Here is a 455912-nt window from a genome sequence, read left to right as displayed (position 1 = left end):
CACCAGCAGCGCCTCCTTGGTGGGGAAGTGGTGCAGCAGCCCCTGCTGGGTCAGCCCGACCCGCTCGGCCACGGCCGCCAGGCTCGCCCCCCGGTAGCCGCGCTCGGCGATCACCTCCAGGGCCGCCCGGACGATCTCGGCCCGCCGCTCCTCGCTCCTGGTTCTGGCGCTCATGCCCGTCACGGTACGGCATCCGGCTGGTGAAAGATAACAGCGAGATAACGAAACCTACCGTTCTACAGGTAGCCGATGCACGATGGGGACAGCGCACCACACGCACTCAACGAGGAGGCACCGCCATGGCGGAAACGGAGCAGGCCGTCGAGGCGGCCCTCGGCAAGCTCGACCTGGACGCCAAGACCCGGCTGCTGGCAGGCCAGGACATGTGGTCCCTGCCCGAGCTGCCGGAGATCGGCCTGAAGTCGCTCGTCATGTCCGACGGCCCGATCGGCGTCCGGGGCGTGCGCTGGACCGCCGACGACCCGTCCGTCGCGCTGCCCTCGCCGACCGCCCTCGCCGCCACCTGGGACCCGGAGCTCGCCCGCCGCGCGGGCCTCCTGCTCGCCCAGGAGGCCCGCCGCAAGGGCGTCCACGTCCTGCTCGCCCCCACCGTCAACCTCCACCGCTCCCCGCTCGGCGGCCGCCACTTCGAGGCCTACAGCGAGGACCCCTACCTGACGGGCCGGATCGGCACCGGGTACGTCACGGGCGTCCAGGAGGGCGGCGTCGGCACCACCGTCAAGCACTACGTCGCCAACGACGCCGAGACCGACCGCTTCACCGTGAACAACCTGGTCGGCGAGCGCGCCCTGCGCGAGCTGTACCTCGCCCCCTTCGAGGCCATCGTCGAGAACGCCCACCCCTGGGGCATCATGACCGCGTACAACACGGTCAACGGCACCACCATGACCGAGCACCACCACCTCGTGAACGAGGTCCTGCGCGGCGAATGGGGCTTCGACGGCTACAACGTCTCCGACTGGATGGCGGCCCGCGACACCGTCGGCGCGCTGCGCGGCGGCCTCGACGTCGCCATGCCCGGCCCGCAGACCGTCTACGGCGAGGCCCTCGCCCAGGCGGTCCGCGACGGCCGGGTGGCGGAGTCCGAGGTCGACGAGGCCGTGCGCCGCGTCCTGCGCCTGGCCGCCCGGGTCGGCGTCCTCGCCGACGCCGAGCCCGCCGTCACCGCCCTTCCCGGGCCCGTCGACGGCGAGGCCCTGGCCCGCGAGCTCGCCGGCCGCTCCTTCGTCCTGCTCCGCAACGAGCGCGCCGCGCTGCCCCTGAGGCCCGGCACCGTCGCCCTCATCGGCGCCGCCGCCCGCGACGCCCGGGTCCTCGGCGGCGGCTCCGCCACCGTCTTCCCGGCCCGGATCGTCTCCCCGCTGGACGGCCTCACCGCCGCCCTCCCCGAGGGCACCGTCACCTACGCCGTCGGCGCCGACCCCACCACCGAACTCGCCGTCGCCGACAGGGGCTTCGCGCTGAGGGCGATCTGCCGGGACGCCGACGGCAACGTCCTCGGCACCGGCTCCGCCCCCAACGGCCAGATCCAGTGGATGGGCACCGACCTCCCCGACGGCGTCACCCACGACACCCTCCACACCGTCGAGCTGACCGGCACCCTCACCCCGCGTGAGAGCGGCCCGCACTCCTTCGGCATCAAGGGCACCGGCGCCTTCACCCTCACCGTCGCCGGGACGACGTACTTCGACGGCCCCCAGCTGCCCGCCGACGGCAGCGACCCCTTCGAGGCGTTCTTCGGCGCCCCCGTGCAGCGCGCCCGGGTCGACCTGACCGCCGGCGAACCCGTCGAGGTCTCCCTCACCTACGTCTTCGCGCTCCCCGACGAGATCCCCTTCAAGGTCGTCGCCTTCGCCCTCGCCCACCAGGAGCCGCAGCGCGGCGAGGACGAGCTGATCGCCGAGGCCGTCGAGGCCGCCCGCGCCGCCGACACCGCGGTCGTCGTGGTCGCCACCACGGACCGCGTCGAGTCCGAGGGCTTCGACCGCAAGGACCTCACCCTGCCCGGCCGCCAGGACGACCTGGTCCGCGCGGTCGCCGCCGCCAACCCGAACACCGTGGTCGTCGTCAACTCCGGCTCCCCGGTCGAACTGCCCTGGCGCGAGGAGGTCGCCGCGGTGCTGCTCACCTGGTTCCCCGGCCAGGAGGGCGGCGCGGCCCTCGCGGACGTCCTCACCGGCGCCCGCGAGCCCGGCGGCCGCCTCCCCACCACCTGGGGCTCCCTCGCCGACGCCCCGGTCACCCGGGTCGCCCCGGCCGACGGCGAACTGCCGTACACCGAGGACCTCTTCATCGGCTACCGCGCCTGGGAGAAGGAGGGCAGGACCCCCTCGTACCCCTTCGGCCACGGCCTCGGCTACACCGACTGGGCCTACGAGTCCGTCGAGGTCGCCGGTACGACGGTCACGGTGCGGCTGCGCAACACCGGTGGGCGCGCCGGACGCGAGGTCGTCCAGGTGTACCTGGCGCCCACCGGGCCCGGCACCGACCGTCCCGCCCGCTGGCTCGCCGGATTCGGCGCCGTCGAGGCCGGCCCGGGGGAGGACGCCGAGGTCACCGTGGAGATCCCCCGGCGCGCCTTCGAGGTCTGGGACGAGGCCGCCCACCGGTGGTTCTTTGTGAAGGGTTCGTACGAAATCCAGGTGGGTAGGTCCCTCGCGGACCGCAGGATCACCGCGACGACTAACGTCTGAGGCGGGTACTCCTCACCCCATGAACAGCCCCGGCCCGGGACCTGACCCCTGGGCCGGGGCTATTTCTCACCGGACGCCGAAGCCGTACACCGTCTCCGACCGGTAGACCTCGCCCGGCCGCAGCACGGTCGTGGGGAACTCCGGGCGGTTCGGCGAGTCGGGGAAGTGCTGGGTCTCCAGCGCGATCCCCTGGCACGGCGTGAACGGCTCGCCCAGATGGTCCGCGGTGTACACCTGGACGCCCGGCTCGGTCGTCGACACCGTCAGCACCCGCCCGCTCGCCGGATCGTGCAGCTCAGCCACCTCGCGCGCCGCGGCCGTGACGCCCTTGTCCAGCACGAAGTTGTGGTCGTAGCCGGAGCCGGTCTTACGGGCCGTACGGAAGTCGAAGCGGGTGCCCGCCACCTCCGCGAGCTCCCCGGTCGGGATCAGATCCGCGTCCACCGGGGTGTACCGCGAGGCGGCCAGCCGCAGTTCATGGCCCCCGGCGTCCCCGCTGTCCGGCCCGCCCAGGTTGAAGTAGCTGTGGTTGGTCAGGTTCACCACCGTCGGCGCGTCCGTGACCGCCTCGTACCCGATCCGCAGCGCCCCCGACGCGTCCAGCGTGTACGTCGCCGAGACCTCCAGCCGCCCCGGGAAGCCCTCCTCGCCGTGCGGGCTCACCCGGCTCAGCCGCAGCCCGTGCTCGACCGGCTCCACCTCCCACACCCGCTTGTCGAAGCCGCGCGGACCGCCGTGCAGCGAGCCCGGCGCGTTGTTGGGCTCCAGCGCGTACGTCAGCCCGTCCAGCGGGAAGCGGGCCTGCGCGATCCGGTTCGCGTACCGGCCGATCAGGGCGCCCAGGAAGGGCTCGGGGTGGGAGAGATACCCGTCCAGGTCCGCGAACCCCAGCACCACGTCCGCCGTCCGCCCGTCCCGGTCCGGGACCTCCACGGACTGCACGATCCCGCCGTACGACAGCACCCGCACCCGGGTGCCCGCCCGCTCCAGGGTCCAGCGGTGTACCGGGGTGCCATCGGAAAGTGTTCCGAAGTGTTCGCTCATGGTCGAAACACTAAGTCACGTGACCCGCTCGGTGACTTTTCGGTAGGCGATCTCCGCGAGCCGCGCCTGACCGTCCTTGCCCGGATGGAACCAGTCCCAGTGACTCAACTGATCCGTGCCGAACCGGAAGTCGTACACCGCGCCGCCGTCGAAGCGGCACCGCGTGTCCTTCGCGCAGACCTCCTTCAGCACCTTGTTGTAGTCCTCCACCCGCCGCTGCACGGTGTCCCGCCGCGCGGTCGCCGCCGCGTCCAGCGCGTCCGCGTCGCCCAGCATCGAGGGGCAGATGCCGAGCTTCCAGATCTGCTTGCCCAGCGCGTTGGTCCGCCCCTGCGACCACAGGCGCTTCAGGTTCGGCACGCTCGCCACGTACACCTGCGCCTTCGGCAGCGACCCGCGCAGCGTGCGCAGCGCCTCCTCGAACTCCGCCCGGAAGTCCGCCACCGGCGTCATCGCCGCCGTCGACTCCCGGCAGGCGTCGTTCGCCCCCGCCATCACCGTCACGAGCTGCGGTTTCTCCGCCACCGCCCGGGTCATCTGGCCCGCCAGATCCGCCATCCTGGCCCCGGTCACCGCGTAGTTCCAGCTGTGCGTGGCCGCCTTCGACGCGCCGAGCAGCCGTACCGCGAGACTGTTCACCTCGGTGCTCGCACCCGTCGCCCAGGACACCTCCGGGCAGTCCTGAAGGACCGTACAGGCGTCGAAGCCACGGGTGATGGAGTCGCCCACCGCCGCCATCGACGCCGGGCTGGTGTCCCACGACGGGGCCCGGGCCGCCTTCGCCTTGCGCGCCCCCGCGCCCCCCGAGTCGCCGCCCCCGCCCAGCGCGTCACAGCCGGCCAGTCCCAGGACGGCCGCGCCGGTGACGGCCAGCACCGCCCGCACCCGCCGGTTTCGCATCCGCATCCCCTGGTGATCCCCTCGCTGCTCGGACAGACGGCCCCACCCATGACAGGCCCCACCCATGACAACGCACAGGAGTTCCCGCGCGCCCGGACCGTCCGCCGGGACCGGGACACAACAGGACCCACAAGATGGAACGCTTCACACCCGTACAGGCGTCCTGCCGAGTGAAAGGCGGACGTTCACGGCACCGGGACCGACGGTACGTCACACTCCTTGCGCCGCCGCACGGTAGCCTCGCCATCAACGCGGCTGCCCCGACACCGCCGCCATGCCCGCCTGCAAGATGTCCCGCTCTGCCCGGAGGTCCCGGTGACGACACGTGGAGTTCTGTACGTGCACTCCGCGCCGCGCGCGCTGTGCCCGCACGTCGAGTGGGCCATCGCCGGGGTGCTCGGCACGCGCGTCAACCTCGACTGGATCCGGCAGCCCGCCGCGCCCGGCACCTGGCGCTCGGAGTTCTCCTTCAAGGGCGAGGCCGGCACCGCCTCCAAGCTCGCCTCCGCACTGCGCGGCTGGCAGATGCTCCGCTTCGAGGTGACCGCCGAACCCTGCGCCACCGCCGAGGGCGAGCGCTACAGCTGCACCCCCGACCTCGGCATCTTCCACGCCGTCACCGGCATCCACGGCGACATCCTCATCCCCGAGGACCGGCTGCGCGCGGCCCTGCTCCGCAGCCGACGCGGCGAGACCGACCTCGAGGCCGAACTCGCCAAACTCCTCGGCAAGCCCTGGGACGACGAACTGGAGCCGTTCCGCTACGCCGGCGAGGGGGCCCCGGTGCGCTGGCTGCACCAGGTCGTCTGAGACGTGAACACGTGAAGGGCCCCCACCTCGAGAGGTGGGGGCCCTTCACGTACGTACAGACGTCTCTCAGACCGTGCGGAACGCCAGCACGACGTTGTGCCCGCCGAAGCCGAACGAGTCGTTCAGCGCGGCGATACGGCCCTCCACGGGCAGCTTGCGGGCCTCGCCGCGGACGACGTCCGCGTTGGCCTCGGCCTCGGGGTCGAGGTTCTCGACGTTGATCGTCGGCGGCGCCACCCGGTGGTACAGGGCGAGCACGGTCGCGACGGTCTCGACACCGCCCGCGCCACCGAGCAGATGACCGGTCATCGACTTGGTCGCCGAGACGGCCATGTGGTCGGCGTCGTCGCCGAAGACCTTGCGCAGCGCCTTCAGTTCGGCGATGTCACCGGCCGGCGTGGAGGTCGCGTGCGCGTTGACGTGCACGATCTCCGCCGGGTCCAGGTCGGTGCGCTCCAGCAGGTTCTGGAGGGCGTGCGAGATGCCGCGGCCCTCCGGCTCCGGCTGCACGATGTCGTGGGCGTCGGCGGAGATGCCCTGCCCGACGGCCTCGGCGTACACCCGGGCCCCGCGCTTCGCCGCGTGCTCCGCGGACTCCAGGACGATCACACCGGCGCCCTCGCCCATCACGAAGCCGTCACGGGCCACGTCGTAGGGACGCGAGGCACCCTGCGGGTCCTCGTTGTTCTTGGACATCGCCATCATGTTGCCGAACGCGGCGATGGGCAGCGGGTGGATCGCCGCCTCCGTACCACCGGCGACGACGACGTCGGCGCGGCCCGTACGGATCATCTCGATGGCGTAGCCGATGGCCTCGGCGCCCGACGCGCAGGCGGAGACCGGGGTGTGCACGCCCGCGCGGGCGCCCACGAGCAGACCCACGTTGGCGGACGGGCTGTTCGGCATCAGCATCGGCACGGTGTGCGGGGAGACCCGGCGGACGCCCTTCTCCTTCAGTACGTCGTACTGGTCGAGGAGGGTGGTGACACCGCCGATGCCGGAGGCGATGACCGCGCCGAGCCGGTCGGGGTCGACCGTGCCGTCACTGCCGTCCTCGCCGGCCTTGCCGGTGAAACCGGCGTCCTTCCAGGCTTCCTGAGCCGCGATCAGCGCGAACTGCGCCGAGCGGTCCAGCTTGCGGGCCTGCGGGCGCGGGATGACCTCGAGGGGCTCCACGGCGACCGGGGCCGCGATCCGGACGGCCTGGTCGGCCGCCCACTCCTGCTCCAGGACCTTGACACCGGACTTGCCGGCGACCAGGCCCTCCCAGGTAGAGGCTGCGTCGCCACCCAGCGGTGTGGTTGCGCCGATACCGGTGACGACCACGGTGCGATTGGTCGGGCTCACGGATTCTTTCTCCAACGTTGCGAGGAGGACTACCCCCGCCAGTGCGGGGAGAGCGGCGCCACCGCCGGGTGGCGGGGCAGTTCAGCCCAGGGGATCGGAAGATCAGCCCTGGTGCTTGAGGATGTAGTCGGTCGCGTCGCCGACCGTCTTGAGGTTCTTGACGTCCTCGTCCGGGATCTTGACGTCGAAGCGCTCTTCGGCGGCGACGACGACCTCGACCATGGACAGCGAGTCGACGTCCAGGTCGTCGGTGAAGGACTTGTCCAGCTGGACGTCCTCAACCGGGATGCCGGCGATCTCGTTCACGATGTCGGCGAGACCGGCGACGATCTCTTCCTGAGTGGCGGCCATGATGGCGCTCCTTCGTTGTGTTCCAGAGGGTGTGGCAGTGGTGCTTTCCGCGACCGGATCGCATGATCCGGCACGGAGTGCCTAGGGGAGGGTAACGACAGTCGCGGCGTAGACGAGACCCGCCCCGAATCCGATGACGAGCGCGGTGTCGCCGCTCTTCGCCTCACCGGTCGCCAGAAGCCGCTCCATCGCGAGCGGGATCGAGGCGGCCGAGGTGTTGCCGGTGGTGCGCACGTCACGGGCGACGGTGACGGACTCCGGCAGCTTGAGAGTCTTGACCATCGAGTCGATGATCCGCTCGTTGGCCTGGTGCGGGATGAAGACGTCCAGCTCGTCGGCGGTGATGCCGGCGGCGTCCAGCGCCTCCTTGGCGACCTTGGCCATCTCGAAGACGGCCCAGCGGAAGACCGCCTGGCCCTCCTGCGTGATCGCCGGGAAGCGCTCGACGGTGCCGTCGCGGTAGTCCGTCCACGGCACGGTCTGCTTGATGGTCTCCGACTTGTCGCCCTCGGAACCCCACACCGTCGGCCCGATCGCGGGCTCGGTGGCGGGACCGACGACGACCGCGCCGGCGCCGTCGCCGAACAGGAAGGCCGTGGCCCGGTCCTCCAGGTCCGTCAGATCGCTCAGCCGCTCCACGCCGATGACCAGGACGTACTCGGCGGAGCCCTCGACGACCATGCCCTTGGCGAGCGTCAGGCCGTAGCCGAAGCCCGCGCAGCCGGCCGAGATGTCGAAGGCGGCGGCCCTGTCGGTACCGAGCTTGTCGGCGATCTCGGTCGCGACGGCCGGGGTCTGCTTGAAGTGCGAGACGGTCGAGACGACCACGGCACCGACCTGCTCGGCGGTGATCCCGGCGTCGGCGATCGCCTTGCCGGCCGCCTCGACCGACATGGCGGCGACGGTCTCCTCGTCGTTCGCCCAGTGCCGGGTCTCGATGCCCGAGCGGGAGCGGATCCACTCGTCGGAGGAGTCGATCGTCTCCAGGATCACCTCGTTGGGCACGACCCGGGTGGGCCGGTAGCCGCCGACGCCGAGGATGCGCGCGTACGGATGGCCCTTGCTGGGCCTGATCTTCGCCATCAGGGCTCCTTGTCAGGCGGCGCCGTGCTCGGAGAGGAGCTCACGAGCGGCGTCGAGGTCGTCGGGGGTCTTCAGCGCGAGCGTCTTCACGCCGGGCAGGGCGCGCTTGGCGAGGCCGACCAGCGTGCCGCCGGGGCAGACCTCGATGATCGCGGTCGCGCCGAGCTCCTTGAAGGTCTCCATGCACAGGTCCCAGCGGACCGGGTTGGCGACCTGGCCGACCAGCCGCTCCAGCACCTCGGCGCCGGTCGCGACGGTCCTGCCGTCCTTGTTCGAGACGTAACGGACCGTCGGGTCGGCCGGGGCCAGCTCCGCGGCGGCCTTGGCGAGGGTCTCGACGGCCGGGGCCATGTGATGCGTGTGGAACGCGCCGGCGACCTTCAGCGGGACGACCTTGCGGACGCCCTCGGGCTTGTCCTCGTTCAGCGCGGCGAGCTGCTCCAGGGTGCCGGCCGCGACGATCTGGCCGGCGCCGTTGACGTTCGCCGGGGTCAGCCCGAGCTTCTCCAGATGCGGCACGGTCACCTCGGGGTCGCCACCGAGCAGCGCCGACATCCCGGTCGCGGTGACCGCGGCGGCCTCGGCCATGGCCAGGCCGCGGCGGCGTACGAGGGTCAGCGCGGCGATGTCGTCGAGGACGCCCGCGGAGACGGCCGCGGTGATCTCGCCGACGCTGTGACCGGCGACCGCGCCCGGCCGGACGGCACCAAGTGCCGTGGTGGAGACGATCCCGGCCGCCACCAGCAGCGGCTGGGCGATCGCGGTGTCACGGATCTCGTCCGCGTCGGCGTTCGTGCCGTAGTGCACCAGGTCGAGGTCGATGGCCGCCGACAGGGCACGCAGGCGGTCCTCGACACCGGGGAGGTCGAGCCAGGGGGTCAGAAAGCCGGGCGTCTGGGCGCCCTGGCCGGGAGCGACGAGTACGAGCACTCTCACACTCTCTCTTGTGGACGGCCGGTGCCGCCCGTGGGGACAGGGACGAAGAACGGCAAGGGGTTTTGTGGACCCCCGACAAAAGCCTACGTCTGGGGATCTCCGTCGACGAGGCGCCCCAGGATGAGCGCGATCCGCAGGGTGAATGCGGAGCGTACATCGGATGGCGACCAGCCGGTGACGTCAGTCACACGTCGGAGCCGGTAGCGCACGGTGTTGGGATGCACGAACAGCATCCGCGCCGCGCCCTCCAGACTGCTCGCCTGTTCGAGATAGACGGAGAGCGTCTCCAGCAGCGCGGAGCCGGCCTCCTCCAGCGGTCTGTAGATCTCCTCCACCAACTGCTCGCGCGCGCTGGGATCACCGGCGATCGCGCGTTCCGGAAGCAGATCGTCCGCCAGGACCGGGCGCGGCGCGTCCTGCCAGGCGGAACACGCCTTGAGCCCGGCGGCGGCGGCCTGCGCGGACCGGGTGGCCGCCAGCAGATCGGGCACCACGGGCCCGGCCACGACCGGACCGGCGGCGAACGGCCCGATCAGGGACTTGGCGACGGCGATCGGATTGTCGCTGCCGCCCGCGATGACGACCAGCCGCGAGCCGAGCACCCCGGTGAGCACCTGGAGCTTGGCGTGCCGGGAAGCGCGCCGGATGGCCTCGACGGTCAGCTCGGAGTCCCCCTCCGGGGCGGTGCCGAGCACGACGCACACATGTTCCGGCGCGTTCCAGCCGAGCGCGGCGGCCCGGCTCACGGCACCCTCGTCGGCCTCCCCGCTGAGCACCGCGTTGACGACCAGCGACTCCAGCCGGGCGTCCCAGGCACCGCGTGCCTCGGCGGCCTGGGCGTACACCTGGGCGGTGGCGAAGGCGATCTCCCGGGCGTAGACGAGCAGTGCCTCGCGCAGCACGCCCTCGTCACCGGGGGCCGCGACCTCGTCGATCGCGGACTCCATGACCTCGATGGTGGTGCGCACCATCTCCACGGTCTGGCGCAGCGTGATCGCCCGGGTCAGCTCCCGGGGCGCGGTCCCGAACACATCGGTGGAGATCGCCTGCGGGGCGTCCGGGTGCCGGAACCACTCCGTGAAGGCGGCGATGCCCGCCTGGGCGACCAGCCCGATCCAGGAACGGTTCTCCGGGGGCATCGCCCGGTACCACGGCAGCGTCTCGTCCATCCGCGCGATGGCCTGAGCGGCGAGGCTTCCGGAGGATTTCACCAGCCGCTTCAGGGTCGCGGGGTGCGGGTGGGCGGGGTGCGCTGCGGCGTCTGGGTGGGTGGTTTCGGGTTCGGGCACGTGCACAAGGTTGCCTTATCGGGAGGGTGGTGTGCGTCGGTGGGGCCACACGTGGGCCGACTCACGCGCCCTGGGGCTACCGTGGGGGCGTGATGGACGTACGCCGCGCCGACGAGCGCTATCCCGGAGGGGACCCGGCGGCCGGCATCGAGACACGGCACGCCTTCTCCTTCGGGTCCCACTACGACCCCGACAACCTCCGCTTCGGCGCGCTGATCGCCTGCAACGAGGAGCGCCTCGCCCCCGGCGCCGGGTTCGACGAGCACCCCCACAGCCACACCGAGATCGTGACGTGGGTCGTGGAGGGCCGGCTCACCCACCGTGACTCGCAGGGGCACGAGACGACCGTCCGGCCCGGGGACGTGCAGCGCCTCAGCGCGGCGGGCGGCGTCCGGCACGTCGAGCGCAACGACGGCACGGCCCCCCTCACCTTCGTACAGATGTGGCTGGCCCCGCTGGACCCCGGCGGCGACCCGTCGTACGAGATCGTCCACGGCATCGCGGACTCCACGCCCTACGCCGTCCCCGGCGCCGGGGCGATGCTCCACGTACGACGGCTGGTGCCGGGGGAGCGGACGGCGGTGCCGGACGCGCCACGGGCGTACGTCCACGTGGTGCGCGGCACCGTCCGGATGGGCCCGCACGAGCTGGGCCCCGGGGACGCGGTGCGCGCCGCGGACGAGAAGGACCTCGAACTGCTCACCCTGACCGGCCCGGCCGAGGTGCTGATCTGGGAGCTGTCCGCCTAGGGCGTGCGTCGAAGGTGGCGTCGTCCGCCCGGAGGGCGGGGCCCGTCACGGCCGGACGGGACTTTCGACACACACCCTAGGTCGCCGGTGTTCTCCTGCGGGCGGCCAGCAGCGCGATGTCGTCCTCGAACATGCCGCTGGTCAGCCGGGTGAGCAGGGTGTCGAGCAGATGCTCCAGCGGGCCGTCGGCCGACAGGCCCATCTCGGTGAGGGCGCGCATGCCGTCGTCGATGTCCACCCCGCGCTGTTCCACGAGACCGTCGGTGTAGAGGAGCAGGACGTCGCCGGGTTCGAAGGAGAACGTTGTCACCTCGTAGTCGCCGAGTTCCGTACCGATCGGGGGACCGGCCGGCAGGCTCAGCACCTTCGCCGCGCCGTCCGGGCGGACGAGGACGGGCGGCAGATGGCCGGCCGTGGCCGCCGTGCAGGTGTCGGTCCCGGGGTCCACGAGGACGAGGAGGCAGGTGGCGACCCGGTCGAGGCCGAGGCGGGCGGCCCGCCGGTCGGCCTCGGCGAGGATGGCGTCGACGGGGCGGCAGGAGGTGCCGATGGTGCGCAGGACGGAGCGGTACTGGCTCATGGCGACGGCGGCCTTGAAGCCGTGCCCCATCACATCGCCCATGACCAGCAGGGTGCGGCCGCCCGGGGCGGCGATGGAGTCGTACCAGTCCCCGCCGACCAGCGCGCTGCGGCCGGAGGGCAGATACCGGGTGGCCACCTCCACGCTGGAGCTGACGTTGTCGGGCTCGGAGAGCAGCGCGCGCTGGAGTTCCAGGGTCATGGTGTGGTCGTGGGTGTACCGGCGGGCGCTGTCGATGGAGACGGCCGCACGACCGGCCACTCCCTGGGCGGTGAGCAGGTCGTCGTCGGTGAAGGGGGCGGAGTCCCCGGCCCGCATCAGGATGACGATCCCGACGGAGCGGCCCGTGGTGCGCAGCGGGGCGACGAGGATCGAGTGGATGCCGGCGGCTCGGATGACCTTGACGTGGTCCGGTTCCACGACGAGCTTCTGGAACAGCTCGTCGGAGGCCAGGTTGCCGCGCCACGGGCGTCCGCTGTCCATGCAGCGGCGGACGAGGGAGCCGCGCGGGACGTCCACGTAGGGGCCGGGGCCGGACAGCGCGCGCAGGTGCCACTTCAGTTCCGGAGGCGCCGCCAACTGCATCTTCCTCAGCCGCAGTACGCCGGGGCGCAGCGGAGGCCCGTCCGGGGGCTCGTCGTCGACGATGGCGACGGCGGCCACGTCGGCCAGGGACGGGGCGAGGAAGTCGGCGAGTTCGCCGCAGGTGGTGGCCATGTCCAGGGTGGTGCCGACCCGGACGGTCGCGGCGTCCAGCAGGGCGAGCCGCTGGTGGGCCTCCTCCAGGTCGTCCATGTACTGGCGCAGATTGCTGACCTCCACACCGATGCCGCAGACACCGACCACCTGTCCCTGCGACTCCAGCCGGTGGATCACCGCCCGCCACAGCCGGCGTCCGCCCGGCGAGGGGGTGAGGGCGGTGGTCAGCGTCACCTCCCGGGACCGCCCGTCCGCCAGCACCTCGATCAGGACGTCGTCGGGTGTCTGGACCTCCGGCAGCGTCTCGCCGAACTTCCGGCCCACGAACGCGGTGGCGGGCAGGCCGGTGGCCTGGGACCAGGCGGGATTGACGTACAGATAGCGCAGATGGGTGTCGAGGATGAGCACGGGTGCGGAGGTGCCCTCGATGATCCCGCGCAGGAAGCCGCAGTCGCAGGCTTCCTGCGGGGCGTCGGCCGTGAGTGTCGGTGCGCGGTCGGTGACCGCCGTGCGCGGCCCCTGGGGCCGGACCGGGGGAAAGAGCCACGACGGCGGGAGTTGTTCAGCGTTCACCGTCTTCTCCAGCTGTCCGGGGAAGCTGTCGGGGAAGTCGATTCCCTTCCCATCCTGTGGGCAAGGAAGGGGCGGCGCATCTCGGCTGATCAGTGACCGCCGGCCCCCGCCTCGGCGAGCACCGCGTCCGTGAACACCGGCCAGGCCTCCACCGCCCAGGGGCCGAAGGCGCGGTCCGTCAGCGCGACGGCCGCCAGCCCCGCGGCCGGGTCGATCCACAGGAACGTACCGGACTGGCCGAAGTGGCCGAAGGTGCGCGGGGAGGACGAACTCCCCGTCCAGTGCGGGGACTTGGCGTCACGGATCTCGAACCCGAGGCCCCAGTCGTTGGGGTTCTGGTGGCCGTAGCCCGGCAGCACGCCCTTCGTGCCCGGGTACTGGACGCTCATCGCCTCCGCGACCGTGCGCGGGTCCAGCAGCCGGGGCGCCTGCACCTCGGCCGCGAAGCGGAGAAGGTCCTCGACCGTCGAGACGCCGTCCTTGGCGGGGGAGCCCTCCAGGGCGGTGGCCGTCATGCCCAGCGGCTCCAGCACCGCCTGCCGCAGATACTCCGCGAACGGGATGTCCGTGGCCTTCGCGAGGTGGTCGCCGAGCTGCTCGAACCCCGCGTTGGAGTACAGCCGCCGCTCCCCGGGCGCCGACGTCACCCGGTGCTCGTCGAAGGCGAGCCCCGAGGTGTGCGCGAGGAGGTGGCGGACCGTGGCCCCGGGCGGACCGGCCGGCTCGTCCAGCTCCACCGCCCCCTCCTCGTACGCGACGAGCGCGGCGTACGCGGCCAGCGGCTTGGTGACCGAGGCCAGCGGGAAGCGCCGCCCGACGGGCCCCTGGGTGCCCAGGACCGTGCCGTCGGCCCGTACGACACCCGCGGCGGCGGAGGGAACCGGCCAGTTCTCGATCAGCGCGAGGCTCTTCAGCGACATGCCGACGAGCCTATGTCCCTCACAGCAGCAGCTCCAGCAAGGGGTCCGGCTTGCGCCGGAAGCCCAGGGACACGTACAGCGGCTCGGCCTCGGCGGACGCGGTGAGGTGCACCTGGCGCACACCCCGCTCCCGGAACCACGCCAGCAGCGCGTCCATGCCGGCCCGCGCGTACCCCCGGCGGCGGGCGTCCGGGTCGGTCGCGACGCTGAAGACGTACCCGAGGGCGCCGAGGGGATTGCCGGCCCGTCCGATCCGGTACTCCACCGTCCCCACCACCAGCGCGGCCAGTGCCCCGGCCCGCTCGGGATGGTCGACGACGAACGCGCCGAAGTCCCCGTCGGGGTCGGCGAGCCGGGCCCGCAGTCCGGGCAGGGACTCCCTCTGCCAGCCGGTCGGCCCGGCGGAGGTGGCGGCCAGGGAGTCGATCATCACCTGACGCAGCCGCAGTACCTCGGCGGCGTCCTCGGGCAGCGCCCGGCGCACAACGGTCATGGCCCCGCACGCTAACCGTCATGATCAGGCCGCGTCCCCCGAATTCTTACCGATTCCGCTTGCTTGGAGCACACTCCAAGGTCATAGCGTGGAGGCCATGACGGTGTTGCAGACCACGCCCGTGACCACCGAGCGAGCCCCGAGCCCCGCAGACGTCTGCTCCGCGCCACCACCGCGGCATCCCCGCCCCGACGGGCAGGACAGCTACACGATCAGCGAGGTCGTCGCGTTCACCGGCCTGACGGCCCACACCCTGCGCTGGTACGAGCGGATCGGGCTGATGTCCCACATCGACCGCTCGCACACCGGCCAGCGCCGCTACAGCAACCGCGACCTGGACTGGCTCGACCTCGTCGGCAAGCTGCGGCTCACCGGTATGCCGGTCGCCGACATGGTGCGGTACGCGGAGCTGGTGCGCGAGGGCGACAGCACGTACGGGGAGCGCTACGAGCTGCTGGAGGCGACGCGGCGGGACGTCACGGCCCGGATCGCCGAGCTCCAGGACACGCTCGCCGTGCTCGACCGAAAGATCATGTTCTATGCGGACGCCTCACGCGTCCAGGCGTACGAAGGGGAGAGGACCACCCGATGACCGACAGCAGGATCCCGACCGCGCGACTCGGCGAGAACGGCCCCGAGGTCGGTGTCCAGGGCCTCGGCTGCATGGGCATGAGCTTCGCGTACGGCCCCCCGGACGCGAAGGAGTCCAGGGCCACCCTGGAACGCGCCCTGGAGCTCGGCGTCACCCTGTACGACACGGCGGACGCGTACGGCGCGGGGGACAACGAACGCTTCCTCTCCCCCTTCTTCAAGGCGCACCGCGACGAGGTCGTCATCGCGACCAAGTTCGCGCTGTGGATCCCGCCCGAGGACCCGTCCCGGCGGATCATCCGCAACGACGCGCCGTACATCCGGCAGGCCGTCGAGGCGAGCCTGAAGCGGCTGGACGTCGACGTCATCGACCTCTACTACATGCACCGGCGCGATGTGGACGTGCCGATCGAGGACACCGTCGGCGTGATGGCGGAGCTGGTCCGCGAGGGCAAGGTCAAGCAGCTGGGCCTGAGCGAGGTGACGGCCGCCGAGCTGCGCGCGGCGCACGCCGTGCACCCCATCGCCGCCGAGCAGTCGGAGTGGTCCCTGTTCAGCCGTGACATCGAGGCCCAGGTCGTCCCGGCGGCGAGCGAACTCGGCGTGACCCTCGTCCCGTACTCCCCGCTCGGCCGCGGCTTCCTCACCGGTTCCTTCACCGACGCCGCCCAGGACCTCGGCGCCGACGACTTCCGACGTACCCAGCCGCGCTTCACCGGCGAGAACGCGGCCACGAACACGGCCCTCCTGGAGCCGATCCGCGCCGTCGCCCGGGCCCACGACGCCACCCTCGGCCAGACCGCCCTGGCCTGGGTCCACCAGCGGTCCGAGGCGTACGACCTCCCGGTGGTCCCGATCCCGGGCACCCGCAAGCCGAGCCGGGTGGAGGAGAACACGGCCGCGGCCACCGTCCGGCTGACGGAGGAGGAACTGGCCGTCCTGGACCCGATAGCGGCGAAGGTGGCCGGCGACCGTTACGCGGACATGCGGTTCGCCTCGGCCGGCCGCGAGTAGTCACAGCTCGGACAGCAGTTCCGCCTTCTTCGCGGAGAACTCGTCATCGGTCACCAGCCCGGCCTGATGCAGCTCTCCCAGATGCCGGATCCGTTCGGCGATGTCCGAGGGATCGCGACGGGGGCCCGTGACCGAGGCCACGGGCCCCCGTGTCCGCACGGCGGCCAGGACCGCCGCGGCGAACGGCAGCGACTCGTGCACCGGCCCGTACCCCAGCCCGAACACCACGGTCCCCGGGTCCTGGTCGGCCTGTGCCGGGGAACCCTGCCCGCGCACCAGCCGCAGATGCCCCTCGAACACCTCCGGCGACCGCCACTCCACCCCGCTCAGCTCGGACACGGCGAAGCTCTGGTCGCCGGCCTTCCACTTCGCCGAGGACGCCCCCGTCCAGAACCACCGGAACCGCACGGTCCGGCCGTCGAAGGACGCCTTCCCGTCGTACGCCTTGAACGACAGAGGCGCCTCCGGCGGGGGCACGAGGAACCGTTCCGCCGGACCGGACTCCGTCAGCCGGGAGCGCAGTTCGTCGGCGTAGTACTCCGCGAGCACCTCCCGCTCGGCGGGCAGCACCAGCCGGTAGGGGTCGGAGCCGTCCTTGAGCTGGCCCGCCGCCGCCTCGATCAGCGGATCGGCCCCCGCCCGCGGCTCCGCGCGCAGCACGACGGTCCCGCGCCGGCCCGGGGTGAGCGTCACCCCGGACAGGGCGGTGAGCGGAATTCTCCGTTCACCCAGCGCCGACAGCAGCCTGGGGGTGCGCATCCCCCGTTCGTAGCGGATGAGGACGGAGTCGGACTCGAACTCCCAGGCGGCATGAAATCCGGCCAGTACGTCACCCATGCGGCTCATCGTATGCGGGACACGCATCTTCGTCCCCTCCCCACGCGCGCCGCAATTCCTGCGTCTCTACGCGCGTCCAGCCGTCGTCGTGTCGGACAAATCCTCCCGGCAGGCGCCGGAGTCGTCGGCGCACTCGACCGAACGGTACGCGCCGGTGCCGATGTCGGCGAGGTTGCGCAGGCTGTCGGTGCCCGGTACGAAGTAGCCGCCGTGGCCCTCCGCGTCCTCGGAGGACAGCACCCGCGCCCCGAACGCCCGGGCCATCGGATCCTCGCCGTGCCCGAGCCCGCCGACCTCCAGATGCGGTACGTCCCCCACCCAGTCGTCGGCGTCCCGCATCGCCCACACCCGGGCGTCGGTGCCCAGCTCGGCCGCCTTCTCCACCCGCATGCCGGGACTGCCGGCCACCGCTATGTCGCTCACCCGGCCCGGCACGGTGTGCGCGGCCACCCCGCACAGCACCGAGCCGTAGCTGTGGCAGAACAGCGAGACGGGCGAGGTGCCGGGCAGGGCGCGCAGCAGCGCGTTCAGCCGTACGGCGCCGTTCTCGGCGCGCATCGCGGTCGCCGAGTCGATGCCGAGGCCGTCGGGGGAGGTGTAGTCGGCCCAGGCGATCACGGCGGTCCGGGTCGCGGGGCGCGCCTCGCGCTCGGCCGCGTACAGCGCCTCGGCCATGCCGACGGGCGCCGAGTACCTGCGGTTGGTGCGCTGGAAGGTGAGCAGATCGGTGTCGACGCCGGGCACGACGACGGAGATCCGCTCGGCGGTGTCCAGGTCGCCGAAGACCTCGGCGGCCCGGCCCGAGCCCTCCGGGTCGAAGGCGAGGATGTGCCGGCCGGTGTCGCTCATCGCCTCGTAGCGGTGCATGCGCCGCCCGGCCTCCTGCTGTCCGGCGGGCGTGAGCCGGCTGTCGTGCATCCGCTTGCGCTCGACGCGGGTCTGCTGGTGCAGCGCGATCCGGTTGGCGCGGTAGCGCAGCTCGACCGGGGCGCCGTTCATGTTGCCCACGGCGAGCGCGTAGTCCTGGGCGAGCCCGGTGCGCTGGGCGGCGGTCAGCGAGGCGAAGAAGCGGGCGATCCGGCCCGGCGCCTCGTCCGGGTCCGGCAGTGCGCGGCCGTCGATCCGGCCGTGCTCCCAGGCCGAGCGCGAGGCCTTCAGCGCGGTGGTCCCCTGGTGATGGCGTACGGCGGTCCAGCCGGTGGTCGCCAGCATCACGAACACCACCGCCAGGGCGGGGAGCGCGCGCCAGAGGCTCAGTTGCGGGGAGGTGTCGAAGGAAGTCACTGGGAGGACACACTAGGAGAACGGCAGGGTCTCAGGTTAATAAAGTGGCGGGGATCACGTTTCGACCGGCGTGTCGATGGTCAGGGAACCTTTCAGGCCTCGCGCCAGTCCCCCAGCAGGGCCGGCCCGACCTGGTCGAGGTAGCGGGACGTCAGCGCGCGGATGCCGGCCAGGCTGAACTCCCCCTCCTCCTGCGCCACCCACTGCCGCTCCGTCACCCGCATCACTCCGCTGAACACGGCCACCGCGAGCCGCGGCCGCGGATCGGCGTCCACGTCCAGACCCTCCCGCTCGGCGATCACCGCCGCGAGGGTCTCCTCGACCTCGGTCGACCGCCGAAGATACGCGGCGAGCAGCACCGGCGTCGACTCGATCACCCGGTACATCCGCAGATACAGCTCCACGGGTACGACGCTCTCCACCACCTCGTTGATCGAGGACCAGCCGTCCAGCACGGCCTGGCGCAGCGCCTCCAGCGGCGGCTCGTGCGCCGGACGCTCCCGCACCGCCTGCACGAACCGCTCCACGGTCAGCTCCACCAGACCGAGCGCGGCCTCCTCCTTGCCGGCGAAGTAGCGGAAGAAGGTGCGCTGCGAGACGTCGACGGCCTCGGCGATCGCGTCGACGGTGGTCGCCTCGTACCCCCGGCTGGTGAACAGCTCCACCGCGGCCCGCAGCAGCGCGTCCCGGGTGCGCCGCTTCTTGCGTTCGCGCAGTGTTTGCATAGGTGTCAGTTACTGACTTGTGAACTCGTTTGTCAATTGTCAGTGGCTGTCCTTAGCCTCGAACGCATGACTAGTCAGACCACCATCGACACGACGGGGCCGGGGGACAAGGCGCAGACAGCCCCGTCGGACCAGCCCCCGGCCCAGGGGCTGCGCGGCCACCCGTGGTTCACCCTCATCACCGTCGCCGTCGGGGTCATGATGGTGGCCCTCGACGGCACCATCGTGGCCATCGCCAACCCGGCCATCCAGAAGGACCTGGGCGCCACCTTCGCCGAGGTGCAGTGGATCACCAACGGCTACTTCCTCGCCCTCGCGGTCTCCCTGATCACCGCGGGCAAGCTCGGTGACCGCTTCGGCCACCGCCAGACCTTCCTGATAGGCGTCGTCGGCTTCGCCGCCGCCTCCGGCGCGATCGGCCTGTCCGACAGCATCGCGCTGGTCGTCACCTTCCGCGTCCTCCAGGGCCTCTTCGGCGCGCTGCTGATGCCGGCCGCGCTCGGTCTGCTGCGGGCGACCTTCCCGGCCGAGAAGCTCAACATGGCCATCGGCATCTGGGGCATGGTCATCGGCGCCTCCACCGCGGGCGGCCCGATCCTCGGCGGTGTCCTCGTCGAGCACGTCAGCTGGCAGTCGGTGTTCTTCATCAACGTGCCGGTCGGCCTCGTCGCCCTCGTCCTCGGCGTGCTGATCCTGCTCGACCACCGCGCGCAGAACGCGCCCCGGTCCTTCGACCTGCTCGGCATCGCGCTGCTGTCGGCCGCGATGTTCTGCCTGGTCTGGGCCCTGATCAAGGCCCCGACCTGGGGCTGGGGCGACGGCATGACCTGGGCCTTCGTCATCGGGTCCGTCGTCCTGTTCGCCGCCTTCGCCCTGTGGGAGACGAAGGTGAAGGAGCCGCTGATCCCGCTGGCGCTGTTCCGTTCCGTCCCGCTGTCGGCGGGCGTGGTCCTGATGGTCCTCATGGCCATCGCCTTCATGGGCGGCCTGTTCTTCGTGACGTTCTATCTCCAGAACGTGCACGGCATGAAGCCCATCGACGCCGGCATGCACCTCCTCCCGCTCACCGGCATGATGATCGTCGGCTCCCCGCTCGCGGGCGCGATGATCACCAGGCTGGGCCCGCGCATCCCGCTGGCCGGCGGTATGGCGGCCACCGCGATCGCCATGTACGGCATGTCCACGCTGGAGACGGACACCGGCAGCGCCGTCATGTCCCTCTGGTTCGCCCTGCTGGGCCTCGGTCTCGCCCCGGTCATGGTCGGCGCCACCGAGGTCATCGTCGGCAACGCGCCCATGGAACTGTCCGGCGTGGCGGGCGGCCTCCAGCAGGCGGCCATGCAGATCGGCGGCAGCCTCGGCACCGCCGTGCTGGGCGCCGTGATGGCTTCCAAGGTGGACGGCGACCTGCCGGGCAACTGGACCGCGGCGGGCCTGCCCGAACTCACCCCCGCCCAGCTCGACCAGGCCTCCGAGGCGGTCCAGGTCGGGGTGGCGCCGGTGACGCCCGAGACGCCCGCCGAGGTCGCCGTGAAGATCACCGACGTCGCGCACGACACCTTCATCTCCGGCATGAGCCTCGCGTCCCTGGTGGCGGCCGGGGTCGCGGTCGTCGCCGTGTTCGTCGCGCTGCTCACCAAGCGCGGCGAGAACGCGGAGGCGGGCGCCGGGGTCGGCCACATCTGAGGCCCGTACCGAAGCCCGTACCGAAGCCCGTACCGAAGCCTGTACCGAAGCCCGTGCACCGGGGGCGAACCTGACGCGACGTCAATGAAATTCCCCTATCAGGGTGACAACGCTAAAGGCCCCTCGCCTCCGGAACACGCCACGGGTCACAGTTAGTCAAGCCCTCCGGATGGGAGGGCGGCCAGGGCTGCGACGCGCTGCCGGAGGGGGACGGCGCGCCGCAGCCCTGGCCGTTCAGCGCTCGACCGGCGGCCGTTCCCGCAGCTCGGCCACCTCCGCGCGCAGCGCCCGGACCTCCTCGGTCAGCGCGAGGATCGCCGCCGTCTGGGCCCGCTCCTCCACGTCGTCCTTCTCGAAGCGCTCGATGAACCAGGCGGCGATGTTGGCGGTCACCACACCCAGCAACGCGATGCCGGACAGCATCAGCCCGACCGCGATGATCCGGCCCATCCCGGTGGTCGGCGCGTGATCGCCGTAGCCCACCGTGGTCATCGTGGTGAACGACCACCACAGGGCGTCACCCAGCGTGCGGATGTTCCCGTTCGGTGAATCCCGCTCCACCGACAGCACGGCGAGCGACCCGAACATCAGCAGCCCGACGACCACCCCCGCGACATACGTCGTCACCTGGATCTGCGTGGCCATCCGCGCCCGCCGCCCCAGCAGCAGGAGCGTGGAGACGAGCCGCAGCAGCCGTAGCTCCGCGACGAGCGGGAGCACCACCGCGCACAGGTCCAGCCAGTGGGTGCGGACGAACGTCCGCCGGTCGGACGTCAGCGCCAGCCGTACCAGGTAGTCCGTGGCGAACGCCCCCCACACCCCCCACTCGACCACGGTGCACGCGGCCGTCACCGTATGGCCGGCCGACGTGTCCACGATCGGTACGGCGTAGGCGACCGCGAACACCAGGGCGAGGGCCAGCAGCGGCCGTTGGCTCAGCTCTTCCCAACGCTCCTGCGCCGTGCGTGCGTGCATGGACGCATCGTAAAGAATGCGTAAGGGGTGGTGGAGCCATCGACTCCACCACCCCTTCGTGCGCTATGCGCTACGCGTCGCCTCCGGCAGCCCCCGGGTCGGCCGCCGCCACGTCGAGCAGCTGGTACCGGTCGATCGCCTGCTTCAGCACCGACCGGTCGAGCTTGCCCTCCCGGGCCAGCTCGGTCAGCACGCCCACGACGATGGACGGCGCGTCGATGTGGAAGAAGCGCCGCGCCGCGCCACGGGTGTCGGCGAAGCCGAAGCCGTCCGCGCCCAGCGACTGGTACGTCCCCGGCACCCACCGGGCGATCTGGTCCGGCACCGCCCGCATCCAGTCGGAGACGGCCACGAACGGCCCCTCGGCCCCGGACAGCTTGCGCGTCACGTACGGCACCCGCTGCTCCTCCTCCGGGTGGAGCAGATTGTGCCGCTCGACCTCGACGGCCTCGCGCCGCAGCTCGTTCCAGGAGGTCGCCGACCAGACGTCCGCCCTGACGTTCCACTCCTCGGCGAGGATCTTCTGCGCCTCGACCGCCCACGGCACGGCCACACCCGAGGCGATGATCTGCGCCGGGACCGAGCCCGCCGTGCCCTCGCTCAGCCGGTGGATGCCCTTGAGGATGCCCTCGACGTCGACGTTCGTGGGCTCGGCCGGGTGCTGGATCGGCTCGTTGTAGACGGTGAGGTAGTAGAAGACGTCCTCGCCGTGCGGATGCTCCGCCGAGCTGCCGTACATCCTCCGCAGCCCGTCCTGCACGATGTGCGCGATCTCGTACGAGTACGCCGGGTCGTACGCCACACAGCCCGGGTTCGTCGAGGCGAGGAGCTGGGAGTGGCCGTCCGCGTGCTGGAGGCCCTCACCGGTCAGGGTGGTGCGGCCGGCGGTCGCGCCCAGGACGAAACCGCGCGCCAGCTGGTCCGACATCTGCCAGAACTGGTCACCGGTGCGCTGGAAACCGAACATCGAGTAGAAGACGTAGACCGGGATCAGCGGCTCGCCGTGCGTGGCGTACGCCGAACCCGCCGCGATCAGCGAGGCCGTGCAGCCCGCTTCCGAGATGCCGTCGTGCAGCATCTGGCCGGTCGGCGACTCCTTGTACGCGAGCAGCAGATCGCGGTCGACCGACTCGTACTGCTGGCCGAGCGGGTTGTAGATCTTCGCGCTCGGGAAGAACGAGTCCATGCCGAAGGTGCGGTACTCGTCCGGCGCGATCAGCACGAACCGCTTGCCGAGTTCCTTGTCCCGCATGAGGTCCTTGAGCAGCCGGACGAACGCCATGGTCGTCGCGATCGACTGCTGGCCGGAGCCCTTCTTCACACTCGCGTACGTCTTGTCCTCGGGCAGCGCGAGCGGCTTGGAGCGCACGACACGGGTGGGGACGTACCCGCCCAGCGACTGGCGCCGGTCGTGCATGTACTGGATCTCCTCGGAGCTGCGCCCCGGGTGGTAGTACGGCGGCAGGCCGGACTCCAGCTCCTTGTCGGAGATCGGCAGGTGCAGCCGGTCGCGGAAGCCCTTGAGGTCGGCCACCGTCAGCTTCTTCATCTGGTGCGTGGCGTTGCGGCCCTCGAAGTTCGGGCCCAGCGTCCAGCCCTTGATCGTCTTGGCGAGGATCACCGTCGGCTGGCCGGTGTGCTCCACGGCCGCCTTGAACGCCGCGTAGATCTTCTTGTGGTCGTGGCCGCCGCGCCCCAGGTGCAGGATCTGGTCGTCGGTCATGCCCTGGACCATCGCCCGCAGCCGCTGGTCGTCGCCGAAGAAGTGGTCGCGGATGTACGCGCCGGACTCGGTGGCGTACGTCTGGAACTGGCCGTCCGGGGTCGTGTTCATCTTGTTGACGAGGATGCCGTCCCGGTCCTGCGCGAGCAGCGGATCCCAGGTGCGGTCCCAGATCAGCTTGATCACGTTCCAGCCGGCGCCCCGGAAGACGGACTCCAGCTCCTGGATCACCTTGCCGTTGCCGCGCACCGGGCCGTCGAGCCGCTGGAGGTTGCAGTTGACGACGAAGGTCAGGTTGTCCAGACCCTCACGGGCGGCGATGGTCAGCTGGCCGAGCGACTCCGGCTCGTCCATCTCGCCGTCGCCGAGGAAGGCCCACACCCGCGACTTGCTCGTGTCGGCGATCCCGCGCGCGTGCAGGTAGCGGTTCATCCGCGCCTGGTAGATCGCGCCGATCGGGCCGAGGCCCATCGACACGGTCGGGAACTCCCAGAAGTCCGGCATCAGCCGCGGGTGCGGATACGAGGACAGCCCGTACGGCGCCTTCGACTTCTCCTGGCGGAACGCGTCGAGGTTCTGCTCGCTGAGCCGGTCCAGCAGGAACGCGCGGGCGTAGATGCCGGGGGAGGCGTGGCCCTGGAAGAAGACCTGGTCGCCGCCGTCGCCCTCGTCCTTGCCGCGGAAGAAGTGGTTGAAGCCCACGTCGTAGAGGGACGCGGAGGACGCGAAGGTGGCGATGTGACCGCCGACGCCGATGCCGGGCCGCTGGGCCCTGGACACCATCACCGCCGCGTTCCAGCGGGTCGCGTTGAGGATCCTGCGCTCGATCTCCTCGTTGCCGGGGAAGAACGGCTCCGCCCTGGTGGGGATGGTGTTGACGTAGTCGGAGCTGCGCATCTCCGGCACGGCCACACGCTTCTCGCGGGCGCGCTCGATCAGCCGCAGCATGAGGTAGCGGGCCCGTTCCCGGCCGCGCTCGTCGATCGCGGCGTCGAGGGAGTCGAGCCACTCCTGGGTTTCCTCGGGATCGAAGTCAGGAACCTGACTCGGAAGGCCGCCAATGATGATCGGGTTGCGATCGGATCCGGAAGCCACGCTGTTCCTTACTCTCGCTGTTAATCTCGCTGGTTCTCCAGTATCTGCACCGCCCCCATCGTGTACCTCGGAAGTCCAAACGTCATCTCTACCCCGGGGTAACCAGTGCCCGTTCGAGTCTCGTACCCTTGGATGGTTCTCAAATGCGCAAACGGGGCAGAAAGGTGTGGTGTACGTCACCATCCGTCCGGATCTCGTGCCTGGAGTTGCGTCGACACGGCCAGGATCGTCACCGTTTCGGCGGTCCGAACCGCCGGGTACTTGCGCGATCCGCCCCGCCCGTGTGGACTACGGCCAATGCTTCGCGCACGCGCGTGGCTGAGTTATTCCCAAGACATGATCAGGAGGCAACCCGTGAGCGCGACCGCGGACCACGCGGAGGAGCGGACGAGCCCTGCCGTCAGGCTGGGTTTCCAGCCCGAGCAGGTGGTCCAGGAGATCGGCTACGACGACGACGTCGACCAGGAGCTCCGCGAGTCCATCGAAGAAACCATCGGCAGCGAGCTGATGGATGAGGACTACGACGACGTGGCCGATGCCGTCGTGCTGTGGTTCCGCGACGAGGACGGCGACCTGACCGATGCGCTGGTGGACGCCACCACGTACATCGAAGAAGGCGGCTCGATCCTTCTCCTCACGCCGAAGACCGGCCGTGACGGCTATGTGGAGCCGAGCGACATCTCGGAAGCCGCGACGACGGCGGGCCTGTCCGCCTCCAAGAGCGTCAGCGTGGGCAAGGACTGGAGCGGCAGCCGGCTGGTGACGCCCAAGGCCGCGAAGTCCAAGAAGTAGACCGTCCCCGGACGGGCCGAGCAGTCGTCGTGCTCGGCCCGTCCGTCGGCTTCGGACGGCGGCTGCGTAGGGTGTTCTCACCCAGACAGCCCCACCCGAAGGGACATCCACGCGATGGCGATCCAGGTCGGCGACAAGGCCCCCGACTTCGAGCTCAAGGACAACCACGGCGCCGCCGTGAAGCTCTCCGACTTCCGCGGTGAGAAGAACGTCGTCCTGCTCTTCTATCCGTTCGCCTTCACCGGCGTGTGCACCGGCGAGCTGTGCGAGGTGCGCGACAACCTGCCGAAGTTCGCCGACCGCGACACCCAGGTGCTCGCCGTCTCCAACGACTCCATCCACACCCTGCGCGTCTTCGCCGAGCAGGAGGGCCTGGAGTACCCGCTGCTCAGCGACTTCTGGCCGCACGGCGAGGTCTCCCGCGCCTACGGCGTCTTCGCCGAGGACAAGGGCTGCGCGGTGCGCGGCACCTTCGTCATCGACAAGGAGGGCGTGGTCCGCTGGACCGTCGTCAACGCGCTGCCGGACGCCCGCGACCTCGGTGAGTACGTCAAGGCGCTCGACACCCTCTGAGCCGCCCCGGCCCCCCGCCGTCGCCGACACCTGTGATTCATCGGCTCCAGGGCCTGCGTGGGTCGGGAACCCGTCACTAGGATCGACTCGTTGATCCGATAGATCCGTTATCCACGCACGATGGGGCTCCCCGCCCCTGGACACCAAGGGAGGACTCGTGGGAGTCAGCCTCAGCAAGGGCGGCAACGTATCGCTGACCAAGGAGGCCCCGGGCCTGACCGCGGTCATCGTCGGTCTGGGGTGGGACGTCCGCACCACGACCGGCACCGACTTCGACCTGGACGCGAGCGCGCTGCTGCTGAACAACGCCGGCAAGGTCGGCAGCGACGCCAACTTCGTTTTCTTCAACAACCTCAAGAGCCCCGACGGCTCCGTCGAGCACACCGGTGACAACACCACCGGTGAGGGCGAGGGCGACGACGAGGCGATCAAGGTCAATCTGGCGACGGTCCCGGCCGACGTCGAGAAGATCGTCTTCCCGGTGTCGATCTACGACGCGGAGAACCGCCAGCAGTCCTTCGGCCAGGTGCGCAACGCGTTCATCCGCGTGGTGAACCAGGCCGGCGGCGCCGAGATCGCCCGCTACGACCTGAGCGAGGACGCCTCGACGGAGACCGCCATGGTCTTCGGCGAGCTCTACCGCCACGGCGCGGAGTGGAAGTTCCGCGCCATCGGCCAGGGCTATGCCTCCGGCCTGCGTGGCATCGCCCAGGACTTCGGCGTCAACGTCTGAGCCGCAGGGCGCCCGAAGGATTCACCCTCCCCCGCTCTCGGCTTCGCTCGAGCGGGGGACCTCACCCGGCGCCGCCCGTTTAGGGGCGGCGCCGGACGCGCAGGACAACCGAAGAAGCACCACGTGGCAGCACCAGGGGAGGACCAGCAATATGGGCGTCACGCTCGCCAAAGGGGGCAACGTCTCCCTGTCCAAGGCCGCGCCGAACCTCACGCAGGTGATGGTCGGGCTCGGCTGGGACGCGCGCTCCACCACCGGAGCCCCCTTCGACCTCGACGCCAGTGCGCTGCTGTGCAACAGCGGCCGGGTGCTCGGGGACGAGTGGTTCGTCTTCTACAACCAGCTCAAGAGCCCCGACGGCTCCGTGGAGCACACCGGCGACAACCTCACCGGTGAGGGCGAGGGCGATGACGAGTCGGTGCTGGTGGACCTCTCCAAGGTGCCCGCCCACTGCGACAAGATCGTCTTCCCGGTCTCCATCCACATGGCCGACGAGCGCGGCCAGACCTTCGGCCAGGTGTCCAACGCCTTCATCCGCGTCGTCAACCAGGCCGACGGCCAGGAACTCGCGCGCTACGACCTCAGCGAGGACGCCTCCACCGAGACCGCGATGATCTTCGGCGAGCTCTACCGGTACGGGGGCGAGTGGAAGTTCCGGGCGGTCGGACAGGGGTACGCGTCGGGGTTGCGGGGCATCGCCCTGGACTTCGGGGTGAACGTCACATAACGCGTTATGAGCAAAAGCCGGTCCCCGGTGGGCTGCGAGGGGGGCAGGACTAGACTTCGGCTTCAAAAGTTCGTAAAGCCGAGTACGGCGCGGGGGAGACCCGTACACACAGGGATTGGGTAGCCAGTGCTTCTGAAAACCTTCGGCTGGTCGTTCGCGGTCACCGCGCTCGGTCTGGCCGCTGCGGTCTTCTACGGGGGGTGGGAGGCCTTCGGCATCGTGGCGATCCTCTCCGTCCTCGAGATCTCGTTGTCGTTCGACAACGCGGTGGTCAACGCCGGAATCCTGAAGAAGATGAACGCCTTCTGGCAGAAGATCTTCCTCACCGTCGGCGTCCTCATCGCGGTCTTCGGCATGCGGCTGGTCTTCCCCGTCGTGATCGTCGCGATCAGCGCCAAGATGGGCCCCATCGAGGCCGTCGACCTCGCGCTCAACAACAAGGACCGCTACCAGGAACTCGTCACCGACGCGCACCCGTCGATCGCCGCCTTCGGTGGCATGTTCCTGCTGATGATCTTCCTCGACTTCATCTTCGAGGACCGGGACATCCAGTGGCTGCGCTGGATCGAGCGCCCGCTCGCCAAGCTCGGCAAGGTCGACATGCTGTCGGTCTGCATCGCCCTGATCGTCCTGCTGATCACCTCCTTCACCTTCGCCACCCACGCCCACCAGCACGGCGGCGGACATGTCGACAAGGCCCAGACCGTCCTGATCTCCGGTATCGCCGGTCTGATCACCTACATGGTCGTCGGCGGTCTCTCCGGCTACTTCGAGGACAAACTCGAGGAAGAGGAGGAGCGCGAGCACGAGGAAGAGGAGGAGGCCGTCCGCTCCGGCAAGCAGCGCTCGCCGGTCGTGCTGGCCGGCCAGGCCGCGTTCTTCATGTTCCTCTACCTGGAAGTGCTGGACGCCTCCTTCTCCTTCGACGGCGTGATCGGCGCGTTCGCCATCACCAACGACATCGTGCTCATGGCCCTGGGCCTCGGCATCGGCGCGATGTACGTCCGTTCGCTCACGGTCTACCTGGTGCGTCAGGGCACCCTGGACGACTACGTCTACCTGGAGCACGGCGCCCACTACGCGATCGGCGCCCTGGCCGTGATCCTGATGGTCACCATCCAGTACGAGATCAACGAGGTCATCACCGGTCTCGTCGGCGTCGTCCTGATCGCCTGGTCGTTCTGGTCCTCCGTGCGCCGCAACAAGGCACTGGCGGCAGCCGAGGGAAAAGCTGAGGGCTCGGACGAGAAGACCGAGGTCTCGTCCGGGGTGTAGGCACGGTGTGAACCGGGTTGCGCCGAGGAACGCTCTGAGCGGGGCGGTCGATGAGGGACGCTGTCCTCCACGGCCGCCCCGCCGTTATGTCGTGCGAGAAACGTGGGGGCGGGAATGGGATTCTTCGACGGGCTTCTGGGCAGCCGTACGGCCGAGTTCGACTCGGGCAGCGCGGCGACCAACGCGATCGAACTGACCAAGCGGCATCACTATGTCTCCCTGACCAAACAGGGCGCGGCCACGGGGAACCTGCGGGTCAACCTGACCTGGCGGATGCGGACCTCGGACATCGGCGGGCCCCAGCGGGAGAGTCTGCTGCGGCACCCCTTCAAGGCGCTCAAACCGCCGGAGGTCATCGGGCACAGCCAGAGCATGGTCAACGTCGACCTCGACCTGGGATGCCTGTACGAGCTGGCCGACGGCACGAAAGGGGTCGTACAGCCGCTGGGCGGGCTGCTGGGGGACGTCAACGCACCGCCGTACGTCAAGCTCAGCGGGGACGACCGGTTCGGGTCGGCGTCGGGGGAGACGATGTACGTCAACCTCGACCACCGGGACGACATCAAGCGGCTTCTGGTGTTCGTGTACATCTACGACCAGACGCCGGCGTTCGACCGGACGCACGCGATGGTGACCTTGTATCCCAGCAACGGGCCGCGGATCGAGATAGGTCTCGACGAGCGGCATCCGCAGGCCCGGTCGTGCGCGGTGGTGATGATCGAGAACGTGAAGGGGGAGCTGCTGGTGCGGCGGGAGGTGCGGTTCGTGTACGGCTTCCAGGCCGAGCTGGACCGGCTGTACGGGTGGGGGTTGCAGTGGGGTCGGGGCTACAAGACCAAGGCGGAGAAGTAGCGCGTGCGCGAGCGACTCCTCACCGTCCGATGAACTGTGGCCCCTGCGGCGGCAGCTGGAAGGAACCGTCCGGGTACGCATAACCATGCGTCGGGAGGTTGTTCGGGTAGCCGTAGGCCGGCTGCTGCTGGGGAACCTGCGCGGTGGGCTGCTCCGGCGGGAGGGGCTGGGAGAGGCTCGGGCCGGGCGGGAGCGGGGCGGGGTCCGCGGTGCCGGCCGCCTCCTCCGACTCGTCCACCGAGATGCCGAAGTCCGTCGCCAGGCCCTTGAGGCCGTTGGAGTAGCCCTCGCCCAGGGCGCGGAACTTCCAGCCCTCGCCGCGGCGGTACAGCTCGCCGCAGATCAGCGCGGTCTCCTCGCCCGTCTCGGGGCGGATGTCGAACGTGGCGATCGGGTCACCGTCGGTGGCCGCGTCGTACAGCAGGATGCTGAGCGACCGTACGGTGTCGAAGGCGACGCCGTCCGCCGAAGCGACCAGGAGAATCTGACTGACGCCGGGCTCGACACCGGCCAGATCTGTCTGGATGGTGTCGGTGAGGCCCTCGGCGCCCCGCTTCTTGCCGAGCCGCCAGACCTTCCCGGAAGGGTGCCGGGGCTGGTTGTAGAAGACGAAGTCCTCGTCGGAGCGCACGCGGCCGTCGGGACCGAGGAGCAGCGCGGAGGCATCGACGTCCGGCACCCCTTGCCCGGGCGTCCAGCGCAGTACAGCGCGTACCGTGGTTGCCTTGAGCGGGACGTTGGACCCCTTCAGCATCGCGTGCGTCATGCGGTCATCCTGCCCTCTCGGTCCTGATCACGACAACGCGGGGTACACGGACACACAGCGGAACCCACACGGGCGAGTTACCTGAAATTCATGCCCGGCGGGAACCCCTGACATGGACTTCTACGTACTATTACCGGCCACCTCATCCGGAATCCACAGCCTGACCTGCAACACGGGGGAGTTTTATGCGTCATTTCGGGCACCTCGCCCCCGAGGTGCGGCAGCGTCTCTTCCACCGGGAGCCCTGCGTCTTCGACGCCGACTCCCCGGCCAGGCTGCTCTCCGCGGCCCTGGGGGCCACGCTCTACAGTCCGGCCACCCGGCCCCAGCTGGCCGACGACATCGTCAAGCAGACCGGGCGCGGCGTGGTCTCGATGGTGCTGTGCCTGGAGGACTCCATCGGCGACGAGGACGTCCCGGCGGGCGAGGAGAACCTCGTCCGCCAGTTCGCCGACCTCGCGGGACGCGCCGATCTGGACCGGCCGCTGCTGTTCATCCGGGTGCGCACACCCGAGCAGATCCCCGACCTGGTCCGCCGCCTCGGCCCGCACACCGGCCTGCTGAGCGGGTTCGTGTTCCCGAAGTTCACCGAGGAGCGCGGCATCCCCTTCCTGGAGGCCCTCGCCGCCGCCGAGCACGCGAGCGGCCGCCGCCTCTTCGGCATGCCGGTCCTGGAGACCCCCGAGCTGATGTACCGGGAGTCCCGGGTGGACGCCCTGGAGGGCATCGCCCGCGCGGTCGACAAGTACCGGGGCCGGGTACTGGCGCTCCGCCTCGGAGTGACCGACTTCTGCTCCTCGTACGGTCTGCGCCGGGCGCCCGACATGACCGCCTACGACGTCCAGATCGTCGCCTCCGTGATCGCCGACGTGGTGAACATGCTGGGCCGCGCCGACGGCACCGGGTTCACCGTGACCGGGCCGGTGTGGGAGTACTTCCGGGTCCCGGAGCGCATGTTCAAGCCGATGCTGCGGCACAGCCCCTTCCTGGAGGGACAGGCCGTGGAGCTGCGCGAGAGACTGATCGAGCACGCCATGGACGGGCTGCTGCGCGAGATCTCCCTCGACCAGGCCAACGGTCTGCTCGGCAAGACCTGCATCCACCCCTCGCACGTCCCGGCCGTGCACGCGCTGTCCGTCGTCAGTCACGAGGAGTACAGCGACGCGGCGGACATCCTGCGGCCGGAACGCGGCGGCGGGGGTGTGCTCAGGTCCCAGTACACGAACAAGATGAACGAGGTGAAGCCGCACCGCGCCTGGGCCGAGCGCACCATGCTCCGGGCCGAGGTCTTCGGTGTGGCCAACGAGGACGTCAGCTTCGTCGACCTGCTCGCCGCCGGCATTCCCGGCTGAAACCACCTCACTCTCTAGGGACGCATGAACAACGCAGTGAACAACGGGGTCTGGTCCGGCAGCTGGGTCGCCGAGCGGCTCGGGGTCGGGATCGCGGGGGACGACACGCTGAAGGAGATGCTGGGACTGGCCCTGCGCCGCAACCCCAAGCGGGCCCATCTGCTGGTGTCCCACGTGCTGGGCAAGCACGTCCCGCAGTCCCCGTCCGTGGTGTACGGCCACGGTCTCGCACTCGGCCGCAGGGTGCGGGAGCTGCTCGGCGAGGCGGACAGCGACCGGGCGGTCGTCCTGGGCTACGCGGAGACCGCCACCGGCCTCGGCCACTCGGTCGCCGACGGCCTCGGTACGGCCCCCTACCTGCACTCGACCCGCCGCCCGGTCGCGGGCGTCGCCCGGGCGGGCGGCTTCGAGGAGTCCCACTCCCACGCGACGTCCCACCTGCTGCTCCCGGAGGACGCGACCCTGCTGGTCGGCACCGGCCCCCTGGTCCTGGTCGACGACGAGTTCTCCACGGGCAACACCATCATGAACACGATCAGGGACCTGCACGACCGCTACCCGCGGGGCCGCTACGTGGTGGTCGCCCTGGTGGACATGAGGTCCCCGCAGGACGCGGGCCGTCTGGAGGCGTTCGCGGGGGAGATCGGCGCGCGCGTCGATCTGGTGGCGACGGCTTCGGGCACGGTACGACTCCCCGAGGGTGTTCTGGAAAAGGGCCAGGACCTTGTGGCGAGGTTCGACCGCAACCCCCCAGGGGCGCGGGGCCGGGTTGACTCTGCGGCCACCGCCGCGTGGGCGCGACCAGCCCCCACGCACCCGCACCCGCCCCACACCCGAGTAGACCTCGACTGGCCCCAGAGCGTCCCTGACGGCGGACGCCACGGCTTCACCCCCGAGCACCGAATACAACTGGAAGCCGCACTCCCCGCGATGGCCGTCCGCCTCGCACAAGCACTGCCGGAAGACGCGCACCGCGTGCACATCCTCGGCTTCGAGGAGCTGATGTACGCCCCCCTCCGCCTGGCCTGCGAGCTGGAGCGGAGCGTGACCGCCGAGATCCGCTACAGCACCACCACCCGCTCCCCCGTCCTCGCCGTCGACGACCCGGGCTACGCCATCCGCAGCCGCCTCACCTTCCCCGCGCACGACGACCCGGCCGACGGCCCCGGCGACCGGTACGCCTACAACGTCGCGGGCGCCGGCTTCGACGCCGTGGTGGCCGTCGTCGACTCGGCCGCCGACACCCCCGCGCTGCACGCCCCCGACGGCCTGCTGGCACAGCTCGCCGCACACACCCCGCACGTGGTCCTGGCGGTCATCCCGTCGTACGTCCCCGAAAGGCCCCCCATGCTGCCCGAGCCCCTCCGCGGCCCCGCCTTCTCCTCGTACGCGCCCGAGGAGGTCGGCTGGCTGCTCCAGGACCTCTCGGACGTGACGCTGGAGGCACCGACCGAGGAGCGGGAGGAGGCCATCCAGAGCGGCGGCGCGCACTACGCCGAGTCGCTGCCGGTCGAGTACCAGCCGAGCGAGCAGTACCAGGAGCTGTTCCAGGCGGCGCTGGAGACGTCGGCCGCGCGCATCGCGCAGGCGGTCGGGGTGGTCACGGAGACGGTGATCGCCGAACGCTCGCCCCGCCCCGTCCTGGTCTCCCTCGCCCGCGCCGGCACCCCCGTGGGCGTCCTGATGCGCCGCTGGGCCCAGTTCCGCCACGGTCTCGACCTGCCGCACTACGCCGTGTCGATCGTGCGCGGCCGGGGCATCGACGCCAACGCGCTGCGCTGGCTGGCCGCCCACCACGACCCGCGGGACGTGGTGTTCGTGGACGGCTGGACCGGCAAGGGCGCCATCACCCGGGAGCTGGCCGCGGCGATCGAGGAGTTCGAGGCGGCGGGCGGCGCGGCCGGGTTCGACGCGGAGATCGCGGTGCTGGCGGACCCGGGCTCGTGCGTGCGGACGTACGGCACCCGCGAGGACTTCCTGATCCCCTCGGCGTGCCTGAACTCGACGGTCTCGGGACTGATCTCGCGGACGGTCCTGCGGGCCGACCTGGTCGGTCCGGACGACTTCCACGGCGCGAAGTTCTACCGGGAGCTGGCCGGCGCGGATGTCTCCGTGGCCTTCCTGGACGCCGTCGCCGCCCGCTTCGGCGAGGTCGCGGAGGCGGTGGCCGCCGCGGTGAAGGAGCTGCTCGCGAGCGACCGTACGCCCACCTGGGAGGGCTGGGCGGCCGTCGAGCGGATCAGCGAGGAGTACGGCATCCACGATGTGAACCTGGTCAAGCCGGGTGTCGGCGAGACCACCCGGGTGCTGCTGCGCCGGGTTCCCTGGAAGATCCTGGCGCGGGCCGGGGCGGGCGCCGACCTGGACCACGTACGGCTCCTGGCGGAGCAGAGAGGGGTGCCCGTGGAGGAGGTCGGCGAGCTGCCGTACACCTGTGTGGGGCTGATCCATCCGAAGTACACGCGCGGGGCGACCGGCGCCGACGGCAAGGCGGTGGCACTCTGATGGCCGTGCTGGTGGCGAGCGACCTCGACCGGACGCTGATCTACTCGTCGGCGGCGCTGGCGCTGACCATGCCGGACGCGCGGGCGCCCCGGCTGCTGTGCGTGGAGGTGCACGAGGCAAGGCCGCTGTCGTTCATGACGGAGACGGCGGCCGGGCTGCTCACCGACCTCGGGGACGCGGCGGTGTTCACGCCGACGACCACCCGGACGCGCAAGCAGTATCTGCGGATCAATCTCCCGGGGCCGGCCCCGAAGTACGCGATCTGCGCCAACGGCGGTCACATCCTGGTCGACGGGGTCACCGACCAGGACTGGCACGCGGGGGTGCTCGCGCGGCTGGCGGAGCAGTGCGCGCCCCTGGACGAGGTCCGCGCGCATCTGGAGGCCACCGCCGACCCGCTGTGGGTGCGCAAGCACCGGGTCGCCGAGGACCTGTTCGCCTATCTCGTCGTGGAGCGCGAGCTGCTGCCCGAGGAGTGGGTGAAGGAGCTGGCGGCCTGGGCGGAGAACCGGGGCTGGACGGTGTCGCTGCAGGGCCGCAAGATCTACGCCGTGCCGAAGCCGCTGACGAAGAGCGCGGCCGTGCGCGAGGTGGCCCGGCGCACCGGCGCCGAGCTGGCCCTGGGTGCCGGGGACTCCCTGCTCGACGCCGATCTGCTGCTGGCCGTGGACCGCGGCTGGCGGCCGGGCCACGGCGAGCTGGCCGACACGGAGTGGACGGCCCCCGGGATCACCGCCCTGCCCGAGCGGGGCGTCCTTGCCGGGGAGCGCATCCTGCGGGAGTTCCTGAAGGCGGTCCGAGGACCCCGGTAGCGGTCAGGAGCAGCAGCCTCCGCCGCAGCAGCCGCCTCCGCCCCCGCCGCCCGCCCTGGGCGCGGGGGCGTTCGCCGTGCCGCCGACGGCGACGGCTGACAGCAGCTTCACGGTGTCGTCGTGGCCCGCCGGGCAGGCGGCGGGGGCGGCGGACTCCGCCATCGGACGGCTCAGTTCGAATGTGTCGCCGCAGGTCCGGCAGCGGTACTCGTAGCGAGGCATGGCGACAGGTTAATCCTCATATGCCGGGCAGACCCCACCGGAGTTCTGCTTCTGTTCACGTCTGTCGATTTCTTATGTGGAGAATTTGCGAAGGGCGCTGGTAATTTGAGGGTGCCGCGATGAACCGCGAGGTCGGGGGGATTCAGGGTTTGCAGCCGAGTCCACGGCAACCATGTCAGACCCTCGTACGTCTGTACGTCTGCCTGTGCGAGCAATACGAAGGTGCGGAGGGAGACGCGTAGTGGACCAGGTGGGGCAGGGGGAGGAGCCCCAAAGGCCGGACGAAACCATGCAGTTGAAGATCCCCGCTGCTTTCCGGGCGGACGAGACCATGCAGCTGCGGATGTCGGACATTCCCAAAGTGCCCGACACTTCGGGGAGTTCGGAGAAAGCGCGTACTTCGGGGAATCGCCGCAAAGCCCCACGCCCCTCCCTGTTTGCCCGAATATCCATGGTTTTGCGATCGCGTTTGGCCCCCCTTGTCGCGGTACTGGGTCCCTATGTGACTCGTGTCACTCCCTACGTCCGCAGGCTCCGCCCGCAGTACCCGCGCCCCGGCCGTACCGACTGGCGGCGCTGGATACCCTCCTGGCGGCAGTGCCTGGGGGGCTTCTTCGCGTCCCTGGGCCTGAGCACCTTCCTCCTCGTCGTCGCCTACGCGGCCACCGACATCCCGGAGAACCTCAACTCCTACGCCACCCAGCAGGACAACGTGTTCTTCTGGTCCGACGGCACGCCCATGGCCCGCACCGGCTGGGTGCAGCGGCAGGCGATGCCGCTGAAGGACATCCCCGAGGACGTCCGCTGGGCGGTCCTCGCCGCCGAGAACGCGAGCTTCTACAGCGACCCCGGCATCTCGGTCAAGGGCATCAGCCGCGCCCTGTTCCGCACCATCGGCCAGGGCGACACCCAGGGCGGCTCGACGATCACGCAGCAGTACGTCAAGAACGTCTACCTGAACCAGGAACAGACGATCGGCCGCAAGTTCACCGAGGCGATGATCTCCCTCAAGCTGGACAACCAGATGAGCAAGGACGACATCCTCGAGGGCTACCTCAACACCAGCTGGTTCGGCCGCGGCACCTACGGCATCCAGCGCGCCGCCCAGGCCTACTACGGCAAGGACGTCGGCGAGCTCAACGCCAGCGAGGCCGCGTTCCTCGCCTCCCTGCTCAAGGGCGCCGGCCTGTACGACCCGACCCTGTCCAGCGCCAACCGCGCCCGTGCCGTCGAGCGCTGGCGGTGGACCCTGGACCGGATGGTCGAGATCGGCAAGCTGACGAAGGCCGAGCGGGCCAAGTACACGAAGTTCCCCGAGCCGCTGAAGAGCAACCCGCTGTACGACACCGGTGAGCAGAGCGACTACCTGGTGGAGCTCGCCTCCCAGTACGCCAAGAAGGCCGGGGGCATCTCCGACAAGGACTTCGACCTGGGCGGCTACCAGGTCTACACCACCTTCGACAAGAAGCGCGAGGACGAGCTGACCAAGGCCGTCACCGACGCCCGCAAGAAGGCCCTCGAGGACGAGCCGAAGAAGGCGAAGGCCGCCCACTACGGCGCCGCCTCGGTCGCCTCCGACGGACGGATCCTCGCCGTCTACGGCGGCCCGGACCACCGTACGCAGGGCTACAACGAGTCCAACGCCACCACCGTCCCGGCCGGCTCCGCCTTCCTGCCCTTCGTCTACGCCGCGGGGCTGGAGAACGGCATCCACAAGACCCGTGACGACGGGGACGCCGCCGAAGTCACCGGCGAGTCGCTCTACAACGGCAACGACAAGGTCCTGCTGACCACCCCCGAGGGCTACTACTGGGACCGCAGCGGCAAACGGGTCGCCGCCGAGAACGACGGGGGCAGGTCCTACGGGCAGATCTCCCTGCACCGCGCGCTGGAGCTGTCGGTGAACACGCCGTTCATGCAGCTCGGCATGGACACCGGCCTGGACAAGGTGCGCGAGACCGCGGAGGCCTCCGGCTTCCTGGCGTCCAGCATCGGCGCCCAGGTGCCCGCGCTGTCCCTGGGCAGCTCCACGCCCAGCGCGATCCGGATGGCGAGCGGCTACTCCACCTTCGCCGCGGACGGCAGGCACACCGAGCCGTACTCGGTGCGGAAGATCACCAGGAACGGCTCCCAGGTCGTCCTGGACACCCCCAAGCCCAAGCGGGCGATGCGCGCCGAGGTGGCCGAGGAGGTCACCTCCGCGCTCACCGACTCCTTCCGCACCGCCCACCCGTCCGACGTGCCCGCGTCCGGGTCCGCCCCGGCCGGCAAGGCCGGCACCACCGACAAGGACACCGCCTCCTGGTACGTCGGCACCGCCGAGAAGGTGTCCACCGCGGTCGTCGTGTACCGCATCGACCTCACCAAGAGCCTTGAACCACTGCCGCTGGAAGGCATCGCCGGAACCACCGACGACAGCGTTCCCTACGGCATCTGGTCAGGTGCCATGAGCCCGCTCGGCTGACCACCGAACGGGCCCCGCGTCCCCACACCCGGAGAATGAGCCGCACATGAAGTCACCGTCGGGCCGCCGCCGCAAGGCCGCGGAACCGCGCCGCACCGCCGCCGCGCACCCAGGGTTCCTCACCCTGGCGGCGCTTCTCGTCGTCGCCTCGCTGATGGGCGGCTACCTGGTGCTCGACCGCACCGACAACACCCAGCCCACGGCGTCCTCGGGGGACAGCAAGAAGGCGTCGGCGAAGGCGAGCAAGGAGCCGGTGTGGGACGGCAAGACCCACGTCCTCGGGGACGGCTCCACCTCGTACACCGGTCCGCAGAAGGACCAGTTGAAGGCGGAACCCCTCAAGCCCGGTGAGAAGCCGCCCCAGTTCGTGGTCCTCTCCTGGGACGGCGCGCTCGCGGGCGACGACGGGCTCTTCGAGCACTACCGCGAGATGGCCAAGCAGTACAACGCCCATATGACCTTCTTCCTCACGGGCATCTACCTGCTGCCCAAGAGCAAGCGGGACCTGTACTCGCCGCCGATGCACTCCAAGGGCGCGGCGGCGATCAGCTTCCCCACCGACGAGCACATCCGCACCACGCTGGAGGAGCTCGCCGAGTCCTGGGAGGAGGGCAACGAGATAGGCACCCACTTCAACGGGCACTTCTGCGGCGCCAAGGGCGGCGGCGACTGGAGCGTCGCGCAGTGGAAGAGCGAGATCGACCAGTTCTACGAGTTCGTGGAGAACTGGAAGACCAACACCGGCTACAAGGACATGGACCCGCTGCCCTTCGACTTCAAGAAGGAGGTCACCGGCGGCCGGGCGCCCTGCCTGGAGGGGCAGGAGAACCTGATCAAGGCGGCCAAGAGCTACGGCTGGCGCTACGACGCGTCCAACCCCGGCGGTCTCCAGGTCTGGCCGACGAAGAAGGACGGCCTGTGGGACTTCCCGCTCCAGGGACTCCCGTACGGCGACATCCAGGCCCTGTCCATGGACTTCAACTTCCTCTACAACCAGTCGAACGGCGAGACCGAGGGCGACCCCGCCAAGTACGCCGAGTGGCAGCAGCAGACCATCGACTCCTACATGTCCGGCTTCAACCGCGTGTACTACGGCAGCCGCGCCCCGCTGTTCATCGGCAACCACTTCGAGAACTGGAACGGCGGCATCTACATGAAGGCCGTCGACCACGTCATCGAGAACGTGTGCACCAAGAAGGACGTCAAGTGCGTGTCCTTCAAGGAGTTGGCCGACTGGATGGACGTGCAGAAGCCCGAGACGCTGGCGGCGCTGCGCAGCCTGGATCCGGCCCAGTCGCCGGCCGACTGGTCGACCGTCGTGAAGTGACGGCGAAGTAACCAAACCTCAACCGTACCCCTCTTCACATGACCCACACACGCCATGCAAAGATGCCCTCTCCGGCATCCCTCCGCCGGGCAAGAGGGGAAACATCAGTGAAGTCAAGGAAATTGAGCCGTTCGAGGCGCCGCGCCACGATATTCGGGGCGGCTGCCGCCTCGGTCGTGGCGGGGGCGGCGCTGCTCCCGAACTGGTCCGCGGGCGCCGCGGTCGTCGACGACCCCACGGTCGACGCCAAGACGAAGGCCACCTTCCAGCGGCTGGCGGACGCGGTCTTCACCGACCGCACCGACGCCCTGGTCACCGGCAAGCAGGGCAACCGTCAGGAGCCGCTGACCAACGGCTTCTCCGGCGACGTCAAGCTGTCCGCCGGCACCGCCCGCACCGAGGACGCCACCCTGTCCTCGCTGGGACAGCGCAAGGACAAGCTGGCCAAGGCCGGCGAGAAGTACAGCAAGGCCGCCACCACCGTCACCCTGAACGCCACGCGTGTGACGGGCCGTACGGCCAAGGCCGCGGTCACCGAGACCACGACCCTGACCTACGCGGGCGCCACCGCCGGCCAGCCGAAGACCACCGGCTTCCAGGCGCAGCACGAGCTGACCTTCAAGGCGGACCGGAGCGGCAACTGGCAGCTCACCGGCGTCACGGACACCGACCAGGGTGGCCTCGCGGTGAACACGCTCTCCAAGCCGGTGGCGTCCGTGAAGGCGACCACGGCGGACGACACCATGCCGAACGCGGCGCGCGCGGCGACCACCCGCAACCCGGCCGCCGTGCCGAAGACGGGTACCACGTACGACTACAAGGCCATGGCGGCCTACGCCGAGAAGTACGTGTACACCTACAACAAGGACTACCCGGACTTCAACAACCACACCGCCGGCGGCGACTGCACCAACTTCGTCAGCCAGTCGCTGAAGGCGGGCGGCTGGAAGCACGTCCCGGGCTACGTCTACGACTACACCAAGTGGTTCGGCAACGCCGACATCCAGTCGGACTCGTTCGTCGGCGTCAACGAGTGGTCGTGGTTCGCCCAGAACTCCAAGCGGACCACCGCGCTGGCGAACGTCTACCAGCTCGAGGTCGGTGACGTCCTCCAGATGGACTTCGACCGGGACGGGTCCAAGGACCACACCATGATCGTCACGTACAAGGCCAACGGCATCCCGTACGTGACCTACCACTCGAACAACACGCTGCGCCGGTCGGTGGCGAGCCTCGTCGCGTCGTACCCGAACGCGTACTACTACGCCTACCGCACCTGATCATTCGATCGCCGGCCGGTCCGCCGCCTCGTCCGGGTGGCGGGCCCGCCAGTACGGGTTGTCGTGCGGCAGGGCGGAACCGACCCTGCCGTACATCCCGAAGACCAGCAGCAGGATCCCGATCACGAAGCTCAGCATGCAGTTCTGGATCTTGAAGGCCAGGAAGTTGTAGTCCGTCTCCAGCAGCGCCATGTTCAGGAAGCCGCTGAGGATGAACAGGATCCCGAGGGTCATGTTGAGCGTGGACGCGAAGTTCCCGCCGATCACCATGCCCACGAAGAGCAGCAGTCCGACCCCGATGGACAGCCAGCTCAGCGCGCCGTTGGTGTTCAGGCTCCAGACCTCGTCCCCGCCGGTGTCGAAGAAACCGATCTCGTCGATGACACCGAAGATCCCGAAGACGACGAGACCCAGCCCCATCAGCCCGGCGCCGATCCGGTAGACCAGGTTCAGCCGGTGATCGACGGGCAGGTGGTCGTCGAGCCTGATCCGCCGACGGGCGTGCAGTGCGTGTGCGGCCATCTCCGCCTCCTTGCGCGTGGATGTGCCGAGGGAGGCCCTGTACCTACCCCAATATCCGCCCGCCCGGCTCGAGCGGCAAACGTCGGTGGCGGCGGCCGTCAGTGGGCCGCGCCGCGCTCCTCGCGGATCCGGGTCACCACGGCGGCCACCGCCTGCCGTACGCCCTCCGTCTCGGTGAGGAAGTGCCAGTAGTCGGGGTGGCGGCCCTCCAGGGTGCCGATCGCCCGCTCCAGGCGGGCCACCGCCTCGTCCAGGGGGCGCGCGTCCCGGGGATCGGGCGTGTTGCGCCCGGCCATCGCCAGCCGCTGCGCGTCCCGGATCGCGAACCGGGTCCGGTCGATCTCGGCCTGCGGATCCTTCTGCACGGCGTTCAGCCGGTTCAGCCGGTCACCGGCGGCGGAGACCGCCTCGTCGGTGGTGTTCAGCAGCGCCCGCGCCGTGGACAGCAGCGAGGTGGCGTCCGGCCAGCGCTGGGCGTCCCGCGCCGCCTGCGCCTCCCGCAGCCGCGCCTCCGCCTGCCGTACGTTCTCCGCGGCCTGCTCGGGCACCCGCTGGAGGTCCTGCCAGCAGGCCGCCGCGAACCGCCGCCGCAGCTCGCTCAGGATCGGGTCGACCTGGCCCGCGCGGGTCGTCAGCGCCTGCGCCCGCGTACGCAGCGACACCAGCCGGTGGTCGATCTCCGCGGCCTTCTCCGGCAGCCGCTCGGCCTCCGCCCGGACCGCCGCGGCCTCCCGGGAGACCCGCTCGGCCCGCTCCAGCGTCTGCGGCACGCCGTGTTGTCCCGCGCCCTGGTTCAGCCTGGTCAGCTCGGGCCCGAGGGCCGCGAGCCGGGCCGCCAGGTCGTCCGCCGTCAGTCCGGTCCGCCGTACGGCGTCCAGCGCGTTCGACGCGGCCAGCAGCGCCTGCCGGGCCCGCTCCACGGCGGGCGCGAGCCGGGCCAGCTGGGTCTCGGCCTTCCCGAGCAGTGGGCCGAGCCCCTCGGCGAAACGATCCAGCTCCTTCTTGACGTTGCCCAGCTCGTCCTTGGCCCGGGTCAGCTCGGTGCGCGCCCGCGCGGCCGCCGAGGCCTCCAGGTCGTCCCGGTCGAGGTCATGGGCGTCGACCGCCTCGATGTAACGGCCGCTGGCCTCGTCGATGCGCCGGCCGATCTCCGCGAAGCCGGAGACCGCGCGCCGGGCGGCCGGGCTGTCGTCCACCGCCGTGATCGTCTCGATGGAGATCCGCAGATCCCGCTGGGCGGTGTCCAGCTCGTAGAACGCGGCCGCCGCCGCGTCCTTCGCGGCCTGCGCCTCGGCGCGCTGGCCCTCCGCCCGCCCGCCGAACCAGCGCCGGGTGCCGCCGCCGGCGAACGCGGCGGGCAGCGCGAGCGCGACGACGAGCGGCAGGGCGAGAAGGGTGAGGGCGTCCGTCACCGGGCGGTGTGCGCGCGACACCAACGGCGAGTACGGCTGCGGTGGTGTCGCCGTCACATCCCTCTCCCGTGCTGTGATTCGCCTGAACCGGTGTTCATTCTCCCACCGGTTGAAGACGAACACACGGGCCGGTCAGTTCACCGTGCGGACCGTGACTTTCCCACCGGCGCCGATACACGTTTGCGGGACACGGCCCAGGGCAATGTAGGCTGTCGACTCGTCCTGGGTGCGTAGCTCAGGGGTAGAGCGCCTGCCTTACAAGCAGGATGTCGGCGGTTCGAAACCGTCCGCGCCCACCAGGAACACCCGAGGGGCCCCCGGAGAGATCCGGGGGCCCCTCGCATGTCCGGGTCGCGCGGTGCCTAGGATGGCGGCTGTGAACGGACTGTGGCGGCGGGCGGTGTGCGTGCTCGGGCTCCTCGTGGGCCTGCTCGGCATGCACGGGCTCGCGCCCGGGGGAGTGTGGTCCGCGCACCCGGAGCCGCGCCCCATGGCGGCCGTCGCGGGCGTCATGTCCGGCGTGTCCGTCGCCTCCGCCGAGGGCCATGACGGCTGTGCGGGGGAGGAGGGCCACTGCGGGGGCGGACACGCCCGGCACGCCGACTCCACCTGTGCCTCGGCCGCCGTGAGCGGGGGACCGGTGCTGCCGGGTCTGCTGCCCGACCCCGCCCCCGTGCCCGTACCGGACGAGACCCTGTGCCCGCACGCGGTCGCGGCCCCCGAGGGCGCTCGCGCGCCACCCTCCCTGGCGGAACTCCAACTCCTGCGGATCTAGACACCGCTGCGCGCACCCACGCCCCCGTACGACGGGCCGGCGGGGTGCGCCGACGTGTCCACGCACCCTTTTCTCGCCAGGAGTTCCCGTATGACCAGCACCACCCGCAACCCGATCCGCCGTGCCGCGCTGGCGGTGGTGACCGTGACCGCCGCGCTGCTCCTCACCGCGTGCGGCGGAGACGGCGAGCCGGCCTCCTCGGCCTCCGCGGACGCCTCCGGCGGCGGGCACAACGCCCAGGACGTCACCTTCGCGCAGGGCATGATCCCGCACCACCGCCAGGCCCTTCGGATGGCGGAGCTCGCCGCCGACCGCGCCTCCTCCGCCCAGGTCAAGGACCTCGCGGCCCGTATCGAGAAGGCCCAGGACCCGGAGATCGAGAAGATGACCGGCTGGCTGAAGGCCTGGGGCGAGGACGTGCCCGAGGAGGGCGCGTCGGCGGACGACTCCATGCCCGGCATGGACCACTCGGGCTCCGGCGGCATGGCCGGGATGATGGACGACGCCGAGATGAAGACGCTGGAGAAGGCGTCCGGCGCGGCCTTCGACACCGCGTTCCTGACCCTGATGGTCGAGCACCACGAGGGCGCCGTCACGATGGCCGGAACCGAGCGGGACAAGGGCCGTTACCAGGCGGCCAGGGACATGGCCGGCGACATCGTCACCGGCCAGACCGCGGAGATCACCGAGATGAAGGGACTGCTCGCCGGGAAGAGCTAGTTCTCTGGTGTGCGGTCCGCTTCGCCGGGTGGGGTGCCGTGTGCGTGCTTGAGGTGCGTGCGGGCCTCCACCCGGTCCTCGGCGGCGATCTCCGACCAGAAGCGGTGGCAGCTCACGAACACCGCGAGCTCGTGCTCGCGCCGCCGCAGCTTCTCCACCTCGGCCTGCTCGTCGGCCGTCCAGCCCGGGGACGCGGGGCGCTCGATCTTGCGCCAGCCGCCCGCGTCACTGAATCCGTCCAGGGGCTCCACCGACCAGGGGAGCCGCTTCAGCAGGGCCGACAGCTCGGCCCGGACCTGATGCAGCTCCTCCTGACCGGCGCGCAGGTCGCTGGGAAAGTCATAGGTCTTAGCCACACGGCAATGGTACGCCTGTTCGATTTTGCGGGGCGAGCTCCTTCGGGGTGTTCGTGTGAACGTATGTTCGACAGAGGGGTGGGGGCTACTCAGGGACCCGCCGGGCGTCCCGCTTGAGGGCGGCGATGCCCATCCGGTCCGTGGTGTCCGTGTCCCCGTTGAGGCGATGCACGACGACCCAGGCACCGTCCGGCAGGGCCCCGGCGAAGACCGAGGCGCGGCCCACCGCCCCGTTGTGCCAGTGCAGCGGCCCGGCCGTCTGCCAGCTCGGCGCGGGATCCCCCAGCCGGCGCTCCACCAGCAGCCGTACGACCAGATCGGCCGTCGCCCGAGGGGTCGCCCACAGACCGCCCGCGGGCAGTATCGCGCCGTCCATGGTCCAGGGCCGCCGGGTTCCGCCGAACCGCCCGGGAGCGAGCAGCCGCCGCTCCGGAGCGGGGTGGGCGCCCACCTCCGTGACGTCCAGCGGGCGCAGCACGTGCTCGGTCACCAGCTCCTCGTACGACGCCCCGGACGCGGCGGCGGTCAGTGCCGCGCCGAGCACCGCATAGCCGAGGTTGGAGTACTCCTCCTCCTGGCCCGGGGGACGGGTGACGAGCGTGTCGAGGCGGCGGACGAGGGCGTGCAGCGCGGGCCGGTCGAAGGCGGCGTACGGGTCCCGGGGCGGCAGCGCGCCGGGTGGCAGCCGGGGGAGACCGGAGGTGTGCCGGGCCAGCTGGAGCAGGGTGATCCCGGTCGTGGGGGCCTCGGGCAGCCACCGTTCGAGGGGGTCGTCCAGGGACAGCGCTCCGGCCGCCGCCATCCGGGTCAGCACGGTCCCGGTGACGGCCTTGGTGAGCGAGCCGATCTGGACGTACCGGTCGACGGCGTGACCGTCGGCGAGGGCGGGCGGGCCCGCGGGGGTCAGCACACAGGTCGGGACACGGAGTCGCATACGGATCCGCCTCACGTGCCGGAGGCGGGCCGTACCGCGCACGCGGGCGTGCCGCCGGGCAGCCGGTGCCGGTTGCGGGACACCCACCGGTAGACCGCGCGGGCACCGCCGCGCACCCCCGGGAGCCGGACGACGGCCGCGAGCACGCGGTACGCGGCCGAGGGCGAGGTCGCCACAGTGCGGGCCAGTGCGTCCGCCCCGCCCGCGAGGACCGTGCCGCCGCGCAGCAGCAGGACCTCCCGGGCGAGCCGTTGGAGGTGCGGCGCGGTCTCCTCGGCGGGCAGGAACCGACACGGCACCGCGTCCAGCGCGGGCGCCGCGAGGGCCCGGACGCGGTCGACGGAGGTCTGGCAGAAGCCGCAGTCACCGTCGTGGGCGAGGACGGGGGGCGCGGAGCCGGGCATGGGGGTCCTTCCGGGTCGGTTCGGGCCGGGGCGGGTTGCCGTCAGGCCAGTAAAGCCAAGCCCCCTCGGCGGACCGTCGATTGTCGGACGTCCGTCCTACGGTGGAGGCATGGATTCCATCGGTGTGGAGCGGGTGCGGCCGGTGCCCTGGGCGGAGGGCGACTTCTGGCTGCTGCGGCGGACCGACAGCCCGGAGATGACCACACATCTCGGCGGACCGCGGACCGCGGACCGAGGAGCGGCTCGCGGACCGGCACAGCCCGGCCGGGCCGGCTTCGCGTCTCCGAAGGGCAACCCGATCAGAGGGAGACTGGTGACATGTGCCGGAGTATCAAGACGCTGCGTCCGCCCGCGTTGCCCGAGCAGGCGACGGAGGAGGACATCCACGCCGCCGCCCTGCAGTACGTCCGGAAGGTGTCCGGGTTCCGGGCGCCGGCCGCGCACAACAGGGAGGTGTTCGACCACGCCGTCGAGGCGATCGCCGAGGCCACGGCCCAGCTGCTCGGCGGGCTGGAGGTGCGGGGCGCGGCGAGCCGGGCGTCGTAGCCGCCCGGCGCGACCGGGCTACGCCGACGGGCGGCGCATGACGTACGCCGCTCCCGCGCCCGCCCCGAACAGGGCCAGCACGGAGACCCCCGTCGCCAGCCAGGTGGCGCCCAGCCAGTGCGCGCCGAAGTAGCCGAGGGCCACGCTGTACGCGGTCCAGGAGAGCCCGGCCAGCGCGGACCAGGGCAGGAAGTCACGGGCCCGGCGGTGCGCGGCACCGGCGATCAGGGAGACGACCGAGCGGCCGGCGGGCGCGAACCGGGCCAGGACGACCAGGGCCCCGCCGCCCCGGGCGAGGGCCTCGCCGAGACGTTCCTGCGCGGTGGTCAGCCGCCGGGAGCGGGAGATCGCGCGGTCCAGGCGCTCACCGCCCCGCCAGGCCAGCCGGTAGGCGACCAGGTCGCCCAGGACGGACGCGGTCGTCGCGGAGAGGATCAGGGCCAGGATGTCCGGCACCTCGTGCGGCACCTGACCGGTCGCCGCGCCCGAGCCGGCGGCCGCCGCGGTGGCCGCCGTGATGACGAGCACCCCGCTCGGCAGTACCGGCAGGAACACGTCCAGAAGGACCGACAGGCCCACCAACGCGTAGATCCAAGGGCTGCCCAGCAAGGCCCCCACACTCTCGAACACCGTTCGCTCCCCCGTGACCATGACAGCCATACAGCGTACGCGGGAGAGGTGACAGAAGGGTCACGGGGGGTGTTTGTGTTCGCAGGGCGCATTCACTCCCGGACCCGCTCGCGGTGGCTGGGCGCCGCGCCTGTGAACACGGGTGCCCTCCCGGTCGTCGTGGCGAGGGCACCCGGCGTACGTCGGTCTGTTATGCCGGTCTGTCGCGTCGGTCAGGCCGCGGCGGTGGCCTGCTGGGCGGCCGGCTCACGCTGCGCGGGCGAGCGCCTGGTGATCAGCCGGTCCACGCTCAGGGCGCCGGAGCCGGTGAAGACCAGCAGCAGGAAGGCCCAGCAGAACATCGCGGAGGGCTCGCCGCCGTTCTCCAGCGGCCACAGGGCGCCCGGCTGGTGCACCTTGAAGTAGGCGTACGCCATGGAGCCCGAGGCGAGGAACGCGGCGGCCCGGGTGCCGAGGCCGACCAGGACCAGGACGCCGCAGACCAGTTGGATCGCGGCCGCGTACCAGCCGGGCCAGGTGCCGGTGTCGACGGTGCCGCCGTCCGTGCCGACGGCCCCGCCCAGGATGCCGAAGAGGGAGGCGGCGCCGTGGCAGGCGAACAGCAGGCCCACGACGATGCGGAACAGCCCTAACGCATAGGGCTGTGCGGTGTTGAGGCGAGCAGACATGGTGGGGGGTGCTCCTTCGGTGTCGGGTCGGTCGGACCGTCCGGGTGGGGCACGGCGGACGGTCCGTCGGTGGGACGGCGGTACCGAACGAGCGGTCAACGCTAGGCGTACCTAATCAATGCTTTCAAGTTCAACATTCGGCCATGGCTCAGGCTCCGTCCGGGGCCCTGTTTCCGCCGTCGCCGCACGTAGGACGGCTCTCGCCACCGCGTCCGCGTCCGAAAGCGTGACCGAATCCACGCCGGGGCGGGCGCCCGCCGCCGTCACCCAGTGCACGCCCTCCGTGGGCACCCCGAAGGCGAACCGCCGTGGGTGCGCCCTACCTTGACGGTCTATCAGATGGTACGGGCGCGGTGTCACGTCCAGTCCGCCGGTGACATGACCGTCGACCGTGTGGGGACGGCACCGGCCGGTCTTCAGCAGCCGGGCCAGCAGGGCGTCGGCGGTGCGGCGCAGCTCCGGTTCCGGCAGCCGGGCCTCGACCAGCGTGGTCACCCGGACCGCCGAGCCCGGTATCTCCGGGGAGCGGGCGACCCACGCCCCGTCCTCCTCGCGCACCTCCAGACGCGGGCCGAGCACCTCCACCACACCCGCCTCGATCAGCGCGGTCAGCTCCTCGATGCGGCGCCGGGGCGGGCCGATGGACAGAAAGGCGTTGAGCGGGGTGTACCAGCGGTCCAGGTGGTCCCGGCGGGAGGCGCCGGCGAGCCCGCCGTGGTCGACGACCAGCCGCAGTTCGTTGCGCAGATCGCGCAGCACGTCCAGGGCCGCCTTCAGCGGGCCCGCCACGTTGCCGCGCTCCGCTTCCTGCGCGTCCCGCCGCAGATACGCCAGCAGCCACTCCCGCCACTGCCCCGGGTGCGCGAACCGCCGCTGCGCGTACGGCCGCGAGATCCGGTCCCAGCTCCAGCGGTCGGCCTCCGCCACACCGAACTCGTCCAGGATCCGGGCCTCTTCGGGATCCCGGTGCGGCACGGCGAGGAACCGGTCCGCGAACTCCGCCCGGCCCGTCAGGGCCGCGTAGTAGACCGTCTCCACCTCCTTGGCCACCAGCGGCCAGACGTCCGCCAGGAAATCGGGCGCCTCCCCGGAGTCCGCCCGCTTGCGCAGCCCCGCGATCACCTCCGGCGTCAGCACCAGCGGGAGGTGCCGCCCGTAGGGCCCCTTGGCGTTGTCCCCCCGCGCCTGGTACGGAACCCCGCGCCGCGACCCGGCGTGGATCCGGGGCTCACGGCCGGACGGCAGGTAACGCAGCCCGACGGCGCCCGAGTCCCGCTCCGCCGGGACGAAGCGGCCGCCCCGCCCCGTCGTCAGCAGGGCCATGTGGTCGAAGAAGTTGAGGCCCAGACCGCGCAGGAGGACCGGTTCGCCGGGGGCCACGGGGGAGAGGTCGACGTCCGCCGGATTGGCGGGGGCGATGTGGCGCAGGCCGTGGCGTTCGGCGTAGGCCGTGTGGCGCTGCTCGGCGCTGTCGGCGATCAGCGGCAGATGGCCCTGGGCCAGGACGACGGCGGAGAGGCCGAACAGGACCCGTCCGTCGTCCAGGGTGAGGACCTGGCGGCCGTCGGCCGCCTCGTCGAGGCGCACGGCGCGGGCCGCGTGTGTCTCCACGCGCACCGAGGGCGGCGCCTCGCGCACGGTCCGCGCGAACACCCACTCCAGGTAGCGGCCGTAGTGGGCGCGGGTCGGGTACTCGTCCGGGCCCAGCGTGCCGCCCGCCCACGCGTGGAGGCTGGGGCCGGGGCGGATCGGGCCGGCGCAGTCCACGCTGTCGTCGGTGAACAGGGTCACCTGCGAGGCCACGGTGTTCATCAGCAGCTCCGGCGACTGCGCGGTGCGCCACACCCGGCCGGGCCCCGGCGGATCGGGGTCGACGACATGGACCGTGAGGCGCACCCCCGGCGGGAGGAGGTCCGGCGCGGACGCGCAGAGGCGTTCCAGGACACTGGTCCCGCGCGGCCCGGCGCCGACCAGGGCGAGGGCGACGGACGCCGTGGGCGCTTGCGCTTCCGCGTTCACTGATGGCAAGGGGATGACTCCTGGGCGTGTGGGGCGCGATGGAGTGGACCGTCCGCGAGAGCTGCTGGAAGCGGACGGTCCGCCTCATCATGCCGCTGGCCGTCACAGAAGCCAACGCGGGCCCCACCGGCCCCAGTTGTCCCGGATACCCCTCAACGGGAGGTCAAGTCGGACTCCTCCACCACTGCCAACGTCCCCTTCCCGCGCGCCTGTTCCAGCTTCAGCCGGGCCGAACGGCCGTGCAGGGCGAGGGTCATGAGCTGGTTGCCGAACCAGGGCCCGCCCGTCCTGCGCCAGGTGACGGGCGGCCGGGCACAGCCGCCGTGCCCGGCGAACCGCCGCCCGAGCGCCCGGGCCACCGCGCTCCAGCCGAACCGGAAGCCGACCCGGATCGACAGCGGGATCGAGTTGTGCACCGGCGAGCAGGTGAGCTGGAGCACCCGCGCGTCCGGACCGCCGTCGCTGCCGCTGCCGCTGCCGCCGGGCCACCGTGGCTCGGCGACGTACGCGTGGTGCACATCACCGGAGAGCACCAGCACCGTCGCCGGAGCGTCCGCCCCCGAGCCCGCCTCGGCGATCAGTTCCGTCAGCGCGGCGAAGGAAGCCGGAAAGGCCGCCCAGTGCTCCAGATCCGCCGCCCGTCTGAGCCGCTCCCCGAACCGCGCCCAGCGCGCACCCCGCTCGCCCCGGCACAGGGCCGCGTTCCAGGCCTCAACGTCGTGCACCAGGTGCGGCAGCAGCCAGGGCAGCGAGGTGCCGATGAGGAGATGGTCGTAGGAGCCCCGGTCCTGGAGGGCCTGCTCGCGCAGCCACGCGGCCTCCCCGGGGTCGAGCATCGCCCGCCGGCCCTCGTCGAGGACCCGGGCGGCCCGGGTGTCCACCATCAGCAGCCGCACCCGCCCGAAGTCCCGCCGGTAGCTCCAGCGCACGGACGCCGGGTCGGCGTCGGCGCGGCAGGCGAAGGCGCGCAGGACGTCGGTGGCGTCGGGGGTGGCGCGTACGGCGGCGTAGAGCGGGTCGGCGGCCAGTTCGGCGGGGGAGAGGTTCCCCAGGTGCTGATGGACCCAGTACGACATCAGGCCGCTCAGCAGCCGCTCCCGCCACCAGGGCGTGGCCCGCATGTCGGCGAGCCAGGCGGCGGAGGTGTTCCAGTCGTCGATGACGTCGTGATCGTCGAAGATCATGCAGCTGGGGACGGTGGACAGCAGCCACCGCACCTCGGGGTCCAGCCAGGACTCGTAGTACAGCCAGGTGTACTCCTCGAAGTCCGCGACCTCGGCGCCGGGCGCGTCCGCGAGGCCCCGGCGGGCCCGTATGCGCTGTTCGACGGCGTCGGAGACCTCGTCGGCGTACACCTGGTCGCCCAGCAGGACGAGCGCGTCGGGCCGTTCGGCGCCGGGGTCGGCGGCGAGCCGGGCGGCCAGGCTGTCCAGGGCGTCGGGGCCGACGGTGTCCTCCGTGTCGGCCGGGGGCGCCGCCCAGCGGCAGGAGCCGAAGGCGACCTTGACGGCGTCGCCGCCGTCCTCGGCCGGGGTCCGGACGACGGAGGGCGGGAAACGGGAGCCGGGCGGCGGCCACACGGAGCGGCCGTCGAGGAGCACCTCGTACGCCGTCGTCGTTCCCGGCGTCAGACCGCTCACCGGGACCAGGGCGTAGTGATGGCCCGCCACCTGGAAGGTGCGGGCCGTGCCGCCGGCGCCGTCCGCGCAGCGCACCTCGGCGGTGCACGGACGGCTCGCCTCGACCCAGACGGTCGCGGACGAGGGGTCGGCGTATCTCAGCAGGGGGCCAAGCCGCAGTCCGGCCACGGGATCACTCTCCTCCGTCGCCCCGTACGGTACGCAGCGGCGGAGGAGAGTGGGGAGGGCCCGGCACCGACCGGTCGATCAGCAGCTCGCGAGGTAGCTGGTGAGCGCGGACTTCTCGGCCGAGTCGACGGAGAGGTCGTAGTAGTACTTCACCTGCACCCAGGCACGCACGTAGGTGCAGCGGTAGGAGGTGACGGACGGCATCCACTCGGCCGGGTCCTGGTCGCTCTTCGACTGGTTCACGTTGTCGGTGACGGCGATCAGCTGCGGGCGGGTGATGTCGTTGGCGAACGCCTGGCGCTGGGCGGTGGTCCAGGCGCTGGCGCCGGAGTCCCAGGCCTCGGCGAGCGGCACCAGGTGGTCGATGTCGAGGTCGGAGGCGGCGGTCCAGGTGGCACCGTCGTAGGGGGAGTACCAGCTGCCGCTGGTGGCGGTGCAGGCGGAGTTGGTGACGACGTTCGTACCGTCCCGCTTGAGGATGTACTCGCGGGTGTTGCAGGTGCCGCTGATGGTGATCCAGGTCGGGAACAGGTCGCGGTCGTAGCCGGTGCGGTTCTCCGTCGCCACGGTGAGCGAGGCGAGGTAGGTGCGGGCGGTGGCCGCGCTGACCGGGGTGGGGAGGGCGGCGGAGGCGGTGGGGGAGTTGAACAGCGCGGCGGAGGCTAGAAGAGCGGTGAGTGCCGCGAGTATGCTCAGGCGTCGACGCGCGTAGAACTTGGGCATGCGAACTCCCTTGAGGGGCGGGGGTGTTGGAGCGCGAGCGGTTGGAATGCTCGTCGCGCCGCATTGCGGGGAGATGTGTGTCCGGTAAGAAGTTAGTGACGGGTACATGACACGACAAGGTTTACGGCGAAACGATCTCTGTCGGCTTCTCGTACACTGGGGGGAGCAGAAGGGGAGTAGCTCTTCGCCGGACCGTCGACATACTGCTCAGCTCGTCTGAGCCGGCGCCCGGAGGCAGGCCCGTTTTCCCGGGGCCGGCCAGCGAGACCTTCGGCAAAGCAGTGCACATCCGTGCCCCACCGGCACGGATGCCGTGTGCTGCCGTGCCGAGGTGTCTTTGCTCGCGAAGTGCGCGGACTCTCGGCGGGGCGGCCCCCGACCGATTGAGGAACCTTGATCAGCATCACCGTCACGGCGCTCGTCTTCGGCGTCGTCTTCCTGGCCGAGCTGCCCGACAAGACCGCGCTCGCCGGCCTCGTCCTCGGCACCCGCTACCGCGCCTCCTATGTCTTCGCGGGCGTCGCCGCCGCCTTCGCGCTCCATGTCGCGCTCGCCGTGGCGGCGGGCAGCGTGCTCACCCTGCTGCCGCAGCAGATCGTGCACGCGCTGACGGGCGTGCTGTTCCTGGGGGGCGCGGCGGTGCTGCTGATGAAGAAGGACGAGGACGAGGAGGAGATCCGGCGGCCGGAGAACCAGTCCTTCTGGAAGGTCGCGGGCGCCGGATTCATGCTGATCCTGGTCGCCGAGTTCGGTGATCTGACGCAGATCATGACCGCCAACCTCGCCGCCCGCTACGACGACCCGCTCTCCGTCGGTCTCGGCGCGGTGCTGGCGCTCTGGGCGGTGGCCGGGCTCGGGATCGTCGGCGGAAAGGCGCTGATGAAGCGGGTGCCGCTGAAGCTGATCACGCAGATCGCCGCGCTGCTGATGCTCGCGCTCGGCGTGTGGAGCCTGTGGGAGGCGATCGCGGGCTGAGGCGGGGTCGGACGGACGTCGGGCCGGGCGTCGGGCCGGGCGTCGAGCCGCACGTCGGGCCGGGCGTCGGGCCGGGCGTCGGGCCGGGCGTCGGGCTGAACGCTCGGTGAACGCTTTCCGGGGCGGGTGGCGGCGGACGCCGATTGTTTTGTACCGTGGAGAAACAAAGTGGCTCCCGCTCGTTTTCCCTGACCGGCGGGCGGGGCCGCCTTGTCTCGTACGAACACTTTCGTGGGGAGCTGCTCATGCCGGTCCTGTCCGCCCGCGCCCTCCTGCTCGACATGGACGGCACCCTCGTGAACTCCGACGCCGTCGTCGAGCGGATCTGGCGGCGCTGGGCCGAACGCCACGGGCTGGACGGCGACGAGGTGATGCGGGTCGTCCACGGCCGCCAGGGGCACGCCTCGATGGCCGTGCTGCTGCCCGGCCGGCCGATGGAGCAGAACGTCGCGGACAACGCGCGGATGCTGGCGGAGGAGACCGCCGACCTGGACGGTGTGGTGCCGGTGCCGGGGGCGCCGGAGTTCCTCGCCTCCCTGATCGCGCAGGGGGTGCCGCACGCGCTGGTGACCTCGGCGGACGTACCGCTGTCCACGGCCCGGATGGCGGCGGCGGGGCTGCCGCTGCCCGAGCTGCGGATCACCGCGGAGTCGGTGGGGGCGAGCAAGCCGGACCCCGAGGGCTTCCTCAAGGGCGCGGCGGAACTCGGTGTCGCGCCGGAGGACTGTGTGGTGTTCGAGGACTCCGGGGCCGGCATCGAGGCCGGGCACGCCGCCGGGATGCGGGTCGTGGGCGTCGGGGCGCGGGCCGGGGTGCACGGGCCGGATGCGGTGGTGCGGGATCTGCGTGCGGTGCGGGTGGAGAGTGCGGGGGGCGGGGTCAGGATCCACGTGGGGTGAGTTCGAAGGCGGTTTCCCGGACCGCTTCCGCGGCTTCCACGGCTGCTACGGCTCCGTGGTCTCCGCCTCCAGGCTCGCCCTCGTCGCCGCGCCGTAGACCCCCAGCTCGTCCTCCTGGAGGCCGCGGGACCACTGGTAGTTGCGCAGGGCGGTTTCCACCTCGCTGGTGAAGGTGCCGTTCGCGTCGCCGTTGTACAGATGCAACTGGCTCAGCCGGAGCTGGAGTTCGGTGACCTCGTCGCCCTTGTCGCCCAGTCGCAGGACGGGCGCGGAGATGGTCTGCCGGCCGTCGTCGGCCTGGCTGCCGGCGCCGATGGTGCCGGTGGCGTGGGCCGTGGGGGCCGTCGTGCTCGCCGTGGCCGACGGTGAGACCGACGGCGCGGCGCTCGACTCCGTGGGGGTCGGTGAGGGGCGCTCGCTCGGCTCGGAGGGCGGCGGTGCGCTCGACTCCGAGGGGGAGGCGGAGTCCCTCGTGGCGGACGCGGAGGCCGCGCTGGTCGAGGAGTCGGGCACGGCGGCCCGTACGTCCTTCGGGGCGGCCCCGTCGCGCGTCGGCTTCTCGTAGGTGAACAGCCCGCTCGCGAACCCGGCCGCGGCCACCACCGCCACGGCGGCACCGGTGGCCGCGATCAGCAGGGCCCGCCGTCGCCGGCCACGGGCCGGCTCCTCGTCACCCGGACGGGGCCGCCCCGCCACCTCCGCCCCCTCGAACGGACTCCGCTCGGCAGCGCCGGGCTCACCACCCGACAGGCTTCCCCGGAACGGCCGAGTCCCGCCCATCGCACCCGACGCACCCGATGCACCCGAGGGGACTCGCCGGTGCCGCTGCGTTCCGTCCGCGGCTTCGGGCGGGATGGGCTGGAGCGGCTGTGTCTGGTCGGCGGCACCCGAGGGGAACCGCCGGAGCGGCTGCGTTCCGTTCCCGACGCCCGGCAGGATCCGCTGGAGCTGCATCGTCTCGTCGGGGGCGGGCGAGGCCCCCAGCGGTGCGGTCGCGGCGGCGCCGGGCACCGCCCGCAGGGGCATGGTCGCATCGACGGCGTACCCCGCCGCACCTCCGCCAGCCCCCGGGCGCTCGCTCGGCCTTGTATCCCTGCTCGGCCCCGGGCGCTCGCTCGGCCCCGGGCGCTCGCTCGGCCCCAGGCCCCCGCTCGGCCCCGGGCGCTCGCCCGGCCCCAGGCCACTGCCCGGCCCTGCACCCTTGCTCGGCCCTGGGCGCTCGCTCGGCCTAGTACCCCTGCTCGGCCTCGGGCCCCCGCTCGGCCCCGGGCGCTCGCCCGGCCCCGGGCGCTCGCCCGGCCCCGCACCCCCGCTCGGCCCCAGGCCCCCCATCGAGCCCCTGCCGACCCCCGGGGGGCTGCTCAGTCCCGGGCCCGTTGCCAAGTCCGCTGCCAAGTCTGCGCCGGCCCCGGTTCGCCCACTCCGGCCGTCCGGGCTTCCACTCGCGGCCCCCGGGTGTCCGCCGGTCCCCGGGTGTCCGCTCCGGCCGAGGTCTGCGCTCCGCTCCAGGTCCGCGCTCGCGCTCCCCCGGCCACCGCCCATCCGCGGGCTCCCTGCCGAGTCCCTGCCGAGGCCCGGGTCTCCGCTTGCGGCCCCCGAGACCCCGTCAGTCCCCCGGCCCCCGCTCGTGTGTCCGTCCAGGGGGCCCGGCTCGCTCGTTCCCCCCAGTTCGACGTACGGCCGTATCCGCAGGGGGTCGAAGTCCTCCGCGGCGGCTGCTTCCGCCGTGCGGGTGTCGCGGAGGGCGTCGGAGGCGCGCTGGGCGCAGGTGCAGGACGGGGTGTTGTCGGGTGCGCGCAGCGCCCCGCACTCCGGGCACGGGTGCCCGTGCGGCGGCCCCGGTCGCCCCTGCCACCCCGTCCGATCGCTCACGTGTTCGTCCCTCCCCATGAGAACTCCAGAGTTTATGCAGATCCTCCACACGGCCGACTCGCCCAGCCCCGGAATGCCGTATTCCGTCGGGTTTTCCCTCGGTGCCCGCAGGGACTCGGGAGGCCATAACGGGTCACACCGATCACGATGGACAGTGGCACGAGAGCCTCAGGAGGTATCCATGGCCTTGGACGCGCACAGCAGGACCGCGGATCCCCATGCGGAACACGTGTCCGGAAACGTCCTCGTCTCCATCGGCGCCCTCCTGCTCGGCATGCTCCTCGCCGCCCTGGACCAGACGATCGTGTCGACCGCCCTGCCCACGATCGTCAGCGATCTGGGCGGTCTCGAGCATCTGAGCTGGGTCGTCACCGCGTATCTCCTCGCGTCGACGGCAGCGACCCCGCTCTGGGGCAAACTCGGCGACCAGTACGGACGCAAGCGGCTCTTCCAGACCGCGATCGTCCTCTTCCTGGTCGCTTCGGCGCTCTGCGGAATGGCGCAGAACATGCCTCAGCTGATCGCCTTCCGGGCGCTCCAGGGGCTGGGCGGCGGCGGGTTGCTGGTGCTGTCGATGGCGATCGTCGGCGACATCGTCCCGCCCCGCGAACGCGGCCGCTACCAGGGCCTGTTCGGCGCGGTGTTCGGCACCACCAGCGTCCTCGGCCCGCTGCTCGGCGGCCTGTTCACCGAGCATCTGAGCTGGCGCTGGGTGTTCTACGTCAACCTGCCCGTCGGTGTCGTCGCGCTCGCCGTCATCGCGACCGTCCTGCGCATCCCGCGCAGGAAGACCCGGCACGTCATCGACTACCTCGGCACCCTCCTCATCGCCTCCGTCGCCACCTGCCTGGTCCTGGTCGCCTCCCTCGGCGGCACCACCTGGGACTGGGCCTCGCCGCAGATCGTCGGACTCGCGGTCCTCGGGGCCGTCCTGGCCGTGGTGTTCGTGGCCGTGGAACGGCGGGCGGCCGAACCGGTCCTGCCCCTCAAGCTGTTCCGCATCCGCACCTTCACGCTCTCCGCCGTCATCAGCTTCATCGTCGGCTTCGCGATGTTCGGCGCGATGACCTATCTGCCGACCTTCCTCCAGGTCGTGCAGGGCGTCTCCCCGACCATGTCCGGGGTGCACATGCTGCCGATGGTGGCCGGCATGCTGCTGTCGTCCACGGGCTCCGGACAGATCGTCAGCCGCACCGGCCGCTGGAAGGTCTTCCCGGTCCTCGGCACCGGCGTCACCACGATCGGCCTGCTCCTGCTGCACCAGCTCGACGAGAACAGCTCGACGGGCGAGATGAGCACCTACTTCTTCGTCTTCGGGCTGGGCCTCGGCCTGGTCATGCAGGTTCTCGTCCTCATCGTGCAGAACGCCGTCGGCTACGAGGACCTCGGCGTCGCCACCTCCGGCGCCACCTTCTTCCGCTCCATCGGCGCCTCCTTCGGCGTCGCCGTCTTCGGCACGGTCTTCGCGAACGGCCTCGGCGACAAGCTCACCGACGCCTTCCGGGGCGCCGACCTCCCCTCCGGCCTCTCGGTGCACGCCCTGGAGTCCGACCCGCGCGACATCGCCGAACTGCCCTCCTCCCTCCAGCCGCAGGCCCTGCACGCGTACGCGTCCGCCATCACCGACGTCTTCCTGTACGCCGCCCCCGTCGCTCTCCTCGGCTTCGTCCTGGCCTGGTTCCTGCGGGAGGACCCGCTGCGTGGCTCGGTCACCGCGCCCGACGTCACCGAGACCCTCGCCAGCAACCCCGTCGAACGGTCCTCGTACGACGAGGTGTGCCGGGCGCTGTCCGTCCTCGGCACCCGCGAGGGCCGCCGCGAGGTCTACCGTACGATCACCGCCCGCGCCGGACACGACCTCCTCCCGGCGGCGAGCTGGCTGCTGCTGCGGATGAAGCGGTACGGCAGCGTCGAGCCGGGCGTGCTCGCCGAGCGCACCACCGTCCCGTTCCCGGTGGTCATCGAGGCCGCCCGCCAGATCGAGGAACGGCGGCTCGCCGTACGTGAGGGACTCGACCTGACGCTCACCCCGCGGGGCCGGGAGGTCGCCGAGGACCTGGCCCGGGTCCGGGAGGAGTCGCTGGCGGAGCTGCTCGGCGACTGGTGGGGCCCCGACCGGCCCACCGACCTCGTGCAGCTGGTCAGGGAACTCAACGACGAACTGTGCGGCTCCGACCGCGAGCAGCCGCACGGGGGGCGGCCGGAGCCCGGGATCAGCTGAGCCGTTTGGTGAACCAGTGCTCGGCGTACGGGTCGTCGTTGTGCCGCGCGGTCTCCGTGTAGCCCAGACGTGCGTACAGCGCCCGCGCCTCGACCAGGTCGCTGCGGGTGTCCAGGATCATCCGGGTGGCACCGAGCGCGCGGGCGGCGTCCTCGGCGGCCCGCACCAGCAGCGGCGCCCCGCCCTTCCCGCGCAGCCCCTCCCGTACGAACACCCGCTTGAGCTCGGCGGTCGCCGCGTCCAGCAGCCGGACGCCCGCGCAGCCGCCCGGCTCACCGTCGTACCGCCCCACCAGCAACCGGCCGCCGGGCGGGGTCAGTTCCGCCCAGGTCCGGGCGGCGATCTCCCGCTCCAGCTCGCCGGGGTCGGTGCGACGGCCCTCGTGCAGCAGGTACCAGCGGTCGCTGACCTCCGTGTAGTACTCCCGCCAGAGGGCGGCGGCGACGGCGGAGTCCGCGGGTTCCGGGGCTACGGTCCAGGTCATCCGCTCATTCTGCGGAGACGGTGTGCGGGGCGCGCAACCGGATATGCGAGTCGGCGTGGCCCGGTGCGGAACTCGTTTGGGAGGGGGCCGGCGGGCAACCCGGGACGGGAACCGGCCCGTGGGGCCGACACACCGGAAGGCAACCATGTCCACAGGCGTGATCATCGCTCTGATCGTGGCCGCGGCGGCCGTCGTCGCCGTGGCGGCGGTCCTGTCCGTGCGGGCCCGGGGCGCGCACGGCGGACGTGGCCTGAAGCAGCGCTTCGGGCCCGAGTACGACCGGGCCGTGGCCCGGCACGACGGGGACGTCAAGGCGGCCGAGCGGGAACTCGGCGGGCTCGTGGAGCGGCACGGCGGGCTGCGTGAACGGCCGCTGGAAGCCGCGGAGCGCGAGCGGTTCGAGACCCGCTGGACGGCCGCGCAGGAGCGGTTCGTCGACTCCCCGGCGGAGGCGGTCGCCGAGGCCGACCGGCTCCTCGCCGAGGTGGCCGGCGCCCGCGGCTTCCCGGACGGCACCCGGTACGAGGACCAGCTCGCCGCGCTCACCGTCCACCACGCCGACCACGTGCACGGCTACCGGCGCGTGCACCGGGCGGCGGGGGTGCGGGCCGGTGTCGGGGGTGGCGGGGACGCCGGGGGTGCCGGAGGCTTGAAGGACACCGAGGACTTCGGGGACGAGGCAGGAACGCACGCCGGGGCGGGGGAGCGGCACAGCTCGGCGCCCGGGACCGAGGACCTGCGGGCCGCCATGGTCGAGGCCCGCGCCCTCTTCGACGACCTGCTGGACCGGCCCCGCCGGCACCGGCGCCAGACGAAGGAAGCGTGAGACGCGATGACCGACACGACTCGGGACGCCAGGGACGCCAGGGACGTACGGGACGCCGGGGATCCCCAGGAGGCGGAGAGCCGCCCGCCGCTCACTCCGCTGGAGAAGGCACGGGCGGCGGTGCGCTCCCGTACCGCCCCGCCCGCCCGGGCCGAGGCGCTGCTGCCGCAGGAGGAGTGCGACGCACTCGCCTCGCGGATGCAGCACGCCGTCGTCGGCTTCGTGGACGGACCCCAGGACGCCGTCGCGGAGGCCGACCACGTACTGGAGGAACTCGCCGCCCGCTTCACCGACGCCGTGAACCGCCGCCGCAGCGCCCTGCGCGGCTCCTGGCAGCCCACGGACCGGCAGAGCGAGGCGACCGCACCGGACACCGAACAGCTCCGGCTGGCCCTGCGCGACTACCGCGAACTGTCGGAGCGGCTCCTGCACGTGTGACCCGTCGCCTGCACGTGTGACCCGTCGCCTACACGTGTGACCCGTCGTCCGCGGTCCCGTCCGTGACCGCGGACGTGGACCCCTTCGCCGCCCGGCGCTCCCGCCACTCCCGTACGACCGCTTCCACGTCGTACGGCTTCATACCCAGCGGGGGGCCGGGCGGCGGCTTGAACATCATGTCCCGGAGCTTGACGTTGACGTCCGTGACGATCTTCCGGACGATGCGCTCCGAGGGCGCCGCGTACGCCGCCGCGAGGGCGTCCTCCGCCTCCTTGCGCAGGGCCAGCGTCGGAGGCAGGACCGAGAGCCCCTCACGGGCCATCTTGCCCTTGATCCACCACAGTTCGTCGTACGTGCTGTCGGTGCCCGGCGGCAACGGCTTCCCCGCGCCCGGCAGTTGATCGAACTCCCCGCGCCGTTCGGCGTCACGGATCTGTTTGTCGACCCAGGACTCGAACGGGACACCCGGTGGCTTTCGCTCGGTCATGCCTCCATTGTGCCGGACGTGACCGGCCCGGGCGATTTATCATGCCGCCGCTGTGCAAACACTGTTCAGCGGCTTTTCCAGTCGCCATCCAGCCGTCGCATCACGGCTTCATGAAGGAGCGCATGTGCTCGAACTCACCATGGCCACCGTCTCCGGGGCGGAAGAGGGCGCCACGGCCGGCATGCTCATGGCCGACGCGCCCAGTGACCCGGGCGCCGTGCTGCGGGTGGGCCGGGACAAGTCCGTGTGCCGTCTCGTGACGCCCGAGGACTGGCTGTTCGTCTCCCGGGTGCACCTGGAGTTCCTGTGCGGCCCCGAGGGCACCTGGCAGGTCTCCTGGCTGCGCGGCTCGCAGGACGAGCCGTCCTCCGAAGTGCGGCTGCTCGTCGGGGAGTACGCCCAGCAGATCGCGTACGGGGGCACGGTACCGCTGCCGCGCGGCGGCTCCGGCGAGATCGTCGTCGTCGACCGCACCGGGCCGCGCAGCGTCAACGTGGGCTTCTACCACGAGATGTAGGCGGCCCGCGGACCGCCGGAGGGGCTACGCCAGGACGCGGGCCAGCGCGAAACCGTCGTAGCCCTTGGTCCCCACCGTCTGGATCGCGGTCCCGCTGAGCCGGGGGTGGGAGCCGATCAGTTCGATCGCGGCGCGGGTGCCCCGGATGTCCCCGTCCGTGCTGCCCGCGTCGACCACCCGGCCGCTCCGTACGACGTTGTCGACGACGATCAGGCTGCCCGTGCTGGTGAGCCTGAGCGCCCACTCCAGGTAGTGGGGGTTGTTGCCCTTGTCGGCGTCGATGAAGACCAGGTCGAACGGCGGCGGGTTCTCGTCGGCCAGCCGGGGCAGCGACTCCAGGGCCGCGCCGACCCGCACCTCCACCACCTTGTCCAGGCCCGCGCGGGCGATGTTGCGGACGGCGACCTCCGCGTGCCGGGGCTCGTACTCCAGCGAGATCAGCCGGCCGTCGTCGGGGAGCGCGCGGGCCAGCCAGATCGTGCTGTAGCCGCCGAGCGTGCCGATCTCCAGGATCGTCCGCGCGCCCTGGATCTCGGCCAGCAGCTGGAGCAGCTTGCCCTGGTTCGCCGTGACGTTGATCCCGGGGAGCCCGGCGGCGTCGCTGTCGCGCAACGCGGCCGCGGTCACCTCGTCGTCCGGGGCGAGGTGGTCGGTGAAGTAGGCGTCGACGGCCTCCCAGACCTGCGACTCGCTCATGCGCTCTGCCTCCCGTGTGCCTGCGACTGGTCAGAACCGCTGACCGGTCCTGTCAACGTGCCCCGCCGTGCGCGGGTTCCCGCCCAGCGGGCCCCTCAGGTTTCCCGCCCCGCGAATTCACCCGTTCGGCCTAGGCGTCACCGGGAGAGTGAAGGGTTTCGGGGGCGTGGGGGTGCGCGGGGGTGTGACGGGCGGGTGAGAGGGGCGCGGAGGAGCGGCGGGGGGCGTGGGGGCGGAGGTTGGCTTGGATGCGGATGCGGATGCGGATGCGGGAGATGGGGCTGGGGTTTCGTGTGCGGTCGGCGGGTGGGGCGGGGGCGGGGGCGTCTGGTGGGTCTGACGCGCTTGTTGCGGCTGCTGTGACCGCTGTGACCGCTGCGGCCGTTGCGTGGACTGCGCGTGACGCGCAGTCGGCTGGGGCTGCGGGGTCTGCTGCGGCTGAGGGGGCATGGGCGGCCTGGGGGGTACGGCCGCCCCGGTCGGGCGGGTCGTGGGCCTCGGGGGGACGCCGGTCGCGGTCGGATGAGCCGTGGGCATCGGAGGCACCGGAGGCACCGGAGGCCCTGGAGGCACCGGAGGGGCACCGGTCGCGGTGGGCCGGGTGCCGGGCATCGGAGGTGTCAGCGGGGTGGTCCGCGGCCGAGTCCCTGCGGGCGCCCCGCCCGGCGCCCCGCCTGGCGCTCCACCCGCCGTCTCGCCCGGCACTCCCGGGGTGGTCCGCCCGGGAGTCCGCGGCCGAGTCCCTGCGGGCGCCCCGCCGGGCGACCCGCCCGCCGTCTCGCCCGGCACCCCGCCCGGTGGCACGGAATGGTGGGCCGAGGCGTGGCGGGGGCCGGGCTGGGCGGCTCGGTGGGCGCGGCGCCTGCGGAGGGCGAGGGCGGCGGGTGCCGCGGCGGCCACCGTGAGGCCGCCGACCACCGTCAGCAGCCACACCGGTATCCCGACCACCCTGAGCAGCCGGTCCTCGTAGATCACCTGCCGGAACGCGGTGTCGGCGGGCGCCCGGCGCAGCTCGTGGTCCCCCGAGATCGCCGAGGGCCGCGGGAACTCCTGGGCGACCGCCGTCAGGAACGGTGTGCCCTGGGCCAGCTCGCCGAGCGGGCCGCCGGCCGAGGCGCCGACCCGGCCCGCGAAGGTGACGCGGGGCCGCTCGCCGCCGATCCGGGACACCGGTTCCATGCGGTGGGCGGCGAGGACGTAGAGACCCAGCGACTGCGGGGTGGCCGCGAGCCGGGACAGCCGCATCGGGTAGACGGGGGCGTCGGCGGCGAACGTGAGGTACAGGGGCTGGAGCTCGCCGTCGAGGACGCTGCCGGCGGTCTCGGGGGTCAGCTTGACGGCGACGTACTCCCACCGCCGGTCGACGTACGGCCGCAGGGCGGTCTCGAGGCCGGGCGGGAGCGCGAAGTCGTTCGAGCTCAGCCAGTCGTCCAGGGCGGCGGGATCGGTGGCGGTCAGCCGGGCCACGTCGAACGGCCCGAGCCGCTCCCGCCCGACCACGGCCACCTCGTCGCTGCCGCCCGGCGGGCGCGGCGGGCCGCCCCGGCCGTCCCCGGTGGTCAGCGGCCAGTCGCCGTCCTGCGGCCAGAAGTGGGTGCGGGTGCGCTGCACCGGGGCGGTGGCGGTGGCCAGCTGGTCGAACAGCTCCGCGTCCCCGAGCTCCACCGTCGCCCGGTGCGGGACCGGCATGATCCAGGCGGCCCGTGCGGCGTCGCCGCCGACCCTCAGGCTCATCACGATCTGCTCCTGCTTGCCGTCCCAGCGCACGACGGACTCCTCCCGGCCGACCGTGAGCCGCCGGCCGTCACCCGGGACCAGGGCACCGCAGGCGCAGGCGTACGCCGGCGCGACGAGCGACCCGAGCTGGAGCGCCAGCAGCGCCAGGAGGACGGCGACGATCCGCGCGTGCAGCCGCATCCCGGCGCCCCGCCGCTCCCCGCGCGGTCTCACGCGCCCCCTCGGTGAACCGATCGTGCCGACCAAGCCGCCCATGTGCCGCAGCCCCTCCGTGGGTCCGTCGCCGTCCGTCGTCCGCCGATGCCGGTCAATGCCCGCCGCTGTCCCTCTTCACCACTGTGCGCCGTTTGTGTGCATGCAGCTGTTTGCCCGTCCGTTCACCACGCGCAGCCGTCCCGCTGCCCTCGGTGTCGTACGGGCGTACGACGGTACGGCTGAAGCGGGCGTTCCGTTCGTGCGAAGTGCCAGTTCCAGCCGTGCTGTGACCCACATCGCGCCCTGCGGAGGCAACCTCGCCCCCGGCGCACTATCGTCTTCCGGACAAAAGGAGAGTCGACGTCAGGTGAAGCGGGGATGGCCTGCGTCTCTCTCCGGGGGCGGCTCGAGCCTCATAGGGTTCGTTCAGGACACACCCACGCGAAGGCGCGTGGGACGCACGGGGCGGGAGGCCGACGAGGCGTGGCGAATGCGGAGCACAGCGGGCGACCGGCGGAGGCCTTCGGGGCGACCGCGGTCGGTACGGCGAGGGCGGCACGTCTGCGCGCGGCCCGTCTTGGCCTCTGGACGCTCGCGGCGGTCCTCGCCGTACGTCAGGTGGCCGTCGTCCTCGGCACCCCGCGCGGGGAACGGCTGACGGACCTGGAGACCTGGGTCGGACCGAACGGCGTCCTGCACGTCAACGGCTCGCTCTACGACTCCACGCGCTTCACGGGCACCCCTTTCGGGGGACTCGTCCTCAAGCCCCTCACCCGGGCGGCGGAACAGGCCCTCGGCTGGGGCTGGACCTTCGGCACGCTGCTCCTGGTCGTCGCCCTCGGCCTGGTGGCCGCGCGCGCCCTCCCACAGCCGGTGAGCAGACGTGCGTCCCTGCTCGCCGCCCCCGTCGCGATCAGCCTGCTCATGCTGTCGCTGCCGGTGCGCAACACGCTCTGGCTCGGCCAGACCAGCATCATCCCGGTGCTGCTGGTGCTCCTCGGCTGCTTCGTCGTACGCGGCCAGAAGGCGGGCGGCGCGCTGATCGGCCTGGCGGCCGCGCTGCAGCCCACGGTGCTGCTCTTCGCGGCCCTGCTGTGGTTCACCGGCCGCCGCCGTGCCGCCGCCGCGACCGGGGCGACGTTCGCCGGGGTCACCGCGCTCGCCTGGGCGGCGATGCCGCACGACTCGTACACCTACTGGGTGCACCACATGGCGGGGGTCGGCCTCGGCGGCAACGCGGACGCCCTCGCCAACCAGTCCCTGCACGGCGCCCTGCTGCGCCTCGGCCTGACCGGCCCGCTGGAGATCGGCCTGTTCCTCACGCTCGGCGCGGCCGTCGCCGTCCTCGGCGTCCGCCGGGCGGTCCGCTACGCCCGCGACGGCCAGCTCCTGCTGGCGGTGGCCCTCACCGGCTGCGCGGCGATCGCGGTCTCCCCGACGACCTGGCAGCACCAGCTGCTGTGGGTGCTGCTGGCGGTGGTGGGCCGCGTCGGCAAGCGCGCCTCCGACCGGTACGTCTGGCCGGTCGCCGTCGTCCTCGTCATGACCCTCCCGGCGCGCATGATGCTGCCGAACATGCCGGCGCTGTACCCGCTGCGGGACAACGCCGTCCTGCTGGCGGCCATCGCCGCGGCGACGGCGATCCCGTTCCTCTCCCGCACGTCGCCCTACTACCGCGCCCCGATCCCCACCGAGTACGCGACCCCGGTCCCGGCGCGGCTGCGCGGCGTCCCGCTGCTGCCGTTCCTCAAGCGTGTCCTGACCCGCCCGAACCTGTTGTTGGAACTGCTCCTCATCCGCGTCACCTACGCGGCGTACCAGCAGGTCCGGCTGGCGGCGACCGGCGGCTCGAACTCGGCGGGCCGGGTCCGCGCGGAGGCCCACGGCCAGCAGATCCTCGACCTCGAACGCTTCCTGCACATCGACATCGAGCACACGGTCAACCACTGGATCGTGGGCGTCGACTGGCTCCGCGACTTCTTCGACTTCTACTACGAGTCCTTCCACTTCGTCGTCCCGCTGACCGTCCTCGCCGTCCTGTACTGGCGCCGCCCGGTCGACTACCGCTGGGCCCGCGCGTCCCTCGGCTTCGCGACCCTGCTCGCGCTGGTCGGCTTCTGGCTCTACCCGCTGGCCCCGCCGCGCCTGATGCCGGCCCTCGGCGTCATCGACACGGTCCACGGCGTCCAGGACTTCTCCAAGCCGGACTACGGCACCCTCACCGCCCTGACCAACCAGTACGCGGCGATGCCGTCCCTCCACTTCGGCTGGTCCCTGTGGTGCGGCCTGGTCATCGCGATCGTCGCCCCCCGCTGGTGGATGAAGGCCCTCGGCCTCCTGCACCCCTTCTTCACGGTCTCGGCGATCGTCGCGACGGGCAACCACTGGGTCCTGGACGCGGCGGGCGGCGCGGCGGTCGTCCTCGCCGGCTTCGGCCTGTCGTACGCCCTGATGGGCCCACGCGCCCGCTCGGCGAAACTCCCGGAACGCACGGACCCGGTCCCGGCGGCGAAGGAACCGACCCCGAGCGGCTGACACCCCGACACCGAACCGTTGCCCGTCGGCCCGCACCGGAAGAGCGGACCGACGGGCATGCTGATGGGGGAGCCGGATGACTGAGGGAGCGGGCCCGACTGCGGGCAGTGACGCAACGGGACGGTCATGCGCGAGCAACCGGCGCACCTGTTGTCGGTCGAGCGGAATCCCCGCATCGACATCCAGGTGCTGCCCTTCTCCGTCGGCGCGCACGCGGGGTCACAAGGCTCTTTGAGCACCTGGCGTACGTCGTCCTACAGCGGTGACCAGGGCGGTGATGGTGCAGAGGCCAGCGCGTACTCCTCCACCGCCGTCGCCGTCCGCGACGCCAAGAACCCGGCGGGCCCGATCCTCACCCTCCAGCCCGCCGTGTTCTCGGACTTCCTCTCCTGGGCGGCGGCGGCCGCTACAGCCGCTGGATGATCGTCCCCGTCGCCACCGCGCCCCCCGCGCACATCGTGATCAGGGCGAACTCCTTGTCCGTGCGCTCCAGTTCGTGCAGGGCCGTGGTGATCAGGCGGGCGCCCGTCGAGCCGACCGGGTGGCCCAGGGCGATCGCGCCGCCGTTGACGTTGACCTTGTCGAGGTTCTGGTCGAAGACCTTCGCCCAGGACAGGACCACCGAGGCGAAGGCCTCGTTGATCTCGATCAGGTCGATGTCCTTCAGCGTCATGCCCGCCTTGCCGAGGACCGCGCGGGTCGCGTCGATCGGGCCGTCCAGGTGGAAGTGGGGGTCCGCGCCGACCAGGGTCTGGGCGACTATGCGGGCCCTCGGCTTCAGTTTCAGGGCTCGTGCCATGCGTTTCGACGCCCACATGATGGCCGCCGCTCCGTCGCTGATCTGGGAGGAGTTGCCGGCCGTGTGGACGGCGGTCGGCATGATCGGCTTGAGGCCGGCGAGGGCTTCGGCCGTCGTGTCCCGCAGGCCCTCGTCCCGGTCCACCAGGCGCCACATGCCCTGGCCTGCCGCCTGTTCCTCCTCCGTCGTGGGGACCTGGACCGCGAACGTCTCCTTCTTGAAGCGTTCCTCCGACCAGGCGACAGCCGCACGGGACTGGGACAGCAGTCCCAGGGCGTCGACGTCCTCCCGCGTCAGGCCCCGGTGGCGCGCGATGCGTTCCGCCGCCTCGAACTGGTTCGGCAGGTCGACGTTCCACTCCTCCGGGAACGGTTTGCCCGGGCCGTGCTTCGAGCCCGAGCCGAGCGGGACCCGGGACATGGCTTCGACGCCGCAGCTGATGCCGACGTCGATGACACCCGCCGCGATCATGTTCGCCGTCATGTGCGACGCCTGCTGCGAGGAGCCGCACTGGCAGTCGACCGTGGTCGCCGGGGTCTCGTAGGGCAGGCCCATGGTCAGCCAGGCCGTGCGGGCCGGGTTCATGGACTGTTCGCCGGCGTGGGTCACCGTGCCGCCGACGATCTGTTCGACCGCGTCGGCGGGGATGCCGGTGCGGCCGAGGAGCTCGCGGTAGGTCTCGCCCAGGAGGTAGGCGGGGTGAAGGTTGGCCAGCGCGCCGCCGCGCTTGCCGATGGGGGTGCGGACTGCTTCCACGATCACGGGTTCGGCGGCCATGGGTGCGGATCCTCCTCCGAGGAACTAGTACGTGTTCTAGTTCTTCCGAGCAGTCTGCGGACGTGATGTGCGTCACCGCAAGGGTCTTGCAGCCTTCAGTGGTCTGAACTACCTTCTCGGCAATCTATTTCTGATGAACCGTCAGAAAAGCTGCCCTCTGGCTGGAGCTGCCGATGCCCTGTCCAGCGCTTCCCGACGGGTTCGACTTCACCGACCCCGACCTGCTGCAACACCGTGTGCCCCTGCCGGAGTTCGCCGAGCTGCGGCGCGCCGAACCGGTCCGCTGGATCCCGCAGTCGGGCAACGCCGCCGGCTTCCAGGACGAGGGGTACTGGGCCGTCACCCGGCACGCGGATGTGAAGTACGTGTCCACGCACCCCGAGATCTTCTCCTCCTACCTCAACACCGCGATCATCCGCTTCAACGAGCACATCCGGCGGGAGTCGATCGACGCCCAGCGGTTCATCATGCTCAACATGGACCCGCCCGAGCACACCCGGGTACGGCAGATCGTGCAGCGCGGGTTCACCCCCCGGGCCATCAGGGGGCTGGAGGACCGGCTGCGGCAGCGGGCCCGGGACATCGCCGAGGGCGCCCGTGCGCACGAGGGCCCCTTCGACTTCGTCACCTCCGTCGCCTGTGAGCTGCCCCTTCAGGCCATCGCCGAGCTGATCGGCATCCCCCAGGACGACCGGGCCAAGATCTTCGAGTGGTCCAACAAGATGATCGCGTACGACGATCCCGAGTACGCCATCACCGCCGAGGTCGGTCAGCAGTCCGCCGCCGAGCTGATCTCGTACGCGATGAACATGGCCGCGGAACGGAAGCGGTGCCCGGCACATGACATCGTCAGCACCCTCGTGGCCGCCTCGGACGAGGGGAACCTCAACTCCGACGAGTTCGGGTTCTTCGTGCTCATGCTCGCCGTCGCGGGCAATGAGACGACCCGCAACGCGATCACCCACGGGATGCACGCCTTCCTCACCCACCCCGAGCAGTGGGAGCTGTACAAGGAGCGCAGGCCCGGGACCGCCGCCGAGGAGATCGTGCGCTGGGCCACCCCCGTCGTCTCCTTCCAGCGCACCGCCACCCAGGACACCGAACTCGGCGGCAAGCAGATCAGGAAGGGCGACCGGGTCGGGATCTTCTACGCCTCCGCCAATCACGACCCCGAGGTGTTCGACCGGCCCGACGAGTTCGACGTGTTCCGGGACCCGAATCCGCATCTCGGCTTCGGCGGCGGCGGGCCGCACTTCTGTCTCGGCAAGTCGCTCGCCGTCCTGGAGATCAACCTGATCTTCAACGCGGTCGCCGACACCCTGCCGGGGCTGCGGCTCGTCGAGGATCCGCGCCGGCTGCGGTCGGCCTGGATCAACGGGGTGAAGGAGCTGCGGGTCGGCGTGGGCTGAGCCGGTCCAGGAAGTCCGCGATCAGCGGGGCGAACTGCGGCAGACGGGTCTCGAGCGCGAAGTGCCCGGTGTCGAACAGGTGCAGTTCGGCGCCGGGCAGGTCGCGCAGATACGCGGACTCCCTCACTCTTTTCCGGACGCCAGCAGCGCCAGGGCCCCGGAGGTCGCGGCCGCGACGAGCAGGGGGAGCGCGATGCCGTGGTGCAGGACCAGGGCCGCGCCCAGGACCGCTCCGGCGAACATCGCGATCACGGCCGCCGTACGACGCAGCGAGTGGCTGCCCGGGCCGCCGCCCGCGTGGGAGTCGGAGGCCAGGCCGGTCAGGGTCATGGTCAGGACGGTGGTCGTGGTGAGGGCGGGCACGGCGAGTTTCTGGACGATCGCGTTGCGCAGGCCCATCGCGTACGCGGTGAGCGCGATCACCGCGTAGATCCGGACCCGGCCGTGCTCGGCGGTGACGAAGGCCACGGCCGAGGCGGCGGCCAGCAGGACGGCCTCGGCGGCGAACGTGACCCGGGCCCGGGTGCGGCGGGAGCCGTCGCCGACCCGCCGGACGACCCGGCCGCCCGTCGCCGCGCCCGCGAGGAAGAAGGCCAGGGAGGTCACGGTGTGGCGGGCGGAGAAGCCGGGGGCGCCCGCGGCGGCGAAACCGAGGACCACGACGTTGCCCGTCATGTTCGCGGTGAAGACATGGCCGAGACCGAGATAGCTGATCGCGTCGATCAGACCGCTGACGCCGGTCAGGGCGAGCAGGACAGGAGTGAGGCGGGCGCCGCGTGCCTCGGGGTCCTTCGCGGCGGGCTCGGTGGTCACCGGCCCAGTGGACCACGCGGGTGGGGGGAAACGGCGAAGGCGGCGGCCCCCGGGATCGGGGACCGCCGCCTCAAGGGCTCATGCCGTGGGTGTGGCTCAGTGCCGGTCGGCTCAGTGCCGGTCGGCTCAGTACCAGTTGTTCGCCTGCCAGAAGTTCCAGGCGGCGGCCGGGCTGCCGTAGCGGGAGTTCATGTAGTCCAGGCCCCACTTGATCTGGGTGGCGGCGTTGGTCTTCCAGTCGGAGCCGGCCGAGGCCATCTTGGAGCCGGGCAGGGCCTGGACGAGGCCGTAGGCGCCGGAGGAGGCGTTGGTGGCGCTGACGTTCCAGTTGCTCTCGTGCTTCACGATGTTGGCGAAGGCGTTGTACTGGGCCGCGTCCGGGATCATCTTGTGCGCGATCGCCTGGGCCTGGGCGGCCGAGGAGGTGGTCGCCGCGTGAGCCGGGGCCGCGGTCATGGCGATGCCCGCGGAGGCGGCGACCAGGGCGACGGCGGTGAGGGCCTTCTTCGGGGCGGCGATGCGGCGGATGACGGAGACGGACACGGAGAACCTTTTTCTTCGGGGGCATGGCGGTCGCCTGCATACGGAGTCACGCGGTGGGTGTCCGCATGCATCGGCGCCGAGGCCCGTGGGCTTGTCGGCGCCGTGCGACGTCATCCAGAGAAGCAGGATCGAGAAGCGTCCGCAAAGACCCCTTTTGCTAGTTGTGGCCGTACTTGGGGTGAAGGCCGCTTGTGTGACCCGGCTCTCAAAGTGCAGGTCAGAGGGCCTGATGGCGTGGACATGGCGTCCGATATGCACCACTAGCGTGGCTAGTAGGTGATGTGAGTCATGTGGGGTGGTTCACCGGTCAACGGTCCTGGAAAGTGACCCCGGTCTCGAACGCGGCCCGTCGGGTGGCTCTGCGTAGCGCCCTGAGCACGGCCGGACCGACCGTCAGCGTCAGCACCACGGTCACGACCGCCCGTCCCAGGTCCCAGCCCAGCGAGGTCGCCACGCAGTACGCGACGAAACGGGCCAGGTTGGCGGAGACCGCCGCGTCCGGGTCGAAGGCGATGCCCGAGGCCAGCGTGCCCATGAAGGGCCAGCCCGCCAGATTCATCGCCGTCCCGTAGGCGAAGGCGGCGAGGAAGCCGTACAGGGAGAGCAGCGCCAGTTCCGTACGGCCCCTCAGGCCCGCCCGGCCCGGGAGCAGGCCCGCGCCCATCGTGAACCAGCCCATCGCCAGCATCTGGAACGGCAGCCAGGGGCCCACCCCGCCCGTGAGCAGGGCGGACGCGAACATCGTGACCGAGCCGAGGACGAACCCGAAGCCCGGGCCGAGGACCCGCCCGCTCAGCACCATCAGGAAGAACATCGGCTCGATACCGGCCGTGCCGGCCCCGATCGGGCGCAGCGCGGCCCCCGTGGCGGCGAGCACGCCCAGCATGGCCACCGCCTTCGCGCCGAGCCCGGACTCCGAGATCGTCGCCGCGACCACCGCCACCAGCAGCACCAGCAGCACCGCGAAGAGCCAGGGGGCGTCCTGCGCGTGGGCGTTCAGGGCGGAGGCCGGCGGGGCGAGGAACGGCCAGCCGAAGGCGATCACCCCCACCGCGCCGACCAGCAGCAAGGACAGGAGGGAGCGTGGGCCGAGGGGGACGGCTCTCATGCCAGCGCCTCCCTCACCTGCGCGACCGTGAGCCATGGCCTCGGGGCCAGGATCTTCGACACCTGCGGGGCGAAGGACGGCGAGGAGACGACCACCTCCGCCGTCGGACCGTCGGCGATCACCTCGCCCTCGGCGAGCAGCACCACCCGGTGGGCCAGCTCGGCGGCCAGCTCCACATCGTGCGTGGCGAGGACGATCGCGTGCCCGTCCGCCGCGAGCCCCCGCACCACGCCGACCAGCCGGGCCTTCGCCGCGTAGTCCAGGCCCCGGGTCGGCTCGTCCAGCAGGAGCAGCGGCGGGCGGGCGGTCAGGACGACGGCGAGCGCCAGCGTCAGCCGCTGCCCCTCGGACAGATCCCGCGGGTGCGTGCCGTCGGTGATGCCGGGGAGCAGCTCGCCGACCAGGTCACGACAGGTGCCGGAGGCGGCCCCGGCGTCCCGGTCGGCCGCCGCGCACTCGTCGGCGACCGTGTCGGCGTACAGCAGGTCACGGGGTTCCTGCGGCACCAGACCGACCCGGCGCACGAGATCACGGGGCGGAGTGCGGTGCGGGGTCGCGCCGCCGACGCGGACCGTCCCGGCGGACGGCTCGACGAGACCGGTGAAGGCGGAGAGCAGGGTGGACTTCCCGGCGCCGTTGCGGCCCATCAGCGCGACGGTCTCGCCGGGGGCGACGGTGAGGTCGACGCGGCGCAGCGCCTGGATCCGGTCGCGGCGGACGGAGAGGGCGCGGGCTTCGGCGGGGGGTGCGGGGGTGGTGACGGGGGCCGGGGCGGTTCTGCGGAAGAGACGGCGGGTGGGGAGACGGGCAGGAGGCGTCCGCACGGAGTGGGCCTGTGGGGAGTGGGCTTGTACGGGGTGGGCTTGAACGGGGTGGGCTTGTACGGGGTGGGCTTGTACGGGGTGGGGCGCCTCGGGTGTCCGGGGCTCGGCCCCGTCGAGGCGTGCGCGCAGGCCGGCCGCCCGGCGGCGGGCGTCGCGCACCGTCAGGGGCAGCGGGGACCAGCCCGCCAGCCGCCCCAGGTCCACCACCGGCGGGTACACCGGCGACACGGCCATGACCTCGGCCGGGGTGCCCAGGCGCGGGGCCGCTCCCGGGGCCGGGAGGAGGGCGACCCGGTCGGCGTACTGGAGGACGCGTTCCAGCCGGTGTTCCGCGAGCAGCACCGTCGTACCGAGGTCGTGGACGAGGCGCAGGAGGACGGCGAGGACCTCCTCGGCGGCGGCCGGGTCGAGCGCGGAGGTCGGTTCGTCGAGGACGAGCACCCGAGGGTGCGGGGTGAGGACCGAGCCGATCGCGACGCGCTGCTGCTGGCCCCCGGAGAGCGCGGTGAGCGGCCGGTCGCGCAGGGCGGCGAGGCCGAGGAGGTCGAGGGTCTCCTCGACCCGGCGCCGCATCACGGCCGGCGGCAGGCCGAGCGACTCCATGCCGTACGCCAGTTCGTCCTCCACCGTGTCCGTCACGAAGTGGGACAGCGGGTCCTGGCCCACCGTGCCCACGACATCGGCGAGTTCGCGCGGCTTGTGGGTACGGGTGTCCCGGCCGTCGACCGTGACCCGGCCGCGCAGGGTGCCGCCGGTGAAGTGCGGCACCAGGCCCGAGACCGCGCCGAGGAGCGTGGACTTGCCGGCGCCGGACGGGCCCGCGAGGAGGACGAGTTCCCCCTCGGGGATGGTGAGGTCGACATCGCGGAGGCTGGGATGGGGCAGGCCGTCGTAGGTCACGGACACCTGCTCGAAGCGGATCACGACGGCTGCTCCTTGGACAGGAAGGCGGGCAGGAGACCGAGGAGGACCGCCGCGGCCGGCCAGAGGGGGAGGGTGGGTGCGGTGAGCGGGACGACACCGGGGTGCAGGGCCGCCGGGTCCGCGGTGGCGGCGAGGGTGAGGAGGGCGGCCGTCGCCATGCCGGAGGCCGCGACGAGCAGGGCGCGCGGGGTCCAGCGGTCGGGACGGTAGCGGGTGCGGGGGGAGCGGCGGCCGCCGAGGCGCAGTCCGGCGAGCGCGGCGGCGAGACCGGCGAGGAGGAGGGGCAGGCCGTACGCCGCTCCGGCCGCGGTGAGGAGTCCGTACGTTCCCGCGCACACGCCGAGCAGGCCGCCGAGGGTGAGGACGGCCGTCGTACGGCGGACGGGGGCGGGGACCTCGGCGGTACGGCCGTAGCCGCGGGCGTCCATCGCGGCGGCGAGGGCGACGGAGCGTTCGAGGGCGCCTTCGAGGACCGGCAGGCCCACCTGGAGCAGGCCCCGTACGCCCCGGTCCGGGCGGCCTCGCAGACGGCGGGCGGCGCGCAGGCGGTGGACGTCGGCGATGAGGTTCGGGGCGAAGGTGAGCGCCACGACCACGGCGACCCCGGTCTCGTACAGGGCGCCGGGGAGCGATGTGAGCAGCCGGGACGGGCTGGCGAGGGCGTTCGCCGCGCCGACGCAGACGAGGAGGGTGGCGAGGCGGAGGGCGTCGTAGAAGGAGAAGAGGAGAGCCTCGGCGGTGACCCGGCCGCCCAGGCGGATGCCCTGCGCCCAGGTGGGGAGGGGGACCTCGGGGAGGGTGAGGAGGGTGTGGCTGCCGGGGACGGGGGAGCCGAGGGCGACGGTGAAGAGGAGCCGGATGGCTATGACGGCGAGGGCGAGTTCGAGGAAGGCGGGGTAGGAGCGGGCCCAGGGGGCGGGGGTGCGGGGGCGGCAGGTGACCACGACGTAGGCGGAGGTGGCGAGGAGGAGGGAGAGGAGGAGGGGATTGGTGGTGCGGGTGGCTGCCGTGCCGAGGGAGAGGGACCAGAGCCACCAGGCACCGGGGTGCAGTCGTGTGCGGGGTGTTTCGCCTGTCCGCGCCGGCAGGGTGCCGCTGCGCGCGCTAGTGCCGCGGCAGGCAACGTTCGCCCCGTCGCGACGCCCGGCACGCACTCTCGCCGCACCGGCCGAAAGCCCAAGTACGTCCAGTACGAGGACTTCCGGCCGGCACGCCGAGAGCACGCACCGGACGCCGCTCCTTGACGGGCAGACGTTGCCTGCCGCGGCACTAGGCATGCCTGCGCCGCCGGGCCTGCCAGATCGCCGCCGCTGCCAGTGCCGCCACCGCTGCCGCGCCCGCGTGGACGCCCACCGATGGGCCGGTGTCCTGGGCGGCGGTCTTCTTCTCCGTCGCCGACACCTGTTCCCCGCAGCCCGTCCTCGGGTAGCCCGCGATGGCGCAGAGAAGGGCGTTGGTGTCGTAGCGGAGGGGTTCGGCGACCGTGGCGAGGGCCTCGGCGGTGGTCGCGCCCGGGGGGACCCGGGCGCAGGCCCAGCGGAGGGTGGGCGGGGTGTCGCCCGAGGGGGCGTCGGACCTGGTGCCGAAGTCGATGACCAGGGCGATGCGTTTCGTGCCGGACGTGGCGGGCGTACGGGCGCAGATCGCGCCGAAGGAGGCCGCGCCGCGGGGGCGGGGCGCGTCGGCGGAGTCCGCGCTGACCGCGAAACGGAAGCCCTGGACGGTGCCGTCGACCGGGCGGGCCGTCCCTGGGCCCTCGGTCGCGTACGTCCAGTGGTCGCCGGTGCGGTCCCAGAAGGACCAGTAGCGGTAGCCGGTGGCGTGGGCCGGGGCCGCGGCCAGGAGGAGGAGCGCCAGGGCGGACAGGAGCAGGGCGCGGGCGGGGCGGATCACGGCCGCTGCCGCTTCCGGCCGCGGCCGATCAGGACGAAGCCGGCGATCGCGCCGACGAGGAGACCGGCGCCGACGGCCCAGACGGTACTCAGACCGCCCCCGTCGTCCTTCTTGTCCTTTTCATCTTCTCTGTCCTCGTCGGTGCTCTGGCCGGCCGTCCCGGTCTCGTCCGTGCTCTCGGGTGCCGGGCCCGTCGCGTTGAGCAGGGCGACCAGGTCCCGGCCGCCGAAGTCGTGGACGTCGCCGTCCCGTGCGGCGTTCGCCGCGAAGACCAGCTGGGCGTACGCGGCCGGGCCGGCCTGGGCGGCCCAGTCGGCGGAGTGCGCCTCCAGCCAGCGCAGGGGCACGGCGGCCTGGTCGTCGAGGTGGGCGGAGGACAGGGCGACGACCGCGTCGGCGGTGTTGCCGTAGTCGGGCTGGTCCTCGGCGCCGGGCAGCGCGGACGTGAGGTGGCCGTCCTCGGCGAGGGCCCGGGCCAGCCAGGCGGCGCCGTTGTCCCCGGCCTGCTCGGGCTCGTCGGCGGGAACCTTGTCGCAGGCCGGCGCGGAGCCGGCGTCGCCCTGGCGGGTCACGGCCAGGGTCTCGCCGTTCATCCCGAGCACGGCCGCCGCCGTCGCGTCCGCGTTGGCCACGAGAGCACCCTTGGTGTCGGGCTGAAAGGCGAAGGCCCCCGCGTCCTCGCCCGTGCAGGGCAGGGCGAGCTTGGCCAGGGCGTCGAACGGGGACCTGCCGTTCCTGCGGACGTCCGGCACCGTCTCGCCGGCCTGTGCGAGCGCGCCGATGACGACCGAGGTGGAGTTGGCGTCGGTGGCCCCGCCGGGGGAGTAGCCCCAGCCGCCGTCCGCGTTCTGGATGGACTTCAGCCAGGCCACGCTCTTCTTGACCCGGGCCTCGTGGCCGCCGATCTCGGCCAGCGCCTGGACGGCCGCACCCGTGCTGTTGGTGTCCACCATCGTCCTGGCGTCGCAGACCTTCGCCGGGTCCGCGCGGAACGCGGCGAAGGAGCCGTCCGTGCACTGCTGCCCCGCCAGCCAGGCCACCGACTCGCGCGCGGGCCACACGCCCACCGTGCGCTGGGCGAGCAGCGCCAGCGACTGGCGCCACACACCGTCGTACGTCGGGTCGCCGGTGCCGTACAGCCCGTCGGGCAGGGCGGCGGACGCGGACGGCGAGGGGGTGGCGGCGGTGGCGGGGACGGAGCCGCCGATCACGGCGAGAAGGGTCGCGGTGGCGGTCGCGCCGGTACCGAGGGCGGCCGCGGCGCTGCGGCGGAACTTCATGATCGGCGGGTGCCTCTCCCGGTCGGGAGGTCCGGGAGCCGGGCAGCACGGGACACCCCGGCGGCTCGACTCCGTAGACCTCGACGGTGCCGTACGACGGCGGGACGCCGCGCACGAGAGCCGGTCAACTTCCGTACGGGGCAGTCCGGCTCGCCACCTGGCGGTGGCTCACGGTTGCGGGTCAGCGCCGGGTTTGCACCGGCTTCCCCCCGTACGGGTGTGATGACGACCCGCACACTGTACCGGCTGGTAGCCGGCACCCTGAGGGGTGGCTGTGAGGCATGCGCCGCAGCTCGCCGCAGACCGCTAGGTTCTGGCCATGACCACTGCGGGGAGGGCGCCGGTCCCGGGCAGACTGCTCGGCTCCGGCCGGACGGCGGACGTGTACGAGATCGACGGGGCGTGGGTGCTGCGCCGCGACCGGGAGGGCTGGTTCGACGCGGCCGCCGAGGCGGCGGTCATGGAGCACGTACGGCGGCACGGCTATCCCGCGCCCGCCGTACGCACCACCGCCTCGCGCACCGACCTGGTGATGGAGCGGCTGGAGGGGCCGACGATGCTCCAGGCGTTCGCGGCGGGCACGCTGGACTCCGCGACGGCGGGCGCCCTCCTCGCCCGGCTGCTGCGCGAGCTGCACGCCGTGCCCGGCCGCTCCCCGTCCAGGCCGGAGCTGCGCGTCCTGCACCTCGACCTCCACCCCGAGAACGTGATCCTCACCGCCGACGGTCCCCGGGTCATCGACTGGGGCACCGCGCAGGACGGCGACCCCGGCCTGGACTGGGGCATGTCCGCGGTGATCCTCGCCCAGGCCGCCGTCTCCGCCGAGCCGTACGCCGCGGCGGCCCGCGCGACCCTGACGGCGCTGCTGGCCGACCCTTCCGGGCTCGACGAGGAGGGCCTGAGGGAGGCGCTGCGGCGCCGGGCGGCGAATCCGACGATGAGCGAGGAGGAGGTCCAACTGCTGGGGGAGGCGGGGGAGCTGATCCGGTCGCTGTCGGCCCCGGGCAGGTCCTAGTGCCGCGGCAGGCAACGTCTGCCCGTCAAGGAGCGGCGTCCGGTGCGTGCTCTCGGCGTGCCGGCCGGAAGTCCTCGTACTGGACGTACTTGGGCTTTCGGCCGGTGCGGCGAGAGTGCGTGCCGGGCGTCGCGACGGGGCGAACGTTGCCTGCCGCGGCACTAGCTCTGTCCTAGAGGCGGGGCGTGGGGCGGTCGCGGGGCAGGCGCAGGGTGCGGGCCGCGAGGAGCCAGGAGCCGTCCGGGGTGCGGTGCAGGGTGTCCTCGTAGTGGCCGATCCCCACGGGCGGCGGGGCCGGGGCCGGGGGCGTCGGCGGGACGGTGTGTGTGCGGTACGTCGTGAAGTACGAGGTGGCCCTCGCCGTGTCCGGGGAGGTCACGTCGACGCGGACGTCCGCCATCAGCCGGCGGGCGTGCTGGTCGGCGGGGCGGGTGCCGAAGTGGGCGCGGAGGGCGGCGCGCCCTTTCACCAGTCGATCGCCCTCCGGCCAGGTCCAGACGCCGTCCTCGGTGAACAGCTCGGCCACGGAGCCGGGTTCGCCGAGGTCGAGGCGGCGGACGAGGTCGAGGAGCAGGCGCCGGCAGGCGCGTTCGGCGAGAAGCTGTGCGATCGGGTCCATGGGTGACGTCACCTGGGGGTCCGGGGCAGAGGTGGGAGCACCGTAGGCCCACGGCGTGAACGGAGCGGTTCCCTTCCGTGAACGGCGCCGCTCCTGCGAAACCCCGGCTTCCCCTAGGCGGCCACGTACGTCACCGGATCGCTCCCCGCCACCGCCTCCGCCCGCCCCAGCTTCACCAGGCGCCGCAGATGGGACTCCGCCTCCGAGACGGCGATGGTGCGGGAGCCGTAGGGGATCCGCTCCCAGGGGCGGTTCCACTCCATGCGTTCGGCGAGCTGCCAGGGGGTGAGGGGGGTGGCGAGGAGGGTGAGGAGACCGGTGAGGCGCATCTCGTGGTGGGTGAGCAGCTCCCGTACCCGGGACGGGGCGTCGGTGAAGGGGTGCTGGTGGGCCGGGAGGACCTCGGCGGGGGCGAGGCGGCCGACGCGTTCGAGGGAGTCGAGGTAGTCGCCGAGGGGGTCGGTGACGGTGGTGTCGTCGGGGTCCTCGTAGAGCCCGATGTGGGGGCTGATCTCGGGGAGCAGATGGTCCCCGGAGAACAGCCGGCCATGACCGGGGAGGCCGGCCGGGTGCTCCTCCTCCAGGTGGAGGCAGACATGGCCGGGGGTGTGACCCGGCGTCCAGATCGCCCGCAGCCGGCGGCCGGGCAGTTCGAGGAGCTCGCCGGGGACGATCTCCCGGTCGGGCAGCGCGGGCGAGAGCCCGGGGAGGGTACGGCGCCGGGCCGACCGGAGCGGGGCGAGGTGCTCCTCGGGGGCCCCCGCCGCGGCGAGCTTGGCCGCCATGTACGTGTACCAGCGCTCGGCGCGGGTCTCGCGCGCCCGGCGCACGATCGAGGCGTCCGCCGCGTGCATCGCCACCCACGCCCCGGAGACCTCCCGCACCTTGCCCGAAAGCCCGTGGTGGTCCGGATGGTGATGCGTGATGACGACCCCGTGCACCTCCGACACGGCCGTATCGCAGGCCGTGAGCCCGTCGACGAGGGCGTCCATCGACGCCGGGTCGTCCCACCCCGTGTCGACCAGCACCGGCCCCCGGTCGGTGTCCACGACATACACCAGCGTGAACCCCAGGGGATTGTCGGGGATCGGCACCCGCAGGGACCGCACACCCCCGCCGTGATCGAACGTCGCCGTCATCTGCCCTCCGTCCCCCGGCCGATCCATGGCCATTGCCCACTATAACTAGAACTGGTATCAGTTTCTGAAACACCGTCAGAAATGATGCGGACGAAGGCAGTGGCCATGGCTGAGCTCGTGGAACACGGAAAGCTGTTCATCGGCGGAGAGTTGACGGACCCCCTGGGCGATGCCGTCATCGAGGTGATCTCGCCGCACACCGAGGAGGTCATCGGGCGGGTGCCGCACGCCTCCGCGGCCGATGTGGACCGGGCCGTCGCCGTCGCCCGGCGCGCGTTCGACGAGGGGCCCTGGGCCCGGCTCTCTCTCGACGAGCGGATCGCGGTCGTCACCCGGATCAAGGACGGGATCGCGATGCGCCACGAGGAGATCGCCCGCGTGATCTCCTCCGAGAACGGCTCCCCGTACTCCTGGAGCGTCCTCGCCCAGGCCCTCGGCGCGATGATGGTCTGGGACGCGGCGATCACCGTCGCCCGGAACTTCACCTACGAGGAGCGCCGCGACGGCGTGCTCGGGAAGATCCTCGTACGGCGCGAGCCGGTGGGCGTGGTCGCGGCCGTCGTCCCCTGGAACGTCCCCCAGTTCGTCGCCGCCGCCAAGCTCGCGCCCGCGCTGCTCACCGGCTGCTCGGTGATCCTCAAGCCGTCGCCGGAGTCGCCGCTGGACGCCTATCTGCTGGCGGACATCGCGCGTGAGGCCGGGCTGCCGGAGGGCGTGCTGTCGATCCTGCCCGCGGACCGCGAGATCAGCGAGTACCTGGTCGGGCACCCGGGTGTCGACAAGGTCTCCTTCACCGGCTCGGTCGCGGCCGGCAAGCGGGTCATGGAGGTGGCCGCGCGCAACCTCACCCGCGTCACGCTGGAACTCGGCGGCAAGTCGGCCGCGATCGTGCTGCCGGACGCCGACCTGGAGTCCGCGGTCGCCGGGATCGTCCCGGCCGCCTGGATGAACAACGGGCAGGCCTGTGTGGCCCAGACCCGCATCCTGGTGCCGCGCTCGCGCTACGACGAGTTCGCCGACGCCTTCGCCACCGCGGCGAGCGCCCTCGTCGTCGGCGACCCGCTGGAGCCGGCCACCCAGGTGGGCCCGCTGGTGGCCGAGCGCCAGCAGCGCCGCAACCTCGACTACATCCGCATCGGCCAGGAGGAGGGCGCCAAGGTCCTCACCGGCGGCGGCCGTCCGGCGGGCCTGGAGCGCGGCTGGTACGTCGAGCCGACCCTCTTCGGCGACGTCGACAACTCCATGCGGATCGCCCGCGAGGAGATCTTCGGCCCGGTGATCTGTCTGCTCCCCTACGGCGACGAGTCCGAGGCCCTGAAGATCGCCAACGACTCCGACTACGGGCTGAGCGGCAGCGTGTGGACGGCCGACGTGGCGCACGGCATCGGGATCGCCCGGCAGGTCCGTACGGGGACGTACTCCGTCAACACCTTCAGCCTCGACATGCTCGGCCCGTTCGGCGGCTACAAGAACAGCGGACTGGGGCGGGAGTTCGGGCCCGAGGGCTTCGGCGAGTACCTCGAGCACAAGATGATCCATCTGCCGGCGGGCTGGGAAGGCTGAGAGGGCCATGGGGGACCGTTGGCACGTGGAGGTCGACCGCTCGCTGTGCATCGGCTCGGCCCAGTGCATCCACCACGCCCCGGACGGCTTCCGTCTCGACACCGCCCGTCAGTCCCACCCGGTCGCCCCGGACGCGGACGCGAACGAGCGCGTGCTGACGGCGGCGGAGAGCTGCCCGGTGGAGGCGATCGCGATCACCCTGCTCGACAGCGGGGAGGCGGTGTTCCCTCCGGAGGACTGAGATCCCCCTCGGGGCGAGATCCCCCTCGGGGTGAGATCCCCCTCGGGGTGAGATCCCCCTCGGGGTGAGATCCCCCTCGGGGTGAGATCCCCCTCGGGGTGAGATCCCCCTCGGGGTGAGATCCCCCTCGGGGTGAGATCCCCCTCGGGGTGAGATCCCCCTCGGGGCCGAAAAATCTTGCCCTCAGGGGGTTTCATCCCCTTCCATCCGTCTTATCCTGTTATTGGCCTACGAGGCGAGTGAGGGAGTCCGACCGGAGTAGCCGACCGTAGCGCGACGCGAAGGCATCCGCTGTGGCCGACGTCGACGGTAGGGCTGAGAGGCCGGAAGGCAGCAGTCGGGCCGGAAGGCGACCCCCAACACCTGATCCGGACCATGCCGGCGAAGGGAACCCGTCTCGTAGGTTTTCGCGTGCCGCCGGGTGTCGTAGCGTGCCGGTGTGACGGATCCCCGGTACGACGCCTCGCAGATCCAGGTCCTGGCGTTCGACGCGGCCGTACGCCGGTGGCCGGGCATGTACTTCGGTGCCGGCCCGGACGATCCGAGGCTCCCGACGCGGGTGCTCGGCCGGGTGGTGGGCCCTGCATCCCGACTCGCCCGTGGTGGCGGAGATCCACGGCGACCTCGCCTTCTCCGTCCGTGACGACGCCTGCGAGGCCCTGGACGAGGACGGGATGCCGCGCCTCGGCTACCTCGATTCGCTGATCGGCCCCGACCGCTGGTGCGGCGCGGCCGCGGCCGCGCTGAGCACGCGCACGGTGGTCGAGGTCCGGCGGGACGGGCGGGGTGTCCGGCAGGAGCTGGCGGGGGCCCGACCGCTCGGGGCACCGGAGGCCTTCGTGCCGCCGGCCGGGCGGGGCACGCGGATGCGGTGCGCACTCGACGCGGCCGCCCTCGCGCCCGGTGCGGCGATCGTCGCCGACCCGGCCGCGCCGGACCTGTACGGACCGTGGTGCGAGGAGCTGGACGGCACGGGCCGGCTCCTCCTGCGCGACCTGAGGTGATCAGCCCGACGGCCGCCGCGGGTCCGTCACGTCGATCAGACGGCACACCGTCTCGATGTCGATCCGCACCTGGGCGATCGACGCGCGGCCCGAGAGCCAGGTGATCAGGGCCGAGTGCCAGGTGTGCTCGATGACGCGGACCGCCGACAGCTGCTCGGGCGTGGGGTCGGTCAGGCCCATCGCGTCGAGGATGATCGCCGTCGTCTGCCGGGACACCTGGTCGACCTCGGGGGACACACTGCGGTCGGCGAAGGTCAGGGCGCGCACCATCGCGTCGGCCAGATGCGGCTCGCGCTGGAGCGCGCGGAAGGCGCGCATCAGGGTCTCCGCGACCCGCTCCGCCGGGCGCTCCCCGGACGGGGGCTTCTTGCGGAGCGTGCCGTGCATGTGCTCCAGCTGGTCCTGCATGGTGGCGACCAGCAGATGCACCTTGGAGGGGAAGTACCGGTACAGCGTGCCGAGGGCGACCTGCGAGGACTCCGCGACCTCCCGCATCTGCACCGCGTCGAAACCGCCCCGGCTGGCCAGCTGCGCGCTCGCGTGCAGGATGCGCCGGCGGCGGGCCTCCTGCCGCTCGGTCAGCGGGGAGGGGCGCTGGGTGGTCTCGTCCGCAGGCATGGATGGCCCCGTTCCGTGACAGTCGGTGAGGGTCGGTGATCACACAGCATGGCAGGGTGGCCGGTCATACGCGGGCCGTGGTGTGAATCACCTGATCCACTTCTCTCGGCACCCTTACCTGCGGGTAGATTCAGAGCCTCCCGAACGATCAAGTCTGAAACTTGTTCTAGATTAGCGTCTCGTCGTAATCTCGCGTGACAGTGCAGGCAGAAGGGGGCCCGGAGTGACCGCTGAGGCCAGTCGGGCGGGGTCCCGGAGTGACCTCGCCGCTGACGGCGGGCGACCGCTCGACATCGCGCTCCTCACCTATAAGGGGAACCCGTTCTGCGGCGGCCAGGGTGTCTACGTACGGCACCTGTCGCGTGAACTGGTCCGGCTCGGCCACCGCGTCGAGGTCATCGGCTCACAGCCGTACCCCGTCCTCGACGAGGGCTACGACGGCCTGACCCTGACCGAGCTGCCCAGCCTCGACCTCTACCGCTCCCCGGACCCCTTCCGGACCCCCGGGCGCGACGAGTACCGCGACTGGATCGACGCCCTCGAGGTCGCCACCATGTGGACCGGAGGCTTCCCCGAGCCGCTCACCTTCTCCCTGCGCGCCCGCCGCCATCTGCGCGCCCGGCGCGGCGAGTTCGACGTCGTGCACGACAACCAGACCCTCGGCTACGGCCTGTTGGGCGATGTCGGCGCACCGCTCGTCACCACCATCCACCACCCCATCACCGTCGACCGGCAGTTGGAGCTCGACGCCGCCGACGGCTGGAAGCGCCGCTACTCCGTACGCCGCTGGTACGCCTTCACCCGGATGCAGAAGCGCGTCGCCCGCCGGCTGCCGTCCGTGCTCACCGTCTCCGGCACCTCCCGCCAGGAGATCGTCGACCACCTCGGCGTCCGCGACGACCGGATCCATGTCGTCCACATCGGCGCCGACACCGATCTGTTCTCCCCGGACCCTTCCGTGCCCGTCGTGCCCGGCCGGATCGTCACGACCTCCAGCGCGGACGTCCCCCTCAAGGGCCTGGTCCACCTCGTCGAAGCCCTGGCGAAGGTGCGCACCGAGCACCCCGACGCCCACCTCGTCGTCGTCGGCAAGCGCCCCACCGAGGGGCCCGTCGCCCAGACCGTCGAACGCTACGGCCTCGAAGGCGCCGTCGAGTTCGTCAAGGGCATCTCCGACGCCGAACTCGTCGACCTGGTGCGCTCGGCGCAGGTCGCCTGCGTGCCCTCCCTGTACGAGGGCTTCAGCCTGCCCGCCGCCGAGGCCATGGCCACCGGGACCCCGCTCCTCGCCACCACCGGCGGCGCCATCCCCGAGGTCGCCGGACGCGACGGCGAGACCTGCCTCGCCGTACCCCCGGGCGACGCGGGCGCACTCGCGGCGGGCCTCGGCCGGCTCCTCGGCGACGAGGGCCTGCGCGCCCGGCTCGGCGCGGCCGGACGGGAGCGCGTGCTGCGGAACTTCACCTGGGCACGGGCCGCCGAGGGAACCGTGGCCCGCTACCGCGAGGCGATAGCCGGGGGCGCCCGCCGCCCGGTGACCGCGGTGCCCGAAGATGTTGACGTCGTAAACCGAGCATCCGATCGCGAAAGCAGGGCCACGTGCTGACCGTCGACTTCTCCCGGTTCCCGCTCGCCCCGGGCGACCGAGTCCTGGACCTCGGCTGCGGGGCCGGCCGGCACGCCTTCGAGTGCTACCGGCGCGGCGCCCAGGTCGTGGCCCTCGACCAGAACGGCGAGGAGATCCGCGAGGTCGCCAAGTGGTTCGCCGCGATGAAGGAGGCCGGGGAGGCGCCGGAAGGTGCCACCGCGACGGCCATGGAGGGCGACGCCCTCGCGCTGCCCTTCCCCGACGAGTCCTTCGACGTCGTCATCATCTCCGAGGTCATGGAGCACATCCCCGACGACAAGGGTGTGCTCGCCGAGATGGTGCGGGTGCTCAAGCCCGGCGGCCGGATCGCCGTCACCGTGCCCCGCTACGGCCCCGAGAAGGTCTGCTGGACGCTCTCCGACGCCTACCACGAGGTCGAGGGCGGCCACATCCGCATCTACAAGGCGGACGAGCTGCTCGCCAAGATCCGCGAGGCGGGACTGAAGCCGTACGGCACCCACCACGCCCACGCGCTGCACTCGCCGTACTGGTGGCTGAAGTGCGCGTTCGGCGTCGACAACGACAAGGCGCTGCCGGTGCGGGCGTACCACAAGCTGCTGGTCTGGGACATCATGAAGAAGCCGCTGGCCACCCGGGTCGCCGAACAGGCGCTCAACCCGCTCATCGGCAAGAGCTTCGTCGCCTACGCCACCAAGCCGCACCTGCCTCAGGTGGCGGCCAAGTGACCACCCCCCGGACAGAACACCTCGTCCTGCCCGGGGTCCTCACCGCCGAGCAGGCCGCCGCGACCGTCGCCGGCATCCTCGCCGTACAGCGGGAGGACGGCGCGATCCCGTGGTTCCGGGGCCATCACCTCGACCCGTGGGACCACACCGAGGCCGCGATGGCCCTGGACGCGGCCGGTGAGCACGAGGCCGCCGAGCGCGCCTACCTGTGGCTCGCCCGGCACCAGAACGAGGACGGCTCCTGGTACGCCGCCTACGCCGACGGCGCCTTCGACGACGTCACCGACACCGGCCGCGAGTCCAACTTCGTCGCCTACATCGCCGTGGGCGTCTGGCACCACTACCTCGCCACCGGCGACGACACCTTCCTCGACCGCATGTGGCCGACCGTCTACGCGGCCGTCGAATGGGTGCTGCGGCTCCAGCAGCCGGGCGGCCAGATCGGCTGGCGGCAGGGCGACGACGGCACCCCCACCGCCGACGCGCTCCTCACCGGCTCCTCCTCCATCCACCAGGCGCTGCGCTGCGCGCTGGCCATCGCCGAGCAACGCGAGGAGGCACAGCCGGACTGGGAACTCGCCGCGGGCGCCCTGCGGCACGCCATACGGCGCCACCCGGAGCGGTTCCTCGACAAGGACCGCTACTCCATGGACTGGTACTACCCGGTGCTGGGCGGCGCGTTGACCGGGACGGAGGCCAAGTCCCGCATAGAGGCGGACTGGCAGCGGTTCGTCGTGCCCGGACTCGGTGTGCGGTGTGTCGTGCCCAACCCGTGGGTGACGGGCGGGGAGTCGGCCGAACTCGCCCTGGCGCTGTGGGCGATGGGCGAGTCCGACCGGGCGCTGGAGATCCTCCAGTCCATTCAGCATCTGCGGGACTCGGAGTCGGGGCTGTACTGGACCGGATTCGTCTTCGAGGACCAGGCGATATGGCCTCAGGAGCTGACGACCTGGACCGCCGGGTCGTTGCTGCTCGCGGTGGCTGCGCTGGGTGGGCACGAGGCCACGTGCGCGGTGTTCGGGGGAGAGCAACTGCCTTGGGGGCTCGAGGTGGATTGCTGCGGCTGACCCGTCGTGTGTGGCTGGTCGCGCAGGTTCCCGCGCCCCTGTCAGGGGCGTCCCTGACAGGGCGCTCGTGACAGGGCGCTCCTGACGGGGCGCTCCTGTCGGCGGCTCCCTCAGCGGCGGTGGACGCGATTGGCTATCGCGTGGCCGATGAACAGGTACACCACCGCCGCCAGGCCGTAGCCCGCCACCACCCTCGCCCATGCCTCGTCGAAGGTGAACAGGTCGTGGGACCAGCCCGCCAGCCAGCGGGCCAGCTCATGGACGAACTGGACGAACTCGTTGCCGCGGTTGGCGTCCAGCAGGTACATCAGGATCCACAGGCCCAGGATCAGGGCCATCACGTCGGCCACAACCGCGATGACGGTGCCGGCCTGGTTCGCGCCGTTGCGATATCGGGACATGCTCCTGCGGGTTACCGCTCCCACGCGTCCGAAACCTGACCCGCGAGGGAGCGTCATTTCGCCGCCGTTGGCGCGGAATTGACCCTTCCGGGGACTCTGTTCGAAGGGGTCGCCGATGATCCTGCCCCCTTGAGTGGCAGGAGGGCCGTTGTCCGACTCCGGAAGACACGCGATCGAGGAACCGAGACTCACCACCCGCCGGGTACGCCGCCGGCGGGTGCCCCGGTACGCCGCCGGCGGGTGCCCCGGTACGTCGTCGTCGCGCTGCCCCTCGCCCTCGCCGGACTGATCGCGCTCTTCGGCCCCCACCGGGACGCCACCAAGTAACCCGTCACCGCCTACATCCAGCAGAGCACCCCCATCACCGTGATCCGGCTCCTGATGGACACCATGCGCAAGGAGGACGCCGTCGTGCACGCCGACCTCACCACCGGCGTCACACCCGACCGCGCGCTCGCCGACCGCCTCGCCGAACAGAACGGCGAGGACAAGGTCCCGCTCACCGCCATCGGCGTCGCCACCGCGTTCGTCTCGGTCACCGGCCTGTTCGCCGCCCGCCGCGCCCCCAACGGCGACATCGTGCCGCGCGCCCAGTACGGCACCGGCCGGCCCGCCGCCCAGGTCCGGATCACCCGCGAGGCGGCCGGGGTGCGCGAGGGCTTCCAGAACGCCGAGTACTTCACCGGCGAATTCCAGGCCCGCTGCCTGGGAAAGGTACCCACCGGGAACCGCGAACACGGCGAACTGACCCTGAACCCGATCGCGATCTTCCTCTGACCCCTGGGAGGACTTCAGGTGTTGAGCTCGGCCAGCACCCGCAGCGTCACCGGGTCCGGGGCCACGACCAGCAGGTCCGTCACCGGGCCCTTGCGCCACGACTGAAGCCGCTCCGCGATCCGCTCACGCGGGCCCACCAACGAGATCTCGTCGGCGAAGGCGTCGGGCACCGCCAGCACCGCCTCCTCCCGCCGCCCCGCCAGGAACAGCTCCTGGATCCGCCGCGCCTCCTCCTCGTACCCCATGCGCCCCATCAGATCGGCGTGGAAGTTACGGGTCGCGTGCCCCATGCCGCCGATGTAGAACCCGAGCATCGCCTTGACCGGCAGCAGCCCCTCGGAGACATCGGCACACACCGAGGCCCGCACCAGCGGCGCCACGACGAACCCCTCCCGCAGCCCCTCCAGCCCCGGCCCGTACGCATCCGGCCGGCTCGGCGACCAGTACAACGGCAGCCACCCGTCGGCGATCCGCACGGTCTGCGCCACATTCCGCGGCCCCTCCGCACCGAGCAGCACCGGCAGATCCGCCCGCAGCGGATGAGTGATCGACTTCAGCGGCCGCCCCAGCCCGGTGCCGTCCGCCCCCCGGTACGGATGGGCGTGGAACCGCCCGTCCAGCTCCACCGGCGCGCGGCGCGCCAGCACCTGCCGTACGACATCCACGTACTCCCGGGTCGCGGTCAGCGGCGACTTCGGAAACGGCCGCCCGTACCAGCCCTCCACCACCTGCGGACCCGACAACCCCAGCCCCAGCATCATCCGCCCGCCCGACAGATGGTCCAGCGTCAGCGCCTGCATGGCGGTCGTCGTGGGGGACCGCGCCGCCATCTGCGCCACGGCCGTCCCCAACCCGATCCGCGAGGTCCGCGCCGCGATCCAGGTCAGCGGAGTGAACGCGTCCGACCCCCAGGACTCCGCCGTCCACACCGAGCCGTACCCGAGCCGCTCCGCCTCCAGCGCCAGCTCCACATGACCGGGCGCGGGGCCACGGCCCCAGTAGCCGAGCGCGAGACCGAGCCGCATACCTGCCTCCTGACGATCCGTCAGATACGGGGTCTGCGACTGTACGACAACGGCCCCCCACCCGGAAGGGCGAGGGGCCGTCGACGAGGACCGTGAACTCAGCCGCGCTGGATACCCGAGGTGTCCCGCAGCACGCCACGCCGCCCGTCCTGGGTCTGGGCGACCAGACCCTGGGCCCCCTGCTCGACCGCGAGGTACCAGGTGCCCGGCGCCAGCTCCGCGATCGGCATCGGCGCACCGTCCTCCGCGTACAGCGGCCGCGGCACCGGCACCGCGAACCAGAACGGCGAGAAGTCCGGCGCCGGCGGCTGCGCGGCCGGCCCCGGCTGCGCCCCGAACGGCTGCCCCGGCTGCGGCTGCCCACCGAACCCGGCCGGCTGCTGCGCCCCCGGATACCCGTAACCGGCCGGCGGCTGAGCCCCGTAGGGCTGAGGCGTCGGCGGCTTGGGAGCGGGGACGAGCCCGGCCTGGAGCGCGGGGACGAGGGGGGTGGCGACGGCGGCACCGGCCATGACCAGGGTGGCGATCAGGGCGATGATCAGGCCCGTGCCGGCGCTGGGGGCGTTGGAGCTGCTCCCCTCGAAGTTGTCCAGGCCGCCCACCGGGTCGATGACGTTACCGAGGGCGCTCCACGCGGCGAACAGCGCGAACGCGACGCCGAAGGGACCCAGCTCCAGACCGGCCACCTTGCGGGGCTGCGGCAGGGCGCGGGAGACGACGACGAGCGCGGCACTGATGAGACCCGCCAGGACGACGCTGAGGAGAACCGGTCCGTTCGACCACAGGCTCGGGATGTCGAGGCTGTCGGGGGCGTTGTCGTACGAATAGTTGTCGAGGAACGACGCGATGAACAGCAACACCGCTGCTCCGATCACCACGCCGTCGCCCCGAGTGAGAGAGCGGATATTCACTTCAGGTCCTTCGTCAGTCGTCTCGTCGTCATCGGTACGTCCGGTAGAGGCGTCGCTGTCACCATGCCGCCCTCGGGCCCCGGTGTGAAGCGCGTGGAACCCCCTGATCGCAGGGACGACACTATCGTCCGTGCGATCGGAGTGTCCGCCGGGATCGGCGCGCAGATCACTACCCGCGCAGGAAACTCACGATTCCCTCAGAGATCCCCTGCGCGGCCTTCCGCCTCCGGGCGCCGCTGGTCAGCAGTGCCGTGTCCTTGGTATCGCGCAGGGTGGCGTACTCGATGAACACGGCGGGAACCGTTGACAGATTGAGACCGCGCAGGCTCTCACACGTGACGAGACCGGCGCTGCCCCGATGCGGTCGGAGAGGGTGTCCCGGCGGACGCGGTGACGGCGTGGATGCCGGTGGAGCGCCCGGTCGGCCGGGCTTCGGCTTTCCGCACATGGCCATGGCGCTGTCGCGTCAGCGCCGTGCGCCGTTCAGCCGTGCGCCGTTCAGCCGTGCGCCGTTCAGCCGTGCGCCGTTCAGCCGTGCGCCGATCATTGGCGCAAGAAGCCCGCAATACCCTCGGAGATCCCCTGCGCCGCCTTCTGCCGCCAGGCACCGCTGGTCAGCAGCGCCGCGTCCTTGGTGTCGCGCATGTTGCCGCACTCGATGAACACCTTGGGAACCGTCGACAGATTGAGACCGCCGAGGTCCTTGCGGGTGTCGAGGCCGGTGCCGTCGCCGATGTAGTTGGACGGTGAACTGCCGGTGCTGTGCGCGAAGTCGTCCGCGATCAGCTTCCCCAGCTCCTTCGACGGGGCGACGATCGAGCGGGTGTCGGCGGCGCCCTCGTGCACCAGGCCCGGCAGGATCACATGGAAGCCCCGGTTGCCCTCCGCCGACCCGTCCGCGTGGATCGACACCACCGCGTCGGCGTGCGCCGCGTTCCCGATCCGGGCCCGCTCGTCGACGCACGGACCGAACGGCCGGTCCCCGTCCTGGGTCAGCTTCACCGTCGCGCCCTGCTCCTGCAGCAGCGTGCGCAGCCGGTGCGCCACGTCGAGGGTGAACTTCGCCTCGCTGTACCCCGAGTTGGTGGACGTCCCCGTGGTGTCGCACTCCTTGAGGTTGGTGCCGATGTCGACCTTCCGGTTGATCTCGGCGGTGTGCTCGGAGTTGGTGACGTTGTGCCCGGGGTCGATGACGACGACCCTGCCCTTGAGGGGGGTGGCGGTGTCCTGGCCCGGGGAGGAGGAGGCGGAGGCCGTGGCGGAGAGGGTGCCGGCCTTGTCATCGGGGGCGCCGTCGGAGGGTGAGCCGACGGCCCCTGTCGGGGCCCCCGCCCCCACCCCCGCCGCCCCGGTCCCGCCGTTTCCGGATCCGCCCAGCGCCTCGTACACCAGCCAACCCAGCAGCGCCCCGGGCACGAGCGCGGCCAGCGCCACCGTCAGCGTGCGCCGAAGCGGTGAGCGGCGCGGCTGCGGGGAGCCGTACGGGTCGGTGGGGCCGAAGGGCTCGGAGTGCGGACCGGTGTAGGACACGCCTGCCACCCTAACGGCCACCTCCACCCGCACTCGGGAACCGCGCCCCGTCCGCCCCTGCGTCCTACCCCGTCACCTCCGCCGACTCGTACTCCGTGCCCGTCGGGGCCAGGCAGACGAACCAGTGGTACGGGGAGCCGTCGGCCGTGCGGAGGGTGAGGCCGTCGCTGTCGGCGCCGGTGTGCACGGGAGCCTTGTCGATCTTCGTCGTGGTGCCGTCCTTCCAGGTGCAGGTCACTTGCCGGGCGGTCTTGGCCACATGGCCGATGACCAGGCGCTCGGGGCCTTCGGCGAACGGGGAGAGCGGGACGGCGACGGCGTCGATGTCCTTGCCCGACATCGTGTCGTCCCGGCCGGTCAGGCCCTGCAGCGTCAGGTGCTCCTGGTCGACGCCGTCCTTCGTGGTGGTGCCGCGGTGGACGAACCAGGCGCTGCGCCCGACCAGCTCCTCGGGTGTGTTCACGCCCGGGGTCTCGTCGTACCTCACCATCGCGTTCATCGAGGAACGGGCGTCCTCGACGTCGACCGGCGCCGGCCAGACATCGAGGGTGACGTGCCAGGGCGCACCTGCGTCGGTGCCGGTCGCGAGGGTGACGCCGGTGGGCGGCCGGAGCGGGGGCGGCGAGGCGGTCAGCGTCGGCCGGGTCGCCGTCGGGGCCCCCCGGTCCCCGCCGTCCGCCCCGGGCAGTCCGGTCATGGCCAGCGCGCCCGTCGAGCCCGTGACCACCAGGGTGGTGGCCGCCGCCACGGCCCAGCGGCGGGCCTTGCGGCGGCGGCCGCCGCGGATCAGCGCCTGGGTGGGGGCTATACCGATCTCGACCTCGTCCGCGGCGTCGGCCAGCAGCAGGGCGATGTCGTGCTGTGCCATGGGGTGGTCCGTCTCCCGGTCCGCGCTCATCACTTCCGCCCTCCGTACGTCACCATGTCCGCCAGTGCCGGTATCGCGCGGAGCTTCGCGATCCCCTTCGCCGCGTTGCTCTTCACCGCGCCGACCGAACAGCCCATCGCCGCGGCCGTCTGCGTCTCGGTCAGGTCCTCCCAGTACCGCAGGACCACCGCCTCCCGCTGCCGTGGCGGCAGCTCGGCGAGCGCCTTGAGGAGGGCGTGACGGTCGTCGGCCTGCGCGATGCGGTCGCCGGTGTCGGCGATCTCGTGGGCCGGGCCCGGGTCGTCGCCCTTCGGGGCGAGGAACTCGCGCAGTTTCCTGCGGTGTCTGCGGGCATGCGCGTTGATCATCACCCGTCGTACGTACGCCTCGGGCTCGTCGGCCGAGGCGACCCTGCGCCAGGCCACGTAGACCTGCTCCAGGGTCGTCTGGACCAGGTCCTCGGCGGCGTGCTGCTCCCCCGTGAGGAGAAACGCCGTGCGCATCAGCCGCGGCCAGCGGCCGGTGACGAAGGCCTGGAACGCGCTGTCCCCGGCCTGTTTCGATTCCCCCATTGCGCCTCCTAGATACACAGAGGAGGCCATGAGGGGGCCGGACCGTTGCCTCGGACGGTGCGGGAGTCAAGAGAAGCTAAAGAAATTGTTAGTACGCCAAAGCATCGGAATAGTTGCCCGTGCATACAGGTTCAGCTCCCACGTACCCCCGAACATCCCGCCCCGGAGGCCCCACCCCATGACGCACACGACCGACCGGCCCACCCGCGAAGCGAGCGGAGCCGTCGTCCCCGTGCTCGCCTTCGCGGGCATCGTGGTCGCGGTGATGCAGACCCTGCTGGTCCCGGTCATCAAGGACCTGCCGCAGCTGCTGGACACCGCCCCCAGCAACGCCACCTGGGTCCTGACCTCCACCCTGCTGTCCGGCGCCGTCGCCACCCCGATCATGGGGCGCCTCGGCGACCTCTACGGCAAGCGACGCATGCTGATCCTCAGCCTCGCCGTGATGGTGGCCGGCGCCCTGGTCAGCGCCCTCACCAGCACCCTGCTCCCGATGATCGTGGGCCGCACCCTCCAGGGCTTCGCGATGGGCGCGATACCCCTCGGCATCGGTCTGATGCGCGACATGCTGCCCCGCGAGAAGCTCGGCTCGGCGATGGCCCTGATGAGCTCCTCGATCGGCGTCGGCGGCGGCCTCGCCCTGCCCGCCGCGGCCCTGGTCGCCCAGCACGCCGACTGGCACGCCCTCTTCTACGGCGCCGCGGGCCTCGGCGTCCTCTCCATCGCCCTCACCCTCCTCGTCGTCCCCGAGTCCCCGATGCGCGCCGAGGGCTCCTTCGACCTGCCGGGCGCGCTCGGCCTCTCCGCCGGCCTCGTCCTCTTCCTGCTGCCGATCACCAAGGGCAGCGACTGGGGCTGGACCTCCGGCACCACCCTCGGCCTGTTCACCGCCTCGGCCGTCGTCCTCGTCCTGTGGGGCGTGTACGAGCTGCGCATCGCCGCCCCGCTGGTGGATCTGCGGACGACGGCCCGTCCCGCCGTCCTCTTCACCAACCTCGCCTCGATCATGGTCGGCGTCAGCTTCTACGTCGTCTCGCTCGTCCTTCCGCAGCTCCTCCAGCTGCCCACCGCCACCGGCTACGGCCTCGGCCAGTCCATGGTCGTCGCCGGACTGCTGGTCGCCCCGCTCGGCCTGACGATGATGTTCACCGCGCCCGTCTACGCCCGGGTGTCCGCCAAGTACGGCCCCAAGGTCACCCTGATCCTCGGCATGCTGATCATCGCGGTCGGCTACGGCGCGGGCCTCGGCCTGATGGACGCCGCCTGGCAGAGCCTCGTCATCGCGGTCGTCCTCGGCGCGGGCATCGGCCTCGCCTACTCCTCCCTGCCCGCGCTGATCGTCGGCGCGGTCCCGGCCTCCGAGACCGGCGCCGCCAACGGCCTCAACACCCTGATGCGGTCCATCGGTACGTCCGTGTCGAGCGCCGTCATCGGCATGGTGCTCGCCAACACGGCGAACGACGTGAACGGTGTCGCCGTCCCGACCATGCACGGCTTCCGCGTCTCCTTCCTGATCGCCACCGGCGCCGTCGCCGTCGGGCTCCTCTTCGCCCTGATGCTGCCCAAGGCGAACCGCGCTCCCCAGCCGCGGGCGAGCGCGAGCAGCGAGGAGGCGCTGCGTGGCTTCCGGGGGCTGGTGCTGGACGCCGAGGGCGCGCCGGTGGCCCGGGCCAAGGTCACGCTGATCGACCACCGGGGGCGGCAGGCGGGGGCGACCGTCTCGGGGGAGGACGGCGGCTATGCGCTGACCGTGCCTGCCCGGGGGGCGTACGTCCTCGCCGCGAAGGCCTCCGGGCATGGGCCGCTCGCCTCGTCCGCGTCCCACCACGGGGAGGAGCGGGCGGTCACGATGGATCTGTCCCTGCCGGGGGAGACGGTGACCGCGTAGCGCCTGGTGGGGTGCGGGGGCGTGTGGTCGGGCGGGTGCGGGTGCGGGTGCGGGTGCGGGTGTGTGGTGGCTGGTCGCGCAGTTCCCCGCGCCCCTTCGGGGGCGGTGGACGCACTCCCTGTTGCATGAGCGAGCATGGGGCGCCCAGAGCGTCGTACGACCGAGAGGAAGCCCCATGCCTGCCGCCGCCCCCAAGCCCGAGACAGTGGCCGCGTTCGAGGCGGCCAAGGGGTTCATGCCCGTGGACGAGGGGCTCGCGTTGTACGGCGCCGCCGTCGAAGCCGGCGGGCTCGGGCTGCCGCTGCTGGAGGTCGGGACCTACTGCGGGCGGTCCACGGTGCTGCTGGCCGACGCGGCCCGGGAGGCCGGGGTCGTCGCGCTCACCGTCGATCACCACCGGGGCAGTGAGGAGCAGCAGCCGGGCTGGGACTACCACGACCCGGAGACCGTCGATCCCGAGATCGGGCTGATGGACACCCTGCCCCTCTTCCGCCGCACCCTGCGCCGGGCGGGCCTGGAGGAGCACGTCGTCGCCCTGGTCGGACGCTCCCCGCAGATCGCGAAGATCTGGAACTCGCCTCTCGGTCTCGTCTTCGTCGACGGCGGTCACACCGACGAGCACGCCACCGCCGACTACGAGGGCTGGGCCCCGCAGGTCGCCGACGGCGGCCTCCTCGTCATCCACGACGTCTTCCCCGACCCCGTCGACGAGTTCACCGGGCAGGCTCCCTACCGGATCTACCTGCGCGCCCTGGCTTCCGGAGCCTTCACCGAGGTCTCCGACACCGGCTCGCTGCGGGTGCTGCGGCGCACCGGCGCCGGGATCTGACCCCGGCCCCGACAGTCCCGGCCCCGACGGCCCCGACCCCCGGTCCGCTACAGCCAGCCCTGGCGGCGGGCCTCGCGCAGGGCCTCCGTCCGGTTGCGGGTGCCGGTCTTGCCGATGGCCGCGGAGAGGTAGTTGCGGACGGTGGACTCCGAGAGGTGCAGCCTCGCCGCGATGTCGGCGGCCGTCGCCCCGTCCGCCGACGCCTTCAGTACGTCGCACTCGCGGGAGGTGAGGGGGCTCGGGCCGGCACTGAGGGCGGCAGCGGCGAGCGCCGGATCGACGACCGTCTCGCCGGTCAGCACCCGGCGGATCGCCTCCGCCAGTTCCTCCACCGGACCGTCCTTGACGAGGAACCCGGCGGCCCCGGCCTCCATGGCCCGGCGCAGATAGCCGGGCCGGCCGAACGTCGTCAGGATCAGCACCCGGCAGCCGGGCGCCTCCTCGCGCAGGACGGCGGCGGCGTCCAGGCCGCTCATGCCGGGCAGTTCGATGTCGAGCAGGGCGACATCGGGGCGGTGGACCAGGGCCGCGTCCACGATCGCGTCCCCGGCGCCGACCTGCGCGACGACCTCGATGTCCGGTTCCAGCCCCAGCAGCAGGGCCAGGGCCCCGCGCATCATGCCCTGGTCCTCCGCCAGCAGGACCCTGATGGAGCGGGCGGGACGGCGGTCGCGGGGCATCTCGTTCACGGGCCGGCCACCGGGCATGTCGTTCACGGGCCAAGCGTAGAGCCGGCCTGGAGGGACGGCACCTCCCTTGCGGGTGCGGGGAAGGCGACGACCGCGCCCGGCCGCCCCGGTCCCGGGAACCCCGGCTCCACCGGGAGTTCCGCGGTGACGGTGAAGCCGCCGCGCCGGCCCGGGCCCGCCGTCAGGGAGCCGCCCGCCGCCGCCAGGCGCTCGCGCAGGCCGGTCAGACCCGTGCCGGTGCCGGCGGTGTCAGTGCCGGCGGTGTCAGTGCCGGCGGTGCCCGTGCCGGTGGTGCCCGTGCCGTTGTCCGTGATCGTGAGGGAGACCCGCTCCGGCGTCCCCGACACCGTGATCTCGCAGCGGGTGGCGCCGCTGTGCCGGACCACGTTGGTGACCGCCTCGCGCACCACCCAGCCCAGCAGGGCGGCGGTCTGCGGCTCCACGGGTGCCCCCGCCCGGTGCACGGACGGTTCGACGCCCGCCGCGGTCAGCGCCGAGTGGGCCCGGTCCAGTTCCGTGGCGAGGCTGCCCTCGCGGTAGCCGGTGACCGCCTCCCGTATCTCCGTCAGCGCCTGGCGGCCCACCGACTCTATGTCCGCGATCTGGGTCAGGGCCGCGTCGAGCCGGGCGGGGGCCAGTCTGCGGGCCGCCTCCGACTTCACCACGATCACCGAGAGGGTGTGCCCGAGCAGGTCGTGCAGATCGCGGGAGAAGCGCAGCCGCTCCTGGTCGACCGCCTGGCGGGCCAGCTCCTCGCGCGCCGCCCGCAGCTCCCGGACGGCTTCCGACAGGCTGAGGATCACGGCCGTCACGATGGTCGAGATCCAGGTGGCGTACGCGGTGTCCAGACCGCCCCAGCCCTCGTGGTGGAAGGCGACCGCGCCCGCCACGACGGCCAGCACCACCCCGGCGGTCTTCAGCGGCAGGCCGCGCAGGGACGCGCCCGTGGCGAGGCCGAGCAGCGGGAAGAACAGCACCCAGCTCCCGCCGTAGCCCAGGGCGAGGCCGATGGTCACCAGCGCCATGACGACCAGCGCCACCCGGGTGGAGAGCGACTCCCGCTTCTCCTTCACGAAGGCGCGGACGGCGACGTAGATGTAGCAGGAGTTGAAGGTGAGCACGCCCAGGCCGCCGAGCAGCGGGTTGGGGGTCTCGCCCTGGAAGAGGTTGGAGAAGGCGCCCATCCCCAGCAGCAGCCAGGGCAGCAGGGCGAAGGGGTGCGGCGGCGGGCCCGGGGGCTCGGTCTCCTTGCATTCCCCGGTCCGACGTACGTGCGCGCGCCAGGCCTCCCGGCGGTAGGCGATCGCCTGCCACCACCCGGTCCGTGCCTTCGGTGACCCCGTCATCTCTGCTGCCCCCGTTCCAGCGGTGTCCACGGTGTCGACGCTACGGCTCCGCACGGCGCTCCGGCAGGTCGGGATGTCACCGGTCCACCGGTACAAATGTCACAGCCGGCGCGCCTCCCGGCCCCCCGTCTCTGACACCCCGTCAGGAGCCTTCACAACTGTCGAGCGCTGGGCTATACAAAAGGCGCCGGACTGGAACGCGTTCTAGATCGGTGCGCAACGGCCTCGGTGCGCCCGATCGGTGCGGACGGTCGCACCGAGGTCTTGACAGGACCGTGCCCTCGAAGGACACCCAGGAGCCCCATGCCCATCGACGCAGCCAAGGCCCTCGCCGCCGAACCCCGGTCCGGCGAGATCTCCTGGACCCGCAAGGACGTCCAGCTCTACCACCTCGGGATCGGCGCCGGCCTGCCCGCCACCGACCCCGACGAGCTGCGGTACACCCTGGAGTCGCGTCTGCACGTCCTGCCGAGCTTCGCCACCGTCGCGGGCTCCGGCTCGCCCGGTGTGATCAGCGGACTGTCCATGCCCGGCGTCGACGTCGACCTCGCCCGCGTCCTGCACGGCGGCCAGCGCCTGGAGATCCACCGCCCCCTGCCGACCGAGGGCACCGCCACCGCGACGGGCCGTATCGCCGCCGTGTACGACAAGGGCAGGGCCGCTGTCCTGGTCATGCGCACCGAGGTGGCCGACGCCGAGGGCCCGCTGTGGACCAACGACGCCCAGATCTTCGTCCGCGGGGAGGGCGGCTGGGGCGGCGACCGGGGGCCCTCCGGACGCCTCGACGCGCCCGCCGGGGAGCCCGACCGGACCGTCGAGCGGGCCGTGCGCGAGGACCAGGCGCTGCTCTACCGCCTCTCCGGCGACTACAACCCGCTGCACGCCGACCCCGAGTTCGCCAAGCGCGCCGGGTTCGACCGGCCCATCCTGCACGGCCTGTGCACCTACGGGATCACCCTCAAGGCGGTCGTCGACACCCTGCTCGACGGGGACGTGAGCCGGGTGCGGTCGTACACCACCCGCTTCGCCGGGGTCGTCTTCCCCGGCGAGACCCTGCGCATCCGGATGTGGCGCGGGCAGGGCGCGGCGCGGGTGGCCGTGAGCGCAGCCGAGAGGGACGACGCGCCCGTCCTCGCCGACACGATCGTCGAACACTCCTGAACCCTGGATGACCTGAGGGGAGCCGCACCATGCGCGCAGCCGTACTGCACGAGATCGGCCAGGACAAGCTGGAGGTCCTCGACGACGTCGAGGCGGTGGGGTTCGGCCCGGGCCGGGTCAGGATCCGGGTCCGGGCCACCGGGCTGTGCCACTCGGACCTCTCCGCGATGGGCGGGGTGCTGCCGCAGCCCGCGCCGTTCGTGCCCGGACACGAGGGCGCGGGCGAGATCCTGGAGGTGGGCGAGGGCGTCACCCGAGTGAAGCCCGGTGACCGGGTGGTGGTCTGCTGGCTGCCCGCCTGCGGCGCCTGTCCCGCCTGCAAGCGCGGCCAGACCGAACTGTGCCTGGCCGGGTTCATGAACGCCGGAACGCCCAACTTCCGGCGCCCCGGAGGGGATGTGTTCGGTTTCGCGGGCACCGGCACCTTCGCCGAGGAGGTCGTCGTGGACGCGGGCTGCGCGGTCCCGATCCCCGACGACGTACCCTTCGACATCGCCGCGCTCATCGGCTGCGGGGTGACCACCGGCCTCGGTGCCGCGCTCAACACCGCCGACGTTGCGGCCGGTTCGTCGGTCGCCGTCATCGGCTGCGGCGGGGTCGGCATCTCCGCCGTGCAGGGCGCGCGGCTCAAGGGCGCCGCCGAGATCGTCGCCGTCGACCCGGTCGCCTCCCGCCGTGAGTCCGCGCTCAGGTTCGGCGCCACGCGGGCGGTCTCGCCGGAGGAACTGCCGGGCGCGAAGCAGGAGGTCACCGGCGGCGAGGGCTTCGACTACGTCTTCGAGGTCGTCGGCCGCTCCGCCACCGCCCGCACCGCCTACGAGAACACCCGGCGCGGCGGCACCCTCGTCGTCGTCGGCGCCGGCGCCATGGACGACCACCTCCAGCTCAACATGTTCGAGCTGTTCTTCGACGAGAAGCGGATCCTGCCCTCGATGTACGGCGGCGGGGACGTCCTGACCTCCTACGAGCGGACCATCGCCCTGTGGCGGGCCGGCCGGATCGACCTCGCCGGGCTCATCACCCATCGCGTCCCGCTCGCCGAGATCAACGAGGCCCTGGACCAGATGCGCACCGGGACGGCCCTGCGCACCTGCATAGAGATCTGAGGGGCGGACCCACGGATGTCACAGCTGCCACAGCTGCCACAGCTGTCACTGCCTCTGGAGGGGCTGGCCGCGGTCGTCACCGGTGCCGGGCGCGGGCTCGGCCGGGCCGAGGCGCTGGAGCTGGCCCGGCTGGGCGCGGCGGTCGTCGTCAACGACTACGGGCAGCCCGGGCGCGACGGCTCCGGCGAGGCGTCGGCGGGCCCGGCCGAGGAGGTCGCGGCCGAGATCCGCGCGGGGGGCGGCACCGCCCTCGTCCACACGGGCGATGTCTCCGACTTCCGGCAGGCCCGTGACCTGGTCGAATCGGCGATCACGGAGTTCGGCAGGCTCGACGTCGTCGTCAACAACGCGGGCATCCTGCGCGACCGCATGGTCTTCTCGATGGCGGAGGGGGAGTGGGACTCGGTGATCCGGGTCCACCTCAAGGGCCACTTCAACACCACCCGCTTCGCCGCCGCGCACTGGCGGGAGCGGTCCAAGGCGGCGGGCGCCCCGGTGTACGGGCGGATCGTGAACACCTCGTCGGAGGCGTTCCTCGCCGGGTCGGCGGGGCAGCCCAACTACGCGGCGGCGAAGGGCGGGATCGTCGGCCTGACGACGTCCAGCGCGCTGGCGCTCGCCAAGTACGGAGTGACGGTCAACGCGATCTGCCCGCGTGCCCGGACCCGGATGACCCAGGACGTCTTCGCCGGGCTCGAGCAGCCCACCGAGGGCCTCGACCCGCTCGCTCCCGAGCATGTCGCGCCGCTCGTCGGGTACTTGGCGTCACCGGCCGCCGCACGCATCAACGGGCAGCTGCTCGTCGTACACGGCGGGATGGTCGCGGTGGTCGAACGGCCGCGGGTGCGGGCGAAGTTCGACAGCAAGGGGGACACGTTCGGCTTCGAGGAGCTGGACACCGTCCTGGGCGCCCACTTCGCGGACCGCCCGTCGGGGGAGACGTTCGCGGCGGCGGAGGTGCTGGGCCTGAAGCGCGAACAGCGGTAGGGCGTGATGTGCGAAGGGGCTCCGCCGTCCGGGTATGGACGGCGGAGCCCCTTCGGCGTACTGTCAGGCAGCCGCCTCGGCCTTGTCGTCGGCCGGCTTGCGGTGCCGCCCGCTGGGGGCCGCGTTGCCGTCCTGAGCCGAGATCTGACCCCGGTGCCGCCCGTGACCGGCCGCCTGCTGGGCGTCGGCGGACAGCGGCTGCGTCGTGCTTGCGTCGCTCATCTGGTGAGTTCACCCCGTCAACATGATCTTTTTACAGCCGGGCGATTTTATCCGGCGCACCACGGGGCGAATCCAGGCGGCCACGCCAACCGCAGCTAGTTCGTTACAAGGCGGCTCAGGGGAGCCTGCTGCAACGGCACGGGGCGCGCGGTGGTGGGCTCCGCGACCGTCGGTTCCGGTGCGGCCGGCTCCGCTTCCACGGGGGCGGACGGCGGGATCAGCCGGGCCACCGCGCAGGGCTCGTCCGCGGTGGCGTACGGCAGCCGCAGCACGCCGTCCGGTGTCCACAGGCCGCTGCCCGCCAGCCAGCCCTCGGGGGCGGCGAGCTGATGGAGCAGCCGCTCGGCGGGGCGCCAGGTGCCGACCCAGGTGCCGAAGGCGCCGTCGATGCGCAGCGCCACCGCACAGCGCTCCGGGGCCAGCATCTGGCCGGGCTGGACGGCGAACGGCGTGAGCGCGCAGTCGGGCAGCCGCAGGGACTCCGGGAACCGGACCGGCAGGGTGCTGCCGAGCACGCCCCAGCCGAGCCGGGGCGCGCCGGGGGAGGGGGCGTCCGAGCGGATCAGGAGCAGGCCGCTGTCCGGGTCGGCGAGCAGCAGCCGGTCGTCGCTGTCGGCGGCGATCTGGAGCAGCGGGGAGACCTCGCCGTCCTCCAGGTCCACCACGACCGTCTTGGTCCGGCCGCCCAGCTCCCGGTCCAGGGCGAGCATGCGGCCCGCGTGGTCCAGCCAGACACCGCCCGAGCAGCGGCCCGGGATCTCGGCGAGCCGCTCGGGGCCGAAGGCGCCGCCGGCCACCAGCCACACGGTGCTGGTGCGCTCGCCCACGGCGAGGGCGTGGGCGCGCTCGCCGCAGGGGGCCGGCGGAAGCAGGCGCAGCCGGGCCCGCGCCTGCGGGCACTCCACGGCGCCCAGGGGGAGTTCGCCGGTGCCGGGGCCGGTCGGGTAGAGGAGGGAGAAGGTGTGCCGGTCCTGGACGAACCGGCGGACCAGTACCCGGCCGTCGGCCAGCGGCTGCACCTCCGTGCCGGGCTCCTCGGGCTGGTGGACCGGCAGCGGTACCGCGTAGGGCTCGGGGCCGTCGAGGGTCCAGCGCTCCGGGAACCACGCGTCGGGGTGGGGTCCGCGGGCGAGACGGGCGGCGTAGGCGCCGTCCGCGGTGATCACACAGGGGGCCGGGGGGACGGGCGGAACGGGGTCCTCGTCGCCGCCCTCCGCGGTGGGTTCGGTCGCACAGGCAGTCATGAGTCGGTCACCTCCGCCGACGAAGCTAGTTTTCGCACGCGCGGGCGGGGGAGCCGGAGGCGGGGGGCTTCCCTCGTACGAGTGGTGCAGAAGCGATTCGTCAGAGGCGGATGGGGTGGCTGTGCTGCTCCTCCCGGACGTGGCGCCGGACGTGGCGCCGAGCGTGGCGCCGGACGCGACCGGCACCCGCGGGTGTCATGTGCACGCACTCCCGGCCGTCCCAGGTCCGCGGAGCGGCCAGGTAGCCTTTCCCCGTGCCCCGTCTGTCTGAAGTCATCGCCGCGCTGGAGAACCTGTGGCCCGCCGAGCGGGCCGAGTCCTGGGACGCGGTCGGCACCGTCGTGGGGGAGCCGGATCAGGACGTCTCCCGGGTGCTGTTCGCCGTCGATCCCGTCCAGGACGTCGTCGACGAGGCGGTGAAGCTCGGTGCCGGCCTGCTCGTCACCCACCACCCCCTCTATCTGCGCGGAACGACGACCGTCGCGGCCTCCACCTTCAAGGGCCGGGTCGTGCACACCCTGATCAAGAACGACATCGCCCTGCACGTCGCCCACACCAACGCCGACACCGCCGACCCGGGCGTGAGCGACGCCCTCGCCGGCGCGCTCGACCTGCGGGTCGTAGGGCCCCTCGTGCCCGACGCGAGCGACCCCGAGGGGCGGCGCGGCCTCGGCCGGATCTGCGCGCTCGACCACCCGCTCACGGTCCGCGAGTTCGCCGCCCGTGCCGCCGAGCGGCTGCCCGCCACCGCGCAGGGCATCCGGGTGGCCGGAGACCCCGAGGCGCTCGTGCGCACGGTCGCCGTCAGCGGCGGCTCCGGGGACAGCCTCTTCGACCACGTCCGGGCCGCCGGCGTCGACGCCTTCCTCACCGCGGACCTCCGCCACCACCCCGCCTCGGAGGCCCGCTCCCACAGTCCTCTCGCGCTGCTCGACGCGGCGCACTGGGCCACCGAATGGCCCTGGTGCGAGCTGGCCGCAGCCCAGCTCGACGAGATCTCCGACCGCAACGGATGGGGCCTGAGGGTCCACGTCTCGCGCACGGTCACCGACCCCTGGACCGCCCACGCGGCCTCCAGCACCTCTAGCGCAATGGGAGCCCCCAACTGAATGCCGCGCCCGCCGACCAGATCCGCCTTCTCGACGTCCAGGCCCTCGACGTCCGCCTTCAGCAGCTCGCCCACAAGCGGAGGTCGCTGCCCGAGCACGCCGAGATCGAGTCGCTGACCAAGGATCTGACACAACTGCGCGACCTGCTCGTGGCCGCGCAGACCGAGGAGAGCGACACCGCCCGCGAGCAGACCAAGGCCGAGCAGGACGTGGACCAGGTGCGCCAGCGCGCCGCCCGCGACCAGCAGCGCCTGGACTCCGGCGCGGTCACCTCCCCCAAGGACCTGGAGAACCTCCAGAAGGAGATCGTCTCCCTCGCCAAGCGCCAGGGCGACCTCGAGGACATCGTCCTGGAGGTCATGGAGCGCCGCGAGTCCGCGCAGGAGCGGGTCGCCGAGCTGACCGAGCGGGTCGGCGCCTTCCAGGGCAAGATCGACGACGCGACCGCCCGCCGTGACACCGCCTGCGAGGAGATCGACGGCGAGGCCGCCTCGGTCACCAAGGAGCGCGAGGTCGTCGCCGGGTCCGTCCCCGCCGACCTGCTCAAGCTGTACGACAAGCTGCGCGAGCAGCAGGGCGGCATCGGCGCCGCCAAGCTCTACGCCCGCACCTGCCAGGGCTGCCGCCAGGAGCTCGCCATCACCGAGCTGAGCGAGATCCGCCAGGCCGCGCCCGACACCGTCGTACGGTGCGAGAACTGCCGTCGGATCCTCGTGCGCACGTCCGAGTCCGGGCTGTAAGGGGGCCGTGACGTGCGGGAGTTCATCGTCGAGGCGGACGGCGGGTCGCGGGGCAACCCCGGGCCCGCGGGGTACGGCACTGTCGTGATCGACGCGGCGACCGGGGAGACCCTCGTCGAGCGCGCCGAGTTCATCGGGGTCGCCACGAACAACGTGGCCGAGTACCGGGGGCTGCTGGCCGGTCTGCGCGCCGTCCGCGAGCTCGACCCGTCGGCGACGGTGCGCGTGCGGATGGACTCCAAACTCGTCGTCGAGCAGATGTCGGGCCGCTGGAAGATCAAGCACCCGGACATGAAGCCGCTGGCCGGCGAGGCCGCCCGGCTGCTCCCGCCCGCGCAGGTCACCTACGAGTGGATCCCGCGCGAGCGGAACAAGCACGCCGACCGTCTCGCCAACGAGGCGATGGACGCGGGCCGGCGCGGCGAGCAGTGGGACCCCGAGGCATCCCGGGCCGCCCTGGACACGGCCGCGGCCGCCCGGGCCGCCGTGACCGTGCCGGAGCCGTCCGGCCCGCCCGGAGACGCGGCAGCGGGCGCGGCGAAGGCCCGCGAGGCGCTGGCCCGGGGGCGTACGTCCTCCTCCTCGACGGAGGTCGAGTCGACGGAGGCTGACTCGACGGAGGTTGACTCGACGGAGGCTGATGCCACGGAGGCTGATGCGACGGAGTCCGAGATGACGGGGGCCGACTCGACGGGGGCCGACCCCACGAAGGCCGACTCGACGGAGGCCGAGATGACGGGGGCCGAGATAACGGAGGTCGAGATGACGAAGGCCGGGATGACGAAGGCCGAGATGGCCGGCTCGACAGGCGGCGGCTCGACGCCCGCTGCTGCCGTCGGTTCGGCAGGCGGCGTGACGCCCGCCCGTGCCGCCGGCTCGGCGTCCGGACCCGCCGACGCCGCCGACACCGACCCCACCGCCGTCCCGAAGGCCGCCGCCGACGTGCGGGCGGCCCGCACGGTCGCCGGCCCCTCCGGCAAACCCTCCGTCGGCTGGGGTTCCGCCCCCGATCTGGGCGCCCCCGCCACCTTCGTCCTGCTCCGCCACGGCGAGACCCCCCTCACCCCGCAGAAGCGGTTCTCCGGGCGCGGCGGCACCGACCCCTCCCTCTCGGACGTCGGCCGGGAGCAGGCCGAGCGGGTCGCGGCGGCGCTCGCCCGGCGCGGCACGATCCAGCACATCCTCGCCTCCCCGCTGGCCCGCACCCGCCAGACCGCCGGTGCCGTCGCCGCCCGCCTCGGTCTGGAGGTGACGATCGAGGAAGGGCTGATCGAGACGGACTTCGGCGCCTGGGAGGGCCTCACCTTCGGCGAGGTCCAGGAGCGCCACCCCGAGGACCTGACCCGGTGGCTCGGCGACCCCGAGGCCGAACCGACCGGCGGCGGCGAGAGCTTCGCGGCCACCGCCGCCCGGGTGGCCGCCACCCGCGACAAGCTGGTCGCGGCGTACGCGGGCCGTACGGTCCTGCTGGTCACCCATGTGACCCCGATCAAGACGTTCGTCCGGCTCGCCCTGGGCGCCCCGCCCGAGTCCCTGTTCCGCATGGAGCTGTCGGCGGCCTCGCTGTCGGCGGTGGCGTACTACGCCGACGGCAACGCCAGCGTCCGCCTCTTCAACGACACGTCCCACCTGCGACCCTGAGCCGGGAGGCGGCGCGCGCCAGGTCCTCGATCCGGGCCCAGTCCCGCGCCGCCACCGCGTCCGCCGGAAGCATCCAGGTCCCGCCCACGCACGCCACGTTGGGCAGCGCGAGGTACTCCGCCGCGTTGTCCGGGCCGACCCCGCCCGTGGGGCAGAAGCGGGCCTGGGGGAGCGGTCCGGCGAGCGACCGCAGATACGCCGTACCCCCCGCCGCCTGCGCCGGGAAGAACTTCATCTCCCGCACCCCGCGCTCCAGCAGCGCCACCACCTCCGACGTGGTCGACACCCCCGGCAGACACGGCAGCCCGGACGCCCGCATCGCGGTCAGCAGTACGTCCGTCCAGCCCGGGCTCACCAGGAACCGCGCCCCCGCCGCCGCGCACGCCGTGACCTGCTCCGGCGCGATCACGGTCCCGGCCCCGACCACGGCCTCCGGGACCGCCCCGGAGATCTCCCGGATCGCGTCGAGCGCGACCGGCGTCCGCAGTGTCACCTCGATCGCGGGCAGCCCACCCGCCACCAGCGCCCGCGCCAGCGGCACGGCGTCGGACACGTCGGCGAGGACCACCACGGGCACGACCGGCGCCAGATCCAATACCGAGGCAGCCGAAGAGGAGGGCAGCGGTGAGGTCATGCGCCTCATCCTGTCCCTGCGATGCAACCCGCGCAAAGGTCATTGCGCATGTTGCAACAGACGTCTTGATCGGCCGGTCGGCCGGTCGGCCGGTCGGTCGGTCGATTGGTCGGCCGGTCGGCTCAGTGCACCTCGTCCACCAGCACGTCCAACGTCCAGGGCGTGCCCGCCCGCGCCGGCTCCCGGACCTCCACCACGTACCCGAGCCCACGCAGCGCCTCCACCAGCTCCGCCGGGCCCTTCGGCACGATCCCGGCCGCCAGCAGGCTCCGTACGATCCGCCCCTTGGTCGCCTTGTTGAAGTGGCTGACGACCTTCCGGGTCGGCGCGTGCAGCACCCGTACGGTCGCGGTCCGCCCGGCCACCTCGCCCTTCGGCTTCCACGCGGCCCCGTACGCCGCCGACCTCAGGTCGAGCACCAGCCCGTCCCCGGCCGCCTCGGGCAGCACGGCCGCCATCGGCGCACGCCAGTGCGTGCCCAGCGCCCCGAGCCCCGGCAGCCGTACACCCATCGAGCAGCGGTACGACGGGATCCGGTCCGTCACCCGGACGGCGCCCCACAGCCCGGAGAACACCAGCAGCGACCTCGCCGCGCGCCTCTTCGCCGCCGCGTCCAGGGAGGCCAGGTCCAGGGCGTCGTACAGGACCCCCGTGTAGATCTCCCCGGCGGGCCGCGCCCCCGCGGTGTGCAGCTCCGCGTTCTTGGCGACCTCGCCGCGCAGTCCCTCGCTGAGCCCCAGCACCTCGCGCGCCTTCTCCTCGTCGCTCGCGCACAGCTCGGCCAGCTCACCGAGCACGGCCGCACGGGCGGCGGTCAGCCCCGGCAGCGCCAGCGACTCCAGCTTCAACGGCGCGCCACGGCCGGAGGCGGCCTTTCCCTCGGAGGGCGGCAGCAGGACAAGCACGGGGTCTCCTTCTGTAGAGCTCTGCGACAGCGTACGGCGTGCCACCGGGCCGCCCTCGCCCTACGCTCGCCGTATGCCCCGCCGCCACATCCGCGTGACCGGCGCCCCCGGAGCCGCCCTGCGGGACGCCCTCGACCGGCTGCGCACCGAGCTCGGGGTGCCGCTCGCCTTCCCGCTCGGCGTCCTGACCGAGGCGGAACGCGCGGCCAGGGCCCCGGCGCTGCCGCCGTACGACGCCACCGACATCCCGTTCCTCACCGTCGACCCGCCCGGCGCCACCGACCTCGACCAGGCGCTGCACCTGTCCCGGCGGGGCACCGGCTACCGCGTCCGGTACGCCATCGCCGACGTCGGCGCCTTCGTCGTACCCGGCGGACCGGTGGACGAGGAGGCCCACCGCCGCGTCACCACCCTCTACTTCCCCGACGGGAAGCTCCCGCTGCACCCGGCCGTCCTCAGCGAGGGCGCCGCCAGCCTGCTGCCCGGCCGGGACCGGCCCGCCGCCCTGTGGACCGTCGACCTCGACGCGGACGGCCGCACCCTCGCCGTCGACCTGCGCCGCGCCCTCGTCCGCAGCCGCACCCGGCTCGACTACGCGGAAGCGCAGCGGCGGATCGACGACGGAACGGCGGAGGAGCCCCTGAGCCTGCTCGCCACGGTGGGCCGCCTGCGGGAGACGCTGGAAGCCGAGCGCGGCGGTATCTCCCTCCAGGTGCCCGAACAGGAGATCGTCGAACGGAACCACGGATACGAGCCGACCTACCGCGCCCAGCTCCCCGCCGAGGCCTGGAACGCCCAGCTCTCCCTCCTCACCGGCATGGCGGCGGCCGACCTGATGCTGGCCTCGGGCACCGGCATCCTGCGCACCCTGCCCCCCGCCCCCGACGGCGCCGTCGGCCGGCTGCGCCGCACCGCGCACGCCCTGCGCATCGACTGGCCGCACCACGTCTCCTACGCCGCGCTGGTCCGCTCCCTCGACCCGCACCGCCCCGCCCACGCGGCCTTCCTCCAGGAGTGCACGACCCTGCTGCGGGGCGCCGGTTACACGGTCTTCCGCGACGGGAGGCTGCCGGACATCACCACCCACTCCGCCGTCGCCGCCCCCTACACCCACTGCACGGCCCCCCTCCGCCGCCTCGCCGACCGCTACACCACCGAACTCTGCCTCGCCGCCGTCGCCGGCGAACCCCCGCCCGAAGGGGTGCTCGCCGCGCTGGACGCCCTGCCGAAGGAGATGGCCGAGGGCGGGCGCCGCGCCAACGCGGTCGAGCGGGCCTGCGTCGACCTCGTCGAGGCGGCGCTGCTGAAGGACCGGGTGGGGGAGGTGTTCGAGGGCTGCGTGGTCGACGTGGAGGACCACCCCCCGACCCACCGCCCGAGCGGCCGCCCGACCACCGGCACCGTCCAGCTGGAGTCCCCGGCGGTCGTCGGTCGCCTCGACGGCGACCCGCTCCCGCTCGGCGAACGCCTCCGCGTCCGCCTCACCGAGGCCGATCCGGCGCGCCGGGCGGTGCGTTTCGCTCTCGCGTGAGTTCTTGTTCGAGGGCTTGCGTGAGGGCTTGTACGAGGCTGTCGGCGTCGTCGGCGTGCAGACGGACGAGGGTGAGGTCCCGGCGGCCGCCGAGGAGGGTGAAGTGGGCCACGGGCTCGGTCAGTTCCAGGGTGAGGGACGTCTGTGACCCGACCGCCAGGTTCAGCTCGCCGTCGGCACGCCCATGGGTGTGCACGCGCTCACGCCGTACCGCCGCGATCCGCTCCAGCGGGATCCGCAGATCGACGTGGCCGGCGTACCGGACGCGCAGCTCGTCGCCGTACAGGACATGCGGGCGGACCGCCATGGCGGCGTAGAGCCCGCCGAGGAACAGGAGGGTGTACAGGTCGAGGACCAGCACCACCCGGTGCGCGGTGGGCCGGTCGCGCAGCAGCACCGACATGGTGAACGTCTCGACGAGGCACACGAACCCGAACCCGGCCATCACCGCGCCCTGCCCTCGCGCATACCCGAACGCCCGCCCGTCCCCGACCCCGTGCAGCCGTCGGCCGGCCCACAGCGCCAGGCTGACCAGAAGCCGTATCTCGTGCCGGATGAGGCAACGGGCCGCTCTCACGACTCCTCCGTGAGGATGCGCAGGGTCCGGCGGAGGACCTCCGCCTGGGCGGGGGCGAAGGCGGCGTAGAGGGCGCGCAGGAACGCGTGCTCGTGGTCGACGGCGGCGCTGTCCGGGAGCAGCTCGCGCGGGGTGCACTCGGCGAGCCGTCGGGCGGCCGTCTCCACCCGGGGGTCGGCGGGGCCGGCGTCGGCGAGCGCGTCCAGCAGGGCGTACACCTCGTCGACGCGCGCCACCGCCTCCGGTGCCTCCAGGAGCGAGCCGAGGGCGGTGAGCAGCCGTTCCCGTTCGGCCGGGGGCGCGGCCGTCTCCATCAGGGCGAGGACCTGGCGGTCCAGGGCGGCCATGGGGGAGTCGGCGACCCGGCCCGCCGTCCGCGCGAACAGCGCGGCGAGCTCCGGGGAGACCGGCCCCTCGGCCGGCAGATGCTCCGCCTCCAGCAGCACCCTCAGCCGGGCCCGCCGCTCCCGGATCGCCGCCTCCTGCCGCGCCAGATCCTGATCGAGCTCGGTGAGCACCTCGACGAGATCCTTGCCCGTGTCGTGTGCGGCCGCGTCCTCGGCGAGGACGTCCCGGATCTCGGCCAGCCCGAGCCCCAGCTCGGTCAGCCGCCGGATCCGCGCGAGGACGACGGCGTGCCGCAGCGTGTAGTCCCGGTAGCCGTTGGCCAGCCGCTCGGGCTCGGGCAGCAGCCCCAGCTGGTGGTAGTGCCGCACGGCCCGCGTGGTGACGCCGACGGCCTCGGCGAGTTCTCCGATCCGCATGGCACCAGTAGAGACGTTGACGCTGCGGCAGGGTCAAGCGAGCGGCTCTCGCCGGAACCGCGATCGAGGGAAGGTCCTTCGCCTTCGGCCTGGACACCTCGGACTTTCTCCGACCCGCCCCGTGTTGCACCCTGCGGAGGGAAGGGGCGCGGCATGGAACAGGCACTGTGGACGAGAGCGAGACTGGGCCGCTGCGGTCCGCCCCTGGACCTCCTCACCGCCCGCTTCGACAAGCACGTCTACGCCCCGCACGCCCACGACGAGTTCACGGTCGGCGTCTGCGTCGGCGGCTCGGAGATCATCGACTACCGCGGCGGCCACATCCGCACCGGCCCCGGCTCCATCGTCGTCCTCGCCCCCGGCGAGATGCACACCGGAGGCCCCGGCAACTCCACCGACGGCTACGCCTACCGCGCCCTGTACGCCGGCCCGGCCCTGCTCACGGACGGCGTCCTCGGCGGCGTACCGCACTTCCGCGAGCCGCTGATAGACGACCCGGAACTGGCCACGGCCTTCCGCGACGCCCACACCACCCTGAGCACCTGCCCCGACCCCTTGGAGGCCGAGTCGCGCCTCCCCTGGCTCATGACGGCCCTGTCCCGCCGCCACTCGACGGCCAGACCGGCGCCGGACGCCGTCCCCGGCGCCCACCGCATCGCGCTCGCCGTACGCGACCGCCTGGCCGACGAACTCCTGGCACCCCCCTCCCTCGCCGACCTGGCCGAGGGCCTGGACCTGTCCCGCTACCAACTCCTGCGCGCCTTCCGTACGACGATGGGGGTCCCGCCGTACGCCTGGCTGGCCCAGCACCGGGTGCACCGCGCCCGCGCCCTCCTGGACGCCGGCCTGCGCCCCGCCGAGGTGGCCCCCCTGGTCGGCTTCGCGGACCAGGCGCACCTGACCCGCTGGTTCCGGCGCGTCCTGGGCGTGACTCCGGCGGCGTACCGCAACAGCGTTCAAGACGGCAGGTGGTGAGGAGGGCCAGAGTGGCCGCATGACTGCACGCGGCTGGTTCCTGTTCTCCCTGATGGGAGTGGTCTGGGGCATCCCCTATCTGCTGATCAAGGTGGCGGTGGAGGACCTCTCCCCGGCCATGGTGGTGTTCACACGGTGCGCGCTGGGCGCACTGCTCCTGTTGCCCTTCGCGATCCGCCAGGGCGGATTCGTGAGGACCGTCCGGGCGCACTGGGCGCCCATGCTGGCCTTCGCGTGCATAGAGATCATCGGCCCCTGGTTCACGTTGACGGATGCGGAGAGGCATCTGTCGAGCTCCACCGCCGGGCTGCTGATCGCGGGAGTCCCGATCGTGGGTGTACTGGCAGCCCGCTTCCTCGGAGAGGGCGAGATGCTGGGCGCCCGCCGGATGACGGGCCTGGCGGTGGGCCTGGCGGGAGTGGGAGTCCTGACCGTCCCGCACCTGACGGGAGGCGACGCCCGCTCCCTGGCCGAGGTGCTGCTGACGGTGGTGGGCTACGCGACGGCCCCTCTCATCGCGGCCCGCCGCCTGAAGGACGTCCCGACCCTGCAGCTGATAGCCCCCTGCCTGACCCTCTCCGCCCTGGTCTACGCCACACCGGCGGCACTGACCTGGCCGGACGCCATGCCGTCGGCCTCGGTCCTGTCCGCTCTGGCGGCCCTGGGGACGATCTGCACGGCGATCGCCTTCATTGCGTTCCTGGAACTGATCAAGGAAATAGGCCCGACGCGCTCCACGGTGATCACCTACGTCAACCCGGCGGTGGCGGTGGCGGCGGGCGCGATATTCCTGGACGAGCCGTTGACAGCGGGCGTCCTGGCGGCCTTCGCCCTGATCCTGGCGGGCTCGGTGCTGGCGACGGCGGCTGGTCCCCGCCGCGACAGGCGCCCGGTAACATGGTCGACACGGCAGACGAGCCGGGCGGACGGCCGCGTGGAGTCCCCCTAGGGGGCTTCCCGAGGAACGTCCGGGCTCCACAGGGCAAGGTGGTGGCTAACGGCCACCCGGGGTGACCCGCGGGACAGTGCCACAGAAAGCAAACCGCCCGGCGCTTCGGCGCCGGGTAAGGGTGAAACGGTGGTGTAAGAGACCACCAGTGCCCAGGGCGACCTGGGCAGCTAGGTAAACCCCACCCGGAGCAAGGTCAAAAGGGGCCGCTGTGAAAGGCGCGCCCTGCGCGGACGTTCGAGGGCTGCCCGCCCGAGTCCGCGGGTAGACCGCACGAGGCCGGTGGCAACACCGGCCCTAGATGGATGGCCGTCTCCCCGGCCGCCGCGAGGCAGCCGGGCGACAGAACCCGGCGTACAGCCCGACTCGTCTGCCGCCACCTGCGGCTCTGCCTGGGCAAGGGCACCCTCGAGGCCGCCAAGGTGGCCCAGCGCGTCATCCACCACTTCGACACCTGCCCCCAGCGCACACTCGGCGTGGTCGCGCTCTCGACGGCGCAGGCGGAGGCGATCGAGGAGGCGGTGCAGAAGGCGAGGGCGGCCCGCCCGGACCTCGACCACCACTTCACGGAGGGCCGACACGACGAGGGGCCGGGAGCTTGAACGCACGTACGGGACTCTGCGCGCGCAGGCCCACACTCCGGCAGAATCACGTGCATTGATCGAGAAGCTGTGGGGAGAGAGATGAGCGGGGACAACGCCAGGCCCGGCCTGGACGGACTGGCTTGGTACAAGAGCACTTACAGCGCTGGCAACGGCGGCGAGTGCGTCGAGGTCGCCACCCGCCCCGCCAGGGTCCACGTCCGCGACTCGAAGGACACAACCCGCGCCGCGCTATCCGTAGAACCCACGGCGTGGACCGCGTTCGTCGAGTTCGCGGCCCTCTGACAGGGCAGGGCTCCTGGCTGGGCAGGCGGATGCTTGCCCAGGGGCCCTGCGCACACCCACAACGTCGTCAACGCGCATTCAGCGCTCGGCGGGCCGAGCTGATGAGGTTGTGGGCGTCGGCCCCGTACACCGCCGACTTGCTGAGGGTCTTCCAGACCTTCTTGTACAAGGCGATGTTGTCGGCGTCGTCCAGCCACAGTTCGGCGTGCCAGTCCTCGGCGACGACCAGCCGGTCATCGAGCACCCAGAAGCCGTTGGCAGGCACGATCTTGACGGACGCCGAGACAGCCCTCAGAGCCCTCCTCGACCAGTCCCTGTCCGAGCTGGTCGACGCCGCCGGCGCGCGCTGCGTGCAGAGTCACGGCATCCTGCTCGACAGCGTCGCGGCGGCGACCCCCGCGGACCTGGTGCCCGCCCTCGACACGACAGCCGTCCGGCTGCTCGACGCGGCTGTGCCCGGCCTACCCGACGCTGGTCCGCACGATCCGCGGCTGCGCCTGCTGGTGCCTCACGCGCTGGCCCTGCTGGGGCACATCGCCGCGCCGTCTGCCGCCGCCGACGCCCTGGCCGTCGCGACGCGGCTGGCGGTGGCGCTGCACCGGACCGGTGACTACCTCTCCGCCTGGGAGACCGCCCGCACCGCGGCGGACCTCGCGCAGCGACTCCTCGGCGCGGACCACCGTTCGGTCCTCGGCGCCCGCTCCAGGGCAGGGCGGGCGCTGTTCCGGCTGGGCAGGTACGCCGAAGCCGAAGCGGCGCTCCGCGCGGTCCGGGACGCCCAGGAGTGTCTGTTCGGCGCCGACGACCCCGACACCACGGACAGCGGCTACGGCCTCCAGCTCGTGCTGGCGAACCTCGGCAGACGCGAGGAATCCGTCGCGCTGCTCCGCGACACCGTCGCCGGGCGCCGTTCGGCGCTGGGCCCCGCGCATCCGCTGACCCTGCGGGCCCGCGCCAGCCTGCTGGAGATGCTGCCCGCCGCCGAAGTGCTCACCGAGGAGGGCGGCGCCCTGCTTACGCTGCCGTCGGAATGCGATCGGTTCCTCGGCCCCGACCACACCGTGACACTCGGCGCCGGACACAACCACGCGTGGGCGCTGTACCTCCTGGGCCGTTTCGACGAGGCGGACCGTGAGATCCGGAGGGTCGCCGAGACGTATGTGCGGCGCTTCGGGCCCGAGTACCCGATCGTGCTCGCCGCCCGGCAACTCCTCTCTCGGACCAGGGCCGCGCTCGGTCATGTGGAGGAGGGGATCGAGCTGATGACCGATGTCGTCGCACGACGGGAACGCGACCTGGGCCCCGAGCACCCCTTCACGGTCGCGAGCCGTCAGCTGCTGGACGAGTACCGATCGGGTCGATGGCGCCCGCCGCAACCGTCTGGCGGATGAGGGACGCGGCGAGGTGTTCGGCGCAGGGGCGAGCGGTGGCCTCAGTAGTGGTAGCGGGCCTTGAGGATCTTGACTTCCTTCTCGTCCACCCGGTAGACGAGCCGGTGCTCGTCGTCGATCCGGCGTGACCAGTAGCCGGACAGGTCGCCCTTCAGGGGCTCCGGCTTGCCGATGCCGGTGAAGGGGGTGCGCTGGATCTCGGCGATGAGGCGGGTGATCCTGCGGGCCATGGCGCGGTCCGAGCCGAGCCAGAACAGGAAGTCCTCCCATCCGGCCGGGTCGAAGTGGACACTTCTCACCCGTCACCCGCCAGCTCTTCCAGCTCTGCCATGGTCTTGGTGACCACGGCCTCGCCTGCCTTGTCCCGTGCGACGGCTTCCATGAGGCTTCGGGCGTTCGCGGGGGAGCGCAGCAGGTAGACGGTCTCCTGCCAGGAGTCGTAGTCCTCGGCGGACATCAGTACCGCGTCGCCGTTCTTGGAACTGATGCGCACGGGGGTGTGATCGTCGTTGACGCGCTTGATGAGGGGGAAGAGGTCCTTGCGGGCCTCGCTGGCGCTTATGGTCATCTGCGGCACCTCTCTCCTGGTGGTACTGGAAAACGGTACCGCACTGGTACGGGATTCTGGTACGAGTGGCGCACGGCGCTGAGGGCGCCCTCGGCGGGGCACCCTCAGCGTGTCATCCGTGTCAGCCGACGCTGCCGTACTCCACGGGGAAGTCCGGGGGCCAGGGCTGGGAGAAGTCGAACAGGGACGGGTCCTCGAACTCGCGGTCCGCCTCGCGCCACGCGGGTGCGGCGGAGACGACGAAGCTGTCCCCGCCCGGTTCGATCATCCAGGTGAAGCCCGCATCCCCCGCGGGGAGGTCATGGCGCTCTTTCAGCACCGCGAACTCCGCCTCCGACGCCGGGCGGACGTGAATCCCCTTCGGGTAGATGGGCCTGAGCAGCATGAGCTCCACATGCCCGAAGTACACCTCGACGCGGGTGTCCGTGTTGTCGACGGCGGTGGCGTCGCTGCGCAGCAGCAGCTGTCGGTGTGACGCCGCGAAGCTGACCACCCGGAACAGGCGTCCCTCTCGTACGAAATCCGGCATTCTCTGTGTTTTTCCTGTTCTTCCTGTTTTCGGTGTTCTCGGGTCACTGGGCCCAGTCCGGCTTCGGCATGTCCTTGACGAGGCTCGGCGCCTTGTCACCCGGCTTGGTGAAGTACCAGTCGATGGCATCGAAGTCCCGCACTCCACGGACCACCTTGAGACGCAGCGTCGCCACTTCCCACGCGGTGCCGTTGTCGCTTCCTACTTGGGCCACCGCCTGCCAGTTGCCGCCCAGCAACGGCCTCCCGCGCTCGACGAGCTTGTCCAGCGCTTCCGCCGCGGTCTTCGCGCCCGGGACACCGTCCAGTGAGATACTCAGCTTCACCGACTTGTTGTCCAGCGCCTTCTCGACGCCTGCCATCCGGATCGGCCGCCCGTCACCGTTCGGGGCCGGTTCGCCGAGGATCTTGAGGTTGAACGTCCGTGCCCCGGGGCCGCTCAGGCCCCCGACACCGCCCAAAGTCTCTCTGGCCAGCGTATCGGAGTAGGGGTTGATCCCCAGAACGATGTGGTCGCCGTCCTTGACGAGATTGTCGACGATCCCCTTGAGGCAGTCGTTGTGCACCAGGATCGGCGTCGACCCCGTGTACACGGAGTACGTGTGGTTTCGCGCGACCTCGAAGTCGAAGACGTCGACGGATCCCTTGACGACACTGGTGCCGAGGACCTGTGTGGAGCCGCCGTCCCGCGCCTCGAAGGTGTCTCCGGCGCGCAGTTCACCGGCCTCGACCCAGCCCCGGTTGCGTACCCAGAAGCGGTGCGAGTCGGTCGCTTCGACCTGGCCGTCGGCGGTGCTGATCCGGACCAGGGAGTCGACGGTCCGGTGGAACAGCCTCAACACCGGCCGCAGGGACTTCTTGCCCGTGACCTGGTCCTGCGACCAGACCCGGTCGCCGACCTTGATGTCCTCGATGGACTTGGGACCGTTCTGCGTCGCAACCTTGGTGCCGGCCGGGAAGCACTTGGTCAGCAGGAGCTTTGCGGTGATTCCCTCGATGGCGGCTTCGGTGAGGCCGGCGGTGCGCAGAGCCTTCCATGCCGCGTCGATCGCGATGCCGGTTCTCAGGGCGGCGTCGAGAGCCGTCACGGCGTCCTTGATGGCCTTGAAGGCGACGCTGCCGCGCACGTCGAACTTCCACTGCTGGGCCTTGGCCCTGCCACAGTCCCGTATCTGGATCTTCGTGCCGTGGGCGCTGTTTCCCCACGGGCGCCACGGTTACCAGGTGTAACTGCCCTCTGTGGATGGCGCTCCCCCCCGTGGACACGCCGGCGGAGCGAGGGCACACCCGGATCGACGTGGTCGTCATCGACGAGGCGGGGATGGTCGATCTTCCCTCCGCCTAGAAGGGGCTCTCCGGAGCCGCCTCCGGATCGGCGGCCTCGGTCTGGAGGATCGCAGGACCGTCCGGTCGAGCGGTTTGTGTTACTGGACGGCCTTGGCGAGGGTCGCGCCGAGGACCCGACACTTCGAACGGACCGTGTCCTTGATCGCCCGCCGCTGCTCTTCCAGTGTGTTGATCTCCTGTTGCAGCCTGTCGGCCTGCGACACCAGTGATGCCCGGCTCGGCAGGCCGGACACCGTTGCCTCCTCGGTCGACAGCACGGACCGCAGCCGGGTCACTTCCGCCAGGGCATGCCACGCAGGTTCGAACCTCTGGGAGGGTGATCTCTGGATCTCCACGGGACTTGAGGCCGCTCCGAGTCGTCGAATTCCACTTCAATGCATAGGCCAGACATTGCCGTGGATCCGTTCGCGTACTCAGGGCTGGATTTTGGCCGGATGATCTGACGCTCTGTCACCTGTCGTCATCCGTCGTTCTCTGCACGCTGGCTGGATCGCGGCCGGACGTAGTTGAACGGTGAGTCAGTACGGTGAGGTGGCGCGTATGCCCGCGTGGGCCGAGCGTTTCGGGTGATCGCACCCTGGGGCTTGGATGGGGCGAACGGCCCTGTCGTCGCCCGCACAGGCCGGTTGGCCCGGACGTCATGGCGGTCCCGTGTCCTTTCATGAAATCGAGTCTCCATTCGAGCCGGGGCGGTTCCATTGCGGTGTGCTCCTGGGGTTCTGCGAACGGGATGCTGATCAGCGGGAGCGGTGCCCCGGCGCCCGTAGTCCGGCAGCCGGTGGTGCGGCGAGAGGGCGGCTGGCCGGGGTGCCGGTCGCCCTACGGACGGGTGGCGCAGGGCCACATGGGCGGGCGAGACAGCGGTGGCTGCCCGTGCCCGTGGCTCCGACGGCGGCACGGGGCGGCCATTGCCGCGGACATAGGCGAAGGATGCGAGCGCACGATCGCTCTCCGCGTGCCGACTCTCGACGTACCGCAGGTCGCCCTCGCCGTGGAGCAGGTCGCCCTCGCCCGTCGCCGGGTAGGTACCGACGGCAGGCAAGGTGCCCTCCGGGTCCCGGGTCAGGAGCTGTGCACGCGCCGTTCAACAGACGCGGCACCGAGTTCGAGGAGGCGCTCCAACGCCGTCGGCGACGAGTACACGCTTGCGAGTACGAGCGCGATGGCCCCCCATGCGCCGGCGTCGGCGCCTGCTGGGAGCAGCGACGGTATGACCTTTGGCGCACCCCGGGGAGCGAGGGTGTGACGCACCAGGGCCTCACGCAGCGGCTCGAGCAGGACGTCACCGGCCGACGCCGTCTGACCGCCTACGACGACCAGCTCGGGGTTGAGCAGGTTGCAGACGCTTGCCAGTTCCCGACCGACGACACCGCCCACGTCCGCCAGGACATTGCGCACCGCACGGTTGCCTGCGGCGGAGGCGGCCACGATGTCGGAGAGCTTCGCCGAGTCGCCGAGCACGTCGCGCAGATGCCGCCCCACGGCAGATCCGCCCGCTTTCAGCACCAAACATCCTCGATTGCCGCAGCGGCACGCGGGGCCCTCGATATCGATCGAGACATGCCCGAACTCGCCGGCTCCTCCGTCGGCGCCGCGGTGCAACTGGCCGGCGATCACTATGCCGATGGCGAGCCCGCTCGAGATGTGCACGTAGATAAGGTTCTCGACGTCGCGGGCGTCGCCCCAGCGGCATTCTGCGAGGGTCTCGAGCCGGACGTTGTTCTCGACCAGCACGGGGACTCCGAGCCGGTTCGACATCACATCGAGCGCGTTCATGCCATGCCAGGGCTGATCATCGAGCGCGCCATGCACGACGCCTTCGGACGGGTCGATCTGGCCGGGCAGGCCGACCCCGACAGCGAGCAGCCGATCACGATGGCCGCCGGCCCGCTCGAGCGCCTCGTCGAGCGCTTCCGTCGCGAGTTCAGCACGACGCCCTCCGTCGTCCGTCGGTGCGAGCTCGCGCTGTGCGGTACCGAGCTCGCCGCCGGCCAGATCATGAACGCGCGCCGCGACGCCGTCGAGCGTCATGTTGACCCCACCGGCCCACGCCGCCGTCGGAGTGAGCATCAGATGTCCGCCGGCGCGACCGTCGACCTCCGGTCCGCGATCGTCGTCGAGTGACTCGACCAGCACGCCGCCCTCGATCAGCTCTCTGGTGATCGTGGTGACCGTGGTACGCGAGAGTTCGACGCGACGAGCGATCTCGGCGCGGTGCAGCGGACCAGCCTCGGTGACCGTGCGAAGAACGGCGGCCGCGTTGGACAGGCGCAGCGTGCGGAGCGAGCCCCCCGGCGAGTACGACGTCATGGTCGCAAGTATCTCGCGCGCCCCACCGACTCGGTTGCAGCAGGGGCCGGATCCAGATCCGGCTCGGGCTGAGCCTCGACGAGGTGGTGCGCGATGGCTGAGACCCCGTTCTGTGAAGTTCCCCCTGAGCTCGACAGTTGGTGGGCACGCGAGAGCGGTGAATCGGCGAGCTGACCTGCGGCGATGGGCATAGCGAAGCTCCGGGACCGTGCGCCCACGGCTCCGGAGGGCGTTTTCCCAGTTCAGGGGCTATTCGGGGGTCTTCAGGGCGCTCATCTTTGGCGGGAGCGGGACGCCGCAGTCGCGGAAGAGTCTGGTCTGGGTGTCGGTGAGGCGGGTGGTCTGTGGGAGGCTGGTGCGCCGCTCGGCGCGGATCAGCAGCAGGGCGAGCCAGCACAGCAGCACGTGGGCGCGTATCCGCTCGTCCAGGCGCTCGTCCAGTCGTCCGAGGGCGCGACACAGGGTTTCGAAGCGATGACGTGCCCACCGGAGCGGAAAGCGTCCGGTGGGCACGTCATGGGCGCGATCCGGCCCTTCCTCACTGCTCGCTACCTGACGAACACGAGGTTCCAGCTCTGGTCGAGGTTGCCGTTGTCCTGCTGCTGCACCGCGAGCGCGCCTTCGGAAGTCGATCCGTCCTTGATGCCGACCACCTTGGAGCTGTATCGGTTGACCAGCTTGTAGGTGCCGTTCGCCGACGTCACCAGTTGCCACTCGTGGTCGGCGGTTCCGTTGTCCGACCACTGCAGGGCCTGCGCGCCCTCGGCGGTCGACATGCCGCTGATGCCGAGCACCTTGCCGGAGTTCACGTTCGTGAGCTCGTAGTTGCCGTCGCTCAGCTGGGTGAACGTCCACTCGTGGTCGGCGGTTCCGTTGTCCGTCCACTGGAGCGCCTGGGCGCCGTCGGTCTTCAGCATGCCGCTGATGCCGAGCACCTTGCCGCTCTTGGCGTTCTGGATCTTGTATACGTGTCCGCTCTGGATCGAGGCTCCGCTGCCCGCGGCGAAGGTGATGTTGCTGGTGTAGTTCCCGATCGCGAAATGACCGGCGGCGGCATTCGTCACCACGGCCCCATTGACCGTCAGGTTCTCGAAGGCCACGTTCTGGGTTATCCGGGTCGCGTCGTTGCCGTAGATGTTGTTGTCGTATTGCAGGTTGCCGTTGTACGAGAAGTTCTTGACGGTGACGCCGTTGATTCCGCGACCGACCGACAGGCCGTATCCCGGATTCTTGTAGGTGATCACGTCCAGGAACTTGCCGACGAGCACGTCCTCCCACCGGATGTCCGCGAGCAGGACGTTCGTCACGAGGTTCGAATCGCTCGCGGTGAGAGAGATCGGCGAGACGCCGGACAGCGGGTTGTGGGTCAGGATGTCCACGTTGGAGATCGTGATCCCGTTGATCGTGTCGGGGTCGTCCGGATTGCCGTGTGTGCCCACGTTGACAGGGTGCGCTTTGCCCGGCATGAGGATCGAGTTGGTCACGTTGAACACGTTCGTGCTTCCGTAATACCCGAAATCGCCACGCGAGCCGTAGATCGCGATGCTGTCGTCACCGGTGCGGATGTAGCAGTCGTTGACGTTGATGTTGTTCGACGCCATCGCGTCCACTCCGTCGCTCCACTTCCGGTACGCCAGGAGCTTGACGTTGTTGATGGACACGTTGTTCGAGGATCCGAGGTCGACTCCGTAACCACCGTTGTTCAGGTTGCCGTATCCGTTGACGATGATGCCGTCGACGGTCACGTTCGTCGAATTGTCGACCGAGATGCCCGCGCCGTCGGGGCGGTAGAGGATGCCGCGCCCCCTGATCGTCACGTCGGAGACGTTGTCCGCGACGATGCCGCCCCTGATCACGGCTCCGCCGGCGATGTACAGCGTCTTGCCGCTCGGGACGGTGATGTCGCCGGTGTCGTAGAACCCGGGTCCGTAGTAGATGACGTTCGGATCCGACGCGCTGGGCACGTTGGTCTCCAGCGGGTTGGCGAAGATCATCAGGTCCTGGTCGACGTTGTCGTTCACATCGACGACGAGCTTCATCGGCCCCGAGATCGTGAAGGTCGCGGTATTGCCGCTGATCGCCGGTGTGACGCCTCTGGCCGAGGGCTTGACCTTCACCGTCGACACGGTCGCCAGGTTCGAGGTGACGGACAGTTCGACGGGACCGTTGGTGTCGAAGTAGACGAACGAGGCCCACGACGCCCTCGAGGGCCCTCCGACCCGAGTCTGATACTCGTCCAGGTCGATCCAGGTTCCGCCCGGGGGGCGCACCTTGACCGTGAAGTCGGTGCTCAGGGGGTTACCCGCAGGCGCCGGGTAGGTCGTCAACGTCGTGGCGGCGTGAGCGGGTACCGCGAACACGAGCGACATGAACATCGCTGTGATCAGACACGAGATGAGAGCGGCGATCTTGCCTCCGCGATGCAAGGACATCTGTACCTCTAATCGCAACATAGCCGAAGGGGCGAGTGTGTTCACAGAGTGTTTACACTTAAGGCTCAAATTAGATCTAATGCGCGAAGTGCGTCAACTCTCGTGACGTATCTAATGTCGCGCCTGGTCGTCGCGCTGTCGCGATATGACGCGATGTCAGGGTTCTGCTCCGTGCGGCGCGTTGCTGTCAGGCTGCGCGGGTCGCGGAACGAGTCCGTGTCCGTGAGGCGGACGATGACGAGGCAGGCGGCACGTGTGCCTGCACTCGAGGCTGCTCCCAGCCCGATTCCGTGCCACTTGGTCTGAACCGTCGCGGGCGGATCAGGCTGGATACGGTCGGCATCGTCGAGCCGGACCGTGATCCCTGCGCCTGCTCTGCCATCGGCGGTATGCCGAGGCCGCCTGCGTCCTGCGCCCGCACCCAGCGGAGGCAGTGCTCGGCCTGGCCGACCGGTCGAACTCGGGATTCATCGGCAAGAAGCTGGACGGACTTCGAGGGCGTCTTGCCCCGCTCATGTCCGATGGTCGAGTCTCGGATCTGGATCACCGCATCGCGGCGCTGTCGCGCACCGCATGACGAGCGGGACACGTGCATGAGTGACGGTCGGATCTTCCTCGAAGCGTGGATCGCCGGTGTGAACAAGCACTACCGCGGTGAGCCGAAGCCCGGCTACGTCCGGGACGCCCGTACCGACGGGAAGACCTCCGCGCGCCGTACGCGTTGGTCCTCGGCCCCGATTCAGCCCGCTCGGCCTCAACACCATTGACGGCGGCCGGCTCCGAGTTGTGGGCGGGCCGGTCCTTCGCTGCGGCGTCAGGACCGGCGATACGCCTGATCGCACCGTCACGAGCGGCAGGGTGCGTCCAGTTCCTTCAAAGCCGCCTCGTCACGTGCTCGCGGAGTTCACCGGGGCTGAAGTACATGTTTCTCGGGACGGCGCGAGGGCAGCCGACAGGGCAATACGCGACCCGGTACGCGTGATCTGAACGACCGACGGATCAGAGGACCGCCGTCCACTTCTGGTTCTGGGCGCCTGTGCAGGTCCAGAGCCGGAGCGGTGTGCGGTCGCTCCCGCGCGGGTCCGTGGCCTCCACGCATTTGTGAGCCTGAAGGTTGACCAGGTCGTGGGCGGGGTTGAGCCGGAACCTCTGGGAGCCACTGCCGTTGCAGTCGGCCAATTGGATGGCCGCGCCGTTCTCCGTCGAACCGCCCGCGACGTCCAGGCACTTGCCCGAGATCCGGATGATCCTGTCCTCCGACACGATCTGCCACCACTGTCTGTCGCTGCTCGAGCAGTCCCTGATCTGCAGCGGCGTGTCCCCAAGGGTGCCGCCGTCAATGCACCTGTCGGAGGCGTGACTTTGTATGGCCACGCCTGAAGCAGGCTTGGAGGGGGAAGGGCCCGTTGCCGAAGGCCTCGCTGTCGAAGCACCCGCTGTCGAACCGCTCTCGTCGGAGTCCGAGCCCGCTACGAGGTAGGGGATGCACGCGAGCAGGGCCATCGCCAGGCCGGAGCCGGCCAGCATCCAGCGGAGCCGGCGGGTGCGGGTATCCGGACCTCCGGTCTCCTCTCCTACGGCGTCCCGGTCAACTAACATCACCGGACCGTCGTGCAGTTGGGCCGGAACGGCCGGGACCGGGGCGGGCTCGGCCGGGGCCGGGGCGGACAGCGGGGCGGGCTCGGCCGGGGCCGGGGCGGACAGCGGGGCGGGCTCGGCCGGGGCCGGGGCCGGGGCGGGCAACAGGGCGGGCTCGGCCGGGGCCGGCGGAGCGAGGAGCCCGGCGTCGGCCTGCAAAACCCGCTGGTACGTCGCCTGAAGCGCCGGCCCGGGATCGACGCCCAGCTCGCTCGCGAGCAGCGTCTGCACCTCGCGGTAGGTGGCGAGGGCCGCCGCCTGCCGCCCCGAGCGGTACAGGGCGAGCATCAGCATCTCCCGGAACCGCTCGTCCAGCGGATGCTCGGCGACCAGACCGGTCAGCTCCGAGACCGCCTGCTCATGGCCCCCCAGTTCGAGTTCGACCGCCCGTCGGGCCGCCTCCGCCGACAGACGCAATTCGTCGAGCCGCTGCCGCTGGCTGTCCGCGTACTCGCCTCGGACACCGGCCAACGCCGTTCCCTGCCACAGACCGAGCGCATCACCCAGGCACTTCGCCGCGCCTTGGGCGTCTCCCGCACCTCGCAACCGCTCGGCCTGTGCGAACAGTTCCCGGAAGACGCTCAGATCCAGCTCGCCCGGCGAGGTGAGTTGATAGCCGTCCCCCACGGCACGGATCACGGACGACGCGGTGTCCCCGGCGGGCTCCAACAGCTTACGAAGCCGATGAACGTAGGTACGCAGAATGCCACGCGCGGAGGCCGGTGCTTCGGTCCCCCACACCGCGTCGACGAGCCTGCCCACCGACACCTGCGAGCCTTCGGCCAGCAACAGCACGGCCAGCACCGCCCGCTGCTGGGGCGGGCCGAGCGCGATCTCGTCCCGGCCTCGCCACGCCCTGACCGGTCCCAGCAACGAGAACCGTAATCGCTCTTTCAACCAGCGCCCTCCTTCAGGGATGCACGTCCGAAGCCGGCAGGCGAGGCCAGGCTTCCGGGGCAACCGCGCGGATCACGCCCGAAGTCTAACGTTGCCTCTGTCCGGGATCTTGGTGTTCGGATACCGGCGATCATGGTGGTGCGCCAGTCTCACGGGTACGTGGTGCCCGCGAGATTCCTGAGGAGTGCGATATTCCGGTCCGTCCTCGTCCGGGTGCCGAGGTCCCGGTGACGGCGCGGATGGCGCGGGCCGGCAGCCCCTCTGGTGCGACGGTGATGTGGGTGCGTGACCGTCTCGATGGCCTGTGGCGGGACGAGGATTTGCCGACTGGTACCCGCGCGACCGGGGCCCGGGACTCTCGCCCGCGCGGTTGGCCACGGTGGGCGTGTTGCGGAGTTCCTACTGGACCTTTCCGAACGCGATGCCGCCGAGGCCGTGCGCTGCCGCGTCGACTTCACGTACGCGCTCGGCCTCGATCTCGGCGACCCCGGATTCCACCGCATCGTGCTCAGTCCTGGCCATCGTCCGCGATCTGCCACGCCTCGAACTTGTCACGGAGGCCGTGCGCGCGGGCGCCGGCCCTGCCCGGTCCGGTCCGGCCTTGAGGGCACCGTCTGAGAGTCCGCCCACGGCCACGGCATGCGTCGCTGCCGACACTGCGGGCAGGCCAAGGCCCACCCGCAGCACGTACTCACCGCCGTCGCCGTCGCCGTCGACATCGCACGCCTCAGCCGACAGCCTCCCGGCGGAGGCGCCCCTCCACTGGCCATCAGTTCGGCGCGCGGAACGTCCTGCACGTGGCGCGCGAGACCCGGCGAGCGGACGTCAACGGTCCGTGGAGCGAACGTCAACAAGCTATAGACACCCTGGCGGTTGTCTTGGCCAGGCGGCGGTTCGCGCCGTCTCACCCAGGGGTGACACGGACTCACGCCAGGGAACACCGACGCCTTGGGGGAAGATCCCCCGTTTCTCACACATTCGCGGCCTTGAGTCGACCAAGGAGTGGTATTCGCATGCCCACATCCCTCGTCCATCAGTTACCGGAAAGACGCGCTTCTTCTGGCAACTCCACGGTGCTTACAGCACTCACGGTGCTTGTCGCACTGATCGCCGCACTGTTCGTGGCTGCGCCGACCGCCGCGGCGGCGGATGGCCAGATCAAGGGGCTGGCCGGCAAGTGCGTCGACGTCGCGTCGGCGAACAGTGCAAACGGGGCATCCGTGCAGCTCTATGACTGCAATGGGACCAACGCTCAGATCTGGTCCAATCCAGGAGATGGCACCCTGCGTGCGCTGGGCAAGTGCCTCGACGTCGTCGAGCGCAGCACGGCGGACGGTGCGGCCGTTCAGCTGTGGGACTGCACGGGCGGCGCCAATCAGCAGTGGGTGGTCACCGCGGCTCGCGACATCGTCAACCCCGCCGCCGACAAGTGCCTGGATGTCCGCGAGAAAAACTCCGCCAACGGCACCCGGCTGCAGATCTGGACGTGCACCGGCACGTCGAACCAGAAGTGGACGGCGCCTGCGAGCGGGGGCGGTACGACCCCTTCCGGCTTCGTGGTCAGCGAGGCCCAGTTCAACCAGATGTTCCCGAACCGGAACAGCTTCTACACCTACAACGGGCTGGTGCAGGCGCTGAGCTCCTACCCGGCGTTCGCGAAGACCGGCAGTGACACGGTCAGGAAGCAAGAGGCCGCCGCCTTCCTCGCCAACGTCAATCACGAGACCGGAGGCCTGGTCCATGTGGTGGAGCAGAACACCGCCAACTACCCGCACTACTGCGACCTCAGCCAGTCGTACGGCTGCCCGGCCGGTCAGGCCGCCTACTACGGGCGCGGTCCCATCCAGCTCAGCTGGAACTTCAACTACAAGGCGGCGGGCGACGCGCTCGGGATCGACCTGCTCCGCAACCCCCGGCTGGTCGAGACCGACGCCGCCGTGGCCTGGCGCACCGGTCTGTGGTTCTGGAACACGTCGACCGGCGCCGGCACGATGACCCCGCACAACGCGATGGTGAACCAGGCGGGCTTCGGCCAGACCATCCGTGCCATCAACGGCTCTCTCGAGTGCGATGGGAAGAACCCCGGGCAGGTGCAGAGCAGGGTGAGCGCCTACCAAAGGTTCACCGCGATCCTCGGGGTCGGCCCGGGCGGCAATCTCTCCTGCTGAACCCCACCCCTGCGTCGCCGGAGCGGCCGGGATCGCACGGCACCCGAGCCCCGCACCGGGCGGACCACTCAGCGTTCTCGTGACTGTGCGGTGCCCAGAGGCACCGCACAGTCACCGCCGATCTTGTCAAGGAACAGGAAAACTCTCATGAATTCGATGCAGAAGCGCTTCGCGTTCGCGACAGCGTTTGGATTTCTGGTGCTCTCAGGGGCATCAACGAGTGCCGTCGCGGCAGCCGCCGCGCCGCACTCGACTCAGACTTCGACTCAAGCTTCGGCTCCGCGGACTTTCGCGCACCCGGGAGTCAACATAACCTCGACGCAACTCGAGTTCGTGCGGACCAAGGTGCAGCAGAACGCGGCCCCCTGGAAGGGGGCGTACGACGACATGATCAGCGATCCTCTGGCCTCGCTCTCGCGCGTCCCCACCCCTCGCCCGGTCGTCAACTGCGGTAAGAGCAGCAATCCGGACAACGGGTGCACGAACGAACGGCAGGACGCGATCGCCGCCTACACCGACGCACTCGCGTGGGCCATCAACGGTGACGAGCGGTACGCCAAGAAGTCGATCCAGATCATGGACGCCTGGTCGTCCACGATCACGGGCCACACGGGTGACAACACGGGCATTCAAACGGCGTGGTCGGCCGCGTCGTGGGTGAAGGCCGCCGAGCTCATGAAGTACCAGTATCACAATTGGCCGAACGCCGACCGCTTCGCGAGCATGCTGCGTTCTGTCTACCTTCCCGTCGTCGTGAACGGCGACGACAGAACCAGCAACTGGGACCTCATCGAGGCCGAGGCCTCGATGGGGATCTCCGTCTTCACCAATGACGGAGTCACCTTCGACAAGGCCGTCGACCAGTACCTCGCACGCGTTCCCGCTTTCGTCTATCTCGAATCGGACGGGCCCACACCCCATCGGAGCCCGGACGGCGGTTTCAACTGGGAGACCGCGAACCGGTACATCACCGGAATGACACAGGAGACGTGCCGGGACTTCGTGCACACCGGCTACAGCATCGCCTCGATGTCCCACATCGCCGAAACGGCTCTCATGCAGAACGTGGATCTCTACCCTCAGGTGGGAGAACGCCTGCGGCAAGCTCTGGGATGGCAGTCCACCCAAGAACTGAGCGCGGCCCCGGAACCGGCGAATCTGTGCGGCAGAGGACCCCTCCAGCGTGGCCTCGGCCCGGTCACGGAGACCGGGTTCAACGCCCTGCACACGAGGCAGGGAATCGCCATGGCGAACACCCAGGCCCTGACCGAACGCGGTCGCCCCTCGGGAACGAACTACCTGTTCGTGGCCTGGGAGACGCTGACCAACGCGAACAACCCGGTGATGCCCAACACCCAGCTGCCCACCGGGCCCATCACCGGCCTCGGCGGCAAGTGCGTGGACATCGCCGCAGCCAACAGCACCAACAGCACCGCCGTCCAGATGTACGACTGCAACGGCACTGATGCGCAGCAGTGGACCGTGGGCGGCGACGGTACCCTCCGAGCGCTCGGCAAGTGCATGGATGTCACCGCCGCCGGCACGGCGGACGGTACCAAGGTGCAGTTGTATGACTGCAAGGGCAGCGCCGCCCAGGTCTGGCAGCGCGGCAACGGGGACACCCTGGTGAACCCGGCCTCGGGCAAGTGCCTGGACGTCACCGAGATGTCCACCGCCAACAACGCCCGGCTGCAGATCTGGTCCTGCACCGGCACCGCCAACCAGCAGTTCCACCTGCCGGTCTGACCCCGGGTTTCACGGCGTCAAGACGTCGGGACCCGTCCAGCGCCCTCCTGTGCTCACGCCTCGTCGCATGTTCCCCTGAGTGAACGGCCGCAGGGCATGCACCAGCGCCTGACCGCCAGGGGGGCAGCTGACAGCGGATCTGGACGGGCGGGGCGAGGCCCGCATCTGGCGGGTGGCGGGCGATCCCGATGCCGCCCTGGACCTCAGCGACATGGCCATGTCGGCCGTCGCGGGCCAGGACGTGTCGGCGACGATGCTGGGCAACCTGTGGCTGAATCGGGCCTGCACGCTCCTCGGTACGACCCCGACCCCGAAGCGGGCGTCGCGCTGGCGAAGGAAATCCTGGCGCTCGACGACCGGAACACACTGCCGAGCCAGATCCGCAGGGTGGCCGTGCTCAGGGCAGGCAAGGCACTGGCGGCCGAAGACCCGGCGAAAGCCCTGGACGCCTTCGAGCGCGTATGCGTCCCGAGGCAGGCACACCGCGATGCGCGGTCCGAGATCCTCAGCTGACTGGCCGCCGCCCGACTGGCCTGGGACCGTCGTGCCGACGAACGGTTCGCAGGAGTCGACGGACCGGCGCGCTGGCCACAAGGACGCATGCCGTCGCGCTCAAGCAGAACAACCGCCTCCTGAGCGCCCGTTCAGGCCTCATGCTCGGCCGCCGGCTGGGCGCGGCCGACCATACGGAGCGCGATGCGCCGCGGGCGGTGGTGGCGGCCCTCGACGATCTGGGTTCGGCTCTGGCCGGACTGACGGTCGACGCCGGCCGACGGATCCTCCAGGAGCCCGCAGGCGACCGCCGACCCGACGGCGCCCGGACAGCCCGCTACGCATGCGCCGCGACCGCCCCTGGGAGGAACCCGGGCTGGTGGAGAACTACACCACCTTGGGAGAGTATCTGCGCACCACTCCCGAAGCGGTGCGCAAGAGACCGCGTCGCTACGCCGGGCCCGGCGCCGAATCGATCAGGGCCGTTGGTCTGCGCTGATCGGACTCCCGGTCCAGGCGCCGGTGTCCGCCTCGCCTCCGCGTACTCCCGTGCCCAGCGACCTCTCCGCCACCTCCGCCAAATGCCCCCCGAACACCCGCTCAGGCTCCGGCGTCAGCGTCCGCAGCGCCACCAACGCCGTGATCACCACATCGCACAGCTCCCCCTGCACGTCCTCCCACGTATGGCTGTTGCCCTTGCGCGGGTTCTGGCCCATCGCGCCGATGACCGCCTCGGCGACCTCGCCGACCTCCTCGGAGAGTTTCAGCATGCGCAGGAGGAGGCCCGCGGAGCCGTCGTGGGCGCGGTGGGTGTCCAGCCAGGTCCACAGGGCCTCGATCGTGGGCCAGATGTCCGGGGCGGGGGAGGGGGCGGCGCTCAAGTCGGTCATGACGGGCAGCCTGGCAGGTGAGGCCGAGCCGCAGGGCAGGAACCGCCTCCACTCAGCCCAGCAACAGCTCCTGCTCGTCGAACAGCGCCGCCTGCTCGCCCTCCTCCCGGCGCCGCACGCGCCGGTTGCGCGTGCCCACCACCACCGCTGTCAGCACGCCCGTCGCCGCCAGGGCCGTCGGGACCATCCAGCCCCGGTCGAAGACGTGGCCGAGCGCGTGGTCCAGGGAGAGGCGGCCGGGGCCCGTGATCGCGAGGCCCGTGGCGGCCAGGCCCAGGGTGGCCGCGTACTCGTAGCCGCCCTCCATGTTGAAGAAGCCGTTCGGGGCGTGGACCGCCGCCGCGCCCGCCATGCCGCCGGCCGCCGCCGCGCCCGCCGCCGGGGTGGCCAGGCCCAGGGCGAGCAGGGTGCCGCCGCCCGCCTCGGCCAGGCCCGCCGCCGTCGCGCTGGCCTTGCCGGGCTTGTAGCCGACCGATTCCATGAACTGACCCGTGCCCTCCAGGCCGTGGCCGCCGAACCAGCCGAACAGTTTTTGCGCGCCGTGCGCGGCGAGCACGCCGCCCGTGCCCAGCCGTAGCAGCAGCAGACCCACGTCACGGCGGTTGCAAAAGGTCATGGGGACTCACTCCCTGAGCAGGACGGCAACGGCATCCCCCGCGTTTCTGTTCTCCACCGTCGCATTCCCGCGCCCCACCCGGCCCCTCCTGGGCGCCGTTCGGGTGGCGGGGGGCCTGGGGCGGTGTGACGCTGCCCTTATGACGATCAAGACCGGCAAACTCACCGACCCGGCCGTCCGGGCCTTCGTCAACGCCGTCAACGACGGTGACCAGGAGGCCTGCCTGAGCATCCTGACGCCCGACGCGACCATGGCGGACGACGGCTCCGACCGCGACGTCGCGCAGTGGATCGACCGGGAGATCTTCTCCTCCCGGGGCCACATGGACGTCGTCAACGAGTCGAACCGCGGCCAGGACCTCGTCGTGAACTACCGCAACGACACCTGGGGCGAGATGCGCACCCGCTGGCACTTCGACGTCACCGGCGACGGGCACATCGCACGGTTCGAGACCGGACAGGCATGACAGCGGGAAGGGGCCGCCCGCCGTCCTCGGCGGGCGGCCCCTTCCCCGAGGGTGCCCTGCAAACAGCTGCCGCTCAGTAGGCCTGGTACCCCTGCTGCGTGCCGTGCCCCGCGTACGGCTCCTGCTGCCCCTGCCCCTGCCCCTGACCCTGACCCTGCGGCACGTACGTGTTCTGCGCGTGCTGCTCGGTCAGCGTGATCTGGCCCGCCTTGATCGTGGCCAGGCGCGGGGCGCGGCGGGCGATCGACGAGTCGTGGGTGACCATGATGAAGGTCAGGCCGTACTCGTGCCACAGGCCCTCCAGCAGGGCCATGATGTCGTCGCGGGTGCCCTCGTCGAGGTTGCCGGTGGGCTCGTCGGCGAGCAGTACCTTCGGCTTCTTCACCAGCGCGCGGGCGATCGCGACGCGCTGCTGCTGGCCGCCGGAGAGCTCCGAGGGGGCGTGGCCCAGGCGCTCGCCCAGGCCCACCGAGCGCAGGGCCTCCGCCGCGCGCTCGCGACGCTCGGCGGGCTTCACGCCCAGAGGGACGAGCGCCGTCTCGACGTTCTCCTGCGCGGTCAGTGTCGGGATGAGGTTGAAGGACTGGAAGATGATGCCGATCTTCTCGGCCCGCAGCCGGGTCAGCTTCGCCTCGCTGATGCGGGCGAGGTCGACGCCGTCCAGCTCGACGCTGCCCTCGGTCGGACGGTCCAGGCCGCCGATCATCTGCAGCAACGTCGACTTGCCGCCGCCCGTCGGGCCCTGGATGACCAGCTGGTCGCCGTCCTCGATCGTCAGGTCGATGCCGCGCAGGGCCTCCACCGTCTCCTTGCCGCGCGAGTAGCGCTTGGTGACGCCGGTCAGTCTGTACATGGGTGCTCCAGCTCCGTATCCGTAGCCGCGTTGAGAGAAGAGAAGAAGAGGGGTGGGGCGCCGCTGACCCGGGGGGAGAGGGTCGGTTGCGGCGCCCCGGCAGGGGGTGTTAAGACACGCTGCGCAGCGCGTCCGCCGGGCGCATCCGGGACGCGCGCCAGCCGCCCATCGCGCCGGCGATCAGACCGCCGGCCACCGCCAGGCCCACCGCGAGGGCGATGGTGGTCGCGGAGACGGGAGCCGACAGGGCGATCTCCATGGTGTTGGAGGCGGACTGCTGGCCGGGGCCGCCACCGCCGGGGCCGCCGCCCATGCCGCCACCGCCGCCGGTGCTGCCGAGCTCGGCCGTCAGCTTGGGGCTGATCGCGGTCACCGCGTACGCGGCCCCCAGGCCGAGCGCGATACCGAGGGCACCGCCGAGCAGACCGTTGACGATGGACTCGCCGACGACCTGCCGGGTCACCCGGCGGCTCGGCCAGCCGAGGGCCTTCAGGGTGCCGAACTCACGCACCCGGCGGGACACGGCGGAGGAGGTGAGCAGCGCGGCCACCAGGAAGGCGGCGGCGAGCACCGCGATCGACAGCCACTTGCCGACGCTGGTCGCCAGGTTGGAGGCGGTGGAGAGGGAGCCGGAGACGGTCTCCGCGAGGTCGGCGGAGGTGGTGACCGTGGTACCGGAGATGTTCTTCTGGATCGTCGCCTTGACGGTGTCGATCTGCTGGGAGTCGGTCGCCTTGACGTAGATCGTGGTGACCTGGTTCTTGGCGTCGGCGAGGGTCTGCGCCTGCTTCAGCGGCAGGTAGACATCGGTGGTGGAGTCGCTGCTGTCGGGCGTCGCGATACCGATGATCTTGTACTTGGTGCCGGAGATCTTCAGGGTCTTGCCGACCTTGTACTTGTTCTCCTTGGCGTACGACTTGCTGACGACCGCGACCTTCGCGTTGGTCTGGGCGGAGGTGAAGGCCGTACCCGAGGTGATCTTCGAGCCGGCCAGCGGGCCGAGGTCCTGGTTCGTGACGTCCACGCCGGCCACGGAGTAGGAGTTGACGTCGAAGGAGGCGCCGCCGCCCTGGACCTGCGGGGCCGCGGTGGAGCCGCTGCCCTGGCCGCCGCCGGGACCGCCCTGGCCGCTGCCGCTGCCGCTGGTGGAGGACTGCGCCTTGCCCTGGGTGAAGGAGCCGTCGACCTTGGTCACGTTCAGGGTGAGCGCGCCCACCGCGGCCGCCACGCCCTTCTGGTCGGCGACCTTCGTCACCAGCGAGGACTTCAGGGCCTGACCGCCCTGAGTCATCACCCGGTCCGAGCTCTGCTCGGTGTCGTCGTCGTTCGACTTGGCGTCGAACTCGAATCTCGGCTGACCGGAGCTGTTGCTGGTGGGCGCCGTGCGTGCCTTCGTGACCGTCATGTCGGTGCCGAGGCCGTACAGCGACTGCAGGACCTTGTCCTGCGCCTGCGTCATACCGGCCGACACCGAGTTGACGGTGATGACCAGCGCGATACCGAGCGCCAGACCCAGAGCGATGACCAGGGCCGCCTTCTTGCGCCGGCCCAGCTCGCGCTTGAGATAGATGCCAAACATCCCGTTCCTCGAAGGTTCTTGGCGCCCGCTGTGGACGCGACCCAAAAACTAGGGAGGAACCTTTGAGCCGGACTGAGTAAAAGATGTGTAAGGACTGAGAATGAGGACCGATTCCGGACGCCTGGATCAGAATTCCATCAGACAGCTCATTCCTAAGCTGTGGAGGGGGTTTTCCCAGGTGGAAGGGGTTGGCTGGCCGAGCATCACGGTGTTTGGACGCCCACAGGATCCCCTTGTACGGTCCCGCCGTGCACGCATTTTCCCGACGCTCGTTGCTGTCCTCCGCCGCGCTCGCGCCCCTCGCCCTGGCCACTCCCTCGGCCGCCGCGACGGGCACGGCGGTCGGCGGGGCCCGGCTCGCCCGTGACGGCGTCCAGGCGGCCGTCCCCTCCGGCCTGCCGAAGAAGCTCACCGCCCGCGCCTGGCTGGTCGCCGACCACGACACCGGCGAGGTGCTCGCCTCGTACCGCGCGCACCGGCGGCTGGCGCCCGCCTCCACGCTGAAGATGCTGTTCGCGGACACCCTGCTGGGCAGGTTCGAGCGCACCGAGCGCTACACCGTCACCGACGCCGACCTCGCCGGCATCCCCGCCGGCTCCAGCCTCGTCGGCCTCAAGCCCGGCCTCACCTACACCGTCGAGCAGCTCTGGCAGGGCGTCTTCCTGCGCTCCGGCAACGACGCCGTGCACATCCTCGCCCTCATGAACGGCGGGGTCGCCAGGACGGTCGCCGAGATGCAGGCCCGGGCCGCGGACCTCCAGGCCCTGGACACCCACGTCGTCTCCTGCGACGGCTACGACCACACCGGCCAGCTCTCCTCCGCCTACGACCTCACCCTCTTCGCCCGGCACGGCCTGCGGGACGCCGACTTCCGCGCCTACTGCGCCACCAGGGCCGCCGACTTCCCCGCCGGGGGCCGCAAGACCTTCCGCATCGAGAACACCGACCGCCTGTTGTCGGGAACGTACGGCGTCACCCCGTACCAGGGCATGGTCGGCGTCAAGAACGGCTACACCACCCACGCCGGCAACACCTTCACCGGCGCCGCCACCAGAGACGGCCGCACCCTCCTGGTCACGGTTCTGCACCCCAGGAGCGGCAACAACGCGGTCTACGAGGAGACGGCCGCCCTCCTGGACTGGGGCTTCGGAAAGGGCGGTTCGGCGACTGCCGTGGGCCGTCTGGTCGAGCCCCTCGGTGAGGGCGGCGCGAGTGCCTCGCCCTCCGGGGAGGCACCCCACGCGGGAGCGCAGGCGACGAAGACGTCCGGCTCGGGCGGAAGCTGGGGCACGCTCGGCGGCGCGGGAAGCGCGATCCTGCTGCTGGCGGCGGGAGCTTACGAGACCCGCCGCAGGAAACGGGCCAAAGGGGCGCGAGAAACCACGACGCTCCCGCACTCCGCGGACGACAGCGCCCCCCTTCGCGAACCCGGCCCGGCGCCCGAATAAGTGGCAGCCGTTCCGCACCCCCGGTGCGCACCTCGCGGTCCCATGCGAGGTCCACCCCCACCCGGTGATGCGGAACGGCTGCCCTTCCCCCCCTCGGTATGGCTCAATCAGCGAGGCGTTCTCGTGCTGAAAGTGTGAAGTTCTCGTGGAGAAGAGTTGAGCATAAGCCCGCTACCGGCCGCAATGGCCCGGATGGCCAAATTCCGCTTGTATGCGCCGAGGAGTTGACGGCCCGTGGGCCCCTCACCCACGCCCCACGTACGGCATCGCCGTCGCCAACACCGTCGCGAACTGCACGTTCGCCCCCAGCGGCAGCTCCGCCATGTGCCGCACCGTGCGCGCCACGTCCGTCACATCCATCACGGGTTCCGGCGTGATCTCGCCGTTGGCCTGGAGCGCGCCCGTCTCCATCCGGGCCGTCATCTCGGTCGCCGCGTTGCCGATGTCGATCTGCCCGACGGCGATGCCGTACGCCCGCCCGTCCAGGGACAGGGACTTGGTCAGCCCGGTCAGCGCGTGCTTGGTCGCGGTGTACGGCGCCGACAGCGGGCGCGGCGAGTGCGCCGAGATCGAGCCGTTGTTGATGATCCGTCCGCCCCGCGGTTCCTGCTCCTTCATCTGCCGGAACGCCGCCTGCGCGCACAGGAACGCCCCGTTGAGGTTGGTGTCCACCACATGCCGCCAGGCGTCGTACGGCAGGTCCTCGAACGGCACACCGCCCGGCCCGAAGGTCCCCGCGTTGTTGAACAGCAGATCCAGCCGCCCGAACCGCTCCCGCACGGCGGCGAACAGGGCGGCCACGTCCGCGGGATCCGAGACGTCCGTCCGTACGGCGAGACCCGCGGCCCCCGGCACCAGCGCCGCCGTCGCCTCCAGGGTCTCGGCCCGGCGGCCGGCGAGCCCCACCGACCAGCCCGTGCGCAGCAGTTCCACGGCGACCGCCCGCCCGATACCGGATCCGGCGCCCGTGACGACCGCGACCTTCCCCTGTCCAGTGCTCTCCTTGGGATTCATGGGCCCGCAGCGTATGACAGGAAATGCTGGTCGGGCATGCGGCATGCGAACTCGCCGGTCCGCCCTTCGCCTTGTACCGGATCGGCCACGTGGCGATCCCGGCTGCCGGGAGGGCAGTCGTCGGGCGCGCTCGTCGCGTCAAGCCCCCCAGGGCGCCCCCTCAGCACGCCGCGTCCTTCGTCACCGAGGCCGGCGACCAGGGACTGAAGCCCGCCTAGGAAACCGGCGGCCAGGTGTCGCCCCAGTCCGCGTCGCGGGCCGCCCGGTACAGCTCGCCGTGCTTCTTCGTCACCGTCGTCCGGGTCAGCCGCTCCTCGGTCTCGCACAGGTCGAGGAGCACCTGTCCCTTGCGGATCTGCGGCCGGCGTACGACACGGGAGGGCGCGGGGGAGACCGGGAAGCGGGCGGCGGCGACGTACGAGAACTTCTCGTCCTCGTACGGCAGGGAGCCGCCCTTGACCTGCCGGTGCAGGGAGGAGCGGCTGACCCGCGCAGAGAAGTGGCACCAGTCCGTGCCGGGCACGATCGGGCAGCCGGCGCTGTGCGGGCAGGGCGCGGCGATGTGGAAACCGGCGGCGATCAGCCGGTCGCGGGCCTCGATCATCCGGGCGTAGCCGTCCGGGGTGCCCGGCTCCACGATCACCACGGCCTGCGCGGCTCCGGCGGCGGCGTCCACCAGCGCGGCGCGGTCGGGGGCGGCCAGCTCGTTGAGGACGTACGAGACCGTCACGAGGTCGGTCGGGTCCAGCGCGAGGGCCGACCCGATGCGGGCGCGCCGCCAGCGGACGTCGCCGAGCGCCGGGTTCGCGGCGGCGATCTCACGGCCCAGGGCCAGCGCGGGCTCCGCCCAGTCGAGCACCGTCACCGGGCGCGACCCGTCCCAGACGGTGCTCACCGCCCAGGTCGCCGCCCCCGTCCCGCCGCCCACGTCCGTGTGGCTGCCCGGGGTCCACTGCGGCACCGCGTCCGCGAACGCCTCCAGCGCCGAGCACACCGCCTCGAAGGTCGCCGGCATCCGGTACGCGGCATAGGCGGCCACGTCCGCGCGGTCCCGCAGGATGGGGGCGTCGGTGGGGGTGGACCCCCGGTAGGCGGCGATGAGCCGCTCGACGGCCGCGGCGGCCTGCCTGGGCGGCAGGCCGTCGAGGAGTTCCCCGAGGGCGCTACGGAGGGTTTCGGCGGCGGAGACGGAGACGTTCACCCGCTGATTTTCTCAGGTCGCGGCCGGCGGGTTCACCGCACCGCCCTCGCCATCCGCGTCCCCGCCAGCGCCCGCGGCCCGCTGTCCGGGGTTCTGCGCACCGGATGGACCGTGTTCGCCAGCAGGACCACGAAGGTGTCCGTGGCCGGGTCCAGGACCAGGGACGTACCGGTGAAGCCGGTGTGGCCCGCCGCGCCCCCGCCGGACAGCTCGCCCATGAACCACGGTCGGTCGACGGCGAAGCCCAGCCCCGGCGGGGTCAGCAGCAGCTCCACGAAGTCCGGGCCGAGGATGCGCGCGGGGCCGTAGGAACCGCCCGCGAGCAGGGTGCGGCAGAAGACGGCCAGGTCGCGGCCGGTGGAGAACAGGCCCGCGTGCCCGGCCACCCCGCCGAGCGCCCACGCGTTCTCGTCGTGCACCTCGCCCCGCAGCATCCCCCGGTCCGCCTTCGCCCACGGCCGCCGCTGGTCCTCGGTGGCCGCCGCGCCCGGGCAGGGGCCGAAACGGGTCGAGGTCATGCCCAGCGGCCGGGTGATCCCCTCGTGCACCAGGACGTCCAGGGTCCGCCCGGTGAGGCGCTCCAGGAGCTGCTGGAGCAGGAGCATGTTCAGGTCGGAGTAGACGTACGTACCGGGCTCCCCGTCCGGTGTCTGTGCGCGCAGGAGCTCCAGGCGCTCCCTGTCGTCCGCGCAGTCGTACAGCGGCAGTTCGGGGCGCAGGCCCGAGGTGTGGGTGAGGAGCTGCCGGACCGTGATGCCGTGCGCGGCGGCCCCGCGGAAGTCGGGCAGATAGGCGCCGACCCGGGCGTCGATGCCCAGCGTGCCCCGCTCGATCTGCTGCACGGCCGCCACCGAGGTGCACAGCTTGGTGAGGGAGGCCAGGTCGAAGGGGGTGTCCACGGTCATCGGAACCCGTGCCCCGGGCGGCAGCTCCACCCCGGCGTCGGCGCGCGGGTCGTAGGACGCGTACCGCACCGCCCAGCCCGCCGCCTCCTGGACGGCGATCACCGGGCCACGGCCCGCGACGACCACGGCGCCCGCGGCCCAGGGCCGGTCACCGGTGGTCAGGTCCCTGACGTCGAGCGCGAGGAGGCGCATCTCCTCCGGGTCGAGCCCGGCCCGTTCCGGGGTGTCGACGCGCAGTCTCGGTGCGCTCAGCTCTCCTCCACGGTCTGTCTCCAGGGACGGCACATTCCCATGAAACAGGCCAGCGCCACCAGCGCGGCCGCCAGTTGGACGACGGCCATCGGGACGGCGGTGTGCTCACCGGCGATCCCGACCAGCGGGGAGGCGATCGCGCCGATGAGGAAGGAGGAGGTACCCAGCAGCGCGGAGGCGGACCCGGCGGAGTGCCGGACCCGCATCAGGGCGAGCGTCTGCGCGTTGGGCAGCGTCACCCCCATCGCCGACATCAGCACGAACAGGGCCGCCGCCACCGGCGCGAGACCCACCTCGCCGAACACTCCCGACGCCATCAGCAGCAGCGCGGCCGCCGCCAGCGCCACCACCGTCAGCCCCACGGCCAGCACCCGGTCCAGCCGGACCCGGCCCACCAGCACCTTGCCGTTGATCTGCCCGACCAGCACCAGCCCCACCGAGTTGACCCCGAACAGCAGACCGAACGTCTGCGGGGAGGCGCCGTAGATCTCCTGGACGACGAACGGGGACGCCGAGATGTACGCGAACAGCGCGGCGAAGGCGAAGCCGCCGGCGAGCAGGTATCCGGTGAAGGAGGCGTCGGCCAGCAGCCGGCGCATCGAGCGCAGGGCCTCACCCACCCCGCCCCCGTGCCGCCCGGCGGGCTCCAGGGTCTCCGGCAGCCGGGCCCACACCAGCACCGCCAGGGCCAGCCCCACCACCGTGAGCAGCGCGAACACACCCCGCCAGTCCGTCACCCGCAGGATCTGCGCCCCGATCAGCGGCGCCACCACCGGCGCCACCCCGGAGATCAGCATCAGGGTCGAGAAGAAGCGGGCCATCGCCACACCGTCGTAGAGGTCACGGACCACGGCCCGCGCGATCACGATCCCGGCCGCGCCCGCGAGACCCTGCGCCAGCCGGAACGCGATCAGCAGCTCCACGGTCGGCGCGAGCGCGCACAGCACGGTCGCGACGACGTACACCGCGAGCCCGGCCAGCAGCGGGCGCCGCCGTCCCCACCGGTCGCTCATCGGCCCGACCACCAGCTGCCCCAGCGCCATGCCCGCCAGACAGGCGGTCAGCGTGAGCTGGACGGTCGCCGCGGGCGCGTGCAGACCACGGGTGACCTCCGGCAGCGCCGGGAGGTACATGTCCATCGACAGCGGGGGAGTGGCCGTCAGACCGCCCAGGACCAGGGTGACGAGCAGACCGGTCCGGCGCCGGCCGGCCGACGGCGGCGCGACGGCCGTCGTCTCCGACACCTGAGGTGTCGCCCCGCCCTCCGGCATGCCGCCGCCCCTCCCTCATCCCTGTCCTGGCCACCTATGCTCTCAGCTCGGAACGACTGCTGGTACGGCACGAGGACGGGACGGGGTATGACGACGGACACGGTGCGATGGGGAATCCTGGCGACCGGCGGCATAGCCGCCGCGTTCACGGCGGACCTGGTCGACCTGCCCGACGCGGAGGTCGTCGCGGTCGGCTCCCGCACCGAAGCCTCCGCACAGGCCTTCGCCGAACGCTTCGGCATCCCCAGGGCCTACGGCGACTGGGGCGCGCTCGCCGAGGACACGGACATCGATGTCGTCTACGTCGCCACCCCGCACTCCGCCCACCGCACCGCCGCCGGCCTCTGCCTCAAGGCCGGGCGGGCCGTGCTGTGCGAGAAGCCGTTCACGCTCAACGTGCGCGAGGCCCAGGAACTCGTCGCCCTGGCCCGCGACAACGGCCGCTTCCTCATGGAAGCCATGTGGATGTACTGCAACCCGCTGATCCGCCGCCTCAAGGCCCTCGTCGACGACGGCGCGATCGGCGAGGTGCGCACCGTCCAGGCCGACTTCGGCCTCGAAGGCCCCTTCCCGCCCTCTCACCGGCTGCGCGATCCCGCCCAGGGCGGCGGCGCCCTCCTCGACCTCGGCGTCTACCCCGTCTCCTTCGCCCACCTCCTGCTCGGCGAACCCGATGGCATCTCCGCCCAGGCCGTCCTCTCCGCCGAGGGCGTCGACCTCCAGACCGCCCTCGCCCTGTCCTGGGACTCCGGCGCCCTCGCCGCCCTGCACTGCTCGGTCGCCGGCGGCACCGGCACCACCGCCTCCGTCACCGGCTCACGCGGCCGCATCGACATCCCCTCCGGGTTCTTCCACCCCGACCGGCTGGTCCTGCACCGCGCCGGACGCGACCCCGAGGAGTTCACCGCCGACCCCGCCGACGGCCCCCGCACCACCCTCCGCCACGAGGCCCGCGAGGTCATGCGCGCCCTGAGGGCCGGCGAGACCGAGTCCCCGCTCGCCCCGCTCGACGGCACCCTCGCCGTGATGCGCACCCTGGACGCCGTACGGGAACGGATCGGGGTGCGCTACCCCCACGAGTAGGCCGTACCGTCGACCCATGGTCACCCAGCCCGCCAGACCGGCCCCCGACACCAGCCGCCGCAGCGAGAGGTCCCGCCGCGCCATCTACGAGGCGGCCCTCTCGCTCGTCGCCGAGACGGGCTACCCGAAGACCACGATCGAGGGGATCGCCGCCCGCGCGGGCGTCGGCAAGCAGACCATCTACCGCTGGTGGGGGTCGAAGGCCGACGTCCTGCTGGAGGCGTTCCTCGACCTCGGCGAGCAGGCCGCCGAGGCCGCGGGCCACACGCCGGACCCCCTCCCCGACACCGGGGACCTCGCCGCCGACCTCAAGGCCGTCCTGCGCGCCACCGTCGACGAACTCCTCGACCCCCGCTTCGAGGCCCCCGCCCGCGCCCTGACCGCCGAGGGCGTGGTCAACGAACCGCTGGGCCGCGAGTTCGTCGCCAAACTCCTCGAACCCCAGCTCCAGCTCTACGTCGACCGCCTGCGCTCCGCCCAGCGCGCCGGCCAGCTCCGCCCCGGGATCGACCCGCGCATCGCCCTCGAACTCTTCGTCTCCCCGCTCGCCCAGCGCTGGCTCCAGTACACCGGCCCGATCTCGTACGACTACACGGACACCCTCGTCGACTACGCCCTGTACGGACTCGCACCCCGCTGACGGGTTTTGCCCCGTTTGGGGGTACGGGACCCCCGATGCGCAGGATGATGGGACCATAAGGCATGCTGTCCGCATCACCAGCGAGGCGAGGGGATAGATGAGCGCGGAGTTCGGCGGCCCGATCGGCCTGCGGGGCAGACTCGCCCGGTGGCTGCGCGGAAGCGGCCCGACGCAGACCGCCGACGCCGGCGGCCGTGAGGCCCTGCTGCTCGCCGCCGCCGGGGCCGGACTGCCCCTCGCGCCCGCCGCGCACCCCGCCGCCGACTACCGCTGCTCCTGCGACCGCGTCGGCTGTCCCACCCCGGCCCGGCACCCGGTGTCCTTCGCCTGGCAGACCCAGTCGACCACCGACCGCGCCCAGATCGAGCGGTGGGCCCGGCACCAGCCGCAGGCCAACTTCATCACCGCGACCGGTATGACCCACGACGTCCTCGACGTCCCCCTGGAAGCCGGCCGCGAGGCCCTCGACCGGCTCCTCGGCGCGGGCGTGGAGGTCGGCCCGGTCGCCGAGAGCGACGACGGCCGCCTCCTCTTCTTCACCCTCACCCGGGGCACCCCCGAGGACGAGGACGAATGGTGGCCCTGCGAGCTGGACTGCCACCCCGAGACGATGGACGAACACCCCGGCCTGCGCTGGCACTGCCGGGGTTCCTACGTCCTCGTACCCCCCGCCCGCCTCCCCGGCGACGACGGCCGGTCGGTCCACTGGCTGAGAGGCCCGGAACACCCCCTCCCGGACCCCCTGAGCCTCCTGGAAACCCTGACGGACGCCTGCGCCCGCCATGTAGAGGCCTTCGGCCTTTAGGGTTTCACTCCCCCCTTCGGGGTTTCACTCCCCCTTCGCGGCGGTCAGCCCCTCCAGCCGGCTCAGCAAGGACACCTTCCCGTCCCCGGAGCCCTTCACCGGGTCCAGGGCGATCTCGTTCGCGACGAACTCCATCGTCAGCGACTGCTTGATCTCCCCGGTGGTCAACGCCTTCACACTCACGTTCGGCGCCGGCACGGACGCCCCCGCCGCGGCCGTCTGCTTGACGTAGTGGTGCGAGGAGAAGAACACCAACGCCCCGCCGTCCGCCGTCCGCAACGCCAGGGGAGCGAACTCCCCACCGGTCAGCGGCTCGTCGACGTACTGCTGCACCAGCCCCGGCTTCTCGGCGTTCTTCGCCCGCGTGGTGCGCAGGGTGCTGGTGTACGCGCCGTCCGCGAACACACCCCCGCCGTCCTTGAGGTAGGCGGTGTACTCCTTGCTCAGGTCCCCCGGCGCCCGCGTCAGTTCGGCGGAGTCCGCCGGTACCGCCTCGGCCCAGCCGTCCTTGTCCTTGCTGAACCTGGGCATCGCGCCCTGCGCCACCAGCGTCAGATACGTTCCCTGCCACGGCTCGGAGAGGTCGCCCCGGGTGAACACCAGCACCCACCGGGCGTCACCCCCCTTGTTCGCCGTGGCCTCGGCGACGAACCAGCGCGGCCAGCCCGCCTTCTTGGGGATCGTGTACGTCGCGTCCGACAGCACCAGCGGGGTGTGCTGCGGGTTGCCGCCGGGGTTGTTGACCTTCCCGGCCTTCAACCGCGCCGCGTCGATGGCCCCGAGGGCGCCGGTCGTGTACGCGGCGTCCAGGGAACCGTCGTACGCCTGGTCCGCCTTGTTGTACGCGGCCGTGAACTGATCGAGCGCCTTCGCGGCCTCCGCCGGGGTCGCCGAGGGGAGCACCACGCGCTCCCCGTGGACGACCACACAACCGCTCGCCGTCAAGGACAAAGCCGTCGCGGAGGCCGCCCACAGCGCGCTCCGCTCAAGCCTGCGGAGCCTTCGACTGCCTCGATCCGCGGTCGTCAGGTGCGTCATCAGGAGCCTTCACCTTCCCCTTCCCGGAGGCGAACCCTACCGGGGCGAGGAACAGCGCGAGCGTGGGGACCAGGTACAGCAGCCACACCGTGACCTGGAGGACGGTCGGATCGGGCTGGAAGTTGAACACGCCCTTCAGCAGCGTTCCGTACCAGCTGTCCGGCGGGATCGTGCCGCTGATGTCGAAGGCGAGGCTGTTCAGCCCCGGCAGCCAGTCGGCCTCCTGGAGGTCGTGGAAGCCGTACGCCAGCACGCCCGCGGCCACCACGACGAGCATGCCACCCGTCCAGGTGAAGAACTTCGCGAGGTTGATCCGCAGCGCCCCGCGGTAGAACAACCAGCCCAGGAACACGGCCGTCGCGAGGCCGAGGGCCACCCCGATCAGCGGGCGCGGGGTGCCGTCACCGGCCGCGTGCACCGACGCCCACACGAACAGGGCGGTCTCCAGGCCCTCCCGGCCCACCGCGAGGAACGCGGTCGCGACCAGCGCGCCCGTGCCCATCGCGAGGGCGGCGTCCAGCTTGCCGTGCAGCTCCGACCTCAGATGCCGGGCGGTGCGCCGCATCCAGAAGACCATCCAGGTCACCAGGCCGACCGCGAGGACCGACAGTGAGCCGCCGAGCGCCTCCTGCGCCTCGAACGTCAGCTCCTGCGAGCCGAATTCGAGGACACAGCCGAAGCCCATCGCGATCAGGACGGCGATCGCGATCCCGGTCCACACCGGCTTCAGCGCGTCCCGGCGGTCGGTCTTCACCAGGTAGGCGATGAGGATGCAGACGACGAGCGAGGCCTCGAGACCTTCGCGCAGGCCGATCAGATAGTTGGAGAACACGGGCTACGCCTCCTCGGAGAACAGCGTCCGGCCCCACCAGTCGTCCTTGTCCCGGACGCCCGGCGGCACGGCGAAGACGGCCGAACCCACGTGCTGGATGTACTCGTTGAGCGCGTCGGTCGCGAGATTGCGCTGGATGCGGATGAACCCGTTGCTCACGTCGCGCATGTAGGCCAGGAAGAACAGGCCCGCCTCCAGGCGCCCCAGACCGTCGGTGCCGTCCGTGAAGGAGTAGCCGCGGCGCAGGATCGTCGACCCGTGGTTGGCGTCGGGGTGCGCGAGCCGTACGTGCGCGTCGGGCTTCATCGCCTTCAGGAACGGCTCGTCACGCTCCTTCGCCTTGCCGACGGGCGCGCCCTCGCCCTTGTCCCGCCCGAACACGTCCTCCTGCTCCTGGAGCGAGGTGCGGTCCCAGGTCTCGATGTGCATCCGGATCCGCCGGGCGACGACGTACGAGCCGCCCACCATCCACTCGGGCCCGTCCTTCTCGCCGACCCACACGAACTTCTTCAGCCGGTCGGTCTCGGTGCCCGCGATGTTGCGGGTGCCGTCCTTGAAGCCCATCAGGTTGCGCGGGGTCTGCGCGTCCGGGGTGGTGGAGGAGGTCTTGCCGAACCCGAGCTGCGACCAGCGGATGGAGACCTTGCCCATGCCGATGCGGGCCAGGTTGCGGATGGCGTGCACGGCGACCTGCGGGTCGTCGGCGCAGGCCTGGACGCACAGATCGCCGTTGGAGCGGCTCGCGTCGAGGGCGTCCCCGGCGAACTTGGGCAGATCGACGAGCGCGTCGGGCCGCCGGTCGGCCAGCCCGAACTTCGCGAAGAGGGACGGCCCGAAGCCGATGGTCAGCGTCAGCCGCGAGGGCTTGAGGCCCAGGGCCTCACCGGTGTCGTCCGGCGGGGCCTCGGCGAGTCCGCCGTACGCCCCGTCGCCGACCGTCTTCCCGGCGGTCATCCGGCGCGCGGCGGCCGTCCAGTCCTTGAGCATCTGGACGAACTCGGCGCGGTCGGTGGTGTCCACGTCGAACGCGGCGAAGTGCAGCCGGTCCTGGACGGGCGTGGCGATACCGGCCTGGTTCGCGCCGTGGAACGCGACCGCGGCACCGGTCTCGGCGGCCGTCGGCTCGACGTCGTCGCCGGTGCGGGTCATCGCCACCGCGCCGCCGGCCGCGACGGCGCCGAGCGCGAGCCCGGCCCCGCCCCACCCGATGAGCGACCGCCGGGACGGGTTGGTGTCGTCCTTGGTCTCGGTGATCCCGGTCGTCCCGGTCATCTCGGTCATTGCCGTACCCCCTACTTCACCACGGCCGCGGCGAGCTTGGAGAGGGGCTCGGCGAGCGCGTTCACCGCGTCCGAGAGCTCCTTGCGCTGTGCCTCGGTGACCTTGTCGTAGGAGACGAAGTCGTACGAGGCCTTGTCGGTGCGGTACTTGTCGAGCAGCGTGTTCAGCGCGGCGAACTGCTTGTCGAGCTCGGTGGTCAGCGCCTTGTCGTTGGTCTGCGCGACCGGCTTGAGCAGCTCGTACGCCTTCTGCGCGCCCTCGACGTTCGCCTTGAAGTCGGAGAGGTCGGTGTGCGAGTAGCGGTCCTCCTCGCCGGTGACCTTGCCGGTGGCGACCTCGTCGAGCAGTTCCTTGGCGCCGTTGGCCATGGAGGTCGGGGTGATCTCGGCCTTGCCGACCCGGTTCTGCCAGTCCTTCAGGTCGGTGACGAGCTGGTCGGCGAGGGTCTTCTCCTCGTCGCCGATCTTCTTGTCCTCCCAGAGGGACTTCTCCAGCCGGTGCCAGCCGGTCCACTTCTGGCCGTCCTCGAGGCCGTCCGCGCGGGTGTCGGTCAGGGGGTCGATGTCCCCGAAGGACTCGGCGATCGGCTCGGTGCGCTCCCAGCCGAGGCGCGAGGGCGCGTAGGCCTTCTTGGCGGCTTCGAGGTCGCCCGCCTTGATGGCCTTGGCGAAGGTCTCGACGAGCGGGATGGTGGCGTCGGCCTGCTCCTGGGCGTACTCGCGGTAGTCGGCGACCGCCTTGTCGAGCTTGGGATCGCGCTGGGCCACGCTGCCGCCGGTGACCTTGAGGTCCTGACGGATGCCGGTGCCCTTCATACCGGGCTTGCAGGCGATCTGGTAGGTGCCGGCCTTCACCTCGGCGGTGACGCGCTGCTTGGTGCCGGGCCCGATGTTCTCCCGCTCGGTCACCACCCGGTCGTCCGGGAAGAGCACGTACACCTCGGTGACCTTGGAGCCCTTGTTCTCTATGGAGAGCTCGACGTGTCCGGCGGAGATCTCCTTCTTGGAGGTCTTGCACGCGGAGTCGGTGGCGGTCACGTTGATGATGCGGTCGCCGTCTTTCGCATCGCTCTTCTCGGTGCAGCCGGTGACGGCGGTCAGTGCGGTCACGGCGGCGACGGCGGTGACGACGGACAGTCTGGCGGCTCGCATTCGGGCTCCCGGCGATGGCGGAATATTCACGTGACGGGACTCACGAGGATTGGTGAGCCTCGCCTAACTTATCCAAGGCTTACCTGCGTAATACCCGCCTGTGCCGTGATTCAGCTCTCATAGACGGTGTAAGAGCACGAGATGATCACGGTGGCTCAAAACAGACCCCAATGAAAGGTCAAAGGAGATTCAAAGATTCCGCTTCGGGGGCACGGTGAGTGCTCCTCACCGGAGAACTCCTGATGCCTGAGCTGGGCCGGCACCCGGCCGGGCCCGACCCGGGCCCGCTCATCGCCGCTCGACGCGGAGAACGGCCGCGCGGCGAAGCCGCCCGAGCGCGGCGAGCAGCGTCGACTTCCCGGCCCCGTCGGGCCCCACCCGTGCCGGCACCTGCCCGGCCCGGCCTGCATGTCCGCCCACTGGAGCACGTCCCGCCCTGCGAGCCGCACCCCCCCGGCGGCTTCGGCGAGCACCGCTCCCGGGGCAAGCGTTCCGGGAGCCGCGGACCGACGACGAACGCGCCCTGCGTCGGAGCCCCGGCGCACCCCGGCGAGGCCCCGACGAGCAGCGCCGGCACGATCCTCGGGACCGCACGTTCCACGGCACCGACTCCGCGACCCGGTCCAGCTCCCGTCCTGCGGGCCCGAGATGGTGCTGCACGGAGGCGAGCACGTCCCCGACCGGCGTCGCGCAGGCCCCGGGTGCCCCGGCCACCGGCACGAGCGCGAGCGGCGCCGGCACCAGCCCGAGGGTGAGCTGCCCCGCGGCCCCACGCCGTTTCCGTGGCGGCTCACCCGCTGCCTCGTCCGCTCACCTGTCTAAGGCACCCCGTCCGGGCGGTGCTTCAATTCCGGAGTGACTGATTACGACGTGCTCCGCGTCTTCTGCGCGCCGAACGGCGGCTACGGCAACGAACTGGGCGTGGTCCGCGAAGGCTCGGTGCTGCCGGACCGGGAGGACCGCCAGGCCCTCGCGGCGAAACTCGCCTTCAGCGAGACGGTGTTCGTCGACGACCCCGAGCGCGGGATCATCGACATCTACACCCCCACCGCCCGCCTGCCGTTCGCCGGCTACCCCTGCGTCGGCGCCGCCTGGCTGCTCGACGTCCCCGAACTGGTCACCCCGGCCGGGGTCGTCGGCGCCCGCCTGGACGGGGAGTTCAGCTGGATCGAGGCGCGCGCGGAATGGGCTCCGCCGCGCACGTTCCGCCAGTACGCGAGCGCCGCCGAGATCGACGACCTGAGCGTGCCGGCGCCCGGCGAGTGGATCTACGCCTGGGCCTGGGAGGACGAGCCCGCCGGCCGGATCCGCGCCCGCGGCTTCCCCGGCCGCGGCGACGGCATCGAGGAGGACGAGGCGACCGGAGCCGCCGCGCTCCTGCTCACCGAGCAGCTGGGCCGCGCCCTGAACATCACCCAGGGCGCGGGTTCCCAGATCCTCACCGCCCCGCAGCCGTACGGATGGGTGGAGATCGGCGGCCGGGTCCGTCTGGAGGGCGCCGAGCGCTGATCGCCGGGGGATGAGCGCCGAACGATACATCCGGCCGCGGGCGTCCGTGGTGTTCCGGGCGGCCGTACGGGTGGTCCCGCGTGTGCGCCGGGAGCCGAACGGTTACCTCTGGCGTGACCACTCCGCCTCCGCGAGAGGAGCATCATGCGTATCCGATCAGTTCTGGCCGCCACCGTCCTGGGGATCGCCCTGGCCGCCGCCGGTGCGACGAGCGCCACCGCCGACGAGGGGCCGCGCCACGGCGGCCACTACGGCTCGGAAGCCGAGTACGGCGTCGACCACGAGCCCGTGTGCAGCCCGTACATCGGCAAGATCGACACGGTCTCCAGCGACATCTTCTGGGGTGGCGCGCACTGCGGCTGGTTCTGACCGGACCGGACCGCGGCAGACGGCGGGCCCCTTCCCGCCACGGGGAAGGGGCCCGCTGCCGTATCCCGGTCCGCGGCCGTCGGCGGCCTCAGGCCGACAGCGGGAACTCCTCGCCCAGCGCCCGGAACACGGCCGTGTTGAGCGCGAAGGCCCGCTTGCACTCGGCGACGATCCGCTGCTTCTCCAGGTCGTCCGCCCGCACCGCGTCGAGCAGTTCCCGGTAGTCCCGCTTGAAGGCCGCCGGGTTGCCGATCCCCTCGAAGACGTAGAAGCGGACGCCGTCGCCCCTCTTCTCGAAGCCCCAGGCCTTCTCGGCCCGGTCGCGGATGATCTGGCCTCCGGAGAGATCGCCGAGGTAGCGCGTGTAGTGGTGGGCGATGTACCCGGCCGGCCAGTCCTCGGCGCAGGCGCGCACCCGGTCCGCGTACGCCCGCGTCGCCGGCAGGGCCGACAGTCCCGCCCGCCAGTCCGCTCCCCGCAGATGCGCCAGGTCCCGCTCCAGCGCGGCCAGCCGGAACAGTTCGGGCCGCACGAACGGTCCGGCCACCGGGTCCGACGCCAGCCGCCCGGCGCCGGTCTCCAGTGCCTCGTAGACGAACCAGAGCTGCTCGGTGTAGCGCGCGTACGCCTGCACGCCGAGCCGGCCGCCCAGCAGGTCGCTCATGAACGTCGAGGTCTCGGCCTCCCTGTGCTGCTCGTGGGAGGCGGTGCGGATGACGGTCGAGAAGGAGTCCATACGGCCCATCCTCCAAAGTAAGGCTTACCTAAGTCAATGCTTTTGCCGACACCCTGTCGGTAAAAGCGTACAAGAAAAGGCCCGCTCCGCACGGGGAGCGGGCCTTCGCCTCCTACGGCAGCGTGAGGATCTCCGCGCCGGTCTCCGTCACGACCAGCGTGTGCTCGAACTGGGCGGTGCGCCGGCGGTCCTTGGTCACCACGGTCCAGCCGTCGTCCCACATGTCGTAGTCGTGCGTCCCCAGCGTCAGCATCGGCTCGATCGTGAAGGTCATCCCCGGCTGCATCACGGTCGTCGCGTGCGGGCTGTCGTAGTGCGGGATGATCAGCCCGGAGTGGAACGAGGAGTTGATCCCGTGGCCGGTGAAGTCCCGGACCACGCCGTACCCGAACCGCTTGGCGTACGACTCGATGACCCGCCCGATGATGTTGATCTGCCGCCCCGGCCGGACCGCCTTGATCGCACGGTTCAGGGACTCCCGGGTCCGCTCCACCAGCAGCCGGCTCTCCTCGTCGACGTCCCCGACCAGGTAGGTCGCGTTGTTGTCGCCGTGCACCCCGCCGATGTACGCCGTCACGTCGAGATTGACGATGTCGCCGTCGCGCAGCACCGTCGAGTCCGGGATGCCGTGGCAGATCACCTCGTTGACGCTGGTGCACAGCGACTTGGGGAAGCCGCGGTAGCCGAGCGTGGAGGGGTAGGCGCCGTGGTCGCACATGTACGCGTGCGCCACCCTGTCCAGTTCGTCGGTCGTCACCCCCGGCGCGATCAGCTTGGCGGCCTCCTCCATCGCCCGCGCGGCGATCCGCCCGGCGACCCGCATCGCCTCGACGGTCTCCGGGGTCTGCACCTCACCACCGGTGTACGGCTTCGGCGCGGGCTTGCCCACGTACTCGGGACGGCGGATGTTTCCGGGCACGGAACGGGTGGGGGAGAGTTCCCCGGGCACGAGCAGCGACTGGCCAGACATACCGGCGAGTCTATCGAGCGGCCACGGGGGAACATGTGGGTGGCGAAAGGAGCCGGTCATGCCCCTGTTCAAACGGCGCGTCACGGGAAAGCCGGGCGAGTGGTACTACTGCCTGGAGCACAAGAAGGTCGAGGAGGGGCCGGACTGCCCCGGCAAGGACCGCTTCGGCCCGTACGCCTCCCGCCAGGAGGCCGAACACGCCATGGAGAGCGCCCGCGAGCGCAACCTCCAGTGGGAGAACGACCCCCGCTGGCACGACGCCCCGAAGACCGAGGCCGGTGACGACTAGGGCCTGTCGTTCGGATCGGGCCGCAGGAAAGTGACGGTGCGACGGGGCCCCTCCCGCGCGAGCGCGGCCGAGCGTGGGGGAGTCGGCGAGTGTCAACGACGCTCGTGATCAGTACACCTGGCCGCCGGTGACCGGTGCGGGCGTCTGTGTCGTGCGCCGCTCGCGTTCGCGGGCCGCGTGCTCGTCGGTCCGTACGTCGTAGCGCATCAGCGCCGGGAGGCACAGGGCCAGCAGCCCCACCGCGCCGGCGCACAGCGCTCCGCCCGACCACACGGACGTCCGCACCCCCAGCCAGGCCGCGAAACCGCCGCTGCGGACCTGGCCCACCGTCGGCCCCACCGAGTACGACAGCAGCTCGATCCCGGCGAGCCGCCCGCGCAGCTCGTCCGGGATCGTCTGGTTCCACATCGCGCCCCGGAAGATCCCGCTGACCATGTCGCACCCGCCCGCGAGGGTCAGACAGAGCAGCACCAGCCATACGTTGCCGACGAGCCCCGCGCCCGCGATCGCCACGCCCCACAGCGCGGCCGAGAGAACCACCGCCCGCCCGTGCCGGTGCACCCGGGAGGTCCATCCGCTCGTCAGGCTCACCAGCATCGCGCCGGCCGGCACGGACGCGTACATCAGGCCCAGCGACCACTCGGCGTCCAGCTCGTCGGCGAGGAACGGCAGCACGGCGAGCGGCATGGCCAGGAACATCGCGGCGAGGTCCACGGCGTACGTCCCGAGCAGCTCCTTCCGGCCCCAGGCGTACCGGGCGCCCTCGGTGATCGCCTGCCAGGACGGCTTCGCCGCCTCGTGCACGGCGGGGGAGGCGGCGATGCCCACGGTCAGGGCGACGGAGACGGCGAAGGTGAACGCGTCGGCGGCGTAGGCCCAGCCGAGGCCCGCGTACGCCACGACGATGCCCGCGACCGCCGGTCCCGCCACCCCGCCGACCGTCCAGCGCAGCGAGTTCAGCGCGGTGGCGGCCGGCAGATGCTCATGGGCGACGATCCGCGGCCACAGCGAGTCCAGCGCGGGCCGCTGCACGGAGTACAGCACGGCCGAGAGCCCCGCGACGAGATACAGCGGCCACACGGCGGGCTCCGGCAGCAGCGCGTTCACCAGCAGCGCGGCACTGAGCAGACCCTGCCCGACCTCCGTCCACACGATCAGGGTCCGCTTGTCGAGGGCGTCCGCGAGCGCGCCCCCGTACAGCCCGAACACGACGAGCGGCACCAGCTCCACGGCCCCGATCGCCCCCACCGCCGCCGCGGACCCTGTCAGCTCCTTCAACTGCACCGGCAGCGCGACGAACGTCAGAAAACTCCCGAAGTTCGAGATCAGCCCCGAGAACCAGAGCCGCCGGAAGTCACGGGAGGCCCGCCAGGGGGCGAGATCGGGAAGAAGCGCGCGCAGTGAGTCGGTAACCACGAGGGGCCATGGTCGGCGGACCGGGGGAGGAGGGCAACGGGTTTTCCCTGACCAGGGAGTTTTCCCCACCAGGAAGCTTTCCCCAGCAGGAAGTCCTCCCTCACCAGGAAGTCCTCCCTCACCAGGAAGTCCTCCCTCACCAGGAAGGCGGGGGCGGGGCCGTCAGGGACTCCGCCAGCCGTGAGAGGCGGTCACGGAAACCCCGCCGCACCCGCGCCGAGCGTCCGCATTCGCCCGCCGCCGCGCTCACCAGGTGCTGCACGGTGTCCAGGTCCAGCTCCGAGCCGTCCGGCACGGACAGCGTCTCGTGGGACAGAGCCGTCAGCTCACCCTCCCCGGGACCGAGGGACAGCACCGTGAGTCCGGAGCGCCGTGCGTCCGCCACCCGCTCCAGCAGCGCCGGATCACCTTCCGGGGAGGCCACCAGCAGCGTCTCGCCCCGCCGCGCCGCCTCGAGCCGCCCGAGGCCCACCGCGAGATGCGCGGGGTCGCGGGGACGCGCGTGATGCCGTACGAGCGTCGGCGCCAGTTCCGGCGTACCGGACCACGCGGCCTCGTCCACCAGATGCGCCGCGAGATGCCAGGGCTCGTACGCCGCCGTCCCCACCAGCAGCAGCCCGCCCCCGTGCGAGACCACCGATCCGCGCAGCACCGCGCCGAACCTCCGGGTGGCCCCCAGCCACTCCGTCCCGGCGAGCACCTCGCGCAGCAGCGCGACCCTTACGGCGTCCATGCGCCCGCATCCTGCCCCAGCCGCCCCGCCTCCGCCCCCGCTTCGCCCCCGATTCACCCGACACGGCGGAAGCGCCCTCGCCGCCCCCACGTAAAGTCGGCCCATGACCTCTACCGACAGCGCACAGAACGCCCCCGCGAAGGCCCCCGCCAAGGACCCGTGGGACCTCCCCGACGTCTCCGGACTGGTCGTCGGCGTGCTCGGCGGCACCGGCCCGCAGGGCAAGGGTCTCGCCTACCGTCTCGCCAAGGCCGGCCAGAAGGTGATCATCGGCTCGCGCGCCGCCGACCGCGCGCAGGCCGCCGCCGAGGAGCTCGGGTACGGCGTCGAGGGTGCCGACAACGCCGAGACCGCCCGCCGCAGCGACATCGTGATCGTCGCCGTGCCGTGGGACGGGCACGGCAAGACCTTGGAGTCGCTGCGCGAGGAACTGGCCGGCAAGCTCGTCGTCGACTGCGTCAACCCGCTCGGCTTCGACAAGAAGGGCGCCTACGCCCTCAAGCCCGAGGAGGGCAGCGCCGCCGAGCAGGCCGCCGCCCTGCTGCCGGACTCCCGGGTCGCCGCCGCCTTCCACCACCTCTCCGCCGTCCTCCTCCAGGACCCGGCGATCGAGGAGATCGACACCGATGTGATGGTGCTGGGAGAGGAGCGGGCCGATGTCGAGATCGTGCAGGCCCTGGCCGGCCGCATCCCCGGGATGCGCGGTGTCTTCGCCGGCCGTCTGCGCAATGCCCACCAGGTCGAGTCGCTGGTCGCCAACCTGATCTCCGTCAACCGCCGCTACAAGGCCCACGCGGGACTGCGCGTCACGGACGTATGAGCGCATGGGGGACACTGGTCGCCGTAGCAGTGTCCCCCGACAGGAGCCCCCGACATGCCCCGCCTCGCCCTCTACACCCTGATCGTCTGCCTCCTCGCCACCGCCGCGGCCGTGGTCTCCTTCGTGCAGGGCAGCTTCCTCGGGATCGTCTGGGTGCTGCTCGCCGGTCTGTCGTCCAACATGACCTGGTACTACGTCAAGCGGGACAAGGCCCGCAAGTCCGTCACCGGCTGACCGCGCAGTACTCGTTCGTCTCCTGCCAGAAGCGGTAGAGGTTCTGGCCGCAGTACGTGTCGAAGTCGCTGACGCCGAGACCGCGCAGCACCGCGTCGACCGCGTCGAAGAACACGGCGTTGACCGACGGCACCCACAGCAGCGCGAACACGAACAGCAGTCCGAACGATGCGAACGGCTCCACCTGCCGCTTCACGTCGTGCGGCAGCCAGGGCTCGACCACGCCGTACCCGTCGAGGCCGGGCACCGGCAGGAAGTTCAGGATCGCCGCCGTGACCTGGAGCAGCGCGAGGAACGCGAGCGCGTACTGGAAGGCGGCCGGCACCCCGTCCAGGGCGTCCAGCCAGAACGGCGCCGTGCACACGGCCGCGAACAGCACGTTCGTCAGCGGACCGGCCGCCGAGACCAGACTGTGCTGCCAGCGCTTGTGGATCCGCCCCCGCTCGATGAACACGGCACCGCCCGGCAGACCGATCCCGCCCATGATCACGAAGATCACCGGCAGCACGATGCTGAGCAGGGCGTGGGTGTACTTCAGCGGATCGAGGGTGAGATACCCCTTCGCGCCGACCGTGATGTCACCGCTGTGCAGGGCCGTACGCGCGTGGGCGTACTCGTGCAGGCACAGCGAGACGATCCAGGCCGCCGTCACGAACAGGAACACCGCCAGTCCGGGCTGCGCGGCGAACCCGGTCCAGGTGGCCCAGCCGGTGACCGCGGTGACGGCCAGGATCCCCACGAAGACCGGGCTGATCCTCCGGTCGCCGTTACGGGTGGTGGCGGTGGTCATGGGGCCCCCTGAGCTTCTCGGCACGCGTGGAACGGCCCGACCGTACCGGGCGCACCGGGAAAACGTCTCGCGGTGGCCCCCCGGTTCCGTGGAAAGGTGGGGACATGGGGCTGTGGCAGGTGTTCTACGAGGACTGGCAGATGGAGTGCTGCGGTGAGCCGTTCGCCGTCGGCGACGAGGTGAGCTGGCCGCTGCTGCTGCAGCGGGACTCCGCCGACCTGCTGGGCGGCGGCTGGGACGAGCACCTCACCGAGGGCGACGCGTGCGACGAGCTCTTCCCCGGCGGCCGGGTCCCTCCGGACGGGCTGCTCGTCGTCAACGGGCACGGCGGCGGACCGCGGGTGACCGGCCGGGTGCGGGCCGTCCGGGTGGTGAACCAGGTGTACGAGGAGAACCCGCCCGGTTCGCGCACCTGGGAGCCGGTACGCGGGGAGCGCACCCTGCGCCCGGTGGACCGCTGCCCGAAGTGGTTCGACGCGGGCACACCGGACGCGCGGGGCCGGCAGCCCCGTGAGTCGGGCGTGCTGGTGACCCTGGAGATCCCTGATCCCGGCCCGGACCGGGCCCCGGATTCCTGACCGCCGTACCCCTGATCCGACCCTGATCCGACCCAGGTCCGCCCCTGCGCCGCACCTGACCCGCCTCTGGGCCGCGCCATCCCCCGTAACTCCGTGACCGACCCCGTTCCCGCCGGAGACAATGAACCCCGTGCGCTATCGCATTCTCGGCACCACCCAGGCACTCCGCCCCGACGGCACCCCTGTCGCCGTGGGCGGGGCGCGGCTGCGTGCGCTCCTGACCGTGCTGGCGTTGCGGGCCGGGCGGAGCGTGCCCACGGGGCTGCTCGTGGAGGAGGTGTGGGCCGGGGATCCGCCCGCCGACGGCCACGCCGCACTCCAGGCACTGGTCGGGCGGCTGCGCCGGGCCCTGGGCGCGGACGAGATCGCCTCCGCCGAGGGCGGCTACCGGCTCAGCGCCACCGCCGACACCGTCGACCTGCACCGTTTCGAACGGCTCACCTCCGACGGCGTCCACGCCCTCACCGACGGCGACCCCGCCAAGGCGGCCGTCCTCCTCGACGACGCCCTCGCGCTGTGGCAGGACCCGCCCCTCGCCGACCTGCCCGACCGCACCACGGAGGCCGCCCGCCTCCAGGCCCGCCGGCTGGACGCGGTACGCGCCCGCCACACCGCCGCGCTCGCCCTCGGCCACGCCGAACGGTCGCTGCCCGAACTCACCGCCCTGTGCGACGCCCACCCCCTGGACGAGCCGCTCCAGGCCCTGCGCTTGCGCGCCCTGCGCGACGCCGGCCGCCCCGCCCAGGCCCTGGCCGCCTACGACGGCGTACGCCGCCTCCTCACCGACCGCCTCGGCTCCGACCCGGGCCCCGAACTCCAGTCCCTGCACGCGGAACTCCTCAACCCACCGGCCCCGGCCCCCCGTCCGCCGTCCGCCCCGCACCCGGGCGACGGCGCCACCCCGGCCGCCCGGCCCCCGCACCCGGCCGGCCCGCCCGCCCCGGACGGCTCCCGTCCGACCCCGATCCAGCCGCCCGCCGACTCGTCCCTGACGGCCAGTCCCACCCCCGCCTCCCCGCCCGGCCTCACCCCACCACCCCCCGGCAACCTCCGCGCCCGCCTCACCTCCTTCGTGGGCCGGGAGGGGGAGATCGGCGCCATCCGGGGGGACCTCGTGGCGGCGCGGCTCGTCACCCTGCTCGGGCCCGGCGGGGCGGGCAAGACACGGCTGTCGCAGGAGGCCGCCGAGGGCGTGCGGGACATCGCGCGCGACGGCGTGTGGCTGGCGGAGCTCGCCCCCGTCGCCGACCCGGACGCCGTACCGCAGGCCGTGCTGACCGCCGTCGGCGCACGGGAGACCGTGATGTACGGCGCCGGCGCCGAGGAGATGCGCGCGGTGGCCGAGCGCACCGACGACCCCGTGGAGCGGCTGGTCGAGCACTGCGCCCGCCGCCGCATGCTGATCGTCCTCGACAACTGCGAGCACGTCGTCGAGGCCGCCGCCCGTCTCGTCGAGGAACTCCTCGTCCGCTGCCCCGGTGTGACCGTCCTCGCCACCAGCCGTGAACCCCTCGGTGTCCCGGGCGAGTTGCTGCGCCCGGTCGAGCCGCTGCCGGAGCCCGTCGCGCTGCGGCTGTTCGCCGACCGGGGCGCGGCCGCCCGCCCCGGGTTCCGGATCGGGGACGACCCCGAGGCCTGCGCCGAGATCTGCCGCCGGCTCGACGGCCTGCCCCTCGCGATCGAACTCGCCGCCGCCCGGCTGCGCATGCTGACCCCGCGCCGGATAGCCGACCGCCTCGACGACCGCTTCCGGCTGCTCACCTCGGGCAGCCGTACCGTCCTGCCCCGCCAGCAGACCCTGCGCGCGGTCGTGGACTGGTCCTGGGACCTGCTGGACCAGGAGGAGCGCGAGGTCCTGGCCCGGCTGTCGGTGTTCGCCCGCGGCTGCGACCTGGCCGCCGTCGAGGCGGTGTGCGGGTCCGCCGCGCACGACGCGCTCTCCTCCCTCGCCTCCCTCGTCGACAAGTCCCTCGTGGTCGCCGCCCCGGCCCCGGACGGCGAGATGCGCTACCGGCTGCTGGAGACCGTCGCCGAGTACGCCGCCGAACGGCTCGACGAGACCGGCGGGCGGGCCGACGCCGAGCGGGCGCATCTGACGTACTACCGCGAACTCGCCCGCACCACCGAGCCCGCGCTGCGCGGCCCGCGCCAGCGGCAGGCCGTCGCGCTCTTCCAGCTCGAGTACGAGAACCTGCGCACCGCGCTGCGCCGCGCCGTCGCCGCCCGTGACGAGCAGGAGGCCCTCAGCCTCTCCCTCTCCCTCGCCTGGTACTGGCAGATGCGGGACCTGCGGATCGAGGCCCGCACCTGGTGCGCCGCGGTCATGGAACTCGGCCCCGACCCCTTCACCGAGCCCGTCCGTCCCGCCGCCCCCGTCCTCAGGCCCGTCATCGAGACCCCGCCACCGCTGTCCGGCGAACTCCTCGCGGAGGCCCGGCGCGGGGTCCACCTCGCCCATCTCGCCTGCATGGACACCGAGCTGGACGCCTGGAACACCCCGGAGGCCCAGCGCAAGCTGCGGATCGTCAGCGCGACCTACGCCCCCGGCCTGCCGCAGACCTGCCGCCCGCCGGGCCTGCTCTGGTTCTACGCCGTGATGATGACCGGTGACATGGAGCGCATCCGCGTCATCCTCGACGCCAACGTCGAGACCTGCCGCACCACCCCCGGCTACGAGTGGGAGCTCGCCACCACGCTGCAACTGCGCGCCAACCTCCTCGCCAACCGTGCCGAATGGGCCGGCACCGCGGGCCGGGACGCCGACGAGGCCCTGGACGTCTTCCGCCGGCTGGGCGACGCCTGGGGCGCGGCCGAGGCACTGTCGGCGCGCGCCGAGGCCCGCGAGCGGACGGGCGACTACCGGGGCGCCGCGGCCGACTACGAGGAGGCCCGCCTCCAGGCCGAACGGCTCGACGCCCGCCACCAGTCGGCGGTCCTCGGCGCCCGGCTGGGCAGCGTGCTGATCGAGGCCGGTGAGGAGGAGCGCGGCGAGCGCCTGCTGCGCGAGGTCGTCGAAGCCACGGCCGACGGCCACAACGAGGCCATGCCCGCCGCCCGCCTCTTCCTCGCCTCGTACCTCGGGCTGACCGGCCGCCACACCGAGGCCCGCGAACAGCTCCGGCTGCTGCGCGAGACGTTCGGCCTCGCGCACTTCGTCGTCTTCGACGCCTTCATCCTGGGCACGGAGGCCTGGGTGGACGTCGTGGACGGCCGCTACGAGCCGGCCCTGGTCTCCGTCCGCAAGGCCATGAAGCACGCGTCCGACCAGCTGTCCATGAACATCGCCCCGCACATGCGCAGCCTCTACCTCGCCATCGCGGCCTACGCCCTGGCCGGGGCCGAGGACGGCGGTCGCGCCGCGGACGCCGCCCGCTGCCTCGGCAGCGCCGCGGCCCTGCTGCCCCCGTCCCATGTCCCCGTCCGCGTCGAGCGCGAGACCGTCGCCCGGGCCACCGGCGCCGCCCGGGCCGTACTCGGTGACACCGCGTTCGAGGCCGCGTACGCCGAGGGCGGCGCCCTCTCCTACGAGGAGGCCGCCGCCCTGGTGTGAGGGCCCGGCAGGGCCCGGCTCCGCAACGGAAGCCCCCGTCTCAGTTCTTGGTGCGGAACTTGTGGATGGCGACCGGCGCCATCACCGCCGTCAGCCCCACCGACCAGGCCAGCGTCACCCACAGGCCGTGTGCGACCGGACCGCCCACCATCAGGCCGCGGGCCGCGTCGGCGAGCGAGGACAGCGGGTTGTACTCGGTGAAGTTCTGGAGCCATCCGGGCATCGAGGCGGTCGGCGCGAAGATCGACGAGCCGAACTGGAGCGGCATCAGCACCAGGAAGCCCATCGCCTGCACCGACTGGGCGCTCTTCATCACCACACCGAGGGTGAGGAACACCCACATCAGCGCCGACCCGAACACCGTGGCCAGCCCCACGGCCGCGAACAGACCGGGCCAGTGGGTGATGTCGAAGCCCACCAGGACGGCCACGACCATGAGGATCACACAGGCGACCAGCATGCGCATCAGCTCGACCACGATCTTGGCGAAGAGCACCGAGCCCCGGCCGATGGGCAGCGAGCGGAAGCGGTCCATGACCCCGGAGTTGAAGTCCGTGTTGAAGCCGGTGCCCACGCCCTGCGCCATGTTCATCCCCATCATGGCCAGCAGACCGGGGACGACGTACTGGACGTAGGCCTCCTGCCCGCCGCCCAGCGACTGCCCGATGGATCCGCCGAAGACGTACACGAACAGCAGGGTGAAGATCACCGGGAACAGGATGGCGTCGAACATCGACTCCGGGTCCTGCCGGATCCACAGCAGATTGCGGCGGATGAGCGCCCCGGTGTGCCGCAGATGGCTGCGCAGGGGTATGCGCGTGTCGGCTGCGCTGATGGTGGCGGCGCTCATACGGCGACCTCCTCGCGGTCGTCGGCGGGCACGGTGTCCTGCGGGGCACTGGCGCGGTGGCCGGTGAGGGACAGGAACACCTCGTCCAGGCTGGGCAGTTCGGTGGTGAGGGAGGAGAGGGTGACGCCGCGCGCGGTGACCGCGCCGACGACGGCGGTGAGCTGCTCGTCGCTGAGCACCGGCACCAGCAGCGAGCCGCGTTCGGTGTCCGCGACGGTGGTGGCCAGGCCGGTGATGCCGAGCTCGTCGATCCAGCCGGCCAGCGGGCGCAGCTGGAGCGGATCGGCGGGCCGGATCCGCAGGGTGCGTCCGCCGACCTTCGCCTTCAGTTCCTCGATCTCGCCGCCCGCGATGACCCGGCCGCGGTCGACCACGGTCAGCTCGGAGGCCAGCTGCTCGGCCTCCTCCATGTACTGGGTGGTCAGCACCACGGTCACCCCGTCCCCGACCATCGTCTTGACCTCGTCCCACACCTCGTTGCGGGTGCGCGGGTCGAGCCCGGTGGTCGGTTCGTCCAGGAAGAGCACGGTGGGCCGGCCGATCATGGACGCGGCGAGGTCCAGCCGCCGCCGCATACCGCCGGAGTACGTCGCCGCCGGCCGCCTGGCGGCCTCGGTCAGGGAGAACCGCTCCAGCAGTTCGTCGGCCCGGGCCCGGGATTCCTTGCGGGACAGGTCGAGCAGCCGCCCGATCATGTACAGGTTCTCCCAGCCGGGGAGCTTCTCGTCCACGGAGGCGTACTGCCCCGTGAGGCCGATGACCCGGCGCAGCTGCCGGGGCTGCCGTACGACGTCGTAGCCGGCGACGGTCGCCTGCCCCGCGTCGGCGGCGAGCAGTGTGCACAGGATCCGCACCAGGGTGGTCTTGCCGGCGCCGTTCGGCCCCAGCACCCCCATCACGGTGCCCTCCCGCACATCCAGGTCCACCCCGTCCAGCGCCTTGGTCTCGCCGTAGTGCTTGACCAGCCCCCGGACGGTCACGGCGCTTCGGGCGCCACCGGGGTTCGTGTCGATTCGCGTCATGCCAGGAACGGTCCCAGCCCCCACCGACAAACCACCGACAGCCCGCCTACAGGCGTTCCCCGGCGCCGACGTCCCGCCGACAGGAAACGGCACCGCCCGCCGACGGGGGAAGATCGGCGGGCGGTGCGTGGTGCGGCACTGGCTCAGTGGACGCTGTGCTCCTCCAGCGGGAACGTCCCGCCGACGACGTCCTCGGCGAACGCCTTCGCGGCGTTGCCCATCACCTCACGCAGGTTCGCGTACTGCTTGACGAACTTCGGCACCCGGCCGCCGGTCAGCCCGAGCATGTCGGTCCACACCAGCACCTGCGCGTCGCACTCCGGGCCGGCGCCGATGCCCACGGTCGGGATGTGCAGCACGCGCGTGACCTCGGCGGCCAGCTCGGCCGGCACCAGCTCCAGGACCACCGCGAACGCGCCCGCGTCCTGGACGGCCTTCGCGTCCCGCAGCAGCTGCTGGGCCGCCTCCTCGCCGCGGCCCTGCACGCGGTAGCCCATCGCGTTCACGGACTGCGGGGTCAGCCCGATGTGGGCCATGACCGGGATCCCGGACTCCACGAGCAGCTCGATCTGCCGGTGCGAGCGCTCGCCGCCCTCCAGCTTCACGGCCCCGACCCCGGCCTCCTTGACCAGCCGGGTCGCGCTGCGCAGCGCCTGGACCGGGCCCTCCTGGTACGAGCCGAAGGGCAGGTCGCCGACGATCAGGGCGCGCCGGGTGCCCCGGACGACCGCCGCCGACAGCATGGTCATCTCGTCGAGGGTGACGGGGACGGTGGTCTCGTACCCCAGGTGACAGTTGCCCGCCGAGTCGCCGACGAGCATCACGGGGATCCCGGCCTCGTCGAACACCGACGCGGTCATCGCGTCGTAGGCGGTCAGCATGGGCCACTTCTCGCCGCGCTCCTTGGCGAGCGCGAGGTCGCGGACGGTGATACGGCGTGTGCCCTTGCCCCCGTACAGCGTCCTGCTGCCGTCGGAGGGGTTTGTCTGGGCAGCCGAGAACTGCGTCATTGCAACGGCTCCTTACGTCATCTCGAGGCGCCCTCACGGCGTCCCCGGACCACCCCCATGGTGGCACCTCGTGCCAGGCAGGGCCAGACCGCCCCGTGTGGCCAAGAACTCGTGAGCGAGGCCGCGAGTAAAGGCTGGGTAAGAGAATCGCGTGTCGATCAGATACGAGACGGTCTCGTATCGAAAAGGCTCTACGCTCGACGGCATGACTACTCCTGCCGTCCCCACCGCGCCCCGGATACCGGAACAGGTGCACCGGCGCCGTTGGGCGATCCTCGGCGTGCTGATGCTGAGCCTGCTGATCGTGGTGCTGGACAACTCGATCCTGAACGTCGCGATCAAGACCATCTCCACCCCGGCTCCGACCGGGCTCGGCGCCACGCAGAGCGAGCTGGAGTGGGCCATAAACGCCTACACCCTGGTCTTCGCGGGTCTGCTGTTCACCGCCGGTCTCCTCGGTGACCGCATCGGCCGCAAGAAGGTCCTGCTCGGCGGGCTCGCCGTGTTCGGCCTCGGCTCCGCGCTCGCCGCCGAGTCCGGCTCGCCGGCCCAGCTCATCGCCTTCCGCGCGCTGATGGCCGTCGGGGCCGCCTTCGTGATGCCGGCCACCCTCGCCGTCCTCATGAACGTCTTCGAGCGGGACGAGCAGCCCAAGGCGATCGGCATCTGGGCCGGCGGTGTGGGCCTCGCCATCGCGATAGGGCCGATCACCGGAGGCCTCCTCCTCGACCACTTCTGGTGGGGCTCGGTCTTCCTCATCAACGTGCCGATCGTGATCCTCGCGTTCGCCCTGATGCTCTGGCTGGTGCCGGACTCCCGCGACCCCGCCCCGGGCCGCATCGACCCCGTGGGCGTCGTCCTGTCCGTCGTCGGGCTGGTGCTGCTCGTCTACGGCATCATCAAGGGCGGCGAGCTGGCCGACTTCACCGACGTCACCGTCCTGTCGACGATCGGCGCCGGTCTCGCCGTACTCGCCGCGTTCGTCGTGTTCGAGGCGCGCAGCGACCACCCGTCGATAGACGTCACCTACTTCAAGAACAAGGTGTTCTCGGCCGCCATGGCCGTCATCACCCTGGTGTTCTTCGCCCTGATGGGCGTGACCTTCTTCTCGGTCTTCTACACCCAGAGCGTGCGCGGCTACTCACCGCTGCAGTCCGGTCTGCTCCTGCTGCCGCTGGCCGCCGCCCAGCTGATCTTCGCGCCGCGCGCCCGGCTGGTCGTCGACCGCATCGGGGTCCGGGCCACCACCACGGCCGCCATGCTCGTGCTCACCGCGACCCTGGCCGCGTTCGCCACCCTGGACGCCGACACCCCGATCTGGCTGCTGGAGGTCGTCTTCTTCTGCATGGGCACCGGCATGGCCCATGTGATGACGCCGACCAGCGTCGTCATCATGCAGGCCCTGCCCCGCGAGAAGGCCGGCTCCGCCTCCGCCCTCAGCAACACCTTCCGCCAGCTCGGCGGCGCCCTCGGCATCGCCGTCCTCGGCTCGGTGCTCTCCTCCTCGTACCGCACCGGCATCGAGGACAAGCTCGGCGCGCTGCCCGCCGGGCTGCGCGAGACGGCGGGCGAGTCCATCGAGGCCACGCTGGGCGTCGCCGCGAAGCTCGGCGCCCGCGGCAAGGGCCTGGTCGGGCCGGCCGACGACGCCTTCCTGCACGCCATGCACATCACCGCGCTGTGCGGTGCCGTGGTGGCGCTGGCCGGGGCGATCGTGGTGGCGCTCTTCCTGCCGGCGAAGCCGAAGGCGCCTCAGCAGGGCGCCCCGGAGGAGGAGTTGGTGCGCACGGAGTCCTAGAACCGTCGTGAGGGGAGAGGCCGTGGGTGAGAATTTCCCCGGAAGTCCCCAGGAGGATGAGAGGAAGACGGACGTGAGCTTCGTCGGCAGTGGCACCGCTCCGGACCAGCCCGTCAGGGGCCGGCCCCGCAGCGAGGCCGTGGAACGGGCCATTCTCGAGGGGACGATGAAGCTCCTGGAGGACGGCGTGCCCCTCGCCGAGATCTCCATAGAGCGCATCGCCCGCACGGCGGGTGTCGGCAAGGCCACCATCTACCGGCGCTGGAGCGGCAAGGAGGAACTCTTCGTCGACGTCCTGCGCACCGCCGAACCCCAGGACCCCGAGCAGCTCCCGGGCACCTCCATGCGGGACGACCTCATCGTCCTGCTGGAGTCCCTGCGCCAACGGGGCCTCGCCAACCGCTCCTCGGCGATCCTGCACAATGTGCACGCCCAGATGAAGAGCAGCCCGAAGATCTGGGCGGCCTACCACAACTCGGTCATACTTCCCCGGCGCAGGGCGGGCGTCGAAGTCCTGCGCCGCGGCCAGCAGAACGGCGAACTCCGCGCCGACCTGGATGTGGAACTGGTGAACGACATCATCGTCGGCCCGATGCTGGTCCGCGCCGTCCTGCGCCCCGAGGCCGACCTCCCCGAGGACCTGGCGGAACGGATCGTCGACACCCTGCTCGCCGGACTGCGCCCCGTCAACTGACGCGCCGGCCGTCGCAATGTGCGCGTTCCGTCACAGAGCGGTACGCGTACCGCGGCTCCGGAACCCCCGGCGCGGCCCCGTTCGTCCTCGTGCCAGTACGGCCGTCGAGGGACGGCAGGATCGAAGCCGATCATCCCCTAGGGTCTATGCCCGGGGGAGAGACGGTGTGCACGGCAGGCAGTGAGGCGACGGTATGGCGCAGCAGGCGTACATGACGGAGACGGACGACAACGGCGGCTCGGGACCCGAGCGCCGGGGAGACCGGCTCCGGCGCCTGATCGGACGTCTGGCCTCGGGCTGGCGCGGTGACCCGCGCATCTGGCGCCGCGGCCTGGTGGTCGCCGCGCTGGCGCTGCTGCTCTCCCTGGTGATGCTGCTGCACTCGCGCATCCCCAACCGCTTCGGCAACCTCGGCAGCCTCACGGAGACGTTCCTGCCGTGGCTCGGGCTGTTCATCCCGGTGTTCGTGCTCCTCGCCCTGGTCCGCAGGTCGGCGAGCGCACTGATCGCGCTGGTCCTCCCGGCCGTCGTCTGGCTGAACCTCTTCGGCGGGCTCCTCAGCGACAAGACCGGCGGCGGCGACCTCACCGTCGCCACGCACAACGTCAACGCCGACAACCCCGACCCGTCCGGCACCGCCCGCGACGTCGCCGCCTCCGGCGCGGACGTGGTGGCGCTGGAGGAGCTGACCGCCTCGGCGGTGCCGGTGTACGAGAAGGCGATGGCGGCGACGTACAAGTACCACTCGGTGCAGGGCACGGTCGGCCTGTGGAGCAAGTACCCGCTGAGCGCCGTCAAGCCCGTCGACATCAAGCTGGGCTGGACGCGCGCGATGCGGGCGACCGCGGCGACCCCGCAGGGCAAGGTCGCCTTCTACGTCGCCCACCTCCCCTCGGTCCGGGTCAAGCTCCAGGCCGGTTTCACCGCCCGTCAGCGCGACAAGAGCGCGGACGCGCTGGGTGAGGCGATCGCCGACGAGCCGCTCGGCCGGGTGATCCTCCTCGGCGACCTCAACGGCACCATGAACGACCGCTCGCTGAACGCCGTGACCTCCCAGATGCGGTCCACGCAGGGCGCGGCCGGCGACGGCTTCGGGTTCAGCTGGCCGGCGTCGTTCCCGATGGCGCGGATCGACCAGATCCTGGTGCGGGGTGTGGAGCCGGTGACGTCCTGGACGCTCCCGCAGACGGGCAGCGACCATCTGCCGATCGCGGCACGCGTGAAGTTGACCGGCTCGTAACCCGCCGGAATACCGGGCCGGGGAGAGTTTGTTCCGTCGTTGAACATACGCTGGGATCCTCCCCGACCGGAAAGGCGACGCCTCCTCATGCCTCTGGCGCTGCTCGCCCTCGCCGTGGGTGCCTTCGGCATCGGCACCACGGAATTCGTGATGATGGGCCTGCTGCCCGACGTGGCGGCCGACCTGCACATCTCGCTCCCCACCGCCGGCCACCTCGTCTCCGCCTACGCCCTCGGCGTCGTCATCGGCGCGCCCCTGCTCGCCGCCGTGACGGCCCGGATGCGCCGCCGCACCCTGCTGATGTCCCTGATGGCCCTGTTCATCGCGGGCAACACCCTCTCGGCGCTCGCCCCCGGCTACGACTCGCTCCTCGCCGCCCGCTTCCTCAGCGGCCTGCCGCACGGCGCCTTCTTCGGCGTCGGCGCGGTCGTCGCCACCGGTCTGGTCGCGCCGGAGCGCAAGGCGCGCTCGGTGTCGCTGATGTTCCTCGGCCTGACCGTCGCCAACATCGCCGGTGTCCCCGCCGCCACCCTCATGGGCCAGCACCTGGGCTGGCGGGCCACCTTCCTCGGCGTCGGCGTGATCGGCCTGGCGGCCGTGGCCTCCCTCGCGGTCCTGATCCCCCGCGACACGGGCGGGGCCCCCGCCACCGGTCTGCGCGGCGAACTGGCGGCCCTGAAGTCCCTCCCGGTCTGGCTGGCCCTCGGCACGACGGTGGCGGGCTTCGGAGCCCTGTTCTCGGCCTACAGCTACATCACGCCGATGCTGACCGACGCGGCCGGCTACGCCGACGGGAGCGTCACCCTCCTCCTCGCCCTGTTCGGCGTGGGTGCGACGATCGGCAACCTGCTCGGCGGCCGTCTCACGGACCACGCGATGCGCCGCACCCTCTTCGGCGGCCTGGCCTCCCTCGCCGCCGTCCTCGCGCTCTTCCCGCTGCTGATGCGCACCCAGTGGACCGGCGCCCTGGCGGTGGTCCTCCTCGGCATCGCGGCCTTCGTCGCGGGAACTCCCTTGAACCTCATGGTCATGGAGAAGGCTTCCACGGCCCCCTCCCTGGCCTCCTCCGCCAACCAGGCCGCCTTCAACCTCGCCAACGCGGGCGGCGCCTGGATCGGCGGCCTGACCCTGGCAGCGGGCCTCGGCGTCACGTCCCCGGCCCTCGCGGGCGCCGCACTGGCGGTCCTGGGCCTCGGCGTGGCGGGGGTGGCGTACGGGGTGGACCGCCGCCGCGCCTTCGGCCGCGGGCACGAGCGGATCGTGGCGACGCACCTTCCGGCGTCTGCGGAGGCGGCGGTACCCAGCTGACGTCTGCGCTCGGCGACGGAGGGCGCGACGGGGCCGCGGCACAGCTATACAGGCAGGCGCCAGGTGGGGCCTTCGGGGGTTCCGATCCAGACGCGTTGCGTGCCGTCGACGTCCACCGTCATTCCGAAGTCGGACTGCGGGGGCGATCCGGCGTCCTGCCAGGCCGAGAGGGCGTCTTCCACGGCGTTCCACAGGCGCAGCGGGCCGTGCTGGTGAACCTGCCAGCCGTTCTCGACCGGTTCCGTCCAGGCCTGCGAGCCGGTCGCGACGTCCACGAGGATCACCCCCTCGCTCGTCGTCATCAGCTCGGCGGAGGGAGCGGCGAGCTGGGCGACGGGGTGCCCAGCGACACACAAGCGGCAACCGCGAGTTGCTGCTGTGTCATCTTCGGGCGCATGACGCTGCGGTAGTAGGCGATCCGGCTGCCTACCCCGCCTTGGGTGCGTGCGGGCATAAGGGCTCCAGCTCGGTGGATTCACTCCGCACCGTACCCAGTTGGAAACGTTGCGTGTGCGCGAATCACCTCGCTGGAGGCTTGTCATACAGCTTGGGACGGCATCGATCCGGCAATCGACGACCTACGACGACGTAGCAGTGAGAAGCAAATTCATCGGGGCCTTCACCCTGGGTCAGTCTTCAGCGATCGTGACCAGTTGGGAGAGGCTGGCGATCCGCCAGTCCGCCGCCGCCCTGACCTCTGCATCGTCGGCCCACAGGTACCCCCACGGCCCACGTCGAAGGTGCGCCACGCGCAGCCCTGCCGCCTTCGCCGGGAAGACGTCGTTGGCCGGGTGATCTCCCACGTACAGGGTTCTGTCTGCCGGGGCCTGCGCGACTTCCAGGACCCGTGCGAAGAACGCTGGCTGAGGCTTTGCGACTCCCCACTCCCCGGATGTCACGATCAGGTCCGCAGGAAGGGCCAGGCCGCGCAGAAGTTCACCCGCACGCGCGGTCTGATTGCCCGCGATGACGACCCGCACACCACGTTCACGCAGTGCGGGCAGGGCAGGGCGCACATCGTCGTAGAGGTCGCTCTCGTCAAGGTGCTCGCCGCGTCCCGCCGCTTCACGGGCGCGGTATTCGGCGGCCACATCGCAGCCGGGCCGCGCGAGCCGTAGGGCGTCGGCGTTGTCCCGGCCCTGTGCGACGACCGCGCCGACGAGGGCGGACAGGGTGTGACGGGGGATCTCCAGCCAGTCGGCCCAGGAGGCCCAGTAGCGGTCATCACGGGTGATCGTCTCGCCGATGTCCAGCACGATGGTCTCCAGCACCCTCCGAGGGTACGGGTCAGCTATGCCCGGCCCAACCCGTCGAAGTCACCACCTCCCGCGCGATGTCCACGACGGGGCGTCCGTCGGTCGTCACCCACACCGTGCCTGCCGGGGACCGTTGTTCGAGGAGCCGGGCCTTGCGGACGCTGCCTTCCCACTCGTGCTCCAGTTCCGAGCCGAGTTCGCGTCCCGTGAGCCGCTCGCGAGTGGTGGTGTCGGAGGCGGTGAGCAGGACTCGTACGATCTTCACGCCCGCTCCCATGGCGCGCTCGAACATGCCCGTCGCCTCCGGCAGCACGCTCACGGTGTTCGTGTAGATCAGGCGTCGGTACCCACGCCGGGCGAAGTTGGCCCACACCGCGGTCAGATTGCACTCGGTGATCTCCGCGCGGTGCGGGTCCCCCTCGGGAGCCGGATGCACCTGCCCCATGAAGTCACCCTCGATGATCGCGTGGGCGATCTCCGCGGCGCGCAGTTGCGCCGAGACCTCCCATCCCACCGTCGTCTTGCCGACGCCGGCCCGTCCTCCGATGAGCAGTACTTCCGGGCGATCCATGAAGGCAGCCTGTCAGTAGGGACCCGCCGCGCGCGATCCGATAGGTGGGCGAAGGGCTACTCGTCGAACCGCGCCAGATCCCGCAGCCAAGCCCGCGCCGAGCTGTCCGACGGTGCCCGCCAGTCACCCCGTGGCGACAGCGAACCCCCCGCCGACACCTTCGGCCCGTTGGGCATCGCCGAGCGCTTGAACTGGGCGAAGGCGAAGAAGCGGCGGCAGAAGACCTCCAGCCACTGCCGGATCTCGGGCAGGTCGTACGCCACCCGCTTGGCCTCGGGGAAGCCCGGCGGCCAGGCGCCGGACTCCCGGTCGTGCCAGGCGTGCCAGGCCAGGAAGGCGATCTTCGAGGGGCGGAAGCCGTACCGCAGGACGTGGAAGAGCGTGAAGTCGTGCAGCGCGTAGGGGCCGATCTTCGACTCGGTCGACTGCATCTCCTCGCCCGGGACCAGCTCCGGGCTGATCTCGGTGTCGAGGATCGCGGCGAGCGTCCTGCCGGTCTCGTCGCCGAACTGCCCGCTGCTGATGACCCAGCGGATCAGATGCTGCACCAGCGTCTTCGGCACACCCGAGTTGACGTTGTAGTGGCTCATCTGGTCGCCCACGCCGTACGTGGACCAGCCGAGGGCGAGTTCGGAGAGGTCGCCGGTACCGAGCACGATGCCGCCGCGCTGGTTGGCCAGCCGGAAGAGGTAGTCGGTGCGCAGGCCCGCCTGGACGTTCTCGAAGGTGACGTCGTACACCGGCTCGCCGGAGCCGAAGGGGTGGCCCATCTCCCGCAGCATCAGCCGCGCCGTGGGCGTGATGTCCAGCTCGGCCGCGGTGACGCCGAGGGAGTTCATCAGCTTGTGGGCGTTGTCCTTGGTGTGGTCGCTGGTGGCGAAGCCGGGCAGGGTCCAGGCCAGGATGTCGCTGCGCGGACGGCCCGCGCGGTCCATCGCGCGGGCGGCGACGATCAGCGCGTGCGTGGAGTCCAGGCCGCCGGACACCCCGATGACCACCTTCGGGCCGCCGATCGAGGCCAGCCGCTGCTGGAGGCCCTCGACCTGGATGTTGTACGCCTCGAAGCAGTCCAGGGCGAGCCGGTCGGCGTCGGCCGGCACGAACGGGAAGCGCTCCAGACGGCGGCGCAGGCCCAGGTCGGTGAGCGGCGGGTCGAGCACGAAGGAGACCGTCCGGAAGTCGGCGGTCCGTGCCCGGTGCGTACGGCGGTTGTCGTCGAAGGTGCCCATCCGCTGCCGCTCCTGCCGCAGCAGGTCGAGGTCCACGTCGGCCACCGCGTACTCGTCGCCGAGCGGGAAGCGCTCGGTCTCCGCGAGCAGCACGCCGTTCTCGTAGACCATGGCCTGGCCGTCCCAGGACAGGTCGGTCGTCGACTCGCCGAGGCCGGCCGCCGCGTAGACGTACGCGGCCAGGCAGCGCGCGGACGCCGAGCGGCACAGCAGCTTGCGGTCCTCGGCCCGCCCGACCGTGATCGGGCTGCCGGAGAGGTTCACCAGGAGCGTCGCACCGGCCAGCGCCGCCTCCGCGCTCGGCGGCACCGGCACCCACATGTCCTCGCAGATCTCCGCGAACAGCGTGAGACCGGGGACGTCGTCCGCAGCGAACAGCAGGTCCACGCCGAACGGCACGCTCGCGCCGCCGACCCGGATCGAGCCGCCGCGCTCGTCGGCGCCGTCCGCGATCTGCCGGCGCTCGTAGAACTCCCGGTAGTTCGGCGGGTACGACTTCGGCACGACCCCGAGGATCCGGCCGCGGTGCACGATCACCGCGCAGTTGTAGATCCGGTTGCGGTGGCGCAGCGGGGCGCCGACGACCAGCACCGGCAGCAGGTCCGCCGAGCCGGTCACCACGTCCCGGAGGGCCTTCTCGACCTCGTCGAGCAGCGCGTCCTGGAGCAGCAGGTCCTCGATGGAGTAGCCGCACAGGCCCATCTCCGGGAAGACGGCGACCGCGACACCCTCCTCGGCGCACCGGCGCGCGTGGCGCAGCACCGCCTCGGCGTTGGCCGGCGGGTCCGCGATGACCGTGTGGCCCGTACATGCGGCGACGCGTGCGAAGCCGTGCTGATAGATCGACCAGAAGTTCAACGGAGGCACGCGGCTCAGTGTAATCGCTGGTGATCGCTGTAATCGTCAGAGCGACGCGATGGGGTGGCACTCCCGTAGCAGGCCACCCCGTCCTCGTACAGGGTGCTGCCCCGGGCCTCAGGTGCCGCCATCGGCGAGACCGAGGTCCGGGCGGGCGTCCCAGCGTGTGTAACACGTGAGGGCGAGCACCACCAGTGTCATGGTGACGACGACGGCGGTCGGGCTGTCCGGGGGCTGAGCCAGGAGTGCCCACGCGCGCGGTGTGCCGTCGTCCGTGCCGCCCGCCAGCAGGTCCGGCAGTGTCAGGACGAGGATCACCAGCCATGCGGCGCGTCCCCCCACGGCGACCGAGGCGAGCACCGCGACGGCGGCCAGCAGCACCGCATTCCGCAGCATCGTGCCGTGCCAGGAGGGTTCGGCGAGGGGGAGCGTGACCGCTGTGGCCATGGTGGCGAACGCCAGGACGGTTGCGTACCAGCCCGCCCGCGCCCGGTACAGCCGCCGTCGTGGCACCCCCGCTTCCAGCGTCGGCATGGGGTTGTCGAGCAGAAGGCCGACGGCGAGGGCGACGACGGCGGGCGCGTACGGAGCCAGGGGCTGTCGTGCGGCCATGGCGAAAGGGTGGGCACGCTGCAGGGGGTGATCGCGGCGGCCAGGAGGACCGCTGCCCCCGTGCCTGCCAGTGACGGGAGCGGGCAGCGAGCCGCCGCGAAACCGGCCGGGGCCCTCACGGCGTCACCCCCTTGGGATAGTCGGGAACCGACGGGTCGCATGCCCACGCCCGCGCATACGCCTCGCGCACCCAGGTCCGCTGGGCCGTGGTGTCGAGCGCCCTCAACTGCCGTACCGTCTGCGGTGGATAGCGGCCCGGAGCGTCCGTGCCGAACTCCATCAGGAACCAGCCGTACAGCACGGCCTGCCGCTCGACCTGGCCGTTGGTGGGGTGGGCGCATCCCGTCTGCACCGTGGCGGCCATGACGAGCGCTGCCGACGGGACACGGGTCCGGCCGTTCACCGCGTCGACGGAGATGACGCCGTCGCGAGGGTCCGGGATCCTGACGGATTCACCCGCGGCGATGACATAGGTCGTCGGCGGGTCGATTCCCAGCTCCTGGAGTCGCCGGACCACGGGTGCCAGGCTCCTGGCCGCGTGCAGGTACAGAGACTGGAAGCCGTCACCGGCACAGATCGTCAGCCCGTTGTGCTGGCGCGCGCAGTGATCGGCCGCGACCACCGGTCTCCAGTAGGCGCGTCCGGAGGCCGAGGCGGGTACCGCGGCACACACGGCGAGCGCCAGCCCGGCCGCCAGCAGCCCACGGCGGATGACGACGGGCAGGACCACGCGAAATGCTCGACGAAGTCGGCGACGGTGAAGCGAGGAGGGAACCCGAAGGACTGCGGGAGGTAGCCCGTGCCGTGCGCCGGAACATGTACCTCGCCCTGGGCAGGGCGCAGTTCGCCCAGCATGAGCCGGAACAGAGTGGTCTTGCCGGCCCCGTTGACGCCGGCGACGAAGTTCATCCCGGGCGAGAACTGCGCGTCCACGCCCTGGAGCACGAGGCGTGAGCGGTAACTGAAGTGGACTCCGCTGACGGTGACGTCTGGTTGCATGGCCGCCGATCCGCTGGAAAAGTGGGGAGGCGATGCTCGGGGCGGGTGACAGTCGCCCCGAGCATCCTCGGATCAACCGCTCGGTCGACGGAGCGTCGACCGTCGGGTCAGTTGTAGTGCGAACCGCGGATGATCGTGGCCGTGCACTTGTCCTTGTGCCACTTCACGTCGATGCAGCCCTTGAAGGCGCCCCGGCCGCTGTTGTAGCTGGGGTGGACCTCGTCCCACTGGTACCAGTACTGCCAGGTGGTGTTGGCGTTCTCGCGGCCCGTCTCGCTGTTGTCCGTGTGGTACCAGGCCGTCGAGCAGCTGGCGCTCGACATCGAGGTGGGGTAGCAGCTCTGGGTGTTGCCGTACCAGTCGGCCCGGCCGTACACGCCGCGTTCCCGGTCGGGGTCCCCACCCGGTTCCATGAGGTGGACCAGGGCTTCGATGCGGGTGCCGCGGTTCATGTCCTCGACCACGCCGCGGAAGTGACCGCCCCATCGGACGGTGCTGCCGTAGCCGCTGGCCGAGTGATCGGGCCAGCTTCCCCCGGGCATGGTCGCCGCCGCGGCGTCGCGCACGATGCCCGTGGTGTGGTCGGGAGTGTTGGTGAAGATGGAATGGCTGATGGCCGGGGAGTCGGTTTCCTGCTCGGTGAAGTCGGCGTCGAACGTGGCGTCGACGGGATCGGAATCGTCTGCGAAGGCGAGGACGGTGGGGCCGGCCACGAGCGTGACGATGGTCGTGGCCCCCAGAGCGGCCACACGGAGTGATGCGGAAGCGCGCCTCACACCTGTTCCTTTGCTTCGGGAGTTGATCGTTCTCGTCGATCTTCTACTTGTGCATGTCAAATCCACAAGCACCTCACAGGAATTTGATGAAGAGCCGAGGTTGGAGCCAAAGCGTCGGGTAAAAGCAGGAAGTGGCAGCGTAAAAGGCGTCTGGTGAATGCCCTTGTCGTGGGATGCCTGTCGAGAGGGGAAACGAGGGTGGGCTTTGTCGCGTCAATGGCCGGGATCCTGGGGGGCGCAGCTTACGCGCCTCGCACGGAAAATCGGAGTGGTGCATTCCGGGGCGGGCTCCGAGAAACGGGAGGGAGTTCCTGAAGGGCCTTCGACGTATCGGCAATCCGGCAATTCGCCGGGTGCGGAAAGCGATGCCGCGCGTTGTGCGCACTGCGGAAGCACGGAGACGACCGGCCCGGTGTGCGGTCTATGTGGTGCCCCGTTGTTTTCCTGACGGGATGGAAAAGCGTTGTGCCCGCCTCCCGGGGGAGGCGGGCACAGGATGCGTGGAGCGTTTTCAGCGGCGGTACGACTCGACGTAACCGCTCGACGGCGTGCCCACGCCGGTGACGTCGTCGTAACCCTTCACCGCGGTCAGCGAGCTGTCCTTGCCGAGGCTGCGGACGGAGGTCAGCAGGCCGTCGGCGGCGTCGTAGCCGTTGGCGAAGTCGACGCGGGCGACCGCGAGGCCGGAGCCCGTCGGGTCGTCGGTGACGTCGTGGTAGACCCGTGAGCCGTACTTGGAGTAGATCGACGGGTTGGCGAAGCCGATCGCCTTGCCGCCGCGCGCCTCCTGGGCGAGGGCCTGGACGGCCGCGATGACCGGCGCGGCGAGCGAGGTGCCGCCGATGCGGTACTCGCTGTACTGCGCGGACCCGTCCGGGAAGGTCTGCGTCTGGCCGACCTTGAAGCCGGTGTTGGGGTCGGCGATCGCCGAGATGTCGGGGACGACCCGGTTGCCGGCCGCGTTGTTGGCGGTGGCCAGCGCGTTCGGGACGACGCCCTTCTGGTAGTACGGCTCGGCGACGTTCTTGCTGGTGCCGCCGCCCGCGCCCGAGGTGAACGCGCCGGGGAAGTTCGTCCAGCTCTTGCCGTCGTCGGAGAGCAGGGCCTTCTCGGTGCCCCAGCCGGTCTCCCACAGGTACTTGTCGCCCTTGCCGACCGCCAGCGAGGTACCGCCGACCGCCGTCACCCAGGCCGAGTTGGCGGGGGTGTCGACCTGCTTCGTGCCGGTGTTGGCGACCTCGTCGCCGTTGTCGCCGGAGGAGAAGTAGAAGCCGATGCCCTCGACCGCGCCGAACTGGAAGACCTGGTCGTAGGCGGCCGCCAGGTCCGGCGTCTGGTTGGCCTCGATGTCGCCCCAGGAGTTGGAGACGATGTCGGCCAGGTGGTTGTCGACGATCTTGCTGAGCGAGTCGAGCAGGTCGTCGTCGTAGCAGGACGCGGCGCCCACGTACGTGACGTTCGCGGCCGGCGCGACCGCGTGCACGGCCTCGACGTCCAGGGTCTCCTCGCCGTACCAGCCGGCCGCCGAGCACTCCTCGGTCTTCGTGTAGTTCTTCGGCAGGACCTGCGTCAGCTGGCCCGTCTTCCAGGCGGCGTCGCCGTGCTTCTTCGCGTAGGTGGCCGCGTCGAAGGCGATCGTCGGCGAGGCGTACGCGTCGGTGATGGCGATGCGCACGCCCTTGCCGGTGTAGCCGCCCGCGCCGTAGGCGGAGCGCAGCTGCTTGCCGGTGTAGCCCTCGACGGCGTACGGGATCTTCGTGCCGTACGCGTCCGGGAGGGTGCTCGCGACGTTCGAGCCGTAGTACGAGGAGAACGGCCCGGAGTTCTTGAACACCGCGTCCGGCGGCGGGAGCTGGTCCTTGCTGCTCGCCTTGTGCGGCGCGTTGTCCAGGCCGGTGACGGTCAGCACGGCACCGTCGAGGCCCGCGGGCGCGGAGGCCGACTTCGAGGGCGCGCGGTAGGTCTTCGAGCCCTTGGTGTAGTTGTGCAGCTGGGTGCCGAACGCCTTCTCGGCGGCGGCCACGTCACCGCTGACGGAGACGTAGTGCTCCGTGGTGCCGGTGACCTTCAGACCGGCCGCCGTCAGCCAGGCCTTGACCGCGGCCACCTGGGCGGTGGTCGCCCCGAAGCGGGCCGCGGCCTGCTTGGCGGAGAGGTACTTGCCGTAGGCGGGGGAGCGCGGGTCGGACACCGCCTTCGCGTAGGCGGCGAGGCCGTCGGCGTCCCGGCCCGCGAGGTAGACGCGGGCGTTGAGCTGGGCGCTGTTCGAGGTAGAGCCCTTGTCCGCCTTGGCCGTCGCCCACGCGGGCTTGGTCCCGGCCAGCGTGTCACGGGCCGGACCGTCCGCGGCGTGGGCCGCGGGTATGCCGAGCGCGAGAGCGCCGGCGATCATGGGCAGCGTCGCCGCCATGCTCACCCCGGCGCGCAGCGCGGCACGGTTGGATCTCATAGGACCCCCTGTAGGTGGTTCGACGCGAGTGGATCACTCGACGTGACGGCCACTCTTGCGACGAACCCTTCATGCAAGGGGAATGCGAACACCAAGAAGCGCCCAAGTGACCGCTTGCTGGGGTGATTTGACGGACAAGTCCGCGAAGTCGAGGGAAAACCCTATGGGGGACCTACGCTTTCGCCCCGCGCGCCCTCAACATGTCCGCCATCAGCGCGATTTCGGACTGCTGCGCATCGACCATGCCCTGCGCGAGCCGCTTCTCCACCCCGACGGTGCACTTGGCGACACACCCCTCGGCCATGTGGATGCCGCCCTTGTGGTGATCGGTCATCAGCTGGAGGAAGAACACCTCGGCCTGCTTGCCCTTCAGCGTGCCCAGCTTCTCCAGCTCGGTGTCCGTCGCCATGCCGGGCATGAGCGCGCCGTCCTCGCCGTCGGCCATGCCGCCCATCCCCATCCAGGACATGGGCGCGTCGGACGACACCTTCGGCAGCCCCCACAGATCGAGCCAGCCGAGCAGCATCCCGCGCTGGTTGGCCTGCGTCTGGGCGATGTCGTAGGCGAGCCGCCGCACCTCCTCGTCCGTCGTCCGGTCGCGCACGATGTACGCCATCTCGACGGCCTGCTGGTGATGGACGGCCATGTCCCGGGCGAACCCGGCGTCGGCGGAGTCGGCGGCGGGGACCGTGCCGCCGGTCCCCCCGTCGTCCGCGGCCACGGCGTAGGTGATGGCGCCGGCCGCGACGAGCACCGCCGCCGCGGCCGAGGCGATCCAGCCCGCGGACTTCCTCACTTCATCGTCCCGCCCGTGCAGGAGGCGCCCGGCTCGGGCGTCTGCTCGCCCTGGACGAACTCCTCGAAGAACTTGTCGACGGCCGGGTCGTCCGCGCCGGTCACCGTGCGCTGCTTGCCCCAGGCGCTGAGCATGATCGGGTCGGCCTGCTTGTCGTCCGGGCTCATGAACGTGTACGGCGTCTTCTTCACCTTCGCCGCGAGCGCGTCGACGTCGGCCTTCTCCGCCTTGCTGGTGTACGTCACCCAGACCGCGCCGTGCTCCAGCGCGTGCACGGCGTTCATGTTGTTGACGGCCTCGGTGTAGACGTTGCCGTTGCAGTTCAGCCAGACCGGGTCGTGGTCGCCGCCGACCGGGGGCTCCATCGGGTACGTCACGGTCTTGGCGACATGGGTGCGCCCCAGCGTGCCCTTCCAGGTCTTCACACCGTCCGAGCCGGTGACCCAGTGCCCCGAGGCCTTGGAGTCGGAGGCGGTGGTGGAGGAGGAGTCGTCGTCGGACTGCGACCTCACGACGAACACCCCGCCGACGACGAGCGCGGCGACCGCGACCACGCTGCCGGTGATCACGAGGATCCGGTTGCGCCGCTCACGGGCCTGCTGGGCCCGCCGCATCTCTTCTATGCGCGCCTTGCGCGCGGTGCTGCCGGTCTGGTCGGCGGAACCCATGAGGCCTGTCCTTCTGGGGGAAAGGGGCGGGACGGTAGGGGTGTTGCGGGTGGTGTCCAGCGAGTCCACTGATCGTAAGGGGGCGGACGCGGGAAGGCGTAGACACCCGCCCGGCCGCTCCATAATTTGAAGCCGAGATGCGTATTATCTACGCTTCTTCCATGCGGCTGCTGCGATCCACCGACCTGGCCCTGCGGGTGCTGATGCGCCTCGCGGTCGCGGGCGAGAACACCCCGACGACCCGCGAGGTGGCGGCGGCGATGGCGGTCCCCTACACCCACGCGGCCAAGGTCGTGGCCGAACTCCAGCACCTGGGGCTGCTGGAGGCCCGCCGGGGCCGGGGCGGCGGCCTCGCCCTGACCGAGAAGGGCCGTACGGCGTCCGTGGGCGGGGTCGTCCGCACCTTCGAGGGGGACGGCGACGTCGTCGACTGCGAGGGCTCGACCCCCTGCCCCCTGAACTCGGGCTGCCGCCTCCGCGGCGCCCTGCGCCGGGCCCAGGAGGCCTTCTACGCCTCCCTCGACCCGCTCACGGTGTCCGACATCGTGGCGGACCCGACGGGCCCGCTGCTGCTGGGGATCCCGGGATCGGCCGGCCCGGACAGCCCGCAGGGGAGCCCCAGGAGTCCCTAGGTGTTCTGTCTCGGGAGGTTGCGGACGGGTGAGCCAGGTCTCGGCTGAGGGATCTTGACAGGTGAGGGCCTTCCGGTTCGGTGCGGATTGCGACGTCTACACCGACAGAAAGGCCCTCGTGCCCCACCGTAATGCACCCCTGGCCGGGACCGGCCGTCTGCGTCTGGCCCGCTGCGTCGTCGAGGACGGCTGGCCCCTGCGCCGGGCCGCCGAACGCTTCCAGGTCTCGCCGACCACGGCCCAGCGCTGGGCGGACCGCTACCGCAGGCTCGGCGCGGCAGGCATGAGCGACCGCTCGTCCCAACCACCCGCCAGCCGCGTCCCCAACCTCACGGGTCAGTACACCTAAGCCTCCCCTGGGGTGGGACGCCGGTCAGGCGGCCGCCAGCCACAGGTCGGGGCCGAAGACCTCGTAGTGGATGTCGGCGGGGGCGACGCCCTTCCCGATCAGCTGGGCGCGCACCGCCCGCATGAAGGGGAGCGGCCCGCACAGGTACGCGCGCGTGCCCGCCGGGACGGTGACGTCCGTGAGGTCGACCAGGCCCTCGGCGGTCCCCGCCGGGGCCTCGCGCTCGTACCAGAGGTGCACGGAGGCCTCCGGGAGCTTCGCCGCGTACGCCTCGTGGTCGGCGCGCAGGGCGTGGGCCGCGGGGGAGCGGTCGGCGTGGACGACGGTGACCGGGGCGCGGTGGCCGCGCTGCGCCAGGTCCGCCAGCATCGCGACCATCGGGGTCACGCCGATGCCGGCCGAGGCCAGCAGCAGGGGCGTGCCGTCGGCCCCGTCGAGGACCAGGTCGCCGTACGGCTCCGACAGTTCGAGTACGTCCCCCTCGCGCACGCGCGCGTGCAGGTGGTGCGAGACCTCGCCGTCGGGCGTCGTACCGTCGCCGTGCACCCGCTTGACGCTGAACTGGCGGACCGCGTCGTCCGGCGCCCCCGAGAGGCTGTACTGGCGTATCTGCCGGGCGCCGTCGGGGAGCGTGACGCCCACGGAGACGTACTGCCCGGCGCGGAAGGCGCGCACCTCGCCGCCGTCGGCCGGGCGCACCCGGAAGGTCACCACGTCGTCGCTCTCCATGATCCGCTCGACGACCTCCCAGGGCCGCAGCCCCGCCTCCCCGCTCTCCTCGTACAGCCGCTTCTCGACGGCGACGAGCGCGTTCGCCATCAGCCAGTAGACCTCGTCCCAGGCCGCCGCGACCTCGGGCGTGACGGCCTCGCCGAGCACCTCGACGATCGCGGCGAAGAGGTGCTCGTGGACCACCGCGTACTGCTCCGGCTGCACGCCCAGCGAGGCGTGCTTGTGGGCGATCCGGCTCAGCATCGCGTCGGGGCGGCTGCCGGGGTGGTCCAGCAGATGCGTGGCGAACGCGGCGATGGAGCCGGCGAGGGCCTGTCGCTGGGTTCCGGCGGCCTGGTTGCCGCGGTTGAAGAGGTTCCGCAGCAGGTCGGGGTGGGCGGCGAAGAGACGGGCGTAGAAACGCTCGGTGATCTCGCCGATGGCCGCGCCGACGGCGGGGAGGGTGGCGCGGACGGTGGCTGCGGACGGCTCGGACAGCATCGGGGGCTCCTTGGGGCTCGACCGGACGGCTCGGTACCTCGACGCTATTAAAAGTTGCATCTGAGACTCAAATTTAGAGCCCGTGGTCTCCGTCACGTCACCCGGGAGCCGATCCGGCCATTACGGATACGGGTGCGAACAGGCAAGATGGGCGGGAGAGCAGTACATCCGGCGTACGGGAGCCGTTCAGGCCGAGGACGCCGGTGCGATCAAGGTCCGCAACGCGCATGAAATGCTGTTGTGGTGTGATGCGCAGGTGCCCGACCGCCTCCCGTGGGACGGGGAGACAGGCGGCCTGAACAGCAAGGATGGGGAAGCGGAAGATGGACAAGCAGCAGGAGTTCGTGCTCCGGACGCTCGAGGAGCGAGACATCCGGTTCGTACGCCTGTGGTTCACGGACGTGCTGGGCTTCCTGAAGTCCGTCGCCGTGGCCCCGGCCGAGCTCGAGCAGGCGTTCGACGAGGGGATCGGCTTCGACGGCTCCGCGATCGAGGGCTTCGCCCGGGTCTACGAGTCCGACATGATCGCCAAGCCGGACCCGTCCACCTTCCAGATCCTGCCCTGGCGCGCCGAGGCCCCCGGCACCGCCCGCATGTTCTGCGACATCCTCATGCCGGACGGCTCCCCGTCCTTCGCCGACCCGCGCTACGTCCTCAAGCGCGCCCTCGCCCGCGCCTCCGACCTGGGCTTCACCTTCTACACCCACCCGGAGATCGAGTTCTTCCTGCTGAAGGACCGCCCGCTGGACGGCTCCCGCCCGACGCCCGCCGACAACTCCGGCTACTTCGACCACACCCCGCAGAACATCGGCATGGACTTCCGCCGCCAGGCCATCACCATGCTGGAGTCGATGGGCATCTCGGTCGAGTTCTCCCACCACGAGGGCGCCCCCGGCCAGCAGGAGATCGACCTGCGCTACGCCGACGCGCTCTCCACCGCCGACAACATCATGACGTTCCGCCTGGTCATGAAGCAGGTGGCGCTGGAGCAGGGCGTCCAGGCGACCTTCATGCCGAAGCCGTTCTCCGAGCACCCCGGCAGCGGCATGCACACCCACCTCTCGCTCTTCGAGGGCGACCGCAACGCGTTCTACGAGTCCGGTTCCGAGTACCAGCTCTCCAAGGTCGGCCGCTCCTTCATCGCCGGCCTGCTGAAGCACGCCGCCGAGATCGCCGCCGTCACCAACCAGTGGGTCAACTCCTACAAGCGCATCTGGGGCGGCTCCGAGCGCACGGCGGGCGCGGGCGGCGAGGCCCCCTCGTACATCTGCTGGGGCCACAACAACCGCTCGGCCCTGGTCCGCGTCCCGATGTACAAGCCCGGCAAGACCGGCTCCGCCCGCATCGAGGTCCGCTCCCTCGACTCCGGCGCCAACCCCTACCTGGCGTACGCCATGCTCCTCGCCGCCGGCCTCAAGGGCGTCGAGGAGGGCTACGAGCTCCCGCCGGGCGCCGAGGACGACGTCTGGGCGCTCTCCGACGCCGAGCGCCGCGCGATGGGCATCGAGCCCCTCCCGCAGAACCTCGGCGAGGCCCTCGCCCTGATGGAACGCAGCGACCTCGTCGCCGAGACCCTCGGCGAGCACGTCTTCGACTTCTTCCTGCGCAACAAGAAGCAGGAGTGGTACGAGTACCGCTCGGAGGTCACGGCGTTCGAGCTGCGGAAGAACCTGCCGGTGCTGTAAGGGCCGGTCGGGGCGGGTCTTGCGCCCCACCCGCGCATCCCGCCGGAACCGCCGGCCCCCCGTGCTCGTCTTGTGCGCTGACTGTGTACGAAACGGGCAAGTGGGGGACGTTGTGACGCGGAACATGACGAAGGCCGGGCTCATCGCGGTGGCCATGGCGACGGTGCTCGGGGCCTCGGCCTGCGGTGGGGAAGCGGGCGCGGCGGCCTCCGGGGGCGGGGCGCCGTCCGGCTCGGCGGCGGCGTCCGACGCCGGCCTGGCGAAGCTGGCCGCACCGGCCGCGGCGGCGCGCCTCACCCGGAACGTGCCGTGGAACCTGGACATCCTGGACCAGCGGTCGCGGCCGCTGAACGGGAAGCTCACCACCACCGCCACCGGCAAGGGCGTGCACGTCTATGTGATCGACACCGGGATGGACATCGGCCACAAGGAGTTCGGCGGACGGGCCCACCTCGGCGCCGACTTCGTGGGCCCGAAGGACTCCGGAGACTGCTTCAGCGAGGCGGGGACCGGGCACGGCACCTTCGTCGCGGGCATCATCGGCGGCGCGAAGTACGGGGTGGCGCCCAAGGCGGAGCTGGTCCGCGTCCAGGGCGTCCTGTGCGAGAGCGGTGGCGGCGGCTCGGCGGCGGCGGCCGAGGCGGCCCTGGTGAAGTCGGTCAAGTGGGTCACCGCGCACGCGCAGAAGCCTGCGGTCGTGAACATGTCGCTCAACCTCGACCACCGGTCGGCGGCCCTGGAGTCCGCGGTGAAGAAGATGGTCGACGCGGGGATCCCGACGGTGGTGTCGGCCGGCAACTTCCACGACGACGCCTGCAAGCACTCCCCGGCCGGCGTCCCCGGCACGATCGTCGTGGCGGCCTCCACCTCCACCGACCGCGCGTGGAACGACAGCGGCTCCTACGGATCGGGCTACGGACGGTGCGTGGACCTGTACGCCCCCGGACAGAAGGTGACCTCCGCCCTCGCCGGCGGCGGTACGTACACGGAGACCGGCGGCGCGACGTCCTGGGCCGCACCGCACGCGACCGGCGTGATCGCGCTGTACCTGTCGGCCCACCCCCACGCCACGGCCGACCAGGTCCACCGCTGGCTCGACCGCACGGCCACCCGCGGTGTCGTCCGCGGCGTCCGCTCCGACACCCCCAACCGGCTGCTCAACACCGGTGGCATCTGATCCGCGGAGCGCGGGTCACGGGGTCTGCCGGGCCAGCTCCGCCAGGACCTGGTGCAGGGGTTCCGTGGCACGGCGGCGGTACTCCTGGATCGCCCAGCCGTTGCCGTCCGGGTCGGTGAAGTACAGGAAGGTGGCGCCGTCGTCGGGGGTGTAGCGGACCGGCTCGGAGACCTCGAGGCCCCGCTCCAGCAGTTCCGCGCGGGCGGCGTCGACATCGGCCACGCACAGCTGGAGGCCCTGGTAGGAGCCGGGTGCGGGGCGGGGGCCCCGCACCGCCTCCCAGATGCTGTCGCCGAGCGCGATCGAGCAGCCCGAGCCCGGTGGCGTCAGCTGGACGATCCGCATGCCGGGCATGACCTCCTGGTCGATGTCCACATGGAAACCGACCTTGTCGCGGTAGAAGTCGCGGGCCCGGTCGATGTCGCTCACGGGCAGCGGGATCACTTCGAGCGTGTACTGCATCCTGGTCCTCCGGAGCCTCGGTCGAACCGCCACCGCGTCTGGCTGAACGGCTCCCCCTCACCGAAGCCGAAAACCGTCCGCGGCGCCACCGCGAAGACCGGGACGCCACGCTGACCACCGGCGCGGGCCGGGGCGCCCGTCCGGCCGTACCGTCGAGATCCGGAACTCACCGCCCCGCACGCCGACGCTTCCCCGCACCTCTCCGGTTACGCTCAAGTGCGTACGACCTTGATCGCAGTCAGCGCAGTCAGCGCAGTCAGCGCAGTCAGCGGAGTTGAGGAGGCCGGGGATGACGGCGGCGCCGGGGCGCAGGAGCAGCACCTTCACTCGGCTGCTGCGGCACGGGTTCACCGATCCCTCCGCCGCCGAACGGCTGCTGGACGGGCCCGAGCTGTCTCCGGTGCGCAGTGATCCCATCCTGCTGGAGGCGCTGGGCGCGGTCGCCGACCCGGATCTCGCGCTGCGCGGTCTCGTCGGGCTGCTGGAGGCGCAGGCCGATCACACGGCCCGGCGCGGACTGCTCGACACGCTGATAGCGGCCAAGCCGCTGCGGGACCGGCTGCTGGGGGTGCTGGGGGCGTCCGCCGCCCTCGCCGAACATCTGGCCCGGCACCCGCGGGACTGGGAGGCGCTGCTCACCTATGAGCCCCAGGACCTGCACCCCGGGGTGGAGGAGTTCGAGCGGGGCCTCGCGGAGGCGGACGATCCCGTGTCGCTGCGGGTCGCCTACCGGCGCTGTCTGCTGTCGATCGCCGCCCGGGACGTCTGCGGGACGACCGATGTCGCCGAGACCGCCGCCGAACTCGCCGACCTCGCCACCGCCACCCTGCGCGCGGCGCTGCGGATCGCGGGGGCGGCCGCTCCGCAGGACGCCGCGCTGTGCCGGCTCGCCGTCATCGCCATGGGGAAGTGCGGCGGGCACGAGCTGAACTACGTCTCCGACGTCGACGTGATCTTCGTGGGGGAGGCCGTCGAAGGGGCCGACGAGGGCAAGGCCCTGCGGGCCGCCACCAAGCTGGCCTCGCACATGATGCGGATCTGCTCCGAGACCACCGTGGAAGGGTCGATCTGGCCGGTCGACGCCAATCTGCGGCCCGAGGGGCGCAACGGGCCGCTGGTGCGGACGCTCAGCAGCCATCTCGCCTACTACCAGCGGTGGGCCAAGACCTGGGAGTTCCAGGCGCTGCTCAAGGCCCGGCCGGTGGCGGGCGACCTGGACCTGGGCACCGAGTACGTCGCCGCCGTCGAGCCGCTGGTGTGGAAGGCCGCCGAGCGGGAGAACTTCGTCGTCGACGTGCAGAAGATGCGGCGGCGGGTGGTCGAGAACATCCCGGCCGCCGAGGTCGAGCGCGAGCTGAAGCTCGGGCCCGGCGGGCTGCGGGACGTCGAGTTCGCCGTACAGCTGCTCCAGCTGGTGCACGGGCGGTCCGACGCCTCACTGCGCAGCGGGACCACCCTGGACGCCCTTCAGGCGCTGGCCGCGGGCGGGTACGTGGGGCGCGCCGACGCCGTGCAGCTCGACGACGCCTACCGGTTCCTGCGGTCCATGGAGCACCGCATCCAGCTGTACCGGCTGCGGCGGACCCATCTCGTTCCCGAGGACGAGGACGATCAGCGGCGCCTCGGACGCTCGCTCGGCCTGCGGACCGATCCGGTGGTGGAGCTGAACCGGGAGTGGAAGCGGCACGCGGCCGTCGTCCGGCGCCTCCACGAGAAGATCTTCTACCGGCCGCTGCTCGACGCCGTCGCCCAACTCGCCACCGGAGAGGCCCGGTTGAGCCTGGAGGCGGCACGCGAGCGGCTGGTCGCCCTCGGGTACGCGGATCCCGCCGCCGCGCTCAGGCATCTGGAGGCGCTCGCCTCCGGCGTCAGCCGCAAGGCCGCCATCCAGCGCACCCTGCTGCCCGTGCTGCTCGCCTGGTTCGCCGACTCCGCCGACCCGGACGCCGGGCTGCTCAACTTCCGCAAGGTGTCGGACGCGTTGGGCAAGACCCCTTGGTATCTGCGGCTGTTGAGGGACGAGGGGGCCGCCGCCGAGAACCTCGCCCGGGTGCTGTCGGCCGGACGCCTCGCCCCGGATCTGCTGCTGCGGGCCCCGGAGGCGGTCGCCCTGCTCGGTGACGGCGACGGCGACGGGGGCGGGCTCCAGCCGCGCGGGCGGGCCCCGTTGGAGCAGGAGATCCTGGCCACGGTGGGGCGCGCGGAGAACGCCGAGCAGGCGGTCACCGCGGCCCGCGGAGTGCGCCGACGCGAACTGTTCCGTACGGCGGCCGGGGACATCGTCAGTTCCTACGGCACCGAGACCCGGCCCGCCGAGCCCGACCAGGGGGCGCTGGTGGACCGGGTCGGCGCCGCCGTGTCCGATCTGACGGCGGCCACGCTCGCGGGGACACTGCGGGCCGTGGTGCGCGAGGGCTGGGGGGACACCCTGCCCACCCGGTTCGCGGTGATCGGCATGGGACGCTTCGGCGGGCACGAACTGGGCTACGGCTCCGACGCCGACGTGCTGTTCGTGCACGAGCCCAGGGAGGGCACCGACGAGAGGGAGGCCTCCGAGGCCGCGAACCGGGTGGTCGCCGAGATGCGCCGGCTGCTCCAGGTCCCGAGCGCCGATCCCCCGCTGCTGATCGACGCCGATCTGCGGCCCGAGGGGAAGTCCGGGCCGCTGGTGCGGACGCTGAAGTCGTACGAGGCCTACTACCGGCGCTGGTCGCTGGTGTGGGAGTCCCAGGCGCTGCTGCGGGCCGAACCCGTCGCGGGCGACGAGGAGCTGGGGCGGCGGTTCATCGAGCTGGTCGATCCGTTGCGCTACCCGGCGCAGGGGCTCGGGGAGGACGCCGTACGGGAGATCCGGCGGCTGAAGGCCCGGATGGAGTCGGAGCGGCTGCCGCGCGGCGCCGACCCCAAGCTGCACACCAAGCTCGGGCCGGGCGGGCTGTCCGACGTGGAGTGGACCGTGCAGCTGCTCCAGATGCGGCACGGATGGGCGGAGCCGGGGCTGCGGACCACACGGACCCGGGAGGCGCTCGGGGCCGCGTGCGCGGCCGGGCTCATCCCGGCGGAGGACGCGGAGACCCTCGACGAGGCGTGGGTGCTCGCCACCCGGGTGCGCAACGCCGTGATGCTGGTCCGGGGCCGGGCCGGTGACACGTTCCCCTCGGAGAGCCGTGAACTCACCGCTGTGGGGCGCTACCTGGGGTACGGCCCGGGGCGCGTGGGGGAGCTGCTGGACGGCTATCGCCGCACCGCCCGGCGGGCCCGGGCAGTGGTGGAACAGCTGTTCTACGGGGCGTGACGGCGGACGGGGCGGCGGGCGCCGGTGCGGTGCCGCGCCTGCGGGTCAGCGCCACGCCCACCAGGACGACCGTCATGCCGGCGAGGGTGCGGGTGCCGATGCGCTCGTCCAGGACCAGCGCGCCCAGCGCCACGGAGACCACCGGCAGCAGATAGCCGACCGTCGCCGCCGTCGTCGCGCCCTCGTCCGCTATCAGACGGAAGTTGAGGTAGAAGGTCAGGCCCGTGCCCAGGATGCCCAGAGCGGTCACCGCCAGCAGGCCGACCGGGTCCGGGCGGAAGGGGCCGGCCACCGGGAGGGCGAGCGTGGTCCAGGCCGTGGCGGTCAGGAGCTGGGCCGCCGACATGGCCAGCGGAGCCTCCCGTACGGCGAGATGACGGGCCATGTAGGCGAAGGCCACGGCGTAGCTGGCCGCCGCCGCCAGCAGGGCCAGGGCGGGCCGGCTGAACAGTCCCGTGTGCTGCCAGGGGGCGAAGATCAGGACCGTGCCGGCGAAACCGAGGACCAGGCCGGCCAGCCGGATCGGGTGCGCGCCCCGCTCGGTGCCCAGGGCCAGACCGATGAGGAGGGACCAGAGCGGGGTCGTGGCGTTGAGGACCCCCGCCAGTCCCGAGTCGACCCGCTGCTCCCCCAGGGCGAACAGCGCGAAGGGGAGGGCGTTGCAGAACAGGGCGGCCACGGTGAGGTGGAGCCAGGTGGTGCGCTCGCGGGGGAGGCGCTGGCCCGATCGGCCGGCCAGCAGGAGGAGCACGGCCGTGCCCAGCGCACAGCGGATGATCGTGATCTGGGCCGGGGTCAGGCCGTGGGTGAGGGCGAGCTTGATCCAGAGGAAGCCGGAGCCCCAGAACAGGGCCAGGGCCGCCATGCGGAGGGTGGAGGCGAGGGGCATGCCACCACCGTGGCCCGCTTCTTCCGTGAGGACAAGTGAAAGGTTCTGGATGGTTCGTTAAGCTGGGCTGCATGCTTGATGTGCGGCGGATGCAGGTACTGCGGGCGGTGGTGGGGAGCGGGTCCGTGACGGCGGCCGCCGGGGTGCTGGGATACACGCCGTCCGCGGTGAGCCAGCAGATCGCCGCCCTGGAGAAGGAGGCCGGGGCCGAGCTGCTGGAACGGGTGGGGCGCGGGGTGCGGCCCACGGCCGCGGGGCTGCTGCTCACCGAGTACGCCGAGGCCATCGGGCGGCAGGTCGCCGAGGCCGAGACCGCGCTCGCCGATCTGGTGGCGGGGCGGATCGGCCGGCTGTCCGTGCGGTACTTCGCGACCGCGGGGGCGGGGCTCGTGGCACCGGCGGTGGCCCGGCTGCGGGAGCGGCACCCGGGCGTGCGGGTCGATCTGAAGCTGACCACCGACGCCGGGGACGCCCTGGCGGACGTCAGAGAGGGGCGGGCCGATCTCGCCCTGGTGGTGCGCGGGGCGGACCAGCCCCCGGAGAACGGGGTACGGCGTGCGCCGCTGCTCGACGACCCCTACCTCGCCGTACTTCCGCGCGGACACCGGCTCGCCGGGCGGCGCGGGCTGCGGCTGGCGGAACTCGCCGAGGAGGCGTTCGTCGGGAGCGAGTGGCCGGGCCCCTGTCTGGACGCCCAGCTCGACGCGTGCGCGGCGGTGGGGTTCCGGCCGCGGTTCGTCGTCGACAGCGAGGACTACGTGACCGCGCAGGGGTTCGTCGCGGCCGGGCTGGGGGTGAGCCTGGTGCCCCGGCTGGGGCTGGGGAGCCGGCATCCGGGGGTGGTGGTGAAGGAGGTACGGGATCCCGTACCGGTACGCACCATCCACACGCTCGTACGGGACTCCGCGCCACCGCAGGCGGCCCTGGACGCGTTCATCGACGCGCTGCGGGAGGCGGCCCGGCCGTGAGGTGGCTTCGGGCGTGGTTCAGGAGGGCCTCCAGGCCCACCTCGAACGCCCGGTCCGCCCGTCCCTCGGGCACCGCCGCCAGGGCCTCGGCCAGCCGTGGGGTCGGGGTGTCCTCCGTCAGCTCCCACATCGTCTCGGGGGCCGCCAGGTCCAGGGCCGAGCCCAGGACCAGGTTCTCCAGCGCGATGATCAGCGGCATCACGGCCGCCGGGGCGAAGCCCGCGTCCCGCAGCAGGGTCACCGCCCGCTCGTACTGCTCCAGGACCCCCGGCGCGCGCACCGGTGAGGTCATCAGCAGCGGGATCGCCCTCGGGTGCGCGGCGAACGCGGCCCGGTAGGAGCGCGCCCAGGACTCCAGGGCCCGGTCCCAGGGGGTCGCGTCCAGCGTGCCCGGGTCGATCGCGGCCGCCACCCGCTCCCGCAGCAGCTCGACTATGCCGTCGCGGCCGTCCACGTGGTGGTACACCGAACCGGTCTGCGCGCCCAGCCGCTTCGCGATCTGCGGCACGCTGAAGTCGCCCTGCTCGTCGACGAGTTGCAGTGCCGTCGTGGTGATGCGCTCGCGGTCGAGGAGCGGTGTGCGCGGCCGTCCCATGTGCGTGTTCCCCCTGGAGGTCTCGAGACAGGGCTTCCCGGATGCCCAGGAGGAGGCTACATTGCCGAAACCGAAAGCCTTTAGATTTACGGGTCCGGGGCGGAGGACTCCCTTCCGCACGCCCCGGGACGCCGGTCACCCCGCACGCCCGGAACCCTCCCGTCCGACGCGCTCGAAGGGCTCCCCATGTCCGTCACCACCCCCGAGGAGAGAACGCCGTCCACCGCGGCGACCCTCCGCTCCGGCTCGCTCGGCACCGCCGACATCGCCTTCTTCGTCGTCTCCGCCGCCGCCCCGCTCACCGTCATGGCCGGAGTCGCCCCGCTCGCGATCCTGCTCGGCGGCATCGGCGCCCCCGCCGGCTACCTCATCGCCGGCATCACCCTCGCGGTCTTCGCCGTCGGCTTCACCACCATGAGCCGGCACGTGAAGAGCGGCGGCGCCTTCTACGCGTACATCACCCGCGGACTCGGCCGCCCCGTCGGCATCGGCGCCGCCCTGCTCGCGCTCATCGGCTACAACGGCATGGAGATCGGCGTCTACGGCCTCCTCGGCAGTGCCACCCGCGACACCGTGCACGCCCTCTTCGGCACCGACGTGCCCTGGCTGCCGATCGCCCTCGCCGGTCTCCTCGTCATCGGCTACGGCGGCTACCGCTCCGTCGACTTCGGCGCCAAGGTGCTCGGCGTCCTGCTCGTCGCCGAGACCGGGATCCTGCTGCTCCTGGCCGGCGGGGTGCTGGTCAAGGGAGGTGCGCACGGGCTGTCGGGCGCGTCCTTCGCCCCGGACCACGTGCTCGTGTCCGGCACGGCCGTCGTCCTCGCCTTCGCCTTCGCCGCCTTCACCGGGTTCGAGTCCACCGTGATCTACCGGCGCGAGGCCCGCGACCCCGAGCGGACGGTGCCCCGCGCGACCTATGTGGCGGTCGGGTTCCTCGGGCTCTTCTACGCCTTCGTGGCATGGGTCGTCATCCAGGCCTTCGGCGATCAGCAGGTCATCGCGGCCGCCGCCAAGGACCCCGGCGGGCTCTTCTTCTCCGCCATCACGACCTTCGTCGGCGGCTGGGCGGCCGACCTGATGCACGTCTTCATCGTCACCAGCGTCCTCGCCTCCCTCCTCGCCTTCCACAACGCCATCAACCGGTACACCCTCGCCCTCGCCGAGGAGGGCGTGCTGCCGAAGGCACTGGGCCGGATCCACCCCCGCCACCGCTCCCCGTACGTGGCGGGCATCGCGCAGACCGCGCTCGGCGCGGTGGTCGTGACCGGGTTCTGGGCGGCCGGCGCCGACCCGTACGGGCAGCTGCTGCTCTGGGTCAACACGCCGGGCATGATCGGTCTCTTCGTGCTCCAGCTGCTCGCCGCCGTCGCCGTGCCCTGCTACTTCCGGCGGGTGGCGCACCAGGAGGGCGCGCTGCGGACGGTGGTCGCGCCGGTGGTCGCCACCGTGCTGCTCGCCACCGCCATAGGGCTCGTCGTCACCCACATCGACCTGTTCACCGGCGCCTCCGACGCCGTGAACAGCGTGCTCATCGGCCTCGCACCCGCCGTCTTCGTCGTGGGCCTCGGCCTCGCGTGGTGGCTGCGCCGCAAGCGCCCCGAGGTGTACGCCGCCTTCGCCGACGAGCCCGCCGGCCAGTCCACCCACCAGCCCTAGGGAACAGGAGCCCACCCACCATGACCGCCGCCCCCGACCTGATCCTCACCGGCGCCGAGGTCCGCACCCTCGACCCCGCCCGCCCCCACGCCACCGCCGTCGCCGTGCGCGACGGGGTGATCGCCGCGGTCGGCGAGGACAGCGACGTACGCGACTGGCGCGGGCCGCGCACCGAGGTCGTCCCCCTGGCGGGCGCGCACCTCGTGCCCGGACTGGTGGACGCGCACAGCCACCCCGTGTGGGGGCTGGACATGGCCACCGGAGCGGATCTGTCGGGGGTGACCGACCTGGCGGGGCTGCGGGCGGCGCTGGCCGGGGCGGAGCGGACCGACGGGTGGGTGATCGGGTTCGGGCTCGACCACAACGCCTTCGGGGGGCGGCCCGTCGACCGGGCGCTCGTCGAGGACGTACTCGGCGGGGCGCCGGCCTTCCTGCGGCTGTACGACGGCCACTCCGCGCTGGCCAGCGGGGCGGCTCTCGCCCGGGCCGGGGTCACGGGGGCGCGGGAGTTCGGCCAGCGCTCGCAGATCGTGTGCGACGCCGAGGGGCGCCCCACCGGGCATCTCGTCGAGCACGCCGCGATGGAGCTGGTGGCGGAGCACGTGCCCCGGCCGTCGTACGCCGCCCGGCGCGAACGGCTCGTCGACCTGCTCGCCGGGATGGCCGCGACCGGGCTGACCGGGGCGCATGTCATGGACGCGGGGGACGCGGAACTGGTCGAGGCGGTGGCGCGGGAGAGCGTACTGCCGGTGCGGCTGCGGTTCGCCCCGTGGTGCATGCCGGGCGTCGACCGGGCCGGTCTCGACGAGCTGGTCGCCGGGCAGGGGCGGGGCGGGCGGCACTGGACGGTCGACGGGGTCAAGTTCTTCATGGACGGGACCGTCGAGGGCGGCACGGCCTGGCTGGAGCACGCGGACTGCCACGGGCAGGGCACCGAGGCGTTCTGGCCGGACCCCGACGGGTACGCCGCCGCCGTACGGCATCTGCACGCCGCCGGGGTGCGCACCGCCACGCACGCGATCGGGGACGCGGCCGTACGGCATGTCCTCGACGTGGTGGCGGGGCTGGGGGAGGGGGCTCGGGGGCGGCACCGGATCGAGCACATCGAGACCGCGCCGGACGCGCTGCTGCCGCGGTTCGCCGAGCTGGGGGTGGCGGCGTCGATGCAGCCGCCGCACACCGCGTACACCCGGGCGGACGGCTCCGACGAGTGGTCCCGCCGGCTCGGCGCCGGCCGGGCCGGGCACGCCTGGCGCCTGCGGGACCTGCGCGACGCCGGCGCCACGGTGGCCCTCGGCTCGGACTGGCCCATCGCCCCCTACGACGTACGCGCCGTCCTCGCGACGGCCCGCGCACCGCGCGGCGCGGCCTCGTCCCGCGCGGGCCTCACGGGCCTGGAGGCGCTGGAAGGCTGTACGACCCATGCGGCGCGCGCGGCCGGAGAAGCCGGCGTGACGGGCCGCATCGCCGTGGGCCTCCGCGCCGACCTCACAGCCCTCGGCCTGAACCCGGTCACGACCCCACCGGACGAACTCGCCCAGTCCCCGGTCCCCCTGACCGTCACCGGCGGCCATGTGGTGCACCGGGGGTGACCCCGCGGGTGGCGGGGGCCACTTCGGACACCGGGACCACCCCGCGGGTGGCGGGAGCCGGTTCGGCGCCACCGGACACCGCTGCGGTGGCGGTGATGGCCGGGCGGCGCCGCACCGGCCTCCGCCCGACGCCACCGGCCCGGCCCGGCGACGATGCCGCCCAGCACAGCCCCCGGCCCCGCCGCCCGCAGGGCTACGCCTTGGTCGGCAGGAGGGCTCCGCCCCGGCCCCGGGGCGGGACCCGGCGGGGGAGGGAGTAGGGGACGGCGCCGTACCACAGGGCCGCCACCGTGAAGCCGAAGGTGAGGCAGATGATGCCGCCGACCGCGTCCAGCCAGAAGTGGTTGGCGGTGGCGACGATGACGGTCAGGGTCACCACCGGGTAGAGGAGGCCCAGGATCCGCACCCAGGGCAGTCTCGCCAGCGCGAAGATCGTCAGGCCGCACCACAGGGACCAGCCGATGTGCATGGACGGCATCGCGGCGTACTGGTTCGACATGTGCTTGAGGTCGCCGGAGGCCATCGAGCCCCAGGTCCGGTGGACCATGACCGTGTCGACGAAGTGACCGCCGGTCATCAGCCTCGGGGGCGCCAGCGGATAGAAGTAGTAGCCGACCAGGGCGACCGCGGTGGTGGCGAAGAGGACCAGCCGGGTCGCGGCGTAGCGGCCGGGGTGGCTGCGGTAGAGCCAGACCAGGACGGTCAGGGTGATGATGAAGTGCAGCGTCGCGTAGTAGTAGTTCATGCCCACGATCAGCCACGTCACCGAGTTCACGGTGTGGTTGACCGAATGCTCGAAGGCGAGCCCCAGATGGTGCTCCACGCGCCAGATCCAGTCCGCGTTGCGCAGGGCCTCGGAGCGCTGCTCGGGCACCGCGTTGCGGATCAGTGAGTACGTCCAGTAACTCACCGCGATGAGCAGGATCTCGAACCAGAGACGGGGCCGGCGGGGGGAGCGGAACCGGGCGAATCGGCGCTCTCGGTCCCCGGCCGCGACGGACTGTGGAACGGCCTGGTCACGGCCTTCCAACGGCGTCACGGTCGATTCACCCATGGACACAAAGTCTGCCAGAAAAGCCCTCTTGGCCCGATCATCCTCCGGTCGGGTTGCCCCCGCATGTTCTACGGCGGACGAACCCCATCGTCTCCTACCGGCGCACGGGAGGAAACCCCCTTTTCCTCCACCCCGGGGACGATCTAAGGACGATTGCGGTCCCCGGGGGCCGAAGCGGTCGAACCGCGCACCACCAGTTCCGGCATGAACACGAACTCGCTGTGCGGCGCGGGCGTCCCGCCGATCTCCTCCAGCAGCGTGCGCACCGCGGCCTGGCCCATCGCGGGGACCGGCTTGCGGATCGTGGTGAGCGGCGGGTCGGTGAAGGCGATCAGCGGGGAGTCGTCGAAGCCGACCACCGAGATGGCCTGGGGGACCGCGAGACCCCGCTGCCGGGCCGCCCTTATCGCGCCGAGCGCCATCATGTCGCTGGCGCAGACGATCGCCGTGCAGCCCCGGTCGATCAGGGCCGTGGTCGCGGCCTGCCCGCCCTCCAGGGTGTACAGGGAGTGCTGCACCAGCTCCGTCTCGATCTGCTCGGCGCTCAGCCCGAGCTGGTCCTGCATCGTGCGGACGAACCCCTCGATCTTGCGCTGCACGGGCACGAACCGCTTGGGGCCGAGGGCGAGCCCGATCCGGGTGTGGCCGAGGGAGGCGAGATGGGTGACCGCGAGGGTCATCGCCGCCCGGTCGTCGGGGGAGATGAACGGCGCCTGGACCTTCGGGGAGAACCCGTCGACCAGGACGAAGGGGACGCCCTGCGCGCGCAGCTGCTCGTAGCGCTGCATGTCGGCCGTGGTGTCCGCGTGCAGCCCCGAGACGTAGATGATGCCGGCGACCCCGCGGTCCACCAGCATCTCGGTCAGCTCGTCCTCCGTGGAGCCGCCCGGGGTCTGGGTGGCCAGCACGGGGGTGTAGCCCTGGCGGGTCAGCGCCTGCCCGATGACCTGGGCCAGGGCCGGGAATATCGGGTTCTCCAGCTCCGGCGTGATGAGGCCGACGAGGCCCGCGCTGCGCTGACGCAGCCGGACCGGGCGCTCGTAGCCCAGGACGTCCAGTGCGGCGAGCACGGACTGGCGGGTGGTGGCGGCGACGCCAGGCTTGCCGTTGAGGACGCGGCTGACGGTCGCTTCGCTCACCCCCGCCTGCGCAGCGATGTCGGCAAGCCGTGTGGTCACAGACGTGGACTGTACCGGCCAGGTGTCGCCTTGCACACCAATCGGACGCCGCGGCCGACCCGTTGGCCTGCCTCGTCCGGGCTGCTGCGTCATCGCGCTCCCTCGTGGTCCTTCGTGAAAGTTGATGGCAAGAGCTTGCAGAGTCTTGCACAGGCCGTCCCACGTGCTCGACGGGCATGAACAAGCGTCTCACGGTGGTCGCCGTCCGGTCACGCCCGGATAACTTCCCGCTCCTCTTGCACATTTTTTCTGCAAGGACTTTCGCGCCGCTTACATGGCTGTTACGTTCGGCCACGCCCGGCGGCGGCAACGGCGCAGTCGGTCAAGTCGACAGGGACGGTGGACGGGACCGCCCCCTGTAGCTACACGGGCTTTCACCCTCAAGGAGAACTCATGCGGCGTGGCATAGCGGCCACCGCGCTGATGGCGTCCCTCGCCCTCGCGGCGACGGCCTGCGGCGGAGACGACAGCGGCAGCGACAACTCGAGCGGGCCGGTCACCATCACCTGGTGGGACACCTCCAACGCCACCAATGAGGCGCCGACGTACCAGGCCTTGGTCAAGGAGTTCGAGGCCGCCCACAAGGACATCAAGGTCAAGTACGTCAACGTGCCCTTCGACCAGGCGCAGAACAAGTTCGACACCGCCGCCGGTGCCTCCGGCGCCCCGGACATCCTGCGCTCCGAGGTCGGCTGGACCCCCGCCTTCGCCAAGAAGGGCTACTTCCTGCCGCTGGACGGCACCGAGGCCCTCACCGACCAGGCCAAGTTCAAGTCCAACCTGATCGAGCAGGCCAAGTACGACGGCAAGACCTACGGCGTGCCGTTCGTCACCGACACCCTCGCGCTCGTCTACAACAAGGCGCTCTTCGAGAAGGCCGGCATCACCGAGGCCCCCAAGACCTGGGACGACCTCAAGAAGGCCGCCGCCACCGTCAAGGCCAAGACCGGCGTCGACGGCTACTGGGGCTCCACCCAGGCCTACTACGCCCAGACCTTCCTCTACGGCGAGGGCACCGACACCGTCGACGCCGCCGGCAAGAAGATCACGGTGAACTCCGACGCCGCGAAGAAGGCGTACGGCACCTGGCTGAGCCTGTTCGACGGCAAGGGCCTGCACAAGGCCGACACCACCGCCGACGCCTACGCCCACATCCAGGACGCGTTCGTCAACGGCAAGGTCGCCGCGATCATCCAGGGCCCGTGGGAGATCACCAACTTCTACAAGGGCACCGCCTTCAAGGACAAGGCCAACCTGGGCATCGCCACCGTCCCGGCCGGCTCCACCGGCAAGGCGGGCGCCCCGACCGGCGGCCACAACCTCTCGGTCTACGCCGGCTCGGACAAGGCCCACCAGGCCGCCGCGCTGAAGTTCGTCAACTTCATGACGTCCGCCAAGTCCCAGTCGGCCATCGCGCTGAAGAACTCCACCCTGCCGACGCGCGACGACGCCTACACCGCCGAGGTCAAGGCCGACCCGGGCATCGCCGGCTACGGCACGGTCCTCGCCGCCGCCCAGCCGCGCCCCGCGCTGCCGGAGTACAGCTCCCTGTGGGGTCCGCTCGACACCGAACTGCCCAAGATCGCGGGGGGCAAGGAGACCCTGGACAAGGGCCTGAGCACCGCCGAGACCGCCATCGCCAAGCTGGTGCCGGACTTCAGCAAGTGAGCCCCGTGTGGCCGCCGGATCCCCCGCAGTACGGGGGAGGGATCCGGCGGCCACCGGCCTGTGAGCCGTACACCCCCTCGAAGATCCAGCGTGCAGAACCAGAAGGTGTCGAACCATGACAGTCGCCATCGACCGCGCGACCGGCAAGCGCCGCGGTGACCGTGAGCCAGGGCCCGGCCTGGGCGGGCGCCTGAAGCGGGGCTACCACAAGCACTGGTACGCCTACGCCATGATCGCCCCGGTGGCGGTCGTCCTCGGCGTCCTCGTGCTCTACCCCCTGGTGTACGGCCTCTACCTGACCCTCACCGACGCCAACAGCCTCAACACCGTGCGCACGATCGGCGTCAACCACATCGACGCCACCTACAAGTTCATCGGCCTCGACAACTACGCCGACATCCTCTGGGGCCCCACGGCGTACGACCGCTTCTGGTCGCACTTCGTCTGGACGATCGCGTGGACGGCCGTCTGTGTCGCCCTGCACTACACCGTCGGCCTCGGCCTCGCCCTGCTGCTCAACCAGAAGCTGCGCGGCCGCACCCTGTACCGGCTGATCCTGGTCCTGCCCTGGGCGGTGCCCACCTTCGTCACGGTCTTCGGCTGGCGGTTCATGCTCGCCGACGGGGGCATCATCAACTCCGCGCTCGACGCCCTCCACCTGCCCTCGCCCTCCTGGCTGGAGGACACCTTCTGGCAGCGGTTCGCCGCGATCATGGTCAACACCTGGTGCGGTGTGCCGTTCATGATGGTCTCCCTGCTCGGCGGCCTCCAGTCGATCGACGCCTCCCTCTACGAGGCGGCCGAGATGGACGGCGCGAGCGCCTGGCAGCGGTTCCGGTACGTCACCGTCCCCGGCCTCAGGACCGTCAGCTCCACCGTCGTCCTGCTCGGCATCATCTGGACCTTCAACCAGTTCGCCGTGATCTTCCTGCTGTTCGGCAACACCGCCCCCGACGCGCAGATCCTCGTCACCTGGGCCTACTACCTCGGCTTCGGACAGCAGCCGCGTGACTTCGCCCAGTCCGCCGCCTACGGCATCCTGCTGCTGGCGATCCTGATCGTCTTCACCTCCTTCTACCGCCGCTGGCTCAACCGCAACGAGCAGCAGCTCGCGATCTGAGGCAGGAGTTCCCGATGAGTACGAGCACCGCTCCCACCCCCGCCTCGGCCCCGGTGAGCAAGGAGAACCCCGTGAAGGCACCGAAGGCACCGAAGGCACCGCGCCGGGTCCGCCGCCGCGGCGAGACCGGACTCGCCGGCTCCCTCGCCTCCCACGGCGTCCTGACCGTCGCGAGCCTGATCGCGCTGTTCCCGATCCTCTGGCTGGTCTATCTGTCCCTCGGCCCGGACAAGGACGACTACCTGCACCCGGGCGGCATCTGGGACAAGATGACGTTCGCCAACTACACGTTCGTCCTCGAACACACCAAGTTCTTCGACTGGCTGAAGAGCTCGCTCATCGTCACCCTCGGCACCACGGCCATCGGCGTGCTCATCGCCGCCACCACCGGCTACGCCGTCTCCCGGATGCGCTTCCCCGGCTACAAGAAGTTCATGTGGGTGCTGCTGGTGACCCAGATGTTCCCGGTCGCCGTCCTGATGGTGCCGATGTACCAGATCCTCTCGGACCTCAAGCTCATCGACAACTACTTCGGCCTGGTCCTCGTCTACTGCACGACGGTCATCCCGTACAGCGCATGGCTGCTCAAGGGGTACTTCGACACCATCCCCTTCGAGATCGACGAGGCGGGACGCGTCGACGGGCTCACCCCGTTCGGCACCTTCTTCCGGCTGATCCTGCCGCTCGCCAAGCCCGGCCTCGCGGTGGCCGCGTTCTACAACTTCCTCACCGCCTTCAGCGAGGTCGCCTTCGCCTCGACGTTCATGCTCAGCGACGACAAGTACACCCTGGCCGTCGGCCTGCAGTCCTTCGTCAGCGAGCACGACGCCCAGCGCAACCTCATGGCCGCCACCGCGGTGCTGATCGCCCTGCCCGCCGCCGCGTTCTTCTACCTCGTGCAGAAGAACCTGGTGACCGGCCTCACGGCCGGCGGCACCAAGGGCTGACCCCCGAACCCGAGGCGGCCGCGGTGTCCTCCCCCAGAGGGGAGACCTCCAGACCCCGCCGGCACCGCGGCCGCCTCGTCATCCCCCTGCCTCCTCCACCCTGACCCGATGACTCCGTTACGTACCAAGGACGCCATGAGCCAGCAGCACTCCGCAGCCCCGGCCCCCACCCCCACCTCCGCAGCGGCCGTCGCCACCGTCGGCACACGCCGCGACTGGTGGCGGGACGCGGTGATCTACCAGGTGTACCCGCGCAGCTTCGCCGACAGCAACGGCGACGGCATGGGCGACCTGGAAGGCGTACGCTCCCGCCTGACGTACCTGCGCGACCTCGGCGTGGACGCCGTGTGGCTCAGCCCCTTCTACGCCTCCCCGCAGGCCGACGCCGGCTACGACGTCGCCGACTACCGCGCCGTCGACCCGATGTTCGGCAATCTGCTCGACGCCGACGCCCTGATCCGCGACGCCCGCGCGCTGGGCCTGCGCATCATCGTCGACCTGGTCCCCAACCACTCCTCCGACCAGCACGAGTGGTTCAAGCGGGCGGTCGCGGAGGGGCCGGGTTCCCCCCTCCGTGACCGCTACCACTTCCGCCCGGGCAAGGGCGCGGACGGCGAACTCCCGCCCAACGACTGGGAGTCCATCTTCGGCGGCCCCGCCTGGACCCGGGTCACCGAGCCGGACGGCACGCCCGGCGAGTGGTACCTGCACCTGTTCGCGCCCGAGCAGCCGGACTTCAACTGGGAACACCCGGCGGTCGGCGACGAGTTCCGTTCGATCCTGCGCTTCTGGCTGGACATGGGCGTGGACGGCTTCCGCATCGACGTCGCCCACGGTCTGGTGAAGGCGGCCGGTCTCCCCGACCTCGGCTCCCACGACCAGCTCAAACTGCTGGGCAACGATGTCATGCCGTTCTTCGACCAGGACGGCGTCCACGACATCTACCGCCAGTGGCGGCTGATCCTCGACGAGTACTCGGGAGAGAAGAAGGGGCCCGAGGGGCCTTCCGCGGAAGGGCGGTGGCGGGAGACGGGCGGGCGCATCTTCGTCGCCGAGGCCTGGACCCCCACCGTCGAGCGCACCGCGCACTACGTCCGCCCCGACGAGCTCCACCAGGCCTTCAACTTCCAGTACCTGTCGACGGAATGGGACGCGAAGGAACTCCGTACGGTCGTCGACCGCACCCTGGAGGCGATGCGCCCGGTCGGCGCCCCGGCGACCTGGGTGCTGTCCAACCACGACGTGACCCGCCACGCCACCCGCTTCGCCAACCCGCCCGGCCTCGGCACCCAGATCCGCACGGCCGGCGACCGCGAGCTGGGCCTGCGCCGCGCCCGTGCCGCCACCCTCCTGATGCTCGCCCTGCCCGGCTCGGCCTACGTCTACCAGGGCGAGGAACTCGGCCTGCCCGACGTCGTCGACCTCCCCGACGAGGTCCGCCAGGACCCGGCCTACTTCCGCGGCGCCGGCCAGGACGGTTTCCGTGACGGCTGCCGCGTGCCGATCCCGTGGACGCGCGAGGGATCGTCGTACGGCTTCGGCGCGGGCGGCAGCTGGCTGCCCCAGCCCGCGGAGTGGGCGGAACTGAGCGTCGAGGCCCAGCAGGGCGTGGCCGGCTCCACCCTGGAGCTCTACCGCTCCGCCCTGCGCCTGCGCCGCACCCAGCCCGACCTGGGTGCCGGTGACGCGGTGGAGTGGCTGAAGGCCCCGGAGGGCGTTCTCGCCTTCCGCCGCGGCGAGTTCGTGTGCGTGGCGAACACCTCCGCCGAGTCGGTGCGCGTCCCGTCCCACGGCCGCGTCCTCCTCGCCAGCGGCGAGGTCGCCGAGACGGACGGCGAGGTCAAGCTCCCCGCCGACACGACCGTGTGGTGGACCACGGCCTGACGGCCCCCCGCACCGGGCCCGCCGCTCTTGGGGGAGCGGCGGGCCTTCGTCGTTCCCGGCGAAGCGTCAATCCACAAGTTCTTGCGGTTCCTTCACTCCGCCCTCTGCCCTTTCAGGCCACTGCACCCTTAACATCGCGCCACCGCAAGGTTTCTGAAAGATTTCAGCAAGAGCCTTCAACGGAGAAGGAACCCCCACATGGCACGCAGCAGATCCCTTTCGGGCGCCGTGGCCCTGGCCGCCGGTCTGAGCCTCCTCGGCCCCGCCGCCCATGCCACCCCGCCCGGCACCAAGGACGTCACCGCCGTCCTGTTCGAGTGGAACTTCGCCTCGGTGGCGAAGGAGTGCACGAACACCCTCGGTCCGGCCGGCTACGGATACGTCCAGGTCTCCCCGCCCGCCGAGCACATACAGGGCTCGCAGTGGTGGACGTCGTACCAGCCGGTCAGCTACCGGATCGCCGGCCGCCTCGGTGACCGCACCGCGTTCCAGAACATGGTCAACACCTGTCACGCGGCGGGCGTGAAGGTCGTCGTCGACACCGTCGTCAACCACATGTCGGCCGGCAGCGGCACCGGCACCGGCGGCTCCTCGTACACGAAGTACGACTACCCGGGTCTGTACTCCTCCTACGACTTCGACGACTGCACCTCCCCGGTGACCAACTACCAGGACCGCTGGAACGTCCAGCACTGCGAGCTCGTGAACCTCGCCGACCTGGACACGGGTGAGGAGTACGTCCGCAAGACCGTCGCCGGCTACCTGAACGACCTCCTCACCCTCGGCGTCGACGGCTTCCGCATCGACGCGGCCAAGCACATCGACACCGCCGACCTGGCGAACATCAAGTCCCGGCTGACGAACCCGAACGCGTACTGGAAGCAGGAGGTCATCTACGGCTCCGGCGAGGCCGTCCAGCCCACCGAGTACACCGGCAACGGGGATGTGCAGGAGTTCCGTTACGCCTACGACCTCAAGCGGGTCTTCCACAACGAGAACCTCGCCTACCTGAAGAACTACGGTGAGGGCTGGGGGTATCTGAGCAGCTCCGTCGCGGGTGTCTTCGTCGACAACCACGACACCGAGCGCAACGGCTCCACCCTCAACTACAAGGACGGTGCCACCTACACCCTCGCCAACGTCTTCATGCTGGCGTACCCGTACGGCGCCCCGGACATCAACTCCGGCTACGAGTGGTCCGACACGGACGCCGGCCCGCCCAACGGCGGCACGGTCAACGCCTGCTGGCAGGACGGCTGGAAGTGCCAGCACGCCTGGCCGGAGATCGTCCGCATGGTCGCCTTCCGCAACGCCACCCGCGGCGAGGCCGTCGGCAACTGGTGGGACAACGGCGGCGACGCCATCGCGTTCGGCCGGGGCTCCAAGGGCTATGTCGCGATCAACCACGAAAGCGGCTCCCTCACCCGCACCTACCAGACGTCCCTCCCCGTCGGCACGTACTGCAACGTGCAGAGCAACACGACGGTGACGGTGAACTCCAGCGGGCAGTTCACCGCCACCCTGGGCGCCAACACGGCGCTCGCCGTCTACGCCGGCAAGTCGAGCTGCTGAGCCGGGCTCACTGCTTCCAGGTGTCGTTCGTCGAGTATCCGGACGAACTGCCCGTCGTGTACGAGCGGTTCGTCCCGGACTCCCAGGTGACGTTCCCGGAGCCGTCCTTCTTGATGAACTTGTACTCGAAGGCCGTGCTCTTCGGGACGATCACGGTCCTGCTCCACGTCGGGTAGGACGCCGAGGACAGCGGGATCGCGTCGCTCGGGTTCCAGGAGCCGAGGGAGGCCACGGAGCCGACGACGAAGACGTTGGTGCCCCAGGTCGTCGTCGCGTTGACGTTGAAGGTGACGTCGGTGGCGCTCGCGTCCGCCACGTTCCAGGAGTTGTTCAGCGAGATCGCCGAAGTCGTCGTCGTGGCCGAACGGTTGGCGTTCGACTCCCAGGTGACGTTCCCGGACGAGTCCTTCTTGATGTACTTGAAGGTGAACGACGTGTTGATCGGCACGCTCACCTCCCCCGACCAGACCGGGTAGCCGGAGGACGACAGGGCGATGGCCTTCGAGGTGTCCCAGGAGCCCAGGGCCGCGACGGAGCCCACCACGTACACGTTGGTGCCGGTCGTCGTCGGGGCGTACTCGTGGAAGGTGGCGCTCACCGTCGATGTCGAGCCGCCGTCGCCCCCCGGGTCCTCGCAGCCGACCGTGCAGGTGTAGGAGCCGTCGTAGAAGGCGATCGCGCCCTTGGCCGGGACGGTGAGGGAGGCGCTGCCGCCCGCGACGGTGACCGTGCTCGCGCCGCCGTCGATCACGTTCCTGTACGTGCCGTCGGCCATGCCGGTCGTGAAGGTGTAAGTGGCACTGCTGGAGCCGTTGTTGAGGGCGAAGAAGCCCGCACCGCCGCGGCCGAAGCCGATGACGCTCGACGACTTGGTCTGCCAGTTCGACACGGCGGCCGTGCCGGTCGCGTTGTGCCAGGCGACCATGCCGACGACCGCGGTGTCCCGGTCGAGGCAGTACCAGGAGCCGTTCGAGCAGTCGGTGTCGGTGACGAAACCGGCGGAGTTCGGCGGGGCCTGGTCGCTCTGTGTCCACTCCCAGCTCGCGTACACGGTCGGCGTGGACCACTTGTAGGCGAGCTGGAAGAGGTTGGCGAGCCGGTAGCTGTCGCCGTCCTTGTAGCTCATGTGCAGACCGTTGCGCTCGGTGTCGTGGTTGGTCACGAAGGACACCGAGTTCGCGGCCGGCAGGATGCCGGAGGAGGACAGCGACTCCAGGTCGCCGACATTGCCCTGGAACGCCGACTTCAGCTTGCTCGCGTAGGTGAAGTCCAGGACGTCACCGGAGGCGTAGTAGTCGGCCGGCTGCGGGGTCGAGCCCGGGTAGATCTCCTGGAAGACGTACGGCGTCGCCCCCGAGGCCGTGGTGGTCAGCTTGGCCTCGATCGCCGCGAGGTCGGCCTCGGGGATGTGCTTGGCCGCGTCCACCCGGAAGCCGTCCACCCCGAGCGCGAGCTGCTTGTTGAGGAAGGCCGCGATGCCGGAGCGGACGCTGTCGTTCTCCGTCTCCAGGTCGGGCAGGCCGAGCAGTTCGCAGTTCTGCACCTCGGAGAGGTTCGACCAGTCGTCGATGATCAGGTCGGAGTCGTTGCAGTCGTCCGACTGGTGGTAGTCGCCCGGGTCCCAGTCCGGGGTGTCGTACTTGTTGGTGACGGTCGTGCCGTTGTAGCCGGTGCCGGTCTGGGCGGCCGTGTGGTTGATCACCGCGTCCGTGTAGACCTTCACACCGGCGTCATGGCAGGCGGTCACCATCGAGGCGAACTTCGCCGCCGTACCGAAGCGGCTGTTCAGGTTGTAGGAGTACGGCTGGTAGACGTCCCACCAGTAGGACGAGGACTGCTTGAGGGACTCGGCGGGCGGGGCGACCTGGACCGCGCCGTACCCGGCCGGGCCGAGGACGTCCGTGCACTCGGCGGCGATGGAGTCCCAGTTCCATTCCCACAGGTTGGCGATGACATCGCCCTTCGCGGTGGTGTCCGCGTGGGCGGTGGTGGCGGGCAGCGCGACGGCGCCGGCCAGGGCGAGGGTGGCGGCGGCCGCGGCGGTGGCGGCGCGCCGGAGGACACCCGGGGGGTGGTGTCTGGTGGTCATGTGCGGCTCCGGAAAGGGGGTTCGAGTTTCAACAACCCGTGAGCGTGCGGCAGTTGAGGAGGCGCGTCAAGGCTTCGGTGAAAGTTCTTGCTGCGAATTGCAAGACTCTTGCTGTAAACCTTTCGTTAGCGATACGGTCGCGCGGGGTCGGACCCAAGAGAGCCGCCATCGCTAGGAGTTCACACCGGTGATACAAGTCAGACGGGTCGCGGCCGTCGCCGCCGCCGCCCTCACCGCCGCACTCGTACAGCCGCTCGCCGCCCACGCGGACAGCCCGCCCCCGCCGCCCTCCGACGCGAGGCTCGCCGCCGAGCCCGCCCGGCACGACGACACCCGCGAGCAGTTCTACTTCGTCATGCCGGACCGTTTCGCCAACGGGGACACCGCCAACGACAAGGGCGGCCTGACCGGCTCACGCCTCACCACCGGCTACGACCCCACCGACAAGGGCTTCTACCAGGGCGGCGACCTCAAGGGCCTGACCAGGCGGCTCGACTACATCAAGGGCCTCGGCACCACCGCCATCTGGATGGCCCCGATCTTCAAGAACCGGCCCGTGCAGGGCACGGGGAGCAACGCCTCCGCCGGCTACCACGGCTACTGGATCACCGACTTCACCCAGGTCGACCCGCACTTCGGCACCAACAAGGACCTTCAGACCCTCATCGCCAAGGCGCACGCCAAGGGCATGAAGGTGTTCTTCGACGTCATCACCAACCACACCGCCGACGTCGTCGACTACGAGGAGAAGTCCTACGACTACCTCTCCAAGGGCGCCTTCCCCTATCTGACCAAGGACGGCGAGCCCTTCGACGACGCCGACTACGCGACCGCCGGAAAGACCTTCCCGGCCGTCGACGCCGACTCCTTCCCGCGCACCCCGAAGGCCACGTCGAACACCAAGGTCCCGTCCTGGCTCAACGACCCGACGATGTACCACGACCGGGGCGACTCCACCTACGCCGGCGAGTCCACGACCTACGGCGACTTCTCCGGCCTGGACGACCTGTGGACCGAGCGTCCCGAGGTCGTCAGCGGCATGGAGAGGATCTACCGGCGCTGGGTGCGGGACTTCGACATCGACGGCTTCCGGATCGACACCGTGAAGCACGTGAACATGGAGTTCTGGACCCAGTGGGCGACCGCCCTCGACGCGTACGCGGCGAAGCGGGGCCGTACGGACTTCTTCATGTTCGGCGAGGTCTACTCCGCCGACCCGGACATCACGTCCCCGTACGTCACCCAGGGCCGCCTCGACGCCACCCTCGACTTCCCCTTCCAGGAGGCGGCCCGCCAGTACGCCTCCCAGGGCGGCAGCGCGCAGCGGCTCGCGGACGTCTTCGCCGACGACTACAAGTACACGACCGACAAGGCCAACGCGTACGAGCAGGTCACCTTCCTCGGCAACCACGACATGGGCCGCATCGGCTCCTTCCTGAACCAGGACAACCCCGGGGCCACCGACGCCGAGCTGCTCAAGAAGGACAAGCTCGCCAACGAGCTGATGTTCCTCAGCCGCGGCAACCCGGTCGTCTACTACGGCGACGAGCAGGGCTTCACCGGCTCCGGCGGCGACAAGGACGCCCGCCAGACCATGTTCGCCTCCCGGGTCGCCGACTACCTCGACGACGACGAGATCGGCACCGACCGCACCCACGCGAGCGACGCCTACGACACCAGCGCCCCCCTGTACCGGCGGATCGCGGCCCTCGCGCGGCTCCGCAAGGCCAACCCGGCGCTGACGGACGGGGTGCAGACCGAGCGGTACGCGGCAGCGGGCGCGGGCATCTACGCCGTCTCGCGCACCCGGTCGGGCGTCGAGTACGTCGTCGCCTTCAACAACGCGGACACCGCGAAGACCGCGACCTTCGCGACCGGTTCCGCGGACATGGCCTTCCGCGGGATCTACGGCACCAAGGACACCCTGACCTCCGGCGCCGACCGGAAGATCACCGTCACCGTCCCGGCCGGCTCCACGGTCGTCCTCAAGGCCGCCGGACCGCTCGCCCGGCCCGCCACCCGGCCGACGGTCACCCTGAAGGCCCCGGCCACCGGCGCCACCGGCACCGTGGAGCTGAGCGCGGACGTCGAAGGCGGTCAGCTCAACCGGGTCGTCTTCGCCGCCCAGACCGGCAACGGCAGGTGGCGGACGCTCGGCTCCGCCGACCACGCCCCCTACCAGGTCACCCAGACCCTCGGCAAGGACGTCCCGGCCGGAACCACCCTGCGCTACAAGGCCGTTGTCGTCGACTCGGCCGGCCGGACCGCGAGCGCCACCGCGGCGAGCACCACCGGCACGCCGCCCGCCGAGGAGACCCCCACCGCCTCCTCCCGCGACTACGCGATCGTCCACTACCGGCGCGCCGACGGCGACTACGCCGACTGGGGCCTGTACGCCTGGGGCGACCTCGCCGACGGCGAGGCGACGAACTGGCCGGACAGCCACCCCTTCACCGGCCGTGACGCGTACGGCGCCTTCGCCTACGTCAAGCTGAAGCCCGGCGCCTCCTCCATCGGCTTCCTCGTCATCGACAAGGACGGCGACAAGGACGTCTCCGCCGACCGCACGATCGACGTCACCGAGACCGGCGAGGTCTGGATCGAGCAGGGCAAGGACGACGTCCTCACGGAGAGGCCGGACCACCCGGCCCAGGACAGGACGAAGGCGGTCCTGCACTACCACCGCGCCGACGGGGACTACGACGGCTGGGGCCTGCACGTCTGGACGGGCGCCGCGCACCCCACCGAATGGTCCAGCCCCCTGAAGCCGGTGACGACCGACTCCTACGGCGCCGTCTTCGAGGTGCCGCTCACCGACGGGGCCACCAGCCTCAGCTACATCCTGCACCGGGGCGACGACAAGGACCTGCCCGCCGACCAGTCCCTCGACCTCACGGCGAACGGCCACGAGGTGTGGCTGCTGAACGGTCAGGAGAAGTACCTCCTCCCACAGCCGGCCGGGTCCGCCGCCGCGCTCGACCTGACCACCTCCAAGGCGGTCTGGATCGACCGGAACACCCTCGCCTGGAACGGCTCCGAGGCCGCCGCCTCCACCCAGCTGCTGTACTCCCACGACGGCTCCATCACCGTCGACAAGGGCGCGCTGACCAGCGACGACGAGCGCTGGCTGCGGCTGGCGAAGACCACGCTCACCGACGCCCAGAAGGCGAGGTTCCCGCACCTGAAGGACTACACCGCCTGGTCCGTCGACCCGCGCGACCGCGACCGGGTGCGGGAGGCGCTCAGCGGCCAGCTCGTCGCCTCCCAGCGGGCCGTGAACGGGGCGGTCCTGGCGGCCACGGGCGTCCAGATCGCGGGCGTACTCGACGATCTGTATCCGAAGGCGACGAAGGCGGTGCTGGGCCCGACGTTCCGGGGCGGCCGCCCCACCCTGGCCGTCTGGGCGCCCACCGCGCGGAAGGTGTCCCTGGAGCTCGACGGCTCCCTCGTGAAGATGCGGCGTGACGCCGGCACCGGCGTCTGGTCCGTCACCGGCCCCACGTCCTGGAAGGGCAAGGCCTATCGGTACGTCGTGCAGGTCTGGGCGCCCACCGTCCGCAAGGTGGTCACCAACAAGGTCACCGACCCCTACTCGGTCGCCCTGACCGCGAACTCCGCGCGCAGCCTCGTCGTCGACCTCGACGACACGTCCCTGGCGCCGGACGGCTGGTCCTCGTACACCAAGCCCAGGGCGGTGCCGCTCAAGGACGCCGCGATCCAGGAACTGCACATCCGGGACTTCTCCGTCGCGGACGAGACCGTGCCGGCGAAGGACCAGGGCACCTACCTCGCCTTCACCGACAAGAGCAGCGACGGCTCGAAGCATCTGCGCGCACTCGCGAAGTCGGGCACGTCGTACGTCCACCTCCTGCCCGCCTTCGACTTCGCCACCGTCCCCGAGAAGAAGGCCGACCGGGCGACCCCGGACTGCGACCTCGCCTCCTACGCGGCCGACTCCGAGCAGCAGCAGGCGTGCGTGGCGAGGACCGCCGCCGAGGACGCCTACAACTGGGGCTACGACCCGTACCACTACACGGTCCCCGAGGGCTCGTACGCCACCGACCCGGACGGCACCGCCCGCACGGTCCAGTTCCGGAGGATGGTCAAGTCCCTGAACGAGGACGGCCTCGGGGTCGTCATGGACGTCGTCTACAACCACACCGCGGCGAGCGGCCAGGCGGACACCTCCGTCCTGGACCGGATCGTCCCCGGCTACTACCAGCGTCTCCTCGCCGACGGATCGGTCGCCACCAGCACCTGCTGCGCCAACACCGCCACCGAGAACGCCATGATGGGCAAGCTGGTCGTGGACTCGATCGTCACCTGGGCCAAGGAGTACAAGGTCGACGGCTTCCGCTTCGACCTCATGGGCCACCACCCGAAGGCCAACATCCTGGCGGTCCGCAAGGCCCTCGACGCGCTGACCCCCGCCAAGGACGGCGTGGACGGCAAGAAGATCATCCTGTACGGCGAGGGCTGGAACTTCGGCGAGGTCGCCGACGACGCCCGGTTCGTGCAGGCCACGCAGAAGAACATGGCCGGCACCGGCGTCGCGACCTTCTCCGACCGGGCGCGGGACGCCGTACGCGGCGGCGGGCCCTTCGACTCCGACCCCGGTGTCCAGGGCTTCGCGTCCGGCCTGTACACCGACCCCAACTCCTCGACCGCCAACGGGACGACGGCCGAGCAGAAGGCCCGCCTCCTGCACTACCAGGACCTGATCAAGGTCGGTCTGTCCGGCAACCTCGCCGCCTACCGGTTCACCGGCACCGACGGCAAGGAGGTCACCGGCGCCGAGGTCGACTACAACGGGCAGCCCGCCGGATACGCGGCCGCGCCCGGCGACGCCCTCGCCTACGCCGACGCGCACGACAACGAGTCCCTGTTCGACGCCCTCGCCTACAAGCTCCCCCAGGACACCTCCGCCGCCGACCGGGCCCGGATGCAGGTCCTGGCGATGGCCACCGCCGCGCTCTCGCAGGGACCGTCGCTCTCCCAGGCCGGCTCCGACCTGCTGCGCTCCAAGTCCCTGGACCGCAACTCCTTCGACAGCGGTGACTGGTTCAACGCGATCCACTGGAACTGCGCCGACGGCAACGGCTTCGGCCGCGGGCTGCCCCCGGCCGCCGACAACGCCTCCAAGTGGTCCTACGCCAAGCCCCTGTTGACAGGCGTCGGGGTGGGCTGCCCGCAGATCACCGGCGCCTTTGCCGCGTACCAGGACCTGCTGAGGATCCGTACGACGGAGAAGGCGTTCTCGCTCGGCACGGCCGCGCGGGTGCAGTCGGCGCTGTCCTTCCCGCTGTCCGGCACGGACGAGACGCCCGGGGTGATCACGATGGAGCTGGGCGACCTGGTCGTCGTCTTCAACGCGACGCCGGACGAGCAGAAGCAGCGGATCGTTTCCCTTGCCGGTCGGGGCTACCGGCTGCACCCGGTGCAGGCGTCGGGCGCGGACTCTACCGTCAAGACCTCGTCCTACGTGCGGGAATCGGGCACGTTCGCCGTTCCGGGTCGTACTGTCGCGGTATTCTCCCGGGTCTCCTGATACAGGACTAGCTTGGTGGGGCGGTCCCGGCGCGGGGCCGCCCCACCACGTTTTCCGAGAGGGCCGGGAGTCCCACGGTGCCCGCCGATCCGCTGCAGACGCAGTCCGCCGTCCGGGCCGCCCTGCGCGGGGCGCGGCGCAGGGGCGACGCGGAGGCGCGGGCGCGACGGCTGACGCTTCTCGCGGAGGCGACGGTCGCCGTGCAGACCGCGCGCTGCCCGGGCGAGCTGGCCGAGGCGGCCGCGGAGGGCGCCGCCCGGCTCGCCGGGTCTCCCGCGGTGGTCTTCGTGGTCGGCCCGGACGGCGGACTGCACCGGGGCACCTCCCTCGACCGCGGCACCCTCGGGCTGCCGGACACCGCCGCGCACGAGGCCGTCGCCCGGCTGGTCTCCCGGCTCGCGACGGGGCACGGCGGGCCGCGGGGCGTGCTCGTCCCGGCGACGGTGTGGCCGGCCGGGTTCTTCCGGCCGGGCCGGCGGGAGGCCGCCCGGCTGGTGCCGGCCGTGACCCAGGGCCGCCGCACCCCCGTCTGTGTGGCGGTCCCGGCCACCGCCCCCGTCGTCGACGACGGACTGCTCTCCCGCCTCGCCCAGGTCACCGCGCTGGCCGCCGAGCCGCTGCTGATGTACCAGTTGGAACGGCATGTCGCGCTCACCCTCCAGCACAGCTTCCTGCCCCGCCCCGAGCGGCCGTCCCGGCTGCCCGGCGTGGACCTGGTGGTGCGGTACGTGCCCGCGTCCCGGGAGACCGAGATCGGCGGCGACTTCTACGCGGCCGTCTCCAGCGGCGCCGGGGTGCTCACCGCCGTCGGGGACGTCGTCGGGCACTCCCTGGAGGCCGCCACGGTGATGGTGGAGATCCGGCACGCGCTGCGCGCCTACTGCGTCGAGGACCCCGACCCGGCGGTGCTGGCCGCCCGGCTCGACCGGATGCTCCAGCACTACCACCCCGACGTCACCGCGACCGTGTGCCTGACCCTGCTGGAGCCCACGACCGGACGGCTGCGGGTGGCCAACGCCGGGCACCTCCCCCCGCTGGTCGTCTCCGGCACCGGCACCGCCGCCTACGTCGACGTGGACGGCCCGCTCCTCGGCCTCGGCCTGGAACGCCCGGCCCCGACCGAGGTGCCGCTGGGCCGCGGCGACCGGCTGCTCATGGTCACCGACGGCCTGATCGAGACCCGCGGCACGGACCTCGGCGTCAGCCTGGAACACCTCCGCACCGCCGCCGCGGGCGCCCCACCGGGCCTGGACGCCCTGTGCGACCTGCTGCTCAGCCGCTTCGCCCACGATCAGGACGACGACATCGCGATGCTTGCCCTGCGGCTAGGGTGACGTGACGCTGTCGCCTTGGAACAGGAGTGCTCATGCCGAACATCACCGTCGACTACTCGGCCGCCGTGACCCACGCCTTCGACAGGGAGGCCTTCGCCCAGGCCCTGCACACCGCGCTCGTCGAGATCGCGGCCGCCAAGCCGGAAGCCTGCAAGACCCTGTTCCGCAAGGCCGACGAGACCGCGTACGGCTACGAGGACCCGCTCGAGCACCGCCACGCGATCGTCCATGTCGCCCTCGGCCTGCTCGCCGGCCGCACCGACGACACCAAGGCCCGGCTGACCGAGGCGGTCCTGGAGCTGCTGCGCAAGCACATCGCGGACGAGGGGATCGCCCTGCACGCCTCCGCCGAGATCCGTGACCTCGACCCGTCGTACCGCAAGTTCGACCGGGAGTAGGCCCAGGCCTAGGACGCCAGCGCGATGAGCCGGGCCGCCAGGTTCCCGAAGGGGCCGTCGGCCGGCTCGCCGGACAGCATGGGGTGCAGCAGCTTGCGCATCTCGTCGTCGTAGGCCGCGCTGACGGCGGTGAGCGCGGCGAAGTCGTGCACGAGCTGCACCTCCAGCTCCTCGCGCGGGATCCGCCGCCCGTCCAGCCAGATCAGCGCGGTCGACTCGGCGAGCGAGATCCAGGAGCGCACCACCAACTCCAGCCGGGCGGGCGGGTCCGTGATGCCCAGGTGGGACAGGATCTGCTCGTAGGCGGCCTGGCGTACGGAGTCGATCAGGGCGTTCGTCGTGGACGAGCCGACGGCCGGGCCGCCGCGCATCAGGGCCGAGAAACCCGGGCCGTGCTCGTCGACGAAGTCGAAGTAGCGGCGCATCACCCGCAGCAGCCGTGAGCCGAGCGGTCCCTCGGCGGGCTCGACGAACCGGGCGGCGAGATCCTCCGAGGCCCGCTTCAACGCGGCCTCGTACAAGCTGAGTTTGCCGGGGAAGTAGTGATAGACGAGGGGGCGCGAGATACCGGCGGCGGCCGCTATCTCGTCGATGGAGACCTCGTCGGGCGAGCGCTGGGCGAACAGGTCGAGGGCGACGCCGATCAACTGCTGCCGACGCTCCTCGACTCCCATTCTTCGACGAACCCCGGTAGTCATGCGCCCACCTTACCGATCGGATCCGGCCCCGAACGGACCGGACCGGCCCCCGGTGTTCACATATCGAGCACCAGCCGTGCGCCGCGCGCCCGGGACACACAGATCAGCATCGAGTCCGCGCGCTCGGCGTCCGTGAGCAGTGCGTCCCGGTGATCCACCTCGCCCGCCAGCACCCGCTGTACACACGTTCCGCAGAACCCCTGCTCGCAGGAGTAGAGCGTGCCGGGGAGCGCGGCGCGTACGGCGGAGAGCACCGAGGAGCCGGCGGGCACGGTCAACGTCCGTCCGCTGCGCCGGAGTTCGACCTCGCAGGCGCCGCCGCCCACGGCAAGTGGCGTGAATCGTTCGACTCGTACGGACGGCACCCGCTCGGCCACGGCCGCCATCAGCCCCTCCGGCCCACAGCAGTGGACGACGGCCCCGGCGGGCAGGTCCTTCAACTCCGCGTCGAGGTCCGGCCGTCCCTCCACCACCTTGACCCTCCCCCGCTCTCGGCTTCGCCCGAGCGGGGGGACCCCCCTCCCGCCGAACCGCTCGACCTCCGCGAGGAACGGCATCGAGGCCCGTGACCGGCCGGCGTACAGCAGCCGCCAGTCGGCGCCCTCGGGGAGCGCCCGCAGCATCGGCAGGAGCGGGGTGATGCCGATCCCTCCGGCGACGAAGACGTACGCCGGGGCCTCGGCGAGCGGGAAGCGGTTCCGCGGCCCGCGCACCTCGACCTCCGTGCCCTCCAGGAGCCGCTCGTGCACCTCGCGCGACCCGCCCCGGCCGTCCTCGACGAGCCGTACGGCGACGGTGTACGCGCAGCGGTCCGCCGGGTCCCCGCACAGCGAGTACTGCCGCACCCGCCCCGACGGCAGCACCAGATCGATGTGCGCCCCCGGCTCCCAGCGCGGCAACTCCCGTCCTTCGAGCCGCAGTCGTACGACACCCTCGGCGACCGTGTCCCGCGCGCTCACCCGCAGTCGCAGGGACCGGGAGCGGGGCCGCCCGGAGACCGGCTCGTCCAGCGCCGGCAGCGGCCACAGCGGCGAGGCCCGGATCCGGCGCCGCATCGCCCGCCGTGCCAGCCAGGCCGTACCGGCGACGAAGGCGGCCCTGCGCAGAGCGTGGGCCATCAGGACGCCCTCCGCTCCGCGGCGAGCGCGGCCAGCGCCGCGGGGGAGGAGGCGAGATAGGCGACCGCCTGCTCGGTGGAGCCCTCCTGCGAGGGGTGGTAACCCCGGCTGAGATAGCGGGGGACCGACCGCAGCAGCGCGCCGGTGGCGGGCAGGGTGCCGCGTCTGCCGCGCACGTAGAAGGCCCGCAAGCTCGCCTTCCCGCCGGTGAGCGTCGGGTCGTTCGCCATGAAGAAGCGGACCCCGCGCTGCCAGAGGAAGACGAGGGCGGCGAAGGCGGTGGCCCAGGTCCGCACCCGGCGGCGGTAGCTGCCGTCGAGGTGCATGAACAGCTCGAAGGCCACGGACCGGTGCTCGACCTCCTCGGCGCCGTGCCAGCGCAGCAGGTCCAGCATGGTCGGGTCGGCGCCCCTGCGGTCCAGTTCGTCCGCGTTCAGCACCCAGTCGCCGAGGAAGGCGGTGTAGTGCTCGATGGCCGCGATCAGCGCCACCCGCTCCTTCAGCCACCAGCGGCGCGCCCGGCCCGGGGGCAGGGTGCGGTCGCCGAGCAGCTTCTCGAAGAGCCAGTCGACCTGCGCGGTGTACGGCGTCGGGTCGAGCCCCTGCTCCTTGAGGTGGGGCAGCACCTCGTCATGGGCCTGGGAGTGCACCGCCTCCTGCCCGATGAACCCGATCACGTCCTCGCGCAGCCGCTCGTCCCGGATGTACGGCAGCACCTGCCGGTAGACGTGCACGAACCAGCGCTCGCCGGCCGGCAGCAGCAGGTGCAGCACATTGATGGTGTGCGTGGTGAACGGATCCCCCGGCACCCAGTGCAGCGGGGTGTCCTCCCAGGAGAAGGACACCTTGCGGGCCTTGAGCGGCACCCGGTCCCCGTCGGACCGACCCTTGTTGGACATGGCGTCAATGTACTGACGGGTAAGGCCGGGGTGAACCCCTCCGCGCCGATCAGTTGAGCCCGTTGACCGACCGCCCGTCCGCCAGCGTGCCCTTCAGCTCCGCCTTCGCCCCCTTCTCGGCCGCCGCGGTGAGCAGCGGGCCCGGCGCGGAGTCCCGCACCCCGCCGGTCGCCCGTACGTTCCGCGTCCCGGAGTCGCCGGCCGCGAGGAGGTACCAGTGGCCGCCCTGCGACTTCCACAGCACCCCGGCCAGCACATGCGGATCGCGCGGACCGCACGCCGGGACGTCCCCGGCCTTCGCCACGGCCGCCCCGAACAGCCCGCCCGGGGTACGGAACTGGGCCAGTACCCGGCTCCCGTCGCCGCGCCAGGTCTCCGCCCGGGTGCACACCCATTCCGCCGAGCCGCTCGCGTCGGGCAGCGGCTGACGCGCGTACGACCACACGTTCACCGTCCGCACGCCCTGCCCGCGCACATCGGCCAGCGAGCAGGCGTACGGCGCCCAGGTGCCGAGCGCCTCCGCTCCCGTGGCCTCCTTCGGCGCGGTGGGCCGGCCGGCGGTCAGCCGGGCGGGGACCAGCTCGCCGAGGTCGGTGAGGAGACGGGAGCCCGAGGCGTCGGTGAGCTGGAGGACGTTCCAGCCGGTGCAGGTGCCGGTCCGGGTCGCGGGACTGGCCAGCGGCGAGGTGATGCCGTCGGTGAGCGTCAGGGCCATCACGCCGGCGCCCGGCTTGCCGAGGTCCCGCTCGCCCGCCGCGGTCACCCAGGGCGCCGTCAGCCAGCGGACATTGCCGTCGGCCCGGTCCAGGACGATCGCGGACGCCTCGGCGCCGGCCGCGCCGTCGACCCGCGCGAAGTCCAGGGCGGCCCCGGCCGTGCCGTCCTTCGGCTCGGCGTAGCGGGCGATGCGCAGACCGTCGTGGAAGAGCACCACGCGCGCGTTGCCCACCTCGGCCGCGTACAGGAGCTGGGGCGGGCCGGACGGGGGGCCGGAGGGGGTGTCGGGAGTCGCCGAGACCTGCACCGTCGCGCCGGGGCGGGCCCAGACCGCGAGGGCGCGGCGCAGCAGCGCGGTGTCGCGGACCAGGGCGCCGCGGGCCGGCCAGACGGAGAAGTCGGTGCGCGCGGACGTCTTCCAGGCGACGGGGGAGACCCGCAGCAGCCGGCCCGGGTCGAGCGCGGCCTCGGCGGCCGGGTTCTGCGCGTACACCGGGGCGGCCGCGCCGTCCGGGCCCCAGCCGTCACCGGGCAGCGCGACCAGCGCGCCGCACACCGCGAGGGCCGCGGCGGCGGCCAGCGCGGCCGTGGTGTGCCGGCGGCGGCGCAGCAGATCGGTGGGCCGGGCCTGGAGGGAGCAGGGGTCGAACTCGGGGGATTCGAGCAGGGCGTACCGGGCGGGCACCGCGTCGGCCTCGTCCAGCGCCGCGTCGGTGTCCGCCACGCCCGCCTCGGCGAGGACCTTGCGCACCTCGCCGTCGGTGAGTTTCTCCAGGCCGCGCAGCACATAGACGGCGCGGGCCGGACCGGCCAGGGCGGACAGCTGCTGGTCCAGGGCGAGTTCGTCGGCCCCGCCGGAGCGCGGGAACAGTCTCAGGCCCCGCACCTGGGGGAGCAGCGGCGGCAGTTGCGCCCGCTTGGGCCAGGCCGGGCGCACCAGCGGCAGGCCCGCCTCCAGCGCCGTCCGCACCACCTGGAGGCGGACGTACGCGTACCCGGGGTCGCCGTCGCGGCCGTCGGCCTGCGCCTGGGCCGGGATCACGGGGGCCGAGGCGCGGCGGCGGGGCAGGGCACGCTGGACGAGGGCGTGGGCGGTCAGGACCCGGCGGCCCCGGCCGAGGCCCGGCGGCAGCACCAGATAGGCGAGCCGGACGAGACGCGGATAGTGCTCGACGAGCGCGGCCTCGGCCTGCTCGACGTCGACGGCCCGGTCGGGGGCGGAACCGGGTGCGGGGCTCGGGGCGACATCCTGTGACTGCACGCCCAGCGCAACGAGCGGCACGAGGGATGGTCACCGCCGTACGGGTCACGCCCCGCCTACGACTCGACGAGCGCCCGTGCGTAGTTCGCCATCGACCGCTGGTAGCGCGGCAGATGGGGGGCGAGGGCGCCGAGGACCAGGGACAGGGCCTCCCGGTCGCGGCCGAGGCTGGACAGGCACAGGGCGAGCGTGGCGCGTACGGCGTCGTCCAGTTCGTCGGACGGGGCGTCCAGTTCGGGGGTGAGCAGCGCGACGCCCTCCTCGGCCTGCCCGATGTTGCGCAGGGAGCTGGAGAGCTGGATCCTGGCGCGCCGGCCCTGGTAGCCGGTCAGACCGAGGGCGAGGGCTTCCCGGTAGAGCGGTACGGCCCGGTCGCTGTGGCCGGTGGAGTCCCAGGCGCAGGCCCGCTCGAAGGGGCCGAGGGGGCTGTTCCCGGGCAGTTCGGCGACGAGTTCGTCGATGACGGCCCGGAAGTCGGCGGCCCGTGCCTGCGGATAGCGGTCGAGGGTGGCCCAGGCGGCCGTCACGCGCTCTTCCCAGTCGTGGTTCACCGGCCCACTCTCGCACGCGTGTGCCAGCCCGGCAGCGTATTTTGAGCGGACCGTACGCGGGAGCCGTATCCAGGACGAGGCTCACGCAGGGAGGACAGATGAAGGTGACCCGACCGATCCTCGCGGCGGCGACCGCCGTGGCGGCGCTGGTGCTGGCGGGGTGCGCGTCCGCAGGCTCCGGGAAGGCCGAGGTGGCCGTCCCGACGGCGGCGACCGGCAGTCTGGAGCACCTGGCCGCCGAGGTGGACTGCAAGCCGAACATGCAGACCGACGCCGACGAACTCCGCCAGGCCATCTGCAAGACCTCCGCGGGGAAGTTCCTCCTGCTGACCTTCGCCACCGACCGGGGCCAGCGCGAGTGGCTCAACGGCGCCAAGGACTACGGCGGCCACTATCTGGTCGGCCGCAAGTGGGTGGCCGTGGGAGAGGAGACCGGCACGGTGACATCGCTGCGCAAGACGCTCGGCGGCGACATCGAGGAGGGCACGGACCACTCGGCGCACGAGTCGGGCGAGCCGTCCGGGAGCGCGACGCACTCCGGCCACTGAGCCAAGCGGCACGGCACACAAGAAGGCCGGCGGTGAGGATTCCTCACCGCCGGCCTCTCAGTTATCGACCGCTGTCGACTACTGGCACTTCTTGCCGGTGTTGATGCAGTTGACCATCTTGTTCATCGTGTTCGTGGAGAAGAAGTTGATGAAGTCGTTGTGGTCGGTGATCGGCTTGTGCAGGTTCTCCGGGAAGCTGTCGACCGCGTAGGCGTTCTTCACGACGCCGTTCTGGATCGTCGGCCGGGTGACGTTGTAGACCAGCCGGACCTTCAGCTGCGGGATCGCCTTGAAGCCGTTGGCGCAGGTGCCGTCCGCCTGGACGAAGGACACGTGCGTGCGGTGGTTGGCGGAGTCGATGTTCTGACCGTCCCAGCAGCTCTGGAAGAAGGTCGTGCGCACCACCTGGCTGCCCTGCGGGCAGATCGGGTACTGGGTCTCCAGCTGCACCTTGTTCTCGAAGCCGGTGCAGGACCAGTTCACGTTGGCGTTGCCGTTGCCGTTGACGAAGGCCTTCGCGTCACCGGTGATGATGCGCAGCGCCGTCGGCATCGCGACGACGTTGCCCTTCTTGTTGCCGACGAAGGTCAGCTGCGCCTGGACGGGCTGGAGGATCTTGCCGACGTTGCCTTCCTTGCCACCGCCGTCCGCGTTCTGGTCGAAGTCCTGCGTGCCGTCCTGGGTGCGCAGCACCGGCCAGAAGTACGAGGACTTGTCGCCCTGGTTCTGGCAGCTGGTCTGGGCCGCCGCCAGCTCCTGGTCGCTCGCGAAAGCGTCGTTGGACTGGTTGCCGACGTAGTCGTGCAGGTGGTGGGCACCGTTGCTGACACCGGGGGCCACGATCACGTTGTCCGTGTTGTGGTTCTTGTTGCCGTTGGTGCCGCACTTGGTGGTGAAGCTGCCGCGGGAGCCGGAGTTGCCGTTGGCCGCGAGGCCGTTGGCCCCCACGCCCAGCTGCGCGTTGGCCTGGACCTTCGTGATGTCCACGAAGTCGGCCGCGGTCGGGCCGTTGCCGCCCTGGCCGTTGGCGCCCGCCTGCTGCTGACCGCCGTTGTTCTGCTGGCCGTTGTTCTGCTGGCCGTTGTTCTGGCCATTGTTGTTCTGGCCGTTGTTCTGCTGGCCATTGTTGTTGTTCTGCTGGCCGTTGTTGTTCTGGCCGTTGCCCGCCTGGCCCGCGTTGGTGTTGGCGTTGGCCGCCTGCGTGGTGCAGGCCGCGAGCTGGCTGAGCTGGGTGTTGAACTGGCCGCCGACCCGCTGGATGTCGATGCGGATCCGGTCGATCGTGGCGGCCCGCTTCTCCTTCAGGGGGCCGACGATCGCGTTCTGCACGAAGCCGGGGTCGTTCGCCTGCGCCTGACGCGTGGAGGCGAGCCGGGCGTAGGCCTCGGTGATCTGCTTGTCGAGGTTCGCCAGCTCGGTGGCGACGCCCTGCTTGGCCTTGTCGGGCACGTTCGTCAGCTTCTGCCCCACGTCCGGGCAGGAGATGGTGGCGACCTGCGCTGCTGCGGTGGCGGCCTTGGTCGTGTTCTGACCCGAGTTGCTCGACTCGTGGGCCGAAGCGTAGAAGTTCGCCCAGATCAGCCCGCCCCCGCCGAGCGCTAGGGCCGCCGATGCTGCCACGGCCTTCGTGGCCATCGACGAACGGCGTTTACGAATGTTGCGTCCCATGGAACTCCTCTGACTTCCTTGGCGGGGTCGCATCGAGGCGCCCGACAGGAGTGAAGCTGCCCCCTCCCATACGCATCCCGTCCCAGAGGTGTTCAGCGGTCTCAGAAATTGATGAGAGGTCCGTACGACAAACCCTCCCCAACGACCCCACACGTCACGGTAGTTGTCCCCCTACCGGTCCCGGTCCAGATAGGCCAGCACCGCCAGTACCCTGCGGTTGTCGTCGTCCGAGACCTCCAAACCGAGCTTCACGAAGATATTCGCGGTGTGCTTGGCGACGGCCCGCTCGGTGACGACCAGTTTGCCGGCGATCGCCGTGTTCGACCGGCCCTGCGCCATCAGCTCCAGAACCTCCCGTTCGCGTGGAGTGAGCCGCTCCACCGGACCCTGCCCGTCGCCCGAGCGGCGGGCCAGCAGCTGCTGGATCACCTGGGGGTCCATCGCCGTACCGCCCGCCGCGACCCGCCGTACGGCGTCCACGAACTGCTCCGCGTCGAACACCCGGTCCTTCAGCAGATAGCCGACCCCGCCGCTGCCGTCGGCGAGCAGCTCGCGCGCGTACAGCTGCTCGACGTGCTGGGAGAGGACGAGCACCGGGAGGCCGGGCCTGCGGCGGCGGGCGGTGAGCGCGCACTGGAGGCCCTCGTCCGTGTGCGTGGGCGGAAGCCGGACGTCCACCACGGCGACGTCCGGCTCCAGTTCGGCGAGGGCCCGCTCCAGCTCGGGCCCGCTCTCCACGGCGGCGGCGATCTCGAAGCCGTAGGCCTCCAGCAGCCGCACCAGCCCGTCCCGCAGCAGGAACAGGTCTTCGGCTAGGACAACGCGCAAGGAATCTCCATGGTCACCATGGTGGGACCGCCCGCCGGGGAGCTGACGGCCAGGACGCCGTCGAATGTACCCAGCCGCCGCTCCACCCCGGCCAGGCCCGACCCCGCCCCGATCGCCGCGCCGCCGCGGCCGTTGTCGGTGACGGAGATCCGCAGATGACCCTCCGCGTGGTGCAGGTCGGCCCAGATGCGGTCGGCGCCGGAGTGCTTGACCGCGTTGGTGAGGACCTCGCTGACCGCGAAGTACGCGGCCGACTCGACCGGCGCCCCGGCCCGCCCCGGCAGCTCCACCGCCACCTCCGTCGGCACCGGCAGCCGTAGCGCCAACGCCCGTACGGCATCGCCCAGTCCGCGCTCGGCCAGCACCGGCGGATGGATCCCGCGCACCAGGTCGCGCAGTTCGGCGAGGGCCTCCGCCGACGACTGCCGGGCCTGCGCGAGCAGCTGCCTGGCCTTCTCGGGGTCCTTGTCGAGGAGCAGCTCGATCGTGCCCAGGTCCATGCCCATGGCCACCAGCCGGGCCTGCGCCCCGTCGTGCAGATCCCGCTCGATGCGCCGCAGTTCGGCGGCCGAGGTGTCCACGGCGTCCCGCCGGGTGTCGGTCAGCACCTTGACCCGCTCGGCGAGTTCGGCCCGGCCGGGCGTGAGCAGACCCCGGGTGAGCCGGAAGTGGACGCCCAGGGCGTTCACGGCGTACCGGTCGGCGACGACCAGCAGCAGCACCGCGAGCGCGCCGGCGGCGAGCGCGGTCGTCCGGTCGCCGACCGGCACGAAGGCGTACCAGTAGGGGCCGCCCGACCCGTCCGTCACGACCCGCCACAGCCCCGCCGCGAGCGCGAACCCCTCCAGCGGGTAGCAGACCAGGACGACCGGCAGCAGCGCGGTGACCAGCCCCGCCACCGTGTCCGCCATCAGCCAGCGCAGGTCCCGCCAGGTCGCCGGGTCCTGGAGCAGCGCGTAGGTGCGCCGCGCCGGGTTGGCGGTCCTGGGCAGCGGCCGGTACGCGGACGGGATGTGCATCCCGCACCATCGCCGCGCGAGATCACGCCGGTTGTCCGCGAGGGCCCGTGCCGCCCGCACCACCCAGGGCGTGGTGACGAGTCCCACGCCGAGGGGGATCAGCGTGAGGGAGACGAGGGCCAGGCAGTAGACCACCACCGTCCAGGGCCACACCGCCAGGGCCAGCACGAGCCCCCGTACGGCGGCGAGCACCATCTCCCGCGTCCTCGAACCACGTCCGCCGCTCTTCGTGTCGGTGTTCATACGGCCAGTCTGGCCGAGCACTCCGGCGCGGTCACTGGCCCGAAGCCCCCGGTCAGGGGGTGGTGCCAGGTACACCCCCCGCCCCGGCCAGCACCCTGGCCTCCACCTCCGGGGCCAGCCCCTTGACCGCACGGTCGTTGCGGTGGGGCGCCGTTCCGCCGATCGACCCCAGCCAGGCCCAGGTGCCGGCGACGGTCTCCTCGACCGGACGGCAGGACAGTCCCGTCGCCACCGCCCGTGAGACATCGGCGGCGTGCAGCGCGTCGTGCATGTCGGTGCCCGGCGGCACCCACACCGGCAACTGGACCCAGGGCTCGATGCCCGCGTCGAGGACGATCTCCGGGGCGGTCCAGCGCAGCCGCGCGTCCGACCCGGTGGTCCGCACGCACGCGTCGAGGAACTCGCCCATGGTGGCGTGTCCTTGGGGGCTCATCAGGTTGTACGGCCCGCTCAGTTCCCGCTCGACCGCGCCGAGGATCCATGCGGCGAGGTCGCGGACGTCGACGTACTGGAGGGGAAGGTCCCGGGGCCCGGGGGCGAGCACCGGGCCGCCGCGTGCGATCCGGCCCAGCCACCAGGGCAGCCGGCCGACGTTCTCGTACGGGCCGAGGATCAGCCCGGCCCGTACGAGCACGGAGTCCTGTGTGCCGAAGGCGTCGACGACGGCCAGCTCACCGCCCCGCTTGTCGCGCTGGTAGTCGGTCGAGCCGGCGTCGGGCGCCGCCCCCTCGACCACGGGCGCCTCCTCCGTGTACCCGGCGGGCGGGGCCCAGGTGTACACCGAGCAGCTCGACACGTACACATACCGGCCGGCGCGGCCCCGCAGCAGCCGCGCCGCCTCGTGCACCGGGCGGGGCGCCGACGACCAGGTGTCGACGACGGCGTCCCAGTCCCCGTCGTGCGCGGCGAGGGCGTCCAGCCCGCCGGGCGCGGTGCGGTCGCCGGTCAGGGCCGTCACCCCCGGGGCGGGGGTGTGCCGCCCCCGGTTCAGGACCGTCACGTCCCAGCCGCGCCCGAGGGCCGCCTCGACGACGGCCCGTCCCACGAACTCCGTACCACCCAGCACCAGAAGTCTCATGCCGGTGACTGTGCCCGGCCGGGCAGCGGGACGGAACCGTCCTCTGCTCAGGGCAGAGCGTCAGCGGCCGGTCGGCGGGGTGTACTTGTAGCCGACCCGGCGCACCGTCTGGATGGTGCCGCGGTGCTCGGCGCCCAGCTTGCGGCGCAGCCGGGCGACATGGACGTCGACCGTACGGCCGTCGCCGACATGGCCGTACCCCCACACCGTGGTGACGAGCTGGTCGCGGGTGTGCACCCGGTTCGGGTGCGCCACGAGGTGCGCGAGCAGCTCGAACTCCAGGTAGGTCAGGTCGAGTTCACGCCCGTCGACCTCGGCGGTGCGCTGTACCGGGTCGACGCGCACGAGCGGGTTGTCCGCGGTGGTCTCCGCCGCCGGCACCGGGACGGGCTGGAACGGCTGCTGCTGGTCCGCCGGGATCAGCACGAGGTAGCCGACCATCGCCGGGTGGCCGGGCAGGTCGGGCAGGGAGTGCTGTGGAGCGGGCAGCCAGGTGGCGCCGGGCGGCAGGAGATCCACGACGTCGGCCACCTCGTCGGGGCCGACGGCCCGCAGCCGGTGCCGGGGGGCGTTCTGGACGGGGTGGGGGAGCGTGGCGGTGGAGAGGGAACGGGTGGTCGCCATGAGAGGTCAGCTCTTTTCGCGCGAGAAGTTCGTCGGGGAGGACGACGGCCGCGATTCGTGGTCGGGCTCGTCGAGGGACGTACGTCGTGCGCGCTGGCCGAAGGCCGGGGTGTACGGCTTTAGAGGGCCGGCGCGTTCGTCGCGCGGCAACACACCCGGTCGAAGTCGTGGTGCTGACGGGAAGGCCAGAAGGGCTCGAGGTCATGGCGACCCGTCGCGGTGTACTTCTGGAAGCTGGCCATGGCTCCATTGAAGCAGACACACGCCCGCAACAGGACCCTCCTCTCACAGCTTGGACGGTTTCCTCGACGCGAAGTTGACCTCAACACGCGGAAGGGGCGCCCCACCGGATCGGCGGGGCGCCCCTTCACGAGCAGTGCGGCACTGCGGGACGGATCAGACCTGGCCGGCCTTCTCCAGGGCGGCGCAGCAGGTGTCGACCAGGAGGCGGGTCACCGTGTAGGGGTCGACGTTGGCGTTCGGGCGGCGGTCCTCGATGTAGCCCTTGCCGTCCTTCTCGACCTGCCACGGGATACGGACCGAGGCGCCGCGGTTGGAGACACCGTAGGAGTACTCGTTCCACGGGGCGGTCTCGTGCAGACCGGTCAGACGGTCGTCGATGCCGGCGCCGTAGTTCTTGACGTGGTCGAGCGGCTTGGAGCCCTCACCGAGCGACTCGGCGGCGGTGATGATCGCGTCGTAGCCCTCGCGCATCGCCTTGGTGGAGAAGTTGGTGTGCGCACCGGCGCCGTTCCAGTCGCCCTTGACCGGCTTGGGGTCGAGGGTGGCGGAGACGCCGAAGTCCTCGGCGGTGCGGTAGAGCAGCCAGCGGGCGACCCACAGCTGGTCCGAGACCTCGAGCGGGGCGAGCGGGCCGACCTGGAACTCCCACTGGCCGGGCATGACCTCGGCGTTGATGCCGGAGATGCCGAGACCGGCGGCCAGGCAGTTCTCCAGGTGGGCCTCGACGACCTCACGGCCGAAGATCTCGTCGGCGCCGACACCGCAGTAGTAGCCGCCCTGCGGGGCCGGGAAGCCGCCCTTGGGGAAGCCGAGCGGGTAACCGTCCTGGAAGAAGGTGTACTCCTGCTCGATGCCGAAGATCGGCTCCTGCGAGCCGTACTTCGCCTCGACCTCGGCCAGCGCGGCACGGGTGTTGGACTCGTGCGGCGTCATGTCGATGTTGAGGACCTCGCACAGGACGAGGACGTCGTCGCCGCCGCGGATCGGGTCGGGGCAGGTGAAGACCGGCTTGAGGACACGGTCCGAGGCGTGGCCCTCGGCCTGGTTCGTGGAGGACCCGTCGAAACCCCAGATCGGCAGCGCGTCCAGACCGGCGGGCTCGCCCGCGATGATCTTCGTCTTGGAACGGAGCTTCGCCGTCGGCTGGGTGCCGTCGATCCAGATGTACTCAGCCTTGAAGGTCACGGGCCACTTCCTTCGGGGGTGTGTCTGAACGCACTTGCGGGTGCTGTTGATGCTGCGGCGCTGCGGCACTGGGGCGCCGTCGGTGTTGACCGGCAGCTTGTCAACGGGCGATTTCCCGGTCGTTGCTCGAATGTGAACCCCGTGTTACCTGCTGGTTCTGTGGTGCGGCTCACGAGGTGAGGGGACGGTCGGCCGCTGCCGCCGCGCCGCGCACCCCTTCCAGGAACCCCCGGATCGCCGCCCGCTCCCGCTCGTCGTAGCCCTGGAGCAGCTCCACCACCTGGCCGATGAGCGGGCCGAAGAACGCCTGCCCCAGGGCCACCGCGCGCTCGTCCACCTCGATCACGACCTTGCGCCGGTCGGTGGCGCCGCGCACCCGCCGGACGTGGCCCGCCCGCTCCAGCCGGTCCACCAGGGCCGTCGTCCCCGCCGAGTTCAGCCCGAGCGCCGCCCCGAGCCGCCCCGCCGTCGTCTCCTCGGCCGCCCGCCGGGCGTCCATGAGGACGATCAGAGCCCGTACGTCCGTCGGATGCATACCGTTGCGGCTCGCGAACCGCGCGCTGTGCAGTCCGAGTTCGACCGCCGCCGCACGCAGCAGATGGACGGTCTCCAGCTCCGGCCCCTCGGTCGGCACCCTCGCCTCCTGGTGGTGTTCGTCTCGCCCGCCAAGTATCTTGCTGAGCGAGATAATAGGGGAAGCGGGGGGAGCGTATGGGAAAGCCCAGGGGACAGGGCAGCGGGGCCTACGACGGTGAGGCCTTCCGGACCGCCTACGACGAGGTCCTCGCCAAGTGGCCCGCCGACCGGGAGGCGGTCACCGTCCCCACACCGTTCGGCGAGACGTACGCCCATGTCTGCGGCCCGCGGGACGCACCCCCGCTGCTGCTGCTGCCCGGGGGCGGCGGAGCGACCTCGGCGTCCTGGTTCGTGCAGGCGGCCGACCTCGCCCGGATCCGGCGGGTGCACGCCGTCGACCTGATCGGCGCGGCGGGACGCACCGAGGCGCGCGGGGCACGGACCGTCGACGATCTGCGGGACTGGCTGGACGCCGTCATGGCAGGGCTGGGGATCGGTCCCGCGGCGCCCGTGGACCTGGGCGGGCACTCCTACGGCGGGTGGATCGCCCTGCACTACGCCCTGCGCGCCCCCGGCCGGGTACGCCGTCTGTTCCTCCTCGACCCGACCCAGTGCTTCGCCGGGTTCGAGACGGCGTATCTGCTGCGCGCCCTGCCGATGCTGCTGCGGCCCACCCCGCGCCGGGTACGGGCCTTCCTGGACTGGGAGAGCGGGGGAGCGGTCATGGACCCCGACTGGCTCCGGCTCCAGGAGGCCGCCGCCGGCTTCCCCGCGGGGCGGCCGGTGACCGGCCCGCGTCCGGCGCCCGAGGCGCTACGGGCCCTGCGTACGCGGGTCCTGCTGTTCGTGGCCGCGAACAGCAGGACCCATGACCCGTACGAGGTCACGGCCCGGGCGGGTGAATGGCTGCCGTACGTGGAGACCGCCGTCCTGCCGGACGTGTCCCACCATCAGCTGCCGGTCGCCGCGCCCTCCGGAGCGGTCCGTCGCCTCAGCTCGTTTCTCGGCGTCTGAACCTCACCCCACCTTCTCGATCACGGCGCGGCGGATCAGGAACTTGCCGGGCTCACGGACCTGCTCGAAAGCCGCGTTGTTCAGCAGCACACAGCTGCCGGAGACCGAGGTCACCTGGACGGTGATGGACTTGTTGTTGTCCAGGTTGGTGACCTTCAGCTTCGTACCCGCCGGGAACTGGTTGCTGGACGCGGCCGGCGCGCCCCCCTCTCCCGAGAGGGTGACGGTCGAGCCGTTGCAGACCTGCTGGCCGGAGGCCGCGGCACCGCCGTTCCCCGCGTTTCCGGTGTTCCCGGTGTTCGCCGCGGGGGTCGAGGCCGCCTGCGAAGGCTGGGTCGGCTGCGCCGCCTGGGAGTCCTGAGCCGACTCCCCAACGGTGCACCCCGACGCCTTCTGCTGGACCTTGATCTGCGCGATGACCGCTTCACGGTTGGCGATCCGGGCCGCCGACTGCGCGTCCGGAGCGGCCCGTTGGCCGTCGATGAACTTCTGGTTGTTGCCGAGGGCGGTGGCGAGCCCCTGGCAGACGGTCGAGTTCCCGGCCGACAGGGTTTGTGGCGTCTGTGAAGCGTTCGAGTTGCCCGCCATGGCGAAGGCCCCACCGCCCGCCACCGCCGCCGCTCCGACGAGCAGGGCGATCGTCTTCTTCGTGCCGAGTGTTCTCCTGCGCGACATGCGCGCCTCCTGAAGAGATAGGGGAGCGTACGCCGCTATGTACGAGATCCCGAACGAAGTTACTCAGGGGTCATGGAGGCCGGCTGGAGTGGCGCGCGTCACACAGCGGCCCGGGGGTGCCTCAGCCCCGCCCCGTCCGCCCCTCCTCGTACGCCACGACCGTGGCGTTGACGTGCCGGAGCAACCCCTCGGTCTGGGCCGTGAGTTCGGCCTCCCGGCTCTCCTTCCCGTCCCCCCACTGCCCGTTGGCGAACACCACCGAGCGGACCGTCATCAGCCGGCGGAAGACCCCGGCCGAACCCGGCGGCACCGTCGGCAGCCCCGCCTCCGGGGGCGGGTCGAGGGAGACGACCTGGTACGTCACCGGATCCGTCGAGGCCATCATGAACACCCGCGAGGCGTCCTCGACCCGGGCGAAGCTCAGTACGGTGACCGTGATCTGCGAGAGCCGGTCGGTGTCCGTGAACAGCCCTGCCGTCAGCCGCGAGCACTCCCCGCCCTGCTCGATCAGCCGGGCCAGTCCGGGGGACGTGCCCCGGGCGCAGTCGGTGGTGGTGGCCAGATCGACCCGGGTGTACCGGGAGCCGTCCGTGAGCCGGACGCTCGTGGCGGGGAAGGCCTGCTCGGGCCGGATCACCGGCCGGGAGAGCAGGGAGGGGAGGGAACGGGGCGCGTCGGAGGGGAGGGTGACGCCGACGGACGGCACGGCTCCGGCGCCCGGGGCGCCCGTGCCCGGGGCCCCGGTGTCCGAGACGGTCGTGCCCGAGGCCGCCGAGGGCCGCTCCTCGTCCACGACCGTCGCCGCACCGGCGGCGATCGCGCCGGCGAGCAGGACACCCGCCCCGGCCCCCACCGCCCGCCGCGTCCGCCGGCGCCGCCGTATCCGCTCCTCCCGTGCCATGAACTCGGCGTACGGGTCGACGCAGGCGTCCGGATTTCCTTGATCATCGAAGGTCATGGCCGCGGAGGGTAACAGCGGTACGCCCCCCGGCTCCCGCCGCCGGACGAACCGTCGCCCAGCCGACTAACGGGACAGAGCGTCCCGTACGGCCTCGTCCGTGCGCGCCACCACGGCCGTACCGTCGTCGGCCGTGATGATCGGCCGCTGGATCAGCCTGGGGTGCCCGGCGAGCGCCGCGATCCAGCGCTCGCGCGAGGCCGCGTCCCGCGCCCACGCCCTCAGCCCCAGCTCCCCGGCCACGGCCTCCTGGGTCCGGGTGATGTCCCACGGCTCGAGGCCGAGCCGGTCCAGTACGTCCCTGATCTCGTCCTCGCTCGGCACCTCCTCCAGATACCGGCGGACGGTGTAGTCGGCGCCCTCCGCGTCGAGCAGCGTCAGCGCGCTGCGGCACTTCGAGCAGGCCGGGTTGATCCAGATCTCCATGGGGCCCACGGTAACGACCTGCCGCAGGGGGTGCCCGAGCGGCAGCCCTGTTCGAATATTTGGCGCCTCTCGCGTACCTCGTGAACCTGGTGTGACACCGCGCCAATTTCGTTGTTCACCTGGGCATTTGAAGGCGATTGCGGACTGCTGAATGTCAGTGGGGGGCAGTAGACTGGATGCAGTGTTCGAGAGTTCCGCCGGAGATCCCGGCGGGGTTCTGACCGCGACAGGAGGATGCCCGTGCCCGCTGCCGCACTGAAGCCGAAGCCGCTGCCGACCCAGTCCACCGCGAAGCGTTCCGTCCAGCTCGACCTGCCCTATGTGCCCGTGGCGAAGCGGCCGTTGCCGGCCGGACGGCCCCGGGAGTGGTATGTGGCGCACAACCGCCGCCTCAAGGCGATGCGCCTCGCCATCGCGCTGCTCGACCTCGGCGTCTACCTGCCGAACCAGGCCCGCAACGAGAAGATCCGCAGCACGGCCGAGCTGATCGGTGTCCACCCGCCGTCGGACACCACGTGCCACATGGTCAGGGCGTACCTGCGCTACAACCGGTGAGCCGGGTGCCGGGTGCCGTTCGTGGGCACGGCACCCGGTGTTCCCTCATCCCGCCAGCTCCTTCTCCACCGGTGTCCGGAACCGGGGCGTCACCCGGGCCTCACCCAGCCGGCCGCCCAGCCGCTCCGCCTCGGCGGCCACCGCGGCCTCCGCGTCCCGGCCGATCCCCTCCCCGGTGAGGATCCGCCAGACGATCTCCCCGTCCGCCCGCTGGGCCCAGCCCCCCACCACCCGGCCGTTCCACCACACCGTCGGCCCGATGTTGCCGCTCCGGTCGAACAGGGCGGGCCGCAGCTCCGGCGCCAGATACCAGTCCCGGCCCTGCCAGCCCATCGCCGTCGGATCGAGAGCCGGCAGCAGGGCCGCCCAGGGCTCCTCCGGCGCCGCCACCGGACCGGCGTCCCCCTCGACGACGTACCCCTCGACGACGTACCCCGTGCCCCCGTCCACCGTCACCGCCTGCGCACCGATCGCCTTCAGCGCCCGCCGGACGTCGGTCACCTTCCACCCCGTCCACCACTTCAGATCCGCCTCGGTGGCCGGACCGCACACCGTCAGCCAGCGCCGCAGCAGCTCCGTCTGGGCCTGCGCGGGGTCCATCTCGGGATGTGCCGGGGCGAGGGCCCAGCGGAACTGGCTGGACGTCCAGGAGCCCAACGGGCGACCCCGGACCACCTTCCCCTCCACCCCCAGCAGCCGCAGCAGCCGGGTCGAGACGGTGTGGACCCCCTCGTAGCTCTTCCCGGCCGCGTACACGAACCGCTCCCGCAGCCGGGGCTCCTCCCGCGCCAGCTCGGCCGCCGTCGCCTGCCCCAGCCGCCCCAGCGCGGCCAGCGCCGACTCCTCGACCTCCTTCAGCCAGGCCGCGTCCGGGGCACCGGCCTTCGCCATGTCGGCCACCAGCGAGGCCCGCGCCCGGGCGGCGACCGCCAGGCCGGTCGAGGCGTGCACGACGGCCGTCAGCTCCGCCGGGAACACGAACACCGTGTCCCGCATGCCGTGCATCCGCACCAGCGTCCGGTCCTCGTACAGCGCCCGCTCCGTCGCCGGCACCGGCCCCGCCGGATCGGCGAGCCGCGCCCCGACCGCCAGATACACCGTCGCCGGATCCGTCCCGTGCAGGGCGACGAGGGACGCGGCCACCGCCTCGGGCGTCGTGGCCCGCCCCGCCGCGGTCAGCCGGTGCCGCAGCGCCAGCCGGGCCCGCCGCTCCGCCCCGTCGACATACCGCATGCTCTCACCCATCCCGGACTCCCGCCCCGCCGTCACCGGTCCCTGAACGCATCCTCCCCGACACCACTGACAATCGGGCCCCGCCCCGCGCGTCACCCGTTCGCCGGACCCGGCATGCGCGCCTCGGCCCCCCGTCCTTCACTGCGAACAAGGGCGTGACGGCGGTGCGTTCGCGACGGGAGGCCGGTGTGGAGCGGAGACGAGGAACATGAGCGCCCCCGGCACCCCCGGCGCCCCCGGCACCCCCGAGGAGCGGACCCGGCGCGGCAAGGAGGCCCGTAAGCGGGTCCCCCGCTCCGCGCACGCCGACTGGCTGCCCCCGGTCGACCGGCCGGACCCCGTCGTCGTCCTGGAACGGCAGGGCCGGGACCGGCTGCCCGAGCTGCTGCCCGTCCGGTACGGGCGGATGGCCGCCTCGCCCTTCGCCTTCCTGCGCGGCGCCGCCGCCGTGATGGCCGCCGACCTGGCCGCCCGGCCGCACACCGGACTCACCGTCCAGCTCTGCGGGGACGCCCATCTGCTCAACTTCGGGCTGTACGCGTCCCCGGAGCGGGCGCTGCTGTTCGATCTGAACGACTTCGACGAGACGTTCCCCGGCCCCTTCGAATGGGACGTGCAACGCCTCGCCGCCTCCGTCGCCGTGGCCGCCCGCGAGAACGGCCACGCCGGGCCCAGGGCGCGCGCCGCCACCGTCGCGGCCGTCGCCGCCTACCGCACCGCGATGCTGCGGCTGGCCCGGCTCGGCGAGCTGGACGTCTGGTACGAACGCATCGACGCCGACCGGCTGCTGCCCCTGCTGCGCTCCGCCCGCCACCGCCGGCGCGCCGAGGCCAGCCTCACCCGGGCCCGCCGCCGCACCAGCCTCCAGGCCCTCGGCAAACTCACCGAACGCGTCGACGGACGCCACCGCATCATCCACGACCCGCCGCTCCTGGAACCCGCCGGCGTCTCGGACTCCGCCGCCCTGCGCAAGATCTTCAGCGACTACCGCTCCACCCTCTCCGAGGAGCGCCGGCTGCTCCTCGACCGCTACCGCTTCGTCGACGCCGCCCGCAAGGTCGTCGGCGTCGGCAGCGTCGGCCTGCGCTGTTTCATCGTCCTGCTGGCCGGGCGGGACGCCGACGACCCGCTGTTCCTCCAGATCAAGGAGGCCCGCGCCTCCGTCCTGGAGGCCCATCTGCCGAGCGGGCCCCACCCCCACCCCGGCCACCGGGTCGTCGCCGGACAACGGCTGCTCCAGGCGGCCAGCGACATCTTCCTCGGCTGGATGACCGGACCCCAGGGCCGCGCCTACTACTGGCGCCAGCTACGGGACATGAAGGGCTCCGCCGACGTCGCCGGCATGACCCCCGCCGACCTCACGGCGTACGCCCGGCTCTGCGGCACCGCCCTGGCCCGCGCCCACGCCCGCTCCGGCGACCGGATCGCCCTCGCCGGCTACCTCGGCACCGGCGACACCTTCGAACACGCGATCGCCGACTTCGCGGAGGCCTACGCCGACCGGACCACCACCGACCACGCGACCCTGCGCGCGGCCATCGCGGCGGGGGTGGTCACGGCGGCCCCCGACGTATGAGAGGGGTTGCCCGGAAAAGGAGATGCACGGTGAGTGACGGTCTGCCTACGCTGAACGACATGGGTACCGTCATCATCACCGGGACCTTCGTCCTGGTCGTCCTGGGATTCGGAAACCCCCTCCACTGGCTGGCCGCCGTCGCCCTGCTCTACGTCTACGTCCAGTACGGCCGGGACACGACCACGTCCTCGTCGTCGTCCTCGTCGTCCTCCACCCCGCCCCCGGGGCCCGCCCCGACCACCTACAAGGCCTACCGCGCCCGTCGCGACCTCCAGACCAAGTGGGAGCGCCGCTACGAACGCGAGCGCGGCAGGTAGGCGAGCGGGACTCACAGGCCGGGCGCGCCCCACACCGGGAACCAGCGGCTGAGGTCCTGCTCGATCCGCAGGTCGTTCGCCAGTACCGCCTTCACCTGGAGTTCGAGCGCGTTGTCGCGCCGCTGCCCCCGCTCGGGCAGCGGCGCGAACGGGTAGAACGTGCCCCGCTTGTACAGGTACACGAGCGCGAGCGACCGTCCGGCGGGGTTCTCGAAGGCGGCCAGGGAGCAGAGCAGCTGGGGGCCGAAGCCGTTGATCTCCATGGCGCTGTTGACCGCGTGCAGGTCGTTGACCAGGGCGGAGAGGTCGTCGGGGGAGCGGTGGGAGAGGAGCCAGGAGTAGCCGTAGTCGTCGCGCAGGAGCTGGACCGGGGGGCCGGTGCGCTCGATGTCGGCGTCGAGGAGGGCCTGGACCTCACGGTGCGTCTGTTCGAAGGCCGCGCCCTCCACGGTCGCGAAACAGACGGCGCCCTGCCCGGTCGGGGTGAAGCCGGCCGCCGCCTCCAGCGTGATCGCCGCCGAAGGCAGCGCGAACAGCTGATCGAGGTCGGGGATGACCGGCTTGGTCCGGCCGAGCAGGATGTCGAGCAGCCCCATGCGTCAGCCTGCCTTCCCGGGGGTGGCCGCCTCACCCAGCTCGGCGGAGATCCGCCCCAACTGGTCGAGCCGCTGCTCAAGGCTCGGGTGGGTGGAGAAGAAGCGTTCGATGCCGGGCTCCCTGCCGGTCGCCGGGGTGAAGTAGAACGCGTTGAAGGCCTGGGCCGTGCGCAGGTCCTTGGTGGGGATCCGGGCGATGTCCCCGGAGACCTTGGTGAGCGCGGAGGCCAGCGCCGAGGGCCGCCCGGTCAGCAGCGCGGCCGCCCGGTCCGCGGCCAGCTCCCGGTACCGGGACAGCGCCCTGATCAGCAGGAAGCTGATCGCGTACACGGCCGCCGACACTCCCATCACGGCGGCGAAGACCGCGGCGGTGTTCTGGTCCCGGCGCCCGCCGAACAGCTGCGAGTAGAACGCGAACCGCACGATCAGCCCCGCGATCACACCGAGGAACGACGCGATCGTGATCACGGCGACGTCCTTGTGCGCCACGTGCGACAGCTCGTGCGCGAGCACGCCCTCCAGCTCGGCCGGCTCCAGCCGCCGCAGCAGTCCGGTCGTCACGCACACCACGGCGTGCTCGGGATTGCGTCCGGTGGCGAACGCGTTCGGCATGTCCATGCTGGACACGGCGACGACCGGCTTCGGCATGTCGGACAGGGCGCACAGCCGGTCCACGACGGCATGCAGCTCGGGATACTCCTCGCGCTCCACGACCCGCCCGCGCATGGCGAACATCGCGATCCGGTCGGAGAACCAGAACTGCGCCACGAACATGGCCGCCACCAGCACGACCACCAGCAGCCACGACTTCAGCAACACGATCAGCGCGGCGACGAACGCCACGTACAGCAGCCCCAGCAGGAACATGGTGACCGTCATGCGCACGGTCAGGCCCCGGTCGCTTTGGAAACGGCTCCGCATCTGCATCACCCCGCAGGCAGTCAGGCACTCGCCCCCACAGCCAGTGTGCACCCGCGCACTCCCATGAAGCGCTCCTGATCAGGCCTAGGAGCAGCAAAGGCTCAGGTCCGGACGCCGGCCTCCCACTTCCGCCGCATCAGCACGTACGCGCTGAACAGATGCCGCGACCGGTCCAGCAGCTCACCCACCTCCGCCGCCGCCTCCCGCGGCACGTCGGCCGTCGGGTGCCAGCCCTGCACGGACTGACGGGCCCACTGCCGGATCCTCTCGTCCGGGTCGTCGAGCGTCGCGACCGCGGCCCGCAGCCGCACCACCCCGCCGCGCGCCTCCAGCAGCCGGAACGCGGCGACCCGCACCTGCCGGGGCCACGCCTCACCGAGCCGCTCCGTCAGCAGCTCCTCGGGCACGTTCCCCGCCGACGGCAGCAGCGCGGCAGTCACCTCCCGCACCACCCCGGGCGCCGGATCGTCGAGCAACGGCCACAGTCGTCGTACGTCCGTCACGTCCAGGGTCCGCAGCCCGGCGACGGCCCGGGCCCGCACGCCCGCGACCGGATGCCCGAGCAGCGCCCACAGCACCTCGGAGTCGGCCCGCTCCCCGCACTCCGCGAGCCCGATCACGGCCCCCGGCGGCGGCCCCTCGGGCTCGGCGCACCGTTCCCGGTACCAGGGCAGCGGATCGTGCCCGCCCTGCCGTACGACGTACCGCGCACAGGCCCGCACCACCGCCGAACGGTCGGCCAGGAACCCCACGGCCCGCTCGCTCCGCCCGGCCCGCCGCAGGGCGGTGACCCCGGCGGCCCGCGCCTGCGGACTGCGGGCCCCGAGCAGTGGTTCGAGGACGTCGTCGTGGTCCCCGCCGTCCGCCACGGCCGCCAGGGCGGCGTCGGCGCACAGGTTCTGGACGACCGTGTCGGGGTCCCGGGCGGCGGCACGGGCGAGTTCCGCGGAGGACAGGAGCCGCTCGTCGACCGCGAGGCGGTACGCGTACCGGCGTACGGCACGGTCGGGGTCGGTGTAGAGCGGCGCGAGGGTCTCCGGCGGAGCGGCGCGCAGCAACCGGTCCGCGAGGTCGGTGGCGAAGTCGCCCCGGCCCCGGCACCCCAGGCGCAGGACCAGCGGCATCAGCCGTACGGCGGTGCGCTCGTCGAGCGCCTCCGCCAGCCGCCGCCGGGCGTCTTCGCGCACCCGCGGGGCCCAGTCGGAGCAGCGCACGACCACCAGCGGCAACAGCCCGGGGTGGTGGGCGGCCTGTTCGAGGGCCGCCTGGCGGATCCTGCCGTCCCCGTGGCACAGCGCCAGCGCGAGCTGGGACTCGGTGAGGGGTCTCGCGGGCCGCAGCCGAGCGGTCAGGCCGGGTGCCCGGTTGCGGCGCACGGCGGCGAGCAGCGCCCGTCCGCCCTCGGTGGCGGCCCAGGGCGGCAGCCGGCCGCGCCCGTCCTGCCACACGCAGCGCCGGACGGCGGCGTCGAGCGCGATCCAGGCCCCCGGGTCGTCACCGGGCAGCACCGTGCCGACCGGCTCCCCCCGCACCAGCCGTACCGCCGCCGCTTCCCCGTCCTCGCTGGTGATCGCGTCCATGCCTAGTACGGCGCCTGGAACCGCGCGTACCCCAGGATCAGGATCACCGCCGCCACGCACCCCAGCACGATCACCGTCGACACCCACGACGACCGGCGCGGCCCCACATGCTCCGGGTCGCCCCGGAACGGCACCGGCTCCGGTGGGTTCTCCTTCCAGCGGGCCGCCAGCATCCGGGCCCGCGCCGAGGGCTCCTTGTACTCGGCCTGGTCGGCCCACTTGATGTCGAACTCCCGCTGGTCGTCGTCCTGTTCGGACATCCCCGTATCCCCCTGTTGTCTGTGCTCGAACAGCAGTGCCAGAAGGCAAGTGTCAGAAACCATACGACGGCGCCCCCGCCCTGAGAAACAGGAAACGGGGGCGCCGGCCTACGACAGAGGCTCGATCACACGTCGAAGTACAGCTCGAACTCGTGCGGGTGCGGGCGCAGCTGAAGCGGGGCGATCTCGTTCGCGCGCTTGTAGTCGATCCACGTCTCGATCAGGTCGGACGTGAAGACGTCACCGGCGAGCAGGAACTCGTGGTCGCGCTCGAGCGAGTCGAGGACGGCCGGGAGCGAGGTCGGGACCTGCGGGACGCCCGCGTGCTCCTCGGGGGCCAGCTCGTAGAGGTCCTTGTCGATCGGCTCGGCCGGCTCGATCTTGTTCTTGATGCCGTCGAGACCCGCGAGGAGCAGGGCCGAGAAGGCGAGGTACGGGTTGCCGGAGGAGTCGGGCGCGCGGAACTCGACACGCTTGGCCTTCGGGTTCGAGCCCGTGATCGGGATACGCATCGCGGCGGAGCGGTTGCGCTGCGAGTACACCAGGTTGACCGGGGCCTCGAAGCCCGGCACCAGACGGTGGTACGAGTTCACCGTGGGGTTGGTGAAGGCGAGCAGCGACGGGGCGTGCTTGAGGATGCCGCCGATGTAGTAGCGGGCGGTGTCCGACAGGCCCGCGTAGCCCGCCTCGTCGTAGAACAGCGGCGTGCCGTTGCTCCACAGCGACTGGTGGACGTGCATGCCCGAGCCGTTGTCGCCGAAGATCGGCTTCGGCATGAAGGTCGCGGTCTTGCCGTTGCGCCAGGCCACGTTCTTCACGATGTACTTGAAGAGCTGGAGGTCGTCGGCGGCGGCGAGCAGCGTGTTGAACTTGTAGTTGATCTCGGCCTGGCCGGCGGTGCCCACCTCGTGGTGCTGGCGCTCGACCTGGAGGCCGGAGGCGGCCAGTTCCAGGGAGATCTCGGCACGCAGGTCGGCGAAGTGGTCGACCGGCGGGGTCGGGAAGTAGCCGCCCTTGTAGCGGACCTTGTAACCGCGGTTGTCCTCGAGCGCACCGGTGTTCCAGGCGCCGGCCTCGGAGTCGATGTGGTAGAAGGACTCGTTCTCCGAGGTCTTGAAGCGCACGCTGTCGAACACGTAGAACTCGGCCTCGGGACCGAAGTACGCGGTGTCGGCGATACCGGTCGACGCCAGGTACGCCTCCGCCTTCTTCGCCACGTTGCGCGGGTCACGGGAGTACTGCTCGCCCGTGATCGGGTCGTGGATGAAGAAGTTGATGTTGACCGTCTTGTCACGGCGGAACGGGTCCACGCGCGCGGTCGACAGGTCGGCGCGCAGGGCCATGTCGGACTCGTGGATGGCCTGGAAGCCGCGGATCGACGAACCGTCGAACGCCAGCTCCTCGTCCGGGTCGAACGCCTCGACGGGCAGCGTGAAGTGCTGCATGACGCCCGGCAGGTCGCAGAAGCGGACGTCGACGAACTTGACGTCCTCGTCCGCGATGAACTTCTTGGCCTCGTCGGCGTTCTGGAACATCCAGCTCCTCCTACTCCCGGCCGTCGAGCCGGGGTGGTAGTTCGTTCGTGCGGCCAGTGCGGTGGCACACGCTGTCCTCGACCCTAGGGACGCGTGATTTCTCGGGCGTGACCCATTTGTTTCGCACAAGTTAACCGGACTCCGTCCGAATCACCCACCTGTCCGCATCGCGAAACGGGGGCAGTACCGTGGACGCGTGGACAAGAGGGAAGCAATCGGATCGTGGCTCTCGGGCCCCCGCGCGGCCGCGGAGGAAGCCGGTGTCGACTTCGGATACAGGGGCGAGCAACTGGGTCTGCCGGAGGAGGGACCGGGCTCGATCGCCCGCCCCGGCCGGCGTCTGGGCGCACTCGCCGTGGACTGGGGTCTGTGCCTGCTGATCGCATACAGCTTGATCACCGACGGCTACACCCCCTCCACCAGCAACTGGACCCTGCTGGTCTTCCTGGCCGTGAGCCTGCTCACGGTGGGGACGCTCGGCTTCACCCCCGGCAAGCGGATCTTCGGTCTGCGGGTGGTGTCGCTGGACACCGGCACCGTCAAGCCGCTGCGCTCGGCGATCCGCACGCTGCTGCTCTGCCTCGCCCTCCCGGCCCTGATCTGGGACCGCGACGGCCGCGGCCTGCACGACCGGCTGGCCCGCACGGTCGAGGTGCGGATCTAGGACCCGGACATACGGCGACCTCCGGACATACGGCGAGGGGGGCGCCCGGTGATCACCGGGCGCCCCCCTCGCCGTGCAGGAAGGCTCGGACAGGAAGGCTCAGCGGGCCTTTCCGCCCTTCGGCAGGCGCATCCCCTTGGGCATGGGCCCCTTCGGGAGCGGCATGTTGCTCATCAGGTCGCCCATGGCGCGCAGCCGGTCGGTCGTCGCGGTGACCTGCGGGCCGGTGAGGACGCGCGGGTACTTCAGCAGGGTGGTCCGCAGCTTCTTCAGCTCGGTCTGGCCCTCGCCCGTGCCGACGATCACGTCGTGCACCGGGACGTCCGCCACGATGCGGTTCATCTTCTTCTTCTCGGCGGCCAGGAGGCTCTTCACCCGGTTCGGGTTGCCCTCGGCGACCAGGACGATGCCGGCCTTGCCGACGGCGCGGTGCACCACGTCCTGGCTGCGGTTCATCGCCACCGCGGGGGTCGTCGTCCAGCCGCGGCCGATGTTGTCGAGCACGGCCGCCGCGGCGCCCGGCTGGCCCTCCATCTGCCCGAACGCGGCTCGCTCGGCCCGTCGGCCGAACACGATCGCCGTCCCGAGGAAGGCGAGGAGGAAGCCGAGGATGCCCAGGTAGACCGGGTGGCCGATCAGGAAACCGATCGCGAGAAAGACACCGAGGATGAGGATGAAGACACCCGCGAGCACCAGACCGATCGTCTTGTCGGCCTTGCGGGTCATCTTGTACGTCAGGGCGATCTGCTTCAGTCGCCCGGGGTTCGCGGCGTCCGCCGCGCTGTCACTTCTCGCCATGCCAGGAAGTCTACGTGGCCCCGGAAGTGCCGACGACGGCAGTGTGCCCGGGAGGAAAGCGGCGGGAAGCGGCGGGGAGGGGTGTGGGGTGGGGAGTCGGTGGAGCGGTGGGTCAGGAGGTGCGGGCGGAGGTGACCGCTTCGAGGACGCGCTGCGCCTCGACCCGGTCCTTGGCGCGGCGGCGGTCCTCGAGCACGGAGGTCCAGGCGTTGCGGCGGGCGGTGCGCTGTCCGCTGCTCAGGAGCAGCGACTCGACGGCGCGCAGGGCGGTGGTGAAGGACGGGATCGCGGTGGCGCGAACGGGCGGCGCGGCCTGCATGGGAAGGTCCCCCTCGGGCAGGTTGGGATGGGCATCTACGAGGTGTGACACCAGCGTCACTGTTCGGTGTTACCAGGGCGTGACCGACCGGTCAAACGCCAATGAAGCCTTGATGCGGGGCGCCGGACGGGCGGTGAACGCCGACGCGGTCCCGACCGGGGCCCTCATCTGCGAGGACGGTCGGGACCGCGTCGTTTCGGCCGTTACTGGCCAGTAGTACCTTGTGCGCGAGTTCACACGCTTGCCCGGCGCCCGTATGGCGCAAGGCCGTTGGCGGCTGTCGCCCAGGTCACACGGCCTGCGAGGCCACGTGGGCGACTCCCCGCTGCGGAGCAGCCGAGTGTCGCTGCTCCACGGCCATCTGGTAGAGCCGCCCGGCGCGGTACGAGGAGCGCACCAGCGGACCCGACATCACCCCGGAGAAACCGAGCTGCTCGGCCTCCTCCTTCAGCTCCACGAACTCCTGCGGCTTGACCCAGCGCTCCACGGGGTGGTGGCGCACGGACGGGCGCAGGTACTGGGTGATGGTGATCAGCTCGCAGCCGGCGTCGTGCAGCTGCTTCAGCGCCTCGCTGACCTCCTCGCGGGTCTCGCCCATGCCGAGGATCAGGTTGGACTTGGTGACCAGGCCGTGGTCGCGGGCCTCGGTGATCACCTTCAGCGAGCGCTCGTAGCGGAAGCCGGGGCGGATCCGCTTGAAGATCCGCGGGACCGTCTCCACGTTGTGCGCGAAGACCTCGGGGCGGGAGGCGAAGACCTCCGCCAGCAGCTCCGGCACGGCGTTGAAGTCGGGGGCGAGCAGCTCGACCTTGGTGCGGCCGGCCTCGCGGGCCGCCGTCTGCTGGTGGATCTGGCGGACCGTCTCGGCGTACAGCCAGGCGCCGCCGTCCTCCAGGTCGTCACGGGCGACACCGGTGATGGTGGCGTAGTTCAGGTCCATGGTGACCACGGACTCGCCGACCCGGCGGGGCTCGTCACGGTCCAGTGCCTCGGGCTTGCCGGTGTCGATCTGGCAGAAGTCGCAGCGCCGGGTGCACTGGTCGCCGCCGATGAGGAAGGTCGCCTCGCGGTCCTCCCAGCACTCGTAGATGTTGGGGCAGCCGGCCTCCTGGCACACGGTGTGCAGCCCCTCGCTCTTCACGAGCTTCTGCATGGCGGTGTACTCGGGACCCATTTTCGCCCGGGTCTTGATCCACTCGGGCTTGCGCTCGATGGGGGTCTGGCTGTTGCGGACCTCCAGGCGCAGCATCTTGCGTCCGTCGGGGGTGACTGCGGACACGACCGGCTCCCTGTGACTTCGATTCCTCGGCGCACACCAGGGTACGCCCGTGTTTACTGAGCCCTGCCGTCAGGCCAACCCGACGGACCCCGGGTCCATTCCGGCGTGCACGCCTCAGGCGGTCGCCGTCTCGATGACGCGTGGCTTCAGGTCCGCGCCGCCCAGGACCTCCGTCAGATGGCGCTCGGCGACCGGCAGGACCTCGTCGATGGTGATCTCGCGGCCCAGCTCGTACGCCAGGGAGGTGACACCGGCGTCCCGGATGCCACAGGGGATGATCCTGTCGTACTGGGACGTGTCCGGGTTCACGTTCAGGGCGAAGCCGTGCATGGTCACGCCCTTGGCGACCCGGACGCCCATGGCGCAGATCTTGCGGTCCTCGCGGCGCTGGCCGGCGTTGGAGGGGGCGTACTCCGGGCCGTTGAGCCGGGGGTCGAACTCCTCGTCGGTGAGCCGGGGGTCGAAGTCGAGGGCGAGTCCGCCCGGTGCGGGACGCTGTTCCATCGGGTCGCCCAGCACCCAGACGCCCGCGCGGCCCTCCACCCGGCTGGTCTCGACGCCGAACTCCGCGCAGACGCGGATCATCGCCTCCTCCAGCCGGCGCAGGTGCGCCACCACGTCCACCGGGCGGGGGAGCTGCTGGATGGGGTAGCCGATCAGCTGGCCGGGGCCGTGCCAGGTGATCTTGCCGCCGCGGTCCACGTCGACGACCGGGGTGCCGTCGAGGGGGCGCTCGTTGTCGGCCGTGCGCCGGCCGGCCGTGTAGACCGGCGGGTGTTCGAGAAGCAGCACGGTGTCGGGGATCTCGCCGGCGAACCGGGCCGCGTGCACCCGGCGCTGCTCGTCCCAGGCCTCCTGGTACTCCACGGCCTCGGCTCCGAAACCCATATGGACGAACCGCAACTCACTCACGGCAAACGCCTCCCTGGAAGGTCGTAAGGCACGAAACGCGCCCACGCCACTGTACGTCCGCGGCTACCGCGTCAGCCGCACGGCCAATCCTCACACGATCGGATGAATGAGGGTCGAGATGTGCGACCGGCCGCTTACGCTCCGCTACATTCGCGCCGTTCACGAGGCATCAGACCTGATCACAGCCCTCAGGGCACTTCATCCGGGCACGTCGGAGGCCCGGGAGGCAGGAGACCGCACCGCAGATGACGGAACGACCCGCGCAGCGCACTCCCAACCGCCAGCTCGCCGCGCTCATCGCAGAAGCCGGGTTCTCCAACGCGGGTCTGGCCCGTCGCGTCGATCAGCTGGGCCTCGAACACGGGCTGGACCTCAGATACGACAAGACCTCCGTCACCCGGTGGCTGCGTGGCCAGCAGCCCCGGGGCACCACCCCGGCCCTCATCGCCGAGGTGTTCACCCGCCGCCTGGGCCGCCGGCTCACCGCCCAGGACCTCGGCCTGGACGCGTGCGCCCCGGTGTACGCGGGGCTGGAGTTCGCCGGCACCCCCGAGGAGGCCATCGACATCGTCGGCGGCCTGTGGCGCAAGGACTCCGGCAGCCACGCCGAACTCCGCAAGATCGCCTTCACCCCGGCCGGACTCGTCGTCCCGAGCCGCGACTGGCTGATCGGCCGGGCCGACGAGAAGGTGGCCCGCGGCGGCGAGACGACCCCCCGGGTGCCGGTCCAGAGCCGCCCGGCGGTCCCCCGGGCGACGGCGGCGAAACCCGGCGGGTCCGTCCTCCCCGCCCTCCCGCAGATCGCCGTCCCCCGCCAGCGCGGCCAGGGCGGCGAACGCGGCCCCGGCCAGCGGGTGACCGGCGGCGACATCTCCGCCCTGCGCTCGGTCGGCGAGCTCTTCCGCACCCTCGACGACATGTACGGCGGCGGCCACGCCCGCCAGGCCCTCGTGCGCTACCTGGAGCACGAGTGCGAGCCCATGCTGCGCGGCACCTACGGCGAGCAGACCGGCCGGCGGCTCTTCGGCGCCGCCGCCGACCTCACCCGGCTGGCCGGCTGGACCTCCTTCGACATCGCCGCGCACGGCCTCGCCCAGCGCTACTTCGTGCAGTCCCTGCGCCTGGCCCAGGCGGCCGGGGACCGCGCCTACGGCTCGTACGTCCTGGTCACCATGAGCCGCCAGGCCGTCTACCTCGGGCACGGCCGCGAGGCCGTCCAGCTCGCCCGGGTCGCCCAGCAGGGCATCGGCGGCGGTGCCCCGCCGGTCGTGCAGGCCCTGCTGCACGCGGCCGAGGCACGCGGGCACGGGGTGCTCGGCGAGGTGCGGGCCGGCACGGCCGCGCTGGTGCGGGCCGAGCGGGCCCTGGAGGCGGCCCGCCCGGGGGACGAGGTGCCGCACTGGGCGCGGTTCTTCGACGAGGGCCAGCTGGCCGGCGAGTTCGGGCACTGCCACCGCGACCTCCAGCAGTTCCGGGCCGCCGCCCAGCACGCCGAACGCTCCCTCCAGCTGCGGCCCGCCGCCTACGCCCGGAGCCGCCTGTTCTGCCGTGTCGTCCTCGCCACCGCCCGCCTGGGCCTCGGCGAACTCGACCAGGCCTGCCACCTGGCCGCCGAGGCGGCCGTCCAGGCGGCGGAGATGCGCTCGGTCCGCGCGCTGGAGTACATCAGGGACTTCGAACGCAGACTGGAGCCGTACCGCGACGCGGCACCCGCGAGGACCTACCGGGACAAGGTGTCCGTGCTGGGCTGAAGCGCCCCGAAAGGGGCGCGGGGCTGTACCGGCACACCAACGTCAGGCAGCCTCGACGGCGGCGGGCCGCACGGGGTCCGAACGGTGCATGGATCCCCCGGCCCCCAGATCGGAGAGAATCGCCGCCGCCGCCCGGTGCGCCGAGTGCAGCGCCCCCTGCACGGTGCTGGTGTCCCGGTGATCCCCGCACACGTACAGCCCCGCGAGGAGCCGTACCGCCCGCCGCAGATCGTGCGGCGGGCGCATCGCGGGCACGGCTTCGGCCGTGTGGTGGACGGCGAGCGTCTCCCATCGCGCGGTCGAGGTGCCGTACAGCCGCGCGAGATGCATCCGTACGGCGGTGTCGACGCCGCCGGGCGGGGTGCCGAGGACGGTGGAGGAGATCAGGGCGCGGCCCTCGGGCGCCCGCGAGGGGTCGACCGCGCTGGTCACGGTCGTGTGCGCGACCGGGCCGCCGCGGTCGGCGTCCAGCAGCAGGGACCCGCCCGTCGCCGGGGGCTCGTCCGTGGTGTGGTGCACCACCGTCACCGGGTGGAAGTCCGGCACCCGCAGACCGGGCAGCAGCTCGGCCGCGGTGCGCGCGTCGGTGGCCACCAGGACCGCGCGGCAGCGGAACTCGCCGTGCTCGGCGGTGGTCACCGAGGTCGTGGAGACCGAGGTGACCCGCACCCCGGTGTGCACCACGCCCGGCGGCAGGGTCCGGGCGAGCAGCTCCGGCAGCACCTCGGCGCCGCCCTCCGGCACACAGAGCCGGCCCGCCGCGAAGGCGCGCAGCGCGAGGTCCGCGCACCGGCTGGAGGTGGTGAGGTCCGGGTCGCACAGCAGCGCGGCGAGCAGTGGGCGCAGGAACCCGTCGATCGTGCGGGCGGGCAGCCCGCGCGCGGCGAGGGCCTCGGCCGCCGCCGACTCCGGGCGGCGCAGCAGCCGTTCGGCGGGGGTGGCCGCGATCCGGGTGAGGGCGGCGCCCAGCCGGGCCTGGTCCACGGCCGTGCCCAGCGGAGCGCCGGGCCGCACCCGGGGCGGCGGGACGGCCTGCCGCGGCCGGGGCAGCGCACCCGGCCGAGGGGCGCTCGCCAGGGCGCGTACGGCATGGAGTGCGCCCCTGGCGCTCCCCGCGCCCGCCTGCGCGCCGGCCCGGTGGTGACGCCCGTCGCTGTGCAGCAGGACTCCGGGGGCGAAGGGACGCAGCACGAGCGCGTCGAGCCCCGGGGTCAGGCCCAGTTCGGGGTAGGCCGTGGACAGCAGCTGTCCGATGCGGTCGAGCCGGAAGCCGTCGACCTTCTCGGTCGACATGCGGCCGCCGACGTGGTGGGCGGCCTCCAGGACTGCGGTCGTAATTCCTGCGCTGGTCAGCCGATGTGCGGCGGAGAGTCCGGCGACTCCGGCTCCCACGACGACGACGTCTGCCTGGTACGCGGGCTCAAGCACGTGCCCCTCCTCGAGGTTTGCGCGGCCGGTGGAGACGTCATGCCCCCAACGGGCTTCCGGGATGCCCGAGTTCGGATCGAGGTTAGGGCCGTGATCGGTCAGGGACAGTCGCGCATGGGCAGGGCACGGTCGCACGGCGGTCGCATACGGTCGCCGGGGGTGGGCACGCCCGGTCGCACACCGCCGTACGAGCCCTCTCACGCCGCACGCACGGCGTCCTCGATCCCCGGGAACGCGAAGGTGAACCCGGACTCCAGCAGCCGCTTCGGCACCACCCGTGCGCTGCCCAGGACGTCCCCGGCCATCTCGCCCAGCACCGTGCGCAGCACCGGCGCCGGCACCGGGAACAGCGTCGGCCGCCGCAGCACCCGCCCCATCGCCTCGGTGATCTCACGGTTGGTCAGCGGCTCCGGCGCGGTCAGGTTGAACGGCCCCGACAGCTCGTCATGGTCCATCAGATACCGGATCGCCGCGACCTCGTCGTGCAGCGCGATGTAGGACCAGTACTGCCGGCCGTCGCCCATCCGCCCGCCGAGGCCCGCCCGGAACAGCGGGAACAGCTTCCCCCAGGCCCCGCCGCCGCGCGCCACGACCAGCCCGGTCCGGGGGAACACCGTCCGCACCCCGGCCTGCCCGGCGGGCGCCGCGGCGGCCTCCCACTCCACGCACAGCTCCGGCAGGAAGCCCGTGCCGGCGGGCGAGTCCTCGTCCACGACCCGCTCGCCGGTCTCGCCGTAGATGCCCATCGCGCTGCCGTTGACGAACACCCGCGGCGGCTCGTCGAGCGAGGCGACCGCCTTCGCGAGACCCGCCGTGCCGTGCACCCGGCTGTCGTGGATGCGCCGCTTGTACGTCTCCGTCCACCGCCGGTCCCCAACCCCGGCGCCCGCCAGGTTGACCACGGCCGCGCACCCCGTGAGCCCCGCCGCGTCCACCTGCCCCCGCTCGGGGTCCCAGCGCACCTCGTCCGCGCCCCGGGGCGCGTGCCGCACCAGCCGGACCACCTCGTGCCCGTCGGCCGTCAGGGACCGCACCAGGGCGCTGCCGATGAGACCGGACGCGCCGGCCACCGCGATTCGCATACGTTCGTTCTGCATGGAATCATCCTGCCGCGCAACGGCATAAAAGCCCTGTCGGGTCCCTCCCCGCGCGGCCTAGGGTGACGCCATGCCCGACACCCCCGCCCCCCGGATCCGGCCCGCCCGCCCCGCCGACGCCCCGGTGCTCGCCCGCATCGACCACGCCACCTGGTCGCACCTGCACGCGGTCGGGCCGAAGCCCGCGTCCGACGCCCCCTTCTTCGACGACCGCCACCACCCCGAGGACCACCTGGTCGCCGAGGTCGGCGACCGTGTCCTCGGCTACATCCGCCTGGTGCCGCCGACCTCGCTGGCGGCCACCGCGCACGTACGGCAGATACAGGGCCTCGCCGTCGCCGACGAGGCCCGTGGCAAGGGCGTCGGGCGGGCGCTGGTCCGTGCCGCCGTCGAGGAGACCCGCCGCGTCGGCGCCCGCCGCATCACCCTGCGGGTCCTCGGCCACAACACCCCCGCCCGCAAGCTCTACGAGTCCGAGGGCTTCGAGGTCGAGGGCACCCTGCCGGAGGAGATGTTCCTGGCCGGCGAGTACGTGGACGACGTCCTGATGGGCCGCCGGGTGTGAAGGGCCGCGGCCGCACCCGGACGACGTGATCAGCTCGTCAGCTCACCCGTGTCCACCGCCGCCGTCGACTTCGCCGCCCGCGCCGCGTCCCCGGACACCTCCGCCGCCGTCAACACGTACCCCGTCTCGTTGTCGGACGTGGAGCGCGCGAAGACCACCCCGTACACCTCGCCGTCCGTGGTCAGCAGCGGACCGCCGGAGTTGCCGGGGCGGACCGTCGAACGGATCGAGTAGATCTCGCGGGTCACGGTCGAGTCGTTGTAGATGTTCCGGCCGGTCGCCTTCACCCGGTTCGCGACCGTCGCCGCCTGGAGATTGAGGTCGCCGTCCTGCGGATAGCCCGCCACGACCGCCTCGTCGCCCCGCTCCGCGGAGTCGTCGAAGCGCAGCACGGGGGCGCGCAGCTGCGGCACGTACAGCACGGCCACGTCCTTGTCCGGGTCGAAGAGCACCACCGTCGCCTCGTACGAGGCGCCCACCCCGCCCACCCGCACGCTCGGGTGGTCGATGCCGGCCACCACGTGCGCGTTGGTCATCACATGCTCGTGCGCGTACACGAACCCGCTGCCCTCGCGGCCCTGGTCGCCCGAGGAGCCCTCGATCTTCACCGTGCTCAGCTTCGCCGCGTTGGTCGCGCGCGCCGTCACGCTGTCGCCGCTGGGCTTGGCCACCTCGGCCGTCGACTCGTTCTCGAACGGGTTGAAGACCTGCGGGAAGCCCGCCTGGGTGAGCGCGGAGGTGGCGTTGGAGAACCAGGCCGGGGTGGTGTCCGGCATGGCGTCCTGCACCGCGCCCAGCAGCTTGGAGTCCCGGATCGACGACGTCACCACCGGTGAGGAGGGCGACGCGGCCAGCACGCTCGCCGCCACCCACGCCACGATCAGCACCGCCACCGCGTTCGCCACCGCCCCGCCGATCCCGTCCGCCACCCGCAGCGGCCCCCGGTCCAGCTCGCGCCGCAGCCGCAGCGCGAGCCGCCCCGCCAGCTCGTGCCCGAACGCGGCCGGCACCAGGACCGTGAACACCGCGGCCACCGTCGCCGCCGTGGTCCCCGGTGTCACCAGCTTCATCACCCATGGCAGCACCCACACACCGACCACCGCCCCGCCGACGAACCCGGCGAGCGAGACACAGCCCGCCACCAGTCCGCGCCGGTAGCCGGAGCCGGCGTAGGCGAGGATCACCAGCGCCAGCAGGATGTCGAGCAGGTCCACGGGGCCGCCTTTCTCTAGGACCCTTCAGTACGTGGGGGACGGGCCCAGTGATCAGCCGCACGCGAGCGTGGCTGAACACGATCGGCCCCGCGTGCGTGCACCCCGGGAAACGCCGTGGACGGGGACGATGGTTCCACCAGGTGGCACAGCACACATCGCGGGCGGGACGGAACCGGCCGACAGTGGGTCCATGTGCGCCCTTCGACCGGCCCCGCGCGGGAGCCGGGGAACGCGACGAGGACGGCGCCCGGCGCGGATACCGGGGTCGCTCCTCGCGCTGCTGGGCTGCCTGCCGGGATTCGCCGCCGTCACCGCCCTGGTGCTGTGCACGGGCGGCGCCGACCACATCACCACGGCCCGGCCGGCCGCCCGCGCCGGTCTGCCCACCCCGGCCCGCAGCACGGCGGCGCCCGCGCACACCGCGGTCCGGCCGCCGATCGTGCCCCGCACCGCCTGGCTCGACGCCCGCACCCGGCGCCGCCAGCCGCCGCCGCGCTACGACGACAAGGTCGTCGCCGTCTTCGTGCACCACACCGACTCGCCGAACGGCTACGACTGCGCCGACGCGCCCCGCATCATCCGCTACCTCTACACGGGCCAGACCGGGGCCCGCGACTGGGACGACATCGGCTACAACTTCCTCGTCGACCGCTGCGGGACCATCTACGAGGGCCGCGCGGGCGGTGTCGACCGCCCCGTCACCGGCGCCCACACCCAGGGCTTCAACCACCGCACCGCCGGGATCGCCGCCCTCGGCACGTTCACGGCCGGCAGTCCCGTCCCGCAGCCGATGGTCGACGCGATCGCCGCGCTGACCGCCTGGAAGCTCGGCCTCGCCGACGTCGACCCGCGCACCATGGCCCGCCTCACCTCCAGCAACAGCCTCAGCCGGTACGCCGCCGGCACCACCGCCACCCTGCCCGCCCTGGCCGGCCACAACGACGGCTACATGACGAGCTGTCCCGGCGCCGCCCTCACCGCCCGCCTCCCCGAGATCCGTGCCACGGCCGCCCGGCTCCAGGGCCGGACGGCCGTCACAGCACCCTCGGGGACGCTCACAGGAACGCCTCAGGCAGGATTCAGAGTTCTCCCATTCCCGCCGTCTACGGTCATGAACAACACAAGAAAGACCGACCGGAGGCGGGGACGATGAACAGCAGTCACACGAGCGAGCACACCACCGCCGGCTGGATCAGGGCGGCCCGCGGCCCCTGGACCGTCCTGTGCGCCGTCACCGCGGTCGTCCTGGGCCCGGCCGCCGTCACCGCGTCCGCCCTCGAACAGGCCAACAGGGCCCCGCTGCACCACGCGGTGCGCGCCGACCAGACGCAGGCGTACATCCCGACGGACAGCACCCGCCGCAGGGTGGCCGTATGACGCCGGCCGCCGGACGGGGCGCTCACTCCTTGAAGCGCCCCCACAGCCGGGGATAGCGCTCGGCGAGCGCCCCCTCGTTCTCGAAGTCGACGGGCGTGCCCTCGGGTTCGGACGGCGCGGGTTCGATGCCGAGGTCGGGGGCGACGGTCCCGGTGAGCTGCTCGTAGGCCTCGTCGGCCGCGTACCCGAGCTCCTCCCCGTCCCCGTCGATCTCCTGGTCGAACTCGTCCAGCAGCTCCGCCAGCGCCTCCGGATCGTGCACCGCGCCCTCGAAGGTCTCCCGGCCCTGCCCGATCAGCCAGCACCGGAAGAAGTCGAAGGCGTCGTCGCTCGCCCCGTCGAGCAGCACCCACGCGGCACCCCACAGGTCCCAGGTGTAGGCGCGGTTGTAGCGGGACTCGAAGTGCCGGGCGAAGTCGAGCACGGACTCCGGGTCCAGCCGGATCAGCCGCTCCACGAGCAGGTCGGCCTGCTCCTCGGGGTCGCCCTCCGCGGCCGTACGGGAGGCGTCCACCAGCTCCCAGAACTCCAACTCGTCCATCACGGGTCCAAGCATCGTGCCTGCGGGGGTGCGGCGCACCCCGAGTGCCGGGGATTGTCACGCTCGTCCGTACAACTCCGCCAGTCGTCCCGCGTCCTCGGCGAACCGCCGCCGCAGGGACTCGGGGGAGACCACCTCGGCCTCGGCGCCGAGCCCCGTGAGCTGGCTGTGCGCCACGTTCTCCGACTCCACCCGCAGGGTCAGCGTCACCCGGCCCCGCGCATCGGGCTCCCCGGCCGTCGCCAGCGCGTCCCGGGCGGCCACCGGATCCACGGTGTGCGGCAGCGCGCGCAGCCCGGCCTCCGACAGCCGTACGACGACCTCCGCGCGCAGGATCGAGCGCGCGAACCGTTCCGCCTGCTCGCCCCAGAACGCCGGCAGATCGAAGTCCTCGTCCCGGCTGAAACGATCCTTCAGATCCTCGATCCCGACAAACCGGTCGATACGGTACGTCCGGAAGGCCCCGGCCCCGCCCACCCGCGCGCACAGGTACCAGACCCCCGCCTTCAGCACGAGCCCGTACGGCTCCAGCTCCCGCTCGACCTCGCCCTCCCCGCGCCGGTAGCGCGCCCGCACACACCGGTCGTCCCACACCGCCTCCGCGAGCACCGCCAGCGCCCCCGGGGTCTCCGGCTCCCGGAACCACGCGGGCGCGTCCAGATGGAACCGCTGCGCCGCCGCCTTCGGGGCGTCCCGCAGCGAGGGCAGCAGCGCGGCGGACACCTTCAGCCGGGCCGCCGAGGCGGCGTCCTCCAGCCCCATCTCCCGCAGCGCCCCCGGCACCCCGCTCAGGAACAGCGCCTCCGCCTCACTGCGGGCCAGCCCGGTCAGGCCGGTGCGGTACCCGCCGACCAGCCGGTAGCCCCCGGCCCGGCCCCGTTCCGCGTACACCGGAACGCCGGCCTCCGACAGCGCCTGCGCGTCCCGGGTGACGGTCCGCTCGGACACCTCCAGCTCCCGCGCCAGCTCGGCGCCGGTCATGGCGGGGCGGGACTGGAGGAGCAGCACCATCTTGATGAGGCGGGCAGCGCGCATACGGTCATGATGCCGGTGCCCGCCCACCGGAAAGGGGCGTACGGCAGTCGCCGCACACCCCTTCCCTAAACCGTGACCTACTACAGGCCGTAGCGCTCGCGCGCCTCCTTCACCGCGGTGGCCTTGACCTCGCCGCGCCGGGCCAGCTGGGCCAGGGCCGCGACGACCACCGACTGGGCGTCCACACCGAAGTGGCGGCGGGCGCCCTCACGGGTGTCGGAGAGACCGAAGCCGTCCGCGCCCAGCGAGGACCAGTCCTGCTCGACCCACTGCGCGATCTGGTCCGGGACCTGACGCATGTAGTCGGAGACCGCGAGCACCGGGCCCTCGGCGCCGTGCAGCACCTGCCGGACGTACGGGATGCGCTCCTCGCCGCGCAGCAGCGCCGCGTCGGCCTCCAGCGCGTCCCGGCGCAGCTCGGACCAGGAGGTCGCGGACCACACGTCGGCGGCCACACCCCACTCCTCGGCGAGCAGCCGCTGCGCCTGGAGCGTCCAGTGGATCGCCGTACCGGAGCCCAGCAGCTGGATGCGCGGGGCGTTCGCCGCCGGGGACAGGCCCGCCGACTCCGCCGTGTTGAAGCGGTACAGGCCCTTGACGACACCCTCGTCGACACCGGGTCCGGTCGGCTTCGCGGGCTGCGGCAGCGGCTCGTTGTAGACCGTCAGGTAGTAGAAGACGTTCGGGTCCTCACCCGGGGCGGCCTCGCCGTACATCCGGCGCAGACCGTCCTTGACGATCACGGCGATCTCGTACGCGAACGCCGGGTCGTACGTCAGTGCGGCCGGGTTGGTCGCGGCGATGACCGGGGAGTGGCCGTCGGCGTGCTGGAGACCCTCGCCCGTCAGCGTCGTACGGCCCGCCGTGGCGCCGACCAGGAAGCCGCGGCCGAGCTGGTCGCCGAGCTGCCACATCTGGTCGGCGGTGCGCTGCCAGCCGAACATTGAGTAGAAGATGTAGAACGGGATCATCGCTTCGCCGTGCGTGGAGTACGCGGTGGACGCGGCGATGAAGTCGGCCATCGAACCGGCCTCGGTGATCCCCTCGTTGAGGATCTGGCCGTTCCTGGCCTCCTTGTAGTACATCAGCTGGTCGCGGTCGACCGGCTCGTACGTCTGGCCCTTGGGGGAGTAGATGCCCAGGGAGGGGAACAGGCTCTCCATGCCGAAGGTGCGCGCCTCGTCCGGGACGATCGGCACCCAGCGCTTCCCCGTCTCCTTGTCGCGGACCAGGTCCTTGATCAGGCGGACGAAGGCCATGGTGGTGGCCACGTTCTGCGAGCCGGAGCCCTTGTCGAAGGAGGCGAACGCCTTCTCCGCCGGGGCGGGCAGCGGGGCCAGCGGGTGCACCCGGCGGGCCGGGGCCGGGCCGCCGAGGGCCGCGCGGCGCTCCTGGAGGTAGCGGACCTCCGGGGAGTCGGCGCCGGGGTGGCCGTAGGGCACCACGCCGTCGGTGAAGTCGCTGTCCTTGATGGGCAGTTCGAGCAGATCCCGCATCGCCTTGAACTCGTCCACCGTCAGCTTCTTCATCTGGTGGTTGGCGTTCTTCGACGCGAAGCCCTCGCCGAGGGTGTGGCCCTTGACGGTCTGGGCCAGGATCACGGTCGGCGCGCCCTTGAACTCGACGGCGGCCTTGTAGGCGGCGTAGACCTTGCGCGCCTCGTGACCACCGCGGGAGAGGTGGAAACACTCCAGGATCTTGTCGTCGGACAGCAGTTTCGCCATCTCGACGAGCGCCGGGTCCTTGCCGAAGAAGTCCTGGCGGATGTATGCGGCGTCGCGGGTCTGGTACGTCTGCACCTGGGCGTCCGGCACCTCGCGGAGCCGGCGGACGAGCGCACCGGTGGTGTCGAGCCGGAACAGCTCGTCCCAGGCGTTGCCCCACAGCGTCTTGATCACGTTCCAGCCGGCGCCGCGGAACTGGGCCTCCAGCTCCTGCACGATCTTGAAGTTGGCGCGGACCGGGCCGTCGAGGCGCTGGAGGTTGCAGTTGATGACGAAGGTCAGGTTGTCCAGGCCCTCGCGGGAGGCGAGTGCGAGTGCCGCCGTCGACTCGGGCTCGTCCATCTCGCCGTCGCCGAGGAAGGCCCAGACGTGGGACGCGGAGACGTCCTTGATGCCGCGGTGGGTCAGATACCGGTTGAACCGGGCCTGGTAGATCGCCGACAGCGGGCCGAGGCCCATGGAGACGGTCGGGAACTCCCACAGCCAGGGCAGGCGGCGCGGGTGCGGGTAGGACGGCAGGCCGTTGCCGCCGGACTCGCGGCGGAAGTTGTCCAGGTGGGACTCGGTCAGCCGGCCGTCGAGGAAGGCGCGGGCGTAGATGCCGGGGGAGGCGTGGCCCTGGATGTAGAGCTGGTCGCCGGACCCGTCCGCCTCCTTGCCCTGGAAGAAGTGGTTGAAGCCGGTCTCGTACAGCCAGGCCGCGGAGGCGAAGGTGGCGATGTGGCCGCCGACGCCGTATTTCGATCCGCGCGTCACCATCGCGGCCGCGTTCCAGCGGTTCCACGCGGTGATCTTCCGCTCCGTCTCCTCGTCACCGGGCGCGGACGGCTCGGCGGCGGTGGGGATGGTGTTGACGTAGTCGGTCTCGAGGAGCTTCGGCAGCGTGATGCCGTTGCCCTCCGCCCTCTCCAGCGTGCGGCGCATCAGGTACGCGGCACGGTGCGGGCCGGCCGCCTTGGCGACCGCGTCCAGCGAGGCCTGCCATTCGGCGGTCTCCTCCGGGTCACGGTCCGGGAGCTGGTCGAGCTCGCTGGGCTGGATGGCGTTGGGGTCGGTCATGTCGCCGCCTTCCTCAGTCGAAGGGGGTTCCCTCATCGGTAAGGGTTCGGGGGTGCCCTAGGTCTTTGGCAGGACAGGGCTGGCGGACTCCGGTGGGAGTCCGTCGGCGACTCTAACTCCCTGATCGATGATCGATCAAAGGGTTGAAGGGAAAAACCTCTCGATTCCGAGAAAGTCGGCACGGGGTGTCTTTCGGACAGGCACCCGGTGCCGCTTATATCGGGCGTTTTCGCAGGTGGGGGCACACGCATGAGCGTGTGTACGCTCCACTGAACCCGCCCTAGGCGCGGGGAGCGCAGCCGAGGACATGCGCCTTCACCAGCTCGGCGATCCTCGGGTCCCGGCGCCGGAACGCCTGGACCAGCTCCTCGTGCTCCTCCGCGTACGACTGCTGCACCGTGCCCAGCCAGCGGATGGACAGCGCGGTGAACACCTCGATGCCGAGGCCCTCCCAGGTGTGCAGCAGCACCGAGTTGCCGGCGGCCCGGACCAGCTCGCGGTGGAAGCCGACGGTGTGGCGGACCTGGGCGGTGCCGTCGGCGTTGCGGTCGGCCTCGTAGAGCGCGGCGACGTGCGGCTCCAGCGCCGAGCAGTCCTCGGCCAGCCGCTGGGCCGCCAGCTCGGCGGCGATGGCCTCCAGACCGGCCCGCACCGGGTAGCTCTCCTCCAGGTCGGCCGCGGTCAGGTTGCGCACCCGGACGCCCTTGTTCGGCGCGGACTCGATCAGGCGCAGGCTCTCCAGCTCGCGCAGCGCCTCGCGCACCGGGGTCTGGCTGACCTCCAGCTCGGTGGCGATCCGCCGCTCCACGATCCGCTCGCCCGGCTTCCAGCGCCCGCTGACGATCCCCTCCACGATGTGCTCGCGGATCTGCTCGCGCAGCGAGTGGACGACGGGCGCGGTCATGAGTGCTCCTTAGACAGGGGCCGCCCTTGGGCCCCGGGGGCGTTGACGTTTAGACAATACGGCCGGTTCACGCCGCCGGTCAGGCGGGCGGGGGCGCTTTTACGCAGGTGAGACATGGCGCACATGATCGGGTCCGCCGTCGGGCCGGTACGGGATGAGGCCGGCCCGTGCTGCAAAAGCGGCGCCCCGCCCAGGAAACCCGGGCGGGGCGCCGTACTGCCTGATGCGGTGATCAGAGGCCGAGCTCGACCTCGAACTCGCCCGCCTCCAGGATCGACTTGACCGCGGTCAGGTAACGGGCCGCGTCGGCGCCGTCGACCAGGCGGTGGTCGTAGGACAGGGTCAGGTACGTCATGTCGCGGACGCCGATGACCGTGCCCTCCGCCGTCTCGATGACGGCCGGACGCTTCACCGTGGCACCGATGCCGAGGATCGCGACCTGGCCCGGCGGCACGATGATCGTGTCGAAGAGCGCACCGCGCGAACCGGTGTTGGAGATGGTGAAGGTCGCGCCGGACAGCTCGTCCGGGGTGATCTTGTTGCCGCGGACCTTGCCGGCCAGGTCGGCCGTGGCCTTGGCGATGCCCGCGATGTTGAGGTCGCCGGCGCCCTTGATGACCGGGGTCATCAGGCCCTTCTCCGAGTCCACCGCGATGCCGACGTTCTCGGAGTCGAAGTAGGTGATCGTGCCCTCGGCCTCGTTGATCTTGGCGTTGATGACCGGGTGGGCCTTCAGCGCCTGGGCCGCCGCCTTCACGAAGAACGGCATCGGGGAGAGCTTGACGCCCTCGCGCGCGGCGAAGGAGTCCTTGGCCTGGGCACGCAGCCGCATCAGACGGGTGACGTCGACCTCGACGACCGAGGACAGCTGCGCCTGCTCGTGCAGCGCCTTGACCATGTTGTCGCCGATGACCTTGCGGATGCGGGGCATCTTGACGGTCTGGCCGCGCAGGGGGGAGACCTCCAGCGCCGGGGCCTTCTTCGCGGCGGCAGGGCCTCCGGCAGTCACAGCCGCGGCCGGAGCCGGAGCGACGGCGGCCTTCGCGGCCTCGGCGGCGGCGAGGACGTCCTGCTTGCGGATACGACCGCCGACCCCGGTGCCCTTGACGGAGCCCAGGTCGACGCCGTTCTCGGCGGCGAGCTTGCGCACCAGCGGGGTGACGTACGCACCCTCGTCGGTGGGCTGGGCGGCGGCGGGCGCGGGAGCCACGGGCGCCGGGGCGACCGGGGCCGGGGCGACCGGCGCGGGGGCCGGAGCCGCGGGCTGGACCGGAGCCGGGGCGGCGGCGGCCGGGGCGGCCGGAGCAGCCGGGGCCGGAGCCGGGGCGGCGGGAGCGGCCGGGGCAGCGGCGGCGGGCGCCGGGGCCGGGGCGGCCGGGGCCGGAGCCGCGCCCGGGGCGCCGATGACGGCGAGCTTGGCGCCGACCTCGGCGGTCTCGTCCTCACCGACGACGATCTCCAGCAGGACGCCGGCGACCGGCGCCGGGATCTCGGTGTCGACCTTGTCCGTGGAGACCTCGAGCAGGGGCTCGTCCTCCGCGACCTCTTCGCCGACCTCCTTCAGCCAGCGGGTGACGGTGCCCTCGGTGACGGACTCACCGAGCGCGGGCAGGACCACGTCCGTGCCGGACGCGCCACCGGCCGCAGCGGGGGCGGGGGCCTCGGCGGCGGGGGCGGGGGCCGGGGCGGCCGGGGCCTCGGCCACGGGGGCCGGGGCCGGGGCCGGAGCCGCGGCGGGCTCGGCGGCCGGTGCCGGGGCGGCGGCCGGGGCGCCGGTGCCGTCGTCGATGATCGCCAGCTCGGCGCCCACCTCGACGGTCTCGTCCTCGGCGACCTTGATGGACGCCAGGATGCCCGCGGCGGGCGCGGGGATCTCGGTGTCGACCTTGTCGGTGGAGACCTCGAGCAGCGGCTCGTCGGCCTCTACGCGCTCACCCTCGGCCTTCAGCCAGCGGGTGACGGTGCCCTCGGTGACGCTCTCACCGAGCGCCGGAAGGGTTACGGAAACCGCCATGGTTTCGGTTGCTCCTTACGAGTTGCGGAAGTCTGTGTCGTCGCTTCGTCGACCGAGGGGTCAGTCGTGCGCGTGCAGCGGCTTGCCGGCCAGGGCCATGTGGGCCTCGCCGAGCGCCTCGTTCTGCGTCGGGTGGGCGTGGATGAGCTGGGCGACCTCGGAGGGCAGCGCTTCCCAGTTGTAGATCAGCTGGGCCTCGCCGACCTGCTCACCCATACGGTCGCCGACCATGTGGACGCCGACCACGGCGCCGTCCTTCACCTGGACGAGCTTGATCTCGCCCGTGGTGTTGAGGATCCGGCTCTTGCCGTTGCCGCCGAGCGGGAACTTGATGGCGACGACCTTGTCCGCGCCGTAGAGCTCCTTGGCCTTGGCCTCGGTGATGCCCACGGAGGCGACCTCCGGGTGGCAGTACGTCACCCGCGGGACACCGTCGTAGTCGATCGGGACGGTCTTCAGACCGGCCAGGCGCTCCGCCACCAGGATGCCCTCGGCGAAACCGACGTGCGCGAGCTGGAGGGTCGGGACCAGGTCGCCGACGGCGGAGATGGTGGGGATGTTCGTCCGCATGTATTCGTCGGCCAGGACATAGCCGCGGTCCATCGCGACGCCCTGCTCCTCGTAGCCGAGACCGGCGGAGACCGGGCCGCGGCCGACCGCGACCAGCAGGATCTCGGCCTCGAACTCCTTGCCGTCGGCCAGGGTGACCTTGACGCCGTCGGCGGTGTACTCGGCCTTCGAGAAGAAGGTGCCCAGGTTGAACTTGATGCCGCGCTTGCGGAACGCGCGCTCAAGAAGCTTGGAGCTGTTCTCGTCCTCGACCGGGACGAGGTGCTTGAGACCCTCGATGACGGTGACGTCCGCGCCGAAGGACTTCCACGCCGAGGCGAACTCGACGCCGATGACACCGCCGCCCAGGATGATCGCGGACTTCGGCACGCGGTCCAGGACGAGAGCGTGGTCGGAGGAGATGATCCGGTTGCCGTCGATCTCCAGGCCCGGCAGCGACTTCGGCACGGAGCCGGTCGCCAGCAGGATGTGACGGCCCTGGACGCGCTGCCCGTTCACGTCGACGGAGGTCGGGGAGGACAGACGGCCCTCACCCTCGATGTACGTCACCTTCCGGGAGGCGATGAGACCCTGGAGGCCCTTGTACAGGCCGGAGATCACGCCGTCCTTGTACTTGTGGACCCCGGCGACGTCGATGCCCTCGAAGGTGGCCTTGACGCCGAACTGCGCGCTCTCGCGAGCCTGGTCGGCGACCTCGCCCGCGTGCAGCAGGGCCTTGGTGGGGATGCAACCCCGGTGCAGGCAGGTGCCGCCGACCTTGTCCTTCTCGATCAGGGCGACGTCCAGGCCCAGCTGCGCCCCGCGCAGGGCCGCGGCGTAACCGCCACTACCACCGCCGAGGATCACTAGGTCGAAAACGGTGCTGGCGTCGTTCGCCACGTCACGTCCTCCATGCATGTGCGCCGTGCGCCGGTCGTCGCTGACCGCCGGCGGCTGGTGTCCGGCCGCTCTTTCTCCGGCCCTGTGGTGGGGGCCCTGTCCTGCCGAGCCCCATCCTCGCACTTGTCGGAGGCCGGTGAGACACGGGGCCGGGGTGTGAGACGTCCCACGTTCAGATGAGCGCCCCGAAGGGGCGCGGGGAACCGCGCGACCGGCCCCCACGCCCCTGTAGCCGCCATGCGACGGTATGACCCGAGTTGTCAGGCGGGCGTCAGCCCAGCTCACCCGCGGCGGTCAGCTCCGCGAGCCGCACCAGCGTCCGCACCGCGGTCCCGGTACCACCCTTCGGCGTGTACCCGAAGGGCCCGCCCTCGTTGAACGCGGGCCCGGCGATGTCCAGGTGCGCCCAGGTGATCCCCTCGCCCACGAACTCCCGCAGGAACAGCCCGGCGACCAGCCCGCCGCCCATCCGCTCACCCATGTTCGCGATGTCGGCGGTGGCGGAGTCCATGCCCTTGCGCAGGTGCTCCGGCAGCGGCATCGGCCAGGCCGGCTCGCCGACCTCCTCGGCGGCCTCGTACACCGTCGTGCGGAACGCGTCGTCGTTGGCCATCACGCCGAACGTCCGGCTGCCCAGCGCCAGCATCATCGCGCCGGTCAGCGTCGCCACGTCGACGATCGCGTCCGGCTTCTCCTGGGACGCCGCCCACAGCGCGTCCGCGAGGACCAGCCGGCCCTCCGCGTCGGTGTTCAGCACCTCCACGGTCTTGCCGCTGAACATGCGCAGCACGTCACCCGGGCGGGTGGCGGTGCCGGACGGCATGTTCTCGGCCAGCGCCAGCCAGCCGGTGACGTTGACCTCGAGGCCGAGCCGTGCGGCGGCGACCACGGCGGCGAAGACCGCCGCCGCACCGCTCATGTCGCACTTCATCGTCTCGTTGTGACCGGCCGGCTTCAGCGAGATGCCGCCCGAGTCGTAGGTGATGCCCTTGCCGACGAAGGCGAGGTGCTTGTCCGCCTTCGAGGAGGTGTACGACAGCTTGACCAGGCGCGGGGCCGCGGCGGAGCCGCCGCCGACGCCCAGGATGCCGCCGTAGCCGCCCTTGGCGAGGGCCTTCTCGTCGAGCACCTGGACCTTGATGCCGTGCTCCTTGGCCGCGGTCTGCGCCAGGGTGGCGAACGCCTCGGGGTCGAGGTCGTTCGGCGGCATGTTGATGAGGTCGCGGGCCCGGTTGAGCTCCTCGCCGACGGCGGTGGCACGGGCGAGCGCGGCCTTGTGGGCGGCGTCGCGCGGCTTCCCGCCGAGCAGGGCGGCCTCGGCGAGCGGCGCCTTGGCGTTCTTCGCCCTGGCGTCGGCGCCGTTCTGCTTGTAGGCGTCGAAGGAGTAGGCGCCCAGCACCACGCCCTCGGCGACCGCGCCGACGTCGCCGGCGTCCGTCAGGGGCAGGGCGAAGGCGGCCTTCTTGGAGCCGGTGAGGGCGCGGGCGGCCACGCCGGCCGCCCTGCGCAGCGCCTCGGCGTCGTAGGAGGCGTCCTTCTCGGGCTCCGCGCCCAGCCCCACCGCGAGCACGAGCGGAGCCTTGAAGCCGGCCGGGGCGGGCAGCTTCGTGACCTCGCCCTCGGCGCCGGTGGCACCGAGGGTTTCCAGCACGCCCGCGAGGCGGCCGTCGTAGGCCTGGTCGACGGGCTCGGAGCCCGGGGCAACGATCGGGCCCTTTACGCCCTTGGCGACACCGATCACGATCGCGTCGGCCCGAAGGCCGGGCGCCGCGGCGGTGCTGAGAGTGAGAGCAGTCACGGTGGTGAAATCTCGCTTCCGATGTGGAGTTGCTGTGGCCGGAACGGGTGGGTCGACCGGGCCCGGCAGCAGACCCTAGACGGTGTCTGATCTCGGCCGGAGGAGCGGTCGCATCCGGGGTGCGTCGCATCGGCGCGGCGAACCGGCGTGACGAACCCCGCAACGAGCCTACGCGTGCCTGCGCATTCGCTCATGCACGCGAGCGTTCACCTGTCTGTGGCGTCGTAGCCATTTCTGGATCCTCGCACTCCATGAGGTGGGTCACACTCGTCGGGTCCAGCGAGAGATCACTTCGCTGTTTCACACGATTTCCACGGATCCTTCGCCGTATCGGCACAGCCATGCCTGCTGCCCGCGCGAGGAGATCCATCTCTGGGGGAGGACACACCATGGCGCAGCGTGCGCGCATGTGGAGAAACGCCAAGAACGCCGCCGCCTTCATGGCGGCCGCGGGGCTGACGGCGCTGAGTCTGGGGGCGGCACCCGGCGCCGCCGCGGCAGGGGAGCCGCGGATCGACCTGAGGGTCCTGGTCGTGGACAACGGGGACACCCCCGTGCAGGCCATCACCGCCCAGCTGAAGAGCACCGGCATCCCGTACACCGTCGTCGACCTGAACTCCGCGAGCCGGCCGACGATCACCGCGGCCTTCCTGGCCGACACCGTGAACGGGACCCCGAGGGCGAGGTTCCAGGGCGTCGTACTGCCCAACGAGGCACCGTTCGGCGCCGGTTCGGCCGAGCAGACCGCGCTGGAGACGTACGAGAAGACGTACGGCATCCCGCAGGTCGACGCCTACACCTGGGCGCACCCCGAGGTCGGCCTGGAGTACGCGAACTACTCCGGCTCCCTCGACGGGCAGCAGGCGTCCGTGACCACGGCCGGCAGGTCCGGCTGGTTCGGCTACCTCGACGGCGGCTTCACCTTCGAGGACAACTCGCCCACGATCGGCGAGAGTTACGGCTACCTGGCGGCGCCCAGGGCCGGCTACACCAGCTATGTCGACGCACCGCTGCCGGGGGGCGGCGGGACCGGCAGCCTGGTCGGCGAGTACGCCCACGACGGACGCCGCGAGCTGGTCGTGACGTTCGCCTACAACGAGTACCAGCAGCAGTTCCGGCTGCTCGCCCGCGGCATCGTCGAGTGGCTCACCCAGGGTGTCCACCTGGGCCAGGCCCGCAACTACTTCGCCGTCCACGTCGACGACGTGTTCGCGCCCGACGCCCGCTGGGACGCCGCGCGCAACTGCACGCCCGGCGACATCGACTGCGTCGGCGGCGGGGACGACGACGGCACCCCGATCCGGATGACGGCCGCCGACGCGGCCTACGCCGCCCAGTGGCAGCAGGAACACGGCTTCACCATGGACATGGTGTACAACGCCGGCGCCGGGGAGGAGTGGAAGACCGAGAACGGCGGCACCGACGCCATGGCCGACCGGCTCCTCGCCGACAAGGCCAAGTACCGCTGGATCAACCACACCTACACCCACCCGTTCCTCGGCTGTGTCCAGGACACCTCCACCGTGCCGTGGAGCTGCGCGAAGAACGCCGACGGCTCGACGCAGTACATGAGCCGCGCCGACATCTCCGCGCAGATCCGCGACAACAACGACTGGGCGGCGGCCAAGGGCCTGCCGATCGACCGCACCGAGCTGGTCACCGGCGAGCACTCGGGCCTCAGGACGCTGCCGCAGCAGCCGGACGACAACCCGAACCTGGCCCGCGCCCTCTCCGACAACGGCGTCAAGTGGATCGCCTCGGACAACTCGCGCGAGCCCGCGCAGCGCGCGGTGGGCAACGCGCTGACCGTGCCGCGGTACCCGATGAACGTGTACTACAACACGGGCACCAAGGCCGAGATGGCCGACGAGTACAACTGGATCTACACCGCGAAGGCGAACGGCGGCAGCGGTGTCTGCGAGGGCAACGCCTCCTCCACCTGCCTCTCCCAGCCCCTGGACACGGCCACCGGCTACGACGACTACATCGTCCCGCAGGAGGCCCGCACCGACCTGGGCCACGCCATCAGCAACGACCCCCGGCCGCACTACGCCCACCAGTCCAACCTGGCCGAGGACCGTCTCCTCTACCCGGTCATGGACAAGGTCCTCGCCGACTACAAGGCCCTGTTCGCCGACAACACCCCCCTGGAGAACCTCCGCCAGAGCGCCATCGGCACCGAACTCCAGCGCCGCGCCGCCTGGCAGGCCGCCGTCGCCGCCAACAAGGTGACCGCGTACCGCATCGGCAACACGGTGACGATCACCGCGCCGAACGGCACCCAGATCCCGGTCACGGTGCCCGAGGGCACGAAGAAGCAGCAGCTCCTCGTCACCACCGCGTTCGGCACCCCGTACGCCGGCCGCCGCTCGGACTGGACGGTCGTGAGCGGCCTCCAGAGCGCGGTCACGCTGAAGCTGCCGTAACCACCAACGCCCCCAAGGGGGCGCGGGGAACTGCGCGACCAGCCACAGCAGACCAGCACCCGGCATCCGGTCCGCAGTTCCCCTCTCCACATCCGCGAAAAACAGGGGGGAAGCGGCGCAGCCATGCGCACAGGCCGAAGCGTCACCATGCTCACCGAAGGCACCTACCCGCTCGTCCACGGCGGGGTCAGCACCTGGTGCGACCAACTGGTCAAGGGCATGCCGGAGGTGGACTTCCACGTCGTCTCGCTCTCCGGCAGCGGCCGCGAACCCGTGACCTGGGAGCTGCCGCCCAACGTCCGCCGCCACAGCTCCGTGCCGACCTGGGGCCCGCGCCCCGGCCGCGACCGGCCGCCGTACGGCAGGGACCTGCGCCGCTTCGGCGACGCCCACGAACGTCTGCTGCTGTCGATCCTCGACCCCGAGTCACCCTGCGACTTCGGCGAGAGCCTCTACGAACTGGCCGCACTCGCCCGCGAGGGCCGGCTGTCGGCGGCCCTGCGCACCGAGACCGCGCTGCGCTCCCTGCTGGCGACATGGACGATGCCGCATCTGCCCACCGCGGCCGCCGCCCCCACCGTGCACGACGCGCTCACCGCCATCGACCTGCTGGAACACGCCCTGCGCCCGCTGGGCTTCCGGGTCCCCGGCGACTCGGTCGCGCACGCCGTCAGCAGCGGCCTCGCCACCCTGCCCGCCCTCGCCGCCCGCCACTTCGACGGCGTCCCGTTCCTCCTCACCGAGCACGGCATCTATCTGCGCGAGCGCTACCTCGGCAGCCGCCGCGAGGCACGGCGCTGGCCGGTGAAGGCCTTCATGCTCGGCTTCCACCGCGCCCTGAACTCCCTCGGCTACCGCGCGGCGGACCTCATCACGCCCTGCAACCAGTACAACCGCCGCTGGGAGGAGCGCGGCGGCGCCGATCCCCGGAAGATCCGCACGGTCTACAACGGCGTCGACCCGCACGCCTTCCCGCACGCCGGACCCGAGCCCGACACGCCCACCCTGGCCTGGTGCGGCCGCATCGACCCCATCAAGGACCTGGAGACCCTGCTGCGCGCCTACGCCGTCGTCCGCGCCGAACTCCCCGACACCCGCCTGAGGTTGTTCGGCCCGGTGGCCCCCGGCTGCGCGGAGTACGCGACCCGGCTGGAGAAGCTCGCCGCCGAACTCGGCGTCACCGACGGCCTCACCTTCGAGGGCCGCGTCACCGACGTCTCGCGCGCCTACGCCGCCGGCCATGTCGTGATGCTGTCCTCGATCTCCGAGGGCTTCCCGTTCTCCCTCATCGAGGCCATGTCCTGCGGCCGTACGACGGTGTCGACGGACGTCGGCGGAGTGCGCGAGGCCGTCGGCGACACCGGTCTGGTCGTCCCGCCGCGCGAGCCGGAGAAGCTGGCCGCCGCCGCCCTGACCCTCCTCAAGGACGACGAACGGCGCCTGAGACTAGGCGAGTTGTCCCGACAACGGGTCATCGACCGGTTCACGCTCCGGCGTTCGGTCGACAACTTCCGCACGATCTACCAGGAACTCGCGGGCCTGGACGTCTACGAGCCCACGGTCGAGACGGTCACCGACTGGACCGAGGAACTGCGCGACCCGTGGTACCGGGCCGTGGCGACGGACGGGACGGGCTGGTGAACCGCGGGACCACCGGCCGGGAGACGGCCGCACGGCCTCTCGTCCCTCAGCAGCGCACCGCGCGGACCCCCTCCTGGGCCGCCCCCGACCCCCTCGACCGACTCGCGGCACAGCTCGGCGACTTCGCGGCCGCCGCCGTCCACCCGGACGAGATAGCCGCTGTGCTGGAGTCCGACGGCCTCTCCGACGACCAGATCCGCGAACGCTACGGTGTGCGCAACTCCTTCGCACTCGCCGAGGAGCTCTACGCCCGCGTCCCGCGCCGCCACCCGGAACCCGACGCACCGCCGCACGACCCCTGGCGGGCCGACCTGCGCGCCTGCCTCCTGCGCGGGCTCGCCTTCGCCCTGCCCGGCCTCGCGTACGTCCTCGGCGCCCCGCTGCTCACCGGCCCGCCCGGCGCCCTCGGCCTGCCGCCGGGGACGGTCCCGCTGCTGGCCGGCGCGCTGTTCGGCTGGACCTGGAACCAGGGCCTGTCCCACCGGGCGTACGCCTGGCTGGGGCTGGGCGACCGCCCGGCCGCCCGGCGCTGCCTCCTCGTCGGGGCCCCGCTGGGCGCCCTGCTCGGCGCGCTGACCGCGCTGGCGTTCGCCGGGCCCGCCGACGGGGCGGCCGTGGCCTTCGCCGCCGGCCAGTCCTGCTACCTCGGCGCCTCCACCACCCTGCTCGTCCTCGGCCGCGAACGGGCCCTGCTGGCCGCCCTGGCCCCGCTCACGGCGGGCGCCCTCCTGGCCCTGGCCCGCCCCGTCCCGGACCCACTCGGCCTGACCGTCCTGGTGGGCTCACTGGCCGCGGTGATGCTGCTCGGACTGCTCTCGGTCGCGCCCTCCCTGCGCAAGCCGGCCCCCGCGTCCGACGCCCCCGCAGCGGCAGCCTCCCTGCCGTACGCCCTGTTCGGCCTCGGCAGCGGCGCCCTCGTCCTGTACGCGGCCCTCGGCGACGTCCTGGCGGGGCAGGAGCACAGCGCGCTCGCCGCCCCCTCCGCCGTGGCGCTCACCCTCAGCATGGGCCCCGCCGAATGGCTGCTGTACCGCTTCCGCAGCGGCAGTCTGGCCGGACTGCGCACCACGGGCACCCCGCACGCCTTCCGGCGGGCGACCCTGCGCACCGGCGTCGAGTGCCTCGCCGCCTACCTGCTGGTCCTCCTGGCCCTCGGGCTGAGCGCCACCGCCCTGTGGCCGGACACCCCCGGCCTGACCGCCGTACGCCTCGCGGACCTGCTCCTGCTGGGCGTGGTGCTGTGGACCGGGCTGCTGCTCCAGTCCTTCGGCGCGGTCCGCGGCACGGCCGCCGTCTGCTGCGCCGCCGCCCTCGCCCAGACCCTCGCTCTGCTCACCCACCTCGCCGACCCGCACGGGGTGGCCCTTACGGTGTACGCAACGGCGGCCGCCGTCCAGGCGCTGCTGGTCCGCACACTCCTGGGAAGAGCGACGGCCCACCGATGAACACGCGATCCCTCCTCGCGACCGCGTCCCTGCTCCTGCTGCTCACCGGCTGCACGACGGGCTCCGACGGCAACGACGGCAACGACGGCAAGGGCGACACGGGCGACAGGACGGCGGCCGGCGGGACGGCCGCGGGGAAGCGCTGGCAGCCCCGGCCCGGCACCGACTGGCAGTGGCAGCTCAGCGGCACACTGGACACCTCCGTGGACGTCCCGGTGTACGACATCGACGGCTTCGACCACTCCGAGGAGACCGTCGCCGCACTGCACCGGGACGGCCGCAAGGTCATCTGCTACCTGTCCACCGGCGCCTGGGAGGACTGGCGCCCGGACGCCGACGACTTCCCGAGGTCGGTGATCGGCAAGGGCAACGGCTGGAAGGGCGAGCGCTGGCTCGACATCCGCGCCGTCGACGTCCTCGAACCCCTGATGGCGGCGCGCCTCGACATGTGCCGGGACAAGGGCTTCGACGCGGTCGAGCCGGACAACATGGACGGCTACAAGAACACCACCGGCTTCCCGCTGAAGCCGGCCGACCAGCTCCGCTACAACCGGCTGCTCGCCCGCCTCGCCCACGAACGGGGCATGTCCGTCGGCCTGAAGAACGACCTCGACCAGATCCCCGCACTCGTCGACGACTTCGACTTCGCGGTCAACGAGCAGTGCGCGCAGTACGACGAGTGCGCGGACCTGACACCGTTCATCGAGGCGGACAAGGCGGTCTTCCACGTCGAGTACGAACTCCCGACCAGCGACTTCTGCGCCGAGTCCCGGCGACTGGAACTGAGTTCGCTGCTGAAGAAGTACGAGCTGGGGGTGTGGCGCGAGGCCTGCTAGTGCCGCGGCAGGCAACGTTCGCCCCGTCGCGCAAACATTGCCTGCCGCGGCACTAGCCGCCCAGGGTCAGGGCCACCAGGGCCGTCGTCGCCGCTGTTTCCGCCACGCCGCCGAACACGTCTCCCGTCACTCCGCCGAAGCGGCGGGTGCAGTGGCGCAGGAGGAGTTCGGCGGTGGCCAGTGCGGCCAGCAGGGCGAGCGGGGTGCGGGCGGCGTCGTCGGGGCTCGCCAGGGCGCCGCAGGCTGCCGCGGCGGCCGTGAGGGCGGCTGTCAGCGCGAGGGCGGCCGCTACCGGGACCACGCCCGCCACCGCCGCACCGAGGCCCTCCGGCCGGGCCGGTGGGACACCTGCCCGGGCCGCCAGGGTGAGGGCGAGGCGGGCCGCCACCGCCGAGACGACGGCCGCGACCGCACCCCGCGCCCACGAGTCGTCGTACAGCCGCGCCAGCGCCGCCACCTGCGCCAGCAGCACGAACACCAGCGTGAGCACCCCGAACGGCCCGATGTCCGACTGCTTCATGATCCGCAGCGCGTCCTCGGCGGGCTTGCCGCTGCCCAGACCGTCCGCCGTGTCGGCGAGCCCGTCGAGATGCAGACCGCGCGTGAGCACGGCGGGTACGGCGGCGGAGCCGACGGCGGCGAGCAGCGGGCCCGCGCCGAGGAGGAGCAGCAGCAGACCGAGGCCCGCCGCGCCGACCCCGACGACCAGCCCGACCACGGGCGCGCACAGCATGCCGCCGCGCGCCGCCTCCCGGTCCCAGCGGCTCACCCGAACCGGGAGCACGCTGAGGGTGCCGAAGGCGAAGCGGAGGCCGTGCAGCGGTGGCGGGGTCATGGACACGGCGGCAGACTAGCCCGGACGCCGTTCCCACGAGGCAGCCCACCCCGCCGCCCGCGACACTGGGGACATGGGCGAATGGCTGCAACGCAACATCGTCGAGCCGGGGAAACTCCCCCTGCTCCTCGCCCTGACCGCCTTCGTCCTGACCTTCCTGATCACCCGGATGATCACCCGCCTGATCCGGGCGGGCAAAGGCCCCTTCGGCAACGTCAGCTCCGGCGGGGTGCACATCCACCATGTCGTCCCCGGGGTCGTCCTGATCGTCGCGGGCGGCTTCGGCGCGGTGGCGAGCGGGGTGCGCGGCTTCGGCTCCGGGGTCTTCGCGGTGGTCTTCGGCATCGGGGCGGGGCTCGTCCTCGACGAGTTCGCGCTGATCCTGCACCTCGACGACGTGTACTGGACGGAGGCGGGACGCAAGAGCGTGGAGGCGGTGGTGCTGACGGCCGCGCTCGGGGGGCTGCTGCTGGTGGGGTCGGCGCCGTTCGGGGTCAACGACATGAGCGATGACGAGCTTCAGGACCGGGGGACCGTGCTGGTGACCGTCGCCGTGAACGTCCTGCTGTCGCTGACCGTGCTGTTCAAGGGCAAGATCAAGATGGCCGTGTTCAGCGTGTTCATCCCGTTCGTCGGGCTGGTCGGCCTGGTGCGGCTGGCCCGGCCCGGTTCGCCCTGGGCGCGGCGGTTCTACCGGCGACGGCCGCGGGCCCGGGCGCGGGCGCTGCTGCGGGCGTACCGGCATGACCGGCGGTGGGTGGGGCCGGGGCGGGTACTGGGGGACTGGCTCGGCGGGAAGACGGATGCGGAGCTGTCGCGCAAGGGCGCCTAACGGGGGTGGGTGTGCCTGCAGTCCGGCGGCTGCGGGTGTGTTGTGGCCGGTCGCGCGGTTCCCCGCGTCCCCGAGGCCGGACGCCTTGCCGCGCGCAGGAGGGCGACCGCCGCTATCGCCGCCAAGTGCTCTTTGCCGGCCAGGTTGTTCTTCACAAGGACCTCCACGACCATCGCCAGAACCACCGCACCCGCCGTGACGTACGCCCGACAGCGCCAGCCCAGGTACACCGCCAGGCCCACCACCGCCGCCGACGGGCCGGTGTCGACCACCACGGCGTCGGAGGCGGGAAGCCAGCCGAGGGCGATGCCGGCGCGGGCGTACAGCGTGCCGGCGAGGGTGGCGGTGTAGGCCACGGCCAGGGTGCGGCGGCGGCCCAGGCAGATCTCCGCGAGGCCGAAGACCAGCAGGAGCTGGGCGAGCGCACCCCAGACCGGCAGGTCGAGGGCGGGGACGAAGAGGGAGAGCGGGGTGCGCAGGAGGGCGAGCCACAGGGGGTCCGCGGCCCGGACCGCGCCCAGGTCCTGCACCGGCCGGTAGCCCCAGGACCGGTTCTGCACGAGTTGGAGGACCGACGTCAGACACACCGCCGCGAGCGTCATCGCCACCGCCCGCCACCGCCGCCGCACCAGGGGCCCGCGCACGGCCGCGGACAACGGTCCCCACTCGGCGCGGGCCCACCGGGCGACCCGAAGCCTCACCGACGGGTCCCCTTCATCGATGCGTCTCCAGATGCCTGCGATGCAGCCACTTCGGCAGCCCCGGAGCTTCCAGGAATCCCTCGGCCCGCGCCGACGCCAGGGCGATGCGGGGCAGGTCCGCGCTCTTCTCGAAGAGGAGGAACCTGGGCTCCCAGATGGGCCGGTACTTGGCGTTGGCGCGGTACAGGGACTCGATCTGCCACCAGCGGGAGAAGAAGCTCAGCAGGGAGCGCCACAGCCTCAGCACCGGCCCGGCGCCAAGACGCGCGCCCCGGGCGAAGACCGAGCGGAACATGGCGAAGTTGAGCGAGACCTGGGTGACCCGGATCTCCCGGGCGCGCCGGAGGAGTTCGATCACCATGAACTCCATGAGGCCGTTGTCGGAGTCCCGGTCGCGCCGCATCAGGTCGAGGGAGAGCCCCTGCGGGCCCCAGGGCACGAAGGAGAGCAGGGCGCGGAGGTCGCCGTGCGCGTCCCTGCACTCCAGCATCACGCAGCGGCCGTCCTCCGGGTCCCCGAGCCGCCCGAGCGCCATGCTGAACCCGCGCTCGGTGGCCCCGTCCCGCCAGTCGTCGGCGCGGCGCAGGAGGTACGCCAGCTCGTCGGCCGGGATGTCCTCGTGGCGCCGTACCCGCACCGTGTACCCGGCCCGGTGGACCCGGTTGTACGCCTGCCGGACCGTCCGCATGGCCCGGCCCTCCAGCGTGAAGTCGGCGACCTCGACGATCGCCTCGTCGCCGAGTTCGAGGGCGTCCAGCCCGTGCCGGGCGTACACCGTCCCGGCCTCCTCGCCCGCCCCCATCACCGCCGGGATCCACCCGTGCGCCCGCGCCTCGGCGAGCCACGGCTCGATCGCCCCCGGCCAGGCCTCCGGGTCCCCGAGCGGATCCCCCGAGGCCAGGGACACCCCGCCGACCACCCGGTAGGCGACGGCCGCCTTCCCGGTCGGCGACCAGCGCACGCTCTTCTCCCGGCGCAGCGCGAAGTACCCGAGCGAGTCCCGCTCGCCGTGCCGGTCGAGCAGCTCCCGCAGCCGCTTCTCGTCGTCCTCGGTGAGCGGGTCCACGGCCCGCCGGGAGCGGAAGGCCGCGTACAGGACCGCGAGGACGAGGGCCGTGCTCAGCATGTTGACGGTGACGTCGACCCAGTTCGGCGGGGCGATGCCGGGGGAGCGGAAGTCGGTGATCGAGACCAGCCGGAGCGCCCCGTACCGCCAGCGCTCGGCGAACGTGGAGTGCCCGTGGGCCTGGTTGGTCGCCGTCACCAGCAGGGCCGCGAGCAGCGACGACACGAGCAGCCCGCCGGCGCCGACGGTCGCGGCGAGCTTGGGGTTGGCCCGGTCACCCTTGGCGTAGAACTCCCGCCGCCCGAGCACCAGCGTGCCCACGAAGGCGGCGGTCAGGGTCAGCGACACCCAGTTCTGCGGGTGGCGCCGGATCTCCGGGAACACCATGGCGAAGGCGAGCAGCGCGAGGAACGCCCCGCCGAGCCCGAGGTTGAGGATCCACGCGGCGCGCTTGCGGCGCCGCATGGTGATCGCCAGGAACGCCGTGAACACACCGGAGGCGAAGCCGGCGGTCAGCAGATACGGCGTGAACAGGTCCTCCTGGTTGTGCCGCCGTACGTCCTGCCCCAGGGAAACCCACACCGCGCTGAGGAAGTTGACGAAGGCGACGGCACGCAGATACCAGACGGCGAAGACGGCGGCGACCCGGGCGTTTCCCATGAGCGGTGATCATATGGGTGCACTTCCGGGAAACCGCTCTTTTGTTGCCGCCTGTCCCTTTCAGTCCTCTTCTTTCTCCTTGTCCTGGCCCTCCTCGGAGGATGCGGGCTTCTCGGGCAGCTCCGCCGCCAGCACGGCGGCCGCCTGCACCAGCGGCAGCGCCAGCAGCGCCCCCGCGCCCTCCCCGACCTTCACGCCCTGGTCGAGCAGCGGCTCCAGCGCCATCCGGTCCAGCGCCTTCGCCTGCCCCGGCTCACCGCTCTTGTTCGCCGCCAGCCACCAGTCCGGCGCCCGGAACGCGATCCGCTGCCCCACGAGCGCGCACGCGGCCGCCACGACCCCGTCCAGCACGACCGGCAACTTCCGCACGGCGCACTGGAGCAGAAAGCCCGTCATCGCGGCGAGGTCGGCCCCGCCCACCGTCGCCAGCAGCTGCAACTGCTCCCCGAGCACCGGCCGCGCCCGCCGCAGCGCGTCCCGGATGGCCGCGCACTTGCGCATCCACGCCAGGTCGTCGATGCCCTCGCCGCCCCGTCCGGTCACCACGGAGGCGTCGGTCCCGCACAGCGCGGCGACCAGCACCCCGGCCGCCGTGGTCCCGCCCACGCTCACATCGCCGAGGACGACCAGGTCCGTACCGGAGTCGGCCTCCTCGTCCGCGACCGCCACACCGGCCCGGAAGGCCGCCTCGGCCTCCTCGACCGTCAGGGCGTCCTCGATGTCGATCCGGCCGCTGCCGCGCCGCACCCGGTGCCGCACGACGTCCTCCGGGAACGCGTCCGGCTCGCAGTCCAGCGCCATGTCCACGACCCGCACGGGCACGTCGAGGCGCCGGGCGAGCACCGAGACCGGGCGGCCGCCCTCCAGGATCTCCCGCACCAGCTCCGCGGCGGTGCCGGCCGGCCGGGTCGAGACCTCGAGCTCGGCGACGCCGTGGTCGCCGGCGAACAGCACCACCCGCGGCCGTACGACCGGCCGCACGGGCACCGAACCCTGCGCCGCCGCCAGCCACTCACCGAGGTCGTCCAGGCGCCCCAGCGATCCGGGCGGCACGATCTGGCGTTCCCGGCGGGCCTCCGCGTCGCGGCGCACGCCGCCGTCGGGGCGCTCGATCAGATCGGTGAAGTCGTCGAGATTAAGCGAGCTCATTCGCCGAACAGTACCGGCACCGGGCGACCGGTTCGGCGGCACAGGGGCACCCCAGGGGCGCGACGTCTTTGCACCCAAGATCGGTATCCCATACGTTCCGTTTTGCTGCGGAATGTCGTAGCGCTCGCGTCTGCCCTTCCCCCGGAGCCGCTCATGCCCTCCCGGCCCAGGCCCATCCACGATCCGCGCCGCGACGACTGCCCGTGGTGCGGCTCGAAACGCCTGCGCACCCGACTGCGCTCCCCGGACCTGCGCCACCGCAGACCGGGCACCTTCGTCGTCGACGAGTGCCGGGACTGCGCCCACGCCTTCCAGAACCCGCGCCTGACCCCCGAGGGACTGACGCTCTACGACGGCCCGCGCGACCGGCGCCACAGCCCTCGGCACCTGCGGGCGACGGCCCGCGCGATGCTGCCGTTCCCGGAGCCGGAGAGCTGGCTGGACGTGGGCACGGGGGACGCGCACTTCCCCTCGGCGGCCAAGGCGCTGTTCGCCTACACGGCGTTCGACGGGGTGGACGTGACCCCGCGCGTGCAGCGGGCCCGGGCGGCGGGCCGCCTGGACGAGGCCCACCTGGGCCCTCTCACCGCCCCCGACGTCCTCTCCCGCCTGCGCGGGCGCTACGACGTCGTCAGCATGCTCCACCACCTGGAACACACCCGGGAACCCCGCGAGGAACTCACCGCCGCGCTCACCGCCCTGCGCCCCGGCGGCCACCTCCTCCTCGAACTCCCGGACCCCGCCAGCGCGTCCGCGACCGTCCTCGGCAAGTGGTGGCACCCCCACGACCAGCCCCGCCACCTCCACCTGATCCCCCTGGCCAACCTGCTGCCGGAACTCGAGTCCCGGGGCTGCGAGATCGTCGTCACCGACCGCAGGACCCCGCACACCCCGCACGACCTCTCGACGGCGGCCTCTCTCTACCTGAACCGCACCCGCCTGCACCGGGCCGCGGGACCCGTGACCGTCGTCGCCGCCCTCCTGGACCACGCCCTGGCCCCGGCCCTGCGCCGCACCCGTTTCTCCAACGCGTACCGGGTGATCGCGCGGAAGGCCGAGTGACCGACCACGGGCCGTCGTCGAAAGCCGCCGCGGCTGCGGGCAGTCGTGCCGCCGGGGCGGCACGGGTGGAGGCAGCGGCACCCCGCCGGCGAGGGCAAGCGAGACCCACCCCCGCCCAGCCTCACCCATCCGCGCCGCTCACCCCCGCAGCACCACCGCCTGTCCCGCCACCACCAGCACCACCTCCTCGCACTCGGCCGCCACCGCCGCGTTCAACCGCCCCAGTTCGTCCCGGTACCGCCGCCCGGACGCGGTCGCCGGCACGATCCCCGACCCCACCTCGTTCGACACCAGCACCACCGTCCGCCGAGCCCCCCGCACCGCCCCCGCCAACTCCGCGACCCGCCCCCGCAGGGCCCGCTCACCGCCGTCCGCCCACACCGCGTCGTCCCACGCCCCCACCGAGTCCATGGCATCCGTCAGCCACAGCGACAGACAGTCGATCAGCACCGGCGCCCCCTCCTCCGTCAGCAACGGCACCAGATCGCACGTCTCCGCCGTCCGCCACGACCCCGGCCGCCGCTCCCGATGCGTCGCCACCCGCGCCGCCCACTCGGTGTCCCCGCCCCGCGTCCCCCCGGTCGCGACGTAGAGCACATCGGGGAACGACTCCAGCCGCCGCTCCGCCTCCACCGACTTCCCCGACCGCGCCCCGCCCAGCACCAGCGTCCGCCGCGGCACGTCCGGCACGTCCTCGTACACCCCCGCCACCAGCGTCGTCCCGTCCGGCACCGCCCGCGCCCCGGCCGCCGCCAGCCGTCGCGTCAACTCCGCGCCCGGCGGCACGTCATGGTCCAGATGTACGGCGATGACGTCCGTCGTCGGCCCGACCGCGCCCACCGCCCGCAGCTTCGCCAGCGCGTCCGGCCGCCCCACGAGATCGGCGAGGACCAGGTCGTACCGTTCGGCGGGCTCCGCCCCCTCCTCCAGACCGGCCGGCGCACCCCCCGGCGGCAGATACAGCAGCCGCTGCCCGTCCGGACCGGTCAGCGCGTAGCCGGTGCCGGGCGCGTCCATCGCCACCGCCCGCACCCGATGCCCCGTCAGCAGCGCCAGCTCCCGCCCGTCCGGCACCCGCCCCGGCTGCGGCAGCCCGGCCGGCACCTCCACCGGCGGCCCGTCGTGCGGATGCGACAGCAGCACCTGCCGTACACCGCCCAGCGAATGCCCCACCCGGGCCGCCGCGAAGGCCGCACCCGGCGTGAGATCGAGCAGCAGCGCCCCGTCCACGAGCAACGCGGTCGCCGCCCGCGCGTGCGGGCCCAGCGATGTCGCGCACGCCGCGCAGGGGCAGTCGGGGCGGGGCAGTCCCGCGGGGGCACCGGTTCCGAGCAGAGTCACTTCCACACAGCGTATTTTCGCGTCTCTGACCTGGTCTTGCGCATCCGACTAGGCTGCTCGGCAGGAGCCGGACCAAGATCCGGCTCCTGCTCTGCACGTGGTCATATCAGGGAGGCGTACATGGCGGCATGGACGTGGCGGTTCGAGAAGGCCGACGGGACGGAGGTCCAGCCTGCGGTGGAGCCGGAGGAGTTCACCACCCAGGGGGACGCCGAGTCCTGGATCGGGGAACAGTGGAAGGCCCTCCTCGAAGGCGGCGCGGACCAGGTGCGGCTCTTCGAGGACTCCACCGAGATCTACGGCCCCATGAGCCTGCACGCGAACGAGGCCTAGCCCCGCGACCGTGGGAAGGGGCGGCCCCAGGCCCGGCACGGCCGCCCCTTCGCACCGCCTCACTGCTCACCCAGCGTCACCTGGGCCGTCTTCTCCTTGCCGTTGTGGGTGTACGTCACCGTGGTCCGGTCACCCGGCTTCCGCTCGGCCAGCGCCTCCGTCAGCGAGGTGATGGTGGTGACGTCCGTGTCGCCGAGCCGGACGATGACGTCCCCCGGCCGGATGCCCGCCTTGTCGGCCGCGCCCCCGTCCTTCACCTCCACCACGACCACCCCGGCGGGCTGGAAGTCCGCGTCCACGAAGGTGCGTCCGGTGATGCCGAGGGCCGCCCGGCCCGAGTCGGTCACCCGGCCGCTCCGCACGATCTGGTCGGCGATCGTGCGCACGGTCGACGCGGGGATCGCGAACCCGATGCCGGGCGCCGCGCCGCCGCCGAGTTCGGGATCGGTCGCGGCGAGCGTCGGGATGCCGATGACCTGCCCGTCCAGACCGACCAGCGCGCCCCCGCTGTTGCCCGGGTTGATCGCCGCCGAGGTCTGCACCATGTTGGCGAGGGTCGCCCCCGTACCGCCGTCGTCGCTGCCCTCGCTGACGGTCCGTCCGGTCGCCGAGACGATGCCCTCCGTCACGCTGGACGACAGCCCCAGCGGTGAACCCATCGCCAGCACGACCTGCCCGACCTGCACCTTCGAGGAGTTCCCGAACGACGCCGCCCGCAGCCCGGCCGGCACGGTGTCCAGCTTGACCACGGCGAGATCCTGCTCCGGGTACGAGGAGACGAGGGTCGCCGCCAGCGGCTTCTTGCTGTTGGCGGTGGTCACCCGGAACGTCCGTCCGTCCCCGACGACGTGCGCGTTGGTGACGATGTGCCCCCTGCCGTCGTAGACGACCCCCGAGCCGAGCCCGCTCCCGGTCTCGATCTGTACCACCGACGGCAGCACGTCCTTGATCACCCGCTGGAAGCCGCTCTGCAGATCCTCCGCGGCCTGCCCGGGCGGCCGCACGGCGGCCTGCGCGGCCTGTTCCGTGGTGGCCTCCGGAGTCCGCGAGTCGGCCGGCGCCCCGAGCCCGGAACACCCGGCACAGCACACGAGCAGGGCGAATCCCAGAGCACGGAAACGGGCAGAGTCCATGCCTCGAGTCTCATGGCGGCGGTCGCAACGGGCCCGGTGGAGTCACCCGAACGAGCGAAGCCGACGCCGACCGCAGCACGCCGAGGGGCGCGGGGAACCGCGCGACCCGGCCCCCACCGGCCCGCAGCCTTACTACAGCGCTCCCCGAACCCCACACAGATGCAGCAACGCCGCCACCCCCCGATAGGGATCCGTCCGCCCCGCCCGCTCCTCGACGGCGAGCAGCGTCTCCACGTCCTCGGGCACCGCGGTCCCGTCCGCCGCCGTGTCGGTGAACACCCGCACCCCGTACCAGGCCTGCAACGGCGCCCCGATCCCGGCCAGCGCGTCGGTCAGGGTCGCCAGCCGGTCGGCGCGCACGTCCAGACCGAGCCGATTGGTATAGGCCACCGTGTCGAAGGCGGCCAGCGCGCCCGCCCAGTCGCCGCTCAGCCCCGGCCGCATGGCCAGCGCGTCCGCGTTGCGCACCAGCAGCGACAGCAGCCCGCCCGGGGCCAGCATCCGCCCCAGCCCGGCCAGCAGGGCGTCCGGCTCCTCGACGTACATCAGCACGCCGTGGCACAGCACCACGTCGAAGCTGCCCGGCAGGAAGTGCACACCGGTGTCCCGGCCGTCGCCCTCGATGATCCGCATCCGCTCCCGGATGCCCTCCGGCTCCCCGGCGAGCGACTCACGGGCCGCCGCGGCCATCGTCGCGTCCTGCTCCAGACCGGTCACCTGATGCCCGAGGCGGGCCAGCCGCAGCGCCTGCGTGCCCTGCCCCATGCCCACGTCGAGCACCCGCAGCCGCTGCCCGACCGGATAACGCCCCGTGATCTGCTCGTCGAGCTGCCGGGCCACCAGCTCCTGCCGTACGACATCACGCAGCCCACCCAGCCTGCTCAGCCAGGCCTCGGCCGCTCCCCCGGAGAAAGCCGTCGTGCTCAGGGCCGCTCTCCGCGCTTGACCTGCGGCTTGGGCAGCCGGAGCCGGCGCATCTGCAGGGAGCGCATCAGGGCGTAGGCGACCGCGCCCCGCTTGTTCTGGTCGGGGAACCGCGCGTGCAGCGCCTTGCGCAGCCGGAAGACGGTGACGATCGAGTCGAGCACGATCAGCACGATCACGACCAGCCACAGCAGCAGCGCGACGGTCTGCAGCGAGGCCACCCGGACCAGGCTCAGCACCAGGATCGCCACGGCCATGGGCAGGAAGAACTCCGCCACGTTGAACCGCGAGTCGATGAAGTCGCGCGCGAACTTGCGGACCGGGCCCTTGTCCCGGGCCGGGAGGTACCGCTCGTCGCCGCCCGCCAGCGCCTGGCGCTGACGCTCCAGCTGGGTGCGGCGCTCGTCGCGCTGCCGCTTGGCGGCCTCCTTGCGCGTCGTCGGGGTGTTGGCGACGCTGCGGCGCTGGGACTGGGCCTCACTGCGCTTGGGCGTCGGCCGGCCCTTGGGGGCCTGGGGGTCTCGGGGTTGCTTGGAGTCGGTCACCGCCGCCTTGTCGGCGGGGGCCTTCTCTTCCTTGGCGCGGCTACGGAACACAAAACCCAAGGGTAAGCGCTCACGGGCATGGACCCCAGCCCGGCGGGGAACGATCCGGCAACACCAGGCGTCTGTAGTGAAGACGGACCGGGACAGTCGGGGGAAAACGGAGGAAGAGGGGACGTAAGGGAGGGTGATCGCCCACCCTGAGGGTCACCTACTCCTCACGCCGGAGCAAAGGACTCGGTCAGTCGTTCTCGGGGAGGAGCGCATCCGCCCCCGAACAGTGCGTCAATGGATGCAGGGCCCGTACTGTGGGTTCTGTCGCAGAGCTGGAGCTGGACGTCAGAAGGGGGCGCGCGAAGCCCATGAGCGGTGTCATGAAGCGTATGGGGATGATCTTCCGCGCGAAGGCGAACAAAGCCCTTGACCGGGCCGAGGACCCGCGCGAGACCCTCGATTACTCGTACCAGAAGCAGCTGGAACTCCTCCAGAAGGTCCGCCGCGGCGTCGCCGACGTGGCCACCTCGCGCAAGCGCCTGGAGCTGCAGCTCAACCAGTTGCAGTCGCAGTCCTCGAAGCTGGAGGACCAGGGCCGCAAGGCGCTCGCGCTCGGCCGCGAGGACCTCGCCCGCGAGGCCCTCTCCCGCCGTGCCGCCCTCCAGCAGCAGGTCACCGACCTGGAGACGCAGCACGCCACGCTCCAGGGCGAGGAGGAGAAGCTCACGCTCGCGGCGCAGCGCCTCCAGGCCAAGGTCGACGCCTTCCGTACGAAGAAGGAGACCATCAAGGCCACCTACACCGCCGCCCAGGCCCAGACCCGCATCGGCGAGGCCTTCTCCGGCATCTCCGAGGAGATGGGCGACGTCGGCCTCGCCATCCAGCGCGCCGAGGACAAGACCGCCCAGCTCCAGGCCCGGGCCGGCGCCCTCGACGAGCTGCTCGCCTCCGGCGCCCTGGACGACCCCACCGGCATCGCGAAGGACGACATCCAGAGCGAGCTGGACCGGCTCTCCGGTGGTACGGATGTAGAGCTGGAACTGCAGCGCATGAAGGCGGAGCTGGCCGGAGGATCCTCCTCCGGGCAGCAGGCCATCGAGGGCGGCACGGGCCAGCAGTCCCCGCAGCAGCCGCAGGACACCCCGCGCTTCGACAAGCAGTAGCAGCCCGGCGCCGGGGACCGGAGCCGAGGAGGGCCGACATGATCGTACGGATCATGGGGGAGGGCCAGTGGACACTGGCCGACTCCCACTTCGCCGAGCTGAACAAGCTGGACGACGAGCTGCTCGCGGAGATGGAGGGCGGCGACGAGACCGCCTTCCACCGCACCCTCGGCGCCCTCCTCGACGCGGTCCGCCGCCTCGGTGAGCCCCTGCCCGACGACACCCTCGAGCCCTCGGAACTGATCCTCCCGACCCCGGAGGCGAGCCTGGAGGAGGTCAGGGAGATGCTGAGCGACGACGGACTGATCCCTGGGTGAGGACCCGCGGCCGCAGGTGACACGGTCACGGCAGCCACGGCGAGGAAAGGCGACGGTGACCAGAACGTGATGGCCCTCGCCCGAGCCCGGCGCCAGCTCACGGCCCACCCCCTCGCCCTCGACTCGGCCCTCGCCGCAGGCGTACTGCTCTGCATGCTCGCCGGCTCGTTCGTCGACCCCCACAGCGGCCACACCGTGAGCTGGAGCGTCCGCACCCCCGACCCCCTCAGCCTCCTGCTGATGACCCTCGGCGCCGTCGCCCTGATCTTCCGCCGCCGCGCCCCCATGACGGTCCTCGCCGTCACCGGCACCCTCTCCGTCGTCGAGTCCGTCACCGGCGACCCCCGCGCCCCCGTCGCGATGTCCGCCGTCGTCGCCCTCTTCACCGTCGCCGCCACCACCGACCGCCCCACCACCCTGCGCGCCGCCCTGCTCACGATGACGGCGCTCACCAGCGCCGCGATGCTCGCCGGCCCGCTGCCCTGGTACGCGCAGGAAAACCTCGGCATCCTCGCCTGGACCGGCATCGGCGCCACCGCCGGCGACGCCGTCCGCAGCCGCCGGGCCGTCGTGCAGGCCATCCGCGAGCGCGCCGAACGGGCCGAGCGCACCCGCGAGGAGGAGGCCCGCCGCCGCGTCGCCGAGGAGCGCCTGCGCATCGCCCGCGATCTGCACGACGTGGTCGCCCACCACATCGCCCTGGTCAACGTCCAGGCCGGGGTCGCCGCGCACGTCATGGACAAGCGCCCCGACCAGGCCAAGGAGGCCCTCGCCCACGTCCGCGAGGCCAGCCGCTCCGCGCTCAACGAGCTGCGCGCCACCGTCGGCCTGCTGCGCCAGTCCGGCGACCCGGAGGCCCCCACCGAACCGGCCCCCGGCCTGGACCGCCTCGACGAGCTGGCCGGCACCTTCCGCAACGCCGGCCTGCTGGTCGAGGTGGCCCGCGCCGATTACGACGCGAAACTCCCCGCCGCCGTGGACCTGGCCGCCTACCGGGTCATCCAGGAGGCCCTCACCAACGTCCAGAAACACGCCGGGGCGGACGCGAAGGCCGAGGTCAGCGTCGTACGCGTGGGACCGCACATCGAGATCACCGTCCTCGACGACGGAGCCCCCGGGTCCGAGGAGGCCCCGGTCACCGGCGGCGGGCACGGCCTGCTCGGCATGCGGGAACGCGTCACCGCCCTGCGCGGCACCCTCACCACCGGTCCCCGCTACGGAGGCGGTTTCCGGGTGCATGCGATCCTGCCCGTCAAGACCCGTACCCGGACAGCCGAGGACCCCGTATGACCATCCGTGTCCTGCTCGCCGACGACCAGGCGCTGCTGCGCAGCGCGTTCCGGGTGCTCGTCGACTCCGAGTCCGACATGGAGGTGGTGGGGGAGGCGTCCGACGGGGCGCAGGCGGTGCGGCTGGCCCGCGAGGAGCGTCCGGACGTGGTCCTGATGGACATCCGCATGCCCGGCACGGACGGCCTCGCCGCGACCCGGGAGATCAGCGCCGACCCCGACCTCGCCCAGGTCCGGGTGGTCATCCTCACCACCTTCGAGGTCGACGACTACGTGGTGCAGTCGCTGCGCGCGGGCGCCTCCGGCTTCCTCGGCAAGGGCAGCGAGCCGGAGGAACTGCTGAGCGCGATCCGGATAGCCGCCGGCGGCGAGGCACTGCTCTCCCCGGCCGCCACCAAGGGCCTGATCGCCCGCTTCCTCGCGCAGGGCGACGCCCCCGACGACCACGACCCCGCCCGGGCGCAGCGCCTCGGCGCCCTCACGGTGCGTGAGCGCGAGGTCCTCGTCCAGGTGGCCGGCGGCCACTCCAACGACGAGATAGCCGAGCGGCTGGAGGTCAGCCCGCTGACCGTGAAGACGCACGTCAACCGGGCCATGGCGAAGCTCGGGGCCCGTGACCGGGCCCAGCTCGTGGTGATCGCGTACGAGTCGGGGCTGGTCCGTCCGAGGGTGGAGTGATCCCGCCCCCGTCTACTGCGGCGGGAGTATGAGGGGCATAAGGAAATCGACCTGGAGCTTACGGATCGCCGGGTCGTGAGGGCACAGGGTTGAGGGGCCGTACCCGGCACGACTTCTGCCGCTCACAGAAGAGAGACCCGTATCCCATGTCCTGGCTGTCCCGATTCAGCCTCGCACAACGGGCCCTGATAGGCCTGATGTCCCTGATCGCGCTCGTCTTCGGCGCGATCGCCATCCCGCAGCTCAAACAGCAGCTGCTGCCGACCATCGAACTGCCGATGGTGTCCGTGCTGGCCCCCTACCAGGGCGCCTCCCCGGACGTCGTCGAGAAGCAGGTCGTCGAACCGATCGAGGACAGCCTCGAGGGCGTCGACGGCATCACCGGTGTCACCTCCACCGCGAGCGAGGGCAACGCCCTCGTCGTGGCGTCCTTCGACTACGGCAACGACACCAAGCAGCTGGTCGCCGACGTCCAGCTGGCCGTCAACCGGGCCCGCGCCCAGCTCCCGGACTCGGTGGACCCGCAGGTCGTCGCCGGTTCCACGGACGACATGCCGGCCGTGGTCCTCGCGGTCACCTCCGGCAAGGACCAGCAGGCCCTCGCCGACCAGCTCGACTCGACCGTGGTGCCTGCCCTGAAGGACATCGACGGCGTCGGCCAGGTCTCCGTCACCGGCGTCCGTGACCTCCAGGTCACCGTCACCCCGGCCGACGCGAAGCTCGCCAAGGCGGGCCTGACCACGCAGTCCCTCGCCCTGGCCCTCCAGGCGGGCGGCGCGACCGTCCCGGCCGGCTCCTTCGACGAGGCGGGCAGCAACCGCACCGTCCGGGTCGGCGGCGGCTACAGCTCCGTCCAGCAGATCGAGGACCTGCGGATCCCCGGCACGGCCGGCCGGAAGCCGGTGCGTCTCGGTGACGTGGCCACGGTGCGGCAGGAGGAGGCGCCCGCCGACTCCCTCACCCGCACCGACGGAAAGCCCAGCCTCGCCGTGATGGTCACCATGGACCACGACGGCAGCGCGGTCGCCATCTCGAACGCCGTCGAGGACAAGCTGCCCGGCCTGCGCCAGGACCTCGGCTCCGGCGCGAAGATCACCGTCGTCAGCGACCAGGGCCCGGCCGTGTCCAAGGCCATCGAGGGCCTCACCACGGAGGGCGCGCTCGGTCTGCTCTTCGCGGTCCTCGTCATCCTGGTCTTCCTGGCGTCGGTCCGCTCGACGCTGGTCACGGCGGTCTCCATCCCGCTGTCCGTGGTCCTCGCCCTGATCGTGCTGTGGACCCGCGACCTGTCGCTCAACATGCTGACCCTGGGCGCGCTGACCATCGCGATCGGCCGGGTCGTCGACGACTCGATCGTCGTCCTGGAGAACATCAAGCGCCACCTCGGCTACGGCGAGGAGCGGCAGACCGCGATCATCACCGCGGTCCGCGAGGTGGCCGGCGCGGTCACCTCCTCCACCCTCACCACGGTGGCCGTGTTCCTGCCGATCGGTCTGGTCGGCGGCATGGTGGGTGCCCTGTTCGGCGCGTTCAGCCTGACCGTCACGGCGGCCCTGCTGGCCTCCCTCCTGGTCTCGCTGACGGTCGTACCGGTCCTGTCGTACTGGTTCCTGCGTGCTCCCAAGGGCACCCCCGAGGACGCCGAGGAGGCCCGTCGCGCGGCGGAGGAGAAGGAGAACAGGAGCCGGCTCCAGCGGATCTACGTCCCCGTCCTCAGGTTCGCGACCCGGCGCCGGCTCACCAGTGTGGCCCTCGCCGTCGTCGTCCTCCTCGGCACCTTCGGCATGGCACCCCTGCTGAAGACCAACTTCTTCGACCAGGGCGAGCAGCAGGTCCTGACGGTGAAGCAGGAGCTGGAGCCCGGCACCAGCCTCGCCGCGACCGACGCCCGGGCGAAGCAGGTCGAGAAGCTGCTCGCCGGCGTCAAGGGCGTGAAGGACTACCAGGTCACCGTCGGCTCCTCCGGCTTCCTGGCGGCCTTCGGCGGAGGCACCGACACCAACCAGGCCTCGTACCAGGTGATGCTGGAGGACTCGGCGTCGTACGACGACGTCCAGAGCCGGATCGAGGACGGGCTGAAGAAGCTCGACGGCATCGGCACGACCACGGTCGCCGCCGGTGACGGCTTCAGCAGCCAGGACCTGAGCGTCGTCGTGAAGGCGGCCGACGCGGAGGTGCTGCGCACGGCGTCCGAGCAGGTCCGCAGGACGGTCGCCGGGCTCGACGACGTCACCGACGTCACCAGCGACCTGTCGCAGAGCGTGCCGCGCATCTCCGTCCGGGCGAACTCCAAGGCGGCGGCGGCCGGTTTCGACGACCAGACGCTGGGCGCGGCGGTCACCCAGGCCGTACGCGGGACGACGACGGCGAAGGCGGTCCTCGACGACACCGAACGCGATGTCGTCATCCGCTCGGCGAAGCCCGCGCGGACCCTGGCCGAGCTGAAGGCTCTCCGGCTCGGCGCCGTGCGGCTCGGTGACATCGCCACCGTCCAACTGGTCGACGGCCCGGTGTCGATGACCCGGATCGACGGGCAGCGCGCGGCCACCGTCACCGCCCGGCCGACCGGCGACAACACGGGCGCGGTGAGCACCCAGCTCCAGTCGAAGATCGACGCGCTGAAGCTCCCGGCGGGCGCCACGGCCGAGATCGGCGGTGTCTCCTCCGACCAGGACAGCGCGTTCAAGAACCTGGGCCTGGCGATGCTCGCGGCGATCGCGATCGTCTTCATGCTGCTGGTGGCGACCTTCCGCTCGCTCGTCCAGCCGCTGATCCTGCTGGTCTCCATCCCGTTCGCGGCGACCGGCGCGATCGGTCTGCTCGTCGCCACCGGCACCCCGATGGGCGTCCCGGCGATGATCGGCATGCTGATGCTCATCGGCATCGTGGTGACCAACGCGATCGTCCTGATCGACCTCATCAACCAGTACCGCAAGCAGGGGTACGGCGTCGTCGAGGCCGTGGTGGAAGGCGGCCGGCACCGGCTGCGCCCCATCCTCATGACCGCGCTCGCGACCATCTTCGCCCTGCTGCCGATGGCCCTCGGCGTCACCGGTCAGGGCGGCTTCATCGCCAAGCCGCTGGCGGTGGTCGTGATCGGCGGTCTGATCACCTCGACGCTGCTCACCCTGCTCCTCGTCCCGACGCTCTACGCGATGATCGAACTGCGCAAGGAACGCCGGGCCAGGAAGCGGGCCCTGAAGCGGCAGTCCGCACAGCCCGAGAAGACGCCCGAACCGGCCGGCGTCTGACGGCACGTCGGCGCGACGGACACCCCGTCCGTCGCGCCGACGGTTTTTCCGGGGTTCCGGTTCCTTATGCTGTGCGCTCGAACTGCTCGGCGGCGGAAGGGAATCGGGACGTGCCGCTGCACAAGGACGACCCGAGGACGCTCGGCGGATACCGGATCGTCGACCGGCTGGGGGCCGGAGGCATGGGTGTCGTCTACCGCGCCCGCTCACGGTCGGGGCGCGAGGTCGCGCTGAAGGTGGTGCACGCCCAGTACGCCGAGGACGCCGTCTTCCGGGCCCGGTTCCGGCAGGAGATCGCCGCCGTCCGCCGGGTGAGCGGCGCCTTCACCGCACCGGTCGTGGACGTCGACCCGGAGGCGGCCCGCCCCTGGATGGCGACCCAGTACGTGCCCGGACGCTCGCTCGCCGACCGGATCCGCGAGGGCGGCCCGATCCGCGGCCCCGAAGTACGGCTGGTGGCCCTCGGGCTGGTGGAGGCGCTGCGGGACATCCACCGGGCGGGCGTGGTGCACCGCGATCTGAAGCCGGCGAACGTCCTGATGGCCGAGGACGGTCCCCGCGTCATCGACTTCGGCATATCCAGGGCGGCCGAGAACCACAACACCCTCACCGAGACCGGCCAGATGATCGGCACCCCGCCCTTCATGTCGCCGGAACAGTTCACCGACGCCCGCTCGGTCGGCCCCGCCTCCGACGTCTTCTCGCTCGGCGCGCTGCTGGCGTACTCCCTCACCGGCCGCGGCCCCTTCGACGCCGACAGCCCCTATCTGACGGCCTACCGGGTGGTCCACCACGAGCCCGTGCTGGAGGGGGTGGCTCGCCCGCTGCGCACCGTCCTGGAGCGCTGCCTGGCCAAGGAGGCCAAGGACCGGCCCGGACTCGACGAACTGGCCCATGACTTCGCCTCCGTCCTGCCGGAGCCCGTGGGGGACGATCCCCCCACGCTGGCCCTGCGGCTGGGCCCCCTGCGGACCGACCCGGGGACCGACCCGGGGAACGCCGCCGACCGCACCGCCGCCGCCGGCGTCACCACCGGCACCGGCCGCCGACGCCGGCCGCGTCCGGTGTGGGCCGCGGCCGGCACGGTCGGCGCGCTCGCCCTGGGGCTGCTCGGCTACCTCACCTACGGGCCGGGATTCGCCGACGACACCCCGGCGTCGAGCAGCACCTCGGCCCCCTCCTCCGGCCCGTCCGCCGTCTCCCGCCGGGCGGCTCTTCCCTCCGGCTGGAAGCCCTGGCAGACGACCGTGACCGCGGACGCCGAGAGCGGACTGCGCAAGGCCCCGGACACCAGCGGGACCGCCACCGCGCCGTTCTGCGCCATGGGCGAGGGCGCCGCCTACTGTGGGGGCAGCGCGCTCCTCCCGGTACGGATCGACGGCGCCACCGGAAAGATCCTGTGGCGTGCGGACATCGCGCCCGCCGGGGCCTCGGCGGACCTGTACACCACGTCGGTCTTCGGCGTGCAGGACGGCGTGGTGCTCGTGGAGCTGGTCGTCGACGAGGAGTCCGGCGGGACGAAGGTGCAGGCCGTCCTCGGCCTCGACAGCGAGACCGGCAGGACGCTCTGGACCCGGAACACGTACAAGGACGGCCTCGGATCGGTCTCCGCGGACGGGCTGGCCCTGATGGAGGAGGGCGACGGCCGCACCCTGACCGCCCGCTCGGCGAGCGACGGCAGGGCGCGCTGGCAGGTGTCCCTGCCCGCCGGCCACTACTGCACACCGACGGCCCTGGGGGACCGCTTCTACGTGGAGTGCGTCAACCAGGAGGAGGACTCCGACGCCACGCAGTACCTCGTCATCGACTCCACCGACGGCTCCACCCGCCGGGTGTCCTCGGTGGAGGGCAAGGCGATTCTCGTCGGCGCCCTCGACGGGCGGCTGGTCTTCGTGGAGTCGGACGACGAGGATCCCTTCCTCAGCGGGGACATCACGTACCACCGCATCGTGCGCGTCGATCCCGACGGCGGCGAGCGCGAGGTGACCGAGCTGACCGGCACGTTCCGGGGGCGGGCGGTGCTGCGGCACGACACGCTCTGGTTCTCCACCTCCGGCGGCCTGGTGACCGCCGTCGACCCCCGCACCGGCACCCGCAGGTGGGAGAGCCACACCAATATGGAGTCACCGGGCGCGATCACCCTGGACGACGCCGGGAACACGGTGTACCTGGCCACCACCAGCGGCCGGATGGCGGCCCTGGACGCGGCGAAGGGCACCCTGCTGTGGGAGTCGGACGCCCGGGCCGAGGTCCTGGCCGGCGGCGTCGAGCCGAGCGTGCTGATCAACAAGGGGTCGGTGGTGGTGGTGACCGCCGACGGCACGGTCTTCACCGTCGACCCGGCCCACCCCGACCGGACACCGGTCTCGGCGGGCTGACGTTCCATATCCTGTGGACTCGAACTGTCCGGCGGGGGAAGGGAACCGGCACGTGCCGCTGCACAAGGGCGATCCGAAGGCACTCGGCGGATATCGGATCGTCGACCGCCTCGGATCGGGCGGGATGGGCGTCGTCTATCTGGGCCGGTCCCGTTCGGGGCGTGACGTCGCCGTCAAGCTGGTGCACGCGCAGTACGCGGAGGACGGGGTCTTCCGGGCCCGGTTCCGGCAGGAGATCGAGGCGGTCCGCAAGGTGAGCGGCGCGTTCACCGCTCCGGTCGTGGACGCAGACCCGGAGGCCCCACGGCCCTGGATGGCCACCCAGTACGTGCCGGGTGCCGCGCTCTCCGCCCGCATCCGCGACACCGGCCCGCTGAAGGGGGCGGAGCTGCGCCGGCTGGCCCTCGGGCTGGTGGAGGCGCTGCGGGACATCCACCGGGCCGGGGTGGTCCACCGTGACCTCAAGCCCGCCAACGTCCTGATGGCCGAGGACGGCCCCCGGGTCATCGACTTCGGCATCTCGCGCGCCACCGAGAACCAGACCCTCACCGAGACGGGGCACGCGATCGGCACCCCGCCGTTCATGTCCCCGGAGCAGTTCAAGGACGCCCGCTCGGTCGGCCCCGCCTCGGACGTGTTCTCCCTCGGCGCGCTGCTGGTGTTCGCCGCCACCGGCCGCGGCCCCTTCGACGACGAGAGCCCCTACATGACGGCGTACCGCGTCATGCACGAGGAACCGTCGGTGGATTCGGTCGCCGAGCCGCTGCGCGCGGTGCTGGTCCGCTGCCTGGCCAAGGAGGCCGGCGAGCGGCCCGGACTCGAGGAACTGGGCCGTGAGCTGGCGGGCGCGCTGCCCGAGCCGGAGGAGGGCGACGTGGCGACGGTGACCCTGCGTACGCCGCCCGGCCGTGCCGTACCCGGGGAGCCCGCCCGGGCGCTCCGGCCGGGCCGCGGGCCCCGGCTGCTCCGGTGGCCGGTCCTGGCCTCGGTGGCCGGTGTCCTCGCCGTGGCGCTCACCGGCTACTTCCTGTTCGACCCGTTCCAGGGGTCCGACGCGACGGCGGAGCCGGACGCCGCGGGCGCCGGGCCCTCCTCCCGCTGGGACCCCCTCCCCGACAGCTGGAAGTCCTGGCGGACGTCCGTCTTCGGGACGGCCGCGAGCGGGGTGAAGAAGCCGCTGGGCGGCGGGGCCTCCGGCCTCGGCACCACCTTGTCCTGCGCCATGGGGGAGGGCGTCCTGTACTGCGGCGGCAACGGCACCCTCCCGGTCCGCGTCGACGGGGCGACGGGCCGGCTCGCCTGGCGGGCCGAGTCCCTGCCCTCGGGCGTGGCACGGGAGGCGTACGACAGCATGGTCCTCGGGGTGCACGACGGCGTGCTGCTGGTCTCCCAGGCGGTCATGAACAGCGCGAACACCGACCAGACCAGGACCGTCGTCGCCCTCGACTCCGCCACCGGCAAGCGGCTGTGGTCGCGCCCGATCAGCGAGGGCGACGTCACCACCGCCCTCGTGGGCGATCTGCTGATGACCCCGGACGGCGACCGGGTGACCGCCCGAGACCCACGCGACGGCACCGTGCGCTGGACGGCCACCCTGCCCGCCGGGCCCACCTACGGGTGTGAGTTCTACGACGTCGACGGCGTCCCGTACGCCGGCTGTACCGACGCGGGTACACCGTCGCGCACCGTGTTCTACGCCGTCGACCCGGCCGACGGCTCGACCCGGAAGGTGAGCGTGCCGGACGGCGATGCCGTCTACGTCGGCGCTGTCGGTGGCGATCTGGCCTTCGTGATGTTCACCCCGCGGGACACCGGGAGTTCCGCGGAATCGGCGTACGCCGAGGTCCTGCTGATCGACCCGGGCACCGGCGCCGTGCGCAAGCGGAAGCTGGCGGGCGGCCCGCGCGGTGAGGTGGCGCTGGTGGGCGGAGTGCTCTGCTTCGCCTCCTCCGCGGGGCAGCTGGTCGCCCACTCGCCCGAGACGGGCGAGCGGCTGTGGCAGACCTCGACGACCCTTCAGCAGCCCGGTACTCCCGTCGCCGACGAGCGGGGGCAGACGGTGTTCACGGCCAGCGCTTCCGGACGGGTCGCCGCCCTCGGCATCGAGACGGGCACCCTGCTGTGGGAGTCCCCCGCGCGGGCCGAGCAGGTCGTCGGGGCCGGCTATTCCGCGGGCCGGGTGTTCCTCGACCAGGGAGCCCTGGTGGTGCTGACCCCCGACGGCACCGTCTTCAGCCTGGACCCGGCCCACCCCGCCCGGACACCGGCGGCGGAGTGAGCCGGGGCCGGGGCCCCCAGGGGGCCACGGCGGCGCGGGGCTACGGCAGGGCCAGCATCCGCTCCAGCGCCAGCTTCGCGAACGCCTCGGTCTCCCGGTCGACCTCGATGCGGTTGACCAGCTTGCCCTCGGCCAGCGACTCCAGGGTCCAGACCAGGTGGGGGAGGTCGATGCGGTTCATGGTCGAGCAGAAGCAGACCGTCCTGTCGAGGAAGACGATCTCCTTGCCCTCGGGAGCGAAACGGTTCGCCAGCCGGCGCACCAGGTTCAGCTCGGTGCCGATGGCCCACTTCGAGCCGGCCGGGGCCGCCTCCAGCGCCTTGATGATGTACTCGGTCGAGCCGACGTGGTCCGCCGCGGCGACGACCTCGTGCCGGCACTCGGGGTGCACCAGCACGTTCACGCCGGGGATCCGGGCCCGGACGTCCTCGACCGACTCCAGGCTGAAGCGGCCGTGCACCGAGCAGTGGCCGCGCCACAGGATCATCTTCGCCGCGCGCAGCTGCTCGGCGGTCAGCCCGCCGTTCGGCTTGTGCGGGTTGTAGACGACACAGTCCTCCAGGGACATGCCCATGTCCCGGACGGCGGTGTTCCGGCCGAGGTGCTGGTCCGGCAGGAACAGCACCTTCGTCGTCGAGGGGTCACCCTGCCCGAACGCCCACTCCAGGGCCCGCCGGGCGTTGGACGAGGTGCAGATCGTGCCGCCGTGCCGGCCCGTGAACGCCTTGATGTCCGCGGACGAGTTCATGTACGAGACGGGCACGACCTGCTCGGCTATGCCGGCCTCGGTCAGCACGTCCCAGCACTCGGCGACCTGCTCGGCCGTCGCCATGTCGGCCATCGAGCAGCCGGCGGCGAGGTCGGGCAGGACCACCTTCTGGTCGTCCGACGTCAGGATGTCCGCCGACTCGGCCATGAAGTGCACACCGCAGAACACGATGTACTCGGCCTCCGGGCGGGCGGCCGCGTCCCGGGCCAGCTTGAAGGAGTCGCCCGTGACGTCGGCGAACTGGATGACCTCGTCGCGCTGGTAGTGATGGCCGAGTACGAAGACCTTGTCACCGAGCTTCTCCTTGGCGGCGCGGGCCCGCTCGACCAGGTCCGGGTCGGAGGGCGAGGGCAGGTCGCCGGGGCACTCGACACCCCGCTCGCTCTTCGGGTCGGCCTCGCGGCCGAGCAGCAACAGGGCGAGCGGAGTCGGCTGTACGTCGAGCTCCGTGGTCTGGGCGGTGGTCACGTCACGCACCCTTTCTACTTTTCGTCGAACTGACGCTATCTATGATAGCCTGCTTAGTGTCACGTTGACGACGGTCATCGCGTCGATGTGACATGAATCCCGGAGATGGCGTGGAGAAGCCGCTGGGCGGGCCGGGCGGTCGCTGTTCGCTTCGCCGCCGGTGTGCGAGCATGAAGAAGCACGCGAAAGCACCACCTGACGAGAAGTGCCCGGCCCGGAATGAATCCGCGGCCCCGTCGGTTGCAACCGTCGGCAAGCAGCCTCCGTACAACCCGGGAGAGATGTAGATGTCCGTATCGGACGAGACCAGCACCGCCACCGACGGCATCATCCTGTCCGACGCCGCCGCGGCGAAGGTCAAGGCCCTGCTCGACCAGGAAGGCCGCGACGACCTGGCGCTGCGCGTCGCCGTGCAGCCCGGCGGCTGCTCCGGCCTGCGGTACCAGCTCTTCTTCGACGAGCGCTCCCTCGACGGCGACGTCGTCAAGGACTTCGACGGCGTCAAGGTCGTCACCGACCGGATGAGCGCCCCGTACCTGGGCGGCGCCTCCATCGACTTCGTCGACACCATCGAGAAGCAGGGCTTCACGATCGACAACCCGAACGCCACCGGCTCCTGCGCCTGCGGCGACTCCTTCAGCTGAGCCTTGCCGAGACGTACGACGAAGGCGGCGACCCCTCCCCGGGGCCGCCGCCTTCGTCGTCCTCCCGCGGCGCCTACCGGACCTCGGGCAGGCGCGCCCCCGCCTTCTCCAGCGGTACGGCCGCCCCGTCCGAGCCGACCACCTTCCGGCCGCCGAGCGGAGCGTCCAGCCGCACGGTCTCGTGGTACTCCTTGGCGATCAGGATGCAGACCTTGTCCGGCCAGGGCGTCTCGGTCACGGTGACCGTCACCTGGTCACCGGACTCCTTCGCGGTCGCCGCGTAGTCGGCGCACACCCCGCCCGTGAAGCTCACGACGAGTTCCTCGCCCTCGGCCGTGTAGCCGTCGACCTGCACGTTCCGGGTGCCCGAGGTGGCGCTCGGCGCCGGGGTGGGCGTCGTGGCCCCCCGCAGATAGGCCGGGTCGACCGCCGGCTGCGTCACCCGGTACGCGTCCGCGGCCCCCGTGCCCCGCACGTCGAACAGCCAGGACGGCACGAGCACCTGCCGCCCGCCCGAGGTGTGCGGGGCGAGCCCCAGCACCGCGTCCTCGACGGTCACGGTCTCCCCCTGGGAGGAACCGGCCGAGGAACTGCCGGACGAGCCGCACGGGCTCTCCAGCCGGTCCTTCAACGGCACCGGACTGGCACACCCGCCGATGCCCATCCGGTGGTCGCTCCCCGGCGCCGCGTTCAGCGCCTTCAGCGCCTCCGCGGCGGTCAGCAGGGGGTACGCGGCCCCCTCGGCCGGTGTCTTGAGCTGCCCGTTCCCGCCGATGACGACCCCGTCGGCGCCGACGCTGATCCCGGTCGTCCACCCGTAGGTGGGCAGACCGCCGACCTCCGGGTCCGCGTTCACCACCCGCTGGGCGCCCATGACCTGGCCGGCGTCCACCTTGGCGTCGTCCTGCCCGACCGCCTTCAGGATCGGCGCCGCCGCCTTCTTCGCGGCCGCCTCGCTCACCGGATCGGCGGCCGGGGCCGTGGGGTCCCGGGTGCACTTGGCGATACCGCCCTTGCAGGCGTCCGTGCCCGGCGCGTACCGGCTGAACGTCCACATGCCCGGCGCCTGCCGGTTCACCCGCAGCACCGGCCCCGAGCCGTCGTTCCCGGCGCCGACCTTCCAGGCCTCGCCGTCGGCCACGGGCGTCCCGTCCACCCCGAGCGCCTTCGCCAGCCGGGCCACCTCGTCCTTGCCGACCTCGCCCTTCGCCCAGTACACGGGCGCGGAACCGGGACCGTCGGGGAGGGTGCCGGCGGCCTGGTACGTCACCCCGTACGGGTTCGGCTCACCGGGTGCGATGCCGTTCGACGCCCCGCCGGAGCCGGTCCCGGCGTAGTCGTCCAGCACCAGCGGTACGGGGGTGCCGCCACCGGAGGGCGCCCCGGGACCGGCACCGCCGCCCCCGGTGGCCTGCGCGCCGAGATACGCCCCACCGCCACCGACCAGCAGCACGGCGGCGGCAACGGAGAGGACGAGGAACGGGGAACGGCGACGGGGGGCCGCAGAGGCACCGGCGCCGGCACCGTCGCTGACGCCGATGCCGATCGCCGGGGCGTCTTCGGCCGCCTCGGGCTCCGGGGCGTCAGGAGACTCCGCGGCGGCCTCGGTCCCCTCGTCCGGCGTGCTCTGCTCGTCCGGCGTGCTCTCCTCGGGCTCCTCGGCCTCCTCGGGCTCCTCGGCCTCCTCGGGCTCCTCGGCCTCCTCGGGCTCCTCGGCCTCCTCGGCCTCCTCGGCCTCCGGGGCCTGCCGGGCCTCCGGGGTGTCGAGGGGCTCCGCCGCCGCCTCCTGCTGTGCGACCTTCTCGGTCTGCTCCGCGGAGCCCGTCTCCTCCGGCTCGCGCGCGGCGTCGTCGTTCTCGGGTCGCTCGGTGTTCACCGCATCGCTCCTTCGGCTGCCCTGCTGTCGTACCTCACATCCCCTCAACGAGGGACAGCGATGGGACGCGGCGGGGGAGCGCACGGTTCCCTGTGAGCGCCCCGGCCGGCAAAGCCGTAAGGAAGACCGTGAGGAAATCCGTAAGGACCTCCGTAAGGACCTCCGTAAGGACATCCGAAAAGAAATACGGGGAAACCCCCTAGTTGCCGTAGTCCGGCATGGCCTCCAGAAGCCGCGCCGACCTCGCCGGGACGGAGACACCGTGAATGCGTGACGGGGAGACCGGGCGGGAAGCGGTCTTCTCCGGAGCCGCCCAGTGCGGAGCCATCCGGGCGCAGTCGCCCCGCAGCGACGCGAGGCCGCCTTCGAGATCGGCCGGTGCGGGGGCGATGCGGAACTCGAGGTTCGTCATAGCGGAACCGTAAGCACGGAGGAGCCCGCGAAGAAAGATCTACTATCGGGTAGTTTCGGCTGCTTCAGTGGCGCCGCTCCACCGGGTAGCGTGAACTGTCAATCCCCCTCCCCACAGGAGAGTCCACGCCGTGCGCATCGCAGTCACCGGCTCCATCGCGACCGACCACCTCATGACGTTCCCCGGACGTTTCTCCGACCAGCTGGTCGCGGACCAGCTCCACACGGTCTCGCTCTCCTTCCTGGTCGACAACCTGGACGTCCGCCGGGGCGGGGTGGGTGCGAACATCGCCTTCGGGATGGGACAGCTCGGCACCCGGCCGATCCTGGTCGGCGCCGCGGGCGCGGACTTCGACGAGTACCGCGCCTGGCTGGACCGGCACGGCGTGGACACCGAGTCCGTCCGTATCTCCGAGACGCTGCACACCGCCCGCTTCGTGTGCACCACCGACGCCGACCACAACCAGATCGGCTCCTTCTACACGGGCGCGATGAGCGAGGCCCGGCTGATCGAGCTGAAGACCGTCGCGGACCGCGTCGGCGGCCTCGACCTGGTCCTGATCGGCGCCGACGACCCGGAGGGGATGCTCCGCCACACGGAGGAGTGCCGCTCCCGCGCCATCCCCTTCGCCGCCGACTTCTCCCAGCAGATCGCCCGGATGGCGGGCGAGGAGATCCGGATACTGCTGGAGGGCGCCACGTACCTGTTCTCGAACGAGTACGAGAAGGGCCTCATCGAGTCCAAGACCGGCTGGTCCGACGCCGAGATCCTCGCCAAGGTCGGCCACCGCGTCACCACCCTCGGCGCGCGCGGCGTCCGTATCGAGCGGGACGGCGAGGACCCGATCGAGGTCGGCTGCCCCGACGAGGAGCGCAAGGCCGACCCCACCGGCGTCGGCGACGCCTTCCGCGCGGGCTTCCTGTCCGGTCTCGCCTGGGGCGTCCCGCTGGAGCGCGCCGCGCAGGTCGGCTGCATGCTGGCCACGCTCGTCATCGAGACCGTGGGGACGCAGGAGTACCAGCTGCGGCGGGCGCACTTCATGGAGCGCTTCACCAAGGCGTACGGGGAGGAAGCGGCCGAAGAGGTGCGGGCTCATCTTGCGTGAGTGAGCCCCTCGTCGGGTGCGGGAGCGTGGGGGCCGGTCGCGCAGTTCCCCGCGCCCCCGCGTGGCTCAACTCGTCCGGCGGACCAGGTACGCCGTTCCCTTGTCCGCCGGTTCCTCGCCCAGGTACTCCTGGCCCCGCATCTCGCACCACGCCGGGATGTCCAGGCGGGCCGCCTCGTCGTCCGACAGGACCCGGACCCGGCCCCCCACCGGCACGTTCCCGATGACCTTCGCGAGCTCGATGACGGGGATCGGGCAGCGCTTGCCGAGGGCGTCCACGACCAGGACGTCCTCCGCCACGACCGTGGCGGGTGCGGGTGCCCCGAGCTTCTCGCGCACCCCCGCCACCACCCCCGGCAGCACCGCCAGGAACCGCTCCACGTCCTCCTCGGCCACCCCCGCCGGCAGGGACACCCGCACGTTCCCCTCGCTCAGCACCCCCATCGCCCTGAGCACATGGCTCGGTGTCAGTGTGTCGCTGGTGCAGGACGAACCGGACGACACCGAGAACCCCTCCCGGTCCAGCTCGTGCAGCAGCGCCTCCCCGTCGACGTACAGACAGGAGAAGGTGACGATCCCCGGCAGCCGCCGTCGCGGATCGCCCACCACTTCGACGTCCGGGACCAGTTCGGGCACCCGCACCCGGATCCGCTCCGTCAGCTCCCGCAGCCGTACCGCCTCCCGGCCGGCCTCCGCCCGTACGGCCCGCAGGGACGCGGCGGCCGCGACGATCGCCGGCAGGTTCCCGAACTCCTCCGTCTCACGGGCCGCGTACCGCACCCCCTTGCGCACCACGAGCAGCCCGACCCCCGACGGCCCGCCCCATTTGTGCGCACTGGCGGTCAGCGCCGACCAGTCGCCGTCCACCCGCCCCCACCCGAGCGACTGCGCCGCGTCCACCAGCAACGGCACCCCGGCCGCCCGGCACACCTCGGCGACGGCCGCCACCGGCTGCTCGGTCCCCACCTCGTGGTTGGCCGACTGGAGACACGCCAGCGCGGTGTCGGAACGAAGCGCCTCCGCGTAGGCCCCCGCCGCCACCGCCCCGCTCCGCGCCACCGGCACCCGCGTCACCGTCCCGCCGTCCGCCTCCAGCGCTTCGGCCGAATGGAGCACCGACGAGTGTTCAACGGATGACACGATCAGGTGACGCCCGATCCGCCGCCGCCCGGCCAACACCCCGCCCACGCCTGCCTGGACGGCCCTCGTTCCGGAGGACGTGAACGACAGTTCGTCGGGCCGGCACCCGACGGCCTCGGCCGCCGCTTCCCGGGCGGCGTCCACGAGGATCCGGGCCCTGCGCCCCTCCCGGTACAGCCGCCCCGGATCTGCCCACCCCTCGTCCAGCGACGCCAACAGCGCCTGGCGGGCGACGGGATGGAGCGGAGCGGCGGACGCGGCGTCGAAGTAGGCCATACGGCAACGTTAGAACGCAGGGGAGTAGCACAGGGGCGCGGGGAACCGCGCGATCGCCACAAACACACCCGCACCCGCCAAACCAGCGAACCACCCCCTTCAGTAGGCACCCCTCCCCGAGAACCCCCGGAGGGCGTCGGCTAGGGTTTGGTCCGCATAAACATCCAAACCCCTGCCCGACGCAGGGCGGCGACCGACCAGCGAGAAGGCCGCAGCCGATCCGCGCGGGCGAGACTCTCGGGAAGGCGCTACGTGAGTCCCAACGGCTCCGACCGCTCGCCGCGGCGCCCGATGCGGCGGAAGCTGCTGCAGGCAATGACCGCGGGCCTGGTCCTGGCGACCGCCACCGGTTGCACATACAAGGACTTCCCCCGCCTTGGCATGCCCACCCCCGTCACAGAAGAGGCTCCGCGGATCCTCTCCCTGTGGCAGGGCTCCTGGGCCGCCGCGCTGGCCACCGGCGTGCTGGTGTGGGGCCTGATCCTGTGGAGTGCTTTCTTCCACCGGCGCAGCCGCACGAAGGTCGAAGTTCCTCCGCAGACCCGGTACAACATGCCGATCGAGGCGCTGTACACGGTCGTGCCGATCATCATCGTCTCGGTGCTGTTCTACTTCACGGCCCGCGACGAGTCGAAGCTCCTCAGCCTCGAGAAGAAGCCCGACGTCACGGTCAACGTGGTCGGCTTCCAGTGGAGCTGGTGCTTCAACTACATCGCGAACGTCGAAGGCTCCACCGGCGACGCGAAGACCGACGAGAACCTGGCCGCGATCCCGGACCGGTACAAGAAGGACTTCCCGGCCGACGCGGGCGGTGTCTACACCTGCGGTGTCCCCGGTGAGCGGAACCCGCAGACCAACAACCCCGGCCCGACCCTCTGGCTCCCCGAGGGCAAGACGGTCCGCTTCGTCCTGACCTCGCGTGACGTCATCCACTCCTTCTGGGTGGTGCCGTTCCTCATGAAGCAGGACGTCATCCCCGGTCACACCAACGCCTTCCAGGTGGTCCCCAACCATGAGGGCACCTTCCTGGGCAAGTGCGCCGAGCTCTGCGGCGTCGACCACTCCCGGATGCTGTTCAACGTGAAGGTCGTCTCCCCCGAGCGCTACGAGCAGCACCTCAAGGACCTCGCCAAGAAGGGGCAGACCGGTTACGTTCCCGCGGGCATCGAGCAGACCGCCCATGAGAAGAACCGGGAGACGAACAACCTGTGAGCATCCTCAACGAACCCCAGGGTGCCGCGGCAGCTGAAGACTCGTACGAGAGCGAGCTGCCGGTCCGGCGCAAGCAGCCCGGCAACGTCGTGGTCAAGTGGCTCACCACCACCGACCACAAGACCATCGGTACGTTGTACCTGGTGACGTCGTTCGCGTTCTTCATGATCGGCGGCGTGATGGCGCTGTTCATGCGCGCCGAACTGGCCCGTCCGGGCCTGCAGCTGATGTCGAACGAGCAGTTCAACCAGGCGTTCACGATGCACGGCACGATCATGCTGCTGATGTTCGCGACGCCGCTGTTCGCCGGCTTCACGAACTGGATCATGCCGCTCCAGATCGGCGCGCCCGACGTGGCGTTCCCGCGGCTGAACATGTTCGCCTACTGGCTGTACCTGTTCGGCTCGCTCATCGCCGTCGGCGGCTTCCTCACCCCGCAGGGTGCGGCCGACTTCGGCTGGTTCGCCTACTCCCCGCTGTCGGACGCGGTCCGCAGCCCGGGCATCGGCGCCGACATGTGGATCATGGGTCTGGCCTTCTCCGGCTTCGGCACCATCCTCGGCTCGGTCAACTTCATCACCACGATCATCTGCATGCGCGCGCCGGGCATGACCATGTTCCGCATGCCGATCTTCGTGTGGAACGTCCTGCTGACCGGTGTCCTGGTCCTGCTGGCCTTCCCGGTCCTCGCGGCCGCGCTGTTCGCCCTGGAGGCGGACCGCAAGTTCGGTGCCCATGTCTTCGACGCGGCGAACGGCGGCGCACTGCTGTGGCAACACCTCTTCTGGTTCTTCGGCCATCCAGAGGTGTACATCATCGCGCTACCGTTCTTCGGCATCATCAGTGAGATCATCCCGGTCTTCTCCCGCAAGCCGATGTTCGGCTACATGGGCCTGATCGCCGCGACGATCGCCATCGCCGGTCTCTCCGTGACGGTGTGGGCGCACCACATGTACGTCACCGGTGGCGTGCTCCTTCCGTTCTTCTCCTTCATGACGTTCCTCATCGCCGTCCCGACCGGCGTGAAGTTCTTCAACTGGATCGGAACGATGTGGAAGGGCTCGCTGTCCTTCGAGACACCGATGCTCTGGGCGGCGGGCTTCCTCATCACCTTCACCTTCGGTGGTCTGACCGGCGTCATCCTGGCCTCGCCGCCGATGGACTTCCATGTGTCCGACTCGTACTTCGTGGTGGCGCACTTCCACTACGTCGTCTTCGGCACCGTCGTCTTCGCGATGTTCGCCGGCTTCCACTTCTGGTGGCCGAAGTTCACCGGCAAGATGCTCGACGAGCGCCTCGGCAAGATCACCTTCTGGACGCTGTTCTTCGGCTTCCACGGGACCTTCCTGGTCCAGCACTGGCTGGGCGCCGAGGGCATGCCGCGTCGTTACGCCGACTACCTGGCGCAGGACGGCTTCACCGCCCTGAACACGATCTCGACGATCAGCTCGTTCGTCCTCGGTCTGTCGATCCTGCCGTTCCTCTACAACGTGTGGAAGACGGCCAAGTACGGCAAGAAGATCGAGGTGGACGACCCGTGGGGCTACGGCCGCTCCCTGGAGTGGGCGACCTCCTGCCCGCCGCCGCGGCACAACTTCCTCACCCTGCCGCGGATCCGCAGTGAATCCCCGGCGTTCGACCTGCACCACCCGGAGATCGCCGCGCTCGAGCAGCTGGAGCACGCCGGCCACGGCGCCATCGCGGGCAGCAAGGAGGCCGGCAAGTGAAGGTCCAAGGCAGGATGTTCACGTGGCTGAGCGTGTTCATCCTCATCATGGCGATCGTCTACGGCGTCTGGTCGAAGGAGCCGGCGGGCACCACGGCCCTCTTCCTGGCCTTCGGTCTGTCCATCATGATCGGCTTCTACCTGGGCTTCACGGCCCGTCGGGTGGACGCGGGCGCCCAGGACAACAAGGAGGCGGACGTCGCGGACGACGCCGGCGAGCTGGGCTTCTTCAGCCCGCACAGCTGGCAGCCGCTCGCGCTCGGCGTCGGTGGCGCCATCGCCTTCCTCGGTGTCGCGATCGGCTGGTGGCTGCTGTACTTCTCCGCCCCGATCATCCTCATCGGCATCTGGGGCTGGGTCTTCGAGTACTACCGCGGTGAGAACCGCACCCAGTAGCACGCGCCGAACCCACGGGAGCCCGGACACTCCGTCAAGGAGGGTCCGGGCTCCTTCGTTCGCCGCAATCCCTGTCCGCCATCCGTGGCGTCCAGCGCGCCGTGATTGACGCGGCTCCCTAGCGTGAAGTCATGAGCCACACACCCCGCCCCCGCACAGTCGTCAGCTGCACGGTGCTGGTGATCGCCCTCGGAGCGGGCGTCGTCACCGCCTGCGGATCCGACGGCAACCCCCTCGCCGAGCGCCCCTACGACGCGAGCGACCGGATCTCCTTCAACGGCCCCGACGGCGACGGCGGCAAGAAGGCCGACCCGGACAAGCCGCTGGAGGTCGTCGCCCGGGACGACGACGAGCCCATCACCGACGTCACCGCCGTGGACGCCTCAGGGCGCTACGTGGCGGGCGAACTCGCCGCCGACGGCAGCCGCTGGCACAGCACCGAGCCGCTGGCCGCCGACGCCCACTACACGGTCCGGGTGAGCACCGAGGACGCCGACGGCGCCCCCGGCCGCCGGGTCATCGCCTTCGACACCGGCAAGCCCAGCGGCAAGAAGCGCCTCGCGGTCGAGTTCGGCCCGGACCCGGGCACGTACGGCGTCGGCCAGCCCGTCACCGCCAAGCTCAGCGAGCCCGTCAAGGACCCGGCCCAGCGGGCGATAGTCGAGCGCGGTCTCAAGGTCGACTCCACGCCCTCCGTGCAGGGCGCCTGGTACTGGGTGGACGACAAGGAACTCCACTACCGCCCCCAGGAGTACTGGCCCGCCCGCGCCACGATCCGCGCCCACAGCAACCTCGACGGCATCCGGATCAGCGACCGTCTCTGGGGCACCACCTCGAAGGACGTCAGCCTCACCATCGGGGACCGCGTCATAGCCGTCACGGACGCCTCGTCCCACTCGCTGACGTTCTACAAGAACGACGAGGTGATCAACACCATCCCGGTCACCACCGGCAAGCCCGGCTTCGAGACCCGCAACGGCGTCAAGGTCGTCCTCGGCAAGGAACAGTTCGTCCGGATGCGCAGCGCCACGGTCGGCATCGCCGAGGGCTCCTCGGAGTCGTACGACCTGCCCGTCTACTACGCCACCCGGCTCACCTGGAGCGGCGAGTACGTCCATGCCGCCCCCTGGTCCGCGGGCTCCCAGGGCTACGCGAACGTCAGCCACGGCTGCACCGGCATGAGCACCGCCAACGCCGAGTGGTTCTTCGAGCACGTCCGCCCCGGAGACGTCGTCAAGGTCGTCAACAGCTACGGGGACACGATGGAGCCGTTCGGCAACGGCTTCGGCGACTGGAACGTCGAGTGGCCGAAGTGGAAGACCGGCAGCGCCCTGACGACGGGCAAGCACAAGACCCAGCCGGACACGTCCACACTTCGACCCACGGCTGTGTAGGAGCCTTCAAGGGCGCGGGGACGCCGGCCGGCCCACCGGCGGGCCCGCAGTCGCCCCACAGCCCCCGCACGCCCCTCTCAGGCGCTCTGAAGCCTCTTCTCCCGCAACAGGGAAGCCAGCGCGGCCGCGAACTCCACCGGCTCCACGGGCAACGTCACCGCCGCGTCGGCGCGACTCCACGTGGCCAGCCACGCATCCTGCGGCCGAGCGATCAGCAACAGCACCGGCGGACACTGGAACACCTCGTCCTTGATCTGCCGGCACATCCCCATCCCCCCCATCGGGACGGCCTCGCCGTCAAGCACGCACACATCGATCCCCCCCTTGTCCAGCTCCCGAAGCACCGCGTCCGGAGTGGCGCACTCCACGAACTCGACCACCGGTACATCGGGAGCCGGCCGCCGGCCGGTGGCCAACCGCACCTGCTCACGCGTGCGGGAGTCGTCGCTGTAGACCAGCACCGTCGCGGTCGCCTGCATGCTTCCTCCGTGACCTCAGCGTCGTACGGACAGAACCGATGCGGCGGATGCTACTCCCTTGAACACCTCGTCAACAGCGCTTGGAACACCACTTCGATGGGCCATACGGGCCCTACACGGCCTGCGAACACTCCGAACGGCACCCCCCGGAGTGAGGGCGGGATAAGCGACCGACATAATGTCGGTCGTGGCGACAGCAACGACAGTAGAAACCGGGCACGCGCACCCGTCGGTCAATCGGCCGAACCTCACCAGCGTCGGAACCATCATCTGGCTGAGTTCCGAGCTGATGTTCTTCGCGGCCCTCTTCGCGATGTACTTCACCCTGCGTTCGGTGACGGGTACCGAGCACTGGAAGGAAATGGCCGAGGCCCTGAACTTCCCGTTCTCGGCCACGAACACCACGATCCTGGTGCTCTCCTCGCTCACCTGCCAGCTCGGCGTCTTCGCCGCCGAGCGCGGTGACGTGAAGAAGCTCCGGGGCTGGTTCATCATCACCTTCATCATGGGTGCGATCTTCGTCGGCGGTCAGATCTACGAGTACACCGAGCTGGTGAAGAAGGACGGGCTCTCGCTCTCCTCCGACCCGTACGGCTCGGTCTTCTACCTGACCACCGGCTTCCACGGACTGCACGTGACGGGCGGCCTCATCGCCTTCCTGCTGGTCCTGGGACGTACCTACGCGGCCAAGAGGTTCACCCACGAGCAGGCGACCGCCGCGATCGTCGTGTCCTACTACTGGCACTTCGTCGATGTCGTCTGGATCGGCCTCTTCGCCACGATCTACATGATCAAGTAGCCCGGCCCGTTCCACGCGCCCGCGGCCGCGCACCTCGCACCGCGTGAGCGCACACACCAGAAGCATCGACGCAGAAGATCCTGACACCGGGGTAATCCGTGAAAAAGCTCTCCGCACGACGACGCCATCCGCTGGCGGCGCTCGTCGTCCTACTCCTCGCGCTGGCGTGCACGGGGGGGCTGTACGCCGCGTTCGCGCCCGCGAGCAAGGCGCAGGCAGATGAAACCGCCCAGTCCCTGGCCATCGACGAGGGCAAGAAGCTCTTCGCCGTAGGCTGCGCCAGCTGCCACGGCACCAAGGGTCAGGGCAGCTCCGACGGCCCGAGCCTGGTCGGCGTGGGCGCCGCCGCCGTCGACTTCCAGGTCGGCACCGGGCGTATGCCGGCCGCGACCTCCCAGGGCGCCCAGGTGCCCTCGAAGAAGGCCGTCTACACGCAGGCCGAGATCGACCAGCTCGCCGCGTACATCGCCTCGCTCGGCGCCGGCCCGAACGTCCCCACCGAGGCCGAGTACGGCACGGAGGGCGCCGACATCGCCAAGGGCGGCGAGCTGTTCCGCACCAACTGCGCGCAGTGCCACACGACCGGCGGCAAGGGCGGTGCCCTGACCCACGGCAAGTACGCCCCGACGCTCGAGGGCGTGGCCCCCAAGCACATCTACGAGGCCATGCAGACCGGCCCGCAGAACATGCCGTCCTTCCCGGACACCACGCTGACGGAGCAGAACAAGAAGGACATCATCGCGTACCTGAACGCGATCGACAGCGACGAGACGGTGAACCCGGGCGGTCTGGAGCTGGGCGGGCTCGGCCCGGTCAGCGAGGGTCTCTTCGCGTGGATCTTCGGTCTCGGTGCGTTGATCGCGGTCGCCGTCTGGGTCGCCGCTCGGACCGCAAAGGCCAAGAAGTCATGAGTAGCCAAGACATTCCAGAAGAGAACCTGCCCGCTGAGCAGGACAGCCACGGCCACGGTGGGGTAGCCGTCGCGGACGAGAAGAACCCGTTCGCCGACCCGGGACTGCCGCCCCACGAGCACCGCATCCAGGACATCGACGAGCGGGCCGCCAAGCGGTCCGAGCGTGCGGTCGCCCTGCTGTTCACGGTGTCGATGCTCGCCACCGTCGGTTTCATCGTCTCGTACGTCGCGATCCCGATCGACAAGTCGATCTTCGTCTTCCCGATCGGGCACGTCAGCGCGCTGAACTTCGCGCTGGGTCTGACCCTGGGCACGGCGCTGTTCACCATCGGCGCCGGCGCGGTCCACTGGGCCCGCACCCTGATGTCGGACGTCGAGGTAGCCGACGACCGTCACCCGATCGCGGCCGAGCCCGAGGTCCGGGCGAAGGTCCACGCGGACTTCAAGCAGGGCGCCAAGGAATCGGCGATCGGCCGTCGCGGCCTGATCCGCACCACGATGTTCGGCGCGCTCGCCCTGGTCCCGCTCTCCGGCGTCATGCTGCTGCGCGACCTCGGTCCGCTGCCGGAGGACAAGCTGCGCCACACGCTGTGGGCCAAGGGCAAGCTCCTCGTCAACATGAACACGAACGAGCCGCTGCGTCCCTCGGACGTCGCCGTCGGCTCGCTCACCTTCGCCAAGCCCGAGGGCCTGGAGGAGCACGACGAGGACTTCCAGAACGAGATCGCCAAGGCGGCCCTGATGATCGTCCGGCTCCAGCCGGCGGACATCAAGGACAAGCAGGAACTCGAGTGGTCCCACCAGGGCATCGTGGCCTACTCGAAGATCTGCACCCACGTCGGCTGCCCCATCTCGCTGTACGAGCAGCAGACGCACCACGTGCTGTGCCCCTGCCACCAGTCCACCTTCGACCTCTCCGACGGCGCCAAGGTCATCTTCGGCCCGGCCGGTCACGCCCTGCCGCAGCTGCGCATCGGTGTGAACGACGAGGGCTACCTCGAGGCGCTCGGCGACTTCGAAGAGCCCGTCGGTCCTGCCTTCTGGGAGCGCGGATGAGCACCAACGAGAACGCACAGTCCCGCGAACGCGGGAAGGCGCCGGCCGGCGAGCGGGTCGCCGACTGGGCCGACGGCCGGCTGGGGATCTACTCCCTCGCCAAGGCCAACATGCGCAAGATCTTCCCCGACCACTGGTCGTTCATGCTGGGCGAGATCTGCCTGTACAGCTTCATCATCATCATCCTCACGGGTGTGTATCTGACGCTGTTCTTCCACCCGTCGATGAACGAGGTGGAGTACCACGGCAGCTACGTCCCGCTGCAGGGACAGCTGATGTCCGAGGCGTTCAACTCGACCATGCACATCTCCTTCGATGTGCGCGGTGGTCTGCTCATCCGGCAGATCCACCACTGGTCGGCGCTGATCTTCCTCGCCGGCATGTTCGTGCACATGATGCGGGTGTTCTTCACCGGCGCGTTCCGCAAGCCGCGTGAGATCAACTGGCTGTTCGGCTTCCTGCTGTTCGTCCTGGGCATGTTCACCGGTTTCACCGGTTACTCGCTCCCGGACGACCTGCTCTCCGGCACCGGTGTCCGCTTCACCGAGGGCGCCATCCTGTCGATGCCGATCGTCGGCACGTACATCTCGATGTTCCTCTTCGGCGGGGAGTTCCCGGGCCACGACTTCGTGGCGCGGTTCTACTCGATCCACATCCTGCTGCTGCCGGGCATCATGCTCGGCCTGGTGGTGGGCCACCTGATCCTGGTCTTCTACCACAAGCACACGCAGTTCGCGGGCCCCGGCAAGACCAACAAGAACGTCGTCGGCATGCCGCTGCTGCCCGTGTACATGGCGAAGGCGGGCGGCTTCTTCTTCCTGGTCTTCGGCACGATCGCCGCCATCGCGGCGCTCGCCCAGATCAACCCGGTGTGGGTCTTCGGCCCCTACCGGCCGGACCAGGTGTCCACCGGCGCCCAGCCCGACTGGTACATGGGCTTCGCCGAGGGTCTGATCCGCTTCATGCCCGGCTGGGAGGTCAACATCTGGGGCCACACGCTGGTCCTGGGCGTCTTCATCCCGCTGGTCCTGTTCGGTGTCGTCCTCGCGGCGCTCGCGCTCTACCCGTTCATCGAGTCGTGGATCACCGGCGACAAGCGCGAGCACCACATCCTGGACCGTCCGCGCAACGCCCCCACGCGCACCGCGCTGGGCGTCGCCTGGGTCACGATGTACATGATCACGCTGGTCGGCGGTGGCAACGACCTGTGGGCCACCCACTTCCACCTGTCGATCAACTCGATCACCTGGTTCGTCCGGATCTTCTTCTTCGTCGGACCGGTCATCGCGTACATCCTCACCAAGCGCATCTGCCTCGGCCTCCAGCGCCGCGACAAGGACAAGGTGCTGCACGGTCGTGAGACCGGCACCATCAAGCGCCTGCCGCACGGTGAGTTCATCGAGGTCCACGAGCCGCTCAGCCAGGAGCAGCTCTTCACCCTCACGGCGCACGAGCAGTACGAGCCGGCCGCGGTCGGCCCGGCGGTCGACGAGAACGGTGTCGAGCGCAAGATCAAGCGGTCCGAGAAGCTGCGTGCCAAGATCAGCGGCGCGTACTTCGGCGAGGACCAGCAGATCCCGAAGCCGACCGTCGAGGAGTACAAGGAGATCACGAGCGGCCACGGCCACCACTGATCGTCCGGCGTCGCCACGCCACGAGTGAAGGGCCCCGTCCGGTGTTCGGACGGGGCCCTTCGCGGTGCCCTGGCCTGGATAAGGTGGCCCCACATGGTTCTACGACACCCAGGAGCGGCTATGAACGCTGTGACCCCCGCTGGAGGCGACACCGCGGCGGGCCGTTCCTGGCCCGACGTCCTGAACGCCCTGCTGTACGGCCGTGACCAGAGCGCCGACGCCACCGCGTGGGCGATGGACCGGATCATGCGCGGGGAGGCGACGGACGCGCAGATCGCCGGGTTCGTGGTGGCGCTGCGGGCCAAGGGCGAGACCGTCGAGGAGATCAACGGGCTCGTGCGGACGATGTACGAGCACGCCAACACGATCGAGGTGCCGGGCCGGACCGTCGACATCGTCGGCACCGGCGGCGACGGCGCCAAGACGGTGAACATCTCCACCATGTCGGCGATCGTGGTCGCCGGCAGCGGTGCCACCGTCGTCAAGCACGGCAACCGGGCCGCGTCCTCCGCCTCCGGGGCCTCGGACGTGCTGGAGAAGCTGGGCGTCAATCTGGAGCTGACCCCGGCGCGGGTGGCCGAGGTGGCCCGGGAGGCCGGGATCACCTTCTGTTTCGCGATCAAGTTCCATCCGGCGCTGCGTCACGCGGGCGCCGCCCGCGGCCAGTTGGGCATCCGCACGGTCTTCAACATCCTCGGCCCGCTGACCAACCCGGCCCGGGTGCGGGCCCAGGCGGTCGGGGTCGCGGACCCGCGCATGGCGCCGGTCGTCGCGGGCGTCTTCGCCGAGCGCGGCCACTCCTCCCTGGTGTTCCGGGGCGACGACGGCCTCGACGAGCTGACCACCACGGCCACCTCCCGGGTGTGGGTGGTCCGCGACGGCAAGGTCACCGAGGAGGTCTTCGACCCGCGGGACGTCGGCGTCGAGCTGGTGCCGGTGGAGGCCCTGCGGGGCGGCGACCCGTCGTACAACGCGGAGGTCGCCCGCCGCCTCCTGGACGGCGAACAGGGCCCCGTGCGGGACGCCGTGCTGCTGAACTCGGCGGCCGCCCTGGTCGCCCTGGAACCGGGCACGGGCACCCTGGCGGAGCAGATCCGGTCCGGCATGGACCGGGCGGCGGAGTCCATCGACTCGGGCGCCGCCAAGCAGGCCCTGGAGCGCTGGGTGGCCGCCACCCACGCCTGACCGTGCGTGTCGCGGTCCCGTCATTCGGACACGAGTTGCGGGACCGCGATCACTTCCCGTACGTTCCTGTACAGGTCATGAGTGACAGTCATGAGGCCCCGGCCGACTGTCCGGCAACCCTCCGTCCGTGGCGGGGTGCCCCGGGTGAAGACCAGGCCGTGGGCAGCGAGGTCCACGGCAAGCGCGGACCCCTCGCACACCAGGGGTCCTGGGTCTCGAGGGAGCCTTCTGTGAGCAAGCGAATGCGATAGGGCGCCGAGCCCCGCCTCCGCACACCCCTTTTCCTCTTCTCCCGTGCCGTCGACGTACCGTCCGGCGCGGTGAATTCGCCTGCCTCTCACAGGAGTTCGCCATGTCTGTCGTCACCGCTGCCTCCCACCCGACCGTTTGTGCCCCGCTGCCCGTTCTGGGCCGGGATGTCACCGTCCCGCTCGTCACCGGCGGCGAGGTCACCTACGCGGCGCTCGACTACGCCGCCAGCGCCCCCGCGCTCCAGCGCGTCTGGGACGACGTGGCGGCCTACGCCCCGTACTACGGCAGCGTCCACCGCGGCGCCGGCTACCTCTCCCAGCTCTCCACGGACCTCTTCGAGAACGCCCGCCGCACGGTCACCGAGTTCCTGGACTGCCGCGAGGACGACCAGCTGGTCTTCACCCGTTCCACCACCGACTCCCTGAACCTCCTGGCCGCCGCCCTCCCGGCCGGCTGCCAGGTCTTCGTCTTCGAGACCGAGCACCACGCCAGCCTGCTGCCCTGGAAGGACGCCCGGGTCACCTACCTGGACGCCCCGCGCACCCCGCGCCAGGCCGTCGAGACCCTGGAGCGCGCCCTCGCCGCCCGTGACCCGCACGGCCCGGCCCTGGTCTGCGTCACCGGCGCCTCGAACGTCACCGGCGAGCTGTGGCCCGTGCGCGAGCTCGCGGCGGCCGCCCACGCGCACGGGGCCCGGATCGTCCTGGACGCGGCCCAGCTCGCCCCGCACCACCCGGTGTCCGTCCGCGACCTGGACGTCGACTACGTGGCCTTCTCCGGCCACAAGCTGTACGCCCCGTTCGGCTCCGGCGTGCTGGCCGGCCGCGCCGACTGGCTCCGGGCGGCCGACCCCTACCTCGCGGGCGGCGGCGCCAGCCGCAAGGTCACCCGGCGCGAGGACGGGGGAGTGGACGTGGAGTGGCACGAGACCGCGGCCCGCCACGAGGCCGGCTCCCCGAACGTCATCGGCGCCTACTCCATCGCCTCGGCCTGCAAGGCCCTCACGGAGGCCGGCTTCGACGCCCTCGTCGCCCGTGAGCAGCACCTGATCAGCCGGGTCCGCGCGGGCCTCGCCGAGGTTCCGCAGGTCAGGATCCTGTCCCTGTTCGGCGACGACGCCCCGCGGGTCGGCGTGATCTCCTTCGTGGTCGAGGGCTGGAACAGCTCCCACTTCGCCGCGGCCCTGTCCGCCGAGTACGGCATCGGTGTCCGCGACGGCCTGTTCTGCGCCCACCCCCTGGTCCGCACGCTCCTGGGCAGCGACCCCCAGACGCAGGGAGAGTGCGGCGCCCCCGAGGCGGCCCCGGGCGAGAAGTCCCTCAACGCCATCCGGGTGAGCTTCGGCGCGGGCACCCCCGACGAGCACGTGGACCGTTTCGTCGCGGCCGTACGCGAACTGGTGACCGAGGGTCCGAAGTGGACGTACCGGACGGAGGAGGGCCGCTGCGTCCCGGCGGTGTGACGCGCTCTTCCGCCGGAGGCGGTGTTCAGCCGGTCAGGAGTCCAGGCCGATCGCGAACGCCGCCTCCAGGTCGTGCTGGGAGTACGTACGGAACGCCACGTGCGTGTCCGTGGCCTCGACACCGGGGATCTTGCTGATGCTGCCCGGGATGGCCTCCGCGAGGTCCTCGTGCTGCTTCACCCGGACCATGGCGATCAGGTCGTAGGTCCCGGTCACGGAGAACACCTCGCTCACGGAGTCCAGCGCGGCGATCCGCTCGGCGATCTCGGGGATCCGGTCCACACTGGTCTTGATGAGGACGATCGCGGTGATCACGGCTGGTTCTCTCCCTCGGGGGCCGGAGCTGGGGCGGCCCTCACTCTAGTCGTACGGCCGAAACGCGCCCACGCGTAGGCGAAGCCCAGCCCGAAGCCCACCAGGTGCGCCAGATACGCCACCCCGGGCCCCTGGTCCGCCTGCCCCACCGCGATCCACTGGAGCGCCGCCCAGAACGGCAGCACCACCCACGCCGGGAAGCGCAGCGGCAGGAAGAACAGGAACGGCAGCAGGCTGGTCACCCGGGCCCGCGGGAACAGGTACAGGAACGCGCCGAGGACCGCCGAGATCGCCCCGGAGGCTCCCACCAGCGACTGCGGCGACCCGGAGTGCGCGGCCGCGTACCCGAGCAGGGCGAGGCAGCCGCAGCCCAGGTAGAAGAAGGTGAACTCGACGCGGCCCATCCGCTCCTCGGTCATGGCCCCGAAGACGTACAGGAAGAGCATGTTGCCCAGCAGGTGCACCCAGCTCCCGTGGACGAAGAGGGCGGTGGCGGGGGTCAGGACCGCGCGCGCGGAGCCCGTGAAGAGTTCCACCGGGACCACGCCCCAGCGGCGGAAATAGGCCCGCTGGGCGGCCATCAGCCCGTCCCCGGTGCCGTACGCCGGATCGAGCCCCGAGGCCGGGCCGATCACGAAGACCAGACAGCACAGGGCGATCAGCCCGTACGTCACCGGTGCCGAAGGGCTGCGCAGAGCCTTGCGGACGGCCCCGTTCCAGTTGCCGATCATGAACACAGAGCATGACGTAACGGGACAGAACCTCCCGGTGCGCCTCGCCGCCGTGGACGGATGGGCGGCGAGTACCCGCCAGGCCGTAGGGTTACGAGCCATGCACAGCGGGGAGCCTCCGGCGCGACCCTGATGGAAGACCGACACTAGAAGGACAGTCACGATGACGGTTCCCCTGCCTACCGCGACCACGCGGTGGCGCTGCACCCTCTGCGGCAACCTGACCAGGTTCGACGTGACGCGCTCGTCGAAGGTCGTCGAGTACGTGCACCTCGACCTCGCCGGAGAGCCGAAGGTGGAGGAGCGCGAGGTGGTCAGTGAGACCATCGAGTCGGTGCGGTGCCGCTGGTGCAACGCCGTGGATCAGGTGGAACTCGTGGATCGGCCGGGCGCCGGCTCCTGAGCGGAGCGGGCCCCGTACAGGTATTGGGGTGTGACGGATGGTGGAGAGCGCAGGCGGGGGGCCGGGCGACGGCGCCGCCGAGATGCTCGACCGTCCGCTGCCCGACGGCGTGCGCCGCCGGGTCGTGCAGATCGTCTCCGACGGCTTCGGCGGCCTGACCGTCGCCGAACTACCGGCACAGTTGCGGCAGTACGCCCGGTTCGCACCGAATCGCCGGGCGAAGTTCGCGGGCAACGCGATGGCGGCCGCGCTGGAGACGGATCCGCTGTTCCGGCAGCGCATCGCCGAGAAGTTCAGAGACGCTCAGCCGGAGCTGTCCGGCGCTCTGGACTCCGGCTCGCCGACCCCGGCCGCGGACCCGCTCGACGTGGCGGCCGCGGCCTATGTGCTGCGGCCCCCCGGCTGGGTGAAGCTGGTGACGGCGGCCGGCGAGGAGGCCCAGCGGGCGGACGCCGAGCGGGCCGACGAGGAGAGCCGGGCCGAACTGGAGCGGCTGCGCGAGGAGCTGGCGCAGGCGCGCGAGCAGACCCGCACGGACACCGAACGGCTGCGCACCGAGCTGGAGACCGCCAGGAAGGAAGCGGAATCGCTTCACCGCAAGCTGCGTTCGGCCCTCAGTGACGTCAAGCGCGGCGAGGCGGCCCTGCGCAAGGTGCAGGGCGAGGCCGAGGCCGTACGCGCCGAGGGGCAGGCCCAGGTGTCCGCCGCCGAGAGCGAGACCCGGCGGCTCAAGGCGCGCCTGGGGGAGGCCGAGGCGGCCCTGGAGGCCACCCGGCGGGCGGCCCGTGAGGGGCGCAGCGTCGAGGACATGCGGGTACGGCTGCTGCTGGACACCGTGCTCGACGCCGCCCAAGGGCTGCGCCGGGAACTGGCCCTGCCGCCGGTGTCCGTCCGCCCGGCGGAAACGGTCGATGCGGTCGAACCGGGGCGAATGACCCCGAAGGACATTGCCGCACGTGCCCTGTCGGAGCACGATCCGGCCATTCTGGACCAGTTGCTGGCACTTCCTCAGGCGCATCTGGTCGTCGACGGCTACAACGTGACCAAGACCGGCTATCCGCAGATGCCGTTGGAGAAGCAGCGGCTGCGGCTGCTCGGGCAGCTCTCGGCGCTCGCCGCACAGACCGGCGCCGAGGTCACCTGTGTCTTCGACGGGGCCGAACTGGCCGCTCCGGTGCTGCTGGCGCCGCCGCGCGGGGTGCGGGTGCTGTTCTCCAAGGCGGGGGTCACCGCCGACGAACTCATCCGGCAGCTGGTGCGGGCCGAGCCTCCGGGGAGACCGGTCATCGTCGCCTCGACCGACCGCGAGGTCGCCGACGGGGTCGCGAAGGCGGGTGCCCGACCCGTGGCTTCCGCGATGCTTCTCAAGCGACTGTCCTGAAGGTCGAAGTTGCAGGTTTAATGACCGAATTGGCGGGATCGTCACGCAACGTAGGGTCAAGCGCGCGTCACAGCAGGTGAGTTACGTGAAAAAACTGCGTTGCGTGAGGTGATTTTTGTGGCTGGGGATTTGAACTGATCACGGCGAGGTCACTAAGGTCTGGTGCTCGAACCTCCACACGGGTGATCACTCAAAAGAAGGAGCCCGTCTCCGTGGCGTCCCACCGTCGACCGAAGCAGCCGAGCCGCGCACGCGTGACCGTGCTGACCACCGCAGCCGCCGCTGCCGTCGTGCTGAGCTCCCAGGCCGCCAACGCGGCCCCCAGCGAGAAGCTCAGCAAGGACGAGGTGAAGACGAAGGTCGACAAGCTCTACGAGGAGACGGAGCAGGCCACCGAGAAGCTCAACGGGGCCGAGGAGAAGCAGGAGAAGCTCCAGAAGGAGATCTCCACCATCCAGGACAACGTCGCCCGCGGCCAGGAGGAGCTCAACGAGCTGCGCGACTCCATAGGCCTGGCGGCCGCCGCCCAGTACCGCACGGGCACCATCGACTCCTCCCTCCAGCTCTTCCTGTCGTCGAACCCGGACGACTACCTGGACAAGGCGTCCACCGCCGACCAGCTCAGCGCCCAGCAGGTCGAGGCGCTGAAGAAGATCCAGGAGAAGCAGCGCGAGCTCGCGCAGGAGCGTTCCGAGGCCGCCGACAAGCTCAAGGACCTCTCGGCCACCCGCGCCGAGCTGGCCAAGCAGAAGAAGGCCGTCCAGAGCAAGCTCGCCCAGGCGCAGAAGCTGCTCAACACCCTCACCGCCAAGGAGAAGGCCGCGCTCGCCGCCGAGGACGACCGCGCCAGCCGCTCCTCCGCCGAGCGCGTCGACCTCGGTGACACCGGGACCGCCTCCGGCCGCGCCGCCGCCGCCTTCTCGGCCGCCCAGTCCAAGATCGGCTCGCCGTACGTCTACGGCGCCTCCGGCCCCTCCTCCTTCGACTGCTCGGGTCTGACCTCCTGGGCCTACGCCCAGGCCGGCGTCTCCATCCCGCGCACCTCCGAGGCGCAGTCCAGCTACGGCACGAAGATCTACTCCGCCAGCGACCTCAAGGTCGGCGACCTGGTGTTCTTCTTCAACGACCTGCACCACGTGGGCCTCTACGCGGGCAACGGCCAGATCCTGCACGCGCCGCGCACCGGCACCGTCGTCCGCTACGAGTCGATGAGCACCATCGGCGGCCCCTTCATGTGGGGCGTCCGCGTCTGAGCCGTCCGGGATCCTGAGCCGTCCGAGGTCCCGGTCCTTCCAAGATCAGGACACGGCACCGCCCGAACGGGCGAATTGCGACAACCCGAAGTGACCCCCCGCCCCGCCGGTGACCTGCGTCAGCGGCGGGGCGTCACGTTGTGTGCCCGCGAAGGTCTTTGGCCGCCCCCCTGACACGGGGCTACTGTCTGCCGCGTTTCGTCCGCCAGTGGAAGGAGCGCGGCTTCCCGTGGGGTCCCATCGCCGCCTTGCACCGTCCGGGTTCGACCGGGGCGCCGTCAGCGCCCTCGGTGTGCTGTCCGCCGCGGCCGCCGCCCTCGGCGCCCTGACCGCCGTACCGGCCTCGGCCGCGCCGCACGACGACACCCGATCCGAGGTGGACCGCCTCTACGAGGAGGCGGAGCAGGCCACCGAGGCCTTCAACCGGGCCGGCGAGCGCGCCGGCACCCTGCGCCGGCAGTTGCGCCAGGCCCAGGACCGGATCGCCCGCCAGCAGGGGCGCATCAACGATCTGCGCGAGCAGCTCGGGTCGCTGGCCGGCGCCCAGTACCGCTCCGGCGGACTCGACCCGTCCCTGGCCCTGCTGTTCTCCGACGACCCGGCGGACTACCTCGACAAGGCGTCCGTCCTGAACCGGATCTCCGCCCACCAGGCGGGCGAACTCAGGGAGCTCAGGCTCGCGCTGCGCGAACTCGCCCAGGAGCGCACCGAGGCGGCCGGGCAGCTCGCCGCGCTGGAGAAGAGCCGCAAGGCCGTCGCCGGCCACAAGCGGACCGTCGAGCGCAAGCTCGCCCGGGCCCGGCAGCTCCTCGACGCCCTGCCGGCCGCCGAACGCGCCGCCTACGACCGGGCCTCCCGCTCCGGCCGCACCGACCTGCCCGGCCTCACCGGCGCCGTCCCCGCCTCGGGCCGTGCGGCCGCCGCTCTCGCCGCCGCCCGCTCCGCCCTCGGCAGGCCGTACGTCTGGGGCGCCAACGGGCCCACCGGCTTCGACTGTTCGGGCCTGATGCAGTGGTCGTACGCGCAGGCCGGGGTGGCCCTGCCGCGCACCTCGCAGGCCCAGGCGCACACCGGCCGCCGCGTCCCGCTCGCCCAGGCCCGGCCGGGCGACATCGTCACCTACCGCTCCGACGCCGGCCATGTCGGCATGTACGCCGGCAACGGCCAGGTCATCCACGCCCCGTACCCGGGCGCCCCGGTGCGCTACGACCCGGTCGGGATGATGCCGGTGTCCTCGGTGACACGGCCCTGACCGGGGTCCCCCGGTGGGGACGGCCGTACGATCGGGAGGATGGCTGGTCGTGGGAGGGCGCGCGGATCCGGGGTCCCGGGTCTCTGTCTGCTGCTCGCCGGTCTCTTCCTCGTCGGCTGCGGCGGCAGGCCCGCCACCGACACCTCCCGGACCGAGGTGCAGCGGGTGCTGGACCGGCGGGCGGCGGCCGTCCTGCACCACGACGCCGACGCCTACGCCGCCACCGGCGCCCGCGCGGACTACGCCCGGCTGCGGACCGTACCGCTCGCGGCCTGGTCGTACCGGGTGACCTCGGTGCGCCGGGACGGCGACGCGCTGACCGCCGGCGCCGAACTGAGCTACCGCATCCGGGACTACGACAGCGCCCCGGTCACCGTCGCCCGCACCCTGCGGCTGGCCCGGGACGCGGGCGGGCGCTGGGGCGTGATCTCCGAGCGGCCGGCGAAGAAGGCGGCCGAGCAGCTCTGGGACCAGGGCGCGGTGACCGTGGTGCGCGGTGAGCACAGCCTGGTGCTGGGCACCGGGCAGAGCGCGGCGACGCTGCGGGCCTTCGCCGATCTCGCCGACGACGCCGTCCCTTCGGTGTCGGCGGCCTGGGGCACGGACTGGGCGGGCCACGTCGTCGTCCTCGTACCGAAGTCGCTGGACGGCATGGCGGCCCTGCTCGGCTCGCCCGCCTCCTCCTACCGGGGCATCGCCGCGGTGACGACCGGCGAGACCGGTGGCGGGGCCGACGGCAGAAAGCGGTTCCCGGCCGACCGGGTGGTCGTCAACCCCGACGCGTACGCCCTGCTCGGCGCGCTCGGCCGGCAGGTCGTCCTCACCCACGAGACCACCCATGTGGCCACCCGCGCCCACACCGACGAGGCCACCCCGCTGTGGCTGTCCGAGGGATACGCCGACTGGGTCGGCTACCGCGACTCCGGGCGCACCCCGCGCCAGGTGGCGACCGAGCTCCAGGGCGCGGTCACCGGGGGGCGCCTCCCGGCCGTGCTGCCCACCGACGCGGACTTCGGCTTCTCCGGCGACCCGGACCGGCTGGCCCGGGCCTACGAGGGCGGCTGGCTGGCCTGCCGCATGATCGCCGAGCGGTGGGGCGAGGTGAAGCTGGACGCGTTCTACCGGGCCGTCGGGGCGCACCAGGAGCGGGCGGGGGCGGTCGAGGGGGCCCTGCGGAGCGTGCTGGGCGTGTCCCTGCCGCGGTTCACCGCGGACTGGCAGGCGTATCTGCGCGCTCAGCTCGGCTGAGCCGGCACGTCGGGCTGGTGTCGCGGGGCGTGTGGGGTCAGGAGGGGGCGGAGGCGGCGGTCTCCCCGGTGCGGGTGGGCTGATCGGCGTCGGGCTCCAGGGGGCGTACACGTTCCCCTGCGGGCTCCTGCACGGTCGAGCGCCACAGCAGTACGGCGGCGGCCAGCGCGGCGGTCAGCAGCAGGCCGTTGCGCGCGAAGAGCAGGGCCATTCCGAGCGGTGTGCTGTCGACGACGTCCGCGAAGTACACCGGGAACTCCAGCACGGTCACCGAGGAGGCGGCCAGGACCAGTGCGGCGGGGCCGGTCATGCGGGTCGCGCGGGAGCACAGGCAGACCGCGGCCAGGCCCACCAGCCACACCAGGTACTGCGGGCTGATCACCCGGCTGGTCACCGTGAAGAGCAGGACGGCCGTGAACGCCGCGTCGGCCGGCGTGTGCGCCGCGATCCGGCGGGCCGTCAGCCGCCACAGCAGCAGCCAGCCGAACGCGACCGCCGTCAGGAGCAGCGCCCCGTCGCTCACCACGGACACGTACGGGCCGAGGAACTCCACCGAGCCGTAGTTCAGCAGCACCCGCCCCTGCCAGCCGAACTGCCGGGCCACGTGGAGGACGAGGGCGCCCAGCGACTCCACCTCGGTGCCCCGGTCGCGCTGGAAGGTGAGGAAGGCGAAGGCGCCCGGCATCAGCAGGGCGAACAGGGCCGACAGCGCGGCGCCCGTCACCGCCGCCGCACCCCACGCCCGGCGCCGTACCGCGCCCGCCAGCAGCAGCACCGGCCACACCTTCAGCAGCGCGGCGAACCCGGTGAGCGCGCCCATCACCCGGGGATGCCGGACGCCCGCGAGCAGGGCCGCCACGGCGACCGCGGTGACCATCACGTCGTAGCGGGCGTAGACCGTCGGGCCGAGCAGCGGGACGCCCGCCACCCACATCCAGGCGCCGCGCGGCGAGCGGCGGGGACGCAGGCCCGCGTTGAGCAGCAGCACGAGGACGGCCAGGTCGGCCAGGAAGGCCAGGACGAAGAACGCCTGCGCGTAGTCGAGGAACGGCAGCAGGGCGGGGGAGAGGATCGCGAGGGCGGCGGCGGGCGGGTACTGCCAGGTGACGTCCGCCTGCGGGAAGCTCCCGGTGCGCAGCACCTCGTACCAGCCCTGGTAGATGGACGACACATCGGTCGTCACGTCCGGACCGGGGAAGAGGAACACCCTGAAGACGAACAGGAGCAGGACGAGCCGGGTCACGCCCCAGGTCGCCAGCAGCCAGGTGAGCGGCCGTCTCGCTTCCGTGATCTCCACCGGTGCCCGTCCTGTTGTCCTGTGCGCGCCCTGTGGCGCTCTGCAGCGATCTGTCCGGCACTGTCCGCCCCGTGGGCCCATGATCCCCCCGTCGGCTGTGAGGCGCGGCCGGGCGCGGCTGTGAGCGGGGTTTGGATAGGGTCGGCCCCGATGCACAAGACCCTGATCGTGACGAACGACTTTCCCCCCCGTCCCGGCGGCATCCAGGCGTTCCTGCACAACATGGCGCTCCGGCTCGACCCCGGCCGGCTCGTCGTCCACGCCTCCACCTGGAAGCGGGGCCGGGAGGGGGTCGAGGCGACGGCCGCCTTCGACGCCGAGCAGCCCTTCACCGTCGTACGGGACTCCACGACGATGCTGCTGCCGACGCCGGGGGCGACCCGGCGGGCCGTCGGGCTGCTGCGGGAGCACGGCTGCACCTCGGTGTGGTTCGGGGCGGCCGCGCCGCTCGGGCTGATGGCGCCCGCGCTGCGGAAGGCCGGCGCCGAGCGGCTCGTCGCGACGACCCACGGGCACGAGGCCGGGTGGGCGCAGCTGCCGGCCGCCCGGCAGCTCCTCGGCCGGATCGGGGAGACCACCGACACGATCACCTACCTCGGCGAGTACACGCGCTCGCGGATAGCGACCGCGCTGAGCCCCGCGGCGGCCGGGCGGATGGTGCAGCTGCCGCCGGGCGTCGACGAGAAGACCTTCCACCCGGGCTCGGGCGGCGAGGAGGTGCGGGCGCGGCTCGGGCTGACCGACCGGCCGGTGGTCGTGTGCGTCTCGCGGCTGGTGCCGCGCAAGGGCCAGGACACACTGATCCTCGCCCTGCCCCGGATCCTGGCCGCCGAGCCGGACGCCGTGCTGCTGATCGTCGGCGGCGGGCCGTACGAGAAGGACCTGCGCCGGCTGGCCCGGGAGACCGGGGTCGCCGCCTCCGTGCGGTTCACCGGGCCGGTGCCCTGGAGCGAGCTGCCCGCGCACTACGGCGCCGGGGACGTCTTCGCGATGCCCTGCCGGACCCGGCGGGGCGGACTGGACGTCGAGGGGCTCGGGATCGTCTACCTGGAGGCGTCCGCCACCGGGCTGCCCGTCGTCGCCGGGGACTCCGGCGGGGCGCCCGACGCCGTGCTGGACGGGGAGACCGGCTGGGTCGTGCGCGGCGGCTCCCCGGCCGAGACCGCCGAGCGCGTCGTCGCCCTCCTCGGGGACGCCGAGCTGCGCCGCCGCATGGGTGAGCGGGGGCGGCGCTGGGTGGAGGAGAAGTGGCGCTGGGACCTGCTCGCGGAGAAGCTGAAAACCTTGCTCTAGACTTTTCCCCTTTTGCTCTAGCCGGACGGCGGAAATCCGCTGATGCTGCGCACATGACAGCCAAACTGATGCAGCGTCAGCTGACGAGACGTCAAATCCTTGGTATGGCCGCCCTCCAGACGGCGGCCACCCTCGGTTTCACCCGCATCGGCCTTCAGTCGGCCCGTGCGGACGAGCCCGCCGCGGTCGAGTCCGCACCCGCGATCGTCATCGGCTCCGGCTACGGAGCCGCCGTCGCCGCCCTGCGCCTCGGCCAGGCCGGCATCCGCACGCTCGTCCTCGAGATGGGCCGGCTCTGGAACACCGCCGGCGCCGACGGCAAGATCTTCTGCAACACCGCCAGCCCCGACCAGCGCTCCATGTGGTTCAAGACCCGCACCGAGGCGCCGCTGGCCACCTTCCTCTGGCTGGACGTCGTCAACAAGGACATCAGCCCCTACCCCGGCGTCCTGGACCGGGTGCACTTCGACAACATGTCCGTCTTCGTGGGCCGCGGGGTCGGCGGCGGCTCCCTGGTCAACGGCTCGATGGCGGTCACCCCGCTCCAGTCCTACTTCGCCGAGCAGTTCCCGACCGTCGACGTCACCGAGATGTACGGCACGTACTACCCGCGCGCCCGCGCCATGCTCGGCGTCAACACCGTCGACCCCGCCTGGTTCGAGTCGACCGAGTGGTACCGGTTCAGCCGGACCTCCCGGAAGGCCGCCGCCAACACCGGTCTGAAGACCACCTTCGTGCCCAGCGTCTACGACTTCGGCTACATGCAGCGCGAGGCCGCCGGGACCGCCACGAAGTCCGCCCTCGGACAGGAGGTCATCTACGGCAACAACTACGGCAAGAAGAGCCTCGACAAGACCTATCTGGCGTCCGCGCTCGGCACCGGCAACGTCACCCTCCACACCATGGAGAAGGTGACCGCGATCAGCCGGGCGGGCGACGGCACCTGGCTGCTGACCGCGCAGCGCATCGACGACACCGGCGCCGTCGTCGAGACCAAGCAGTACGGCTGCACCTATCTGTTCCTCGGCGCGGGCAGCCTCGGCACCAGCGAACTCCTGGTCCGGGCACGGCAGACCGGCGCGCTCCCGGCGCTGGACGCCAGCGTCGGCACCGGCTGGGGCACCAACGGCAATGTGATGCTCGGCCGGGCCAACCACCTGTGGGACACGGTCGGCGCCAACCAGTCGACCATGCCGGTCATGGGCATCGACGACTGGGCCAACGCCGACAACCCCGTCTTCGCCGAGATCGCCCCGCTGCCGACCGGTCTGGAGCACTGGGTCAGCCTCTATCTGGCGATCACCAAGAACCCCGAGCGGGCCGCCTTCTCCTGGACCAACGGCGCGCTCAAGCTGAACTGGAGCGCCGCCCAGAGCGCGGTCTCCGTGAGCATGGCGAAGAAACTCTTCGACCGGATCAACTCCGCCAACGCGACGATCTACCGGTACGACCTCTTCGGCTCGTCCAGCAAGATCTTCGCCGACGACTTCACCTACCACCCGCTCGGCGGCTGTGTGCTGGGCAGGTCCACCGACAATTACGGACGTGTGAAGGGGTATTCCAGGCTCTACGTCACCGACGGCTCGCTGGTACCGGGAAACATCGGCGTCAACCCGTTCGTCACGATCACCGCGCTCGCCGAACGCACGATGGCGCGGGTCCTCGCCGAGGACACCGCGCCATGATCGTGCCGCGCGCGTGACTACTTGGCGTAGATCGCTTCGATCTCCGCCGCGAAGTCCTTCGCCACGACGTTGCGCTTGAGCTTCAGCGACGGCGTCAGATGGCCCGAGTCCTCCGTGAACTGGGAGGAGAGAATGCGGAACTTCCGCACCGATTCCGCCTTCGACACCGCGGCGTTGCCGTCGTCGACCGCCGACTGGATCGCGGCCAGCAGGTCCGCGTCCTGGTGCAGCGACGCCGCGGTGGACCCCGCGGGCTTGCCGTGCTCGGCGGCCCAGCGGCCCAGGAACTCCTCGTCGATGGTGACCAGCGCGCCCACGAACGGCCGCCCGTCGCCCACCACCATGCACTCCGCGACCAGCGCGTGCGCCCGGATCCGGTCCTCGATCACGGCCGGGGCGACGTTCTTGCCGCCCGCGGTGACGATGATCTCCTTCTTGCGGCCGGTGATCCTGAGGTAGCCGTCCTCGTCGAGGGTGCCCACGTCACCGGTGTGGAACCAGCCGTCCGCCAGCGCCTCCGCGGTCGCCGCGGGGTTGTTCCAGTACTCCTTGAACAGGTGCTCGCCGTGCAGCAGCACCTCGCCGTCGTCGGCGATCCGCACCACCGAGCCCGGCAGCGGCTGCCCGACCGTGCCGATCTTCTGCCGGTCCCAGGGGTTGAACGCGGTCGCCGCACAGGACTCCGTCAGACCGTAGCCCTCCAGGACCGTGAAGCCGATGCCGCGGAAGAAGTGACCGAGCCGCTCACCGAGCGGTGCGCCGCCGGAGATCGCGTACTCGCCCCGCCCGCCGAGCACCGCCCGCAGCTTGCTGTAGACCAGCCGGTCGAACACCTTGTGCTTGATCTTCAGACCGAGCGACGGCCCCGAGGGCAGGTCCAGCGCCCGGCTGTAGGCGATCGCGGTGTCCGCCGCCTTGTCGAAGATCGCGCCCTTGCCGTCCGCCTGCGCCTTGGCCCGGGCCGAGTTGTAGACCTTCTCGAAGACGCGCGGCACACCGAGGATCAGCGTCGGCCGGAAGGCGGCCAGCTCGTCGGTGAGGTTCTTGATGTCCGGGACCGTGCCCAGCTTGATCGGCGCCATCATCGGGGCGATCTGCACCAGCCGGCCGAACACGTGCGCGAGCGGCAGGAAGAGCAGCACACTGCACTCGCCCGTGCGGAACAGCGGCCGCAGCCGCTCCACGACGTTCCCGCACTCGGCGAAGAAGCTGCGGTGGGTGAGCACACAGCCCTTGGGCCGGCCGGTCGTGCCCGAGGTGTAGACGATGGTCGCCGGGTCGTCCGCCTTGGCGAGCGAGCCGCGTTCCTCGACGGTGTCGTCGGAGACGCCCTGGCCGAGCCGCCCGAGCTCCTCGACACCCCCGCCCTCGATCTGCCAGACGTGCTTCAGCGCGGGCAGCGTGTCCCGCACCGACTCCACGGCGGCCGTGTGCGCGTCCAGCTCGACGATCATCGCGGTGGCGCCCGAGTCGGAGAGGATCCACTGCACCTGCTCCGGCGAGCTGGTCTCGTACACCGGCACGGTGACCGCGCCCGCGCACCAGATCGCGAAGTCCAGCAGCGTCCACTCGTAGCGGGTGCGCGACATCAGGGCGACCCGGTCGCCCGGCTGCACACCGGAGGCGATGAGGCCCTTGGCGGCGGCGTTCACCTCGGCCAGGAAGGCCGTCGCGGTCACGTCCTGCCAGGCGCCGCCCACCTTGCGGGCGATGACGGCGACATCGGGGTGCTGCGCGGCGTTTCTGCGGACGATGTCGGTCAGATTGCCGTCCGCGGGGACCTCGTACAAAGCCGGAAGGCTGAACTCGCGCAAGACTGCTGCTCCTCATAGGGCGCCGGCGCCACGACGTTGTGTGATGCGACGGTGCGGTCCACGGCTCGGGCGGTGCTCGGACATCGATCGTTGAAATCCTGAGCACGACTGGACTGCCCGGACGTTACCCGCCGGTATGGCCTCTTCGACAGGGGGGTCCGACGAGATGTTCGCTGCGTCACACAGATTGGTGTTTCCTCGCGCACAGTAGTCCACCCCTTTACTGACTGGCCAGTAACCGCTATTTCCGTCGCCACTGTTCACTTATGCCGCACACGCCTACTCTTGATCGTCATGGCCTCCACACCCGCCGGTAATCGCAGGACACGCATCCACGTGGTCAGTGACGTGCACGGCAACGCCCGTGACCTGGCCCGGGCCGGAGAGGGCGCGGACGCGCTGATCTGTCTGGGCGACCTCGTCCTCTTCCTCGACTACGCCGACCACTCCCGCGGGATCTTCCCCGACCTCTTCGGCGTCGAGAACGCCGACCGGCTCGTCGAGCTGCGCACCGCCCGCCGCTTCGAGGAGGCCCGCGAACTCGGCCACCGGCTGTGGGGCGGCGTCGACGGCGACCGGGCCGCCGTCATCGAGAAGGCCGTGCGCAAGCAGTACGCCGAGATGTTCCCGGCCTTCCCGACCCCGACGTACGCCACCTACGGCAATGTCGACATGCCCCAGCTCTGGCACGAGTTCGCCGGCCCCGGCACCACCGTCCTGGACGGCGAACGGGTGGAGATCGGCGGCCGCGTCTTCGGCTTCGTCGGCGGCGGGCTGAGGACGGCCATGCGCACGCCGTACGAGATCAGCGACGAGGAGTACGCCGCGAAGATCGAGGCCGTCGGCGAGGTCGACGTGCTCTGCACCCACATCCCGCCGGAGGTGCCCGAACTCGTCTACGACACCGTCGCGCGCCGCTTCGAACGCGGCAGCCGCGCCCTGCTGGACGCGATCCGCCGGACCCGCCCCCGGTACTCCCTCTTCGGACACGTCCACCAGCCGCTGGCCCGCCGGATGCGGATCGGCGCCACCGAATGCGTCAACGTCGGACACTTCGCGGGCACCGGTAAGCCCTGGGCACTGGAGTGGTGACGGGGACGGTGACCTGATCACGAGGTGGGGTGAAGGCGGCAGGTCGGGCGCGCGGTAGCCTTCACGCTGCACACACGTACCTTTACGGGCCCGTATCCGGAGGAGTCACGGCGATGGCGGAACACACCAGTTCGAGCATCACGATCGAGGCGGCACCGGCCGACGTCATGGCCGTGATCGCGGACTTCGCCCGTTACCCGGACTGGACCGGCGAGGTGAAGCAGGCGGAGGTCCTCAAGGAGGACGGCCAGGGGCGCGCCGAGCAGGTGCGGCTCGTCATGGACGCCGGCGCGATCAAGGACGACCAGGTGCTGGGGTACACCTGGACCGGCGAGCACGAGGTGTCCTGGACGCTGGTGAAGTCCCAGATGCTCCGGCAGCTCGACGGGTCGTACCTCCTCAAGCCGGCGGGGGCGGGCGCCACCGAGGTCACGTACCAGCTGACCGTCGACGTCAAGATCCCGATGCTGGGGATGATCAAGCGCAAGGCCGAGAAGGTCATCATCGACCGGGCGCTGGCCGGTCTGAAGAAGCGGGTCGAGTCCGGTAAGTAGGCTGTGGGTGCGTCTCGGTTAGCGTTCCTCCTCATGCGCACCATCTTGATCATCGGGCCCGGCGGCAGCGGGCGTACGACCGTCGCGGCCGCCACCGCGCTGGACGCCGCCCGCGCGGGCATCCGGACCCTCGTTCTCAGCGCCGACCGGGGCGACAGCCTCGGTGCTGCCCTCGGCGTCGCCACCGGGGGCGAGCCGGTGCGGGTCCTGTCGCACCTCACCGCCTGGCGGCCCGACGCCACCACCGGCTTCCGCGACGACCTCGCCGGTTTCCAGGACCGTGCCTCCACCGTCCTCGATCTGCTCGGCGCGGCCCGGCTCGACACCGAGGAGGTCACTCCGCTTCCCGGGGCCGAGGAGCTGACGCTGCTGCGGGCCCTGCGGGACGCCGCGCTCGCCGAGGCGCACGATCTGCTCGTCGTCGACCTGCCGCCCACCGCCCAGGCCCTCGCGCTGCTCGCGCTCCCCGAGGAACTGCGCCGCTATCTGCGCCGGCTGCTGCCGCCGGAGCGCCAGGCCGCCCGTGCGCTGCGGCCCGTCCTCGGGCGGCTCGCCGGGGTGCCGATGCCCGCCGAGTGGCTGTACGAGACCACCGGCCGCTGGGACATGGAGCTGGCCGCCGTGGAGGCGGTCCTCGCCGACCGCCGCACCGCCGTACGACTCGTCGCCGAACCCGGCCCGGCCGGGGCCGACGCCGTCCGGGACGCCCGCCTCGGCCTCGCCCTGCGCGCCCTGCCCGTCGAGTCGCTCGTCGCCAACCGGGTCCTGCCGGAGGCCGCGGCCGACGGCGGCTGGCTCGGCCGGCTCGTCGGCCAGCAGCGCAAGGCCCTCGGGGAGTGGGAGGGCACGGCGCGGACCGTCGCCCACCTGGGCCACGACCCGCGCGGCGCCGACGACCTCACGGCGCTCGCCGTGCCCCCCGTCAACACGGCCGCCTCCCCGGTCGAGTGGGCCGTCGCCGACCGCCTCGCCGAGGACGGCGTCCTCGTCTGGCACATCCCGCTGCCCGGCGCCCTGCGCGACGAGCTGGACCTCATCCGCCGCGGCGACGAACTCGTCCTCGCCGCCGGACCCTTCCGCCGGATCGTCCCGCTGCCCTCGGCCCTGCGCCGCTGCACCGTGGACGGCGCCGCCCTGCGCGACGGCGAGCTGCGCATCCGGTTCGCGCCGGATCCCGGCCTGTGGCCGCAGGGACGGTGAACGGCATACCCCCGTTCGGGTAACGTCGAGGGGGACGATCCGTCATCGGCATCGTCCCCTCAGGACAGCAGAAGTCATCAGGAGTCCGTCATGAGCGAAGAGCGCCCCACGCCCGACGCCGCCCGGGACGAGGCCGCCGAGGAGCCCCGCGCGACCGACGCAGACGCCTGGGCCACCGCCTGTGCCGAGGATCTGGCCCGTGAGAAGGCCCGCCGCCGGGCCGGGCAGGGCCGGCCGGAGGGCTCGGCCGCGGAGGAACTGCGCAAGCTCGTCGAGACCGTCGCCGACAGACTTTCCGGCATCCAGTCCCCGCTGCTCGGCGCGGTCGCGGGCGGCGCCGCCCAGCAGGTGGTCCGCCAGGTCGTCCAGCAGGCCAAGGCCGCCGTCGAACCCGTCATCGAGCGCAACCCCGATGTCTTCGACCACCTCGCGGCGGCCGGCGGCGAACTCCTCGCCGCCTACCGCTCGGCCGTCCAGCACCAGGAACAGCGCTGGACGAGCCCCGACCGCGACCTGGAGGACGACCCGCGCGACGACCCCCGCGACGAGGGCGAGGGCACCGGCCCGGGACAGCGCATCGACCTCGACTGACCGCGCGGACCCTCACGGACGCCCCGGGCGCCTGTCCGCCCGGCGGACGACGGGAATCCGGGAACAGCGGCTCGGGTACCGTTGGCCGTAGCGGGGCTCGACCGAAACTGAGGGATTCATGGGACTCACCATCGGCGTCGACATCGGCGGCACGAAGATCGCGGCCGGCGTGGTCGACGAGGAAGGCAACATCCTCTCGACCTTCAAGGTGCCGACCCCCACCACGCCCGAGGCCATCGTGGACGCCATCGCCTCGGCCGTGGAGGGCGCCCGCGCGGGCCACGAGATCGTCGGTGTGGGCATCGGGGCCGCCGGTTACGTCAACCGGCAGCGTTCCACCGTCTACTTCGCGCCCAACATCGACTGGCGCCAGGAACCGCTCAAGGACGACGTCGAGGCCCGCGTGGGTCTCCCGGTCGTCGTCGAGAACGACGCCAACGCGGCCGCCTGGGGCGAGTACAAGTTCGGCGCGGGCAAGGGCCACCGCAACGTCATCTGCATCACGCTCGGCACCGGCCTCGGCGGCGGCATCATCATCGGCAACAAGCTGCGCCGCGGCCACTTCGGCGTCGCCGCCGAGTTCGGCCACATCCGGATGGTCCCGGACGGCCTGCTGTGCGGCTGCGGCTCGCAGGGCTGCTGGGAGCAGTACGCCTCCGGCCGCGCCCTCGTGCGGTACGCCAAGCAGCGCGCCAACGCCACCCCGGAGAACGCCGAGATCCTGCTCGCCCTCGGCGACGGCTCCCCCGAGGGCATCGAGGGCAAGCACATCTCCATGGCCGCCCGCCAGGGCGACCCGGTCGCCGTCGACTCCTACCGCGAACTGGCCCGCTGGGCCGGCGCCGGTCTCGCCGACCTCGCCTCCCTCTTCGACCCCTCCGCCTTCATCGTCGGCGGCGGCCTCTCCGACGAGGGCGAACTGGTCCTCGACCCGATCCGCAAGTCGTACAAGCGCTGGCTGGTGGGCGGCAACTGGCGCCCGGTCGCCGATGTGATCGCCGCCCAGCTGGGCAACAAGGCGGGCCTGGTCGGCGCGGCGGACCTGGCGAGAGAGCCGGACCCGATCATGTAGGGGACCTTTCGGGGGCGCTGACCGTGCCCACCCAGGGGCGCGGGGCTGTATAAACATGCGGCTCCGCCGCGTGGGCGCGACAAGCCACGACGATCCGGCGGTCGCGCACAACCTCGCGTCCCGGGCCAATGGGCGTAAATTGATCCACATGCCGCAGCTCCCCAACTCCCGCACCGAGCCCGACGGTTCGGTCGTCATCCGGGTCCTGAGCTACAACATCCGCTCGATGCGCGACGACACCGGCGCCCTCGCCCGGGTCATCACCGCCTGCGCCCCCGATCTGGTCCTCCTCCAGGAGGCTCCCCTCTTCTTCCGCTGGCGCAAGAAACTCGCCCGCCTCGCCGCCGCCACCGATCTGGTGATCCTCACGGGCGGCGGCACGGCGGCAGGCCCGGCGATGCTCTGCTCTCTCCGCGTCCTCGCGGAACGCACCGAGGACGTCCTTCTCCCCCTCACCCCCGGCCGGCACCGCCGCGGCCTCGCGACCGCCGTGGTCCGGATCGCCGGCGCCCGCCTCGGCGTGATCAGCTGCCATCTGAGCCTGCACCAGGACGAGCGCCACGACCAGGCGGGCCTGCTCCTCGACCGTCTCGCGGGAATGGGCGTGGACCATGCGATCGCCGGCGGCGACATCAACGAGCGTCCCGGCGGCCCCGCCTTCACCCGCCTCGCCGACGCCCTGAGCGACTGCCGCACCGCCGCGCCCTGGGGCACCGAGCACACCTTCCCCGCCACCGCCCCCGACCGCCGGATCGACGGCATCTTCGTGACGAAGGCCGTGGAGGTCCTCGGCTGCGGTGTCCCCCTCGGCCTCCCCGGCGTCACCGAGAACGACCTGAGGGCGGCCACGGACCATCTCCCGGTCCTGGCCGCCCTCAGAATCCCCGCGAACTAGTGCCGCGGCAGGCAACGTTTGCCCGTCAAGGAGCGGCGTCCGGTGCGTGCTCTCGGCGTGTCGGCCGGAAGTCCTCGTACTGGACGTACTTGGGCTTTCGGCCGGTGCGGCGAGAGTGCGTGCCGGGCGTCGCGACGGGGCGAACGTTGCCTGCCGCGGCACTAGAGAAGGAGAAAGCTAGACCACGGCTCCCCGCCCGGGATCCCCGTCGTCCTCGTCGTCCGACCGCATCCGCACCACCAGCGTGGCGAAGCCGCCGAGGAAGCCGCCGACGCAGACCGTCGTCAGCCACCACGTCATGTCCCAGCCCAGCAGCACCGCCAGCAACAGCAGCAGCGGTCCGCCGATCACCCCGAGCCAGGCGAACTTGGCCGTGGTGTCGGCGGCCGGCAGCGGCGGCGGCTCCGGCGGCACGAAGTGCCCCTCGTCCTCCTCGTCGAAGTCCTCCTCGGCCGGCTCCGGCGCGCTGTAGTCGCGCGGGCCGACCCCGGGCGCGAACGAGACGGAGCTGCCGAGCGGCTTGGCCGGTTTCGGCTCCTGTTCGTCCCCGGAGTCACGGGGTTCGTCGTCGTTCGTCCGGGTCTCCAGCAGTGCCAGGTCCTCGATCGACTTGAACGGCTTGGCCCCCGGCGGGTCCGGTGGTTCGTCCCCGTACCCCGCGACGATCGCCGCCCACGCGGCGTCCTCGTCGAAGGGCACGTTCTGCTCCTCCGGCTCCCGGCCCCGACGGGCATCCTGGCCGTCCAGGCCCTCCCGCTCGTCCCGGTTCTCCCGGTCCTCGCGGTCGGAGTCGTGCTCAGCCACCTACGGCCGTCCCTTCCTTGCCGACACTGGGCGCGATCCGGGCGATGAACGCGTAGCTCTCCTCGAAGATCCGGTCCGCGTCGTGGTCCAACGTTGCCACGTGGTAGCTCTGTTCCAGCAGGATCTCGGTCACGTCCGTGGACGAGACCCGGCTCAGGACCCGGGCCGAGTCGGCCGCCGGGACGACATGGTCCTGGACGCTGTGCAACAGCAGCAGCGGCTGCGTGACCTGCGGAAGCTCCCCGTCGATCTGCCGCAGCAGGATCCGCAGGGAGTGCGCCGCGCGCAGCGGCACCCGGTCGTACCCGGTCTCGACGATCCCCTCCTTCGCGATGTCGCTCGCGATCCCCTTCGTGGACCGCACGAAGTGGTGGGCCACCGGGAGGGCGTACGCCGACAGCCCGTGCACCTTGTTCGCCGGGTTGACCACGATCAGGCCCTCGATGCCCGCGCCGTGCTTGGCGGCCAGCCGCAGCGCCAGCGCGCCGCCCATGGACAGTCCGGCCACGAACACCCGGGAGCACCGCTCGCGCAGGGCGCGCAGTTCGCGGTCCACCTCCGCGTACCAGTCGGGGCCGCCGGTGAGGGCCATGTCCTCCCAGCGGGTGCCGTGCCCCGGCAGCAGGGGCACCGACACGGTGAGACCCCGATCGGCCAGATACCGGGCCCAGGGGCGCAAGGACTGCGGGGAACCGGTGAAGCCGTGGCAGAGGAGGACCCCGACCTCCCCGCCCTCATGGCGGTACGGCTCGGCTCCAGGAAGGACCGGCACCTTCGGTCTCCTGTCTTCGTCTGTTCTTCATGAGAGGGACGTGAGGTTCACGGTACGCGACCCCACTGACACCGACCAGGGCCGTCGGAGCCTTTGCCGCTGCCCCGGGTTAAGGTCTGAGGACACATACAGGAGGCACTGGGTTGTTGTACGGCGCGATGAAGGTCGCTATCGGGGGACCGCTGAAGGTCACCTTCAGGCCCTGGGTGGAAGGCCTCGAGAACATTCCCGCCGAGGGCCCCGCGATCCTGGCGAGCAACCACCTGTCCTTCTCGGACTCGTTCTTCCTGCCCGCGGTCCTGGACCGCAAGGTCACGTTCATCGCGAAGGCCGAGTACTTCACCACGCCCGGCCTCAAGGGCAGGCTCACGGCCGCCTTCTTCAAGGGCGTCGGCCAGCTCCCGGTGGACCGCTCCGGCGCGCGCGGCGCGGGGGAGGCCGCGATCAGGAGCGGCATAGACGTGCTGGAGCGCGGTGAGCTGTTCGGGATCTACCCCGAGGGCACCCGCTCGCCCGACGGCCGCCTCTACCGCGGCAAGCCGGGCGGCCTCGCGCGCGTGGCGCTCGCCACCGGCGCGCCCGTCATCCCCGTCGCCATGATCGACACGGAGAAGATCCAGCCGCCGGGCAAGGTGATGCCCAAGGTGATGCGGCCCGGCATCCGGATCGGCGAGCCGCTGGACTTCAGCCGCTACGAGGGCATGGACCACGACCGTTTCGTGCTGCGGGCACTGACGGACGAGGTGATGTACGAGATCATGAAGCTCTCCGGCCAGGAGTACGTCGACATCTACGCGACCGCCGCCAAGCGGCAGATCGCGGAGGCGGCCAAGGCCGGCAGGGAAGCGGAGAAGGCCGCGAGGGCGGCGCTCGCACAGGCCGCGAAGGACCAGGCCGAGAAGGAACAAGAGCAGTAGCGGAACAAGAGCAGCAGGGGACGCTCCGGGGGCGGGGGGACTGGACGGATGGCCAGGCGCGAGAGAGTCATGAGAATGTCGGTGGAGCTGCCGCTGTGGCGCGCGCTCTCCGGCTACCGGGTCCTGACGATGCTGTACGCGGTCGGCCTGTTCGCCACCGCCTACGACGACTACGACCGTCCCGGCGTCGCCATCGCCTACTTCGCCGTGCTGTTCGTCTGGACGCTCGCCACCCTGCCCCGGGTGCAGAACGCGGCGGCCTGCACCAAGCGTTTCCTCGCCGTCGACCTCGCCGTCGCGCTCACCGGCATCGTCCTCACCCCGCTCGTCGTCAGCGAGCAGCACATCCAGGACGGCGGTCCCACCCTGCCCTCGATATGGACGGCCGGCTCGGTCCTCGCCTTCGCCATCAAGGGCGGCTGGCGCTGGGCCGCGTTCGCCTCCACGCCCGTCGCCGTCGCCAACCTGATCGAGCGCGGCCACCCGGCCCGCGACACCGTCCACAACGTGATCCTCGTCTGGGTCGCCTCCATTGCCATCGGGTACGTCGTCGAGGTCGCCCGCGCCTCCGAGCGCACCCTCGCCCGCGCCCTGGAGATCGAGGCCGCGACGAGGGAGCGGGAGCGGCTCGCCCGGGACATCCACGACGGGGTGCTCCAGGTGCTGGCCATGGTCCAGCGGCGCGGCACGGTCCTCGGCGGCGATGCGGCCGAGCTGGGCCGGCTGGCCGGTGAGCAGGAGGTCGCGCTGCGCACCCTGGTCTCCGGCGGGCTCGTACCGGTCTCCCGGGTGTCGGAGGACCTGGCCGAGGGCGCCGTCGTGCGCCTGGTGGAGGTGCCCGAGGAGCCGGAGGGGAGCGACGGCCCGGTCGATCTGCGCACCCTGCTCGCGCCGTACGCCGCCGCGAAGGTCGCTCTCGCGGAGCCGGGCGCGCCGGTGCTGCTGGAGCCGGCCGCCGCCCGGGAACTGGCCGCCGCGGTGGGCGCCGCCCTGGACAACGTACGCCGGCACGCGGGCGAGGAGGCCCGTGCCTGGATCCTGGTCGAGGACGAAGCCGGCGAGGTGATCGTCACCGTGCGGGACGACGGGCCGGGCATCCCGGAGGGGCGGCTCGCCCAGGCCGAGGGCGAGGGGCGGCTCGGGGTCGCCCAGTCGATCCGGGGCCGGCTGCGCGACCTCGGCGGCCGTGCCGAACTGATCTCGACGCCCGGACAGGGCACCGAAGTGGAGTTGACCGTGCCGAAGGCCGTGGCGGGGAAGGACAGCGCGCGATGAGCATCAAGGTCATGGTGGTCGACGACCATCCGATGTGGCGCGACGCGGTCGCCCGGGACCTCGCCGAGTCCGGCTTCGACGTGGTCGCCACCGCGGGCGACGGCGAGCAGGCGGTGCGCCGCGCCAAGGCGGCCGTGCCGGACGTGCTCGTCCTGGACCTCAACCTGCCGGCCAAGCCCGGTGTCCAGGTGTGCAAGGAGGTCGTCGCCGCGAACCCCGCGCTGCGGGTCCTGGTGCTCTCCGCGAGCGGTGAGCACGCCGACGTCCTGGAGGCGGTCAAGTCCGGTGCGACCGGCTATCTGCTGAAGTCGGCGTCCACCGAGGAACTGCTGGACGCGGTGCGCCGTACCGCCGTCGGCGACCCGGTGTTCACGCCCGGTCTCGCCGGACTGGTCCTCGGCGAGTACCGCCGGCTGGCCTCCGACCCCGGCCCCGCCTCCGGCCCGGACGAGCCCGACGCGCCGCGGCTGACGGACCGGGAGACCGAGGTGCTGCGGCTGGTCGCCAAGGGGCTCAGCTACAAGCAGATCGCCGAACGCCTCGTCATCTCCCACCGCACGGTCCAGAACCACGTCCAGAACACCCTCGGCAAGCTCCAGCTGCACAACCGGGTGGAGCTGGTCCGGTACGCGATCGAGCGGGGTCTCGACGACGAGTGAGCCCCGCAGGACACTGACTCCTCGTCAGGCAGCCGCCGCCTCTCGGCGAAGGGACTTCTTCCCTGCGCGTCGGCACCGTCCCCGGCTCCTCCCGCACGAACCCGCTGAAGGAGGAGGACGGCATCCGCCGGATCAAGGCTCGGTGTCGCCGCCGCACTCACCGAGGCCATCGACCGGCCGCACACCACCGCCGGGTCCGGGTCGTCGAGGTGATGGGCCGTCAAGCGGGCTGGATCGCCCTCCCCTCGGGCCTGGCCGGCGGCGCCCACGTCCTCCTCATCCCCGAGCAGCCCTTCGACGTCGGGCAGGTGTGCGCCCGGGTGACCTCCAGGGACGGCGGTCCGGTCCTCGAGGACGGCTCGCCACCCTCCCCCACGGGGGCGACCTCGGCACGATGGTCGCCCCGCGCGGCACCGACGTCGTCCGCTTCCCGCTCGCCGAGGCGACGGCCCGGCTGAAGCCGGTGGACCCGGGGCTGTCCGGCGAGGTGGGCGTGTTCCCGGGTCAGCCGACCGGCCGCAGCGCCCCCATCAACTCCCGCACGACAGCGGCCCCGTTCAACGTCAGCACCGACTCCGGGTGGAACTGCACCCCGGCGAACCCGGGCCCTCGTACGGCGTGCACCTCGCCGTTCGCGGCCCGGCTCACCTCGACGCCGTGTGCTGCCAGCTCCTGTGCGGTCCGGTCGTCGCACCGCGCCACGAAGCTGTTGTAGAAGCCGACCGTCTCCGTCCGCCCGAACAGCTCGATCCTTGTCTGCGCCCCCTGGTACGGGACCTCCTTGCCCACGATGTCCAGGCCCAGCTCGGCCGCGATCAGCTCGTGTCCGAGGCAGACGCCGAGCACCCCGTGCCGGTGCTCCCGCAGCACCCGCGCGGTCAGCTCCCGCAGGAAGCGCATCTTCGGGTCGTTTGGATCGGCCGGGTCACCGGGACCGGGGCCCAGCACCACCGGCCCCTCGTGCGCCAGCACCCTCTCGCGCAGCCCGGGCTCGTCGTAGCGCCGGACGGACACCTCCAGGCCGCCGGAGCGCAGCACGTGCGCGAGCATCGCCGTGAACGTGTCCTCCCCGTCGACGACCAGGGCATGACCGGTGAGGTCCTGCGTCCGCTCCTGCATCCGCAGCCAGAACGGCGCCAGCGACGAGCGCCGCCCGTCCAGCGCGGCCCGCACCCGGGGGTCGTCCGCGAGCCGGGGACGCGTGTGCTCCTCCGGGGGCCGGCCCGGCCGGACGCCGAGCGCCGCCAGCACCCCCGCCGCCTTGGCATGCGTCTCGGCGACCTCGCCCGCCGGGTCCGACCCCCGTACGAGCGTGGCGCCGACCGGCACCCGCAGCCGTCCGGCCGCGTCGATGTCGGCGGTCCGGATGAGGATGGGGGAGTCGAGGGTCTGCGCCCCGCCGGAGTCCCGGCCCAGCAGTGCCAGGGCGCCGGCGTAGTACCCGCGCCCACCCGGCTCGTGCCGCTCGATGACCCGGCACGCGTTCTGCACCGGCGACCCGGTGACCGTCGCCGCGAACATGGTCTCCTTCAGCACCTCCCGCGCGTCCAGCGAGGACTTCCCGCGCAGCTCGTACTCGGTGTGCGCGAGATGCGCCATCTCCTTCAGCCGGGGCCCCACGACCACCCCGCCCATGTCACCGACGGTGCACATCATCTTGAGCTCCTCGTCGACCACCATCGACAGCTCCTCGATCTCCTTGTCGTCGGCGAGGAAGGCGAGCAGCCGCTCCGGGGTCGGGCCCTCCGCCGGATAGCGGTACGTCCCGCTGATCGGGTTCATCACGACCGTCCCGCCGGACATCCGCACATGCACCTCCGGGCTCGCGCCGACCAGCGTGCGGTCCCCGGTGTGCACGACGAACGTCCAGTACGCGCCCCGCTCGCCCTCCAGCAGCCGCCGGAACAGCGCGAGGGCGTCCGCCCTGCCGAATCCGGCGATCTCCCCCTCGTACGTCCGCCGGATCACGAAGTTCGCGCCCTCGCCGCGCCCGATCTCCTCCCGCAGCACCCGCCCGACGATCCCGGAGTACTCCTCGTCGGTGACGTCGAAGCCCCCGCCCTCGACCCGCACCTCGTGCGTGGGGAGCTGGGCGAGCGCCTCGGCGAGCGGGATGTCGTGGCGCTCCTCGGGGGTGAGGACGGCGAGCGGGGTGCCGTCGTCGCGGACGTCGAAGCCGCGCTCACGGATCTGGCGGAAGGGGACGAGCGCGAGGCCCTCGTCCGGGAGGTCGGCCAGCCGGTCGCAGGTGGCGACCGGGCCGAGCAGCAGCTCCACGGTGTTCTCGTCGTGGCCCGGGGTGCGGCGGCGCAGCAGGGCGAAGGGGCGGTCGTCGTGGGACAGCTGGGTCAGGTCCATGGTTCCTCTGCAAGGTAGGCGAGGAACGGACCCCGGAAACACCGAAGGCCGCCCCTCGGGCGGCCTTCGCGACGTCGTGCGTACGCGCAGTCAGTGGGCCGCCGGATGAGCGGTCCACCACCAGTTCTGGGTCGAAAGCGCGAACATGCGACGCACCCTACCCCACGCGCACCTGAGCATGGGGGCGTCTCACCTGTCGAGCCGGGGCGAAAAGGACTCGACACGACCCCGTAATGTTGAGGGCGTGACCGTGAACGCTAAGACCAGCGCGAGCGCTGGCAACACCTGGCGAGACCTGCCCGCGGCGCAGCAGCCCGAGTACCCCGACACCGAGGCTCTGCGCGCAGTCGTTGCGGAGCTGGAGTCGTATCCGCCGCTCGTCTTCGCGGGCGAGTGCGACCAGCTGCGCGCCCGGATGGCGGCCGTCGCCAAGGGAGAGGCGTTCCTCCTCCAGGGCGGCGACTGCGCCGAGGCCTTCGACGCGGTGTCGGCCGACCACATCCGCAACAAGCTGAAGACCCTGCTCCAGATGGGCGCCGTGCTGACGTACGCCGCGTCCGTCCCCGTGGTGAAGGTGGGCCGGATCGCCGGCCAGTACTCCAAGCCGCGCTCCAAGGGCACCGAGACCCGCGACGGCGTGACCCTGCCGACGTACCGCGGCGACTCGGTCAACGGCTTCGACTTCAACGAGGCCGCCCGGATCCCGGACCCCGAGCGGCTGAAGCGCATGTACCACGCCTCGGCCTCCACGCTGAACCTGGTGCGCGCCTTCACCACCGGCGGTTACGCCGACCTGCGCCAGGTCCACGCCTGGAACCAGGACTTCGTGAAGTCGTCCCCCTCCGGCCAGCGCTACGAGCAGCTGGCGCGCGAGATCGACAACGCGCTGAACTTCATGCGCGCCTGCGGGACCGACCCGGCCGAGTTCCAGACGGTCGAGTTCTACTCCTCGCACGAGGCGCTGCTGCTGGACTACGAGGCGGCCCTCACCCGCGTCGACTCCCGCACCGGCCGGCTGTACGACGTCTCCGGGCACATGGTGTGGATCGGTGAGCGCACCCGGCAGCTGGACCACGCGCACATCGAGTTCGCCTCGAAGATCCGCAACCCGATCGGCATCAAGCTCGGCCCGACGACCACGGCCGAGGAGGCGCTGCAGTACATCGAGCGCCTCGACCCCGACCGTGAGCCCGGCCGGCTGACCTTCATCGTCCGCATGGGCGCCGACAAGGTCCGCGACAAGCTGCCCGAGCTGGTCGAGAAGGTCACCGCGTCCGGCGCGGTGGTGGCCTGGGTGACCGACCCGATGCACGGCAACACCTTCGAGGCGGCCTCCGGCCACAAGACCCGCCGCTTCGACGACGTGCTCGACGAGGTCAAGGGCTTCTTCGAGGTCCACAAGGGCCTGGGCACCCACCCGGGCGGTATCCATGTCGAGCTGACCGGTGACGATGTCACCGAGTGCGTGGGCGGTGGCGACGAGATCTTCGTCGACGACCTCCACCAGCGCTACGAGACGGCCTGCGACCCGCGGCTGAACCGCAGCCAGTCCCTCGACCTGGCGTTCCTCGTCGCGGAGATGTACCGCGACCAGTGACCTTCCGGTCAGTGGAGTGGGGCGCGGATCACATGCGATCCACGCCCCACTCCACTTTTGCGCTCACTGAGGGCCGGGTAAGGTTAGGTTATCCTTATTGATCTCGGCAGGAGGTGAGTCCGCGTGTACGTCTGCAGCTGCTTCGGAGTGACTGAAGCGCAGGTCCGGCAGCACGCGGACGACGGAGCCTGTACACCGCGCCAGATAGCCTCCGCCTGTAAGGCCGGCACGGACTGCGGCTCGTGTGTCCGCCGTATTCAGGCGATCCTCGGCCGGGGGGCCTGCCCCCGCCGCGAGCTGGCCGATCAGGGCCGCCCCATGCTGACGGACCTGGAAGAAGCCGCCTAGCTCTCGGGCTGCTCGATCAGCTGCGCGATGTACAGGGCGTCACCGAGCTTCTCCACCAGCTCCAGCTGGGTGTCGAGGTAGTCGATGTGGTGCTCCTCGTCCTCGAGGATCGACTCGAAGATGTTCGCCGAGGTGATGTCGCCCTTCTCGCGCATCACCTTGATGCCGCGCTTGAGGCGGTCGATCGCCTCGACCTCGATCTGCCGGTCGGCCTCGAACATCTCCTTGACGGTCTGGCCCACCCGCACATGGAACAGTCGCTGGTAGTTCGGCAGGCCCTCGAGGAACAGGATCCGGTCGGTGAGCACCTCCGCGTGCTTCATCTCGTCGAAGGACTCGTGCCGCGTGTACTTCGCGAGCTTCGTCCAGCCGAAGTTCTCCTGCATCTTGGCGTGGAGGAAGTACTGGTTGATCGCGGTGAGCTCACCGGTGAGCTGCTCGTTCAGGAACTCGATGACCTCGGGGTCGCCCTGCATCGCTAAGGCTCCTTCCACCTGGGGGGTCGGGGAGGTTGCCGCCGCATGATTGCACCGGTGGGAAAGATCGTCCAGTAAGTGCGTACTTAGTAAGTTAGTGCATGCTTAGTCGGTGTTGCCCGATTCGGGACATGGCCGGTCATGTGCACTGTGTCGGGTCTGTCAGGATGGAGACATGGGTCAGCCGGTGGAGCGCGAATCTGGAGAAGCAGCGGCGTCCGAGCTTCCGCCGGGACAGCGACTCCAGCGCGGCTGGCCGGTCACCCACTACGGACCCGTCCCGAAGTTCCGGCCCGAGCGCTGGGAGTTCCGGGTCTTCGGCGGCACCGCCGACGGTGAGAAGCGCTGCTGGAACCACGAGGAGTTCACCGCCCTCCCGTACGCGACCGTCGTGGCCGATCTGCACTGTGTGACGAAGTTCAGCATGCTCGGCGCCGAGTGGGGCGGGGTCCCGGCCCGGACCGTCCTGGAGATCGCCCCGCCCGCCGCCGACGTCACCCATGTGATGGTGTGGGCGGAGTACGGCTTCAGCTCCAATCTGCGCCTGGAGGACTTCGCCGCCGAGCGCACGATCTTCGCCACCCACAAGGACGGTGAACTCCTCACCGCCGAGCACGGCTTCCCGGTCCGGCTCGTCGTGCCCCACCTCTACGCCTGGAAGGGGCCCAAGTGGGTCCGCGGCGTCGAGTACATGACCGCCGACCGCCGAGGCTTCTGGGAGGAGCGCGGCTACCACAACATCGGCGACCCCTGGAAGGAGCAGCGCTACTCCTACCAGGAGGGGCCCGGGGACGGCCCCGAACTCTGAGCCTCAGTGGTGGTACCGGTGCACCACCGCATGACCCTTGCCGCGCCCGATCATCCACTTGTTGACCGGCACGGTCACCACGAAGGCGACGGCCAGCGAGATCGCCAGCGAGGCCCAGAACAGCACGTCGGACAGGGTCGCGTCCATCGCGTCGGGCCACAGCACGATCACACCGTTGTCGACCAGCTCCATCACCGCGATCGACAGCGTGTCCGCGGCCAGCGCCACCCGCAGCGCGGCACGGAAGCCGAGGCCGGCCCTCAGCACCCCGCGCAGGGTGAGCGAGTAGCCGAAGAAGAAGGCCAGGACGATCGCCAGCAGCGTGGTCGGCAGATTGCCCCAGCCCAGCGCGGTGCCCACGACCATGCCGAGCACCTCGCCGATGGCGCAGCCGGTGAGGCAGTGCAGGGTGGCCTGGGCGGCCATGGCCCAGGTGGCGGCCGGTGCCGCGGTGTGGTGGACGTGCGCGGTGTGCGTCTCGTGCTCCATGGGTGCCCCCAATGCCGGATGACGGTTCCTGAGTCGCTCGCCTGTGGCGCTCACCTCTGGGAACCGTATACCCCCCTGGGGTATTCCGGTATTACGCGTCCCGGAGTTTCTTCAGCCGCTCCACGTCCGCCGCGTGGCCCTCCTTGCCGCCGGGCGTCTCGATGATCAGCGGTACGCCCTCCGTCGCCGGGTGGGTCATCAGCGCGCGGAACGGGTCCTCGCCGATGTGCCCGGCGCCGATGTTCTCGTGCCGGTCCTTGTGGGCGCCGACCACGTCCTTGGAGTCGTTGGCGTGGATCAGCTTCAGCCGGCCCTCGCCGACGGTGTCCACCAGCAGGTCCAGCGTCTCGTGCATCCCCGACGGGCCGGTCAGATCGTGCCCCGCGGCGAAGATGTGGCAGGTGTCCAGACAGACGCCGAGCTTCGGATGCGCGTCCAGTGCCTCGAAGTACGGGCCGAAGTCCCAGGTCCGGGAGCAGAGCGAGGAGCCCTGCCCGGCGGTGGACTCCAGCAGCAGGAACGGGTCGTCGTCCTGGGTCAGCTCGTCCAGCAGCGGCAGCAGGTGCTCCCGCACCTGCTTCAGCGCCACGGACCGCTCCCGCCCGCCCGTCGCGCTCCCCGTGTGCACGACCACGCCCAGCGCGCCGATCTCCCGGCCCCGGCGCAGCGAGTGCCGCAGCGACTCCACCGACCGCTCCACCGTCGCCTCGGTGTGCGACCCGAAGTTGATCAGGTACGGCGCGTGCACGTACGCCGGGACCGACTCCGCCGCGCAGGCCTCCCGGAACGCCTCGTCCTGCGCCGGACTGCCCACCGGGGTGGCCCAGCCGCGCGGGTTGGCGACGAACACCTGGACCGTCTCGGCCTTGAGGTCATGGGCGTACGACAGGCCCACCGAGTGCAGTCCGCCGGCCACGGGGACATGGCCGCCGACGGGGTTGCGAGAGGGGAAGGGCGCTGCGGGGCGGGGTGGCTGACTCACCCGTTCAGGGTGTCATGCCCGCACGGGTGTCCCGGACGGGTGTCCCGCCCGGGCCCCTTCCGGGCTGCTCGACGGCCGGTCACCGGATGGTGATGGTGATCGTCGATCCCTTGGGCGCGGTGTCGCCACCGTCCACCGACTGCTTCTTCACCGTGTCGCCGAACAGCCCGAGCAGCCCGCGGTCCTCGCTGACCTCGAAGCCGGCCTGTTCGAGCGCCGTCTTCGCGTCGTCGACGCTGTCCCCGACCACGTCCGGGACCTCGACCATCTCCGGGCCCTTGGACAGCGTCAGCGTCACCGTGTCGCCGTCGGCGGCCTGGCTGTCGGCCTCGGGGGTCTGCGCCGCGACCTGGCCCTTGTCGAACTCGGAGGTGACCTGCTCGGCGGAGACCTCCACCGTCAGTCCGGCCTCCTCCAGCTCGGCCTTCGCGTCGTCCAGGTCCTCGCCGGTGACGTCCGGGACGTCGATCGCGGCGCCCTTGCTCACGACGATCGAGACCGCCGAGCCCGCCCGCCGCTTCGTGCCCGCCTCGGGGGAGGTGCTGATCACGAAGCCCTTGATCACGTCGTCGCTGAACTCCTGGGTGACCTGCCCCGGCTCCAGCCCGTCCGACGTCAGCAGCTCCTTGGCCTTGTCCAGCCGGGACCCCGTCACATCCGGCACCTTCACGGTCTGCGGGCCGTCGGAGACGGTGAGCGTGACCGAGTCGTGCTTGCGGATCCGGGCGCCCGGCTCCGGGTCCGTGCTGATCACGGTGCCCCGCTTGACGGTGTCGCTGTAGGAGTGCTTGACCGGCCCCACCTCAAGTCCGGCGGCCTCCAGCCGCTGCTCCGCCTTCGCCCGCGACTGCGTCAGCACCGCCGGCACCTTGGTGAACTGCCCGGAGTTGATGTACCAGACGCCGGCGCCGACGCCGATCACCAGCAGGACGACGGTGACGAGGGCGAGCAGCCCGCGCCGGGGCCGCGCCCCCCGCCGGCGGGGAGGCAGCGGAGGGGGACTCTGGAACCGGGAGGTCCGGTCGACCTCGTCCGGGCCGAACCCCTCCTCCTCGTCGACCGGCAGTGGCCGCGGCACGGTCAGCGAGCGCGGGATCACGCTCGTCCGGTCCTCGGCGTTGTCATGGGCGGCGGACACGGCCTGCGGGGGCACCGCGTCGAGCTGCTCCTCGGTCAGCCCGGCACGGGCGTCCCGCACCTGGCCGAGCAGCGCGACCGCGTCCTGCGGCCGGACCTCCCGGGTGCGGGCGGTGGCCGACGCGACCAGGTCGTCCAGCGCGAACGGCAGCCCGGGGACCTCGGCGGAGGGCGGCGGCACGTTCTCGTGGAGATGCTTGTAGAGCACGATCGCGGGGGAGTCGCCGTCGTGCGGCTTCTCCCCGGTGAGCATCTCGTAGAGCACGACACCGCACGCGTACACATCGACCCGGGGGTCGGCGGCGCCGGGCGTCTCGATCTGCTCGGGCGCGAGATAGGCGACGGTCCCGAGCACGGCGCCGGTCGTGCTGGTGACGGTGTCGACGGACCGCACCAGCCCGAAATCCGCGACCTTGACCCGCCCGTCGTCCCCTATCAGAACGTTCTCGGGCTTCATGTCGCGGTGCACGAACCCGGCCCGGTGCGCGGCGCCGAGCGCGGCGAGCACCGGCTCCAGGATGTCGAGCGCGGCCCGCGGCTGGAGCGCCCCGCGCTCACGCAGCACGTCCCGCAGGGTGCAGCCGGCGATGTACTCCATCGCGAGATACACATACGACCCGTCCGTGCCCTGGTCGAACACCTGCACGACATTGGGGTGGGCGAGCCGTGCGACGGACTTGGCCTCCCGGATGAACCGCTCGACGAACGACCCGTCGGCCGCGAGCGCCGGATGCATCACCTTGAGCGCGAGCACACGGTCGAGGCGGGTGTCCACGGCCCGGTAGACCGTGGCCATCCCGCCCACGGCGATCCGCGCGTCGATGCGATACCGCCCGTCGAGCACCTGCCCGACCAGAGGGTCCTGAAGGGTCGTGTCCACGCAGCGAGTCTACGAGCCACGACCGACACCCCACCCACACCCACCCATTCGGAGCACGACTGCAGCCGACCTGTGACGCGAACCACGGGCGGGCGGGAAGGGGGTGCGGAGCCCGCCCGTGAGGGGGGAGCCGCCGATGGACGGGCGGGGTCAGAAGGCGGGGCGTTCGGGGTCCAGGGCGGCCACACCCTCCGTCGGGGACGACGCCTGCGCGAAGTAACGGCGGGGGATGCGCCCCGCCAGCCGCGCCAGGCGCCCCGCCTCCACCCCGGCCCGCATGGCGGACGCCATCCGCTCGGGATCCGGCGACCGCGTCACCGCCGACGCCAGCATCACCCCCGCACACCCCAACTCCATCGCCAACGCCACATCCGACGCCGTCCCGGCCCCCGCGTCCAGAATCACCGGCACCCCCGCCCGCTCCACGATCAGCTGGAAGTTGTGGGGGTTGCGGATGCCGAGCCCCGACCCGATCGGCGACCCCAGCGGCATCACCGCCGCACACCCCACGTCCTCCAGCTTCCGCGCCAGCACAGGATCGTCGTTCGTGTACGGCAGCACCGTGAACCCGTCGTCCACCAGCGTCTCCGCCGCCTCGAGCAGCTCCACCGGATCCGGCAGCAGCGTCCGCTCGTCGGCGATGACCTCCAGCTTCACCAGCGACGTCCCGAGCGCCTCCCGGGCCAGCCGCGCCGTCAGCACCGCCTCCCCGGCCGTGAAGCACCCCGCGGTGTTGGGCAGCACCCGGATCCCCAGCCGCTCGAGCACCGACAGCACGGAGCCCCGTACGGCGGGGTCCACCCTCCGCATCGCCACCGTCGTCAGCTGGGTCCCGGACGCCACCAGCGCCCGCTCCAGCACCTCCAGGCTCGGCGCACCCCCCGTACCCATGATCAGACGCGACGAGAAGGACGTACCGCCGAGAAGGAACGGATCGTCGGCCATGGCGCTCACCCTCCCTGCACGGCGGTCAGGACTTCCACCCGGTCGCCCTCGCGGAGCGCCGTCGCGGACCACTGCGTGCGCGGGACGACCGTCTCGTTCAGCGCGGCCGCCACCCCGGAGGGTGCCGCCGTCAGGGACCGTACGACGCTGTCGAGTGCCGTACCGGGGGCGACCGCCCGCCGCTCCCCGTTCACCGAGATGTTCACCGAGATGTTCATGGACATGGTCATACGAGCTGCTCCGAGAGGGCGTCGGCGCCGAAGCGCCGGGGGGTGAAGGGGCGGGCCTCGTCGGGGAGTTCCCCGGTGGCCAGGGCATGCGCCAGGGCGTCCCCGGTCACCGGCGTCAGCAGCACCCCGTTGCGGTAGTGCCCGGTGGCCAGCAGCAGCCCCTCCAGCGCGGTCGGCCCGAGCAGCGGCGCGTTGTCGGGGGAGCCGGGCCGCAGCCCCGCGCGCGTCTCCGTCAGCGGCAGTTCCGTGATCCCCGGCACCAGCTCGTGCGCGTCGCGCAGCAGTTCGTACACGCCGCCCGCCGTCACCGCGGTGTCCCAGCCCAGTTCCTCGCTCGTGGCGCCCACGACCAGCTCGCCGTTCTCCCGGGGCACCAGATACACCTGGCTGCCGCGCACGACGGCCCGCACGGTACGGCTGAGGAACGGCGCGTACCCGGCCGGCACCGTCAGCCGCAGCACCTGCCCCTTCACCGGCCGCACCGGCGGCCGTACGTCCTCCGGCACCCCCGCCAGCCGCCCGCTGAGGCTCCCCGCCGCGAGCACCACCTGCCCCGCCTCCAGGGCCGTACCGTCACCCGTGACGACCCCCGCGGCCCGCCCGCCCACGACGGACAGCCGCTCCGCCCACGCCCGGTGGAGGACCACCCCGGCCCGCTCGCACGCCACGACCAGCGCGTCGGCCAGCCGCCGGGGATCGATCTGGTGGTCGCCGTCCACCCGCAGCCCGCCCCGCACCCCGGGCGCGAGCATCGGCTCCAGGCGCCGGCACTCCCGCCCGGTCAGCCACTCCGACTCCAGCCCCGACTGCGCCTGCAACGCGTGCAGTTCCCGCAGATGGGCGCGGTCGTCGGCGTCCAGCGCGACCGCGAGCGTGCCGCACCGGCGGTAGCCGAGGTCCAGCCCGGTCGCCTCCGTCAGCTCGGCCGCGAAGTCCGGATACCGGCGGGCCGAGGCCAGGTTGAGCCCCAGCAGGGTCTGCTCGCCGTGGTGCAGTTCGGTGACGGCGGCCAGCATCCCGGCCGCCACCCGCGCGGCCCCGCCGCCCGGTTCGGGGTCCACCACCGTCGTGCCGAGGCCGCGCTGCGCGGCCCGCCACGCCGTGACCAGCCCGATGATCCCGCCCCCCACGACGAGGACGTCGGATGTACGTGTACGCGACATGGGCGTCCAGCCCCTCCCTTCGCCGGCATGACCCGGATCAGGTTCGTACGGTCGGAGGCCGGCCAGCCTCCCTCTCAGCCCGGTGCGTCCGGGCTCCCGCGAGTGCTCTACGTTGGCCACACCCTAGCCCGTGCTTCTGCGCCTCTGTAAAGGGAGCCTCCCGCCCATGCCCCGCTCGCTCGACGGTCTCGTCCTCGCCCCCGTCGCCGACCAGGCCCCGGGCCAGGTCGGCACCCGCACCCGTTTCACCTACCACGAGGAGGACGGTGCGATCTGGGCGGACTACGCGGGCGGCGACGTCGTACGCGGCCATCTCGTGGGTACCCGTACGGGGGACCGGCTCGACTTCCGGTACGTCCAGCTCAAGCAGGACGGCACGACCTCCTCGGGGCACTGCGTCTCCACGGTCCTCGCCCTGCCGGACGGGCGGGTCCGGCTGGAGGAGACCTGGTCCTGGGAGTCGCAGGAGGGCAGCGGCACCAGCGTTGTGGAGCAGGTCACGGAGCACGACCGCTGACTGACGAACCGTCAGTTGTCTATGGTGATCAGGTGAGCGAGCTGAGCAGGGAAGAGGACAGGCGGGCCGGGCGGCGCGTGGTCGTCGTCGGCGCGGGCATGGCCGGGGTGCAGACCGCGGTCGCCCTGCGCGAACAGGGCTTCGGCGGCACCGTGACGCTGATCGGCGCGGAGCCCCACCAGCCCTACGACCGGCCACCCCTGTCCAAGGCCGTGCTGCTCGGCAAGGCCGAGGGCTCCGCCTTCGACGTCGACTTCGAGAGCCTCGGCGTCGACCTGCTGCTCGGCCGCGAGGTGCTCGGCCTGCGCCCCGCCGACCACGAGGTGGACACCGAGGCCGGGCCCGTCCCGTACGACGTCCTCGTCCTCGCCACCGGCGCCGAACCGGTCCGGCTGCCGGGCGCCGAGGGCGTGCCCGGCGTCCATCTGCTGCGCACGCTGGACGACGCCGAACGGCTGCGGCCCGTCCTCGCCCGGCAGCACGACATCGTCGTCGTCGGCGCCGGCTGGATCGGCGCCGAGTTCGCCACCGCCGCGCGCGAGGCCGGCTGCGCGGTCACCGTCGTCGAGGCCGCCGACCGGCCCCTCGCCGGTGCCCTGCCCGCCGAGGTCGCCGCTCCGATGACCTCCTGGTACGCCGACAGCGGCACCGATCTGCGCACCCACACGCGCGTGGCCCGTGTCGAGCCCGGCGCGGTGGTGCTCGACGACGGCTCCCGGCTGCCCGCGGGTGCCGTCGTCGTCGGCATCGGCGCCCGCCCCGCCACCGCCTGGCTGGCCGGCTCCGGCGTCGAGCTGGGCCCCCACCACGAGGTCCTGGCCGACGACCGGCTGCGCACCAGCGTCCCGGACGTGTACGCGGTCGGCGACTGCGCCTCCTTCCCCTCGGCGCGCTACGGCGAACGCCTCCTCGTCCACCACTGGGACAACGCCCTCCAGGGCCCCCGCACGGTCGCCGCGAACATCATCGGCACGGCCACGGACGAGCCCCCGGCCGTCTACGACCCGGTCCCGTACTTCTGGTCCGAGCAGTTCGGCCGCTTCGTCCAGTACGCCGGCCATCACGCCACGGCCGACCGCATGGTCTGGCGCGGCGACCCGACGGGCCCCGCGTGGAGCGTGTGCTGGCTCCGCGAGGACCGCCTCGTCGCCCTCCTGGCGGTGGGCCGCCCCCGCGATCTGGCCCAGGGCAGACGCCTGATCGAGGCGGGCACCCGCATGGACGAGGAAGCACTGGCGGATCCGGGCCGCCCTTTGAAGACCGCGACCGCGGCTGCCTAGGGGCGCGCGACCGGCCCCCACGGAGCCGCACCCGAGGAACGACCCATCGCCGCCCACCCGAAGATGCGCCTACCCTTGACCCCGTGACCGAGATTGACGCAAAGACCGATGCTCTCGTCCCTGCCTGGCTCACCGTGCCCGACATCGCGGAGATGCTCGATGTCGACGTGATCCGTGTCCGGCAGCTGATCAAGGAGGGCCAGCTCATCGCCGTGCGCCGCGGTGAGAACCGCGCGCTGCACGTGCCCGCCGCCTTCATCGACGGCGACAAGGTCGTCAAGGGCCTCGCCGGCACCCTGACGCTCCTGCGGGACGACGGTTTCACGGACGAAGAGATGCTGGAGTGGCTCTTCACGCCCGACGACAGCCTGCCCGGCACCCCCGCACAGGCCCTCAGCGAGAATCGCGGCACGGAGGTGAAGCGCCGCGCCCAGGCGCTCGCCGTCTGAGGCAGCCAGTACCGACACCACGGGGGACACCGATGACCGACACCGCTCGCGCCCGCCTGGCCGACGCCCGGCTCTATCTGTGCACGGACGCCCGCACCCGCCAGGGCGACCTCCCGGAGTTCCTGGACGCGGTCCTCGCCGGCGGTGTCGACATCGTGCAACTGCGCGACAAGGGCATGGAGGCCGCCGAGGAGCTGGAGCGGCTGACGGTGTTCGCCGAGGCCTGCGCCCGGCACGGCAAGCTCCTCGCGGTCAACGACCGGGCCGATGTGGCCCACGCGGCCCGCGCCGGCGTCCTCCACCTCGGCCAGGGCGACCTGCCGGTCCCCGCCGCCCGCGCGATCCTCGGCGACGACGTCCTCGTCGGCCGCTCCACCCACTCCGAGGCGGAGGCCGAGGCCGCCGCCGTCCAGGAGGGCGTGGACTACTTCTGCACCGGCCCCTGCTGGCCCACCCCCACCAAGCCCGGTCGGCACGCCCCCGGGCTCGGCCTGGTCCGGCACACCGCCGCCCTCGGTACCGACCGCCCCTGGTTCGCGATCGGCGGCATCGACCTCGGCACCCTCGACGAGGTGCTGGAGGCCGGAGCCCGCCGGGTCGTGGTCGTCCGGGCCATCACCGAGGCGGACGATCCGGGCGCGGCGGCGGCGGAGTTCGCGAAGCGGTTGCGCCGGCCGTAGGACGTCCGCCCGCACGTCTGCCCCTACGTCCGCCCGCTGTCTGCCCGTATGCCTGTCCGTATGCCTGTCCGGATGTGTGTCCAATGAGTGGACAACGGGCCGACAATTCGGGCAAATATCCGGCATCCGGTTGGGTGACCGTCGGCCCCTGGTTAACCTGCGGGTATGGCCCTCGGAACCGCATCCACCAGGACGGACCGCGCACGCACCGTGCGTGACATCCTGGCGACCGGCAAGACGACGTACTCGTTCGAGTTCTACGCGCCGAAGACGCCCAAGGGCGAGCGGAGCCTGTGGGACGCGCTCCGCCGGGTCGAGGCGGTCGCCCCCGACTTCGTCTCGGTGACGTACGGCGCCGGTGGCTCCACCCGGGCGACCACGGTCAAGGAGACCCAGCAGATCGTCGTCGACACCACCCTCACCCCGGTGGCGCACCTCACCGCCGTCGACCACTCCATCGCCGAGCTGCGCAACATCATCGGCCAGTACGCCGACGCCGGGATCCGCAACATGCTCGCCGTGCGCGGCGACCCGCCGGGCGACCCGATGGGCGACTGGGTGCCGCATCCCCGAGGCCTCACCTACGCCGCCGAGCTCGTCCGGCTCATCAAGGAGTCGGGCGACTTCTGCGTCGGCGTCGCCGCCTTCCCCGAGATGCACCCGCGCTCCGGCGACTGGGACACCGACGTCGCGCACTTCGTCGACAAGTGCCGGGCGGGCGCCGACTACGCCATCACGCAGATGTTCTTCCAGCCCGAGTCGTACCTGCGGCTGCGCGACCGGGTCGCGGCGGCCGGCTGCGAGACCCCCGTCATCCCGGAGGTCCTGCCGGTGACGAGTGTGAAGATGCTGGAGAGGCTGCCCCAGCTCAGCAACGCGCACTTCCCGGACGTCCTGAAAGAGCGGATCCTCACAGCCAAAGAGGATCCGGCCGCTGTACGCTCCATTGGCATCGACTTCGCCACGGAGTTCTGCGCGCGGCTCCTCGCCGAGGGAGTGCCCGGACTGCACTTCATCACGCTCAACAACTCCACGGCGACACTGGAAATCTACGAGAACCTGGGTCTGCACCACCCGCCGCAGGCCTAGACCGGTCGCTCCGATTTACGACACACTGCGTAGCGGCCACTGGGAGAGGGGCGTACATGGGCTGGACGGTCCTCTACATCGCGTTCGGCATCGTCGCGCTGTGGCTGCTCGGTGAGGTGTTGCTGCAGTACAAGGCGCGCCTGCGCTGGCGCCTGCTGGCCTTCGTGGGCTTCCTCGGTGTCGTGCTCGGTGTGCTGATCCCCTCGGTGATCGTCATCGGGCTGGGCGCGGCCGCCTTCGCGGTCGGCCAGACGTACGTCACGCTGTCCTTCCGCCGCGGCTTCGCCGAGGGCTGGGCCGTGCGCCGCGGCGACGGCGAGGGACCGCTCCCCAAGGGCCTGGGCAAGGGCCGCCGCACCAAGGGCGACCGCGAGGAGGACCTGGAGGGCGCCGAGCCCGGGACCGGGAGCCTCCCCGGTTACGGCGACATGGACTCCTCCTTCGGCGGCGACGGCCTGGGTTACGGCCAGGACAAGGGCGCGGGCGCCTTCGCCGAGGAGGACTACGACCGCGACGACGTCTTCACCCCGGCCGCCCGCCCGGCCCAGGCCTCCGCGGCCGAGACCACCGTCTACTCGCCGCAGCCCATGCCCGACGACACCAACGCCTACGGCATATACACCGACTCGGAGTTCGCGGGCGCCACCGGCCACTCCCAGGACCAGTACGCGACGGCCGCCCAGGGCACCGACCAGAGCTACGGCTACGACGGCTACTCCGGGTACAACCAGCAGCAGTACGGCTACGACACCACCGGCGAGCAGCAGTACGCCGCCTACTCCGACCCGTACATCGGCACCCAGACCTACGGCGGCGGCTCCTACGACGGCGGCTACGACCAGCAGCAGTACGGGCAGCAGGGCTACGGCCAGGACCAGTACGGCACCGGCGGCACCGCGAACTACGGGGAGACCCCGGCGGGCGGGGTCTGGGTCCCGCAGCAGCGCACCGACGACCCGTTCGCCGGTGAAGTCCCGCCCGAGCAGCAGCAGTACCCGTACCAGGGCGACGGCCAGCAGGGGCAGCAGGGCCACGGGTACGACGACCAGCAGTACCGCTTCTGACGCCCGGCCGACGGGTCCTCACTGCGAGCCGCGGAACTCCGGTCCCTCCACGATCAGTCCGGCCACCAGCGCGCCCGACATGCCCGCGTGGGGCAGCCCGCCCCCCGGATGCGACCAGCCACCGGCCGTGAACAGCCCTTGCAGACCGGTCGAGTTGGCCGGGTGCAGCAGCCGGCCCCCGGCCGCCGCCAGCGCGGGCGGCGGGACGGCACCGCCCGGGGCACCCGTCTCCGCCGCGATGTCGGCGGGGGTGCGCACCTCGCGCCACAGAACGCGGTCGCGCAGCCCCGGCACGGCCCGCTCGGCGGCCGCGACCAGCGCCTCCACGTGTTCCTCGCGTATCTCCGCCCCCGCGGGCACCGTGGCACCGAGCGTGACCGCCTCGTGGTCGGCGTCCGGCACCAGCGCCGGGTCGCCGGGCCGCAGCACCGTGACCGTCGGCCGCGCGGGCACCGCGGGCACCGTACCGAACAGGCTCTCCAGCTCGCCTTCGCGGTCCCCGGTGTGCACCACCGTCCGGTGCGCGGTCCCCTCCGGCCGGGCGCCGCGCAGCGCGAGCAGCACCGTCAGCCGGCTGGGCAGGCCCTGCCGGGGCGGCACCTCGCCCTCGCCCCGGACGGGCAGCCCCGCCGCGCCGCCGGGCGCGACCACGAAGTCCGCGTCCACGACCTCGCCGCCGGCCAGCTCCACACCTGTCGCCCGGCCGTCCTTCTCCAGCACCCGGGTGACCTCGGCGCCGAAGACGAACGCGACCCGGCGGGCCACGCACCGCTCGTACACCGCGCGGGCCAGCTCCCGCAGACCCCCGCGCACGTACCACATGCCGAAGGCGTGCTCCATGTACGGCAGCACGGCCGCGCTCGCCGGGGCGAGGCGGGGATCCAGGCCGCAGGCGAGCGCGTGCCCCTCCAGCAGGGCGGCCAGCCGGGGGTCGCGCAGCTCCCAGGCGCCCACCTCGGCGAGGGTGCCCGCCCGGCGGGTGCGCAGCAGCCGCTTGTGCGGCACCGCCGGGTAGGGCTCACGGTCGGCCAGCACCCGCCAGTTCGGCCACAGGGGCTCCTCCAGGAGCGGGCGGCGGGTGCGGTCCCAGGCCTCGCGGGCCCGGACCAGGAAGTCGCCCCAGCGCAGCCCCGCGCCCGGGCCGAGCGCCTCGTCCAGGGCGGAGACGACCCCCGCGCGCGAGGCGTTCGGCAGGGACACCTCGGTGCCGTCCGCGAACACGTGCCGGGCCGACGGATCGACCTGGACCAGCTCGACACAGGCCTCCAGCGGCTCCTTGCCGGTCTTGACGAACAGGTCCCGGTAGACCGCGGGCAGGGGCAGCAGCCCCGGCCCCGTGTCGAAGCCGAAGCCGTCCCGCTCGAAGCGGCGCACCGCTCCGCCGTACGTCTGTGTACGTTCGTACACCGCCACCCGGTGGCCCGCGACGGCCAGCCGGGCGGCGGTCGCCAGCGCGCCCAGCCCGGCGCCGATCACCGCAATCCGTGCCATGCCTGCGACTTTATCGGCCGCCACTGACAGTCACGTCCGCAGCCCGGCGGGCGGCGGTCCGGGGCGGGGGAGTACGGCGACGGACGCGATCGTGACCAGACGACCGCGGAGCGTTCTGGGGTTGAGCACACAGCCCTGAGTACACGTACCTAGGGAGTGAGTTGAGTACGCGCGCGGATGGGGGCGGGCCTGCGCGAACGCGACAGTGGAGACACGGAAAAGGGGCGCGGCTCCGGCACCGGCGACACGGGGCGCCGGAACGGAGCGGCCCTTGCTCCGCTCCTTCCGCCGACCAGTCGGCGGGAGCGAGGCACGGGGAGACCCGGGGAACGACCGCACGGGGGAACAACGGGGGAACAACGGGGGGAATCAGGGGAACGGGGGGAGCACGAGGAAGCGCCGGTGCGCGGTGGCCCGCGGGGGACGTGGCCACCGCGCACCGGCGCTTCCGGGTGGGCGTGTCCCGCCGTCAGCGCGGACCGCTCACCCGCCCCTGCAACAGCCGGGACAGCGCCGCGTGGACATCGTCCAGCGAGCGCTCCGGCTGGAACGCCTGCCAGTCCAGGGCGGCCACCAGGACCATCCCGACCAGCGCGGACGCGGTCAGCTGGACGTCGATCTCCTCGCTGAACTCGCCGTTCTGCACACCCTCGCGCAGCACGCCCTCCACGACGGCCACCGCCTGCTCGCGCACCACCATCAGCGTCGACTGCCAGGTCCGGTTGGTGCGCCACAGCTCGGCCACGTACAGCTGGGTGAAGGACGGGTAGCGCTCGATGAAGACGAGACCCGCGCGGACCATCGCGTCCAGGGCGTCGACCTTGCTGCCGCCCCGCTGCGCGGTGTCCTCGGCGGCCTGTCTCAGGGAGGCGGTGAGCAGGCCCACGCCGTGCCGCAGCAACTCCTCGAAGAGGACCGACTTGCTCGCGAAGTTGTAGTAGACCGTGCCCTTCGCGACGCCGGCCCGCTCGGCGATCTCGTCCACCGTGGTGGCGGAGAAGCCCTGTTCGGCGATGAGGGTGACGGCCGCCTCGTAGAGCTTCTGCCGGGTGGCCTCGCGGCGGGTGCGGCCGCCCGACGTGGTGCTGCTTTCCATGGTCCCGATTGTCACAGGAACCCGACCTCCCGTACGCCGGATCTTCACAGGCTCAGTTCGGGGTGCAGCCGGTCCATCGTCCACACCTGGCGGCGGCGGGCCGACAGGGCGGTCAGCGCGAGCGCTCCCGCGGTGAACAGGACGAGCACCACGCACGCGTGCCACACCGGTTGCAGACCGCCGCCCGTGATGAGCCTGCGCAGCGCCTCGACGACGTAACTCATCGGCAGCCAGGGGTGGATGGCGTTGAAGAAGCCGGGGCTGGTCTGCACCGGATAGGTGCCGCCCGCCGAGGTCAGCTGGAGCATCAGCAGCGCCAGGACGAGGATCCGGCCCGCCGCGCCGAAGCGCGCGTTGAGCCACTGCACGAGGGCCGCGAAACACGCCGTGACGAGGAACAGGAAGCCCACCGTCCCGGCCGCGCGGGCCATCTCCAGGCCGATCGCCCAGTGCAGCACGGCCATCAGCGCCGTCGTCTGAAGCACCCCGACGGCGGCCACCGGCAGCCAGCCCGCCAGCGCGATCCGCCAGGCCGAGGCGCCCACGGCGAGGGCGCGCCGGTTCATCGGCGGGATCAGCATGTACGCCACCATCGCGCCCACCCACAGCGACAGCGGGATGAAGTAGGGGGCGAAACCGGTGCCGTAGTTCGCCGCCCTGTGCAGGTCCTGGGCGGCGAGTCGCACGGGGTCGGCCATGACGGCGGTGCGCGTGTCGCGCTGCTGCTCGTCGTAGTCGGGGATCCGCGCGGCGCCGTCGTGCAGTCCGTCGGCGAGCCGGCCGGAGCCGTCGGAGAGCTTGAACATGCCGCCGGTGAGATCCTCGGCCCCGGTCCTGAGCCTGCCGACGCCCTGGTCCAGGGTGCCGGCGCCGGTGCTGGCCGTGCCGAGCCCGGTGTGCAGCTCCCGCGCTCCCGCGGCGACCTTCCGGGCGCCCGTGTTGAGGGCGTTGACCCGGGTCACCGCGTCGTCGAGGTCCTCGGAGAGGTGCGGGGCCCGGTCGGCGAGGGCCTGTGCCTGCTCCTGGAGCGTGCCGAGGCGGGCGCGCAGGGTCGTCAGGTCGCCGTCCTGGTCGGCGATCAGCGTGTTGAGGTCGTCCGCGATCGTGGCGACCTCGGCGGCCGTGTCCCGGGCCTTCTCCAGGTCCGCGCAGGCGGGGTCGGGCAGCACCGGGTTCTCGCAGCGCGCCCGGTGGACGGCGGCGAGGGCGTCCGAGGCGGCGTGCGCGCCCTGGGCGGCGGTGGGCGCGGCCTTCACCAGCGTGTCGAGGTGGGCGCCGACCGCCTCGGCGGAGTCCGCGACCAACTGCGCGGTGTCGCCGATGCTCTTCTCGTTGTCCTTCAGGAAGGGCCCCACCTTGCCCGCGACCCCGTTGACCCGGTCGGCGAGCGTCTGGGTGCCGTTCGCGACCTGCTGTGTGCCGTCCGCCAGGTCGCCGGCTCCCGAGTCGAGCTTCTCCAGGCCCGTGGCCAGCGAGCCGCTGCCCTTCTTGGCCGCGGACAGCCCGTCGGCGAGGTCCTTGGAGCCCTTCTCGGCCTTGCCGATGCCGCCGTTGAGGTCGTCGGCGCCGTCGGCCGCCTTCGCGGTCGCGCCGTGGATGTCGGAGAACGAGACGAAGATCTTGTCGAGGAACGACCGCGAGGCCTTCGTGGAGGCGGCCGTGCGGACCTCGCTGAAGACGGTCCGTGAGATCTGCCCGACGATGTAGTTGTTCGCGTCGTTCGTCCGCACCCGGAGGGCGCCGGTCTCCGGCGTGGCGCCCGCGCTGGAGGCGATCCGCGCGCTGAGGTCGGCGGGCATGGTCAGCGACAGGTAGTACGTGCCGTCCTCCACGCCCGCGCGTGCCTGCTCGGCGCTCACCTCGTGCCAGTCGAAGACCTCGCTGTCCCGCAGCCCCCGGGTGATGTCGTCGCCGGCGGTGATCCGCTTGCCGTCGGCGGTCGCCCCCTGGTCGTCGTTCACCAGCGCCACGGGGATGCGGTCGAGCCGGCCGTAGGGGTCCCAGAACGACCACAGGTACAGCGCCCCGTAGAGCAGGGGCAGCAGCAGAAGCGCCACCAGGGCGGCCCGCGGCAGCTTCCCCCTGCCGAAGCGGCGCAGCTCAAGCGCGGCCAGTCGCGGCGAGCGCATCGACCTTCTCCTTGTCGTCGGGTCCGGGGGCGGCCACCTCGGTGTCCGGTGCCGTGTCCTCGGGTGTGCGGGTGGACACCGCGGTGATTCCTTCGGGGGCCTCGGCGCAGACCGCCAGGACGGTGGTCCCGGACGCGGCGATCGCTCTCAACAGGTCCCAGACCGCGCCGCGTTCGGCCTCGGACAGCTTCAGGTCGGTGTCGTCGACGCCGAGCAGCGCCGGCCGTCCCACGAGCGCGAGGGCCACCGACAGCCGCAGTGCCTCGATCCGTTCCAGATCGCGTACGGCGGTCCGGCCGCCCTTGGGCAGGGCCGCGCGGTCGAGGCCGGCCGCCTCCAGCGCGGTGTCGATCCTGAGCTCCGCCTCCGCGGCCCGCTCCGCGCGCGGGCGCAGCAGCTGCCGTACGGAGCCGCCGAACCGCCGCTGGAGCAGCGCCCGTTCGCGCAGGTGCTCGCCGACGGTCAGCGCCGGGTCGAGGTCGGTGACGCCGGAGACATGCGCGAGCGCGCCGATCCGGCGCACGACCGCCGACTGCTTCGGCAGCCGTGCCGTGCCCACGGTCGCCGTTCCCTCGGTGGCCCTCATCCGGCCGGTGAGCGCGAGCAGCAGGCTCGTGCGGCCGGAGCCGGACGGTCCCTCGATCGCGAGCAGCGAGCCGGGTTCCGCGTCGAGGTCCAGGCCCCGGAAGGCCCAACCCCGGGGGCCCTCGAGGCCGAGGCCTTCGGCTGTGATGCGGACGCCGCCCACGGTCCCCCCTGGTGCAGTGGTGAATGCTGGGAACGAACTTTTTGAACTGACTGGTCAGTGCAAAAACTAGCCCGAACCTTCGATCGAAGCAAAAGCGCAGGTCAGAACGGATTGTCAGTGGCATACCGCACGATGGGCACATACGGCACCACCGGACAGGGAGTGCCGTCACCCAGACGACAGGAGGTTCGTCATGGCCAGCTCCCACGCAGCCGCCGCACACCGGCGCCGCGCCACCGGCCCTGCCCCCTCACTGACCGGGCCGGCGAGCGACGTCCACCCCGTGCTGCGCCGGACGACGGCACCGCCCGCCGCACTCGACCTGCTCGCCCAGGCCCGCGCCGGCCTGGAGGAGGCGGCCGTCCTCGAAACCCCCAACGAGCGCTACGCCACGGCCCATCTCGCCGCCCTGCGCACCGCCGCCGCCGTCCTCGCCGCCCGCGGCCGCCCCGACCCCTCTCCCCGTAAGCGGGCGCGCATCCGCAGCGCCTGGGAAGTGCTTCCCGAGATCGCGCCCGAACTCACCGAGTGGAGCGCCCTGTTCGCCTCCGGGGCCGGGCGCCGTGCCCGGGCCGAGGCGGGCATCCAGGGCGCGGCCGGCCGCCGGGACGCCGACGACCTGATACGCGACGTGGCGATGTTCGTCCGCCTCGTCGAGCGCATGCTGGTCCTCCAGCCGGTCCTGCCGCAGCCCCGCCAGGACGGGGACGACCCGGACGGCAGGGGAGCGGGGCGGGCCATGCCGGACGCGGGCTGAAGCCGGGCGGGGCCGGTCCGGGCCGGTCCGGGGGGATCCCGGGTGCGGTGGGACGGAGTGCCCGGTCCGGGCGCCGGAGGCAATAGGGTGGACGGTGTTTGAAGCCTTCCCTCCGCCCGGCCCGCTCCGGTCGCGCCGGTCCGGGAGGCAGCCCGTTCGCTCCGCCGCGCAAGAGGCGGTGCCGCGCCGAGGAGTCAACTGCCGTGCCGGACCCGATCCGCCCCCGTGCCGCTCTCCGTACCGCCGTGGTCTGGGAGGTCCTCCAGGACGCCCTCGAGCGCCGGGTCAAGGCCACCGGTCGCGAGGCGCTCGACGTCCTCGACACCGGCGGCGGCAGCGGCAACTTCGCGGTACCCGTCGCCCGCCTCGGCCACCGGGTCACGGTCGTCGACCCCAGCCCCAACGCGCTCTTCGCGCTGGAGCGCCGCACCGCCGAGGCCGGCGTCGCCGACCGGGTCCGCGGCGTCCAGGGCGACGCCCACGGCCTCTTCGACGTGGTCGAGCGGGGCGGCTACGACGCCGTCCTGTGCCACGGCGTCCTGGAGTACGTCGACGACCCCGCCGAAGGCGTCCGCAACACCGTGGCCGCCCTGCGCCCCGAGGGCTTCCTGAGCCTCCTCGCCGCCGGCCTCGGCGGAGCCGTCCTCGCGCGGGCCCTCGCCGGTCACTTCAAGGAGGCCCGGCAGGCCCTCTCCGACCCGGACGGACGCTGGGGCAGCGGTGACCCCGTGCCGCGCCGCTTCACCGCCGAACAGCTCACCGGGCTCGTCGAGGGCGCGGGCCTCGACGTCACCGCCGTGCACGGCGTACGGGTCTTCGCCGACCTCGTCCCCGGCGTCCTCGTGGACACCGAGCCCGGCGCCCTCGACGCCCTGCTCAAGCTCGAGGAGGCCGCCGCCGAACTCCCCGCCTTCCACTCCGTCGCCACCCAGCTCCATGTGCTCGGTGAGACGCGGGGGACCGAGGAGGTCTGAGCGCTCCCGGACCCCGCACGCTGATCAGGGGCTTGGCGGCACATGGAGTACGCCACAGGCCCCCCGTTCGGGCGCTGTGCGCCGTATGATCGAGGGAGACCGCCCGGCATGACGGGTCGGCCGCCGGGGAATGCAAGCCTCAGCGGACCGGGACGCCCATGGCGGGCTCCGGTTGGCCAATTGGCGTAGAGGGGCGGGTTTCACGGGGGCGAATCCCTGCCTATCCTGAAGGGACCCCCGAGTCGCCCCGGCGACTGCACGATGAGGAGGACTCCGTGCCGCTCTCGGAGCACGAGCAGCGCATGCTCGAGCAGATGGAGCGAGCGCTGTACGCCGAAGATCCCAAGTTCGCGTCGGCGCTCGAGGGAAGCGGGCTGCGTACGTACACCCGGCGGCGGGTCTACCAGGCGGTCGCGGGCTTCCTCGTGGGTATCGCGCTCCTCATGGCGGGAATGGTCGCCAAGCAGGTGTGGCTCAGTGTCGTGGGCTTCCTCGTCATGCTGGGCTGTGCGGTGCTCGCGGTCACCGGCTGGCGCAAGGCCCCCAAGCCGGGCGAACACCCCGCGGGCGCGCATCGCACCCGCGGCCAGGGACGGCAGAAGCGCTCACTGATGGACCGGATCGAGCAGCGCTGGCAGCGCCGCCGAGACGAGCAGGGCGGCCACTGACCGGCCCCCACCCCGGACGACGTCGAGGGGGTGACCACCCACCGGGTGGTCACCCCCTCGACGTATCCGTCCCTCGATGTTTCCGTCCTCCGCGGCTCAGCTCTGCTGGCCCGAAGGGCGCCGGCGCAGCAGGCTCGCCAGATGAACCGCCCTGGCCGCCCAGGACGCCTTGAGAGCCGTCCAGCGGTCCGAGAGGTCCCAGACCGCCCGGATGGCCGACCGGGGTGCCACGACCGCCCGTACCCGGGTGGTCCAGCCGCCCCTGGCCCGCAGTGCCGCCCGCACCCGGTGGACCTCCTCGGACAGCCCGGTCCCGGCGCTCGGGCGCGGCGCGAACAGCACCTGCTCCACGGCCCCGGCCACCCGGTGCACCGCTCCGGCCACCGTCTCGTCCAACTCCCCGATCCGCACGATCCGCGCCGCCGCCCGCCGGGGGGTCAGCGCGTCGTCCGGCTCGATGCCGTAGTCCCAGGCCGTGTCGATGAGTTCGCGCCAGACCGCCAGCACATGCGCCACGACGGCCTCGGCCGCCTCGTGCGACGGCGCGTCCAGCAGCACCGCGGAACCGGCGTCCCCCGCCGCGAGCCCGTCGGTGCCGCCCGTCGGATGCCGTCCGCCGGCCGCCACGGCCCCGGAGTGCCGGGCCGACGCCAGCCGCACCGACCGCCGCCGCAGCCGCCACAGCATCGGCAGCAACGGCAGGGTCAGCACCAGGGCGCCCAGCAGGATCCAGCCGACCGTCTCGTACAGCGGGGTGCCCTGGTCGCCCTGCTCCGCCTCGTCCAGCGGGAGCGCCGCACCGCAGCCATCGAGCTTCTTGTCCTGCGCCGAGCAGCTCGTGCTCGCCGAGGGCTCCGCCGACGGGGCCGCGTCCGCCGACTGGGAGGACTGCGGCAGGTCGGGGGTGTCCGTGTTCGAGGCGTCCGGCACCGTGTACGAAGGCGTCGTCCCGCGCGTCGGGGTCGGCTCGAAGCGGGTCCAGCCCACACCCTCGAAGTACAGCTCGGGCCAGGCGTGCGCGTCCTTCAGGCTCACCGCCACCGAACCGTCCGCCCGCGGGGAGCCCGGCGCGAAGCCCACCGCGACCCGGGCCGGTATGCCCAGTGTGCGGGCCATCGCCGCCATCGCGAACGAGAAGTGGACGCAGAAGCCCTGCTTGTCGCGCAGGAAGCGGGCGATCGCGTCGGGGCCCGAGCCGACCTCCACATCGGTGTCGTACTCGAAGCCGCCCGTGACCGCGAAGTAGTCCTGGAGCGCGACCGCCTTCGCGTAGTCGCTCGTCGCGCCCTCGGTGATCTGCTCGGCCTGGCGGGCCACCACCTTCGGCAGCGAGCCCGGCACCTTGGTGTACTCGTCGCGGAGCGAGCTCGGCGCCTTGGGAGCCGCCTCCAGCTGCTTCGCCGTCGGCTGCACATCGAGGCTCGTCACCTCGTACGTCTTGCCGCTGGTGTCCTCGCCGTGGTCGCCGACGAGGGTCATGCCGACCGGTTCGTACCGCCAGTCGCCCTTGATCTTCACGCGGCTCGGCGGATACGGCATCGGCAGCCAGGCCTGGGCGTAGCCGGCGGCGGCCGAGATCCGGGTGGAGACCGCCGAGCGCTTGATGTCGGGCCCCAGGCCGGTGGGCGTGGGGAACTCGTCCGGCACGGCGACGATGTGGCGCTTGGAGGGCTTCCAGGTGGTGCCGTCGAAGTCGTCCAGGGAGACGATCCGCAGATACATGTCCGACAGGTCGTCGGCGTCGGTGTTCAGCGTCAGGACCGTGCGGTCCTCGTTCACGTTCAGGCTGTCGCGCAGCGACACCAGCGGGTTGACCGCGGAGATCGTGCCCCCGCTGCCGTTGCCCGCGCCGACGCCCGTCCCGGCGCCCGCCAGCAGGCCGCCCTGGATCGCCGGCAGGGGCAGCAGCGGCACCACCAGGGCCACGCCCAGCGCGGCCATGCCGATGCGCCGCCCGGTGCGCACCGGAGCCACCGCCCCCGGCTGCTCGCCCGGGGTGCGCGGCGCGCCCGCGAAGACCCGGCCCCACTGGGAGAGCCGCTCACGGCCCTCGGCCAGCAGCAGCATCAGATAGCCGGCCGCGGCGACCAGGAACCACACCCAGTCGCTCGACCCGTCGGACAGCCCCGCGGCCACCGAGTACAGCGCGAGCAGCGGCAGACCGGCCGGGGCGGCGTTGCGGAAGGTCACCGCGAGGGTGTCCACCGCGAGGCCGATCACCAGCACACCGCCGACCGTCATCAGCCGGATGCCGTCGGACAGCGGGGCGGGGATCGCGTACTGCCCGACGTCCTCGGTGCCCGCCCGGAACAGCTCCCCGAAGTGCCGGATCGCCTCCGGGCCCGGGACCACCCCGAGCAGAGCCTGCTCCCGGGCGAAGACCAGGGTGAGCAGCAGCAGCGTGACCAGCGCCTGGGCGGCCACCGTCAGCGGCCGGGCCAGTGGCACCCGGCGGGCGGCCGCGCCCACCCCGGACTGGATCGCCAGCAGCACCGCCGCCTGGAGGATCCAGGTGGCCGGGTCGACGAGGGGCAGCAGGGCGCACGACGCCATCAGCGTGGCCGCCGCCGAGCACAGTGTCAGCCGAGCCCGTCCGCTCATGATCCCGCCTCCCCCGCACGTGTCCCGCCCGCCGTGACGACCCCCGCCCGCTCGCGGTCGGCCTGACGCCACAGCTCGTTCAGCGAGGTGCCCCGCGGTACGCCCAGGACGGTCCAGCCCGCCTCGCGCAGCAACCGCAGCCGCTCCTCCTGACTGTTCATCGGATGGGCCATGCCGTCCGGTTCACGCCCCCAGGTGTCGCTGTCCAGCAGGAAGGCGACCGCGCCCCCGCTGCGCTGGCGCATCTTCGCGGCGATCGCCGCCTGTTCCTCGTCGATGTCGCCGAGGAACGCGATCAGCAGTCCCTCGTTGCCGCCGCGCAGCACGTCGTAGGCCCGCGACAGGCTCGCGCCGTCGGAGTGGTCGACCACCGCGAGGGTGTCCATCATCAGCCCGGCCGCGTCCGCCGACTCCCCGCTGGCCCCGGCGAATCCGTCGGCGCCTTCCCCGGGCACCGAGGTGCCGGTGTCCGTCAGCAGCCGGACCGAGAAGCCCCGCTCCAGCATGTGCACCAGGACCGACGCGGCGCCCGAGACCGCCCATTCGAAGGCCGAGTCCGGGCCGGCGCCCGCGTAGGCCACGGCCCGGGTGTCCAGGAGCACCGTGCAGCGGGCCCGCTGGGGCTGCTCCTCGCGGCGCACCATCAGCTCGCCGTACCGGGCGGTCGAACGCCAGTGCACCCGGCGCAGGTCGTCGCCGTAGCGGTAGCCACGCGGGATCACGTCGTCCTCGCCGGCCAGCGCCACCGCGCGCTGCCGCCCGTCGCCGTACCCCTTGGCCTCGCCGCTCAGCCGCACCGGCGGCAGCGCCTCGACCCGGGGGATCACCGTCAGCGTGTCGTACGTCGAGAAGGACCGGGTCAGTTCGCACATGCCGAACGGGTCGCTCAGCCGCAGCTGGAGCGGGCCCAGCGGATAGCGGCCGCGCAGATCGGAGCGGACCCGGTAGGACACCTCGCGCCGGCCGCCCGCCTCCACCCGGTCCAGGACGAACCGGGGGCGCGGGCCGAGGACGTAGGGCACCTTGTCCTGGAGCATCAGCAGTCCGGTGGGCAGCCGCGAGACGTTGTCCATCCGCAGATGGACGCGGGCCTCGCTGCCGGCCGGCACCCGGGCGGGGGCCAGCCGGCGGCTGCCCGCGACCCGGTAGCGGGTGCGGTAGACGACGGCCGCGCAGATCAGCGGCAGTGCCGACAGCAGCAGCCCGACCCGCAGCAGATTGGGCTGCCCGAGCACGTACGCGCAGACGGCGGCGGCTATGCCGGCCGCCAGGAAGGAGCGCCCGCGGGTGGTCAGACCCGCCAGGGCGGTCCGGGCGCCGCCCTTCTCGAGGCGGCCGCCCTGGGGCTGTCCGGTCCGGCCGGTCCCCCCGGTGGTCATCAGATCCTCCGCGGCGGCTGCTGCGGGTACGCGGGGGTGTTCTGGCCCAGGCCGCCGTAGGTGTGCTGCTGGCCGCCGGTGGGCACCGGGATGCGCTGCAGGATCTCCTCGACGACCTGTTCCGCCGTGTGGCGGTTGAGCTGGGCCTGCGCGGTGGGCAGCAGGCGGTGGGCCAGGACGGCCACGGCGAGGTTCTGCACGTCGTCCGGCAGGGCGAAGTCCCGGCCCGAGAGGGCGGCGGACGCCTTCGCCGCGCGCAGCAGATGCAGCGTCGCGCGCGGCGAGGCGCCGAGTCTGAGGTCGGGGTGGGTGCGCGTGGCGGCGACCAGGTCGACGGCGTAGCGGCGAACCGATTCGGCGACGTGGACCGTGCGGACGGCGTCGATCAGCTTCACGATCTCGTGCGCGTGGGCCACCGGCTGGAGGTCGTCCAGCGGGCTGACCCCGCCGTGCACGTCGAGCATCTGCAGCTCGGCCTCCGCGCTCGGGTAGCCGATGGAGACCCGGGCCATGAAACGGTCGCGCTGGGCCTCGGGCAGCGGGTAGGTGCCCTCCATCTCGACCGGGTTCTGCGTGGCCACCACCATGAACGGACTGGGCAGCTCGTACGTCTGCCCGTCGATGGTGACCTGGCGCTCCTCCAGGGACTCCAGGAGCGCCGACTGCGTCTTGGGCGAGGCCCGGTTGATCTCGTCGCCGATCACGATCTGGGCGAAGATCGCGCCCGGCTTGAACTCGAAGTCGCGGCGCTGCTGGTCCCAGATCGACACGCCCGTGATGTCCGAGGGCAGCAGGTCCGGCGTGAACTGGATCCGGCGCACCGAACAGTCGATGGACCTCGCCAGCGCCTTGGCGAGCATCGTCTTGCCGACGCCGGGGACGTCCTCGATCAGAAGATGTCCCTCGGCGAGCAGCACGGTCAGCGAAAGCCGTACGACCTCGGGCTTGCCCTCGATCACTCCCTCCACCGAACTGCGGACTCGATCCACAGTGGCGGTCAGATCCGTGAGGCTCGCTCGATCGTCATAGGTCGTCACCCGGCCCTCCTCGGCCCTTACATTCCTCCGGGCCGACGCTCTTCACCGCGAACCGGCCCACCCCGAATCACGTGCGCCACCCGTGAAATGTTCGGAGTGGCGTCACAACCGCATTCTTGCTGCCGTTACCGATTCGTGTCACTCGCCTGTGGACAACTGCCCGCGATATGTCGGTTCTATGGCCTTTTGGGCATCGATGCAGGAGAAATCAACAGGCAAACGACAGCGAACGGACGACGCTACGAGCGGTCAGGCGGGGTCGATCTCGCGCAGCAGGCCCGTCTTCACGTCGAACACGAAGCCGCGCACGTCGTCGGCGTGCAGCAGGAACGGCGAGGTGCGCACCCGCTGCATGGACTGCCGCACGTCCTGGTCCACGTCCCGGAACGCCTCCACCGCCCAGGCCGGACGCTGCCCGACCTCCATCTCCAGCTCGGTGCGGAAGTCCTCGGTGATCGCCTCCAGGCCGCAGCCCGTGTGGTGGATCAGCACGATGCTGCGGGTGCCCAGCTTGCGCTGGCTGATCGTGAGTGACCGGATCACGTCGTCGGTGACCACCCCGCCCGCGTTGCGGATCGTGTGGCAGTCGCCCAGCTCCAGGCCGAGCGCCGCGTGCAGGTCGAGACGGGCGTCCATGCAGGCCACGACCGCCACGTGCAGCACGGGCCGGGCGTCCATGCCGGGATCGGTGAAGGCGGCGGCGTACCGCTCGTTGGCGTCGACGAGACGGTCGGTCACCGTGCCGCCGCGTATGGCGCCTTCGGACTCGGTGGGTACGGATGCGGAAGTCGTCATAACCATGACGGTACTGGTCACGGCCGTTGCGGTCCTGTTGTGAGAAGGGAAAAAGAGCGTCATCACGTCGCGTTTGTGAGGTAAGCCACAGGGGTGAGGTCGAGCCACCCGGCCGGGTGATTTCCGCCGCCCCGGCGCTTCACGTCGGCGCCCGCCCGCGACGCGCAGGCCGGTTGATTGACCGCGCGACACCGTGGACTAAAGTGACGCGAAGCGGGAGGCGGCGATCTCGACGGCGATCTCCCTGCTGGACTGACTTCCCCGCACGCCGCGGCAGGCCTTCCCCAGACGAGAGGGCGGGGACCCGGCGGTGCGCGTTCCCGCCGGATCTGAGAGGGCCCCGTGAGCCAGAGTCGACACGTCCCGGTGATGCTCCAGCGGTGCCTGGACCTGTTGGCCCCCGCCCTGCAGCGGCCCGGAGCCGTCGTCGTCGACTGCACCCTCGGCCTCGGCGGGCACAGCGAGGCCCTGCTCACGCGGTTCCCCGAGGTCCGGCTCGTCGCCCTCGACCGCGACAAGGAGGCCCTCCGGCTCTCCGGCGAGCGCCTCGCCCCCTTCGGCGAGCGCGCCACCCTCGTGCACGCCGTCTACGACGAACTCCCCGACGTCCTCGACCGGCTCGGCCTCCCGCACGTACAGGGCGTCCTGTTCGACCTCGGCGTGTCCTCCATGCAGCTCGACGAGGCCGGCCGGGGCTTCGCCTACGCCCAGGACGCCCCGCTCGACATGCGCATGGACCAGACGACCGGCATCAGCGCCGCCGAGGTCCTCAACACCTACCCGCCCGGCGAACTGGTGCGGATCCTGCGGGCGTACGGCGAGGAGAAGCAGGCCAAGCGGATCGTCTCCGCGATCGTCCGCGAACGCGACAAGGAGCCGTTCAGCAACAGCGCCCGGCTGGTCGAGCTGATCCGCGGCGCCCTGCCGCAGGCCGCGATGCGCACCGGCGGCAACCCGGCCAAGCGCACCTTCCAGGCGCTGCGCATCGAGGTCAACGGCGAACTGTCGGTGCTGGAGCGGGCGATCCCGGCCGCGGTCGAGGCGATCGACGTGGGCGGACGGATCGCCGTGCTGTCGTACCACTCGCTGGAGGACCGGCTGGTCAAGCAGGTGTTCGCGGCCGGCGCCGCCACCACCGCCCCGCCCGGGCTGCCCGTCGTCCCCGAGCGCTACCAGCCCCGGCTCAAGCTGCTGACCCGCGGTGCCGAACTTCCCACCGAGGAAGAGGTCGCCGAGAACCGGCGCGCGGCCCCGGCCCGGCTGCGCGGGGCCGAACGCATCAGGGAGTCCATCGAATGAGGGCGCGGCGGGCGCAGGTGGGAAAACCGGACTCGGGGGAGGGCGAGTGAGCAGGAAACCCGAACTCAAGGGGAGGGCGGCCCGGCTGGCCCAGCTGTTCCCCGCGGGACCGCGCCAGGCGGCCCGCACCCCCTTCGTCCTCCTCGTCGTCCTCCTGCTCGGCGGCGGCCTCATCGGACTGCTCGTGCTGAACTCCGCGCTCAGCGAAGGCTCGTTCCGGATGGGCGACCTCCAGCGGGACACCAAGAACCTCACCGACGAGGAACAGGCGCTCCAGCGCGACATCGACTCCTACTCCGCCCCGGACGCCCTGAAGCGCCGTGCCGGTGAACTCGGCATGGTCCCCGGCGGCGACCCCGCCTTCCTGGACCCCGACGGCACCGTCAAGGGCGTCCCCTCGGCCGCGGCCCGGCAGTCCGCGCGGGGCGCCGCCGACGTCGTACGGCCGCCCGAGGCGATGACGCTCTCCCCGACGGCCGCCTCGCCGTCGGCGTCACCCTCGCCCGCCCCGCCCGGCGGCTCTCCCGCGCCGAGCGCGTCGCCGGCTCCGACCGCAGCCCTTCCCACGACCCCCGGCAGGTGACGGAAGTGTCCGACAGGGAACCGCCCCGCCGCCGCGTGCCCGGCCCCGCCCGGCCCTCCCGCCCCGCCTCCGCACAGCGACGGCCGGGCCCCGGCGCCCGCCCGGCCCGCCGTCCGGCCGCACCGCGCCCCCCGGCCCCGCGCGCCATCCGGCTCGGCAGCCCCCGCCCCCGGCTGCGCATGGTCGGCCTCGCCCTGACCCTGGTGATGGCCGCCTTCGTCGTCCGCCTCCTCCAGGTCCAGGCCGTCGACGCGGGCACCTACGCCGCCAAGGCCGACAGGAACCGTTACGTCGGCCAGGTGCTGGCCGCCGAACGCGGCGAGATCACCGACCGCAGCGGGGTCGCCCTCGCCAGCAGCGAGGACGCGTACGACATCACCGCCGACCCGACGATGTTCAACCGCGAGAACCTGAAGATCGACGACGGCCCCGAGCAGGCCGCGGCCCTCCTCGCCCCGATCCTCGGCCAGGAGCAGTCCACGATCGTCGCGAAGCTGCGGCCCGAGAACACCAGGTCGCAGTACGCGCTGCTGGCCGTCCGGCAGACCCCGGAGGTCTGGAAGCAGATCAAGGACCTGCGTTCCGCGCTCGCCGCCAAGTCCCGGTCCGACGGCACCACGGTCAACGTCCTCGCGGGCCTCTTCGCGGTGCCCAGCAGCAAGCGCGTGTACCCCAACGGCGATCTCGCCGCCTCCGTGCTCGGCTGGGTCAACGCCGCGGGCAGGGGCGGCGGCGGCATCGAGCAGCAGCTGAACTCCGTCCTGGCCGGCAAGGACGGCAAGATCCGCTACGCCCAGTCCGGCGGCCTCCAGGTGCCCACCGCCGGCTCCACCGAGACCCCCGCCGTGCCCGGCTCCGACATCGAGCTGACGATCGACCGGGACATCCAGTGGGCCGCCCAGAACGCCATCACCGAGCAGGTCGAGGCGTCCAAGGCGGACCGCGGCTACGTCGTCGTCCAGGACACCCGCACCGGCGAGATCCTCGCCATGGCCAACTCGCCCGGCTTCGACCCCAACGACCTCACCACCGCCGACCCGGGCGCCCTCGGCAACGCGGCCCTCCAGGACGCCTACGAGCCCGGCTCCACCGCCAAGATCATGTCGATGGCGGCCGTCCTCGAGGAGAACGTCGCCACCCCGCTCACCCATGTCGTCGTACCGAACCGGCTGCACCGCGGCGACCGGCTCTTCAAGGACGACATCGACCACGCGACCTGGAACCTGACGCTCAACGGCGTGCTCGCCAAGTCCAGCAACATCGGCACGATCCTCGCCACCGGGGAACTCGGCAAGACCCAGGCCGAGGCCAACCGCGTCCTCTACTCCTACCTGCGCAAGTTCGGCATCGGCAGCTACAGCGGACTCGACTTCCCCGGCGAGACCAAGGGCATCCTCGCCGCGCCGGACAAGTGGTCGACCTCGCAGCAGTACACGATCCCTTTCGGACAGGGCGTGTCGCTCAACGCGCTCCAGGCCGCCTCCGTCTACTCGACCATCGCCAACGGCGGCGTACGGATCGAGCCGACCCTGGTGCGCGGCACCCAGGGCCCCGACGGCCGCTTCACCCCCGCCGCCGCGCCCAAGAAGACCAGGGTGGTCAGCGCGAAGACGGCGAAGACCCTCGCCCAGATGCTGGAGTCGGTCGTGGACGACCAGGAGGGCACCGGCGCCAAGGCGCGCATCCCCGGGTACCGCGTCGCGGGCAAGACGGGCACGGCGAACCGCGTGGATCCGGCCACCGGCAAGTACAAGGGATACACCTCGTCCTTCGCCGGCTTCGCCCCCGCCGACAAGCCCCGGGTCACCGTCTACTGCGCCATCCAGAACGCCACCCAGGGCAGCTACTTCGGCGGCCAGATCTGCGGACCCATCTTCAAGCAGGTCATGGAGTTCGCCCTGAAGACCCTCCAGATCCCGCCGACCGGGGCGAAGGCGGCCAACCTGCCCGTCACCTTCTCCCCCTGACCCCACGCCCGCCCAGCCCATCGCTGTTCAGCGCCGAACCAGCCAGGAATCAGCCCGTGACCATGATCACTCCCGAACCCGGGAACCACGCGTCCCCCTCCGCCTCGCTTCGCCCGCAGGCGGGTGCGCCCGGTACGCTCACCGCCGTGCCACACGCTGATCAGTCCCAAACCACCCAGAAGGGCGCTTCCGTGACATACCCGGGACCGCCCAGGCCGGTCCAGGTCTCCGCCACACCCCTCGCGGAGCTCGCCGACCAGCTGGGTGCCACCGACGTGCGGAGCGAAGCGACCGTCACGGGCATCACCCACGACTCGCGCGCCGTCCGCCCCGGCGACCTGTACGCCGCCCTCCCGGGCGCCCGGCTGCACGGTGCCGACTTCGCCACCCAGGCCGCCGGCCTCGGCGCGGTCGCCGTGCTCACCGACCCGACCGGCGCCGAGCGCGCCGCCGCGACCGGACTGCCGGTCCTGGTCGCCGACGACCCGCGCGCGCGGATGGGCGAGCTGGCGGCCACGATCTACGGCCGCCCGGGCCGCGATCTGCTCCAGATCGGCATCACCGGCACCTCCGGCAAGACCACCACCGCCTATCTGGTGGAGGGCGGACTGAAGTCGCTGAAGTCGACCGGGCTGATCGGCACGGTCGAGATGCGCATCGGCGAGGAGCGCCTCAAGTCCGAGCGCACCACCCCCGAGGCCACCGATCTGCAGGCCCTGTTCGCCGTCATGCGCGAGCGCGGGGTCGAGGCGGTCGCCATGGAGGTCTCCAGCCACGCCCTGGTCCTCGGCCGGGTCGACGGCTGCGTCTTCGACATCGCCGTCTTCAGCAACCTCAGCCCGGAACACATGGAGTTCCACTCCGACATGGAGGACTACTTCCGGGCCAAGGCGCAGCTGTTCACCCTTAAACGCAGCAAACTCGGCGTGGTCAACCTCGACGACGCGTACGGCCGCCGGCTGGCCCACGAGGCCGAGGTCCCGGTCGTCACCTTCTCCGCCGAGGGGCACCCCGACGCCGACTGGCGCGCGGCCGAGGTCCACATCGGCCCGATGGACTCGACGTTCACCGTCCTCGGCCCGGACGGGGTACGGGTCGCCGCCAGGGCGCCGCTGCCCGGCTCGTTCAACGTGGCCAACACCCTCGCCGCGATCGTCGCCCTCGCCGCCGCGGGACTCGACCCGCAGACCGCCGCCGACGGTGTCGCGGCCGTACCGGGAGTGCCGGGCCGTCTGGAGCGCGTCGACGCCGGCCAGCCCTATCTCGCGGTCGTCGACTACGCCCACAAGACGGACGCCGTCGAATCGGTGCTCAAGGCGCTGCGCAAGGTCACCAAGGGCCGGCTGCACGTCGTCATCGGCTGCGGCGGCGACCGGGACCGCACCAAGCGCGCGCCGATGGGCGCCGCCGCGGCACGGCTCGCCGACACCGCCGTACTGACCTCCGACAACCCCCGCTCCGAGGACCCCCTCGCGATCCTGGCGACCATGCTCGAAGGGGCGGCCTCGGTGCCCGCGCACGAGCGCGGCGAGGTGCTCCTGTTCGAGGACCGGGCCGCCGCGATCGCCGCCGCCGTCGCCCGCGCGCACGCCGGGGACACCGTGCTGGTCGCGGGCAAGGGCCATGAGCAGGGCCAGGACATCGCCGGGGTGGTCCGTCCGTTCGACGACCGCCAGGTGCTTCGCGAAGCTATCCAGCAGACCCAGGGATGAACTTGTGATCGCCCTCTCCCTCGCCGAGATCGCAGCAGTCGTCGGCGGGCAGACGTACGACATACCGGATCCGTCCGCGGAAGTCACCGGACCGGTCGTCCGGGACTCCCGCGAGGTGGAGCCCGGCAGCCTCTTCGTCGCCTTCGTCGGCGAACGCGTCGACGGCCACGACTACGCGGCCGCGGTCGTCGAGGCGGGCGCGGCGGCCGTACTGGCCTCGCGCCCGGTCGGCGTGCCCGCGATCGTCGTGGACGACGTCCAGGCCGCCCTCGGCGCCCTCGCCCGGCACGTCGTGCACACGCTCGGCACGACCCTCGTCGCGCTCACCGGCTCGGCCGGCAAGACCAGCACCAAGGACCTCATCGCCCAGGTGCTCCGGCGCAAGGCGCCGACCGTCTTCACCCCGGGCTCCCTCAACAACGAGATCGGGCTGCCGCTGACCGCGCTGTCCGCCACCGAGGAAACCCGGTTCCTGGTGCTGGAGATGGGTGCCCGCGGCATCGGGCACATCCGGTACCTCACGGATCTGACGCCCCCGAAGGTCGGCCTCGTCCTGAACGTCGGCACCGCCCACATCGGTGAGTTCGGCGGCCGCGAACAGATCGCACAGGCAAAGGGCGAGCTGGTGGAGAGCCTTCCCCCGGCGAGCGAGGGCGGGGTCGCGATCCTCAACGCCGACGACCCGTTGGTCCGGGCCATGGCCTCCCGTACGAAGGCGAAGGTGGTCCTTTTCGGAGAGTCCGGCGAAGCGGACGTACGGGCCGAGAACGTACGACTCACGGACAGCGGACAGCCCTCCTTCAGCCTTCACACACCCTCCGGGTGCAGCGATGTGACCATGCGCCTGTACGGTGAGCACCACGTGTCGAACGCGCTCGCCGCGGCCGCCGTCGCCCATGAGCTGGGCATGTCCGTGGAAGAGATCGCCACCGCACTCTCCGAGGCGGGCTCCCTCTCCCGCTGGCGGATGGAGGTCACCGAGCGCCCGGACGGCGTGACGATCGTCAACGACGCCTACAACGCGAACCCCGAGTCCATGCGAGCCGCTCTGCGCGCCCTCGCGGCAATGGGAAAGGGGCGGCGGACCTGGGCGGTGCTCGGCAAGATGGCCGAGCTCGGGGACGAGGCGCTCGCCGAGCACGACGCGGTCGGACGGCTCGCCGTCCGGCTCAACGTCAGCAAGCTCGTCGCGGTCGGGGGCAGGGAAGCCGCCTGGCTGCAACTGGGCGCATATAACGAGGGTTCGTGGGGTGAGGAGTCGGTGCACGTGTCCGACGCACAGGCGGCGGTCGACCTGTTGCGCAGCGAGCTGCGCCCGGGGGACGTCGTACTCGTGAAGGCGTCCCGATCGGTGGGCCTCGAGAGCGTCGCGCAGGCGCTGCTCGCGACCGGTGCCGAGGGTGAGGTTTCCGCCCGATGATGAAGCAGATCCTGTTCGCGGGCGTCATTGGCCTCTTCCTGACGCTGATCGGCACGCCGCTGCTGATCAAGCTGCTGGCGCGCAAGGGCTACGGCCAGTACATCCGCGACGACGGTCCGCGCGAGCACGCCAGCAAGCGCGGTACGCCGACCATGGGCGGTATCGCGTTCATACTGTCGACCGTCGCCGCCTACTTCCTGTCCAAGCTGATCACGGGTGTGTCGCCGTCCTACACCGGCCTGCTGGTGCTGGGCCTGATGTGCGGCATGGGACTGGTGGGCTTCCTCGACGACTACATCAAGATCGTCAAGCGGCGTTCGCTGGGTCTGCGGGCCAAGGCGAAGATGGCGGGCCAGCTCATCGTCGGCATCGCCTTCGCCGTGCTCTCGTTGCAGTTCGCGGACGCCCGCGGCAACACCCCGGCCTCCACGAAGCTGTCGTTCATCACGGACTTCGGCTGGACCATCGGCCCCGTGCTGTTCGTCGTCTGGGCGCTGTTCATGATCCTCGCGATGTCGAACGGCGTGAACCTGACGGACGGTCTGGACGGTCTCGCCACCGGCGCCTCGGTCCTCGTCTTCGGTGCCTACACGTTCATCGGCGTCTGGCAGTACCAGGAGTCCTGCGCCAACGGCGAGACCCTGACCAACCCCGGCGCCTGCTACGAGGTGCGCGACCCCCTGGACCTCGCGGTCATCTCGGCCGCGCTGATGGGTTCCTGCCTCGGCTTCCTGTGGTGGAACACCTCGCCGGCCAAGATCTTCATGGGTGACACCGGTTCGCTGGCGCTCGGCGGTGTCCTCACGGGCCTGGCCATCTGCTCCCGCACGGAGCTGCTGGTGGCCATCATGGGCGGTCTGTTCGTCCTCATCACCATGTCGGTGGTCATCCAGGTCGGCTCGTTCCGGCTGACCGGGAAGCGGGTCTTCCGGATGGCGCCGCTCCAGCACCACTTCGAACTCAAGGGCTGGTCCGAAGTCCTTGTCGTGGTCCGATTCTGGATCATTCAGGGCATCTGTGTGATCGTCGGACTGGGTCTCTTCTACGCGGGATGGGCAGCAGACAAGTGACCGATGGGCAGGGGCTCTCCTGGGAGGGCAGGCACGTCACCGTCGCCGGACTCGGCGTCTCCGGCGTCCCGGCGGCCAAGGTGCTGCACGGACTCGGCGCGCGGGTCACCGTCGTCAACGACGGCGACGACGCACGCGCGCGTGAGCAGGCCGCCGAACTGGAGGCGCTCGGCGTCACCGTGCGGCTCGGCGACGGAGCGACCCTGCCCGAAGGCACCGACCTCATCGTCACCGCCCCCGGCTGGAAGCCGGACAAGCCGCTCTTCGCGGCGGCCGCCGAAGCCGGCGTGGACGTCTGGGGGGACGTCGAGCTGGCCTGGCGCCTCAGGGGCCGGGACGGCAGAAAAGCAGCCCCCTGGCTGTGCGTCACCGGCACCAACGGCAAGACGACCACCACCCAGATGCTGGCCTCCATCCTGAAGGCGGCCGGACTGCGCACCGCGGCCGTCGGCAACATCGGCGTCTCGCTGCTCGACGCCGTCCTCGGCGACGAGGAGTACGACGTCCTGGCGGTGGAGCTGTCCAGCTACCAGCTGCACTGGGCGCCCTCCCTGCGGGCGCACTCGGCGACCGTGCTGAACCTCGCCCCCGACCACCTCGACTGGCACGGCTCGATGGAGGCCTACGCGCGCGACAAGGGCCGTATCTACGAGGGCAACCGCGTCGCCTGCGTCTACAACGTCGCCGACAAGGCCACCGAGGACCTGGTGCGCGAGGCGGACGTCGAGGAGGGCTGCCGCGCCATCGGCTTCACCCTCGGCACCCCGGGACCGTCCCAACTCGGCGTGATCGACGGCATCCTGGTCGACCGCGCGTTCGTCGAGAACCGGCAGAAGAACGCCCAGGAACTCGCCGAGGTCACGGACGTCACCCCGCCCGCCCCGCACAACATCGCCAACGCCCTCGCCGCGGCGGCCCTCGCCCGCGCCTTCGGCGTGCCTCCCACGGCCGTACGGGACGGCCTGCGGGCCTTCACCCCGGACGCCCACCGCATCGCCCACGTGGCCGACGTGGACGGCGTCGCGTACATCGACGACTCCAAGGCCACCAACACCCACGCGGCGGAAGCCTCGTTGGCGGCGTACCCGTCGATCGTGTGGATCGCCGGCGGGCTCGCCAAGGGCGCGACCTTCGACGAACTCGTCGCCAAGTCCGCGCCGCGGCTGCGCGGGGCCGTCCTGATCGGCGCCGACCGCGCGCTGATCCGCGAAGCCCTCGCGCGACACGCCCCGGAAGTACCCGTCGTGGACCTCGACCGGACCGACACTGGGGCGATGCTCGCGGCTGTCCAGGAGGCCCGGCGCCTCGCCCGCGCGGGAGACACGGTCCTGCTCGCCCCGGCCTGCGCCTCCATGGACATGTTCGTCAACTACAACCAGCGCGGGGACGCGTTCGCCGAGGCAGTGCGCGAACTCGCCTGACGGCGGGTCGTTTGGAGGACGCGTGACGGTGTCGTTGGGGTGCGGGCCGGTGGCGCCAGGTCCCGCCCGCGCGGCGGAGCCGCACAGGTCATCGCCCCGCGCTCCCAGGGGGTTGCAGTCACGTGCCCAGTAGTCGTACCGGGCGGCCGCCCGTTCAGCGGGCCGTCCGTCGCCCCTCCGCCCCGCGGCCGGCCCGTGACAACCCGGTTCTGCGGCTCTACACGCGCGCGCGCAAGGCCTGGGACCGGCCGCTCACCGCCTACTACGTGATCTTCGGCGGCAGTCTGCTGATCACCGTGCTCGGGCTGGTGATGGTGTACTCCGCCTCGCAGATCACCGCGCTGCAGATGTCGCTGCCCGGGTCGTTCTTCTTCCGCAAGCAGTTCCTGGCCGCCTCCATCGGGGCCGTACTGCTGCTGGTCGCCTCCCGGATGCCGGTCAAGCTGCACCGGGCGCTGGCCTACCCGATGCTCGCCGGAGCCGTCTTCATGATGGCCCTGGTGCAGGTGCCCGGGATAGGGATGGCCGTCAACGGCAACCAGAACTGGATCTCCCTCGGCGGCTCCTTCCAGATCCAGCCCAGCGAGTTCGGCAAGCTCGCCCTGGTGCTGTGGGGCGCCGACCTGCTCGCCCGCAAGCAGGACCGGAAGCTGCTCGCCCAGTGGAAGCACATGCTGGTGCCGCTGGTCCCGGTGGCCTTCATGCTGCTCGGGCTGATCATGCTCGGCGGCGACATGGGGACGGCGATCATCCTCACCGCGATCCTCTTCGGGCTGCTGTGGCTCGCGGGGGCGCCCACCCGGCTGTTCGTCGGCGTGCTGTCGGTCGCCGCAGCGATCGGGTTCGTCCTGATCAAGACCAGCCCCAACCGGATGGCCCGGCTCGCCTGCATCGGCGCCACCGAGCCCAAGTCCGGGGCCGCCGACTGCTGGCAGGCCGTGCACGGGATCTACGCCCTGGCCTCCGGCGGGATCTTCGGCTCCGGACTCGGGGCAAGTGTGGAGAAATGGGGACAACTCCCGGAAGCCCACACCGACTTCATCTTCGCCGTCACCGGTGAGGAACTGGGTCTCGCGGGGACGCTGTCGGTGCTCGCCCTGTTCGCGGCTCTAGGCTATGCGGGTATCCGCGTGGCCGGACGCACGGAGGACCCCTTCGTGAGGTATGCCGCGGGAGGTGTGACCACCTGGATCACCGCGCAAGCCGTGATCAACATCGGTGCGGTGCTCGGTCTGCTGCCGATCGCCGGCGTCCCCCTCCCGCTGTTCTCCTACGGGGGCTCCGCCCTGCTGCCGACCATGTTCGCGATCGGGCTGCTGATCGCCTTCGCACGTGACGACCCCGCTGCACGGGCGGCGCTTGCGATGCGGCAACCCCGCTTTGGTAGAAAGCGGGGGGCCGGGGGTTCCCCGGTGAAACGGGAACCCCGGAGATGGAACACGATGCGACGGCGTGCCTCGGCGGCGCGTTCGTCCGGAGAGCGGTGAATTTCGGTGCATGTCGTACTCGCTGGTGGGGGGACCGCCGGCCACATCGAGCCCGCGCTCGCCCTCGCGGACGCCCTGCGCAGGCAGGACCCCACCGTGGGGATCACGGCGCTGGGCACGGAACGCGGCCTGGAGACCACGCTCGTTCCGCAGCGGGGCTACGACCTCGCGCTGATCCCGGCCGTACCGCTGCCGCGCAAGCCCACCCCCGAGCTGATCACCGTCCCGGGCCGGCTGCGCGGCACGATCAAGGCCGCCGAGCAGATCCTGGAGCGCACCAAGGCCGACGCCGTCGTCGGCTTCGGCGGTTACGTGGCCCTGCCCGGCTATCTCGCCGCCAAGCGCCTCGGGGTGCCGATCGTGGTCCACGAGGCCAACGCCCGCCCCGGCCTGGCCAACAAGATCGGCTCCCGGTACGCCGCCCGCGTCGCCGTCTCCACGCCCGACAGCAAGCTGCGCGACGCCCGCTACATCGGCATCCCGCTGCGCCGCTCCATCGCCACCCTGGACCGTGCCGCGGCCCGTCCCGAGGCCCGGCACATGTTCGGCCTGGACCCCAATCTGCCGACGCTGCTCGTCTCCGGCGGCTCGCAGGGCGCCCGCCGGCTCAACGAGGTCGTCCAGCAGGTCGCGCCCTGGCTCCAGCAGGCCGGCATCCAGATCCTGCACGCGGTCGGTCCGAAGAACGAACTGCCTCATGTCCAGCAGATGCCGGGAATGCCCCCCTACATCCCGGTGCCGTACCTGGACCGGATGGACCTCGCGTACGCCGCCGCCGACATGATGCTCTGCCGCGCGGGCGCGATGACCGTCGCCGAACTCTCCGCCGTCGGACTCCCGGCCGCCTACGTCCCGCTGCCCATCGGCAACGGCGAGCAGCGGCTGAACGCCCAGCCGGTGGTCAAGGCCGGCGGCGGGCTCCTCGTCGACGACGCGGAACTCACCCCCGAGTGGGTGCGCGAGAGCGTCCTGCCGGTGCTCGCCGATCCGCACCGGCTGTACGAGATGTCCCGCGCCGCCAGCGAGTTCGGCCGCCGGGACGCCGACGACCTGCTCGTCGGCATGGTGTACGAGGCGATCGCGGCGAGTCGCGCCCAGCGATAGGCGCCGTTTTCCAGGTGAGCGAAAGGGCAGGGAGCGTGGCCGGATCCGCCACCGTCGAGCGCGGTGCACGCCAGGAGGAGCCGTCCGGCCCGCCCCTCGTCCGAAGACTGGGCGGCCCGCGCCGATTCCGTATGATCATCATCCTCGCGCTCGCCGTGCTCCTCCTCGGCGGGGGCACGGTCTGGGTGTTGTACGGCTCCCCGTGGACGAAGGTCGAGCGCGTCGCGGTGTCCGGCACGGACGTCCTGACGCCCGGCCAGGTGCGCGAGGCCGCGGCCGTACCGCTCGGATCCCCGCTCGTCTCCGTCGACACCGGGGCGATCGCGGCGCGGCTGCGCGCACGGCTGCCCAGAATCGACGAGGTTGACGTGGTCCGTTCCTGGCCCCATGGAATCGGCCTGAAAGTGACCGAGCGGCAGCCCGTCCTGCTCATCGGAAAAGGGTCGAACTTCGTGGAAGTGGACGACGAAGGCGTCCGTTTCGCCACGATTTCCCAGGCGCTGAAGAACGTACCGCTTCTCGAAATGGCCGTCTCCGCGTCGAGTTCGGGCGGGTCCGGCGCCGCGAGCCTGCGCCGCTTCGGCGAGGACCGGCTGGTGCGTGAGGCGGTGAGGGTCGCCGGTGACATTCCGGACGCCGTCGCCCAGAAGACCCGCGCCCTCAAAGTCCGTTCCTACGACGACATCTCGCTGGAGCTGGCCGACGGCCGCACGGTCGCCTGGGGGAGTGCCGACCAGGGTGCCCTGAAGGCGCGTACGCTCGGTGCTCTCATGAAAGCCTCCCCGGCCGCGCGGCACTTCGATGTCAGCGCTCCCACGGCGCCTGCGTCATCCGGGAGTTGACGCACATCAGCGCAGGCCAGCACCCTGGTTGGGCAGCGACACGGCTGATCACATAGGGTGAAAAGAAAAACGGGAGGTTCGGCGTGTTCGTTGAACGGGCGCCACTTGTCGACTTAGTGTCCTGTCCAGAAGACTCCAAGGAACAGACACACTGGTAACCCTAAACTTCAGCGTTAGGGTTCGGGTCGGCGAAACGGACCGTCCCATTCGGCATCAGTCGTCGGATCGCACCATCTGCGAGGCGGCGACACGTAACTCGAGGCGAGAGGCCTTCGACGTGGCAGCACCGCAGAACTACCTCGCAGTCATCAAAGTCATCGGTGTCGGCGGCGGTGGTGTCAATGCCATCAACCGGATGATCGAGGTCGGTCTCAAGGGCGTCGAGTTCATCGCCATCAACACCGACGCGCAGGCGCTGTTGATGAGCGACGCCGACGTCAAGCTCGACGTCGGCCGCGAACTGACCCGCGGACTCGGCGCCGGCGCCAACCCGGCCGTCGGCCGCAAGGCCGCCGAGGACCACCGCGAGGAGATCGAGGAGGTCCTCAAGGGGGCCGACATGGTCTTCGTGACGGCCGGTGAAGGCGGCGGCACCGGCACCGGCGGCGCGCCCGTCGTGGCCAACATCGCCCGCTCCCTGGGCGCCCTGACCATCGGCGTGGTCACCCGCCCGTTCACCTTCGAGGGACGGCGCCGGGCCAACCAGGCCGAGGACGGCATCGCGGAACTCCGCGAAGAGGTCGACACCCTCATCGTCATCCCCAACGACCGGCTGCTGTCCATCTCGGACCGCCAGGTCTCGGTCCTGGACGCCTTCAAGTCGGCCGACCAGGTCCTGCTCTCGGGTGTCCAGGGCATCACCGACCTCATCACCACCCCCGGCCTGATCAACCTCGACTTCGCCGACGTCAAGTCGGTCATGTCCGAGGCCGGCTCGGCCCTCATGGGCATCGGCTCGGCCCGCGGCGACGACCGCGCGGTGGCCGCCGCCGAGATGGCGATCTCCTCGCCGCTCCTCGAGGCCTCCATCGACGGCGCCCGGGGCGTGCTGCTCTCCATCTCCGGCGGCTCCGACCTCGGCCTGTTCGAGATCAACGAGGCCGCCCAGCTGGTCAGCGAGGCCGCCCACCCGGAGGCCAACATCATCTTCGGCGCGGTCATCGACGACGCGCTCGGCGACGAGGTCCGGGTCACGGTCATCGCGGCCGGCTTCGACGGCGGCCAGCCCCCGGCCCGTCGGGACAACGTCCTCGGCTCGGCCGCGGGCTCCTCCCGCCGCGAGGAGCCCGCTCCGGTACGGCAGCCGGAGAGCCGCCCGTCCTTCGGCTCGCTCGGCAGCGTCACGCCGAAGGAGGAGCCGGAGCCGGCCCCCGAGCCGGTGGCCGAGATCCCCGTCGCCCCGCCGGTCCCGCCGTCGCGGACCTACTCGGACAGTGCGGCCGAGGAGCTGGACGTGCCGGACTTCCTGAAGTGATAGGACGGCGCGAGAGCGTGAGCGGCGCGCACTTCGCCTTCACCGACCGGTGGGGCGGGGTGAGCGCCGCTCCGTATGAGGAGCTCAACCTCGGCGGGGCGGTCGGCGACGACCCCGCGGCCGTGCACGCCAACCGGGAGCTGGCCGCCAAGTCGCTGGGGCTGGATCCCGGAGACGTGGTCTGGATGAACCAGGTGCACGGCGCCGACGCGGTGGTCGTCGAGGGCCCCTGGGGTGACAGGCCGGTGCCGCGGGTCGACGCGATCGTCACCGGGCGGCGCGGGCTCGCCCTCGCCGTCCTCACCGCCGACTGCACCCCCGTCCTGCTCGCCGATCCGGTCGCCGGGGTCGCCGCCGCGGCCCACGCGGGCCGGCCCGGCATGGTCGCCGGGATCGTCCCCGCCGCCGTACGGGCCATGGTGGAGCTCGGCGCCGAGCCGTCCCGGATCGTCGCCCGCACCGGGCCCGCCGTCTGCGGCCGGTGCTACGAGGTACCGGAGCGGATGCGGGCCGAGGTCGCCGCCGTCGAGCCGGCGGCGCACGCCGAGACGAGCTGGGGCACGCCGGCGGTCGATGTGACCGCGGGGGTGCACGCGCAGCTCGACCGGCTCGGGGTGTGCGACCGGGAGCAGTCGCCGGTGTGCACCCGTGAGTCCGAGGACCACTTCTCCTACCGCCGCGACCGCGCCACAGGGCGACTCGCGGGATATGTCTGGCTGGACTGATGGGCATGACGGACCGTAAGGACGAACTCGCCGTAAACCTGGCGAAGGTCGAGGAGCGCATCGCCCGCGCGTGCGCCGCCGCCGGTCGTGAGCGGGAGGAGGTGACCCTGATCGTGGTCACCAAGACCTACCCGGCCGACGACGTGCGGATCCTGGCCGACCTCGGAGTGCGGCACGTCGCCGAGAACAAGGACCAGGACGCCGCGCCCAAGGCCGCGACTTGCTCGGACCTGTCGCTTTCCTGGCACTTCGTCGGCCAGTTGCAGACCAACAAGGTGCGATCCGTGGTCGGTTACGCGGACTTCGTGCAGTCCGTGGACCGCTCCCGGCTGGTGAGCGCGCTGTCGAAGGAAGCGGTGCGCGCCGGGCGGGAGGTCGGATGCCTGATCCAGGTCGCCCTCGACGCCGGGGAGAGCGGGCGCGGGGACCGGGGCGGCGTGGCGCCGGGCGGGATCGAGGAGTTGGCCGGCCTGGTGGCCGGCGCGCCGGGACTGAGGCTCGCCGGACTGATGACCGTCGCACCTCTGACCGGGGAGTACGCGGGACGCCAACGCGCCGCCTTCGAGCGGTTGATGGATTTGTCGACCGACCTGCGCCGAGCCCATCCCGGTGCGAACATGGTGTCCGCGGGGATGAGTGCGGACCTCGAGGAGGCCGTGGCTGCCGGGGCGACACATGTACGCGTCGGCACTGCGGTACTCGGAGTCCGCCCCAGGCTCGGGTAACGTCGCCAGGAAGTCGGACCACAGCAGAAAATATGGTCATTACCGCCGGTAGGCGGGCACAAGGGCCACGTGGATCGCGGGACTTGGCAGTCGAAAGCCGATCCACCACAGAGCGGAGGACTCAGAGCATGGCCGGCGCGATGCGCAAGATGGCGGTCTACCTCGGCCTCGTGGAGGACGATGGGTACGACGGCCGGGGCTTCGACCCCGATGACGACTTCGAACCCGAGCTCGACCCGGAACCCGAGCGGGACCACCGGCGACACGAGCCGTCCCACCAGTCACACGGAGCGCACCAGTCCCAAAGGGACGAAGAGGTGCGAATCGTACAGCCGCCGGCTCCGCGCGAGCCGGTGGCCCGATCCGCTTCGCTCGCTGCGGAATCCGGGCGTCCGGCGCGCATCGCGCCCGTGGCATCCATCACACAAGAACGTCAGTCCCTGGAGAAGAACGCACCGGTGATCATGCCCAAGGTCGTGTCGGAACGAGAGCCGTACCGGATCACCACGCTTCACCCCCGGACCTACAACGAGGCCCGTACCATCGGGGAACACTTCCGCGAGGGCACCCCGGTGATCATGAATCTGACTGAGATGGATGACACAGACGCGAAGCGACTTGTCGACTTTGCGGCCGGTTTGGTGTTTGGTCTTCACGGCAGCATCGAGCGGGTGACGCAGAAGGTGTTCCTGTTGTCGCCTGCTAACGTCGATGTCACGGCGGAGGACAAGGCCCGCATCGCAGAGGGCGGGTTCTTCAACCAGAGCTGAGACGCAAGACCGGAAAAAGCAGTACAAAGAAGTACACCGCAGTACAGAGCGGCACGGAAACAGGGGAGAGGGAAGCACCGAACATGGGCGTGGTCCTGGATGTCGTCTACATCGCGCTGATGGTCTTCCTCATCGTGCTCATCTTCCGGTTGGTCATGGACTACGTCTTCCAGTTCGCCCGCTCATGGCAACCCGGCAAGGCGATGGTGGTCGTTCTGGAGGCCACCTACACTGTCACCGATCCACCGCTCAAGCTTCTGCGGCGAGTCATCCCGCCGTTGCGTCTCGGGGGCGTGGCGCTCGACCTGTCCTTCTTCGTACTGATGATCATCGTCTACATCCTGATCTCGATCGTGAGCCGGCTGTGAGCGATGTGAACTACCGTCTTGCCGATGCCGACGACTACGTTGAGGTGAAGAGATGCCGTTGACCCCCGAGGATGTGCGGAACAAGCAGTTCACGACCGTCCGCCTCCGAGAAGGCTATGACGAGGACGAGGTCGATGCCTTCCTCGACGAGGTCGAAGCCGAACTGACCCGCCTGCTCCGCGAGAACGAGGATCTGCGCGCCAAACTGGCCGCGGCCACGCGCGCTGCTGCCCAGAACCAGCAGAACATGCGCAAGCCTCCGGAGCCGCAGGACCAGCAGGGCGGCATGCCTCAGCAGGGTGGGATGCAGCAGGGCGGCATGCCCCAGCAGGGCGGGATGCCCCAGGGAATGCCCCAGCAGGGTGGGATGCAGCAGGGCGGCATGCCCCAGCAGGGCATGCCTCCGCAGGGAATGCCCCAGCAGGGGATGCCGCAGCAGGGTATGCGAGGTCCCGGCGCTCCGGTGCCCGCCGGCATATCGGGCCCGCCGCAGCAGCAGATGGGTGGCCCCATGGGTGGCCCGCCCCAGCTGCCGAGCGGTGCCCCGCAGCTGCCCGCCGGCCCCGGCGGTCAGGGTGGTCCCCAGGGTCCCGGTCCGATGGGTCCGGGGCCGATGGGCCAGGGCCCCATGGGCGGTCCCATGGGTGGTCAGCCCCCGATGCAGCAGCAGATGGGTGGCCCGATGGGCGGCCCCATGGGCGGTCCGATGGGCGGCCCCGGTCAGGGCCCCGGTGGCGACAGCGCCGCCCGAGTCCTCTCGCTGGCCCAGCAGACCGCCGACCAGGCGATCGCCGAGGCCCGCTCCGAGGCCAACAAGATCGTAGGCGAGGCGCGTTCGCGTGCCGAGGGTCTGGAGCGTGACGCCCGTGCCAAGGCCGACGCCCTGGAGCGGGACGCGCAGGAGAAGCACCGCGTCGCCATGGGCTCCCTGGAGTCCGCCCGCGCCACGCTGGAGCGCAAGGTCGAGGACCTGCGCGGCTTCGAGCGCGAGTACCGCACGCGCCTGAAGTCGTACCTCGAGTCCCAGCTGCGTCAGCTGGAGACCCAGGCCGACGACTCCCTCGCTCCGCCGCGCACCCCGGCCGCCGCTTCCCTGCCGCCGTCCCCGGCACCCTCCATGGCTCCGGCCGGCGCCGGCGCGCCGTCCTACGGCTCCGGTGCTCCGGGTATGGGTTCCGGCATGGGCTCGGGCATGGGGTCCGGCATGGGTTCGGGCATGGGCGCGCCCAGCCCCGCCGCGCCGTCCTACGGCGGGCAGCAGCAGATGTCCCCGGCCATGACTCAGCCGATGGCACCGGTTCGTCCGCAGGGTCCCTCCCCGATGGGCCAGGCTCCCTCGCCGATGCGTGGCTTCCTCATCGACGAGGACGACAACTGACGGCCAGTAGTACGCCTTAGGCGTCGGCAGCGTTCAAAGGGCGGGCCCCGGATTTCGATCCGGGGTCCCGCCCTTTTTACGCGTGTTGACGACAGCGCAGGTGGTGACGGTGTCACAGGGGACGCATACGGAAGAGCCCGGCCTCCAGGAGACCGGGCCCTTCTCGTGCGTCCTTGCGCCTTGCGCCTTATGCCTTGCGCCTCACGCCTTGCGCAGACGGAACGTGAGGGTGAGGCCGTCGTCGGTGAACGGGGTGCCGTAGCTGTCGTCGGCCTCGCCCTGGGCGAAGTCGGTCGACAGGACCTCGTCGGCGATCAGGGCGGAGTGGCCGGACAGGGCGTCGGTGGTGGCCGGGTCGGTCGCGGTCCAGCGCAGTGCGATGCGGTCGGCGACGTCGAGGCCGCTGTTCTTGCGGGCCTCCTGGATCAGCCGGATCGCGTCCCGGGCGAGGCCGGCGCGGCGCAGCTCCTCGGTGATCTCCAGGTCGAGGGCGACGGTGGCGCCGGAGTCGGAGGCGACGGACCAGCCCTCGCGCGGGGTCTCGGTGATGATGACCTCGTCGGGGGCGAGGGTGATCGTCTCGCCGTCGACGTCCACCGAGGCCGTTCCCTCGCGCAGGGCGAGGGAGAGCGCGGCGGCGTCCGCGTTCGCGACGGCCTTGGCCACGTCCTGGACGCGCTTGCCGAACCGCTTGCCGAGGGCCCGGAAGTTGGCCTTGGCGGTGGTGTCGACCAGCGACCCGCCCACCTCGGAGAGGGAGGCGAGGGACTCGACGTTCAGCTCCTCGGTGATCTGCGTGTGCAGCTCGGGGGAGAGCGCGTCGAAGCCGGCGGCACCGACCAGGGCACGGCTCAGCGGCTGGCGGGTCTTGACGCCCGACTCCGCGCGTGTGGCGCGGCCCAGCTCCACCAGGCGGCGCACCAGGACCATCTGCTTCGACAGCTCCGGGTCGATCGCGCTCAGGTCGGCCTCGGGCCAGGCGGCGAGGTGGACGGACTCCGGGGCGCCCGGGGTGACGGGGACGACCAGGTCCTGCCAGACCCGCTCGGTGATGAACGGGGTCAGCGGGGCCATCAGCTTGGTGACCGTCTCCACGACCTCGTGCAGGGTGCGCAGCGCGGCCTTGTCGCCCTGCCAGAAGCGGCGGCGCGAGCGGCGGACGTACCAGTTGGACAGGTCGTCGACGAACGCCGAGAGCAGCTTGCCGGCGCGCTGGGTGTCGTACGCCTCCAGCGCCTGGGTCACCTGGTCGGTGAGCGCGTGGAGTTCGGAGAGCAGCCAGCGGTCGAGCAGCGGACGGTCGGCCGGGGCCGGGTCGGCCGCGCTGGGCGCCCACGCGGACGTGCGGGCGTACAGGGCCTGGAAGGCGACCGTGTTCCAGTAGGTGAGGAGTGTCTTGCGGACGACCTCCTGGATGGTGCCGTGGCCGACGCGGCGGGCCGCCCAGGGGGAGCCGCCGGCCGCCATGAACCAGCGGACCGCGTCGGCGCCGTGCTGGTCCATGAGCGGGATCGGCTGCAGGATGTTGCCCAGGTGCTTGGACATCTTGCGGCCGTCCTCGGCGAGGATGTGGCCCAGGCAGACGACGTTCTCGTAGGAGGACTTGTCGAAGACCAGGGTGCCGACCGCCATCAGCGTGTAGAACCAGCCGCGGGTCTGGTCGATGGCCTCGGAGATGAACTGCGCCGGGTAGCGCGACTCGAACAGGTCCTTGTTCTTGTACGGGTAGCCCCACTGCGCGAACGGCATCGAACCCGAGTCGTACCAGGCGTCGATGACCTCCGGCACGCGCGTGGCCGTCCTTCCGCAGCCCTCCTGCGGGCAGGCGAAGGTGACCGCGTCGATGAACGGGCGGTGCGGGTCCAGTTCGGACTGGTCGCTGCCGGTCAGTCCGCTCAGTTCCGCGCGCGAGCCGACGACGGTGAGGTGGTCGTCCTCGCAGCGCCAGATCGGCAGCGGGGTGCCCCAGTAGCGGCTGCGGGAGAGCGCCCAGTCGATGTTGTTGTTCAGCCAGTCGCCGAAGCGGCCGTGCTTGACGGTGTCCGGGAACCAGTTGGTCTTCTCGTTCTCCTGGAGGAGACGGTCCTTGACCGCGGTGGTGCGGATGTACCAGGACGGCTGCGCGTAGTAGAGGAGCGCGGTGTGGCAGCGCCAGCAGTGCGGGTAGCTGTGCTCGTACGGGATGTGCTTGAAGAGGAGGCCGCGCTGCTGGAGGTCCTCGGTGAGCTGTTCGTCCGCCTTCTTGAAGAAGACACCGCCGACCATCGGGACGGACTCCTCGAAGGTGCCGTCCGGGCGGACCGGGTTGACCACGGGCAGGCCGTAGGAGCGGCAGACCTTGAGGTCGTCCTCACCGAACGCGGGGGACTGGTGGACCAGACCCGTACCGTCCTCGGTCGTGACGTACTCGGCATTGACGACGAAATGCGCCTCGGCCGGGAACTCCACCAGCTCGAACGGACGTTGGTATGTCCAGCGCTCCATTTCGGCGCCGGTGAAGGTCTGGCCGGTGGTCTCCCAGCCCTCGCCGAGCGCCTTGGCGACGAGCGGCTCGGCGACGACGAGCTTCTCCTCACCGTTGGTCGCGACGACGTAGGTGACCTCGGGGTGCGCGGCCACGGCCGTGTTGGAGACCAGTGTCCAGGGGGTCGTCGTCCACACCAGGAGGGCGGCCTGGCCGGCGAGCGGACCGGAGGTGAGCGGGAAACGGACGTACACGGACGGGTCGACGACCGTCTCGTAGCCCTGGGCCAGCTCGTGGTCGGACAGGCCGGTGCCGCAGCGGGGGCACCAGGGGGCGACGCGGTGGTCCTGGACCAGCAGGCCCTTGTCGAAGATCTCCTTCAGCGACCACCAGACCGACTCGATGTACTCGGGGTCCATCGTGACGTAGGCGTCGTCGAGGTCGACCCAGTAGCCCATGCGGGTCGTCAGCTCGGAGAAGGCGTCGGTGTGGCGCAGCACGGACTCACGGCACCTGGCGTTGAACTCGGCGATGCCGTACGCCTCGATGTCCTTCTTGCCGGCGAAGCCGAGCTCCTTCTCCACCGCCAGCTCCACCGGCAGGCCGTGGCAGTCCCAGCCGGCCTTGCGGGCCACGTGGTAGCCGCGCATGGTGCGGAAGCGGGGGAAGACGTCCTTGAAGACGCGCGCCTCGATGTGGTGGGCGCCCGGCATGCCGTTGGCGGTGGGCGGGCCCTCGTAGAACACCCACTCGGGGCGGCCCTCGGACTGCTCCAGGCTCTTGGCAAAGATCTTCTGCTCGCGCCAGAAATCGAGCACGGCGTGCTCGAGGGCGGGCAGGTCGACCTGGGCGGGCACCTGGCGGTACTGCGTCATCGATCTTCCTCCGGCGGACGTACTGCCTTCCGTCGGAGGGACGAGAGCCTTGCTGTCCGTCTACGCCGTGTGCGGCGCGCTCCCGCGGTACCACCCTCCTTGGCCCTCCGGTGCGCCCTGCGCTCCGGTGAGCCCCCTCATTGGGGTCGCGATGCCGGTTCTACTCGCCCTGCGCGGGCTTTCCTCCGGCGGCTCCGGGGTGATCTTCACGTCGCGCTCGCCCCCGGGCTTCCACCGTCCCCGGGTCGCTCTGGGCTGCGTACGTCGCTACTCGTCCCCATCCACGCTTTTCGCTCCGCCCAGTGTACGGCGCCGCACGGACAGCGGCCGACCGGTTTTCGCGGTCCGCGGGCGCGGCGGGCGGACCGGCGCGGGGTGACCCGATTGGTGGCCCCGGGGCGGGGTACGCGTGTCCGGGTTCCGGGGCGGTCGGCCGGGCGGATTACCCGTCGGGGAGCTGGGCACAACGCAGGCAGGCCGACCGCGTGGCGTGCGCGAGGCGGGCGATTTCGGCGGTGTGCCCCGTTGCCGCGGCTCTCAAGTCGATTTATCGTCCCAGCACGATTCGCGCGCAAGATCACCATATGTGAAGGGGCCGCGGCCATGGTGGCGAAGAAGACCACTGCCGAGAAGCCGAAGGTGACTGCCGACAAGCCGGCGGCGCAGGCGAGGGCCGCACGGTCGGCAGATGCCGTGAAAGGCGCTGCCAAGAAGCCGGCAGGGCGCAAGAGCCCCGCCAGGAGGACCACCGGGGAGACGTCTCCCCGGGGCAAGCCTGCCGCCGCGCGGGAGGCCGGTGCCGCGGGGGCGGGGAAGAAGGCGACCGCCGACAGGACGGCCGCTCCCAGGGCGGCCGCCAAGAAGGCGGCTGCTTCCGGGGCGGCCGCAGCAAAGAAGGCGGCTGCTTCCGAGGCGGCCGGAGGGAAAACGGCTGCCTCCGAGGCGGCCGGCGGGAAGGCGGCCGCCCCTGGGGCGACCGCCAAGAAGGAGGCGGCTGCCAAGAAGGCGGGCGCTTCCGGGACGGCCGCCAAGAAGGCGGCCGCGAAGAAGGCGGCCGGCAGGAAGACGGTCGCCGGCGGCAGGGCCGCGGACGCCGAGGGCGTGGCAGCGGCGGGTGCGGGAAAGAAGAGCACGGCCAAGAAGGTGGGCGCGGCCACGGCCGCGGAGCAGACGGGAGCCACGACAGTGGTTGCGAAGAAGACTCCTGGCACGGCCACGGCGGCGACGACCGCCGTTCCCAAGGCGCGCCTCGCCGCGGTGGAACCGGGCGAGCTCGCGGTACGCCCCGGAGAGGAGCCCTGGACCCCCGAGGAGGTCGAGGAGGCCCGCACCGAGCTGCAGTCCGAGATGGAGCGGCTGCGGGCCGAGCTGGTCTCCTCCGAGACGGCCCTGGTGGGGCTGATGCGGGACTCCGGGGACGGCGCCGGCGACGACCAGGCGGACACCGGGACGAAGAACATCACGCGCGAGCACGAACTGGCGCTGGCCGCCAACGCGCGCGAGATGCTGATCCAGACCGAGCACGCCCTGGAGCGGCTGGACGCCGGTACGTACGGCCTGTGCGAGAACTGCGGCAAGGCCATCGGCAAGGCCCGGATGCAGGCCTTCCCCCGCGCCACGCTGTGCGTCGAGTGCAAGCAGAAACAAGAGCGCCGGTACTGATCGCGTGCCGGTGCGGGGGCGTGTCGTACCCTCGTCCTCAGTCAGGTACCTAGGTTGAGGGACTCACGTGGCAGAGGCGGAGCGCATCATCGGTACGCCGGACATCCCAGAGGCGGCAGGAGCCGAGCCGGAGCAGTCGTCCGGCCCGGACCTCCCGGACGGGCAGGAGAGCACCGAGGCGCGGCCCAGGGGCAAGCGCCGCATCGCCGTGCTCTTCGCCGTCGCCGCGTTCGCGTACGCCATCGACCTGGTCAGCAAGATGATCGTGGTCGCCAGACTGGAGCACCACGCGCCGATCGAGATCATCGGGGACTGGCTGAGGTTCGAGGCCATCCGCAACGCGGGCGCGGCCTTCGGTTTCGGCGAGGCCTTCACGATCATCTTCACCGTCATCGCGACCGCGGTGATCGTGGTCATCGCGCGGCTCGCCCGCAAGCTCTACAGCCTGCCCTGGGCGATCGCGCTGGGCCTGCTGCTGGGCGGTGCGCTGGGCAATCTCACCGACCGGATCTTCCGCTCGCCCGGTGTCTTCGAGGGCGCGGTCGTCGACTTCATCGCGCCGAAGCACTTCGCGGTGTTCAACCTCGCCGACTCGGCGATCGTGTGCGGCGGCATCCTGATCGTGCTGCTGTCCTTCAAGGGGCTGGACCCGGACGGGACCGTCCACAAGGACTGATTCCGCCGCGGGGCCCCGCCCGGGTTGTCCACAGGCCCGTACGGGGCGGTCGGAGCCGTCCGGCATACTCGACGGGTGAGCACGATTCCCGAGATCCGCACCCTGCCCGTGCCGGACGGTCTGGAGGGCGAGCGCGTCGACGCCGCCATCTCCCGCATGTTCGGCTTCTCCCGTACGAAGGCCGCTGAGCTCGCCGCGGCGGGGAAGGTCTCGGTCGACGGCTCGGTGGTCGGCAAGTCCGAGCGGGTGCACGGCGGGGCCTGGCTCGAGGTCGAGATGCCCCAGGCGCCCGCACCGGTGCAGATCGTCGCGGAGCCCGTCGAGGGCATGGAGATCGTGCACGACGACGACGACGTGGTCGTGATCGTCAAGCCGGTGGGCGTGGCCGCGCACCCGTCGCCCGGCTGGAGCGGCCCCACCGTCATCGGCGGGCTCGCCGCAGCCGGCTACCGGATCTCCACCTCCGGCGCCGCCGAGCGCCAGGGCATCGTCCACCGCCTCGACGTGGGCACGTCGGGCCTGATGGCGGTCGCCAAGTCGGAGCGGGCGTACACCTCGCTCAAGCGCCAGTTCAAGGAGCGCACGGTCGACAAGCGCTACCACACGCTCGTCCAGGGCCACCCGGACCCGACCAGCGGCACCATCGACGCGCCCATCGGCCGGCACCCGAACCACGACTACAAGTGGGCGGTCACCGCCGACGGCAAGCCCTCCGTCACGCACTACGACCTGATCGAGGCGTTCCGCGCGGCCTCCCTGCTGGACGTGAAGCTGGAGACCGGCCGCACGCACCAGATCCGCGTCCACATGTCCGCCCACCGCCACCCCTGCGTCGGCGACCTGACCTACGGCGCCGACCCGACGCTCGCCAAGCGGCTGCGGCTGACCCGCCAGTGGCTGCACGCCGTACGGCTGGGCTTCGAGCACCCCGGCGACGGGCAGTGGGTGGAGTTCGCCAGCGACTACCCGGCCGACCTGGAGAAGGCCCTGGACCAGGTCCGCGAGGAGACCTACGGATGAGCGGCACGCCCGCTTACTCGGTGCGCGTCGCCGGGGACCCCGCCGACCTGGAGGCGTGCCGTGCGGTGCGCAAGGAGGTCTTCGTCCGCGAGCAGGGCGTCCCGGAGGACCTGGAGTACGACGAGCACGACGCCGGCGCGGTGCATGTGCTGGCGGTCCGTGAGGATGGCGTACCGCTGGGGACGGGGCGGCTGCTCTTCGGCGCGGCGGCCGCGGAGCGCACCGGCGGCGACCCGGCGGTCGGGTCGCTGGGGCGGCTGGCCGTCGCGCGGGAGGCACGCGGGCTCGGCGTCGGGGTCGCGCTGGTGCGGGCCATCGAGGAGGCGGCACGCGCGCGGGGGCTGACGGCCGTCGACCTGCACGCGCAGACCCAGGCCCTCGGCTTCTACGAACGGCTGGGGTACGCGGCGTACGGCCCCGAGGAGCTGGAGGCGGGGATTCCGCACCGGTCCATGCGGCGTTCTCTCTAGCGACCGGTGGCGCGTGCGAGGCTGGACGTCTGGATGCCCTTGATCGTCTAGCCGTCCGGAGCGCCGCCCGTGGACCAGTTGGCCCTGCTGTTCGTGCTGTTGCTCGGGGCCGTGGTGAGTGTCCCGGTCGGGGACCGGTTCGGGCTGCCGTCGCCGGTGCTGATGACCCTGCTCGGGATCGTCCTCGCGGTCCTGGACTTCGTGCCCAACGTCGACGTCCCGCCGGACCTGATCCTGCCCCTGGTGCTGCCGCCGCTGCTCTACGCGGCCGTACGGCGCACCTCGTGGCGGCAGTTCGCCGCCAACAAACGGCCCATCTTCCTGCTCGCCGTGGCACTGGTGTTCGTCACCACGGTCTGTGTGGCCGCCGTCGCCCACTCGGTGATCCCCGGGCTGCCGGTCGCCGCCGCCGTCGCGCTGGGCGCCCTGGTCGCGCCGCCCGACCCGGTGGCCGCGACCGCCGTCGCCGGACAGCTCGGGCTGCCCCGCCGGCTCGTCTCCATCCTGGAGGGCGAGGGACTGTTCAACGACGTGACGGCCATCGTCCTGTACCACGTGGCGATCGCCGCCGCCGTCAGCGGCGAGTTCGTGCCCGGCGAGGCGGCCCTGGAGCTGGTGCTGTCCGCCGTGGTCGCGGTCGCCGTGGGCGTCGGGCTCGGCTGGGGCGCCAACCGGCTGCTCGATCTGCTCGGCGACGCGACCCTCCAGATCGGGCTCACCCTGCTCGTGCCGTACGCCGCCTACGTGCTGGCCGAGGAGCTGCACGGCTCCGGTGTGCTCGCCGTGCTGACCTGCGCGCTGTTCCTCGCGGAGTACGCCACCGACCCCGACGACGTGCTGACCCGGCTCGCCGGGCACGCCTTCTGGGACATCGTCGACACGCTGGTGACAGGGGTGGCGTTCGGGCTGATCGGGCTCGAACTGCACAACGCGATCCGTACGGCGTCCGGGCGCTGGGGCGAGATGCTCGGCTGGGCCGGGATCGTCGCGGCCGTGGTGATCGTCGTACGGCTGGCGTGGCTGTTGCCGGCGACCTGGCTGACGAAACGGCTGCACGCGCGGCGGGACTACGACGAGGACATCCCGCTCAGCTGGCGGGAGACCGTGATCATGTGGTGGTCCGGGATGCGGGGGGTGGCGTCGGTCGCGCTGGCACTGGCGATTCCGCTGGAGACGGAGGCGGGGGACGCGTTTCCCGATCGGGACGAGATCGTCTTCGTCGCGTTCGGGGTGATCATGGCGACGCTGGTGCTCCAGGGGCTCACCCTGCCGTGGCTGGTGAAACGGCTCGGGGTGCGGGCCGACACCGAGCGGGAGAAGGCGTTCGAGCGGGAGCTGGCGGTGCGGGCGGCGAAGGCGGCGAAGCGCAGGCTGCGGGAGATCGAGGAGGTGGAGGAGCTGCCGGAGGAGCTGAGCGAGCAGCTGCTGCGGCGGGCGTTCGAGATCGGGGTGCGGATCAGTCCGGAGATGGGGGAGGAGGAGCGGCGGGAGGGGCATGAGAAGCGGGTGCGGAGGCTGAAGCGGGTGCGGCGGATCCAGGGGGAGCTGTTGAGCGCGGCCCGGCACGAGGTGCTGGCGGCGCGCGGTGAGGTGGGGGCGGATCCGGAGGTGGTGGACCGGGTGCTGCGTCAGCTGGACGTGCGTAGCCTGCGATGATCTGCCCCCCGCGTGGCAGTCGTGTGAACCGGCATGCCTTCACGGGGCCCCCTCGTTAGCCTCGGATCATGGCACGCAACGTGGTGATCAGCGGTGGTGGTACGGGGATCGGGCTTGCCGCGGCGCGGGTGTTCGCGGCCGACGGCGATCGGGTGCTGTTGCTCGGGCGGCGGATCGAGGTGCTGGAGAGGGCGGGGGTCGACGGGGCGTTGGCCCATGCCGCCGATCTCAGCGAGCCGGAGGAGGTCAGAGGGGTCGCGCGGTTCGTCGCGCAGGAGTTCGGGACCGTCGACGTGCTCGTGCACAGTGCGGGTGGCGCCGGGCATCTGGAGCCGCCGAGCGACAGCGAGGACCCGCTGGACCGGGTCTTTCACCACTGGACCGTGAACTTCCGGATCAACACCCTCACCGCCGCCCTCCTCACCGAGGCCCTCAAGGACCGGCTCGCCTCCCCGGGCGGACGGGTGCTGTTCGTCAGCTCCATCGCCGCCTACCGCGGGTCCGGGAGCGGGGCGTACGCCGGTGCCAAGGCCGCGCTGCACCCGTACGCCCGCGATCTCGCCCGGGAGCTGGGTCCGCGCGGGATCACCGCCAACACCGTCGCGCCCGGCTACATCGAGGACACCGGGTTCTTCGGCGAGGCCATCGACCCCGCCCGGCGCGAGCGGCTGGTGGGCGAGACCTTCGACGGGCGGGCGGGGACGCCCGGGGACGTCGCCGCCACCCTGCACTGGCTCGCCTCGCCCGGCGCCGCGCACATCACCTCGCAGGTCGTCCAGGTCAACGGCGGCGCCGAACGCGGCAACTGAGGCCCCGTGTCATGGGTGACGCGCCGCGGCCCCGTCCGAGGAGGAGGACTGGCCGGGGAGCCGGGCCGGCGGAGGCGTCGCGTCCGCCGTGTTGACGCGCGGCAGCGCGTACGGGTGCTCCTTGGCCAGCCAGCGGACCATCTGCTCGCGGACCGTGACCCGGACCTTCCAGATGTCGTCGGCGTCCTTCGCCGTGACCAGGGCCCGCACCTGCATGGTGTTCGGGGTGGTGTCCGTGACGTCCAGCCCGCAGGCGCGGCCGTCCCAGGCCGGGCACGCGCGCAGGATGTCCCGCAGCTTCTCGCGCATCACGTCCACCGGCGCCGTGTGGTCGACGTGGAAGTAGACGATGCCGGTCATCTGCGGGGTGCCGCGCGACCAGTTCTCGAACGGCTTGGAGGTGAAGTACGACACCGGCATGGTGATCCGGCGCTCGTCCCAGGTCCGCACCGTCAGGAAGGTCAGCGTGATCTCCTCGACGGTGCCCCACTCGCCGTCCACCACGACCGTGTCGCCGATGCGCACCATGTCGCCGAAGGCGATCTGGAGCCCCGCGAACATATTGCTCAGCGTCGACTGGGCGGCCACGCCGGCCACGATGCCGAGGATGCCGGCCGAGGCCAGCAGCGAGGCGCCCGCCGCCCGCATCGCCGGGAACGTCAGCAGCATCGCCGCCACCGCCATCACCCCGACGACGGCCGACACCACCCGCATGATCAGCGACACCTGGGTCCGCACCCGCCGCACCCGCGCCGGATCGCGGTGCGCGCGCGCGTAGCGGGAGTACGACGTCTCCACGACCGCCGCCGCGATCCGGATCACCAGCCAGGCCACCGAGCCGATCAGCACCAGGGTGAGCGCCTGGCCGACGCCGGTGCGATGGTCCTCCAGCAGCTTCGCCTGGTCGTACGAGCCTCTCAGCAGGGCCGCGCACAGCACCAGCTGGTACGGGATGCGGCCGCGCCGCAGCAGCCCCCACAGCGGTGTCTCACCGTGCCGGGCGTCGGCCTTGCGCAGCAGTAGGTCGGTGGCCCAGCCGATGAGGACGGTCAGCAGGACCGAACCGCCGACCACGATCACGGGGCGGATCAGGTTCTCCATGCCCCCGAAAGTAACCGGGCGGGCGGGGCCTTGAACATGTGACTTCCGTGCAGAGACGCACACACGGCGTTGTCGGTGCGGGCTGGCACCATGGGCGCATGAACATCATGCTCTTTCACTCGACCTACGGACTGCGCCCGGCCGTGCGCGCGGCGGCCGACCGGCTGCGCGCCGCCGGGCACGAGGTGTGGACCCCCGACCTCTTCGAGGGACGCACGTTCGACACGGTCGAGGAGGGCATGGCCCACAAGGAGCAGATCGGCAAGGACGAGCTGCTGAGGAGAGCCGTCCTGGCCGCCGCGCCCTACTCGGAGAGAGGGCTCGTGTACGCCGGGTTCTCGCTGGGCGCCTCGGTCGCGCAGACCCTCGCCCTCGGCGACGAGAAGGCGCGCGGCCTGCTCCTGCTGCACGGCACCTCCGACCTCGCGCCGAACGTCTCGGTGGACGGACTCCCGGTCCAGCTGCACGTGGCGGAGCCGGACCCGTTCGAGACCGACGACTGGCTGAGCGCCTGGTACCTCCAGATGGGCCGGGCGGGCGCCGACGTGGAGATCTACCGGTACGCGGGCGCCGGGCACCTGTACACCGACCCCGAGCTGCCGGACTGGGACGAGGAGGCCGCCGAGGCCACCTGGCGGGTGGCGCTCGGCTTCCTCGGCTCGCTCTAGCCGGCTCAGACCGGGTCGTACGTGCGCTCCACCTTCTGCGTACCGCTGCGCGTGCGGTACGAACGGGACCAGGAGGAGGTCGCGGTGGCGCTGGTGCGGTCGGACAGCACGTAGTAGTCCATCTGCGCGCGGTCGGCGGTGATGTCCAGGACGCCGTAGCCGTGGCGGTCGGTGTCGACGAAGTGGACGTGCCGGTTGGCGGCCCGGATGATCGGCGAGGCGATCGCGGTCAGCGTGCCCTCCGGGACCTTGACGATGTCGTCGAGGTTGTCGGAGGTCACCGAGGTGACCACGAACTCGGTGGCGGCCGAGGCCGACAGGGGATAGGTCCCCGCGTCCACGGGCACGTCGTTGGCCCACGCCATGTGGATGTCACCGGTCAGGAAGACGGTGTTGCCGATGGCGTTGGAGCGCAGGTGCGCCAGCAGCTCACGGCGGTCGTCGGTGTAGCCGTCCCACTGGTCGGTGTTGAGGGCCAGGCCCTCCTGGGGCAGACCGAGCAGCTTGGCGAGCGGCTTGAGCAGATCGGCGGTGAGGGAGCCGATCGCGAACGGCGAGATCATCACCGAGTTGCCGACCAGCCGCCAGGTGGTGTCGGACGCCTTGAGCCCGGCCTTCAGCCAGTCGAGCTGGGCCCGGCCGGTGAGGGTGCGGTCCGGGTCGTCGACCGTGCCGTTGCCGACCGCGACCTGCTGCGAGCGGAAGGAACGCAGGTCGAGCAGGGACAGATCGGCCAGCCTGCCGAAGCGCAGCCGACGGTAGGTGGTGCCGGCGATCGCCGGACGGACCGGCATCCACTCGAAGTAGGCCTGCTTGGCGGCCGCCTGACGGCCCGTCCAGGTGCCCTCGGTGCCCTCGGTGTGGTTCTCCGCCCCGCCCGACCAGGCGTCGTTGGCGAACTCGTGGTCGTCCCAGATCGCGACGACCGGCGCCTTCGCGTGCAGGGCCTGGAGATCGGGGTCGGTCTTGTACCTGCCGTGCCGGGTGCGGTAGTCGGCGAGCGTGAGGATCTCGTGCGTGGGCGAGGTCGGCCGGACGACCGTGCCGCGCGCGCCGTACTGGCCGGTGCCGTACTCGTAGATGTAGTCGCCGAGGTGCAGCCAGGCGTCCAGGTCGCCGCGGGCCGCCAGGTGACGGTACGAGGAGAAGTAGCCGGCCTCCCAGTTGGCGCAGGAGACCACGCCGAAGCGCAGGCCGCTCACGGAGGCGTCTGCCGCCGGCGCGGTGCGGGTGCGCGCCACCGGGGAGTTCGTGCCGCCCGCGGTGAAGCGGAACCAGTAGTCGGTGGCCGGGGCGAGGCCGCGGACGTCCGCCTTGACGGTGTGGTCGGAGGCGGCGGTCGCGGTGAGGGAGCCCCGGCCGACGATGTTCGTCAGCGCCCTGTCGGTGGCGACGACCCAGCCGACCTCGGTGTCCGGGCCGAGCCCGGAGCCGGGCACCGCCTCGGCGGTGGGCGTCACCCGCGTCCACAGCAGGACGCCGTCGGGCAGGGGGTCGCCGGAGGCGAGACCGTGCAGGAAGGCCGGGGCCTCGGCGGCCGCGCGGGCCGGTATCGCGGCGGCGAGCGGTCCGGCGAGGACAGCCGTGGCCGCCGCGGCCTTGACGACCGTACGGCGGCGGGGGGACAGCGAGTCGGCGCGCTCTGACGGAGTGTCGGCGCTCTCGGGTGATCTGTGTCGACTGGTCACGGGCGATGAGATTACTGACCAGTACGACGAAAGAGCGGGCGAACGTGAAATGTTCGCCCGCTCTTTGACTACGTGTTGGATCAGGCCTTGAGGGCCGCCGCGATCGCCGTGTTGAAGTCGGCGACCGTCATCGGGGCGTTCTGCCCGTCCGAACCGGTCAGCGTCTTGCCGTCCATCTTCAGGGTCGGGGTGCCCGAGACGCCGCTGCTGTCGAAGGTCTTCGACATCTCCAGCGCCCACCGGTCGTAGGTGCCGTTCTTCACCGCGTTCTGGAACTTGGTGTTGCCCTTCAGCTCCTTGACCGTGTCCGCGACCTTGATCAGGTACGAGTCGTCCTTGAACTTGTCGTCGTTCTCGTCGGGGTGGTACTTCGCCGAGTACAGGGCGGTCTTGTACTCGAGGAACGCCTCGGAGCTGACGTTCAGCGCGGCGCCGAGGGCGCTCAGCGCGTTCTTGGAGCCCTCACCGGTCAGGCTGCGGTCGAGGAAGGTGGCGCCGACGTACTGGATCTTGAACTTGCCGTCGTCGTAGTCCTTCTTCACCGTCGAGCCGACGGTCTGCTCGAACTGGGCGCAGATGGGGCAGCGCGGGTCCTCGTACATCACGAGGGTCTTCTTGGCGCTCGCCTCGCCGAGGACGACGGTCGTGCCGTTCTTGCCGCTGGTGTTGGCCGGCTCGACCAGCTTGGCGGTCTTGGCCTCCTCCCAGTAGCTGGGCTGGTTGGCCTGGACGACGGCGTAGCCTATGCCGCCGGCCGCGGCCAGCACGCCGACCGCCGAGGCGGCGACGATGATCTGCCGCTTGGCCTTGGCCCGCTTGGCCTGCTTCTCGCGCTCGACGCGCAGCCGCTCCCGGGCCGCCGTCTTCGCCGCCGCGCTGTTTCGCTTGCTCATGTCGGTGTTCTCCATCGGGGACGCGCACAGTCGTGCGCGGATACGTGTGGGTGACTGCTCGTGCTCGGCGATCTCGGGTGTCGCCGGGGCGTGCCGCTCAGGCGGCGGGGGCGAGGGCGGCCGGGTGCGGTGGTCCGCGCCGGCCCAGCGAGTGCACGAGGATCAGTTCCCGGGCGGTGGCCGTACGGTGCGCGGGCCGCGGCAGGCGGCGGGCCGCCGGGGCGCGTCGTACGGTCACGGCCCGGACCGCGAGGAGCAGGGGCCGGAAGGTGGTCGCGCCGGCCGCCCGCAGCAGCTGGGCCAGGGCCCGCTCGCCCCGGCGCAGCCAGGCGGCCGCGATCAGGCCGACGGTGAGGTGCGCGGCGAGCAGCAGCCAGGCGGTGACCGGGTCGGAGTGGGCCATCAGCCCGGCGAGCCGGTCCGGGCCGGCTCCGGTGACCCGGGCCAGCGGGGTGCCGACCCGGCTGCCGTCGCCGCACAGCACGTCCCAGCCGACCGCGGCCAGCGGGCCGGCGACCGGGCCGCCGGCCCGGCCGTAGCAGACGTGCTGGCCGGTGGTGAAGACCGTGTCGGCCGCCAGCTCCAGCGGGATCAGCAGGGCGGCGATCCGCCCGAAGCCGCACTCGCGGCCCGCGAGGGCGTACGCGAGGAGAAACACGGCGGCCGCGACGGCGGCCACCGTGTTGAACGGCAGCGGGGCCCGGGACAGCAGGACGTGCGACGCGGTGCTGAGCGTCACGACGACCGCCGTGAACAGCGCCGCGCGTACGGCTCTGAGTCGGGTCCCGGATATGTCCATTGCGCAGGAAGTGTGTCACGGGCTCCCGTAAGAGACCCCTAAAAGGTCCCTGTGAGAAGCCCGACCGTTAGCCGGCCGTTGTCAAGGCCTGCTGTCAGAGGCCGGGGATCCGGCCGTTGCGGAACAGGTCGACGAAGATCTGGTGGTCGGCACGCGCGCGTGCGCCGTAGCTGTGCGCGAAGTCCACCAGGAGCGGCGCGAAGCCCTCCTCGTCGGCGGCGATGGCCGCGTCGATGGCCCGCTCGGTGGAGAACGGCACCAGGGACTCGCCGGAGGTGTCGTCCGCCGCCGCGTGCATGGTGGCGGTGGCCCGGCCCAGGTCGGCCACGACGCCCGCGATCTCCTCCGGGTCGTCGATGTCGCCCCAGTCCAGGTCGACGGCGTACGGCGAGACCTCGGCGACGAGCTGGCCCGCGCCGCCCAGCTCGGTCCAGCCCAGCCACGGGTCGGCGTGCTGCTGGAGGGCGCGCTGGGAGATCACCGTGCGGTGGCCCTCGTGCTGGAAGTAGCCGCGGATCGCCGGGTCGGTGACGTGCCGGGAGACGGCCGGGGTCTGGGCCTGCTTGATGTAGATCACGACGTCGTTCTCCAGGGCGTCGCTGTGGCCCTCCAGGAGGATGTTGTACGACGGCAGACCCGCGGAGCCGATACCGATGCCGCGGCGGCCCACGACGTCCTTCACCCGGTAGGAGTCCGGGCGGGCCAGGGAGGTCTCCGGCAGCGTCTCCAGATAGCCGTCGAAGGCCGCGAGGACCTTGTAGCGGGTGGCCGCGTCCAGCTCTATGGAGCCGCCGCCGGGCGCGAAGCGGCGCTCGAAGTCACGGATCTCCGTCATGGAGTCCAGCAGCCCGAAGCGGGTGAGGGAGCGGGCGTCGCGCAGGGCGTCCAGCAGCGGGCCCTCGGCGGTGTCCAGGGTGAACGGCGGCACCTCGTCGCTCTTGGCGCCGGTGGCCAGCGCGCGCATCCGGTCGCGGTACGCGCCCGCGTACACCCGCACCAGCTCGGTGATCTGGTCGTCGCCGAGCGCCTTCGCGTACCCGATGAGGGCGATCGAGGCGGAGAAGCGCTTGAGGTCCCAGGTGAAGGGGCCGACGTAGGCCTCGTCGAAGTCGTTGACGTTGAAGATCAGCCGGCCGGTGGAGTCCATGTACGTGCCGAAGTTCTCCGCGTGCAGATCGCCGTGGATCCACACGCGCGAGGTGCGGTCGTCCAGGAACGGTCCGCTGTATGTCTTCCCGCCACCCCGCCCGGCGTTCTCGGCGTCGAGGTCGTGGTAGAAGAGCGCCGCCGTGCCCCGGTAGAACGCGAAGGCCGAGGCCGCCATCTTGCGGAACTTCACCCGGAACGCTGCCGGGTCGGCGGCGAGGAGCTCGCCGAAGGCGGTGTCGAAGACGGCGAGGATCTCCTCGCCGCGCGGCTCGTCGTTGAGCTGGGGAACCGACATCGCTGGGTGCCTCCTGGGACAGATGGTGCGTGACCTCGGGACGGATCGTCCGTCCCCTTCCAACGTTCGAAGGTACGTGGGAGTGCCCGCCGGGTGTCAGTGGCGAGGCATAGACTTCGACGCTGACCCCCGGACTGTCCGCCCGCCCGTCGTCGAGTGTTTCCCTTGGAGGCCACGCCGTGTCGAAGCCGCCGTTCACGCACCTGCACGTCCACACCCAGTACTCGCTGCTGGACGGTGCCGCGCGGCTGAAGGACATGTTCAACGCGTGCAACGAGATGGGCATGACGCACATCGCCATGTCCGACCACGGCAACCTGCACGGGGCGTACGACTTCTTCCACACCGCGAAGAAGTCCGGGATCACCCCGATCATCGGGATCGAGGCGTATGTCGCGCCCGAGTCGCGGCGCAACAAGCGCAAGATCCAGTGGGGCCAGCCGCACCAGAAGCGGGACGACGTCTCCGGTTCCGGCGGTTACACCCACAAGACGATCTGGGCGGCGAACGCGACGGGTCTGCACAACCTCTTCCGCCTCTCCTCCGACGCGTACGCCGAGGGCTGGCTCCAGAAGTGGCCGCGCATGGACAAGGAGACCATCGCCAAGTGGTCCGAGGGGCTCATCGCCTCCACCGGCTGCCCCTCCGGCGAGCTCCAGACCCGGCTGCGCCTCGGCCAGTACGACGAGGCGCTGAAGGCGGCCGCCGACTACCAGGACATCTTCGGCAAGGACCGCTACTTCCTGGAGCTGATGGACCACGGCATCGAGATCGAGCACCGGGTCCGCGACGGTCTGCTGGAGATCGGCAAGAAGCTCGGCATCCCGCCCCTGGTGACGAACGACTCGCACTACACGTACGCGCACGAGGCGACCGCCCACGACGCGCTGCTGTGCATCCAGACCGGCAAGAACCTCTCCGACCCCGACCGCTTCAAGTTCGACGGCACCGGCTACTACCTGAAGTCCACGGACGAGATGTACGCCATCGACTCCTCGGACGCCTGGCAGGAGGGCTGCGCCAACACCCTCCTGGTGGCCGAGCAGATCGACACCGCCGGCATGTTCGAGGCCCGCAACCTCATGCCGAAGTTCGACATCCCCGAGGGCTACACCGAGGTCACCTGGTTCCGCGAGGAGACCATGCGCGGCATGCACCGCCGCTTCCCCGAGGGCATCCCGGACGACCGCATGAAGCAGGTCGAGTACGAGATGGACACCATCATCTCGATGGGCTTCCCGGGCTACTTCCTCGTCGTCGCCGACTTCATCATGTGGGCCAAGAAGCAGGGCATCGCCGTCGGCCCCGGCCGGGGCTCCGCGGCCGGCTCGATCGTCGCGTACGCCATGGGCATCACCGACCTCGACCCCATCCCGCACGGTCTGATCTTCGAGCGGTTCCTCAACCCCGAGCGCATCTCGATGCCCGACGTCGACATCGACTTCGACGAGCGCAGGCGCGTCGAGGTGATCAGGTACGTGACCGAGAAATACGGCGCCGACAAGGTCGCCATGATCGGCACCTACGGCAAGATCAAGGCCAAGAACGCGATCAAGGACTCCGCGCGCGTGCTGGGCTACCCGTACGCGATGGGCGACCGGCTCACCAAGGCCATGCCCGCCGACGTCCTCGGCAAGGGCATCGACCTCAACGGCATCACCGACCCCTCGCACCCCCGCTACAGCGAGGCGGGCGAGATCCGGGCGATGTACGAGAACGAGCCCGATGTGAAGAAGGTCATCGACACCGCCAAGGGCGTCGAGGGCCTGGTCCGGCAGATGGGTGTGCACGCCGCCGGAGTGATCATGTCCAGCGAGACCATCACCGAGCACGTCCCGGTGTGGGTGCGTCACACCGACGGCGTGACCATCACCCAGTGGGACTACCCGAGCTGTGAGTCGCTCGGCCTGCTGAAGATGGACTTCCTCGGCCTGCGCAACCTGACGATCATGGACGACGCCGTCAAGATGGTGAAGTCCAACAAGGACGTCGACATCGATCTGCTGAGCCTCCCGCTCGACGATCCGACGACCTTCGAACTGCTCCAGCGCGGCGACACCCTCGGCGTCTTCCAGTTCGACGGCGGCCCCATGCGCTCCCTGCTGCGCCTGATGAAGCCCGACAACTTCGAAGACATCTCCGCCGTGTCGGCGCTCTACCGTCCGGGCCCGATGGGCATGGACTCGCACACCAACTACGCGCTGCGCAAGAACAAGCTCCAGGAGATCACCCCGATCCACAAGGAGCTGGAGGAGCCCCTCGAGGAGGTCCTGGCCGTCACCTACGGCCTGATCGTCTACCAGGAGCAGGTGCAGAAGGCCGCCCAGATCATCGCCGGCTACTCGCTGGGCGAGGCCGACATCCTCCGCCGCGTGATGGGCAAGAAGAAGCCCGAGGAGCTGGCGAAGAACTTCACCATCTTCCAGGCCGGCGCCCAGAAGAACGGCTACAGCGACGAGGCCATCCAGGCCCTGTGGGACGTCCTGGTCCCGTTCGCCGGCTACGCCTTCAACAAGGCCCACTCGGCCGCGTACGGACTGGTCTCGTACTGGACCGCCTATCTGAAGGCGAACTACCCGGCCGAGTACATGGCCGCGCTGCTGACGTCCGTCAAGGACGACAAGGACAAGTCGGCGATCTACCTCAACGAGTGCCGGCGCATGGGCATCAAGGTGCTGCCGCCCAATGTGAACGAATCGGTGCACAACTTCGCCGCCCAGGGCGACGACGTGATCCTCTTCGGCCTCGAGGCCGTCCGCAACGTCGGCACCAACGTGGTCGAGTCGATCATCAAGAGCCGCAAGGCCAAGGGGAAGTACGCCTCCTTCCCCGACTACCTCGACAAGGTCGAGGCCGTCGCCTGCAACAAGCGCACCACGGAATCGCTGATCAAGGCGGGCGCGTTCGACACGCTCGGGCACACCCGCAAGGGCCTCACCGCCCAGTTCGAACCGATGATCGACAATGTGGTCGCGGTCAAGCGCAAGGAGGCCGAGGGCCAGTTCGACCTCTTCGGCGGCATGGGCGAGGAGGAGAGCAGCGAGCCCGGCTTCGGCCTCGACGTGCAGTTCACCGAGGACGAGTGGGACAAGACCTATCTGCTCGCCCAGGAGCGGGAGATGCTCGGTCTCTACGTCTCCGACCACCCGCTGTTCGGCCTGGAGCACGTGCTGTCCGACAAGGCGGACGCGGGCATCGCCCAGCTCACCGGAGGCGAGCACGCGGACGGCGCGGTCGTCACCATCGGCGGCATCATCTCGGGCCTCCAGCGCAAGATGACCAAGCAGGGCAACGCCTGGGCCATCGCCACCGTGGAGGACCTCGCGGGCTCCATCGAGTGCATGTTCTTCCCGGCGACCTACCAGCTGGTGTCGACCCAACTCGTCGAGGACGCGGTGGTCTTCGTCAAGGGCCGGCTCGACAAGCGCGAGGACGTGCCCCGGCTCGTCGCGATGGAGCTCCAGGTCCCCGACCTGTCCAACGCGGGCACCAACGCGCCGGTGATCCTCACCATCCCGGCCACCCGGGTCACCCCGCCGATGGTCAGCCGCCTCAACGAGATCCTCACCCACCACCGCGGGGACAGCGAGGTCCGCATCAAGCTCCAGGGCCCGACCCGGACGACCGTTCTGCGCCTGGACCGGCACCGGGTCAAGCCCGATCCGGCGCTGTTCGGCGATCTGAAGGTGCTGCTCGGCCCGTCCTGCCTGGCGGGCTGAGGCCGGGCCCGGGGAACAGCGCGAGGGGCGCGTCCGGTTCCGGACGCGCCCCTCGGTGTGCCTGGGCTGCAACAGCCCATCGCGTGGATGTCAGTTGTGCCCGAACCGCTTCTGCCGGCCCTTGCGGGCGACGTCGGCCGGGGTCACCTGGGAGATCCGCTGTTCGGCCTGCTCCTGCATCGAGGACTGCTGGGCCTGCTGCTGACCACGCTCGGACTGCGGCTGTTTACGGTCCTGCTTCTTGTTCTTGGCCATGGGGATCTGCCTCCTGCGGGGGATGTGGGGACCAGGGCCGCGACCAGATTCACATAGGCTGATGTAAGCCGCATTTCGGATAATTACCGTCCGTGACAGGGGTTCTCGGAGCGCATCGCCCCGAAACGCCACGCCGAAGATCGAGTTCGGGCCGTTAACCCCCGCACGGTCGGGCAGACTCGAAGGAAGCCCGAAGCAAACCTCCCGGGAAGAGGGTGAGTCGTGTGGACCGCTGCATCGTCCTGGTGGACGCCGGGTATCTGCTGGGGGCGGCCGCGAGCCTCCTCGCCGGAGAGCCCTCGCGGTCCCGCATCACCGTCGATCACTCCGCGCTCGTCCAGGGACTGCGCGAACAGGCCGAGTCCGACACCGAACGCCCCCTGCTGCGCATCTACTGGTTCGACGGCGCCCCCGACCGCGTCCCCCAGCCCGAACACCGCAGGCTGCGCGTGATGCCCCGGGTCACCGTCCGGCTGGGCGCGCTGACCCGCAGCGACGGACGCTGGGCCCAGAAGGGCGTCGACGCCGCCATGCACGCCGAACTGACCGAGCTGGCCCGCAACCGCGCCTGCTCCGACGTCGTCCTCGTCACCGGCGACGGCGATCTGCTGCCCGGCATGATGGCCGCCAAGGAACACGGCGTCGCCGTCCACCTGTGGGCCGTCCAGGCCGCCGACGGCGACTACAACCAGTCCGAGGACCTGGTCGCCGAGGCCGACGAACGGCGCGTCCTGGACCGTACGTGGATCACCAAGGCCGTCCGCGCCAAGGAACTCGGCGGGGTGTGCGCGCCGCAGCCCGTACCCCGGCCCGAGATCGCCGCGATCCTGTCCGCGCCGCTGCCCGACACCGGCCTCGCCCCCGCCGCCGAGCGGCCCGCGGAGGAGCCCGAGCACGCCGGCGCGGACGCCGCCGACCGCTCCGGCGTCCAGGAGCGTGTGCCCGCCACCAAGGGCGTCCCCACCCCCAAGGACCTGGCCGCGCTGCGCGCACCCGGCAGCCACCCCGCCCCGCACCCCGCCACCGCCACCCTGCGCTGGTCCTCCGACAAGGGCTGGGTGGACCGGCCCGGTGTCGTCGCCGAGCCCGCCGAGGCCTCCTCCATGCCGACGCTGGCCCAGCTGACCACGGCGGAACAGCGCTGGGCCGACCGCGAGGAGGACATCACCACCGTCGGCGGCGACCCGTTCGAGGTGGGACAGGTCTTCGCCCGGCGCTGGATGGGCCGCCTCGGCGACCAGGGCCATCTGCAGAAGCTGTCGGGCATGTACCCGCGCATCCCGCACCGCATCGACGGCGAGCTGCTCCGGTACGCGGCCCGCTTCGGACTGCTCGCGCACAAGGACGACCAGATCGACGAGCACGACCGCTACGCCATCCGGGCGGGCTTCTGGCGCGAGGTCGACGTCCGCACCGCCGCCGAGCACGCGCCCGCCGGGGAGTGACGGCCGCCGAGAGCGGCCCCAAGGACGAGCGGGGCTTGCCGACCCCGTAGGCTCGTCCCTTGTGAGTACGCGCGCGGCATCGGCCATCCGGCACCCGGACGAGGTCGTGTGTGCCGTGCGCGGACTGACCAAGACCTATCCGGCGGTACGGGGCCGGCGCGGCACCCCGGCGACCCCCGAGGTACGGGCCACCGACGGGGTGGAGCTGGACATCCGCCGCGGGGAGATCTTCGGGCTCCTCGGCCCGAACGGAGCCGGCAAGTCCACCCTCGTACGGCAGATGACCGGGCTGATGCGGCCCGACGCGGGCACCGTGGAGATCCTCGGCCACGACATCGTGCGCCACCCCGAGCGGGCCGCGCGCATCCTCGCCTACCTCGGCCAGGAGTCCACCGCCCTCGACGAGCTCACCGTCTCCCTGGCCGCCGAGACCACCGGACGGCTGCGCGGTCTCGACGTACGGCAGGCCCGCCGGGAACGGGACGCCGTCCTCGACGAACTGGGGCTCACCCCGCTCGCCGGCCGCACGCTGCGCAAGCTGTCCGGCGGACAGCGGCGGCTGGCCTGCTTCGCGTCCGTGCTGGTGGGGGAGCGGCCGCTGCTGGTGCTCGACGAGCCGACCACCGGGATGGACCCGGTCGCGCGGCGCGCCGTGTGGTCGGCCGTGGACCGGCGGCGCGCCGAGCAGGGCACGACCGTCCTGCTGGTCACCCACAACGTCATCGAGGCCGAGACCGTCCTCGACCGGGTCGCCGTCCTCGACCGGGGCCGGGTCATCGCCTGCGACACGCCGGCCGGGCTCAAGGAGCAGGTCGCCGGCGAGGTCCGGGTCGAGCTGGTGTGGCGGGAGCGGGCGCCGCTGGACGTCCCCGAGGTCGCCGCGCTGCGCGAGCGGGCCGTGGAGTCCGGGCGCCGCTGGACGCTGCGGCTGGCCCCCGACGAGGCCCGCGCCGTCGTCGCCACCGTCACCGGCGGGGCCGCCTTCGCCGCCCTGGACGACTTCACCCTGGCCACGCCCAGTCTGGAGGACGTGTACCTGGCGCTGGGCGGGGCCGCGCGGCAGGGGCTGGTGCGGGCGTGAGCGATCTGAGCGGGGTGGGCCCCGGGTCCGTATGGTCCGTATGGTGCGTGGGGGACGGTATGAGAGCCGCAGGGAAGAGGAGCAGCGCCACGTGAGTGTCGTACCCGCAGAGGTTCTGCCGGGCGGCGCCCGGGCCGTCACCGGCACGGTCCGCGCGACCGTGACCGCCGAGTTGGGGCCGCGCGCGCGGCTGTGGCCGTCGCTCGTGGCCGTGTACCGGGCGCAGCTCTCGCGTGCGCGGGTGGCGCGGATCCCGCTGCTGTTCGTGGCGACCTTCCAGTCGGTCGGCATCCTGATCATGATGCGGGGTGTCGTGGACGGGGGCAGCGAGGCCGAGTCGGTCGTCGCGGGCTCCGCGGTGCTCGTCGTCGCGTTCGTCGCGCTCAATCTGCTCGCGCAGTACTTCGGGCAGCTGCGGGCGAGCGGCGGGCTCGACCACTACGCCACCCTGCCGGTGCCGCCGGCGGCCGTGGTGCTGGGCGCGGCGGGGGCTTACGCCTCCTTCACCGTGCCGGGGACCCTGGTGACCGCGGTGTTCGGGTGTGTGCTGTTCGGGCTGCCGCTGACGCATCTGTGGGTGCTGGCGGCCGTGATCCCGCTGGCCGGGGCCGCGCTGTCCGGGCTGGGCGCCGCGTTCGGGCTGCTCGCGCCGCGGCCGGAGCTGGCGACCGTGCTGGGGCAGCTGGGGATGTCCGCCGCGCTGCTGCTGGGGGTGCTGCCGCCGGACCGGATGCCGGAGGCGGTGCGGTTCGCCCGGGATCTGCTGCCGTCGACGTACGGCGTGGAGGCCTTCGCGCGGACCTTCGGGGCGGATCCGGACTGGGCGCTGGTGCTCGGGGACCTCGCGGTGTGCGCCGGGGTGGGCGTCGTGTCACTGGCCGTCGCCACCTGGGCCTACCGCCGGGCCGCCGTCCGGTGACGCGCCGCACAGCCGGGCCTGGCACGATGTCAGGGTGACCGCACCGCTGACTCCGCCTCCGCCGCACGAACCGTCCCCGCACGAACCGTCCCCGCAGGGGGCCGCCTGGCCGCCCCCGCCCGGGGAGCCGCTGGGCGTGGCGGCCGTGCCGCAGGACGCCGCGTACGGACAGGACGGACCCGGGATGAAGACCGAACTGCGGGAGGCCGCCGTGGTGACGGTGGCGGTCGCGGTGGCCGGGGTGCTGCTCGGGGTGCTGTGGAAGTATCTGGCGCCCTCCGTGCCGCTGGTGGGGGACGTGGTGAACGGGGGGTGGGTCGTCTACCTCAAGGACACCGAGGGGGAGCAGGCGATCGGGGTGGACGGGACGTTCACCCTGCTGGCGCTGGCGTTCGGCGCCGTGAGCGCGGCGGTGGTGTTCGCCTGGCGGCGGCGCGGCGGTGTGCCGTTGGTGGTGGCGCTGATGGCCGGGGGGCTGCTCGGGTCGGTGCTGGCGTGGCGGCTGGGGGTGTGGCTGGGGCCCGGGTCGGACGTGATCGCCCAGGCCAAGGCCGCCGGGAAGGGCGTGACGTTCTCGGCGCCCTTGAAGCTGGGGGCGCGGGGGGCGTTGCTGGCCTGGTCGTTCGCGGCGCTGCTGGTCCATCTGGGCCTCACGGCGCTGTTCGGCCCGCGTGACCCCGACCCGTACGGGCAGGGGCCGGTCCCGAAGGACTCCTACGGCGCGCCGCTCGCGTGACGGCGACGCGTTCCCCCGGTCAGCCCCGGCCGATCGGGGCCAGGACCGCCTCGGTCAGGGTGGCCAGGTCGGTCGGGGACAGCTCCACCTCCAGGCCCCGGCGGCCCGCCGAGACACAGATCGTGGGGTGGGCGGTGGCCGAGGCGTCGAGGACCGTGGGGAGTTTCCTGCGCTGGCCGAGGGGGGAGATGCCGCCCCGCACATAGCCCGTGGTGCGTTCGGCCAGGGTGGGGTCGGCCATGGCGGCGCGTTTGCCGCCCACCGCCGAGGCCAGGGCCTTCAGGTCGAGGGAACCGGCCACCGGCACCACCGCGACCGTGAGCGCGCCGTCCACGTCCGCCACCAGGGTTTTGAAGACCCGGTCGGGGGACACGCCCATCGCCTGCGCGGCCTCCTCGCCGTAGGACGGGTGGTTCGGGTCGTGGTCGTAGGCGTGGACCGCGAAGTCCACGCCCGCCGAGGTGAGGGCCACCGTGGCGGGGGTGCCCCCGGACTGCTGCTGCTTCTTCGGCTTCTTCGCCATGGGTTCGAGCGCCTTCGGGGGTTCAGTTGAGACTCGTCGGGCCGCGCGTCAGGTCCGACGCGGGCAGCGAGGGCAGGCTACGGATGATCGCGGTCTCGGTGCGAAGGAGTTTCAGTTCGTCGCGGAGCCGGGAGGCGATGTCGGGGGCCTGGAGGAGGCGCTGCTTCGTGGGTGTGTCGAGCATCATCGCCGCGGCCACCAGGTAGGACACCACCGCGGGGTCGTCGGGCAGGTCCGCGCCGGTGGTGAGGGAGCGTTCCCGGGCGCCCGCCAGGCGCTTCTGGTACTGGCGGAAGGCCCGCAGGACGCCTTCGGCGAGCGCGCCGGCCTCGTCGCCCGGTTCTTCGGGGAGTTCTTCCAGCTCCGCCGTGAGGAACGGGCCCGAGGCGTCCACCGAGACGAGGCGGACCCGGGTCGTGCCCGTCGCCAGGACCTCGAAGGTGCCGTCGGCACGCTCGCGGATCGTCGCGGCGTCGGCGATGCAGCCGGTGCCCTGGAAGGCCTTGAGGGGATCCTCGCCGAAGCCGGCCGCCGGGCCGCGCACGGGCAGCGCGGTCTGGTCGGGCAGCCCCGGCGCGCTGGGCGCGACCTCGTGGCCGTCGCGGATGGCGACGACGGCGAACCGGCGCGGTTCGTCCTCGGCGGTCTTGAGCAGTTCGCGCATCATGGCGCGATAGCGCTCCTCGAAGACGTTCAGCGGGAGCACCAGACCCGGGAACAGCACCGAGTTCAGGGGGAAGAGCGGCAGACGGACGGTGGTCACGGCGCAGAAGCCTAATGGTCGTCCGGGTGGGCTCGGTCGCCGTGCCCCTTTCGTGGATGCCACGGTTCGGGCACGGCCCGTCCGGTGTACACGGCCTCGCGCACCGCCAGGAAGTGGCCGAGGGGGTCGTCGGAGAGCCGGCTCCAGGGGAAGGAGGTGGCGTACGGGCCGATCAGGCGCAGCTGGACGAGGGCGTCGTCGAGGCGGCCGAGGCGGACCAGGACGTACACCAGCAGGTTGCGTATCTCGGCCGGCCAGGGGTCCAGGGACGGGAAACGGGCCGACAGGGCCATCGCGCGGTCGGCCGCCGCGTCCAGCCGCTCGCGCGGCACCTCGGGCCCGCAGCCGTCGGTGAGATAGGCGAAGGCCGCCCGGGCCGGGAGCGCCTGGACCAGCGAGCCCGCCGGGGCGTCCTGGGCGGCCCGGTCGGCGAAGTCGAAGCACTCGCGGTGCGAGCCGTGCCAGGACTCGGCGAGATAGCGCTTGGCGGCGACATGGCAGCCGTAGTGGTGCGGGGCGCGGCGCACCGCCGCCTCCCACAGTTCGCCGAAGTACTTGTGCCCGGCCCGCGCGCCGCGCGCGTGGTCCAGGGCGATCCGCCACGGCACCGGGTCGCCGTGGTCGCTCTGCGCGGCCGCCGTGATCAGCGGGCTCACCTCGCGCAGCAGTTCGGCCCGCGCCGGCGAGAGCCAGGCCCGGTCCACCGCGAGCTGGGCCGAGACCAGCAGCAGGTCCGGATCGCGCGGCGCCGCGGCGCGCCACTCCTCGAACCACTCCGTGCGGGAGTGCGCGAAGGAGGCCAGACGCGTCACATAGCGGTCGCGGTACTCCCACTCGGCCCGTTCCCGGGTGCGGGACAGCAGCGCGGCGGCCGTCTCGTACGCGCCCCGTCCGGCCGCGACCAGGGCCGGGCCGAGCCGGTCGTCGGGCACATCGAGGAGCACCTCGTCGTCGGCGGGGAGCCCGGCGCCGGGGTGGGGGGCGGCGGTCGTCCGTGCCGCCCGGGAGATCCGGGAGGCGCGGATGAAGGGGGGCAGCAGAGCCATGGTGCCGCCCATTGAAAAGCCGCAGGTCGGGTTCCGCCAGAGGGTGCGGGCAAGCCCAGGAAAGTTGTACGCCGGAAGGTCAAGGAACGGTAAAAGGTGAGCCCTGTTCAGGGATTGTTCGTGCACGGACAAGGGGGTTGTGTGGAGATTCGGCCGACCGGGTTTCAGCCCGCGGGGGCCGGGCGCGTCACCCCCGCCGCAGCAGCCTCGTGGCCCCCGCCGCCACCGTCGTCGCCAGCACCCAGCCCAGCAGGATCAGCGCCGTCGACAGCCACTGCCAGCCGCCGGTGAGCCGCCACTGGCCGACCTGGCCCAGGTCGATCACCGGCAGCAGCAGGTCCAGGGTGAACAGGGCCGGGTTCCAGGGCGGGTGCCCGCCCGGGTTCACCGGGGGATGCGGGGCGTTCGCGAAGGCCAGGGTGCTCGCCGCCCACAGCACCGCCATCCACACCGCCGCCCGGCCCGGCCGGTACCCGTAGGCGACCGTCCAGTCCTGCGCGTAGCCCACGAGCTTCGCGGCCGGCGGCAGGGTCTCGCGGCGCCGGCGCTGCTTGGCGAGCAGCACCTCACGGGCGTCCTCGTCCTCGCCGCCCGCCCGCAGCACCGTCGCCAGCCGTTCGTACGGCTCCGGCGCGTACTCGGCGGTCGCCGCGGCGATCCACTCCAGCCGCGCGGCCAGCGGGAACGGGCCCTGCGGCACCAGGTTCTCGTAGGCGAAGCCGCCCATGTGCAGACTGCCGGGACCCGGCCACGCGCTCGCCCGGTCCACCAGGTTGATCACCCGGGCGCCGGACAGCACCACCTTGCCGCGCCGCGGCCGCTCCCCGAGGAACCGCAGCTCGGGCGTCTGGACCCGGACCAGTGACAGCTCCTGGTCGTCCGTGAAGGTGAACCGGGCCCGCTCCAGGTCGACCGCGTCTCCGAACCGCCCGTCGTCCAGCCGGACCCCGCCCCGGCACTCGAACCGCTGGATCCGTGTCCCGCGCGCGGGCGTCGTCCCGCTCAGCGCCTGCCGGCCGACGCCCGCCGGCGTCAGGTACAGCGAGCGCTCCACCGTCAGCTGCGGCGCGTTCAGCGCGAGCCGGGTGTACGGATTGACCAGCCGGGCGCCCCGCAGGCTCAGCGACACGCCGATCTTGGCGCTGCGCAGGCTCAGCTCGCCGTGCGACTCCAGCAGCTCCGCCTGGAGGTCCTGGCCGACCGTCATGCCGTCGGCGGCGATCGAGCGGCCGGTGCGGTCGCGGTACACGATCGCCTGGTTGAGCAGCAGATCCGTGCCGATGTGCGCGTCGGTGAGCCGTACGCCGTTGTGGAAGCGGCAGCGGGGCAGATGCAGATCGCCCTCGGTGTGCAGCCGGGCCGCCTCCAGCCGCGGCACCGCGCAGTCCACCATCCGCAGGGTCGTGAACCGCGCCTCCGGCAGCAGCACGTCCCGCTCGAACCGGCAGCGCCGCAGTTCGACGTACGGCACCACCGTGCCGCCCGCCAGATCGAGGCTGCCGCTGATCCGGACGCCGGCCAGCTTGAGGCTGGACACCCGGCCCGCCAGCGCGGGCGGGCCGGCCAGCAGCAGCCAGGCGACGATCCGGGCCCGCACAGTCCGCTCCTCACCCCACGGATGCCCGCCGTGCGGATCGTCCACGACCGTGTCCCCGCTGCTCAGGTCGTACACGCTGCCGTTGCGGAAGGCCTGCCACATCCCGGCCTCGGCGGCGGTCAGATCGTCCGGGATGTCACCCGCGGCCGCTCCGTCCCCTTCGGTCACCATCTGTCACCCCCTTGGTCGCTCACAGCCCTTGATGCCCTTGCGTGACTCCCCGGAAGCAAGACGTGAAGGTGATCTTCCGGGTTCCGGCCACGCTCCGTATCAGCCACTGATACGCGCGGACGGTGCCGGATCCCGGTCTGAGAGAATTGGGCTGTGATCTCTCGAATCGATCTGCGCGGCGACGCCCTTCCCGAGGGCCCCGCCCTGCGTGACCTGCTGCCCCGAGCCGACTTCGACGTTCAGGCCGCCCTGGAGAAGGTGCGTCCGATCTGCGAGGCCGTGCATCATCGGGGCGACGCGGCGCTGATCGACTTCGCCGAGAGGTTCGACGGGGTACGGCTGGAATCCGTACGGGTCCCCGCCGAGGCCCTCACCGACGCGCTGGCACAGCTCGACCCGGCCGTGCGCGCGGCCCTGGAGGAGTCCATCCGCCGGGCCCGGCTCGTCCACCGCGAGCAGCGCCGCACGACTCGCACGACCCAGGTCGCGCCGGGCGGGTCCGTGACCGAGAAGTGGGTGCCCGTGGAGCGCGTCGGGCTGTACGCGCCCGGCGGCCGGTCGGTCTACCCGTCCTCCGTGGTCATGAACGTCGTGCCCGCACAGGAGGCCGGCGTCGAGTCCGTCGCGCTCGCCTCGCCGGCCCAGGCCGACTTCGGCGGCCTGCCGCACCCGACGATCCTCGCCGCCTGCGCCCTGCTCGGCGTGGACGAGGTGTACGCGGCCGGTGGCGCGACCGCCGTCGCGATGTTCGCGTACGGCACCGAGTCCTGCGCCCCCGCCAACATGGTCACCGGGCCCGGCAACATCTGGGTCGCCGCCGCCAAGCGCTACTTCACCGGCAGGATCGGCATCGACGCCGAGGCCGGCCCGACCGAGATCGCGGTCCTGGCCGACGCGACGGCCGACCCGGTGCACGTGGCGTCCGACCTGATCAGCCAGGCCGAGCACGACCCGCTGGCCGCCGCCGTCCTGGTCACCGACTCCGTCGAGCTGGCGGACGCGGTCGAGAAGGAGCTGGAGCCGCAGATCGCGGCCACCAAGCACGTCGACGACCGGATCGTCCCGGCCCTCAAGGGCCGGCAGTCCGCGATCGTGCTCGTCGACGGCGTCGACGAGGGCCTGCGGGTGGTCGACGCGTACGGCGCCGAGCACCTGGAGATCCAGACGGCGGACGCGGCGGCCGTGGCCGACCGGGTGAAGAACGCCGGCGCGATCTTCATCGGACCCTGGGCGCCGGTCTCCCTCGGCGACTACGCCGCCGGGTCCAACCACGTGCTCCCCACCGGCGGCTGCGCCTGCCACTCCTCGGGTCTGTCGGTCCAGTCCTTCCTGCGCGGCATCCACATCGTCGACTACACCAAGGACGCGCTGGCCGAGGTCGCGCACCACGTGGTCACGCTGGCCGAGGCGGAGGACCTGCCCGCGCACGGCGCGGCGATCAAGGCAAGGTTCGGGTGGAAGGTACCGGCGAGCAAGTGAACCTCGGAATCGACGATCTCCCCGTACGGGACGAGCTGCGCGGCAAGTCCCCCTACGGCGCGCCCCAGCTGGACGTCCCCGTACGGCTGAACACCAACGAGAACCCCTACCCGCTGCCCGAGCCGCTCGTCGAGCGGATCGCGGAGCGGGTCCGCGAGGCGGCCCGCGACCTCAACCGCTACCCCGACCGGGACGCCGTCGAGCTGCGCACCCAGCTCGCGAAGTACCTGACGGACACCTCCGGGTACGAGGTCGGCCTGGCCAACGTGTGGGCCGCCAACGGCTCCAACGAGGTCCTCCAGCAGCTGCTGCAGACCTTCGGCGGACCGGGCCGTACGGCGATCGGCTTCGAGCCGTCGTACTCGATGCACGCGCTCATCGCGCGCGGCACCGGCACCGGCTGGATCTCCGGGCCCCGGGGCGAGGACTTCACCATCGACCTCGCGGCGGCCGAGAAGGCCCTCGCCGAGCACCGCCCGGACGTCGTCTTCATCACCACGCCCAACAACCCCACCGGCACCGCCGTCCCGGCCGGGACCGTCCTCGCGCTGTACGAGGCGGCGCAGGCGGCCAAGCCGTCGATGGTGGTGGTCGACGAGGCGTACATCGAGTTCAGCCACGGCGACTCGCTGCTGCCGCTGCTCGAAGGTCGGCCGAATCTCGTCGTCTCGCGGACGATGTCCAAGGCCTTCGGCGCGGCCGGGCTGCGCCTCGGCTACCTCGCCGCGCACCCGGCGGTGGTGGACGCCGTCCAGCTGGTGCGGCTGCCGTACCACCTGTCGGCCGTCACCCAGGCGACCGCGCTGGCCGCCCTGGAGCACACCGACACGCTGCTGAAGTACGTCGAGCAGCTCAAGTCGGAGCGGGACCGGCTGGTGAGCGAGCTGCTCGCCCTCGGCTACGAGGTCACGGCGTCCGACGCCAACTTCGTGCAGTTCGGCCGGTTCGCCGACGCCCACGAGGTCTGGCGGAAGATCCTCGACCGGGGCGTCCTGGTCCGCGACAACGGCGTACCGGGCTGGCTGCGGGTCACCGCCGGAACCCCCGAAGAGAACGACGCGTTCCTCGACGCGGTCCGTGAAGTCAAGAAGGAGCAGAGCGCATGAGCCGCGTAGGACGTGTAGAGCGCACGACGAAGGAGACCTCGGTCCTCGTCGAGATCAACCTCGACGGCACCGGCAAGGTCGACGTGTCGACCGGCGTCGGCTTCTACGACCACATGCTCGACCAGCTCGGCCGGCACGGTCTGTTCGACCTGACCGTGAAGACCGACGGCGACCTGCACATCGACTCGCACCACACCATCGAGGACACCGCCCTCGCCCTCGGCGCCGCCTTCAAGCAGGCCCTGGGCGACAAGGTGGGCATCTACCGCTTCGGCAACTGCACGGTCCCGCTGGACGAGTCCCTCGCCCAGGTGACGGTGGACCTGTCCGGCCGCCCGTACCTCGTGCACACCGAGCCCGAGAAGATGGCGCCGATGATCGGCGAGTACGACACCACGATGACCCGGCACATCCTGGAGTCCTTCGTCGCCCAGGCCCAGATCGCGCTGCACGTGCACGTGCCCTACGGGCGCAACGCCCACCACATCGTGGAGTGCCAGTTCAAGGCGCTGGCCCGGGCTCTGCGGTATGCCTCCGAGCGCGACCCGCGCGCGGCCGGCATCCTCCCCTCCACGAAGGGTGCGCTGTAAAGCCATGACCGGTCTGTCGACCCTTCTGATCGTCGTCGGCCTGTTCCTGGCCGGCGGCATCTACTCCTTCGTCAAGCAGGACATGCCGAGGAGCCTGATCGTGCTGCTGTCGATCGGCGCCGGGATGTGTCTGGTCGCCGGTGTGCTGCGGCTGGAGGTGTGGAATTGAGCGCGGTGAGCAAGAAGGTCGTCGTCTTCGACTACGGCTTCGGCAACGTCCGCTCCGCCGAGCGCGCCCTCGCGCGCACCGGGGCCGAGGTCGAGATCACCCGTGACTTCGACCGGGCCATGAACGCCGACGGGCTGCTGGTGCCCGGCGTCGGCGCCTTCGCCGCCTGCATGGCCGGTCTGCGCGAGGCGCGCGGCGACTGGATCATCGACCGACGGCTGTCCGGCGGCCGCCCCGTGATGGGCATCTGCGTCGGCATGCAGATCCTGTTCGCCCGGGGCATCGAGCACGGCGTCGAGACCGAGGGCCTCGACGAGTGGCCCGGCTCGGTCGAGCCGCTCCAGGCCGAGATCGTGCCCCACATGGGCTGGAACACCGTGGACGCGCCCGCCGGCTCCGAGCTGTTCGCCGGTCTCGACGCGGACGCCCGGTTCTACTTCGTGCACTCCTACGCGGTCCACGACTGGTCGCTGGAGACCCACAACCAGGCCATGCGCGCACCGAGGGTGACCTGGTCGACGCACGGCAAGCCGTTCGTGGCCGCCGTGGAGAACGGCGCCCTGTGGGCCACGCAGTTCCACCCCGAGAAGTCCGGCGACGCCGGAGCCCAGCTCCTCACCAACTGGATCGGAACCCTGTGAGCAAGCTCGAACTCCTCCCCGCCGTCGACGTCCGCGACGGCCAGGCCGTCCGTCTCGTCCACGGCGAGTCCGGCACGGAGACCTCGTACGGCTCCCCGCTGGAGGCGGCCCTCGCCTGGCAGCGGGCGGGCGCCGAGTGGCTGCACCTGGTCGACCTGGACGCCGCCTTCGGCACCGGCGACAATCGGGAGCTGGTCCGCGAGGTCACCCGGGCGATGGACATCAAGGTGGAGCTGTCCGGCGGCATTCGGGACGACGCCTCGCTCGCCGCCGCGCTGGCCACCGGCTGCACCCGCGTCAACCTCGGCACCGCCGCCCTGGAGACCCCCGAGTGGGTCGCCAAGGTCATCGCCGAGCACGGCGACAGGATCGCGGTCGGCCTGGACGTGCGCGGTACGACCCTCAAGGGCCGCGGCTGGACCCGGGACGGCGGCGACCTCTACGAGACGCTGGCGCGGCTCGACACGGAGGGCTGCGCCCGGTACGTCGTGACCGACATCGCCAAGGACGGCACCCTCCAGGGCCCCAACCTGGAGCTGCTGAGGAACGTCTGCGCGGCCACCGACCGGCCGGTCGTGGCATCGGGCGGCGTGTCGTCCCTCGACGACCTGCGCGCCATCGCCGAGCTGGTACCCCTCGGTGTCGAGGGCTCCATCGTCGGGAAGGCGCTCTACGCGAAGGCGTTCACCCTGGAAGAGGCCTTGGAGGCTGTGTCGCCATGACGTCGGAAGCCGTACGGCGGGTGCAGAGCGGAAGTCCCTGGGAGGAGAGTTTCGGGTTCGCACGCGCCGTCGCGGCGGGAGACCGTGTGCTGGTGGCGGGCACCACGTCCTTCAAGGGCAGCGTGCTCTACGGGGAGGGCGACCCCTATGAGCAGGCCAAGGTGGCCTTCACCGGCGCGGTCGAGGCGATCGGCGAGTTCGGGCTCGGCGTGGAGTCCGTGATCCGTACCAGGATGTACCTGACGCATTCGCGGGACGTCGACGAGGCGGCCCGGGCCCACAAGGAGATCTTCGACTCCGTGCGCCCGGTCTCCACCCTGCTGGTCGTGGAGGGTTTCGTCGACCCGCGCATCCTGGTCGAAGTGGAACTAGAGGCATTCAGAGGAGCCGTGAACTCATGACCCTGGCGGTCCGAGTCATCCCCTGCCTGGACGTGGACAACGGCCGGGTCGTCAAGGGCGTCAACTTCCAGAACCTGCGCGACGCGGGCGACCCCGTCGAGATGGCCAAGGTGTACGACGCCGAGGGCGCCGACGAGCTGACCTTCCTGGACATCACCGCCTCGTCCGGCAACCGCGAGACCACCTACGACGTGGTGCGCCGCACCGCCGAACAGGTGTTCATCCCGCTGACCGTCGGCGGCGGGGTGCGCACCCCCGAGGACGTCGACAAGCTGCTGCGGGCGGGCGCCGACAAGGTGGGCGTCAACACGGCGGCCATCGCCCGTCCGGAGCTCATCAAGGAGATCGCCGAGCGGTTCGGCAGCCAGGTGCTGGTGCTGTCCGTGGACGCGCGCCGCACCCCCTCGGGGACCTTCGAGGTGACCACCCACGGCGGCCGCAAGGGCACCGGCATCGACGCGATCGAGTGGGCGCACCGGGCGGCCGAGCTGGGCGCCGGCGAGATCCTGCTGAACTCGATGGACGCGGACGGCACCAAGGACGGCTACGACCTGGAGATGATCGCCGCCGTCCGCAGGCACGTCACGGTCCCGGTCATCGCCTCCGGCGGCGCCGGAAAGCTCGGCGACTTCGCGCCGGCCGTCGAGTCGGGCGCGGACGCGGTACTGGCCGCGTCGGTGTTCCACTTCGGCGACCTGCGGATCGGGGAAGTGAAGCAGGCGCTGAAGGAGGCGGGCCACCCGGTGCGGTGACGCCGCGCTCGGCTCGAGGAACCCCGGCTGTACGGCCGGGGTTTTTCCCGAGCAGATGGGAAAGAAATATTGCGCAACTTATATTGCGCAACTTTTCTTTCCTGTCTAGCGTGCGGGACATGACAGGCAAGGAGAGAAACCGCCGCATCACCGACCTCGGCACCCTCAAGGCGCTCGCCCACCCCCTGCGGATGCAGCTCTACCGAGCGCTGACCGTCGCCCGTGTGGCCACCGCCTCCCAGCTCGCCGAGCAGGTCGACGAGGCCGTCTCCCTCGTCAGCTACCACCTGCGCAAACTCGCCGAGCACGGGCTCATCGAGGAGGCCGAGCCGCAGAGCGCCGACGGCCGCGAACGCTGGTGGCAGCCCTCCTCCGACGGGGTGAGCATCCGCGACGAGGACTTCCGCGACGCCCCCGAGAAGGCCGCCGCGCACACCGCCGCCAGCCGCCTCTTCTTCGAGCAGCGCGCCGACCTGTACCGCCGCTTCCTCGACGAGCGCACCCACTGGGGCGAGGCGTGGAACTCCGCCGCCGAGTCCTCCGAGTCCCACATGCGCCTCACCGCGGCCGAACTCACCGAACTCAACCGCGAGGTCCTCGCCCTGCTCCACCGCTACGAGGAGCGGGGCCGGGCCGCCGACGAGGCGGGCGACCGCGAGGGCCGCGAGAGCGTCGCGGTGCACACGTACGCGTTCCCGTTCCGGATCTGAGAAGGAGCCCCGCCATGAGCACGGCCCTCGTCCGCACGGCCCCCGACCGGGAGCGCGCGGCGCACCGGGACCCCGACATCCTGCGCTGGCTCGGCGGCTACACCTCCTCCGCCGTCGGCGACAGCGTCTACTACCTCGCCCTGTCCTGGGCCGCCGTCCAGTCCGGCACGCCCGCCCAGGCCGGGCTCGTGACCGCCGTCAGCGCCGTGCCGCGCGCCCTGCTCATGCTCGGCGGGGGAGTGGTCGTCGACCGCTACGGACCCCGCCGGGTCGTCCTCGGCGGCACCGGGGTGCGCTGCGCGCTCGTCCTCGCGGCGGCCGCGCTGCTGCTCCTGACCAGCCCGGGGCTGTGGGCGCTCGGCGCGGTCGCGCTGCTGTTCGGGATCGTCGACGCCGTGTTCCTGCCGGCCGCCGGAGCCCTGCCCGCCCGGATCGCCGACCGCGGACAGCTCACCCGGGTCCAGGGGCTGCGCGGACTGGCCACCCGGCTCGCCACCGTCGTCGGCGGGCCCCTGGGCGGCCTCGGCGTGGCCCTCGGCGGCACCGTCGGCGCGTTCGGCCTGGCCGCGCTGCTGATCGGCGTGTCGCTGCCCCTGCTGTTCGGCGTCCGGGTCCGCGAGCTGCCTCCCGACGACGTGCGCTCCGACGGCACGCCGTCCGGGCGCACGCCTTCCGGCGACCTGAGGAACGCCCGCCACGGAGTCCTGGCCGAGCTGCGCGACGGACTGCGTCACATCCGCCACGACCGCGTCCTGCTGCCGCTGGTGGTGTCCATCGCCCTCGGCGACCTCGGCTTCGTCGGCCCCATGAACCTCGGGCTGACCCTGCTCGCCGAGGAGCGCGGCTGGGGCTCGTCCGGCATGGGACTGGTCCTCGCCGGGTTCGGTGTCGGCGCCGGAGCCGCCTCCCTGCTGCTCGCCTGGCGCGGCCGGGTCCCGCGCGCGGGACGCGTACTGGCGCTCGGCACGATCGCCGGTGCCGCCGCGATCGCCGCCCTCGCGCGCGTGCCCTCCGTCGCGGGAGCCGCCGCCGTCGCCCTGTGCATCGGACTGCTGGCCGGGCTCGGCGGCGCCCTGTCCGGGGCGCTGGTCCAGGCACGCGCGGGTGCCGCCTACCTCGGCCGGGTCACCGCCGTCTCCACCCTGGTCGGCTTCGGCGTCGCCCCGCTCACCTTCCCGCTGGTCGGCTGGAGCATCGGCGCGTGGGGGACCGGCCCGGTCTTCGCCGCCTGCGCGGCCCTGTGCACCCTCAGCGGCGCCCTCGCGCTCGCCGTGCGGCCGCTGCGCCGCGCCGAGCTGCCCCGCTGAGGGGCCCTCGTGCCCCGCCGATCAGCCCTTGGGCTGCGCCAGCTGCACCAGATTGCCCACCGTGTCGTCCAGCACGGCCGTGATCACCGGCCCCTGCTCGGTCGGGGCCTGCGTGAACGCGACACCCAGGGCGCGCAGCCGGTCGTACTCCTGCTGGACGTCGTCCACGGAGAAGACGATGCACGGCAGCCCCGCCCCCTTCACGGCCGTGCGGTACGGCTCCGCGATGGGCCCCTGCCCGGGCTCCAGCAGGAGCTGAAGGTCCTGCTGGGCGCCCTCGGCCGCCCCGACGGTGACGAACAGCGTGCCGCCGCCCAGGTCCATGTGCGTCCGGGTCTCGAAACCCAGGACGTCCGTGTAGAACGCGTGGGCCTTCGCGACATCGTCGACGTACACGCTGGTCATGGCTACCTTGATCACGGGGGTGCCCTTTCAGCCCGCTCGGAATCAGCCCGCTCGGAATCAGCCCGCTCAGATGCCCAGCTGCTTGCCGCTGTGCAGCTTCTCGACGGCGTCCTCGTCGCCGTCCAGCTCCACCTTCGCGGCGTTCTGCCGGCCGTACAGGAACAACAGCAGCTCCGACGGCTCTCCGGTGACCGTCACCACCGGTGCGCCGCGCTGTGCGACCACCGTACGGCCGTCCGCGCGGCGCAGCACCAGACCGGTCGGGGAGCCGCGCCCCATCAGCCGGGCCGTACGCTCCAGCCGGGACCACAGGGCGTCCTGGAAGACCGGGTCGAGCTCCCGGGCCGTCCAGTCGGTCTGGGCCCGCCGTACGTCCTCGGTGTGGACGTAGAACTCGATCGTGTTGGACGCCTCGTCGATCTGTTTCAGCTGGAAGGGTGAGAACCGCGGCGGGCCGGTACGGATCAGCTGGATCAGCTCCTCGTACGGCTTGGCCGCGAACTCCGCCATCACCTTGTCCAGCCGCGGTGCCAGCTGCTTGATCAGGATGCCCCCGGCCGCGTCCGGACGACGCTCGCGCACCACCACGTGCGCGGCCAGGTCCTGCGTCTCCCAGCCCTCGCAGAGGGTCGGGGCGCCCGGACCGGCGGTCTCCAAGAGGTCGGCGAGAAGGAGCCGTTCACGCTTGGCGAAAGTCGACATGCGGTCAGCCTACGACCGCGTACAGGGTCCGCACAGTGGACACGGCCCCGTCACTGTCCGTGGCGCGCGGCACAATGGCACCCATGACCAGCACGCCCCCGCCCAGCACCCTGGACCCCGAGATCGCCGAGCGCCTCAAGCGCAGCGCCGACGGGCTCGTCCCCGCCATCGCCCAGCAGTACGACACCGGTGAGGTGCTCATGCTCGGCTGGATGGACGACGAGGCGCTGCACCGCACCCTCACCACCGGCCGCTGCACCTACTGGTCGCGCAGCCGCCGGGAGTACTGGGTCAAGGGCGACACCTCCGGCCACTTCCAGTGGGTCAGGTCCGTCGCCCTCGACTGCGACGCCGACACCCTGCTGGTCAAGGTCGACCAGGTCGGCGCCGCCTGCCACACCGGCGCGCGCACCTGCTTCGACGCCGACGTGCTCCTCGCGGACGGCGTCGATTCCGGCACTTCCGCCGCGGATCAGTAAGGTCAGCCGCCATGGACCTCGAGACGTTCCGCAAGCTGGCCACCGACCGAAGGGTCATCCCGGTCACCCGCAAGCTCCTCGCCGACGGCGACACCCCGGTCGCGCTCTACCGCAAACTCGCCGCCGAGCGCCCCGGCACCTTCCTCCTGGAGTCCGCGGAGAACGGCCGCTCGTGGTCCCGGTACTCCTTCGTCGGCGTCCGGTCGGCGGCGACCCTGACGGCCCGTGACGGACAGGCCCACTGGCTCGGGGTCCCGCCCGTCGGCGTCCCCGTCGACGGCGACCCGCTCGCCGCCCTGCGCGCCACCATCGAGACGCTGCACACACCCCACCAGGAGGGCCTGCCGCCCTTCACCGGCGGCATGGTCGGCTACCTCGGCTACGACATCGTGCGCCGCCTGGAGAAGATCGGCCCCGGCGAGCGGGACGACCTGCGGCTGCCCGAGCTGACCATGCTCCTCACCAGCGACCTCGCCGTCATGGACCACTGGGAGGGCTCGGTCCTGCTGATCGCCAACGCGATCAACCACAACGACCTCGACACCGGCGTCGACGAGGCCTACGCGGACGCGGTGGCCCGCCTCGACACCATGGAGGCCGACCTCACGCGCGCGGTGGCCCAGCCCCCGGCCGTGCTGCCGCCCTCCGAGCTGCCGGAGTACACCGCGGGGTGGGGCGGCCCCGACTTCCAGGTGGCCGTCGAGGACATCAAGGAGCGCATCCGCGCGGGCGAGGCCTTCCAGGTGGTCCCCTCGCAGCGCTTCGAGACGCCGTGCACGGCGAGCGCGCTGGACGTCTACCGGGTCCTGCGGGCCACCAACCCCTCGCCGTACATGTACCTGTTCCGCTTCGACGGGTTCGACGTGGTCGGCTCCTCCCCGGAGGCCCTGGTCAAGGTCGAGGACGGGCAGGCCATGGTCCACCCCATCGCCGGCACCCGGCACCGCGGCGCCACCCCGCAGGAGGACCAGGCCCTCGCCGACGAACTCCTCGCCGACCCCAAGGAGCGCGCCGAGCACCTCATGCTCGTCGACCTGGGCCGCAACGACCTGGGGCGGGTCTGCGAGCCCGGCTCGGTCGAGGTCGTCGACTTCATGTCCATCGAGCGGTACTCGCACGTCATGCACATCGTCTCGACCGTCACCGGCAAGGTCGCCCCGGGCCGCACCGCCTTCGACGTCCTCACCGCCTGCTTCCCCGCCGGCACCCTCTCCGGCGCCCCCAAACCCCGCGCCATGCAGATCATCGACGAGCTGGAGCCGTCCCGGCGCGGCCTGTACGGCGGCTGCGTGGGCTACCTGGACTTCGCGGGCGACTCCGACACCGCCATCGCCATCCGCACCGCCCTGCTGCGCGACGGCACCGCCTACGTCCAGGCCGGCGCGGGCATCGTCGCCGACTCCGACCCCGTCGCCGAGGACCAGGAGTGCCGCAACAAGGCGGCCGCGGTGCTGCGCGCGGTGCACACCGCGAACCGGCTCGTGAAGTAATACGCGCGCGCGGTGGGGCGCGAATCACTGAGCCCCGGGTGACGGTTCGCCCGGGGTTCAGGCGATAGTGGACTCCGTGACTGCTGTACCGCACCCCCGTTCCGTATCCGCCGCCTCCGCCCGGGCCGGCCGGCTGAGCCTCGGCCTCGCCCTGCTGTCCGGTGCGCTGGGCGCGGCCGTGGCCCTGCTCTCCACCCGGCAGCGCTGGTCCGAGGGCACGGCGACGGTGGCCGGCGGCCCCTTCGCCCTCACCGCCAGGGGCAGCGACGTCACGGGCGTGCCCGCGGCGCTCGCCATAGTGGGCCTCGCCGCCCTCGTCGCCGTCTTCGCCGTCCGCAAGGCCGGCCGCCTCGCGGTCTCCGCCCTCCTCGCGCTCTCCGGCGTCGGCATCGTCGTCGCCGCCCTGACCGGCGCCTCCGACGACTCCGCGCTCGACGAACAGGCCGCGCGGGCCTCCGGCGACACCTCCGCCTCCGTCGCCTCCTTCACCCACACCGCCTGGCCCTACGTCGCGGTCGTCGGCGGTGTCCTGATCCTCCTGGCCGGCCTGCTGGCCCTGCGCTACGGCCGCCAGTGGCCCGCCATGTCCGGCCGCTACGAACGCTCCGGCGCCCCCCGGCAGCGGCGTGCGGCCAAGCCCGTCGACCCCGAACGGCCCGAGGAGATCTGGAAGGCCCTGGACCGCGGCGAGGACCCCACGGGTACCGACCCGGCCTGACCACCCGCGCGCACCTCCCGTGCGGCTTCCCGTGCGGCTTCCCGATGTGGCGCATCAGACGCGAACGGAAGCCACCCCCGCGTCCGCCACGCGTGCGCGTACGGGACAATGGACCACGAGCCTCCGGCTCGGACGGACACACAGACAGCGACACATAGACAGCAATGAGGAGCAAGTCATGGCGGGCAGCAGCCACGGACACACCCCGGCCGCCTGGACCGGTGTCACCATCGCCTTCATCGGTTTCTGCGTCGCGGGCGCGTTCATGGTGATGGCCCAGCCCGTGGGCTTCTGGGCCGGCATGGTGATCGTGGCCCTCGGCGGGGTCGTCGGCGCCGCCATGCGCGCCGCGGGCCTGGGCCAGCCGAAGGACGTCCACCCGGTGCACAAGGCCACGGCGACGGTGAAGGCCGAGCCCGCCGCCGAGGGCTGAGCCCGCACGACTCCCCGTGAGGGGCGGCCGGTGACCGCACCGGCCGCCCCTCACGCGCGGGTGCGTCCCGCCCGGGGCACAATGCGAGACGTGAACGCCGACAGCCAGCGGGTGACGACCACGGCCGTGGGACGCCTGGGCGTACCCGCCGGGATCCTCGCCGCCGTCGCCGGGGCCTTCGCCTACGTCGGTGCCGTCGACCCCAACGAACCCGGCCACTACCCCGTCTGCCCCCTGCTGCGCGTCATGGGCCTGTACTGCCCCGGCTGCGGCGGTCTGCGCAGCGCGCACGCCCTCGTCCACGGGGACGTCCTCACCGCCCTGCACGCCAACGCGCTCGCGGTGGCCGGCTACCTGCTCTTCGCCGTCCTGTGGACCGTCTGGGTGGTCCGCGCGGCCCGCGGACAGCCCCCGCGGATCGACCTCGGCCCGGTCACCCTGTGGTCGCTGGGCGCGTTGGTGCTGGTCTTCACGGTTGTCCGGAACCTGCCGTTCGGTGGCTGGCTGCACCCTTGATCAACTGCCGAACGTCCAGGTAGTGGGACCGCGCTCCACCGGATGTGAGGCCTCCCCCCTCCTGCGGATACCATCGCAGTGACCATCGTTTTCCACTGGTTGCCCGAAAGGGGGCCGCTCGCGTGAGTGTGCTCGACGAGATCATCGACGGAGTCCGTGCCGACCTCGCGGAGCGGCAGGCGCGCGTCAGCCTCGACGAGCTCAAGGAGCGCGCGGCCAAGGCGCCCGCCGCCAAGGACGGGGTCGCCGCGCTCAAGGGCGACGGCGTCAAGGTGATCTGCGAGGTCAAGCGCTCCAGCCCGTCCAAGGGCGCGCTGGCCGCCATCGCCGACCCGGCCGGCCTCGCCGCCGACTACGAGGCGGGCGGCGCCGCCGTCATCTCCGTCCTCACCGAACAGCGCCGCTTCGGCGGTTCGCTGGCCGACCTGGACGCCGTCCGCGCGCGGGTGGACATCCCGGTCCTGCGCAAGGACTTCATCGTCACCTCGTACCAGCTCTGGGAGGCCCGCGCGCACGGCGCCGACCTCGCGCTGCTGATCGTGGCCGCCCTCGACCAGCCGGCCCTGGAGTCGCTGATCGAGCGCGCCGTCTCCATCGGTCTCACCCCGCTCGTCGAGGTGCACGACGAGGAGGAGGTCGAGCGCGCGGTCGACGCGGGCGCCAGGATCATCGGCGTCAACGCGCGCAACCTGAAGACCCTCGAGGTCGACCGCGGCACCTTCGAGCGGGTCGCCCCCGAGATCCCCGACCACATCGTCAAGGTCGCCGAGTCCGGCGTCCGCGGCCCCCACGACCTCATCGCGTACGCCAACGCGGGCGCCGACGCGGTCCTGGTCGGCGAGTCCCTGGTGACGGGCCGCGACCCGAAGACGGCGGTGGCGGACCTGGTGGCGGCGGGCGAGCACCCCGCACTGCGCCACGGCCGGGGCTGATCACCCGCTAGGCTTGCCGCGATGACTCTCACCGTGACGACCGTGGACCGGTACGCCCGCCTCGCGCGCGGCTGCCGCCCGAGGGGCTGCCGAGCCCCGGCGAGGCGTGTCCACGGGCGCCGGGTGCGGTACGTCATCGGAGACGAGCCGGGACAGGTCAACGGACGTCGATGGCAGCGCGCCCTTCAGGGGCGCGGGGAACTGCGCGACCAGCCACACACGGCCTGAGGTCGTACGACAGGCTCCGCCCCCACGGCGAACAGTGTCTTTTCACACGCACCCACCGTGAGGTACACGCATGCCCAGCGACTTCTTCATTCCCGACCCCGAGGGTCAAGTCCCCACCGCCGAAGGCTACTTCGGCGCGTTCGGCGGCAAGTTCATCCCGGAGGCCCTCGTCGCCGCCGTCGACGAGGTGGCCGTCGAGTACGACAAGGCCAAGCACGACCCGGAGTTCGCCCGCGAACTCGACGACCTGCTGGTCCACTACACCGGCCGCCCCAGTTCCCTGACCGAGGTGCCGAGGTTCGCCGAACACGCCGGCGGAGCAAGGATCTTCCTGAAGCGGGAAGACCTCAACCACACCGGCTCCCACAAGATCAACAACGTCCTCGGCCAGGCCCTGCTCACCAAGCGCATGGGCAAGACGAGGGTCATCGCCGAGACCGGCGCGGGCCAGCACGGCGTGGCCACGGCCACCGCCTGCGCCCTGTTCGGCCTCGAGTGCACGATCTACATGGGCGAGATCGACACCCGGCGCCAGGCCCTCAACGTCGCCCGCATGCGCATGCTCGGCGCCGAGGTCGTCGCGGTGAAGTCCGGCAGCCGCACCCTGAAGGACGCCATCAACGAGGCGTTCCGCGACTGGGTGGCCAACGTCGACCGCACCCACTACCTCTTCGGCACGGTCGCGGGTCCCCACCCCTTCCCGGCGATGGTCCGCGACTTCCACCGGGTCATCGGCGTCGAGGCCCGCCGCCAGATCCTGGAGCGCGCCGGACGCCTCCCCGACGCGGCGGTCGCCTGCGTCGGCGGCGGCTCCAACGCCATCGGCCTCTTCCACGCCTTCATCCCGGACGCCTCCGTCCGCCTCATCGGCTGCGAGCCGGCCGGTCACGGCGTGGAGACGGGCGAGCACGCCGCGACGCTGACCGCCGGCGAGCCCGGCATCCTGCACGGTTCGCGCTCCTACGTCCTCCAGGACGACGAGGGCCAGATCACCGAGCCGTACTCCATCTCGGCGGGCCTGGACTACCCGGGCATCGGCCCGGAGCACTCCTACCTCAAGGACAGCGGCCGCGGCGAGTACCGGGCGGTCACCGACGACGCCGCCATGCAGGCCCTGCGCCTGCTGTCGCGCACCGAGGGCATCATCCCGGCCATCGAGTCCGCGCACGCCCTCGCCGGCGCGCTGGAGGTCGGCAAGGAGCTGGGCAAGGACGGTCTGATCGTCGTCAACCTGTCCGGCCGCGGCGACAAGGACATGGACACGGCCGCCCGCTACTTCGGGCTGTACGACACCGACGCCGAGGTCGCGGCCAACGCCGCCGACGTCGCCGAGATCGAGGGGGACGCCCAGTGAGCGGGAACATCCAACTGCTGTCGGACACCCTCGCCGCCGCCAAGGCCGAGGGCCGCTCCGCGCTCATCGCCTACCTCCCGGCCGGGTTCCCGACCGTGGACGGCGGCATCGAGGCGATCAAGGCCGTCTTCGACGGCGGCGCGGACGTCGTCGAGGTCGGTCTGCCGCACAGCGACCCCGTCCTCGACGGCCCGGTCATCCAGACCGCCGACGACATCGCCCTGCGCGGCGGCGTCAGGATCGCGGACGTCATGCGCACGGTGAAGGAGGCCCACGAGGCCACCGGGAAGCCGGTGCTCGTCATGACGTACTGGAACCCCATCGACCGCTACGGCGTCGAGCGGTTCACCGCCGAGCTGGCCGAGGCGGGCGGCGCGGGCTGCATCCTGCCCGACCTGCCCGTGCAGGAGGCGCGGCTGTGGAGGGAGCACGCCGAGAAGCACGGCCTCGCGACGGTCTTCGTCGTGGCGCCCAGCAGCAAGGACGAGCGGCTCGCGCAGATCACCGCGGCGGGCAGCGGCTTCGTCTACGCCGCCTCGCTGATGGGTGTCACCGGCACCCGTGAGTCGGTCGGCACGCAGGCCCAGGACCTGGTCGAACGCACCCGGGCCACCGGCTCCGGCCTGCCGGTCTGCGTCGGCCTCGGCGTCTCCGACGCCCAGCAGGCCGCCGAGGTCGCCGGCTTCGCCGACGGCGTGATCGTCGGCTCGGCCTTCGTCAAGCGGATGCTGGACGCCCCGGACGACGCGGCCGGTGTCGAGGCCGTCCGCGCGCTCGCCGGTGAGCTGGCGAAGGGCGTGCGCGGACAGGCGTAACAGAGCGGGACATTTCGTGTGCTTCACCCGTACGGGTGGACCTGGGACCGGGGAGGCGCAATGCGCCTCCCCGGTTCGTTCTGGGGGTGTGAGCGAGAAGAATCGTGAGGGAAAGCGCACCGCCCGGGAGCGGCTGGCGGTGGAGCGCGAGAAGCAGAAGGCCGCCGAGCGGCGCCGGCGCACACTGATCGTCGGCGCGAGCGTCGTCTGTGTGCTGGGCCTGGCCGCGGTGATCGGCGTCGTCGCGGCGAACTCCGGCAAGGACGAGGACAGTGCCAAGTCCGGCCCCGTCGTGGCGCCCTCGGGGGCCCAGGGCAAGGACGCCCTGGCGATCCCGGCCGGCAAGGACGACGCCAGGGCGACGCTCACCGTGTGGGAGGACTTCCGCTGCCCGGCCTGCAAGGCCTTCGAGACGGCGTACAGACCGACGATCCACGAGCTGACGGACGCCGGGAAGCTGCGCGTCGAGTACCACCTGGCCACCCTCATCGACGGCAACATGGGCGGCAGCGGCTCCCGCAACGCGGCCAACGCGGCGGCCTGCGCCCAGGACGCCGGGAAGTTCACCGCGTACCACGACGTGCTGTACCAGAACCAGCCGGAGGAGACGGACGACTCCTTCAGCGAGAACAGCAAGCTGATCGAGCTGGCGGGCAAGGTCGACGGCCTCGACACGCCGGCGTTCCGCGCCTGTGTCGAGAAGGGCACGCACACCAGCTGGGTCGTGAAGTCCAACCAGGCCTTCCAGAGCGGCGGCTTCGGCGGCACGCCGACCGTGCTGTTCAACGGCAAGAACATCTACCAGGACCAGACGATGACACCGGCGAAGTTCAAGCAGATGGTGGAGGAGGCCAACCAGGGGTGAGCGTTTCCCACCGGCCCGTTATGGAGCCGTAGCCGGGCTGCCCGTCGTGGGCCCGGTGCGGCAGGGTAGCGTCGGACCTGCCATGGAACTTGCCTACATTCCCAGCCCGTCGCGCGGGGTGCTGTACCTCGGCCCCATTCCGCTGCGCGGCTACGCGTTCTGCATCATCATCGGCGTCTTCGTCGCGGTCTGGCTCGGCAACAAGCGCTGGCTCGCCCGGGGCGGACGGGTCGGCACGGTGGCCGACATCGCGGTCTGGGCGGTGCCCTTCGGACTGGTCGGCGGCCGGCTCTACCACGTGATCACGGACTACGAGCTCTACTTCACCGAGGGCCGTGACTGGGTGGACGCCTTCAAGGTCTGGGAGGGCGGCCTCGGTATCTGGGGCGCGATCTCCCTCGGCGCGGTCGGCGCCTGGATCGGCTGCCGCCGCCGGGGCATCCCGCTGCCCGCCTACGCCGACGCCATCGCCCCCGGCATCGCCCTCGCACAGGCCATCGGCCGCTGGGGCAACTGGTTCAACCAGGAGCTGTACGGCAAGCCGACCGATCTGCCCTGGGCCCTGCACATCACCTCCTCCGCGGACGGCCGGGTGCCGGGCTACTACCACCCGACGTTCCTGTACGAGTCGCTGTGGTGCATCGGCGTCGCCCTCCTCGTCATCTGGGCGGACCGCCGCTTCACGCTGGGGCACGGCCGGGCGTTCGCGCTGTACGTCGCCGCGTACTGCGTGGGCCGGGCTTGGATCGAGTACATGCGCGTCGACGACGCCCACCACATCCTCGGTCTGCGGCTGAACGACTGGACCGCGCTGATCGTCTTCCTGCTCGCGGTGACGTACATCGTGGTGTCGGCGAAGAAGCGGCCGGGGCGGGAAGAGGTCGTGGAACCCGGTGCGGACGTCTCCGACGGCGAGGGTGAGCCGGAGGGCGAGTCCAAGGCCGAGACGAAGGCCGAGACGAAGACCGAGACGAAGACCGGGGCGAAGGACGAGACCGCGGCTGACGAGGAGACCTCGGAAGCCGCCAGGTCCGAGGACGCCGTCGAGGACGAGGACGAGGACGAGGCCAAGGGCAAGGACGGGGCCGAGGCCGAGTCGGCGGGGAAGAAGAGCTGACGGCCGGTTCCACCGGTTCTACGACGACGAGGGCGCCCGGGTTTTCCGGGCGCCCTCGTCGTGGCACAGGCCCTAGGCGCGGCGGGCCAGGGACAGGGTGCGCTGGGCCGCCGCCACCACCGCCGCGTCGATGAAGCGGCCGTCCGGGAGGGCCTGGGCGCCCTGTTCCGTCACCGCCGCCTTGACGATCGTCTCGGCCTCGTCCAGTTCCTGCTCGGTGGGCAGATAGGCGCGCTCGATGATGGGGAGCTGGCGGGGGTGGATCGCGGCACGGCCCAGGAAGCCGAGGGTGCGGCCGTGGGCGCAGGAGGCCGCGAGGCCGTTGAGGTCCCGGGTGTCGGGGTGGACGGACTGCGGCGGCGGGGCGAGTCCCGCGGCGCGGGCGGCGACGACGACCCGGGAGCGGCACCAGTCGAGGCCCGCGTCGGCACGGATGCCGAGGTCGGCGCGGAGGTCGGCCTCGCCGAGGGCGATCCCGCGCAGGGCCGGGTGCGCGCAGGCGATGGCGTAGGCGTGTTCGATGCCGAGGGCGCTCTCCAGCAGGGCGTGGAGCGGGGGTGCGCCGCCGTCGGCGGGGGCGGTGGTCTCGGCGATGCGGGTGATCTGGTGCGGGGCCGTCACCTTCGGCAGCCGCAGTCCCGCGACGCCCGGCAGAGCGGCCACCGCCTGGAGGTCGGCGGAGGCCAGCGGGCCGTCGAGGGCGTTCACCCGGACGTGCACCGGAACGGGCTGGGGCTCGGCGAGGCGTTCGGCGGTGGCCTTGCGGGCGTAGGTCTTGCGGTCGGGGGCGACCGCGTCCTCCAGGTCGATGATCACGACGTCGGCGCCCGAGGCGAGGGCCTTGGTGACGGTGTGCGGGCGGTCCCCGGGGGCGTACAGCCAGGTCAGCGGGAACGGGGTCACAGGGCGCCCTCCGCTCGCAGGGCGGCCAGTTCGGCCGGGGTCAGACCCAGCTCCGTGAGCACCTCGTCGGTGTCGGCGCCGTGCGGGCGGCCGGTCCAGCGGATCGCGCCGGGCGTGGCCGAGAGCCGGAAGAGGACGTTCTGCATACGGATCCGGCCCAGCTCCGGGTCGTCCACGGCGGTCACCGTGCCGAGGGCCTGGTACTGGGGGTCGTCCATCACGTCCCGTACGTCCTGGATCGGGGCGACGGCGGCCTCCGCCTTCTCGAAGGCGGCGAGGACCTCGGTGCGGGAGCGGGCCGCGATCCAGGTGCCGACGGCCCGGTCGAGGACATCGGCGTGCGCGGCCCGGCCGGCGCCCGTCGCGAACCACGGCTCGTCGGTCAGTTCCGGGCGTCCGACCAGGCGCAGCACACGTTCCGCGATCGACTGGGCCGAGGTGGAGACGGCGACCCAGGTGCCGTCGGCCGTGCGGTAGGTGTTGCGCGGCGCGTTGTTCGCGGAGCGGTTGCCGGTGCGCTGCTGGACGTAGCCGAGCTGGTCGTACCAGAGGGTCTGCGGGCCGAGGACCGCGAGCATCGGCTCGATGATCGCCATGTCCACGACCTGGCCGCGGCCGGTGCGCTCCCGGGCGGCGAGGGCGGTCATGACGGCGTAGGCGGTGGCCAGGGCGGTGATGGAGTCGGCGAGGCCGAACGGCGGGAGCGTGGGCGGCGCGTCCGGCTCCCCGGTGATCGCGGCGAAGCCGCTCATCGCCTCGGCGAGGGTGCCGAAGCCGGGGCGGTGGGCGTACGGTCCGAACTGGCCGAAGGCGGTGACCCGGGTGAGGACCAGCCGGGGGTTGGCGGCGGACAGTTCCTCCCAGCCGAGGTCCCACTTCTCCAGGGTGCCCGGGCGGAAGTTCTCGACGATCACATCGGCGTCGGCGGCGAGCCGCAGCAGGGTGGCGCGGCCTCCGGGGGTGGAGAGGTTCAGGGTGATCGTGCGCTTGTTGCGGCCGAGGAGTTTCCACCACAGACCGATGCCGTCCTTGGCGGGGCCGTGCCCTCGGGACGGGTCGGGTTTCGTGGGGTGCTCGACCTTGACGACCTCCGCGCCGAAGTCACCGAGCAGGGTGGCGGCGAGCGGGCCGGCGAAGAGGGTGGCGAGGTCGAGGACGCGCAGCCCGTGCAGCGGGGTGGTCGGCCCGGTCATGAGGCGTACTGCTTCTCGATCTCGGAGCGGTACGGCATCGACGCGGAGGCGCCCGGCCGCTGGACCGAGAGCGCGGCCGCCGCGGCCGCCCAGGCCAGGGCCTCCCGTACGGGGCGTTCCTCGCCGAGGGCCACCGCGAGGGCGCCGACGAAGGTGTCGCCCGCGCCGGTGGAGTCGACGGCGGCGACCTGCGGGGCGGTCACGGTGAGCGGCTCGGTGCCGCGCGCCGCGTGCAGGCTGCCGGCCGCGCCGAGCGTGATGACGACCTCGGGGACGAGCTCCAGCAGCGCGGCGGCGGCCTCGCGGGGGTCGGTGCGGCCGGTGAGCGTGGTCGCCTCGTGCTCGTTGGGCACCAGCAGGTCGGTGGCGGCGAGCAGTTCGGGCGGCAGGGGCTGGGCGGGGGCCGGGGTGAGGATCGTACGGACCCCGTGGGAGCGGGCCGCCCGGGCGCCCGCGACGACCGCGGGCAGCGGGATCTCCAGCTGGAGCAGGAGCGCGTCGGCGGAGGCGATGAGGCCCTCGTCGCCGGGGGCGAGATGGTCGACGGTGCCGTTGGCGCCGGGGACGACGACGATCGCGTTGCCGCCCTCCTCGTCCACGACGATGTGCGCGGTGCCGGAGGGGAACTCGACCGTGCGCAGATGGTCGGTGTTGACGCCCGAGTGCTCCAGGGTGGAGCGGAGGCGGGCGCCGAAGGAGTCGTTGCCGACCGCGCCGATCATCGAGACGGTGCCTCCGGCGTGGGCGGCGGCGATCGCCTGGTTGGCGCCCTTGCCGCCGGGGATCGTACGGAACTCCCGTCCCGTCACGGTCTCCCCGCGCTGCGGGGCCTTCTCGACGTAGGCGACGAGGTCCATGTTCGTGCTGCCGAGCACGACGATGTCGGTCATGGGCGGGATGCCTCCCGGTGGGTGAGGGACCAGGTGAGGTGGGCGAGGGCGTCGAAGCCGATGCCGTCGAAGCCGGTGACGGAGGTGGCGAGGCGGTTCTTCAGCGGGGCCGTCCAGCGGGCGGGGAGGGCGGCGGGGTCGCCGGCGAGGAGGCCGGCGATGCTGCCCGCCGTCGCACCGTTGGAGTCGGTGTCCCAGCCGCCGGACACCGCGCGGCAGACGGAGCCGGTGAAGTCGCCGTCGGCGTGGGTGAGGGCGGCGGCGATCAGGGCGGTGTTGGGGATCGCGTGGACCCAGTGCAGATCCTTGTGGATGGTGTGGAGTTCGTCCACCACCGTGTCGAAGTCGCGGTGCGTCTCGGCGAGTTGGATCGCGTGGGTGACGGCCTTCGCGAGGCGGGAGCGGGGCGGGACCACCGTCAGACCGGTGCGCAGACAGGCATGGACGTCGTGGGCCGCGGTGGCGGCCGTCGCGAGGGTGGCCGCGGCGAACATGGCCGCGTAGACGCCGTTGGCGGTGTGGGTGAGGGTGGCGTCGCGGTGGGCCTGCTCCGCGGCGGCGGCCGGGTCGCCGGGGTTGGTCCAGCCGTGGACGTCGGCGCGGATGAGGGCGCCGATCCACTCGCGGAAGGGGTTGCGGTGGCGGGCGGTGTGCGGGGGTTCGATGCCGGAGAGGAGGTTGCGGAAGGCGACGCGTTCGGCGGTGAAGGTGCGGCCGGGGGGCAGTTCGTCGAGCCAGAGCCGTGCCACGTCGGTGGTGGTGAAGCGACTGCCGTGGCGTTGGCGCAGGAGGAGGTTGAGGAGGGGGTAGTTGAGGTCGTCGTCCTCGGGCATGCCGTCGATGTTCTCGGCGAGGGAGGTGGCGGCCGAGCGGCGGTTCCAGGGGTGTTCGGTGAGCAGGTCCGGGGGGACTCCCCGGGCTGTGAAGTAGGTGGTGAGGGGCCAGTTGCCGGTGGACCCGGCAAGGGCCCGGATGGCGTCGAGGGGGAGTTTCTCCACCGGTTTGCCGAGGAGGCAGCCGACTGCTCTGCCGAGCCAGGCTGCTTCGAGGGCGGCCCGGGTGGGGGCAGCGGGACGGTCCGCCACGGGGCGAGGCCAGTCACAGCACCGTTGGACGGCGATCAGGTCTGTCGGTTCGTCTTCCGCCGACCTGCTGGGCAGGTCGGCGAGTTCGTCCAGCAGGTCCTCTGCCAGCTGGCGCAGATAGCGCGAGGCCCTGTGGGGGGACGCCCCCGCGCTGTCCGGTGCCTCCGGGCCGCCTGCTGCCCGCCAGCGCGCGGCGACAGCCGACGGCTCGCGGCCGTCCTCGGCGGCCTGGCGGAGTTCGTGGCCGAGGAGGTCCTCCGGCTGGACCCAGGTCAGGCGGAGCATCCCGGGCCTCCGAGCAAGGTGGTGAAGGCCGCTTCGTGGGAGCGGTGTCTGCGGACGTCCTTCTCGAAGATCTCGCGGGTGACCTCCGCCAGCGTGCGGGCCGGTTCCCAGAGGTCCAGGCGGCTTGCCTCCGCGACCTGCTTGGACCAGTCGTCGGGGACGGGGGAGCCGAGGGCGCCCGCGAGCGCGCCCGCCATCGTGGCGATCGAGTCGCAGTCCCGGCCGTAGTTCACCGCGCCGAGCACCGCCTGGCGGTAGTCGCCGTTCGACACCAGCACCATGCCGAGGGCGATGGGGAGTTCCTCGATCGCGTGCAGGCGGGAGGGGCGGCGGGCGGCCAGGGAGGGGGCGCGGTAGTCGGGGCCCACCGTGTCGTACGGGGCCACCGCCTCCCGCAGCGGGAGCAGCGCCGACTCGAAGTCCCGGTGCCGGGACGCCTCTTCGCAGACCTTCTCGATCGCCGTGCGCGTGCCGTCCTTCGCCAGGGCGAGGCAGGCGGTGACGACCGAGTCGGGGGTGGCGTCCGGGGCGCAGGCCGCCGCCACGCCCGCCGCGAGGACGCCCGCCGCCTCACGGCCGTACGAGGACTGGTGGGCGCCCGCGATGTCCAGGGCCTCGGCGTACGCCCCCGCCGGGTGGGCCGCGTTGACCAGGCCGACCGGGGCCATGTACATCGCCGCCCCGCAGTTGACGATGTTGCCGGTGCCGGCCTCGCGGGGGTCGGCGTGGCCGTAGTGGAGCCTGGTCACCAGCCACTTCTCCGCGAGGAAGAGCCGGTGCAGGGGGAGCGCCTCGGTCTGAAGTTCCGGGATCCAGCGCGGGGTCGTCATCAGGTCCGGGACCAGGTGGTCCGTGATCGCGTACGCGTCCAGGTGGTCGCGGACCCGGTCGTAGACCCTGATCAGGGCGTGGGTCATCAAGGTGTCGTCGGTGACGTGTCCGTCGCCCTTGTGGTACGGCGCGATCGGGCGGGCGGTGCGCCAGGCGTCGCCGTTCCAGGGGCCGACGACGCCGTGGACGCGGCCGCCGTGACGTTCCACGATCTGGTCGGGGGAGTAGCCCTCGACGGGGCCGCCCAGGGCGTCGCCGACCGCCGCGCCCACGAGGGCCCCGGTGATCCGTTCTTCCAGAGTGGTTTCTGATTCTTTGGGCGTCATGCCCCGAATCATCCTCCTGGTGGCGCCGGTTGTGCGGCTTCCAGGAGTTCGGCGAGTTCCACCAGGTCGGTGCCGGTGAGGCGGGGGAGCGCGCAGCCGGAGAGGACACGGCAGGCGTCGCGCCAGGAGCCGGGGATCGCGTCCTTGCCGCCGAGGGCGCCCGCCAGCGCGCCCGCGAGCGCCGGGGCCGAGTCGGCGACCCGGGACAGGCAGGCCGCCGCCGGTACCGCTTCGCTGATACGGCCCCGGGCGGCGCTGACCAGGGCCAGGGCCACCGGGACCGTCTCGGCGGCGGCGATGCCGTAGCTGTAGACGTGGTCGACGATCTGGTGTTCCAGGAGGGGGATCAGGGCGAAGGCGCTGTCGGCCTCGTGCGCGAGGCGCAGTGCGTGGCGGGCGTTGCGGCCGATCTCGGTGCGCTCGGGGAGTTCGGCGAGGGCCGCGGCCGTGCAGGCCTCGGGGGGTGCGCCGGTCAGGGCGAGGGAGACGGCCGCGGCCATCGCGCGGGCGCCGTGCACGCCGTCGCCGTCCTGGGTGTAGCGGGCGTCGAACTCGGCCAGTTCGGCGGCGAGTCGGGGATCGCCGGGGTGGGCGACGGCGAGGACGCAGGCGCGGACGCAGGCGGCGTCGTCGAAGTAGTGCGGGTTGTCGTGGCCGGTGGCGGGGGGCCGCAGGCCGGTCGCGAGGTTGCCGAGGCCGGCGCGGACGGAGATGCGGGCGCGCAGGGGGAGGACGGCGGACTCGATCTCGGGGGCGCGGTCGGCCGCCGCGGCGACCTCGCAGGCGAGGGCGTTCCAGGTGAGGTCGATGGCTGCGCGCGTACGGCGTTCCCGGCTGAGGTCGCCGAGGGCGGTGTCGTCGCCCGCGCGCAGGACCGCTTCCGCGGCGAAGGCGGCCCATTCGGCGTCGTCGGAGGGGCCGAGGCGGAGGGGTTCGGGGGGTTGGTTGAGGGCGATGGGGACGGGGAGGGTGGTCGTGGCGTTGTGTTCGGCGAAGGTGTCGAGTTCGCGGGTGAGACGGCGGGTCCAGTCGGGCATGCGGGACGCGCGGTGGCGGGCCGCGGGCCAGCCGGCGGCGTCGCCTGCGGCGAGGCCGAGGAGGAGGCCGTGGATCCGGGCCCCGGCTTCGCCGTCGGCGACCGCACAGGCTCTCCCCGCCCCCGTCCCCGTCCCCATCGCCGTCCCCGTCGCCCTCTCCGTCGGTGCTCCCTCCGCAGTCGTCGACGTTCCCCCGTCTCCCGGTGCCGTTCCGGTCGGGGTGCCCTCGTCCCAGGGGGCCGGTGGTCTCATGCCCTTACCTCTGTCTCGGTGGTGTGGTGGACGCGGTGGAGGAGGTCGCTGACCGATTCCGGGGCCACCAGGTCCGCTCCCCATTTGCCGCCGTCGTCCGGGACCAGGAGTTCCGCCACGTCGAGGATGTGGTGGCCGGCCATGGCGGGCAGGCAGGTGCCGCGGGCGGGGCCGATGGCCGCCGCCCAGGCGGTCGGGATCGCCGAGGCGCCCCGGGTGGCGCCGGCGAGGGCGCCGGCCACCGCCGCCGTGGTGTCGGCGTCGCGGCCCATGTTGACGGCCGTCAGGACCGCCTCCGGGAAGTCGCCGTCCGCCGCCGCGTACGCGCCGAAGGCGAGGGCGACGGCCTCGGGGGCGAGGTCGGTCCAGGGGTAGCCGCCGATGACGACGGCGGAGCGCACCGCGCGTTCGCCCCGGTGCGCGACGGCCACCGCGCGGCGCAGGGAACGGGCCGTCCAGGAGTCCTCGGGCACGACGGCGAGGGCGGCGGCGACCACCGCGGTCGTCGGCGCGCCCGCCATCGCCGCCGCCACGCCCGCCGCGACCGCCTGGCCGCCGTAGATGCCCTCGCCGTCGTGGCTCACCGAGCCGTCGATGGCGACGAGGCGGGCCGCCTCGGCGGGGCGGCCCGCCGCGAAGACGCCGAAGGGGGCCGCGCGCATGGCCAGTCCGTCGCTCCAGGCGTGGCGGTGCTGGGCGGAGATCGGGGCGGCCAGGCCCCGGCGGAGGTTCTCCAGCGTGCCGCGTTCACTGAAGCCGGCTCCCCGGAAGGGGCCCTCGTCGCGGTCGGCGATCCACTCGTGCCAGGCGGTCTCGACATGGGCCTGGGTGAGGGCCGAGCCGTGCCGGGCCAGCAGCAGGCCCGAGAAGATCGTGTACTCGGTGTCGTCCGTGCCGGCCGGCCGGTCGCTGACATAGCCCGTGATACGGCCCCAGCGGGCGCGGATCTCGGAGGGCTTCATGTTCTCGGCCGGTGCCCCGAGGGCGTCCCCGACGGCGAGGCCGAGCAGGGCGCCGCGGGCTCGTTCACGGATGGTTGGCATGCAGGGCCTCTCCTCCGCAGGCTCCGCACGGGCGCGGAACCGTTTGCGGATGTGTCCCACCATCGGCGGTTGACCCGAGCCTCGGATCCCCTCATATCACCCGGTCGACATTTGTGCGGCCTCCCGATCGAATGAGCGGTCGAGGGTAAAAGTGCAGGTTAGCCGAGCCTTTCCTTGCTGGCGAAGGGGAATGGAGGGGCGTACTTTGGCGTTGTCAGAAATTAGAATCTGTCCAAAGTTAGCTTTGGCTCACCTTGCCTGGCATGCCTTCTCGCTCACCGTCTCGCTCACCTTTCCGGGGGACTTCATGGCCATCATCGACATCGAGGCGCCGCTCCACGAGGCGCACCGTGACAACCACACGCACCGCGATGTGAACGGCGGCTGGCTGCGCCCCGCCGTCTTCGGCGCGATGGACGGCCTGGTCTCCAACCTCGCCCTGATGACCGGTGTCGCCGGCGGAGCCGTCGGTCAGCAGACCGTCGTGCTGACCGGGCTGGCCGGGCTCGCCGCCGGTGCCTTCTCCATGGCCGCCGGCGAGTACACCTCCGTCGCCTCGCAGCGCGAACTCGTCGAGGCCGAGCTGGACGTCGAGCGCCGGGAGCTGCGCAGGCACCCGAAGGACGAGGAGGCCGAGCTCGCCGCCCTGTACGAGGCGCGGGGCGTCGACGCCGACCTCGCCCGGCAGGTCGCCGCGCAGCTCTCCCGTGACCCCGAGCAGGCGCTGGAGATCCACGCCCGCGAGGAGCTGGGCATCGACCCCACCGACCTGCCCTCGCCGCTGGTCGCCGCGGTGTCGAGCTTCGGCTCCTTCGCGCTCGGCGCGCTGCTGCCCGTACTGCCCTATCTGCTCGGTGCGAGCACGCTGTGGCCGGCTGTGCTGCTGGCGCTGTTCGGGCTGTTCGCGTGCGGGGCCGTGGTGGCCCGGGTGACCGCGCGGACCTGGTGGTACAGCGGGCTGCGGCAGCTCGCGCTCGGGGGTGCCGCGGCCGGTGTGACGTACGCCCTGGGCAGTTTGTTCGGAACGGCCGTAGGATAGTTCGACTGCTACTTATGCGTTGGGCCGCATAAGTAGCCGTTACCGACTGGTTTCGAGTGCTTAACCAGTGGGCATGAGCCGTAAGCGCTGTGGGCAATGACGCCTGCGGCGCACTCGCGGGGTGAGCGACGACGCTCTTCCCGCCCCGGATCGACGGACACCGATCTGTCCCGTTCGATCCCCCCACACACTTTCAGCCACGCGCACGGTACCCCCACCGCACGCCCGTGGCGTCCGCATGTTGGAACGGAGTATCCGGTTCCCGAGAACCGCTCCATCATGTAACCTGCACGAAATTTTGCGCACACGCAGAGGGCCAACGTCGTCCCTCGGCACGCAGATATGCCACTTGAGACGACGACGGGAGAGCCGATGCGTACGCCGCGCCAGCCGTCCCAGCATTCCGCGAATGGCCAGAACTGGTCCTTCATGGATGCTCGCCCTGCTGCGCAGGGTATGTACGACCCCCGCAACGAGCGCGACGCCTGTGGCGTCGGCTTCGTGGCCACCCTCACCGGTGAGGCGAGCCACACGCTGGTCGAGCAGGCGCTGACCGTTCTGCGCAACCTCGAGCACCGCGGCGCCACCGGCTCCGAGCCGGACTCCGGCGACGGCGCGGGCATCCTCACCCAGGTCCCCCACGCGTTCTTCCGCGAGGTGGCCGGGTTCGAGCTGCCCGAGGCCGGCTCCTACGCCGTCGGTATCGCCTTCCTCCCGGAGGACGGCATCCAGGAGACCGTCTCGCAGATCGAGACGATCGCCGCCGACGAGGGCCTGACGGTCCTCGGCTGGCGCGAGGTCCCGGTCGCCCCCGAGCTGCTCGGCGCCACCGCGCGCTCGACGATGCCGGCCTTCCGCCAGATCTTCGTGACGGACCATGCCAGCCAGGGCATCGCCCTCGACCGCAAGGCGTTCGTGCTGCGCAAGCGCGCCGAGCGCGAGGCCGGCGTGTACTTCCCGTCGCTCTCCGCCCGCACGATCGTCTACAAGGGCATGCTGACCACCGGCCAGCTCGAGCCCTTCTTCCCGGACCTGTCCGACCGCCGCTTCGCCTCGGCCGTGTCGCTCGTCCACTCGCGCTTCTCCACGAACACCTTCCCGTCGTGGCCGCTCGCGCACCCGTACCGCTTCGTCGCGCACAACGGTGAGATCAACACCGTCAAGGGCAACCGCAACTGGATGCGCGCCCGTGAGTCCCAGCTGGTCAGCGACCTGTTCGGCACCGACGAGAACGCCATCGAGCGGATCTTCCCGGTGTGTACGCCGGACGCCTCCGACTCGGCGTCCTTCGACGAGGTGCTCGAGCTGCTCCACCTCGGTGGCCGCTCGCTGCCGCACTCCGTGCTGATGATGATCCCGGAGGCGTGGGAGAACCACGACTCCATGGACCCGGCCCGGCGCGCCTTCTACCAGTTCCACTCCACGATGATGGAGCCCTGGGACGGCCCTGCCTGTGTCACCTTCACCGACGGCACCCAGGTCGGCGCGGTCCTCGACCGCAACGGTCTGCGCCCCGGCCGCTACTGGGTCACCGACGAGGGTCTCGTCGTCCTCGGCTCCGAGGTCGGCGTCCTCGACATCGACCCCGCCAAGGTCGTCCGCAAGGGCCGCCTCCAGCCCGGCAAGATGTTCCTCGTCGACACCGCCGAGCACCGCATCATCGAGGACGACGAGATCAAGGCGCAGCTCGCCGCCGCGGCCCCCTACGCCGAGTGGCTGGAGGCCGGCGAGATCGAGCTGGGCGACCTGCCCGAGCGTGAGCACATCGTGCACACCCACGCCTCCGTCACCCGCCGCCAGCAGACCTTCGGCTACACCGAGGAGGAGCTGCGCGTCATCCTCGCGCCGATGGCCAAGGCCGGCGCCGAGCCGATCGGCTCCATGGGCACCGACTCGCCGATCGCGGCGCTGTCCTCGCGCCCGCGGCTGCTCTTCGACTACTTCACCCAGCTCTTCGCGCAGGTCACCAACCCGCCGCTGGACGCGATCCGCGAGGAGCTGGTCACCTCCCTGCGCTCGTCGCTGGGCCCCGAGGGCAACCTGCTGGAGCCGACGGCCGCCTCCTGCCGTACGGTCACCCTGCCCTTCCCGGTGATCGACAACGACGAGCTGGCCAAGCTCATCCACATCAACGCCGACGGCGACATGCCCGGCTTCAAGGCCGCGACCCTCTCCGGTCTGTACCGGGTGCACGGCGGCGGTGACGCCCTCGCCGCGCGCATCGACGAGATCTGCGCCGAGGCCGACGCCGCCATCGACAACGGCGCCCGGCTGATCGTCCTGTCGGACCGCCACTCGGACGCCGAGCACGCGCCGATCCCGTCGCTGCTGCTCACCGCGGCCGTCCACCACCACCTCATCCGCACCAAGCAGCGCACCCAGGTGGGCCTGCTGGTCGAGGCCGGTGACGTCCGCGAGGTCCACCACGTCGCCCTGCTGATCGGCTTCGGAGCCGCCGCCGTCAACCCGTACCTGGCGATGGAGTCCGTCGAGGACCTGGTCCGCGCCGGCACCTTCCTGTCGGACATCGAGTCCGAGAAGGCGCTCCGCAACCTGATCTACGCCCTCGGCAAGGGTGTTCTGAAGGTCATGTCCAAGATGGGCATCTCCACCGTCGCCTCCTACCGCGGCGCCCAGGTCTTCGAGGCCGTCGGTCTCGACGACGCCTTCGTCGAGAAGTACTTCAACGGCACCGCCACCAAGATCGGCGGCGTCGGCATCGACGTCGTCGCCCAGGAGGTCGCCGCCCGCCACGCCAAGGCCTACCCGGCCTCCGGCATCGCTCCCGCGCACCGCGCGCTGGACATCGGCGGCGAGTACCAGTGGCGCCGCGAGGGCGAGCCGCACCTGTTCGACCCGGAGACGGTCTTCCGCCTCCAGCACTCGACGCGCTCGGGCAGCTTCGACATCTTCAAGAAGTACACGGACCGGGTGAACGAGCAGTCCGAGCGCCTGATGACGCTCCGCGGCCTGTTCGGCTTCTCCTCCGACCGCCCGTCGATCCCCGTCGACGAGGTCGAGCCGGTCTCCGAGATCGTCAAGCGCTTCTCCACCGGCGCCATGTCGTACGGCTCCATCTCCATGGAGGCGCACGAAACCCTCGCCATCGCCATGAACCAGCTGGGCGGCAAGTCCAACACCGGTGAGGGCGGCGAGGACCCGGAGCGCCTGTACGACCCGGCCCGCCGCTCCGCGATCAAGCAGGTCGCCTCCGGCCGCTTCGGCGTGACGAGCGAGTACCTGGTCAACGCGGACGACATCCAGATCAAGATGGCCCAGGGCGCCAAGCCCGGCGAGGGCGGCCAGCTGCCCGGCCACAAGGTCTACCCGTGGGTCGCCAAGACCCGGCACTCCACCCCGGGTGTCGGTCTGATCTCCCCGCCGCCGCACCACGACATCTACTCCATCGAAGACCTGGCCCAGCTGATCCACGACCTGAAGAACGCGAACCCGCAGGCGCGGATCCACGTGAAGCTGGTCTCCGAGGTCGGCGTCGGCACGGTCGCGGCGGGTGTGTCCAAGGCGCACGCGGACGTGGTGCTGATCTCCGGCCACGACGGCGGCACCGGTGCCTCCCCGCTGACCTCGCTGAAGCACGCGGGCGGCCCCTGGGAGCTCGGTCTCGCCGAGACCCAGCAGACCCTGCTGCTCAACGGCCTGCGCGACCGGATCGTCGTCCAGACCGACGGCCAGCTCAAGACCGGCCGGGACGTCGTCATCGCCGCGCTGCTCGGCGCCGAGGAGTTCGGTTTCGCGACCGCGCCGCTCGTCGTCTCCGGCTGCGTCATGATGCGCGTCTGCCACCTGGACACCTGCCCGGTCGGCATCGCCACCCAGAACCCGGTCCTGCGCGACCGCTTCTCCGGCAAGGCCGAGTACGTGGTGAACTTCTTCAGGTTCATCGCGCAGGAGGTCCGCGAGCTGCTGGCCGAGCTGGGCTTCCGCTCCATCGAGGAGGCCGTCGGCCACGCCGAGGTCCTCGACGTGCAGCGCGCCGTCGACCACTGGAAGGCGCAGGGCCTGGACCTCGCCCCGCTGTTCTACGTGCCCGAGCTGCCCGAGGGCGCGGTGCTCCACCACGCCGTCGCCCAGGACCACGGTCTGGAGAAGGCGCTCGACAACGAGCTGATCAAGCTCGCCGCCGACGCCCTGGCGGCCTCCGACGCCACCGAGGCCCAGCCGGTGCGCGCCCAGGTCAAGGTCCGCAACATCAACCGCACGGTCGGCACCATGCTCGGCCACGAGGTGACGAAGAAGTTCGGCGGCGCGGGTCTGCCCGACGACACCATCGACATCACCTTCACCGGTTCCGCGGGCCAGTCCTTCGGCGCCTTCCTCCCGCGCGGTGTCACGCTGCGCCTGGAGGGCGACGCCAACGACTACGTCGGCAAGGGCCTCTCCGGCGGCCGGGTCGTCGTCCGCCCGGACCGGGGCGCCGACCACCTCGCCGAGTACTCCACCATCGCGGGCAACACCATCGCCTACGGCGCCACCGGCGGCGAGCTGTTCCTGCGCGGCCGCACCGGTGAGCGGTTCTGCGTCCGCAACTCCGGCGCGCTGGTCGTCTCCGAGGGCGTGGGCGACCACGGCTGCGAGTACATGACCGGCGGTCACGCGGTGGTCCTCGGCGAGACCGGCCGCAACTTCGCGGCCGGCATGTCCGGCGGCATCGCCTACGTGATCGACCTCGACCGCGACAACGTCAACGTCGGCAACCTGGACGCCGTCGAGGCGCTCGACGACGCGGACAAGCAGTGGCTGCACGACGTGGTGCGCCGCCACGCCGAGGAGACCGGTTCCACGGTCGCCGAGAAGCTCCTCGCGGACTGGGACGCGTCCGTGGCGCGCTTCAGCAAGATCATCCCCAGCACGTACAAGGCAGTGCTCGCCGCCAAGGACGCCGCCGAGCAGGCGGGACTCTCCGAGTCCGAGATCACCGAGAAGATGATGGAGGCGGCGACCCATGGCTGACCCGAAGGGCTTCCTGAACCACGGCCGTGAGGTCGCCAAGTCCCGTCCCGTCGACGTGCGCCTCAAGGACTGGAACGAGGTCTACGTCCCCGGCTCGCTGCTGCCGATCATCAGCAAGCAGGCCAGCCGGTGCATGGACTGCGGCATCCCGTTCTGCCACAACGGCTGTCCGCTCGGGAACCTCATCCCCGAGTGGAACGACTACGCCTACCGCGAGGACTGGTCGGCCGCGTCGGAGCGTCTGCACGCCACGAACAACTTCCCGGAGTTCACCGGCCGCCTCTGCCCGGCGCCCTGTGAGTCGGCGTGCGTGCTCGGCATCAACCAGCCGGCCGTGACCATCAAGAACGTCGAGGTCTCGATCATCGACCAGGCGTGGGACGCGGGCACCGTCGCCCCGCAGGCCCCCGAGCGACTGTCCGGCAAGACCGTCGCCGTCATCGGCTCGGGCCCGGCGGGTCTCGCCGCCGCCCAGCAGCTCACCCGGGCGGGCCACACCGTCGCCGTCTACGAGCGCGCGGACCGCGTCGGAGGCCTCCTCCGCTACGGCATCCCCGAGTTCAAGATGGAGAAGCGGCACATCAACCGCCGTATCGAGCAGATGCGCGCGGAGGGCACCCGCTTCCGCACCGGCATCGAGATCGGCCGCGACCTCAAGGCGACCGACCTGAAGAAGCGCTACGACGCGGTCGTCATCGCCGCCGGCGCCACGACCGCCCGTGACCTCCCGGTCCCCGGCCGTGAGCTCAAGGGCGTCCACCAGGCGATGGAGTACCTGCCGCTGGCCAACAAGGTCCAGGAGGGCGACTACGTCACCTCCCCGATCACGGCCGAGGGCAAGCACGTCGTCGTCATCGGCGGCGGCGACACCGGCGCCGACTGCGTGGGCACCGCCCACCGCCAGGGCGCGGCCTCCGTCACCCAGCTGGAGATCATGCCCCGTCCGGGCGAGGACCGGGCGCCGCACCAGCCGTGGCCGACCTTCCCGATGCTCTACAAGGTCACGTCCGCGCACGAGGAGGGCGGTGAGCGGGTCTACTCCGTCTCCACCACCCACTTCGAGGGCGACGAGGACGGCAACGTCCAGTGGCTGCACCTGGTCGAGGTGGAGTTCGTCGAGGGCAGGCTGACCCAGAAGCCGGGCACCGAGCGCAAGATCCCCGCCCAGCTCGTCACCCTCGCCATGGGCTTCACCGGCACCGACCGGGACAACGGCCTGGTCGAGCAGTTCGGCCTGGAGCTCGACGAGCGCGGCAACGTCGCCCGCGACGCCGACTTCCAGACCAACGTGCCGGGCGTCTTCGTCGCCGGTGACGCGGGCCGCGGCCAGTCGCTCATCGTGTGGGCGATCGCCGAGGGCCGCTCCGCCGCCCGCGGCTGCGACCGCTTCCTGACCGGCGCCAGCGACCTGCCGGCCCCGATCCGCCCGACGGACCGGTCCCTGATGGTCTGACCCCCAGGGTCGACAGACGTCCCGTACAACGGCGTACGGAACACTGGCAGCGTCTGCCCCACAGTCCCCGACCGGACGACTGGGCAGGCGCTGTCGCATGTCCTCAGCCGATCCCGTCCGGCCACACCTGGATGTGGTCCTCCTCCAGCTCCAGCAGCACCCGGTCCGCCATGCCCAGCGCGAGCGTGTACTCGGCGGGCAGCTGAAGCCGCCCCGCCCGGTCGAGCATCGCGTACTCCCGCGCCACCAGGGACTCCTGGCCGTCCTCGCCGACCTCCGTGCGCCGCAGCACCTCCGTCGAGGTGCGGCCGTCACGGATCGCGACCGTGCGCCGGACCTCGCCGGCCACCGCCTGGTCGTGGGTGACCACGACGATCGTCGTACCCAGCTCCTCGTTGGCCCGCCGGAACGCGGCGAACACCTGCTGCCCGGTCGCCGAGTCCAGCTCACCGGTGGGCTCGTCGGCGAGCAGCACCGAGGGCGCGTTGGCGAGGGCGACGGCGATCGCGACCCGCTGCTGCTGGCCCCCGGACAGCTGCCGCGGATACCGGTCGCCGCAGTCGGCGACCCCGAGCAGCGCCAGCAGCTCCCGCGCCCGCCCGGCCCGCTTCCCGCGCCGCACCCCCGCCAGCTGCATCGGCAGCGTCACGTTCTGGGCGGCCGTCAGATACGGCAGCAGATTCCGCGCCGTCTGCTGCCACACGAAGCCCACCACCTCACGCCGGTACCGCAGCCGCGCCTTCGCGTCCATCGTCAGCAGATCGCGGCCCGCCACCCGCGCCGAGCCCGCGGTGGGGACGTCCAGGCCCGCGAGGATGTTCATCAGGGTCGACTTGCCGCTGCCGGACGCCCCGACCAGCGCCATCAGCTCGCCCTCCCGGACCAGCAGATCGAGCCCCTGGAGCGCCTGCACCTCCACCGCGTCCCCGCCGCCGCGCCCGGAGAAGATCCGCACCAGCCGGTCACAGGCGATCAGCGCGTCGTGCCCGTACGCGGGCCGGTCGCGCCGGTCGGCCGCCCGCCGCTCCAGCTCCGCCAGCGACCGTGTGGTCCCGCTCATCGCATGTCTCCCGCCCTGAGATGGGTGATCGGTGTCCGGCGCCCCGCCCACCAGGCCTGCCCGACGGCCACCGCGCCCGCCAGCAGCACCGCGCCCGCGGCGGGCAGTACCAGCGACCACAGGTCGGCCCGCAGGGCCGCGCCGTGCACGGTGGCGCCGGCCGGCAGGGCCAGCCGGTCCAGGTCGACGCCCGGCGCGAGCAGCCGGACGGTGGCCCAGCCGACGGCCACACCCCCGCCCGCCGCGATCAGCGCCTGGGGCAGGGCCTCCAGACCGAGCAGCCGCCGGCCCTGCCGGGTCGTCAGGCCCAGCGTGCGCAGCCGGGCCAGCAGCGCGGCCCGCTCCGGCGCGGCCCGCAGCAGCGAGAGCACCAGGGCCAGTACGGCATACCCGGCGCCCGCGGCGACCGCCCAGCCGTAGATCCGCCCGGCGCCCTCCTGGAGCGGTGTGTCGGACAGCGCCGCGCGTTCCTCGGCGCGCAGCGTCACCGTGAGGTCCGCCTCGCGCACGGCCGCCCGCAGCGCCCGCGCGTCGAGTCCGGCACCGGCCGCCAGCAGGGTCGTGGGCCCGCCGGAACCCTTCAGCCCCGCCGCGTCCACCAGCAGGAACTCGCCGTCGGGCACGGCGGGTGTCCGGTCGCGCACCGCCGTGATCCGCACCGTGACGACTCCGCCCGGCGTCACGATCCGGCGCGCCGCCCGCCCCAGCCGCTCGGCGACCCCGGGCGAGGCGACGGCGTCCAGCACCCCGCCCGCCGACGTCAGCCGCCCGTCCGGGAAACCGCCGAGCCCGACCCGCCGGGCCAGCCCCGTGTACGCGTCCGGCTCGACCCCGACCACGGTCAGCGGATGCGTCTCGTCGGACGCGCTCGTCGAGGCCCGCTCGATCCGTACGCCCGCCACCTCCCGGACCCCCGCCACGCCCCGCACCGCTCGCGTCAGGTCCGCCGGGAGCGGGGTGCCGTCGGTCGTGGAGAGCCGTGCGTCGGCGCCCGTCGTCAGCAGCGCGGCCCGGTCCCGGGCGTCCGCGACCCCCGTCAGCACGGAGCCCCCGAACGCCGCCGTCGTCAGGGCCGTCAGCAGGGCGAGCAGCGGCAGCGCCGCGACCCCGGCCGAGGAGCGGCCCGCCCGGGCCAGCGCCAGGAACCCCACCGTGCCCCGCAGCCGCGCGGCCGGCCCGGCGGCCCACCGCAGGGGCAGCGGATACAGCCGTACGAGGACCAGCGCCGCGACCAGCCCGACCAGCACCGGCGCCGCGCTCACCAGCAGATCGCCCGACGCGCCCGTGCCCCGGCGGCGCAGCGCCGCCACCGCGCCCACGGCCAGCACCAGCAGGGTCAGTTCGGCGACCGTGCGGCGCGCGCCGGGCCGGGCACGGGCGAGATCGTCCCGCTCCTGATGCGCCCGCGGCCTGCGGTGGGCGACGACCGCGCGCACCGGGAGCGCCGCACAGGCGAGCACCGCCACACCGCCCGCACCGAGCACCGCGGGCAGCAGCCGCGCCCCGTCCACGGCGACCACGGCGAGCAGCAGTCCGCCGGCCGCCGAGGGCACCGCCACCACGGCCGTCTCGCCCAGCAGCCGCCCCGCGATACCGCGCAGCGAGCCGCCCCGGGCCCGCAGCAGGGCCAGTTCCCGTTCCCGGCGGGCGGCCGCCAGACCGGCGCTCATGACCAGGACGACGACGGCGATCGCCGCGATCCCGAACGCCCCGACGGCGACCACGGGCGTGATCGCGTCAGAGACTGCTGTACTGGCCCCGACGACCTGCTCCAGCCCCGTGGAGAGCGCGGCCGTGGGACCGGCCGCCGTGCGCAGCCGCAGCAGCCCGGGCCCGCCTTCGAGGGAGGCGACCGCCTCGACGAGCGGTACGGCGTCCCGCGCGGTGAGCCGCCCGGTGGCGGGGGCGATCCGCCAGTACTTCTCCGGCTCGCCCTGGCCGCCGAGCAGCGCCGGGGCCGCCTCGGGCGCCAGCAGCAGCCCCGCCTCCCAGTAGAACTGGGGCGGAGTGGCCTTGACGTAGGCCAGGGCGGGCGTGCGCAGGGTCGGCTCCACCGCCCAGTAACTCCCCTGCGGATGCCGGGGTTCGAGGATCCCGGTGATCCGGACGGTCAGCGGTGCGCCGGTGAACCCGGCCAGGGTGACGGTGGAGCCGGCCCGCAGCTTCAGCGTCCGGGCGGTCTCGCTGGTCACGGCGCCCTCCAGCAGCCGGGTGGCCGTCGTCACCGGCCCCTCGGCGGAGGGCAGCCGGCCCTCCCGTACGGTGGCGTGCCCGGCGATCCCCGACTGCGTCAGCAGAGTGAAACGGGGCGGCAGTCCGTCGGGCCGGGGCAGGGACGCCTCCTGCGCCTGAAGGCTCTTCGCGGTCCGCACCCCGTACGCCGAGTCGGCCGGGTCCGCCCGCAGCGGTCCGGGCAGCGCGGCCGACGCCTCGGCGGCGACGGCCGCGAGCGCCCCGGGCCGTACGGCGTCCTCGCGGGCCTCCCGCGGCAGTTCGAGTCCCGGCTGCGGGGTCTTCAGCTCCAGCACCGTGGACTGCGGGGGAGCGTCGGCGACGGCCTCGCGCAGCCCCCGGGTCCCGTAGGCCTCGACGGCCCGGGGCAGCAGGGCCGCGAGGAACGCCGTGAGCAGCACCAGCACACCGAAGGCGACGGCGGCCACCGGCGCGGTGCGCAGCCGGGTCCGCACCCAGGGCGCGCCATGACGGTCCGGGCGCATCTCAGTCCTCCCCCTGGTGGCGCAGCGCGACCGCGGGTTCCGTCCGGCGCAGCGCGGAGGCGGCGGTGATCAGCAGGAGCGGGGCGGCGACCCCGGCGAGCAGCAGGGCCACCCTCGGCAGCGGCAGCTCGACCAGGACGGGCGGGACGGGCCGCGCCGCGTCGGAGGTCAGCACGATCAGCGGGACGACGGCCCGGGTCAGCACGGTCCCCAGGCCCAGCCCGGCGAGCAGCCCGGCCCCGACGAGCAGGCTCTGCTCGGTCGCGACCAGCCGGGCGAGGTCCCGGCGCGGCGCGCCCAGCGCGCGCAGCACCGCGAACTCCGCCGCGCGCTCGCGCCGCGCCCCGGCCGCGCTCACCGCGAACCCCCCGGCCGCGAGGGCCACGGCGGCCACCGCGACCGCCGTCAGGGCCGAGCGCGGCCCGGCGCCGAGCGGGTCCCGCAGCAGTTCGGCGGCGATCTCGTCCCGCACCAGCACCTGGTCCGGGGCGAGATCGGGGCGCGCCCGCAGCGCGGCGGCGACCCGCGCGGTCTCGCCGGGGGCGGCGTCCACCCACCACTCGTTCGGCGTGAGCGGCACACTCGCCCGCTCGGCCAGCGCGGCGTCGACGGCCCGCAGATCGAGCAGCAGCGCCCCGCCGTCCACGGCCCGTCCGTCCGCGTCGGCCGCGGTGGTCGGCAGTGCCTCGACGGACCGGACGATCCGCACCCGCAGCCGCTCCCCGGCCAGCGTCACGTCGATGCCGTCGCCGGCTTTCGCGCCCGCGGCGTGCAGGAACTCCTCGGTGGCCAGGCCGGGCAGGCTCGCCGCGGCCGGGGCGCCGGCGGTGTCGACGCGGACGGTGAACACGGGCGGGGCGAAGCCGCGACCGTTGTCGACGCCCGTGGCGTACTCGACGGCCATCAGCCCCGGTTCCGCCACGGGCCTCAGCGTCGTGCGGGCCATGACCGTGCCGTTCTCCGACACGGTCCAGCCGCCCGACCAGCGCAGTCCGGCGGGCGCCGGAACGGTCCGCGCGGGGCCGTCCGGGCCGGTGGCGAGCAGGCGCTCGACGGTGAGCCGGTGCCCTTGGGGACGGCGCTCGGGGGAGGCGCCGTCGAGTTGCAGACCGGTCAGCCGCAGCGGTCCGGCCGGGGCGGCCCGGCCACCGGTCGCCGTCACGTCCAGGTCCACGGCGGTCCGGTGCACCCGGCCGTCCACGGGGATCTTCCCGGCGCTCATCCGGTAGGTGATGCCGTAGCCGTCCTCGACGACCAGGGTGAGCTGCGGCGCGAGACCGGAGGCGCGGGTTCCCGGGTCCGTGACGTCGGTGATCCGTACGTCGAGCGCGAGCCGCCGGGTGCCGTCGGGCAGCCGGACCGCGCGGTCGGTGTCCCGCCCGTCGGGGGCCGGCGCCCGCAGCAGCTTCGCCGGGGGCTCCTCGGCGAGATCGCCGCGCAGCAGCAGGTCCCCGGCGTGGGCGGTGTCCAGGGCGAGGACCGTGGCCGTACGGCCGCCCGAGAGGTCGAGGGTGGTGCGGTGGGCGGGGGCGGCGTCGCGGGCCCCGGGCAGCGCGGCGTACAGACCGGTCTGGCCGGGGCTGCCCGGTCTGGTGTCGAGGACCCGCACGGCGGCGCCGGTGCGGAAGTCGGCCTGGTCGTCCTGCGACCGGTCCCAGGACGCGCCGTGTCCGATCGCCAGCATCCCCGTCGCCACCGCGACGACCAGCAGCAGCACCGGACCCGCCCCGCGCAGCGGCCGCCGGCTGAACTGCCAGCCCGCCAGCGCCGCGGGCAGCCCCCGTCCGCTCGCGGACCGCCGCTCCGCGAGCCGGGCCGCGAGCGGCAGCAGCCGCAGGGTCAGCACCGTGCCCGCCAGCAGCGCCAGCGCGGGCGCGGCGACCAGCAGCGGATCCACGCCCAGCTCCCCGGCCCGGTCCCGGCTGAGCGCGCCGCCGCTCGCGTCGGTCTGCCGGCCGAGCTGCCAGTAGGCGATGCCCGCGATCAGCAGCAGCCCGACGTCGGCTCCGGCGCGCACCGGCGCGGCCGAGGCCGTGGCCCGGATCCGCCGCAGCCGTACCGGCGTCCCGGCCGTCGCCGCCAGCGCGGGCGCCACGACCGCCGTCGCACAGGCCGCCGCCACCCCGCCCGCGACCAGCCACACCCGGCCCGCCGGGGCCGTGTCCAGGCGCAGCCCGATCCGGTCGAGCGAGGACCAGTGGGCGAGCAGCCGGGCCAGCGGGCCGGACAGCAGCGCGGCACCGACCGCGGCCGGCACCGCCAGCAGCAGCGCCTCCAGCGCGGCGAGCGAGGCGATCCGGCCGCGCGATCCGCCCCGGGCCCGCAGCAGTTCGGTCTCGCCCGCCCGCTCGCCGTCGAGGAGCCGGGCCACCAGCAGCAGCGCGTACCCGGCGAGCAGCACCAGCTGCACCGAGACGATCATCAGGGTGGAGCGGGAGACGAGCAGGGCCCGCGCGGTCCGGTCGAGCAGATCCGGCAGTGCGGTGTACACGGACGCGCTCTCCCCGAGCGTCCTGCGCAGCTCCCCGGCGGCCCGCGCGTTGGCCGCGCTCAGGCGGTCGATGCCGGCGGTGGTGAGCGTGCGGTAGTCGGCCGTGGCCACCCAGGTGGTGCCGTCGACGGCGGCGCGGCCCGAGGTGAGCACGGAGGCGTCGGTGAGCAGCGGGCCGTAGGTGGTGAAGACGACCGTGCGCACCCCGTGCCCGGCGAGGGTGTCCGCCCGCCAGTACGGGTCGGCGGTGTCGGCCGCCCGGTAGACCCCGGTCACCCGGACCGTGAGGGGCTTCCCGCTCAGCCGGTCGGTGAGCTCCACCCGGGCTCCGGGCCTCAGCCGCAGCCGGCCGGCGGCCGCCTCGGGCAGCGCGACCGGCACCGGCGCGGTCCGGGCCGCCGGCGCCGGACCGGGCAGCGCGCCCGCGACCAGCCGGATCCGGGACCGGTCCAGGGCGGCGAGGAAGGTGAGGTCCGGCTGCCCGGCCTGCGGGGTCCCGGGCAGGGCGTACGCCGTCGAGCGCTCCAGCGACCGCACGGTCACCGGCAGCCCGCCGAACGCCTCCCGCGCCCGCCGGGCGACGGCCGCCGCCGTCTCGTCCCGGGGTGCGTCCGTGTCGACCACCAGCGCCGCCGAGGCCGCGGCCCGGCCGCCGAGCGTGGTGCGCAGGGCGGCGTCGCCGACGGAACCGGAGAACGCGGCGAGGGCGGCGAGCACCGAGGCGGTCAGCAGCACCGCGAGCAGGGCGGCGGCGAGCAGCAGCCGGTGTGCGCGCACGCGCAGCACCAAGAAGCCCGTCACGCTTTCCCCGTTCCCCCCGAAGTCCCCTACGCGGCATACATATCACGGGGTTACCGGGCGGGTACATGTGTTCGGGGCGGGATGCCTGCGGCTCTTGACGGTGCGGGCGGGCAGCGGATGTGATGCCGGGATGACGGAGAACACCGCCGCCCTCGCGACCGGCACCACCGATCTTGCGGCGGACCCCATGCTGCTGGTGGAGGATCTGCACCACTCCTACGGCACGGGCGCCGCCGCCGTGCACGCGCTGCGCGGGGCGTCCTTCGCCGTCCGGCGCGGCGAACTGGTCGCCCTCAAGGGCCGTTCGGGCTCCGGCAAGACGACCCTGCTGCATCTCGTCGGCGGCCTCGACTCCCCGCAGCGCGGCCGGATCGTCCTCGACGGCACCGATCTGTCGGCGCTCGGCGAGAGCGGGCTGCTGGAGCTGCGCCGCGACCGGATCGGCTTCGTCTTCCAGTCCTTCGGGCTCATCCCCATCCTCACCGCCGCCGAGAACGTGGGCGTGCCGCTGCGGCTGCGCCGGGCCGAGCCGCGCGAACGCGAGGAGCGGGTGGCCCTGCTGCTGGCCCTGGTGGGTCTCGCCGGCCATGAGACACAGCGGCCCGCCGAGCTGTCCGGCGGCCAGCAGCAGCGGGTCGCCATCGCCCGCGCCCTCGCCAACCGGCCCGCGCTGCTGCTCGCCGACGAGCCGACCGGCCAGCTCGACGCCGCCACCGGCCTCGCGGTGATGGAACTGCTGCGCGCCGTGGTCCGCAGCGAGGGCGTCACGGCCCTGGTCGCCACCCACGACCCCCAACTGCTGGGCCTGGCGGACCGGGTGCTGGAGCTGGGCGACGGACAGGTCGTCGAGAGCCTCTGATCAGGCGAGTTGACCCGCCTTCAGTACGGCGCACACCACCAGCAGCACCAGCAGGGCCGCGCACGCCCCCGCCTGGATCCACGGCCGGCGCCGGTCCCGGGGCGCGTAGGCGAAGGCCAGCGCCACCGTGCCGCCCGTCAGCAGGCCGCCCAGGTGTCCCTGCCAGGAGGTGAGGCCCGCGGAGATCACCAGCCACAGCAGCAGGCCCGCCATGAACCGGTTGACCTGGCTCATGTCGGCGCCGAGCCGGCGCGCCAGGACGTAGTAGGCGGCGCCGACCCCGAAGATCGCGCCGGAGGCGCCGACCGTGAAGACCATGGGGGTGATCAGCAGCACCAGCACCGAACCGCCGAGCGCCGACAGCAGGTAGAGGGCGAGGTAGCGGATCCGGCCGAGCTGGGCCTCCACCACCCGGCCCAGGTTCCACAGCGACACCATGTTCATCACGATGTGGAGGATCCCGAACGTGCCCTGGGTGGGCGGCTGATGCAGGAACGCGCCGGTCAGCAGCCGGTACCACTCGCCGTGCGCGACGCCCAGCGGGACGTAGCCCGGCGGCAGGCCGCCGAGCACGGCGAACCGTTCGACGACGTCCTCGTCCACCAACTCCGCCAGATACGCGAGCACGTTGAGCCCGATCAGCACGTACGTCACCAGCGGCACCGCCGACACCCGGCCGCCGACGACGGTGCGGGCCCGGCGTACGGACCGCGCGCCTTCCTTCACACACTCCGGGCACTGGTGGCCGACGGCCGCCTCCCGCATGCAGTCCGGGCAGATGAACCGCTCGCAGCGGGTGCAGCTGACGTAGGACTCCACCTTGGGGTGGCGGTAGCAGGTGGTGACGGTGGACTCGGACTCCACGGACCGGCTCCTCTGGGCGCTTCTCGGCAAGAGCGAACAAAATAGCGAACACCGCTGGGTGTGGGAGGGTGGGGCCATGGTCGCGATCAGTCTGAGCAAGGTCCAGGAGACCGCTCCCGCGCTGGTGAACCTCTACAAGAGCGCCGGGGTGTCCCTGACGAAGCACGGTCTCGACGGGCAGCGGGCCGCCGTGTACCTGGTGGTCGACTACTCGGGGTCGATGAAGCCGTACTACCAGGACGGCAGTGTGCAGGCGCTGGCCGACCGGGTGCTGGGCCTGTCCGCGCACCTCGACGACGACGGCCGGGTCCCGGTGGTGTTCTTCTCCACCGACGTCGACGCCGTCACCGACATCGAACTCGCCTCCCACCAGGGCCGGGTGGAGCGGATCGCGGCCGGGCTCGGGCACATGGGCAGGACCAGCTACCACCTGGCGATGGACGCGGTCATCGACCACTACCTCGACAGCGGCGCGCGTGAGCCCGCCCTCGTCGTCTTCCAGACCGACGGCGGCCCGATCAACAAGCTCGCCGCCGAGCGCTATCTGTGCAAGGCGGCCCGGCTGCCGCTGTTCTGGCAGTTCGTCGGCTTCGGCGACCGGGGCAGCAAGCAGTTCGACTTCCTGCGCAAGCTCGACGAACTCGCCGTCCCCGGCAAGCGGGTGGTCGACAACGCCGGCTTCTTCCACGCCGGTCCGGATCCGCGCCGGGTGTCCGACGCGGAGCTCTACGACCGGCTGGTGGGCGAGTTCCCGAAGTGGCTGGTGGCGGCGCGGGCGGCGGGGATCGTCCGGCCGTAGCCCCTACAGGCCGAGCAGTCGTTCGGCGAAGCGCTCTGCGATGCGGCGGTGGGTGGCCGCGTCCGGGTGGAGGCCGTCGGGGAGGGGGAGTTCGGCGGCGTCGGCCTCGCCGTAGAGGTCGCGGCCGTCGACGTAGTGGAGGTTCGGGTCGGCTGCCGAGCGCTGCTCCACCAGGCGGGCGAGGGTGTCGCGGATGACGCGCAGGGTCAGCTTTCCGCTCGCCACCTCGGCGGGGTCGCCCATCGGCTGGAACCACGGCTGCCCCTCGGCGACCGTGGTGAAGTCCAGGGCGGTGGGGCCGGGGGTGTCCTCGTGCATGGGGCACAGGATCGGTGAGACGACCACCAGCGGGACGGACGGCCGGCCCTCGCGGATCGTGTCGAGGAAACCGTGGACGGCGGGGCCGAAGGCGCGCAGCCGCATCAGATCGGTGTTGACCAGGTTGATGCCGATCTTGACGCTGATCAGGTCGGCGGGAGTGTCGCGCAGGGCGCGGGCGGTGAACGGGTCGAGCAGGGCGCTGCCGCCCAGGCCGAGGTTGATCAGCTCCAGCCCGCCGAGCGCCGCCGCGAGCGCCGGCCAGACGCCCGTGGGGCTCGCCGCGTCGGAGCCGTGGCTGATCGAACTGCCGTGGTGCAGCCACACCTTGCGGCCCGAGGGCCGGGCGGGTTCGACCGGGGCGTCGGTGCGCAGGGCGACGAGTTCGGTGGTCTCGTTGTGCGGGAGCCAGATCTCGAAGTCCTTCGTCCCGCCCGGCAGCCCGGCGAAACGGACGGTGCCCGGCTTCCCTGGGCAGAAGGCGCTGCTGCCGGCCGCCAGGTCGACGGTCAGCGTGTGGCCGCCGCCCGTCACGCTCGCCTGCCCGGCCGGGCGGCCGTCGACGAGCAGGTCGTACACGCCGTCCGGCCGCGGCGGCGCGCCCACATAGGTCCGCCGGGTGGGCAGCGCGTCCAGTTCCACGGTGGTGGCGGCGCTGCGGAAGACCAGCCGTACGCCCGAGGGCTGGGACTCGGCCATGAGCAGCTGAGCGTCGGAGCACTGGGCGCGGGCCCGGGCCGGCAGCCGGTGCGGCAGGACACCGTGCTCGGTGCGCTCGACGTCCAGGGCGCCGCGCAGCAGGTCCGCGGTGACGGGCGTGGTGATCCACACGGGCCCGGTCATACGGCGGGCCAGGTGCGCAGCAGCGCGTCGAGGGCGTCCAGGACGCGGGTCCAGGTCTCGTCCGTGTCCGGGGCGCTGTGGCTGAAGCCGCCGCCCAGCTCCAGGCTGACATAGCCGTGGAAGACGCTGCCGAGGAGGCGGACCGCGTGAGTCCGGTCCGGTTCCGCGAGGTCGTAGCCGCGCAGGATCGCCCGGGTCATCCGGGCGTGCCGGACGCCCGCGCTCGCGGCCGCCGTCTCCGGGTCGAGCCGGAGCTGGGCGGCGGCGTAGCGGCCGGGGTGCTCATGGGCGTAGTCGCGGTAGACGTTGGCCAGTGCGGTCAGGGCGTCCTTGCCGGCCCGTCCGGCCAGCGCCTCGGAGGCCCGGTCGGCGAGCTCCTCCAGGGCGAGCAGGGCGATACGGGTGCGCAGGTCCTGGGAGTTCCGCACATGGGAGTACAGACTCGCCACCTTGACGTCGAACCGCCTGGCCAGCGCCGAGACGGTCACCTCGTCGAAGCCGACCTCGTCGGCCAGCTCGGCGCCCGCCCTCACCAGGCGTTCCGTGGTCAGCCCGACCCGCACCATGTTGTCCCTCCCATCGCCTGAACCGAGTATGCATTTGCCTAAAAGATTTAGGCAAATTACCGTCGCCCATATGAAGCCCCTGACCGAGCAGCAGATCCGCGCCGCCTTCGTGAACTGCACCAAGGGCGAGGCCAAGCGCCTCTCCGTCCCGCGCGACCTGGCCGAGCGGCCCTGGGACGACCTGGACTACCTCGGCTGGCGCGACCCCCAGGCCCCCGACCGGGCCTACCTCGTCGCGGAGCTGGACGGCCGTCCGACGGCCCTCGCCCTGCGCGCCTCCGCCGGCGCCGTCGGGCAGGCCCGGCGCAGCATGTGCTCGATGTGCCTGACCACCCACTCCGGCGGCGTCGCCCTGATGGTCGCCCCGAAGGCCGGCCGGGCGGGCCTGCAGGGCAACTCGGTGGGCGCCTACCTCTGCGCCGACCTCGCCTGCTCGCTCTATGTGCGCGGTCTGCGCGACGCGGGCATCGGGGCCCGGCTGCACGAGACGATCAGCCTGCGGGAGAAGACCGACCGGACCGTGGCGAACCTCGCCGCGTTCGTCGCCAAGGTGACCGGCTGAGGGTCAGCCGTGCGCGGCGAGCACGTCGGCCCGGCACTCCTGCGGCGTCCCCCACGCCGTACGCAGCGCCCGCGCCTTGGTCAGCCAGAGCGACAGGTCGTACTCCTGCGTGTACCCGATCGCGCCGTGGAGCTGCAGCGCCGTCCGCGCACAGGCGTACGCCGCCTCGCAGGCGCTCACCTTCGCCGCCGCCACGTCCGCCGGTGCCATCGTCACGGCGGCGCCCAGCACCAGCGGCCGGGCGAACTCCAGGGCCATGCGCGCGTCCGCCAGCCGGTGCTTGACCGCCTGGAACGAACCCACCGCGACCCCGAACTGCGTGCGCCGGCGCACGTACCCCACCGTCCGCTCCAGCAGCGCGAGACCGACCCCGAGCGCCTGGGCGGCGGTGGTGAGCCGGGCCAGGAGGAGCGCCTCGGGCGGGGGCGGCCCGGCGGCGAGCAGCTCTCCGCCCGGCCGCAGCCGGGTCAGCCGCCGCGCCGGGTCCAGGGAGGGCCGTACGGGGTCATGACCGGGGGCCAGGCGCACCCCGCCGGGCCCGACGGACAGCCGTACGTCCGCCAGGTCGCCGTCGAGCGCGTACGCCCCCTCGTACGCCACCGTCGCCACCGACCCGCCCGCCGCCAGCGCCGGCAACAGCCGCTTCGCCGGGCCCGGTGCACGGATCAGGGCCGCCGCGGTCACCGTCTCCACCAGCGGACCCGGGACCGCGTGCCGCCCCAGCTCCACGAACGCCACGGCCAGGTCGACCGGCCGGGGCCCCAGCCCCTCGTACTCCTCCGGGACCGCCAGCGCGAACACCCCCGCGTCGGCGAGCCGCGACCACAGCGCCCGCCCGCCCGCGTGGTCCCCCCGGCTCCACTCCCGCACCGCCTTCGGTGTGCCGGCCGCCGTCAGCAGCGCGTCCAGGGAACCGGCGAACGCCCGCTGCTCGGCGTCGAGGAGGAAGCGCATCAGCGGCGTCCCTTCGGCAGGCCGAGCAGCCGCTCGGCGACGATGTCGCGCTGGATCTCGTTGGTGCCCGCGTAGATCGGACCGGCGAGCGAGAACACATACCGCTCCGCCCACTCGGTGTCCGCCCGCTCGCCGTCCTCGCCCAGCAGGTCGAGCGCCGTCTCGTGCAGCGCGATGTCGTACTCGGACCAGAAGACCTTGTTCAGGCTGGACTCCGGGCCGAGCCGCTCGCCCGCAAGGAAGCGGGAGGCGGCCGCGTAGGTGAACAACTGGTGGGCGCGGGCCCCGACGAGCGCGTCCGCGACCCGCGCGGCCGACTCCGGCGGGCTGCCCTGGGCGCGCCACAGGCCGTACAGGCGGTCGGCGGAGGCGAGGAAACGGCCGGGGGAGCGCAGGGTGAGCCCGCGTTCGTTCGCCGCCGTCGACATCGCGATCCGCCAGCCCTGCCCGGGCGCGCCGATCACGTCCTCGTCCGGCACGAACACCTCGTCCAGGAACAGCTCCGCGAACGCCGGCTTCCCGTCGAGCCGGCCGATCGGACGCACCGTCACCCCGGGCGCGCGCAGGTCGAACATCACGTAGGTGAGGCCCTGGTGGGGCTGCGGGGCGTCCGGGTCGCTGCGGAACAGACCGAAGGCGCGGTCCGCGAAGGCCGCGCGGGACGACCAGGTCTTCTGGCCGCTCAGCAGCCAGCCGCCGGCCGTGCGGACCGCCCGCGCGCGCAGCGAGGCCAGGTCCGAACCGGCCTCCGGCTCCGACCAGGCCTGCGCCCACACGGTCGCGCCGCGGGCCATCGGCGGCAGCACCCGGGCCCGCTGCTCCTCCGTACCGTGCTCCAGCAGGGTCGGCCCCAGCAGGCCGATCCCGTTCTGGTTGACGCGCCCCGGGGCGCCCGCCGCGTAGTACTCCTCCTCGAACAGCAGCCAGCGGATCAGTCCGCACTCCCGGCCGCCGTAGCGCGCGGGCCAGTCCACCACCGACCAGCCGTCCGCGGCCAGTTCGGCCTCCCACGCGCGGTGCGCCGCGAACCCCTCGGCCGTCTCCAGGGAGGGCGGCGCGACGGCGGGCACATGCGCGTCCAGCCAGGCGCGGGCCTCGGCGCGGAACGCCTCCTCTTCCCGGGTGAGGGCGAGATCCATGCGCGGCCGTCCCTTCCGTGGGCGCCAATCTTCCCTAACAAGTGTTTGGTAGGTTAGCGTGGAGGTATGACAGACGTCGAGACTCCGGCGTACGTACCCGGCCACGGACTGCTCGCGGGCCGCACCGCCGTCATCACCGCGGCGGCCGGCGCGGGCATCGGCGGCGCCACCGCCCGGCGCTTCCTGGAGGAGGGCGCCCGGGTCCTCGTCAGCGACGCCCACACCCGCCGCCTGAAGGAGTACGAGGCCGAACTCGCCGGGGAGTTCGGCGCGGCCTCGGTCACCGCGACCCCCTGTGACGTCACCGACGACAGCCAGGTCCGGGCCCTGTTCGAAGCGGCCGTGGAGACGCACGGCCGGCTCGACGTCGTCGTCAACAACGCCGGCCTCGGCGGCACCGCACCCCTCGTCGACATGACCGACGACCAGTGGACCCGCGTCCTGGACGTCACGCTGAACGGCACCTTCCGCTGCACCCGGGCGGCGCTGCGCCTGATGCGCGGGAGCGGGCGGGGCGTGATCGTCAACAACGCCTCCGTCGTCGGCTGGCGCGCTCAGGCCGGACAGGCCCACTACGCCGCCGCCAAGGCCGGGGTGATGGCGCTGACCCGCTGCGCCGCCGTCGAGGCCGCCGCCTACGGCGTCCGCGTCAACGCCGTCGCGCCGAGCCTCGCCATGCATCCGCACCTGGTGAAGGTGACCACGCCCGAACTCCTGCGGGAGCTGACCGCGCGCGAGGCCTTCGGCCGGTACGCCGAACCCTGGGAGGTCGCCAACGTGATCGTGTTCCTCGCGTCCGGCTACTCCTCGTACCTCACCGGCGAGACCGTCTCCGTCAGCAGCCAGCACGCGTAGGACGACAATGGGCCCGTGCCGACCAAGAAGAAGCCCCAGGTGACCGCCGCGCCCGCGCGGCGGCGCGAACTCCTCGACACCGCCGCCGAGGTCTTCGCCGAGCAGGGCTACAACGCCACCACCGTCCGCAAGATCGCCGACCACGCGGGCATGCTCGCCGGCAGCCTCTACTACCACTTCGACTCCAAGGAGTCGATGCTGGAGGAGATCCTGCGCACCTTCCTCGACGAGCTGTGGGACGGCTACGACACCGTCCTCGGTGCCGGCCTCGGCCCCCGCGAGACCCTGGAGGCCCTGGTCACCGAGTCGTTCCGGGAGATCGACCGGCACCGCGCCGCCGTCGCGATCTACCAGAAGGAGAGCAGACAGCTGGTCGCGCAGGAACGGTTCGCGTTCCTCGCCGAGTCCCAGCGCAGATTCGAGAAGGCGTGGCTGTCCACGCTGGAACGCGGGGTCGCGCTCCAGGTCTTCCGCGCCGACCTCGACGTCCGCCTCACCTACCGGTTCGTCCGCGACACCGTCTGGGTCGCCGCGTCCTGGTACCGGCCCGGCGGACAGCACAGCCCGGAGGAGATCGCCCGGCAGTACCTGTCGATGGTGCTGGACGGGATCGCCGTACGCATCTGACCCACTGGGGAGCAGCCATGGCCGAGGCCTACATCGTCGAAGCGGTCCGCACGCCCGTGGGGCGGCGCGGGGGAGGACTGAGCGGGGTCCACCCGGCCGATCTGGGCGCACAGGTGCTGAAGGAACTGGTCGCCCGCGCGGCCGTCGACCCGGCCGCCGTGGAGGACGTCGTCTTCGGCTGCCTGGACGCCGTCGGGCCGCAGGCCGGGGACATCGCCCGCACCTGCTGGCTGGCCGCCGGGCTGCCCGAGGAGGTGCCCGGCGTCACCGTGGACCGCCAGTGCGGCTCCTCCCAGCAGGCCGTCCACTTCGCCGCGCAGGCCGTGCTCTCCGGCACCCAGGACCTGGTCGTCGCGGGCGGCGTGCAGAACATGTCGCAGATCCCCATCGCCTTCGCCACCCGCCAGGCCGCCGAGCCCCTCGGCTTCACCCAGGGCCCCTTCGCGGGCAGCGAGGGCTGGCGCGCCCGCTACGGCGACCGGCCCGTCAACCAGTTCGCCGGTGCCGAGATGATCGCCGCGAAATGGGGCATCAGCCGCCAGGACCAGGAGGAGTTCGCCCTGCGCTCCCACCGGCGGGCGGTACGGGCGATCGACGAGGGCCGCTTCGCCCGGGAGACCGTCGCCCTCGGTGACGTGACCGCCGACGAGGGGCCGCGCCGCGACACCTCCCTGGAGAAGATGGCCGCCCTCCAGCCCGTCATCGCCGGCGGGACCGTCACCGCCGCCTGCTCCTCCCAGGTCTCCGACGGCGCCGCCGCCATGCTCCTCGCCTCCGAGCGCGCGGTGCGCGAACACGGGCTCACCCCCCGCGCACGCGTGCACCACCTCTCCGTACGCGGCGAGGACCCCATCCGCATGCTGACCGCGCCCATCCCGGCCACCGCCCACGCCCTGAAGAAGACCGGCCTCACCCTCGACGCCATCGACCTCGTCGAGATCAACGAGGCCTTCGCCCCCGTCGTCCTCGCCTGGCTGAAGGAGACCGGCGCCGACCCCGACAAGGTCAACGTCAACGGCGGCGCCATCGCCCTCGGCCACCCCCTGGGCGCCACCGGCACCAAGCTGATGACGACCCTGCTGCACGAACTGGAGCGCACGGGCGGGAGGTTCGGCCTCCAGACGATGTGCGAGGGCGGGGGGCAGGCGAATGTGACGATCATCGAGAGGCTGTGACGCCGGCGGCGAGGACCGTCCCACCCGGCGGACGGAGTCCGGCGCAGGCTCCCGAAGCCTGTGCGGCCCCCTGGGGCCGAGTGGTGCGAGGGGGCCGTCGGGGGTGGTGCCGGTGTGCGAGGGCGGGGGGCAGGCGAGTGTGACGGTCACCGAGAGGCTGTGAGCCTCTCCCGGACCTCGTCCGCCTCCTTCACGAGCCGCTCCACCAGCTCCGCGCACGACGGCAGGTCGTCGATCACCCCGGCGACCTGCCCGGAAGCCATCACCCCCAGATCCGTACGGCCGTCCACCATCGCCGACTTCAGCAGCATCGGCGTGTTGGCGGCCAGCAGGACCTGGCTCCAGGACAGCTCCTTGCCGTGCCTCATGGCGAGCCCGTCGCGGACCAGCTGCCGCCAGGTCAGCCCGGACAGCTTGCGGAAGCCGGCTGCCCGGCGGACCGCGTGCAGCAGCGCCCGCGCCCGGCCGGCGCCCTCCAGCGCCGCCACCAGGTCCGTCCGCAGCATGCGGTGCGGCAGCCCGTCCACCGCCCGCGTCACGGTGACGTCCCGGACCGTCGCCGCCAGATAGCGGGCCTTCACCGGGGCGGGCACCGTCGAGTCCGACGTCAGCAGGAAGCGCGTGCCCATCGCCACGCCCGCCGCCCCGTAGGCCAGCGCCGCGACCAGACCCCGTCCGTCGAAGAAGCCGCCCGCCGCCACCACCGGGATGTCCACCGCGTCCACCACCTGCGGCAGCAGCACGGTCGTCGCCACCTCACCGGTGTGCCCGCCGCCCTCCCCGCCCTGCACCACCACCGCGTCCGCCCCCCACGCCGCGACCTTCTCGGCGTGCCGGCGCGCCCCCACGGAGGGGATCACGACGACCCCGGCCTCCTTCAGCTCGGCGATCAGCTCCCGGGAGGGCGCCAGCGCGAAGGACGCCACCCGCACCCCCTCGTCGACGACGATCCGCACCCGGTCCCCGGCGTCCCCCGCGTCCGCCCGCAGATTCACCCCGAACGGCGCGTCCGTACGGGACTTGACCTCCCGGACCGCCTCCCGCAGCCCGTCCAGGGTCATCGTCGCCGAGCCGAGCACGCCCAGCGCGCCCGCCTCCGCCACCGCCGACACCAGCCGGGGGCCCGCCACCCAGCCCATCCCGGTCTGCACGATCGGATGCCGCACCCCGACCAGCCGCGTCAGCGCCGTCTCCATCACAGGGGGACCTCCCGCGCGCGGGTGTTCCCCGGATCGAGCACCTCACGGATCAGCCGCAGCTCGGCGGCGGTCGGCTCGCGGGTGCACGGCACCTCGTCCGCGACCACGAGCGCGAACCCCGTCGCCTCTTGCACCTGCTCCACCGTCACCCCCGGGTGCACCGAGGCCAGCCGCATCGCGCGGTCGGGCGTGGCGAAGTCGAAGACGCCGAGGTCGGAGACGACCCGCGGGACGCGGTGGTGACGGGCGCCGGCCGCACGGTCGTATCCGACCCCGCACACCATGTCGACCCGCTCGACGAACACCCGCCGGGAGTGCTTCGGGATCCAGTAGCTGGTCGGGTTGTTGAGGGTGTTGACCGGCGCTCCGCGCACCCCGAGGAGCTGGCGCCGCGGCCGCGCCCAGTCACCGATGCAGGAGATGTTCTGGTTGCCGTACCGGTCGATCTGGCTCGCGCCCATCATCACGAGCCGCCGCCCGCCGGTGACCAGCTCCAGATGCTGCCGGTACGGCAGCCAGCCCTCGGCGGTGCCGTCCGGGCGGACGAGCGTCGCCTCGCCGTCGGTGAGCAGCAGGTCCGGCGCGAAGGTGAGCCGGGCCAGCCGGGCCCCCACGGAGGGGATCAGGCCCATCGGGCTGGCCAGGATCTCGCCGCCGTCCCGCCAGGCCTCGGCGCAGGCGATCACGCAGTACTCGGCACGCGTGGTCATGCGTCCCCCCTGGCGGCCGCCTGGTACGCCGCCTCGTCCCCGGCCAGGTACCGTGCCGCGAACTCCTCCCACGGCGTGGTCGCGTACCGCTTCTGGAACACCTCGTCCCGGCCGTAGTCGGGCGCGCAGGACGTGAAGTGCGCGCCGCCCGGCGCCTCCACCACCCCCGTCACTGCATGCCGCTTGACCAGCAGGGTCTGCGGCGCCGCCGCCTTCGTCAGCTCGGCCGTGTCGACGATCCGTTCGCAGGAGAGGTACGCGGTGTCCGCCGCCGCGCAGAAGAGGTCGTCGAAGTACGGGTCCGGGCCCAGATACTGCCCGTTGCCCAGCCGGTCGGCCCGGTTGACGTGCACCAGGGCCGCGTCCAGCCGCAGGGCGGGCATCGCGACGAACGTCTCCCCGTCGTCGTACGGCGAGGTCACCGTCCGCAGGGCGGGGTTGACCCGCATCACGTCCGAGCCGAGCCCCGCCCGCACCGGCAGGAACGGCAGCCGGTTGGCGGCGGCCCGCAGTCCCCACATGAACATCGCCTCGTCCACCTCCACCAGCTCGAACGCACCCCGCTCACGGGCCGCGCGGTAGTGCGGTTCGAGGGGGATCGAGTCGAGGGTGACGAAGGCGGCGACCAGGGTGCGGATCCGGCCGGCCGCCGCCAGCATGCCCACGTCCGGGCCGCCGTACGACACCACGGTCAGGTCGGTGACCCCGGACCGCAGCAGGGCCCGGACCAGGGCCATCGGCTTGCGGCGTGAGCCCCAGCCGCCGATGCCGAGGGTCATGCCGCTCTCCAGCCGGGAGACCGCCTCCTCGGCGGTCATCGTCTTGTCGGTCACCTACCCGCGCTCCTTCCCGAACGTTTCGCGGACCCGGTCGGCCACCCCCGAGACGCTCGCCTCGAAGGTGAACCCCTGCTCGAAGCGGTAGCTGCGGCGCACGTCGACCGGGTCGATGCCGTTGAGGGCCGCCTTCGCCAGCCGCAGCAGTTCCCCGTCCTTGGCGGCGATCTCCCGCGCCACCTCCAGCGCGGCCGCGCGCAGCTCCTCGCGCCGGACCACCCGCCACACCGAGCCGTGCGTGTGCAGCTCGGCCGCGGTGACCGTGCGCGAGGTGAAGTACAGGGCGCGCATCAGGTGCTGGGGGACCAGCCGGGCCAGATGGGTCGCCGCGCCGAGCGCGCCCCGGTCCAGCTCGGGCAGCCCGAACACCGCGTCCTCGCTCGCCACGATCAGGTCCGCGTTGCCGGCGAGTCCGACGCCGCCGCCCAGACAGAAGCCGTGCACCGCCGCGACCACCGGGACCTCGCACTCGTACACCGCCGCGAACGCCTCGAAACAGCCGCGGTTGACGCCGACGAGCGCGCCGGGCCCCTGTGTCTGGAGCTCCTTGATGTCCACGCCCGCGTTGAACCCCCGCCCCTCGGCGGCCAGCACCACACACCGGGTCCCGGGGTCGCGGCCGGCCGCGCGCACCGCGTCGGCCAGCGCGAACCAGCCGCTCACCGGCAGCGCGTTGACCGGCGGGACGTCGACGGAGACCAGTGAAATCCCCTTTTCGGGGGACGAGGTGGAGACACCCATGGAAGCATCAGCTACCTTTCCACCAAACGTTTGTTAGGTGGAAGGTAGCAGTGAATGGAGCTGGACGGGAAGGTCGCCGTCGTCACGGGCGGCACCCGGGGCGTGGGTGCCGGCATCGCGCGCTCCTTCGCGCGCGCGGGTGCCGAGGTGGTGGTCGTCGCCCGCCACCCCCCGGAAGTCCCGCTGCCCAGGACCGAGTTCGCGGCCCTGGACGTACGGGACGCGGACGCCGTACGGGAGTTCTTCGCCCGGCTGCCCCGGTGCGACGTGCTGGTCAACAACGCGGGCGGCGCGCCGTACCGCCGGCTCGCCGACGCTCCGGCCGAGCGCCACGCGCGCGTGGTCGAGCTCAACCTGCTCGCCCCGCTGACCGTCTCCCTCGCCGCCCACGAGCACCTGAGGCGGGCCGGCGGCGCGGTGGTGATGATCGGCAGCGTCAGCGGCAGCCGCCCCTCGCCGGGCTCGGCGGCCTACGGCGCCGCCAAGGCCGGTCTGGAGCACCTCGCCCGCTCGATGGCCGTCGAGTGGGCCCCTCGGGTGCGGGTCAACACCCTGGTCGTCGGCATGGTCCACACCGAGCTGGCGCACCTCCACTACGGCGGCGCCGAGGGCGTCGAGGCCGTCTCCCGCACGGTTCCGCTGGGCCGGCTCGCCCAGCCCGCCGACGTGGGCGCGGCGGCCGTCTTCCTCGCCTCCGACGCGGCCGCGTACATCAGCGGGGCGAGTCTGCTCGTGCACGGGGGAGGGGA

General features: G+C 71.9%; 416 protein-coding genes, 1 tRNA gene, 1 other RNA gene, 9 pseudogenes and 3 riboswitches (2 of these 430 cut by a window edge). Of the genes and pseudogenes, 213 read left to right on the top strand and 214 right to left on the bottom strand.

Features of this window, described 5'->3' with window-relative positions:
* Positions 1-174 carry the 5' end (the start) of a TetR/AcrR family transcriptional regulator gene (locus AQJ64_RS07855; RefSeq protein WP_055633005.1) on the bottom strand. Its footprint begins 390 nt before the window's first position, so only the first 174 of its 564 coding nucleotides appear in the window; its start codon is at positions 172-174; its stop codon lies off the left edge, out of view.
* 125 nt (positions 175-299) lie between these two features.
* Between AQJ64_RS07855 and AQJ64_RS07850 the strand changes: the two genes are divergently transcribed.
* Positions 300-2714 (top strand): beta-glucosidase family protein, encoded by a 2415-nt coding sequence (locus AQJ64_RS07850; protein ID WP_055633004.1) that lies wholly within the window; start codon positions 300-302, stop codon positions 2712-2714.
* A gap of 66 nt (positions 2715-2780) precedes the next feature.
* Here AQJ64_RS07850 and AQJ64_RS07845 read toward each other — a convergent pair whose 3' ends face one another.
* Positions 2781-3758: an aldose epimerase family protein gene (locus AQJ64_RS07845; RefSeq protein WP_055633003.1), complete on the bottom strand. Its 978-nt coding sequence runs from the start codon at positions 3756-3758 to the stop codon at positions 2781-2783.
* Between the two features lie 15 nt (positions 3759-3773).
* Positions 3774-4664 (bottom strand): SGNH/GDSL hydrolase family protein, encoded by an 891-nt coding sequence (locus AQJ64_RS07840; protein ID WP_055633002.1) that lies wholly within the window; start codon positions 4662-4664, stop codon positions 3774-3776.
* Positions 4665-4973: 309 nt separating this feature from the next.
* On the opposite strand from AQJ64_RS07840, the gene AQJ64_RS07835 reads away from it, so the two are divergent.
* A complete protein-coding gene (locus AQJ64_RS07835; protein ID WP_055633001.1) occupies positions 4974-5468 on the top strand; it encodes a DUF3145 domain-containing protein in 495 nt (164 codons plus the stop codon).
* A gap of 66 nt (positions 5469-5534) precedes the next feature.
* Here the strand turns inward: AQJ64_RS07835 and AQJ64_RS07830 are convergent, their stop codons facing one another.
* From AQJ64_RS07830 to fasR, 5 genes are all read right to left on the bottom strand, one after another.
* The gene (locus AQJ64_RS07830; RefSeq protein ID WP_055633000.1) at positions 5535-6815 is read right to left on the bottom strand and encodes a beta-ketoacyl-[acyl-carrier-protein] synthase family protein; all 1281 of its coding nucleotides are present in this window, start codon (positions 6813-6815) and stop codon (positions 5535-5537) included.
* 102 nt (positions 6816-6917) lie between these two features.
* Positions 6918-7166, bottom strand: a complete 249-nt coding sequence (locus AQJ64_RS07825) for an acyl carrier protein (protein WP_004001566.1) — start codon at positions 7164-7166, stop codon at positions 6918-6920.
* Between the two features lie 81 nt (positions 7167-7247).
* The gene (locus AQJ64_RS07820; protein ID WP_055632999.1) at positions 7248-8249 is read right to left on the bottom strand and encodes a ketoacyl-ACP synthase III; all 1002 of its coding nucleotides are present in this window, start codon (positions 8247-8249) and stop codon (positions 7248-7250) included.
* A gap of 12 nt (positions 8250-8261) precedes the next feature.
* Positions 8262-9179 (bottom strand): ACP S-malonyltransferase, encoded by a 918-nt coding sequence (locus AQJ64_RS07815; protein ID WP_055632998.1) that lies wholly within the window; start codon positions 9177-9179, stop codon positions 8262-8264.
* Between the two features lie 89 nt (positions 9180-9268).
* Complete coding sequence (fasR, locus tag AQJ64_RS07810) at positions 9269-10474, bottom strand: fatty acid biosynthesis transcriptional regulator FasR (protein WP_059202530.1); 1206 nt, start codon at positions 10472-10474, stop codon at positions 9269-9271.
* Positions 10475-10566: 92 nt separating this feature from the next.
* Between fasR and AQJ64_RS07805 the strand changes: the two genes are divergently transcribed.
* On the top strand, positions 10567-11223 hold the full coding sequence (locus AQJ64_RS07805) for a pirin family protein (RefSeq protein ID WP_099053911.1): 657 nt from the start codon (positions 10567-10569) through the stop codon (positions 11221-11223).
* Positions 11224-11299: 76 nt separating this feature from the next.
* On the opposite strand, the gene AQJ64_RS07800 is transcribed toward AQJ64_RS07805, so the two are convergent.
* The 3 genes from AQJ64_RS07800 to AQJ64_RS07790 form a co-directional block, all read right to left on the bottom strand.
* Positions 11300-13075, bottom strand: a complete 1776-nt coding sequence (locus AQJ64_RS07800) for a SpoIIE family protein phosphatase (RefSeq protein ID WP_055632996.1) — start codon at positions 13073-13075, stop codon at positions 11300-11302.
* 89 nt (positions 13076-13164) lie between these two features.
* Positions 13165-13995: a serine hydrolase domain-containing protein gene (locus AQJ64_RS07795; RefSeq protein WP_055632995.1), complete on the bottom strand. Its 831-nt coding sequence runs from the start codon at positions 13993-13995 to the stop codon at positions 13165-13167.
* A gap of 19 nt (positions 13996-14014) precedes the next feature.
* On the bottom strand, positions 14015-14488 hold the full coding sequence (locus AQJ64_RS07790) for a GNAT family N-acetyltransferase (RefSeq protein WP_055632994.1): 474 nt from the start codon (positions 14486-14488) through the stop codon (positions 14015-14017).
* A gap of 97 nt (positions 14489-14585) precedes the next feature.
* On the opposite strand from AQJ64_RS07790, the gene AQJ64_RS07785 reads away from it, so the two are divergent.
* Together AQJ64_RS07785 and AQJ64_RS07780 are read left to right on the top strand one after the other, a co-directional pair.
* Positions 14586-15080, top strand: a complete 495-nt coding sequence (locus tag AQJ64_RS07785; RefSeq protein ID WP_055632993.1) for a MerR family transcriptional regulator — start codon at positions 14586-14588, stop codon at positions 15078-15080.
* Positions 15077-16093 (top strand): aldo/keto reductase, encoded by a 1017-nt coding sequence (locus tag AQJ64_RS07780; protein ID WP_055632992.1) that lies wholly within the window; start codon positions 15077-15079, stop codon positions 16091-16093. The genes AQJ64_RS07785 and AQJ64_RS07780 overlap by 4 nt, the downstream gene beginning before the upstream one ends.
* On the opposite strand, the gene AQJ64_RS07775 is transcribed toward AQJ64_RS07780, so the two are convergent.
* The 3 genes from AQJ64_RS07775 to AQJ64_RS07765 all read right to left on the bottom strand — a co-directional run bounded on the left by AQJ64_RS07775 (position 16094) and on the right by AQJ64_RS07765 (position 18939).
* A complete protein-coding gene (locus tag AQJ64_RS07775; RefSeq protein ID WP_079061520.1) occupies positions 16094-16939 on the bottom strand; it encodes a DUF4429 domain-containing protein in 846 nt (281 codons plus the stop codon). It abuts the gene before it with no gap.
* Between the two features lie 57 nt (positions 16940-16996).
* Entirely contained in the window at positions 16997-18214 is a 1218-nt protein-coding gene (locus AQJ64_RS07770) for an alpha/beta hydrolase (protein WP_055632990.1), read from the bottom strand.
* Between the two features lie 92 nt (positions 18215-18306).
* Complete coding sequence (locus tag AQJ64_RS07765) at positions 18307-18939, bottom strand: TetR family transcriptional regulator (RefSeq protein ID WP_055632989.1); 633 nt, start codon at positions 18937-18939, stop codon at positions 18307-18309.
* Between the two features lie 66 nt (positions 18940-19005).
* On the opposite strand from AQJ64_RS07765, the gene AQJ64_RS07760 reads away from it, so the two are divergent.
* Complete coding sequence (locus AQJ64_RS07760; RefSeq protein ID WP_055632988.1) at positions 19006-20625, top strand: MFS transporter; 1620 nt, start codon at positions 19006-19008, stop codon at positions 20623-20625.
* Between the two features lie 234 nt (positions 20626-20859).
* Here the strand turns inward: AQJ64_RS07760 and AQJ64_RS07755 are convergent, their stop codons facing one another.
* Complete coding sequence (locus tag AQJ64_RS07755; RefSeq protein ID WP_055632987.1) at positions 20860-21600, bottom strand: potassium channel family protein; 741 nt, start codon at positions 21598-21600, stop codon at positions 20860-20862.
* Between the two features lie 70 nt (positions 21601-21670).
* Positions 21671-24418 carry a pyruvate dehydrogenase (acetyl-transferring), homodimeric type gene (gene aceE / locus AQJ64_RS07750; RefSeq protein ID WP_055632986.1) on the bottom strand — a complete coding sequence of 916 codons (2748 nt, stop codon included), beginning with the start codon at positions 24416-24418 and terminating at the stop codon, positions 21671-21673.
* 354 nt (positions 24419-24772) lie between these two features.
* Between aceE (AQJ64_RS07750) and AQJ64_RS07745 the strand changes: the two genes are divergently transcribed.
* The 6 genes from AQJ64_RS07745 (at position 24773) to AQJ64_RS07720 (ending at position 29370) form a co-directional block, all read left to right on the top strand.
* Positions 24773-25210 carry a DUF3052 domain-containing protein gene (locus tag AQJ64_RS07745; protein WP_055632985.1) on the top strand — a complete coding sequence of 146 codons (438 nt, stop codon included), beginning with the start codon at positions 24773-24775 and terminating at the stop codon, positions 25208-25210.
* A 114-nt stretch (positions 25211-25324) separates the two neighbouring features.
* Entirely contained in the window at positions 25325-25783 is a 459-nt protein-coding gene (locus AQJ64_RS07740) for a peroxiredoxin (RefSeq protein ID WP_055632984.1), read from the top strand.
* A gap of 157 nt (positions 25784-25940) precedes the next feature.
* Positions 25941-26516 carry a calcium homeostasis/redox stress adaptation protein gene (locus AQJ64_RS07735; RefSeq protein WP_055632983.1) on the top strand — a complete coding sequence of 192 codons (576 nt, stop codon included), beginning with the start codon at positions 25941-25943 and terminating at the stop codon, positions 26514-26516.
* A 151-nt stretch (positions 26517-26667) separates the two neighbouring features.
* Positions 26668-27243 (top strand): TerD family protein, encoded by a 576-nt coding sequence (locus AQJ64_RS07730; RefSeq protein WP_055632982.1) that lies wholly within the window; start codon positions 26668-26670, stop codon positions 27241-27243.
* 126 nt (positions 27244-27369) lie between these two features.
* Entirely contained in the window at positions 27370-28518 is a 1149-nt protein-coding gene (locus tag AQJ64_RS07725; protein ID WP_055632981.1) for a DUF475 domain-containing protein, read from the top strand.
* Positions 28519-28632: 114 nt separating this feature from the next.
* The gene (locus tag AQJ64_RS07720; protein WP_055632980.1) at positions 28633-29370 is read left to right on the top strand and encodes a TerD family protein; all 738 of its coding nucleotides are present in this window, start codon (positions 28633-28635) and stop codon (positions 29368-29370) included.
* A gap of 19 nt (positions 29371-29389) precedes the next feature.
* Here AQJ64_RS07720 and AQJ64_RS07715 read toward each other — a convergent pair whose 3' ends face one another.
* Complete coding sequence (locus tag AQJ64_RS07715) at positions 29390-30136, bottom strand: TerD family protein (protein WP_059202504.1); 747 nt, start codon at positions 30134-30136, stop codon at positions 29390-29392.
* 185 nt (positions 30137-30321) lie between these two features.
* Between AQJ64_RS07715 and AQJ64_RS07710 the strand changes: the two genes are divergently transcribed.
* Genes AQJ64_RS07710 through AQJ64_RS07700 form a run of 3 tightly spaced genes read left to right on the top strand, consistent with a single transcriptional unit; the run spans position 30322 to position 34805 of the window.
* Positions 30322-31488, top strand: a complete 1167-nt coding sequence (locus AQJ64_RS07710) for an HpcH/HpaI aldolase/citrate lyase family protein (RefSeq protein WP_055638775.1) — start codon at positions 30322-30324, stop codon at positions 31486-31488.
* A 24-nt stretch (positions 31489-31512) separates the two neighbouring features.
* Positions 31513-33993: a phosphoribosyltransferase gene (locus tag AQJ64_RS07705; protein WP_055638774.1), complete on the top strand. Its 2481-nt coding sequence runs from the start codon at positions 31513-31515 to the stop codon at positions 33991-33993.
* Entirely contained in the window at positions 33993-34805 is an 813-nt protein-coding gene (locus tag AQJ64_RS07700) for an HAD family hydrolase (protein WP_055638773.1), read from the top strand. The genes AQJ64_RS07705 and AQJ64_RS07700 overlap by 1 nt, the downstream gene beginning before the upstream one ends.
* A 3-nt stretch (positions 34806-34808) precedes the next feature.
* Here the strand turns inward: AQJ64_RS07700 and AQJ64_RS07695 are convergent, their stop codons facing one another.
* Entirely contained in the window at positions 34809-35027 is a 219-nt protein-coding gene (locus tag AQJ64_RS07695) for an FmdB family zinc ribbon protein (protein WP_059202503.1), read from the bottom strand.
* Between the two features lie 289 nt (positions 35028-35316).
* On the opposite strand from AQJ64_RS07695, the gene AQJ64_RS07690 reads away from it, so the two are divergent.
* The 3 genes from AQJ64_RS07690 to AQJ64_RS07680 all read left to right on the top strand — a co-directional run bounded on the left by AQJ64_RS07690 (position 35317) and on the right by AQJ64_RS07680 (position 40098).
* On the top strand, positions 35317-37491 hold the full coding sequence (locus AQJ64_RS07690) for a transglycosylase domain-containing protein (RefSeq protein ID WP_079061518.1): 2175 nt from the start codon (positions 35317-35319) through the stop codon (positions 37489-37491).
* Positions 37492-37537: 46 nt separating this feature from the next.
* A complete protein-coding gene (locus AQJ64_RS07685; RefSeq protein WP_055633315.1) occupies positions 37538-38818 on the top strand; it encodes a polysaccharide deacetylase family protein in 1281 nt (426 codons plus the stop codon).
* A gap of 107 nt (positions 38819-38925) precedes the next feature.
* Entirely contained in the window at positions 38926-40098 is a 1173-nt protein-coding gene (locus AQJ64_RS07680) for an amidase domain-containing protein (protein ID WP_167738973.1), read from the top strand.
* Here the strand turns inward: AQJ64_RS07680 and AQJ64_RS07675 are convergent, their stop codons facing one another.
* Positions 40099-40620 (bottom strand): DUF4383 domain-containing protein, encoded by a 522-nt coding sequence (locus AQJ64_RS07675; RefSeq protein WP_055633317.1) that lies wholly within the window; start codon positions 40618-40620, stop codon positions 40099-40101.
* A 98-nt stretch (positions 40621-40718) separates the two neighbouring features.
* On the bottom strand, positions 40719-42089 hold the full coding sequence (locus AQJ64_RS07670) for a hypothetical protein (RefSeq protein ID WP_055633318.1): 1371 nt from the start codon (positions 42087-42089) through the stop codon (positions 40719-40721).
* Between the two features lie 167 nt (positions 42090-42256).
* Here AQJ64_RS07670 and AQJ64_RS07665 point away from each other — a divergent pair.
* From AQJ64_RS07665 to AQJ64_RS07655, 3 genes are all read left to right on the top strand, one after another.
* Positions 42257-42331 (top strand) — tRNA-Val (locus tag AQJ64_RS07665).
* Positions 42332-42399: 68 nt separating this feature from the next.
* Complete coding sequence (locus AQJ64_RS07660; protein WP_079061516.1) at positions 42400-42807, top strand: DUF6153 family protein; 408 nt, start codon at positions 42400-42402, stop codon at positions 42805-42807.
* Between the two features lie 90 nt (positions 42808-42897).
* On the top strand, positions 42898-43527 hold the full coding sequence (locus tag AQJ64_RS07655) for a DUF305 domain-containing protein (RefSeq protein ID WP_055633319.1): 630 nt from the start codon (positions 42898-42900) through the stop codon (positions 43525-43527).
* Here AQJ64_RS07655 and AQJ64_RS07650 read toward each other — a convergent pair.
* From AQJ64_RS07650 to AQJ64_RS07640, 3 genes are all read right to left on the bottom strand, one after another.
* Positions 43524-43883, bottom strand: coding sequence for a hypothetical protein (locus AQJ64_RS07650; protein WP_055633320.1), 360 nt, complete (start codon positions 43881-43883; stop codon positions 43524-43526). The two genes, AQJ64_RS07655 and AQJ64_RS07650, sit on opposite strands and share 4 nt — an antisense overlap.
* Positions 43884-43968: 85 nt before the next feature.
* Positions 43969-44817, bottom strand: coding sequence for a serine hydrolase domain-containing protein (locus AQJ64_RS07645; RefSeq protein ID WP_055633321.1), 849 nt, complete (start codon positions 44815-44817; stop codon positions 43969-43971).
* Between the two features lie 11 nt (positions 44818-44828).
* On the bottom strand, positions 44829-45221 hold the full coding sequence (locus AQJ64_RS07640; protein ID WP_055633322.1) for a thiol-disulfide oxidoreductase DCC family protein: 393 nt from the start codon (positions 45219-45221) through the stop codon (positions 44829-44831).
* A gap of 318 nt (positions 45222-45539) precedes the next feature.
* Here AQJ64_RS07640 and AQJ64_RS07635 point away from each other — a divergent pair, with 318 nt between their 5' ends.
* The gene (locus AQJ64_RS07635) at positions 45540-45767 is read left to right on the top strand and encodes a DUF2277 domain-containing protein (protein ID WP_055633323.1); all 228 of its coding nucleotides are present in this window, start codon (positions 45540-45542) and stop codon (positions 45765-45767) included.
* An 18-nt stretch (positions 45768-45785) separates the two neighbouring features.
* On the opposite strand, the gene AQJ64_RS07630 is transcribed toward AQJ64_RS07635, so the two are convergent.
* The 5 genes from AQJ64_RS07630 to AQJ64_RS07610 all read right to left on the bottom strand — a co-directional run bounded on the left by AQJ64_RS07630 (position 45786) and on the right by AQJ64_RS07610 (position 51615).
* Positions 45786-46418, bottom strand: a complete 633-nt coding sequence (locus tag AQJ64_RS07630; RefSeq protein WP_055633324.1) for a DedA family protein — start codon at positions 46416-46418, stop codon at positions 45786-45788.
* A gap of 191 nt (positions 46419-46609) precedes the next feature.
* The gene (locus tag AQJ64_RS07625) at positions 46610-47065 is read right to left on the bottom strand and encodes a DoxX family protein (protein ID WP_055633325.1); all 456 of its coding nucleotides are present in this window, start codon (positions 47063-47065) and stop codon (positions 46610-46612) included.
* A 111-nt stretch (positions 47066-47176) separates the two neighbouring features.
* Positions 47177-49093: an FAD/NAD(P)-binding protein gene (locus tag AQJ64_RS07620; RefSeq protein WP_079061515.1), complete on the bottom strand. Its 1917-nt coding sequence runs from the start codon at positions 49091-49093 to the stop codon at positions 47177-47179.
* A gap of 143 nt (positions 49094-49236) precedes the next feature.
* Positions 49237-50892, bottom strand: coding sequence for an alkaline phosphatase D family protein (locus AQJ64_RS07615; protein ID WP_055633327.1), 1656 nt, complete (start codon positions 50890-50892; stop codon positions 49237-49239).
* 78 nt (positions 50893-50970) lie between these two features.
* Positions 50971-51615 carry an HNH endonuclease family protein gene (locus AQJ64_RS07610; protein WP_059202502.1) on the bottom strand — a complete coding sequence of 215 codons (645 nt, stop codon included), beginning with the start codon at positions 51613-51615 and terminating at the stop codon, positions 50971-50973.
* A 393-nt stretch (positions 51616-52008) separates the two neighbouring features.
* Here AQJ64_RS07610 and AQJ64_RS07605 point away from each other — a divergent pair, with 393 nt between their 5' ends.
* Both AQJ64_RS07605 and AQJ64_RS07600 read left to right on the top strand, forming a co-directional pair.
* A complete protein-coding gene (locus AQJ64_RS07605; protein ID WP_055639091.1) occupies positions 52009-52590 on the top strand; it encodes a TMEM165/GDT1 family protein in 582 nt (193 codons plus the stop codon).
* A gap of 245 nt (positions 52591-52835) precedes the next feature.
* The gene (locus AQJ64_RS07600; protein ID WP_055639092.1) at positions 52836-53489 is read left to right on the top strand and encodes an HAD family hydrolase; all 654 of its coding nucleotides are present in this window, start codon (positions 52836-52838) and stop codon (positions 53487-53489) included.
* Between the two features lie 45 nt (positions 53490-53534).
* Here the strand turns inward: AQJ64_RS07600 and AQJ64_RS50025 are convergent, their stop codons facing one another.
* Together AQJ64_RS50025 and AQJ64_RS50600 are read right to left on the bottom strand one after the other, a co-directional pair.
* Entirely contained in the window at positions 53535-54515 is a 981-nt protein-coding gene (locus tag AQJ64_RS50025) for a peptidoglycan-binding domain-containing protein (RefSeq protein WP_055639093.1), read from the bottom strand.
* Between the two features lie 620 nt (positions 54516-55135).
* Positions 55136-55379: pseudogene (locus AQJ64_RS50600) on the bottom strand (peptidoglycan-binding domain-containing protein); the annotation flags it as partial.
* 163 nt (positions 55380-55542) lie between these two features.
* On the opposite strand from AQJ64_RS50600, the gene AQJ64_RS07590 reads away from it, so the two are divergent.
* The gene (locus AQJ64_RS07590) at positions 55543-57582 is read left to right on the top strand and encodes an MDR family MFS transporter (protein ID WP_055639063.1); all 2040 of its coding nucleotides are present in this window, start codon (positions 55543-55545) and stop codon (positions 57580-57582) included.
* Here AQJ64_RS07590 and AQJ64_RS07585 read toward each other — a convergent pair.
* Positions 57575-58066, bottom strand: coding sequence for a GNAT family N-acetyltransferase (locus tag AQJ64_RS07585; RefSeq protein WP_055639064.1), 492 nt, complete (start codon positions 58064-58066; stop codon positions 57575-57577). The two genes, AQJ64_RS07590 and AQJ64_RS07585, sit on opposite strands and share 8 nt — an antisense overlap.
* Before the next feature lie 145 nt (positions 58067-58211).
* Here AQJ64_RS07585 and AQJ64_RS07580 point away from each other — a divergent pair, with 145 nt between their 5' ends.
* The gene (locus AQJ64_RS07580; RefSeq protein WP_244902637.1) at positions 58212-58892 is read left to right on the top strand and encodes a hypothetical protein; all 681 of its coding nucleotides are present in this window, start codon (positions 58212-58214) and stop codon (positions 58890-58892) included.
* Between the two features lie 6 nt (positions 58893-58898).
* Positions 58899-59330, top strand: coding sequence for a hypothetical protein (locus tag AQJ64_RS51990; RefSeq protein ID WP_059202501.1), 432 nt, complete (start codon positions 58899-58901; stop codon positions 59328-59330).
* 28 nt (positions 59331-59358) lie between these two features.
* Here AQJ64_RS51990 and AQJ64_RS07570 read toward each other — a convergent pair whose 3' ends face one another.
* Positions 59359-59817 (bottom strand): DnaJ family domain-containing protein, encoded by a 459-nt coding sequence (locus AQJ64_RS07570; RefSeq protein WP_055634679.1) that lies wholly within the window; start codon positions 59815-59817, stop codon positions 59359-59361.
* Positions 59818-59941: 124 nt separating this feature from the next.
* Between AQJ64_RS07570 and AQJ64_RS07565 the strand changes: the two genes are divergently transcribed.
* Entirely contained in the window at positions 59942-60334 is a 393-nt protein-coding gene (locus AQJ64_RS07565) for a hypothetical protein (RefSeq protein WP_055634678.1), read from the top strand.
* Positions 60335-60358: 24 nt separating this feature from the next.
* On the opposite strand, the gene AQJ64_RS07560 is transcribed toward AQJ64_RS07565, so the two are convergent.
* A complete protein-coding gene (locus AQJ64_RS07560) occupies positions 60359-61030 on the bottom strand; it encodes an O-methyltransferase (RefSeq protein ID WP_055634677.1) in 672 nt (223 codons plus the stop codon).
* 117 nt (positions 61031-61147) lie between these two features.
* A complete protein-coding gene (locus tag AQJ64_RS51985) occupies positions 61148-62980 on the bottom strand; it encodes a DUF2330 domain-containing protein (RefSeq protein WP_342342282.1) in 1833 nt (610 codons plus the stop codon).
* A gap of 465 nt (positions 62981-63445) precedes the next feature.
* On the opposite strand from AQJ64_RS51985, the gene AQJ64_RS07550 reads away from it, so the two are divergent.
* Both AQJ64_RS07550 and AQJ64_RS51670 read left to right on the top strand, forming a co-directional pair.
* The gene (locus AQJ64_RS07550; RefSeq protein WP_059202500.1) at positions 63446-65497 is read left to right on the top strand and encodes a bifunctional glycosyltransferase 87/phosphatase PAP2 family protein; all 2052 of its coding nucleotides are present in this window, start codon (positions 63446-63448) and stop codon (positions 65495-65497) included.
* Between the two features lie 126 nt (positions 65498-65623).
* Positions 65624-65920: a Scr1 family TA system antitoxin-like transcriptional regulator gene (locus AQJ64_RS51670; RefSeq protein ID WP_079061510.1), complete on the top strand. Its 297-nt coding sequence runs from the start codon at positions 65624-65626 to the stop codon at positions 65918-65920.
* Here AQJ64_RS51670 and AQJ64_RS07540 read toward each other — a convergent pair.
* Positions 65904-67073: a steroid 3-ketoacyl-CoA thiolase gene (locus tag AQJ64_RS07540; protein WP_055633159.1), complete on the bottom strand. Its 1170-nt coding sequence runs from the start codon at positions 67071-67073 to the stop codon at positions 65904-65906. The genes AQJ64_RS51670 and AQJ64_RS07540 overlap by 17 nt on opposite strands.
* Before the next feature lie 173 nt (positions 67074-67246).
* On the opposite strand from AQJ64_RS07540, the gene AQJ64_RS07535 reads away from it, so the two are divergent.
* A complete protein-coding gene (locus tag AQJ64_RS07535; RefSeq protein WP_055633158.1) occupies positions 67247-68482 on the top strand; it encodes a cytochrome P450 in 1236 nt (411 codons plus the stop codon).
* Here AQJ64_RS07535 and AQJ64_RS47800 read toward each other — a convergent pair.
* The 8 genes from AQJ64_RS47800 to AQJ64_RS07500 all read right to left on the bottom strand — a co-directional run bounded on the left by AQJ64_RS47800 (position 68445) and on the right by AQJ64_RS07500 (position 75867).
* Complete coding sequence (locus tag AQJ64_RS47800; RefSeq protein ID WP_240512562.1) at positions 68445-68609, bottom strand: hypothetical protein; 165 nt, start codon at positions 68607-68609, stop codon at positions 68445-68447. The two genes, AQJ64_RS07535 and AQJ64_RS47800, sit on opposite strands and share 38 nt — an antisense overlap.
* A complete protein-coding gene (locus AQJ64_RS07530) occupies positions 68606-69295 on the bottom strand; it encodes a YoaK family protein (protein ID WP_055633157.1) in 690 nt (229 codons plus the stop codon). The genes AQJ64_RS47800 and AQJ64_RS07530 overlap by 4 nt, the downstream gene beginning before the upstream one ends.
* 126 nt (positions 69296-69421) lie before the next feature.
* Positions 69422-69838 carry an aggregation-promoting factor C-terminal-like domain-containing protein gene (locus AQJ64_RS07525; RefSeq protein WP_055633156.1) on the bottom strand — a complete coding sequence of 139 codons (417 nt, stop codon included), beginning with the start codon at positions 69836-69838 and terminating at the stop codon, positions 69422-69424.
* Positions 69839-70145: 307 nt separating this feature from the next.
* A complete protein-coding gene (locus tag AQJ64_RS07520; protein WP_055633155.1) occupies positions 70146-70946 on the bottom strand; it encodes an ECF transporter S component in 801 nt (266 codons plus the stop codon).
* Positions 70943-72694, bottom strand: coding sequence for an ABC transporter ATP-binding protein (locus AQJ64_RS07515; RefSeq protein ID WP_059202499.1), 1752 nt, complete (start codon positions 72692-72694; stop codon positions 70943-70945). The genes AQJ64_RS07520 and AQJ64_RS07515 overlap by 4 nt, the downstream gene beginning before the upstream one ends.
* Positions 72691-73782, bottom strand: coding sequence for a CbiQ family ECF transporter T component (locus tag AQJ64_RS07510; protein WP_059202529.1), 1092 nt, complete (start codon positions 73780-73782; stop codon positions 72691-72693). The genes AQJ64_RS07515 and AQJ64_RS07510 overlap by 4 nt, the downstream gene beginning before the upstream one ends.
* 181 nt (positions 73783-73963) lie before the next feature.
* The gene (locus tag AQJ64_RS07505) at positions 73964-74587 is read right to left on the bottom strand and encodes an SCO2322 family protein (RefSeq protein ID WP_055635461.1); all 624 of its coding nucleotides are present in this window, start codon (positions 74585-74587) and stop codon (positions 73964-73966) included.
* Positions 74584-75867 (bottom strand): SCO2321 family membrane protein, encoded by a 1284-nt coding sequence (locus AQJ64_RS07500; protein WP_055635460.1) that lies wholly within the window; start codon positions 75865-75867, stop codon positions 74584-74586. The genes AQJ64_RS07505 and AQJ64_RS07500 overlap by 4 nt, the downstream gene beginning before the upstream one ends.
* Before the next feature lie 81 nt (positions 75868-75948).
* A riboswitch (cobalamin riboswitch) is annotated at positions 75949-76122 on the bottom strand.
* A gap of 64 nt (positions 76123-76186) precedes the next feature.
* Between AQJ64_RS07500 and AQJ64_RS07495 the strand changes: the two genes are divergently transcribed.
* Complete coding sequence (locus AQJ64_RS07495; RefSeq protein WP_055635459.1) at positions 76187-76882, top strand: phosphotransferase; 696 nt, start codon at positions 76187-76189, stop codon at positions 76880-76882.
* A gap of 172 nt (positions 76883-77054) precedes the next feature.
* On the opposite strand, the gene AQJ64_RS07490 is transcribed toward AQJ64_RS07495, so the two are convergent.
* Both AQJ64_RS07490 and AQJ64_RS07485 read right to left on the bottom strand, forming a co-directional pair.
* Complete coding sequence (locus AQJ64_RS07490) at positions 77055-77501, bottom strand: nuclear transport factor 2 family protein (protein ID WP_055635458.1); 447 nt, start codon at positions 77499-77501, stop codon at positions 77055-77057.
* 113 nt (positions 77502-77614) lie between these two features.
* Positions 77615-78640 (bottom strand): Strvi_7410 family MBL fold metallo-hydrolase, encoded by a 1026-nt coding sequence (locus AQJ64_RS07485; protein ID WP_055635457.1) that lies wholly within the window; start codon positions 78638-78640, stop codon positions 77615-77617.
* Positions 78641-78745: 105 nt separating this feature from the next.
* On the opposite strand from AQJ64_RS07485, the gene AQJ64_RS07480 reads away from it, so the two are divergent.
* From AQJ64_RS07480 to AQJ64_RS48950, 3 genes are all read left to right on the top strand, one after another.
* The gene (locus tag AQJ64_RS07480) at positions 78746-80203 is read left to right on the top strand and encodes an aldehyde dehydrogenase (RefSeq protein ID WP_055635456.1); all 1458 of its coding nucleotides are present in this window, start codon (positions 78746-78748) and stop codon (positions 80201-80203) included.
* Between the two features lie 7 nt (positions 80204-80210).
* Positions 80211-80444 carry a ferredoxin gene (locus AQJ64_RS07475; RefSeq protein WP_055635455.1) on the top strand — a complete coding sequence of 78 codons (234 nt, stop codon included), beginning with the start codon at positions 80211-80213 and terminating at the stop codon, positions 80442-80444.
* Between the two features lie 599 nt (positions 80445-81043).
* Positions 81044-81448, top strand: coding sequence for a hypothetical protein (locus tag AQJ64_RS48950; RefSeq protein WP_055635454.1), 405 nt, complete (start codon positions 81044-81046; stop codon positions 81446-81448).
* On the opposite strand, the gene AQJ64_RS07465 is transcribed toward AQJ64_RS48950, so the two are convergent.
* Positions 81449-82066: a TetR family transcriptional regulator gene (locus tag AQJ64_RS07465; protein ID WP_055635453.1), complete on the bottom strand. Its 618-nt coding sequence runs from the start codon at positions 82064-82066 to the stop codon at positions 81449-81451.
* A 223-nt stretch (positions 82067-82289) separates the two neighbouring features.
* Here AQJ64_RS07465 and AQJ64_RS07460 point away from each other — a divergent pair, with 223 nt between their 5' ends.
* The 3 genes from AQJ64_RS07460 to AQJ64_RS07450 are packed head-to-tail and all read left to right on the top strand — an operon-like array spanning position 82290 to position 85467.
* Positions 82290-83672 (top strand): glycosyltransferase family 4 protein, encoded by a 1383-nt coding sequence (locus AQJ64_RS07460; RefSeq protein WP_055635452.1) that lies wholly within the window; start codon positions 82290-82292, stop codon positions 83670-83672.
* Positions 83666-84400 carry a class I SAM-dependent methyltransferase gene (locus AQJ64_RS07455; protein ID WP_055635451.1) on the top strand — a complete coding sequence of 245 codons (735 nt, stop codon included), beginning with the start codon at positions 83666-83668 and terminating at the stop codon, positions 84398-84400. Before AQJ64_RS07460 ends, AQJ64_RS07455 begins: the two co-directional genes overlap by 7 nt.
* Positions 84397-85467: a prenyltransferase/squalene oxidase repeat-containing protein gene (locus AQJ64_RS07450; protein ID WP_055635450.1), complete on the top strand. Its 1071-nt coding sequence runs from the start codon at positions 84397-84399 to the stop codon at positions 85465-85467. The genes AQJ64_RS07455 and AQJ64_RS07450 overlap by 4 nt, the downstream gene beginning before the upstream one ends.
* A 110-nt stretch (positions 85468-85577) precedes the next feature.
* Here AQJ64_RS07450 and AQJ64_RS07445 read toward each other — a convergent pair whose 3' ends face one another.
* Positions 85578-85868, bottom strand: coding sequence for a hypothetical protein (locus tag AQJ64_RS07445; protein ID WP_055635449.1), 291 nt, complete (start codon positions 85866-85868; stop codon positions 85578-85580).
* A gap of 366 nt (positions 85869-86234) precedes the next feature.
* Between AQJ64_RS07445 and AQJ64_RS07440 the strand changes: the two genes are divergently transcribed.
* Positions 86235-86645, top strand: coding sequence for a hypothetical protein (locus AQJ64_RS07440; protein ID WP_055635448.1), 411 nt, complete (start codon positions 86235-86237; stop codon positions 86643-86645).
* A gap of 14 nt (positions 86646-86659) precedes the next feature.
* Here the strand turns inward: AQJ64_RS07440 and AQJ64_RS07435 are convergent, their stop codons facing one another.
* The 7 genes and pseudogenes from AQJ64_RS07435 to AQJ64_RS07415 form a co-directional block, all read right to left on the bottom strand.
* Positions 86660-87670, bottom strand: coding sequence for an LLM class F420-dependent oxidoreductase (locus AQJ64_RS07435; RefSeq protein WP_055635447.1), 1011 nt, complete (start codon positions 87668-87670; stop codon positions 86660-86662).
* Between the two features lie 98 nt (positions 87671-87768).
* The gene (locus tag AQJ64_RS07430) at positions 87769-88581 is read right to left on the bottom strand and encodes a DUF5336 domain-containing protein (RefSeq protein WP_055635446.1); all 813 of its coding nucleotides are present in this window, start codon (positions 88579-88581) and stop codon (positions 87769-87771) included.
* Positions 88582-88750: 169 nt separating this feature from the next.
* Positions 88751-88927: pseudogene (locus AQJ64_RS47785) on the bottom strand (N-acetylmuramoyl-L-alanine amidase); the annotation flags it as partial.
* 120 nt (positions 88928-89047) lie between these two features.
* Positions 89048-89128: a pentapeptide repeat-containing protein gene (locus tag AQJ64_RS52230; protein ID WP_107120598.1), complete on the bottom strand. Its 81-nt coding sequence runs from the start codon at positions 89126-89128 to the stop codon at positions 89048-89050.
* Positions 89125-90111: an N-acetylmuramoyl-L-alanine amidase gene (locus AQJ64_RS07425; protein ID WP_059202498.1), complete on the bottom strand. Its 987-nt coding sequence runs from the start codon at positions 90109-90111 to the stop codon at positions 89125-89127. The genes AQJ64_RS52230 and AQJ64_RS07425 overlap by 4 nt, the downstream gene beginning before the upstream one ends.
* Positions 90112-90175: 64 nt before the next feature.
* Entirely contained in the window at positions 90176-91009 is an 834-nt protein-coding gene (locus AQJ64_RS07420) for a hypothetical protein (RefSeq protein WP_206189981.1), read from the bottom strand.
* Positions 91009-91551 (bottom strand): SigE family RNA polymerase sigma factor, encoded by a 543-nt coding sequence (locus AQJ64_RS07415; RefSeq protein ID WP_055639189.1) that lies wholly within the window; start codon positions 91549-91551, stop codon positions 91009-91011. The genes AQJ64_RS07420 and AQJ64_RS07415 overlap by 1 nt, the downstream gene beginning before the upstream one ends.
* A 178-nt stretch (positions 91552-91729) precedes the next feature.
* Here AQJ64_RS07415 and AQJ64_RS07410 point away from each other — a divergent pair, with 178 nt between their 5' ends.
* Together AQJ64_RS07410 and AQJ64_RS07405 are read left to right on the top strand one after the other, a co-directional pair.
* Positions 91730-93439 carry an MFS transporter gene (locus tag AQJ64_RS07410; RefSeq protein ID WP_059202497.1) on the top strand — a complete coding sequence of 570 codons (1710 nt, stop codon included), beginning with the start codon at positions 91730-91732 and terminating at the stop codon, positions 93437-93439.
* Positions 93440-93614: 175 nt separating this feature from the next.
* Complete coding sequence (locus tag AQJ64_RS07405; protein ID WP_059202496.1) at positions 93615-94268, top strand: class I SAM-dependent methyltransferase; 654 nt, start codon at positions 93615-93617, stop codon at positions 94266-94268.
* A gap of 47 nt (positions 94269-94315) precedes the next feature.
* Here the strand turns inward: AQJ64_RS07405 and AQJ64_RS07400 are convergent, their stop codons facing one another.
* Positions 94316-94948 (bottom strand): response regulator transcription factor, encoded by a 633-nt coding sequence (locus AQJ64_RS07400; protein ID WP_059202528.1) that lies wholly within the window; start codon positions 94946-94948, stop codon positions 94316-94318.
* 32 nt (positions 94949-94980) lie between these two features.
* Positions 94981-96303, bottom strand: coding sequence for a sensor histidine kinase (locus tag AQJ64_RS07395; RefSeq protein WP_079061509.1), 1323 nt, complete (start codon positions 96301-96303; stop codon positions 94981-94983).
* A 303-nt stretch (positions 96304-96606) separates the two neighbouring features.
* On the opposite strand from AQJ64_RS07395, the gene AQJ64_RS07390 reads away from it, so the two are divergent.
* From AQJ64_RS07390 to AQJ64_RS07380, 3 genes are read left to right on the top strand one after another with little or no spacing between them, the layout of a single operon-like run.
* A complete protein-coding gene (locus AQJ64_RS07390) occupies positions 96607-97464 on the top strand; it encodes a MaoC/PaaZ C-terminal domain-containing protein (RefSeq protein WP_055636573.1) in 858 nt (285 codons plus the stop codon).
* Positions 97465-97493: 29 nt separating this feature from the next.
* Positions 97494-98570, top strand: a complete 1077-nt coding sequence (locus AQJ64_RS07385) for a Zn-dependent alcohol dehydrogenase (RefSeq protein WP_055636572.1) — start codon at positions 97494-97496, stop codon at positions 98568-98570.
* A 42-nt stretch (positions 98571-98612) separates the two neighbouring features.
* Positions 98613-99557, top strand: coding sequence for a 3-oxoacyl-ACP reductase (locus tag AQJ64_RS07380; protein ID WP_055636574.1), 945 nt, complete (start codon positions 98613-98615; stop codon positions 99555-99557).
* Between the two features lie 63 nt (positions 99558-99620).
* Here AQJ64_RS07380 and AQJ64_RS49575 read toward each other — a convergent pair whose 3' ends face one another.
* Both AQJ64_RS49575 and AQJ64_RS07375 read right to left on the bottom strand, forming a co-directional pair.
* The gene (locus AQJ64_RS49575) at positions 99621-99779 is read right to left on the bottom strand and encodes a hypothetical protein (protein ID WP_099054054.1); all 159 of its coding nucleotides are present in this window, start codon (positions 99777-99779) and stop codon (positions 99621-99623) included.
* A gap of 95 nt (positions 99780-99874) precedes the next feature.
* On the bottom strand, positions 99875-101023 hold the full coding sequence (locus tag AQJ64_RS07375) for a hypothetical protein (RefSeq protein WP_059202495.1): 1149 nt from the start codon (positions 101021-101023) through the stop codon (positions 99875-99877).
* 254 nt (positions 101024-101277) lie between these two features.
* Between AQJ64_RS07375 and AQJ64_RS07370 the strand changes: the two genes are divergently transcribed.
* Genes AQJ64_RS07370 through AQJ64_RS07360 form a run of 3 tightly spaced genes read left to right on the top strand, consistent with a single transcriptional unit; the run spans position 101278 to position 104513 of the window.
* Positions 101278-102132 carry a Nif3-like dinuclear metal center hexameric protein gene (locus AQJ64_RS07370; protein ID WP_059202494.1) on the top strand — a complete coding sequence of 285 codons (855 nt, stop codon included), beginning with the start codon at positions 101278-101280 and terminating at the stop codon, positions 102130-102132.
* A complete protein-coding gene (locus AQJ64_RS07365) occupies positions 102129-102872 on the top strand; it encodes a CT398-like coiled coil hairpin domain-containing protein (RefSeq protein ID WP_079061508.1) in 744 nt (247 codons plus the stop codon). Before AQJ64_RS07370 ends, AQJ64_RS07365 begins: the two co-directional genes overlap by 4 nt.
* Positions 102873-102884: 12 nt before the next feature.
* Positions 102885-104513 carry a bifunctional RNase H/acid phosphatase gene (locus AQJ64_RS07360; RefSeq protein ID WP_055633660.1) on the top strand — a complete coding sequence of 543 codons (1629 nt, stop codon included), beginning with the start codon at positions 102885-102887 and terminating at the stop codon, positions 104511-104513.
* Here AQJ64_RS07360 and eda read toward each other — a convergent pair.
* Positions 104485-105147, bottom strand: coding sequence for a bifunctional 4-hydroxy-2-oxoglutarate aldolase/2-dehydro-3-deoxy-phosphogluconate aldolase (eda, locus tag AQJ64_RS07355; RefSeq protein ID WP_055633659.1), 663 nt, complete (start codon positions 105145-105147; stop codon positions 104485-104487). The genes AQJ64_RS07360 and eda overlap by 29 nt on opposite strands.
* A gap of 122 nt (positions 105148-105269) precedes the next feature.
* On the bottom strand, positions 105270-106052 hold the full coding sequence (gene yaaA / locus AQJ64_RS07350; protein WP_055633658.1) for a peroxide stress protein YaaA: 783 nt from the start codon (positions 106050-106052) through the stop codon (positions 105270-105272).
* Positions 106053-106125: 73 nt separating this feature from the next.
* On the opposite strand from yaaA, the gene AQJ64_RS07345 reads away from it, so the two are divergent.
* The gene (locus AQJ64_RS07345) at positions 106126-107583 is read left to right on the top strand and encodes an RNB domain-containing ribonuclease (protein ID WP_055633657.1); all 1458 of its coding nucleotides are present in this window, start codon (positions 106126-106128) and stop codon (positions 107581-107583) included.
* Here AQJ64_RS07345 and AQJ64_RS07340 read toward each other — a convergent pair.
* Together AQJ64_RS07340 and AQJ64_RS07335 are read right to left on the bottom strand one after the other, a co-directional pair.
* Entirely contained in the window at positions 107534-108160 is a 627-nt protein-coding gene (locus AQJ64_RS07340) for a hypothetical protein (RefSeq protein ID WP_055633656.1), read from the bottom strand. The two genes, AQJ64_RS07345 and AQJ64_RS07340, sit on opposite strands and share 50 nt — an antisense overlap.
* Positions 108157-108924, bottom strand: coding sequence for a MerR family transcriptional regulator (locus AQJ64_RS07335; RefSeq protein ID WP_055633655.1), 768 nt, complete (start codon positions 108922-108924; stop codon positions 108157-108159). Before AQJ64_RS07335 ends, AQJ64_RS07340 begins: the two co-directional genes overlap by 4 nt.
* Before the next feature lie 153 nt (positions 108925-109077).
* Here AQJ64_RS07335 and AQJ64_RS07330 point away from each other — a divergent pair, with 153 nt between their 5' ends.
* From AQJ64_RS07330 to AQJ64_RS07310, 5 genes and pseudogenes are all read left to right on the top strand, one after another.
* Positions 109078-109899 (top strand): helix-turn-helix domain-containing protein, encoded by an 822-nt coding sequence (locus AQJ64_RS07330; protein WP_055633654.1) that lies wholly within the window; start codon positions 109078-109080, stop codon positions 109897-109899.
* A 19-nt stretch (positions 109900-109918) separates the two neighbouring features.
* Positions 109919-110698 (top strand): annotated as a pseudogene (locus tag AQJ64_RS52225) (DMT family transporter); the annotation flags it as partial.
* 115 nt (positions 110699-110813) lie between these two features.
* Positions 110814-111221: RNase P RNA component class A (gene rnpB, locus AQJ64_RS07320), an RNA gene on the top strand.
* Between the two features lie 49 nt (positions 111222-111270).
* Positions 111271-111450, top strand: coding sequence for a hypothetical protein (locus AQJ64_RS48940; RefSeq protein WP_059202492.1), 180 nt, complete (start codon positions 111271-111273; stop codon positions 111448-111450).
* A gap of 81 nt (positions 111451-111531) precedes the next feature.
* The gene (locus tag AQJ64_RS07310) at positions 111532-111735 is read left to right on the top strand and encodes a DUF397 domain-containing protein (RefSeq protein WP_055633651.1); all 204 of its coding nucleotides are present in this window, start codon (positions 111532-111534) and stop codon (positions 111733-111735) included.
* 67 nt (positions 111736-111802) lie between these two features.
* Here AQJ64_RS07310 and AQJ64_RS07305 read toward each other — a convergent pair.
* Positions 111803-112018, bottom strand: a pseudogene (locus AQJ64_RS07305) (transcriptional regulator); the annotation flags it as partial.
* 67 nt (positions 112019-112085) lie between these two features.
* Here AQJ64_RS07305 and AQJ64_RS07300 point away from each other — a divergent pair.
* Positions 112086-113126, top strand: coding sequence for a tetratricopeptide repeat protein (locus tag AQJ64_RS07300; RefSeq protein WP_338059976.1), 1041 nt, complete (start codon positions 112086-112088; stop codon positions 113124-113126).
* Between the two features lie 41 nt (positions 113127-113167).
* Here AQJ64_RS07300 and AQJ64_RS07295 read toward each other — a convergent pair whose 3' ends face one another.
* From AQJ64_RS07295 to AQJ64_RS51660, 10 genes are all read right to left on the bottom strand, one after another.
* On the bottom strand, positions 113168-113425 hold the full coding sequence (locus AQJ64_RS07295) for a Txe/YoeB family addiction module toxin (protein ID WP_055511941.1): 258 nt from the start codon (positions 113423-113425) through the stop codon (positions 113168-113170).
* On the bottom strand, positions 113422-113694 hold the full coding sequence (locus AQJ64_RS07290) for a type II toxin-antitoxin system Phd/YefM family antitoxin (RefSeq protein WP_055633649.1): 273 nt from the start codon (positions 113692-113694) through the stop codon (positions 113422-113424). Before AQJ64_RS07290 ends, AQJ64_RS07295 begins: the two co-directional genes overlap by 4 nt.
* A 121-nt stretch (positions 113695-113815) precedes the next feature.
* Positions 113816-114223: a hypothetical protein gene (locus tag AQJ64_RS07285; RefSeq protein WP_055633648.1), complete on the bottom strand. Its 408-nt coding sequence runs from the start codon at positions 114221-114223 to the stop codon at positions 113816-113818.
* Positions 114224-114266: 43 nt separating this feature from the next.
* On the bottom strand, positions 114267-115349 hold the full coding sequence (locus tag AQJ64_RS07280; RefSeq protein ID WP_055633647.1) for a polymorphic toxin type 27 domain-containing protein: 1083 nt from the start codon (positions 115347-115349) through the stop codon (positions 114267-114269).
* A 297-nt stretch (positions 115350-115646) separates the two neighbouring features.
* Positions 115647-115844 (bottom strand): hypothetical protein, encoded by a 198-nt coding sequence (locus tag AQJ64_RS07275; RefSeq protein WP_055633646.1) that lies wholly within the window; start codon positions 115842-115844, stop codon positions 115647-115649.
* 787 nt (positions 115845-116631) lie between these two features.
* Complete coding sequence (locus tag AQJ64_RS07270; protein ID WP_055633645.1) at positions 116632-117879, bottom strand: ROK family transcriptional regulator; 1248 nt, start codon at positions 117877-117879, stop codon at positions 116632-116634.
* Between the two features lie 249 nt (positions 117880-118128).
* Positions 118129-118392: a hypothetical protein gene (locus tag AQJ64_RS07265; protein WP_055633644.1), complete on the bottom strand. Its 264-nt coding sequence runs from the start codon at positions 118390-118392 to the stop codon at positions 118129-118131.
* Positions 118393-118427: 35 nt separating this feature from the next.
* Positions 118428-120254 (bottom strand): RICIN domain-containing protein, encoded by a 1827-nt coding sequence (locus AQJ64_RS07260; RefSeq protein ID WP_159060276.1) that lies wholly within the window; start codon positions 120252-120254, stop codon positions 118428-118430.
* A 1056-nt stretch (positions 120255-121310) separates the two neighbouring features.
* Positions 121311-122846: a BTAD domain-containing putative transcriptional regulator gene (locus AQJ64_RS51665; protein ID WP_159060275.1), complete on the bottom strand. Its 1536-nt coding sequence runs from the start codon at positions 122844-122846 to the stop codon at positions 121311-121313.
* A 399-nt stretch (positions 122847-123245) separates the two neighbouring features.
* Positions 123246-123368 carry a hypothetical protein gene (locus tag AQJ64_RS51660; RefSeq protein ID WP_276206613.1) on the bottom strand — a complete coding sequence of 41 codons (123 nt, stop codon included), beginning with the start codon at positions 123366-123368 and terminating at the stop codon, positions 123246-123248.
* Between the two features lie 491 nt (positions 123369-123859).
* Here AQJ64_RS51660 and AQJ64_RS07250 point away from each other — a divergent pair, with 491 nt between their 5' ends.
* The 3 genes from AQJ64_RS07250 to AQJ64_RS07240 all read left to right on the top strand — a co-directional run bounded on the left by AQJ64_RS07250 (position 123860) and on the right by AQJ64_RS07240 (position 127273).
* Positions 123860-125014 (top strand): chitinase, encoded by a 1155-nt coding sequence (locus AQJ64_RS07250; protein ID WP_079061506.1) that lies wholly within the window; start codon positions 123860-123862, stop codon positions 125012-125014.
* A gap of 147 nt (positions 125015-125161) precedes the next feature.
* On the top strand, positions 125162-126760 hold the full coding sequence (locus AQJ64_RS07245; protein WP_157880831.1) for an RICIN domain-containing protein: 1599 nt from the start codon (positions 125162-125164) through the stop codon (positions 126758-126760).
* A 267-nt stretch (positions 126761-127027) separates the two neighbouring features.
* Positions 127028-127273 carry a hypothetical protein gene (locus AQJ64_RS07240; protein WP_055631898.1) on the top strand — a complete coding sequence of 82 codons (246 nt, stop codon included), beginning with the start codon at positions 127028-127030 and terminating at the stop codon, positions 127271-127273.
* A gap of 455 nt (positions 127274-127728) precedes the next feature.
* Here the strand turns inward: AQJ64_RS07240 and AQJ64_RS07235 are convergent, their stop codons facing one another.
* Both AQJ64_RS07235 and AQJ64_RS07230 read right to left on the bottom strand, forming a co-directional pair.
* Complete coding sequence (locus tag AQJ64_RS07235) at positions 127729-128142, bottom strand: MazG-like family protein (protein WP_240512465.1); 414 nt, start codon at positions 128140-128142, stop codon at positions 127729-127731.
* 52 nt (positions 128143-128194) lie between these two features.
* On the bottom strand, positions 128195-128758 hold the full coding sequence (locus AQJ64_RS07230) for a DoxX family protein (protein ID WP_055631897.1): 564 nt from the start codon (positions 128756-128758) through the stop codon (positions 128195-128197).
* A 139-nt stretch (positions 128759-128897) separates the two neighbouring features.
* On the opposite strand from AQJ64_RS07230, the gene AQJ64_RS07225 reads away from it, so the two are divergent.
* Positions 128898-129224, top strand: coding sequence for a hypothetical protein (locus AQJ64_RS07225; protein WP_055631896.1), 327 nt, complete (start codon positions 128898-128900; stop codon positions 129222-129224).
* 73 nt (positions 129225-129297) lie between these two features.
* Here AQJ64_RS07225 and AQJ64_RS07220 read toward each other — a convergent pair whose 3' ends face one another.
* Positions 129298-130077, bottom strand: a complete 780-nt coding sequence (locus AQJ64_RS07220; RefSeq protein ID WP_055631895.1) for an ABC transporter ATP-binding protein — start codon at positions 130075-130077, stop codon at positions 129298-129300.
* A 109-nt stretch (positions 130078-130186) separates the two neighbouring features.
* Positions 130187-131656, bottom strand: a complete 1470-nt coding sequence (locus AQJ64_RS07215; RefSeq protein WP_055631894.1) for an ABC transporter permease — start codon at positions 131654-131656, stop codon at positions 130187-130189.
* Positions 131657-131904: 248 nt separating this feature from the next.
* Between AQJ64_RS07215 and AQJ64_RS07210 the strand changes: the two genes are divergently transcribed.
* Entirely contained in the window at positions 131905-133104 is a 1200-nt protein-coding gene (locus AQJ64_RS07210; protein WP_240512464.1) for a D-alanyl-D-alanine carboxypeptidase family protein, read from the top strand.
* 243 nt (positions 133105-133347) lie between these two features.
* On the opposite strand, the gene AQJ64_RS07205 is transcribed toward AQJ64_RS07210, so the two are convergent.
* From AQJ64_RS07205 to AQJ64_RS07185, 4 genes are all read right to left on the bottom strand, one after another.
* Complete coding sequence (locus tag AQJ64_RS07205) at positions 133348-134118, bottom strand: SDR family oxidoreductase (protein ID WP_055631893.1); 771 nt, start codon at positions 134116-134118, stop codon at positions 133348-133350.
* 214 nt (positions 134119-134332) lie between these two features.
* Entirely contained in the window at positions 134333-135319 is a 987-nt protein-coding gene (locus AQJ64_RS07195; RefSeq protein WP_055631891.1) for a small ribosomal subunit Rsm22 family protein, read from the bottom strand.
* A 32-nt stretch (positions 135320-135351) separates the two neighbouring features.
* Positions 135352-136509, bottom strand: coding sequence for a serine hydrolase domain-containing protein (locus AQJ64_RS07190; protein WP_055631890.1), 1158 nt, complete (start codon positions 136507-136509; stop codon positions 135352-135354).
* Positions 136473-137747, bottom strand: coding sequence for a multidrug effflux MFS transporter (locus AQJ64_RS07185; RefSeq protein WP_059202490.1), 1275 nt, complete (start codon positions 137745-137747; stop codon positions 136473-136475). Before AQJ64_RS07185 ends, AQJ64_RS07190 begins: the two co-directional genes overlap by 37 nt.
* 87 nt (positions 137748-137834) lie before the next feature.
* Here AQJ64_RS07185 and AQJ64_RS07180 point away from each other — a divergent pair, with 87 nt between their 5' ends.
* From AQJ64_RS07180 to AQJ64_RS07170, 3 genes are all read left to right on the top strand, one after another.
* Positions 137835-138830: a Gfo/Idh/MocA family protein gene (locus AQJ64_RS07180; RefSeq protein WP_055638785.1), complete on the top strand. Its 996-nt coding sequence runs from the start codon at positions 137835-137837 to the stop codon at positions 138828-138830.
* Between the two features lie 16 nt (positions 138831-138846).
* Positions 138847-139470 carry a TetR/AcrR family transcriptional regulator gene (locus AQJ64_RS07175; protein WP_055638786.1) on the top strand — a complete coding sequence of 208 codons (624 nt, stop codon included), beginning with the start codon at positions 138847-138849 and terminating at the stop codon, positions 139468-139470.
* 97 nt (positions 139471-139567) lie between these two features.
* Positions 139568-140275, top strand: a complete 708-nt coding sequence (locus AQJ64_RS07170; protein WP_055638787.1) for a bifunctional DNA primase/polymerase — start codon at positions 139568-139570, stop codon at positions 140273-140275.
* Positions 140276-140299: 24 nt separating this feature from the next.
* Here the strand turns inward: AQJ64_RS07170 and AQJ64_RS07165 are convergent, their stop codons facing one another.
* Genes AQJ64_RS07165 through efeO form a run of 4 tightly spaced genes read right to left on the bottom strand, consistent with a single transcriptional unit; the run spans position 140300 to position 144577 of the window.
* Positions 140300-141313 (bottom strand): SCO2278 family lipoprotein, encoded by a 1014-nt coding sequence (locus tag AQJ64_RS07165; RefSeq protein ID WP_079061503.1) that lies wholly within the window; start codon positions 141311-141313, stop codon positions 140300-140302.
* A complete protein-coding gene (efeU, locus tag AQJ64_RS07160) occupies positions 141261-142145 on the bottom strand; it encodes an iron uptake transporter permease EfeU (RefSeq protein ID WP_055638789.1) in 885 nt (294 codons plus the stop codon). The genes AQJ64_RS07165 and efeU overlap by 53 nt, the downstream gene beginning before the upstream one ends.
* 3 nt (positions 142146-142148) lie before the next feature.
* Positions 142149-143426: an iron uptake transporter deferrochelatase/peroxidase subunit gene (gene efeB / locus AQJ64_RS07155; RefSeq protein ID WP_240512981.1), complete on the bottom strand. Its 1278-nt coding sequence runs from the start codon at positions 143424-143426 to the stop codon at positions 142149-142151.
* 11 nt (positions 143427-143437) lie between these two features.
* A complete protein-coding gene (gene efeO / locus AQJ64_RS07150; RefSeq protein WP_055638790.1) occupies positions 143438-144577 on the bottom strand; it encodes an iron uptake system protein EfeO in 1140 nt (379 codons plus the stop codon).
* An 855-nt stretch (positions 144578-145432) separates the two neighbouring features.
* Between efeO and AQJ64_RS07145 the strand changes: the two genes are divergently transcribed.
* Positions 145433-146086 carry a PhzF family phenazine biosynthesis protein gene (locus AQJ64_RS07145; RefSeq protein ID WP_055638791.1) on the top strand — a complete coding sequence of 218 codons (654 nt, stop codon included), beginning with the start codon at positions 145433-145435 and terminating at the stop codon, positions 146084-146086.
* A gap of 144 nt (positions 146087-146230) precedes the next feature.
* On the top strand, positions 146231-146455 hold the full coding sequence (locus AQJ64_RS07140) for a hypothetical protein (RefSeq protein WP_055638792.1): 225 nt from the start codon (positions 146231-146233) through the stop codon (positions 146453-146455).
* 88 nt (positions 146456-146543) lie between these two features.
* Here AQJ64_RS07140 and AQJ64_RS07135 read toward each other — a convergent pair whose 3' ends face one another.
* Positions 146544-147191, bottom strand: coding sequence for a biliverdin-producing heme oxygenase (locus AQJ64_RS07135; RefSeq protein WP_055638793.1), 648 nt, complete (start codon positions 147189-147191; stop codon positions 146544-146546).
* A gap of 112 nt (positions 147192-147303) precedes the next feature.
* Entirely contained in the window at positions 147304-148161 is an 858-nt protein-coding gene (map, locus tag AQJ64_RS07130; RefSeq protein WP_055638794.1) for a type I methionyl aminopeptidase, read from the bottom strand.
* 58 nt (positions 148162-148219) lie between these two features.
* On the opposite strand from map, the gene AQJ64_RS07125 reads away from it, so the two are divergent.
* On the top strand, positions 148220-148450 hold the full coding sequence (locus AQJ64_RS07125) for a hypothetical protein (protein ID WP_055638795.1): 231 nt from the start codon (positions 148220-148222) through the stop codon (positions 148448-148450).
* 108 nt (positions 148451-148558) lie between these two features.
* Here the strand turns inward: AQJ64_RS07125 and AQJ64_RS07120 are convergent, their stop codons facing one another.
* Positions 148559-149866 carry an MFS transporter gene (locus AQJ64_RS07120; protein WP_055638796.1) on the bottom strand — a complete coding sequence of 436 codons (1308 nt, stop codon included), beginning with the start codon at positions 149864-149866 and terminating at the stop codon, positions 148559-148561.
* 136 nt (positions 149867-150002) lie between these two features.
* Positions 150003-150599 carry a hypothetical protein gene (locus AQJ64_RS07115; protein ID WP_059202489.1) on the bottom strand — a complete coding sequence of 199 codons (597 nt, stop codon included), beginning with the start codon at positions 150597-150599 and terminating at the stop codon, positions 150003-150005.
* 103 nt (positions 150600-150702) lie between these two features.
* On the opposite strand from AQJ64_RS07115, the gene npdG reads away from it, so the two are divergent.
* Positions 150703-151419 (top strand): NADPH-dependent F420 reductase, encoded by a 717-nt coding sequence (gene npdG / locus AQJ64_RS07110; protein WP_059202488.1) that lies wholly within the window; start codon positions 150703-150705, stop codon positions 151417-151419.
* A gap of 54 nt (positions 151420-151473) precedes the next feature.
* Entirely contained in the window at positions 151474-151653 is a 180-nt protein-coding gene (locus AQJ64_RS07105) for a hypothetical protein (protein WP_055638376.1), read from the top strand.
* On the opposite strand, the gene AQJ64_RS07100 is transcribed toward AQJ64_RS07105, so the two are convergent.
* A complete protein-coding gene (locus AQJ64_RS07100) occupies positions 151643-152443 on the bottom strand; it encodes a site-2 protease family protein (protein WP_055638377.1) in 801 nt (266 codons plus the stop codon). The two genes, AQJ64_RS07105 and AQJ64_RS07100, sit on opposite strands and share 11 nt — an antisense overlap.
* 104 nt (positions 152444-152547) lie before the next feature.
* Here AQJ64_RS07100 and AQJ64_RS07095 point away from each other — a divergent pair, with 104 nt between their 5' ends.
* Together AQJ64_RS07095 and AQJ64_RS07090 are read left to right on the top strand one after the other, a co-directional pair.
* A complete protein-coding gene (locus tag AQJ64_RS07095; RefSeq protein WP_055638378.1) occupies positions 152548-153021 on the top strand; it encodes a DUF6578 domain-containing protein in 474 nt (157 codons plus the stop codon).
* A 121-nt stretch (positions 153022-153142) separates the two neighbouring features.
* A complete protein-coding gene (locus AQJ64_RS07090) occupies positions 153143-156571 on the top strand; it encodes an AfsR/SARP family transcriptional regulator (RefSeq protein ID WP_059202487.1) in 3429 nt (1142 codons plus the stop codon).
* Positions 156572-156611: 40 nt separating this feature from the next.
* On the opposite strand, the gene AQJ64_RS07085 is transcribed toward AQJ64_RS07090, so the two are convergent.
* The 3 genes from AQJ64_RS07085 to panB form a co-directional block, all read right to left on the bottom strand.
* Positions 156612-157421: an ABC transporter permease gene (locus AQJ64_RS07085; RefSeq protein ID WP_055634040.1), complete on the bottom strand. Its 810-nt coding sequence runs from the start codon at positions 157419-157421 to the stop codon at positions 156612-156614.
* The gene (locus AQJ64_RS07080) at positions 157418-158443 is read right to left on the bottom strand and encodes an ATP-binding cassette domain-containing protein (RefSeq protein ID WP_055634039.1); all 1026 of its coding nucleotides are present in this window, start codon (positions 158441-158443) and stop codon (positions 157418-157420) included. The genes AQJ64_RS07085 and AQJ64_RS07080 overlap by 4 nt, the downstream gene beginning before the upstream one ends.
* 143 nt (positions 158444-158586) lie before the next feature.
* Positions 158587-159453 (bottom strand): 3-methyl-2-oxobutanoate hydroxymethyltransferase, encoded by an 867-nt coding sequence (panB, locus tag AQJ64_RS07075; RefSeq protein ID WP_055634038.1) that lies wholly within the window; start codon positions 159451-159453, stop codon positions 158587-158589.
* Between the two features lie 205 nt (positions 159454-159658).
* Here panB and AQJ64_RS07070 point away from each other — a divergent pair, with 205 nt between their 5' ends.
* From AQJ64_RS07070 to AQJ64_RS07055, 4 genes are all read left to right on the top strand, one after another.
* Entirely contained in the window at positions 159659-161251 is a 1593-nt protein-coding gene (locus AQJ64_RS07070) for an MFS transporter (protein WP_055634037.1), read from the top strand.
* A gap of 73 nt (positions 161252-161324) precedes the next feature.
* Positions 161325-161945 carry a TetR/AcrR family transcriptional regulator gene (locus tag AQJ64_RS07065; RefSeq protein WP_055634036.1) on the top strand — a complete coding sequence of 207 codons (621 nt, stop codon included), beginning with the start codon at positions 161325-161327 and terminating at the stop codon, positions 161943-161945.
* Between the two features lie 193 nt (positions 161946-162138).
* On the top strand, positions 162139-163185 hold the full coding sequence (locus AQJ64_RS07060) for an endonuclease/exonuclease/phosphatase family protein (RefSeq protein WP_055634035.1): 1047 nt from the start codon (positions 162139-162141) through the stop codon (positions 163183-163185).
* Between the two features lie 87 nt (positions 163186-163272).
* Positions 163273-164493 carry an MFS transporter gene (locus tag AQJ64_RS07055; RefSeq protein WP_055634034.1) on the top strand — a complete coding sequence of 407 codons (1221 nt, stop codon included), beginning with the start codon at positions 163273-163275 and terminating at the stop codon, positions 164491-164493.
* Positions 164494-164537: 44 nt separating this feature from the next.
* Here AQJ64_RS07055 and AQJ64_RS07050 read toward each other — a convergent pair whose 3' ends face one another.
* The 11 genes and pseudogenes from AQJ64_RS07050 to AQJ64_RS07000 form a co-directional block, all read right to left on the bottom strand.
* Entirely contained in the window at positions 164538-164849 is a 312-nt protein-coding gene (locus tag AQJ64_RS07050) for a hypothetical protein (RefSeq protein ID WP_338059977.1), read from the bottom strand.
* Positions 164850-165122: 273 nt separating this feature from the next.
* Positions 165123-165764, bottom strand: coding sequence for an HAD family hydrolase (locus tag AQJ64_RS07045; RefSeq protein WP_055634032.1), 642 nt, complete (start codon positions 165762-165764; stop codon positions 165123-165125).
* 16 nt (positions 165765-165780) lie between these two features.
* Positions 165781-166320 (bottom strand): AAA family ATPase, encoded by a 540-nt coding sequence (locus AQJ64_RS07040; protein WP_055634031.1) that lies wholly within the window; start codon positions 166318-166320, stop codon positions 165781-165783.
* Positions 166321-166376: 56 nt separating this feature from the next.
* Positions 166377-168416, bottom strand: coding sequence for an NAD(+) synthase (locus AQJ64_RS07035; protein ID WP_206189694.1), 2040 nt, complete (start codon positions 168414-168416; stop codon positions 166377-166379).
* A 108-nt stretch (positions 168417-168524) separates the two neighbouring features.
* Complete coding sequence (locus AQJ64_RS07030) at positions 168525-169019, bottom strand: hypothetical protein (RefSeq protein WP_055634029.1); 495 nt, start codon at positions 169017-169019, stop codon at positions 168525-168527.
* Positions 169020-169134: 115 nt separating this feature from the next.
* Positions 169135-169749, bottom strand: a complete 615-nt coding sequence (locus tag AQJ64_RS07025) for a hypothetical protein (RefSeq protein WP_055634028.1) — start codon at positions 169747-169749, stop codon at positions 169135-169137.
* A gap of 77 nt (positions 169750-169826) precedes the next feature.
* Positions 169827-169928, bottom strand: a pseudogene (locus tag AQJ64_RS52220) (ATP-binding cassette domain-containing protein); the annotation flags it as partial.
* A 197-nt stretch (positions 169929-170125) separates the two neighbouring features.
* Positions 170126-170767, bottom strand: a complete 642-nt coding sequence (locus tag AQJ64_RS07015) for a hypothetical protein (RefSeq protein WP_055634026.1) — start codon at positions 170765-170767, stop codon at positions 170126-170128.
* A 538-nt stretch (positions 170768-171305) separates the two neighbouring features.
* Positions 171306-173243, bottom strand: a complete 1938-nt coding sequence (locus tag AQJ64_RS07010) for a S53 family peptidase (RefSeq protein ID WP_055634025.1) — start codon at positions 173241-173243, stop codon at positions 171306-171308.
* A gap of 172 nt (positions 173244-173415) precedes the next feature.
* Positions 173416-174039 (bottom strand): DUF305 domain-containing protein, encoded by a 624-nt coding sequence (locus AQJ64_RS07005; protein WP_055634024.1) that lies wholly within the window; start codon positions 174037-174039, stop codon positions 173416-173418.
* Positions 174036-174707, bottom strand: a complete 672-nt coding sequence (locus AQJ64_RS07000; RefSeq protein WP_055634023.1) for a thioredoxin-like domain-containing protein — start codon at positions 174705-174707, stop codon at positions 174036-174038. Before AQJ64_RS07000 ends, AQJ64_RS07005 begins: the two co-directional genes overlap by 4 nt.
* Before the next feature lie 161 nt (positions 174708-174868).
* Here AQJ64_RS07000 and AQJ64_RS06995 point away from each other — a divergent pair, with 161 nt between their 5' ends.
* Together AQJ64_RS06995 and AQJ64_RS06990 are read left to right on the top strand one after the other, a co-directional pair.
* Positions 174869-175339 carry an RrF2 family transcriptional regulator gene (locus tag AQJ64_RS06995; protein WP_055634022.1) on the top strand — a complete coding sequence of 157 codons (471 nt, stop codon included), beginning with the start codon at positions 174869-174871 and terminating at the stop codon, positions 175337-175339.
* Positions 175340-175457: 118 nt separating this feature from the next.
* Positions 175458-175673, top strand: a pseudogene (locus tag AQJ64_RS06990) (helix-turn-helix domain-containing protein); the annotation flags it as partial.
* A gap of 39 nt (positions 175674-175712) precedes the next feature.
* Here AQJ64_RS06990 and AQJ64_RS06985 read toward each other — a convergent pair.
* Positions 175713-176900, bottom strand: a complete 1188-nt coding sequence (locus AQJ64_RS06985) for a globin domain-containing protein (protein ID WP_055634020.1) — start codon at positions 176898-176900, stop codon at positions 175713-175715.
* A 323-nt stretch (positions 176901-177223) separates the two neighbouring features.
* Between AQJ64_RS06985 and glnA (AQJ64_RS06980) the strand changes: the two genes are divergently transcribed.
* Positions 177224-178585 carry a type I glutamate--ammonia ligase gene (gene glnA / locus AQJ64_RS06980; RefSeq protein ID WP_055634019.1) on the top strand — a complete coding sequence of 454 codons (1362 nt, stop codon included), beginning with the start codon at positions 177224-177226 and terminating at the stop codon, positions 178583-178585.
* A 124-nt stretch (positions 178586-178709) separates the two neighbouring features.
* Positions 178710-179762: a S8 family peptidase gene (locus AQJ64_RS06975; protein WP_240512613.1), complete on the top strand. Its 1053-nt coding sequence runs from the start codon at positions 178710-178712 to the stop codon at positions 179760-179762.
* 15 nt (positions 179763-179777) lie between these two features.
* Here the strand turns inward: AQJ64_RS06975 and AQJ64_RS06970 are convergent, their stop codons facing one another.
* Positions 179778-180224 (bottom strand): VOC family protein, encoded by a 447-nt coding sequence (locus tag AQJ64_RS06970; protein ID WP_055634017.1) that lies wholly within the window; start codon positions 180222-180224, stop codon positions 179778-179780.
* Positions 180225-180513: 289 nt separating this feature from the next.
* On the opposite strand from AQJ64_RS06970, the gene AQJ64_RS06965 reads away from it, so the two are divergent.
* Entirely contained in the window at positions 180514-183519 is a 3006-nt protein-coding gene (locus AQJ64_RS06965; protein WP_055634016.1) for a bifunctional [glutamine synthetase] adenylyltransferase/[glutamine synthetase]-adenylyl-L-tyrosine phosphorylase, read from the top strand.
* Positions 183520-183532: 13 nt separating this feature from the next.
* On the opposite strand, the pseudogene AQJ64_RS45370 reads toward AQJ64_RS06965, so the two are convergent.
* Positions 183533-184408: pseudogene (locus AQJ64_RS45370) on the bottom strand (DMT family transporter); the annotation flags it as partial.
* 71 nt (positions 184409-184479) lie between these two features.
* Here AQJ64_RS45370 and AQJ64_RS06960 point away from each other — a divergent pair.
* The gene (locus tag AQJ64_RS06960) at positions 184480-185376 is read left to right on the top strand and encodes a LysR family transcriptional regulator (RefSeq protein ID WP_055634015.1); all 897 of its coding nucleotides are present in this window, start codon (positions 184480-184482) and stop codon (positions 185374-185376) included.
* Here the strand turns inward: AQJ64_RS06960 and AQJ64_RS06955 are convergent.
* Positions 185342-185971 carry a TetR/AcrR family transcriptional regulator gene (locus tag AQJ64_RS06955; protein ID WP_055634014.1) on the bottom strand — a complete coding sequence of 210 codons (630 nt, stop codon included), beginning with the start codon at positions 185969-185971 and terminating at the stop codon, positions 185342-185344. The genes AQJ64_RS06960 and AQJ64_RS06955 overlap by 35 nt on opposite strands.
* 186 nt (positions 185972-186157) lie before the next feature.
* On the opposite strand from AQJ64_RS06955, the gene AQJ64_RS06950 reads away from it, so the two are divergent.
* Positions 186158-187627 carry an APC family permease gene (locus AQJ64_RS06950; protein ID WP_059202486.1) on the top strand — a complete coding sequence of 490 codons (1470 nt, stop codon included), beginning with the start codon at positions 186158-186160 and terminating at the stop codon, positions 187625-187627.
* Positions 187628-187647: 20 nt separating this feature from the next.
* Positions 187648-189219: an amidohydrolase gene (locus AQJ64_RS06945; protein ID WP_059202485.1), complete on the top strand. Its 1572-nt coding sequence runs from the start codon at positions 187648-187650 to the stop codon at positions 189217-189219.
* 193 nt (positions 189220-189412) lie between these two features.
* Here the strand turns inward: AQJ64_RS06945 and AQJ64_RS06940 are convergent, their stop codons facing one another.
* Together AQJ64_RS06940 and AQJ64_RS06935 are read right to left on the bottom strand one after the other, a co-directional pair.
* Positions 189413-190273, bottom strand: coding sequence for a phosphatase PAP2 family protein (locus AQJ64_RS06940; RefSeq protein WP_059202527.1), 861 nt, complete (start codon positions 190271-190273; stop codon positions 189413-189415).
* Positions 190274-190416: 143 nt separating this feature from the next.
* Positions 190417-191451, bottom strand: a complete 1035-nt coding sequence (locus tag AQJ64_RS06935; RefSeq protein WP_055633160.1) for a LacI family DNA-binding transcriptional regulator — start codon at positions 191449-191451, stop codon at positions 190417-190419.
* A gap of 393 nt (positions 191452-191844) precedes the next feature.
* On the opposite strand from AQJ64_RS06935, the gene AQJ64_RS06930 reads away from it, so the two are divergent.
* From AQJ64_RS06930 to AQJ64_RS06910, 5 genes are all read left to right on the top strand, one after another.
* Entirely contained in the window at positions 191845-193119 is a 1275-nt protein-coding gene (locus tag AQJ64_RS06930) for an extracellular solute-binding protein (RefSeq protein ID WP_055633161.1), read from the top strand.
* Positions 193120-193234: 115 nt separating this feature from the next.
* On the top strand, positions 193235-194239 hold the full coding sequence (locus tag AQJ64_RS06925; protein ID WP_055633162.1) for a carbohydrate ABC transporter permease: 1005 nt from the start codon (positions 193235-193237) through the stop codon (positions 194237-194239).
* 14 nt (positions 194240-194253) lie between these two features.
* Positions 194254-195186, top strand: coding sequence for a sugar ABC transporter permease (locus tag AQJ64_RS06920; RefSeq protein WP_055633163.1), 933 nt, complete (start codon positions 194254-194256; stop codon positions 195184-195186).
* 135 nt (positions 195187-195321) lie between these two features.
* The gene (locus tag AQJ64_RS06915; RefSeq protein ID WP_055633164.1) at positions 195322-197070 is read left to right on the top strand and encodes a glycoside hydrolase family 13 protein; all 1749 of its coding nucleotides are present in this window, start codon (positions 195322-195324) and stop codon (positions 197068-197070) included.
* 198 nt (positions 197071-197268) lie between these two features.
* Positions 197269-198642: an alpha-amylase gene (locus AQJ64_RS06910; RefSeq protein WP_055633165.1), complete on the top strand. Its 1374-nt coding sequence runs from the start codon at positions 197269-197271 to the stop codon at positions 198640-198642.
* Between the two features lie 7 nt (positions 198643-198649).
* On the opposite strand, the gene AQJ64_RS06905 is transcribed toward AQJ64_RS06910, so the two are convergent.
* The gene (locus AQJ64_RS06905; RefSeq protein ID WP_055633166.1) at positions 198650-200731 is read right to left on the bottom strand and encodes a carbohydrate-binding module family 20 domain-containing protein; all 2082 of its coding nucleotides are present in this window, start codon (positions 200729-200731) and stop codon (positions 198650-198652) included.
* 187 nt (positions 200732-200918) lie between these two features.
* Between AQJ64_RS06905 and pulA the strand changes: the two genes are divergently transcribed.
* The 3 genes and pseudogenes from pulA (at position 200919) to AQJ64_RS06890 (ending at position 208011) form a co-directional block, all read left to right on the top strand.
* Positions 200919-206279 (top strand): pullulanase-type alpha-1,6-glucosidase, encoded by a 5361-nt coding sequence (pulA, locus tag AQJ64_RS06900; protein ID WP_055633167.1) that lies wholly within the window; start codon positions 200919-200921, stop codon positions 206277-206279.
* A 74-nt stretch (positions 206280-206353) separates the two neighbouring features.
* A pseudogene (locus AQJ64_RS06895) lies at positions 206354-207613 on the top strand (PP2C family protein-serine/threonine phosphatase); the annotation flags it as partial.
* Positions 207614-207645: 32 nt separating this feature from the next.
* Positions 207646-208011: a 5-carboxymethyl-2-hydroxymuconate Delta-isomerase gene (locus AQJ64_RS06890; RefSeq protein ID WP_055633168.1), complete on the top strand. Its 366-nt coding sequence runs from the start codon at positions 207646-207648 to the stop codon at positions 208009-208011.
* An 8-nt stretch (positions 208012-208019) separates the two neighbouring features.
* On the opposite strand, the gene AQJ64_RS06885 is transcribed toward AQJ64_RS06890, so the two are convergent.
* From AQJ64_RS06885 to AQJ64_RS06865, 5 genes are read right to left on the bottom strand one after another with little or no spacing between them, the layout of a single operon-like run.
* Positions 208020-208709 carry a TetR/AcrR family transcriptional regulator gene (locus AQJ64_RS06885; protein ID WP_099053919.1) on the bottom strand — a complete coding sequence of 230 codons (690 nt, stop codon included), beginning with the start codon at positions 208707-208709 and terminating at the stop codon, positions 208020-208022.
* A 56-nt stretch (positions 208710-208765) separates the two neighbouring features.
* Positions 208766-209827, bottom strand: a complete 1062-nt coding sequence (locus AQJ64_RS06880) for a PDR/VanB family oxidoreductase (RefSeq protein WP_055633170.1) — start codon at positions 209825-209827, stop codon at positions 208766-208768.
* On the bottom strand, positions 209827-210726 hold the full coding sequence (locus tag AQJ64_RS06875) for a metal-dependent hydrolase (RefSeq protein WP_055633171.1): 900 nt from the start codon (positions 210724-210726) through the stop codon (positions 209827-209829). The genes AQJ64_RS06880 and AQJ64_RS06875 overlap by 1 nt, the downstream gene beginning before the upstream one ends.
* 49 nt (positions 210727-210775) lie before the next feature.
* The gene (locus AQJ64_RS06870) at positions 210776-212704 is read right to left on the bottom strand and encodes a hypothetical protein (protein WP_055633185.1); all 1929 of its coding nucleotides are present in this window, start codon (positions 212702-212704) and stop codon (positions 210776-210778) included.
* A gap of 56 nt (positions 212705-212760) precedes the next feature.
* Positions 212761-213255 carry a tetratricopeptide repeat protein gene (locus tag AQJ64_RS06865; RefSeq protein ID WP_099053920.1) on the bottom strand — a complete coding sequence of 165 codons (495 nt, stop codon included), beginning with the start codon at positions 213253-213255 and terminating at the stop codon, positions 212761-212763.
* Between the two features lie 98 nt (positions 213256-213353).
* On the opposite strand from AQJ64_RS06865, the gene AQJ64_RS06860 reads away from it, so the two are divergent.
* Positions 213354-213803, top strand: a complete 450-nt coding sequence (locus tag AQJ64_RS06860; protein ID WP_055633173.1) for a hypothetical protein — start codon at positions 213354-213356, stop codon at positions 213801-213803.
* Positions 213804-213881: 78 nt separating this feature from the next.
* Here AQJ64_RS06860 and AQJ64_RS06855 read toward each other — a convergent pair whose 3' ends face one another.
* From AQJ64_RS06855 to AQJ64_RS06825, 7 genes are all read right to left on the bottom strand, one after another.
* Positions 213882-215471 carry a DUF1996 domain-containing protein gene (locus tag AQJ64_RS06855; protein ID WP_055633174.1) on the bottom strand — a complete coding sequence of 530 codons (1590 nt, stop codon included), beginning with the start codon at positions 215469-215471 and terminating at the stop codon, positions 213882-213884.
* A 171-nt stretch (positions 215472-215642) separates the two neighbouring features.
* The gene (locus AQJ64_RS06850; protein WP_055633175.1) at positions 215643-216299 is read right to left on the bottom strand and encodes a LuxR C-terminal-related transcriptional regulator; all 657 of its coding nucleotides are present in this window, start codon (positions 216297-216299) and stop codon (positions 215643-215645) included.
* On the bottom strand, positions 216284-217561 hold the full coding sequence (locus AQJ64_RS06845) for a sensor histidine kinase (RefSeq protein WP_055633176.1): 1278 nt from the start codon (positions 217559-217561) through the stop codon (positions 216284-216286). The genes AQJ64_RS06850 and AQJ64_RS06845 overlap by 16 nt, the downstream gene beginning before the upstream one ends.
* 52 nt (positions 217562-217613) lie before the next feature.
* Positions 217614-218639 (bottom strand): NAD-dependent epimerase/dehydratase family protein, encoded by a 1026-nt coding sequence (locus AQJ64_RS06840; protein ID WP_055633177.1) that lies wholly within the window; start codon positions 218637-218639, stop codon positions 217614-217616.
* A gap of 60 nt (positions 218640-218699) precedes the next feature.
* The gene (locus AQJ64_RS06835) at positions 218700-219263 is read right to left on the bottom strand and encodes a winged helix-turn-helix domain-containing protein (protein ID WP_055633178.1); all 564 of its coding nucleotides are present in this window, start codon (positions 219261-219263) and stop codon (positions 218700-218702) included.
* Positions 219264-219659: 396 nt separating this feature from the next.
* The gene (gene glnII / locus AQJ64_RS06830) at positions 219660-220691 is read right to left on the bottom strand and encodes a glutamine synthetase (protein WP_055633179.1); all 1032 of its coding nucleotides are present in this window, start codon (positions 220689-220691) and stop codon (positions 219660-219662) included.
* Positions 220692-220860: 169 nt separating this feature from the next.
* On the bottom strand, positions 220861-221325 hold the full coding sequence (locus tag AQJ64_RS06825) for a MarR family winged helix-turn-helix transcriptional regulator (RefSeq protein WP_055633180.1): 465 nt from the start codon (positions 221323-221325) through the stop codon (positions 220861-220863).
* A gap of 77 nt (positions 221326-221402) precedes the next feature.
* Between AQJ64_RS06825 and AQJ64_RS06820 the strand changes: the two genes are divergently transcribed.
* A complete protein-coding gene (locus AQJ64_RS06820) occupies positions 221403-222281 on the top strand; it encodes an alpha/beta fold hydrolase (protein WP_055633181.1) in 879 nt (292 codons plus the stop codon).
* Positions 222282-222284: 3 nt separating this feature from the next.
* On the opposite strand, the gene AQJ64_RS06815 is transcribed toward AQJ64_RS06820, so the two are convergent.
* The 3 genes from AQJ64_RS06815 to AQJ64_RS06805 form a co-directional block, all read right to left on the bottom strand.
* Positions 222285-222956 (bottom strand): RlpA-like double-psi beta-barrel domain-containing protein, encoded by a 672-nt coding sequence (locus AQJ64_RS06815; protein ID WP_055633182.1) that lies wholly within the window; start codon positions 222954-222956, stop codon positions 222285-222287.
* Between the two features lie 121 nt (positions 222957-223077).
* Positions 223078-223914, bottom strand: a complete 837-nt coding sequence (locus tag AQJ64_RS06810) for a hypothetical protein (protein WP_211286463.1) — start codon at positions 223912-223914, stop codon at positions 223078-223080.
* 66 nt (positions 223915-223980) lie between these two features.
* Entirely contained in the window at positions 223981-224340 is a 360-nt protein-coding gene (locus tag AQJ64_RS06805; protein WP_055639120.1) for an arsenate reductase family protein, read from the bottom strand.
* A gap of 240 nt (positions 224341-224580) precedes the next feature.
* Between AQJ64_RS06805 and AQJ64_RS06800 the strand changes: the two genes are divergently transcribed.
* On the top strand, positions 224581-224895 hold the full coding sequence (locus AQJ64_RS06800) for a hypothetical protein (protein ID WP_055639121.1): 315 nt from the start codon (positions 224581-224583) through the stop codon (positions 224893-224895).
* A gap of 45 nt (positions 224896-224940) precedes the next feature.
* Here AQJ64_RS06800 and AQJ64_RS06795 read toward each other — a convergent pair whose 3' ends face one another.
* Positions 224941-226140, bottom strand: coding sequence for a winged helix DNA-binding domain-containing protein (locus AQJ64_RS06795; protein WP_055639122.1), 1200 nt, complete (start codon positions 226138-226140; stop codon positions 224941-224943).
* Positions 226141-226336: 196 nt separating this feature from the next.
* On the opposite strand from AQJ64_RS06795, the gene AQJ64_RS06790 reads away from it, so the two are divergent.
* Together AQJ64_RS06790 and AQJ64_RS06785 are read left to right on the top strand one after the other, a co-directional pair.
* Complete coding sequence (locus AQJ64_RS06790) at positions 226337-227704, top strand: DUF2252 domain-containing protein (RefSeq protein ID WP_059202484.1); 1368 nt, start codon at positions 226337-226339, stop codon at positions 227702-227704.
* A 59-nt stretch (positions 227705-227763) separates the two neighbouring features.
* Positions 227764-228021, top strand: coding sequence for a hypothetical protein (locus AQJ64_RS06785; protein ID WP_059202526.1), 258 nt, complete (start codon positions 227764-227766; stop codon positions 228019-228021).
* An 11-nt stretch (positions 228022-228032) separates the two neighbouring features.
* Here AQJ64_RS06785 and pspAB read toward each other — a convergent pair whose 3' ends face one another.
* The 5 genes from pspAB to glnA (AQJ64_RS06760) form a co-directional block, all read right to left on the bottom strand.
* The gene (pspAB, locus tag AQJ64_RS06780; RefSeq protein ID WP_059202483.1) at positions 228033-228617 is read right to left on the bottom strand and encodes a PspA-associated protein PspAB; all 585 of its coding nucleotides are present in this window, start codon (positions 228615-228617) and stop codon (positions 228033-228035) included.
* A gap of 3 nt (positions 228618-228620) precedes the next feature.
* The gene (htpX, locus tag AQJ64_RS06775) at positions 228621-229538 is read right to left on the bottom strand and encodes a zinc metalloprotease HtpX (RefSeq protein ID WP_059202525.1); all 918 of its coding nucleotides are present in this window, start codon (positions 229536-229538) and stop codon (positions 228621-228623) included.
* 101 nt (positions 229539-229639) lie between these two features.
* Positions 229640-231118: a hypothetical protein gene (locus tag AQJ64_RS06770; protein ID WP_055637075.1), complete on the bottom strand. Its 1479-nt coding sequence runs from the start codon at positions 231116-231118 to the stop codon at positions 229640-229642.
* A 2-nt stretch (positions 231119-231120) separates the two neighbouring features.
* Positions 231121-231378: an SCO2583/SCO2584 N-terminal domain-containing protein gene (locus AQJ64_RS06765; RefSeq protein WP_055637076.1), complete on the bottom strand. Its 258-nt coding sequence runs from the start codon at positions 231376-231378 to the stop codon at positions 231121-231123.
* A gap of 125 nt (positions 231379-231503) precedes the next feature.
* Complete coding sequence (glnA, locus tag AQJ64_RS06760; RefSeq protein ID WP_055637077.1) at positions 231504-232913, bottom strand: type I glutamate--ammonia ligase; 1410 nt, start codon at positions 232911-232913, stop codon at positions 231504-231506.
* Between the two features lie 196 nt (positions 232914-233109).
* Here glnA (AQJ64_RS06760) and AQJ64_RS06755 point away from each other — a divergent pair, with 196 nt between their 5' ends.
* Positions 233110-233577 (top strand): RDD family protein, encoded by a 468-nt coding sequence (locus AQJ64_RS06755; RefSeq protein WP_055637078.1) that lies wholly within the window; start codon positions 233110-233112, stop codon positions 233575-233577.
* Positions 233578-233676: 99 nt separating this feature from the next.
* On the opposite strand, the gene AQJ64_RS06750 is transcribed toward AQJ64_RS06755, so the two are convergent.
* The 4 genes from AQJ64_RS06750 to lipB form a co-directional block, all read right to left on the bottom strand.
* A complete protein-coding gene (locus AQJ64_RS06750; protein ID WP_059202482.1) occupies positions 233677-234375 on the bottom strand; it encodes a DUF4191 domain-containing protein in 699 nt (232 codons plus the stop codon).
* Between the two features lie 112 nt (positions 234376-234487).
* Complete coding sequence (locus AQJ64_RS06745) at positions 234488-234694, bottom strand: SCO2195 family GlnR-regulated protein (RefSeq protein WP_059202481.1); 207 nt, start codon at positions 234692-234694, stop codon at positions 234488-234490.
* Between the two features lie 289 nt (positions 234695-234983).
* Positions 234984-235973 carry a lipoyl synthase gene (gene lipA, locus AQJ64_RS06740; protein ID WP_055637216.1) on the bottom strand — a complete coding sequence of 330 codons (990 nt, stop codon included), beginning with the start codon at positions 235971-235973 and terminating at the stop codon, positions 234984-234986.
* 114 nt (positions 235974-236087) lie between these two features.
* On the bottom strand, positions 236088-236885 hold the full coding sequence (lipB, locus tag AQJ64_RS06735; RefSeq protein WP_055637217.1) for a lipoyl(octanoyl) transferase LipB: 798 nt from the start codon (positions 236883-236885) through the stop codon (positions 236088-236090).
* A 245-nt stretch (positions 236886-237130) separates the two neighbouring features.
* On the opposite strand from lipB, the gene AQJ64_RS06730 reads away from it, so the two are divergent.
* Complete coding sequence (locus tag AQJ64_RS06730; protein WP_055637218.1) at positions 237131-238636, top strand: NsdA family TPR-like regulatory protein; 1506 nt, start codon at positions 237131-237133, stop codon at positions 238634-238636.
* Positions 238637-238678: 42 nt separating this feature from the next.
* On the opposite strand, the gene AQJ64_RS06725 is transcribed toward AQJ64_RS06730, so the two are convergent.
* Together AQJ64_RS06725 and AQJ64_RS06720 are read right to left on the bottom strand one after the other, a co-directional pair.
* Entirely contained in the window at positions 238679-240064 is a 1386-nt protein-coding gene (locus tag AQJ64_RS06725; protein WP_055637219.1) for an NAD(P)/FAD-dependent oxidoreductase, read from the bottom strand.
* A gap of 197 nt (positions 240065-240261) precedes the next feature.
* Positions 240262-241161, bottom strand: coding sequence for a TIGR01777 family oxidoreductase (locus tag AQJ64_RS06720; RefSeq protein ID WP_059202480.1), 900 nt, complete (start codon positions 241159-241161; stop codon positions 240262-240264).
* A gap of 70 nt (positions 241162-241231) precedes the next feature.
* Here AQJ64_RS06720 and AQJ64_RS06715 point away from each other — a divergent pair, with 70 nt between their 5' ends.
* Positions 241232-241726 (top strand): GNAT family N-acetyltransferase, encoded by a 495-nt coding sequence (locus tag AQJ64_RS06715; protein WP_059202479.1) that lies wholly within the window; start codon positions 241232-241234, stop codon positions 241724-241726.
* 29 nt (positions 241727-241755) lie between these two features.
* Here the strand turns inward: AQJ64_RS06715 and AQJ64_RS06710 are convergent, their stop codons facing one another.
* Complete coding sequence (locus AQJ64_RS06710) at positions 241756-242940, bottom strand: MarP family serine protease (RefSeq protein ID WP_059202478.1); 1185 nt, start codon at positions 242938-242940, stop codon at positions 241756-241758.
* Positions 242941-243130: 190 nt separating this feature from the next.
* Between AQJ64_RS06710 and AQJ64_RS06705 the strand changes: the two genes are divergently transcribed.
* Entirely contained in the window at positions 243131-244093 is a 963-nt protein-coding gene (locus AQJ64_RS06705; protein ID WP_240513031.1) for a peptidoglycan recognition protein family protein, read from the top strand.
* Positions 244090-244317 carry a hypothetical protein gene (locus AQJ64_RS06700; RefSeq protein WP_055639197.1) on the top strand — a complete coding sequence of 76 codons (228 nt, stop codon included), beginning with the start codon at positions 244090-244092 and terminating at the stop codon, positions 244315-244317. Before AQJ64_RS06705 ends, AQJ64_RS06700 begins: the two co-directional genes overlap by 4 nt.
* A 22-nt stretch (positions 244318-244339) precedes the next feature.
* On the opposite strand, the gene AQJ64_RS06695 is transcribed toward AQJ64_RS06700, so the two are convergent.
* The 7 genes from AQJ64_RS06695 to AQJ64_RS06665 form a co-directional block, all read right to left on the bottom strand.
* Positions 244340-244858 (bottom strand): DUF4240 domain-containing protein, encoded by a 519-nt coding sequence (locus AQJ64_RS06695; protein ID WP_055639198.1) that lies wholly within the window; start codon positions 244856-244858, stop codon positions 244340-244342.
* Positions 244859-244915: 57 nt separating this feature from the next.
* Positions 244916-245893: a helix-turn-helix transcriptional regulator gene (locus tag AQJ64_RS06690; RefSeq protein WP_059202477.1), complete on the bottom strand. Its 978-nt coding sequence runs from the start codon at positions 245891-245893 to the stop codon at positions 244916-244918.
* An 80-nt stretch (positions 245894-245973) separates the two neighbouring features.
* Positions 245974-248676, bottom strand: coding sequence for a pyruvate dehydrogenase (acetyl-transferring), homodimeric type (gene aceE, locus AQJ64_RS06685; RefSeq protein ID WP_059202476.1), 2703 nt, complete (start codon positions 248674-248676; stop codon positions 245974-245976).
* 280 nt (positions 248677-248956) lie between these two features.
* The gene (locus tag AQJ64_RS06680) at positions 248957-249580 is read right to left on the bottom strand and encodes a GntR family transcriptional regulator (RefSeq protein ID WP_055632373.1); all 624 of its coding nucleotides are present in this window, start codon (positions 249578-249580) and stop codon (positions 248957-248959) included.
* Between the two features lie 232 nt (positions 249581-249812).
* Entirely contained in the window at positions 249813-251594 is a 1782-nt protein-coding gene (gene sucB, locus AQJ64_RS06675) for a 2-oxoglutarate dehydrogenase, E2 component, dihydrolipoamide succinyltransferase (protein ID WP_059202475.1), read from the bottom strand.
* A gap of 60 nt (positions 251595-251654) precedes the next feature.
* A complete protein-coding gene (gene lpdA / locus AQJ64_RS06670) occupies positions 251655-253043 on the bottom strand; it encodes a dihydrolipoyl dehydrogenase (RefSeq protein ID WP_055636438.1) in 1389 nt (462 codons plus the stop codon).
* A 271-nt stretch (positions 253044-253314) separates the two neighbouring features.
* Positions 253315-254841, bottom strand: a complete 1527-nt coding sequence (locus tag AQJ64_RS06665; RefSeq protein WP_055636437.1) for a leucyl aminopeptidase — start codon at positions 254839-254841, stop codon at positions 253315-253317.
* A gap of 389 nt (positions 254842-255230) precedes the next feature.
* On the opposite strand from AQJ64_RS06665, the gene AQJ64_RS06660 reads away from it, so the two are divergent.
* The 4 genes from AQJ64_RS06660 to AQJ64_RS06645 all read left to right on the top strand — a co-directional run bounded on the left by AQJ64_RS06660 (position 255231) and on the right by AQJ64_RS06645 (position 261189).
* On the top strand, positions 255231-257267 hold the full coding sequence (locus tag AQJ64_RS06660; RefSeq protein WP_055636436.1) for a hypothetical protein: 2037 nt from the start codon (positions 255231-255233) through the stop codon (positions 257265-257267).
* Between the two features lie 123 nt (positions 257268-257390).
* A complete protein-coding gene (pelF, locus tag AQJ64_RS06655) occupies positions 257391-258908 on the top strand; it encodes a GT4 family glycosyltransferase PelF (protein ID WP_055636435.1) in 1518 nt (505 codons plus the stop codon).
* Positions 258905-260353, top strand: coding sequence for a hypothetical protein (locus AQJ64_RS06650; protein ID WP_240512794.1), 1449 nt, complete (start codon positions 258905-258907; stop codon positions 260351-260353). Before pelF ends, AQJ64_RS06650 begins: the two co-directional genes overlap by 4 nt.
* Positions 260350-261189, top strand: coding sequence for an endo alpha-1,4 polygalactosaminidase (locus tag AQJ64_RS06645; protein ID WP_055636434.1), 840 nt, complete (start codon positions 260350-260352; stop codon positions 261187-261189). Before AQJ64_RS06650 ends, AQJ64_RS06645 begins: the two co-directional genes overlap by 4 nt.
* A gap of 52 nt (positions 261190-261241) precedes the next feature.
* Here the strand turns inward: AQJ64_RS06645 and AQJ64_RS06640 are convergent, their stop codons facing one another.
* The gene (locus AQJ64_RS06640) at positions 261242-262024 is read right to left on the bottom strand and encodes an adenosylcobinamide-GDP ribazoletransferase (RefSeq protein WP_055636433.1); all 783 of its coding nucleotides are present in this window, start codon (positions 262022-262024) and stop codon (positions 261242-261244) included.
* Between the two features lie 73 nt (positions 262025-262097).
* On the opposite strand from AQJ64_RS06640, the gene AQJ64_RS06635 reads away from it, so the two are divergent.
* Complete coding sequence (locus AQJ64_RS06635; protein WP_059202474.1) at positions 262098-262856, top strand: hypothetical protein; 759 nt, start codon at positions 262098-262100, stop codon at positions 262854-262856.
* Here AQJ64_RS06635 and AQJ64_RS50020 read toward each other — a convergent pair.
* The 3 genes from AQJ64_RS50020 to cobT are packed head-to-tail and all read right to left on the bottom strand — an operon-like array spanning position 262853 to position 266432.
* Positions 262853-263557: a hypothetical protein gene (locus AQJ64_RS50020; protein WP_059202473.1), complete on the bottom strand. Its 705-nt coding sequence runs from the start codon at positions 263555-263557 to the stop codon at positions 262853-262855. The genes AQJ64_RS06635 and AQJ64_RS50020 overlap by 4 nt on opposite strands.
* A gap of 13 nt (positions 263558-263570) precedes the next feature.
* The gene (locus tag AQJ64_RS06625) at positions 263571-265283 is read right to left on the bottom strand and encodes a phosphatidylglycerol lysyltransferase domain-containing protein (RefSeq protein ID WP_055638041.1); all 1713 of its coding nucleotides are present in this window, start codon (positions 265281-265283) and stop codon (positions 263571-263573) included.
* 60 nt (positions 265284-265343) lie between these two features.
* Entirely contained in the window at positions 265344-266432 is a 1089-nt protein-coding gene (cobT, locus tag AQJ64_RS06620; protein ID WP_055638042.1) for a nicotinate-nucleotide--dimethylbenzimidazole phosphoribosyltransferase, read from the bottom strand.
* Between the two features lie 153 nt (positions 266433-266585).
* On the opposite strand from cobT, the gene AQJ64_RS06615 reads away from it, so the two are divergent.
* Positions 266586-267494 carry a class I SAM-dependent methyltransferase gene (locus AQJ64_RS06615; RefSeq protein ID WP_059202472.1) on the top strand — a complete coding sequence of 303 codons (909 nt, stop codon included), beginning with the start codon at positions 266586-266588 and terminating at the stop codon, positions 267492-267494.
* 138 nt (positions 267495-267632) lie between these two features.
* Here AQJ64_RS06615 and AQJ64_RS06610 read toward each other — a convergent pair whose 3' ends face one another.
* A complete protein-coding gene (locus AQJ64_RS06610; RefSeq protein WP_059202471.1) occupies positions 267633-268841 on the bottom strand; it encodes a bifunctional adenosylcobinamide kinase/adenosylcobinamide-phosphate guanylyltransferase in 1209 nt (402 codons plus the stop codon).
* A gap of 114 nt (positions 268842-268955) precedes the next feature.
* On the opposite strand from AQJ64_RS06610, the gene AQJ64_RS06605 reads away from it, so the two are divergent.
* A complete protein-coding gene (locus tag AQJ64_RS06605) occupies positions 268956-269168 on the top strand; it encodes a hypothetical protein (RefSeq protein ID WP_055633266.1) in 213 nt (70 codons plus the stop codon).
* Between the two features lie 59 nt (positions 269169-269227).
* On the opposite strand, the gene AQJ64_RS06600 is transcribed toward AQJ64_RS06605, so the two are convergent.
* The 3 genes from AQJ64_RS06600 to AQJ64_RS06590 all read right to left on the bottom strand — a co-directional run bounded on the left by AQJ64_RS06600 (position 269228) and on the right by AQJ64_RS06590 (position 271821).
* A complete protein-coding gene (locus AQJ64_RS06600) occupies positions 269228-270301 on the bottom strand; it encodes a S1C family serine protease (protein ID WP_055633265.1) in 1074 nt (357 codons plus the stop codon).
* 132 nt (positions 270302-270433) lie between these two features.
* Positions 270434-271141, bottom strand: coding sequence for a methyltransferase domain-containing protein (locus AQJ64_RS06595; RefSeq protein WP_055633264.1), 708 nt, complete (start codon positions 271139-271141; stop codon positions 270434-270436).
* Between the two features lie 83 nt (positions 271142-271224).
* The gene (locus AQJ64_RS06590; protein ID WP_055633263.1) at positions 271225-271821 is read right to left on the bottom strand and encodes a DUF3043 domain-containing protein; all 597 of its coding nucleotides are present in this window, start codon (positions 271819-271821) and stop codon (positions 271225-271227) included.
* 308 nt (positions 271822-272129) lie between these two features.
* Between AQJ64_RS06590 and AQJ64_RS06585 the strand changes: the two genes are divergently transcribed.
* The 7 genes from AQJ64_RS06585 to AQJ64_RS06555 all read left to right on the top strand — a co-directional run bounded on the left by AQJ64_RS06585 (position 272130) and on the right by AQJ64_RS06555 (position 283115).
* Positions 272130-272924, top strand: a complete 795-nt coding sequence (locus AQJ64_RS06585) for a PspA/IM30 family protein (protein ID WP_079061495.1) — start codon at positions 272130-272132, stop codon at positions 272922-272924.
* 38 nt (positions 272925-272962) lie between these two features.
* On the top strand, positions 272963-273241 hold the full coding sequence (gene pspAA / locus AQJ64_RS06580; RefSeq protein WP_055633262.1) for a PspA-associated protein PspAA: 279 nt from the start codon (positions 272963-272965) through the stop codon (positions 273239-273241).
* Between the two features lie 66 nt (positions 273242-273307).
* A complete protein-coding gene (locus AQJ64_RS06575; RefSeq protein WP_099053926.1) occupies positions 273308-274531 on the top strand; it encodes a sensor histidine kinase in 1224 nt (407 codons plus the stop codon).
* Positions 274528-275208, top strand: coding sequence for a response regulator (locus AQJ64_RS06570; protein WP_055633260.1), 681 nt, complete (start codon positions 274528-274530; stop codon positions 275206-275208). Before AQJ64_RS06575 ends, AQJ64_RS06570 begins: the two co-directional genes overlap by 4 nt.
* A gap of 146 nt (positions 275209-275354) precedes the next feature.
* Positions 275355-278459, top strand: coding sequence for an efflux RND transporter permease subunit (locus tag AQJ64_RS06565; protein WP_055633259.1), 3105 nt, complete (start codon positions 275355-275357; stop codon positions 278457-278459).
* Between the two features lie 110 nt (positions 278460-278569).
* On the top strand, positions 278570-280837 hold the full coding sequence (locus tag AQJ64_RS06560) for a protein kinase domain-containing protein (protein WP_055633258.1): 2268 nt from the start codon (positions 278570-278572) through the stop codon (positions 280835-280837).
* 52 nt (positions 280838-280889) lie between these two features.
* Entirely contained in the window at positions 280890-283115 is a 2226-nt protein-coding gene (locus AQJ64_RS06555; RefSeq protein ID WP_055633257.1) for a protein kinase domain-containing protein, read from the top strand.
* Positions 283116-283155: 40 nt separating this feature from the next.
* Here the strand turns inward: AQJ64_RS06555 and nadA are convergent, their stop codons facing one another.
* The gene (nadA, locus tag AQJ64_RS06550; protein ID WP_055633267.1) at positions 283156-284352 is read right to left on the bottom strand and encodes a quinolinate synthase NadA; all 1197 of its coding nucleotides are present in this window, start codon (positions 284350-284352) and stop codon (positions 283156-283158) included.
* A gap of 287 nt (positions 284353-284639) precedes the next feature.
* Here nadA and AQJ64_RS06545 point away from each other — a divergent pair, with 287 nt between their 5' ends.
* On the top strand, positions 284640-284996 hold the full coding sequence (locus tag AQJ64_RS06545; protein ID WP_046727393.1) for an iron-sulfur cluster assembly accessory protein: 357 nt from the start codon (positions 284640-284642) through the stop codon (positions 284994-284996).
* A 73-nt stretch (positions 284997-285069) separates the two neighbouring features.
* Here AQJ64_RS06545 and AQJ64_RS06540 read toward each other — a convergent pair whose 3' ends face one another.
* Positions 285070-286872 carry a hypothetical protein gene (locus tag AQJ64_RS06540; protein ID WP_055633256.1) on the bottom strand — a complete coding sequence of 601 codons (1803 nt, stop codon included), beginning with the start codon at positions 286870-286872 and terminating at the stop codon, positions 285070-285072.
* Between the two features lie 199 nt (positions 286873-287071).
* Positions 287072-287284: a hypothetical protein gene (locus AQJ64_RS06535; RefSeq protein ID WP_055633255.1), complete on the bottom strand. Its 213-nt coding sequence runs from the start codon at positions 287282-287284 to the stop codon at positions 287072-287074.
* Positions 287285-287414: 130 nt separating this feature from the next.
* Between AQJ64_RS06535 and AQJ64_RS06530 the strand changes: the two genes are divergently transcribed.
* The gene (locus AQJ64_RS06530) at positions 287415-288389 is read left to right on the top strand and encodes a carbohydrate kinase family protein (RefSeq protein ID WP_055633254.1); all 975 of its coding nucleotides are present in this window, start codon (positions 287415-287417) and stop codon (positions 288387-288389) included.
* A gap of 66 nt (positions 288390-288455) precedes the next feature.
* Here AQJ64_RS06530 and AQJ64_RS06525 read toward each other — a convergent pair whose 3' ends face one another.
* Positions 288456-289805, bottom strand: a complete 1350-nt coding sequence (locus tag AQJ64_RS06525; protein ID WP_059202470.1) for a cysteine desulfurase/sulfurtransferase TusA family protein — start codon at positions 289803-289805, stop codon at positions 288456-288458.
* A 252-nt stretch (positions 289806-290057) separates the two neighbouring features.
* Between AQJ64_RS06525 and ctaC the strand changes: the two genes are divergently transcribed.
* From ctaC to AQJ64_RS06505, 4 genes are all read left to right on the top strand, one after another.
* Positions 290058-291017 (top strand): aa3-type cytochrome oxidase subunit II, encoded by a 960-nt coding sequence (gene ctaC / locus AQJ64_RS06520; protein ID WP_055631434.1) that lies wholly within the window; start codon positions 290058-290060, stop codon positions 291015-291017.
* Entirely contained in the window at positions 291014-292744 is a 1731-nt protein-coding gene (gene ctaD / locus AQJ64_RS06515; protein WP_055631435.1) for an aa3-type cytochrome oxidase subunit I, read from the top strand. Before ctaC ends, ctaD begins: the two co-directional genes overlap by 4 nt.
* On the top strand, positions 292741-293139 hold the full coding sequence (locus tag AQJ64_RS06510; RefSeq protein WP_055631436.1) for a cytochrome c oxidase subunit 4: 399 nt from the start codon (positions 292741-292743) through the stop codon (positions 293137-293139). The genes ctaD and AQJ64_RS06510 overlap by 4 nt, the downstream gene beginning before the upstream one ends.
* A 131-nt stretch (positions 293140-293270) precedes the next feature.
* Positions 293271-294533 carry a L,D-transpeptidase gene (locus tag AQJ64_RS06505; protein WP_059202469.1) on the top strand — a complete coding sequence of 421 codons (1263 nt, stop codon included), beginning with the start codon at positions 293271-293273 and terminating at the stop codon, positions 294531-294533.
* A 77-nt stretch (positions 294534-294610) separates the two neighbouring features.
* Here AQJ64_RS06505 and AQJ64_RS06500 read toward each other — a convergent pair whose 3' ends face one another.
* Entirely contained in the window at positions 294611-295012 is a 402-nt protein-coding gene (locus AQJ64_RS06500; protein ID WP_055631438.1) for a response regulator, read from the bottom strand.
* Positions 295013-295190: 178 nt separating this feature from the next.
* Here AQJ64_RS06500 and ctaE point away from each other — a divergent pair, with 178 nt between their 5' ends.
* The 6 genes from ctaE (at position 295191) to AQJ64_RS06470 (ending at position 302313) form a co-directional block, all read left to right on the top strand.
* Positions 295191-295811 (top strand): aa3-type cytochrome oxidase subunit III, encoded by a 621-nt coding sequence (gene ctaE / locus AQJ64_RS06495; protein ID WP_055631439.1) that lies wholly within the window; start codon positions 295191-295193, stop codon positions 295809-295811.
* Positions 295812-295909: 98 nt separating this feature from the next.
* Positions 295910-296722, top strand: a complete 813-nt coding sequence (qcrC, locus tag AQJ64_RS06490; RefSeq protein WP_055631440.1) for a cytochrome bc1 complex diheme cytochrome c subunit — start codon at positions 295910-295912, stop codon at positions 296720-296722.
* Entirely contained in the window at positions 296719-297780 is a 1062-nt protein-coding gene (qcrA, locus tag AQJ64_RS06485; protein ID WP_055631441.1) for a cytochrome bc1 complex Rieske iron-sulfur subunit, read from the top strand. The genes qcrC and qcrA overlap by 4 nt, the downstream gene beginning before the upstream one ends.
* Positions 297777-299414: a cytochrome bc1 complex cytochrome b subunit gene (gene qcrB, locus AQJ64_RS06480; RefSeq protein ID WP_055631442.1), complete on the top strand. Its 1638-nt coding sequence runs from the start codon at positions 297777-297779 to the stop codon at positions 299412-299414. Before qcrA ends, qcrB begins: the two co-directional genes overlap by 4 nt.
* A gap of 120 nt (positions 299415-299534) precedes the next feature.
* Positions 299535-300599, top strand: coding sequence for an anthranilate phosphoribosyltransferase (gene trpD / locus AQJ64_RS06475; RefSeq protein ID WP_055631443.1), 1065 nt, complete (start codon positions 299535-299537; stop codon positions 300597-300599).
* Between the two features lie 73 nt (positions 300600-300672).
* Positions 300673-300789: riboswitch (SAM riboswitch) on the top strand.
* A gap of 162 nt (positions 300790-300951) precedes the next feature.
* A complete protein-coding gene (locus AQJ64_RS06470; protein WP_055631445.1) occupies positions 300952-302313 on the top strand; it encodes an aminotransferase class V-fold PLP-dependent enzyme in 1362 nt (453 codons plus the stop codon).
* A 33-nt stretch (positions 302314-302346) separates the two neighbouring features.
* On the opposite strand, the gene AQJ64_RS06465 is transcribed toward AQJ64_RS06470, so the two are convergent.
* Both AQJ64_RS06465 and AQJ64_RS06460 read right to left on the bottom strand, forming a co-directional pair.
* Positions 302347-302628: an Lrp/AsnC family transcriptional regulator gene (locus AQJ64_RS06465; protein WP_055631446.1), complete on the bottom strand. Its 282-nt coding sequence runs from the start codon at positions 302626-302628 to the stop codon at positions 302347-302349.
* Positions 302625-303359: a rhomboid family intramembrane serine protease gene (locus tag AQJ64_RS06460; RefSeq protein ID WP_055631461.1), complete on the bottom strand. Its 735-nt coding sequence runs from the start codon at positions 303357-303359 to the stop codon at positions 302625-302627. The genes AQJ64_RS06465 and AQJ64_RS06460 overlap by 4 nt, the downstream gene beginning before the upstream one ends.
* 163 nt (positions 303360-303522) lie before the next feature.
* Here AQJ64_RS06460 and AQJ64_RS06455 point away from each other — a divergent pair, with 163 nt between their 5' ends.
* From AQJ64_RS06455 to AQJ64_RS06435, 5 genes are all read left to right on the top strand, one after another.
* Positions 303523-303762, top strand: coding sequence for a hypothetical protein (locus AQJ64_RS06455; protein ID WP_055541554.1), 240 nt, complete (start codon positions 303523-303525; stop codon positions 303760-303762).
* A 37-nt stretch (positions 303763-303799) separates the two neighbouring features.
* Complete coding sequence (locus tag AQJ64_RS06450; protein WP_055631447.1) at positions 303800-305143, top strand: NYN domain-containing protein; 1344 nt, start codon at positions 303800-303802, stop codon at positions 305141-305143.
* 212 nt (positions 305144-305355) lie between these two features.
* Positions 305356-306396 (top strand): C40 family peptidase, encoded by a 1041-nt coding sequence (locus AQJ64_RS06445; protein WP_055631448.1) that lies wholly within the window; start codon positions 305356-305358, stop codon positions 306394-306396.
* A 229-nt stretch (positions 306397-306625) separates the two neighbouring features.
* A complete protein-coding gene (locus AQJ64_RS06440) occupies positions 306626-307648 on the top strand; it encodes a C40 family peptidase (RefSeq protein ID WP_055631449.1) in 1023 nt (340 codons plus the stop codon).
* Between the two features lie 39 nt (positions 307649-307687).
* Complete coding sequence (locus AQJ64_RS06435) at positions 307688-308896, top strand: hypothetical protein (RefSeq protein WP_055631450.1); 1209 nt, start codon at positions 307688-307690, stop codon at positions 308894-308896.
* Positions 308897-308933: 37 nt separating this feature from the next.
* On the opposite strand, the gene AQJ64_RS06430 is transcribed toward AQJ64_RS06435, so the two are convergent.
* Positions 308934-310193, bottom strand: a complete 1260-nt coding sequence (locus tag AQJ64_RS06430) for a glycosyltransferase family 87 protein (RefSeq protein WP_055631451.1) — start codon at positions 310191-310193, stop codon at positions 308934-308936.
* 150 nt (positions 310194-310343) lie between these two features.
* Between AQJ64_RS06430 and AQJ64_RS06425 the strand changes: the two genes are divergently transcribed.
* Positions 310344-311486, top strand: a complete 1143-nt coding sequence (locus AQJ64_RS06425; protein ID WP_055631452.1) for a glycosyltransferase family 4 protein — start codon at positions 310344-310346, stop codon at positions 311484-311486.
* Between the two features lie 53 nt (positions 311487-311539).
* Entirely contained in the window at positions 311540-313171 is a 1632-nt protein-coding gene (locus AQJ64_RS06420) for a GMC oxidoreductase (RefSeq protein ID WP_478078892.1), read from the top strand.
* Between the two features lie 17 nt (positions 313172-313188).
* On the opposite strand, the gene AQJ64_RS06415 is transcribed toward AQJ64_RS06420, so the two are convergent.
* Positions 313189-314985 (bottom strand): AMP-dependent synthetase/ligase, encoded by a 1797-nt coding sequence (locus AQJ64_RS06415; protein ID WP_055631454.1) that lies wholly within the window; start codon positions 314983-314985, stop codon positions 313189-313191.
* A 336-nt stretch (positions 314986-315321) separates the two neighbouring features.
* Between AQJ64_RS06415 and AQJ64_RS06410 the strand changes: the two genes are divergently transcribed.
* From AQJ64_RS06410 to AQJ64_RS06385, 6 genes are all read left to right on the top strand, one after another.
* Positions 315322-316077, top strand: coding sequence for a metallophosphoesterase family protein (locus AQJ64_RS06410; protein WP_055631455.1), 756 nt, complete (start codon positions 315322-315324; stop codon positions 316075-316077).
* 113 nt (positions 316078-316190) lie between these two features.
* Entirely contained in the window at positions 316191-316631 is a 441-nt protein-coding gene (locus AQJ64_RS06405; RefSeq protein ID WP_055631456.1) for an SRPBCC family protein, read from the top strand.
* Between the two features lie 33 nt (positions 316632-316664).
* Positions 316665-317831 carry an ArsA family ATPase gene (locus AQJ64_RS06400; protein ID WP_055631457.1) on the top strand — a complete coding sequence of 389 codons (1167 nt, stop codon included), beginning with the start codon at positions 316665-316667 and terminating at the stop codon, positions 317829-317831.
* A 90-nt stretch (positions 317832-317921) separates the two neighbouring features.
* On the top strand, positions 317922-318422 hold the full coding sequence (locus AQJ64_RS06395) for a DUF5304 family protein (protein ID WP_055631458.1): 501 nt from the start codon (positions 317922-317924) through the stop codon (positions 318420-318422).
* Between the two features lie 118 nt (positions 318423-318540).
* Complete coding sequence (locus AQJ64_RS06390) at positions 318541-319494, top strand: ROK family glucokinase (RefSeq protein WP_055631459.1); 954 nt, start codon at positions 318541-318543, stop codon at positions 319492-319494.
* Between the two features lie 148 nt (positions 319495-319642).
* On the top strand, positions 319643-320389 hold the full coding sequence (locus AQJ64_RS06385; protein WP_055631460.1) for an endonuclease/exonuclease/phosphatase family protein: 747 nt from the start codon (positions 319643-319645) through the stop codon (positions 320387-320389).
* A gap of 177 nt (positions 320390-320566) precedes the next feature.
* Here the strand turns inward: AQJ64_RS06385 and AQJ64_RS06380 are convergent, their stop codons facing one another.
* Positions 320567-321193, bottom strand: a complete 627-nt coding sequence (locus AQJ64_RS06380) for a hypothetical protein (protein WP_055637247.1) — start codon at positions 321191-321193, stop codon at positions 320567-320569.
* Complete coding sequence (locus tag AQJ64_RS06375) at positions 321186-321965, bottom strand: alpha/beta hydrolase (RefSeq protein ID WP_055637248.1); 780 nt, start codon at positions 321963-321965, stop codon at positions 321186-321188. The genes AQJ64_RS06380 and AQJ64_RS06375 overlap by 8 nt, the downstream gene beginning before the upstream one ends.
* 158 nt (positions 321966-322123) lie before the next feature.
* Here AQJ64_RS06375 and AQJ64_RS06370 point away from each other — a divergent pair, with 158 nt between their 5' ends.
* The 4 genes and pseudogenes from AQJ64_RS06370 to AQJ64_RS47765 form a co-directional block, all read left to right on the top strand.
* Positions 322124-322882, top strand: a complete 759-nt coding sequence (locus AQJ64_RS06370) for a lysophospholipid acyltransferase family protein (RefSeq protein ID WP_055637249.1) — start codon at positions 322124-322126, stop codon at positions 322880-322882.
* Positions 322883-322930: 48 nt separating this feature from the next.
* Positions 322931-324157 carry a MacS family sensor histidine kinase gene (gene macS / locus AQJ64_RS06365; RefSeq protein WP_055637250.1) on the top strand — a complete coding sequence of 409 codons (1227 nt, stop codon included), beginning with the start codon at positions 322931-322933 and terminating at the stop codon, positions 324155-324157.
* Positions 324154-324816, top strand: coding sequence for a response regulator (locus AQJ64_RS06360; protein WP_055637251.1), 663 nt, complete (start codon positions 324154-324156; stop codon positions 324814-324816). Before macS ends, AQJ64_RS06360 begins: the two co-directional genes overlap by 4 nt.
* 65 nt (positions 324817-324881) lie before the next feature.
* A pseudogene (locus AQJ64_RS47765) lies at positions 324882-325321 on the top strand (6-phosphofructokinase); the annotation flags it as partial.
* On the opposite strand, the gene AQJ64_RS06355 reads toward AQJ64_RS47765, so the two are convergent.
* Together AQJ64_RS06355 and AQJ64_RS52215 are read right to left on the bottom strand one after the other, a co-directional pair.
* Positions 325321-327174 carry an anthranilate synthase family protein gene (locus tag AQJ64_RS06355; protein WP_055637252.1) on the bottom strand — a complete coding sequence of 618 codons (1854 nt, stop codon included), beginning with the start codon at positions 327172-327174 and terminating at the stop codon, positions 325321-325323. The pseudogene AQJ64_RS47765 and the gene AQJ64_RS06355 overlap by 1 nt on opposite strands.
* Positions 327175-327264: 90 nt before the next feature.
* The gene (locus tag AQJ64_RS52215) at positions 327265-327321 is read right to left on the bottom strand and encodes a trp operon leader peptide (protein WP_078912442.1); all 57 of its coding nucleotides are present in this window, start codon (positions 327319-327321) and stop codon (positions 327265-327267) included.
* A gap of 97 nt (positions 327322-327418) precedes the next feature.
* Here AQJ64_RS52215 and AQJ64_RS06350 point away from each other — a divergent pair, with 97 nt between their 5' ends.
* Both AQJ64_RS06350 and AQJ64_RS06345 read left to right on the top strand, forming a co-directional pair.
* On the top strand, positions 327419-328771 hold the full coding sequence (locus AQJ64_RS06350; protein ID WP_055637253.1) for a class II 3-deoxy-7-phosphoheptulonate synthase: 1353 nt from the start codon (positions 327419-327421) through the stop codon (positions 328769-328771).
* Between the two features lie 123 nt (positions 328772-328894).
* Positions 328895-329119, top strand: coding sequence for a (2Fe-2S)-binding protein (locus AQJ64_RS06345; RefSeq protein WP_055637254.1), 225 nt, complete (start codon positions 328895-328897; stop codon positions 329117-329119).
* On the opposite strand, the gene bfr is transcribed toward AQJ64_RS06345, so the two are convergent.
* Positions 329116-329595, bottom strand: a complete 480-nt coding sequence (gene bfr, locus AQJ64_RS06340) for a bacterioferritin (protein WP_055637255.1) — start codon at positions 329593-329595, stop codon at positions 329116-329118. The two genes, AQJ64_RS06345 and bfr, sit on opposite strands and share 4 nt — an antisense overlap.
* A gap of 175 nt (positions 329596-329770) precedes the next feature.
* On the opposite strand from bfr, the gene AQJ64_RS06335 reads away from it, so the two are divergent.
* A complete protein-coding gene (locus AQJ64_RS06335; protein WP_055637256.1) occupies positions 329771-330403 on the top strand; it encodes a sulfite oxidase-like oxidoreductase in 633 nt (210 codons plus the stop codon).
* Between the two features lie 3 nt (positions 330404-330406).
* Here AQJ64_RS06335 and AQJ64_RS06330 read toward each other — a convergent pair whose 3' ends face one another.
* From AQJ64_RS06330 to thiO, 6 genes are all read right to left on the bottom strand, one after another.
* Positions 330407-330892 (bottom strand): DUF4396 domain-containing protein, encoded by a 486-nt coding sequence (locus AQJ64_RS06330; protein ID WP_055637257.1) that lies wholly within the window; start codon positions 330890-330892, stop codon positions 330407-330409.
* Positions 330893-330983: 91 nt separating this feature from the next.
* A complete protein-coding gene (locus AQJ64_RS06325; RefSeq protein WP_079061493.1) occupies positions 330984-331874 on the bottom strand; it encodes a deoxyribonuclease IV in 891 nt (296 codons plus the stop codon).
* A gap of 79 nt (positions 331875-331953) precedes the next feature.
* The gene (gene pknB / locus AQJ64_RS06320; protein ID WP_055637259.1) at positions 331954-333891 is read right to left on the bottom strand and encodes a Stk1 family PASTA domain-containing Ser/Thr kinase; all 1938 of its coding nucleotides are present in this window, start codon (positions 333889-333891) and stop codon (positions 331954-331956) included.
* A 150-nt stretch (positions 333892-334041) separates the two neighbouring features.
* A complete protein-coding gene (locus tag AQJ64_RS06315; protein WP_055639165.1) occupies positions 334042-334836 on the bottom strand; it encodes a thiazole synthase in 795 nt (264 codons plus the stop codon).
* Positions 334837-334841: 5 nt separating this feature from the next.
* Positions 334842-335042, bottom strand: a complete 201-nt coding sequence (gene thiS, locus AQJ64_RS06310; protein WP_055639166.1) for a sulfur carrier protein ThiS — start codon at positions 335040-335042, stop codon at positions 334842-334844.
* A 20-nt stretch (positions 335043-335062) separates the two neighbouring features.
* On the bottom strand, positions 335063-336229 hold the full coding sequence (gene thiO, locus AQJ64_RS06305) for a glycine oxidase ThiO (RefSeq protein ID WP_059202468.1): 1167 nt from the start codon (positions 336227-336229) through the stop codon (positions 335063-335065).
* A riboswitch (TPP riboswitch) is annotated at positions 336227-336339 on the bottom strand. It overlaps the preceding gene by 3 nt.
* Positions 336340-336395: 56 nt before the next feature.
* On the opposite strand from thiO, the gene AQJ64_RS06300 reads away from it, so the two are divergent.
* The 6 genes from AQJ64_RS06300 (at position 336396) to AQJ64_RS06275 (ending at position 341308) form a co-directional block, all read left to right on the top strand.
* Entirely contained in the window at positions 336396-336746 is a 351-nt protein-coding gene (locus AQJ64_RS06300) for an avidin-fold protein (RefSeq protein WP_059202467.1), read from the top strand.
* A gap of 32 nt (positions 336747-336778) precedes the next feature.
* Positions 336779-338026 carry an NAD(P)/FAD-dependent oxidoreductase gene (locus AQJ64_RS06295; RefSeq protein ID WP_276206736.1) on the top strand — a complete coding sequence of 416 codons (1248 nt, stop codon included), beginning with the start codon at positions 336779-336781 and terminating at the stop codon, positions 338024-338026.
* Positions 338027-338109: 83 nt separating this feature from the next.
* Positions 338110-338475 carry an Rv2175c family DNA-binding protein gene (locus AQJ64_RS06290; protein WP_055638238.1) on the top strand — a complete coding sequence of 122 codons (366 nt, stop codon included), beginning with the start codon at positions 338110-338112 and terminating at the stop codon, positions 338473-338475.
* A 32-nt stretch (positions 338476-338507) separates the two neighbouring features.
* Positions 338508-339155: a thiamine phosphate synthase gene (gene thiE, locus AQJ64_RS06285; RefSeq protein ID WP_055638237.1), complete on the top strand. Its 648-nt coding sequence runs from the start codon at positions 338508-338510 to the stop codon at positions 339153-339155.
* 165 nt (positions 339156-339320) lie between these two features.
* Positions 339321-340244, top strand: coding sequence for a methylenetetrahydrofolate reductase [NAD(P)H] (metF, locus tag AQJ64_RS06280; protein ID WP_055638236.1), 924 nt, complete (start codon positions 339321-339323; stop codon positions 340242-340244).
* Positions 340245-340300: 56 nt separating this feature from the next.
* A complete protein-coding gene (locus tag AQJ64_RS06275; protein ID WP_055638235.1) occupies positions 340301-341308 on the top strand; it encodes an SCO2102 family sporulation regulator in 1008 nt (335 codons plus the stop codon).
* An 18-nt stretch (positions 341309-341326) separates the two neighbouring features.
* On the opposite strand, the gene AQJ64_RS06270 is transcribed toward AQJ64_RS06275, so the two are convergent.
* The 4 genes from AQJ64_RS06270 to AQJ64_RS06255 form a co-directional block, all read right to left on the bottom strand.
* Positions 341327-342799 (bottom strand): phytoene desaturase family protein, encoded by a 1473-nt coding sequence (locus AQJ64_RS06270; RefSeq protein WP_059202466.1) that lies wholly within the window; start codon positions 342797-342799, stop codon positions 341327-341329.
* Positions 342800-343268: 469 nt separating this feature from the next.
* Positions 343269-343895 carry a TetR/AcrR family transcriptional regulator gene (locus AQJ64_RS06265; RefSeq protein WP_055639026.1) on the bottom strand — a complete coding sequence of 209 codons (627 nt, stop codon included), beginning with the start codon at positions 343893-343895 and terminating at the stop codon, positions 343269-343271.
* A gap of 44 nt (positions 343896-343939) precedes the next feature.
* Positions 343940-346024, bottom strand: a complete 2085-nt coding sequence (locus tag AQJ64_RS06260) for a YhgE/Pip domain-containing protein (RefSeq protein WP_055639025.1) — start codon at positions 346022-346024, stop codon at positions 343940-343942.
* A complete protein-coding gene (locus tag AQJ64_RS06255) occupies positions 345996-346772 on the bottom strand; it encodes an ATP-binding cassette domain-containing protein (RefSeq protein ID WP_055639024.1) in 777 nt (258 codons plus the stop codon). The genes AQJ64_RS06260 and AQJ64_RS06255 overlap by 29 nt, the downstream gene beginning before the upstream one ends.
* A 193-nt stretch (positions 346773-346965) precedes the next feature.
* Here AQJ64_RS06255 and AQJ64_RS06250 point away from each other — a divergent pair, with 193 nt between their 5' ends.
* The 3 genes from AQJ64_RS06250 to AQJ64_RS06240 all read left to right on the top strand — a co-directional run bounded on the left by AQJ64_RS06250 (position 346966) and on the right by AQJ64_RS06240 (position 349171).
* Positions 346966-347529, top strand: a complete 564-nt coding sequence (locus AQJ64_RS06250) for an SAV_6107 family HEPN domain-containing protein (protein ID WP_059202465.1) — start codon at positions 346966-346968, stop codon at positions 347527-347529.
* Positions 347530-347732: 203 nt separating this feature from the next.
* Positions 347733-348503, top strand: coding sequence for a methyltransferase (locus tag AQJ64_RS06245; protein ID WP_055639007.1), 771 nt, complete (start codon positions 347733-347735; stop codon positions 348501-348503).
* Positions 348504-348778: 275 nt separating this feature from the next.
* Positions 348779-349171 carry a DUF3040 domain-containing protein gene (locus AQJ64_RS06240; RefSeq protein ID WP_055639006.1) on the top strand — a complete coding sequence of 131 codons (393 nt, stop codon included), beginning with the start codon at positions 348779-348781 and terminating at the stop codon, positions 349169-349171.
* A 96-nt stretch (positions 349172-349267) separates the two neighbouring features.
* Here the strand turns inward: AQJ64_RS06240 and AQJ64_RS06235 are convergent, their stop codons facing one another.
* From AQJ64_RS06235 to AQJ64_RS06220, 4 genes are all read right to left on the bottom strand, one after another.
* On the bottom strand, positions 349268-351772 hold the full coding sequence (locus AQJ64_RS06235; RefSeq protein ID WP_055639005.1) for a transglutaminase TgpA family protein: 2505 nt from the start codon (positions 351770-351772) through the stop codon (positions 349268-349270).
* A complete protein-coding gene (locus AQJ64_RS06230; RefSeq protein WP_059202464.1) occupies positions 351769-353151 on the bottom strand; it encodes a DUF58 domain-containing protein in 1383 nt (460 codons plus the stop codon). Before AQJ64_RS06230 ends, AQJ64_RS06235 begins: the two co-directional genes overlap by 4 nt.
* Positions 353151-354188: an AAA family ATPase gene (locus AQJ64_RS06225; protein WP_055639094.1), complete on the bottom strand. Its 1038-nt coding sequence runs from the start codon at positions 354186-354188 to the stop codon at positions 353151-353153. The genes AQJ64_RS06230 and AQJ64_RS06225 overlap by 1 nt, the downstream gene beginning before the upstream one ends.
* Positions 354189-354437: 249 nt before the next feature.
* Positions 354438-355046 (bottom strand): beta-class carbonic anhydrase, encoded by a 609-nt coding sequence (locus AQJ64_RS06220; protein WP_079061492.1) that lies wholly within the window; start codon positions 355044-355046, stop codon positions 354438-354440.
* 279 nt (positions 355047-355325) lie between these two features.
* Between AQJ64_RS06220 and rsmH the strand changes: the two genes are divergently transcribed.
* The 16 genes from rsmH (at position 355326) to AQJ64_RS06140 (ending at position 373328) form a co-directional block, all read left to right on the top strand.
* The gene (gene rsmH, locus AQJ64_RS06215) at positions 355326-356282 is read left to right on the top strand and encodes a 16S rRNA (cytosine(1402)-N(4))-methyltransferase RsmH (RefSeq protein ID WP_079061491.1); all 957 of its coding nucleotides are present in this window, start codon (positions 355326-355328) and stop codon (positions 356280-356282) included.
* 46 nt (positions 356283-356328) lie between these two features.
* Positions 356329-356865, top strand: coding sequence for a cell division protein FtsL (ftsL, locus tag AQJ64_RS06210; protein ID WP_059202463.1), 537 nt, complete (start codon positions 356329-356331; stop codon positions 356863-356865).
* A 5-nt stretch (positions 356866-356870) separates the two neighbouring features.
* Entirely contained in the window at positions 356871-358832 is a 1962-nt protein-coding gene (locus AQJ64_RS06205) for a peptidoglycan D,D-transpeptidase FtsI family protein (protein WP_280529275.1), read from the top strand.
* A 56-nt stretch (positions 358833-358888) separates the two neighbouring features.
* Positions 358889-360544, top strand: coding sequence for a UDP-N-acetylmuramoyl-L-alanyl-D-glutamate--2,6-diaminopimelate ligase (locus tag AQJ64_RS06200; protein WP_206189688.1), 1656 nt, complete (start codon positions 358889-358891; stop codon positions 360542-360544).
* Between the two features lie 4 nt (positions 360545-360548).
* Positions 360549-361964, top strand: coding sequence for a UDP-N-acetylmuramoyl-tripeptide--D-alanyl-D-alanine ligase (locus tag AQJ64_RS06195; protein ID WP_055633833.1), 1416 nt, complete (start codon positions 360549-360551; stop codon positions 361962-361964).
* Positions 361964-363034 (top strand): phospho-N-acetylmuramoyl-pentapeptide-transferase, encoded by a 1071-nt coding sequence (gene mraY, locus AQJ64_RS06190; protein WP_055633836.1) that lies wholly within the window; start codon positions 361964-361966, stop codon positions 363032-363034. The genes AQJ64_RS06195 and mraY overlap by 1 nt, the downstream gene beginning before the upstream one ends.
* A complete protein-coding gene (gene murD / locus AQJ64_RS06185) occupies positions 363016-364455 on the top strand; it encodes a UDP-N-acetylmuramoyl-L-alanine--D-glutamate ligase (RefSeq protein WP_055633832.1) in 1440 nt (479 codons plus the stop codon). Before mraY ends, murD begins: the two co-directional genes overlap by 19 nt.
* A gap of 122 nt (positions 364456-364577) precedes the next feature.
* Complete coding sequence (ftsW, locus tag AQJ64_RS06180) at positions 364578-365942, top strand: putative lipid II flippase FtsW (protein ID WP_055633831.1); 1365 nt, start codon at positions 364578-364580, stop codon at positions 365940-365942.
* A 6-nt stretch (positions 365943-365948) separates the two neighbouring features.
* Positions 365949-367046, top strand: coding sequence for an undecaprenyldiphospho-muramoylpentapeptide beta-N-acetylglucosaminyltransferase (gene murG / locus AQJ64_RS06175; protein ID WP_055633830.1), 1098 nt, complete (start codon positions 365949-365951; stop codon positions 367044-367046).
* A 35-nt stretch (positions 367047-367081) separates the two neighbouring features.
* On the top strand, positions 367082-367888 hold the full coding sequence (locus AQJ64_RS06170) for a cell division protein FtsQ/DivIB (RefSeq protein WP_055633829.1): 807 nt from the start codon (positions 367082-367084) through the stop codon (positions 367886-367888).
* Positions 367889-368165: 277 nt separating this feature from the next.
* Positions 368166-369362, top strand: coding sequence for a cell division protein FtsZ (ftsZ, locus tag AQJ64_RS06165; protein ID WP_055633828.1), 1197 nt, complete (start codon positions 368166-368168; stop codon positions 369360-369362).
* Entirely contained in the window at positions 369359-370087 is a 729-nt protein-coding gene (gene pgeF, locus AQJ64_RS06160; protein WP_055633827.1) for a peptidoglycan editing factor PgeF, read from the top strand. Before ftsZ ends, pgeF begins: the two co-directional genes overlap by 4 nt.
* Before the next feature lie 5 nt (positions 370088-370092).
* On the top strand, positions 370093-370812 hold the full coding sequence (locus tag AQJ64_RS06155) for a YggS family pyridoxal phosphate-dependent enzyme (protein WP_055633835.1): 720 nt from the start codon (positions 370093-370095) through the stop codon (positions 370810-370812).
* A gap of 128 nt (positions 370813-370940) precedes the next feature.
* Complete coding sequence (locus tag AQJ64_RS06150; RefSeq protein ID WP_055633826.1) at positions 370941-371582, top strand: cell division protein SepF; 642 nt, start codon at positions 370941-370943, stop codon at positions 371580-371582.
* Between the two features lie 83 nt (positions 371583-371665).
* Complete coding sequence (locus tag AQJ64_RS06145) at positions 371666-371950, top strand: YggT family protein (protein ID WP_055633825.1); 285 nt, start codon at positions 371666-371668, stop codon at positions 371948-371950.
* Between the two features lie 52 nt (positions 371951-372002).
* Entirely contained in the window at positions 372003-373328 is a 1326-nt protein-coding gene (locus AQJ64_RS06140; protein ID WP_059202461.1) for a DivIVA domain-containing protein, read from the top strand.
* A 201-nt stretch (positions 373329-373529) separates the two neighbouring features.
* Here AQJ64_RS06140 and ileS read toward each other — a convergent pair whose 3' ends face one another.
* Entirely contained in the window at positions 373530-376667 is a 3138-nt protein-coding gene (ileS, locus tag AQJ64_RS06135; RefSeq protein WP_055633823.1) for an isoleucine--tRNA ligase, read from the bottom strand.
* Positions 376668-377270: 603 nt separating this feature from the next.
* On the opposite strand from ileS, the gene AQJ64_RS06130 reads away from it, so the two are divergent.
* The 6 genes from AQJ64_RS06130 to AQJ64_RS06105 all read left to right on the top strand — a co-directional run bounded on the left by AQJ64_RS06130 (position 377271) and on the right by AQJ64_RS06105 (position 382960).
* The gene (locus AQJ64_RS06130) at positions 377271-378329 is read left to right on the top strand and encodes a TraR/DksA family transcriptional regulator (RefSeq protein ID WP_055633822.1); all 1059 of its coding nucleotides are present in this window, start codon (positions 377271-377273) and stop codon (positions 378327-378329) included.
* A gap of 67 nt (positions 378330-378396) precedes the next feature.
* Positions 378397-379005, top strand: a complete 609-nt coding sequence (gene lspA, locus AQJ64_RS06125; RefSeq protein ID WP_055633821.1) for a signal peptidase II — start codon at positions 378397-378399, stop codon at positions 379003-379005.
* 75 nt (positions 379006-379080) lie between these two features.
* A complete protein-coding gene (locus AQJ64_RS06120) occupies positions 379081-380025 on the top strand; it encodes an RluA family pseudouridine synthase (protein WP_055633820.1) in 945 nt (314 codons plus the stop codon).
* Entirely contained in the window at positions 380022-380495 is a 474-nt protein-coding gene (locus AQJ64_RS06115; RefSeq protein WP_055633819.1) for a GNAT family N-acetyltransferase, read from the top strand. Before AQJ64_RS06120 ends, AQJ64_RS06115 begins: the two co-directional genes overlap by 4 nt.
* A 69-nt stretch (positions 380496-380564) precedes the next feature.
* Positions 380565-382151, top strand: a complete 1587-nt coding sequence (locus AQJ64_RS06110) for a Na+/H+ antiporter (protein ID WP_055633818.1) — start codon at positions 380565-380567, stop codon at positions 382149-382151.
* A gap of 68 nt (positions 382152-382219) precedes the next feature.
* Positions 382220-382960: an SDR family NAD(P)-dependent oxidoreductase gene (locus tag AQJ64_RS06105; RefSeq protein WP_055633817.1), complete on the top strand. Its 741-nt coding sequence runs from the start codon at positions 382220-382222 to the stop codon at positions 382958-382960.
* Positions 382961-382969: 9 nt separating this feature from the next.
* Here AQJ64_RS06105 and AQJ64_RS06100 read toward each other — a convergent pair whose 3' ends face one another.
* Positions 382970-384061, bottom strand: a complete 1092-nt coding sequence (locus tag AQJ64_RS06100) for a mechanosensitive ion channel family protein (protein ID WP_055633816.1) — start codon at positions 384059-384061, stop codon at positions 382970-382972.
* Positions 384062-384159: 98 nt separating this feature from the next.
* Between AQJ64_RS06100 and AQJ64_RS06095 the strand changes: the two genes are divergently transcribed.
* The gene (locus tag AQJ64_RS06095) at positions 384160-384729 is read left to right on the top strand and encodes a dienelactone hydrolase family protein (protein ID WP_055633815.1); all 570 of its coding nucleotides are present in this window, start codon (positions 384160-384162) and stop codon (positions 384727-384729) included.
* 5 nt (positions 384730-384734) lie between these two features.
* Here AQJ64_RS06095 and AQJ64_RS06090 read toward each other — a convergent pair whose 3' ends face one another.
* From AQJ64_RS06090 to AQJ64_RS06075, 4 genes are all read right to left on the bottom strand, one after another.
* Complete coding sequence (locus tag AQJ64_RS06090) at positions 384735-386417, bottom strand: alkaline phosphatase D family protein (protein ID WP_055633814.1); 1683 nt, start codon at positions 386415-386417, stop codon at positions 384735-384737.
* An 80-nt stretch (positions 386418-386497) separates the two neighbouring features.
* The gene (locus tag AQJ64_RS06085; protein ID WP_055633834.1) at positions 386498-387310 is read right to left on the bottom strand and encodes a thioredoxin domain-containing protein; all 813 of its coding nucleotides are present in this window, start codon (positions 387308-387310) and stop codon (positions 386498-386500) included.
* Between the two features lie 97 nt (positions 387311-387407).
* Positions 387408-388109, bottom strand: coding sequence for a hypothetical protein (locus AQJ64_RS06080; protein WP_055633813.1), 702 nt, complete (start codon positions 388107-388109; stop codon positions 387408-387410).
* 94 nt (positions 388110-388203) lie between these two features.
* Positions 388204-389553, bottom strand: a complete 1350-nt coding sequence (locus AQJ64_RS06075) for a DUF2252 domain-containing protein (protein WP_055633812.1) — start codon at positions 389551-389553, stop codon at positions 388204-388206.
* 179 nt (positions 389554-389732) lie between these two features.
* On the opposite strand from AQJ64_RS06075, the gene dnaE reads away from it, so the two are divergent.
* Complete coding sequence (gene dnaE / locus AQJ64_RS06070; protein ID WP_055633811.1) at positions 389733-393272, top strand: DNA polymerase III subunit alpha; 3540 nt, start codon at positions 389733-389735, stop codon at positions 393270-393272.
* Positions 393273-393362: 90 nt separating this feature from the next.
* Here dnaE and AQJ64_RS49565 read toward each other — a convergent pair whose 3' ends face one another.
* The gene (locus AQJ64_RS49565; protein ID WP_099053949.1) at positions 393363-393527 is read right to left on the bottom strand and encodes a hypothetical protein; all 165 of its coding nucleotides are present in this window, start codon (positions 393525-393527) and stop codon (positions 393363-393365) included.
* A 224-nt stretch (positions 393528-393751) separates the two neighbouring features.
* On the opposite strand from AQJ64_RS49565, the gene AQJ64_RS06065 reads away from it, so the two are divergent.
* The 4 genes from AQJ64_RS06065 to AQJ64_RS06050 all read left to right on the top strand — a co-directional run bounded on the left by AQJ64_RS06065 (position 393752) and on the right by AQJ64_RS06050 (position 397708).
* Complete coding sequence (locus AQJ64_RS06065; protein ID WP_059202460.1) at positions 393752-394972, top strand: NYN domain-containing protein; 1221 nt, start codon at positions 393752-393754, stop codon at positions 394970-394972.
* 106 nt (positions 394973-395078) lie between these two features.
* Complete coding sequence (locus AQJ64_RS06060) at positions 395079-396053, top strand: ABC transporter ATP-binding protein (protein WP_055632946.1); 975 nt, start codon at positions 395079-395081, stop codon at positions 396051-396053.
* 91 nt (positions 396054-396144) lie between these two features.
* The gene (locus tag AQJ64_RS06055) at positions 396145-396972 is read left to right on the top strand and encodes an ABC transporter permease (protein WP_055632942.1); all 828 of its coding nucleotides are present in this window, start codon (positions 396145-396147) and stop codon (positions 396970-396972) included.
* Positions 396973-397006: 34 nt separating this feature from the next.
* On the top strand, positions 397007-397708 hold the full coding sequence (locus tag AQJ64_RS06050; RefSeq protein WP_063788688.1) for a DUF2567 domain-containing protein: 702 nt from the start codon (positions 397007-397009) through the stop codon (positions 397706-397708).
* 19 nt (positions 397709-397727) lie between these two features.
* On the opposite strand, the gene ybaK is transcribed toward AQJ64_RS06050, so the two are convergent.
* The 4 genes from ybaK to AQJ64_RS06030 all read right to left on the bottom strand — a co-directional run bounded on the left by ybaK (position 397728) and on the right by AQJ64_RS06030 (position 401805).
* Positions 397728-398231 (bottom strand): Cys-tRNA(Pro) deacylase, encoded by a 504-nt coding sequence (gene ybaK / locus AQJ64_RS06045; RefSeq protein ID WP_055632941.1) that lies wholly within the window; start codon positions 398229-398231, stop codon positions 397728-397730.
* A gap of 22 nt (positions 398232-398253) precedes the next feature.
* On the bottom strand, positions 398254-398994 hold the full coding sequence (locus AQJ64_RS06040) for an LON peptidase substrate-binding domain-containing protein (RefSeq protein ID WP_055632940.1): 741 nt from the start codon (positions 398992-398994) through the stop codon (positions 398254-398256).
* Positions 398995-399005: 11 nt separating this feature from the next.
* Positions 399006-400052: a hypothetical protein gene (locus AQJ64_RS06035; protein WP_055632939.1), complete on the bottom strand. Its 1047-nt coding sequence runs from the start codon at positions 400050-400052 to the stop codon at positions 399006-399008.
* Between the two features lie 175 nt (positions 400053-400227).
* Positions 400228-401805, bottom strand: coding sequence for a hypothetical protein (locus tag AQJ64_RS06030; protein ID WP_055632944.1), 1578 nt, complete (start codon positions 401803-401805; stop codon positions 400228-400230).
* 156 nt (positions 401806-401961) lie between these two features.
* Between AQJ64_RS06030 and hisD the strand changes: the two genes are divergently transcribed.
* The 10 genes from hisD (at position 401962) to AQJ64_RS05980 (ending at position 409685) form a co-directional block, all read left to right on the top strand.
* Complete coding sequence (hisD, locus tag AQJ64_RS06025) at positions 401962-403287, top strand: histidinol dehydrogenase (protein ID WP_055632938.1); 1326 nt, start codon at positions 401962-401964, stop codon at positions 403285-403287.
* Positions 403284-404393 carry a histidinol-phosphate transaminase gene (locus tag AQJ64_RS06020; protein WP_055632937.1) on the top strand — a complete coding sequence of 370 codons (1110 nt, stop codon included), beginning with the start codon at positions 403284-403286 and terminating at the stop codon, positions 404391-404393. Before hisD ends, AQJ64_RS06020 begins: the two co-directional genes overlap by 4 nt.
* A complete protein-coding gene (gene hisB / locus AQJ64_RS06015; RefSeq protein WP_055632936.1) occupies positions 404390-404983 on the top strand; it encodes an imidazoleglycerol-phosphate dehydratase HisB in 594 nt (197 codons plus the stop codon). The genes AQJ64_RS06020 and hisB overlap by 4 nt, the downstream gene beginning before the upstream one ends.
* 4 nt (positions 404984-404987) lie before the next feature.
* Positions 404988-405152, top strand: a complete 165-nt coding sequence (locus AQJ64_RS49560) for a hypothetical protein (RefSeq protein WP_055632935.1) — start codon at positions 404988-404990, stop codon at positions 405150-405152.
* The gene (hisH, locus tag AQJ64_RS06005; RefSeq protein ID WP_397800113.1) at positions 405149-405793 is read left to right on the top strand and encodes an imidazole glycerol phosphate synthase subunit HisH; all 645 of its coding nucleotides are present in this window, start codon (positions 405149-405151) and stop codon (positions 405791-405793) included. The genes AQJ64_RS49560 and hisH overlap by 4 nt, the downstream gene beginning before the upstream one ends.
* Entirely contained in the window at positions 405790-406515 is a 726-nt protein-coding gene (gene priA / locus AQJ64_RS06000) for a bifunctional 1-(5-phosphoribosyl)-5-((5-phosphoribosylamino)methylideneamino)imidazole-4-carboxamide isomerase/phosphoribosylanthranilate isomerase PriA (protein ID WP_055632933.1), read from the top strand. The genes hisH and priA overlap by 4 nt, the downstream gene beginning before the upstream one ends.
* Complete coding sequence (locus AQJ64_RS05995) at positions 406512-406916, top strand: RidA family protein (RefSeq protein ID WP_055632932.1); 405 nt, start codon at positions 406512-406514, stop codon at positions 406914-406916. The genes priA and AQJ64_RS05995 overlap by 4 nt, the downstream gene beginning before the upstream one ends.
* Positions 406913-407668: an imidazole glycerol phosphate synthase subunit HisF gene (hisF, locus tag AQJ64_RS05990; protein WP_055632931.1), complete on the top strand. Its 756-nt coding sequence runs from the start codon at positions 406913-406915 to the stop codon at positions 407666-407668. Before AQJ64_RS05995 ends, hisF begins: the two co-directional genes overlap by 4 nt.
* A 119-nt stretch (positions 407669-407787) precedes the next feature.
* Positions 407788-408378: an ArsR/SmtB family transcription factor gene (locus tag AQJ64_RS05985; protein ID WP_055632930.1), complete on the top strand. Its 591-nt coding sequence runs from the start codon at positions 407788-407790 to the stop codon at positions 408376-408378.
* A gap of 14 nt (positions 408379-408392) precedes the next feature.
* On the top strand, positions 408393-409685 hold the full coding sequence (locus AQJ64_RS05980) for an MFS transporter (protein ID WP_055632929.1): 1293 nt from the start codon (positions 408393-408395) through the stop codon (positions 409683-409685).
* Between the two features lie 21 nt (positions 409686-409706).
* Here the strand turns inward: AQJ64_RS05980 and AQJ64_RS05975 are convergent, their stop codons facing one another.
* Complete coding sequence (locus AQJ64_RS05975; protein ID WP_055632928.1) at positions 409707-410105, bottom strand: glyoxalase/bleomycin resistance/extradiol dioxygenase family protein; 399 nt, start codon at positions 410103-410105, stop codon at positions 409707-409709.
* A gap of 51 nt (positions 410106-410156) precedes the next feature.
* Positions 410157-410792 carry a TIGR03085 family metal-binding protein gene (locus AQJ64_RS05970; protein WP_055632927.1) on the bottom strand — a complete coding sequence of 212 codons (636 nt, stop codon included), beginning with the start codon at positions 410790-410792 and terminating at the stop codon, positions 410157-410159.
* A gap of 83 nt (positions 410793-410875) precedes the next feature.
* Here AQJ64_RS05970 and hisI point away from each other — a divergent pair, with 83 nt between their 5' ends.
* From hisI to lgt, 11 genes are all read left to right on the top strand, one after another.
* Positions 410876-411271 (top strand): phosphoribosyl-AMP cyclohydrolase, encoded by a 396-nt coding sequence (gene hisI / locus AQJ64_RS05965; RefSeq protein WP_055632943.1) that lies wholly within the window; start codon positions 410876-410878, stop codon positions 411269-411271.
* An 11-nt stretch (positions 411272-411282) separates the two neighbouring features.
* Positions 411283-412761, top strand: coding sequence for an anthranilate synthase component I (locus tag AQJ64_RS05960; RefSeq protein ID WP_055632926.1), 1479 nt, complete (start codon positions 411283-411285; stop codon positions 412759-412761).
* 67 nt (positions 412762-412828) lie between these two features.
* On the top strand, positions 412829-413479 hold the full coding sequence (locus AQJ64_RS05955) for a TIGR02234 family membrane protein (RefSeq protein WP_055632925.1): 651 nt from the start codon (positions 412829-412831) through the stop codon (positions 413477-413479).
* Positions 413480-413657: 178 nt separating this feature from the next.
* Positions 413658-413912, top strand: coding sequence for an HGxxPAAW family protein (locus AQJ64_RS05950; RefSeq protein WP_055632924.1), 255 nt, complete (start codon positions 413658-413660; stop codon positions 413910-413912).
* An 81-nt stretch (positions 413913-413993) separates the two neighbouring features.
* Positions 413994-414428, top strand: a complete 435-nt coding sequence (locus AQJ64_RS05945; RefSeq protein WP_055632923.1) for a DUF2752 domain-containing protein — start codon at positions 413994-413996, stop codon at positions 414426-414428.
* 122 nt (positions 414429-414550) lie between these two features.
* Positions 414551-415360 (top strand): indole-3-glycerol phosphate synthase TrpC, encoded by an 810-nt coding sequence (gene trpC / locus AQJ64_RS05940; RefSeq protein WP_055632922.1) that lies wholly within the window; start codon positions 414551-414553, stop codon positions 415358-415360.
* A 21-nt stretch (positions 415361-415381) separates the two neighbouring features.
* Positions 415382-415588, top strand: coding sequence for a tryptophan biosynthesis modulator TrpM (gene trpM / locus AQJ64_RS52210; protein WP_079061490.1), 207 nt, complete (start codon positions 415382-415384; stop codon positions 415586-415588).
* A gap of 70 nt (positions 415589-415658) precedes the next feature.
* The gene (gene trpB, locus AQJ64_RS05935) at positions 415659-416942 is read left to right on the top strand and encodes a tryptophan synthase subunit beta (protein ID WP_055632921.1); all 1284 of its coding nucleotides are present in this window, start codon (positions 415659-415661) and stop codon (positions 416940-416942) included.
* Complete coding sequence (gene trpA, locus AQJ64_RS05930) at positions 416939-417757, top strand: tryptophan synthase subunit alpha (RefSeq protein ID WP_055632920.1); 819 nt, start codon at positions 416939-416941, stop codon at positions 417755-417757. Before trpB ends, trpA begins: the two co-directional genes overlap by 4 nt.
* A gap of 88 nt (positions 417758-417845) precedes the next feature.
* Positions 417846-418622: a thioredoxin domain-containing protein gene (locus tag AQJ64_RS05925; RefSeq protein WP_055632919.1), complete on the top strand. Its 777-nt coding sequence runs from the start codon at positions 417846-417848 to the stop codon at positions 418620-418622.
* A gap of 82 nt (positions 418623-418704) precedes the next feature.
* Positions 418705-419739, top strand: coding sequence for a prolipoprotein diacylglyceryl transferase (lgt, locus tag AQJ64_RS05920; protein ID WP_079061489.1), 1035 nt, complete (start codon positions 418705-418707; stop codon positions 419737-419739).
* Between the two features lie 72 nt (positions 419740-419811).
* On the opposite strand, the gene AQJ64_RS05915 is transcribed toward lgt, so the two are convergent.
* From AQJ64_RS05915 to AQJ64_RS05885, 7 genes are all read right to left on the bottom strand, one after another.
* Complete coding sequence (locus AQJ64_RS05915) at positions 419812-420642, bottom strand: HpcH/HpaI aldolase/citrate lyase family protein (RefSeq protein WP_055632917.1); 831 nt, start codon at positions 420640-420642, stop codon at positions 419812-419814.
* Positions 420639-421835, bottom strand: a complete 1197-nt coding sequence (locus AQJ64_RS05910) for a CaiB/BaiF CoA transferase family protein (RefSeq protein WP_055632916.1) — start codon at positions 421833-421835, stop codon at positions 420639-420641. The genes AQJ64_RS05915 and AQJ64_RS05910 overlap by 4 nt, the downstream gene beginning before the upstream one ends.
* Positions 421832-422725 (bottom strand): ribokinase, encoded by an 894-nt coding sequence (gene rbsK / locus AQJ64_RS05905; protein ID WP_059202459.1) that lies wholly within the window; start codon positions 422723-422725, stop codon positions 421832-421834. Before rbsK ends, AQJ64_RS05910 begins: the two co-directional genes overlap by 4 nt.
* Positions 422722-424095 (bottom strand): ADP-ribosylglycohydrolase family protein, encoded by a 1374-nt coding sequence (locus AQJ64_RS05900; RefSeq protein WP_055631690.1) that lies wholly within the window; start codon positions 424093-424095, stop codon positions 422722-422724. The genes rbsK and AQJ64_RS05900 overlap by 4 nt, the downstream gene beginning before the upstream one ends.
* Positions 424083-425252: an ADP-ribosylglycohydrolase family protein gene (locus AQJ64_RS05895; protein ID WP_055631689.1), complete on the bottom strand. Its 1170-nt coding sequence runs from the start codon at positions 425250-425252 to the stop codon at positions 424083-424085. Before AQJ64_RS05895 ends, AQJ64_RS05900 begins: the two co-directional genes overlap by 13 nt.
* 8 nt (positions 425253-425260) lie before the next feature.
* The gene (locus tag AQJ64_RS05890; protein WP_059202458.1) at positions 425261-426427 is read right to left on the bottom strand and encodes an ADP-ribosylglycohydrolase family protein; all 1167 of its coding nucleotides are present in this window, start codon (positions 426425-426427) and stop codon (positions 425261-425263) included.
* Positions 426428-426537: 110 nt separating this feature from the next.
* Complete coding sequence (locus tag AQJ64_RS05885) at positions 426538-427584, bottom strand: ADP-ribosylglycohydrolase family protein (RefSeq protein ID WP_055638175.1); 1047 nt, start codon at positions 427582-427584, stop codon at positions 426538-426540.
* Positions 427585-427891: 307 nt separating this feature from the next.
* On the opposite strand from AQJ64_RS05885, the gene AQJ64_RS05880 reads away from it, so the two are divergent.
* From AQJ64_RS05880 to AQJ64_RS05870, 3 genes are all read left to right on the top strand, one after another.
* Positions 427892-428623, top strand: a complete 732-nt coding sequence (locus AQJ64_RS05880; protein ID WP_055638176.1) for a VIT1/CCC1 transporter family protein — start codon at positions 427892-427894, stop codon at positions 428621-428623.
* A 372-nt stretch (positions 428624-428995) separates the two neighbouring features.
* Positions 428996-433594, top strand: a complete 4599-nt coding sequence (gene gltB / locus AQJ64_RS05875; protein ID WP_079061488.1) for a glutamate synthase large subunit — start codon at positions 428996-428998, stop codon at positions 433592-433594.
* Entirely contained in the window at positions 433587-435047 is a 1461-nt protein-coding gene (locus AQJ64_RS05870) for a glutamate synthase subunit beta (RefSeq protein ID WP_055638178.1), read from the top strand. The genes gltB and AQJ64_RS05870 overlap by 8 nt, the downstream gene beginning before the upstream one ends.
* A 103-nt stretch (positions 435048-435150) precedes the next feature.
* Here AQJ64_RS05870 and AQJ64_RS05865 read toward each other — a convergent pair whose 3' ends face one another.
* From AQJ64_RS05865 to AQJ64_RS05855, 3 genes are read right to left on the bottom strand one after another with little or no spacing between them, the layout of a single operon-like run.
* The gene (locus AQJ64_RS05865) at positions 435151-436107 is read right to left on the bottom strand and encodes an ABC transporter ATP-binding protein (protein WP_059202457.1); all 957 of its coding nucleotides are present in this window, start codon (positions 436105-436107) and stop codon (positions 435151-435153) included.
* Positions 436104-438824: an ABC transporter permease family protein gene (locus AQJ64_RS05860; protein ID WP_059202456.1), complete on the bottom strand. Its 2721-nt coding sequence runs from the start codon at positions 438822-438824 to the stop codon at positions 436104-436106. The genes AQJ64_RS05865 and AQJ64_RS05860 overlap by 4 nt, the downstream gene beginning before the upstream one ends.
* A 1-nt stretch (position 438825) precedes the next feature.
* Complete coding sequence (locus AQJ64_RS05855) at positions 438826-442116, bottom strand: FtsX-like permease family protein (protein WP_055635396.1); 3291 nt, start codon at positions 442114-442116, stop codon at positions 438826-438828.
* 130 nt (positions 442117-442246) lie between these two features.
* Between AQJ64_RS05855 and AQJ64_RS05850 the strand changes: the two genes are divergently transcribed.
* On the top strand, positions 442247-442975 hold the full coding sequence (locus AQJ64_RS05850) for an ABC transporter ATP-binding protein (RefSeq protein WP_055635397.1): 729 nt from the start codon (positions 442247-442249) through the stop codon (positions 442973-442975).
* Here the strand turns inward: AQJ64_RS05850 and AQJ64_RS05845 are convergent, their stop codons facing one another.
* Positions 442976-443839, bottom strand: a complete 864-nt coding sequence (locus tag AQJ64_RS05845) for a rhomboid family intramembrane serine protease (protein WP_055635398.1) — start codon at positions 443837-443839, stop codon at positions 442976-442978. It abuts the gene before it with no gap.
* A gap of 76 nt (positions 443840-443915) precedes the next feature.
* On the opposite strand from AQJ64_RS05845, the gene AQJ64_RS05840 reads away from it, so the two are divergent.
* Positions 443916-444638, top strand: a complete 723-nt coding sequence (locus AQJ64_RS05840) for a vWA domain-containing protein (RefSeq protein WP_055635399.1) — start codon at positions 443916-443918, stop codon at positions 444636-444638.
* A gap of 3 nt (positions 444639-444641) precedes the next feature.
* On the opposite strand, the gene AQJ64_RS05835 is transcribed toward AQJ64_RS05840, so the two are convergent.
* The gene (locus AQJ64_RS05835; RefSeq protein WP_055635400.1) at positions 444642-445799 is read right to left on the bottom strand and encodes a GDSL-type esterase/lipase family protein; all 1158 of its coding nucleotides are present in this window, start codon (positions 445797-445799) and stop codon (positions 444642-444644) included.
* Positions 445796-446365, bottom strand: coding sequence for a TetR/AcrR family transcriptional regulator (locus AQJ64_RS05830; RefSeq protein ID WP_055635401.1), 570 nt, complete (start codon positions 446363-446365; stop codon positions 445796-445798). The genes AQJ64_RS05835 and AQJ64_RS05830 overlap by 4 nt, the downstream gene beginning before the upstream one ends.
* Positions 446366-446435: 70 nt before the next feature.
* Between AQJ64_RS05830 and AQJ64_RS05825 the strand changes: the two genes are divergently transcribed.
* On the top strand, positions 446436-446927 hold the full coding sequence (locus AQJ64_RS05825) for an FBP domain-containing protein (RefSeq protein WP_055635402.1): 492 nt from the start codon (positions 446436-446438) through the stop codon (positions 446925-446927).
* A 3-nt stretch (positions 446928-446930) separates the two neighbouring features.
* Here AQJ64_RS05825 and AQJ64_RS05820 read toward each other — a convergent pair whose 3' ends face one another.
* Positions 446931-447881, bottom strand: coding sequence for an acyl-CoA dehydrogenase family protein (locus tag AQJ64_RS05820; protein WP_059202455.1), 951 nt, complete (start codon positions 447879-447881; stop codon positions 446931-446933).
* Entirely contained in the window at positions 447881-449020 is a 1140-nt protein-coding gene (locus AQJ64_RS05815) for an acyl-CoA dehydrogenase family protein (RefSeq protein WP_059202454.1), read from the bottom strand. The genes AQJ64_RS05820 and AQJ64_RS05815 overlap by 1 nt, the downstream gene beginning before the upstream one ends.
* 66 nt (positions 449021-449086) lie before the next feature.
* Here AQJ64_RS05815 and AQJ64_RS05810 point away from each other — a divergent pair, with 66 nt between their 5' ends.
* From AQJ64_RS05810 to AQJ64_RS05800, 3 genes are read left to right on the top strand one after another with little or no spacing between them, the layout of a single operon-like run.
* Positions 449087-449875 carry an SDR family oxidoreductase gene (locus AQJ64_RS05810; protein WP_055638402.1) on the top strand — a complete coding sequence of 263 codons (789 nt, stop codon included), beginning with the start codon at positions 449087-449089 and terminating at the stop codon, positions 449873-449875.
* A gap of 15 nt (positions 449876-449890) precedes the next feature.
* A complete protein-coding gene (locus AQJ64_RS05805) occupies positions 449891-450502 on the top strand; it encodes a TetR/AcrR family transcriptional regulator (RefSeq protein ID WP_055638401.1) in 612 nt (203 codons plus the stop codon).
* A 17-nt stretch (positions 450503-450519) separates the two neighbouring features.
* On the top strand, positions 450520-451677 hold the full coding sequence (locus AQJ64_RS05800; RefSeq protein WP_059202453.1) for an acetyl-CoA C-acetyltransferase: 1158 nt from the start codon (positions 450520-450522) through the stop codon (positions 451675-451677).
* A gap of 146 nt (positions 451678-451823) precedes the next feature.
* On the opposite strand, the gene AQJ64_RS05795 is transcribed toward AQJ64_RS05800, so the two are convergent.
* The 4 genes from AQJ64_RS05795 to AQJ64_RS05780 are packed head-to-tail and all read right to left on the bottom strand — an operon-like array spanning position 451824 to position 455163.
* The gene (locus AQJ64_RS05795) at positions 451824-452873 is read right to left on the bottom strand and encodes an NAD(P)H-dependent flavin oxidoreductase (protein ID WP_059202452.1); all 1050 of its coding nucleotides are present in this window, start codon (positions 452871-452873) and stop codon (positions 451824-451826) included.
* Positions 452873-453586: a CoA-transferase subunit beta gene (locus AQJ64_RS05790; RefSeq protein ID WP_055632375.1), complete on the bottom strand. Its 714-nt coding sequence runs from the start codon at positions 453584-453586 to the stop codon at positions 452873-452875. Before AQJ64_RS05790 ends, AQJ64_RS05795 begins: the two co-directional genes overlap by 1 nt.
* Positions 453583-454419, bottom strand: a complete 837-nt coding sequence (locus AQJ64_RS05785; RefSeq protein ID WP_055632376.1) for a CoA transferase subunit A — start codon at positions 454417-454419, stop codon at positions 453583-453585. Before AQJ64_RS05785 ends, AQJ64_RS05790 begins: the two co-directional genes overlap by 4 nt.
* Positions 454420-455163, bottom strand: coding sequence for an enoyl-CoA hydratase family protein (locus tag AQJ64_RS05780; protein ID WP_055632377.1), 744 nt, complete (start codon positions 455161-455163; stop codon positions 454420-454422).
* 54 nt (positions 455164-455217) lie between these two features.
* Between AQJ64_RS05780 and AQJ64_RS05775 the strand changes: the two genes are divergently transcribed.
* Positions 455218-455912, top strand: partial view of an SDR family oxidoreductase gene (locus tag AQJ64_RS05775; protein WP_055632378.1) — the 5' portion only. Its footprint extends 55 nt past the window's final position; the window shows 695 of its 750 coding nt (coding positions 1-695); the start codon lies at positions 455218-455220; the stop codon falls past the right edge of the window.

It is taken from the genome of Streptomyces griseoruber, from assembly GCF_001514205.1.
Taxonomy (GTDB): domain Bacteria; phylum Actinomycetota; class Actinomycetes; order Streptomycetales; family Streptomycetaceae; genus Streptomyces; species Streptomyces griseoruber.
Note: the sequence above shows the minus strand (reverse complement) of the source record. Positions and strands in the feature narration are given on the sequence as shown.

Coding starts and splice junctions, on each gene's coding strand:
- rbsK (WP_059202459.1), bottom strand. CDS start 422,725: ATGACCGACATCGTCGTGCTCGGCAGCACGAACATGGACCTCGTCGCC.
- AQJ64_RS07760 (WP_055632988.1), top strand. CDS start 19,006: ATGACTAGTCAGACCACCATCGACACGACGGGGCCGGGGGACAAGGCG.
- AQJ64_RS07775 (WP_079061520.1), bottom strand. CDS start 16,939: ATGAGCCGCATGGGTGACGTACTGGCCGGATTTCATGCCGCCTGGGAG.
- AQJ64_RS07610 (WP_059202502.1), bottom strand. CDS start 51,615: ATGCCCAAGTTCTACGCGCGTCGACGCCTGAGCATACTCGCGGCACTC.
- AQJ64_RS06790 (WP_059202484.1), top strand. CDS start 226,337: ATGAGCGCCCCCGGCACCCCCGGCGCCCCCGGCACCCCCGAGGAGCGG.
- AQJ64_RS49560 (WP_055632935.1), top strand. CDS start 404,988: ATGACCGGTCTGTCGACCCTTCTGATCGTCGTCGGCCTGTTCCTGGCC.
- AQJ64_RS06370 (WP_055637249.1), top strand. CDS start 322,124: ATGAAGGTCGCTATCGGGGGACCGCTGAAGGTCACCTTCAGGCCCTGG.
- AQJ64_RS06890 (WP_055633168.1), top strand. CDS start 207,646: ATGCCGAACATCACCGTCGACTACTCGGCCGCCGTGACCCACGCCTTC.
- AQJ64_RS06810 (WP_211286463.1), bottom strand. CDS start 223,914: ATGACCTTCGATGATCAAGGAAATCCGGACGCCTGCGTCGACCCGTAC.
- AQJ64_RS07115 (WP_059202489.1), bottom strand. CDS start 150,599: ATGGACGCCGTAAGGGTCGCGCTGCTGCGCGAGGTGCTCGCCGGGACG.
- AQJ64_RS06765 (WP_055637076.1), bottom strand. CDS start 231,378: ATGTCCGAACAGGACGACGACCAGCGGGAGTTCGACATCAAGTGGGCC.
- AQJ64_RS06250 (WP_059202465.1), top strand. CDS start 346,966: ATGGCCAGCTCCCACGCAGCCGCCGCACACCGGCGCCGCGCCACCGGC.
- AQJ64_RS07710 (WP_055638775.1), top strand. CDS start 30,322: ATGCGTCATTTCGGGCACCTCGCCCCCGAGGTGCGGCAGCGTCTCTTC.
- AQJ64_RS06660 (WP_055636436.1), top strand. CDS start 255,231: ATGGCGCAGCGTGCGCGCATGTGGAGAAACGCCAAGAACGCCGCCGCC.
- AQJ64_RS07090 (WP_059202487.1), top strand. CDS start 153,143: ATGAACCCCGTGCGCTATCGCATTCTCGGCACCACCCAGGCACTCCGC.
- AQJ64_RS05830 (WP_055635401.1), bottom strand. CDS start 446,365: ATGGTGCGGGTCGGGCTGACCACGGAACGCCTGGTGAGGGCGGGCGCC.
- AQJ64_RS05960 (WP_055632926.1), top strand. CDS start 411,283: ATGGACCTCGAGACGTTCCGCAAGCTGGCCACCGACCGAAGGGTCATC.
- AQJ64_RS06115 (WP_055633819.1), top strand. CDS start 380,022: ATGAGCGGCACGCCCGCTTACTCGGTGCGCGTCGCCGGGGACCCCGCC.
- AQJ64_RS07850 (WP_055633004.1), top strand. CDS start 300: ATGGCGGAAACGGAGCAGGCCGTCGAGGCGGCCCTCGGCAAGCTCGAC.
- AQJ64_RS07495 (WP_055635459.1), top strand. CDS start 76,187: ATGACCACTGCGGGGAGGGCGCCGGTCCCGGGCAGACTGCTCGGCTCC.
- AQJ64_RS05970 (WP_055632927.1), bottom strand. CDS start 410,792: ATGTCGACTTTCGCCAAGCGTGAACGGCTCCTTCTCGCCGACCTCTTG.
- AQJ64_RS06745 (WP_059202481.1), bottom strand. CDS start 234,694: ATGCAGGCCGCGCCGCCCGTTCGCGCCACCGCGATCCCGTCCTTCACC.
- qcrB (WP_055631442.1), top strand. CDS start 297,777: ATGAGCACCAACGAGAACGCACAGTCCCGCGAACGCGGGAAGGCGCCG.
- AQJ64_RS07475 (WP_055635455.1), top strand. CDS start 80,211: ATGGGGGACCGTTGGCACGTGGAGGTCGACCGCTCGCTGTGCATCGGC.
- AQJ64_RS07480 (WP_055635456.1), top strand. CDS start 78,746: ATGGCTGAGCTCGTGGAACACGGAAAGCTGTTCATCGGCGGAGAGTTG.
- AQJ64_RS07445 (WP_055635449.1), bottom strand. CDS start 85,868: ATGTCCCGATATCGCAACGGCGCGAACCAGGCCGGCACCGTCATCGCG.
- AQJ64_RS07185 (WP_059202490.1), bottom strand. CDS start 137,747: ATGCCGGAGGGCGGGGCGACACCTCAGGTGTCGGAGACGACGGCCGTC.
- pelF (WP_055636435.1), top strand. CDS start 257,391: ATGCGCACAGGCCGAAGCGTCACCATGCTCACCGAAGGCACCTACCCG.
- AQJ64_RS06500 (WP_055631438.1), bottom strand. CDS start 295,012: ATGCAGGCGACCGCGACGGTGCTGGTCTACAGCGACGACTCCCGCACG.
- AQJ64_RS07730 (WP_055632982.1), top strand. CDS start 26,668: ATGGGCGTCACGCTCGCCAAAGGGGGCAACGTCTCCCTGTCCAAGGCC.
- AQJ64_RS07635 (WP_055633323.1), top strand. CDS start 45,540: ATGTGCCGGAGTATCAAGACGCTGCGTCCGCCCGCGTTGCCCGAGCAG.
- AQJ64_RS07675 (WP_055633317.1), bottom strand. CDS start 40,620: ATGGCCGCACACGCACTGCACGCCCGTCGGCGGATCAGGCTCGACGAC.
- AQJ64_RS07140 (WP_055638792.1), top strand. CDS start 146,231: ATGCGTATCCGATCAGTTCTGGCCGCCACCGTCCTGGGGATCGCCCTG.
- gltB (WP_079061488.1), top strand. CDS start 428,996: ATGCGTACGCCGCGCCAGCCGTCCCAGCATTCCGCGAATGGCCAGAAC.
- AQJ64_RS06390 (WP_055631459.1), top strand. CDS start 318,541: ATGGGACTCACCATCGGCGTCGACATCGGCGGCACGAAGATCGCGGCC.
- AQJ64_RS06100 (WP_055633816.1), bottom strand. CDS start 384,061: ATGGAGAACCTGATCCGCCCCGTGATCGTGGTCGGCGGTTCGGTCCTG.
- AQJ64_RS05820 (WP_059202455.1), bottom strand. CDS start 447,881: ATGCGCTTCCTCCTCGACGCCGAGCAGCGGGCGTTCGCCGGTTCCCTG.
- AQJ64_RS49575 (WP_099054054.1), bottom strand. CDS start 99,779: ATGAGCGACGCAAGCACGACGCAGCCGCTGTCCGCCGACGCCCAGCAG.
- AQJ64_RS06420 (WP_478078892.1), top strand. CDS start 311,540: ATGACAGCCAAACTGATGCAGCGTCAGCTGACGAGACGTCAAATCCTT.
- AQJ64_RS07660 (WP_079061516.1), top strand. CDS start 42,400: ATGGCGGCTGTGAACGGACTGTGGCGGCGGGCGGTGTGCGTGCTCGGG.
- AQJ64_RS07135 (WP_055638793.1), bottom strand. CDS start 147,191: ATGGACTCCTTCTCGACCGTCATCCGCACCGCCTCCCACGAGCAGCAC.
- AQJ64_RS05865 (WP_059202457.1), bottom strand. CDS start 436,107: ATGAGCGGGACCACACGGTCGCTGGCGGAGCTGGAGCGGCGGGCGGCC.
- AQJ64_RS07395 (WP_079061509.1), bottom strand. CDS start 96,303: ATGACGGGGTCACCGAAGGCACGGACCGGGTGGTGGCAGGCGATCGCC.
- AQJ64_RS07400 (WP_059202528.1), bottom strand. CDS start 94,948: ATGCCCCGCGACCGCCGTCCCGCCCGCTCCATCAGGGTCCTGCTGGCG.
- AQJ64_RS05890 (WP_059202458.1), bottom strand. CDS start 426,427: ATGGGGACGGGGACGGGGGCGGGGAGAGCCTGTGCGGTCGCCGACGGC.
- AQJ64_RS51990 (WP_059202501.1), top strand. CDS start 58,899: ATGACCGACACGACTCGGGACGCCAGGGACGCCAGGGACGTACGGGAC.
- htpX (WP_059202525.1), bottom strand. CDS start 229,538: ATGCGGAGCCGTTTCCAAAGCGACCGGGGCCTGACCGTGCGCATGACG.
- AQJ64_RS50025 (WP_055639093.1), bottom strand. CDS start 54,515: ATGCCCCTGCGGGCGGTGCCCGGCGCCGCCGCGACCGCACCGCTGGGG.
- AQJ64_RS06220 (WP_079061492.1), bottom strand. CDS start 355,046: ATGACGCTCTTTTTCCCTTCTCACAACAGGACCGCAACGGCCGTGACC.
- AQJ64_RS51670 (WP_079061510.1), top strand. CDS start 65,624: ATGCGCGAGCAACCGGCGCACCTGTTGTCGGTCGAGCGGAATCCCCGC.
- AQJ64_RS07655 (WP_055633319.1), top strand. CDS start 42,898: ATGACCAGCACCACCCGCAACCCGATCCGCCGTGCCGCGCTGGCGGTG.
- AQJ64_RS07330 (WP_055633654.1), top strand. CDS start 109,078: ATGGAACAGGCACTGTGGACGAGAGCGAGACTGGGCCGCTGCGGTCCG.
- AQJ64_RS07230 (WP_055631897.1), bottom strand. CDS start 128,758: ATGACCTTTTGCAACCGCCGTGACGTGGGTCTGCTGCTGCTACGGCTG.
- AQJ64_RS07095 (WP_055638378.1), top strand. CDS start 152,548: ATGGGGCTGTGGCAGGTGTTCTACGAGGACTGGCAGATGGAGTGCTGC.
- AQJ64_RS07840 (WP_055633002.1), bottom strand. CDS start 4,664: ATGCGGATGCGAAACCGGCGGGTGCGGGCGGTGCTGGCCGTCACCGGC.
- panB (WP_055634038.1), bottom strand. CDS start 159,453: ATGACGCAGTTCTCGGCTGCCCAGACAAACCCCTCCGACGGCAGCAGG.
- AQJ64_RS06455 (WP_055541554.1), top strand. CDS start 303,523: ATGACGGTTCCCCTGCCTACCGCGACCACGCGGTGGCGCTGCACCCTC.
- AQJ64_RS06330 (WP_055637257.1), bottom strand. CDS start 330,892: ATGGAGCACGAGACGCACACCGCGCACGTCCACCACACCGCGGCACCG.
- AQJ64_RS06840 (WP_055633177.1), bottom strand. CDS start 218,639: ATGAGACTTCTGGTGCTGGGTGGTACGGAGTTCGTGGGACGGGCCGTC.
- AQJ64_RS07040 (WP_055634031.1), bottom strand. CDS start 166,320: ATGGATCGCCCGGAAGTACTGCTCATCGGAGGACGGGCCGGCGTCGGC.
- AQJ64_RS06930 (WP_055633161.1), top strand. CDS start 191,845: ATGCGGCGTGGCATAGCGGCCACCGCGCTGATGGCGTCCCTCGCCCTC.
- AQJ64_RS06880 (WP_055633170.1), bottom strand. CDS start 209,827: ATGGCCCACGCTCTGCGCAGGGCCGCCTTCGTCGCCGGTACGGCCTGG.
- glnA (WP_055634019.1), top strand. CDS start 177,224: ATGGACAAGCAGCAGGAGTTCGTGCTCCGGACGCTCGAGGAGCGAGAC.
- AQJ64_RS06720 (WP_059202480.1), bottom strand. CDS start 241,161: ATGCAGAACGAACGTATGCGAATCGCGGTGGCCGGCGCGTCCGGTCTC.
- AQJ64_RS07010 (WP_055634025.1), bottom strand. CDS start 173,243: ATGAGATCCAACCGTGCCGCGCTGCGCGCCGGGGTGAGCATGGCGGCG.
- AQJ64_RS06645 (WP_055636434.1), top strand. CDS start 260,350: ATGAACACGCGATCCCTCCTCGCGACCGCGTCCCTGCTCCTGCTGCTC.
- pspAA (WP_055633262.1), top strand. CDS start 272,963: ATGATCGTACGGATCATGGGGGAGGGCCAGTGGACACTGGCCGACTCC.
- AQJ64_RS07580 (WP_244902637.1), top strand. CDS start 58,212: ATGTCCACAGGCGTGATCATCGCTCTGATCGTGGCCGCGGCGGCCGTC.
- AQJ64_RS07205 (WP_055631893.1), bottom strand. CDS start 134,118: ATGAATCCCAAGGAGAGCACTGGACAGGGGAAGGTCGCGGTCGTCACG.
- AQJ64_RS07180 (WP_055638785.1), top strand. CDS start 137,835: ATGACGACGGACACGGTGCGATGGGGAATCCTGGCGACCGGCGGCATA.
- AQJ64_RS06905 (WP_055633166.1), bottom strand. CDS start 200,731: ATGACCACCAGACACCACCCCCCGGGTGTCCTCCGGCGCGCCGCCACC.
- AQJ64_RS07000 (WP_055634023.1), bottom strand. CDS start 174,707: ATGGGTTCCGCCGACCAGACCGGCAGCACCGCGCGCAAGGCGCGCATA.
- AQJ64_RS06820 (WP_055633181.1), top strand. CDS start 221,403: ATGGGAAAGCCCAGGGGACAGGGCAGCGGGGCCTACGACGGTGAGGCC.
- AQJ64_RS06535 (WP_055633255.1), bottom strand. CDS start 287,284: ATGACGAACCTCGAGTTCCGCATCGCCCCCGCACCGGCCGATCTCGAA.
- AQJ64_RS06915 (WP_055633164.1), top strand. CDS start 195,322: ATGAGCCAGCAGCACTCCGCAGCCCCGGCCCCCACCCCCACCTCCGCA.
- AQJ64_RS06450 (WP_055631447.1), top strand. CDS start 303,800: ATGGTGGAGAGCGCAGGCGGGGGGCCGGGCGACGGCGCCGCCGAGATG.
- AQJ64_RS07165 (WP_079061503.1), bottom strand. CDS start 141,313: ATGACGCACCTGACGACCGCGGATCGAGGCAGTCGAAGGCTCCGCAGG.
- AQJ64_RS05880 (WP_055638176.1), top strand. CDS start 427,892: ATGGCCATCATCGACATCGAGGCGCCGCTCCACGAGGCGCACCGTGAC.
- bfr (WP_055637255.1), bottom strand. CDS start 329,595: ATGCAGGGCGACCCCGAGGTCATCGAGTTCCTGAACGAGCAGCTCACC.
- AQJ64_RS06395 (WP_055631458.1), top strand. CDS start 317,922: ATGAGCGAAGAGCGCCCCACGCCCGACGCCGCCCGGGACGAGGCCGCC.
- efeB (WP_240512981.1), bottom strand. CDS start 143,426: ATGACCGAGATGACCGGGACGACCGGGATCACCGAGACCAAGGACGAC.
- AQJ64_RS07245 (WP_157880831.1), top strand. CDS start 125,162: ATGAATTCGATGCAGAAGCGCTTCGCGTTCGCGACAGCGTTTGGATTT.
- AQJ64_RS06705 (WP_240513031.1), top strand. CDS start 243,131: ATGTGCGCCCTTCGACCGGCCCCGCGCGGGAGCCGGGGAACGCGACGA.
- qcrA (WP_055631441.1), top strand. CDS start 296,719: ATGAGTAGCCAAGACATTCCAGAAGAGAACCTGCCCGCTGAGCAGGAC.
- AQJ64_RS06075 (WP_055633812.1), bottom strand. CDS start 389,553: ATGTCGGTTCCCCAGCTCAACGACGAGCCGCGCGGCGAGGAGATCCTC.
- AQJ64_RS07060 (WP_055634035.1), top strand. CDS start 162,139: ATGGCGCAGCAGGCGTACATGACGGAGACGGACGACAACGGCGGCTCG.
- AQJ64_RS06955 (WP_055634014.1), bottom strand. CDS start 185,971: ATGGGACGGCCGCGCACACCGCTCCTCGACCGCGAGCGCATCACCACG.
- AQJ64_RS05980 (WP_055632929.1), top strand. CDS start 408,393: ATGAGCACGGCCCTCGTCCGCACGGCCCCCGACCGGGAGCGCGCGGCG.
- AQJ64_RS07600 (WP_055639092.1), top strand. CDS start 52,836: ATGCCGGTCCTGTCCGCCCGCGCCCTCCTGCTCGACATGGACGGCACC.
- AQJ64_RS07715 (WP_059202504.1), bottom strand. CDS start 30,136: ATGACGCACGCGATGCTGAAGGGGTCCAACGTCCCGCTCAAGGCAACC.
- AQJ64_RS06730 (WP_055637218.1), top strand. CDS start 237,131: ATGACGGAACGACCCGCGCAGCGCACTCCCAACCGCCAGCTCGCCGCG.
- hisI (WP_055632943.1), top strand. CDS start 410,876: ATGACCAGCACGCCCCCGCCCAGCACCCTGGACCCCGAGATCGCCGAG.
- AQJ64_RS06925 (WP_055633162.1), top strand. CDS start 193,235: ATGACAGTCGCCATCGACCGCGCGACCGGCAAGCGCCGCGGTGACCGT.
- AQJ64_RS06960 (WP_055634015.1), top strand. CDS start 184,480: ATGCTTGATGTGCGGCGGATGCAGGTACTGCGGGCGGTGGTGGGGAGC.
- AQJ64_RS06300 (WP_059202467.1), top strand. CDS start 336,396: ATGCCCCGCTCGCTCGACGGTCTCGTCCTCGCCCCCGTCGCCGACCAG.
- AQJ64_RS06235 (WP_055639005.1), bottom strand. CDS start 351,772: ATGAGCGGACGGGCTCGGCTGACACTGTGCTCGGCGGCGGCCACGCTG.
- AQJ64_RS06435 (WP_055631450.1), top strand. CDS start 307,688: ATGGCTGGTCGTGGGAGGGCGCGCGGATCCGGGGTCCCGGGTCTCTGT.
- AQJ64_RS06260 (WP_055639025.1), bottom strand. CDS start 346,024: ATGCGCTCGCCGCGACTGGCCGCGCTTGAGCTGCGCCGCTTCGGCAGG.
- AQJ64_RS07085 (WP_055634040.1), bottom strand. CDS start 157,421: ATGAGCGCCGCCACCATCAGCGCAGCCGACACGCGCATACCCCTGCGC.
- AQJ64_RS07030 (WP_055634029.1), bottom strand. CDS start 169,019: ATGGCCGCACGACAGCCCCTGGCTCCGTACGCGCCCGCCGTCGTCGCC.
- AQJ64_RS07560 (WP_055634677.1), bottom strand. CDS start 61,030: ATGAGCGAGTCGCAGGTCTGGGAGGCCGTCGACGCCTACTTCACCGAC.
- AQJ64_RS06910 (WP_055633165.1), top strand. CDS start 197,269: ATGGCACGCAGCAGATCCCTTTCGGGCGCCGTGGCCCTGGCCGCCGGT.
- AQJ64_RS49565 (WP_099053949.1), bottom strand. CDS start 393,527: ATGGCCAAGAACAAGAAGCAGGACCGTAAACAGCCGCAGTCCGAGCGT.
- AQJ64_RS06600 (WP_055633265.1), bottom strand. CDS start 270,301: ATGGACTCTGCCCGTTTCCGTGCTCTGGGATTCGCCCTGCTCGTGTGC.
- AQJ64_RS07270 (WP_055633645.1), bottom strand. CDS start 117,879: ATGACGTCGTACTCGCCGGGGGGCTCGCTCCGCACGCTGCGCCTGTCC.
- AQJ64_RS06625 (WP_055638041.1), bottom strand. CDS start 265,283: ATGGGAAACGCCCGGGTCGCCGCCGTCTTCGCCGTCTGGTATCTGCGT.
- AQJ64_RS07260 (WP_159060276.1), bottom strand. CDS start 120,254: ATGTTCATGTCGCTCGTGTTCGCGGTACCCGCTCACGCCGCCACGACG.
- AQJ64_RS06460 (WP_055631461.1), bottom strand. CDS start 303,359: ATGATCGGCAACTGGAACGGGGCCGTCCGCAAGGCTCTGCGCAGCCCT.
- AQJ64_RS06940 (WP_059202527.1), bottom strand. CDS start 190,273: ATGGGTGAATCGACCGTGACGCCGTTGGAAGGCCGTGACCAGGCCGTT.
- sucB (WP_059202475.1), bottom strand. CDS start 251,594: ATGGCGGTTTCCGTAACCCTTCCGGCGCTCGGTGAGAGCGTCACCGAG.
- ctaE (WP_055631439.1), top strand. CDS start 295,191: ATGTCGGTCGTGGCGACAGCAACGACAGTAGAAACCGGGCACGCGCAC.
- AQJ64_RS06585 (WP_079061495.1), top strand. CDS start 272,130: ATGAGCGGTGTCATGAAGCGTATGGGGATGATCTTCCGCGCGAAGGCG.
- AQJ64_RS06985 (WP_055634020.1), bottom strand. CDS start 176,900: ATGCTGTCCGAGCCGTCCGCAGCCACCGTCCGCGCCACCCTCCCCGCC.
- AQJ64_RS07790 (WP_055632994.1), bottom strand. CDS start 14,488: ATGACCGTTGTGCGCCGGGCGCTGCCCGAGGACGCCGCCGAGGTACTG.
- AQJ64_RS07235 (WP_240512465.1), bottom strand. CDS start 128,142: ATGACCGACTTGAGCGCCGCCCCCTCCCCCGCCCCGGACATCTGGCCC.
- AQJ64_RS07465 (WP_055635453.1), bottom strand. CDS start 82,066: ATGCCTGCGGACGAGACCACCCAGCGCCCCTCCCCGCTGACCGAGCGG.
- AQJ64_RS06470 (WP_055631445.1), top strand. CDS start 300,952: ATGTCTGTCGTCACCGCTGCCTCCCACCCGACCGTTTGTGCCCCGCTG.
- AQJ64_RS07435 (WP_055635447.1), bottom strand. CDS start 87,670: ATGCGGCTCGGTCTCGCGCTCGGCTACTGGGGCCGTGGCCCCGCGCCC.
- pspAB (WP_059202483.1), bottom strand. CDS start 228,617: ATGGGGCTGCTCGACATCCTGCTCGGCCGGACCAAGCCGGTCATCCCC.
- AQJ64_RS07405 (WP_059202496.1), top strand. CDS start 93,615: ATGCCTGCCGCCGCCCCCAAGCCCGAGACAGTGGCCGCGTTCGAGGCG.
- AQJ64_RS06875 (WP_055633171.1), bottom strand. CDS start 210,726: ATGTCCAACAAGGGTCGGTCCGACGGGGACCGGGTGCCGCTCAAGGCC.
- AQJ64_RS07225 (WP_055631896.1), top strand. CDS start 128,898: ATGACGATCAAGACCGGCAAACTCACCGACCCGGCCGTCCGGGCCTTC.
- AQJ64_RS07540 (WP_055633159.1), bottom strand. CDS start 67,073: ATGGCCGCCGAACCCGTGATCGTGGAAGCAGTCCGCACCCCCATCGGC.
- AQJ64_RS05910 (WP_055632916.1), bottom strand. CDS start 421,835: ATGACCGGGCCGACCACCCCGCTGCACGGGCTGCGCGTCCTCGACCTC.
- macS (WP_055637250.1), top strand. CDS start 322,931: ATGGCCAGGCGCGAGAGAGTCATGAGAATGTCGGTGGAGCTGCCGCTG.
- AQJ64_RS07755 (WP_055632987.1), bottom strand. CDS start 21,600: ATGCACGCACGCACGGCGCAGGAGCGTTGGGAAGAGCTGAGCCAACGG.
- AQJ64_RS07410 (WP_059202497.1), top strand. CDS start 91,730: ATGACGCACACGACCGACCGGCCCACCCGCGAAGCGAGCGGAGCCGTC.
- AQJ64_RS06715 (WP_059202479.1), top strand. CDS start 241,232: ATGCCCGACACCCCCGCCCCCCGGATCCGGCCCGCCCGCCCCGCCGAC.
- AQJ64_RS05795 (WP_059202452.1), bottom strand. CDS start 452,873: ATGGAGACGGCGCTGACGCGGCTGGTCGGGGTGCGGCATCCGATCGTG.
- AQJ64_RS07685 (WP_055633315.1), top strand. CDS start 37,538: ATGAAGTCACCGTCGGGCCGCCGCCGCAAGGCCGCGGAACCGCGCCGC.
- AQJ64_RS06700 (WP_055639197.1), top strand. CDS start 244,090: ATGAACAGCAGTCACACGAGCGAGCACACCACCGCCGGCTGGATCAGG.
- ileS (WP_055633823.1), bottom strand. CDS start 376,667: ATGACGCAGTACCGCCAGGTGCCCGCCCAGGTCGACCTGCCCGCCCTC.
- AQJ64_RS05995 (WP_055632932.1), top strand. CDS start 406,512: ATGACGTCGGAAGCCGTACGGCGGGTGCAGAGCGGAAGTCCCTGGGAG.
- AQJ64_RS07335 (WP_055633655.1), bottom strand. CDS start 108,924: ATGCGGATCGGAGAACTCGCCGAGGCCGTCGGCGTCACCACGCGGGCC.
- AQJ64_RS07845 (WP_055633003.1), bottom strand. CDS start 3,758: ATGAGCGAACACTTCGGAACACTTTCCGATGGCACCCCGGTACACCGC.
- AQJ64_RS07705 (WP_055638774.1), top strand. CDS start 31,513: ATGAACAACGCAGTGAACAACGGGGTCTGGTCCGGCAGCTGGGTCGCC.
- AQJ64_RS06605 (WP_055633266.1), top strand. CDS start 268,956: ATGGCGGCATGGACGTGGCGGTTCGAGAAGGCCGACGGGACGGAGGTC.
- AQJ64_RS07175 (WP_055638786.1), top strand. CDS start 138,847: ATGGTCACCCAGCCCGCCAGACCGGCCCCCGACACCAGCCGCCGCAGC.
- AQJ64_RS07765 (WP_055632989.1), bottom strand. CDS start 18,939: ATGCAAACACTGCGCGAACGCAAGAAGCGGCGCACCCGGGACGCGCTG.
- AQJ64_RS06785 (WP_059202526.1), top strand. CDS start 227,764: ATGGGTACCGTCATCATCACCGGGACCTTCGTCCTGGTCGTCCTGGGA.
- AQJ64_RS05780 (WP_055632377.1), bottom strand. CDS start 455,163: ATGGGTGTCTCCACCTCGTCCCCCGAAAAGGGGATTTCACTGGTCTCC.
- AQJ64_RS06355 (WP_055637252.1), bottom strand. CDS start 327,174: ATGGACCTGACCCAGCTGTCCCACGACGACCGCCCCTTCGCCCTGCTG.
- AQJ64_RS05815 (WP_059202454.1), bottom strand. CDS start 449,020: ATGGATCTCGCCCTCACCCGGGAAGAGGAGGCGTTCCGCGCCGAGGCC.
- mraY (WP_055633836.1), top strand. CDS start 361,964: ATGAAGCAGATCCTGTTCGCGGGCGTCATTGGCCTCTTCCTGACGCTG.
- AQJ64_RS06360 (WP_055637251.1), top strand. CDS start 324,154: ATGAGCATCAAGGTCATGGTGGTCGACGACCATCCGATGTGGCGCGAC.
- AQJ64_RS07500 (WP_055635460.1), bottom strand. CDS start 75,867: ATGAAGTTCCGCCGCAGCGCCGCGGCCGCCCTCGGTACCGGCGCGACC.
- AQJ64_RS06085 (WP_055633834.1), bottom strand. CDS start 387,310: ATGAGCAAGCGAAACAGCGCGGCGGCGAAGACGGCGGCCCGGGAGCGG.
- AQJ64_RS06945 (WP_059202485.1), top strand. CDS start 187,648: ATGACCGCCGCCCCCGACCTGATCCTCACCGGCGCCGAGGTCCGCACC.
- AQJ64_RS07100 (WP_055638377.1), bottom strand. CDS start 152,443: ATGACCACCGCCACCACCCGTAACGGCGACCGGAGGATCAGCCCGGTC.
- map (WP_055638794.1), bottom strand. CDS start 148,161: ATGTCTGGCCAGTCGCTGCTCGTGCCCGGGGAACTCTCCCCCACCCGT.
- AQJ64_RS06995 (WP_055634022.1), top strand. CDS start 174,869: ATGCGGCTGCTGCGATCCACCGACCTGGCCCTGCGGGTGCTGATGCGC.
- AQJ64_RS07645 (WP_055633321.1), bottom strand. CDS start 44,817: ATGCGACTCCGTGTCCCGACCTGTGTGCTGACCCCCGCGGGCCCGCCC.
- AQJ64_RS07520 (WP_055633155.1), bottom strand. CDS start 70,946: ATGAGAGCCGTCCCCCTCGGCCCACGCTCCCTCCTGTCCTTGCTGCTG.
- AQJ64_RS06835 (WP_055633178.1), bottom strand. CDS start 219,263: ATGGCGACCACCCGTTCCCTCTCCACCGCCACGCTCCCCCACCCCGTC.
- AQJ64_RS06975 (WP_240512613.1), top strand. CDS start 178,710: ATGACGAAGGCCGGGCTCATCGCGGTGGCCATGGCGACGGTGCTCGGG.
- AQJ64_RS05850 (WP_055635397.1), top strand. CDS start 442,247: ATGACGGAGAACACCGCCGCCCTCGCGACCGGCACCACCGATCTTGCG.
- AQJ64_RS06155 (WP_055633835.1), top strand. CDS start 370,093: ATGACGGACCGTAAGGACGAACTCGCCGTAAACCTGGCGAAGGTCGAG.
- AQJ64_RS06525 (WP_059202470.1), bottom strand. CDS start 289,805: ATGGCCTACTTCGACGCCGCGTCCGCCGCTCCGCTCCATCCCGTCGCC.
- AQJ64_RS07080 (WP_055634039.1), bottom strand. CDS start 158,443: ATGACGCGAATCGACACGAACCCCGGTGGCGCCCGAAGCGCCGTGACC.
- AQJ64_RS05810 (WP_055638402.1), top strand. CDS start 449,087: ATGACAGACGTCGAGACTCCGGCGTACGTACCCGGCCACGGACTGCTC.
- AQJ64_RS06270 (WP_059202466.1), bottom strand. CDS start 342,799: ATGGCACGGATTGCGGTGATCGGCGCCGGGCTGGGCGCGCTGGCGACC.
- trpB (WP_055632921.1), top strand. CDS start 415,659: ATGCCCAGCGACTTCTTCATTCCCGACCCCGAGGGTCAAGTCCCCACC.
- AQJ64_RS06405 (WP_055631456.1), top strand. CDS start 316,191: ATGGCGGAACACACCAGTTCGAGCATCACGATCGAGGCGGCACCGGCC.
- AQJ64_RS07170 (WP_055638787.1), top strand. CDS start 139,568: ATGAGCGCGGAGTTCGGCGGCCCGATCGGCCTGCGGGGCAGACTCGCC.
- AQJ64_RS05840 (WP_055635399.1), top strand. CDS start 443,916: ATGGTCGCGATCAGTCTGAGCAAGGTCCAGGAGACCGCTCCCGCGCTG.
- AQJ64_RS06400 (WP_055631457.1), top strand. CDS start 316,665: ATGCGCACCATCTTGATCATCGGGCCCGGCGGCAGCGGGCGTACGACC.
- AQJ64_RS06805 (WP_055639120.1), bottom strand. CDS start 224,340: ATGGAGATCTGGATCAACCCGGCCTGCTCGAAGTGCCGCAGCGCGCTG.
- AQJ64_RS06885 (WP_099053919.1), bottom strand. CDS start 208,709: ATGACTACCGGGGTTCGTCGAAGAATGGGAGTCGAGGAGCGTCGGCAG.
- AQJ64_RS06690 (WP_059202477.1), bottom strand. CDS start 245,893: ATGCGCGCTGCCCGCCTCATCAAGATGGTGCTGCTCCTCCAGTCCCGC.
- AQJ64_RS06230 (WP_059202464.1), bottom strand. CDS start 353,151: ATGACCACCGGGGGGACCGGCCGGACCGGACAGCCCCAGGGCGGCCGC.
- AQJ64_RS07825 (WP_004001566.1), bottom strand. CDS start 7,166: ATGGCCGCCACTCAGGAAGAGATCGTCGCCGGTCTCGCCGACATCGTG.
- AQJ64_RS06815 (WP_055633182.1), bottom strand. CDS start 222,956: ATGTCGCGCAGGAGAACACTCGGCACGAAGAAGACGATCGCCCTGCTC.
- npdG (WP_059202488.1), top strand. CDS start 150,703: ATGACCTCTACCGACAGCGCACAGAACGCCCCCGCGAAGGCCCCCGCC.
- AQJ64_RS06845 (WP_055633176.1), bottom strand. CDS start 217,561: ATGAACACCGACACGAAGAGCGGCGGACGTGGTTCGAGGACGCGGGAG.
- AQJ64_RS07805 (WP_099053911.1), top strand. CDS start 10,567: ATGGACGTACGCCGCGCCGACGAGCGCTATCCCGGAGGGGACCCGGCG.
- AQJ64_RS06335 (WP_055637256.1), top strand. CDS start 329,771: ATGGGTCAGCCGGTGGAGCGCGAATCTGGAGAAGCAGCGGCGTCCGAG.
- AQJ64_RS06950 (WP_059202486.1), top strand. CDS start 186,158: ATGTCCGTCACCACCCCCGAGGAGAGAACGCCGTCCACCGCGGCGACC.
- AQJ64_RS06265 (WP_055639026.1), bottom strand. CDS start 343,895: ATGGAAAGCAGCACCACGTCGGGCGGCCGCACCCGCCGCGAGGCCACC.
- AQJ64_RS06970 (WP_055634017.1), bottom strand. CDS start 180,224: ATGCAGTACACGCTCGAAGTGATCCCGCTGCCCGTGAGCGACATCGAC.
- AQJ64_RS05885 (WP_055638175.1), bottom strand. CDS start 427,584: ATGCCAACCATCCGTGAACGAGCCCGCGGCGCCCTGCTCGGCCTCGCC.
- AQJ64_RS06795 (WP_055639122.1), bottom strand. CDS start 226,140: ATGGGTGAGAGCATGCGGTATGTCGACGGGGCGGAGCGGCGGGCCCGG.
- AQJ64_RS06920 (WP_055633163.1), top strand. CDS start 194,254: ATGAGTACGAGCACCGCTCCCACCCCCGCCTCGGCCCCGGTGAGCAAG.
- AQJ64_RS07310 (WP_055633651.1), top strand. CDS start 111,532: ATGAGCGGGGACAACGCCAGGCCCGGCCTGGACGGACTGGCTTGGTAC.
- AQJ64_RS07585 (WP_055639064.1), bottom strand. CDS start 58,066: ATGACCTGGACCGTAGCCCCGGAACCCGCGGACTCCGCCGTCGCCGCC.
- AQJ64_RS06275 (WP_055638235.1), top strand. CDS start 340,301: ATGGGCTGGACGGTCCTCTACATCGCGTTCGGCATCGTCGCGCTGTGG.
- trpD (WP_055631443.1), top strand. CDS start 299,535: ATGAACGCTGTGACCCCCGCTGGAGGCGACACCGCGGCGGGCCGTTCC.
- AQJ64_RS07700 (WP_055638773.1), top strand. CDS start 33,993: ATGGCCGTGCTGGTGGCGAGCGACCTCGACCGGACGCTGATCTACTCG.
- AQJ64_RS07220 (WP_055631895.1), bottom strand. CDS start 130,077: ATGTACAGACTGACCGGCGTCACCAAGCGCTACTCGCGCGGCAAGGAG.
- AQJ64_RS07290 (WP_055633649.1), bottom strand. CDS start 113,694: ATGACCATAAGCGCCAGCGAGGCCCGCAAGGACCTCTTCCCCCTCATC.
- AQJ64_RS06315 (WP_055639165.1), bottom strand. CDS start 334,836: ATGGCCGACGATCCGTTCCTTCTCGGCGGTACGTCCTTCTCGTCGCGT.
- AQJ64_RS07485 (WP_055635457.1), bottom strand. CDS start 78,640: ATGACGGCGACGTTCGATCACGGCGGGGGTGTGCGGTCCCTGCGGGTG.
- AQJ64_RS07795 (WP_055632995.1), bottom strand. CDS start 13,995: ATGTCGCTGAAGAGCCTCGCGCTGATCGAGAACTGGCCGGTTCCCTCC.
- AQJ64_RS06855 (WP_055633174.1), bottom strand. CDS start 215,471: ATGGGACGCAACATTCGTAAACGCCGTTCGTCGATGGCCACGAAGGCC.
- hisF (WP_055632931.1), top strand. CDS start 406,913: ATGACCCTGGCGGTCCGAGTCATCCCCTGCCTGGACGTGGACAACGGC.
- AQJ64_RS06750 (WP_059202482.1), bottom strand. CDS start 234,375: ATGGCGAGAAGTGACAGCGCGGCGGACGCCGCGAACCCCGGGCGACTG.
- AQJ64_RS07390 (WP_055636573.1), top strand. CDS start 96,607: ATGCCCATCGACGCAGCCAAGGCCCTCGCCGCCGAACCCCGGTCCGGC.
- AQJ64_RS07375 (WP_059202495.1), bottom strand. CDS start 101,023: ATGACTGCCTGTGCGACCGAACCCACCGCGGAGGGCGGCGACGAGGAC.
- AQJ64_RS06570 (WP_055633260.1), top strand. CDS start 274,528: ATGACCATCCGTGTCCTGCTCGCCGACGACCAGGCGCTGCTGCGCAGC.
- AQJ64_RS06770 (WP_055637075.1), bottom strand. CDS start 231,118: ATGGACGCGATCACCAGCGAGGACGGGGAAGCGGCGGCGGTACGGCTG.
- efeO (WP_055638790.1), bottom strand. CDS start 144,577: ATGCGAGCCGCCAGACTGTCCGTCGTCACCGCCGTCGCCGCCGTGACC.
- AQJ64_RS51660 (WP_276206613.1), bottom strand. CDS start 123,368: ATGGCCAGGACTGAGCACGATGCGGTGGAATCCGGGGTCGCCGAGATC.
- AQJ64_RS07570 (WP_055634679.1), bottom strand. CDS start 59,817: ATGACCGAGCGAAAGCCACCGGGTGTCCCGTTCGAGTCCTGGGTCGAC.
- AQJ64_RS07385 (WP_055636572.1), top strand. CDS start 97,494: ATGCGCGCAGCCGTACTGCACGAGATCGGCCAGGACAAGCTGGAGGTC.
- AQJ64_RS06385 (WP_055631460.1), top strand. CDS start 319,643: ATGCCGCAGCTCCCCAACTCCCGCACCGAGCCCGACGGTTCGGTCGTC.
- AQJ64_RS05945 (WP_055632923.1), top strand. CDS start 413,994: ATGCGAGACGTGAACGCCGACAGCCAGCGGGTGACGACCACGGCCGTG.
- AQJ64_RS05950 (WP_055632924.1), top strand. CDS start 413,658: ATGGCGGGCAGCAGCCACGGACACACCCCGGCCGCCTGGACCGGTGTC.
- eda (WP_055633659.1), bottom strand. CDS start 105,147: ATGACCTCACCGCTGCCCTCCTCTTCGGCTGCCTCGGTATTGGATCTG.
- AQJ64_RS05825 (WP_055635402.1), top strand. CDS start 446,436: ATGAAGCCCCTGACCGAGCAGCAGATCCGCGCCGCCTTCGTGAACTGC.
- AQJ64_RS07125 (WP_055638795.1), top strand. CDS start 148,220: ATGCCCCTGTTCAAACGGCGCGTCACGGGAAAGCCGGGCGAGTGGTAC.
- murD (WP_055633832.1), top strand. CDS start 363,016: ATGGGCAGCAGACAAGTGACCGATGGGCAGGGGCTCTCCTGGGAGGGC.
- AQJ64_RS05895 (WP_055631689.1), bottom strand. CDS start 425,252: ATGACGCCCAAAGAATCAGAAACCACTCTGGAAGAACGGATCACCGGG.
- trpM (WP_079061490.1), top strand. CDS start 415,382: ATGACTCTCACCGTGACGACCGTGGACCGGTACGCCCGCCTCGCGCGC.
- ybaK (WP_055632941.1), bottom strand. CDS start 398,231: ATGGCGAAGAAGCCGAAGAAGCAGCAGCAGTCCGGGGGCACCCCCGCC.
- AQJ64_RS07535 (WP_055633158.1), top strand. CDS start 67,247: ATGCCCTGTCCAGCGCTTCCCGACGGGTTCGACTTCACCGACCCCGAC.
- AQJ64_RS05835 (WP_055635400.1), bottom strand. CDS start 445,799: ATGACCGGGCCCGTGTGGATCACCACGCCCGTCACCGCGGACCTGCTG.
- AQJ64_RS06965 (WP_055634016.1), top strand. CDS start 180,514: ATGACGGCGGCGCCGGGGCGCAGGAGCAGCACCTTCACTCGGCTGCTG.
- AQJ64_RS06145 (WP_055633825.1), top strand. CDS start 371,666: ATGGGCGTGGTCCTGGATGTCGTCTACATCGCGCTGATGGTCTTCCTC.
- AQJ64_RS07415 (WP_055639189.1), bottom strand. CDS start 91,551: ATGGGGGAATCGAAACAGGCCGGGGACAGCGCGTTCCAGGCCTTCGTC.
- AQJ64_RS05870 (WP_055638178.1), top strand. CDS start 433,587: ATGGCTGACCCGAAGGGCTTCCTGAACCACGGCCGTGAGGTCGCCAAG.
- AQJ64_RS07250 (WP_079061506.1), top strand. CDS start 123,860: ATGCCCACATCCCTCGTCCATCAGTTACCGGAAAGACGCGCTTCTTCT.
- lgt (WP_079061489.1), top strand. CDS start 418,705: ATGGAACTTGCCTACATTCCCAGCCCGTCGCGCGGGGTGCTGTACCTC.
- AQJ64_RS06150 (WP_055633826.1), top strand. CDS start 370,941: ATGGCCGGCGCGATGCGCAAGATGGCGGTCTACCTCGGCCTCGTGGAG.
- AQJ64_RS07105 (WP_055638376.1), top strand. CDS start 151,474: ATGCCCCGCCTCGCCCTCTACACCCTGATCGTCTGCCTCCTCGCCACC.
- AQJ64_RS07690 (WP_079061518.1), top strand. CDS start 35,317: ATGCAGTTGAAGATCCCCGCTGCTTTCCGGGCGGACGAGACCATGCAG.
- metF (WP_055638236.1), top strand. CDS start 339,321: ATGGCCCTCGGAACCGCATCCACCAGGACGGACCGCGCACGCACCGTG.
- AQJ64_RS06080 (WP_055633813.1), bottom strand. CDS start 388,109: ATGGACATATCCGGGACCCGACTCAGAGCCGTACGCGCGGCGCTGTTC.
- AQJ64_RS07640 (WP_055633322.1), bottom strand. CDS start 45,221: ATGCCCGGCTCCGCGCCCCCCGTCCTCGCCCACGACGGTGACTGCGGC.
- AQJ64_RS05900 (WP_055631690.1), bottom strand. CDS start 424,095: ATGCTCCGCCTGACCTGGGTCCAGCCGGAGGACCTCCTCGGCCACGAA.
- AQJ64_RS07420 (WP_206189981.1), bottom strand. CDS start 91,009: ATGAGCGCGGACCGGGAGACGGACCACCCCATGGCACAGCACGACATC.
- AQJ64_RS05860 (WP_059202456.1), bottom strand. CDS start 438,824: ATGCGCCCGGACCGTCATGGCGCGCCCTGGGTGCGGACCCGGCTGCGC.
- AQJ64_RS05790 (WP_055632375.1), bottom strand. CDS start 453,586: ATGACCACGCGTGCCGAGTACTGCGTGATCGCCTGCGCCGAGGCCTGG.
- AQJ64_RS06680 (WP_055632373.1), bottom strand. CDS start 249,580: ATGACCGCGCCCGTCGTCCACTCGCTGCGCGAGCAGATCCGCGAGCAC.
- AQJ64_RS06035 (WP_055632939.1), bottom strand. CDS start 400,052: ATGGGCGGCACCATGGCTCTGCTGCCCCCCTTCATCCGCGCCTCCCGG.
- AQJ64_RS06505 (WP_059202469.1), top strand. CDS start 293,271: ATGAGCCACACACCCCGCCCCCGCACAGTCGTCAGCTGCACGGTGCTG.
- AQJ64_RS07695 (WP_059202503.1), bottom strand. CDS start 35,027: ATGCCTCGCTACGAGTACCGCTGCCGGACCTGCGGCGACACATTCGAA.
- AQJ64_RS06615 (WP_059202472.1), top strand. CDS start 266,586: ATGCCCTCCCGGCCCAGGCCCATCCACGATCCGCGCCGCGACGACTGC.
- AQJ64_RS06095 (WP_055633815.1), top strand. CDS start 384,160: ATGAACATCATGCTCTTTCACTCGACCTACGGACTGCGCCCGGCCGTG.
- AQJ64_RS07490 (WP_055635458.1), bottom strand. CDS start 77,501: ATGGACCCGATCGCACAGCTTCTCGCCGAACGCGCCTGCCGGCGCCTG.
- AQJ64_RS07215 (WP_055631894.1), bottom strand. CDS start 131,656: ATGTTTGGCATCTATCTCAAGCGCGAGCTGGGCCGGCGCAAGAAGGCG.
- AQJ64_RS06640 (WP_055636433.1), bottom strand. CDS start 262,024: ATGACCCCGCCACCGCTGCACGGCCTCCGCTTCGCCTTCGGCACCCTC.
- AQJ64_RS07820 (WP_055632999.1), bottom strand. CDS start 8,249: ATGGCGAAGATCAGGCCCAGCAAGGGCCATCCGTACGCGCGCATCCTC.
- AQJ64_RS07785 (WP_055632993.1), top strand. CDS start 14,586: ATGACGGTGTTGCAGACCACGCCCGTGACCACCGAGCGAGCCCCGAGC.
- thiE (WP_055638237.1), top strand. CDS start 338,508: ATGACCGACACCGCTCGCGCCCGCCTGGCCGACGCCCGGCTCTATCTG.
- AQJ64_RS06425 (WP_055631452.1), top strand. CDS start 310,344: ATGCACAAGACCCTGATCGTGACGAACGACTTTCCCCCCCGTCCCGGC.
- AQJ64_RS05985 (WP_055632930.1), top strand. CDS start 407,788: ATGACAGGCAAGGAGAGAAACCGCCGCATCACCGACCTCGGCACCCTC.
- hisB (WP_055632936.1), top strand. CDS start 404,390: ATGAGCCGCGTAGGACGTGTAGAGCGCACGACGAAGGAGACCTCGGTC.
- AQJ64_RS07070 (WP_055634037.1), top strand. CDS start 159,659: ATGACTACTCCTGCCGTCCCCACCGCGCCCCGGATACCGGAACAGGTG.
- AQJ64_RS06105 (WP_055633817.1), top strand. CDS start 382,220: ATGGCACGCAACGTGGTGATCAGCGGTGGTGGTACGGGGATCGGGCTT.
- AQJ64_RS07625 (WP_055633325.1), bottom strand. CDS start 47,065: ATGTCTGCTCGCCTCAACACCGCACAGCCCTATGCGTTAGGGCTGTTC.
- AQJ64_RS07345 (WP_055633657.1), top strand. CDS start 106,126: ATGCCCCGCCGCCACATCCGCGTGACCGGCGCCCCCGGAGCCGCCCTG.
- AQJ64_RS07055 (WP_055634034.1), top strand. CDS start 163,273: ATGCCTCTGGCGCTGCTCGCCCTCGCCGTGGGTGCCTTCGGCATCGGC.
- aceE (WP_059202476.1), bottom strand. CDS start 248,676: ATGACCGACCCCAACGCCATCCAGCCCAGCGAGCTCGACCAGCTCCCG.
- AQJ64_RS07780 (WP_055632992.1), top strand. CDS start 15,077: ATGACCGACAGCAGGATCCCGACCGCGCGACTCGGCGAGAACGGCCCC.
- AQJ64_RS05800 (WP_059202453.1), top strand. CDS start 450,520: ATGGCCGAGGCCTACATCGTCGAAGCGGTCCGCACGCCCGTGGGGCGG.
- AQJ64_RS06635 (WP_059202474.1), top strand. CDS start 262,098: ATGGGCGAATGGCTGCAACGCAACATCGTCGAGCCGGGGAAACTCCCC.
- AQJ64_RS07740 (WP_055632984.1), top strand. CDS start 25,325: ATGGCGATCCAGGTCGGCGACAAGGCCCCCGACTTCGAGCTCAAGGAC.
- AQJ64_RS52230 (WP_107120598.1), bottom strand. CDS start 89,128: ATGATCGGCGCACGGCTGAACGGCGCACGGCTGAACGGCGCACGGCTG.
- thiO (WP_059202468.1), bottom strand. CDS start 336,229: ATGTCGCGTACACGTACATCCGACGTCCTCGTCGTGGGGGGCGGGATC.
- AQJ64_RS06130 (WP_055633822.1), top strand. CDS start 377,271: ATGGTGGCGAAGAAGACCACTGCCGAGAAGCCGAAGGTGACTGCCGAC.
- AQJ64_RS06860 (WP_055633173.1), top strand. CDS start 213,354: ATGAAGGTGACCCGACCGATCCTCGCGGCGGCGACCGCCGTGGCGGCG.
- AQJ64_RS07285 (WP_055633648.1), bottom strand. CDS start 114,223: ATGCCGGATTTCGTACGAGAGGGACGCCTGTTCCGGGTGGTCAGCTTC.
- AQJ64_RS06545 (WP_046727393.1), top strand. CDS start 284,640: ATGTCCGTATCGGACGAGACCAGCACCGCCACCGACGGCATCATCCTG.
- AQJ64_RS07720 (WP_055632980.1), top strand. CDS start 28,633: ATGGGATTCTTCGACGGGCTTCTGGGCAGCCGTACGGCCGAGTTCGAC.
- AQJ64_RS06565 (WP_055633259.1), top strand. CDS start 275,355: ATGTCCTGGCTGTCCCGATTCAGCCTCGCACAACGGGCCCTGATAGGC.
- cobT (WP_055638042.1), bottom strand. CDS start 266,432: ATGAGCTCGCTTAATCTCGACGACTTCACCGATCTGATCGAGCGCCCC.
- AQJ64_RS07590 (WP_055639063.1), top strand. CDS start 55,543: ATGGCCTTGGACGCGCACAGCAGGACCGCGGATCCCCATGCGGAACAC.
- AQJ64_RS06140 (WP_059202461.1), top strand. CDS start 372,003: ATGCCGTTGACCCCCGAGGATGTGCGGAACAAGCAGTTCACGACCGTC.
- AQJ64_RS06695 (WP_055639198.1), bottom strand. CDS start 244,858: ATGGACGAGTTGGAGTTCTGGGAGCTGGTGGACGCCTCCCGTACGGCC.
- AQJ64_RS07630 (WP_055633324.1), bottom strand. CDS start 46,418: ATGGTCACGGGGGAGCGAACGGTGTTCGAGAGTGTGGGGGCCTTGCTG.
- glnA (WP_055637077.1), bottom strand. CDS start 232,913: ATGTTCCAGAACGCCGACGAGGCCAAGAAGTTCATCGCGGACGAGGAC.